Source organism: Pseudoalteromonas sp. M8 (genome assembly GCF_018141365.1).
GTDB lineage: Bacteria > Pseudomonadota > Gammaproteobacteria > Enterobacterales > Alteromonadaceae > Pseudoalteromonas.
Genome location: NZ_CP047240.1, coordinates 167,672 through 629,044, shown reverse-complemented (window position 1 = coordinate 629,044; position 461,373 = coordinate 167,672). Strand labels below are relative to the sequence as shown.

The 461,373-nt window shown below is 43.7% G+C and carries 375 protein-coding genes, 9 tRNA genes, 3 rRNA genes, 1 other RNA gene, 4 pseudogenes and 1 riboswitch (2 of these 393 only partly in view); of the genes and pseudogenes, 141 read left to right on the top strand and 251 right to left on the bottom strand.

Features of this window, described 5'->3' with window-relative positions; all coding sequences use genetic code 11:
* Together GSF13_RS07895 and GSF13_RS07890 are read left to right on the top strand one after the other, a co-directional pair.
* On the top strand, window positions 1-302 hold the final stretch of the coding sequence (locus tag GSF13_RS07895) for a hypothetical protein (RefSeq protein ID WP_206471486.1). The gene continues 598 nt to the left of window position 1, outside the view; only the last 302 of its 900 coding nucleotides appear in the window; its start codon lies beyond the left edge, outside the window; it ends in the stop codon at window positions 300-302.
* Window positions 299-1,555 carry a flippase gene (locus GSF13_RS07890; protein ID WP_211867762.1) on the top strand — a complete coding sequence of 419 codons (1,257 nt, stop codon included), beginning with the start codon at window positions 299-301 and terminating at the stop codon, window positions 1,553-1,555. The genes GSF13_RS07895 and GSF13_RS07890 overlap by 4 nt, the downstream gene beginning before the upstream one ends.
* A gap of 185 nt (window positions 1,556-1,740) precedes the next feature.
* On the opposite strand, the gene GSF13_RS07885 is transcribed toward GSF13_RS07890, so the two are convergent.
* The 19 genes from GSF13_RS07885 to GSF13_RS07790 all read right to left on the bottom strand — a co-directional run bounded on the left by GSF13_RS07885 (window position 1,741) and on the right by GSF13_RS07790 (window position 20,706).
* Window positions 1,741-2,271 carry a hypothetical protein gene (locus GSF13_RS07885; RefSeq protein WP_211867760.1) on the bottom strand — a complete coding sequence of 177 codons (531 nt, stop codon included), beginning with the start codon at window positions 2,269-2,271 and terminating at the stop codon, window positions 1,741-1,743.
* A 67-nt stretch (window positions 2,272-2,338) separates the two neighbouring features.
* Complete coding sequence (locus GSF13_RS07880) at window positions 2,339-3,772, bottom strand: hypothetical protein (protein WP_211867758.1); 1,434 nt, start codon at window positions 3,770-3,772, stop codon at window positions 2,339-2,341.
* Window positions 3,773-4,166: 394 nt separating this feature from the next.
* The gene (locus tag GSF13_RS07875; RefSeq protein ID WP_211867756.1) at window positions 4,167-6,227 is read right to left on the bottom strand and encodes a secretin N-terminal domain-containing protein; all 2,061 of its coding nucleotides are present in this window, start codon (window positions 6,225-6,227) and stop codon (window positions 4,167-4,169) included.
* Entirely contained in the window at window positions 6,220-6,438 is a 219-nt protein-coding gene (locus GSF13_RS07870; RefSeq protein WP_211867754.1) for a hypothetical protein, read from the bottom strand. Before GSF13_RS07870 ends, GSF13_RS07875 begins: the two co-directional genes overlap by 8 nt.
* Entirely contained in the window at window positions 6,435-6,686 is a 252-nt protein-coding gene (locus GSF13_RS07865; RefSeq protein ID WP_211867752.1) for a hypothetical protein, read from the bottom strand. The genes GSF13_RS07870 and GSF13_RS07865 overlap by 4 nt, the downstream gene beginning before the upstream one ends.
* Window positions 6,683-7,240, bottom strand: coding sequence for a hypothetical protein (locus tag GSF13_RS07860; RefSeq protein ID WP_211867750.1), 558 nt, complete (start codon window positions 7,238-7,240; stop codon window positions 6,683-6,685). Before GSF13_RS07860 ends, GSF13_RS07865 begins: the two co-directional genes overlap by 4 nt.
* Window positions 7,230-7,859 carry a hypothetical protein gene (locus GSF13_RS07855; RefSeq protein WP_211867748.1) on the bottom strand — a complete coding sequence of 210 codons (630 nt, stop codon included), beginning with the start codon at window positions 7,857-7,859 and terminating at the stop codon, window positions 7,230-7,232. Before GSF13_RS07855 ends, GSF13_RS07860 begins: the two co-directional genes overlap by 11 nt.
* On the bottom strand, window positions 7,859-8,335 hold the full coding sequence (locus GSF13_RS07850) for a hypothetical protein (protein ID WP_211867746.1): 477 nt from the start codon (window positions 8,333-8,335) through the stop codon (window positions 7,859-7,861). The genes GSF13_RS07855 and GSF13_RS07850 overlap by 1 nt, the downstream gene beginning before the upstream one ends.
* On the bottom strand, window positions 8,332-9,222 hold the full coding sequence (locus GSF13_RS07845; protein ID WP_211867744.1) for a type II secretion system protein GspK: 891 nt from the start codon (window positions 9,220-9,222) through the stop codon (window positions 8,332-8,334). Before GSF13_RS07845 ends, GSF13_RS07850 begins: the two co-directional genes overlap by 4 nt.
* A gap of 1 nt (window position 9,223) precedes the next feature.
* Window positions 9,224-9,919 carry a prepilin-type N-terminal cleavage/methylation domain-containing protein gene (locus tag GSF13_RS07840; RefSeq protein WP_211867742.1) on the bottom strand — a complete coding sequence of 232 codons (696 nt, stop codon included), beginning with the start codon at window positions 9,917-9,919 and terminating at the stop codon, window positions 9,224-9,226.
* Window positions 9,913-10,347, bottom strand: coding sequence for a type II secretion system protein (locus GSF13_RS07835; RefSeq protein WP_211867740.1), 435 nt, complete (start codon window positions 10,345-10,347; stop codon window positions 9,913-9,915). Before GSF13_RS07835 ends, GSF13_RS07840 begins: the two co-directional genes overlap by 7 nt.
* Window positions 10,348-10,687: 340 nt before the next feature.
* Window positions 10,688-11,887, bottom strand: a complete 1,200-nt coding sequence (locus tag GSF13_RS07825) for a type II secretion system F family protein (RefSeq protein WP_211867736.1) — start codon at window positions 11,885-11,887, stop codon at window positions 10,688-10,690.
* The gene (locus GSF13_RS07820; RefSeq protein ID WP_211867734.1) at window positions 11,887-13,548 is read right to left on the bottom strand and encodes a GspE/PulE family protein; all 1,662 of its coding nucleotides are present in this window, start codon (window positions 13,546-13,548) and stop codon (window positions 11,887-11,889) included. The genes GSF13_RS07825 and GSF13_RS07820 overlap by 1 nt, the downstream gene beginning before the upstream one ends.
* Window positions 13,545-13,940 carry a type II secretion system major pseudopilin GspG gene (gspG, locus tag GSF13_RS07815; protein WP_211867732.1) on the bottom strand — a complete coding sequence of 132 codons (396 nt, stop codon included), beginning with the start codon at window positions 13,938-13,940 and terminating at the stop codon, window positions 13,545-13,547. The genes GSF13_RS07820 and gspG overlap by 4 nt, the downstream gene beginning before the upstream one ends.
* A 109-nt stretch (window positions 13,941-14,049) precedes the next feature.
* The gene (locus GSF13_RS07810; protein WP_249122750.1) at window positions 14,050-15,162 is read right to left on the bottom strand and encodes a polysaccharide pyruvyl transferase family protein; all 1,113 of its coding nucleotides are present in this window, start codon (window positions 15,160-15,162) and stop codon (window positions 14,050-14,052) included.
* A 46-nt stretch (window positions 15,163-15,208) separates the two neighbouring features.
* Window positions 15,209-16,258 carry a nitroreductase family protein gene (locus tag GSF13_RS07805; RefSeq protein WP_206471502.1) on the bottom strand — a complete coding sequence of 350 codons (1,050 nt, stop codon included), beginning with the start codon at window positions 16,256-16,258 and terminating at the stop codon, window positions 15,209-15,211.
* A 62-nt stretch (window positions 16,259-16,320) separates the two neighbouring features.
* A complete protein-coding gene (locus GSF13_RS07800) occupies window positions 16,321-18,996 on the bottom strand; it encodes an SLBB domain-containing protein (RefSeq protein ID WP_206471503.1) in 2,676 nt (891 codons plus the stop codon).
* An 85-nt stretch (window positions 18,997-19,081) separates the two neighbouring features.
* Complete coding sequence (locus tag GSF13_RS07795) at window positions 19,082-19,873, bottom strand: DUF481 domain-containing protein (RefSeq protein ID WP_010605789.1); 792 nt, start codon at window positions 19,871-19,873, stop codon at window positions 19,082-19,084.
* A 14-nt stretch (window positions 19,874-19,887) separates the two neighbouring features.
* A complete protein-coding gene (locus GSF13_RS07790; RefSeq protein ID WP_010605790.1) occupies window positions 19,888-20,706 on the bottom strand; it encodes a mechanosensitive ion channel domain-containing protein in 819 nt (272 codons plus the stop codon).
* 201 nt (window positions 20,707-20,907) lie between these two features.
* On the opposite strand from GSF13_RS07790, the gene GSF13_RS07785 reads away from it, so the two are divergent.
* Window positions 20,908-20,983 (top strand) — tRNA-His (locus tag GSF13_RS07785).
* 892 nt (window positions 20,984-21,875) lie between these two features.
* Here GSF13_RS07785 and GSF13_RS07780 read toward each other — a convergent pair.
* The 5 genes from GSF13_RS07780 to secA all read right to left on the bottom strand — a co-directional run bounded on the left by GSF13_RS07780 (window position 21,876) and on the right by secA (window position 31,796).
* The gene (locus GSF13_RS07780) at window positions 21,876-23,117 is read right to left on the bottom strand and encodes a sugar MFS transporter (RefSeq protein ID WP_171039497.1); all 1,242 of its coding nucleotides are present in this window, start codon (window positions 23,115-23,117) and stop codon (window positions 21,876-21,878) included.
* A gap of 247 nt (window positions 23,118-23,364) precedes the next feature.
* A complete protein-coding gene (locus GSF13_RS07775) occupies window positions 23,365-25,956 on the bottom strand; it encodes a family 20 glycosylhydrolase (protein ID WP_211867728.1) in 2,592 nt (863 codons plus the stop codon).
* Window positions 25,957-26,281: 325 nt separating this feature from the next.
* A complete protein-coding gene (locus GSF13_RS07770; RefSeq protein WP_211867726.1) occupies window positions 26,282-28,354 on the bottom strand; it encodes a M13 family metallopeptidase in 2,073 nt (690 codons plus the stop codon).
* A gap of 271 nt (window positions 28,355-28,625) precedes the next feature.
* Window positions 28,626-29,024, bottom strand: coding sequence for an 8-oxo-dGTP diphosphatase MutT (gene mutT / locus GSF13_RS07765; protein WP_010605794.1), 399 nt, complete (start codon window positions 29,022-29,024; stop codon window positions 28,626-28,628).
* Window positions 29,025-29,087: 63 nt separating this feature from the next.
* Window positions 29,088-31,796 (bottom strand): preprotein translocase subunit SecA, encoded by a 2,709-nt coding sequence (gene secA, locus GSF13_RS07760; protein WP_211867724.1) that lies wholly within the window; start codon window positions 31,794-31,796, stop codon window positions 29,088-29,090.
* 483 nt (window positions 31,797-32,279) lie between these two features.
* Here secA and GSF13_RS07755 point away from each other — a divergent pair, with 483 nt between their 5' ends.
* Complete coding sequence (locus tag GSF13_RS07755; RefSeq protein WP_237116464.1) at window positions 32,280-32,765, top strand: DciA family protein; 486 nt, start codon at window positions 32,280-32,282, stop codon at window positions 32,763-32,765.
* A 44-nt stretch (window positions 32,766-32,809) separates the two neighbouring features.
* Here GSF13_RS07755 and lpxC read toward each other — a convergent pair whose 3' ends face one another.
* The 16 genes from lpxC to mraZ form a co-directional block, all read right to left on the bottom strand.
* On the bottom strand, window positions 32,810-33,733 hold the full coding sequence (lpxC, locus tag GSF13_RS07750; protein ID WP_010368639.1) for a UDP-3-O-acyl-N-acetylglucosamine deacetylase: 924 nt from the start codon (window positions 33,731-33,733) through the stop codon (window positions 32,810-32,812).
* An 88-nt stretch (window positions 33,734-33,821) separates the two neighbouring features.
* Window positions 33,822-35,072 carry a cell division protein FtsZ gene (gene ftsZ, locus GSF13_RS07745; RefSeq protein ID WP_211867722.1) on the bottom strand — a complete coding sequence of 417 codons (1,251 nt, stop codon included), beginning with the start codon at window positions 35,070-35,072 and terminating at the stop codon, window positions 33,822-33,824.
* 21 nt (window positions 35,073-35,093) lie between these two features.
* Window positions 35,094-36,326 carry a cell division protein FtsA gene (gene ftsA / locus GSF13_RS07740; RefSeq protein WP_010605798.1) on the bottom strand — a complete coding sequence of 411 codons (1,233 nt, stop codon included), beginning with the start codon at window positions 36,324-36,326 and terminating at the stop codon, window positions 35,094-35,096.
* Window positions 36,323-37,108, bottom strand: a complete 786-nt coding sequence (locus GSF13_RS07735) for a cell division protein FtsQ/DivIB (RefSeq protein ID WP_174170439.1) — start codon at window positions 37,106-37,108, stop codon at window positions 36,323-36,325. The genes ftsA and GSF13_RS07735 overlap by 4 nt, the downstream gene beginning before the upstream one ends.
* 1 nt (window position 37,109) lies before the next feature.
* On the bottom strand, window positions 37,110-38,021 hold the full coding sequence (locus tag GSF13_RS07730) for a D-alanine--D-alanine ligase (protein ID WP_211867720.1): 912 nt from the start codon (window positions 38,019-38,021) through the stop codon (window positions 37,110-37,112).
* Window positions 38,018-39,451, bottom strand: coding sequence for a UDP-N-acetylmuramate--L-alanine ligase (gene murC / locus GSF13_RS07725; protein ID WP_017217163.1), 1,434 nt, complete (start codon window positions 39,449-39,451; stop codon window positions 38,018-38,020). The genes GSF13_RS07730 and murC overlap by 4 nt, the downstream gene beginning before the upstream one ends.
* Window positions 39,452-39,459: 8 nt before the next feature.
* A complete protein-coding gene (murG, locus tag GSF13_RS07720; protein ID WP_010605802.1) occupies window positions 39,460-40,527 on the bottom strand; it encodes an undecaprenyldiphospho-muramoylpentapeptide beta-N-acetylglucosaminyltransferase in 1,068 nt (355 codons plus the stop codon).
* Window positions 40,524-41,699 (bottom strand): cell division protein FtsW, encoded by a 1,176-nt coding sequence (gene ftsW / locus GSF13_RS07715; RefSeq protein WP_010368646.1) that lies wholly within the window; start codon window positions 41,697-41,699, stop codon window positions 40,524-40,526. Before ftsW ends, murG begins: the two co-directional genes overlap by 4 nt.
* On the bottom strand, window positions 41,696-43,018 hold the full coding sequence (gene murD / locus GSF13_RS07710; protein ID WP_211867718.1) for a UDP-N-acetylmuramoyl-L-alanine--D-glutamate ligase: 1,323 nt from the start codon (window positions 43,016-43,018) through the stop codon (window positions 41,696-41,698). Before murD ends, ftsW begins: the two co-directional genes overlap by 4 nt.
* Window positions 43,018-44,100, bottom strand: a complete 1,083-nt coding sequence (gene mraY, locus GSF13_RS07705) for a phospho-N-acetylmuramoyl-pentapeptide-transferase (protein ID WP_010368649.1) — start codon at window positions 44,098-44,100, stop codon at window positions 43,018-43,020. Before mraY ends, murD begins: the two co-directional genes overlap by 1 nt.
* Complete coding sequence (gene murF, locus GSF13_RS07700) at window positions 44,094-45,488, bottom strand: UDP-N-acetylmuramoyl-tripeptide--D-alanyl-D-alanine ligase (protein WP_102056076.1); 1,395 nt, start codon at window positions 45,486-45,488, stop codon at window positions 44,094-44,096. Before murF ends, mraY begins: the two co-directional genes overlap by 7 nt.
* Window positions 45,485-46,948, bottom strand: coding sequence for a UDP-N-acetylmuramoyl-L-alanyl-D-glutamate--2,6-diaminopimelate ligase (locus GSF13_RS07695; RefSeq protein ID WP_211867716.1), 1,464 nt, complete (start codon window positions 46,946-46,948; stop codon window positions 45,485-45,487). Before GSF13_RS07695 ends, murF begins: the two co-directional genes overlap by 4 nt.
* Window positions 46,941-48,755, bottom strand: a complete 1,815-nt coding sequence (locus GSF13_RS07690; RefSeq protein ID WP_211867714.1) for a penicillin-binding transpeptidase domain-containing protein — start codon at window positions 48,753-48,755, stop codon at window positions 46,941-46,943. Before GSF13_RS07690 ends, GSF13_RS07695 begins: the two co-directional genes overlap by 8 nt.
* Window positions 48,752-49,075, bottom strand: coding sequence for a cell division protein FtsL (ftsL, locus tag GSF13_RS07685; protein WP_010368658.1), 324 nt, complete (start codon window positions 49,073-49,075; stop codon window positions 48,752-48,754). Before ftsL ends, GSF13_RS07690 begins: the two co-directional genes overlap by 4 nt.
* Window positions 49,075-50,007 carry a 16S rRNA (cytosine(1402)-N(4))-methyltransferase RsmH gene (rsmH, locus tag GSF13_RS07680; protein ID WP_039494187.1) on the bottom strand — a complete coding sequence of 311 codons (933 nt, stop codon included), beginning with the start codon at window positions 50,005-50,007 and terminating at the stop codon, window positions 49,075-49,077. The genes ftsL and rsmH overlap by 1 nt, the downstream gene beginning before the upstream one ends.
* Before the next feature lie 14 nt (window positions 50,008-50,021).
* Complete coding sequence (mraZ, locus tag GSF13_RS07675) at window positions 50,022-50,480, bottom strand: division/cell wall cluster transcriptional repressor MraZ (RefSeq protein ID WP_010368661.1); 459 nt, start codon at window positions 50,478-50,480, stop codon at window positions 50,022-50,024.
* A 327-nt stretch (window positions 50,481-50,807) separates the two neighbouring features.
* Between mraZ and GSF13_RS07670 the strand changes: the two genes are divergently transcribed.
* Window positions 50,808-53,903, top strand: coding sequence for an EAL domain-containing protein (locus tag GSF13_RS07670; RefSeq protein WP_249122749.1), 3,096 nt, complete (start codon window positions 50,808-50,810; stop codon window positions 53,901-53,903).
* A 29-nt stretch (window positions 53,904-53,932) separates the two neighbouring features.
* Here the strand turns inward: GSF13_RS07670 and GSF13_RS07665 are convergent, their stop codons facing one another.
* Complete coding sequence (locus GSF13_RS07665) at window positions 53,933-55,597, bottom strand: alkaline phosphatase (protein ID WP_211867706.1); 1,665 nt, start codon at window positions 55,595-55,597, stop codon at window positions 53,933-53,935.
* Window positions 55,598-55,772: 175 nt separating this feature from the next.
* Window positions 55,773-56,987, bottom strand: coding sequence for a cation:proton antiporter (locus GSF13_RS07660; RefSeq protein ID WP_211867704.1), 1,215 nt, complete (start codon window positions 56,985-56,987; stop codon window positions 55,773-55,775).
* Between the two features lie 243 nt (window positions 56,988-57,230).
* Here GSF13_RS07660 and GSF13_RS07655 point away from each other — a divergent pair, with 243 nt between their 5' ends.
* From GSF13_RS07655 to GSF13_RS24910, 7 genes are all read left to right on the top strand, one after another.
* Entirely contained in the window at window positions 57,231-60,026 is a 2,796-nt protein-coding gene (locus GSF13_RS07655) for a TonB-dependent receptor (RefSeq protein WP_211867702.1), read from the top strand.
* 85 nt (window positions 60,027-60,111) lie between these two features.
* Window positions 60,112-61,458 (top strand): DUF5690 family protein, encoded by a 1,347-nt coding sequence (locus GSF13_RS07650; RefSeq protein ID WP_249122748.1) that lies wholly within the window; start codon window positions 60,112-60,114, stop codon window positions 61,456-61,458.
* A 17-nt stretch (window positions 61,459-61,475) separates the two neighbouring features.
* Complete coding sequence (phnX, locus tag GSF13_RS07645) at window positions 61,476-62,285, top strand: phosphonoacetaldehyde hydrolase (RefSeq protein ID WP_211867700.1); 810 nt, start codon at window positions 61,476-61,478, stop codon at window positions 62,283-62,285.
* Window positions 62,285-63,703 carry an FAD-dependent oxidoreductase gene (locus GSF13_RS07640; protein WP_010605814.1) on the top strand — a complete coding sequence of 473 codons (1,419 nt, stop codon included), beginning with the start codon at window positions 62,285-62,287 and terminating at the stop codon, window positions 63,701-63,703. Before phnX ends, GSF13_RS07640 begins: the two co-directional genes overlap by 1 nt.
* Complete coding sequence (locus GSF13_RS07635; protein ID WP_211867698.1) at window positions 63,700-64,248, top strand: HD domain-containing protein; 549 nt, start codon at window positions 63,700-63,702, stop codon at window positions 64,246-64,248. Before GSF13_RS07640 ends, GSF13_RS07635 begins: the two co-directional genes overlap by 4 nt.
* A 92-nt stretch (window positions 64,249-64,340) precedes the next feature.
* Window positions 64,341-65,033 (top strand): UTRA domain-containing protein, encoded by a 693-nt coding sequence (locus tag GSF13_RS07630; protein WP_010605816.1) that lies wholly within the window; start codon window positions 64,341-64,343, stop codon window positions 65,031-65,033.
* 419 nt (window positions 65,034-65,452) lie between these two features.
* Window positions 65,453-65,578, top strand: coding sequence for a hypothetical protein (locus tag GSF13_RS24910; RefSeq protein WP_282961455.1), 126 nt, complete (start codon window positions 65,453-65,455; stop codon window positions 65,576-65,578).
* Window positions 65,579-65,959: 381 nt separating this feature from the next.
* On the opposite strand, the gene GSF13_RS07625 is transcribed toward GSF13_RS24910, so the two are convergent.
* The 4 genes from GSF13_RS07625 to GSF13_RS07610 all read right to left on the bottom strand — a co-directional run bounded on the left by GSF13_RS07625 (window position 65,960) and on the right by GSF13_RS07610 (window position 71,168).
* Window positions 65,960-66,931, bottom strand: a complete 972-nt coding sequence (locus GSF13_RS07625; RefSeq protein WP_211867695.1) for a transposase — start codon at window positions 66,929-66,931, stop codon at window positions 65,960-65,962.
* 306 nt (window positions 66,932-67,237) lie between these two features.
* Window positions 67,238-68,344: a 2-aminoethylphosphonate--pyruvate transaminase gene (gene phnW, locus GSF13_RS07620; RefSeq protein ID WP_174170450.1), complete on the bottom strand. Its 1,107-nt coding sequence runs from the start codon at window positions 68,342-68,344 to the stop codon at window positions 67,238-67,240.
* An 865-nt stretch (window positions 68,345-69,209) separates the two neighbouring features.
* Window positions 69,210-70,223, bottom strand: a complete 1,014-nt coding sequence (gene galE, locus GSF13_RS07615; RefSeq protein WP_211867693.1) for a UDP-glucose 4-epimerase GalE — start codon at window positions 70,221-70,223, stop codon at window positions 69,210-69,212.
* A 60-nt stretch (window positions 70,224-70,283) separates the two neighbouring features.
* A complete protein-coding gene (locus GSF13_RS07610; RefSeq protein ID WP_174170452.1) occupies window positions 70,284-71,168 on the bottom strand; it encodes a hypothetical protein in 885 nt (294 codons plus the stop codon).
* A 135-nt stretch (window positions 71,169-71,303) separates the two neighbouring features.
* Between GSF13_RS07610 and GSF13_RS07605 the strand changes: the two genes are divergently transcribed.
* The 3 genes from GSF13_RS07605 to yjjG all read left to right on the top strand — a co-directional run bounded on the left by GSF13_RS07605 (window position 71,304) and on the right by yjjG (window position 73,511).
* Complete coding sequence (locus tag GSF13_RS07605; protein ID WP_211867691.1) at window positions 71,304-72,203, top strand: phosphoribulokinase; 900 nt, start codon at window positions 71,304-71,306, stop codon at window positions 72,201-72,203.
* Window positions 72,204-72,300: 97 nt separating this feature from the next.
* On the top strand, window positions 72,301-72,834 hold the full coding sequence (gene yjjX, locus GSF13_RS07600) for an inosine/xanthosine triphosphatase (RefSeq protein WP_211867689.1): 534 nt from the start codon (window positions 72,301-72,303) through the stop codon (window positions 72,832-72,834).
* Window positions 72,834-73,511, top strand: coding sequence for a pyrimidine 5'-nucleotidase (gene yjjG, locus GSF13_RS07595; protein ID WP_102056058.1), 678 nt, complete (start codon window positions 72,834-72,836; stop codon window positions 73,509-73,511). Before yjjX ends, yjjG begins: the two co-directional genes overlap by 1 nt.
* Window positions 73,512-73,781: 270 nt before the next feature.
* Here yjjG and rlmB read toward each other — a convergent pair whose 3' ends face one another.
* The 5 genes from rlmB to GSF13_RS07570 form a co-directional block, all read right to left on the bottom strand.
* The gene (gene rlmB, locus GSF13_RS07590; RefSeq protein ID WP_102056057.1) at window positions 73,782-74,522 is read right to left on the bottom strand and encodes a 23S rRNA (guanosine(2251)-2'-O)-methyltransferase RlmB; all 741 of its coding nucleotides are present in this window, start codon (window positions 74,520-74,522) and stop codon (window positions 73,782-73,784) included.
* A 22-nt stretch (window positions 74,523-74,544) separates the two neighbouring features.
* A complete protein-coding gene (rnr, locus tag GSF13_RS07585) occupies window positions 74,545-77,034 on the bottom strand; it encodes a ribonuclease R (RefSeq protein ID WP_211867687.1) in 2,490 nt (829 codons plus the stop codon).
* Between the two features lie 79 nt (window positions 77,035-77,113).
* Window positions 77,114-79,303, bottom strand: a complete 2,190-nt coding sequence (locus GSF13_RS07580; protein WP_249122747.1) for an ATP-binding protein — start codon at window positions 79,301-79,303, stop codon at window positions 77,114-77,116.
* Between the two features lie 103 nt (window positions 79,304-79,406).
* Window positions 79,407-80,009, bottom strand: coding sequence for a response regulator transcription factor (locus tag GSF13_RS07575; protein ID WP_010605828.1), 603 nt, complete (start codon window positions 80,007-80,009; stop codon window positions 79,407-79,409).
* Window positions 80,006-80,986 (bottom strand): sensor histidine kinase, encoded by a 981-nt coding sequence (locus GSF13_RS07570; RefSeq protein ID WP_238536725.1) that lies wholly within the window; start codon window positions 80,984-80,986, stop codon window positions 80,006-80,008. Before GSF13_RS07570 ends, GSF13_RS07575 begins: the two co-directional genes overlap by 4 nt.
* A 246-nt stretch (window positions 80,987-81,232) precedes the next feature.
* Between GSF13_RS07570 and GSF13_RS07565 the strand changes: the two genes are divergently transcribed.
* From GSF13_RS07565 to GSF13_RS07555, 3 genes are all read left to right on the top strand, one after another.
* A complete protein-coding gene (locus tag GSF13_RS07565) occupies window positions 81,233-82,096 on the top strand; it encodes a DMT family transporter (RefSeq protein ID WP_010605830.1) in 864 nt (287 codons plus the stop codon).
* Window positions 82,093-82,815 carry a glycerophosphodiester phosphodiesterase family protein gene (locus GSF13_RS07560; protein WP_102056053.1) on the top strand — a complete coding sequence of 241 codons (723 nt, stop codon included), beginning with the start codon at window positions 82,093-82,095 and terminating at the stop codon, window positions 82,813-82,815. The genes GSF13_RS07565 and GSF13_RS07560 overlap by 4 nt, the downstream gene beginning before the upstream one ends.
* A gap of 93 nt (window positions 82,816-82,908) precedes the next feature.
* Window positions 82,909-84,123, top strand: a complete 1,215-nt coding sequence (locus GSF13_RS07555) for a methyl-accepting chemotaxis protein (protein ID WP_029215828.1) — start codon at window positions 82,909-82,911, stop codon at window positions 84,121-84,123.
* Here GSF13_RS07555 and epmA read toward each other — a convergent pair.
* A complete protein-coding gene (epmA, locus tag GSF13_RS07550) occupies window positions 84,120-85,094 on the bottom strand; it encodes an elongation factor P--(R)-beta-lysine ligase (protein ID WP_102056051.1) in 975 nt (324 codons plus the stop codon). The two genes, GSF13_RS07555 and epmA, sit on opposite strands and share 4 nt — an antisense overlap.
* A gap of 67 nt (window positions 85,095-85,161) precedes the next feature.
* Window positions 85,162-85,728 carry an elongation factor P gene (gene efp / locus GSF13_RS07545; RefSeq protein ID WP_010605834.1) on the bottom strand — a complete coding sequence of 189 codons (567 nt, stop codon included), beginning with the start codon at window positions 85,726-85,728 and terminating at the stop codon, window positions 85,162-85,164.
* 42 nt (window positions 85,729-85,770) lie between these two features.
* On the opposite strand from efp, the gene epmB reads away from it, so the two are divergent.
* On the top strand, window positions 85,771-86,787 hold the full coding sequence (gene epmB / locus GSF13_RS07540; protein WP_211867685.1) for an EF-P beta-lysylation protein EpmB: 1,017 nt from the start codon (window positions 85,771-85,773) through the stop codon (window positions 86,785-86,787).
* A gap of 93 nt (window positions 86,788-86,880) precedes the next feature.
* Here epmB and GSF13_RS07535 read toward each other — a convergent pair whose 3' ends face one another.
* Window positions 86,881-87,090 carry a hypothetical protein gene (locus tag GSF13_RS07535; protein ID WP_010605836.1) on the bottom strand — a complete coding sequence of 70 codons (210 nt, stop codon included), beginning with the start codon at window positions 87,088-87,090 and terminating at the stop codon, window positions 86,881-86,883.
* Between the two features lie 203 nt (window positions 87,091-87,293).
* Between GSF13_RS07535 and GSF13_RS07530 the strand changes: the two genes are divergently transcribed.
* Window positions 87,294-87,587 carry a hypothetical protein gene (locus GSF13_RS07530; protein WP_010605837.1) on the top strand — a complete coding sequence of 98 codons (294 nt, stop codon included), beginning with the start codon at window positions 87,294-87,296 and terminating at the stop codon, window positions 87,585-87,587.
* A gap of 56 nt (window positions 87,588-87,643) precedes the next feature.
* Window positions 87,644-88,303: a phosphoglycolate phosphatase gene (gene gph, locus GSF13_RS07525; RefSeq protein WP_174170460.1), complete on the top strand. Its 660-nt coding sequence runs from the start codon at window positions 87,644-87,646 to the stop codon at window positions 88,301-88,303.
* Between the two features lie 56 nt (window positions 88,304-88,359).
* On the opposite strand, the gene GSF13_RS07520 is transcribed toward gph, so the two are convergent.
* From GSF13_RS07520 to GSF13_RS07485, 8 genes are all read right to left on the bottom strand, one after another.
* Window positions 88,360-89,154, bottom strand: coding sequence for a TauD/TfdA family dioxygenase (locus GSF13_RS07520; protein ID WP_010605839.1), 795 nt, complete (start codon window positions 89,152-89,154; stop codon window positions 88,360-88,362).
* On the bottom strand, window positions 89,154-90,134 hold the full coding sequence (locus GSF13_RS07515) for an isocyanide synthase family protein (protein WP_010605840.1): 981 nt from the start codon (window positions 90,132-90,134) through the stop codon (window positions 89,154-89,156). The genes GSF13_RS07520 and GSF13_RS07515 overlap by 1 nt, the downstream gene beginning before the upstream one ends.
* Before the next feature lie 16 nt (window positions 90,135-90,150).
* On the bottom strand, window positions 90,151-91,767 hold the full coding sequence (locus GSF13_RS07510) for an NAD(P)/FAD-dependent oxidoreductase (protein WP_206471829.1): 1,617 nt from the start codon (window positions 91,765-91,767) through the stop codon (window positions 90,151-90,153).
* Window positions 91,768-91,776: 9 nt separating this feature from the next.
* Window positions 91,777-92,955 carry a hypothetical protein gene (locus tag GSF13_RS07505; protein WP_211867683.1) on the bottom strand — a complete coding sequence of 393 codons (1,179 nt, stop codon included), beginning with the start codon at window positions 92,953-92,955 and terminating at the stop codon, window positions 91,777-91,779.
* 8 nt (window positions 92,956-92,963) lie between these two features.
* Window positions 92,964-93,755 (bottom strand): outer membrane lipoprotein-sorting protein, encoded by a 792-nt coding sequence (locus tag GSF13_RS07500; RefSeq protein WP_010605843.1) that lies wholly within the window; start codon window positions 93,753-93,755, stop codon window positions 92,964-92,966.
* Window positions 93,736-96,102: an MMPL family transporter gene (locus tag GSF13_RS07495; RefSeq protein ID WP_211867681.1), complete on the bottom strand. Its 2,367-nt coding sequence runs from the start codon at window positions 96,100-96,102 to the stop codon at window positions 93,736-93,738. Before GSF13_RS07495 ends, GSF13_RS07500 begins: the two co-directional genes overlap by 20 nt.
* A 156-nt stretch (window positions 96,103-96,258) precedes the next feature.
* The gene (locus GSF13_RS07490) at window positions 96,259-96,843 is read right to left on the bottom strand and encodes a TetR/AcrR family transcriptional regulator (RefSeq protein ID WP_158299096.1); all 585 of its coding nucleotides are present in this window, start codon (window positions 96,841-96,843) and stop codon (window positions 96,259-96,261) included.
* 355 nt (window positions 96,844-97,198) lie between these two features.
* Window positions 97,199-97,708, bottom strand: a complete 510-nt coding sequence (locus GSF13_RS07485; RefSeq protein ID WP_010605846.1) for a DUF3016 domain-containing protein — start codon at window positions 97,706-97,708, stop codon at window positions 97,199-97,201.
* 751 nt (window positions 97,709-98,459) lie between these two features.
* Between GSF13_RS07485 and GSF13_RS07480 the strand changes: the two genes are divergently transcribed.
* On the top strand, window positions 98,460-99,977 hold the full coding sequence (locus GSF13_RS07480) for a S41 family peptidase (RefSeq protein ID WP_211867679.1): 1,518 nt from the start codon (window positions 98,460-98,462) through the stop codon (window positions 99,975-99,977).
* Window positions 99,978-100,328: 351 nt separating this feature from the next.
* Here GSF13_RS07480 and GSF13_RS07475 read toward each other — a convergent pair whose 3' ends face one another.
* Window positions 100,329-100,523 carry a hypothetical protein gene (locus GSF13_RS07475; RefSeq protein WP_010605848.1) on the bottom strand — a complete coding sequence of 65 codons (195 nt, stop codon included), beginning with the start codon at window positions 100,521-100,523 and terminating at the stop codon, window positions 100,329-100,331.
* Window positions 100,524-101,042: 519 nt separating this feature from the next.
* Entirely contained in the window at window positions 101,043-103,466 is a 2,424-nt protein-coding gene (locus GSF13_RS07470; RefSeq protein ID WP_211867677.1) for a zinc-dependent metalloprotease, read from the bottom strand.
* 154 nt (window positions 103,467-103,620) lie between these two features.
* On the opposite strand from GSF13_RS07470, the gene GSF13_RS07465 reads away from it, so the two are divergent.
* Window positions 103,621-104,589, top strand: coding sequence for a class 1 fructose-bisphosphatase (locus GSF13_RS07465; RefSeq protein ID WP_010374260.1), 969 nt, complete (start codon window positions 103,621-103,623; stop codon window positions 104,587-104,589).
* 67 nt (window positions 104,590-104,656) lie between these two features.
* Here the strand turns inward: GSF13_RS07465 and GSF13_RS07460 are convergent, their stop codons facing one another.
* The 8 genes from GSF13_RS07460 to GSF13_RS07425 form a co-directional block, all read right to left on the bottom strand.
* On the bottom strand, window positions 104,657-105,496 hold the full coding sequence (locus GSF13_RS07460) for a sulfurtransferase (RefSeq protein WP_211867675.1): 840 nt from the start codon (window positions 105,494-105,496) through the stop codon (window positions 104,657-104,659).
* A 4-nt stretch (window positions 105,497-105,500) separates the two neighbouring features.
* A complete protein-coding gene (locus tag GSF13_RS07455; RefSeq protein ID WP_211867673.1) occupies window positions 105,501-105,902 on the bottom strand; it encodes an adenylyltransferase/cytidyltransferase family protein in 402 nt (133 codons plus the stop codon).
* 232 nt (window positions 105,903-106,134) lie between these two features.
* Window positions 106,135-106,785 carry a hypothetical protein gene (locus tag GSF13_RS07450; protein WP_174170467.1) on the bottom strand — a complete coding sequence of 217 codons (651 nt, stop codon included), beginning with the start codon at window positions 106,783-106,785 and terminating at the stop codon, window positions 106,135-106,137.
* 108 nt (window positions 106,786-106,893) lie between these two features.
* Window positions 106,894-107,313: a group 1 truncated hemoglobin gene (locus tag GSF13_RS07445; RefSeq protein ID WP_211867671.1), complete on the bottom strand. Its 420-nt coding sequence runs from the start codon at window positions 107,311-107,313 to the stop codon at window positions 106,894-106,896.
* Window positions 107,314-108,141: a DUF3034 family protein gene (locus tag GSF13_RS07440; protein WP_211867669.1), complete on the bottom strand. Its 828-nt coding sequence runs from the start codon at window positions 108,139-108,141 to the stop codon at window positions 107,314-107,316.
* Window positions 108,128-110,464, bottom strand: coding sequence for an EAL domain-containing protein (locus GSF13_RS07435; RefSeq protein WP_010605855.1), 2,337 nt, complete (start codon window positions 110,462-110,464; stop codon window positions 108,128-108,130). Before GSF13_RS07435 ends, GSF13_RS07440 begins: the two co-directional genes overlap by 14 nt.
* Entirely contained in the window at window positions 110,461-111,093 is a 633-nt protein-coding gene (locus GSF13_RS07430) for a methylamine utilization protein (protein WP_211867667.1), read from the bottom strand. Before GSF13_RS07430 ends, GSF13_RS07435 begins: the two co-directional genes overlap by 4 nt.
* A gap of 116 nt (window positions 111,094-111,209) precedes the next feature.
* Entirely contained in the window at window positions 111,210-112,310 is a 1,101-nt protein-coding gene (locus GSF13_RS07425; RefSeq protein WP_130127049.1) for a phosphoribosylaminoimidazolesuccinocarboxamide synthase, read from the bottom strand.
* Between the two features lie 188 nt (window positions 112,311-112,498).
* Here GSF13_RS07425 and GSF13_RS07420 point away from each other — a divergent pair, with 188 nt between their 5' ends.
* The 3 genes from GSF13_RS07420 to GSF13_RS07410 are packed head-to-tail and all read left to right on the top strand — an operon-like array spanning window position 112,499 to window position 115,087.
* Window positions 112,499-113,191 (top strand): ABC transporter ATP-binding protein, encoded by a 693-nt coding sequence (locus GSF13_RS07420; RefSeq protein ID WP_130127050.1) that lies wholly within the window; start codon window positions 112,499-112,501, stop codon window positions 113,189-113,191.
* Entirely contained in the window at window positions 113,185-114,570 is a 1,386-nt protein-coding gene (locus GSF13_RS07415) for an ABC transporter permease (RefSeq protein ID WP_211867665.1), read from the top strand. Before GSF13_RS07420 ends, GSF13_RS07415 begins: the two co-directional genes overlap by 7 nt.
* A gap of 10 nt (window positions 114,571-114,580) precedes the next feature.
* Window positions 114,581-115,087 (top strand): DUF3299 domain-containing protein, encoded by a 507-nt coding sequence (locus tag GSF13_RS07410; protein ID WP_010605860.1) that lies wholly within the window; start codon window positions 114,581-114,583, stop codon window positions 115,085-115,087.
* 99 nt (window positions 115,088-115,186) lie between these two features.
* Here GSF13_RS07410 and GSF13_RS07405 read toward each other — a convergent pair whose 3' ends face one another.
* Complete coding sequence (locus GSF13_RS07405; protein ID WP_010374281.1) at window positions 115,187-115,420, bottom strand: hypothetical protein; 234 nt, start codon at window positions 115,418-115,420, stop codon at window positions 115,187-115,189.
* A 254-nt stretch (window positions 115,421-115,674) separates the two neighbouring features.
* Between GSF13_RS07405 and GSF13_RS07400 the strand changes: the two genes are divergently transcribed.
* The 4 genes from GSF13_RS07400 (at window position 115,675) to GSF13_RS07385 (ending at window position 117,447) form a co-directional block, all read left to right on the top strand.
* The gene (locus tag GSF13_RS07400) at window positions 115,675-115,992 is read left to right on the top strand and encodes a helix-turn-helix transcriptional regulator (RefSeq protein ID WP_010374283.1); all 318 of its coding nucleotides are present in this window, start codon (window positions 115,675-115,677) and stop codon (window positions 115,990-115,992) included.
* A 45-nt stretch (window positions 115,993-116,037) separates the two neighbouring features.
* Window positions 116,038-116,211: a hypothetical protein gene (locus GSF13_RS07395; protein WP_167310199.1), complete on the top strand. Its 174-nt coding sequence runs from the start codon at window positions 116,038-116,040 to the stop codon at window positions 116,209-116,211.
* Between the two features lie 283 nt (window positions 116,212-116,494).
* Entirely contained in the window at window positions 116,495-117,178 is a 684-nt protein-coding gene (locus GSF13_RS07390) for a hypothetical protein (protein ID WP_174170473.1), read from the top strand.
* A 44-nt stretch (window positions 117,179-117,222) separates the two neighbouring features.
* Window positions 117,223-117,447 carry a hypothetical protein gene (locus GSF13_RS07385; RefSeq protein WP_010605864.1) on the top strand — a complete coding sequence of 75 codons (225 nt, stop codon included), beginning with the start codon at window positions 117,223-117,225 and terminating at the stop codon, window positions 117,445-117,447.
* A gap of 71 nt (window positions 117,448-117,518) precedes the next feature.
* Here the strand turns inward: GSF13_RS07385 and GSF13_RS07380 are convergent, their stop codons facing one another.
* The 6 genes from GSF13_RS07380 to asnA form a co-directional block, all read right to left on the bottom strand.
* Window positions 117,519-118,109, bottom strand: a complete 591-nt coding sequence (locus GSF13_RS07380) for a biliverdin-producing heme oxygenase (protein ID WP_102056036.1) — start codon at window positions 118,107-118,109, stop codon at window positions 117,519-117,521.
* 120 nt (window positions 118,110-118,229) lie between these two features.
* Window positions 118,230-118,622 (bottom strand): RidA family protein, encoded by a 393-nt coding sequence (locus GSF13_RS07375; protein WP_010374286.1) that lies wholly within the window; start codon window positions 118,620-118,622, stop codon window positions 118,230-118,232.
* Between the two features lie 10 nt (window positions 118,623-118,632).
* Window positions 118,633-120,735 carry a bifunctional GTP diphosphokinase/guanosine-3',5'-bis pyrophosphate 3'-pyrophosphohydrolase gene (gene spoT / locus GSF13_RS07370; protein ID WP_010605866.1) on the bottom strand — a complete coding sequence of 701 codons (2,103 nt, stop codon included), beginning with the start codon at window positions 120,733-120,735 and terminating at the stop codon, window positions 118,633-118,635.
* Window positions 120,736-120,983: 248 nt separating this feature from the next.
* Window positions 120,984-121,259 (bottom strand): DNA-directed RNA polymerase subunit omega, encoded by a 276-nt coding sequence (rpoZ, locus tag GSF13_RS07365; RefSeq protein WP_010374289.1) that lies wholly within the window; start codon window positions 121,257-121,259, stop codon window positions 120,984-120,986.
* Window positions 121,260-121,361: 102 nt separating this feature from the next.
* Window positions 121,362-121,985 (bottom strand): guanylate kinase, encoded by a 624-nt coding sequence (gene gmk / locus GSF13_RS07360; protein WP_010605867.1) that lies wholly within the window; start codon window positions 121,983-121,985, stop codon window positions 121,362-121,364.
* A gap of 759 nt (window positions 121,986-122,744) precedes the next feature.
* On the bottom strand, window positions 122,745-123,740 hold the full coding sequence (asnA, locus tag GSF13_RS07355; RefSeq protein ID WP_010374293.1) for an aspartate--ammonia ligase: 996 nt from the start codon (window positions 123,738-123,740) through the stop codon (window positions 122,745-122,747).
* Window positions 123,741-123,901: 161 nt separating this feature from the next.
* On the opposite strand from asnA, the gene asnC reads away from it, so the two are divergent.
* The 7 genes from asnC (at window position 123,902) to GSF13_RS07320 (ending at window position 133,705) form a co-directional block, all read left to right on the top strand.
* Window positions 123,902-124,360: a transcriptional regulator AsnC gene (gene asnC, locus GSF13_RS07350; RefSeq protein ID WP_010374296.1), complete on the top strand. Its 459-nt coding sequence runs from the start codon at window positions 123,902-123,904 to the stop codon at window positions 124,358-124,360.
* A gap of 50 nt (window positions 124,361-124,410) precedes the next feature.
* On the top strand, window positions 124,411-125,109 hold the full coding sequence (trmH, locus tag GSF13_RS07345) for a tRNA (guanosine(18)-2'-O)-methyltransferase TrmH (RefSeq protein WP_206471814.1): 699 nt from the start codon (window positions 124,411-124,413) through the stop codon (window positions 125,107-125,109).
* 28 nt (window positions 125,110-125,137) lie between these two features.
* Entirely contained in the window at window positions 125,138-127,225 is a 2,088-nt protein-coding gene (gene recG, locus GSF13_RS07340; RefSeq protein WP_211867657.1) for an ATP-dependent DNA helicase RecG, read from the top strand.
* Window positions 127,226-127,888: 663 nt separating this feature from the next.
* Window positions 127,889-128,551: an esterase gene (locus GSF13_RS07335; RefSeq protein WP_010605870.1), complete on the top strand. Its 663-nt coding sequence runs from the start codon at window positions 127,889-127,891 to the stop codon at window positions 128,549-128,551.
* Between the two features lie 205 nt (window positions 128,552-128,756).
* On the top strand, window positions 128,757-129,482 hold the full coding sequence (locus tag GSF13_RS07330) for a TetR/AcrR family transcriptional regulator (RefSeq protein ID WP_211867655.1): 726 nt from the start codon (window positions 128,757-128,759) through the stop codon (window positions 129,480-129,482).
* Window positions 129,483-129,497: 15 nt separating this feature from the next.
* Window positions 129,498-130,598 (top strand): efflux RND transporter periplasmic adaptor subunit, encoded by a 1,101-nt coding sequence (locus GSF13_RS07325; protein WP_211867653.1) that lies wholly within the window; start codon window positions 129,498-129,500, stop codon window positions 130,596-130,598.
* Window positions 130,598-133,705 (top strand): efflux RND transporter permease subunit, encoded by a 3,108-nt coding sequence (locus tag GSF13_RS07320; RefSeq protein ID WP_211867651.1) that lies wholly within the window; start codon window positions 130,598-130,600, stop codon window positions 133,703-133,705. The genes GSF13_RS07325 and GSF13_RS07320 overlap by 1 nt, the downstream gene beginning before the upstream one ends.
* Before the next feature lie 120 nt (window positions 133,706-133,825).
* On the opposite strand, the gene GSF13_RS07315 is transcribed toward GSF13_RS07320, so the two are convergent.
* Complete coding sequence (locus GSF13_RS07315; RefSeq protein WP_174170478.1) at window positions 133,826-135,013, bottom strand: NAD(P)/FAD-dependent oxidoreductase; 1,188 nt, start codon at window positions 135,011-135,013, stop codon at window positions 133,826-133,828.
* A gap of 544 nt (window positions 135,014-135,557) precedes the next feature.
* On the opposite strand from GSF13_RS07315, the gene GSF13_RS07310 reads away from it, so the two are divergent.
* Window positions 135,558-137,708 (top strand): S8 family peptidase, encoded by a 2,151-nt coding sequence (locus GSF13_RS07310; RefSeq protein WP_211867649.1) that lies wholly within the window; start codon window positions 135,558-135,560, stop codon window positions 137,706-137,708.
* A 195-nt stretch (window positions 137,709-137,903) separates the two neighbouring features.
* Here GSF13_RS07310 and GSF13_RS07305 read toward each other — a convergent pair whose 3' ends face one another.
* From GSF13_RS07305 to prlC, 4 genes are all read right to left on the bottom strand, one after another.
* On the bottom strand, window positions 137,904-139,826 hold the full coding sequence (locus tag GSF13_RS07305) for a methyl-accepting chemotaxis protein (RefSeq protein ID WP_206471795.1): 1,923 nt from the start codon (window positions 139,824-139,826) through the stop codon (window positions 137,904-137,906).
* A gap of 162 nt (window positions 139,827-139,988) precedes the next feature.
* Window positions 139,989-140,687, bottom strand: coding sequence for a class I SAM-dependent methyltransferase (locus GSF13_RS07300; protein ID WP_248298681.1), 699 nt, complete (start codon window positions 140,685-140,687; stop codon window positions 139,989-139,991).
* A 131-nt stretch (window positions 140,688-140,818) separates the two neighbouring features.
* The gene (locus tag GSF13_RS07295) at window positions 140,819-141,970 is read right to left on the bottom strand and encodes a response regulator (RefSeq protein WP_010605885.1); all 1,152 of its coding nucleotides are present in this window, start codon (window positions 141,968-141,970) and stop codon (window positions 140,819-140,821) included.
* A 126-nt stretch (window positions 141,971-142,096) separates the two neighbouring features.
* The gene (prlC, locus tag GSF13_RS07290) at window positions 142,097-144,136 is read right to left on the bottom strand and encodes an oligopeptidase A (RefSeq protein WP_211867645.1); all 2,040 of its coding nucleotides are present in this window, start codon (window positions 144,134-144,136) and stop codon (window positions 142,097-142,099) included.
* 168 nt (window positions 144,137-144,304) lie between these two features.
* Here prlC and gorA point away from each other — a divergent pair, with 168 nt between their 5' ends.
* The 4 genes from gorA to GSF13_RS07270 all read left to right on the top strand — a co-directional run bounded on the left by gorA (window position 144,305) and on the right by GSF13_RS07270 (window position 154,148).
* The gene (gene gorA, locus GSF13_RS07285; RefSeq protein WP_211867644.1) at window positions 144,305-145,663 is read left to right on the top strand and encodes a glutathione-disulfide reductase; all 1,359 of its coding nucleotides are present in this window, start codon (window positions 144,305-144,307) and stop codon (window positions 145,661-145,663) included.
* A gap of 440 nt (window positions 145,664-146,103) precedes the next feature.
* Window positions 146,104-148,605, top strand: coding sequence for a hypothetical protein (locus tag GSF13_RS07280; protein ID WP_211867642.1), 2,502 nt, complete (start codon window positions 146,104-146,106; stop codon window positions 148,603-148,605).
* Window positions 148,606-148,758: 153 nt separating this feature from the next.
* A complete protein-coding gene (locus GSF13_RS07275; protein ID WP_211867640.1) occupies window positions 148,759-153,180 on the top strand; it encodes an NACHT domain-containing protein in 4,422 nt (1,473 codons plus the stop codon).
* A gap of 236 nt (window positions 153,181-153,416) precedes the next feature.
* Window positions 153,417-154,148, top strand: coding sequence for a hypothetical protein (locus tag GSF13_RS07270; protein ID WP_211867638.1), 732 nt, complete (start codon window positions 153,417-153,419; stop codon window positions 154,146-154,148).
* Window positions 154,149-154,498: 350 nt separating this feature from the next.
* Here the strand turns inward: GSF13_RS07270 and GSF13_RS07265 are convergent, their stop codons facing one another.
* Window positions 154,499-156,322: an alpha/beta hydrolase gene (locus GSF13_RS07265; protein ID WP_211867636.1), complete on the bottom strand. Its 1,824-nt coding sequence runs from the start codon at window positions 156,320-156,322 to the stop codon at window positions 154,499-154,501.
* Between the two features lie 131 nt (window positions 156,323-156,453).
* Here GSF13_RS07265 and GSF13_RS07260 point away from each other — a divergent pair, with 131 nt between their 5' ends.
* Window positions 156,454-158,427, top strand: a complete 1,974-nt coding sequence (locus tag GSF13_RS07260) for a winged helix-turn-helix domain-containing protein (protein WP_211867634.1) — start codon at window positions 156,454-156,456, stop codon at window positions 158,425-158,427.
* Between the two features lie 56 nt (window positions 158,428-158,483).
* Here GSF13_RS07260 and rpmG read toward each other — a convergent pair whose 3' ends face one another.
* The 3 genes from rpmG to radC form a co-directional block, all read right to left on the bottom strand.
* Entirely contained in the window at window positions 158,484-158,639 is a 156-nt protein-coding gene (gene rpmG, locus GSF13_RS07255) for a 50S ribosomal protein L33 (RefSeq protein WP_010364212.1), read from the bottom strand.
* A 12-nt stretch (window positions 158,640-158,651) separates the two neighbouring features.
* A complete protein-coding gene (rpmB, locus tag GSF13_RS07250) occupies window positions 158,652-158,888 on the bottom strand; it encodes a 50S ribosomal protein L28 (protein ID WP_010605890.1) in 237 nt (78 codons plus the stop codon).
* 459 nt (window positions 158,889-159,347) lie between these two features.
* Window positions 159,348-160,022 carry a DNA repair protein RadC gene (gene radC / locus GSF13_RS07245; protein WP_010605891.1) on the bottom strand — a complete coding sequence of 225 codons (675 nt, stop codon included), beginning with the start codon at window positions 160,020-160,022 and terminating at the stop codon, window positions 159,348-159,350.
* 126 nt (window positions 160,023-160,148) lie between these two features.
* Between radC and coaBC the strand changes: the two genes are divergently transcribed.
* The 4 genes from coaBC to GSF13_RS07225 all read left to right on the top strand — a co-directional run bounded on the left by coaBC (window position 160,149) and on the right by GSF13_RS07225 (window position 168,126).
* Complete coding sequence (gene coaBC, locus GSF13_RS07240; RefSeq protein WP_010605892.1) at window positions 160,149-161,345, top strand: bifunctional phosphopantothenoylcysteine decarboxylase/phosphopantothenate--cysteine ligase CoaBC; 1,197 nt, start codon at window positions 160,149-160,151, stop codon at window positions 161,343-161,345.
* Between the two features lie 157 nt (window positions 161,346-161,502).
* Window positions 161,503-162,090 carry a nucleoid occlusion factor SlmA gene (slmA, locus tag GSF13_RS07235; protein WP_010376740.1) on the top strand — a complete coding sequence of 196 codons (588 nt, stop codon included), beginning with the start codon at window positions 161,503-161,505 and terminating at the stop codon, window positions 162,088-162,090.
* A gap of 106 nt (window positions 162,091-162,196) precedes the next feature.
* A complete protein-coding gene (locus tag GSF13_RS07230; RefSeq protein WP_211867632.1) occupies window positions 162,197-164,965 on the top strand; it encodes a prolyl oligopeptidase family serine peptidase in 2,769 nt (922 codons plus the stop codon).
* Between the two features lie 212 nt (window positions 164,966-165,177).
* Entirely contained in the window at window positions 165,178-168,126 is a 2,949-nt protein-coding gene (locus tag GSF13_RS07225) for a TonB-dependent receptor (protein WP_010605895.1), read from the top strand.
* A gap of 61 nt (window positions 168,127-168,187) precedes the next feature.
* On the opposite strand, the gene GSF13_RS07220 is transcribed toward GSF13_RS07225, so the two are convergent.
* Window positions 168,188-169,030, bottom strand: coding sequence for a hypothetical protein (locus tag GSF13_RS07220; protein WP_010605896.1), 843 nt, complete (start codon window positions 169,028-169,030; stop codon window positions 168,188-168,190).
* Window positions 169,031-169,451: 421 nt separating this feature from the next.
* Window positions 169,452-171,650, bottom strand: a complete 2,199-nt coding sequence (locus GSF13_RS07215) for an EAL domain-containing protein (RefSeq protein WP_211867630.1) — start codon at window positions 171,648-171,650, stop codon at window positions 169,452-169,454.
* Between the two features lie 220 nt (window positions 171,651-171,870).
* On the opposite strand from GSF13_RS07215, the gene GSF13_RS07210 reads away from it, so the two are divergent.
* Together GSF13_RS07210 and GSF13_RS07205 are read left to right on the top strand one after the other, a co-directional pair.
* Window positions 171,871-172,353 carry a hypothetical protein gene (locus GSF13_RS07210; protein WP_211867622.1) on the top strand — a complete coding sequence of 161 codons (483 nt, stop codon included), beginning with the start codon at window positions 171,871-171,873 and terminating at the stop codon, window positions 172,351-172,353.
* Between the two features lies 1 nt (window position 172,354).
* The gene (locus GSF13_RS07205; RefSeq protein ID WP_211867620.1) at window positions 172,355-173,233 is read left to right on the top strand and encodes a TIGR03899 family protein; all 879 of its coding nucleotides are present in this window, start codon (window positions 172,355-172,357) and stop codon (window positions 173,231-173,233) included.
* Between the two features lie 80 nt (window positions 173,234-173,313).
* Here the strand turns inward: GSF13_RS07205 and GSF13_RS07200 are convergent, their stop codons facing one another.
* The 14 genes from GSF13_RS07200 to rsmI all read right to left on the bottom strand — a co-directional run bounded on the left by GSF13_RS07200 (window position 173,314) and on the right by rsmI (window position 185,372).
* Window positions 173,314-174,075: a TIGR04219 family outer membrane beta-barrel protein gene (locus GSF13_RS07200; RefSeq protein WP_010376724.1), complete on the bottom strand. Its 762-nt coding sequence runs from the start codon at window positions 174,073-174,075 to the stop codon at window positions 173,314-173,316.
* Between the two features lie 4 nt (window positions 174,076-174,079).
* Window positions 174,080-175,066 carry a DUF2333 family protein gene (locus tag GSF13_RS07195; protein WP_206471785.1) on the bottom strand — a complete coding sequence of 329 codons (987 nt, stop codon included), beginning with the start codon at window positions 175,064-175,066 and terminating at the stop codon, window positions 174,080-174,082.
* A 17-nt stretch (window positions 175,067-175,083) separates the two neighbouring features.
* Window positions 175,084-175,608, bottom strand: coding sequence for a copper chaperone PCu(A)C (locus GSF13_RS07190; RefSeq protein ID WP_211867618.1), 525 nt, complete (start codon window positions 175,606-175,608; stop codon window positions 175,084-175,086).
* Window positions 175,609-175,702: 94 nt separating this feature from the next.
* A complete protein-coding gene (locus GSF13_RS07185; RefSeq protein ID WP_010605901.1) occupies window positions 175,703-176,044 on the bottom strand; it encodes a hypothetical protein in 342 nt (113 codons plus the stop codon).
* A gap of 23 nt (window positions 176,045-176,067) precedes the next feature.
* Entirely contained in the window at window positions 176,068-176,277 is a 210-nt protein-coding gene (locus GSF13_RS07180) for a PspC domain-containing protein (RefSeq protein WP_010605902.1), read from the bottom strand.
* Between the two features lie 47 nt (window positions 176,278-176,324).
* On the bottom strand, window positions 176,325-176,981 hold the full coding sequence (locus tag GSF13_RS07175; RefSeq protein WP_211867616.1) for a PspA/IM30 family protein: 657 nt from the start codon (window positions 176,979-176,981) through the stop codon (window positions 176,325-176,327).
* Window positions 176,982-177,160: 179 nt separating this feature from the next.
* The gene (dusA, locus tag GSF13_RS07170) at window positions 177,161-178,180 is read right to left on the bottom strand and encodes a tRNA dihydrouridine(20/20a) synthase DusA (RefSeq protein WP_211867614.1); all 1,020 of its coding nucleotides are present in this window, start codon (window positions 178,178-178,180) and stop codon (window positions 177,161-177,163) included.
* A gap of 468 nt (window positions 178,181-178,648) precedes the next feature.
* Complete coding sequence (locus GSF13_RS07165; protein WP_174170491.1) at window positions 178,649-180,124, bottom strand: serine hydrolase; 1,476 nt, start codon at window positions 180,122-180,124, stop codon at window positions 178,649-178,651.
* 573 nt (window positions 180,125-180,697) lie between these two features.
* Entirely contained in the window at window positions 180,698-181,555 is an 858-nt protein-coding gene (locus tag GSF13_RS07160; protein ID WP_211867612.1) for a hypothetical protein, read from the bottom strand.
* 19 nt (window positions 181,556-181,574) lie between these two features.
* Entirely contained in the window at window positions 181,575-182,144 is a 570-nt protein-coding gene (locus GSF13_RS07155; protein WP_211867610.1) for a hypothetical protein, read from the bottom strand.
* 4 nt (window positions 182,145-182,148) lie between these two features.
* Entirely contained in the window at window positions 182,149-183,009 is an 861-nt protein-coding gene (locus GSF13_RS07150; RefSeq protein WP_211867608.1) for a TIGR04255 family protein, read from the bottom strand.
* Between the two features lie 296 nt (window positions 183,010-183,305).
* Complete coding sequence (locus GSF13_RS07145; RefSeq protein WP_249122746.1) at window positions 183,306-183,848, bottom strand: serine hydrolase domain-containing protein; 543 nt, start codon at window positions 183,846-183,848, stop codon at window positions 183,306-183,308.
* A 238-nt stretch (window positions 183,849-184,086) separates the two neighbouring features.
* Window positions 184,087-184,457: RNase P RNA component class A (gene rnpB, locus GSF13_RS07140), an RNA gene on the bottom strand.
* 54 nt (window positions 184,458-184,511) lie between these two features.
* The gene (rsmI, locus tag GSF13_RS07135) at window positions 184,512-185,372 is read right to left on the bottom strand and encodes a 16S rRNA (cytidine(1402)-2'-O)-methyltransferase (RefSeq protein WP_206473442.1); all 861 of its coding nucleotides are present in this window, start codon (window positions 185,370-185,372) and stop codon (window positions 184,512-184,514) included.
* A gap of 60 nt (window positions 185,373-185,432) precedes the next feature.
* On the opposite strand from rsmI, the pseudogene GSF13_RS07130 reads away from it, so the two are divergent.
* The 4 genes and pseudogenes from GSF13_RS07130 (at window position 185,433) to dolP (ending at window position 188,845) form a co-directional block, all read left to right on the top strand.
* Window positions 185,433-187,318, top strand: a pseudogene (locus GSF13_RS07130) (penicillin-binding protein activator).
* A gap of 9 nt (window positions 187,319-187,327) precedes the next feature.
* Entirely contained in the window at window positions 187,328-187,693 is a 366-nt protein-coding gene (locus tag GSF13_RS07125) for a YraN family protein (protein WP_174170494.1), read from the top strand.
* Between the two features lies 1 nt (window position 187,694).
* The gene (locus GSF13_RS07120) at window positions 187,695-188,282 is read left to right on the top strand and encodes an SIS domain-containing protein (protein WP_010605919.1); all 588 of its coding nucleotides are present in this window, start codon (window positions 187,695-187,697) and stop codon (window positions 188,280-188,282) included.
* Window positions 188,279-188,845 (top strand): division/outer membrane stress-associated lipid-binding lipoprotein, encoded by a 567-nt coding sequence (gene dolP / locus GSF13_RS07115; protein WP_017219053.1) that lies wholly within the window; start codon window positions 188,279-188,281, stop codon window positions 188,843-188,845. Before GSF13_RS07120 ends, dolP begins: the two co-directional genes overlap by 4 nt.
* Window positions 188,846-188,882: 37 nt before the next feature.
* Here dolP and GSF13_RS07110 read toward each other — a convergent pair whose 3' ends face one another.
* The 8 genes from GSF13_RS07110 to zapE all read right to left on the bottom strand — a co-directional run bounded on the left by GSF13_RS07110 (window position 188,883) and on the right by zapE (window position 195,445).
* Window positions 188,883-189,308: a ClpXP protease specificity-enhancing factor gene (locus tag GSF13_RS07110; RefSeq protein ID WP_010605921.1), complete on the bottom strand. Its 426-nt coding sequence runs from the start codon at window positions 189,306-189,308 to the stop codon at window positions 188,883-188,885.
* Window positions 189,308-189,934, bottom strand: a complete 627-nt coding sequence (gene sspA / locus GSF13_RS07105; RefSeq protein WP_206473437.1) for a stringent starvation protein SspA — start codon at window positions 189,932-189,934, stop codon at window positions 189,308-189,310. The genes GSF13_RS07110 and sspA overlap by 1 nt, the downstream gene beginning before the upstream one ends.
* A 96-nt stretch (window positions 189,935-190,030) precedes the next feature.
* Window positions 190,031-190,768, bottom strand: a complete 738-nt coding sequence (locus GSF13_RS07100; protein WP_029215832.1) for a cytochrome c1 — start codon at window positions 190,766-190,768, stop codon at window positions 190,031-190,033.
* Window positions 190,765-192,066 (bottom strand): cytochrome b N-terminal domain-containing protein, encoded by a 1,302-nt coding sequence (locus tag GSF13_RS07095; protein ID WP_017219050.1) that lies wholly within the window; start codon window positions 192,064-192,066, stop codon window positions 190,765-190,767. The genes GSF13_RS07100 and GSF13_RS07095 overlap by 4 nt, the downstream gene beginning before the upstream one ends.
* The gene (gene petA / locus GSF13_RS07090; protein WP_010376697.1) at window positions 192,066-192,656 is read right to left on the bottom strand and encodes a ubiquinol-cytochrome c reductase iron-sulfur subunit; all 591 of its coding nucleotides are present in this window, start codon (window positions 192,654-192,656) and stop codon (window positions 192,066-192,068) included. Before petA ends, GSF13_RS07095 begins: the two co-directional genes overlap by 1 nt.
* A 516-nt stretch (window positions 192,657-193,172) precedes the next feature.
* Window positions 193,173-193,565, bottom strand: coding sequence for a 30S ribosomal protein S9 (gene rpsI, locus GSF13_RS07085; protein ID WP_161796706.1), 393 nt, complete (start codon window positions 193,563-193,565; stop codon window positions 193,173-193,175).
* A gap of 8 nt (window positions 193,566-193,573) precedes the next feature.
* Window positions 193,574-194,002 carry a 50S ribosomal protein L13 gene (rplM, locus tag GSF13_RS07080; protein ID WP_010376694.1) on the bottom strand — a complete coding sequence of 143 codons (429 nt, stop codon included), beginning with the start codon at window positions 194,000-194,002 and terminating at the stop codon, window positions 193,574-193,576.
* Window positions 194,003-194,356: 354 nt separating this feature from the next.
* Entirely contained in the window at window positions 194,357-195,445 is a 1,089-nt protein-coding gene (gene zapE / locus GSF13_RS07075) for a cell division protein ZapE (RefSeq protein ID WP_211867606.1), read from the bottom strand.
* Window positions 195,446-195,568: 123 nt separating this feature from the next.
* Between zapE and GSF13_RS07070 the strand changes: the two genes are divergently transcribed.
* From GSF13_RS07070 to GSF13_RS07060, 3 genes are all read left to right on the top strand, one after another.
* Window positions 195,569-196,024 (top strand): YhcB family protein, encoded by a 456-nt coding sequence (locus GSF13_RS07070; RefSeq protein WP_010376689.1) that lies wholly within the window; start codon window positions 195,569-195,571, stop codon window positions 196,022-196,024.
* A 115-nt stretch (window positions 196,025-196,139) separates the two neighbouring features.
* Window positions 196,140-197,492, top strand: a complete 1,353-nt coding sequence (locus GSF13_RS07065; protein ID WP_010376687.1) for a DegQ family serine endoprotease — start codon at window positions 196,140-196,142, stop codon at window positions 197,490-197,492.
* A 102-nt stretch (window positions 197,493-197,594) separates the two neighbouring features.
* On the top strand, window positions 197,595-198,674 hold the full coding sequence (locus GSF13_RS07060; protein WP_206473432.1) for a trypsin-like peptidase domain-containing protein: 1,080 nt from the start codon (window positions 197,595-197,597) through the stop codon (window positions 198,672-198,674).
* A 69-nt stretch (window positions 198,675-198,743) separates the two neighbouring features.
* On the opposite strand, the gene murA is transcribed toward GSF13_RS07060, so the two are convergent.
* From murA to GSF13_RS07025, 7 genes are read right to left on the bottom strand one after another with little or no spacing between them, the layout of a single operon-like run.
* Window positions 198,744-200,003 (bottom strand): UDP-N-acetylglucosamine 1-carboxyvinyltransferase, encoded by a 1,260-nt coding sequence (gene murA, locus GSF13_RS07055; protein ID WP_017219046.1) that lies wholly within the window; start codon window positions 200,001-200,003, stop codon window positions 198,744-198,746.
* A gap of 12 nt (window positions 200,004-200,015) precedes the next feature.
* Window positions 200,016-200,273, bottom strand: a complete 258-nt coding sequence (locus GSF13_RS07050; RefSeq protein WP_010605927.1) for a BolA family protein — start codon at window positions 200,271-200,273, stop codon at window positions 200,016-200,018.
* Window positions 200,274-200,278: 5 nt separating this feature from the next.
* A complete protein-coding gene (locus tag GSF13_RS07045; RefSeq protein WP_010376680.1) occupies window positions 200,279-200,584 on the bottom strand; it encodes an STAS domain-containing protein in 306 nt (101 codons plus the stop codon).
* Window positions 200,571-201,257, bottom strand: coding sequence for an ABC transporter substrate-binding protein (locus GSF13_RS07040; RefSeq protein ID WP_206473430.1), 687 nt, complete (start codon window positions 201,255-201,257; stop codon window positions 200,571-200,573). Before GSF13_RS07040 ends, GSF13_RS07045 begins: the two co-directional genes overlap by 14 nt.
* 2 nt (window positions 201,258-201,259) lie before the next feature.
* Window positions 201,260-201,805, bottom strand: coding sequence for an outer membrane lipid asymmetry maintenance protein MlaD (mlaD, locus tag GSF13_RS07035; RefSeq protein WP_010376676.1), 546 nt, complete (start codon window positions 201,803-201,805; stop codon window positions 201,260-201,262).
* Between the two features lie 12 nt (window positions 201,806-201,817).
* Window positions 201,818-202,597: a lipid asymmetry maintenance ABC transporter permease subunit MlaE gene (mlaE, locus tag GSF13_RS07030; protein WP_010376675.1), complete on the bottom strand. Its 780-nt coding sequence runs from the start codon at window positions 202,595-202,597 to the stop codon at window positions 201,818-201,820.
* A gap of 2 nt (window positions 202,598-202,599) precedes the next feature.
* Complete coding sequence (locus GSF13_RS07025; RefSeq protein WP_010376674.1) at window positions 202,600-203,400, bottom strand: ATP-binding cassette domain-containing protein; 801 nt, start codon at window positions 203,398-203,400, stop codon at window positions 202,600-202,602.
* A gap of 174 nt (window positions 203,401-203,574) precedes the next feature.
* On the opposite strand from GSF13_RS07025, the gene GSF13_RS07020 reads away from it, so the two are divergent.
* The 12 genes from GSF13_RS07020 to mgtE all read left to right on the top strand — a co-directional run bounded on the left by GSF13_RS07020 (window position 203,575) and on the right by mgtE (window position 213,034).
* A complete protein-coding gene (locus GSF13_RS07020; RefSeq protein WP_010605929.1) occupies window positions 203,575-204,534 on the top strand; it encodes a calcium/sodium antiporter in 960 nt (319 codons plus the stop codon).
* A 9-nt stretch (window positions 204,535-204,543) separates the two neighbouring features.
* Window positions 204,544-205,515, top strand: coding sequence for a KpsF/GutQ family sugar-phosphate isomerase (locus tag GSF13_RS07015; RefSeq protein ID WP_211867604.1), 972 nt, complete (start codon window positions 204,544-204,546; stop codon window positions 205,513-205,515).
* On the top strand, window positions 205,515-206,066 hold the full coding sequence (kdsC, locus tag GSF13_RS07010) for a 3-deoxy-manno-octulosonate-8-phosphatase KdsC (RefSeq protein ID WP_010605931.1): 552 nt from the start codon (window positions 205,515-205,517) through the stop codon (window positions 206,064-206,066). The genes GSF13_RS07015 and kdsC overlap by 1 nt, the downstream gene beginning before the upstream one ends.
* Complete coding sequence (lptC, locus tag GSF13_RS07005) at window positions 206,063-206,617, top strand: LPS export ABC transporter periplasmic protein LptC (RefSeq protein ID WP_010605932.1); 555 nt, start codon at window positions 206,063-206,065, stop codon at window positions 206,615-206,617. The genes kdsC and lptC overlap by 4 nt, the downstream gene beginning before the upstream one ends.
* A complete protein-coding gene (lptA, locus tag GSF13_RS07000; RefSeq protein WP_010605933.1) occupies window positions 206,607-207,149 on the top strand; it encodes a lipopolysaccharide transport periplasmic protein LptA in 543 nt (180 codons plus the stop codon). Before lptC ends, lptA begins: the two co-directional genes overlap by 11 nt.
* Window positions 207,149-207,874, top strand: coding sequence for an LPS export ABC transporter ATP-binding protein (gene lptB / locus GSF13_RS06995; RefSeq protein ID WP_010605934.1), 726 nt, complete (start codon window positions 207,149-207,151; stop codon window positions 207,872-207,874). The genes lptA and lptB overlap by 1 nt, the downstream gene beginning before the upstream one ends.
* Window positions 207,875-207,920: 46 nt before the next feature.
* Entirely contained in the window at window positions 207,921-209,420 is a 1,500-nt protein-coding gene (locus GSF13_RS06990) for an RNA polymerase factor sigma-54 (RefSeq protein ID WP_102055981.1), read from the top strand.
* Window positions 209,421-209,449: 29 nt separating this feature from the next.
* Entirely contained in the window at window positions 209,450-209,737 is a 288-nt protein-coding gene (gene hpf, locus GSF13_RS06985; protein WP_010376661.1) for a ribosome hibernation promoting factor, read from the top strand.
* Window position 209,738: 1 nt separating this feature from the next.
* Entirely contained in the window at window positions 209,739-210,197 is a 459-nt protein-coding gene (ptsN, locus tag GSF13_RS06980; protein ID WP_010605936.1) for a PTS IIA-like nitrogen regulatory protein PtsN, read from the top strand.
* The gene (rapZ, locus tag GSF13_RS06975; RefSeq protein ID WP_010605937.1) at window positions 210,190-211,056 is read left to right on the top strand and encodes an RNase adapter RapZ; all 867 of its coding nucleotides are present in this window, start codon (window positions 210,190-210,192) and stop codon (window positions 211,054-211,056) included. Before ptsN ends, rapZ begins: the two co-directional genes overlap by 8 nt.
* Window positions 211,057-211,326 (top strand): HPr family phosphocarrier protein, encoded by a 270-nt coding sequence (locus GSF13_RS06970; protein ID WP_010376658.1) that lies wholly within the window; start codon window positions 211,057-211,059, stop codon window positions 211,324-211,326. It abuts the gene before it with no gap.
* A gap of 349 nt (window positions 211,327-211,675) precedes the next feature.
* Window positions 211,676-213,034 (top strand): magnesium transporter, encoded by a 1,359-nt coding sequence (mgtE, locus tag GSF13_RS06965; RefSeq protein WP_206473426.1) that lies wholly within the window; start codon window positions 211,676-211,678, stop codon window positions 213,032-213,034.
* A gap of 67 nt (window positions 213,035-213,101) precedes the next feature.
* Here the strand turns inward: mgtE and pmbA are convergent, their stop codons facing one another.
* Window positions 213,102-214,451, bottom strand: coding sequence for a metalloprotease PmbA (gene pmbA, locus GSF13_RS06960; protein WP_211867602.1), 1,350 nt, complete (start codon window positions 214,449-214,451; stop codon window positions 213,102-213,104).
* Window positions 214,452-214,587: 136 nt separating this feature from the next.
* On the opposite strand from pmbA, the gene yjgA reads away from it, so the two are divergent.
* Window positions 214,588-215,106, top strand: coding sequence for a ribosome biogenesis factor YjgA (gene yjgA / locus GSF13_RS06955; RefSeq protein WP_211867600.1), 519 nt, complete (start codon window positions 214,588-214,590; stop codon window positions 215,104-215,106).
* A gap of 101 nt (window positions 215,107-215,207) precedes the next feature.
* Here the strand turns inward: yjgA and tldD are convergent, their stop codons facing one another.
* The 9 genes from tldD to GSF13_RS06910 form a co-directional block, all read right to left on the bottom strand.
* On the bottom strand, window positions 215,208-216,647 hold the full coding sequence (tldD, locus tag GSF13_RS06950) for a metalloprotease TldD (protein ID WP_174170500.1): 1,440 nt from the start codon (window positions 216,645-216,647) through the stop codon (window positions 215,208-215,210).
* Window positions 216,644-217,459 (bottom strand): carbon-nitrogen hydrolase family protein, encoded by an 816-nt coding sequence (locus tag GSF13_RS06945; RefSeq protein WP_174170501.1) that lies wholly within the window; start codon window positions 217,457-217,459, stop codon window positions 216,644-216,646. Before GSF13_RS06945 ends, tldD begins: the two co-directional genes overlap by 4 nt.
* Complete coding sequence (locus GSF13_RS06940; RefSeq protein WP_211867598.1) at window positions 217,452-221,381, bottom strand: YhdP family protein; 3,930 nt, start codon at window positions 221,379-221,381, stop codon at window positions 217,452-217,454. The genes GSF13_RS06945 and GSF13_RS06940 overlap by 8 nt, the downstream gene beginning before the upstream one ends.
* Before the next feature lie 13 nt (window positions 221,382-221,394).
* The gene (rng, locus tag GSF13_RS06935; RefSeq protein WP_010376650.1) at window positions 221,395-222,867 is read right to left on the bottom strand and encodes a ribonuclease G; all 1,473 of its coding nucleotides are present in this window, start codon (window positions 222,865-222,867) and stop codon (window positions 221,395-221,397) included.
* A gap of 3 nt (window positions 222,868-222,870) precedes the next feature.
* Window positions 222,871-223,437 carry a Maf family protein gene (locus tag GSF13_RS06930; RefSeq protein WP_039492943.1) on the bottom strand — a complete coding sequence of 189 codons (567 nt, stop codon included), beginning with the start codon at window positions 223,435-223,437 and terminating at the stop codon, window positions 222,871-222,873.
* A complete protein-coding gene (gene mreD, locus GSF13_RS06925) occupies window positions 223,437-223,919 on the bottom strand; it encodes a rod shape-determining protein MreD (protein ID WP_026001073.1) in 483 nt (160 codons plus the stop codon). Before mreD ends, GSF13_RS06930 begins: the two co-directional genes overlap by 1 nt.
* Window positions 223,909-224,751 carry a rod shape-determining protein MreC gene (gene mreC, locus GSF13_RS06920; protein ID WP_010376644.1) on the bottom strand — a complete coding sequence of 281 codons (843 nt, stop codon included), beginning with the start codon at window positions 224,749-224,751 and terminating at the stop codon, window positions 223,909-223,911. The genes mreD and mreC overlap by 11 nt, the downstream gene beginning before the upstream one ends.
* Window positions 224,751-225,794 carry a rod shape-determining protein gene (locus tag GSF13_RS06915; protein WP_010376642.1) on the bottom strand — a complete coding sequence of 348 codons (1,044 nt, stop codon included), beginning with the start codon at window positions 225,792-225,794 and terminating at the stop codon, window positions 224,751-224,753. The genes mreC and GSF13_RS06915 overlap by 1 nt, the downstream gene beginning before the upstream one ends.
* Window positions 225,795-225,861: 67 nt before the next feature.
* Window positions 225,862-227,874: a formylglycine-generating enzyme family protein gene (locus GSF13_RS06910; RefSeq protein ID WP_211867596.1), complete on the bottom strand. Its 2,013-nt coding sequence runs from the start codon at window positions 227,872-227,874 to the stop codon at window positions 225,862-225,864.
* 299 nt (window positions 227,875-228,173) lie between these two features.
* On the opposite strand from GSF13_RS06910, the gene GSF13_RS06905 reads away from it, so the two are divergent.
* Window positions 228,174-229,085, top strand: a complete 912-nt coding sequence (locus GSF13_RS06905; RefSeq protein ID WP_211867588.1) for a pyridoxal-phosphate dependent enzyme — start codon at window positions 228,174-228,176, stop codon at window positions 229,083-229,085.
* A gap of 21 nt (window positions 229,086-229,106) precedes the next feature.
* On the opposite strand, the gene GSF13_RS24655 is transcribed toward GSF13_RS06905, so the two are convergent.
* From GSF13_RS24655 to GSF13_RS06885, 5 genes are all read right to left on the bottom strand, one after another.
* The gene (locus tag GSF13_RS24655; RefSeq protein WP_249122745.1) at window positions 229,107-229,985 is read right to left on the bottom strand and encodes an EAL domain-containing protein; all 879 of its coding nucleotides are present in this window, start codon (window positions 229,983-229,985) and stop codon (window positions 229,107-229,109) included.
* Complete coding sequence (locus GSF13_RS24650; protein ID WP_249122744.1) at window positions 229,982-230,692, bottom strand: hypothetical protein; 711 nt, start codon at window positions 230,690-230,692, stop codon at window positions 229,982-229,984. The genes GSF13_RS24655 and GSF13_RS24650 overlap by 4 nt, the downstream gene beginning before the upstream one ends.
* Before the next feature lie 255 nt (window positions 230,693-230,947).
* Entirely contained in the window at window positions 230,948-231,601 is a 654-nt protein-coding gene (gene ssb / locus GSF13_RS06895; RefSeq protein WP_010605948.1) for a single-stranded DNA-binding protein, read from the bottom strand.
* 17 nt (window positions 231,602-231,618) lie between these two features.
* Window positions 231,619-232,986, bottom strand: a complete 1,368-nt coding sequence (locus tag GSF13_RS06890; RefSeq protein WP_211868967.1) for an MFS transporter — start codon at window positions 232,984-232,986, stop codon at window positions 231,619-231,621.
* 139 nt (window positions 232,987-233,125) lie between these two features.
* Window positions 233,126-233,872 carry a transporter substrate-binding domain-containing protein gene (locus GSF13_RS06885; RefSeq protein WP_010605950.1) on the bottom strand — a complete coding sequence of 249 codons (747 nt, stop codon included), beginning with the start codon at window positions 233,870-233,872 and terminating at the stop codon, window positions 233,126-233,128.
* Window positions 233,873-234,052: 180 nt separating this feature from the next.
* On the opposite strand from GSF13_RS06885, the gene uvrA reads away from it, so the two are divergent.
* Window positions 234,053-236,875, top strand: a complete 2,823-nt coding sequence (gene uvrA, locus GSF13_RS06880; RefSeq protein WP_211867586.1) for an excinuclease ABC subunit UvrA — start codon at window positions 234,053-234,055, stop codon at window positions 236,873-236,875.
* 50 nt (window positions 236,876-236,925) lie between these two features.
* Entirely contained in the window at window positions 236,926-238,020 is a 1,095-nt protein-coding gene (locus GSF13_RS06875; protein WP_211867584.1) for a hypothetical protein, read from the top strand.
* Here GSF13_RS06875 and GSF13_RS06870 read toward each other — a convergent pair.
* Window positions 238,001-238,399 carry a thioesterase family protein gene (locus tag GSF13_RS06870; RefSeq protein ID WP_010605953.1) on the bottom strand — a complete coding sequence of 133 codons (399 nt, stop codon included), beginning with the start codon at window positions 238,397-238,399 and terminating at the stop codon, window positions 238,001-238,003. The two genes, GSF13_RS06875 and GSF13_RS06870, sit on opposite strands and share 20 nt — an antisense overlap.
* A gap of 29 nt (window positions 238,400-238,428) precedes the next feature.
* Here GSF13_RS06870 and GSF13_RS06865 point away from each other — a divergent pair, with 29 nt between their 5' ends.
* Window positions 238,429-239,130, top strand: coding sequence for a 2OG-Fe(II) oxygenase (locus GSF13_RS06865; RefSeq protein WP_088531994.1), 702 nt, complete (start codon window positions 238,429-238,431; stop codon window positions 239,128-239,130).
* Window positions 239,131-239,438: 308 nt separating this feature from the next.
* Here the strand turns inward: GSF13_RS06865 and GSF13_RS06860 are convergent, their stop codons facing one another.
* Window positions 239,439-239,807, bottom strand: coding sequence for a YacL family protein (locus GSF13_RS06860; protein ID WP_010376624.1), 369 nt, complete (start codon window positions 239,805-239,807; stop codon window positions 239,439-239,441).
* Window positions 239,808-239,869: 62 nt separating this feature from the next.
* Here GSF13_RS06860 and GSF13_RS06855 point away from each other — a divergent pair, with 62 nt between their 5' ends.
* A complete protein-coding gene (locus GSF13_RS06855) occupies window positions 239,870-240,814 on the top strand; it encodes an AEC family transporter (RefSeq protein ID WP_227387574.1) in 945 nt (314 codons plus the stop codon).
* Between the two features lie 3 nt (window positions 240,815-240,817).
* Here the strand turns inward: GSF13_RS06855 and GSF13_RS06850 are convergent, their stop codons facing one another.
* Window positions 240,818-241,045, bottom strand: a complete 228-nt coding sequence (locus GSF13_RS06850) for a hypothetical protein (RefSeq protein WP_010376621.1) — start codon at window positions 241,043-241,045, stop codon at window positions 240,818-240,820.
* Window positions 241,046-241,265: 220 nt separating this feature from the next.
* Between GSF13_RS06850 and GSF13_RS06845 the strand changes: the two genes are divergently transcribed.
* Window positions 241,266-242,579, top strand: coding sequence for a TIGR00366 family protein (locus GSF13_RS06845; RefSeq protein WP_211867582.1), 1,314 nt, complete (start codon window positions 241,266-241,268; stop codon window positions 242,577-242,579).
* 30 nt (window positions 242,580-242,609) lie between these two features.
* On the opposite strand, the gene GSF13_RS06840 is transcribed toward GSF13_RS06845, so the two are convergent.
* Entirely contained in the window at window positions 242,610-243,620 is a 1,011-nt protein-coding gene (locus GSF13_RS06840) for a site-2 protease family protein (RefSeq protein ID WP_174170510.1), read from the bottom strand.
* 210 nt (window positions 243,621-243,830) lie between these two features.
* On the opposite strand from GSF13_RS06840, the gene GSF13_RS06835 reads away from it, so the two are divergent.
* Window positions 243,831-245,039 (top strand): EAL domain-containing response regulator, encoded by a 1,209-nt coding sequence (locus GSF13_RS06835; RefSeq protein ID WP_045990536.1) that lies wholly within the window; start codon window positions 243,831-243,833, stop codon window positions 245,037-245,039.
* Here GSF13_RS06835 and GSF13_RS06830 read toward each other — a convergent pair.
* The gene (locus GSF13_RS06830; protein WP_211867580.1) at window positions 245,023-246,150 is read right to left on the bottom strand and encodes a hemolysin family protein; all 1,128 of its coding nucleotides are present in this window, start codon (window positions 246,148-246,150) and stop codon (window positions 245,023-245,025) included. The genes GSF13_RS06835 and GSF13_RS06830 overlap by 17 nt on opposite strands.
* A 166-nt stretch (window positions 246,151-246,316) precedes the next feature.
* Between GSF13_RS06830 and GSF13_RS06825 the strand changes: the two genes are divergently transcribed.
* Window positions 246,317-248,770, top strand: a complete 2,454-nt coding sequence (locus tag GSF13_RS06825) for a prolyl oligopeptidase family serine peptidase (protein ID WP_211867578.1) — start codon at window positions 246,317-246,319, stop codon at window positions 248,768-248,770.
* Between the two features lie 225 nt (window positions 248,771-248,995).
* Window positions 248,996-249,691, top strand: coding sequence for a response regulator transcription factor (locus GSF13_RS06820; protein ID WP_010605961.1), 696 nt, complete (start codon window positions 248,996-248,998; stop codon window positions 249,689-249,691).
* A 42-nt stretch (window positions 249,692-249,733) separates the two neighbouring features.
* Here the strand turns inward: GSF13_RS06820 and GSF13_RS06815 are convergent, their stop codons facing one another.
* From GSF13_RS06815 to deoC, 20 genes are all read right to left on the bottom strand, one after another.
* The gene (locus GSF13_RS06815; protein WP_211867576.1) at window positions 249,734-251,254 is read right to left on the bottom strand and encodes a YifB family Mg chelatase-like AAA ATPase; all 1,521 of its coding nucleotides are present in this window, start codon (window positions 251,252-251,254) and stop codon (window positions 249,734-249,736) included.
* A gap of 17 nt (window positions 251,255-251,271) precedes the next feature.
* Window positions 251,272-251,886 carry a trimeric intracellular cation channel family protein gene (locus GSF13_RS06810; RefSeq protein ID WP_039492969.1) on the bottom strand — a complete coding sequence of 205 codons (615 nt, stop codon included), beginning with the start codon at window positions 251,884-251,886 and terminating at the stop codon, window positions 251,272-251,274.
* 486 nt (window positions 251,887-252,372) lie between these two features.
* Window positions 252,373-252,486, bottom strand: a 5S ribosomal RNA gene (gene rrf, locus GSF13_RS06805).
* Between the two features lie 239 nt (window positions 252,487-252,725).
* Window positions 252,726-255,703: ribosomal RNA gene (locus GSF13_RS06800) — 23S ribosomal RNA — on the bottom strand.
* Window positions 255,704-255,969: 266 nt separating this feature from the next.
* Window positions 255,970-257,502: ribosomal RNA gene (locus GSF13_RS06795) — 16S ribosomal RNA — on the bottom strand.
* The 16S, 23S and 5S rRNA genes sit together here, the layout of an rRNA operon.
* A 1,249-nt stretch (window positions 257,503-258,751) precedes the next feature.
* Window positions 258,752-259,936 (bottom strand): elongation factor Tu, encoded by a 1,185-nt coding sequence (gene tuf, locus GSF13_RS06790; RefSeq protein WP_119230648.1) that lies wholly within the window; start codon window positions 259,934-259,936, stop codon window positions 258,752-258,754.
* A 57-nt stretch (window positions 259,937-259,993) separates the two neighbouring features.
* A complete protein-coding gene (fusA, locus tag GSF13_RS06785; protein ID WP_102055956.1) occupies window positions 259,994-262,108 on the bottom strand; it encodes an elongation factor G in 2,115 nt (704 codons plus the stop codon).
* A gap of 27 nt (window positions 262,109-262,135) precedes the next feature.
* Window positions 262,136-262,606, bottom strand: coding sequence for a 30S ribosomal protein S7 (gene rpsG / locus GSF13_RS06780; RefSeq protein ID WP_010376219.1), 471 nt, complete (start codon window positions 262,604-262,606; stop codon window positions 262,136-262,138).
* Between the two features lie 101 nt (window positions 262,607-262,707).
* On the bottom strand, window positions 262,708-263,082 hold the full coding sequence (rpsL, locus tag GSF13_RS06775; protein WP_010367657.1) for a 30S ribosomal protein S12: 375 nt from the start codon (window positions 263,080-263,082) through the stop codon (window positions 262,708-262,710).
* 350 nt (window positions 263,083-263,432) lie between these two features.
* Entirely contained in the window at window positions 263,433-267,614 is a 4,182-nt protein-coding gene (gene rpoC / locus GSF13_RS06770; RefSeq protein ID WP_039494556.1) for a DNA-directed RNA polymerase subunit beta', read from the bottom strand.
* A gap of 109 nt (window positions 267,615-267,723) precedes the next feature.
* The gene (gene rpoB / locus GSF13_RS06765; RefSeq protein WP_211867574.1) at window positions 267,724-271,749 is read right to left on the bottom strand and encodes a DNA-directed RNA polymerase subunit beta; all 4,026 of its coding nucleotides are present in this window, start codon (window positions 271,747-271,749) and stop codon (window positions 267,724-267,726) included.
* A gap of 350 nt (window positions 271,750-272,099) precedes the next feature.
* A complete protein-coding gene (rplL, locus tag GSF13_RS06760; protein WP_010562297.1) occupies window positions 272,100-272,462 on the bottom strand; it encodes a 50S ribosomal protein L7/L12 in 363 nt (120 codons plus the stop codon).
* Between the two features lie 71 nt (window positions 272,463-272,533).
* Window positions 272,534-273,028, bottom strand: coding sequence for a 50S ribosomal protein L10 (gene rplJ, locus GSF13_RS06755; RefSeq protein ID WP_010376227.1), 495 nt, complete (start codon window positions 273,026-273,028; stop codon window positions 272,534-272,536).
* Window positions 273,029-273,365: 337 nt separating this feature from the next.
* Window positions 273,366-274,070: a 50S ribosomal protein L1 gene (gene rplA, locus GSF13_RS06750; RefSeq protein WP_010376228.1), complete on the bottom strand. Its 705-nt coding sequence runs from the start codon at window positions 274,068-274,070 to the stop codon at window positions 273,366-273,368.
* A 6-nt stretch (window positions 274,071-274,076) separates the two neighbouring features.
* Window positions 274,077-274,505, bottom strand: a complete 429-nt coding sequence (rplK, locus tag GSF13_RS06745; RefSeq protein WP_010376229.1) for a 50S ribosomal protein L11 — start codon at window positions 274,503-274,505, stop codon at window positions 274,077-274,079.
* Window positions 274,506-274,672: 167 nt separating this feature from the next.
* Window positions 274,673-275,230 carry a transcription termination/antitermination protein NusG gene (gene nusG, locus GSF13_RS06740; RefSeq protein WP_010376230.1) on the bottom strand — a complete coding sequence of 186 codons (558 nt, stop codon included), beginning with the start codon at window positions 275,228-275,230 and terminating at the stop codon, window positions 274,673-274,675.
* 4 nt (window positions 275,231-275,234) lie between these two features.
* A complete protein-coding gene (secE, locus tag GSF13_RS06735; protein WP_010376231.1) occupies window positions 275,235-275,612 on the bottom strand; it encodes a preprotein translocase subunit SecE in 378 nt (125 codons plus the stop codon).
* A 133-nt stretch (window positions 275,613-275,745) separates the two neighbouring features.
* A tRNA-Trp gene (locus GSF13_RS06730) sits at window positions 275,746-275,822 on the bottom strand.
* 96 nt (window positions 275,823-275,918) lie between these two features.
* The gene (locus tag GSF13_RS06725) at window positions 275,919-276,419 is read right to left on the bottom strand and encodes a hypothetical protein (RefSeq protein ID WP_174170875.1); all 501 of its coding nucleotides are present in this window, start codon (window positions 276,417-276,419) and stop codon (window positions 275,919-275,921) included.
* Window positions 276,403-277,152: a deoxyribose-phosphate aldolase gene (gene deoC, locus GSF13_RS06720; RefSeq protein ID WP_206471692.1), complete on the bottom strand. Its 750-nt coding sequence runs from the start codon at window positions 277,150-277,152 to the stop codon at window positions 276,403-276,405. The genes GSF13_RS06725 and deoC overlap by 17 nt, the downstream gene beginning before the upstream one ends.
* Before the next feature lie 349 nt (window positions 277,153-277,501).
* Here deoC and cysG point away from each other — a divergent pair, with 349 nt between their 5' ends.
* The 6 genes from cysG to cysQ (GSF13_RS06690) are packed head-to-tail and all read left to right on the top strand — an operon-like array spanning window position 277,502 to window position 284,420.
* The gene (gene cysG / locus GSF13_RS06715; protein ID WP_206471691.1) at window positions 277,502-278,923 is read left to right on the top strand and encodes a siroheme synthase CysG; all 1,422 of its coding nucleotides are present in this window, start codon (window positions 277,502-277,504) and stop codon (window positions 278,921-278,923) included.
* A gap of 42 nt (window positions 278,924-278,965) precedes the next feature.
* A complete protein-coding gene (gene cysD / locus GSF13_RS06710) occupies window positions 278,966-279,865 on the top strand; it encodes a sulfate adenylyltransferase subunit CysD (protein WP_010376235.1) in 900 nt (299 codons plus the stop codon).
* Window positions 279,865-281,280: a sulfate adenylyltransferase subunit CysN gene (gene cysN / locus GSF13_RS06705; RefSeq protein WP_206471690.1), complete on the top strand. Its 1,416-nt coding sequence runs from the start codon at window positions 279,865-279,867 to the stop codon at window positions 281,278-281,280. Before cysD ends, cysN begins: the two co-directional genes overlap by 1 nt.
* Before the next feature lie 33 nt (window positions 281,281-281,313).
* Window positions 281,314-283,038, top strand: coding sequence for an SLC13 family permease (locus GSF13_RS06700; RefSeq protein WP_206471697.1), 1,725 nt, complete (start codon window positions 281,314-281,316; stop codon window positions 283,036-283,038).
* An 11-nt stretch (window positions 283,039-283,049) separates the two neighbouring features.
* Complete coding sequence (gene cysC / locus GSF13_RS06695; RefSeq protein ID WP_010607813.1) at window positions 283,050-283,646, top strand: adenylyl-sulfate kinase; 597 nt, start codon at window positions 283,050-283,052, stop codon at window positions 283,644-283,646.
* A gap of 3 nt (window positions 283,647-283,649) precedes the next feature.
* The gene (gene cysQ / locus GSF13_RS06690; RefSeq protein WP_010376240.1) at window positions 283,650-284,420 is read left to right on the top strand and encodes a 3'(2'),5'-bisphosphate nucleotidase CysQ; all 771 of its coding nucleotides are present in this window, start codon (window positions 283,650-283,652) and stop codon (window positions 284,418-284,420) included.
* Window positions 284,421-284,468: 48 nt separating this feature from the next.
* Here cysQ (GSF13_RS06690) and GSF13_RS06685 read toward each other — a convergent pair whose 3' ends face one another.
* Together GSF13_RS06685 and GSF13_RS06680 are read right to left on the bottom strand one after the other, a co-directional pair.
* Window positions 284,469-285,299 (bottom strand): arylamine N-acetyltransferase, encoded by an 831-nt coding sequence (locus GSF13_RS06685; protein WP_206471689.1) that lies wholly within the window; start codon window positions 285,297-285,299, stop codon window positions 284,469-284,471.
* 133 nt (window positions 285,300-285,432) lie between these two features.
* The gene (locus GSF13_RS06680) at window positions 285,433-288,090 is read right to left on the bottom strand and encodes an EAL domain-containing protein (RefSeq protein ID WP_249122743.1); all 2,658 of its coding nucleotides are present in this window, start codon (window positions 288,088-288,090) and stop codon (window positions 285,433-285,435) included.
* Between the two features lie 156 nt (window positions 288,091-288,246).
* On the opposite strand from GSF13_RS06680, the gene GSF13_RS06675 reads away from it, so the two are divergent.
* A complete protein-coding gene (locus GSF13_RS06675; protein WP_227387582.1) occupies window positions 288,247-289,227 on the top strand; it encodes an extracellular solute-binding protein in 981 nt (326 codons plus the stop codon).
* Here the strand turns inward: GSF13_RS06675 and GSF13_RS06670 are convergent.
* Window positions 289,204-289,866: a hypothetical protein gene (locus GSF13_RS06670; protein ID WP_174170881.1), complete on the bottom strand. Its 663-nt coding sequence runs from the start codon at window positions 289,864-289,866 to the stop codon at window positions 289,204-289,206. The genes GSF13_RS06675 and GSF13_RS06670 overlap by 24 nt on opposite strands.
* An 84-nt stretch (window positions 289,867-289,950) precedes the next feature.
* Window positions 289,951-290,220, bottom strand: a complete 270-nt coding sequence (locus GSF13_RS06665) for a hypothetical protein (protein ID WP_010607806.1) — start codon at window positions 290,218-290,220, stop codon at window positions 289,951-289,953.
* 198 nt (window positions 290,221-290,418) lie between these two features.
* On the opposite strand from GSF13_RS06665, the gene GSF13_RS06660 reads away from it, so the two are divergent.
* Complete coding sequence (locus GSF13_RS06660) at window positions 290,419-290,787, top strand: RNA-binding S4 domain-containing protein (protein WP_206471687.1); 369 nt, start codon at window positions 290,419-290,421, stop codon at window positions 290,785-290,787.
* 267 nt (window positions 290,788-291,054) lie between these two features.
* The gene (gene acnA / locus GSF13_RS06655) at window positions 291,055-293,790 is read left to right on the top strand and encodes an aconitate hydratase AcnA (protein ID WP_211867572.1); all 2,736 of its coding nucleotides are present in this window, start codon (window positions 291,055-291,057) and stop codon (window positions 293,788-293,790) included.
* A 49-nt stretch (window positions 293,791-293,839) separates the two neighbouring features.
* On the opposite strand, the gene GSF13_RS06650 is transcribed toward acnA, so the two are convergent.
* The gene (locus GSF13_RS06650; protein WP_174170883.1) at window positions 293,840-294,601 is read right to left on the bottom strand and encodes a hypothetical protein; all 762 of its coding nucleotides are present in this window, start codon (window positions 294,599-294,601) and stop codon (window positions 293,840-293,842) included.
* Between the two features lie 95 nt (window positions 294,602-294,696).
* Here GSF13_RS06650 and GSF13_RS06645 point away from each other — a divergent pair, with 95 nt between their 5' ends.
* The 3 genes from GSF13_RS06645 (at window position 294,697) to GSF13_RS06640 (ending at window position 296,587) form a co-directional block, all read left to right on the top strand.
* Window positions 294,697-295,134 (top strand): hotdog fold thioesterase, encoded by a 438-nt coding sequence (locus GSF13_RS06645; RefSeq protein ID WP_010607802.1) that lies wholly within the window; start codon window positions 294,697-294,699, stop codon window positions 295,132-295,134.
* 77 nt (window positions 295,135-295,211) lie between these two features.
* Entirely contained in the window at window positions 295,212-295,430 is a 219-nt protein-coding gene (locus GSF13_RS24645) for a hypothetical protein (RefSeq protein ID WP_102055937.1), read from the top strand.
* A gap of 71 nt (window positions 295,431-295,501) precedes the next feature.
* On the top strand, window positions 295,502-296,587 hold the full coding sequence (locus GSF13_RS06640; protein ID WP_206471685.1) for an NAD(P)/FAD-dependent oxidoreductase: 1,086 nt from the start codon (window positions 295,502-295,504) through the stop codon (window positions 296,585-296,587).
* On the opposite strand, the gene GSF13_RS06635 is transcribed toward GSF13_RS06640, so the two are convergent.
* From GSF13_RS06635 to GSF13_RS06615, 5 genes are all read right to left on the bottom strand, one after another.
* Window positions 296,584-297,123, bottom strand: coding sequence for a DUF4124 domain-containing protein (locus GSF13_RS06635; RefSeq protein ID WP_206471684.1), 540 nt, complete (start codon window positions 297,121-297,123; stop codon window positions 296,584-296,586). The two genes, GSF13_RS06640 and GSF13_RS06635, sit on opposite strands and share 4 nt — an antisense overlap.
* A 12-nt stretch (window positions 297,124-297,135) precedes the next feature.
* Complete coding sequence (locus tag GSF13_RS06630; protein WP_206471683.1) at window positions 297,136-297,900, bottom strand: amino acid ABC transporter substrate-binding protein; 765 nt, start codon at window positions 297,898-297,900, stop codon at window positions 297,136-297,138.
* Window positions 297,901-298,004: 104 nt separating this feature from the next.
* Window positions 298,005-298,745, bottom strand: a complete 741-nt coding sequence (locus GSF13_RS06625) for a phosphoadenylyl-sulfate reductase (protein WP_010607797.1) — start codon at window positions 298,743-298,745, stop codon at window positions 298,005-298,007.
* 38 nt (window positions 298,746-298,783) lie between these two features.
* Window positions 298,784-300,505 (bottom strand): assimilatory sulfite reductase (NADPH) hemoprotein subunit, encoded by a 1,722-nt coding sequence (cysI, locus tag GSF13_RS06620; protein ID WP_174170887.1) that lies wholly within the window; start codon window positions 300,503-300,505, stop codon window positions 298,784-298,786.
* A gap of 44 nt (window positions 300,506-300,549) precedes the next feature.
* On the bottom strand, window positions 300,550-302,367 hold the full coding sequence (locus tag GSF13_RS06615) for an assimilatory sulfite reductase (NADPH) flavoprotein subunit (protein ID WP_174170934.1): 1,818 nt from the start codon (window positions 302,365-302,367) through the stop codon (window positions 300,550-300,552).
* A gap of 299 nt (window positions 302,368-302,666) precedes the next feature.
* On the opposite strand from GSF13_RS06615, the gene GSF13_RS06610 reads away from it, so the two are divergent.
* Window positions 302,667-304,277: an endonuclease gene (locus tag GSF13_RS06610; protein ID WP_206471682.1), complete on the top strand. Its 1,611-nt coding sequence runs from the start codon at window positions 302,667-302,669 to the stop codon at window positions 304,275-304,277.
* Window positions 304,278-304,334: 57 nt separating this feature from the next.
* Here the strand turns inward: GSF13_RS06610 and GSF13_RS06605 are convergent, their stop codons facing one another.
* Both GSF13_RS06605 and GSF13_RS06600 read right to left on the bottom strand, forming a co-directional pair.
* Complete coding sequence (locus GSF13_RS06605; protein WP_211867570.1) at window positions 304,335-305,504, bottom strand: DUF3103 family protein; 1,170 nt, start codon at window positions 305,502-305,504, stop codon at window positions 304,335-304,337.
* A 118-nt stretch (window positions 305,505-305,622) separates the two neighbouring features.
* Complete coding sequence (locus GSF13_RS06600) at window positions 305,623-306,003, bottom strand: hypothetical protein (RefSeq protein ID WP_010376275.1); 381 nt, start codon at window positions 306,001-306,003, stop codon at window positions 305,623-305,625.
* 155 nt (window positions 306,004-306,158) lie between these two features.
* Here GSF13_RS06600 and GSF13_RS06595 point away from each other — a divergent pair, with 155 nt between their 5' ends.
* The 4 genes from GSF13_RS06595 (at window position 306,159) to GSF13_RS06580 (ending at window position 309,617) form a co-directional block, all read left to right on the top strand.
* Window positions 306,159-306,869: a hypothetical protein gene (locus tag GSF13_RS06595; RefSeq protein ID WP_211868965.1), complete on the top strand. Its 711-nt coding sequence runs from the start codon at window positions 306,159-306,161 to the stop codon at window positions 306,867-306,869.
* An 85-nt stretch (window positions 306,870-306,954) separates the two neighbouring features.
* Complete coding sequence (locus GSF13_RS06590) at window positions 306,955-307,575, top strand: endonuclease (protein WP_010607791.1); 621 nt, start codon at window positions 306,955-306,957, stop codon at window positions 307,573-307,575.
* A 63-nt stretch (window positions 307,576-307,638) separates the two neighbouring features.
* Entirely contained in the window at window positions 307,639-309,231 is a 1,593-nt protein-coding gene (locus GSF13_RS06585) for a S41 family peptidase (protein ID WP_211867568.1), read from the top strand.
* Window positions 309,231-309,617, top strand: a complete 387-nt coding sequence (locus tag GSF13_RS06580; RefSeq protein WP_211867566.1) for a hypothetical protein — start codon at window positions 309,231-309,233, stop codon at window positions 309,615-309,617. Before GSF13_RS06585 ends, GSF13_RS06580 begins: the two co-directional genes overlap by 1 nt.
* Window positions 309,618-309,640: 23 nt before the next feature.
* Here the strand turns inward: GSF13_RS06580 and GSF13_RS06575 are convergent, their stop codons facing one another.
* Window positions 309,641-310,528, bottom strand: a complete 888-nt coding sequence (locus GSF13_RS06575) for a LysR family transcriptional regulator (protein ID WP_174170892.1) — start codon at window positions 310,526-310,528, stop codon at window positions 309,641-309,643.
* A 107-nt stretch (window positions 310,529-310,635) separates the two neighbouring features.
* Between GSF13_RS06575 and GSF13_RS06570 the strand changes: the two genes are divergently transcribed.
* Window positions 310,636-311,202 (top strand): NAD(P)H-dependent oxidoreductase, encoded by a 567-nt coding sequence (locus GSF13_RS06570; RefSeq protein ID WP_010607787.1) that lies wholly within the window; start codon window positions 310,636-310,638, stop codon window positions 311,200-311,202.
* A gap of 121 nt (window positions 311,203-311,323) precedes the next feature.
* Window positions 311,324-312,010 carry a 4'-phosphopantetheinyl transferase superfamily protein gene (locus GSF13_RS06565; RefSeq protein WP_010607786.1) on the top strand — a complete coding sequence of 229 codons (687 nt, stop codon included), beginning with the start codon at window positions 311,324-311,326 and terminating at the stop codon, window positions 312,008-312,010.
* A gap of 156 nt (window positions 312,011-312,166) precedes the next feature.
* Here the strand turns inward: GSF13_RS06565 and GSF13_RS06560 are convergent, their stop codons facing one another.
* The 4 genes from GSF13_RS06560 to GSF13_RS06545 form a co-directional block, all read right to left on the bottom strand.
* On the bottom strand, window positions 312,167-312,682 hold the full coding sequence (locus GSF13_RS06560) for a DUF2489 domain-containing protein (protein ID WP_010607785.1): 516 nt from the start codon (window positions 312,680-312,682) through the stop codon (window positions 312,167-312,169).
* Window positions 312,682-313,269, bottom strand: coding sequence for a Der GTPase-activating protein YihI (gene yihI / locus GSF13_RS06555; RefSeq protein WP_211867564.1), 588 nt, complete (start codon window positions 313,267-313,269; stop codon window positions 312,682-312,684). The genes GSF13_RS06560 and yihI overlap by 1 nt, the downstream gene beginning before the upstream one ends.
* 24 nt (window positions 313,270-313,293) lie before the next feature.
* The gene (locus tag GSF13_RS06550; protein WP_010607783.1) at window positions 313,294-313,947 is read right to left on the bottom strand and encodes a class I SAM-dependent methyltransferase; all 654 of its coding nucleotides are present in this window, start codon (window positions 313,945-313,947) and stop codon (window positions 313,294-313,296) included.
* A 636-nt stretch (window positions 313,948-314,583) separates the two neighbouring features.
* Window positions 314,584-315,216: a c-type cytochrome gene (locus GSF13_RS06545; protein ID WP_010607782.1), complete on the bottom strand. Its 633-nt coding sequence runs from the start codon at window positions 315,214-315,216 to the stop codon at window positions 314,584-314,586.
* A gap of 454 nt (window positions 315,217-315,670) precedes the next feature.
* On the opposite strand from GSF13_RS06545, the gene yihA reads away from it, so the two are divergent.
* Window positions 315,671-316,309 carry a ribosome biogenesis GTP-binding protein YihA/YsxC gene (gene yihA / locus GSF13_RS06540; protein ID WP_010607781.1) on the top strand — a complete coding sequence of 213 codons (639 nt, stop codon included), beginning with the start codon at window positions 315,671-315,673 and terminating at the stop codon, window positions 316,307-316,309.
* Between the two features lie 17 nt (window positions 316,310-316,326).
* Here the strand turns inward: yihA and GSF13_RS06535 are convergent, their stop codons facing one another.
* From GSF13_RS06535 to polA, 3 genes are all read right to left on the bottom strand, one after another.
* Window positions 316,327-316,857: a DUF1285 domain-containing protein gene (locus tag GSF13_RS06535; protein WP_174170894.1), complete on the bottom strand. Its 531-nt coding sequence runs from the start codon at window positions 316,855-316,857 to the stop codon at window positions 316,327-316,329.
* Window positions 316,844-317,413: a YceI family protein gene (locus GSF13_RS06530; protein WP_211867562.1), complete on the bottom strand. Its 570-nt coding sequence runs from the start codon at window positions 317,411-317,413 to the stop codon at window positions 316,844-316,846. The genes GSF13_RS06535 and GSF13_RS06530 overlap by 14 nt, the downstream gene beginning before the upstream one ends.
* Before the next feature lie 615 nt (window positions 317,414-318,028).
* Window positions 318,029-320,785, bottom strand: a complete 2,757-nt coding sequence (gene polA / locus GSF13_RS06525) for a DNA polymerase I (RefSeq protein ID WP_174170895.1) — start codon at window positions 320,783-320,785, stop codon at window positions 318,029-318,031.
* A 432-nt stretch (window positions 320,786-321,217) separates the two neighbouring features.
* On the opposite strand from polA, the gene elbB reads away from it, so the two are divergent.
* The 3 genes from elbB (at window position 321,218) to GSF13_RS06510 (ending at window position 325,298) form a co-directional block, all read left to right on the top strand.
* Window positions 321,218-321,868 (top strand): isoprenoid biosynthesis glyoxalase ElbB, encoded by a 651-nt coding sequence (elbB, locus tag GSF13_RS06520; protein WP_010607777.1) that lies wholly within the window; start codon window positions 321,218-321,220, stop codon window positions 321,866-321,868.
* A 244-nt stretch (window positions 321,869-322,112) separates the two neighbouring features.
* Window positions 322,113-322,505 carry a cytochrome c5 family protein gene (locus tag GSF13_RS06515; RefSeq protein ID WP_010607776.1) on the top strand — a complete coding sequence of 131 codons (393 nt, stop codon included), beginning with the start codon at window positions 322,113-322,115 and terminating at the stop codon, window positions 322,503-322,505.
* Window positions 322,506-322,727: 222 nt separating this feature from the next.
* Window positions 322,728-325,298, top strand: coding sequence for a diguanylate cyclase (locus GSF13_RS06510; protein WP_211867561.1), 2,571 nt, complete (start codon window positions 322,728-322,730; stop codon window positions 325,296-325,298).
* Here GSF13_RS06510 and rep read toward each other — a convergent pair.
* A complete protein-coding gene (rep, locus tag GSF13_RS06505; RefSeq protein WP_211867551.1) occupies window positions 325,284-327,299 on the bottom strand; it encodes a DNA helicase Rep in 2,016 nt (671 codons plus the stop codon). The genes GSF13_RS06510 and rep overlap by 15 nt on opposite strands.
* A gap of 191 nt (window positions 327,300-327,490) precedes the next feature.
* Between rep and GSF13_RS06500 the strand changes: the two genes are divergently transcribed.
* Window positions 327,491-327,760: an accessory factor UbiK family protein gene (locus tag GSF13_RS06500; protein WP_010607773.1), complete on the top strand. Its 270-nt coding sequence runs from the start codon at window positions 327,491-327,493 to the stop codon at window positions 327,758-327,760.
* Between the two features lie 66 nt (window positions 327,761-327,826).
* Here GSF13_RS06500 and can read toward each other — a convergent pair whose 3' ends face one another.
* The 9 genes from can to ilvG form a co-directional block, all read right to left on the bottom strand.
* Window positions 327,827-328,495: a carbonate dehydratase gene (can, locus tag GSF13_RS06495; RefSeq protein WP_010607772.1), complete on the bottom strand. Its 669-nt coding sequence runs from the start codon at window positions 328,493-328,495 to the stop codon at window positions 327,827-327,829.
* The gene (locus tag GSF13_RS06490) at window positions 328,495-329,691 is read right to left on the bottom strand and encodes a methyltransferase (protein ID WP_130163354.1); all 1,197 of its coding nucleotides are present in this window, start codon (window positions 329,689-329,691) and stop codon (window positions 328,495-328,497) included. The genes can and GSF13_RS06490 overlap by 1 nt, the downstream gene beginning before the upstream one ends.
* 27 nt (window positions 329,692-329,718) lie before the next feature.
* Window positions 329,719-330,771: an ABC transporter substrate-binding protein gene (locus tag GSF13_RS06485; protein WP_211868963.1), complete on the bottom strand. Its 1,053-nt coding sequence runs from the start codon at window positions 330,769-330,771 to the stop codon at window positions 329,719-329,721.
* Between the two features lie 122 nt (window positions 330,772-330,893).
* Complete coding sequence (locus GSF13_RS06480; protein WP_010607769.1) at window positions 330,894-331,328, bottom strand: hypothetical protein; 435 nt, start codon at window positions 331,326-331,328, stop codon at window positions 330,894-330,896.
* 57 nt (window positions 331,329-331,385) lie between these two features.
* Window positions 331,386-332,927, bottom strand: coding sequence for a threonine ammonia-lyase, biosynthetic (gene ilvA, locus GSF13_RS06475; RefSeq protein ID WP_010607768.1), 1,542 nt, complete (start codon window positions 332,925-332,927; stop codon window positions 331,386-331,388).
* Window positions 332,928-332,929: 2 nt separating this feature from the next.
* Window positions 332,930-334,786: a dihydroxy-acid dehydratase gene (gene ilvD / locus GSF13_RS06470; protein WP_211867549.1), complete on the bottom strand. Its 1,857-nt coding sequence runs from the start codon at window positions 334,784-334,786 to the stop codon at window positions 332,930-332,932.
* 92 nt (window positions 334,787-334,878) lie between these two features.
* Window positions 334,879-335,802, bottom strand: a complete 924-nt coding sequence (locus tag GSF13_RS06465; protein WP_174170899.1) for a branched-chain amino acid transaminase — start codon at window positions 335,800-335,802, stop codon at window positions 334,879-334,881.
* 20 nt (window positions 335,803-335,822) lie between these two features.
* Complete coding sequence (gene ilvM / locus GSF13_RS06460; protein ID WP_010376329.1) at window positions 335,823-336,065, bottom strand: acetolactate synthase 2 small subunit; 243 nt, start codon at window positions 336,063-336,065, stop codon at window positions 335,823-335,825.
* Window positions 336,062-337,723, bottom strand: coding sequence for an acetolactate synthase 2 catalytic subunit (gene ilvG / locus GSF13_RS06455; protein ID WP_211867547.1), 1,662 nt, complete (start codon window positions 337,721-337,723; stop codon window positions 336,062-336,064). The genes ilvM and ilvG overlap by 4 nt, the downstream gene beginning before the upstream one ends.
* A 528-nt stretch (window positions 337,724-338,251) precedes the next feature.
* Here ilvG and GSF13_RS06450 point away from each other — a divergent pair.
* Together GSF13_RS06450 and GSF13_RS06445 are read left to right on the top strand one after the other, a co-directional pair.
* Window positions 338,252-339,127 (top strand): TraB/GumN family protein, encoded by an 876-nt coding sequence (locus tag GSF13_RS06450; protein WP_010607763.1) that lies wholly within the window; start codon window positions 338,252-338,254, stop codon window positions 339,125-339,127.
* A 159-nt stretch (window positions 339,128-339,286) separates the two neighbouring features.
* Window positions 339,287-339,904 (top strand): hypothetical protein, encoded by a 618-nt coding sequence (locus tag GSF13_RS06445; RefSeq protein WP_010607762.1) that lies wholly within the window; start codon window positions 339,287-339,289, stop codon window positions 339,902-339,904.
* Here the strand turns inward: GSF13_RS06445 and GSF13_RS06440 are convergent.
* Window positions 339,890-341,617 (bottom strand): response regulator, encoded by a 1,728-nt coding sequence (locus tag GSF13_RS06440; protein ID WP_211867545.1) that lies wholly within the window; start codon window positions 341,615-341,617, stop codon window positions 339,890-339,892. The genes GSF13_RS06445 and GSF13_RS06440 overlap by 15 nt on opposite strands.
* A 142-nt stretch (window positions 341,618-341,759) precedes the next feature.
* Window positions 341,760-341,938: riboswitch (Lysine riboswitch) on the top strand.
* Window positions 341,939-342,053: 115 nt separating this feature from the next.
* Between GSF13_RS06440 and dapA the strand changes: the two genes are divergently transcribed.
* The 5 genes from dapA (at window position 342,054) to GSF13_RS06415 (ending at window position 347,245) form a co-directional block, all read left to right on the top strand.
* The gene (gene dapA, locus GSF13_RS06435; protein WP_206471669.1) at window positions 342,054-342,938 is read left to right on the top strand and encodes a 4-hydroxy-tetrahydrodipicolinate synthase; all 885 of its coding nucleotides are present in this window, start codon (window positions 342,054-342,056) and stop codon (window positions 342,936-342,938) included.
* Window positions 342,939-342,948: 10 nt separating this feature from the next.
* Complete coding sequence (locus GSF13_RS06430; RefSeq protein ID WP_206471668.1) at window positions 342,949-343,689, top strand: 2,3,4,5-tetrahydropyridine-2,6-dicarboxylate N-succinyltransferase; 741 nt, start codon at window positions 342,949-342,951, stop codon at window positions 343,687-343,689.
* On the top strand, window positions 343,689-344,894 hold the full coding sequence (locus GSF13_RS06425; protein ID WP_211867543.1) for a PLP-dependent decarboxylase: 1,206 nt from the start codon (window positions 343,689-343,691) through the stop codon (window positions 344,892-344,894). The genes GSF13_RS06430 and GSF13_RS06425 overlap by 1 nt, the downstream gene beginning before the upstream one ends.
* 2 nt (window positions 344,895-344,896) lie before the next feature.
* The gene (locus GSF13_RS06420) at window positions 344,897-346,009 is read left to right on the top strand and encodes a M14 family metallopeptidase (RefSeq protein ID WP_174170903.1); all 1,113 of its coding nucleotides are present in this window, start codon (window positions 344,897-344,899) and stop codon (window positions 346,007-346,009) included.
* 213 nt (window positions 346,010-346,222) lie between these two features.
* Complete coding sequence (locus GSF13_RS06415) at window positions 346,223-347,245, top strand: phospholipase A (RefSeq protein WP_010607757.1); 1,023 nt, start codon at window positions 346,223-346,225, stop codon at window positions 347,243-347,245.
* A 73-nt stretch (window positions 347,246-347,318) separates the two neighbouring features.
* Here the strand turns inward: GSF13_RS06415 and GSF13_RS06410 are convergent, their stop codons facing one another.
* Entirely contained in the window at window positions 347,319-348,218 is a 900-nt protein-coding gene (locus tag GSF13_RS06410; protein WP_206471666.1) for a bifunctional GNAT family N-acetyltransferase/hotdog fold thioesterase, read from the bottom strand.
* Between the two features lie 173 nt (window positions 348,219-348,391).
* Here GSF13_RS06410 and GSF13_RS06405 point away from each other — a divergent pair, with 173 nt between their 5' ends.
* The gene (locus GSF13_RS06405) at window positions 348,392-349,081 is read left to right on the top strand and encodes an SAM-dependent methyltransferase (protein ID WP_010607755.1); all 690 of its coding nucleotides are present in this window, start codon (window positions 348,392-348,394) and stop codon (window positions 349,079-349,081) included.
* A gap of 32 nt (window positions 349,082-349,113) precedes the next feature.
* On the opposite strand, the gene dtd is transcribed toward GSF13_RS06405, so the two are convergent.
* Genes dtd through GSF13_RS06390 form a run of 3 tightly spaced genes read right to left on the bottom strand, consistent with a single transcriptional unit; the run spans window position 349,114 to window position 351,442 of the window.
* Window positions 349,114-349,554: a D-aminoacyl-tRNA deacylase gene (gene dtd, locus GSF13_RS06400; RefSeq protein ID WP_211867541.1), complete on the bottom strand. Its 441-nt coding sequence runs from the start codon at window positions 349,552-349,554 to the stop codon at window positions 349,114-349,116.
* Between the two features lie 19 nt (window positions 349,555-349,573).
* Entirely contained in the window at window positions 349,574-350,518 is a 945-nt protein-coding gene (locus GSF13_RS06395) for an alpha/beta fold hydrolase (RefSeq protein ID WP_095729000.1), read from the bottom strand.
* Window positions 350,519-350,560: 42 nt separating this feature from the next.
* Window positions 350,561-351,442, bottom strand: coding sequence for a virulence factor BrkB family protein (locus GSF13_RS06390; protein ID WP_102057833.1), 882 nt, complete (start codon window positions 351,440-351,442; stop codon window positions 350,561-350,563).
* Between the two features lie 157 nt (window positions 351,443-351,599).
* On the opposite strand from GSF13_RS06390, the gene GSF13_RS06385 reads away from it, so the two are divergent.
* Window positions 351,600-352,247, top strand: a complete 648-nt coding sequence (locus GSF13_RS06385; RefSeq protein ID WP_010607751.1) for a DUF2959 domain-containing protein — start codon at window positions 351,600-351,602, stop codon at window positions 352,245-352,247.
* Window positions 352,248-352,415: 168 nt separating this feature from the next.
* Here the strand turns inward: GSF13_RS06385 and GSF13_RS06380 are convergent, their stop codons facing one another.
* The 6 genes from GSF13_RS06380 to GSF13_RS06355 form a co-directional block, all read right to left on the bottom strand.
* Window positions 352,416-354,371 carry an alkaline phosphatase family protein gene (locus tag GSF13_RS06380; protein WP_211867539.1) on the bottom strand — a complete coding sequence of 652 codons (1,956 nt, stop codon included), beginning with the start codon at window positions 354,369-354,371 and terminating at the stop codon, window positions 352,416-352,418.
* A 279-nt stretch (window positions 354,372-354,650) separates the two neighbouring features.
* Complete coding sequence (locus tag GSF13_RS06375) at window positions 354,651-355,310, bottom strand: 3-oxoacid CoA-transferase subunit B (protein WP_130163340.1); 660 nt, start codon at window positions 355,308-355,310, stop codon at window positions 354,651-354,653.
* Complete coding sequence (locus GSF13_RS06370; RefSeq protein WP_211868961.1) at window positions 355,310-356,014, bottom strand: CoA transferase subunit A; 705 nt, start codon at window positions 356,012-356,014, stop codon at window positions 355,310-355,312. Before GSF13_RS06370 ends, GSF13_RS06375 begins: the two co-directional genes overlap by 1 nt.
* Window positions 356,015-356,022: 8 nt before the next feature.
* Window positions 356,023-356,778, bottom strand: coding sequence for a 3-hydroxybutyrate dehydrogenase (locus tag GSF13_RS06365; protein WP_010607747.1), 756 nt, complete (start codon window positions 356,776-356,778; stop codon window positions 356,023-356,025).
* Window positions 356,779-356,791: 13 nt separating this feature from the next.
* Window positions 356,792-357,970: a homoserine O-acetyltransferase gene (locus GSF13_RS06360; protein ID WP_211867537.1), complete on the bottom strand. Its 1,179-nt coding sequence runs from the start codon at window positions 357,968-357,970 to the stop codon at window positions 356,792-356,794.
* Between the two features lie 15 nt (window positions 357,971-357,985).
* Window positions 357,986-359,290: an SLC13 family permease gene (locus GSF13_RS06355; RefSeq protein ID WP_099031119.1), complete on the bottom strand. Its 1,305-nt coding sequence runs from the start codon at window positions 359,288-359,290 to the stop codon at window positions 357,986-357,988.
* Window positions 359,291-359,538: 248 nt separating this feature from the next.
* Between GSF13_RS06355 and GSF13_RS06350 the strand changes: the two genes are divergently transcribed.
* Together GSF13_RS06350 and GSF13_RS06345 are read left to right on the top strand one after the other, a co-directional pair.
* Window positions 359,539-361,821: a TonB-dependent receptor gene (locus GSF13_RS06350; RefSeq protein ID WP_211867529.1), complete on the top strand. Its 2,283-nt coding sequence runs from the start codon at window positions 359,539-359,541 to the stop codon at window positions 361,819-361,821.
* Between the two features lie 97 nt (window positions 361,822-361,918).
* Window positions 361,919-362,584, top strand: a complete 666-nt coding sequence (locus GSF13_RS06345) for a response regulator transcription factor (RefSeq protein WP_211867527.1) — start codon at window positions 361,919-361,921, stop codon at window positions 362,582-362,584.
* Window positions 362,585-362,588: 4 nt separating this feature from the next.
* On the opposite strand, the gene GSF13_RS06340 is transcribed toward GSF13_RS06345, so the two are convergent.
* The 14 genes and pseudogenes from GSF13_RS06340 to rpsJ form a co-directional block, all read right to left on the bottom strand.
* On the bottom strand, window positions 362,589-366,047 hold the full coding sequence (locus GSF13_RS06340) for a PAS-domain containing protein (protein WP_211867525.1): 3,459 nt from the start codon (window positions 366,045-366,047) through the stop codon (window positions 362,589-362,591).
* A 97-nt stretch (window positions 366,048-366,144) separates the two neighbouring features.
* Entirely contained in the window at window positions 366,145-368,097 is a 1,953-nt protein-coding gene (locus GSF13_RS06335; protein WP_249122742.1) for a methyl-accepting chemotaxis protein, read from the bottom strand.
* A 361-nt stretch (window positions 368,098-368,458) separates the two neighbouring features.
* Window positions 368,459-368,632, bottom strand: a pseudogene (locus GSF13_RS06330) (30S ribosomal protein S17); the annotation flags it as partial.
* A gap of 274 nt (window positions 368,633-368,906) precedes the next feature.
* Entirely contained in the window at window positions 368,907-369,164 is a 258-nt protein-coding gene (gene rpsQ, locus GSF13_RS06325; RefSeq protein ID WP_023398452.1) for a 30S ribosomal protein S17, read from the bottom strand.
* Window positions 369,164-369,355, bottom strand: a complete 192-nt coding sequence (gene rpmC / locus GSF13_RS06320) for a 50S ribosomal protein L29 (RefSeq protein WP_058031280.1) — start codon at window positions 369,353-369,355, stop codon at window positions 369,164-369,166. Before rpmC ends, rpsQ begins: the two co-directional genes overlap by 1 nt.
* Window positions 369,355-369,768, bottom strand: a complete 414-nt coding sequence (gene rplP / locus GSF13_RS06315) for a 50S ribosomal protein L16 (protein ID WP_095728988.1) — start codon at window positions 369,766-369,768, stop codon at window positions 369,355-369,357. The genes rpmC and rplP overlap by 1 nt, the downstream gene beginning before the upstream one ends.
* Before the next feature lie 13 nt (window positions 369,769-369,781).
* The gene (gene rpsC, locus GSF13_RS06310; protein WP_010376374.1) at window positions 369,782-370,483 is read right to left on the bottom strand and encodes a 30S ribosomal protein S3; all 702 of its coding nucleotides are present in this window, start codon (window positions 370,481-370,483) and stop codon (window positions 369,782-369,784) included.
* Between the two features lie 12 nt (window positions 370,484-370,495).
* Window positions 370,496-370,828: a 50S ribosomal protein L22 gene (gene rplV, locus GSF13_RS06305; RefSeq protein ID WP_010376375.1), complete on the bottom strand. Its 333-nt coding sequence runs from the start codon at window positions 370,826-370,828 to the stop codon at window positions 370,496-370,498.
* 12 nt (window positions 370,829-370,840) lie between these two features.
* Window positions 370,841-371,119, bottom strand: coding sequence for a 30S ribosomal protein S19 (gene rpsS / locus GSF13_RS06300; RefSeq protein WP_010376377.1), 279 nt, complete (start codon window positions 371,117-371,119; stop codon window positions 370,841-370,843).
* A gap of 16 nt (window positions 371,120-371,135) precedes the next feature.
* A complete protein-coding gene (gene rplB, locus GSF13_RS06295) occupies window positions 371,136-371,960 on the bottom strand; it encodes a 50S ribosomal protein L2 (RefSeq protein WP_010607737.1) in 825 nt (274 codons plus the stop codon).
* 17 nt (window positions 371,961-371,977) lie between these two features.
* Window positions 371,978-372,280 carry a 50S ribosomal protein L23 gene (gene rplW / locus GSF13_RS06290; protein ID WP_095728987.1) on the bottom strand — a complete coding sequence of 101 codons (303 nt, stop codon included), beginning with the start codon at window positions 372,278-372,280 and terminating at the stop codon, window positions 371,978-371,980.
* Window positions 372,277-372,879, bottom strand: coding sequence for a 50S ribosomal protein L4 (gene rplD, locus GSF13_RS06285; protein ID WP_010376385.1), 603 nt, complete (start codon window positions 372,877-372,879; stop codon window positions 372,277-372,279). Before rplD ends, rplW begins: the two co-directional genes overlap by 4 nt.
* Before the next feature lie 17 nt (window positions 372,880-372,896).
* Window positions 372,897-373,532 carry a 50S ribosomal protein L3 gene (gene rplC / locus GSF13_RS06280; protein WP_010376387.1) on the bottom strand — a complete coding sequence of 212 codons (636 nt, stop codon included), beginning with the start codon at window positions 373,530-373,532 and terminating at the stop codon, window positions 372,897-372,899.
* A 27-nt stretch (window positions 373,533-373,559) separates the two neighbouring features.
* Window positions 373,560-373,871 carry a 30S ribosomal protein S10 gene (gene rpsJ, locus GSF13_RS06275; RefSeq protein WP_010376390.1) on the bottom strand — a complete coding sequence of 104 codons (312 nt, stop codon included), beginning with the start codon at window positions 373,869-373,871 and terminating at the stop codon, window positions 373,560-373,562.
* A 469-nt stretch (window positions 373,872-374,340) separates the two neighbouring features.
* Here rpsJ and plsB point away from each other — a divergent pair, with 469 nt between their 5' ends.
* Window positions 374,341-376,767, top strand: coding sequence for a glycerol-3-phosphate 1-O-acyltransferase PlsB (plsB, locus tag GSF13_RS06270; RefSeq protein WP_102055894.1), 2,427 nt, complete (start codon window positions 374,341-374,343; stop codon window positions 376,765-376,767).
* A 49-nt stretch (window positions 376,768-376,816) separates the two neighbouring features.
* Here the strand turns inward: plsB and GSF13_RS24640 are convergent, their stop codons facing one another.
* From GSF13_RS24640 to murB, 11 genes are all read right to left on the bottom strand, one after another.
* On the bottom strand, window positions 376,817-376,996 hold the full coding sequence (locus GSF13_RS24640; RefSeq protein ID WP_249122741.1) for a hypothetical protein: 180 nt from the start codon (window positions 376,994-376,996) through the stop codon (window positions 376,817-376,819).
* Window positions 376,990-378,900, bottom strand: coding sequence for a TRAP transporter fused permease subunit (locus tag GSF13_RS06265; protein WP_249122740.1), 1,911 nt, complete (start codon window positions 378,898-378,900; stop codon window positions 376,990-376,992). The genes GSF13_RS24640 and GSF13_RS06265 overlap by 7 nt, the downstream gene beginning before the upstream one ends.
* A gap of 36 nt (window positions 378,901-378,936) precedes the next feature.
* Window positions 378,937-379,953 (bottom strand): TAXI family TRAP transporter solute-binding subunit, encoded by a 1,017-nt coding sequence (locus tag GSF13_RS06260; RefSeq protein WP_010607734.1) that lies wholly within the window; start codon window positions 379,951-379,953, stop codon window positions 378,937-378,939.
* A 552-nt stretch (window positions 379,954-380,505) separates the two neighbouring features.
* Window positions 380,506-381,690 (bottom strand): elongation factor Tu, encoded by a 1,185-nt coding sequence (tuf, locus tag GSF13_RS06255; protein ID WP_119230648.1) that lies wholly within the window; start codon window positions 381,688-381,690, stop codon window positions 380,506-380,508.
* A gap of 137 nt (window positions 381,691-381,827) precedes the next feature.
* A tRNA-Thr gene (locus GSF13_RS06250) sits at window positions 381,828-381,903 on the bottom strand.
* Between the two features lie 13 nt (window positions 381,904-381,916).
* Window positions 381,917-381,991, bottom strand: a tRNA-Gly gene (locus GSF13_RS06245).
* Between the two features lie 44 nt (window positions 381,992-382,035).
* Window positions 382,036-382,120 (bottom strand) — tRNA-Tyr (locus GSF13_RS06240).
* 48 nt (window positions 382,121-382,168) lie between these two features.
* Window positions 382,169-382,244, bottom strand: a tRNA-Thr gene (locus tag GSF13_RS06235).
* Window positions 382,245-382,368: 124 nt separating this feature from the next.
* A complete protein-coding gene (locus GSF13_RS06230) occupies window positions 382,369-383,061 on the bottom strand; it encodes a type III pantothenate kinase (protein WP_010607927.1) in 693 nt (230 codons plus the stop codon).
* Entirely contained in the window at window positions 383,058-384,050 is a 993-nt protein-coding gene (gene birA, locus GSF13_RS06225; protein ID WP_174170915.1) for a bifunctional biotin--[acetyl-CoA-carboxylase] ligase/biotin operon repressor BirA, read from the bottom strand. Before birA ends, GSF13_RS06230 begins: the two co-directional genes overlap by 4 nt.
* The gene (gene murB, locus GSF13_RS06220) at window positions 384,037-385,056 is read right to left on the bottom strand and encodes a UDP-N-acetylmuramate dehydrogenase (protein ID WP_211867521.1); all 1,020 of its coding nucleotides are present in this window, start codon (window positions 385,054-385,056) and stop codon (window positions 384,037-384,039) included. Before murB ends, birA begins: the two co-directional genes overlap by 14 nt.
* Window positions 385,057-385,239: 183 nt before the next feature.
* On the opposite strand from murB, the gene GSF13_RS06215 reads away from it, so the two are divergent.
* Window positions 385,240-387,084, top strand: coding sequence for a M1 family metallopeptidase (locus GSF13_RS06215; protein WP_211868959.1), 1,845 nt, complete (start codon window positions 385,240-385,242; stop codon window positions 387,082-387,084).
* 71 nt (window positions 387,085-387,155) lie between these two features.
* Here GSF13_RS06215 and hemE read toward each other — a convergent pair whose 3' ends face one another.
* On the bottom strand, window positions 387,156-388,220 hold the full coding sequence (gene hemE / locus GSF13_RS06210) for a uroporphyrinogen decarboxylase (RefSeq protein WP_010374544.1): 1,065 nt from the start codon (window positions 388,218-388,220) through the stop codon (window positions 387,156-387,158).
* Between the two features lie 466 nt (window positions 388,221-388,686).
* Between hemE and GSF13_RS06205 the strand changes: the two genes are divergently transcribed.
* Complete coding sequence (locus GSF13_RS06205) at window positions 388,687-389,157, top strand: Rsd/AlgQ family anti-sigma factor (protein WP_010607921.1); 471 nt, start codon at window positions 388,687-388,689, stop codon at window positions 389,155-389,157.
* A gap of 76 nt (window positions 389,158-389,233) precedes the next feature.
* Here GSF13_RS06205 and fkpA read toward each other — a convergent pair whose 3' ends face one another.
* Window positions 389,234-389,986 carry an FKBP-type peptidyl-prolyl cis-trans isomerase gene (fkpA, locus tag GSF13_RS06200; RefSeq protein WP_026001096.1) on the bottom strand — a complete coding sequence of 251 codons (753 nt, stop codon included), beginning with the start codon at window positions 389,984-389,986 and terminating at the stop codon, window positions 389,234-389,236.
* A 268-nt stretch (window positions 389,987-390,254) separates the two neighbouring features.
* Here fkpA and GSF13_RS06195 point away from each other — a divergent pair, with 268 nt between their 5' ends.
* Window positions 390,255-391,268 carry a hypothetical protein gene (locus tag GSF13_RS06195; RefSeq protein ID WP_010607919.1) on the top strand — a complete coding sequence of 338 codons (1,014 nt, stop codon included), beginning with the start codon at window positions 390,255-390,257 and terminating at the stop codon, window positions 391,266-391,268.
* A complete protein-coding gene (locus GSF13_RS06190; RefSeq protein ID WP_010374533.1) occupies window positions 391,265-391,477 on the top strand; it encodes a SlyX family protein in 213 nt (70 codons plus the stop codon). The genes GSF13_RS06195 and GSF13_RS06190 overlap by 4 nt, the downstream gene beginning before the upstream one ends.
* 28 nt (window positions 391,478-391,505) lie before the next feature.
* Here the strand turns inward: GSF13_RS06190 and GSF13_RS06185 are convergent, their stop codons facing one another.
* Window positions 391,506-391,706 carry a YheV family putative zinc ribbon protein gene (locus GSF13_RS06185; protein ID WP_010374531.1) on the bottom strand — a complete coding sequence of 67 codons (201 nt, stop codon included), beginning with the start codon at window positions 391,704-391,706 and terminating at the stop codon, window positions 391,506-391,508.
* A gap of 130 nt (window positions 391,707-391,836) precedes the next feature.
* On the opposite strand from GSF13_RS06185, the gene GSF13_RS06180 reads away from it, so the two are divergent.
* The 6 genes and pseudogenes from GSF13_RS06180 (at window position 391,837) to GSF13_RS06155 (ending at window position 397,320) form a co-directional block, all read left to right on the top strand.
* The gene (locus tag GSF13_RS06180; RefSeq protein ID WP_174170917.1) at window positions 391,837-393,765 is read left to right on the top strand and encodes an ATP-binding cassette domain-containing protein; all 1,929 of its coding nucleotides are present in this window, start codon (window positions 391,837-391,839) and stop codon (window positions 393,763-393,765) included.
* Complete coding sequence (locus GSF13_RS06175) at window positions 393,759-394,208, top strand: TIGR02444 family protein (RefSeq protein WP_102055885.1); 450 nt, start codon at window positions 393,759-393,761, stop codon at window positions 394,206-394,208. Before GSF13_RS06180 ends, GSF13_RS06175 begins: the two co-directional genes overlap by 7 nt.
* Before the next feature lie 173 nt (window positions 394,209-394,381).
* Entirely contained in the window at window positions 394,382-394,528 is a 147-nt protein-coding gene (locus tag GSF13_RS06170) for a hypothetical protein (protein WP_010374526.1), read from the top strand.
* A 248-nt stretch (window positions 394,529-394,776) separates the two neighbouring features.
* A pseudogene (locus GSF13_RS06165) lies at window positions 394,777-395,783 on the top strand (hydrolase).
* A gap of 1 nt (window position 395,784) precedes the next feature.
* Window positions 395,785-396,030, top strand: coding sequence for a YheU family protein (locus tag GSF13_RS06160; RefSeq protein ID WP_010607914.1), 246 nt, complete (start codon window positions 395,785-395,787; stop codon window positions 396,028-396,030).
* Between the two features lie 105 nt (window positions 396,031-396,135).
* Window positions 396,136-397,320, top strand: a complete 1,185-nt coding sequence (locus GSF13_RS06155) for a dipeptidase (protein ID WP_102055884.1) — start codon at window positions 396,136-396,138, stop codon at window positions 397,318-397,320.
* Between the two features lie 68 nt (window positions 397,321-397,388).
* Here the strand turns inward: GSF13_RS06155 and GSF13_RS06150 are convergent, their stop codons facing one another.
* From GSF13_RS06150 to nudE, 6 genes are all read right to left on the bottom strand, one after another.
* The gene (locus tag GSF13_RS06150) at window positions 397,389-398,978 is read right to left on the bottom strand and encodes a methyl-accepting chemotaxis protein (RefSeq protein WP_206471654.1); all 1,590 of its coding nucleotides are present in this window, start codon (window positions 398,976-398,978) and stop codon (window positions 397,389-397,391) included.
* Window positions 398,979-400,524: 1,546 nt separating this feature from the next.
* Window positions 400,525-400,601 (bottom strand) — tRNA-Met (locus tag GSF13_RS06145).
* Between the two features lie 165 nt (window positions 400,602-400,766).
* Window positions 400,767-400,843 (bottom strand) — tRNA-Met (locus GSF13_RS06140).
* A 165-nt stretch (window positions 400,844-401,008) separates the two neighbouring features.
* A tRNA-Met gene (locus GSF13_RS06135) sits at window positions 401,009-401,085 on the bottom strand.
* A gap of 241 nt (window positions 401,086-401,326) precedes the next feature.
* Window positions 401,327-402,130, bottom strand: coding sequence for a 3'(2'),5'-bisphosphate nucleotidase CysQ (gene cysQ / locus GSF13_RS06130; protein WP_138580560.1), 804 nt, complete (start codon window positions 402,128-402,130; stop codon window positions 401,327-401,329).
* A 1-nt stretch (window position 402,131) separates the two neighbouring features.
* Entirely contained in the window at window positions 402,132-402,695 is a 564-nt protein-coding gene (gene nudE / locus GSF13_RS06125; protein ID WP_010607909.1) for an ADP compounds hydrolase NudE, read from the bottom strand.
* Window positions 402,696-402,756: 61 nt separating this feature from the next.
* Here nudE and yrfG point away from each other — a divergent pair, with 61 nt between their 5' ends.
* The gene (gene yrfG, locus GSF13_RS06120) at window positions 402,757-403,416 is read left to right on the top strand and encodes a GMP/IMP nucleotidase (RefSeq protein WP_045989426.1); all 660 of its coding nucleotides are present in this window, start codon (window positions 402,757-402,759) and stop codon (window positions 403,414-403,416) included.
* Here the strand turns inward: yrfG and GSF13_RS06115 are convergent.
* Window positions 403,413-404,033 (bottom strand): dUTP diphosphatase, encoded by a 621-nt coding sequence (locus GSF13_RS06115; protein ID WP_174170923.1) that lies wholly within the window; start codon window positions 404,031-404,033, stop codon window positions 403,413-403,415. The two genes, yrfG and GSF13_RS06115, sit on opposite strands and share 4 nt — an antisense overlap.
* Window positions 404,034-404,147: 114 nt before the next feature.
* Here GSF13_RS06115 and GSF13_RS06110 point away from each other — a divergent pair, with 114 nt between their 5' ends.
* Window positions 404,148-404,774, top strand: a complete 627-nt coding sequence (locus GSF13_RS06110; protein ID WP_130163319.1) for a peroxiredoxin-like family protein — start codon at window positions 404,148-404,150, stop codon at window positions 404,772-404,774.
* A gap of 39 nt (window positions 404,775-404,813) precedes the next feature.
* On the opposite strand, the gene GSF13_RS06105 is transcribed toward GSF13_RS06110, so the two are convergent.
* From GSF13_RS06105 to GSF13_RS06095, 3 genes are all read right to left on the bottom strand, one after another.
* Complete coding sequence (locus GSF13_RS06105; RefSeq protein ID WP_211867519.1) at window positions 404,814-407,147, bottom strand: fatty acid cis/trans isomerase; 2,334 nt, start codon at window positions 407,145-407,147, stop codon at window positions 404,814-404,816.
* On the bottom strand, window positions 407,148-407,519 hold the full coding sequence (locus tag GSF13_RS06100) for a hypothetical protein (RefSeq protein WP_010374501.1): 372 nt from the start codon (window positions 407,517-407,519) through the stop codon (window positions 407,148-407,150).
* 87 nt (window positions 407,520-407,606) lie between these two features.
* Window positions 407,607-408,272: an SDR family oxidoreductase gene (locus tag GSF13_RS06095; protein ID WP_010607904.1), complete on the bottom strand. Its 666-nt coding sequence runs from the start codon at window positions 408,270-408,272 to the stop codon at window positions 407,607-407,609.
* A gap of 157 nt (window positions 408,273-408,429) precedes the next feature.
* Between GSF13_RS06095 and GSF13_RS06090 the strand changes: the two genes are divergently transcribed.
* Entirely contained in the window at window positions 408,430-409,158 is a 729-nt protein-coding gene (locus tag GSF13_RS06090) for a transporter substrate-binding domain-containing protein (RefSeq protein WP_174170925.1), read from the top strand.
* Here the strand turns inward: GSF13_RS06090 and GSF13_RS06085 are convergent.
* Entirely contained in the window at window positions 409,155-409,955 is an 801-nt protein-coding gene (locus GSF13_RS06085; protein ID WP_211867517.1) for a VOC family protein, read from the bottom strand. The genes GSF13_RS06090 and GSF13_RS06085 overlap by 4 nt on opposite strands.
* A gap of 180 nt (window positions 409,956-410,135) precedes the next feature.
* Between GSF13_RS06085 and GSF13_RS06080 the strand changes: the two genes are divergently transcribed.
* Both GSF13_RS06080 and GSF13_RS06075 read left to right on the top strand, forming a co-directional pair.
* Window positions 410,136-410,606, top strand: coding sequence for a DUF3015 family protein (locus tag GSF13_RS06080; RefSeq protein WP_069023445.1), 471 nt, complete (start codon window positions 410,136-410,138; stop codon window positions 410,604-410,606).
* Between the two features lie 45 nt (window positions 410,607-410,651).
* Window positions 410,652-412,460 carry a DUF4105 domain-containing protein gene (locus tag GSF13_RS06075; protein WP_211868951.1) on the top strand — a complete coding sequence of 603 codons (1,809 nt, stop codon included), beginning with the start codon at window positions 410,652-410,654 and terminating at the stop codon, window positions 412,458-412,460.
* Between the two features lie 4 nt (window positions 412,461-412,464).
* Here the strand turns inward: GSF13_RS06075 and GSF13_RS06070 are convergent, their stop codons facing one another.
* The 4 genes from GSF13_RS06070 to tesB all read right to left on the bottom strand — a co-directional run bounded on the left by GSF13_RS06070 (window position 412,465) and on the right by tesB (window position 415,364).
* Window positions 412,465-413,121, bottom strand: a complete 657-nt coding sequence (locus GSF13_RS06070) for a DUF799 domain-containing protein (RefSeq protein ID WP_010607898.1) — start codon at window positions 413,119-413,121, stop codon at window positions 412,465-412,467.
* Window position 413,122: 1 nt separating this feature from the next.
* Complete coding sequence (locus tag GSF13_RS06065) at window positions 413,123-413,467, bottom strand: DUF4810 domain-containing protein (protein WP_211867515.1); 345 nt, start codon at window positions 413,465-413,467, stop codon at window positions 413,123-413,125.
* Window positions 413,468-413,503: 36 nt separating this feature from the next.
* Window positions 413,504-414,172, bottom strand: a complete 669-nt coding sequence (locus GSF13_RS06060; RefSeq protein ID WP_211867513.1) for a CsgG/HfaB family protein — start codon at window positions 414,170-414,172, stop codon at window positions 413,504-413,506.
* A 334-nt stretch (window positions 414,173-414,506) separates the two neighbouring features.
* Window positions 414,507-415,364: an acyl-CoA thioesterase II gene (gene tesB / locus GSF13_RS06055; RefSeq protein ID WP_045989393.1), complete on the bottom strand. Its 858-nt coding sequence runs from the start codon at window positions 415,362-415,364 to the stop codon at window positions 414,507-414,509.
* A 153-nt stretch (window positions 415,365-415,517) separates the two neighbouring features.
* Here tesB and GSF13_RS06050 point away from each other — a divergent pair, with 153 nt between their 5' ends.
* A complete protein-coding gene (locus tag GSF13_RS06050) occupies window positions 415,518-415,979 on the top strand; it encodes an EVE domain-containing protein (protein WP_102055875.1) in 462 nt (153 codons plus the stop codon).
* Here GSF13_RS06050 and GSF13_RS06045 read toward each other — a convergent pair.
* Window positions 415,976-416,158 (bottom strand): hypothetical protein, encoded by a 183-nt coding sequence (locus GSF13_RS06045; RefSeq protein ID WP_010374482.1) that lies wholly within the window; start codon window positions 416,156-416,158, stop codon window positions 415,976-415,978. The genes GSF13_RS06050 and GSF13_RS06045 overlap by 4 nt on opposite strands.
* The gene (locus tag GSF13_RS06040) at window positions 416,158-417,237 is read right to left on the bottom strand and encodes a potassium channel family protein (RefSeq protein ID WP_010607893.1); all 1,080 of its coding nucleotides are present in this window, start codon (window positions 417,235-417,237) and stop codon (window positions 416,158-416,160) included. Before GSF13_RS06040 ends, GSF13_RS06045 begins: the two co-directional genes overlap by 1 nt.
* A 122-nt stretch (window positions 417,238-417,359) precedes the next feature.
* Here GSF13_RS06040 and GSF13_RS06035 point away from each other — a divergent pair, with 122 nt between their 5' ends.
* The 5 genes from GSF13_RS06035 (at window position 417,360) to GSF13_RS06015 (ending at window position 424,630) form a co-directional block, all read left to right on the top strand.
* On the top strand, window positions 417,360-418,304 hold the full coding sequence (locus GSF13_RS06035) for a chemotaxis protein CheV (protein WP_010607892.1): 945 nt from the start codon (window positions 417,360-417,362) through the stop codon (window positions 418,302-418,304).
* A 145-nt stretch (window positions 418,305-418,449) separates the two neighbouring features.
* On the top strand, window positions 418,450-420,615 hold the full coding sequence (uvrD, locus tag GSF13_RS06030) for a DNA helicase II (protein WP_010607891.1): 2,166 nt from the start codon (window positions 418,450-418,452) through the stop codon (window positions 420,613-420,615).
* Window positions 420,593-422,662, top strand: coding sequence for a GNAT family N-acetyltransferase (locus tag GSF13_RS06025; RefSeq protein ID WP_211867510.1), 2,070 nt, complete (start codon window positions 420,593-420,595; stop codon window positions 422,660-422,662). Before uvrD ends, GSF13_RS06025 begins: the two co-directional genes overlap by 23 nt.
* Complete coding sequence (locus tag GSF13_RS06020) at window positions 422,643-423,740, top strand: ABC transporter substrate-binding protein (protein WP_010607889.1); 1,098 nt, start codon at window positions 422,643-422,645, stop codon at window positions 423,738-423,740. Before GSF13_RS06025 ends, GSF13_RS06020 begins: the two co-directional genes overlap by 20 nt.
* 41 nt (window positions 423,741-423,781) lie before the next feature.
* A complete protein-coding gene (locus GSF13_RS06015; protein WP_010607888.1) occupies window positions 423,782-424,630 on the top strand; it encodes a CZB domain-containing protein in 849 nt (282 codons plus the stop codon).
* Between the two features lie 97 nt (window positions 424,631-424,727).
* On the opposite strand, the gene typA is transcribed toward GSF13_RS06015, so the two are convergent.
* Window positions 424,728-426,548 carry a translational GTPase TypA gene (gene typA / locus GSF13_RS06010; protein ID WP_095728606.1) on the bottom strand — a complete coding sequence of 607 codons (1,821 nt, stop codon included), beginning with the start codon at window positions 426,546-426,548 and terminating at the stop codon, window positions 424,728-424,730.
* Between the two features lie 387 nt (window positions 426,549-426,935).
* Between typA and GSF13_RS06005 the strand changes: the two genes are divergently transcribed.
* The 6 genes from GSF13_RS06005 to GSF13_RS05980 all read left to right on the top strand — a co-directional run bounded on the left by GSF13_RS06005 (window position 426,936) and on the right by GSF13_RS05980 (window position 436,966).
* A complete protein-coding gene (locus tag GSF13_RS06005; protein WP_227387609.1) occupies window positions 426,936-429,380 on the top strand; it encodes an ABC transporter permease in 2,445 nt (814 codons plus the stop codon).
* 45 nt (window positions 429,381-429,425) lie between these two features.
* Window positions 429,426-430,787, top strand: a complete 1,362-nt coding sequence (locus tag GSF13_RS06000; protein WP_211867508.1) for a sigma-54 dependent transcriptional regulator — start codon at window positions 429,426-429,428, stop codon at window positions 430,785-430,787.
* On the top strand, window positions 430,774-432,069 hold the full coding sequence (locus GSF13_RS05995; protein WP_010607885.1) for an ATP-binding protein: 1,296 nt from the start codon (window positions 430,774-430,776) through the stop codon (window positions 432,067-432,069). The genes GSF13_RS06000 and GSF13_RS05995 overlap by 14 nt, the downstream gene beginning before the upstream one ends.
* Before the next feature lie 348 nt (window positions 432,070-432,417).
* The gene (locus GSF13_RS05990; protein ID WP_010607884.1) at window positions 432,418-433,671 is read left to right on the top strand and encodes an HlyD family efflux transporter periplasmic adaptor subunit; all 1,254 of its coding nucleotides are present in this window, start codon (window positions 432,418-432,420) and stop codon (window positions 433,669-433,671) included.
* A gap of 19 nt (window positions 433,672-433,690) precedes the next feature.
* On the top strand, window positions 433,691-434,416 hold the full coding sequence (locus GSF13_RS05985) for an ABC transporter ATP-binding protein (protein ID WP_010607883.1): 726 nt from the start codon (window positions 433,691-433,693) through the stop codon (window positions 434,414-434,416).
* Between the two features lie 93 nt (window positions 434,417-434,509).
* Window positions 434,510-436,966, top strand: a complete 2,457-nt coding sequence (locus tag GSF13_RS05980) for an ABC transporter permease (protein WP_010607882.1) — start codon at window positions 434,510-434,512, stop codon at window positions 436,964-436,966.
* A 652-nt stretch (window positions 436,967-437,618) separates the two neighbouring features.
* On the opposite strand, the pseudogene GSF13_RS05970 reads toward GSF13_RS05980, so the two are convergent.
* The 5 genes and pseudogenes from GSF13_RS05970 to GSF13_RS05945 all read right to left on the bottom strand — a co-directional run.
* Window positions 437,619-451,343, bottom strand: a pseudogene (locus GSF13_RS05970) (AMP-binding protein).
* Between the two features lie 180 nt (window positions 451,344-451,523).
* Entirely contained in the window at window positions 451,524-456,470 is a 4,947-nt protein-coding gene (locus GSF13_RS05960; protein ID WP_211867500.1) for a non-ribosomal peptide synthetase, read from the bottom strand.
* Window positions 456,467-458,146, bottom strand: coding sequence for a condensation domain-containing protein (locus tag GSF13_RS05955; RefSeq protein ID WP_211867497.1), 1,680 nt, complete (start codon window positions 458,144-458,146; stop codon window positions 456,467-456,469). Before GSF13_RS05955 ends, GSF13_RS05960 begins: the two co-directional genes overlap by 4 nt.
* Window positions 458,147-458,157: 11 nt before the next feature.
* A complete protein-coding gene (locus GSF13_RS05950) occupies window positions 458,158-458,928 on the bottom strand; it encodes a phytanoyl-CoA dioxygenase family protein (protein ID WP_010604336.1) in 771 nt (256 codons plus the stop codon).
* Window positions 458,925-461,373: the 3' portion of a non-ribosomal peptide synthetase gene (locus GSF13_RS05945; RefSeq protein ID WP_211867495.1), read on the bottom strand. It continues 962 nt past the right edge of the window; 2,449 of the gene's 3,411 nt are visible here — the last part of the coding sequence; its start codon lies beyond the right edge, outside the window — the gene reads right to left on this strand; it ends in the stop codon at window positions 458,925-458,927. The genes GSF13_RS05950 and GSF13_RS05945 overlap by 4 nt, the downstream gene beginning before the upstream one ends.

Here is a 461,373-nt window from a genome sequence, read left to right as displayed (position 1 = left end):
CAAAATCGATGGCTGAAGCGAAGGATAATCACAATCTATTCATAGAAAATTTAGAATTATTCGCACTCGTTGGCTTTCTTGATAACCTTGCCAGTTTTAGACAGCGATTTGAACATAAGTTTAGCCGTCAGCTCGCTATTGAACAGCAAAACTCAACCCAGGCTCAGGTGAGTAGTGCAAATCAACACACGGTAGACATCCTATCTGAGTATTTTAATTCTAAAAAAATCAAAACCCACCTAACTAAACTGTGTGAGCAAGAGAAAATAAATATTGACGTGGCAAGGGAGAAATTTGAGTGAAGCGTAAACTACTCATTAATAGCTCGCTATTAGTAGTTGAACGTTTCACCGTCTTATTTTTTAGTTTTGCCAGCGCCCTATTAATGGCGAGATATGCGGGCGCTGAACTTTTTGGTCAATTTTCCAGTATTGTCGCTTTTGGTTCGTTGTTTTTAGTGTTTACCCAAATGGGGTTAAACAACGTCAGCAGCAAATACTTTACCCTCTACCCTAATAATACAGCGTTTTATCTATTTGCAGCCATTGGGGTTCGGCTCGTATTTTCAGTTGCTATCATTCCACTCGCCTATTTATGCGGGTTACTCGTGCTCGACTCAACTGAGGCCGCTCTAGTGGCATTGCTCGTGGCATTGCAAGTAGGTAATGCCGCTACCGTTATTGAATTTTTCTTCATCGCTAAGCAGGAAGTAGCAACAACGCTTGTTCCACGACTGCTAATAAAGCTTAGCTGTAAACTCGCACTTATATTAGCAATCCTATGGGAATCGCCGATTGTGATTTGGGTGCTCTTGAGCGGTGCCGAATATGCACTGCTGGCAATGGCGTATCTGTTTTTGCTGCGCCGCCAGCCACCTTTAAAAAAAGCACAACTTAATACAGCCAAACGCATGTACAAAGGTGCAGGTATCTTACTTCACCGAGGAAAGTGGTTACTACTTTCAAGTCTTGCCGCCGTGATGTATTTAAAAATCGATCAAGTCATGCTGGCAAGTATGATAGGCGATCAGGAAGTGGCTTATTATGCCGCTGCGGCGAAGCTTTCTGAGTTTTGGTATGTCTTACCTGTGTTAATTGCTAATGTATTTATGCCCAGGCTCGTTAGCCTCTATCATGCTAATAAATTTCAGTATTGGCGATTACAGCGACACTTTTACGCTTATTCGACCGTTGCGGCAGTCGCAGTGATAACGCTGACACTGTGGCTTGCAGAGCCAATCATCTTGTTCTTGTTTGGTGACGCATATCGCAGCAGCATTGCTATTTTGCAGGTACATATTTTTGGCTGCCTCTTTATTTTTAGTCGTGCGTTTATGAGCCGCTGGTTGATTTTATCCAACAATCACAAGTTAAGCCTACATAGCCACTTAATGGGTGCAGTTGTGAATGTATTGCTTAATATATTATTGATACCACACTATGGAGGTGTTGGGGCAGCCATTGCCAGTGTCGTTGCTTATGGTGTTGCAGGTATTGGATTTATGGTGTTTTTTGCTCCGACACGTAGTTATTTAAAATCCCTCATCAGCCATTAGTTTTGATACGAGCGCTTATCCGCAGATTCAAGCTGTTTACTTTTTGCAACTTAACAAGCCTTCTTTTTTAATTCTAGATAGCAAAGTCACACATTAATATTGACCACCTCTTTGACTTTTCAAAAAGATGGCTCAATTAGATAAAATAATTGTGTTAACTCTCAGCCAACATGAACTCGCAATGCTTACTCTAAACTCGATAATATGCGAGTAAACTCACTCTCTAATAATTCCTTATTTATAATGTTACCGCTTACTGAAACAGTCAAAGATTCATTTTTCAGCTTGTTCACAAAAGTTAGATTATAAATAATTTGCTCATTTCCACTTAATGTTGTTGATAAAGTATATTCTAAGTTTGGATGCTTTCCTTGATAAACTGCATCGTCAGAACCAACAAGTGTCACTTTCAAGTCCTGAGCCTCAGCACTAATAAGACCATGAACAGTATTATTTAGTAACTTTTTGAACTCTGCTTGATCACCAGAAAAACTCGCCCCTTCAAGTACTTGACATGTGACATTACTCGCAATGACAGCATTGTTCACTGTCTGTTTAGAAAGCTGCTGTTGAATATGGAGCGTTGTTTTATCTGAGAGGTTTATACTCTGTTGTTTTTTAATGGGATTGGTAAGAAAACTTATGTCATATTCACAATGAGCTTTTGAGTGCAGTGGTGACAACAATAACGCAATAAAAATAGTCAGTTTGTACAAACTTTACCTCCAGGTTCTGATAAAACAAAAAACCCGGCAAAAGCCGGGTTTTTTTTAATCGTAAAGATTAGTTACCGCGTTGTTGAGATGTAGAGATCTCTGTACGGCCTTTGCTGTTTTGGCTAACAGCGTAAGCAGTAACATCGCCTTTGTTAGCATCGATGTTAAATGTAACGCTTAGTTTTGTCTTCGCGCCATTTAGCTTGAAGATTTCGTCCATCTTAGGCTCAGGAAGCTTAGTTACTGTGTTAGCAGCTAGTTTACCGTAGTTAAGTGGACCGTATTCAACACCATTTTGGTCGATAGCTGTAACAATAACATCAACTTCTTTGCTAGTTTCATTAGCGAAGTGGATGAATGTATCAGTATCTTCATAGTTTACAGGAACGTAAGGAACGTTGATGATAGTTGCATCAATCACCCACTTACCAGCATCTACGCCGCTTTCGACAGTTAAACCGCCAGCAGGAAGTGTTGCGTTAGTACCAGTAATTACTACTGAACCTGTCACATCACCAGTTACTGGGATAGATTGCTTAACAGCAGGGTTTGCATTGTTCACTTTGTTAGTGAAAGATAGTGTATCTTTCTGCTCGCCAGTGTAGTTTGTATTAGCGAAAGTAACAATTACTTTATCTGCATCTGTAGAAGGTGCAGTAGCTGATGTTGTTACAGTACCCTTAACTGAAGCTAGACCTGAAGTTGCACCGTCAGCGAAGTTATCTACATTTTTAAAGTTACCAGCAAAGTTCGCTACTACGCTGTTTACAGCGATTGCACGTAGAAGTGTACTTTTGTTAGTGAATGTATACTTAAGTTCATCAACTTCGTTACCAGCTACAGAGCCAGTCGTTTTCCAAGCTGTCGCGTCATTACGCTCAATAACACCGTCAAGCTTTGTTGTTACGTCAAACGCAAACTGATTTGCTTCAACAGCAAGAACACCAGTACCTGTTTCAATAACTGTCTTATCAGCTTTTTCAGACTTATAAGAAAGCGTTGAAGCACCTAGTACGTGCACCGTATCTGTACCAGTTGTATTAGCATCGAAATCGTGCTGACCTAGTACTACACGGAATGCTGAGTTAGCTGTTAGTGGGTTACCTAGGTTTACTTTGAAGCTGATTGAATCAGTTTCGCCTTTAGATGCGTCACCATTTTTAACTGTTACGTTATCAAATGTAAAGCTACCTGTACCGTAATCAAAACCGATGCTACCACAGAAAGCTTTACCACCGCTAACTGTTTGAGTAACTGTACCAGTACAAGCAAGCGTGCTCATTAAGTCTACGTTCTTATCAAAAGATAAAGTGATAACAGACGAAGATGGGTGCTCTTTATCTACAACGATGTCAAAAGATACTTTGCTTGCAGAACTTGCAACTTTAGCTGCAATACCTTCAGAAGATACTTTAAGCGCATCACTTGAGATAGTCGCTGCTTGCGCACCGAATGCACCTACAACTGCTGTTGCTACTAGTGCTTTTTTGAATAGTTTCATTATTTCCATTCTCCTAGTTTCATGAAACTGACTTTATGCTAATGAATACATAAAGCCAAATTTATTATTTCCAGCTGGAGTTTTGCCGGAGCATTGCAAATTTAAGGCGTGTATCTATACATGTCAAGTAATTAACACATAAACAACGCGTTTTGCTTACTTTTTACACAGCAAGTTATTTAAGTAACTCGCTCTTTATTTTTCATGTCAAAACTCAAGCACAATAATAGACCCTACTCTCTGTAGGTTAAAATTTTATTACGACTCGAATGTTAGTCTTATTTGGCGTTAGCTTTATTGTTCTGCACAAAGTTGTTTTAGCTATTGCCACCATAAACTGGCCTCTAACTTAGCGTTTAACTACAGAACTTTCAACTCAAATTAGCTTTTTTTTTTAAAACTTCACATTTTCTAGCCCTAGAAGGAAGCTCTCTTTGACTCTTTCCCAATCGGCTGTGTCATGAACAATTTTTGGAGTAACCAAAATCACAAGCTCGGTCTTATCACTAGACGAATTATCACTTCTAAATAAATGCCCAAGAAGTGGTACATCACCCAAAAGAGGAATAGAGGTAGCTCCTTTTGAGGAGTTTTCACTAATCAGACCACCTAACATTACAGTTTGGCCATCTGATGCTACAACTTCTGTTGATAATGTTCGTTCGAAAATTGCGGGATTTCCAGCGGCCCCACTACTGTCCGGTGATACATTTGAGATATTCTGCTCGATACTCATAATTACCGTACCTTTTGCATTGACCGTAGGTGTGACAGTTAAATTAACTCCAGTTTTTCGATATTGTAGCTCTGTAGTCTGCCGGTCTCCACTAATTGGGTCAGTTGTAGTACTTCCAACCGTTGGAATGTCATCCCCTACACTTATATTAGCAGATACCCCATCTCTAACTAATAAAGAAGGTCTTGATAAAACATTCACTAGCCCATTAGATTGATTCAGATTAATGCTAAACGTTCCAGGCAAGCCAACGATAGAGTAGTTAAAGCCGTCCTTTGAGTTAAAGTTAAAGCGCTCTGAAGATGAGCTGGCTCCACTTCGCAGCGCATATTCAACCCCTTTTGAGAACGACCCAGTTAACTTCACCTCAGCAATCACTACTTCCATCATTACCTGCTTAGGCATGATATCTAGCTTATTGATTATTGGCAGTAGCTCTTGATAATGGCGCCCCGTCGAATAAAAAATTAGCGCATTAGCTCTTTCGTCCACAACTAAACGTATCTGCTCACCTTCTATAGCTTCACTACTTTTATTTGATGAACTTTGTCTCGTATTATTAGAACGAGTAGATGCTGAACTACTTGAACTATTTTCGTCAAACCCTCTATCATTCTTCGAGTAGCTCCCTCCTAATAGCGGTGCTAAACTTTCACCTAGGTCTGACGCCCTAGCAAACTTTGGATGATATATATAAAAACTTTGCTCAGCCCCCACTGAAGGTTTATCTAGCTCATTTCTCCAATAACTAATGCGATCAATAATTTGATCACTGGTGGCAAATACTACAACTTTCCCCAAATGTTCGAGCGGTATGAATTTTACACTCGCCTGCCTTAAATTATCAGCTACAATTATACCTTCTTCTTTCAAGATCCCCGTTACTTTCTCAATAAAAGATTCTGAACTAATATATTCAAAAGTCAGCATAGCTGTGGCTTTATTGTAAACAACGGGGCTATCAAGAAGTGACACTAGCGAAATAGCGCGCGAAACTTGCTCTCTTTTTCCCTGAATAGTAAGCATTGACTGCACGTTATCAAACAAAACTTCAGCATCAACAAGTTGCGAAAGAATATTAATTAAATTTGGAGGCATCCCATATCGAATCGGCACTAGCTGTACGACTTCAGTTACCACATTAGGTACATCACTTGGGTTGCGGCCAAAGCCAAACGCTCGATTCTGACGACCATCGCTAGCTAAGTGATGAAGATAATACACCCCCTCACTTTTTGATACAGCAACATTATTTTGAGATAGTACCTGCAAAATCAAGCCAAATAGCTTTTGTTCTGACACACTTTCTTTCAACTCCAGCGTAACTGGTGTTTCAGTCGTTTTAACCTTGGCTTCAACGAGATAAGAAACATCCAGCAATTCACCAAAAGTGTAATGGATAAAGTCATTTAAAGGCAGTGCATTGACTGATATTTTACGCTCGACTTTATCGCTAAAGTCTCGAGCTAAGTCTATATTTAAATTGCCATTCGAGGTTATATCAGAAAGAGAGCTTAATCTTTGAATACCACCTTTTTTATCCTGTTCATTCGTTGTCTCAAACGCCTGACTCTCCATAGCGACTTTATCTGTATTCAAATAGGAGGTCTCGACAACAACCTGCTTCACTTCCTTGTTACGATCTATAGTCGAATTGCACCCTGATAGGCTAAAGGCAAGCACCAGCATGATTGTCGATTTAGTTATTGTCTTAGCCATTGTTACTTCTCTCAAACAATTTAAACTTATACTCTTTCTCGCTGTTAATCACAGTAATTTCATTACCCTTGATATCAACAAGCTTAGAGCTTTTGAATTCGTCTCCCTTTTCTAACTTAAATAGCTCAGCATCCTTCGATTTCAAAACTACAAAAGGGTTCTTACCTTTTTGAAAAATACCTAAAAATTGATAACTTTCTCCGGCTATCAAGAGCCCCCCTCTACTTCTGCAGGTTTCATCTCTTTATCGTTCTTTTCGGCACTTTCTTCGGGTAATTTATCCCGAAAAAGCCACTGTTGCTCAACTTCTAATTCTGCAACTTGAGTTGGCAGCACGAAATTTATAGTAGTAGAGTTATCAGGTAACTCTTTGTCTTTACTTTGTTGGCCAGCGAGTTCAAGCCCAGATAACATAAACACAACCGTACTAACGCTCAACAACACTAAAAACCACTTCATAGTGTTTCCCTATTATTTTGCCAAAATACCAACTTTAACATGATGACCATGCGGTTGTTTGGCTTGCCAGATACTTCTCTTCCAGCATAAGAATAACTTTTAATTCTACCTAGGGGCGTTTGAGATTCAAATTCTCTTGTAAACCGTAAAGCACAATCAGGTGTACCTCGAAATCTAACATCCAAGTACCATTCAACTTTATCAATTAGTTCATCACGCCCGCCCCACCCGACACTTTCAACTTGGCAATCCAGTGAAGTAAGCAACCTTTCAACACGGCTTTGGGCTTTAAGTTTAAAATCAGACTCGCTCGAATACGGATATACGTAATCTTTTATCTGTGCACTACTAGTTAGTAATGCACTTAGGTTGCTCTCAATTTCTTTTTGAGAATTAACTAAGTAATTAATTTTCTGTGTTCTTTGTGCTAATAAAACTTGCTCTTGAATATCTTCTTTTACGGAGTACCACAAAGGCTCTATTACATACATGTATAGCAATAAGCCAAAAAGTACTAATAGGTAATGCCTATACTTTAAAAGCTCAGTTTTCATTCGTCTTCTTAACCTTAAGCTCTAATACAAAATAATCTCTCTTTCCAGATTTCATAACCGAACCAGAAAACTGAGCACTCTCTATCATCGAGGAGCGAGCTATAGACTCTAAAACTTGAGAGGCTGAATCCGCAAACCCTCTAATCGTAACGTTATTATCTTCACCAGAAAACTGCTGAATGTCCATTCCACTATTTATGGCTTCAAATGCGATCTGCCAGTTTTTATGCACTTGCGGATACTGACTAAAGTTATCATTGGTCTGAATTACATATCTTTTAAGCTGCTCCACTTTGTTGCTTTGCGACAGCAAGCTTTCAATTTGAGCAGAGTTTTCAGTAATTTCTGAATTCAGTTTTGATAACTCAATACTAGTAAAAACTTTTGCCCCCACAGCAACTAAAAGTGCAGTAAAAAGAGGAACAAGGTATAGCCCATGGACGTAATTCCAATTAAAGATTCTTTTGCTATCGAATACAGCCAAATTAATTAGCTCGGTTAAATTGATATTTTCTATTTTTTTTACTAAATAACCTGAGTAGTCGTTCTGATTTAGCCGGACTTTTTCCTTCGAATCTGAGATACCCATTGATAAACAAAACCGATCTATATTGCTCACTAATGCATTCTCGTACACACTAGAACTTTTCCCCCAGAAGAATAATAAAGCACTCCTATAGGCGTTTCTAGCTCATAAACCCTTTCATTTTCTCCTTTCATACTCCCTACCAATTCTGTTTCCGGGATATAGATACAGTGAGGATAATAATCTACAAGCTCTTTATCGATGACAAGAGTTTGAACATCAAACCCTTCTTGAACATCATTTTTTTTGTGTATAAATTTGACTAATCCTGATTCCAACTCAGTTTGTAAGCTTAGTATCGACCTAAGTTCATTATGACTAACTGAGGGATATGTTTGCCACGTTTCCTTAAAATGCTTTCTTGCTAAAATTAACACTTTTGGGGTAGAGGGTGCTTCGACAAACCCACTGTCCGAAAGTGAATAGATACTATCGCAATAATACCCAACATGGTTACGAACTAACTTATGAACACCTAAATATTTTGTGATATCGTTTATAAACTTCATTCAAGATTCCAACTGACATCTGTCATTACAAAAGGACGATGTTTTGACCTTACACGCAAATTTACAATAAATTGCTTAGAAAGCGTTTGGTCATCGGATTTAACCCTCATGGTTATTCTAAGTAAGTTTCCAGTCGAAAACGTAAGAGACTCACCACTGGAGAAACCTGTATATTTATAGAAAACATTCGCACTAAGCTGGCCATTATCACGCAGTTCTAAAAGCTTTTCCACAGTAGATTTGTTTTTAACAAATGAGGCCATTACCTCTTTAGGAGCGTTTAGCGGATTGAAACCAGAGACGTGCTCAACGGTAAAGTACTGAAGCAACTTATCTAGGCGATTTTTTTTTGCACCCTTAATATGCAGCACCTCTCCTAAAGACTGGAGATATCCATTACGGGCACCTTTTAAATTACTATTCCTATAGTACTCGCTTTCAGCTCCTTGCCTAAAAACTCTCGAATCTTCATCCTTCCAATCTCGGAGTGAATCTACAAACTCCTTAGCTTGCGCTTGCTCACTCCCCATGTAAACAAGAAAGTCTCCAATGAGATCTCCTCCGGTTGTATTTAAACTTATTAAACCACCTAGATCTTGGATTGAAACTTCAACACCGTTAATCTTAAACACCGAACCATGAAAATTCCAAATCGTCGCTATTTCATTTACATTGTTGGGATCATTGTAATTAGGTGCAGTTAATAATGCATTCGTCAAAAGGGCTTCTGTACTTTCAAGCTGAAGACGCAACTCAAATGACTTTTTTATTTGCGATGATGTTTTAACCTGCTCTTGACCTGTTTGTAATATAAAAATACCTAGCAGCGATAAGACCAAGGAAATAATAAGCACCTGAATTAAGGCAATACCCTTTACCTTCTCCACGTTAAACTTCTTCCCTTAAGTATGCTAATAAAGCAGCATAGGAACCATTAGGTAAAGCAATATGCATTTCACTTTTACCTTCGTCTGATTCTATGGCTATTCTAATTTGTAACGGTAGTATTCTCATATCTTCCATTACATGCTGCCTGTAAGTTTTAAAATCAATATTTGCTTGCTGGTCTGAATCTGTTGATACAGCTTTGAGGGTTTCATCTAGCCCTCCCCACCCTATATAAGAGAATTTGATATCAGACAAACCCGATAACAATATAGCTTGATACTTCCATTCAACTTCATCAGATTGATTTAAAATTAAATGTTCGCTCATAGGTGATTCATTGTAAGCAAGATCAAAACTTTCCCCTCGATTAATTAGTTTAAATTCGACTAGTGCACTCTCAGGGCTAAAAAGTGGTGAGCGCGAAATAAACATTAACCTATCTTGATCACCAGATAGATACAGCGCAGGTTCCCCCTTATCAGAGGTCACAACATAAGGGTAAGCTGACTCGATCACTCTTGATATTGCATCAAAAGCCAAAGAACGTTGGGTTACTTTCCAGTAATAGTCTGTTCGTGACTTCCACTGATTTGAAAATACACTGTAACTGTAATAACCTGAAAACATCACAATAGTAAGAATACTGGTCGCAATTAGTAACTCAATTAAAGTAAAGCCTTTAGTTTTAGCTACCATGTGGCAACCTCAAACTCAAATTGCTCATTGGCTTTACTACCCGTAACCATCACGTTATAAACTGCAAAGCGCTGGTTTTTCTTAAAAAAATCTTCTCGTCCTTGCTCATTATTGAACAAAATTCTTCGTGCTTGCCAGTTAAACCGCTCTCCTAATAGCTCTACTTTTCCTTCATAGTTTGCCTCCTTAGTTGAAGCAACTAATCTTAGTTCAGACTTTATAGATGTTACTAAGCTCGGTGCTAATTGGTAAAACTGAGCTACTTCGGCTGCTTTACTAGAAAAGACCAAAGCACTTTTAAATAATTGTGAAACCAAAGCAATTGAACTGAATAAAATAATCGCTGCAATGAGCACTTCTATTAGAGTGAAGCCCTTAACCTTGGTTATATGTTTCGAATAGCGGAGCAATCTGAACTTCTCTTTCATGACTTTTTTCAAGTATTATAAAACTGTGAGGTGAAATACTTGCTTTCGTTGATATTACAATTTTAGAGTTCTTGAATCGGAGCTCTTTAAACTTGATAGTATTTTCCTCCGTTTCCGACTTCACATGAATTTGATCACCAATTAACTCTATTTCAAAGCTATATCCACCGTAATAAGCCTTGTAGCTCAAAACCTTAAATATATTTTGAACCTTTTTCAACTCAACTATCCGAGTTTGCTTTGCGATACTCTCGACAACTAGCCCCCAGTAAGCATCATCAATGAGCTAACAATAGCAAGCACTACCATTAACTCAATTAAAGAAAAGCCAGATGTTTTTTTACAGTGGGACATCATTTATGGAAACCATACTCATCAACATTGTTATGACTATACCTCCAACGAATCCCCCCATGAAAAGTAGCATTAGTGGTTCTAGCATTGTTGTCAGCTTTTTTATCACTAGTTCTAGATCATTTCGAGAGCGTGATGCCACCTCTTGAAAGACCGTTGGTAAGCGGCCAGTTTCTTCACCAACCTTGATGATAGATAAAAAGAAATCAGGAAATATTCTCGTTTTCCCTAGCACTTCAGCTAATTGCTTCCCAGACTTTAGCTGTCGAAGAGCTTGTTTAGAATCTCGTCGAAAGTCGGGATGCTTCAATGTTTCGGCTGTTAGTTCTAAAGTAGTATCTAGTTGCAGTCCAGCCTCCAACATCATTGACATAGATTGAGCAAACCTTATTCTTTCTGAAGTTGTGATTATGCGCCCTACTCCAGGTAGCTTACTAACTTGTATATAACACCAGTTTTTTACGTCTGGTTTCTGTAGAGCGTATACAGAAAGAACAACGGACAAAGTCACACCGATAAGAATAAGAGCTTGATACTCAATAAAAAATTGACTGATCCCAATTATCATCTGAGTATACCACGGTGCTTGGCTTAGATCAGTGAAAATACCAGCCATTTTCGGCACGATAAAAGTAAGTACAAAATATACGGCCATCATACAGACAAAGAAAATCACACTAGGGTAAGTCAATGCCGTGCTAACCTGAGACTTAAGATCTTTTTGAAATTTAAGATCCGCGGCTAAGCGCTTTAGTACCTCAGGCAAATTACCTGATGTTTCACCAATTTTAAGCAGGCTAATGTATAAAGGCCCAAACAAGGCTTCATGTTTAGAAAACGCTTGGCTGAGTGAATCTCCTTTTTTGATCGAACCGGCAATTTGGTTTAACAACCGACTCAGAGCAGGGTTAGTGTTGGATTGGCGAATAATATCGATCCCTTTATCTACTCGAACGCCGCTTTCTAGCAACAAAGATAGTTCGCTGGTAAAAAACTCAAGCTGATCTAAGGTGACCTTTTGTGAAAATAAACCAGAAAATGCGGTTCCTTTAGCAATTGCTTTAATTTCAATCGGACTAAGGCCATCTGCATTGAGACGCTGTTGAGCTTGCGCTAGATCATTTGCCTCAATTGTGCCTTGATGCCGAGAGCCATTGCTGTCGATCGCCTTATACTCAAATTCCATTACCCTGCAACCCTTAATACTTCATCGATTGTGGTAACACCAGTAATAACTTTAAAGAGACCATCTTCCATTAAATCTCTTCGCTGTAATTTCCTATTGTGCGCTTTTGCCTTACCAATAAACTGATCATTTTTAGGGATCGCCTTGATTTCATCGTCACAGCGAAGATACTCATTTACTGCTATACGCCCCTTAAAGCCGGAGTTATTGCAATGCTCGCATCCTTTAGGCTGTTTTAAATTAAGCGTATTAATTCCCGCCATATCTGCTATTTCTTGCAGCGGGTATTTATTGATCAGTTCTTCTGCATTGTCTGCAGGCTCTGCACAATGCGAACATAAACGTCTTGCTAATCGCTGCGCAACGACAGACACAAGTGCGGCGTTAAGTAAAAACTCCTCTACGCCCAAATCGAGTAATCGAGTGTATGCCCCTGCCGCATCATTGGTATGCACCGTGCTGAACACTAAATGCCCGGTTAATGCAGACTGTAGAGCAATTTGTGCTGTTTCTTTGTCTCGGATCTCACCAACCATGATGATATCTGGGTCTTGACGAACTATGGAGCGTAAACCTGCTGCAAAGTCAAAACCAATATCTGGGTTAACCTGAACTTGATTGATCCCTTCAAGTTGATACTCAACGGGATCCTCTAGCGTAATAATTTTTACGTCTTCGGTATTTAGTTCATTGAGAAACGTATATAATGTTGTTGTTTTACCTGACCCTGTAGGGCCTGTTAACAATATCACCCCAGTTGTCTTTTTCAGATCTTGACTAATCAGTCCCTGAGTATCTTCAGACAAACCGAGCACCGACATATCATATCTAATTGAGTCTTTTCTCAAAAAACGCAGGACGATACTTTCCCCCTCGTTTAGAGGAAGCGCAGAGACACGGATATCCAATTCTTGATTGGCAATACGTAGCTCTATTTTTCCATCTTGGGGACGGCGCTTCTCTGCGATATCCATACCAGAAAGAATTTTAAGCCTAGTGGTAATAGGAAGCTGCATCTTTGGAGCCAATGAATCCACTTCATGAAGCACGCCATCAACACGATAACGAACTCTATACCTATTTTTGTGTGGTTCCAAATGCATATCAGAAGCATTTCGTGCTAACGCTTTTGTAATTAATGAATTAAGAAGGTTAACTATCGGAGCTTCTGAAGCTAGCTCTCGTAACCTAGCCTCTTCATCGCCAGTCAAATGTTCTTCAATCGCTTGAGAATCTTTTTTGCTCTCTATCTCGAAAAAAAACTCTTGTAGTTGCGACTCAGTCGCGACATATATTGTTAAACTTACAGAAGCCTCTTCAACTATATGAGCAAGGCCCATCGATAGCGGGTCTTTGCACGCAATGATCCAGTTACTTTCATTGTACTCAAGAAGCAGCGCACCAACCTGCTTTAGTCGCTCAAGCTTCTCTGGATCCAACCCTTCAGGAATTTTCCATTGTGAATATTCATCTGGTCTAAATGATTCGTAACCAAAAACTTTTGAAAATAATGAACATAACTCATCTTCAGACAAACACCCCATATTCACGAGTATTTGCTCAAGACGCCCATTAAAGCGACTTTGGTATGATTTCGCCTTTTCAAGGTCATTGACTGCCACATGAAAGTCTTCAAGCAGTACTTTCTCTAACTCATTCATTTATGAATTATATCCTCACTTTCACCATCACCACCTTCTTTACCATCCAAGCCGTAAGACATTATGTCGTAAGGACGGTTCTGGGCACCAGGAACAGTATAAACGTAAGGCTTACCCCAAGGATCTAAGGGGATATCTTTTGGTAAATAAGGGCCGTCCCAGTTCGCCGCATTGCTATTTCTTAATTCTTCTAGTGTGGCTGGAACAGTCCCCATGTCTAATCGATAAGTATCAATAGCCGTTTCAAACATTTGCATTTGTGCTACTGCTGTTTTCTTCTTAGAAGAACTGACCTTAGAGAATAGCTTTGGAGCAACCAAGGAACCTAATAACCCTAGAATAATCAATACGATTAACAGCTCCATTAAGCTAAAACCTCGTTGTTTCTTCATCTTCAGCTCCTATATATTTGATGAAAAGTATATGTTTTTACCTACAAGTAATCTTCATCGCTACGAAATTTAGCAACCATGCCTATAGGTGTATATTTCGACTATTCTATCAGCTTAATTTCGACTGATAACTATTAATTTCAGCAATTACACTTTGCCACATGGCGTTATTTTCATTCTTGACCTGTGCAGCGTGAGCGCTACTTGCATTTTTCTGCTCGTCTAGCCCATTTATAAATTGCTCAACTTTAGCACTTACCTCTTCAGTGCTTGCAAGGTAATCAAGAATATTCTCCTCAATACCATACTCTTCGAACAGCATTTCGTACTTATGACTCCAGCTCGTCGCAAGACAAGGAACACCTTGTGATAGTGCACTTACACAACCATGAAAGCGACTACTGACGACGGCATCACAACGCCCCAAAAATGCTTTTATCTCGATTGCACCTAGGCCATCGACGATATCTACTTTGCTTTCTATACCTTTGGCTATTGCCTCACACAGTAACCTATCTTCCACACCTTCATGATTAAGTAAAACCACATCAAAACCAGATTGCTGAAAAAGCTCGACTTGATGACGCCAAAATCCAATATACGCTTCAGTACCACTTTGAGCAGTTTCATGGTGATAGCTTGAAACAACTTTATTATTCGGAATAAAACAGACTGTTTTAGTTGCAAATGGTTCAATTATTTCCGGTTCAATTAGTGCAGTAAAGTCAGGGCTTTGCTGTAAAGAGCCACTACTATTTAAGGCCTCACACGCTTGAAACGAAGCTTTATCTCTAGGATACACTTTTGATGCCGCATTGATCAGTGTACGTGCTGCTGCTGCGTGGTCGGCTTTTTTAAATGGACCTAGCGCTTGCGGTAGCACCATATATGGCTTGCCCGCTTTTTTGAATCTAACCGCTTCTTTCGCTGCGTTTTTCAGATCATTTAGCGGCCACTGATCTCCATAAGAAAACCCACTTGCATTTAGAATAACATCTACATCAGCCTCTGTTACTATGCCATAACGCTTAAGTAAACGCTTGATAATGTGAGGCAGTTTACCGAATAAACCCGTTAGATCGACAGACCCCCTTCTGAAACTTAGCTTTTGAAAGGCCCCTAGTTGCGCTCTTTTTTTATAAGGTAAGTTGGGCCCAGGTGACAATACTAAATTATATTCACCTATTTCTTTTTCTAGTTGCGCTAAAATAGACAGCAACATTAGCTCAGCCCCTTTATTCGAGAACTGAACACCTTTTATTTCAATATTAATCACGTTTGTTTAAATCCGGGTGTGTAAGTAACTTTTCTGGCGACTTTTTATTTGAAAATGGAATTCCCCCTTCTTCAAGGGCGTATCCCACCGCAATAAACATCACGATCCGCTTATGTTGTGGCAGGTTAAGCAATTTTGCAGCTCGCTTATCTAAAGTGTGTAGCTCTGGCCAGTTTAGCGCGCAAGTAGAAAGTCCTAATGTTTCACATGCCAACATAAACTGCATACTCGCTAGTGAAGCATCAATATAAATAACATGACGATCTCTTTCAAACGGGTATGCCGACAAATCTCCAACTACCGCCAGTAGACAGGGGATTTGAGATGCGAACCCCGCTGTGCCTCCGGGTAATTTGACCGCTTGTTGCTTTGTGGCTTCGTCATCTATCCACATAAATTCAAAAGCCTGTCGATTACATGCACTTGGTGCTTCAGTGGCCATAGATAAAGCTTCAATAAGGAGTTCCCTTTCAACCTCTCGTTGCTCAAACCATCGAACTGAGCGCCTTGTTTTACATAGTGCTTTAAATTGCTTTGGGCTAATCTCGTGGGCCGCTCTTTCACTACTAGAGTACGGTACAGAGCTACTCTCCCCATCAAAGTCAACTGCTTTAAAAGCTGCAAAACTGGCTTTAATAATTGGATGTTCGACGTCACAAACAGCAAAAAATTGGCACAAAACTGAGTGAGCCCAAATCAAGTCACTTCGCTCAAAATGCGCAAGGCTCACAGCTCGCAAATAAACAGAAACCGTTTCTTCAATATAATCTAATGCAAAAACCTTTTTGCGAGGGCGCATGATCAAGCCCTTCTCTAGACGATGAATATTACGACGCAGCAAAGCACTTGAGTTATCTTGAATACCTTGATGTTTTTCATACTGGATCTTGGCTTTTAGTATTGCTTGCTGCTCATACCCAAATGCTCTGTCAAAGAGAAGGTAGTAAAGACGGCTTAGCGTTGGAGAGCCTATGAACAAAGGTCTCACGATACGCTGTGTCGTTTCAATTAGCTTAATGATGAGCTTTTTTAATTTCTGCATAAAACGTAAATACGGGAAACAAACGTTTCCCGTATCCTTTTTTAATCAAATTTTGTTAATTACTAATTATTGTTCAACGTAGCAATCGACGCGGCTGCCAGACCTAGTTGATAGATAATCTGTGTTGCTGTACTCCATAGCGTCAGACTATCAATATGTTGAGCATCAAGCGGTACAACAATCGTATCACCAGGAGCTAGTTGGTTAGCATGACTACTCACAGCAAACCAAGTCCCTGAGCCTGGGAGCTCTACTGAACCATTAGCTTTGATAATATAGATCCGTTCATCATCCGCTTTTTGTTTTAGACCACCACTCGCTTTAATATAGTCATCAACTGATTTAGACGAATCAAATAAGTGCGTTGCTGCCAAGTTGACCTCACCAATAACACTGACAGAGTCTTGCATCGCAGGAATATATAGCGCATCTCCATCTTCTAGCTGTAATGCTTGTGTCGAGCGTTTATCTAAATCAATAACAAGACGTCCTAACGCTTCAACTTTAGATAAATCTCTCAAAATCTTATCCATATCTTCATATGGCATTGAGGTATTCGCAGTCGCGCTCTTCTGAAAAGTATTAGTGATAATATCGCGTCTTAGCTCTTGCGTTAAACGTTGAATTTGTGAAGTTTCTTTACGCTTAATGGACTCACGAGTAAAAATAGCCGCTTCTTTATGTGCAAACTGGTTAAAACCACCCACTCTTTCAAGCAGGCTATCAAGCGTCTCACCACGTTTGATGGTATAGGTGCCAGGGAATTTAACTTCACCCACAACTTTAACTTGAAGCCTTTCCTGCCAATTAGGTCTAGGGAAGATGTTTACAGTATCTTTGCTGGTTAACGCCTGTGTCGGATCCGCCAGTTCATTTACACCATTAAACTGGATATGCTCAACCTGTTTACCATCGTCGTATACAACTCGTGTTAACTCAACTTGCTCAAGATAAGCCGCTTCAAGAAATCCACCGCCAGCCCGTACCGCCTTTTGGAAGTTCGCATTTTTTGATAAAGGATACACACCTGGAAACTTAACTTGGCCATTTATAGCAAATAATTGCGCTGGTTCCGTTGGGGTTGCCTGTCTTTGAAGTTTAGCTAGAATAGGCGCTAATAGCTTTTGACGACTAAAAACCGCATACTCTTCGTCTTCTACTTCTTTTGGCTCTTGGAACAATGCATCAATACTTGTGATCAGTTCAACTTCTTCCTCAAGTTCGAACAGCTCATCTTCTTTTAAGCCTATATATTTTAAAAATTCATCACGCTCAAACTGCTCCCATAGCTTTACATTTTCACGCAATTTTAGTTGCTCTTTGTTATACGCGAGGTCTTCTAATAACTGTTCTTCTTCTTCTTTAAGCTGGTAGCGGCTAAATACGACGATTGTATCGTTAGACGCGAGCTCTATATCACCCGCTTTACCGTTAAAAATATCTTGTAAAGAAAACTGATGGATAGCGATGTCGCCTTCAAAGTTTACTTCACGGATAATCAGTGAGTACCCGAAGTCGGCGATAGATAACAAATCTTCCCTTGGCGCACTAAATACATCCTTTAGCGTCTTACCTTGGTGCCATTCATAATGCCCTGGGCTAGTTACTGCACCAACCACAGTTACAGTGTTTTGAAAACGAGTTGATGCGGCATTGACTGATATTTCATCACCGTTCTGCGGCTTATAACTCGTATTTTCAGTAAAGTTGTAGTTCAGGGTAATGCGCCTTCCATCACCGTTGTAACGTGATACGACTACTTTTGACTTGTTTGCGTTCGCTTTGAAACCACCTGACATCGCCATTACACTCTCAAGCGTGTCTGACTCTTTAAGCTCAAAGATGGCTTGGCGGTTAACTTCACCTTTTACTTTAATCTTCTTAGCTGCAGGCGGGATAAATACAACATCGCCAGGCTTTAGGACTACATCATCAGAGCTATCACCAAACAGCAATAAGTCGTATAAATCAAATGTGGTAACTAGCTTACCCGCTCGCTTTACTTGAATTTTTCTAAGCGAACCACTATCACTTACACCGCCAGAAACAAATAGCGCATGGGTCACTGTCGCAAGCGGTGAAACCGTATAACTACCAGGCTTGTATGCTTCACCCACTACCATAATGCGCATAGGGTTTAGCTCACCCATAGAAACAAAAGCTTGAACTCCGATCATTTCTTCTGATATTTTTTTTGTGATCAGTGCTTTTAGCTCTTTAAATGACAAACCAATAACGTGAACCGGGCTCAGGTTTGGAATTGCAAGACGCCCTTCTCTGTCAATTTGAACTTCATGTTCTTCGTTGGTTTTACCATACAAATTGATCTTCACCAGATCGCCAATACCCAACAAATAAGTATCAGGAATTGCAGCCAACTCAGAAGGCATAAATGTTAAAGGCTCACCAGCAAAAAGCTCATAACCAAAAGGCTTTAGCTCTTCCTGCTTCGGCTTAAACTTATCTTCCTCTTCTTCCTCTTCCAGCAATCCATTTTTGTTTCGAGGTTGAATCGAAGTATCTTTTTCTTCTTTCTCTTTATTGCCTAATGTTTTGCTATCTAAAGTACTTAGATCGATGCCATAGCGCTTCGCAAGGGCTTCCTGCTGAGCTTTAGGGAGCTTTTTGAACTGTTCTATTTGCTGTTTGCTTGGTGTCATCGCAACTGATTGGTGCGATATAAGAATAAAAACTGAGAGCAATATTATTCTGAAGAACTTCACTGAAATCTCTTCCATTATAGACTTTTGTTAAACTTTGAGCATTCTACCGAAGTTTGGAAGAATTAAAAGGGCACATGAGTGCCCTTTGGGAAGATACTTGTTAGAAACTGTAAACCAAAGTAAGTGAAGTTTCTGTATCAGTATTTTCTTTGCCATCCGCTACGTCAGAGTTGTGGATAATGTTATATGCCACTTTCATTTGAAGCGAACCATTTATTTTGGTTAACAGCGCCGTTTCAGAGGTTGTCTTAGTATTTGTATCACCGTATTCAATCGCGATAAGCTGTGTAAAACGCGCATTTTCTGAGATTTGCCACTGGTAATCTAGTTTACCAACACCAATGAACTCGCTTTCAGAAGTACCTGCTAACAATTCACCATCATCGTCAAGTTCAGTGCTATCGTCTTGGTGCTCGAAGCGCTTTACACCAGGACCGATTTCAGCGTTAAGATACATATCGTCATTTTCGAATAAACGTTGACCGTAACCCACTGAAATAACTGCTTCGCTACGGTAAGCACCAAAATAATCTGAAACATAAGAACCAAACACAAATAGGTGGCTATTATCTTCGTTTAACTTATAGTTGCCTTGAACTGACGCGGAGTATTTTTCATTGGTACGAGATGTAATGTCTACACCAGCATCGTTTTCACGCGTGTCTTCTTTATAGAAGCCATCTAACTTGTACTCGTTGTTCCAGTTAGTTAGATTGTGTTTAGCTTTGATCCCGCCTTTAAGCGTTGTTGTCTCAGTGTTACCACTGGTGATTATCGCACCAACTTCACTGGTTACATCCCAAACTTTCTGTGGTTTCTTAGCTTTACCTTCTGCTGCAGCATTAGCGCTGGCAGCCATAAGAATACAACAGGTTAAAACCTTCAATTTCATTTCTAACTAACCTTTTACTGATCTTTGTGTAGGTGAACATCCATTTGCGGGAATGGAATGGTAATATTAGCTTCGTCTAGCGCAATCTTAATATTTTCCACAAGCGTGAAATACGTTGGCCAGTACTCTTCTGTTTTAACCCAAGGACGAACAACAAAGTTAACACTTGAGTCGGCAAGCTCCAGCACTGCTACCGTATAAGCTGGCTCTTTCAAAATACGTGATTCATTGTCTAGTACAGACTTTAATACCGCTTTTGCTTCTCGTAGATCGGCGTCATAGCCAACACCAATTACAAGGTCAATACGACGTGTTTTTTCGCGTGAGTAGTTAACGATCGCACCGGACATAATGGCAGAGTTTGGCATTACAATTACTTTGTTATCAGGAGTACGAAGCTCTGTAGAGAAGATTTCTATCTTTTGTACACTACCGGCTTTGCCGCCAGCTTCAATATAGTCTCCTGACTTGAACGGACGCAGCATAATAATAAGTACGCCAGATGCAAAATTAGAAAGTGAGCCTTGCAGGGCAAGACCAACAGCCAAGCCTGCGGCACCTAAAATAGCAATGAATGAGGTGGTTTCGATACCTACCTGAGATAATGCCATAAGCAGCGTCGCGGCAAAAACAATCGCATAAGCAATATTGGCAACGAATGAGCCTACCGCTTTATCTACTTTGCGTTTACCAAATGCTTTTTCAGTGAGATCAGCACTAAGCTTAGCTAGTTTTAAGCCAACGAAGAAAATTATTAGTGCTATAACGCCTTGAAGCACATAGTGTAAGATTAAATCTGAGTTCTCATTAACCCATTTCCAAACAGCTTCCATACTCATCCCCCTTTTTATATTAAGCAGTTATTTATCATTAGATCGGCTGGATCATACATAGGATATATGAATATTTGCTGTATGCGGAAATAATCTCCGAAAAAAAACTTTTATTAAGTTTTTTCGATATTTCCCTTTGCATTTGGAAAAAACTTATGTATTATGCGCGCCACACCAGACAAGGTGTTCAAGTCTTTTGTGGCGGCTGTAGCTCAGTTGGTAGAGCCCTGGATTGTGATTCCGGTTGTCGTGGGTTCAAGTCCCATCAGTCGCCCCACTCTTTTTATAAATTCATTCCCATTTTATATTTTTACACTCACACCACTCCTAAACACCAGCGTAGCAGCGATTTTATATCGCGACTGAGAATAAAACCCTCGCTATATAAAGTAGCTCCTACACGGCAAACACCAAACAATAAGCACTAAACATCTGCGTAGCAGCGATTTTATATCGCGACTTAAGAATAAAACCCTCGCTATATAAAGTAGCTCCTACACGACCAACACCAAACACCACACATCTGCGTAGCAACGATTTTATATCGCGACTTAAGAATAAAACCCTCGCTATATAAAGTAGCTCCTACACGGCAAACACCAAACAATAAGCACCAGACACCAGCGTAGCAGCGATTTTATATCGCGACTGAGAATAAAACCCTTGCTACATAAAGTAGCTCCTACACGACCAACACCAAACAATAAGCACCAGACAGCAGCGTAGCAGCGATTTTATATCGCGACTTAAGAATAAAACCCTCGCTGCATAAAGTAGCTCCTACACGACCAACACTAAACAACAAGCACCAGACACCAGCGTAGCAGCGATTTTATATCGCGACTTAAGAATAAAACCCTCGCTACATAAAGTAGCTCCTACACGACCAACACTAAACAACAAGCACCAAACATCAGCGTAGCAGCGATTTTATATCGCGACTTAAGAATAAAACCCTTGCTACATAAAGTAGCTCCTACACGACCAACACCAAACAATAAGCACCAGACAGCAGCGTAGCAGCGATTTTATATCGCGAAAAAGATCTCAGCATTAAGCCGGTTTTGCAGGTAAGGGAGTGATTTAGGCATAAAAAAATGCCACCTTATTCAGGTGGCATCACACACGGGATTATTTCTACATACATAGAAATGCTTTACATTTTCTTGCTACGCTTTCTTTTTGATCTTATGACCTTTCACAGCGTAGAAGATTATAAATAGATAACAAGGTAACATTACAAGGTGTGCAATTTGCTGTGATTCCACTGTGCCAGATGTGCCCTTAGCTAAACCTAAGAATACTGGACCGAATGCACCACCGGCAATACCCATAACCAATAAACCAGAGCCTACACTGGTTAGCTTGCCAAGTCCAGATAATGCGAGCGGCCAAATAGCAGGCCACATAATGGCATTTGCTAAACCTAAAATAGCGACCATCAATAGAATATCAGGCAACGCTGATAATCCAAATAGATTTGAAATGACAAATGAGTCTGGGCTGCCAAATGAAATTGCGAGCGTGAGAAGCACACCAAGCACGGCAGATGCTGTTAACGCCCTCTCCTGCGATATTACTCTCGGGATCAATATAATACCCAAAATATAGCCCGTAACCATACAAGCCATAGTATAAGAGGTCATCACACTATATTTTTCAACACCCAGCGCTAACGCAAATGAACCAATCGTATCACCAGCAATCACTTCAACCGCAACATACAAAAACAGTGCGATCACACCAAGCTTTAGATTAGGATGAGATAGCGCTTCTCTCACTGAGCCATGTTCTTCTTCATCATCTTTTTCTATTTCAGGTAGTGGTGCAAACTTAATACCCAAGGCAAAAATACCAATAAATGCAGCCAAGCCTAAATATGGCCCGATAAGACCGTTTGCCATTGCATCGATATCAGCTTGAGTCAGCTCTTTACCTGCCATATCAGTAAAGTTACTCAGCACCAACGCAGTAAATACAAGCGGCGCAACAATACCAGCACCTTTATTCAGTATACCCATAATACTTACGCGCACAGCTGCTGACTCTTCAGGTCCAATACGCACCACATAAGGATTTACAGCAGTTTGTAACAATGTTTGCCCAATACCCATAGTAAATTGAGCAAACAAGAACAATGCAAACATTTGTGTTTTAGCCGCTGGAATATATAGCAACGCTGCACACATCATCATCGCAATTGCGATGGCCATACCATTTTTATAACCCACCTTACGGATAACTAGAGCGGAAGGAACCGCTGTAAATGTCACCGCAATATAAAAAGAGAAAAGAATAAATGAAGATTGGAGAGGAGTTAGTTTTAGTACTTGCTCCAAATATGGCATTAGTGACCCATTAAGCCAAGTCACAAAGCCAAGAATAAAAAACATGGCTGCGACAATTGCCATAGGGATCGCGTTACTTTGTTTTGTTGTATTCGACACGGTAGCTTCCATAAACATTACTCATCGTTTATTGTTTGTATGGCTTTTTGCCTTGTTATTTTTTGCTTTGCTCACTGCTTTCTTTACAAAAATGACAGCGCTGACATTTAACTTTACGTTAAAATCTATTTCATTACCAGTTAGAATTTGAGCAAAATTATCACCAAAAAAGGGCCATTGCCCTTTTTTGCGATAAACTGAATACGAGGGTTTATTTCAACCCTGTGACACGGCTCGTATTTTTTTCTCCGGCTCGCGTTCTCAACAATACCTTACTTTCATCTGAGACACTCATCTGATCAGTATAAGGCTGCCAAGATTCGCCATTGTCTAAGCTCACTTCAATTGTAAGATAAGGGAACGCACTATTCGCTTCAAGTTTACCCAGCACCACCTTGGCACCAGGAACTGGAAGGTTTGGCTTAATGCCATCGTTTTGTAACTTTGCAATCTCTTTTAAAGACAAGGCTGCGGCAAAGGTTGAGAAGTCCTTGTTTAACTCTTTTTGGTTAATACGACGCCCTTCCCAATCCGCTTTATGCCAAGCACGCTCCGCAAGCGAAAGCAAACGAGGGAAAATCAATCGTAACACTTGGTCTTCCGAGCGAATGGTCTCACTCCATATTTGCCCTTGCATACCAAGGATATTTTGCGGTTTTTTAAGCGCGGGCAACTCTCGACCAACTAAGGCTTCTAGATTCACGATAGGCTCACGGTTTCGCGTGAAGTCCGCATTTGCATAAATATTATCTGGCATATACGAAAATGCTTTTTTCGTATCTGTGTAACGAGTTGCCCAATAATAGCCGCGCTCTTCAGGGTGCGCTTCATAAGGGTGATCAAAGTACAAATGTGTACCGTGAGACAAAATAACTTGGTAATTGTTGTTTGCAAAACGGTGAGCCCTGTCTGCAACCCCCCACTCCCAAATGTTATCCCAAGTATTTACCAAAAACTGTGGGTTTGGAAATTCATCACGCTTAAAGGTCGTCGTGGTGTTATACATTAAACCATCTTCCCAAGCAGCAGGGGTGATCCCACGCTTAGCAAGCAGTTTTGCAACTTTTTGAGTAAAGTATGGTTTTAAATCATTAGGTCCAGCCACTCCGTTGTCGGCGACCGCAAATAGCTCATTACATGCTGGTGATTCAGTCCATGAGCCCTTTCCAACCTCATCGCCACCAAAATGGACTGTCGTTAACATAGTGCCAGCATCGCGATACATTTCCTGCAGTTCATATACCACCTTCTCCATAAAGGCATAGCTTGAGTCCAAGCAAACATTAATAGAGTTATCAGTATAGAGTTGCACGGTTAGATACTTTGAAGTGTCATCAATATCGTTCAGAAGATAGGCTTTGGCCTCTTGTGCTTTACCTGCTTCCATCAATTTGTGATAACGCGCTTCCATCGACTTAATCGCAGCACGAGCATGCCCGGGGCTTTCGATTTCTGGAATGATCTCAATATGACGTGCAGTGGCAAATTTAAGTAACTCGACAAAGTCCTCGCGAGAAAGGAAACCATTTCCACTTCCCGTTTTGAAAGGACCTGTGCCCAGTTGAGTCAGTAAGCACTCACGCTCTTGTAAATCAAAACAACGGAATGCGCCGACTTCTGTTAACTCAGGGAGCCCTGGGATCTCTAGTCGCCAACCTTCATCATCTGAGAAGTGCCAATGGAATTTATTTAACTTATAACGCGCCATCTGTTCAATTAATTTAAATAACGCATCTTTACCATGATAGTTACGGGCATTGTCGTAATGCATACCACGCCAGCTAAAGCGCGGAGAGTCTTTGATCTCTACGTGAGACAAAGTAATTTCATTTTTACTATCGGCAGGAAATAGCGCAAGCAAACTTTGAATACCGTAAAACACACCTGCGTTATCAATACCCGTGATTTCAATCACGTCATCATCAATATCTAATGTATATGACCCAGCTTGGTTGTAGTCATAATCGCGCCCTAAACTTTTCGCAACTTTAAGGCGGATCGTCGGGATATTCCCTTCAGGCACGTGATTAGCTTCCGCTTTTAAATCCAGCCCATACTCTGATAAGTCTTCTTGAAAAACGGCGACTTCTGACTTCAAACGTCCAGCAAAGCGGATCTGCCAGTTTTTGTTAAGGGTAATTTCGCCACGACTGAAGTCGATGTGCTCAGGCTTTGGAATGATACGTCTTAACGCATCTTCTTTTGAGACCGAAATATTGCTTTGATTACGTTCAAAGCGCAGCGCTGCGTTCGCGATCTGCGTGTAATCGGTAGGTGTATTATATCTTTTCAGCTGGTTTTCACGCTCAAATGGCGCAACGAACTGCGTCATGTCTTCTGTATCAGTATTTGCAAAAATGACCGGTTTATTTTTACCTGACACAATAAAGGCACGCGGCATAAAGTCGCTGTATGCAGCAACCCAAGCCGAACCATCAAAAGCTAACTTGAGCTTTTCACCGGCTTTTAAGCCAGCGAACGAATCGGTAGGGGTTATACGATGAAGGTCGCCATTAATATGTTCAAAGCGCAGACCTTCAGCTGTTTCCGTTGAAATATGACGAACTGAGTGCAAATAGATTTGCCAATCGCTTTGTCCTTTTGGTAGATCAACTTTTGAATTGTTAGTCAGTGTAATAGCACCGCTAAAGCCCCCAGCACCATTACTGAAGTTATTTTCTACCGCAAATTCAAAATGCGTGTCACTTGCAAATTGCGCTAACTGCTGCTGCGTAAATGATGCGTGTGTATAGAACGAGCACCCAGCAATTATCGCCCCAAGCAAAGTCGTTTTTATTCTCATCTTTTGCTCCCAGTCTTCATGTTCAATTCTAAATGAACATCATTTAATCACTTATTGTTCCTAAACATCATATAAAAGTTAAAATGACAGCGCTATCATTATTTTTTCATATCCTTGTGTTAGACAAAATGAAGCTACTCTGATTTGGCTGTAAATACCATCAAATAGCGATGAACTAAACCTTGGAAATAGCGAGTGTTTGCAGAAAGTGCTGAATTGAGTGTGGTATTTTGTGAGAAGTTCAGAGGATTGTAATTAGATGTTGTAAAAGCGGCGGATTTACTGCAGGAACACAATAAAACCGCCACGAATTCAAAATGTGAAATTACCAGATTTTCACTCTGTCTTCTGGTTTAAGATACATCTTATCGCCTTCTTTCACATCAAATGCCTCATAAAACTCTGGCATATTCGGCAGCACACCAATCACTCGATAATGACTTGGTGAATGCGGATCTGTCATTAGACGATTACGCAGCTCTTCATCGCGGTATTTGCGACGCCAAATTTGTGACCAGCCCATAAAGAAGCGCTGCTCCCCAGTGTAGCCGTCAATAACTGGCGCTTTTTGATCGCCTAGTGAAATTTGGTACGCTTTATAAGCGACAGTTAATCCGCCTAAATCACCAATATTTTCACCCAGTGTCAGTTGACCATTAACACCAGCGTCTTCAAATGGTTTAAAACCATTAAATTGTTCAACCAACTTTTGGCTACGCGCTTCGAATTGTGAAAGGTCAGACTCACTCCACCAATTACGTAGGTTACCATCACCATCGTACTTCGCACCTTGGTCGTCAAAGCCGTGACCTAATTCGTGACCGATAACCGCACCGATTGCGCCGTAGTTTACTGCATCATCCGCTTCTAAGTTAAAGAATGGTGGTTGTAGAATCGCAGCAGGGAATACAATCTCGTTATTCACTGGGTTATAGTACGCGTTCACCGTTTGTGGTGTCATCAACCACTCGCTACGGTCCACAGGCTTGCCTAATTTATCGATCATCTCCTGATTCGCAAATTGACTATAACGTACGTAGTTACCGACTAGATCATCAGGATTGATCTCAAGTGCGGAATAATCTTTCCATTTGTCAGGATAACCAATCTTTGGCGTAAACTTATTGAGCTTATCTTTTGCAGCTATCTTAGTTTCAGCACTCATCCACTCAAGGCCATCAATAGCTTGATCAAACCCTTTAATAAGGTTTGCGACTAATTCTTCCATTCTAGCCTTAGCTTCTGGTGGGAAATACGACTTAACGTATATCTTGCCTAGCATTTCACCAAGTACTGAATTACTTGCATCCACCGCCTTTTTCCATGTTGGCGCTTGTTCTTCTACACCCGTCAATGTTTTACCAAAGAAACCAAACTTAAGGTCAACTACATCTTTACTTAGTAACTCAGCGTAGTCATTGGTAAAGTGGAATGTTAAGTAGTCTTGCCATGCCTCTAGCTTTGAATCAGCAATGATTTTAGACAGCGCTTCAAAGAAACTTGGTTGGCTTACAATAAGAGAATCCGTTTTAATACCAAGTGCGCTTAAAAATGCTGATGTATCAAAGTCAGGCATTAATTGATTAAACGCATCATTGCTTAGCTTGTTATAGGTTTTAGTCGCGTCGCGGCTTTCAACACGTGTCCATTGCGCCTCGGCAATTTGTTTTTCTAACTCAATAATATTTAGTGCAGCTTGGCCCGGATTTTTATGACCAGCCTTAGCTAACAATTGTTCGATATAGCGCTGATACTGCTCGCGAATTTTACTAAACTTTTCGTCATCTTTCAGGTAGTAGTCGCGATCAGGTAAACCAAGCCCTGACTGGAACATGTAGAGTGCATTTTCACTTGAGTTTTTAGCGTCATTATTAACATACCAACCGAATGGAGTGCTAGCACCGGTTAAACGCATTTTAGCAAAGATAGCTGGTAGCTCCGATTTACTCTTCAAGTCTAGAATTTCTTTCAGATAAGGCTTAACAGGGTTTAAGCCCAACTCGTTTCTCGCGCCCTCGTCCATATAACTTTGATAAAACGCACCCAACTTTTGCTCATCGCTACCTACTTTAGCTGAGCCGTTGCTAGCAGCATTCTCAAGCACTTTACGCAGCGCTTTTTGTGACTCATCATAAAGCTGAGAGAAAGAACCATAATTTGATTTGTCTGCTGGGATTTTGGTTTTCTCTAACCAATGACCATTAACGTGAAAGTAAAAATCATCTTGTGCACGCACTGATTTATCAATATTTTCCAATTCGATACCAGAATTCAAAACCGCCTTTTGTGCTTCGGCTTGTTCCGCTGGTTTTTGTTGTTGTGTTTGCGGTTGTTCGCTACAACCAATCAATCCCAATGCAAGTGCAACACTTGCAGCGGTCAATGATAGTTTTTTCATTTTTATTCCCCTGATAGAGTTTCGCTTGTAAACGTCGTATCCCATTCATCTAGATAAAATAATGCTCAAATTACATACAAATGAATTGAATATAGACATAACCTGATGGCTTGAAAAGAATTCCTTCTAACTGTGTGTCCTCTCAAACTTCAGAGCAACGAAAGTCGTTAGCTGATGTTTATTTACACGTAAGCGGTCATTCACTAGTCTACCGATGCACATAGTGAATGACTATGACTCTGAGTGCTTAATTTAGTAACAAAGTTTGTCACTAATTTTTGCGCGTTTGTAATAATTCAACAATCGCCTTATTGGCCTCAGGAAACGTGAGCTCATGCAACTGTTCAACTGCAACCCATTGAGAAGGCTGCCCTTCTGCGCCATGAGCTTCACCAGAAAAGTCCTCAACATGATGAATGTATAAGCATACGGCTTTATCAGCATAGTCATGCTCAATACGCATTAGCTCAGATGAGTTATAGATCTCAATGCCTACCTCTTCTTGCAGCTCACGTTTCAATGCCGAAAAGACATCTTCACCGGCTTCCATTTTCCCGCCAGGGAATTCCCAAAGCCCACCTTGATGTTGATCTTCACCTCTCAAGCATACAAAGATTTTCTGATTTTTTTCAATCACACCAACGGCGACTTCAACACGTTTTTTTTGCATCATTTACTCCATAAAAAAAGCGACTTAGCGTCGCTTTTTATACAAATTTAGATTTAGGGCCTGTTATTTTAGTTTTCCGCAACACTGCTTAAACTTCTTGCCTGATTGGCAAGGACAAGGATCATTACGACCTACTTTTGGCTCATTTCTATGAGCAACAGACACGCCTTCTGGTGCATCACCACCTACGCGCTCAACCTCTTCGTGTTGATATTCACGTGGTGCTTGCTCACTCTTACGATGTTGCTCTTCAACTTTCTCAACATCTTCCTCAGCACGAACCTGAACTTTACTTAGTACGCTAACAACGTCAATCTTTAAGTTTTCAAGCATTTGTGAGAATAACTCAAACGACTCACGCTTATATTCTTGCTTCGGATTCTTCTGTGCATAACCACGTAGATGAATACCTTGACGAAGATGATCCATTGCCGCTAAGTGATCTTTCCAATGCTGATCTAGGCTTTGTAGCATAACTGCCTTTTCAAAGTGGCGTAATACATCTGGGCCTACCATCTCTTCTTTTTGTTTGTACGCCTTATCAACGTCTTCTACGATACGATCGCGTAGCACTTCTTCATATAGTTTACTGTCTTCTTCAAGCCATTTTGCAATCGGAAGTTCAACATGGAAGTCATTTTTCAAGCGCTCTTCAAGTGCTGGGATGTCCCACATTTCCGCCAGACTTTGCGGTGGAATATACTGATCAATAGTCGCATTCAATACATCTTCACGAATAGCGGTGATAGTCTCTGAGATATCGCCTTCTTCAAGTAGTTCGTTACGCTGTTCGTAAACCACTTTACGCTGGTCGTTAGCAACATCGTCGTACTCAAGTAATTGTTTACGAATATCAAAGTTACGCGCTTCTACTTTACGCTGTGCATTTTCAATGGCACGGTTAACCCATGGGTGCTCAATAGCCTCACCACGTTGCATACCTAGTTTGCGCATCATGTTAGTCATACGCTCACCTGCGAAGATACGCATCAATGCGTCATCCATCGATAGGTAGAAGCGGCTTGAACCAGCATCACCTTGACGACCTGCACGACCACGCAACTGGTTGTCGATACGGCGAGATTCGTGACGCTCAGTACCAATAATATGTAAACCACCTGAAGCCAGTACTGCATCATGGCGCGCTTTCCAAGCGGCTTTAATTTCTGCTATTTGCTCTTCCGACGGATTTTCTAATTTTTCAACATCCGACTGCCAGCTGCCACCCAGTACGATATCCGTACCACGACCAGCCATATTCGTCGCAATCGTTACCTTGCCCGGTAGACCCGCGTCCGCGATAATATCCGCTTCTTGCGCGTGGAATTTCGCATTCAGTACATTATGTTCAATTTTTTCTTTGCGAAGGAAGTGAGAAAGATACTCAGAACTTTCGATAGACACCGTCCCCACCAACACTGGCTGACCACGTTCTTGGCAAGAACGAATGTCTTCAAGAATTGCTTCAAATTTCTCTTCTTGCGTCAAATATACAAGGTCCGCACGGTCATCACGAACCATAGGTTTGTTGGTTGGGATAACTACGGTATCTAGGCCATAGATTGACTGGAATTCGAACGCTTCAGTGTCCGCTGTACCTGTCATACCTGCAAGCTTGTTATATAAACGGAAGTAATTCTGGAATGTGATTGAAGCCAAGGTTTGGTTTTCGTTCTGAATACGAACCCCTTCTTTCGCTTCAACGGCTTGGTGAAGACCCTCAGACCAACGACGACCTTCCATCGTACGGCCAGTGTGCTCGTCAACGATGATAACTTCGTTATCTTTTACAACATAATCAACGTCTTTTTGATATAGCTTGTGAGCACGAAGCGCAGCGTAAACATGGCTAAGTAATGAAATATTACCTGCCGAGTAAAGCGAGTCACCTTCATCAATCAAACCACGTTCAGTCAGTAACTCTTCAACTTTGATTTGACCACGCTCGGTAAGGTGAACTTGTTTACCTTTTTCATCAATGGTGAAATCGCCATCGCCTTCCACGCCTTCTTCGTCTTCTTTTTCTTGCTGTACAAGATCAGGCACAATTTTATTGATTTCGGCATAAAGCTCAGAGCTATCTTCAGCAGGACCAGAAATGATCAGTGGTGTACGCGCTTCGTCGATTAGGATTGAATCCACCTCATCTACAACCGCATAGTTAAGTGGACGTTGTACACGTTCTTCAACACTAAACGCCATGTTATCGCGCAAGTAATCAAAGCCGAACTCGTTATTGGTGCCGTAAGTGATATCCGCAGCATAGGCTTGCTTTTTCTGCTGTGGCATCATGCCTGGTACGTTACAACCTACAGTAAGGCCTAAGAATTCAAAGAGTGGACGGTTGGTCTCAGCATCACGCTTAGCTAAGTAGTCGTTGACGGTAATAACGTGAACACCCTTACCTGAAACCGCATTTAAATACGCAGGTAATGTTGCTGTTAGTGTTTTACCTTCACCCGTTCTCATTTCTGAAATACGACCTTGGTGAAGCACCATACCACCAATCATTTGCACATCGAAATGACGCATTCCAAATACGCGCTTAGATGCCTCACGCACCGTAGCGAACGCCTCTGGTAATAAATCATCTAGACTTGAACCTTGCTCAATACGCTGTTTAAATTCAGCCGTTTTTGCTTTTAGTTCATCATCGCTTAATTTGCCATATTGCTCTTCTAACGCATTGATTAAAGCGACTGTTTTTCTTAGGTTTTTGATGGTGCGATCATTACGACTACCAAAAATTTTGGTAAAAATATTTGCTAACATGTTTAAACCGTTTCACTCTGTGTATTGGCTGACCCATTTCTCTAAGCCAATGTGGTTAAGGCTGGGTCGCGCTTGTCCTGTTGGCGACAAAAGCGTTCCTAAATTCCGGTTTTCATTTTGCCAATTTAGGAGTGAGCATTTTGTATCTTGCCGAGTTAAAATTATGCCCTATCATACCAGACTCTTTGTTTCTGCAAACCTTATTGGGTAAATAATACCAAGTTCAATTGCAAGAAATCTTTACTGTTGGGCGTAAGCGTACCGTTGCAAGTGATAAAGTTTAGTTAGCATCTAACTCGACTCAGTTATTCGAGTACAGAGCTAAGCGCTTTCGACAACAAATGTTGGTACTTTTGGATTTCTCAAAAATTTGTCTCTGATATACTTAGAAGACTGAGAAACCACCAGTACGGAGTAAATTGACTCCGTATTATCCCGATATGGCGGTTATTTTTTATTTTTCAACCTATGGGAAGTAAGTCATTGGCTAAAAATCGCTACAATCCAAAACCGCTTGATGAAGTGATGGGTGGGTGGTCAGATAAACTCAATCAATATGGCCAAAAAAGCGCCCAAGCGGCACAGTTACAGAGCTGCTTGGAAGAGACTCTAGGCCCTATCCTGAGTAAGAAATGCCGTGTTGCTCACTACAAAGAAGGAACACTGACAATAGAAGCTGCTTCAGCAACGCTTGCGACCCGGTTAAACTTTTTGAAAATGGATATTCTCAGTGCATTTAGAAAAGTTGGATTACATGACTGTGCATTGGTTAAAATTACCACCAATCCAGAAGCTCAGCAGCGTCTCACCAACAAGGTGGAATCCCAATCTTCGACCTATCAAGCCAATCGCAGTATGAGCCAAGCCACTGGCGAGCATTTGCTAGCGCTGGCGCAGTCCGCTCCACCGTCGCTTAAGGAGAAACTAGAAAGACTCGCTAAACACGCAAACACAACGCAAAAAAAATGACGCCTTAGCGTCATTTTTTATCAAACTGTATTAGCCTAAAAGTCTTATGCCGTTGCGGTATTGATACCCGCTTCCATTCCTGGTGCTGGCATACTGACTGGCTCTTCGAACGTTGCCCACTCCCACGCTGACTCAGTTGCCATGATTTCACGAAGCAACATATTGTTTAGGCCGTGGCCTGATTTATAGCATGAGATCTTACCTAAAATGTTGTGACCTGCCATAAACATATCACCGACACAGTCTAAGATCTTGTGTTTAACAAACTCATCCGCATAGCGCAGGCCATCAGGATTTAATACTTTAAACTGGTCTAAAACAACCGCATTATCCATGCTGCCACCTAAGGCTAGGTTGTTTGCATGCATGTATTCAATATCACGCATAAAACCAAAAGTACGAGCACGACTGATCTCTTCCGTAAAGCTTTGAGCGGTAATGTCTAATCCAATACGTTGGCGGCTAGCGTTGATCGCAGGGTGATTGAAGTCGATTTCAAAGTCGATGTGAAAACCATCGTAAGGCTCAATTTCAGCCCACTTGTCGCCATCTTCAACACGCACTTTTTCTTTGATGCGAATAAAGCGCTTGGCAGCGTTTTGCTCTTCAATACCGCCTTTTTGAATTAAGTAGATGAATGGCAATGCACTGCCATCCATAATAGGCACTTCGGCGCTGTCTAGCTCTACGATGAGGTTATCAATCCCAAGCGCAGCTACCGCGGCAATCAAATGCTCGGTAGTAGACAAGCGAACGCCGTCTTTATTTGTTAAACACGTACACAGTTGCGTGTCGCCCACAGCTTCCGGTGTTGTTTCAAAATCAACAACAGGGTCTAGATCAACGCGGCGAAATACAACACCTGTATTCACACCAGCTGGTCGGAGAGTGATCGTGACCTTTTCACCTTTGTGTAAACCTACACCTGTGGCTTTAACGACTTGTGCAATCGTACGTTGTTTAATCATATATTCGCCCACTTAAATTCTAGATAGGCGGCGGAGTATAACATAGTTCCACCAAACTGCCAATCTTTGTTTATTTTTTATACCAACTTTAGTCTGACTGCTTACGTAAAAAAGCCGGAATATCGAAGTAGTCACCTTTTTCTTTACTGTCGCTGCCTTTTGCGCTTGCTGAACTAGAAGCTTGTTGTGGCTTCTGCTCTTGCAATTGCACTTGCGGTGCAGGCGCTTCAGCTGGTTGCTCAGGTTCTGCCGCTGACGTTTGCGGTTGCGTAAAGCTTGGCACATACATGCTCGTTTGTGAGCTAGTTTGAGTGCCACCTACCGCATCTGAGCCTGAAGCTTGTCTAAAGCCATTGTCTACAATACCAAATTGCGGACGACGGTCACCACCTAAGCCTGTAGCAACCACGGTCACTCTAAGCTCTTCGCTCATTTCAGGGTCAATAACAGCACCCACTACCACAGTCGCGTTCTCAGACGCTAACGCTTTAACATGGTTACCAACGACCTCAAATTCTTCGATAGTAATGTCCATGCCAGCGGTGATATTCACCAAAATGCCTTTCGCGCCAGTTAGATCAACATCTTCTAAAAGCGGGCTAGAAATCGCGGCTTCCGCTGCTTCTTGTGCACGATCAGGACCTGTTGCCGAAGCCGTCCCCATCATTGCAGTACCCATTGCTGACATCACGGTTCTCACATCCGCAAAGTCAACGTTGATTAGACCTGAGCGTGTGATCAGCTCTGCAATACCTTGTACCGCGCCATAAAGCACATCATTTGCTTTAGCGAAGGCATCTAGCAGTGTAGTCCCTTTACCAAGAACTTTAAGCAATTTGTTGTTTGGAATTGTAATAAGTGAATCTACAATTTCTGACAACTCAGCAATACCTTGCTCAGCCGCAGCCATGCGCTTTTTACCCTCGAGATCGAAAGGACGCGTTACTACAGCCACAGTCAAAATACCTAGTTCTTTTGCTGCGCGTGCAACAACAGGTGCGGCACCGGTACCTGTACCGCCGCCCATACCGGCTGCGATAAATACCATGTCTGCGCCTTCAAGGCTGCTCTTGATGGTTTCTAGATCTTCTTCTGCTGCGCTGCGGCCCACTTCTGGGTTTGCGCCAGCTCCAAGACCTGAGGTAATCTGAGTACCCAGCTGTACGGTAATATCCGCAGACGAACGGCGTAACGCTTGTGCGTCCGTATTCGCTACGATAAAACGTACACCTTCAATTTCTTGGTTTACCATGTGTTCTACGGCGTTACCGCCGCCGCCACCGACACCGATGACTTTAATGACAGCTTCTTCGCTGTGCTGCTCCATAATATCAAACATCTTCACTCTCCGACTTGAGTATTAAAACTCGCCTTGGAACCATTTTGTAACACGGTTCCACCAACTCCCCTCTGCATCTACTTTCGACTTCTGTGCATTCATCGATTGTAGTGAACGGCCGTATTGTAACAAACCTACCGCCGTTGCATATGCAGGGTCATCCACATAATCTGTTAATCCCTTAATGCCAATTGGTTTCCCTATTCTTACTGGCATTTGGAATATATCTTCTGCGACTTCTTGTGCACCTTGCATCTTGGCGCTACCGCCTGTGATAACAAGACCTGCCGCAATTTGATCTTCAAAACCTGAGCGACGTAATTCTTCTTGTGCAAGCTCAAACAGTTCTCTAAATCTTGGCTCTACCACTTCAGACAAAGTATGACGAGACATTACCCGAGCAGGACGCCCACCAACACTTGGTACTTCGATGGTTTCTTCACTTGATGCCATTTGGCTCGACGCGAAGGCATATTGTACTTTCAGAGACTCGGCATGCGAAATAGGTGTTCTAAATATTTTTGCTATATCGCCTGTGACCTGATTGCCCGCAACTGGGATCACGGCAGTATGGCGCAACGCTCCATTCACATAAATCGCAATATCCATGGTACCACCACCGATATCTAATACCGCAACACCAAGCTCTTTTTCGTCTTCAGTCAACACTGAGTAACATGACGCCAAGGCGTTAAACGTTAATTGGTCTACCTGCAAACCACAGCGTTCAACACACTTTTCAATATTCTTTGCCATGTCATTCGAACACGTAATGATATGTGCTTTCGCTTCCATCCTTACGCCACTCATACCCAGAGGGTTTTTGATCCCCTCTTGCATGTCGATGCTATATTCCTGCGGCAATGAGTGCAGCATTTTGCGTTCGGCAGACATAGGCACAGAGCGTGCAATGTGAATAACATTGGCAATATCATCGTCTGTGACTTCAGCATTGTTTATTGCCACCACGCCACTTTCGTTTTGACACTGAATATGTTTGCCTGAGATCCCCAAATAAACCGAGCTTATTCTGCAATCGGCCATTAGCTCTGCTTCATCTACAGCGCGTTTAATAGACTCAGAAACGAGGTCTAAATCGTTTACCCCGCCCTTATCCATGCCGTGAGACTCTTGGCGTCCGACACCGACAATACTAAGTTGATTGTCCACAGTGATCTCCCCAACTGTGGCGACGACCTTTGATGTGCCAACATCTAATCCAATCACTAAGTTTCTTTCTGCCGACTTTGTCATGCTTCACTCTTGTTATTTTGTTGTTCTTGCTGCTCAGTAGGTTCTTTCCAACTCACTGCCAGTCCCGTGTCGTAGCGTAAATCAATGACATCGATTACTTTACCTTCAGGGCGTTCCATACGTGGATACACGTCGATAAAACGTTGTACTCGTTTGGCTTTATCTTCACGCCCTAAATTTAAGCGGATCCCATTGTCCAGCCATAGCTGCCAAGCAAATCGTTCTGAAAGCGCTAAACTTTCCAACGTAAACTGATTTACCGCCAACAAGGCTTTAAACTGCTTAAATGTTTGCCATGCTTCTTCAGCACTTCCTTCAGGGCCATATAATTCAGGCAGCCCTTGCGGCAATTTGTTACTACTCGCTTGGAATACTTCGCCATCATCATTGAGTAATGAATCGCTATTCCAATGCGCAACCGGCTGATGTTCCACTACATAGACTTGCAGCGTATCCGGCCATTGTTTTCTGACTGACACTGTCGCAATCCAAGGTAAAGACTTTACTGCCTTGTGGACTGCTTTTACATCAAGCTCAAAAAAACTATTTAAATCTGCGGTTTTAATTGCCGCCACAATGTCATCTTCATTGGTATAATGCGGTTTACCGAGCACTTTGAGTGTTTTTATTTGCGCATCATGATGTGCAACTAACCAATCACTTACCCAGTATGTTCCTCTTACCAATGTAAAAATCACCACAAAGAAGAAGCTAAGTCCCCAAAAAAGAGGCCAGTTCACTCTTGAACTGATCAGCTTCAACCCTGCTAAAAATGCTCGCATATTAAAGCGTTTGCTCCAAAATGCGAACAACTAATTGCTCAAAACTTACACCCGTTGCTTTTGCTGCCATCGGCACCAACGACTTTTCAGTCATACCAGGTACAGTATTTACCTCGAGTAGATAGAAATGACCTTGCTCATCTTGCATGGCGTCAACACGTCCCCAACCAGTGGCACCAACCAATTCAAAAGCGTGCTTTGCCATCACTTGTAATTGCTCAGTGTGTGCAGCGCTAATATCCGCCGGACAATAATACTCGGTACTGTTGACTTGGTATTTCGCTTCATAATCGTAAAAACCACGAGGCGTACGCATTTCAATAACAGGCAATGCCTCTTTAGCGAGCATAGACACGGTAAACTCACGTCCAGTGATCCATTGTTCAACGAGAACTTGATCGTCAAACTTAAAGGCATTATTTAATGCCGCAGTCAGGGTTTCTTCGCTGTCTGCCTGAGCCATACCTATGCTCGAGCCTTCGTGACTTGGCTTTACCATGACTTTGCCAAACTCAGCGATTAGCGCCTTAGCGTCAAAACCCGTCTCTTTGCTTACGACAGCATAAGGTGCCGTACTTAACTTGGCAGACTGAAACAGATGCTTACAGCGGACTTTATCCATTGCAAGCGCACTACCAAGTACACCGCTTCCTGTATATGGTATTCCCATAAACTCAAGCGCACCTTGAATAGTACCATCTTCACCGCCACGGCCATGCAGTGCAATGAATACGCGATCCACACCTAGGTCTTTAAGTTGCCATAAATTACGTTCTGCTGGATCAAAAGCAATCGCATCTATACCTTGATTAACGAAGGCATTTAGCACTGCATTACCAGACTTTAGCGACACCTCTCGCTCTGCTGAACTACCGCCAAGTAATACGGCTACTTTTCCAAACTGACTACTCATAATTCACTCTGTTTTAACTGCGCTATCGATAGCCCGGTGGCGGCTAACTGCTTCACGATTTGACCTATATTGCCGGCCCCTTGCGTCAACACTAAATCACCATCTTCCATGGTGCTTGCCAACACTTTCGCCAATTCACCATGGTCACTGATATGGATCGGCTCAACGCCACGTTGACGGAGACTACGGCACAAACTTTTACTATCCGCACCAACGATAGGCGCTTCACCGGCACTATATACATCTAACAGCAGTAGTTTATCAACATCGCAAAGCACTTTTACGAAATCTTCATATAAATCGCGTGTTCGACTATAGCGATGTGGCTGATAAATCATAACCAAACGCTTATCAGGCCAACCAGACTTAGCGGCTTTTATCGTCATCGCAACTTCAGACGGATGGTGACCATAATCATCAACCAGCATCACCTCACCCACTTCATTATTGAATGAGCCGTAATGCTGGAAGCGACGTCCTACCCCTTCAAAGTTGGCTAACGCCTGATAAATCGCTTCGTTTTCAATATTGTGATCTTTTGCAACCGCAATAGATGCCAGCGCATTCAATGCGTTGTGCTTACCTGGCATATTTAGCTTCACTTCAAGTAACTCACCGTCTTTGGTTCTGACTTTAAAGTGTGATTCACTTTGTGTTTGCTTGAAGTCCAATAACTGATAATCCGCATCGTTAGCCTCACCATACGTGATTGTCGGCCTTGCAAAGCGTGGCAATAATTCTCTCACGACTGGCGAATCGATACACACCACCGCCAGACCATAAAATGGTAAGTTATGGATAAACTCGATGTAGGTGTCTTTCATTTTTTCGAAGTCACCGTCGTAAGTATCCATGTGATCTTCTTCGATATTTGTTACCACCGACACCATCGGCTGCAAATGCAAAAACGATGCATCACTCTCATCCGCTTCTGCGATAAGGTATTCACTGCTGCCCACTTTGGCATTACTACCAGCACTATTGAGCAAGCCACCGATAATAAAGGTTGGATCCAGCTCAGCCCGCGCAAAAATACTCGCAATCAGGCTCGTCGTTGTGGTCTTACCATGTGTTCCAGCTACCGCAATCCCGTGACGAAAGCGCATCAACTCGGCGAGCATTTCGGCGCGACGAACGATTGGCGTACGGTTTGCCTTCGCCGCTTGGATCTCTGGGTTTTGGTCGTTGATTGCACTCGATACCACAACCACATCGGCCATTTTTACATTTTCAGCTTGGTGGCCGATAAAGATCTCGGCGCCCATATTTGTTAATCGCTCTGTCATCGTACTTTTGGCGATATCTGAGCCTGTAATTCGGTAACCTTCAAAGGCCAGCACTTCTGCAATCCCACCCATACCAGCACCACCAATCCCGATAAAGTGGATGGTGTTGATACGTCGCATTGCTCTTCTGCTTGAAGCTTCCATTTAATATCCTAGTTCGATAATTCTGTACAAATTTGGGCAACTTTCGCTGTTGCCTCCGACTTACCGCATTGTCTCGCTTTTGCTGCCATGGTCGCAATTTTTTGCGGCTCAATAACAAGTGGCTGCAGTGTCGTTGCTAGCGTTTCTGGCGTCAGTGCAGTTTGCTGTAATATATAAGCAGCCCCAGCCGACACTAAAAATTGCGCGTTAGCCGTCTGGTGATCGTCAACGGCATGTGGGAAAGGCACAAAAATCGCCGTTTTCCCAGCTGCGGCTATTTCACTCACGGTAAGCGCACCGGCACGGCAAATAACCAAGTCAGCCCAAGCGTATGCGGCATCCATATCATGAATGAACTCGCTGACCTCAGCATTAATGCCTGCACTTTCATATCGTTGTTGTGTATCGTCTTGGTTATGTTTACCGCTTTGATGGCGAATATTTAATCCGATACTGGCCACCTGTAGCTTTAGTAACTTGAGTCCTTCTGGCACGGTTTCATTCAGTGCTTTTGCTCCCAATGAACCACCGACAATTAATAGATTTAACGGCACTGAAACGGGTTTATCGCTAATCTCAGCAACACTTGCACGTACCGGATTCCCCACAACCTGAGCGAGCTTTTCATTGAATGCGCCGGGAAAACCCGCTAATACGCGACTTGCAATTTTCGCCAGCAACTTATTGCTCATACCCGCAACCGCATTTTGCTCATGGATCACCAAAGGGATCCCAAGCAGTTTCGCAGCAACACCTACAGGGCCAGTTACATAACCGCCCATGGCTAACACCACATCAGGTTTGCGCTGTTGTAAAATACGCTTTGCTGCAAGTATCGCTTTTAAAACCATAAATGGTGCTGTTAGTAATCGTTTGACCCCGTTACCACGGACGCCTTTCATAGCAATAAAATCAATTTCAAAACCGTAACGCGGCACCACATCGGCTTCCATTCGGTCCGCAGTGCCAACCCAGCTCACTTGCCAAGCCTGCGCCTGTAAAAATTGTGCCACTGCAATACCTGGAAAAATATGTCCACCTGTACCGCCCGCGACCACTAGAAGACGTTTTGTCATCGCCTACCTCCACGGGATGTTGCCTGCCTTGTCGACATTTTTGTCTCAAAATCTATACGTTGTAGAATGCCTGCCGCAATTGTCATCACCCAAAGGCTAGAGCCACCGTAAGAAACAAATGGCAGTGTTAAACCTTTAGTGGGTAAAATGCCAGCGCTCGCACCAATATTAACGACTGCCTGAAAGGCAAACCAAATACCAATGCCCAAGGCAAAATACCCTTCGTATTCTTTACCTGCTTTAAGGGCCTTTTGCCCGATAAAGAGCGCTCGAGTAACCAATACGCCGAGTACAATAATAATGCTAAATACCCCAATAAAGCCCAGCTCTTCCGCTATTACAGCGAAAATAAAGTCATTATGTGCTTCCGGCAAATACTGTAGCTTTTGTATGCTATTACCCAAGCCTTGACCAAACCAGCCACCTTGGCCGTATGCCATTAGGGATTGTACCAATTGATAACCGGCGCCAAATGGATCTTCCCAAGGGTTTAAAAAGCCCACGACACGCTTCATACGATATGGCTCAATGATGATAAGCAGTACCACCAAAGAGACACCGGTAAGCATTAAGGTAAAAAACTGCCAAAGCCTTGCACCGGCTAAAAACAACAGGCCAACGGTCGTCACAAACATGACTACCACAGTACCTAAATCTGGTTGCATCAAAATTAAGAACGCATACACCGCAAACACAATCATTGGCTTGGCGAAGCCTTTGATGTTTTCTTGTACTTCATCGCGTTTACGTACCAAGTAGCCGGCAATATAGCTGAAGAAAAATAGCTTAGATGCCTCTGCTACTTGCAAACCAAAAGGACCAAGCGGGATCCAGCGTCTTGCACCATTTACTTCGCGACCAATAATGAGTACCGCCACTAACAGTACCAAGCCAAAAAGCAGCAAATATGGATTACTGCGTTTCCACCAAGTCATTGGCACACTTGTCGCGAACCAAAAGAGAATAAACGAGCCCACTAAAAAGATAACGTGGCGAATGGTAAAGTGAAAAGGGTTATCAAATAGTCGCTCGGCAACCGGCATAGAAGCACTTGTCACCATCACAAATCCCACTCCAATAAGCATGAGCATGCAGTACATCAAAGGTACGTCAAATAAGCTCTCGGACTGGCGAGGCGTTAGCGCCTCTTTGATATCAGCGACGTTAATCAAGCATGTTCCCCCACTAAACGGACGAACTCATCCCCACGCGCCATATAGTTTGGATACATGTCTATGCTGGCACAGGCTGGTGCTAATAGCACAATATCACCATTGGTCGCTATCGTTTTTGCCGCCAACACGGCTTCTTCCAAATTGTTGACTTGATGGCTATTGCGCAGCAGTGGCATAAACTGTGCACCGTCTTGCCCGAAACAAAATAGCGCTTTGCAATGCGTAGTGAGTGGCGTCTTGAGCGGTGAAAGATCTGCCCCTTTCGCATCACCACCCACGATCAAAATAATATTTTTGCGACCTGAAGCTAAAGAATCAATAGCGGCGACCGTCGAGCCAACATTCGTTGCCTTCGAATCGTTGAAGTAGCGAACCCCAGCAACATCGGCAACCAACTGACAACGATGAGGTAACCCCGTGAAACTCGCAAACACGCAGGCAAATGCCTGCATAGGCAATTGCATCGGCGCTAATAATGCTAATACCGCCAAGGCGTTAAATTGATTATGTCGCCCCACCATCGCCAACGTTTTTACCGCTAGCAATGGTGTTTGTTTGTGTGCGAAATACGCCTCACCGTCAAAGGTCATTAAGTGATAATCCCCCTCAGTGAGAGATACACTGCTGCCTTGCCCATGCTGCGCAAAGGTATAATGATCTTCAGCATTAAAGACAATATGTTCAACATGCTGGTAAATACGTTGCTTCGCTTCAATATAAGCTTGAAAATCAGGATAGCGATCCATGTGATCTTCAGTAATATTGAGGATCATTGCCGACAAACAAGCCAAGCTATGAGTGGTTTCAAGCTGAAAACTAGACAGCTCAAGTACATAAACATCATGCGGCTGCTCTAACAACGACAGCACAGACGTGCCAATATTGCCGCCAAGTCCAACTTTTAAGCCTGCGGCTTTCAATACTTCTGTCGCGAGCGTAACAACGGTGGACTTACCGTTCGAGCCCGTAACGGCAATCACAGGGCGGGTATTAAGGCGTGCAAATAGCTCGATATCGCCGATGACTTCAACGCCTTCGGCAATGGCTGCGGCAACGCTTTGTTCAAATAACGGGATCCCTGGGCTGATGATAATCAGATCCGTTTGCGCCAAAGCGGCATCAGCAAGATTGCCAAATACCGCTTCACATTCAGGTGCGTTGTGACTTAGCCAGTCCGAGCCCGGAGGCACTGGACGACTATCAACCACTTTTGGATTAATACCGTGCGACAGCAGAAAACGCACAATCCCCTGTCCTGTGACTCCAAGTCCCAGTACCGTGACATGCTTTTTCTGTAATTGCTCAATATACGTCATTATCTAATCTTCAACGTCGCAAGACCGGCCAAAACCAAGATAATCGAGATAATCCAAAAACGGACTATCACGCGCGGCTCAGGCCATCCTTTTAATTCGTAATGATGGTGAATCGGGGCCATCCTAAAGATCCGCTGACCTCTGAGTTTGTAAGACCCTACCTGTAAAATCACGGATAATGCCTCCATCACAAATACACCGCCCATAATGATCAGCACTAACTCTTGGCGTACTAAAATAGCGATGATCCCGAGTGCACCACCCAACGCCAATGAACCCACATCGCCCATAAAAACTTGTGCAGGATAGGTGTTAAACCATAAGAAACCAAGGCCTGCACCAACAATCGCCGTACATACCACAACCAGTTCACTCGTGAGTGGTAAATGAGGAATATGGAGGTAGCTTGAGAAATTCGCGTTACCAGTAACGTATGCAATAATAGCGAGTGCTGAGGCAACCAAAATGGTCGGAACAATGGCAAGACCATCCAAACCATCAGTCAGGTTAACTGCGTTTGACGTACCCACAATCACAAAGTAACTCATGACCAAATAGAACAAACCAAGTTGTGGTAATACATCTTTCAAAAATGGCACGACTAGCGTGGTTTCCGCAGCGCTGGTAGACGTAAAGTACAAAAATGCCGCCGTAGAGATCGCAATAACCGACTGCCAAAAGTATTTCCAACGTGCGATTAGGCCTTTACTGTCTTTTCTGATCACCTTGCGGTAATCGTCCACGAACCCAACAATACCTAAGCTGCCAATGACAAATAACGTCACCCATACATATTTGTTGCTAAGGTCGCCCCACAGTAGCGTACTGGTAAAGATCGCAGCAAGAATTAACAGTCCACCCATGGTTGGGGTACCCGACTTGGACAAGTGCGATTCAGGGCCATCATCACGTACGGTCTGACCAATCTGCATGCGCTGTAATGCAGCGATGAGTTTAGGGCCAAAATACAACGAAATCATTAAGGCCGTTAAAATGCCTAAAATCGCCCTCAACGTAAGGTAAGAAAATACGTTAAACCCAGAATAATATTGGGTAAGATACTCGGCTAGCCAAACTAACATGATACTTCTCCTGTCTCGCTATCCGACTGGCCAGCGTTTACTAATTCTTCAACGAGCAGTTCCATCCGCGCACTACGTGATCCTTTAACGATAACGGTGCATTGTCCTGATTGCTCGGCCAATACAACCCGTAACGCCTTCATTAAGTTCTCGCGAGTCGAGAAATGACGATTTGGCTTTTCAAATACATTGCTAGCGCTGCTACTCAGCACCCCCAATGAAAACAATTCATCAATGCCTTGCTGCTTAGCATACTCGCCGACTTCACGGTGATATTCGCGAGCATCTTCACCCAGTTCTGCCATATCACCCAACGCCAATACTTTATAGCCAGACATAGACGCCAGTAAATCAATCGCCGCGTTGACAGATTTCACGTTTGCATTGTAGGTGTCATCGACGACACGCAACGTGTCCGAGACTTGGATCATGTTGACACGGCCCTTTACTTCAGCCATTTTTCCAAGACCCGTTGCCACCTCACTTAAGCTTGCGCCAAGCTCGGTTGTCAATGCAGCCGCAATCAACGCATTGCCAACGTTGTGCTGGCCACTAAGCGGTAAACTAATGGTGGTACGCTCTTCTCCCAGACATAGCGTGAAGGTAGGGCGAGCTAGCTCATCCAACTCAATTGCTTCCACCCAAATATCAAGCTGAGCATTTAAGCTATAACGTTTCACTTTAGAAACAGCTAAGCTTTCCTGCCACATCTGAGCATAATCGCTATCCGCATTGATGACTGCGACACCGTCAGCTTTTAGGCCTGAGAAAATCTCACCTTTCGCTTTTCCTACGCCATCAATTGAACCAAACCCTTCGATGTGGGCTGGTGCGACGTTACATACTGTCGCCACGTCTGGACTTACTAATGCAGTGGTATAAGCAATTTCACCCAAGTGGTTAGCGCCGAGTTCTATCACCGCATATTCATCATCTTCACTTAAGCGCAATAGCGTCAACGGTACCCCGATGTCGTTATTAAAATTACCTTTCGTCGCAAGGACTTTGCCTTTTTGCGCCAAAATCGCCGCACACATTTCTTTCACTGTGGTTTTACCGACACTGCCGGTAATTGCAATGGTTTTAGGGGCGACAGTTTCAATCACTGCTCGGCCAATTTGGCCTAAAGCAATGCGCGTATCTGTAACAACAAACTGTGGTAAATCGATATCTTCATCGTGCTCAGAAACAATAGCTGCGATAGCACCGTGTGCTTTGGCCACACCCAAGAAACGGTGGCCGTCAAAGTTAGGCCCTTTAAGTGCTAGAAATACCTCTCCAGACTGTATTGTTCTGGTATCAGTATTAATATTGGCGACTGCCAAATTCTCCCCGTCGTAAGGGGTTTTTAAGACTGCTGCAAGCCAAGAAAAATCCATCTTGATCATGCCTTTTCCCCTCGTAAAATCGCTGCAACGCATTGCCTATCACAAAAATCAATGCGCTCAGTACCTATAATTTGATAACCCTCGTGCCCTTTCCCCGCAATCAGCACCACGCTGTTTTCATCAGCTAGGTCTATCGCGTGTTGAATGGCTAGCCCTCTATCTGGCTGGCAGACAGCATACTCAGGGTGGATGAGTCCTGCCTTAACGTCGTCAATGATTAAATTGGGATCTTCGCTTCGTGGATTATCACTGGTGATCACCAGTTTATCTGCATATTTCTCTGCAGCTCGCGCCATTTCAGGACGCTTGCCTTTATCTCTATCGCCACCGCAACCAAACACACAGATAAGATTACCCGGTACATGTGCTCGCAAAGCTTGTAGTGCAAGAGCCAAAGCGTCTGGGGTATGGGCATAATCAACAATGCATGTAGGTTTTTCAGGGGCACTAAATGGCTGCATGCGGCCTGCAACTGGCGCGAGTTGGCTGCAAGCTTCACTTAATGCTTCAAGACTTGCACCTTGCAATAGTAAAGTCGCAATCGCAGCAGCTAAATTATAAAGATTAAACTCACCATACAGCGGCACACTAACTTCACATTCACCCCAGCTGGTTTTTAATGTCGCCGTCAAACCATTTGGGTGTGCCGACACGGCATCAAAGAATACATATTGTTGGTAGCTATTTTTTTCACTCCAGCGACCGTAAACAACCACAGTGTCGTCGCCGAACTCAGCGGCCCAACTTGCACCCACTTCATCGTCAATATTGATGACTTTGTGATTTGGCGCACAGCGAGTGAATAGCAGTTTCTTAGCTTCTGCATAGCTTTGCATATCACCGTGATAATCTAAGTGATCGCGCGTCAAGTTGGTGAAAACAGCCACATCAAAGTCGCATTCGTCAACTCGACCTTGCACCAAGCCATGGGAAGAGACCTCCATCGCGACTTGATCATATTGTTGCTGTAAAAACGCCAAAATACGTTGTAAATCTACGTTTGACGGCGTGGTGTTTGCCAGCGGAATAAGGCTGTCTGGTTGACCATAACCAAGCGTACCTATCACAGCACCAGCACTACCGGTTAGGCTCGCTAAATTGGCAATCATTGCTGTCGTGGTAGATTTACCGTTGGTGCCAGTAACGCCTGTGAGTTTGAGATTTTTACTCGGGTATGCATAAAACTGCGCTGCAATTGCCGCCAACTTATCGGCAAGATTGTCGATAAAAATCGCTTGCTCTGGTGCAACATTAAGCTCGCTTCCCGTTTCTGCAAGCACACATTTAGCGCCTTGCGCAACGGCACTGGCGGCATATTTAGCACCGTCTTGGGCATGACCTTGCAGTGCAATAAAACAATCATCTGGCTCAATCGCTCGACTGTCTATGCGCAGATTCTCAACCTTAACAGGGGCAATATTGACACCATAATCACTGAGTACCTGAGCCAGATCACGCATCGTTATCTGCTCCAGAAATATAAGCCACGCGCTCTTTATCAGGCGCTACATTTAAAATTCTCAGTGCATTAGACATTATTTCAGCAAAAGCAGGCCCTGCGGTTTGACCGCCATAGTAAACATCTCCCGCCGGTTCATTAACCATCACCACAACCGCAAGCCTTGGGTCACTTACCGGTGCAACGCCCGCAAAATAACCAACGTACTCATCACCATAGCCACCCGCCACGGCTTTTTCTGAAGTACCTGTTTTACCAGCAGCACGGTATCCATCAACCTTTACGTTATGGGCAGTGCCGCCACGTTCAAATACTGACTCCATCATTTCTACCACGGCATGTGTATCTTGCTCGCTAAAAATACGCTTGCCTTCAGGAATTTCATCTTGCTTCACAATAGTGAGTGGTCGCAAGATACCGCCGGCTCCAAACATGGCGTAAAGTCTCGCCATTTGTGCAGTGCTTACAGATACTGCGTAACCATAAGAGAGTGTTGCAATTTCAAAGTTAGACCAACGGCGGTTTGGATAAAATAGACCTGCGCTTTCACCAATCATGTTTGAGCCCGTTGGCTCACCAAAACCCACTTGTTGGTATAGATTGATAAAATACTCTTTTGGCAGCATCTGCGAGATCTTCGCAACTCCCATGTTACTGGAGATTTTAAGGATCTCTCTTAAGCTCAGCTCACCATTGTTGCGAGTGTCTTTCACTAAGCCACCACTTAAGTTCATCCAGCCCGGATAGGTATCTATCGTGTCTGTTGCCTTAACTGCACCATAATTTAAACCAGCCAATACCGCTAAAGGCTTTAAGGTTGAACCGGGTTCAAATAGGTCAGTCATAGCACGATTGCGACGTTTATAAGGTGCGGCAGTACTTAGATCGTTAGGATTAAAGCTTGGGCTATTCACCAAAGCTAAAATTTCGCCAGTGTGTACATCAACAACTATCGCCGAACCAGAGGTAGCTTTGTAGCTCAGTACCGCCGACTTTAACGTGCGGTAGGCAATGGCTTGGATCCGTAAATCAATACTCAGGTAAACATCTTCTGGCTCAACACGCTGTTCTTCTGAAAGTACTTGTACTTCACGACCTTGCGCATCTTTTCGAATGGTGCGTTTACCAGCCGTACCGGTTAATGCAGAGTCGAACATACGCTCGACGCCTTCAATACCTTTGCCATCAATATCGGTTACACCAATCATGTGCGCTGTTACTTCGCCGCTTGGGTAAAAACGTTTGGACTCGTCAAGCAAGTGCACGCCCGGCAGGCGCATTTGACGAATATAGTTGGCAACAACCGCCGTCACTTGACGCTTCAAATAGACAAAACGACGGCTTGGGTCTCCCCTAAGCCGTTCATCGACATTTTCTGGTTTGAGTCTGAGTACATCTGCAAGCTCTTTCCACCTGAGCTCATCATCGTACCAAGCTTGTTTCCGTATTTTCAGCTCAGCATCATTTTGCTCTAACGCTTTATAATCTTCACCTTCTTTACGGGCTTTACGTAACACTTTTTTGGCAAGTGCCTTATCAATGGCAAGGGGATCTGCATAAACGCTCACAACTGGCACGCTCACAGCCAGCTCTTTGCCATTGCGGTCGAAGATCATACCTCGTTGGACATTGAGTTTCTCAACCCGTACGGTGCGCTTATCATTTTCTTCAATTGCCTTATCAGGCTCAATTACTTGCAAAAATGCAGCGCGTGCAACAAGCGTCATAAAAACGGTGAGCATCACGCCGCAAACTAGAGCAAAGCGCCAGGTGATAATAGATTGAGTTTTTTGCTTTTGTTTATTCATGGCAGCACAATCACCTGTTCATCTTTACTGGTTGGGCGTTTCATCTCTAACTGCATCTTGGCTATCTCTTCTATCCTTGCATGCTGAGAGTAAAACTCTTCTTCCACAACGAGGTAACGCCATTGTAGGTCTAACTCATCGCGCTGTTGTAATAGCTCATCCTGCTGTATCAATTGCTGGCGAGTTAAATGGGTAATTTGCACTACCGCGAGTGCAGAAATCAAAATCGTAAGTAGCAAGAATGCCGTCAACTTATTAGCAATGATGTAATAGCCTATTTCTACAAATAGATTCGGTTGACGTTGCTTACTTGCATTCATTAGAGCTTCTCCGCCACTCTTAATACTGAGCTTCGCGAGCGTGGATTTTGTGCAATCTCTGCATCGCTAGGCTTAATGGCTTTACCCACTGCCTTTAAGGTGAGATTTTGTTTAAGTTGTTCATCCGTTAAAGGCAGACCTCTGGGTATCGCCTCTCCCTTACTCTGCTTCTTGATAAACTGCTTTACAATGCGATCTTCTAGAGAATGAAACGAGATCACCACTAACCGACCACCAGGTTTTAACACCTCAAGTGACGCTTGCAATGCAGTCTGAATTTCTTCTAACTCGCTGTTAATATAAATACGAATAGCTTGGAAAGTACGAGTTGCAGGATGCTTATGTTTGTCCTTGACAGGCACAGCTTCATCTATCAGTTGCGCTAATTGCGCCGTCGTTGTAATCGCGGTGTGCTCACGTACTTCAATGACTTTACGAGCAATACGAGTGGCAAACTTTTCTTCGCCATACTTTTTGATCACAAACACCATTTCTTCAAGCTCTGCTTCAGCTAGCCACTGTGCAGCGCTGCGACCTGAGTCAGGATCCATACGCATATCCAATGGCCCGTCTTTCATAAAACTAAAGCCACGGTCTGCATCATCAAGCTGAGGTGAAGACACACCAATGTCCAACAAGATGCCATCTACCTGACCTAAGATACCGGCTTGTTCCGCGACAGATTTAATTTGCGAGAAGCGGCTTCGCGCTATAGAGAAACGTGTATCATCAGCAAACTTTTCAGCCGCTTTAATCGCTTGAGGGTCTTGATCTATGGCTTGTAAACGCCCAGTCGACAACCTTTTGAGGATTTCACCTGAATGCCCACCACGACCAAACGTCCCATCGATATATATACCTTCAGGGTTAATTGCTAGGGCATCTAGGGTTTCGGTCATTAATACCGAAATATGCTTAAACTCTTCGCTCATTAATTTGTTTACCCCTACAAGGAAAAGTTTTCCAGTTCAGGGCTTTCCTCAAAGTTTCCTGAGTGTTCAATTTCGGTATCTGCCTGCATTTGCTGATACCAGCGTTCTTCGTCCCAAATTTCAAATTTATTGAGTAGCCCAACTAGCATAATCTTTTTGCCTAATTGCGCATGGGACCGCAATGAAGGCGCCAGTAAAATCCGGCCATTTTTGTCTAGTTGGTATTCTGTAGCATGACCTAGCAACATCCGTTGCCAGCGTCTTACTCTGGGATTGGTGTTAGAGATGCGACTTAGTTTGGTCTCAATTTCTAGCCATTCGGAGAGTGGGTAGAGCCATAAGCACGGTTCGTTGATCGCAATAGTACAAATAACGGTTCCCTGATCTTCAGACAGCAGCGGTTGACGGTACTTAGTCGGCACCGCAAAACGCCCTTTGTCATCCAAAGCTAGCGAACTTGCACCTCGAAACATGCGTGATCCTATTTCTAAGTTAGTTGATCCAGTTTGATCCACTAAAACCCACTTTTTACCACAGAAGAACAGTCTAGGGCTTGACAAGCACTTTTGTCAAGCTCAGTCGGTACCTTTAACGCCTTTGAAAGCCAGAAAAATCGCGGGATTTGTGGAAGATCATGAATTTTGTGGAAAAAAGTGGAGAGATGAAAAAATGCCATTTTTTTTGACCGGATAATCACATCATACTTTCAATTTAGAAATTAAAAATTCTATCTGTTAGCCCTCGCTCAGTGATGCTTTTGCAGCTGAATTATTTATGCAAATTTGCTTGGTTGTCCTAACTTGATTCGGTATCATTCGCGCTCTCTGATCAGCTCCATAGGTGGGATTATTCTGAAATCTTCAATACAGTTTCGATTTTATCGCTTACTCGTTCTACTGTGCTTGCCATGTCTGATCATTATTTTATTTCTATTATGTGAGCAACGTCAGCAGGCATTAACACAACAGTCACAACAGGCGCTGCATTACGCCAAACAAGTTGCGGCGATCCAGCAGGTAGAGCTCGCAGATACAGAACAAGTCTTACAGCAACTGTCGACCCGTATTGATCATCTTACCGTAGAGCACGGCAAATGCCCGCCGCTGCTTTATCACGCGATGCTGCTCAGCCCCAACCTAGCTAACCTTGGCATAGTTGACGCACAAGGGAACGTACTTTGTACTACGCATCAAGCAGATCAACGCGAGATCAATATCGCCGATCGTGGTTACTTTAAAACCGCAATGCGCACTGCCCAGTTTAGTATTGGTGAGTATCAAATTGACCGCAGCATGCAGCGTGCAACAGTCAACTTCGCGCTACCAATTTACGATGATAAACAGCAACTTTTATTTATGCTTGTCGCGGTCAAAGGCTTAACGCATTGGAGCCAGACCCTTGCAAAACTGCCTCTTCCTGTTGGTACTCGGGTAATGATTGCCGACGCTAAAGCGCAAATCATTGCGCAATATCCAGCAGCAAATGCAGAACTTGGCCGTGCTGTTAGCAGTTCTTGGCCAAGCAATTTAGGCACACAGGCGACGCTACTAAACACCCCAGAAGGCAATCGCTTGGTGTATGTAAAGCAATCACTCAATAACAGCAACCGAGCGTTACAAATCTACTTTAGTTTCGATTTTGAGTCCCAGTTGAGCAGCATAGATAAGCGTTTTGCACTCTTTCTAGGAATATTTTTGGCGCTTGTGTCTATTTTGTTTTGGCAAACACATTGGCAATTAAAGCAACAACTTTTAAAACCGCTTGGCGCACTCAAGCATGCTATTGCACAACTTGAATCGGGCAAGCAAGATCGCCGTTTTAACGCAACCAAAGTGCCCAGTGAATTTGAGCATATCGCCGAGCGTTTTGCTCATATGGCGCAAACACGCTTAGCCGCTGAAGACAATGCAAATCATAGACTTGCCGTTGTAAAAGCCCTGATTAATGCACTCCCCGATAGCTATGTGCGCTTAGATCAACAGGCTCAGATCTTATCTCGTTATGGCGATTACACAGACAAAGCACAAACGCTTAGGGAATTGCTCCCAGAACATATCTATAAACGGATCCGCGCAGAGCTTGCGCTGTTGAATGACAAAACCTATGTGCAACTTGAGTTTTCACCAACCAGTAATCAAGTGGTTGAATGTCGCCTATGTGCCATTGAGTCACATCCACAGGCGTTGTTGATTTTCCGTGATATTAGCCAACGTAAGCATCAAGAAGAAGCACTAAACCTTGCAGCATTGGTGTACAACAATAGCAGCGAATGTATGATCATCACGGATGCCAATGGCTTTATCTTGGACGTCAACCTTGCCTTTACGCGTGTAACTGGTTACTCACGCTCAGAGGTGCTGGGTAAGTCCACTGCCATGTTAGGATCGGGTCAACATGACCGTAGCTTTTACGAATTGATGTGGCAGCAGCTCAACGAACACGGCCGTTGGCAAGGTGAGATTGTCAACCGTAAGAAAAATGGCGAGCTTTACACCGAATGGCTGACTATTGATAGCGTTTACGATAGCAACCGTGAGATCTACCGCCGCGTCGCGATCTTCACCGATATTACCGAAGTAAAGCGTAAAGATGCGCTGATCTGGAAACAAGCACATTTTGACGAATTAACCGATCTTCATAATCGTGTGGGACTTAAAAAACACTTAAAAAAACAGGTTGCCAGCGGACAACAACAAACCGCCGTGTTATTACTCGATCTCGACAATTTTAAAGATATTAACGACACATTAGGCCATTATTACGGCGACTTACTCTTGAAGTTAGTCGCACAACGTTTAAAGAGTATGGCTCCGCATGCGTTTTTATCCCGCATTGGAGGTGATGAGTTTGTCTTTGTGTTGGAGGATGACGAACATAAAGCAAAGTGCAAAGCACTAGCAGCTCAGATCCAGTCCGCATTCAAACAGCCTTTTGAGATCCAAGATGAGCAATGCCATATCACTGCAAGTATGGGGATTGCCACCGCACCAACAGATGGTAATGGTGCAGAAGCCCTATTAAAGGCTGCCGATCAAGCAATGTATCGAGCAAAGCAGCAAGGTCGTAACGGCTATGTGATTTTTGATGACGCTTTACGCAAAGTCGCAGAATCTAGAATGCACATGCTCAAAGGTATTCGTACTGCACTGCATAACAATCAATTTGAAATGCACTACCAGCCTATCGTATCACTTGACGATAATCGCGTCGCCAAAGCCGAGGCCTTGATCCGCTGGCGACACCCAGAGCAAGGTATGGTGAGTCCCGCTGAGTTTATTCCGTTAGCCGAAGAAACCCAGCTCATTCATCATATTGGCGATTTAGCATTTTCGCAGTCTGTTGATACATTGACACAACTACAGCACTTAGGCCATACAACACAAATTAGCATCAATGTGTCACCGGTCCAATTTGCCGCTAAAAATTGCACCTTAGCAAGCTGGAGTGACAAACTCACGACGCTTGCGATCCCCCCTGAACACGTGGTTTTAGAAGTTACGGAGGGAATGATGATGCACAATGATAGCCGCACAAAACAACGAGTTGAACGCTTAAAGCAGCAAGGTTTTCAATTTGCGTTAGATGACTTTGGCACGGGTTACTCATCACTTGCGTATCTAAAGCAATTAGATTGTCACTTTGTGAAAATTGATAAGCGCTTCGTCGATGGCATTGCAACCAATGCAGACGATTTAACCCTGTGTGAAACCATTATTTTGATGGCTCATCGCCTTGGTTTAAAAGTCATCGCTGAAGGCGTTGAGACCGCGACTCAGCATCAGCTATTAAAACAGGCTGGATGTGATTTTGGTCAGGGTTATTACTATTCAAAGCCGCTACCACAACGCGAGTTTCTAACCTTAATGACAGAAAAAAGCCACATTGCTGTGGCTTAACTGAAGTTACTTAAATCTAGGTGCTTGGTTTATTCAGTTAAACCAAGCGCAGTCATCATTTTGTTTGCAACGTCCACATGGTGCTGCATGGTTGAGAACTGCTTAGTTACACCCGCAGGACCGAAAGTATAAACTGGTACTGGCGCAGCCGTATGCGTACCAGTACCCCACACTATGCTTTGCTCTGAAGCAATCGCGCGAGCGATTTTTCCGGTGTAATCTTCTTTGGCGTATACATAAAAGTCACCGAAGTCCTCAAACGCAGGGATCATCGTTGCATCATTATCGTCATAGACACTTTGACCAACCTTCTCTGCATTATCTAGCGTCACCGTGTAAGCCGTCATATCTTCAATAGTCGCTTTCCAAGTTGGGCCCGATACATTCTCATAGGCTTCATCAGGCGCAGCTTCTGCAAGGATATCGAAGAAGGTGCCTGTTTGCGCGTAAAGCTTGTCTAGTTGCGCAAGTGGACCAAAGTTAAACTTAGGATGATATTCTTTAGCAACACCATTTACATACATACCATCGCCAGACAGCGTTTGTGCTTCAGGACGCTCATGCTTTGAATAACTAAAGCCAAAACTACCCGTTTCATGGTCTGCAGTCACAACGACTAGTGTATCGTTACGGTCTTTTACCCATTCATGCACAGCTTCAACGGCTTCATCAAATTTAAGCAGCTCATTTAGCATCCAACCTGCATCGTTTGCATGACCCGCCCAGTCAATTTGACCACCTTCAATCATCAAGAAAAAGCCATCTTCATCTTTAGACAAGATATCAAGCGCTTTCACCGTCATTTCTTTTAATGAAGGCTGAGTACAGTTGTTGCTTTGTTGACAAGCTTTGTAAGCAATTGCGTCACTCATACCAGAGTTTGCGAATAGACCTAGTACTTTTTCGCCTTCAAAACTGCTTAATTGTGCTTTATCAAAAGCAAGGCCATAACCATGTTGCTCTTTTGCTTCAACAACTAGGTTAGTTTCATCTCCACGCTTTGAGCTTTTATATACGCTACTAGGCATGCCAAGCGCGTCGAGTTGTGCTTGTACTTCAGCATTGTCAGGCGTGCTCTTTGGTACAAATACGCGAGCACCACCAGATAACATCACATCAACGCTGCCAGAGCGAACTAATTGCTCAGCGATTTCAGCTTCGTATGAACGATGCGGCATATGGGCAGCAAATGCCGCTGGCGTCGCGTGCGTAATACGCGTATCTGAAACAAGACCCGTCGCTTTACCCGCGGCTTTGGCTTTTTCTAAGATAGTCGCTACTTTATTGCCATCGGCATCAAGGCCTATCATTTCTGAGCCTGCTGCAAGGCCGGTTGCTAATTGAGTTGCCGAACAAGCAGAGTCAGTTACTAGACTGCCAGTCGCGCCATGTGGTGCGTTCATGGAAAGGCCTAAATGACCACCCGCAGCAAGTTTAGACAGCGCTGTTTGATTGCCTTTGTTTTTATAAGTTGAGTTTGGCGCGCGCTGAGCATACTCTTCAAGTAAGCCAACTTGCTGTGGTCCCATACCGTCACCGATCATAAGGATCACATTTTTTACTTGTGTCACTTCTTGCACTGGTACTTCTTTGATGACTTCAACTTCTTTGATCACCTCAACGGTTTTTGTATCGTCATCACACGCGGTAAGTAGAATTGCAGAGATAGCAACTGTAAGTAACTTTTTATTCATTGTACTGTTCCTGAAACGTAATATTTGTCTGTAAGGCGGGCACAGTCTAGGCGCGTTACATGACTTTTTTATTTCAGCAAAGTGACAAAAAATATTTTATTTCACAATAGGTTACAATATAACAGTACAATTCAGATACGAAATCATACGCTATACCAATTGTTATTTAGAGTAATCACTCTCGACCAGAAGCACTGGTAAATAATTTAGAAATGGGTCGACTAGATAATCCAAACACAAAAATGCTCAACAGCACCGTTGCCATTGCCACTTGAGTAATTTGCAAACCATTTGGCAACTCTTCGCTGAGTAGCATTAAGGTTAGCACCACCGAAGCCAATCCCTTGGGGCCAAACCAAGCTAACGTAAAGCGCTCTTTGGTTGTCAGTGCACCACCTAACAAACAGAGGAATACCGGGATCAATCTAAACATGGCAGTTGCTAACACTGCGTACACCCAAACCTGCCATTGGGTAACGTTTAGCAGCACTACACTGGCCGACAAACCAAACACAATCCAGATCATAAAAGCCGCAAATTCGGCGAGGTGCTCACCTTCTTCGATGAGCTGATCTTTAAACTCATCACGATAATATTTATCAAACAGCAAACCGCTGACAAATGCAGCAATAAAGCCACTGCCATGCAAAGCTTGAGTTACCGAGAAAACTAAAAAAGCGATGCCAACAAAGAGAAAAGGGCTGGTTTTAGACGCAAAGTAATGATGTTGATAGGCGCGTTTAAGTAACCAAATGATCACCCCTGTCAGTAACCCCGCGGCAACGAGTGCAATCCCCACTTCACGTATAAAAATCCAAGCAAATGATTCGGTCGTCGCTTGCATTCGCTCAGCTAATACTCCCAGTAAAAACAGAAATACCGGAATACATAGGCCATCATTCAAACCACTTTCCACATTAATTGCCTCACGTAATCTGGTGGGCACAGACTTATCCTGAATGAAGGTTTTGCATAAAGTGGCATCGGTTGGGGTGATGATCACCGCAATTAAAAAGCAAGCCAACCAAGATAACTGGAACAGCTCATGAGCCACCCACGCGCCAAATACCATGGTTAATGGCAACCCGAGTAATAATTTAACCGGTAACTGAAAGCTGTGAGATAACACCCGTAATCGCGTTTTTGCAGCATCGGAAAATAAATAAATAGCAAGCGTCAGCTCAATAATCGGCAACCAAGTCTGTAAGCCATTAATATCTACCGCTAAAGCTTGTTGCCCTCCTTCAATATTACCAAGCACAAAGCCTATCGCCCCGCCCGTTAGCACAAACCACATAGGTGCGGTGAGCTCCGCCCTATCTAGTTGTCGAGCTGTAATGCTATAAATAAAAAGAGAAAGTCCAATCGCCGCAATCAAAGCATAAATCACGTTGCCATTCCTTTACTGAAAACCTGTCGCTGATAACGCGAGTATGACAAATCTTATTCAGTTAAGCCAAACATCTAACAACATACTCCTACCTCCTTTAAAGCGAATCAAACAACAAAGAGCTGCAGGCACTAGTTAATTTTTCACCTTTGTGTCATCGGAATGTAAAAAACCGTCATTACTCTATCTGCAACAAACTGGACTAGACCAGAAAACTTAACCCAAACTTTTGAGAAAAGAGCAATGAAAAAACTAACCCAAATCGCTGCTGCCGTGTTACTCGCCACCAGTCCCAGCTTATATGCTGCGACAGGTAAACTCGTTGGTGTTGTAAAAGACCCACAAAGTAATCTGTCTGGCGCTGTTATCTCAGTAAAAGGCCAAGATGTATCCACAGTATCTGATTATCGTGGTCGCTTTGAACTACCAAAACTAGATGCCGGTCGCTACACCTTAGTCGTGAAATATATGGGTTATCAGGAAACTGAACTACAGGTTGAGGTTACTGATGGCAAAGTCACTACGTTGTCTCCAATCTTATTAAACCATCAACAAGCGATGGAAGAAGTAGTCACGGTTGGGCAAATCTTCCGTGGCGCAATGGCCGCTGCAAATAACCAAAAAAATGCCAGTAATATCAAAAGTATCATTTCTGCCGATGGGATTGGTAAGTTACCAGATAGAAATGCCGCTGAAGCCGTACAACGTATTCCAGGTGTGTCGATAGAGCGTGACCAAGGTGAAGGCCGCTTTGTTGCAGTGCGTGGTTTACCGTCACAATGGAGTTCGGCCAGCATCAACGGTAACCGCCTTCCAACCGCTGAAGAGGAAACCACCAGCCGCGCTACTGCGTTCGACTTTTTTCCAAGCGAATTGATTGAGTTTGTGGAAGTGTCTAAAGCTATCACTCCCGACATGGAAGGCGATGCGATTGGCGGTAATGTTAATTTCGTGACCAAAAAAGGCGCTGATGATTTTATCCTCAAAACCAACTTTGCTGTGGGCCAAAACGAACTGGCCGATGGCACAAACTATTCTGCCAATGTGGTGTACGGCGACCGTCTACTTGACGACAAGCTAGGTTTTATCATTAACGCCACAGCTTGGCAGCGTGATTGGGCAACCGATAACTATGAGCCGCGCCGGGGTAACGATGGCTTAGGCATTTACCGTTTAGAGCTGCGTGATTATACCGGAACCCGTGAAACTTACGGCTTAAATGGCTCGCTGGAATATCAACTTGAAAACGGCACGCTCAGCGCCAGCGCGCTATATGGTACACTGATTGATGATGAAACCCACTATAAGCACAGGCTGCGTTTTGATAAAGACCGTGCTGAGCTGCAGCATATTCGCAACGAACTCATCACCGAAATGCAAGGCTTTGAAATTGCAGGTGAACATGACTTTGGCTTTGATAAAACGCTCTCTTGGCAACTAGCCACGTACGAAAATGAGTTTCGCTATGGCGACAAACCCAACAGTGAAGACAATAGCTATTTTGTCGCCCGTTTTGATCAAAAAGAGGTGGGATATGTTGGACTTGAAGACCGCGATACCGGTAAAAATTATGCTTACAACCAAGTAGACGGCGGCAGCGATCCTTGGAACGCCATTAGCAACCACTTCCCCTCGGGCTTTACACTCGATCCAAGCAAAATGGGATTGTCTTGGGTTGAGCTATACAAGGTCTACGTCAACGAAAAAGACAGACTGGTAGCCAATGCCGACTTTGACTGGCAATACAATAACCAGCTAGCCGTTAAGTTTGGGGCAAAATACCGCGATAAAGTCCGTAAAGCTGACTTTGCCGATGAGTTTTACGCGTGGGACAGCGAACAATATGGCGCAGCGCCAACGCTTGCAGACTTTGCCTTAAGCGATCAACCCGGTCGCAGCGATTACTTAAGCGAAGCCAAGTTTGATTATCGCACGCAGCTATCACAAGTGGCTTCCACCGATGCTCTTGCCCAGTTTTGGACGCAAAATCGCAATAAGTTCAAGCTAGATGCGGGTGAATCAGCACTCATCAGCAACGGTGGAGCACTGGGCAGAAACTTTGATGTTGAAGAAACCCACACCTCGCTCTACAGTATGGCAACTTACCAAGCTAACGACAACTGGGAAGTATTAGGCGGCTTGCGAGTTACCCGAACCGATACCGAAGTGTCTGGTTACACTTATTTAGCCGACGAAGACAAAGTTGTTGATACCACCAACAGCAATGATTATTGGTCCGTTTTACCCGCACTACATGTTACTTATCGTGCCAATGACGATACCAATTATCGCCTCGCACTAACTCGCACCTTTGCCCGTCCTGATTTTGGTTCGTTAACACCAGGCGCAACTTACCTTGAGCAAGACAATCAGCTTAACTCAGGAAATCCAGCGCTCGACCCTACGTACTCAAATAACCTCGACTTGATGGTGGAACATTATTTTGACCGCGTTGGCTTGGTCTCTGCGGGGGTATTCTACAAAGATATCCAAGACCCAATCTTCCAAGCCACCAGCGTTGGCAATTACAACAACAAGCAAGGCGTGACCATCATCCGTCCTGAAAACGGCGATAGCGCTTGGCTTGCGGGCATTGAGCTGGCATTTAACCGCGACCTTGGTTTTATTTCTGACAGTTTGAGCAACTTTGGGGTAATGACCAATGCGACCTTTATGGATTCTGAAATGCAGATCCCAGAGCGCACAGAAAAAGTAGCCATTCCACGCCAGGCCAATGAGCTTTACAACTTTACGCTGTATTACGACGACACCCGTTTTGCAGCTCGAATAGCACTTAATCATAAAGGTGCCTATATCGAAGAGCACGGCGGCGATAGCCAATCGGATAGCTACTATGGCGCCAATACCAGCGTCGACTTTACAACGTCATACCAACTTAACGAACAAACGTTAGTTTACCTAGAGCTGAGTAACCTCACCAATGAAGCATTGCAGTACTACCAAGGTGAGCAGGGCCGTCCATTACAGGTGGAATACTATGGTATCCGCGGCATGGTCGGCATTAACTACCAATTTTAATACCAATTCACTTGATTAAGCCGATTGGTATACACCGGTTGACGGGCAATCCGCAAAGGATTGCCCTCGAATTACCGAGGATCCTATGATGTTGCAGATCACGCTATTTAACGCCCGCCCGCGCTGGCTAAAAGACGCCCAAGGTATCGGCTTTGTGCTATTTGCCGCGACCAGTGCGTTTATGACTTACTTTTGTATGTACGCCTTTCGTAAGCCATTTTCGGTCAATACCTATGAAGCCTTTGATGACCCGAGCTGGGTTGTTAGCTTTAAAATTGCCCTGATCCTTTCGCAAGTGTTTGGCTACCTATGCGCGAAATTTATCGGCGTTAAAGTGATTGCTGAAATGCAGCATCATTATCGCGGTCGTGCGATTTTGGCCATGATTTTAGCCGCCGAGCTCGCGCTGGTGCTATTTGCCATCACTCCTACGGGCTGGAATCTGGTTTGGCTGTTTGCCAATGGCCTCTCCCTTGGCATGATCTGGGGTTTGGTTTTTAGCTTTTTAGAAGGTCGTAAAACCACCGAAATCTTAGGTGCGGTACTCAGCGTTACTTTTATTCTTGCCTCTGGATTGGTCAGAACTGTGGGTAAATGGCTGGTGAGCGAACTCAATGTGCCTGAACTGTGGATGCCAGCGGCAACCGGAGCGATTTTTCTACCACTGCTTGTACTCAGCGTTGCTTGTCTAAATAGTATTCCTGAGCCTACACAAGAAGATGAACAATTACGACAAAAGCGCGCGCCAATGGATGGCAAAGCACGGCTAGCGTTTTTTAAACAGTATTGGTTTGGAATAACCGTACTGGTGCTTAGCTTTTTACTCTTTACCGGCTTTCGTGACTTTAGAGATAACTTCTCAGCCGAGATCTGGCAGGCCTTAGGTTATGGGCAAGAACCCGCGATTTTTGCTTATGCCGGGATCCGCATCGCCTTTATCGTGCTCATTGCGCTTGCCGCATTGGTGTTAATTAAAAATAACCGCATCGCATTTTTTGCCAATCATGGCTTTGTCTTACTCGGGGCTTTACTACTGGCTGGCAGTACGTATTTATACCAAACCCAAAGTCTCGATCCTAAAACTTGGATGGTACTGCTGGGGGCTGGTCTTTATATCAGTTATATCCCCTATAACTGCTTTTTGTTTGACCGCATGATCTCAGCAGTTGGCTCGACTGCGAACGCCGGTTTTTTGATTTATCTGGCGGATTCGGCGGGCTACATCGGCTCAGTGGGCATTTTGCTCTATAAAACTTTTGCCACACCTGAGCTCAGCTGGCTGCACTTTTTTACCATGGCCTGCTACTGGGTAGCGTTTATCGCAAGCGCCCTCGTAGTGAGTTCAATTATTTATTTTGCCGTGAAATTAAAGCGACCACGTAAGGCGTCAACGCAACTACGCACCACGGCACTTTCATCACATATTTCCTAGTTAGGAGTCTTAGCAACATGAAACACATTGAAGCGTTAATTTTGGATTGGGCTGGTACTGTGGTCGACTATGGTTCGATTGCCCCTACCAGTATTTTTGTTGAAGCATTTAAGCAAGCGTATCAATTTGATATTTCCTTAGCTGAAGCGCGCGGTCCGATGGGAATGGGTAAATGGGATCACATTAATACTTTGCTACAAACGGACAGTGTCCGCACCCGCTGGATAACGCAATTTGGTCAGGCACCGAGTATGTCAGATGTTGACCATATTTATAAAACCTTTATGCCGCTCCAACAAGCAAAAGTCGCCGACCGAGCAGCCCCCATTCCGGGCGTGCTTGCGGTGATCAAACGATTACAACAACAAGGCGTTAAGATTGGCAGTTGTTCTGGGTATCCCAAGCCTGTGATGGACGTACTAGTGCCTGCCGCTGCCGACTATGGTTATCAGCCAGATTGTGTGGTTGCCAGTGATGAATGTGCAGCTGGCTCTCGCCCAGGCCCTTGGATGGCGTTAGAAAACGTGCAAAGACTTGGGATTAATCGCGTGTCTGGATGCGTAAAAGTCGATGATTCCGCGCCGGGAATTAGCGAGGGATTAAATGCCGGCATGTGGACCGTAGGACTTGCGTTAACGGGTAATGCCGTGGGGCTTAGCGAAGAAGAATGGACTGCGCTCGGTCACGAAGAGCAAAGTGCACGTTCCCTTAGTGCTTATCAGCAGCTTGGCGAGGCCGGTGCGCATTATGTGATTGACTCACTAGCCGACATCGAAATGGTCTTGGTGGATATTTCTGCTCGTATTGCCCGTGGAGAGCGCCCGTAATGCGCTTTCAGCCTTTTTGGTTTGATGAAGCAATCACTCAAGCCGATATTGAAGCCGCAGCAAGCGCGCCGTCTCATGGCGCGTTAGATACCCAAGTTTGTATCATAGGTGGCGGCTTTACTGGCCTTTGGACAGCCATAACGCTGAAAAAGCAAAAACCTGAGCTGAATATCGCCATCATTGAAAAGGACCTCTGTGGACAAGGTGCTTCGGGTCGTAATGGCGGAGCTATGCTGACATGGTCGACTAAGTTTGCCAGCTTAATTAAAGAGTTTGGCTTAGAACAAGCCTGCTTTTTAGTGCGCCAGTCGGAGCAGGCCGTTCATGACATTAAAGCCTTTACCAGTAAACACGGGATTGAATGTGATTGCCGCGTTGATGGTACTTACTATACGGCTTCTAATCACAGCCAGCGTAATGCCTTTGGCCCCATTACCACCCTACTCGAGCAACACCAGCTTAATGCGTGGCAAACACTGGATGAAGCGCAGTTGCAAGCAACCGGCTCTAATGCCAACCTTGCTGGAATTTACTCCCCCCATGGGGGTAGTGTTCAACCCGCCAAGCTTGTGCGTGGACTGATGAAGGTGGCAAAAACCCTTGGGGTCAAAGTATTTGAACACACCCGCTACCTAAAGCACCAAGGCCAAGACACGCTAACCATTACCACAGATAAAGGCGAGATCAGAGCCAATCAGCTAGTATTTGCCGTTAACGCTTGGCTGCCAAGCTTATTGCCGCAGTTTTCTCGCAGTGTGGTGTTAGTTTCGAGCGATATGGCGATCACCTCCCCAGCACCTGAAAAGCTTGCGGCAATGAGGCTGAACCACGGTGCTCCGGTGATTGATGCACGCATTTTTGTGAATTACTACCGCACCACCTCAAGCGGTCGATTAATGCTTGGCAAAGGCGGAAATTATTTTAGTTTCAATAACCAAGTGAGAGACACCTTTCACCGTGCTAGCCGCTATCAAGCGATTCTTGAACGTTCATTTAGCCATTTCTTTGCACATCACCAGCTCGAGATTGAAAGAACTTGGACCGGCCCCTCAGACCGAAGTGTCTCTGGCATGCCTTTCTTTGGTCATTTAAATGGTCAAGCTAATGTGTTTTATGGCAGCGGTTACTCAGGCAACGGCGTGGTGCAATCCTATTTAGGTGGACAAATCTTAGCGAGTCTACTGCTTAATCAACATAACGACTGGCGTCACTGCGCTTTAGTCAACCAAACGCTTAAACAGTTTCCCGTCGAGCCATTTCGCACCGCGGGGGCCTTAATGGTGAGAAATGCCATTCGCCGTAAAGAAAGCGCTGAGGATAACAACACGCCGCCGCATAAACTCGATGTTTGGCTAAGCAAGCTTAGTGGCAGCGCAGCAAAATTAGATCCGAACGTGAAGCAGGAGTATATAAAGTGAATGCCATTGCACAAATAAAACAGCTATTCGAGCAATATGGTCACGCCACCTATGACGAGGCATGTAGCCAAATTTACCATGCCGAACAATGCGCCACCCTCGCGAAAGAAAATGGTTATGATCAAGCGACCCAAATCGCTGCATTTTTACATGATATTGGCCATTTTGTTGCTCAATCTCAGAATAACCCGGACTTTACTCCACAAGGATATAGCAATCATGGCGATTTAGGGGCTGATCACTTAACTCAGCTTGGCTTTGACCGAGCAGTGACAATGCTAGTACGCAAACACGTAGATGCGAAACGCTATCTGGTGAGTATGGATGAGAAGTATTACCAAACGCTCTCTCCTGCCAGCCAATTAACGCTAACAAGACAAGGCGGAAAGATGAGCAGCGAAGAACTTGCGGCATTCTCCAAGCTGCCTGAATTGGACGCTATTATCGCGCTGCGTCGCTTTGATGATTTAGGGAAAGATCCGAGTTTAGCCGTTTTGCCGAGTAGCTATTGGTTTAGCCAGATAGAAGCCTATTTGGCGAGTTAGGCCAATCTGAGTTTACAAGTCTCAAATTATAAATATTTATCCTGTCATAAAACGATAGTAAGCTTGTCACAAAAGGTTTTATCAACTCAATTATGCTGCTTTATCAACGTATTCGAAACCATATCCAAGCGCTGCTAGCCGCTGGCAGCATGACGCCCGGTGCCAAATTGCCTTCAGAGCGTGCGCTGCAAGAAACATTTAGCTCAACACGGATCACCGTCCGTGAAGCCCTAGCACGACTAGAAGCCGAAGGACTTATCTTTAGCCAAAAGCGTCGCGGCTGGTTTGTCACCCCCGAAAAACTCAAATGGCATCCAGCTAAAAAAGTGAACTTTAACCACCTTGCCATTGAACAAGGCTTTACACCAACAACCCAAGTAGTGGCAATTAATGCCCCTTCCACAGAGCCTGAGTTTAGCCACTCTCATTTTAACGGCCAGCCAGTGTATGAACTAACTCGAGTACGTGCGTTAGATGGTCGCGCAATGATGATGGAGCAGATCTATTGTGCAGCCGAACGTTTTGCCGACTTGCACAACCAACCGCTGGATGGCTCAATCACAGAAGTGATGTCGACCCATTACCAAGTTGACGTCAGCTTTGAACAGTGTGTAATAAGCGTCACCGTACTACCCGATGACGTTGCCGAAAAATTAGAAAAGAACAGCGGCGCACCTTGCTTAAAGGTACTGCGCGCCCGCTATGACGCCGAGCAAGCATTGGTGGATTACAATATTGAATATTGGCTTCATGACGCCATAGAAATGATTGTTGAAGGCGTGTAACCCCCGTACCCGTAGGTCGTGCTTTAGCACGACAACCTTTCCAGAGCTACTGCCGCGTCAAAAACATCTTCATTAATTCTATATTCTACGTCTAAATGCGAGTTAGTGGTGGAACACTCTTGTATGCAAGAAATTAAGCATTATTGCAAATGATTCTCATTATGTTATAATGAAATTATGAATCGACAAAAACTAAAACAAATAAGTCGTTTCATTCACTCCTAGAAAAACCAATCTCATGCTTATATTTTGACTGCTGTCTTACTAAAGAACTGCGGTTCTTTGCTGCGTGAAATTCCACATTCATTCTAATTCAACATTATGTCCAACATGGGTTTTATTCGTATTAGTACACAGCTTAAGTATTGAAGTAGATGGTGACGCTAGGATCATATAAAAATAAATACAGGAGTCTTAATATGACCCAAAATAACAAACAAAAACCTAGTGACGACAAAACAACGAAAAATGACTTTCTAAAAGGCATCAAGCAAGGATTTGCTTTTTGGTTGATTCGAGAGCTGCTAGAAGCATTCTTCAGTTAAATTTAGTCTATCAGAGTGCAAAGACTAGTGAAGCCTTTGCACTCCAAATGACATTTCCAATACTACCCTTGATTTACTGCCTTAACCACCTTGTCATTACGCAATTGTGGTCTAATCTATATTGCATTAATGAATATTTAGGTTATGCAATCAAATAAATGTTAACAATCAAATCAATGACACCCATTACTGTTTACATCAGTGCTGAGGAAGTGAAGTAAAAAAGTATAAAAATACTTCAACCACTTTGGTCAAAAACGTTTATAGATAGGCTAATTTTTAGCGCTCAGGCGTATCTATTCAACAAAACAGGTTTATCGCGCACGACAAGGCGCTGTAAATACAACAGTAAGAAATTCTAGAGTTGAAAAGCTTGCTCTGCTAAGCCAACAAGCGCTCACAGTTTGTTAGGTTTGTCCGTCGTCGTTTTTGCAGTGTTTCACAGTAAGCGGTTATTGTTCGCTCTCGACCAACAGCACCGTGGAATACCCGAGAAAACTGCGTAGTGAGTTTTATCCAGTTTTCAGGTTCTATATTTAATCGAGTAAGAATAGGTTGCGCTTCGTTGATATAACCGCGTTTATCGGCGCGAATACATTTGCCCGTGAGCTCAACTAATTCAATATAGGACTTGAATTCAAAGGGCAGGCCTTTAGGCATATGTTTTCGTGGGCTACCAGCAAAGCGTAGTAGGCTTTTTGGTTGTTTGCCCAGCTTAGCGTGGTCGATGCGTTTTTTGATGCTGGTGTAGTCTGAGGTCTCAGGCGTTGCTGCGATTTTGGCTCTAATGGGGTTTAAGTCTACGTAAGCGAGACAAGCTGCCAATGCGGCCTCATCCAGTAATGCTTGGGATTTAAACCGTCCTTCCCAAAATCGGCCTGTACAATTATCTTCTTTATTTGCTCGGCGGGCGATGTCTTCGTTGAGTACTCGCATAAACCAGCTAATATCGGCTAGTCTTTCTCTGTACTTGGTGACATGCTCACCGAGTATCAATTGTTCCGACTCACTGAGTGGCTCACCTTCAATAAACTTTTGGCTTACCCAATTGCCTTTAAACAACTTGTGCCATCGAATAACAATCGCTTTATCAGACAGACGCTTAGCCTTTTTATCATCAACATATAAAACAATGTGGGTGTGATTACTCATTACGGCATAAGCACAGACATCAATGCAAAACACGGAGCCCAACATCAGGAGCTTTTCTTCAACCCAATCCCGGCGGTGCTCGTATGATTTTCCGGTAAATTTATCTTCACCGCACAGAAAGGCGCGCCTCACGCAACGGGAGATACAGTGATAATATTTGGTGTCGGTTAAACTAATTTGTCTTTTACGGGCAGTTGCCATAGTTTGGTTTCCTCAATCCTTTGAGTGCAGAATTAAAGCGTAGGCGGTATCTTAGGAAGGTGCAAATTAAGTAGTGGGTGTCAGCGATTTATCTCAGCGATTTAATTTCGTGGGTGTCAGCGATTTAAGCGCGTGGGTGTCAGCGATTTAAGCGAGCGATTTAAGATTTGCTACTCATTTATTTAGTTAAAGGAGTGTAACCCCCTTAACCCATCGCCGCGTAAAGCGTCTCCTACCCTAACAGCTTACCAGTATTTTGCTTCAGTAATAGCAATCGCCGCGTAAAGCGGCTCCTACCCTAACGGTTTACCAGTATTTTGCTTCAGAGATAGCTTCAAGTAGTCCGCTAATATCTGCGGCATACACTTCGCCAATATTACCAATTCGAAAGCAATCTGCGTTTGATACTTTACCGGGGTAAATTACATATCCTTTTTGCTTCAATGCTTCATAAAAGCGCTTAAATTCATAGCTTTCGTCACTTGGTGAATAAAAAGAAGTGATAATAGGTGAATGCATGACTTCTGGTAACAAGGCTTCAAAACCAAGGGCTTTCATGCCGCTAACGAGTTGTTTTTGATTTTCGCTGTAACGCTTAAATCGCGCAGAAACGCCTCCCTCTTGCGCCAATTCTTCCAGTGCTTTGGCAAAAGCCCTGACAACATGCGTTGGCGAGGTAAAACGCCATTTACCATGATGATTTTCCATGGTTTTCCACTGAGCGTGTAGATCCAAAGAAAGTGAACGTGCCTGTCCTTCAGAGGCAACCAAGAGCGCTGTTTTTGTAATCACAAAGCCAAAACCTGGAACACCTTGAATACACTTATTTGCTGAGCTAATGAGGATATCAATTTGCCACTCGTGCATATCCATCTCAATGCCGCCAAAACTGCTCATGGCATCAAGGATCATTACTTTGTTGTGATGTTTCGCAAGCTCCGCTACGCGTTTAGCCGGATTCAGCATCCCCGTTGTGGTTTCGCAGTGTACCATTGCTACGTGGGTGATCTCAGGGTGTTGCTCAAGCGTTTGTGAGATCTGCTCAAGTTGCGGCAATTCGGTTTCAACAAAGTTGAGCGCTATCACATTAATATTTAGATAATTGGCTATCTCAATAATACGCGCACCATAGGCACCATTATTGATAACCAGTAAAGTGCCAGACTTAGGAATAAAAGTCCCAATAGCCGCCTCTACACTTGCTGTACCACTGCCCTGCATTAAGGTTGCACTGTAGTCACTGCGATACTGCGGATCTGCAACCGCAATTTCACAAAGCTGATTGCGAATAACTTGCACCACACCTTGGTTATATTCATCATCCCAGGTGCACCAGTCTTTCAACATGGCTTCTTTCACGGTGTGAGATGTACTGAGCGGGCCTGGCGTCAGGAGTAAATAATCGTTGTTCATAACTGCCTCTAAACTGGTCTATACCAGAATATTTAACCGAGTTTAGATGACAACAACGTGACAGATTTATGAAAATAATAATTATAACAACATAGTTAACCTGAGCTTCGGATAATTAATGCTTTTCTAGCAGCCAGTTTTAGCGCTAACTGCGTTGAATTCACTTCCAATAGCCTGCTATTGGTGCGTAAATTCGCCTGGTTATCCCCAAAACTCTCTGGCTAGATAAGGAAATAATTTAGTGTGATTTTAAAAACAATGAGTTAGCTCATTTCTTATCCAAACCTCAAGTTAGTTAACTTGAGTTTAATAGCCGCCGATAGAGTCGATGTAACCCTAGGAAGTCACGCCTAATAACGAGTACTGAAACCATGACTAAGTCATTTGCATTGGAGCCAAGAGGGTAAAAAATTAAAAAAAACTGCCGAAGCCAAGAAGGAAGGTATTGATAATAGACTCCAAAACAGGCTGCTGCGAGAAACATCACGATTGAAAAAGACATGCATAGTTGTAAGTAGCTATAACAAACATTACCTACCCTAGCACTCCCTCTTGGAATGAGTGTCAGCGTGAACATAGTCAATAAGTCCATCACGATTAAAGCGCCGTTATACCTAAGAATTTCCCAAGTATTAACTGCACTGTCAGAGGGAAGCAAAAAAAGGGCTACAATGGGAATAGTAATCAGAAACGAAATAAACATAACTGCACTATAAAATATAGGCTGTTGTTCAAGACGCTCTTGCCTATTCCCAGAATAAATGGCTAGGTTGTAAAGCAAAGCAAAAAGAAAGCCCCATGCACTAAATGTAGACAGAAATAGGGCTGTTATCTTTTCGATATACATCAATAACTAACTTAGTAGTTAACGATACCCGTTTGGATTATTGCTTTGCCAGCGCCATGTATCTTGCATCATGGCATCCAATCCACGCTCTGCATGCCAGCCTAATTCAGATTTGGCTTTTTCAGGCGCTGCGTAACAGGCGGCAATGTCGCCATCGCGACGCGGTTTAATGTCATAGGGTATGGCTTTGCCCGCTGCCTTTTCAAACGCAGTAACCATCTCAAGTACTGAGTAGCCATTGCCGGTACCTAAGTTATAGATATGTGTACCTGCTACTACTGCGATTTTCTCAAGTGCTTTTAAATGGCCAATAGCTAGATCAACCACGTGAATGTAATCTCTCACGCCCGTGCCGTCTTTGGTGTCATAGTCGTCGCCAAAGACGCCTAAACTCGCCAGTTTACCAACAGCAACCTGTGAGATGTAGGGCAGTAAGTTGTTGGGAATACCATTTGGGTCTTCACCAATTAACCCCGACTCGTGTGCGCCAACCGGGTTAAAGTAACGCAAAATAGCAAAGGCCCAACGCGGGTCTGATTTAGCGACATCCTGTAGTACCATTTCAACCATCAGCTTTGACGTACCATAAGGATTGGTTGTGCCACCAACAGGGAAATCTTCACGAATAGGAAGGCTGGCAGGATCTCCATAGACCGTCGCTGACGAGCTAAAAACTAGCTTAAATACATTGGCATCACGCATTGCATCAAGCAGCGTCAACGTACCCTGAACGTTGTTTTGATAATACTCGATTGGCTTTTGAACCGACTCTCCTACTGCTTTTAAGCCTGCGAAGTGGATCACTTCATCAATATCATATTGCGCGAATACACTATCAAGAAATGCCTTATCAAGAATATCACCTTGATGGAATATAGCTTCCTTTCCTACTATCTCAGCGACTCTATGTAATGAAGTCTGCTGAGAGTTGCTTAGATTATCTACGACCACTACCTTTTTGCCTTGCTGTAGCAGCTCTAATACAGTGTGAGAGCCAATATAGCCTGCACCACCAGTTACAAGAATCGTCATATCTCTTCCTATGGTTGTTGTCTACGCATCGCATCGAGCATTCGACTCAATTTGTTATTGTCAGTCTTGGCGGTAGCATACAAATGCCAGCTTGTTATCAAAAAAGCTCAAGCGAGAAATTGAAGTCTGACAGTAACTTCTTAAGTTTCTTAATAAGTGGACTTTTTTAGGCGCATTTAAATCCCGATAATAAATTTTATTATCTAGTGCATATGCCACTTTATTATCATCCAACCAGGTATAATCTTGCACTTGACTGGGAAGAGCAAAAAATCGCTGAATATGATCGCTCTCTCTGTGGTAAGTTGCGAACCACATTAAGCCATTGACTTGATATGTAAAAGCAAACACATCACGCGCACGGTTGTAAGACAAAGTTCGGCCGATATCTTCGGCAAGAATTTGTGGTAAATGACCATTAATATCTGTGTACTGTAAGGTATGCGGAGCACTCTCAGTCGCACCTAAAATAAACATAATCAGATCTTGGTTGCTCCCCCAAGCATGATACCCCACAGGTTCAATATGCTCAAAAACACGACTCGGTTTTGTTGCCTGATCAAACGGATAAAACCACAGTTTTTGCTTTCCGGAACCCTCAACCACAATCGTCGTTAACCCTTTCCCATTCGGATGCAGTGTGGGTGAATACTCGGAGACAGGGGATTGCGTGAGGTTGGTTGTGTTTTGGCTTTGAAAGTCGTAAAAAAACAGATCCGTTTGGCTATTGCCATCAGCGCTTACTTCCGCGGTATAGTAAACCCCAGAATCAGTCACTAGCGGCTGATTAAAATATGCGGTATTTTCAGTAATTGGTTTAGCACTGAAATGTTCACCTAATTCAGCTAGCCAAATTTGGCTTTTGGGCATGGCTGAATACGCAGGTAAACAGGACGCGAAAGCGAATAGACAAACTGCGAGCTTCACACGCATTGAAATGGGCATGGACGTTCCTTTGATTTTTCATTGTAGTTATATCACCCCGCTATGATACCCAACACTCGCCCTCAAGCAAAGCTTGCCAAAAACTTTGCTTCGCGTAACATCGAATTAACGGATGATGAAAGCTAAGGCAGATTTATGTCAGACAAACACCCTATTATCGCCATTACTGGTAGTTCAGGCGCAGGCACTACAACAACGACAAGCGCGATAAAACATATATTCCGCAGTCTTAATACCAAAGCCGCCTATGTCGAAGGCGATAGCTTTCATCGCTACACTCGCCCTGAAATGGATAAATTGCGTCGCGAAGCGCAGCAAGAAGGTAAGCACATTAGCTACTTTGGTGAAGAAGCCAATGACTTCGGCGCATTAGAAAGTCTGTTCAAAAGCTATGGCGAAACCGGCAATGGCAAAGTCCGTCGCTACCTTCATACGTTTGACGATGCCGTGCCATTTAATCAGCTACCGGGCACTTTTACTCCTTATCAAGAACTGGAACAAAACACCGATATGCTGTTTTATGAGGGGCTGCACGGTGGTGTCGTGACCCCCGAATATGATGTGGCCAGCAACGTTGATCTATTGATTGGCATGGTGCCTATCATCAACCTTGAGTGGATCCAAAAGCTCATTCGCGATACCAATGAGCGCGGCCACTCCAAAGAGGCGGTTATGACGTCAATTGTGCGCTCAATGGATGACTACATTAATCACATTACCCCGCAGTTTTCTCGCACGCATATTAACTTTCAACGCGTGCCCACCGTGGATACCTCTAACCCATTCAGTGCTAAAGACATACCCTCATTAGACGAAAGCTTTGTGGTTATTCGCTTTCGTGGCATCGAAGATGTTAATTTCCCTTACTACTTACAAATGATCGAAGGCAGCTTTATGTCTCGTGTAAACACGTTAGTTGTGCCGGGCGGGAAAATGGGGCTGGCGATGGAGTTGGTACTGACTCCACTTATCAAGGAATTATTAGTAAAGAAACGCGCCCTTGAGAATATGGCGCCAGTCGATTTACCGATTTAACCCAGCTTATGTTTTGATTAGGAATAATAGCTTCCTTGCATCGCTCCATATCACACTTTACACTGACGCCTTTTAGGGCATCACGAGTAGTTGTTATATGGACGTGCTTACCATTTTAGTGGGGTCTAAAAACCCAGTAAAAATCAATGCTGCAAAAACCATCTTTGCGCAGTACTTTCCCAATGCAAAAATTGACTGTCAGGGTATCTCAGCGCCGAGTCTCGTTGCGGATCAGCCTTTAGGTGAACAAGCCACCCGCGAAGGCGCAGAGAATCGCGTTACTTACTTACAGCAACATCATCAAGCCGATTTTTATTGTGCCATGGAAGGAGGCGCTGCCAAATTTGAATACGGTGCAGCTACTTTCGCTTATGTCGTCATTGCGGATAACCGTCGTACGAGTATCGGCCGTAGTTGTAATTTGCCGCTACCGGCATCGGTCTACGCGCGTCTTGAACAAGGTGAAGAGCTAGGACATGTAATGGACGACTTGTTCAATACCACTAATATCAAGCAACAAGGCGGTGCTATCGGTTTGCTAACCAACCATCTTGCCACCAGAGAGAGTAGCTACACGCAAGCCTTATTGCTCGCAATGGCACCCTTTAATCACCCCGAGATGTATTTATAATGCCGAACTATACACATATTTTATTTGATGCTGACGAAACCTTATTTAGCTTTAATGCCAAATTTGGATTACAAACGCTGTTTACTCAATATGACGTTGTGTTCACTGACGAGGACTACGAAGAATATAACAGCTTAAATGCGCCACTTTGGGTGCAGTATCAAAATGGTGAGATTGACGCAAAAACACTTCAGGTAACGCGCTTTAGTCGCTGGGCTGAAAAACTCGATATCGCGCCTGAAGTACTCAATGCGGGATTCTTGGCCGCGATGGCAGAAATTTGCCAACCGTTACCGGGAGCTAAAGCCTTGCTCGACAGCCTGAAAGGCCAATGTACTTTGGCTATTATTACCAATGGATTTGCCGCGCTTCAGCAAAAGCGCTTAGAGCACACAGGCCTTGTGGATCGTTTTTCTGAAGTGGTGATCTCTGAGTTGGTGGGTAAAGCTAAGCCAGATCCGAGTATTTTTGCGCATACGTTAGCACTGTTAGGGAACCCCGACAAATCCAAAGTATTAATGGTTGGCGACACACCAGCAAGTGACATTCTAGGCGCAAACCGCTTTGGGATTGATAGCTGTTGGTTAAAGCATGATGGCAAAGTCTGCCCTGACCATATCAAGCCAACCTATACCGTAGAATCTCTTAAAGAGTTGCAAGCGATTTTAATGGGGTAATACCCTGTACAATTGTGTGGGAGTAAGCTGACCTTGCGGGTTTTAAAAGCTTGCCGAATAAATCGGCTCCTCCCCCTGATAAACCTGTGTAGGAGCAAGTTTACCTTGCGATCTCTTAAAGCTAAGGTAGAGCTGAGTAGGAGCGGATCATTAAAAGCTCGCCGAGAAAATCGGCTCCTACCAAAGGTAGACCTGTGTAGGAGCAAGTTTACCTTGCGAGCTCTTAAAACTTTTGAAGATGCGCCGTGAAAGCCGGCGCTTATTAAGTGATTAAAGTGCTGAGCGCTGTCTTAACACTTCAAATAAACAAACACCGGTCGCAACCGATACATTTAAGCTAGACACGCTACCTACCATCGGGATCTTAACCAGCTCATCGCAATGCTCTCGAGTTAAACGGCGCATGCCATCGCCTTCGGCGCCCATTACAATGGCCATAGGCCCAGTCAGGTTTGCATCAAAAACAGCTGTATCGGTTTCACCTGCCGTACCTACAACCCACACACCGGCTTCTTTAATATCACGCAATGTGCGAGCAAGATTGGTTACTTGGATAAGCGGAACCGTTTCTGCAGCGCCACACGCAACTTTTCTTGCAGTGCCGTTTAGCTTTGCAGACTTATCCTTTGGTACGATCACACCATGTACACCTGCTGCATCAGCACTACGCAGACATGCACCTAAGTTATGAGGATCCGTTACCCCATCAAGCACCAAGAAAAATGGTGTGGTTTCTCTTTGAATGATCTCATCAAGATCTTTTTCATTGTATCCGCGCGCCGCTTTAACATTGGCAATAATGCCCTGATGTTGCTCACCATTCGCTTTGTTATCAAGCGCTTTACGCTGCATAAACTGCACTGAAATACCAAACTTACGGGCATCGTTTACGACTTGATTTAAACGCTGATCTTCACGTCCCTTTAGTGCATAAATTTCTAAAAAGCGCTCCGGCGCGTTATTCAAAATGGCTTCGATTGAATGAAAGCCAAAAATTAATTCGTTACTCACGTTAAAGCTCCCGCTTTATAATCTATTGCGCTTTTTTGCTACGATTTCTTTCGTTTTTACCTGGGCGCTTTGCTTTGCCCTTTGCCGCTTTGGCTTTTTTACTCGTCGATTTTTTCTTCGACTTCAGCGTGCCTGCCTTTTTCGCCTGTTTGAGCTCACCCTTAGGGGTCGTTCTTTTGCGCTTTTTGGCTTTGTCATCGCCTTTATTATCTTTATCGCGACCAGACGTTTCACCGTCACGGCGCTTAGTTCCCGGGATTTTACCCGTTTTTAGCTGCTCACGAACACTACTTGCTGTGCTTTTTGGCGATTTTCGACGCCTTGCATACCTGTCTTGCTGACCTTCTTCAGCCAAAGCTAAGTTGATGCGACGATCGTCCAAGCTAACTGAAGCAACCACAACAGTAAGTTTATCACCGAGTCTAAACACCGTGCGACTATGCTCGCCAATCAAACATTGCTTTGCACCATCAAAGTGGAAGTACTCATGCCCTAAATTGCTAACATGGATCATCCCGTCAATCTGTAGATCGTCCAACCTCACAAATAATCCAAAGTTGGTGACTGATGAGATCACACCGGTAAATTCATCGCCAACATGATCTTGCATAAATTCACATTTAAGCCAATCAGCAACTTCTCGAGTAGCGTCATCAGCGCGGCGCTCTGTCATCGAGCACTGCTCACCCAGTTGTTTCACTTCATCTTCATTGTAGATGTAAGCGCCACTCACGGGCTGTTGTTGCTGCTGTAAAATGCCTTTGATTGCGCGGTGTACCACCAGATCCGGATAACGGCGAATTGGTGAGGTAAAGTGTGCATAGGCTTTTAATGCCAAACCAAAGTGGCCAATATTTTCAGGCTGATATACTGCTTGCTTCATTGAGCGCAGTAACATGGTTTGGATCAATTCTTTTTCAGGGCGATCTCCCAATGACTCAAGCGCTTGGGTCAACTCCTCTGGCGACGGATCGTTAGGTAATTGGCTTTCAATACCCAAGTCTTGCAAGAATTGTCTAAACTGGCTCAATCTTTCAGGGTCTGGCTCATCATGAACACGGTACAAGCTATGGGCTTCGTGTTTTTCCAACAGTTTTGCTGCTGACACGTTAGCCAAGATCATGCACTCTTCAATCAGCTTGTGGGCGTCGTTACGAACCACAGGCACGATAGAATCAATTTTTCGATGGGCATTAAATACAAAGCGCGTTTCTAGGGTTTCAAACTCAATCGCGCCACGCTCCTGCCTTGCAGCCTTCAGCGCCATATACATGTTATGGAGCTCAGTCAGATGAGGCACAAGAGACTGATAATCCGCTCTGAGCTTTTCGTCACCTTGTAAAATCGCATGGACTTTGGTGTAAGTAAGACGAGCATGAGAGTTCATCACGGCTTCGTAAAAACGGTAGCCAGACAAACGACCCGCTTCGGACACGGTCATTTCCGCAACCATACACAAGCGGTCTACCTTAGGATTCAATGAACATAGACCGTTTGATAGCACCTTAGGTAGCATTGGCACAACTTGCTCAGGAAAATACACTGAGTTACCACGCTCAATCGCTTCTTTGTCAAGCGCAGTGCCTTTGCCGACATAATGAGATACATCCGCAATAGCAACCCATAAACGCCAACCTCCTGACTTTTTACGCTCGCAATATACGGCGTCATCAAAGTCACGTGCGTCTTCACCGTCAATGGTCACTAACGGTAAGTCGCGCAGGTCGACACGGCCTTGTTTGGCAGACTCTTCTACAAACTCACCAAGATTTGCAACTTGTGCTTCTACTTCACTTGGCCACTCATGAGGAATGTCATGATTGCGAAGTGCCACCTCAATTTCCATACCCGGTGCCATATGATCGCCGAGCACCTCAAGTACTTTACCCATTGCATTCATTTGTTTGCTAGGGCTTTGAGTGATCTCTACCTGCACCATTTGATTATGGCGAGCACCATTTTCTTGGCCAGGTACGATGATGATATCTTGAGTAATGCGAGGATCTTCTGGCACCACGACTGCCATGCCAAACTCAACAAAATAACGACCGACGACTGGCGCACGCTCTTTTTCAAGTACCCGCACAATGCGCGCTTCCACCTTACCACCTGAGCCTCGGCTGCCAGCCTTTGCTAACACCCAATCGCCATGTAGCACGCGCTCCATTTGATACTTAGTGATAAACCAATCTTTGGGTTCGCCTTCGACTTCTAAAAAGCCAAAGCCGTCACGGTGTCCAACAACGCGGCCTTTGACTAGACCATCATCACTTGGAATGGTGTAACACTTAAATTTATTGAAGTGCAGTTGACCGTCTCGCTCCATTGCGCGCAAGCGGCGTTTAAGCGCAATTTGACGTTCTTCGTCTTGCACTTTTAAATCGTTACACAATTGAGAGAAAGAAGGTGGTTTGGCCGCGCTTTTAATGTGTTCTAAGATAAATTCGCGACTAGGTACTGGATTGTCGTATTTTTGCTGTTCTCTATCGAGATAGGGATCCTGTTTTGGCATTACTGTCTTGTTGAATAAGCTATGCTGTTATTTTAACCCAAAATAGCCTAATGACCTAGGCCAAGATCGATGAATCTTTTTATGCAGATAGATTAACCACTGAATTTGATGTCGATTCCAACGTTGCAATTTGGGCGTGAAGCTCTAATAAACGCTCAACTGAGCGTCTAGCAACCATAGCAAGACCGTCCCAATCGACTTGCTCTTCAGAGTAACTCAGCTGTACTGTTGCTGCTTGAACAAGCTCGGCAAAATTCACCATGCCGAGCTCTAGAGCTTCATTTTCAATGTAGGCTAGTTTATCAATGGCTAAATCTGTTACATTTAACTCTGTGAGTCCTTTAATTTGCGCGATCTCATATTCAAACCTGTCTGCTAAATACATTAACTTCGTTGCCAACACGCCTGAACTTTCACGGTTTGCGAGATCCATAAATCTTGATTGATCAATCAAAGTCTTACATTCCAAGCGAGATGTTGTTTTTACAGTCGCACATTCCAGTGCCGCATATAAACGGCTTGGCATGATAGGCTTAGTTAAACAGTCCTGCATGCCAGCTCGGAGGCATTGTCTTTTCAATTCAGGATCGCCATCACCCGTTAACGCTATCACCTTAACGCTGGAGGTAAAGCCAATTTCGTTGAAGCCTTCTTTAAACCACTCAAGACCATTACCATCTGGCAGTCGCATGTCTAACAAAATAATATCGAAATTGTGTTCTAATAGTGCGACTTCCGCTTCAGCAAGGCACTTAGCAATAGAAAACTCGCTCACCATATCGTTTAAATAAGTGCTGATCACATCAATATTCATGAGGTTATCTTCAACAACAAGCACATTGAGTGCTAGCTTCTCTGTATTAAACTCCGTGTTCTGTAACGGTGAATCACTACACTGGCAATCTAACTCAAAGCTAAACACAGTGCCATTGCCAAGCTTGCTGTCGACGTTAAGCTCAGAGTCTAGCCCTTGCAGCAGTTGCTTGCATAACGCCAACCCAAATCCTGAACTTTGCGAGATGGATTGTTCAGTATTTAATGTGACAAAGGGCTCGAAGATCTTTTCCATTTGTACTTCAGTCAGTCCTTTGCCCGTATCCTTAATTGCAAAACGAATAGTTTGCTTATCCTCAGCGCGACTTGTGCCTTCAAGGATCAGCGTAATAATGCCTTTATCTGTGTACTTAATCGCGTTCGAAAGCAGATTTCTGAGTACCAAAGACAATGTATCTTGCTCGACGACATGAACGTCCTGTGGATACAGACCTTTAACCTCGACCCTCAAACTCAACCCTTTAGCCAATGCCAGCGGCTGTAAAAGGCGAACTAACTCTTGCGAAAGACTATAAAGCGAGACAGGCACGCGATTTTGCGCGGCATATTCCCCTTTCGCTTGCAATAATACTTGATTGGCTAAGTCTGACATCGACATCGCGGCGTGGACGATAACGTCGCATAGTTGAGCATGGCGATTGGGCTCACGCGGCACTTTTTTAAGTGATTCTGCGTGACCAACAATAGCGTTTAGTGGTGTTCTCAGTTCATGACTTAATAACGTTAAAAACTGTCCTTTTACTTGCGCTGACTGCTCAGCAGCAGTTTTTAACAGGCATAGTTCTTTTTCACGACGGCTGCTACATAACAGGCATAAAGAAAAACACAACAGCAGCGGCATCGTACTCACTGAAACTGCAAAAAACTGGTTAACCCAATTTGCCGAAACCAGGCTATCTGTCACCGAGTAGCCGCCAAGCATGACCACTCTAAAAGTAAACACGGCCAATAAGCTCAAGCACGATAGGCCAAACGCCCAATGTGCCGCACTAAACTGTTGTGATAATAATTTATGGCCTTTATTTAACGCTCGCAGGCAGTAAATCATCGCCATCGCCCAGACTAGGTAGTTGATCCCGACACGAGCTATAAAATTAAAATCCACGTACAAAAAGTAAGTAAAACTTGGAATACCCAATGCGGCTAATACATACCAAGGCATGTAATTGCTTTTCACACTAAAAAACGCATCAACACCACGAGCCAGATAAAAAAGTCCAAATGCGATAGTAAGATTGGGAATAAAAATTGAGAACGTAATGGGAAGTGTATAGGCGGCCAACAGGCCACACCCAATTGCGGTAAGCGCAATGAAAACAAGCCAATCTCGAGTGCCTGGTAGGCCTTTATTAATAAACCAGTTTACGGCCATAAAAACTGTACAAACCACAGTCGTTATTGCGGTAACTTGAATAAGTAATTTAGGATCCATCATTACACTCAAAATTAATACATTATTATTACTTGGCGGATGATGCAGTATATTACCGCACTGCATTATTTTGAAGTATTAACTGGATATATGCTATTACACCGAGTTACAGCCATCCTTTTTGCTTAGCAATTCTTGCTGCATCTACTCGATTTGTCGCATGTAATTTCGCGATAGCGTCGGATAAATAATTCCTTACCGTTCCCTCGCTCAAAAATAGCTGTCCTGCGATTTCAGCAGTTTTTAGCCCTTCACTGGCTAAGCGCAGCGCTTTGCGTTCCTTGTCGGTTAGTGGGTCAGCATCTTCCAAAGCGTACAACGCAAGCTCTGGGTCAATAACCTTATACCCATTCATTACCTTTTTCAGTGTTGATAGCAAGTACTCACTTGGTGCTTCTTTTAATACAAAGCCATTTACCCCTAAAGTGATCGCGCGACGAATATAACCTGCCTTAGAAAAGGTCGTCATGATAACTACTTTTGTGTCTGGCATTTTTTGTTGTAAGTGCTGAGCAAGCTCAAGCCCAGTGACTTGTGGCATTTCAATATCCGTTAGCACGATATCAGGCGTTAACTTCGCTAACTTTTCCTTTGCAACTTGACCGTTTTCAGCCTCGCCAACCACCTCAATCTCTCTATCTAAGCTCAATAATGCCGCAATAGCTCCTCTTACTAATGCTTGATCTTCAACAATAAAAACTTTGATCATCCAACTTCCCCTAGTACCGCCTTAAAGTATCCGCCCTGTTCGGTGTTATAAAATAATTGGCCACCACATTCTTTCAATCGGGTACGGATCCCCATTAAACCATTTCCTTCTTTTATGGACTTTATAGAGCCATTATCTTTAATTTCTACAAAGACATTATTGTCAGTTTGTCGTAGTGTGAAGCAAACCTTATCTGCGTCGCTGTGACGAATAATGTTGGTGCATATCTCTTTAGCAAAAAAGCACAAACAGGCTTCGCTTACTTTATCTAAAGTGACCGCCTGCAATTCTAGCGTTACGGCAATGCCCTTATCTTTTAGCCTCGATGCCAAAATGTGCAGCTGAGCATCAAGCGCTAGCTGATGGTAGCCGGTGACGGCTTGGCGCACTTCGCTTAGTGCTTCTCTCGCTAAGTCTGCAACCTGCTGCGCTTCTGATTGCGCTTGCTCTAATGCATTTGCAGCTGCAAATTTACTCGCCAGCTCTGCTTTTAATGCTATCGAGCTGAGTGAATGACCAAGTAAATCATGTAGGTCGCGCGCAATACGCTCACGCTCAGCCACGGCGCCTAGCCGCTTAATCTCTTCTTCACTTTGCCTCTGCAATTCTTGATGTACTCGCTCTCGGTGTGACATCCAACCAAAAATAAAGAGTCCACATGCCACACACAGTGCAGGCATCAAGAAATAAACAGTTTGCTGGGTCGCGATAAATTTAGCCGTTAGCAATACCAGCACTATGATGACCAGCATCGCAATGATTTTATAACGAGGCAGAAAATTAAAACCGCAGAAAAAAGCAATAAAGCCAAATAATGAACTCGTCCCGGTCGTCACCCAACTACCTGCGACACAAAGCCCTGCCATCACTACTAAATTCATCACCAACGCATTGCCCGTTTTTGTAATACTCTGCCAATAGAGCAAGACAAAACTAAGGTACACAACAACTTGCAACGCAATATTAACTGCGCTCAATTGCGCCCAGCTAAATATTAACGGGAAAAAGTAAAAGGTTGAAAATATAAGGGGTCCGGCATTCCAAAATGAGCGCCGTTTCTCTACTAGGGTAAATTCTGTGGTAATGGACACAAGCTTCTCTGGTTCACTCTTTTTATTATTATTTACGTTTAAGCGCAGAATGTTGAGTGACAAGTGTCAACAATCTTGTCATCTCAAAGCGATTAAATGATAGACTGCTAAAAAACAGTTCTAATATTCGATATGCGCCCACAACAATCCGCTTTGCTCTCGCTTCATAGTGCCGTTTTATTATTTGGTGGAACAGCATTATTTTCAAAATTAATTTCACTCTCAGCATTGGATATCACCGTTTACCGTACCGCCGTTGCTTTCGTTGTGCTACTACTGTTACTCAAAATACAACGGCAGCCGATAAAATTAATACACAAAAAAGATTATCTAACGGCTTTAGTTCTCGGTGTCATCGTGGGACTTCATTGGGTGACTTACTTTGCAGGCATGCAAATGGCGGGAATTGCAGTTGGGATCATTGCCTTTTTCACCTACCCCGTTATCACCGTTTTTTTAGAGCCGCTCTTCACTCGCAACCGTGTACAGCTAAAAGATTTTATCAGTGCGAGCGCGGTGCTATTTGGTATCTATCTGTTAGTACCAGAAGCGAACCTTGGCAACCAAGTTACCTTAGGGATTATTACGGGCGTATTCTCGGGCGCACTCTTTGCGCTACGCAACTTGCTCCAAAAGCGCTTCTTTTCTCACTATAGCGGCCCACACACGATGCTTTATCAAACGCTTGTTGCATGCCTCATGCTGTTAGCATTTGTGGAAGTGCCAATTCAGCAAGTTTCCACAGAAAACCTCTGGTTAATCTTGCTTGCAGGAGCAATATTTACAGCAATTCCACACGCCTTGTTTGCCTCTAGCCTACGTTATTTATCTGCCACCACTGCAGGGTTAATTTCTTGTTTACAACCATTGTATGGAACGCTATTAGCTTATATTCTGTTACACGAGACGTTGACACTTACAACATTACTTGGCGGGTTGTTGGTAGTTAGTGCAGCCTGTTTTGAAACTTGGTCTATTACAAGGAAAAAAGCATGATTCAAGTCTTAGCGCACCGTGGAGCCAGTGGCAGCTATCCGGAAAACACACTTGCTGCAATAGAAGCAGCTCTCCATATTGGCGTTGATGGTATTGAGTTGGATGTGCAAAGTTGCGCGGATGATTACGCCATTATCCACGACACTTGGCTAGACAGGACCACCAATGGCGTGGGTAGAGTTAATGAACAAACTCAAGCCTACCTTGCCACGCTTGATGCCGGTAAAGGACAATCAATTCCAACCTTGCAGCAAGTGTTTGCCACCATCGGCAAACAGACAGATATCAATTTAGAACTGAAGCATACCTTTGGCCTAGATAAATTCGTTACCTATATTGAAGATCATATCCAGCAAGGCGTGATCACCAGAGAGCAGCTACTCATCTCCTCTTTTGACCATCATCAACTATTGTGGCTAAAGCAAAAATTACCTTGGGTAAGAATTGGCGCGTTAACCGCTTCGATCCCAATTCATTATGCGCAATTTGCCGAATCGCTCCATGCCTACAGCATTCATATGGACAAAAACTTTATTAATCATGAATATGTGTTGGACGCAAAATCTCGCGGATTAAAGGTATTTGCTTATACGGTCGATAAACAACAAGACATAGATATGATGCTAAATTTCGGGGTGGATGGTATTTTCACTAACTTTCCATGCCAAACCAAAATGTATTTACAGGGCATTGGCGCTTACGCCACCCCAATTGAGTAACTGCTTGATCGCTTTAGCATTGTTATTCCATTTAGCTCATCTATACTGAGACAAATAAAGTGGCACAATGATGAGCCCAATATGAGTTTATATATGCGCATTTATAATTTTTTAGAAGAGACGTTTTTCTTTACCCTAACACGCAAAATTATTGGCAATTTAGGTTTTTTACTTCTCTTTCAAGCAATTAGTTTATTTTGGCTGTATTCGGAGCTATCCCAATCTGGCGCGAATATGGGGCTGTTTTGGCTGATCACTATTGTGATTATTGCTGCGTTTGCATTTACCGTCTTTTATATGCGCTTTTTAATCGTGCGACCTGTACAAGCGATGAAAGAGTCACTGGAACGTGTTAACCGCCAAGACGGTAACCTAGATGCAAAGCTGCCACAATTCACTTATGACGAATTTAGAGATTTAAGCGAGCAGTACAACGCCTTTACCACCCACCTTAGTGTCCTTTTGGAAAAAACATATGAAAGTGCTGCTGCGGCAACACAAAGCAACCGCGATATCACCAATTCCATGCAAAGTACCGCAAAGTATGGACAGCAGCAGCTGAGCCAAGGTGACACAATTATTGCAGCTTCCGATCAGGTCAGCCACAGTTTACAAAGTATTGTGCACAATACCGATCAGGTTTATCAGGCCAATACCGAAAGCTTGCATTTTGTTCGCGGTTCATCACAGTCGTTAACTAAGCTTGTCGCTGAAGTAAAACAAATCACCACGCTACTAGGTAACTTTTCATCGACGGTTTCAGGCCTAAAAGAAAATAGTGAGAATATTCGCAACATTCTAAAAATGGTTGAAGAGTTTTCCGACCAAACCAACTTGCTTGCGCTCAATGCGGCAATTGAAGCAGCTCGAGCAGGTGAAGCCGGACGTGGCTTTGCAGTGGTTGCCGATGAAGTTCGTGCGCTGTCGGTCAAGGTCAATGCGGCCACCCGCCAGATCAGCGATTTTATCAATCAAATGAACGTGCTTGTCGGTGAAACCAATCAAGAATCAGAGCAATTGATTTCTCATTCAAGCTCAGCAGAGAAAGCCATCAGTGATACCTCTCAAGGCTTTATTTCGATGAGTGATGACTTTGAACGCAATCAAGCACAATTAGAAGAAATCGTTAGTGCGGTACACCAACTTGAAGAAACACAAAAACATACCCACCAAGCAGTGCAACAAATTGTCGAACTGGGTCAGCAGTCTAAATCACAAATTGATGGCGCGTTAGCTGAATGCCAAAGTGCCCAAAAGCTCACAGAAACCACTCAAAAAGAGCTTACTCGTTTTGTTTCGCGGCGCTAAGCTCGCGAAACATCAAATGTGAGCACTTCGCTTATGCTAGCTTTGTTTAGCGCCAGCATGACTAGCCTATCTACTCCCAGTGCAACGCCAGCACAATCGGGGATGCCTGCGTCAAGTGCAGCCAATAACCGCTCATCGGCCGGCACAGGATGCAATCCCATCTCAGCTCTGAGTTGGTTATCTTGCTCAAAACGCGCTCTTTGCTCTACCGCATCCGTCAATTCATTAAATCCGTTAGCCAGTTCCATGTTGCGATAATAGAGCTCAAAACGCCCTGCAACGCGATTGTCTTTCGGGTTAAGTTTTGCCAGCGCCGCTTGCGATGCCGGAAAGTGATAAACAAAACAAGGTTTCTGCTGACCTATTTTAGGCTCAATTTCCATGCAAAATAGCAATTGCAGTAAAGTATCTGGATTATTCTCGATAGCTGCAATATCACCATAACCATATTTGTTGGCGTGCGCTTTTAATTCCGTCAGCGACACGCTTAAAGGGTCAAATCCAAGGTATGTCTCAAAGGCTTGTTGGTAAGTCATCGAATCACTAGCAGGACAGTCCAATAACATCTGCATCAACTCATCGATTTCCGCCATTAAGTCAAATTCGTCAAAGCCCGGACGATACCACTCTAACATCGTAAATTCTGGATTGTGATGACGTCCTGACTCTTCATTACGAAAAGCCTTACACAATTGAAAAATCGCACCACTGCCGGCGGCTAGTAGCCTTTTCATCGCGTACTCAGGTGACGTTTGTAAAAATAAAGGCAAACCTTGGCTGTGATTTGGGCCAACAAATCGAGTATGGAAAGTATCTAAGTGAGGATCGGTCACTGAGGCTTGAGAAAGGCTCGGCGTGTCGACTTCCATCACGTCACGAGCCGCAAAAAAGTGCCGTATCTTCGCTAAAATTGCAGCCCTTTGCCTAAGCGTGTCTATCGTTGCACTCGGCTGCCAATTGTTCACCGTCATTGTTTACTCCAAAAAAATCCCAGCAACATGCTGGGATTTATAAAACATCGTAAATTGCTTTACGCTATTATTTTACGCGGCTTACGTATTCGCCACTACGCGTATCAACTTTGATCACTTCACCAATTTGAACGAACAAAGGAACACGAACAACAGCACCTGTGCTTAGGGTTGCAGGCTTACCACCAGTACCCGCAGTGTCGCCTTTCAGGCCTGGATCGGTTTCAGTGATCTCAAGTTCAACAAAGTTAGGAGGTGTTACTGCGATTGGATTACCATTCCACAGTGTGATAGTACAAACGTCATTTTCAACCAGCCATTTTACGCTATCACCCACTGCTTTTTCATCAGCTGCGATCTGCTCAAATGTTTCGTTGTTCATGAAATGCCAGAACTCACCGTCAGTGTATAAATACGCTAGATCAGTATCCATTACGTCTGCGCCTTCCACTGAGTCGCCAGACTTAAAGGTTTTCTCTAGTACTTTACCTGAGATAAGCTTACGGATTTTAACGCGGTTAAACGCTTGTCCTTTACCAGGCTTGACCATTTCATTTTCTAAGATAGAACAAGGCTCGCCGTCCATCATAATTTTTAGGCCGCCCTTGAACTCGTTGGTGCTATAATTCGCCATCGTATCCTCTAATCTACGTATATTCGAGTAATTAACCTGCTAATGATACAAATAAATGAAGTAAATTTGCAGACTAACTGGCAAAAAGAATTAGCAAATGTTGTCACTGACCCACAAGAGCTACTCAACATCTTGGGGTTGCATGACCAATTTGATGCACAAGACTTTGCAGCTAAGCGCTTGTTTCCTATGCGAGTACCTCGCCCATTTATTGCTAAAATGCGCCACGGAGATCGTCATGATCCCTTGCTTTTACAAGTGTTACCTGTACATCAGGAATATTTAACTGAAGCGGGATTTAGTAAAGATCCACTCGAAGAACAAGACGCACCTGTACCTGGTTTGTTACATAAGTACCGCTCTAGGGTATTACTCATGCTCAAAACCGGTTGTGCGGTCAACTGCCGCTACTGTTTTCGACGCCACTTCCCCTATCAGGATAATCAGGTCAACAAACGCACCTTAGAGCCTGTATTTGATTATTTGCGCGCCCATCATGAAATCAATGAGGTGATCTTAAGTGGCGGTGATCCGCTGATGGCCAAAGATGACATGATAGCTTGGGTGCTAAAACAATTAGAGGCTATGCCACAAATCAAACGTTTACGTATTCACAGCCGCTTACCGGTAGTGATCCCAGCGAGAGTAACCGAGGAATTGTGCCAACGTTTAGCAAACAGTCATTTAAAGGTGATTTTGGTAAATCACATAAATCATGCAAATGAAATCGATGATACTTTTAAAGCGGCAATGCAAAAACTTAAACAAGCCAATGTGACCTTGCTAAACCAAGCAGTGCTACTTAAAGGAATTAATAACGATGTTGCGGCTCAGGCCCAATTGAGTGAAGCCCTATTCGATGCAGATATACTGCCTTATTATTTGCATTTACTCGATAAGGTAGAAGGCGCTAGTCATTTTGATGTAGAAGAGCGTGAAGCCAAGGCGATAATGGCTGAACTTTTAGAAGTGCTACCAGGATTCTTGGTGCCTAAATTGGTGCGAGAAATTGGTGGTCAGCCAAGTAAAACGCTGATCGACTTAAATTTACTAGACTAAAATAGCAAAAAATCGGTGCTAATGACCCTAGCACCGATTGCTTTGCACATATCTATCGGACATGCCGAAGACAACGTGCCATCAGACATAAGCTTACGCGTATGTATTGATGTTGTTGCCTAGCGTTGCTGTCACTGATTTCGCTGGCGTTTGTGCTGCTGCACTGCTGCCCGCAGATTCAATTAAAGCAAGTGCGGCTTGTCCATCTGCTTGCTGTTGCTTCTTTGCCAATGCAGCGCTGTACACTTCACCACTTTGGCTCGCTCCAGACATAGCAGGTAGGTTACTTCCGGAAATATTCATAAGTGATTACCTGACTTTTTGATGGATCAGATTGGTTATCGGCGTATAAATTTAAACCTTTAGGATAAATTACGAGATAAATTTCCAATTCCTTTGTACTACTTATAAAAGGGTAGATTTACACCTGACATTTGTAAATGAAACCCTTAAAATAAGCCCTTTTAATAGGGCGATTAGGATTGACCATGCAAGTAGGATTGACCATGCAAGCCGTTATCGAAAAACTCAATGAAAATCTCAAGATCATATACCGCCAAGCACTAGATGCGGATAAAAAACTCGATGAATTGCAGCAGCAAGGTCACGGTAAGTTTAAAGCACTATTTACAGAAGAAGCGGGGTTTACGTTTGAAGCCAAGCGCTTTAAACCTTATGTTTTGGATGTTGCAGCCGACGTTGAAGGTCTATCGACGACTGAAGAAATTGACGAGCAAAAACTTGCACTTGTTGTGAAAAAGCTACAGAGCCTATTACAACTACTCGCTACCTTTAAATAATTTATCAATTCAGGTTCTGTTGTTTGGGGCCTCTGTAATGTACAAGGAATGAAATCATGTTTACATACCCGACTTGGGTTGGCTTTGATTTAGACGGTACTTTAGTAAGTACCGCTGAAGATATCGCCTACGCTTTAAACACGACATTAAACCATTACTATTTGCCGGATATTGAACTTGCCCTTGTTAAAACTTGGATTGGCAATGGTACAACTAAGCTGACTGAACGTGCGTTAGACTTCCATAACAATACCAATATTGACAGAGCCGAAGCGACTCGTTTACTTGAAACCATTTACGATGACTGTGTTACACGCTCATCCAGTTTATTCTCTAATGCAAAAGCTACACTGCAGAGTTTACATCAGCAAAGAATTAAACTCGCTTTAGTCACCAACAAGAATACTTCACATACTCATAAGTTATTAGAGCACTTAGAAATTAAAGCTATGTTTGACACAATTGTGTGTGCTGACACTTTGAAAAAGAAAAAGCCAGATCCACTGCCTTTATACACCTCTGTAAATAATATGAATTGCGAAGTACAAGATGGGTTTTATGTCGGTGACTCCATCAACGATGTGACAACTGCACGAAATGCAGGTTGTAAAGTTGTTACCGTTGACTATGGCTATAATCATGGCAATCCAATTTCACAAAGTGAGCCTGACGCCATTATCAGTGATTTATCGGAAGTATTAGCACTATTCAATTAGCAATCTTAGATAAAAAAGCTCACATCCATGTGAGCTATGAGAAAGTAAATACATTACTATAGAATATGAACCCGTTTTAGATGACGATTTAAGCCGCTTCCTTCAAAGCGACTGCGTCCATGTAATAAAGCTAGATTATCCACAAACACAAACTCGCCTTTCCTCCAACTATGTTTATAAAAGTAGTTCGACGAGTAAAGTAACGAGTTCATTTCTTTCAAAAAGACGTCACTTTGATAAGTATCAAAACCTATCACCTGTGCCTCAACTGGATTCACTGCCATATTATCTTTATTGAAAGGTTCAATATAACGCATGCGAGGCTTGCCTGTCTTAGGGTGACGGCTTATTAAAGGAACTTCAATCACCCCTCCATAGTGGGCTTTCTTTTCCGTTTCATAACGGATCCGAATTTGCTTCCATTGCTCAATGGTATCGTTCGGTAGACTTTCTAGTAACCGTGTTGTATTCAAAAATGTAGTCTCTCCACCACCGGAGCTGGAACTACTCTGCAAGCATTGAAAGAAGTTAAACCTTGGCTCTTCTGAGGCGAATGCTCCGTCCCAGTGCAGCTCTACCTTACCCTCACTGAAAATATGATTTTGCGGTTGCTCTTGTATTTTTAAATCAAGTACATAACCGAAGTCCCACTGCAAAAGCGGACCGATCTCTTTAGCTACTAACTCCATATCAGTATCATTGAGGGGCTCAAATCCTTTGAGCACAACCAGTCCTTGAGAAAATATTTCATCGATCAATGACGCAATATTAAGACGCTCAACTCGTTGACAAGCCATAGAAGTTGCATCAATGACAACTCCAACGCTATCCAAGGCTTTAATTGTATCCATCACTCCGCTCCTCGATGAATACGCTCAAAATGGCTTGCACGGCCTTCGTTAAACACCAATACACAACCTAACTTCTCAGCTTGTTCACGCGGCATGAGTTGATAACTTGTATTATCCTTCACCAATACTGAATGCCATGGCGTTGTCCAGACATCAGTTTGTGAAACTAAAGAAATACCAATTTTTTCAGACACTAAGTATTGAGGGTGAATTGATAGGCGTAACGCTTCAGGTAAGTGATCTTTCAACAATCGACTCCATGCATTACTCCTTTGGATCACTCGGTAGGCAGCTGTTTTAGCAACTTTTTGCAACGCTGTGCGGCTATAATCCGAAAACTTTTCAATGCCAGAGAAATCCTCCAACATAAAGCGTGTTATGCCTTTATACATCGTGGACGCTTCTTTTTCATTTTTCACTCGTTGACGTAAGTCTGACAAGCTCTCTCCGTAGCGGATCATCAGCTCTTCACGAAGTACAGTAAAGTCATCAACTTTGTCAAATACATCTTCTAAATTAAAGAATTCAAAATAGTTAGGGTAATGACGAGCCGCGTATTGGCGTAGTGTATTTACGTACTGACTGACATGTGAATCCGTGACATGAATGATATCGGCAAAAACACGACCATCAGAACAAATTGTTACTTTTGCACCTGGTTCATAAATAGATTCAATCTGTTTACAGAGATTGACTAAGCGTTCAAATGCATAGAACTCCCCTTTATCAGGCAAGAAACCCAGTGTTTTCGTTCTATTTGGTGACTTTGCAGGGAAAGCTGGCAATACCATATTAATAGGTTCGTTATTTGCGATGAATTGCTCGACTCTCTCCACATGCCCCGCGATCTGCTCAGTGAATGGTGCGTTATCTTCTATAGGTAACAAACGGCGTTGCTCAAAAATTAGTGAAATAATATCTTCTGCTAACGACTGTATTTGACAATCCTGGATGCGGTGTTTAATAGCTAAATTTTCCATTTTCTTTGCCTAATTATTATATGTGAAAAAGCTGCATAGCATGGGTAAGTGATAATTTATCTTCGATAGCAGCTTGAACTACCATCGGCATTTTTTCTTCGTCAAAGTCGACCTTTTGAATTTCACATAAGCTACGTAAAAACCCCTGATAGGTGACTTCCAAAAGTGCATGATCTAACTCAGCAATCGCCGCATCGTCTAACATTGCACCTCTTGTATGTGCGTGTTTCATACGTTGTCGCGTAAGTTCAATATCGAAAAAGTGTCCACGATTGTAGCGGTATTCATACCCTTTGATTAATTGAATAAACTCATCTTTTAATACGTGAATGCGTGCAATCGCAGCATTTTCTATCATCGCGATAGCTTTTTGATTAACTTCGTCTTGACTCATTCCATGCTGGCTTGGGCAATAACCATAACGACGAGACATAGAGGACGGTAAAATAAAACCAAACCAATGCATTAGTAATGCTTCAAAATGCGTTTTATGTACTTCATAACTACCATGGTAGTTACCTGTAATGTGCAACATAAAACTCTCATACCAAGAAAGAAGGTACGCATTGAATGCCTTTGTTTTACCAGCAAACACTTCTGCATCTTCGGCGATATCCGCCTCAATAAGCTCGCCAATCATGCGGTTAGCATCGGTTAGGTAAGCAGAACCTGGTGATAACAAGGGATCTAAAAAGGCTGATGACATTCCAGTTAAGAACCAGCGTTCTGTAGAAAAGGATTGCTTTGCCTTTCTAGATAGTCGCTTCATCGAGGTGTAATCTAATAATTCAGCGTGCTGTCCTAGAATTTCATTGAGTGCTTGATGAGAGCGTAAAAACTGCTCAAATTCTTCAGCTGAACGAATATTTAAATTCACTTCATTATTTTTAGCAGTAATCCCTATGCTAAAGGTGTCTTGATTCAATGGAATTAACCAAATCCAATATCCTTTATACATAAAGTGATTGGTAGCCAGTGCTCTACTCGTAAAGTTCGATCGAGCACGCCACTCATCACTTCCAAGGTGATCAATCAGCTCAATATGCTTAAACCTTCCCCAGTATGAACTCACAGGGTGGCGATCATTTTGTGATTCAATTAATCCAAGCTGTTTACCCAACGGTGAATTAAAGCCAGATGCATCAACTAAATAACGACAAGTATAAGTGCTACCACTGCTGGTAACGACAGTGTGTCCTTGTTGCGCATCGAGACTAATTTCATTAACTGTAGTGCCCATTACAACATCGACACCTAGTTCACGATTGAACTGCACCATATCGTTATCAAACTTTTCGCGGTCAATTTGATGCGCAGGGATGCCATGATACCAACTACGCCCAAGCTCACTCAGTTCTTCCACACTTAAATCGCGGTTATCACTATCAAAGTAAAAACGCAGCCCATGTTTGTATAGGTGGTTTGTTTCAAGATAAAAACCAAGCTTTAAATCGTTTGCCATGTAGTCCCAAAAAGACTCCAGTGTCGACTCTCCAACCCAACTATTAAACGCCTGCTTTCTCTCTATAACCGTAATTTTCATATCTGGATGAGCCAATTTTAGTTGTCTTGCCAAGCAAGCCCCCGCCATTGAACCACCAATAATCAATACATCTGCGTATTGGCTTACCATAATTTCTCCTTAAAGGTAGTAAGTCAGCCTAAGTTCTATAAAATCATCATCTTTAAACCCGTAGGTCGCATCACGCTGGGTTTGCTCTAAAAACAAGTTTGCTTCAAGCGCTAGACTCAAGTGACTGGAGAGCCTAGTCGAAAATTCGGTTTTAATGGTGTGAGCCCCAGTATCGTTATCGATTAAGACCCCAGTAATCATGCTCGTATCATCAACATCATTCCACGCGAGTCGCATGCCAATAAATGTCGCATCTTGATAGAGACGATTTAGATTCACCTGTTCTTCGGTATCTCTATGTAACTCCATGAGTAAACTGAGATCTTTGTTGGAATTGGCGATGCCGTAAAAGTAGTATTCGGCACCGACTACATAAGCCCAGCTTTTCCCTCCCATTTGGTGATGGCGATGTACCGCTTCAACCTTCCCAAGCAGGTACTCAGACGTCCACTGTAAGTCCAATGCTGTTTGTTGAAGGCGCCGATAAATGGCATCGAACTCTTGATTATCATTAGGGCGTATAACGGGCTCCCTGTCGATGCCGTCGAAGTAGTAAGTTCCGACATCCCAATCACCTAGCACACCGCGATAACCTAATAAGTAGCTACCTCTATAATTAGCATCTCGGCCTACAAATTGCTCATCGGTCACAGCTAGTGGCAACGACAAGCGGTCATCAGGAAGGCCGAAATCACGCTCACGAAAATAAGGTAAAGACATGGCAAACCAATGACCATTATCAGTAAAATGCTGATAATGGAGTAGTAATTCTCCAAGCTTAGCCTCGTTATCCAAATTTCGTGTCGGCTGTTTTTGATTGACGATATCAACCAAATGACGAGACTCTGCAACTCCCCAAAAAACAGTATTTACACCAACATTCAACTGTCCTTGAGAGAAAGAACGAGTGATATATGCTTCTTGAATGTCGAATGCCCTTATCCCCTCATTTTTCGCTGCACTCAATACAGGTTTAAGCCCTCCGCTTAAGCCTGTCTTTGGGTTTTCAAAATCCAGCTCCCACATCAATTTAGCATCGAACTCTCGGTCAAGTTGTGAGGCTCTCATCGGAGAGCCATTATACTGCCGAGTGCTAAGGTCAATGCTGGTGCTACTTTGCCATTCCATCTCAGCTTTCGCATACGGAATGCAAGATAGCACAACAGCAAGCATCGCCTTGAGTCGCATACCACCCCCTATTTCAACGACGATTTAATAAAGTCGCGAGCACTCAAGGAAATATCAAATTGGTAGTCTGAAAACTCTAATATCGTCTTTTTGCCCGACTGGTGATTTTCCATTGTCATGGTAAGCGGACGCCAGTACGCCTGTTGATATAACTTGTAGTTATCTAGGCTCAATGTTTTTAAATGACTGCCTTTTCTATCGTAGAAGTCTATTTTTCTAACTTGATAATCCTTGGTATCTATTAATGCACGTTGTTTGGTATATCCCGAGTTTTCATATTTTGGAAACCGATCTATCACCGCACATGTCAGCTCACCACACGCCTCTTCCGCTACATATTCATAGCTATACTTATTGAGTTCTTGAGCCGTAAAATCTTCAAACGCAAACTCGCTGCCAACAAATGGTCCCGATTTGTTTGCAGAAGAGATCCGTTTAACACGCTTAAGCGCTGGGAGATATAACCACTGATCATCAGCATCTATAATTTGCGCATGTGAAAGCAGCTTGGTTTCTTTTACATCTGCAGGAGAGTTAAAAATGATAAGGCTTTTGTCACCCTTGTCTTCGTCTGCCACTTCCATGGTTTTCATGGTCAATAAACGTTCGGTTTCTTGGCCTTTCTTGTCTATCAAACGCATTTTTAAATCAACCGCACTGACTTCAAAACCTCGATCTGAACGATCTGCTTTAGCTGCTATGTTGTAGCCTAGATTGTCTTGCGTTGCGTTGCTGGCAAAAGGTATAACCAGCAATCCGATTGCTAAATGCGATAAAAACTTAGACGTTGTAGATTTCATTTTTCGTTCCTTCTTGAATAGGCGCTTTGCTCGCTTGCTTTGATCTTTTAGCCAGTAACATAAGCAGCGCGGGTAAGAATAAAAAGTCCACGATGAGTGCCATGACAATGGCAAGTGCAGTTAGCAGCCCCATCTGCGCATTGATCATAAAGGTTGAATAGGCCAACACTGCGAAGCCGCCAGCCAGAATAAATGTGGTCAGTAAAATAGCTTCACCGACGGTTTCAAAGGCATACTTCACCGCACCTGCTGGGTCCAATCCCTGCTCTCGCCTCGCCCGTAAATACTTGGATAGGAAATGCACGGTATTATCAACAATGATCCCTAAAGAAGTTGAAGTTACCGTAGCCGCCGCCACACCAACTTGACCGACCAATATAGCCCAAATACCAAAAGTGAATAGCATCGGAATTGTGTTGGGTAGAATACTTGCGATCCCATATTTAATACTTCTCAGCGTCATCACCATAATCAAGGTGATCACGATAACGGCAATTAAATTACCGCTGAGCATGCTTTCTGCGTTACGCTGGAAAATATGTGAGAACATTACGGTCGCACCGGTTGCTTTAGCATGCATAGCATCTGGTGTATGGTCGACTAACCAAGCCTCAGTACGAGCGATAAAAGATTGGATCTGGCCAGTTGAGAGGTTATCTAGAGTCAAGCTTACTCGAGTTGCCGATTTATCCATACTGATCCTATCCGTCAGGTCTAACCCAAATGGCAAGGACATTTCATAAAGCAGAAGATACTGCGCTGCTAACTCTCTATCTGCTGGTAAACGATACATACCGGTATCATCTTGATGCATATTTTTGTTGAGACGCTTAACAATATCCGTGTAACTATAGACATGAACCACCTCTGGTTGCATTCTCAGCCACTGTGTAAATTGATTCAGATTGGTAAGATATTCAGGCTCACTGATCCCGCCTACTTTGCCACTTTCAACATCAAACTCAACCACATAAATACCAGTAAGGTTTTCCATGGTAAAATCGGTATCACGGCGAAACTCCACTCGATGATCGAAGTACTTCACAAACTCATCATTGAGATCAATATTGGGGACCACGTAGGCACTAGCCGCAATCGCAACAACAGTAAATAGCAAAATAGCTCGATACTTCTGCGCTACAGCACCACCAAAACGACCTAGGTAATGAGATAACATGCTTGTACGAGTTGCATAGCTCTTTTTGTCTGGCAAAATGGCGATCAGGCTGGGTAGTAAAATTAGAGATAATACCCAAGCAGCAGCAATACCAAATGCTGTAATGTTGCCCAAATCTGCAAATGGAGGGGCATCCGACATGTTAAGAGTTAAAAAGCCTACAATTGTAGTCAAACTAGTTATAGATACGGGAACGAAGTTAATTCGTAAACTTTCCACTATCGCGTGATTTTTTTCGTGTCCTGCTTTTCTTGCAGCATAGTAAGACAACAAAACGTGTATGCTGTCAGCTATCGCTAGCGTTAGAATAATAGTTGGTGCGGTTATCGAAATAGGAGTTAATTGAATACCAACGTAGCCACTGACCCCCATAGCCACAACACTTGAGAAAATCACCACAGATACAGCTGCAATAGTTCCTGGAAAACTGCGTAATCCACAGTACATTACAATGATCAAAACCAAATACATGATAGGCGTAAGGGTTTCGGCATCTTGCTGCCCTGACTCACTAAACGCATTGTTTAGCATCGAAATTCCAGAAAGCGCAAACACTAAATCAGGATTCTCTTGCTGTGCTTTTGCAACTATTTCGCGAACATGTTTTACCGCTGTCGGTACTTCAGTCAGTGATTCACCTGGGTACTGAACGGTAATATTGATACCTGTCGTCTTACCATTATTTGCGATCAAGCGCTGTTTTAATAAGGGTTCTTGTTGTGCAATTTCCGCTTTTTGTAAAATGTCTTCTTCACTTAATGACTGGACGTTTTTCATCAAGTCCGCAACTATCAGCTCATCTCCCTCCGCGTAACTATGCTGAAAGTTAGTCACAGAGTCGACTCGACTAGCATAGGGTGTTTGCCACGCAGCCTCTGTCAGCTGTTCAACCACCATTGCGTGCTGTTTGGATAAACCGTTACCCGCCTTTTGATGTACAACAATAAGAATATTATCGTTCTTGGTGTACTTATCCTGAAAAGCTTCAAAAGCCAGTAGTTCGGGGTTTGAAGCACTAAAAAATGCCCGATAATCATTAGAAAATGTTAACCCTTTTGCCCCAATACCAATTGCAATACAAGACATGATACTGAAGAGTAAACACAAGTATTTATATCTAGTGACAAACTCACCGAGTCGCTTAGCAACTCCTTCTAGCGATGATCCCATTGTCTCTCCTTAAATAACAGAACAATCATTCTGATATAAAATAAAAAAATAGCTAAAAGCTTTTCTTCACGATCACTTCTAGCAATTAAGCAAACGCTTTGGGTAATCTTTACTGATCACTCAATTCAAATCTTTATCACGACGTATTATCTTTCGTTACTTCTGCGCCATCATGTCAAAAATCGTAGTTAAGTAATGTCTCAGAGTTTCACGATGGAAATCTCCTTTTGCCATCACGGCTACACCTTGAAGCACGCCAAGTAAACAAAAGCTCAAGCTGTTTGCATCAATCTCTTTGCGAATCTCACCTTGCGCTTGCGCTTTTTCAATGAAATCTCGAAACTGCGCACTCAGCGCACTGTAGACCTGTTGCACCGCTGAATTCATATCAGAGTCGGATTCACCCACTTCTGTGGCCGTATTACAAATCAAGCAGCCATTAGCACCATGCTCTGCAATGTTTTGACTATACAAGTTAAAAAATGCAGTTAAGTCTGCCAAGCTGCCATCGCTTGCACTTAAACGCTTAAGCCCAGGCCCAATTTTACGCAGAGAATACTCCTGCAAACAGCGTTGAAACAATTCCTTTTTATTACCAAATTCTTGGTAAAACCCGTACCGACTGACACCAGTACAAGTGACTAACTGTTCCATGGAAGTATTCCTATATCCTTGCTTCCAAAACAGGATTGTCGCTTGTTCCAATGCTTTATCGACATTAAACTCTCGCGTTCTTCCCATAGGCTCCTCAAAAAACAGAATATACATTCTGAAATAAAAAAGTCAACAAAATCACAACAAAATAATAAAACCGTAACAATTGGATTGTTATGACTTTAGTTCAGCTTAGGTGCTTATAAAAGCATCCAACCTAAGTACGAAATAAGTAGTGAGTTACGATTAGAACTATTCACAACTCCAAGAAACAGTAACATGTATTTGAGGTAGGCAAAATATTTTGAGGTATAAAACTAAAAATTACTACAATAGAGTACGAGTAGTAGCGACTCATCTAACTTACTAATATTCAGCTAAAAGAAGATGAGAACACCCAGTCTCGGCGCTCTCATCAAGATCACCATAGCTGTTGATCAACTCAACTAGCTTTCTTCATTAAGTCATCTTCAAACCAGTCAGTTAAAAGACGCTTTTCGTAATAAAAGGATTCGTCCATTCCCCTTTTTATTCTATCCATGAATGACATATCTTTTAACGTCACGCCATTTTCCTCTGCGATGGTTTTACCAGACTTATCAGTTAACTTATAACTAATTTCAAAACGGGGGAAATGGATTGGTTTAATCACCCGAATATCAGTAGTACCATAATGAACATCACCTGCAAGATCTATATCATCAAAAGTAATCGCAAGCTTGTAACCCTCGGGTAAGTTAGTCGCTAATTCTTCTAGGTGTTTCTGTAGTTGCTTCTCAACCCGTTGATGAAACGAACCTCGCGTTTCATTACCTGGCCTAACATCGCGATACTCTTTAAAGTCCTTCCAAGTCACAGCGACTTCACCTGCATTGACAAACAAGGGAGTCATAAATAAAGCAAGTATTGCAATTTGTGTTTTCATCTTTGGATCTCCTTCAAACTCTACCATCACCTTACTCCTTCATTATGTGAAGTAAAGCAAGATCACACCCTTTTACGCAGTGTGACATTTGGCTACATTTACATCAATATAATAGTAAGACCGAAGTTATTGGTAAATGTTCTCAAACAGGTATAAACACCATGAAATGAACGATAACTTTCATTTTTCATCTGCGCTACACCCTCTACCTGCTCAGTGAATAGATCGGTAATATTTATTCTTCCGTCAGCGGTTAATCGCATAAAGTGTAGTCAATGGTTGCTAATGCCCCCTTAATATCTATCACTTCAGTCCTAAAAGTGTCGCGTAAATTTCCTATGTAACCACATTATCGATCTTAGATCAGACCTTATGACAGCCGCGACATTCAGAATTTAGGTACACCACAAGCTACGTCTTGAGGTATGTTTGCATGGTAAAGTTGGAGACATAGCCGCAGAACACGATGGTGAACGCGACATGTTGCCGAGTGATTTTTTTGCAGTAGTAAGGGAGTTACTAAGCTGAGCAACCAGCCTTCAGTTTTGATGATTTTTTAGGTCGGGATTTATCCTGCTATATCTCACTTGTCATTGTGAAAGAAATCACTACTTCTCGAATGTTTGTGCTGCATTAAAACCTAATCACATAAAAACAGGTTACATTTTACCGATTTGTTTGGTTTACTGGTCTATTAAATAACCTGAGCTTCGGATAATTAATACCTTATTCAAACCTCAGGTTCACGAGTCAGATTATAATAATTAAAAGAATTTATATGAAAAAAATGATTAACATCTCCCTTGGTACTTTAGCTAGTTGCCTTTCTGTGCTTGCAACGAATTCTCATGCGCTTGGAAATGACAACAATTCAACAGACAACCTGCCAAGCACAGCTTTGCAATGGCAAGCCGTAGCAAAACAAGATATCCATTACGCCTATCAGCAATCTGCTACTAATCACCCCGGTATATTGGATAGCCACAATCCTGGCTTTGCGCAGTTACTTGAAAACGCAAAACAACAAGCGTTAGTGCTTGCTGAAAAGATCAAAGATGCCCCTGGCTATGAGGCCACAATTGCCCGTTTTAATACTGTTTTACAAGATGGTCATGCTGGCGCTGTGGCGGTTTTACCAAAGGCGGTGAAGCAACCTAGGCGCTGGCCGGGGTTCTCGGTGGTTTGGCGTGGTGATGGTTTAAAAGTGTATTACAGCGAGCATGATAAAGTGACTAAGGGCGACAAGGTCATACGCTGTAATGATACGCCTATTAAGCCTTTGATGCGTAACACGTTGTTTAAGTTTCATGGTCAAGTTGAGCAGCCTGGTCATTGGTGGAATCAAGGGTGGCGATTATTAATCGACGACGGTAATCCATTTTTACCACCATTAAAAACATGCGACTTTATGCAATCGAATGGCGTGGCTTACAGTCTACAGTTACAGTGGGTAGAACGACCAGATAGCGTTAGTCAACACCTAGTAAATGCTTACAATGGCGATAAGTTGGAGGTCGGTTTACATTGGCCTGTTGAAGATATAGCCTGGATAGCAATGCCCACCTTTGCACCTAACGAAACAGAAAAATCAAATTACCAGAAACTATTTGCTGACTTAGCTAGGCAACGCGAACAACTTCTCACAGCTACAGCTGTGGTATTAGACCTTCGTCATAATCAAGGTGGTTCAACGTATTGGAGTTTGAAAATCGCCGAGCAATTATGGGGGCAGCAAATCGTTAATTATCGAAAAGATAAACATGACGAAAAATCACAGGTGTGGTGGCGAGCATCAAAAGATAATACTCAGTATGTAGAGTCGTTAATAACTGTATTACGCGACCAGCCTGAGATGCATGAAATGGTGAAAGCAGTGTCTGTAGGTATGCGTGCATCTTTAGAGGCTGGAAAGCCATTTTATGTAGAGCATAAGCCACAAGCAAACAATGCTTTAAAGCAGCTAGCTGAAAGTGACTTTAAAAATAAAGCGATAGTGATCGTGCCGGGGCAATGTGGCAGCGCCTGTCTGGGTGCTGTCGATACTTTTAAGTTGTTTTCAAATACAGTGTTATTTGGCGCTCCAAGTAGCTCAGATTCAACCTATATGGATGTAAGGTTGGCTGATACCCCATCAGGCTTGAGCAAGGTCATTATTCCTAATAAAGTCTATGTAAATAGAGCCCGTGGCAATGGTGATTTTTATCAACCTGACATCCCATTTAATGAGGTAGAGTGGACAACAGAAGCCATATTAGAGGGAATCAAAAAAGTGGCCGATAAAGGTGTTAGGCGCTAGGAGTTAGGTGCTGGGAATCTGGATGTCTGCTACCAATTTGCAGTTTATGATTTAAATTGAGAAAAATAATGCAAAAAAATAAAACCTTATTTGTCATTACACATCTGCTGAAGGGCTAATGAGGATTCTTAAAAATAGGCGGCTATGGGCTACACATCCACGGTATTTGGATGATATAGGGACGTTTAATTAGATTTTTTGGGGGGGTAAAGCAATGCTCCAAAGTGCTACAAAAAGACATAAAAAAACCTAACATCTGAATTGACCCTCAATGTTGGGCTCCAACTATTGGGGGTCGGTTCAAGCTAGGTGACTTTTTAATTTATCTATATTTTAGATAAGAATATGAGATTACATCTCTGGTCTATCAGTGTTACAGATTTCAATCGATAATGTATAAGTCGTAGGTCTGTCACAGTCGATTGAATTCAAGTTGCAGTTGTGTGTGACGAAACCACCACCAATTGCCGGAGTTGCCTTAACTGGCAGTGTTTTATTATCACGAGATAGGTTTTTGATGCTTTTTTTAGTTAGATGTAGTTTCATTTTCAATATTCCTGTTGAATTAGTAATTAATTATTCTGATATTTTTATTAGATTGAATACTAAAGATAATGTCACCATTGCTACAAAATACAATGTGCAGTGGATTATTCATAAGACATGACTCAATAGCATTAATTAAAGTTATCAAAATAGGAACTAGGTATCAACGGATTTTTGTACGTTTTTAATACCAACTTGCTTAATTAAGCTCTCTATTTTGAAGCGAGAAAGTCTTGTCAATAGCACAGCTACCGCATCCTGCTAGCACCAAGGTAACGACATCCATACAGATAAGAAAAACTTTCTACTCAATTGTTTTAAATAATAAAATCTTAAAACCAGCTGCGTCAAACTTGCTCCTTCAAATTAAGAAAGAAACTAGTATAAGTTCAAATGTAGCTGAAGATTTTTATTATTTTTTAACATGGCAAACGAACGCTTATGCGTTAATTTGCCATTATTATAGAGTGGTAAAGGTAAGCTTAAAGTAGCCAACCCCTTCTTTAAATCCAAGATCGTTTAGATCGGTGAGCCTGGTGGCATTTCAAGCGCTTTAAAGCTTTCAGGCCACTCTCCTGAATCTAGGTAGCGATTAATTTGCTGTGCTAGCATATGTTTAAACGCTTGCTCAAAAGCAACATCGCTAAATACCGACGACTGATTAAAGTCTTTCGCAACTTTTGCTAAATAAAACTTTAATTGCGCCTGAACTTCAGGTGCGACTTTATCGTTGTGACTCAGTTTTACAAGCTGAGTTGCACTTAGGTATTGCACTCGTTGCTGTAGCTTTTGAGCCATACCTTTGCTACCTGACTGGGCAAATACCTGCTGATATAAAGCATCTAAAAGTGCCTGTGTACCAAAATATTGGGGATCACGTGCGTGCTGCTGTGCAAGACGGTTTAATCGCTGTGGATTAAGCAGCAAGTCAAGGCTATGCTGTGCGGCGACTTCTGGTAATGCCATCGCATCGAGGGTTAGCCCAGTTCTTCCTTTAATACTTTCGCGAGTTTTGTACTCACCGTAAGCCTTAGGAGGTATTAACGCCAAAATAGAGTCAGGAATAGTCAACGCCGCAGGCGACAGCGTACTCAAAAGCGCATTGGCCGCATTTTGCTGCGCCTCTTTAGCCACAACTTTCGCCCCTTTTATTACCTCGTCACCGCGAACTTCATAGTCGTAATCCACGCCGCCAATCAATTTTACTGCAGCTTCAACTTGATAACGATGGAAAAGATACAGTGGTACCAGTTTCTCCTCTAGCTGCGACAGAGCAACTCCTTTTTGAATGCTGTGAATACCAAAGCTATTCAACGCCTGCTTGCGAACATCCAACACACGCAGTAATTCGGCAGCAGGATCTGCCCCATTATCCCAAAGATGTGCCGTTGGGTGCGCTCCGCCTTGTGCTCTGGCGTCTGAATCAGAGATAAACTCAAGCCCTTGCGCCTTATTTTCAGCAAGAATAGCTGCAAGCTCAGTGGCTTCATCAGCGCCAGCGAAATCACTATAACCATATTTAATCACTTGTGTATCCCACACGCCCATGCCTTTTGCGTAGCCCTTGGTAATATCAAGTTGGCCATTTTCAAATCCCACCAGCGGATGAGGATAGTCCATGACTGACGCGCGATCCTTTACCGACGCTGAGAAGTTGTGTGCAATGCCCAACGTGTGGCCAATTTCATGTGCACTCAGCTGACGAATACGGTCTAGTGCCATAGCATGAAGTCGCTCAGTCACCTCATTACCCTCAACAAATGGTGCAGAAAGTGCTTCGGCGATAAGAATATCTTGACGGACACGCAGCGAGCCTAGCGTCACGTGCCCTTTTAAAATTTCACCGGTACGTGGGTCAATCACCGACGCGCCGTATGACCACCCACGAGTAGCACGATGCACCCACTGGATCACGTTATAGCGAATATCCATAGGATCGGCATTATCAGGAAGTACTTTGACTTGAAACGCATTTTTGTAGCCAGCAGCTTCAAATGCTTGATCCCACCATTTAGCACCATCAAGTAATGCTGTTTTGACCGGCTCAGGTACGCCAGGATCAAGATAGTAAACAATTGGCTCTACGGCCTCCGAAACTTGTGCTGTTGGGTCTTTTTTCTGTAAACGGTGGCGTGGGATATAACGCACAAACATTGACTGTCCAAGCGGCGCTGAGTAGTCCTTATGCTCGATACTCCAATAACCCGATTGCGGATGAAACGCACGTGGCTGGTAGTTATCGTCAGGCAGCTCAATTAAAGAATGGTGCTGATGTACTGTAAGCGCATAAGGATCTGCACTCACCTGACGTACATATTCACCTGGCTTTGTCCCTTTGAAAGTCAATACGGCTTCAAGTTCTGTGTTTTTAACAAATGCCTTTGAACGCGACATAAACACAGCGCTGCGGCTTGAGTCTAAGCTAAAACTACCTTGATTACGATTTGCCAACGTGCGAGAAACACCATGCACATCGCTGAGTAGATAAGGCGTGTAGTCAACCAACACACTGTCTTTGTCTTCTGCAACCACGTTGAACCCGTGTAGAATGCTTGAAGCAAACGCCTCTTTAACGCTTTGCTTTTCGGCCATATTATTCGCACTTGCGCGATAATATGTGTTGATAGCACGCAGCATGACCTTATCACCAAAACGTTCAAACTGAACTAAGTGCGTACCACCTAACTGCCCGCGGTCTAAACCTATATCATTCGAACCTACACCATAAGGTAAACTATGCTGTAACAAGAAAGGGGCGTCTAGTTTGTCGATGTCTAAGTACAGTTTGCCGCTCGAATCATCGCTATAGAAGGCGTAAAAACCGGGATGATGATTAAAACTGGCAGTAAATTCATCAATAGACTTAATTGCTGCGTGTGCTTGGGTTATCATACACAGTAGCAAAGCGGATACAGTTTGAGTGAAGCACGTTATTTTTCTCATGGCTGCTCTTTGTTATTTATGGTTTTGAGGCTTAACCCCAGTTGTATATGAAATCGTATACAATTTACAGTCTTTCAAGACGAATTACAGCGCTGTTTATGGCACCTCTCACACTATTTATTGCCATAAACACAAGGTGATCAGGATTTAAAAAATGCGTAGACTCCCTCCGGTGTTAATTGAAGATGGTTGTTCTCGTGAGTTGGTTTCTCTAATCAGAACCATTCTCGCGGCATGTAAAGAAATATCGTTCCGTGTTGGCCAAGGTGCACTTTCAGGTGTATTAGGTTCAACCTTAGATGAGAACATTCAAGGTGAAACGCAAAAGAAGCTCGATGTACTTTCAAACCAGCTATTGAAAGATATTTTGCTTGAATCTGGCTATGTCAAAGCCATCGCTTCTGAAGAAGAAGATTACACCGTCGCCGGCAATCCAAAAGCGAACTATATTGTCGCTTTCGATCCGTTGGATGGTTCATCCAATACCGACATTAACTCACTAGTTGGTACTATTTTCTCTATTATGGAAGCCCCTGAAGGTTCAGATCCTAGCGATCCTGCAATCTTTATGCAGCCAGGTCATAAACAAGTAGCAGCGGGCTATGTGTTATATGGCCCATCAACCATGTTAGCGCTATCAACCGGCAAGGGAACTCGCTTGTTTACCCTAGACAAAACACACGGTAGCTTCCTACTCACGCAAGACTTTGCTGCCATTCCTGAAGACACCAAAGAGTTTGCCATCAACGCTTCAAACCAACGCCACTGGACCCCAGCAATGCAAAACTACATTGCCGATTTACTTGAAGGTGAAACCGGACCGCGTGGTAAAAACTTCAATATGCGCTGGATTGCGGCAATGGTTGGCGATGTTCACCGCGTATTATGCCGTGGCGGACTATTCACTTATCCAGAAGATCGCAAAGATCCAAACAAGCCATTTAAACTTCGCCTACTTTACGAAGCCAATCCAATGGCGATGCTTATCGAACAAGCAGGCGGTATTGCCCACACTGGGCGTGAACGCATTTTGGATATTCAACCTGAAGAAATACACCAACGCGTTGGTGTTATCTTAGGTTCAAAGCACGAAGTTGAAGCGTGCCTTGCTTATCATAAGTGATCTATTTTGAAGCGAGAAAATAGCTCACTTCGCAAATGAAAAAGGTGCCATTGGCACCTTTTTCACATTAAATAGTGGTATAAGTCGTCTCAACGGGCACATCGGGATCAGCGCCCCATTCACTCCACGAGCCGTCATATACCGTCAAATGTTCATAACCTAGCTCGTCAGCCACCAGCGCTAAAATACAAGCTGTAACACCTGAGCCACAAGAGAATATCAGAGGCTTAGTTTTGTCCTTTGATAAGTCGCTATACAGCACTTCAAGCTCGATGAGTGGTTTAAAACAGCCATCAGCATTTAGCAAACTCGTATATGGTAGGTTTTTACTTTTAGGTACATGACCGCTGCGCATATCTACACGAGGTTCTTGCTCTTCACCAGTAAAGCGCTTTGCACCTCTAGCATCAAATAGATAACTCAGTTCAGCATCAATATTACTAAGCACAGCCGCTTTATCGACAAATGCTGTTTCGTCATATGCAGCGACAAAGTTTCCTGCTTGTTGGACTTGCGCGTATGCTTGACTCAAAGGGTATTGTTTTTCACACCAAGCAGGTAACCCGCCATCCAGTACATACACTTGTTTATGACCCATCATTTTGAGCATATACCAAGCTCTGGCAGCGCTAAACATGCCCTTATCATCGTAAGCGACTAACACATCATGTTGGTTGATACCAAGCTGTCGCATTTCTGCTTGAAATTGAGCTGGACTGCAGCACATATTGGGTGATGTAGCATAGGGATTAGCTAGCGCACCACTAATATCAAAACGCAGCGCGCCTTGAATGATTGCAGGGGCGTTATAAGGGCCTGACTGACCCGGTTTCACAATACCAGCATCCAATACTTTCACTTTGCCAAGGTTTGCAAAGAGCCATTCCCTATCGACCACATGCTTCATGCTATTACTTTCCTTCGGGTCTGCGTACGACCTCTATTATTTCCGTTGTTGAAATTGATGGAGTGCGCTCTAAATAAACCACATCACAGATATCTTTATATATATCGAACTTACCTTTCCAATCATCACCCATCACCAGAACATCCGCATCAAAGTCTTTGATATATTGCGCTTTTAGCTCCAGAGATTCTTCCACAAACACCTCATCCACAAATCGCAATGAGCAAATGATTTTTAGGCGATCTGCTATTGAGTATATTGGATTTCTACCCTTTTTCGCAAAGTTAAGTTCATCTGATGAGATCCCCACAATAAGATAATCACCCAGTGCTTTCGCTCGCTCTAAAATATTGACATGACCAACGTGGAATACATCAAAGGTTCCAAATGTGATAACTTTTTTCAACTTGGCTCTCTTCATTCGTTAATAAGTTTATGTGTAAACACTATATGAAGTATCAACAGCACCTTCTAATCTTATGAACTATAAGTACCGAAGGTAGAATGTGATTGTAGCATTCATTGATTTTCTTACAACGATATGACGCTTTTGGGCGTTTACTTGATTGGCTTTTAAAGAAGTGTGAAAACGTTATAACCAAGTCACTTCTGCGAAACAACTTGGTTATACGGTGTTGTTAGTACTGTCTGACTTCTAGGTTTACTTCAAAACCATCAAAGTCATAAGCGTCATTATCTGTCGCTAAATCAGTCCAGCCACCACCATTGGAAGCCCATGGAGTGAACGTCGAGTTCCCAACTTCTCGCCCACCCCTATCAGATACTCGCAAGCCGATACGAAAATCGCTTAAAGAGCGGCTACTGTTCCAAGCTCTGGTTTCAATGCGAATGCGAAAAGCATCAGGGTCGAATCGGTTTGTATCAAATGCCATACCAGACCAACCACCACCTTCACTCGCCCAAGGAGTGTATTGCCAGTATCCAAAATCACCTCGGCCGCCTCGGTCTGCAGCTTGGATAGCTAATCGGAAATCACGGTTTGTCGGGATCTGGTTAAGTACAGATAAGTGTAAACGTAATGCATCGGGGTCATATGCATCTCGATCAACAGCCCAATCAGACTGAACATTAGAACCTGCAGAAAGATACTTAGTATACTCTACAGCACCAGGGTCTCTGCCACGATCATCTAGAGCTTGTAGTCCTATACGGAAATCGTAATTCGAACCTGTACCAGCTAAATTAACAGTTGAATCAATTTGCTCTGCCGCAAAAGTAGATATGCTAACGCCCAGTGAGCACATAAGCATGATAGATTTAAACTTCATGTAAAACTCCTTTTATATAAATGTGTAGTACCAATTTGATACCTAGGAATTTTACGACTCAAAACATGATAATTTAATGTAAATAAAGTTAAAAATTGTAGCTGTTGATTATAATTTGATTATCTCACTTCGCATCGGTGCTAGGCGGGCCAGAACTTGATTTTGTAGAGAGTGAGCAATCCCAACCTCATTCATTGCGTTGATCAAGAGATCAACCACTCGATTAAAGTCAGACTCACTAATAGCCATGCCGGTGTGGATCTGCACCATGCTATCACCTTCATAATCACAAGGGCCATCTAAGGTATCGCACAAATGAGTGATAAACCCTTCACGAAAGTGCCTAACATTGGACTCTCTAAAATACGGTAAAATAACGTCATCATTGCCAATCTGTTTAATAAACGCGTCTACTAGCTTTTCTGCGCCGGCGTTACCCCCTATTTGCTCATACAGGGTGGTTTGTGGAGTTGAAGCACTACACGCCACGAGGAAAAGCAAGACTGCCGTTAGTGATAGCCATTTCATTTAAAAGTACCCCGTAACAGATAGATACCAACCCGTTTGAGAAGGTTGCCCTGCGATTTTTCCAAGGTCTAGCCATGCCGCCGTAACACTTACTGACTTATTCGGGATCCAAGCGACAAATACATCTTTCCAATCTGATTCACCAAGTCCAAGGTTATTGGATTTTTGGCGGTATTCTGCACCGACAGCCCAATGCCTAGATAAAAACACTGCGCTGCTGGCTTCTAGTTGCCAAGGCACACTATCGTTAGCTCCACCGTAACCCAGAATGCCAAGTTGATTAGCTCTAGAGTGCCTCATCGTAATATTCCAGAACCAGTTATAACCGCCTACAGCACCCAAATGCAGTTTGCTTGCAGCTAAGTAATAATCCGTTCCTGAGTCTTCTTCAGCGCCAAGTAAATTGGCAACCGTTGCATCATCCAAGGACTTATGCTGAATACCAAAGCTCAATTGTGGATATTTACTGTAGACGATATCGCCATATAGCCGCACCTTAGCACCGACAATATCTTGCTCGATATCAAGATTAAGCGCATCCACATCGAAGTTTTGTCGAGCGAAACTTAACTCTACGCGATTGAATAAGTTGGCTTGAACGCCACACACATCGAGCTGGTAGTCTTTCAAGCTAGCTCGGCTACAAAACCCGCTCGCCGACCATTCATCTTCCGAAGCATATCCGGCAAGCTGCGCCCATGGCACAATACCGCCACCGGCACTTCCCTCAACCTGTGACACCCCGGGAGTCGCTAGTAACTTTCCTGTTGCGGCGTAAGTTGGTCCGCATACTATTAAGCATGCGGCAAAAACATTAGCCCACTTCATTATATCTCCCCAGCCACAGGTCAAAGTCTGCGGCTTTGAGTGGCTTACTTAGATAGTAACCTTGTGCATAATCACACTGCATTGACTCAAGTAGCTCAAGCGATGCTTTGTCTTCAACGCCTTCCGCGACCACGCTAAAACCAAGTTGGTGACCAAGCGTGATGGTTGAGCGCACAATAAACTGATCTTTTTCCGATTGGGCGAGCTTTAAAATAAATACCTTGTCGAGTTTCAGCTCATCAATAGGTAACATTTTTAATCGACCAAGGGAGGTTTGACCCACACCATAATCATCAAGCGAGACCTGCACGCCAAGCTGTTTGAGCGCTTGGAGAACCGCAATGCCTTTTTCCTCATTCTCAATCATGTCTCGCTCAGTAAGCTCTATGGTGATCAACTCAGGTTTGACGTTATATGTGTCTAGTAGCGTCTTAAGATGAGACAAGAAGTTTTTATCTGCAATGTCTTGTGCCGATACATTAATAGCCGCCTTGATGCGTTCACCTTGGCGTACCCAATTAGCAACTTGTGACACCACGGTTTTTACTACCCACTGAGTTAACTCAACAATTAAACCTGATTGCTCGGCAAGATCGATAAATAGTTCAGGCGACACCCATTCGCCATTTTTACGTTGCCAACGAATAAGAGACTCAACCTTATCAATACGATTGGTTTTCATATTTAGCTTTGGTTGGTAGGTCATAAAAAGCTGACCATCGTCGTTGGCAATAGCGTGTTTTAGTTCATCAATAATTTGCAGGCGCTCTAGGTGGGCTTCATCTTCACCAGATTGGTAGTAGTAAACATCATGACCATCGTGCGCTGCAGTATCAACTGCTATCAAAGCCCGGCGAACAACATCCTCGGGAGTATGCGCTTGTTTGGGGTAATGCACTACGCCGATACTAAAGTGAAGCGAAATATCTAACCCCTGCACAGTGTAGGGCTTGCTCAGACCTTGATTTAGCATCTCAGCGCATTCAACAATACCGAGCACAGCACTTTGCGGATCGGCACACGCACTCGCTTGATGTGCAACTAAGAACTCATCGCCGCCAAGCCTCACATTCAATCCGCCTTCTGCTGTATTGATCTCCGCTATCCGTTTCGCCACGGCCTTAATACAATCATCCCCTACCCGAGGGCCGAGCTTGTCATTAATATGGCGTAATCCCTTTATGTCTATGGCAATAAAGTAATACTCTGCACCACTGCTGAGCATACTATGTAGTTTATCCAAAGCCGCATTACGATTAAAAAACCCAGTTAAATGGTCATGACTGGCTTGAAAACGGATCTGCTCTTCACGCTGTTGAATGTCTTCGCCCATATCATTAAAAGCGTCAACAAGCTGGCAAATTTCTTGGGTCGGTCGAGCCTCTTCCAGTTTGGCTGAGTAATCCCCTTTAGCAAAGCGTTTTGCCAACTCAGTAAGCTTACTAAGCGGTGTCGTAAGATTCTTGGCAACAATACCACTGGTGATAAAACCAATAAGGATAGTACCGAGGGAGAGTAAAATAATGGTCAACACCATTTTATCGAATTCTTGATACTGAGTAGTTAAATCCGCACTGAGTACCAAACTCACCGGGTTACTTTCAAGAGAAGGTAAGCTCACCTCAGCACTTTCATATACCGGATACTGGCTAAGCCACCGTGTCGTTTTTTGCGCCGCTAAGAAAGTAAATAAATCACCACCGAGTGCAAGAGCAGTCAGCGAGCTTGCTTTTAGGTTATCAGCGGCACCAACAAAGCTTGTTTCCATTCCTGTCAGCTCTTTGAGTTCTAGCGCCACAGCAGATCCAACCTCAAAGCCAATAATTGAGTATGCAATCGTCCTAGGTGCTCGCACAGGCAAAATAATCACTTGATACAACTGCTCACTAAGCACCACAAAAGCTGAGTGGTCGGTGTGGCTTTGCAACGCTTGCATCCAAGTTCTGGTGTCGCTCGGGAAGTCGAGTCCTTCTCTGTTAGCGGAGATCAGATCGCCTTTCACATCCAGCAGCAGCATTAAGTCGGCATCAATACGGCGAGAGTGATTAAGCAACACACTACTGATGGTTTGTGCGTCTCTTGTCGCGACCGCCTGTTTAAAGCCAAAGTCAGCGGTCAGTACAGTCGCCGCGGTAACCAATAGCTGCTCTCGCGCTTTTAAATATTGTTGATAAACATTTTGTGCCACTTGAATTTTTCTTTGCACTTGCGCTTCATTGAATTTACTTGTGGACCACCAAAAACTTGCCAAGCTCATCCCCGCCGTGACAAGGATAAGCAAAATACAGAGACTAATTATTTTATTTTTAAAGCTGTTATTCATTCATGTTGTCCAAAGCGCTCGCCAAAGGTATTACGCGGCGCTGGATAAGTTGTTTTTATTGTTACGGACATCGGCTCCATAGTGTTCACTATTTGCACGGTTTGCCGACTATCTATGTCATTATCTTGATAAGGATGCCATACCGTTACTTGTTTCGTAGAATTCGGCAAAGTTACTAATCCATTCGCATCAGATACCAATACTTGCTTGTCATCTGCAATGTAAATATAGCCCACCATAGAGTCGTGAATGTTACAACCTAACACCACTACACCAGCGTTTTCAAACTTAAGCGGCTGATTTGGCGTGCCAGCGTATAGCTTTAGCTCAAAAGGTTTTACCGCAGAAAACGAATAAACGTGATGACGGATATCATCGCTATTGGGAAAATTAACCAATTGTCCTTTTTGAATAGTGAGGATGAAAGGAACAAACTGTTTATTGATTTGATCCATAACCGCCACTGCTTTTGCTGCTGACTCAACAGGCTCATCCGTCAATTCAACAACGGCATGCTGCAAGGGCTTGCCGCTGCCATCTAGCACTGTTAATTGCCCGGCATTTGCGCAGTTTGAATCTAAAAAGAATAAAAAACAAAAACTTAGTAGGAGTAGAACAGACGTTCGCATATCTGACTCTATTTTTTGCAACAATTAGGTTAAGTAAAAGAGACCTTGCAATGAAAAGCAAGTGAATTGAGGAAATTGCCCTAATAAACTTGTCTATCAGGGCAATTGAAAAAGAATTAATCTATTAAACCGTACTGCTTATCAAGAATATCAATAACTTCTTGGCGAGGATCAGCAGGGATCGTTAGTTCACGGCCAACGATTTTACTTGCGATCCCAACGTAAGTTTCGCTTACTGACATCATCACAGCTTCTGGCAAAAGATAATCGCGAGCAAGCGCTTCTCGCTCAGGCATGCGGTCTTTATTCAGCAGCACATCGCTATCTGGTACGTTGTTTATCAATAGCTGGCGGAAACCTTCTTTTGAGTTTTCAACGATCTTACCATCACGATAAGCAGGGCCATCCCAAATACGTGACGAGTCAGGCGTACCCACTTCATCAATGTAAATTAGGCGCTCTTGGCCGTCTTTATCTTCAACGTAACCAAACTCAAATTTAGTATCAACAAAGATCTGATCAAGCTTCTCAAGCTCTTTACTGATCAGGGCAAAGCCTTCGGTTAGCAACTGCTCGTACTTATCCACATCTGCCGCAGATTTAAAGTTGAACGCAGCAAGGTTATCTTCGATGTTTTTACGAGAGATGTTTACGTCATCCACTTCTGGTACGTCTGCTAAACCTTTGATGATCCCTTTGGTTGATGGTGTGATTAAGACATTATCTAGTTTTTGATTGGCCTCTAAACCTGCTGGTAATTGCAAGCCACAAAACTCCCTTACGCCCTTTGCGTAATCGCGCCACATGCTGCCGGTAATATATTGACGCGCAATCGCTTCAACTCTTACCGTACTGGCTTTGCGCACAATCCAAACATAAGGATGTGGAATATCAACAATGTGATTACCTGCAAGGCCAGCTTTATCAAAAAGTGAAAACCAATGTGAAGCAACGCTGTTAAGCGCAATGCCCTTACCCGGTACACCGTTAAGACCATTTTCACCTTGCCAAATACAATCAAACGCTGAAATACGGTCTGAAATGACCATAATTGCCAGCTCTGTACCAACCGGGACTTGATAGCCTTTTTCTTCAATTAAACGTGCACTGTCGGCGTCGGTTAACCAATAAACTGAACGTACTTTACCACTGTGAACCGCACCTTTAGTGCGAATTGGAAGATCGTCATTAACGTCTAAAACTTTGTAGCTACTCATTGTTACTCCAATGACAGGATGCGCCTTGCTAAAGGGCACAAAATAATGAGGGGGTTAGGGTCGCTATAATAGTCGAGCTGAACAAAAATCACAATTTAACTTACACGCTTGTTGTTGAGCTTAACTTAGTTTTGCTTTAGTCATTATTGTTATACCATCACAACATTATTTGCCAGCGTTGAGGCGTTATGCTTACGATATCTCAATTACAGTTTACATGGCCTAAGTCGAGCACCCCGGTGCTAACCATACCTAAGCTACATATCGCCCGGGGTGAACACGTGTTTTTACATGGTCCAAGCGGCAGCGGTAAATCGACTTTGCTTGGATTGATTGCCGGCACCTTGGATTGCCAGCAGGGAGAAATTGAAATTGCAGGTACAAACGCGAGCGCACTGAGCCGTGGCCAACGAGATAAGTTTAGAGCCGACCATATAGGTACTATTTTTCAGAACTTTAATTTATTGCCCTATTTGTCGCCAGTTGAAAACGTTACCCTTGGCTGCGAATTTTCCAAAAAGCGCAGGCAAAACATTTCCTCACAGAATAAATCGCTTGAGCAGGAAGCCAAACTTCTGCTCTCTGATCTTGGTATAGACGAGCACACTCAGCAGCGCAGTGTCGCGGAGTTAAGTATTGGCCAGCAGCAGCGCGTAGCCGCCGCTCGCGCATTTATTGGCAGGCCCGAAATCATTATTGCCGATGAGCCAACCTCAGCCCTCGATGCCGACAGCCGTGATGGATTTATTAAATTACTCTTTAGCCAAGCCGCAGTTTACAGTGCATCTATTCTCTTTGTCAGTCACGATAAAAGCTTAGCGCCGTTATTTGATAGGCAAGTAAGCTTGCCTGATTTACAACAAGGAGCACCGCTATGCTAATCAAACTTGCGTGGAAAAGTACGCTAAACCGAAAAGCCAGCGTTGCCCTAACTCTAGTGACCATTGCAATTAGTGTCATGTTACTGCTGTCGGTTGAGCGTGTACGTCAAGACGCAAAATCCAGCTTTGCGAACACTATTTCTGGCACTGACTTGATTGTCGGCGCACGTACTGGTGATATTCAGCTTTTGCTTTCAAGCGTATTTAGAATTGGTCATGCCAATAACGCCGTACAATGGCAAAGTTACGAGTACATCAAGGCACAACGCGGTGTTGCTTGGAGCATTCCCATTAGTTTAGGCGATAGCCACAAAGGCTTTGCTGTGCTGGGCACTGATACAAGTTACTTCAGTCATTATCAATACGCTAAAAAACAACACCTCACCTTTGCCGCTGGTCGACCATTTCACAATAGCCAAGAAGTGGTGCTTGGGGCTATGGTCGCAAAAAAGCTGGGTTATCAACTGGGACAAAAAATCGTCATTTCTCATGGCATGGGCAATACCAGTTTCCATCATCATGATGACAATCCGCTGGTTATTTCTGGCATTTTGGCAGCCACAGGAACGCCCGTAGATAAAACATTACATGTGCCGTTAAGTGCCATTGAGAGCATGCATAGCTCAGGCCACAGCAAGCCATCTCGAATGGTTGCACGAAAACAAGATGCAACGCACCACGAGCATGAGCATGAGCATGAGCATGAGCATGAGCATGAGCATGAGCATGAGCATGAGCATGAGCATGAGCATGAGCATGACAGTAAAAACAATAGCGCTCTACTTCACAACCTCGACTCCAAACCCGGTGATTTAATTGGCTCGACAAAGCAAATCACTGCATTTTTACTTGGTTTTGAGTCACCACTTTATACCCTACAAGTGCGCAGAAATATTAATCAATATAAAGGTGAGCCTTTACTGGCAATTATGCCGGGGGTGACATTGAGGGAATTGTGGGAAATGCTAGATATTGTCGAAAAAATCCTGCTGCTTATCACCCTCGCGGTGGTGTTGATAAGCTTGCTTGGCATGCTAACCTCATTGCTCGCCACGCTGAATCAAAGGCGCCGAGAACTTGCTATTCTACGCTCCGTTGGTGCGCGGCCTTGGCATATTTTTACGCTTCTCATTAGCGAAGCTATTTTTATCACCGTGTTAGGATGTGCTTTCGGTGTAGCGCTTTTTTATGCCTTGCTCATTGCTGCCCAATCCAGCCTACAAAGTCAATTTGGCGTAGTCCTAAGTATCTCAGCGCTCTCAACCTATGAACTCACGCTACTAAGCGTTATTATAGGTGCAGGTACTTTGATCGGCGCCATTCCTGCCGCCCGTGCTTATTTTTACTCGCTTGCCGATGGCATGCAAATTAAAACCTAAGAGGATCAAGATGCAGTTAACCGCACGAACTCACGTTTTTTACTTCATTGCATTCATCACTGCGATGGTATTCAGTGGTATTGCAAATGCGGCACCACCTAAAGAGATATTCTGGGAAGATTTAATTCCAAAAGGGCATGTCCAGATCAGCAATCAAGACGCAGCAAGCCATGATGGCGCCGAGCAAAATTGGGTGCAACCTGACTTAGACGCCCCAGTCGTCAAAGAGTTAGATGGTCAACTAGTCAGCTTACCCGGCTTTGTTGTACCACTTGAAGGTGACAGTGAAGTGATCACCGAATTTTTGTTGGTTCCCTACTTTGGCGCTTGTATTCACGTGCCGCCTCCGCCGCCAAATCAAATCGTTCATGTCAAAATCAAAGGCGGTGTTCCGATTGAAAGCCTATATGATGCAATCACAGTCAGTGGCACGATTAAGGTTTCTACTTGGAAGGGCGACATCGCGCAAACAGGTTATATGATGGAAGCCAAAGGCGTCGCGCCATTTGAGCTCTAAAAGTCATATAAATCACTAAAAAAGAGTGCCAATACTTAATTGAGCTAGATTGGCACTCTTACCACTGCAAAACATACAATTTTATTTCTTTTATTTACCCTACTCAGTGGCAGGAACACTGGCATACACCAGTTCAATGAGATTATTCATGGTTCGCGACTTTTGCATATACGCCTTTTCCATATACGCCAGCTCCTGAAGCTCAAATAAAGTACTCTCTACAAGAGAAAACCACTTAGTGGTCGTCTCAGCTATCTCAACCTCTCCGCGACTCGATTTTTTAAGTGCTTCATAGAGAATATTTAAGTCGTTATATTGACGTAGATAATCCATATCACCCTCAGTCAGTTGTTACCCTTGTTTCATTTCACACTACAGTAACAAAAGCGTCGCTAAAAAATCTTGTCGAACCAACTTTTCTATTAAAATGATGAAAATAAAGTGAAAAGTATAAGTGTATTTCTGAGCGCCACTTTCAGATCTTACTAATTAAATTTCCTCTTGCAGAAACATTTTTATTGATTACAATTACAAATTAACAAAGATTACACATAAAAATAACTTGGGTGGCACTGAGCAGACTCCCCATGCAAGAAAGGACTAAATTGGTGGGCAATCCCTATTTTAAATATAACGGTGACGACCTTAGAAGAATGCGCCTTGCTGCCCAAAAAACCACGCAGCAAATGGCTGACCTTGTGGGTATTAGCCGCCAAACCTACGAAAACTATGAAAATGGTGTAAGCCGTATACCTTGGGATCACTTTCAGGTTTGGTGTAGGTACTGTGATATTGACCTTTCTCCCATTATTAAGCAGTTTCAAGCGCTACGGAGCTTAATTAGTGATACCCAATTAAGACGCAAAAGCCCGACCTCTCCTGATGCAAAGAAAATGGAAGAGTAAGTAATCATGTTATCAGCTGGTTTAAGTAGTAAAAGGATTAAAAGAATGAAATTTGGAATGCAAAAAAAACTTAGTAAGGCAATAAAAATCAAAAAGTTACCAATGTATAGTTTAAAGTCCATTAAAGGTGGCAGCCTAGGAGTGGTTAAACATGACCCTCGAACTTCCTCTATGGCTTCTCATGGCGGAACAGTAGTAGATCCAAAACTAGGCACATAAGCTACTTCAGCTTTACAAAATATTCTCAATAGGTGAGTTTCAGAGTACAGTATTAACGATTTTAACCACTGCAAAAACTAAAAGGAATACTGCCATGATACTTTTGAACCACTTTAAGACCCATAAAAGCCTTATTTCCACAAAAAATAAAATAAACAGTATACAACTTATTGGCACTAAAAGCGCGAGTCAGGTTAGAGGTGGCAGCACAGGAAAACAGGTGGATGATCCCAAACTGAACCAACCGAACTCCGATGACGGTGCTAATTAAAGGGAATAAATAGTGAATAAAACGTATTATTTTGCAATTGTTTTTGCTCTGCTTTGGTGCTTTTTAGCATTCGTACATCATTCTTTCGGGCGCTTCGTTGACATACCTATTTTACTTTTAATTTTATCGTTTACGTTCCTAGCCAGAGAACAGTTAAATATTCAACATATTAGTACCTGTATTCTACTGGTTATGCTCATAGAGCTGGCAGGCTTTGAGCTGATATTAGCTAAACTACTAGTTGATGAAAAACCTTTCTATCAAAATCTAGCAATTTATTTACTACAGTTAATGTGCGACCTATGTCTATTCTTTTATTTTAAAAATAGAGTTCGCTTATCCTTATATTATGTTGAACGACGCAACCCTGCTCAGCGTGAATATATCTACATGACACATGCGGATATCTTATTGGTGGGTGTTTTCTTCCTATTTATACTCGTAGATATAGCTGCTTTTTCCGAGAACATAATTCGTAACTTAGAGTATTTGGGTATTGAAGAAAGCTTTGCAAAACAATTCTGGCATTGGGGTTTTGTATTCAATAGTTATCCATACCTAAAATCTGTATTGCTTTCACTCGTCATAACCACTCTATTGGCTACTATCTATGTTGAACGTTTTCGTCCTGCGCCAATTAAAGAAAGTGAAGAAGACTCAACGCTTAAAAAATCCGAGCCACAGCATAGGTCATAGTGACCTATGCTGCTTTTACCCTAAATCAATTGAAGGAATAAACGATGGATTTAAAACTGAACAAAAAGCAATTGAAGTCATTAGCAGGTAGTAAGCTAATTTTGGATAACAACAAGACCCGTGAGATTGGTGGTGGTTGTTCCTACTATTGTAGTCGCGACTTAAACTGTGACACCGATGGCCCAACGATGGCCTGCCCATCTAAGGAGTTAGCGTGTGTTCCTGAGCCAAATACATTACATTGTGATTGCCCAACCAATATGTGCTAGTCACTAACCTGTCGCGACACTATGTCGCGACAACAACCCTGTTATTCTCCGTTCAACTTATACCAATTGTATTAAGTATAGACCTCTGCTTGATACTGCTGAAAACGCATAAAGGCCTGACGAGCGCCGGTGATCAATGCATCTTCTTGCGTACTAGTTAACTCAACCGTATCGATAAATTGAATTAAGTGACGCCACGCACTGCCGCGCCCGGAACCTGGGCCTGCTAAGTAACGCGCACCATACTCACCTGTGACAGGCAAACGCGCCTGCACTTGACGCCCAAGCATCGCGGCCCCAACCTTAGAGCCTTCAACGACATAAAGCGCTCCCAAAGCAGTCGCAAACTCGGTTGAAGTTGTGATAAACGGCGACAAAGACGGCACAGGTAATGTGTGCTGTAAGTCAGCAAAGTCCTGCTCCAACAACCCAAGCCGTCGGCGCGATTTGAGATCGTCAATATGCATAGAGAGTTCACGGTGATCATATAATGCAGCGACATCTTTAAGAAACAGGTACTGAAGAGTCAAAAACTGGAGATAACGCTCAATGCTGGCGAACGGGTCTTTTGCCATAATGCTGCTATCTATACTGTCATGAAGATCAGCAGTACTTGCTTTTAATTTCAATGCACGGCTAGTAAGTGCGCTGGCTGCGGTCATGGGACTTCCTGTAATGTAAAGCGAGGGGAAAATGAGTGGACTGTGTTGGCTTTATGAAAAGCCGCTCCAGCGATTGACACTGGAGCGAAGAAATATATCTAACTATTAGTTAACCTGAGGTTAGTTAGTTGAAGGCAACTCCATAATGCCATCAATCTCAACTTGTGCGCCTTTTGGTAGTTCTTTTACACCAATTGCAGCACGAGCTGGGTATGGCTTTCTAAAATACTGAGCCATGATCTCGTTGACCGTTGCAAAGTTACTCAGATCAGTTAGGAAGATATTAACCTTAACCATATCTTGTAACTCGCCACCAGCCTCTTCACATACTGCGATAAGGTTTTTGAACACTTGGTGCGTTTGCTCTGCAAAATCTTCAGAAATAAATTCCATCGTCTCTGGTACCAATGGAATTTGGCCAGATAAATAGACAGCAGTACCAACTTTTACCGCTTGGTTGTATGTGCCAATTGCAGCTGGCGCTTTATCTGTTGAAATAATAGCTTTGTTCATTAATGTTCCTTTATTTTTTACGATACACGCGTTGTACATCTGGCATCACTCGAATTCGGCGCATAATATCAGCAACATGAATTCGGTTTTTCACGGTAATACCTAAATCAATCACGTATAAATTACTTTCTTTTTCGTCCGTTGCGATTTCGACAATGTTAGCTTGAGTCGTCGCAACCACATTGGTTAATTTAGCCAACGCACCTTGGTGGTTAATAATTTCCACACGCAGCGCTGCTATATATTCTTTCTCTGGGTTGTCTTCCCACTTCACGACGAAGTACTTCGAACGCTCGTTGCGCCAACCCTTAATATTTTTACATTCTTGGCGGTGAACCATTAGGCCTTTACCTTGGCTCATATATGCTGTGATAGCGTCACCCGGCACAGGACGACAACATTTAGCATAGGTTACCAACATGCCTTCTGTTCCGATTATCGCGGCTTTAGCACGTTTAGCAATATCTTCTACCGCATTATCATCTTGCAGTAAACGCTTCGCTATCAATACACTCATGATATTGCCACAGCCAATCTCAACCAGCAGCTCCAACAAGGTATTGAGGTTATGCTCTTCAAGTACGTTGTCGATTTGCTCTTGAGCAATATCATCTAGCTTATACTCACCCAGTGCCGAGTCGAGTAAACGGCGGCCTAGTTGGATCGCTTCTTCTTCTTGTTGGCTCTTGAGATAATTGCGGATCCCAAGGCGTGCTTTACCCGTTACCACAAAATTCAGCCAAGTAGCGTTAGGGTGTGCACCTGAGCTAGTAATAACCTCGACCGTTTGGCCGGTATCGAGCGCTTTACTCAAAGGATAAGGCTTACGGTTTACACGAGCACCTACACAGGTATTACCCACATCGGTATGCACGGCATAGGCAAAGTCAACTGCCGTCGCCCCCATTGGTAACTCGACAATACGTCCATCTGGCGTAAAGACGTAAATTTCTTCTGGGAATAATTCGGTTTTAACGTTTTCCACAAATTCAAAAGACGAGCCTGCGCTTTGCTGTAGCTCAAGCAAGCTTTGCATCCACTGACGCGCACGCTGCTGCGCGGTATGGCCGGCATTATCACCTGACTTTTTATACATCCAGTGCGCTGCTACCCCTTTATCCGCCATATGATCCATATCATGAGTACGAATTTGGATTTCTACCGGAATACCGTGCGGGCCGACCAGCGACGTATGAAGCGACTGGTAACCGTTGGTTTTCGGTACGGCAATATAGTCTTTAAAACGAGTTTCAATTGGCTTATATAAATTATGTGCAACGCCTAGCACACGGTAGCAAGTATCTAGGTTGTCGACATTGATCCTAAAGGCGTAAATGTCCATTACCTCGTTAAACATCAACTCTTTATTTAGCATCTTGCGGTAAATACTGTATAAGTGCTTTTCACGGCCTTTTACTGAGCCTTGAATACCCGCTTCTTCCAATCTAGATTCAATCTCAGACTGAATATTGCTGATCACTTCTTTACGATTACCACGTGCTTTGGCGACTTCTGAACGTAACGCACGATAGCGCATTGGATATAACGCCTGAAACCCGAGATCTTCTAACTCATTTTTAATATCATGAATACCAAGGCGGTTTGCAATTGGTGCATAAATCTCTAATGTTTCGCGGGCAATTCGACGACGCTTGTCAGGACGCAAAGCACCTAGCGTTCGCATATTGTGCGTTCTGTCTGCAAGTTTAATAAGGATGACACGAATATCCTGCGTCATCGCCATGATCATCTTACGATAGTTTTCGGCTTGGAACTCTTTTTTATCTTTGAAGCTCAGTTTATCGAGCTTTGACACCCCTTCCACCAACTCAGCGACCGTATCGCCAAAGATCTCCGCTAAGTCGTCTTGGCTAAAGTCAGTATCTTCAATAACATCGTGCATAAGCGCAGCCATGAGTGTTTCATGATCAAGCCTCATGCTCGCAAGGATCTGGGTTACTTCTACTGGGTGAGTGATATAGGGCTCACCGCTAGAGCGCGTCTGTCCCTCGTGTGCCTCACGGGCCACGACATAGGCTTTTTGCACCAAATCGACGTCTTCTGGTGACAAATATTCTGAGATTTTCTTTTTGAGGCCTTCAAACAGATACATTCACACTCCAATGTTTCAGAGAAGCTATACTCGGCGAGTATAAAACGGGTTACAAGCTAGTTACTTAAGAATATACGATGAAACACCAGCAATGCCAATGAACAATTTATGCTACTTGTTAGGAAGTTAAAGGCGTTACGCGTTGTGTAATGTGCTGGCGATTTATACCAATTTGCTTAATTTCAATTGCTATAAAACAATAATGCCAGCAAAAAAGCTGGCATTATTGAATCTAGACAGTGGTTGGATTAGCGATTGCCACCAACGATTGCAGCTACTGCAGCAAGCTCTGCAGCTTCTTGATGCTGCTGCTCTTCACGGTCGATAATATCAAGCGAGTCAGTGGTGACAAAACCTTGCTCAATTTCACGTAGCGCGATTACGGTTGGCTTGTCGTTTTCAGCATCAACCATAGGATCTTTACCGCCTACAGAAATTTGGCGAGCGCGACGCGCTGCTACTAAAATCAAGTCAAAGCGGTTACCAATTTTATCTACTGCATCTTCTACAGTTACGCGAGCCATCGAAGCACTCCAAATTCAGTTCATTATGCAAAAGGCTAGTTTACTGTATGTCTAGCCTTTCGCCAAGTATTGATGGTTAAAAAACCTCAGGTTTAAAAGTAATTATTTTAGCAAGTCAGCGATAAGCGCTTGATGACGGATAGACTGTGCTTGTTGCTCAAGTCTTGCGGCAATCACAATATGTTCAAGCTCACCGCGTGTTTGCTCAAAGTCATCATTGACAAGAATATAGTCAAACTCGTTGTAGTGTGAGCTTTCTGATTTCGCTTCAGCCATGCGACCTGCGATTACTTCTTGAGAGTCTTGACCACGACCATTTAAGCGCTTTTCTAGCTCCGCAGTTGAAGGAGGTAAAATAAAGATGGTCTTTACTTCAGGCATCAACTCACGCACCTGACGCGCACCCTGCCAGTCGATATCTAAAAACACATCAATACCAGCGGCAAGCTGATCTTCTATCGCTTGTTTTGAAGTGCCGTAGTAATTTTCGAATACTTGCGCCCACTCAAAGAAATCGCCTTTATCGATCAGCTGCTTAAATTCATCAACCGAGACAAAATGGTAATGTACGCCGTTTTCTTCGCCTGGACGAGGAGCACGCGTAGTGTGAGACACCGACACTTTAATATCGTCGTGCTTTTCCAATAACGCTTTGATTAAACTTGATTTACCCGCACCAGAAGGCGCAGAAAGGATAAACAGATTACCGCGTGTAGGTGATGTCATAGTCATTCTCAACAATAAGTACCGGCCGAGTAATATTGGTTTACTCAAGTCTGCCGCAGAGCTAAAAGCGGGCATTATACCGAGTAACGTATAAGAATACACTAGGGATGAGAATAAGGAAAAGTCGAGGAATAAATTCAGCGTTGTGAGTAACCCAGAAACCTATCACTGTGCTAAATTTATTCCTCTAAAACAGAATGTTATTTTGCTGTGTAAAGCAGCGCCTACCAAGGTGTCCACCCAGTAGGAGCGAGTTCACCTCGCGATCTTTTAACTGCTCGCCGCGTGAAGCGGCTCCTACCAGAGTATTCACCCAGTAGGAACGAGTTCACCTTGCGATCTTTTCACTGCTCGCCGCGTAAAGCATCTCCTACCAAGGTATTCACCCAGTAGGAGCGAGTTCACCTCGCGATCTTTTCACTGCTCGCCGCGTAAAGCATCTCCTAACAAAATATTCACCCAGTAGGAGCGAGTTCACCTCGCAATCTCTTCACAGCTCGCCGCGTGAAGCTGCTCCTACCAAGGCATTCACCCAGTAGGAGCGAGTTCATCTCGCGATCTTTTAACCGCTCGCCGCGTAAAGCAGCTCCTACCAGAGTATTCACCCAGTAGGAGCGAGTTCACCTCGCGATCTTTTAACTGCTCGCCGCGTAAAGCGGCTCCTACCAAAGTATTCACCCAGTAGGAACGAGCTCGCCGTGTAAAGCATCTCCTACCAAGGTATTCACCCCGTAAGAACGAGTTCACCTCGCGATCTGTTTAAAGCAAATCTGCTACGCTGCTACGTACTTCTTCAGGCCATACCCCAACTTGTACCTGACCAATATGCTGCTTTTGCAACAGCAACATCACTAAACGCGATTGGCCAATACCACCCCCAATGGTTTGTGGTAATTCGCCCGCTACTAATTGTTGGTGCCAATCTAAACTCAAGCGTGCTTCGTCATCGGTTAATTTAAGCTGTCTTGCAAGCGAATCAGGGCAAACACGAATGCCCATTGATGAGATTTCAAATGCATCTTCTAGCACCGGGTTCCACACCAAAATATCACCGTTAAGTCCTTGGTATTTATCGCATGTTGGCGTTGACCAATCGTCATAATCCGGCGCGCGAACGTCATGAATCTTACCGTCCCCAAGCTCACCACCAATGCCAATTAAAAATACCGCGCCATATTCTTGGGCAATCGCTTTTTCACGTTGCTTGGCAGTAAAATCTGGATACATAGTGCGTAATTCTTCGCTGTGCACAAAGGTAATTTTCTCAGGAAGGAATGCCGCAATGCCAAACTCATCCTCAACCACTTTTTCCGTTGCTTTAATTGAGCGATAAAGGGTTTCTACCGTTTCTTTTAGTTTTGCCAGCGAACGCTCACTGTTTTCGCAAATCACCTTTTCCCAGTCCCACTGATCCACATAGACAGAATGGATTGGCGATAGCTTATCTTCGTCAGGGCGTAGCGCTTTCATGTGCGTATAGAGGCCTTCGCCTTTAGCAAAACCATAATCGCCTAGTGTTTTGCGCTTCCACTTAGCAAGTGAATGCACTACCTCAAACTGCGCATCCGGTAGCGTTTTCACTTTTACCTGCACCGCCTGCTCGTGGCCACTTAGGTTGTCTTGAATACCGTCGCCCAAACGCGCCAAAATAGGCGCTTGTACTTCAACTAAACCCAATTGCTCGGTTAGCTGTGCTGAAAATACTTGTTTTACTCGTGCTATCTGTTTTTGTGTCTCTTGATACTTGCTCAACATGGTTAGGTCCTCATTCCCGAATTTGTCGTTTTGTTGAGTCTATATTTAAAGAAACCGACACAAACATCAATAACCCGCAATAAAAACACCTTTACATAATTATTTTCATCAAAAATATGCTATAAATTTTATATAAACGACAATTGTTAATGGATATTTACATGGAAAATTATGAGATCGACAATCTGGATAGATCCATCCTTCACGCTTTAAAAGAAAATGCACGAACGCCCTACGCGGAATTAGCAAAAAGATTTGCTGTTAGCGCCGGTACCATCCATGTTCGGGTCGAAAAAATGAAGCAAGCGGGGATCATTGAAGGGACTCAAGTGAGCATTAATGCCAAACGACTTGGTTATGATGTCTGCTGTTTTATCGGAATAAACTTAAAACACGCCGGCGACTACCCGGGAGCCATCGCACGTTTAAAGGAATTTGAAGAAGTTGTTGAGGCTTACTACACCACAGGCAATTACAGCATATTTATCAAAGTGATGGCGCGCTCCATCGACCACCTTCAGGATGTGCTTATTAATAAAGTGCAGACCATTGAGTCTATCCAGTCAACCGAAACGCTGATCTCACTGCAAAACCCAATTCAGCGCACCGTTATGCCCTAGCTTCTTTTTTGTTATAATCGCGGGAATTTTTTGATTAGAGTAGTAAGTAGATGGCTGAGAATAGATTCCATCGTGTAAAAAGCGTATTAGATAGACGCCAAACCGACCTCACAGTGTGCCTAGATGAAGTGCATAAGCACCATAATCTGTCAGCGATTGTGCGTACCGCAGATGCGGTTGGCTGTCACCACGTACACGCAGTATGGCCACAAGATCAAAGACGGTTAACAAACAATACCTCTGGCGGCAGCAAAAATTGGGTTGAAACCCATATGCATGAGGATATAGACCAAGCTGTTGCGACAATTCGTGAACAAAACCCAGGTGTACAATTATTAGCAACCAACCTTAGCGATAGCGCCGTTGATTTTCGTGAAATTGATTACACCAAACCTACCGCTATTATTGTCGGGCAAGAGCGTTTAGGGATCTCAGAGCGCGCACTTGAGCATGCGGATCAGCACATCGTGATCCCAATGCAAGGTATGGTGCAATCACTCAATGTGTCTGTTGCTGCAGCGCTTATTTTATACGAAGCGCAGCGCCAAAGAGATGCAGTAGGACTGTACAAACGTACAGACATGATGGATCCTGTGGTAAAACATAAGTTACTATTTGAAGGATGTCATCCAATCATTGCAACCCGCTGTCGCGAAAAAGGGCTACCTTACCCGGCACTTGATGAGCACGGTGAAATCGTTGCAGACGACGCTTTTTGGGACATTCTTAAGTTTACGCAGAAGAAATAAATAACGCGGATCGCGCTAGAGGATTAGCATGTCGACACCAAATTTGGCCACTTATCCAATCACCGAATTAAAAGGCGTAGGCCCAAAAGCGGCCGAGCGTTTGGCCAAACTTGGCATTCAATCGGTGCAAGACATGTTATTTCACCTTCCGCTACGCTACGAAGATCGTGCGCGCACCTATCCTATCTGCGAGCTGCAAGCGCATAGCCATGTCAGTATTGAAGCCGAGATTGAACGCAGCGAAATCACGCAAGGCAAACGCCGCATGTTGGTGTGTTATGTTAATGATGGGACGGGGCGGATCGCGCTGCGCTTTTTCAACTTTAATGCGGCACAAAAAAATGCCATGCAAGCGGGCAAAGTGATCCGCTGTTTTGGTGAAGTTCGCCGCGGTCATTATGGCTTTGAAATGGCGCATCCAGAATACAGTATTAAAGAGACGCGCTCTGCACCGAGCGATCCGAGCCTTGCGACGCTTACCCCAGTTTATCCTACCACCGAAGGATTAAAGCAACTGAGCATTCGGGCAATTGCCGATCAAGCCGTTGAGTTACTACGCAAATATGATGTACCAGACTATTTACCAGCTCAATATCGACCATCGCAGCAAAGCCTAAAAGAAGCGCTGTTATTACTGCACCGTCCACCACAGGAAGTGGATTTAGCGCAATTAGAGCTTGGGCAACACCCCGCGCAAGCACGCTTAGCGTTTGAAGAGTTATTGGCGCAAAACCTCAGCTTGCTTAAGCTTAGGCAAAAAGGCCAAGCGGTAAAAGCGGTTGCACTACCGCCCACCAATCTACTTGAAGCCCAGTTTTTGTCGGCCTTGCCATTTGCCCCCACCAATGCCCAAAGCCGAGTAGTGGCAGAGATCAAAGGCGATTTACAACATCCCTACCCCATGATGCGATTGGTGCAAGGGGATGTTGGCTCAGGAAAAACGCTTGTGGCAGCGCTTAGTGCGTTAACGGCTATCGCGCAGGGTTATCAAGTAGCATTGATGGCACCCACTGAGATCCTATCCGAGCAACACGGCATCAACTTCCTTAATTGGTTTGAACCTATGGGCATAGAAACCGTATGGCTGGGTGGTAAAACCAAAGGCAAGGAACGCACTCATGCGCTTGAGCGTATTGCTTCAGGGCAAGCACAGATGGTGGTTGGCACCCATGCGTTATTCCAAGAGCAAGTACAGTTTTCTAACCTTGCGCTTATCATTATCGACGAGCAACATCGTTTTGGTGTGCATCAGCGCCTAGCGCTGAGAGAAAAGGGAAAGTTTGGCGATTGCTATCCGCATCAGTTAGTGATGACCGCAACCCCAATCCCGAGAACCTTGGCAATGACGGCCTATGCAGATCTTGAAACCTCAATTATCGACGAGCTACCACCGGGCAGAACACCAATCACAACCGTCGCCGTGCCAGACACCAGACGCAATGAAGTGATCAAAAAAGTACAAAAGGCCTGTGTTGAAGATAAGCGCCAAGTTTACTGGGTATGTACGCTGATAGATGAGTCGGAGGCGTTACAATGCCAAGCCGCAGAAGACACTGCCAAAGCACTTGCCGAAGCCTTGCCAGAACTTAATATTGCGCTGGTGCATGGTCGCATGAAAGCCCAAGAAAAACAGACCATCATGGACGAATTTAAACAAGGTCATACCCATGTGCTGGTTGCCACTACCGTGATTGAAGTGGGCGTGGATGTACCCAATGCTAGCCTTATCATCATTGAAAACCCTGAGCGCTTGGGTCTGGCGCAGCTTCACCAATTGCGCGGCCGTGTTGGTCGTGGGCAAATCGCATCACATTGTTTACTGCTTTACCATGCACCACTGTCGGTCACTGCGCAAAAGCGTTTGGGGGTGCTTAGAGAAAGTAACGACGGATTTGTCATCGCTGAGCGCGACCTTGAGATCCGTGGCCCGGGTGAAGTGCTTGGTACAAAACAAACTGGATTGGCGGAGCTAAAAATTGCCGATCTTAGCCGTGATAAACATTTATTACCGCAAGTGAGAAGCCTCGCTTTTACCGTGCTAAAAAACCACAGCGATATTGTTGACCCGATTATCTGGCGCTGGATGGGTGATAAGAGTGAACTAGCCATGGCGTAAGCCTGAAGCGCCAAATGATATAGAGATCGCGAGGTGAACTCGCTCCCACAAAATGAACCACTCTGGTAGGAGCCGCTTTACGCGGCGAGCAGTTAAGAGATCGCGAGGTGAACTCGCTCCCACTAAATGAGCCATTCTGGTAGGAGCCGCTTTACGTGGCGAGCAATTAAAAGATCGCGAGGTGAACTCGCTCCCACAAAATGAACCACTCTGGTAGGAGCCGCTTTACGCGGCGAGCAATTAAAAGATCGCGAGGTGAACTCGCTCCCACTAAATGAGCCATTCTGGTAGGAGCCGCTTTACGTGGCGAGCAGTTAAGAGATCGCGAGGTGAACTCGCTCCCACACAATGCGCCTGCTCCCATAAAATAAGCCACTCTGGTAGGAGCCGCTTTACGCGGCGAGCAATTAAAAGATCGCGAGGTGAACTCGCTCCCACACAATGCACCTGCTCCCATAAAATAAGCCACTCTGGTAGGAGCCGCTTTACGCGGCGAGCAATTAAAAGATCGCGAGGTGAACTCGCTCCCACACAATGAGCCGGATCCCACAAAATAAACTCGTTCTCACAACTCTCTCATACAAAATAACCCATCGCGCTACGCTTGCTTCTTTTATCAAAGCTTGGCTACCATCTCTCTACATCAACTAAAAAAACTCAAAAATGAATCGTTTACTACGTGCTGTATGCACCTCATTTGCTGCTTGCATGGCGTCGATCGCCTCAGCAAAAGCAGTTTACCCAGATGTACCAGAGCAGATTAATTCATCTGCCAAATATGTTTTTTACTCTCATGGCTATATCGTTGAAGGTGATAATGAAACCCCTATTCATAAGCGCTGGGGTAAATATGACTTTCCAGCCATCAAACAGGCATTAAGTGATGATGCCTATACGCTAATTGCTGAGCATCGCCCTAAAGGCGTCGCACCAGAAGCGTATACAAAAACCTTGGTTAGCAAGGTTCACAAGTTACTGGACGCGGGCGTCAGCGCCAGCAACATTACACTCGTGGGGTTTTCTCGCGGTGGCGCGTTAACGATAATGGCAAGTGATGCATTAAAAAATGATGCCATTCACTACGTGGTACTAGCAGGCTGCGCTGGGCTTATCAAAAGTAAAACCGAGATTAAACTCTACGGCAAGGTGTTGTCGGTTTACGAAACCTCAGATCAAGTGGGTTCTTGCGATTTTGTGAAAGCACGCTCTGCAAACCTCAAAAGCTTTACAGAGCTTTCGATTTCAACCGGTAAGGAACACGGCGCTTTTTATCTCCCGAGAGACGAGTGGTTAAAGCCAGTTAAAAGCTGGATTTTAAATCACTAAATAATTAACCTGAGCTTTGGTTAATTAGCGTGGCGTTCTTTCAGAGGAACGCCGTACAGCGCATTCATTCTACTCCCTTTGATATCTTTAAATCGCATTTTCAAACAAGCCCCCCTGATTACTTATTGCACTTTTAAAAATGCTCTCTATAATTGAACCTTATTCGAATACCATTCGAATAAGGTTCAAACTCTAAGGAGAAACGATGGCACCGGCACCTAAGTATGATAAAGAAACCCAGCAACGCATGATTTTAAACGCTGCGGAACAATGCATTAATGAGTCTTCAGTCACTGACTTTACAATGGCAAAGGTCTCTTTGCTTGCAGGATTGTCTATGGGCTCAATCTATAAATTTGTGCAGACTAAAGAAGACCTAGTAATGGCGCTGGCCTATGAGTCTTTTACCCATACATCCAGTGTTTTTAAGCAAGTGTTATCCTTACCACTTAGCACGCCAGAACGCATGCTCGCGGTGTGTCTTATCTCGCCACAAAAGCTAAAACGCTTCTCTTTTGATTATGAATTGCAGTCCTACTCTACCAATGAGGCGGTGATTAAAAGGGCTTCTGAGTTTTGGACCAATAAAATTATCGAATCCTGTGGTGGCTGTGAAAACGTGTTTAAACAAGCGCTAATTGATGGCATTGAAGCAGGTGAGTTGCAAGCTACACCAGATCTACACGACATGATAGAAGAAATTATCATCACCGGCTGGGCGCTTACCGTGGGATATGAGCAAGTACTGCGCTTGCAACAAACTAAGCAAATTGTTGAGGGCACAGCTTCATTGCTCACACCACTTGAGCTTAATGATCCTGTTATTCGCAGCACGGTGAGGCTACTTAACAGTTATCCATGGCAACAACCTATCACTCAAGACTCTCTGGTACGTATAGAGAAAGAATTGCAAGCGCTCGAGCTTCGTTAACTTAAGGAAATCACAATGAACATCAAACGTTGGCTTATGGCCGTTGTCATCATTCTCATCGTTATTACCAGCCTTGGATTTGTGAAGTTTACACAAATCCAAGCGGCGATCGCCTTTGGGGAATCTTTCCCAGAGCCCTCGGCTTCGGTAAAAAGCACGTATGTATCAACCACTGAGCATATTAAATCGGTTAAGGTTGTAGGTCAGCTCCATGCCAAGCGCACCGTCACCATTAGTAACGAGTATCCAGGTCTTATCACTTACGTCGGTTTTCAGCCCGGTGAGCAAGTAGCAGCGAACCAAGTATTACTACGCTTAGATAGCAGCATTGATGAGGCGAATCTATTAGCGGCTAAAGCTCGAGTAAAGCTTGCTAAATCAACCTATCAACGGGTTGCCAAATTACTAGAACAAAAGCGGATCAGCCCAGATGAGGTGGACAAAGCCGAAGCCGAGGTGGCAATTAATCTGGCAGACGTAAAACGACTAACCACATTAATCGAGAAAAAAACCATTCGTGCACCTTACTCGGGTCAAACGGGGTTAGAGCAATATCAGGTTGGTCAATTACTTGATGCCAATAGCGAAATCACTTTCCTGGTTGGGTTAGACGACAGCATTTGGGTGGATTTCAAAATTCCACAAACCTTACCACAACCTAACTTAGGCGAAGGCGTTAGCGTGGCAATTTCTAATGCCAGCGGCCAAAAGCCTGCTCGCGTATCAGCCAAAATGCCAATGGTCGATGTCGCATCGCGTCAACAAAGTTATCGTGCTGAGCTACAAAACAGCAATGGCACACTCAGCCACAATCAAATGGTGTTAGTCAATGTACCAACCGAGATTGTGAACGCCGCAGTTGTGCCAACCAATGCAATTACGCGCAATCACTTTGGCGAGTTTGTTTATGTACTTGAAAAGGACGACAGCCAAAACTGGCGAGCAAAACCAGTAAAAATTACTTTAGGCGATAAAGTAAACGATCAGCAACTTGTACTATCTGGCCTGCGTGGTGGTGAATTTATTGCTGCTGAAGGCGCATTTAAGCTACAAGAAAACTTATTGGTTTATACCGATCAGGTTGCCGCTGTTGATGGCAATAACGGAGGCCAGTAATGAGCGCATTACACGAAAATAAGCCGTCTATCATGGATATTTTTGTTAACCGGCCGGTACTGGCGATCGTGGTGTCATTGCTTATTGTGCTAGCGGGTTTTAATGCCGCCCGAGATATATCGGTGCAGCAATATCCAAAAATAGAAAGTGCCTCACTGGTGATCAACACTGTCTATACAGGCGCTGCCGCAGACGTCGTTAAAGGCTATGTTACCGAGCCAATCGAGCGAGTGGCCTCTACTGTTCCTGGCGTCGACTATGTAGACTCGATAACTACCTCGGGACTTAGCAAAGTTACCGCTTGGCTTGAACTTAATCATAGTACCACCGATGCCTTGGCTGAGCTGACCACCCGATTAAACCAGATTAAGTTTGAGTTACCCAGCGGAGCGGAAGATCCAGCCATTCAAATCGTACGCGCCGACAGCCCATATGCGGTATTCTATCTCGATGTGGAATCTCAAGGTCTGCCACGTAATAACGTGAGCGATTATTTGATCCGAAATGTTGTCCCTTCTATGTCTGATATTCCCGGTGTACAAAAAGTGACGCTGGAAGGTGGCCGCGATCCAGCAATGCGAATTTGGCTCGATACCGAAAAACTCGCTATCTATGGCGTAAGTGCTAGCGACGTATTTGCCGCACTACAAGCAAACAACACCATTGCCACCTTAGGTTACAGTGAAAATAACAGACAACGCATCGACCTAATGGCCAATACCTCGTTAAAAACGGTAGCCGATTTTAACAACCTAGTGGTAAAAGAAATCGATGGCACGCAACTCAAGCTCGGTAACATCGCCACGGTAGAACTCGGTGAAGCCGAAGGCATGGTAACCGCACGCCTTGATGACCACGATACAGTATTCTTAGCGGTGTGGGCATTACCAGGTGCCAATGAAATCGATATTGGTGACGCGCTGTATAAAAAAATTGATGAGATTAATACCATCTTACCCGACGGCATGCATCTAAGAATTGGCTACGATGGCACGCTTTATATGCGTGATTCCATAAAAGAAATCTTCACCACGCTTGGGGAAACCGTCCTACTCGTGGGGATTGTTGTGCTCGCGATGATGGGCTCGTTTAGAACCGCCATGGTGCCGCTGGTTACCATTCCTATCTCGATTTTAGGCGCAATCGCGGTGATCTCAGCAATGGGCTTTTCACTCAACCTACTGACTATTTTGGCTATCGTGCTTTCTGTTGGTTTAGTAGTGGATGATGCCATCGTGGTGGTTGAAAACGTTGCGCGTCATATGCGCGAAGGCAAACCCAGATTACAAGCCGCGCTTATCAGTTCACGTCAATTACTCGTCCCAATAATTGCCATGACGCTGACCCTTGCTGCGGTCTACGCGCCAATCGGCTTTTTAACAGGTTTAACGGGGTTCTTATTCAGAGAGTTCGCGTTCACCCTAGCCATTGCGGTATTAATTTCTGGACTGGTTGCTATTACCTTATCGCCCATCATGAGTGCTTACGTTAATCCCGAAGGCGGTAAAGAAGGTAAATTAACGCAAAAGGTCAATGGCTATTTTGATCGATTACAAGCGTTCTACTTTCGTGCACTCGATACCTTGTTTAAGTGGCGTCCACAGGTCTTTTTTGTCGCTATCGTGTTCTCTTTATTGTCGGTGCCGTTTTACCTGTTATCACAAAAAGAGCTAGCCCCTATCGAAGATCAAAGCAGTATCCAAGTCGTAGTGGAAGCACCACCTGAGTCTTCTCAAGCTTATACCTCAGCGAAAATGAATGACACTGCCGAGGTCATGAACGCCACTGAAGGCGCTGAGTTTACTTGGCAGATTATTACGGCAGCAGCAGGTTTTGGTGGTGTAGAGCTTGCACCATTTGATGAGCGAGAAAACTCAGTGCACGACTTACTATACGATCTATACGGCCGGTTAGGCAGCGTGACTGGGCTAAGTTTATTCCCTATTCTACCGGCATCGCTTCCTACCGCAGGGCAGTTTGACGTTGAAGTAGTATTCCGTGCCAGTGACGACCCAACCGCGATGAAGCAGTACGCTGATGAGATTATTCAACGCGCAACCGCCAGTGGCAGCTTTATGTTCGTCAATACCGACCTAAAAATCGACTTGCCGCAAGCCGAGCTTGAAATCGACCGAGAGCTGGTTGCTGACTTAGGTCTAAACTTGTCGTCGGTAAACGAGCAACTTAGCATTTATATGTCGAATAATTTTGCCAACTACTTCAACAAAGAAGGCAAAGCCTACCGCGTCATTCCCATTGTCGGCGATGGCGAAAGGTACAATCCTGAGAACATTCTTAATATGCAAGTAAGAACGGATGCTGGCGATCTTATTCCGATTTCAGCGTTTGCCACCTTACGCACCTTTACAAGCCCGAGAGTGCTTGGCTCATTCAATCAGCAAAACTCGTTTAGAATATTGGCAGGCACACTACCGCACATAACCAAAGAGCAAGCGCTCACACAGGTTGAAGAAATTGCAGCAGACGTCTTACCGAGTCACTACTCAATTGACTACGCTGGCGAATCAAGACAGCTAAGAAAAGAAGGCAACACCATGGTTGGCGTACTCCTGTTTGCGATGATAGTGGTGTTTTTCTTACTGACGATCCAGTTCAACAGCTTTAGAGATCCGCTCGTGGTACTACTCGGCTGCGCACCTTTGGCACTCGCAGGTGCATTGATGCTACCGTTTTTATCACTCACGACCGTCAACATTTACAGCCAAATCGGCCTAATTACGCTCATCGGTTTAATCGCCAAAAATGGCATCTTGATTGTTGAATTTGCGAACCACTTACAGCTTGAAGGTAAATCGAAATTTGAGGCGGTAAAAGGGGCTGCGGCCACACGTCTAAGACCCATACTGATGACCACAGGTGCAACCGTGCTTGGTCACTTCCCGTTGGTATTGGTAACCGGTGCAGGCGCAGAAGCGCGCAACAGCATAGGTATTATCTTAGTCGCAGGCATGCTCATTGGTACTTTCTTCACTTTGATTGTCTTACCGCTACTTTATGAAAAGTTAGCCAGCGATCACCGTGGCGAAGCCGAAACCATTGAAGCCTATCCAGAGGCGCAATTGGTAGGCAAAGCCAGTATGACGTGATAACTAACAACAAAAAGGACACTAAGTATATGCTTAGTGTCCTTTTAAATTGGTAAAAGCCTTTCTTTTGATAAGCTATAATTTATTTCAATCTATAGCCGCTTTTGATCGTGATTTGGGCTAACAAGCCTGCCCGCATGCCCACCCGGAGCTCCACGCGTATTGGAAATTATAGCCCCCGAGCCATCCGGTGACATCGGTTACTTCGCCGATAAAGTACAGGCCTTTTTGTTTTTTAGCTTCGAAAGTTTTTGAGCTTAATTCGTCGGTATCTACACCACCTAACGTAACCTCTGCGGTGCGATAACCCTCTGTGCCATTTGGTTTTATTTTCCAGCTAGTGAGGGTTTCTGTCAGTTTTTCAATCTCTGTGTGGCTGAGTTGGTTGGCGTTTTTATCTGGGATGCTGCCGTCGCTGATTAAGGCCTCAATAAAGCGCTTTGGTAAGATGGTCGAAAGCAAGTTCTTCAGGCTCTTTTGCCCTTGCTCACTACGCCAGTCATGGAGTTGTGCTTGCACATCTAAGTCAGGTAATAAATTGATGCTAACAAACTCTCCTGCTTTCCAAAATGAGCTGATCTGCAAAATTGCGGGGCCAGATAAGCCTCTGTGGGTAAAGAGAATATTTTCTCTAAATTGGATACCGCTTTCGCTGGTCACTAGGCTATCTACGCTAATACCAGACAAACCATCAAAGCGTGCTTTGTCGTGATCATGGAGTGTAAATGGTACAAGCGCTGCCGTGGTTGGTAATACCGTTAAACCGAATTGCTCCGCTATTTTGTAGCCGATTGGCGTTGCGCCAAGTTTTGGCATGGTTAAGCCACCAGCGGCGATCACCACTGACTCGCAGTTGAAGGTTTGAGTTGTGGTTTTGACTAAGTAGCGGCCATCGCTTTGATGCTCAACCGCTAATACTTCTTGACGTAAATGGAGTGACACGCCCGCCCAGTCACATTCGGTAAGAAGAATATCTACGATCTCTTGCGCGCTATTGTCGCAAAACAATTGTCCAAGCGTTTTATGGTGATAAGCAAGGCCATGGCGGTCTACCAATTCAATAAAATCATGTTGGGTATAGCGGCTCAAACACGACTTTACAAAGTGTGGATTTTTACATAGATAGTTAGCAGGTGAAGCATTTTCGTTGGTAAAGTTACAGCGGCCACCACCACTGATCAAAATTTTACGGCCAGGCTTTTTCCCCATATCAACCACTGCAACTTGTCGCCCTCGGTATCCAGCCTGTGCAGCACACATCAACCCTGCAGCACCTGCGCCGATAACGACTACCTCTATTTGTTGCATAAACTCACTCAACTTTTTATCTAAGATTTCTACACTTACCGTTTTGCCAACAGTTTAGCTTTAAACGGCAAAATCGCGACCAAGCGAAAATTATACCTAGATTCTTTATCTAATCACAGCGACGAATAGAAGAAGCAACTCGCATACCTTTCAAACACTTGTAAACATTATGTCAGCGCTATCATTTCTTAAACCTTAAAAAACAAGAAAATAAGATTAGAATAGTAAAATAAAACCAACCTTTAGCACTAACCAAACTCCCACTCTACTGGCTACAAATGCTTCACAAAGTTAAAAACACTATTTTGTTTACAGTCATTTACAATGTAACTGAAATTTATTCACTCTCTCACAAATATGAAAAATATTGATTAAAAACAATACAGTAAGAATTTTTTATAGCCATTTATCCGTCCACATATAACTAAAAAATTAGTGCAAATAACAAAACAGCGCTTTCTTTTTTTTAACTAGGAGTTTACTTTCACTGACCATCAGCTTTTTATTAACAGCTGAACAACAAGTTAGAAACTAGGGAAACATTATGACAATCAATAAAAACTTTAAGCGCGCTGCACTAAGCGTCGCAGTGAGCGCATTATTCACTGCAACAGCAGTTACAGCCGCACCAGCACAATCAATCGGCCAAGATGCAGCGCTTGCAGCAACGGCACAAAAACTATCATCACAAAGCACGCTTGGTACACAGTTCATCATCAAGTACAAAGATGCGGGTTCGCAAATGATGGGCCTTTCAGCTGCGGATCTTGCTCCAGCTAAAATGCAACAACGTGCAGAAAGCTTTGTACAAGGCTTTAAGAGCAGTAAAGCGAGTGCTCGCGCTCAATACGTACGCCCAATGGCACTTAGCAATCACCACGTTATGCGTGCTGACAAAAAGCTTTCAGCAAAAGAAGCACAAGCATTCATGAACGAAGTGATGGCTTCTGGTAATGTTGAATACATCGAAATTGACCAAATGCTAAAGCCATTCGCAACGCCTAACGATCCTCGTTATAACGATCAATGGCATTACTACGAAGCTGCTGCTGGTATTAATGCCCCAGCTGCGTGGGATAAAGCAACAGGTCAAGGTGTGGTAGTTGCGGTACTAGATACAGGTTATCGCCCACATCTAGACTTAGATGCCAACATTCTGCCTGGCTATGACATGATCTCTAATACCTTTGTTGCGAACGATGGTGGCGCACGTGACAACGATGCTCGTGACCCTGGTGATGCGGTCACTCGCGGTGAGTGTGGAACTGACTCTTCAGGTCAACCTGTGCCACGCGCAGATCAAGACTCAAGCTGGCATGGTACGCACGTAGCGGGAACGGTTGCTGCAGTAACAAATAATGGCGAAGGTGTAGCTGGTGTTGCTTACGACGCTAAAGTAGTGCCTGTACGTGTTCTTGGTAAATGCGGTGGCTTAACTTCTGACATCGCTGACGGCATCATATGGGCATCTGGCGGCTCGGTATCTGGTGTGCCTGCAAATGCTAACCCAGCTGATGTTATCAACATGAGTTTAGGTGGTGGCGGTGCATGTAGCGCAACTACACAAAATGCAATCAACCAAGCACGTAACAACGGTACAGTCATTGTTATTGCGGCAGGTAACGACAACGATAACTCAGCAAACTACAACCCAGGTAACTGTAATGGCGTAGTAAACGTAGCATCTGTAGGTCGTGATGGTAGCCGAGCTTATTACTCAAACTATGGTGCAAACATCGACGTTGCCGCTCCGGGTGGCGCACAAAGTTTTGCGAATGATCCTGAAGGTATCCTATCTACCCATAACTCAGGCTCTGGTGCTCCTTCAAATGATAGCTACCACTACTCACAAGGTACGTCTATGGCGGCACCTCACGTTGCGGGTGTTGCAGCGCTAATCAAGCAAGCAAAACCATCTGCTACGCCTGACGAAGTAGAAACTATCTTGAAAAACACTACACGCAGCTTCGCGGGTAGCTGTTCAAACTGTGGTACAGGTGTTGTTGATGCAGCCGCTGCGGTAAATGAAGCTTTAGGCGATGTTGTCACACCACCTACAGGTAATACGCTTGAAGATGGCGTAGCGAAAACAGGCTTAAGTGGTGCAGCTGGTAGTGATCAGTTCTTCACTTTTGATGTACCTGCAGGTAAAACCAATGTTACCTTCACCATGAGCGGTGGTACTGGTGATGCTGACCTTTATGTAAAGCTTGGCAGTCAACCAACTTCAAGCAGCTATGATTGTCGTCCTTATGAAGGCGGTAATGCCGAAGTTTGTAGCTTTGACGCACCTCAAGCTGGTACATACCATGTAATGATTAACGGTTATAAAGCTTATTCAGGCGTAAGCTTAGTTGCTGCAACTTCAGGCTCAAGTACAGGAGGCCCTCAAGCGGGTGGCGGTACCGTTGAAGATATTTCAGCGTCAAGCGGTCAGTGGGTGCACTACACAATCGAAGTGCCTGAGGGTATGAGCGACTTCACCGTGAAAACATTTGGTGGCTCAGGTGACGCTGACTTATTCGTTAAGTTTGGCTCTCAACCTACAGCAAGCAGCTATGACTGTCGTCCATATGAAAATGGTAATACCGAGACTTGTGTAATCACTAATCCGCAAGCGGGTACATGGCACCTAAGTGTTAATGCTTACCGTACGTTCTCTGGCCTAACGTTAGACGCGCAGTACAAGCCATAAGCAAACATTAGTAGGCTCTGATTGAGTCTTCTTTCCCCAACGAGAGGCCGCATTTGCGGCCTTTTTTAATTATTTCGAGTTTAGTTTGTGGGAACGAGTTTACCTCGCGATCTTGTAACTGCTCGCCGCGTGAAGCGGCTCCTACGTTTTGGCTTATGCTGTCGAAATAAATCTCGACCTACGGCACAATCCTGATTACCGCAGGCCTAAGGTACCCCTAATCTCCCGCATTTTCTCTTTAAGGCTTTGCTGGATTTGTTGCACTTGCTCATGTGAGCTATTAACCTGACCTTTCATACTATCCATAGCGTGGCCAAAGGTATCTAAGAGGTCTGATTGTTGATTGGCAAGATCCATTGCATGGGCGGCAACTTGGTTGGCGCTCTGTGCGCTCTCTGCCACACCTTCTGAATTGCGTTTCAACTCTTGTGCATGACCAGTTTGCTGCTGTGCCTCATCAGCCAAAGCCGAGATTTGTGTCGATACTTTGTTTGAATTATCACTCAAAACATTTAATTGCTGGTGGATATCAGTCAGTGAGGCTTGTGTTTGCTGTGCAAGCTTTCGTACTTCGTCCGCAACGACCGCAAACCCGCGGCCATGTTCACCTGCGCGCGCCGACTCAATCGCCGCATTGAGCGCGAGTAGGTTCGTTTGTTCTGCGATGGAGCTGATCATATCAATCACTTTACTCACATCTGAAACACCATTAAGTAATTCATTTAAGCTCTCCAGTCCCTGCTCTACCCGCTTTTGTGTGGTCGATGAAGCGCTCAACATAGCATCCGCATAGGACACACTTTGTGTCATTGCTTCAAAGGTGTTATTGGCATTGTCGGCAACTTGCGCGTTGATTTGATTGGCATCCGCCCCAAGCGCTCTAAGCGAGTCAAGCTGTGCTTGGTTTTGCTCCACCTGCTCAAACGTGTCTCCAGCTTGTGCAGAGATCTGCGCCAAGTTAGTGTTCATCTCTTCCATAAAGGTATTGATCACACTCAGCATTTCTGAGCGTTCGTCCGCTTCTGCTCGCTGCCTATCGATTAACTGATTAAAGTAACTCGCAATTTCGCCAATTTCAGTGTCTTGGTTTTTACTTTCAATATTGCGTAACTCATTGCTTTCGATTAGCTGAGCAAAGCCATCGCGTAGTTGTCTTAGCGGAGTTAACACTTGATTGAACTGTACAAAATACACACCACCCGCAAGGAGTACGAGTAACCCAATGGCCACACCAAACAGCATAAACACATTGGTTTTTACGTCAGCCTGCTCTGTTTTTAAGTTGGTTTCTGCTTGTAGGATATTCTCTGAGATTGCTTTAATATCACCTCGCAGTGCTAGCATGCCAGCTTGGCGTTGTTTCGACTGCTGTAAGGTATTTTCTAAGTCGCGGGCATAACGTTTAGGCCAGCTCACAAGCTCCGCTTTTATTTCTAGCGCTAAATCTTCGGCTTCGGCACCTAAAAATAGCTCGTCTTCGTCTACCTCACTCATTACCCCTAAGTTTTCGAGTCGGTCTATTCGCGCGGCAATATCCTGCAACCGGCTTAAGCTCGACATCAAACTCTGTTCGGTCTGCTGTTCGTAAGCCATGACTAATTGGTAGGTATATAAGCTCAAATTCGAGACTTCGCTAAAGTAGTCTGAAGCAAGATTAAAGTAGGATTCTTTGGCGGCACTATCTTGTGCTTTAATTGCATACTTAACGAGGCTCGATGCTGAACCTGACATTTGCCTAAGCGCATTATCTAACAACGCAAGTTCGTTACCAGAAAGCTTGCCGAGTGCACGGTATTTGCCTGCAATATCTTGTTGTAGTTGTATGAGTTTAGTTTTAAGTTGCTCAGCAAGTGCAGGTGGCAACTGCTCTACACTTTGCTGTAATGCTTTGATTTGTTCATCGGCCTTATTTAAATACTGGCTATCGCCCGCACTCAAGTAATCTTCTACTGTACCCTCAAGCTCGATGATCACCGCATTTTTAACTTGATTGTAAGCGGCGTCTTGCGCATCAAGTTCAGTTAATACTTGGCTCGCCCAAAACAGACTCACCCCAAGTAGAATACTCGCTGTCGTCAATAATATTGCCAATAACCGAGTAAAAGTAGACACGCGCATAGAATCACAACCCCTTTATCAAAATGCTCCGCAAGAGTATTAAGGATTTATGACAACTTGATTAAATCTGGTTACCTTTCCTGTGCAATAGTACAAAACCATACTTTTTGCGTATATCCATCTAGATATCTGCTGCACAAAATTAAATCAGGTAGTAGTGTGCTATTTCATTGCGGCATTAACATAAACGTCAAAGCGGTTTTTCTTGGTTTTTATTTGCATACTTGGCGTTTTTTCATTTAAGAAGCCAGCGTAGTCTGGACGTTTTACCACCACCCTTTTTGTGGCTAACTGCAAAGCAAAAGGCAAAAGCGCGTCCGCATCCAAGTCATTGCCAACTAAATCTTGGAATACACGCATTTCTTTTTTCACTTGCGCTGACTTTTCACGATGCGGGAACATAGGATCAAGATACACTACATCTGGACGCCAACCTGCTTGCTCTAGCAAGTCATGGCTGGAGCCAAACTCCAGTCGCATAGTTGACTGTACCCATTCGCCAATTTCAGCATCTTGATAGGCGCGTTGCAAGCCATCGTATAACAACGCTGCGACTACCGGGTTACGCTCGTGTAGCACGACTTTGCAACCCATAGACGCAAGTACAAAGGCATCGCGTCCAAGTCCTGCTGTCGCATCCAAGACCGTAGGCACAGCACCTTTATTTAAGCCCACCGCTTTTGCAATTGCTTGCCCTTTACCACCACCAAATTTGCGTCGATGAGCAACTGCGCCAGTCACAAAATCAACACGGATAGCGCCGAGCTTTGGTTCATCTTTTTTGAATAATTGTAAGCCTAGCTCATCATAAACCAATTGAAACTCCGCCTCGTTAATATTAAGCGCGGATAAATTAAACAGCTTAGTTAGCGTATCTAGGTAGGATCTGTTTTCTTCAAAAGGGGTGTGAATATACAAGCTAAGCTCCCAAGGGTTACCAACCGTGGCAGTATACCCCTTTCCCTTTCTAGTGTCTTTGATTATCCAGCGGCTTAAAACAGTTCAATATCAGCCTGCGACGCCACTTCATCCTCACCCCAAGGTTTCGCTATTTTGTTTAAACTCTCTATAAGCTGCTGGCGTACCTCAGTCACTTCTCCTAACTTATATTTAATTATGGTTAGCTCATCGCTTAAATAAGTGAAATGCTCATAGAGTTCTTGCAACCGTTCTCTTTCACTTGGTTCTAAGACTGCAAGCTTGTCGCTTTCCAGCACCGTCTGAAACTCAGCAACTTTGCCACTGTAATGATCGCCAACGCCGCTTAAATGATCGCTTAGCTCAGCAAATACTTGCCCTATATGCTCCACTTTCTTAAGTGCATCTTCACTGACTTCCATGTCTCTGATTTTGGCATCAGTGGCTTCCAGTATGTGCGGAAATAAATCTTTATAACGACCATAAACGGCAACATCGTCCACTGGCATGTTCTTAATCAGTAAAGAGACTTTAGGATAGTTAATTATGGTTCTGCGACCAAAATCAACAAAACGACTGCTATCTTTGTGTTTCTCAAATAGCTCTTGCTCTATCGGTTGGATCGCTCCCTCGCTGGAGTAAAACATCGCGTCTTGGTGATACCAAAAAGCCACCGCAACATCGAGCTCCATCGGCATAAAAAACTCTAAAAAATGAGCGCTCAACGTATTGAGATCATGCGCGTGATACGACTGCCCAACGTAGCGCATTATACGGCCCATATCACCAGAGTCAGTCATGGCTATTTCAGCTGTGGTTTGAGCGCGCTGTACATCTTGTTTTAGCTGCGACGAGATTTTTCGATAGTCATCAAGGACATTAATACGCGCTAACAACTCTTCAGCGTTAAAAGGTTTGACTATATAGTCTGCGGCACCAGCGTTATAGCCCCGCATTCGCTCTGAAATATCGGCACGAGAAGACAAAAACATTACAGGGATCTCTGTAGTGTCCTCTAGTTTTTTGAGTTGCTCACATACCTCAAAGCCCGACAGCCCTGGCATCTCGACATCAAGCAAGATAATATCCGGACGATATTTTTTAGCCAACCGCAAGCCTTCCTCACCATTTTTCGCATGTAATATTTTGCATGTCCGCGATAGCGCCTCATCAACAATGTGATGGACGAGTTTGTCATCATCAATGGCAAGAACCAGTTTCGTCATGTGGCTTTCCCTATTAATTCATATCTTTATAGAATAGTCAGAGATATTGAATTTGCTAACAAAAAGTCACACTTTCTAAGACAAAAAAAACGCCTTCAGAAGAAGGCGCTTAGAGTGGAAATATAACTAGGCGGCGATCCCGCTGTGGCGTAGTAACGCATCCACTTTTGGCTCTCGACCACGGAAGCGGGTAAACAGCACCATTGGCGCTTCCGATCCACCCTTTTCAAGAATGTGATACATAAATTCACGCCCGGTTTGTGGGTTGAATATCCCTTCTTCTTCAAACTTAGAAAACGCATCCGCAGACAGCACTTCTGCCCACTTATAAGAGTAGTAACCCGCGCTATAGCCACCAGCAAAAATGTGGCTAAAGCTATGTTGGAAACGATTAAACTCAGGCGCTTTAACAACTGCAGTACGCTCACGCACCGCATTAAGCGTTGCTTGAATTTGGCAATCCGTGTTTGGCTCAAAGTCTGCGTGAATATGAAAATCAAACAACGAAAACTCCAACTGACGCAGCATTTGCATGGCTGATTGGAAGTTCTTTGCCGCCAGTAACTTGTCTAACATTTCTTTTGGTAACGGCTCACCCGTTTCATAGTGTCCTGAAATGAAGTTCAGCGCTTCTTCTTCATAGCACCAGTTTTCTAAAAACTGACTTGGCAGCTCAACCGCATCCCATGCCACACCATTAATACCAGCAACCGGCGCGGCATCTACTTGCGTTAGCATGTGATGAATACCGTGACCAAACTCATGGAATAAAGTGGTTACTTCATTATGGGTAAATAGCGCAGGTTTATTGCCAACAGCTTTATTAAAGTTACACACTAAATAAGCGACAGGAGTCTGCAACTCACCATTTGCGCGTACTTTTCGGCCCATGCAGTCATCCATCCAGGCACCACCACGCTTATGTTCACGAGCATATAGGTCGAGATAGAAATGACCACGCAGCTCACCTTTATCATCATGAATAGCAAAAAAGCGTACATCTGGATGATAAGTATCAACGTCTTTGACTTCACTCACACGGATCCCAAACAGGCGATTCACGGTTTCAAATAAACCGGCAAGTACCTTATGCTCAGGGAAGTACGGGCGTAGCGCTTCGTCAGAAATCGCATACTTAGCTTGTTTTAACTTTTCGCCATAATATGCGTAATCCCAAGGTTTTAGCTCACTTACACCGTGTTCTTTATTCGCAAAGTCTCGTAGTTCAGCCACTTCTTGCTCGGCTTGTGGTTTTGACTTAGCGGCAAGGTCGTTTAAAAACTTAAACACTTGCTCTGGTGTCTCAGCCATTTTAGTTGCCAATGATTTTTCTGCAAAACTAGAAAAGCCAAGCAACTGAGCCAATTCGTGTCTAAGTGTAAGTGCTTCATGCATAATCGCTGAGTTATCAAACTCTCCAGCATTAGGCCCTTGATCAGAAGCACGGGTTACAAACGCACGATAAGCCTCTTCACGGAGCATTTGGCTATCTGCGTAAGTCATCACAGGAAGATATGAAGGGAAATCTAGCGTAAATACCCAGCCTTCTAATCCTTTGGCTTCAGCAGTATGAGCGGCAAGCGCTAAAGCCGACTCTGGTAGCCCTGCTAATTCTGACTCGTCAGTAATATGCTTTTGCCATGCCTGAGTGGCATCCATTACATTGTTGCCAAACTTTGATGCCAGCTCCGACAGCCGTGCCACTATTTCGCCATAACGCTTTTGCTTAACTGGCTCAAGTGCAATGCCCGACAATTGGAAATCACGTAGGGCATTATCTACAGAGGTCTGTTGAGCAATCGTTAAGTTACCAAATTCAACCGATTCTTTTACCGCTTTATAGGCTTCATACAACCCTTGGTGCTGACCAACATAAGTAGAATATTCAGAAATTAATGGCAGACACTCATCATAAGCTTTACGTAACGCTTCTGAATTTACTACTGAGTGCATATGTGAGACTGGTGACCACATACGATTCAATTTATCGTCTGACTCTTCTAAAGGCAGTACAAAACTGTCCCACGTATAGCTTGGTTGTGCTAAAACAGTGTCGATAGTTTCACGACAGTGCGCAATGGCAGATTTTAATGCTTCAACAATATGTTCAGGCTTAATTTTCGAAAAAGGAGGCAATCCTTCTAGCCCGATTAATGGGTTACTCATGGGCACGCTCTTTATTTTCTAATCTAATATTGAGGTTGAAATAAGGGTGAATGACCGCATTTACAAGTATCTGAACAGATTTTTGCTTAATATCGGTCTTCGGTTGTGCACTTGTGCTATTTAAAGTAGTAGGGTTTAAGCAAAACAAATAATTGGCGAGGAATTTTTATGGCTCAACATTTTGACTATATCGCAATCGGTGGCGGTAGCGGCGGGATCGCATCTGCAAACCGAGCGGCGATGCGAGGTGCCAAGGTGGCATTAATAGAAGCAAAGCACTTAGGCGGTACTTGTGTAAACGTGGGCTGCGTTCCAAAAAAAGCGATGTGGCACGGTGCTCAAGTTGCTGAAGCCATTAAACTATACGCACCAGATTATGGTTTTGATGTTGAACTAAAGAACTTCGATTGGGGTAAGCTGGTAGAAAGCCGCGAAGCCTACATTGGCCGTATTCACCAAGGTTACAACGGCTACCTAGCGAAAAATGGCGTCACCGTGATCAATGGCTTTGCTAAGTTTGTTGATAACAACACCATTGAAGTCAATGGTGAGCACTACACTGCCGATCATATCAATATTACCGTAGGTGGCCGCCCAACGATCCCTAATATTCCAGGCGCTGAGCACGGTATCGATTCAAACGGTTTCTTTGAGCTTAAAGAGCAACCTCGCCGCGTAGCGGTTGTGGGCGCGGGTTATATCGCGGTAGAGCTTGCGGGCGTATTGCACAGCTTGGGCACAGAAACCCATCTATTTGTTCGTAAGCACGCCCCTCTTCGTAACTTTGATCCTATCTTGGTTGAAACCTTAACTGAAGTAATGGAAAAAGAAGGTCCAACGCTGCACACTCACGCAGTACCACAGTCAGTGACCAAAGAAGAGGATGGCTCAGTCACCTTACATCTTGAGAATGGTGAGTCTTACACCGTAGACAAACTGATCTGGGCAATTGGTCGTGAACCAATGACAGATCTTATCAACCTCGCTGCGACAGATGTAGAAACCACGCCTAGCGGCCATATTAAAGTCGACGAATGGCAAAACACCTCAGCCAAAGGTATCTACGCGCTCGGTGATATTATGGATGGTGGTATAGAGCTAACTCCGGTAGCCGTAAAAGCAGGTAGAATGCTAGCCGAGCGCCTATTCAATCCGGAATTGCCAAACGCAAAAATGGATTACGATCTAGTCCCTACCGTCGTCTTTAGCCACCCACCGATTGGCACAATTGGTCTAACAGAGCCAGAAGCGGAAGAAAAGTACGGTAAAGAAAACATCAAGGTCTATACCTCTACCTTTGCTGCAATGTACACCGCGGTCACTCAGCACCGCCAACCGTGTCGTATGAAACTTGTATGCGCAGGCCCAGAAGAAACCGTAGTGGGCCTACACGGCATCGGCTTTGCCGTAGATGAGATGATCCAAGGTTTCGCCGTTGCAATGAAGATGGGCGCAACCAAAGCAGACTTTGACTCGGTAGTCGCGATACACCCAACCGGCTCCGAGGAATTTGTTACTATGCGGTAACAGACTGATTTAAATATCAAATAATCTTTTAAAAATAAAACGCGAGCGGCAGACAAGCTCGCGTTTTTTTATTTCCCACACACCTCAACACAAGCACTTATCCGTAGGTTTGATAAGGTGTGAAGCAGCGTTATCCAACACTTTCTAAAAGACACGATATCAATAGGATTAGCAAAGATTAGAAATCAATATGACACAACCTAATCTATCTAGTATCGAGACTACTAGTACCTGTAATACTGAAATAATGCGATATGATTGTTCGCATGTCACTAATGGCAGCTACTCACAACGCATTAGCACTATCGAACCATCAGTTTCTTAAAAGAATTACTGATTTAGAGTGTGAGCTACATTTGATGAAGAAATAAACCTAGATACAATAACTTCGAATTTGATAACATAAATAGTCAAAGGAATATTTTGAGTAAGGCTTTAGCTTGTCGTACCTAGTACAGTTTGTATCTGAATTTCATTCTATCATTGGCCATACCTATACAATAATTGCAGGCTTTGTAGCTATTGGTATCCCACTTTCAATTCAGTTTTCAGCCCAATATTCGGATAAACACGATAATGCTTTACTATCCACTCGATTGACTAGAGGGAAATATGTAAATCCAAAATCCATATTGAGTCTATCTTTTCTATACATGGCTTTAAGCTTATATTACTTAACTTTCGCATCTAGCAAGCACTCTTCTTTATCAATCAGCAGCACGCATCTAGATATTCTAAAATTCAGCTTACCGGCGCTCTTCGCCGTACTCATTTGCTTTACGTTTTATTTCTATTGGCGACTTTTTAAAAAAATCACTGTCAAGTCGAGTCTTCAAATTCAAAACTACTTACAGTTAGACGTTAAGCAAAAATCTAAGACTAATCTTTTTGTAAAGTTGCTCAAATCTCAGTTAGCGCATTTAAACCGACGTTTCCCTTGGTTAACCAAATACCTCGAAAGCCTCATAACAGAAGCGCCGATTCAAAAACAAGCTTCAGCTGATATAGACAGCATTAATGCTGGGTTAGAATTACTGATATATAACATTGAAAAACGAAGCTGGAACCTTGAGTTTGAAGCACTCTTAAACCAATTTGATGCCACTATTTACTCTTGCTACTTCGGTTACGGCTACGAACTAAAACACAAAATTGAGCTGTCTGAAACAGATTTATTTGTTATAAAAACTTACTGGCATACGCTTTCCAGATTAATAAAACATGCAAGAAAAAACGAAGACATACCAATGTCTTTTCACACTCAACGTTTAATTTCAGCTGTATTACGTAGAATCATTTATCACCCTAGACGAGATTTAATTACACCAGATGGACATTTTTCAGAAAACAGCTCAAAAATAAATTGGGCACAAGATATTTATGAGCTAGCTCGGTGGCAAAATTACCAAACCAGTGAAGGTATTGACCTAATATTAGAGTGCGAATGGTTTAGTAATATGTTTTATTCACCAGACAATATAGATCTAAAAAGATGTGTTGAAGGTATATATAAACTTCATAAACTAGCAATAGACATATTTGACATCATTGCAAGTTCTAAACCAAACACTGCTATTAAATTTGTAAAGAATATCTCTCGCGCTGTGAGTCATGGACAAGAGCAACAGTACTACGCCTACTACCCAACAGACGAAGGAAATAAGTGGTTATTAAATTATTGGCAAGACTTCAATAACATAACGTTCTGTGCAGAAAGCATCAATGAGTTAGTTGAAAAGATTGACTCTTTGTCAAATGGCGAAGCATTCAAACAATATAAAAATAGCCTCACATCAAAACCACTCAACAGACAATCTCTAGAAAGCGCTTTATCGGTAATTAGGCTCGATGAAATTTTAGAACACATTCATTTGAAATTAGTTAAAAGGATGGGTTGGAATATTTCGGCCAGACTAGCGTATTATGAAAGGTGGAACGAATTTTACGATTGTCTGTATTGGAAGCAACCAAAAGAAGCCAATGCGCTCCACTTAGGTGAAACACTTCTGGTCCATAGTGCAACTGAATTAGCTGACCTTATTTTCCATGAGTATCAACACATTGAAAGCCATTGGCCGTTTTATGGTAGACATGCAATAAAGGTTTATGCCTTCAGAGCATTTTTGTTTCAACTGTACTTTTTCGCTGAGCAAGATGAGACGCCTAGTCTTATGTATAACTCTGGTAGTTTTGACGATATTCCAACTCAAATCAGTATCATCGAATCACTATTAGAGCAGGAAGAGTACATTAGCAACGTAAGGCAGTGGGATAAGGCTACCACCAAGGTATGCGAAAACCTCAGAAACACTGTAGAAACCCTAAACGAGCGAAAGCTCAGGTTAATAAAACAACAAAATATTGATAAACCTAAATGGCTCACTCTTGTTGAATCTATTGAAAAGGGTTGGGAGTCTAAGTTACTTTTAACAAACACTATGGAAGCCCTTTTCAGCCACAAGGTCGCTAAAAACAGGGCTGAGCTATTGAAGAGCAAAGTTGATAGGGCTGATTTGATAGGGAAAAAGGGATTCGCTCCTTACAGCCCAGCTTTGCACGATCATGTACACAGACTTTTCATAGACAAAATCTACAGAGCTTGCATAGAGAATGGTATGCAGGGCCAAGCCTCTCTTCCGATAGAAGGACAGGCCTTATATTTCGCTCCTTTACAAAGTTTACAGCGACTTGGGTTTAAACGCTCAGGCTCAATATATTGGGAAAGCACTGTATATAAGAACGTACTTGCAATCGTCAAGGATAGTCATGTAATAGTTGACTGCAATAAGATCAGATTGATAATCACCAAGAACCTCTGCTCTAACAACAACTCTCCTCTATTCATTTCACTTGAGGATAAAAATGAGCCTCAAGTACAAGTTAATGTAGAGGTATATTTTGAACTCGAATTGCAAGGAAAAGGAGCTATTACTCTTTGTTAAATTATATCGTTGAGCTTGAAGGCGAAGTTAATTGAGAAAGATTTGATAGAGACGCTTAATAGCCCGCCCATTATCTAACTCAAACAGCGTTTGTTGTAGTAAATATGCTTGACAGTTGGCTTAATTCAAAATTGACTACGTAATGGTGTATGAATGTCTGAAAACATAAAAAATTCTGCTACAACAGCAGCAGGCTATATTTATCAAACGAGGCAGGGGCTTAAGGTTTTATGTGATTGGCTTGATGCACCTTCACGATATAGTCAAGTGAAGTTTGAATGTGATGTTGAAAAAGAAGCACCACAAGGACTGGACGATATCGTCATTGAACGAACTGATGGGTTTCTAGATCTTCAACAAGTTAAGTTTACACCTGATCCTGACAGACACTTTCTTTGCTGGGACTGGCTGCTAGATAAGTCAGGTAAGACATCTCGTTCGAGATCGATGATTAAAAAATGGTTTGACGCTTACAACAAACTCGATCCTGACCGTATCGGCGATATTTCGTTGATAACCAACCGTCGTCCAGACGCTGAAATTGAAGGCAGCCTTGTAAACGGGAAAATATGTTTTTCAAAGATTCATGAACCAAATCGTTCCAAAGTAATTTCTGAGCTTGGTAGTGTTGAATCTTGTGAAGCATTTTTTGACCAGTTACGTATTCGCCATAGTGATAAAAGTTACGAGACACTGGAATATGAAATTGATGCGAGGTTAAAAGCTCATGGAAGTTCAGAAGGAATTGTTACGCTTAAAAGCGTAGCAATTAACTGGGCAACACAAAAAAACTGCCCTCATCCAGATGGTTGGATAACTCTTCCAGAAATCCGTACTATCCTACGAGCATCCCCTGTAACGCCACTTCCTGAAGACTTTATTGTTCCCGATGGATACCAAGTTCCGGACGAGACTTTCCATCATAGTTTTGCGTCAACAGTCATAAATTCTGTTGGCAAAACGATTGTTTTGTCTGGGCCTCCTGGCCGAGGAAAGAGTACTTATTTAAGTTATTTGTTTGACGAACTAACTGACGAAAATGTTCCGATGGTAAGACATCACTACTATCTATCGACGACTGAACGTGGTCGTGACCGAATAAATAGTTATATTGTTGAGGAATCCATTAAAGCTCAAATAGAGCAGTTTCATAGCGAAGTGGTAATCCCTTCTAGAGGTTTGCGTTCTTTACTCGAAGCATGTGCTTCTCACTATAAAAAGAGCAATAAACCTTTTGTTGTCATACTCGATGGACTGGATCATGTCTGGCGTACTAATGCAAAAGATAAACAACCACTTGATGATCTTTTCTCTCAGATTATTCCTTGTCCAGACAATATGATTCTGCTCATCGGAACACAACCGGTGGACGACGCTCAGTTGCCGACAGATTTGTTAATATCTGCACCTAAATCTAGCTGGTATACCTTGCCGGCGATGTCTGAAAATGCCGTACTTGGGTATCTGCATAAAATGATAAAGGAGGGCAAACTCTCTACGAGTTCCGAAGACCAGAGAATAGCTAATGAACAGTTACAAGAAGCTTCATCAGCACTTCTTGTGAGAACGAAAGGTCATCCACTTCATGTAATCTATGCTGCTTCAGAACTGATCCAGAATGGTGGCCAGCTTACCTCTTGGGATGTTGAGCGGTTAAAGGGAGATTTAAGCCAAGACGTAGAGTTTTATTATTGTTCTTTATGGATGAGTCTATCTGAAAGCCTAAAGGATGTTTTGCGCCTAATTTGTGCTTTTCCTTTTTTCTGGCCCAAAACAGCTTTTGTCGAGATAGCTGATAAACGTCGGGCGGCAGTTCCTGAGGTTGGGAATGTGGAACATTTGCTTTATGCTTCTGGTGCCGGTTTTAAGGTTTTTCATGAAAGCTTGGCCGTGTTCGTAAGAACAACAGAAAACTACGGGGATTGCATTCAGAAATTAATGCCTTTTGTCGCTGATTGGTTAGACAATGACGCTCCAAATTCACTACGTGTAAATTGGCTGTGGACAGTTCAGGCAAGGCTTGGTAACTCAAGTAACCTTATCTCTGGCCTGACACGAGACTGGATCATGCAACGGTTAGAAGAAGGATACTCAGAGTCATTGTTCGATACGCTATTATCAAACTCTCTAATAGCAGCTTTAGATACGGCTAAATTCGCGGATGCTTATCGACTCGCACACCTCAAAGATCGTATGGTAGGTGGAAGCAAGTTTCAAATGCAATCTGATGATAAGGCGCGGCTCACTTCGTTTACATGGACATTATCTAGCGAAGAAAGTGTGATCCGTGAGGCATTTGCTACAAGGCATGAAGCTGACATTCTAGAACTTGCGGCTCTCGGTCTGGCTCTTCGATCTCGTGGAGAGCTATTTGAAGCCGAAACATGCGGTGAAGAGCTACTTAGGCGACTTCATGGAGTAAGCAGATTTACAAACAAATATAGTTCTCGGTCAGGTTCTGATGAGTATCATTTTATGATCAGTGCTTTAGCTCAATTGAATGCTATAGGCATGACGACTGAGAGCCTAACTAGTTTAGTTAACAAAAATCATCAAGTAATATGGCTTCCTCGCGTTCAATTGCTTATCGAAGGTGGAGAATTAGATGCGTTAATGACCGTCACTGGTGCATTGGTTAATGGTGAAAATAAAAAACTGATGAGTGATGCATGTATTCGTTCATCAGCATATGCTGGCGCATGCATTACTGAAAGAGATGATTTTAATTCGCTCTCCCAAACACCATTAGTAGCTTCCGTTGAAGCAGCTGCCACTCGTTTGTCTAACCCCCTGAATATATCAATTCCTATCGAATGGCAGGGTGCAGATTACTATGCTCAAAAAGAAGACCTTGCGGCACTCATACATCATTGGTTCTTTAGTTCTGTGCATCTAGAAATCTCGATGGCACTTGATGGCCAGACAGATTTTGAGTATGTGCCAGCTCCTTTGTTCAAAGGAAGAGAAAATATTACTGCCTTACTTAATACTCTTACCAGTATTGCTTCTAAAGTCGCTCAGCATTGGTTAAGTGGGTGCTCTGTATTATTTCATGAGCTTTACGAGATGCTTGAGCCTATTAAATTACATACTTTTAGGCAAAACTATCAACAGAGATCTGCTACCGAAGATTTTAGACGTTCATTACATCGTGTAGCCTGTGATATTCACCTTGTTAGTATTTTATTGAACGAAACAGATATCGCACTTCTATCTGAAGAAAGTATTCGAAAAGCAATCGAGTGCAACTGGTTCGATGAAGTATCTTTCAGAGAACAGTATTCAGATAATTCTCTTGTTAAAATGACGAATGAAGCTGCTTCTGTATTTATTCAGTCGCAGTATTCAACGTGGAAGGTTGAGGTTCAAGAAGAAACAAGCGTTCATCTTATGATGCCACTTCAGCTTTGTTCTATCGCCATAAAACACAATTTAATTTCACAAGCTCGTGAACTATGCATACAAACGTGGGAACTGACAACAGGTTATAGTCATCGAAAAGATCCTACATTGAGCAATACCGTAAGTGCTATTGGTTATTTGGTTGAGTCGGCACCAAAAGAGGCGCAGCAGCTTCTTAGCCAGATATCTCCTCAGATTCATAACGTATTGGACTATACAGATGGAAAAGGCACTAGGCATGTTTTAGAAGCCACTGATGCACTGCTAGCCGAATTGAATCCTGCCGCTTTGATTGTTAAGTTTAATGAACATACTGAGATGGGACAGTGGTCACAAGCAGAGAATAGTTTAAGAGCATATGTCGCTCAAGGAGTTAAAGATGGGTGGCCTTTAGATTCATTGATGCGTACAGGTTTACATGCAGAAATACATCAATTATTGGAGGAACAAGTACAGGAGGGATTTTCCAACGCTGTAGAGCTTCTTTCTACCTTAGATAACCATAGTGGTTGGGATATCGGTTTTTTATGTCGAGAAGAATATTCCAGCGGAATTTCAGAGAGTGCTACTACATACGAGGGAGATCCTACTGCTTTTGAGCCCGAACAGTTTGACAGTTTATTAGATAGTTTTTCAGGTAGTTATGAACAACGACAGACATATGTACAAGATTGGTATGATTACTGGGATCAAAATGGCCAAGGAAGGCGGTTGTTAAATATTCTCGATAAGAAACTTCTGCATGAGAAAGAAAGACATTCGGAACTCTCGTATCTCTACGAGTCAGCTTTTCATACTAGGCGTAAATTAAGTGGCAAAAAAGCTGCGTGGAAATACCTTGTTCGTGCTCAAATTTTGAACGGCGGTTGGTTTTGGTTCGAAGGAGAAAAAGACACGCTTAATAGGCTAGACTTGATTACCAAATTTTACCCAGAACACGGTGATAAGTTTGTGTCTGAAACAACTTATGCCATGTTCTCGGATCCTGAAGAGAGCCGGATTGCTCCGAATGATGCGATGGTCTATTTCTACGTAAAACAAGGCCGCATAGAGGAAGGTATTAATTTTGCCAAAACTATGGTTGATTCTGTTATCGATGACACTCGTACACTACCACTTAAGCAGCCACGCTGGGGACTTAATCTGAGTTTAACCACGAGTTTAGAGGAATAATGGATACTCTGAGTCTACTTGTTGCTCGTTTGGGGTGGCCATGTGCGTCTACTTGTTGGTGGACTATGCAAGTACTGTCTGCTTACCTTGGAGATTGCGCTCGTGTAAGCATATAAAACAAACACCAGTTTGTTTTATCGAATCCGAAGAACCTACACTATTTGGATAATTTGCCCGAAAAACTAAAAGACGACATGATAGACATGCAATTAGGATGGAAATGCGGAAACAAATTTATGAATTCATTCTACAACAGACTAACAACATCCCTAATAGGTATGGATGGAGGAAATATCAAAGCTCCTCTTTGGGTTTCGGGACTAGAGTGGGCTGGATATGACGAAGAGATAACGTCTAAAGTGACTCGTCCTACCTATGAAGTTGATGGTCATAAAGTTCCTTACCTCTCTGATGAATGGAAAGCCAGTACCCCAAATTTTTATAAATGGCAGTTTGATCAAAAAGTCGCGAAAATTCTTTGTAGGGCCTTCGATTATCAAGGTGAATATAAGGACTACATGAAAGAAAAGTACTGTAGTTCTAGCTCCAATGAATTTAAGTTAAATTTGTTCCCTTTACCCTGTCGCAATGTTAATGATTGGCAGAAACAACATATAGAGCTGACGAGTACAAAAATTAAATATCATTACCAAACCCACTGTTCAATCACTCGGTTCTTTCTTTTCAATCAGTTAGTTAAGCAGTTTAACCCCAAAGTAGTCCTATGTTTTGGTCAAAGATTTATAGAAGAGTATAAAATGGCCTTTTGTGGTGCGTATGATACAAATAGCTTTCATCTTGAAGAATATAAATTAGGTAGCGGCAAAAGTAGGGTGAAAATACTAACTTCTGATATTTTTCCGACATTAGTGATTGCACCATTTTTAGGTCGGAACTTAGTTGCAAATTCCGAATTAGAAGAACTAGGAAGTATCATCGCAAAGTACTTATCATTACCCACAACCTAATTGAGTCGAAGGAGTACTCATAAATCAAGCTGCAAATTAGTTTAAAAAACAAACATCGCTCGAATATATTCAGTATCAGAATATCTGGAAAACTATTTTCCAGACCTCAAAAAAATCCAAATTTCTTTGCGATTTTTCACTTTTTCTGGAAATGTCTTCTAGACTAGATGAGGCATGGCTTTCCAGAGAGTTTCCAGAATTGGATGTACATAGTAACATTGTACTATGCGGTAACCTTATTATTTAATTCATTAGGTTTTAAAAATGAAAAACGCGAGTCGATTTCTATCTCGCGTTTTTTATATGTTAATTCAACGCTTCAAGCGCTCATCGAGCAAATTGGATAGATGTCATTGGCTCGCAAGCTCAGTCAATGCCTGCTTGATAAGCTCAGAATGGGTAAATGGGATCAGGTGCTCAGTTGATGATATTGGTAAATACTGCCCACCACTGGTTTCAGCAACTTCTTGTGACCATTTTCTCCCCTCAGCCTCCCATTTTATTAGATTGGCTTTCGCTTCTTCAGAGTCTGCATTGGCGATATCTAGTTTTTCAAACTCACTATCTATCACTGAAATAGGAATGCTGCTGTCTGGCTGCCAGTTTCTTACTAACTCCAAGTCATCATGGTAGTTCATCATTTCGTGTACTCGAGTAAGTTGAGCTGCGACACCGTGGCGGGTTTGCATTATGTGATTGAAATATTGCCAATCCATGTAGTCTGCAAACTTATTCCCTTCCAGCAAAGCTTCAATGTGCGCCTGCTCTTCAGCTATTTTGCTATCCATCTTTTCTTGCCAATTACCAGCAGCAACATGATCAATCAAGTCTTGTCCGTATTGACGATAAACATCAACTGGGTAACCTTGATACTGAGCAATAGAATGTGGCAGTAAAATATCTGGGTCTAACCACAACATGCTTGCTATCTTTTGCTTAAACTCCTGTGATTTTTGCATCGCAATTAGCGGCACTGAATTACTATTTGCGTAACTCAACAAATGCACATCACTGAGATTGAGCTTTTCAAATAGTACAGGGAGGTCGTGTGCAAATTTATTCATGGAAGGTGTGTCATCAACACTACTTAATCCCTGCCCTAGCCTATCAATGACGTAAACATTGAAACTGTCTGCCAAGTAAGGCTGTAGTAACGCGAACCAAGCACTATCACTATGAAAATGCATATTCGCACCCGAGAGCATGACCACGGTTGGCTTATCTGCATGCTGCTTTAATTGCCGAACATGGTAATAATCGTTGTTTACTGCGATAAGATCAGAGCCTTGGGGCAGCACATAACGGCTTGTCGACTCAAAAAATGCCATTATCGATTCGGTGGTTTGAACAGGTGGTAAATTCCAACTATGACGAGCCCCGTCTACACTAATGAGCTGCGTTTGAATATTGCGATTAGGATAGTGAGTTAACGTCACGCCTTCCGCTATTTCTTCATCAACAGATAAAGCAGCCTCATAGTTTAGATTAGCAATAATTTTAATCGCTTGAGGTGACGAGAGTAGCCCAAAATTTGCGTGACTTTTGCCATTATAGGGCAATACTGAGTCTGCTTTACCGTGCATAATTCGGTAGTTTGTAGGTGTCGAAAAATTACAGCTATCACCTAATTGGTAGGACATAGGTGCAGCAACCGTTACTATCGCATTAAACGTCTCCGAGCGGTTACATAATAAGTTTTGTACAAATAACCCGCCTTGAGAAAAGCCGGTCGCATAAATTTCACCGTCAATGACATCATATTTGGCTTTTATTTCTGCAATCATCTGACCAACAAAGCCTAAGTCATCTACACCTAAACGATGTGCCTTGTTACAACCACAGCCTTCATTCCACTCTTCGTTTTTTGATTTGGGATAAACGACTATATAATCATCGTTTTGTTCATGTAGCTTGGTTAAACCTGCCATACCGTAAGCAGTGCCTCCAGAACCATGAAAGGCTAACATCAGCTTGTACGCTTTATGTGGCTTTTCAATCGGCTTCATATAATAGTAACGCCCATTGAGTTGATGAACCTCCAGACCATTTACGGGCTTTAACACTCCATCGTCATTGCTTAACGCCTTTTTGCTGTCGCTACTGCTGCCACAGCCCGCGACTAAAGCTGCGAGTGTTAAACCTAACGCCTGTTTTAAAAACATTCGACTTGTCATGTTGGCCATTCCTATTTTATTGTTTTCATGTACTCTAAATACTTTGAAAAAGAGCGCGACGAATTCACATGAAATCGTTGTGAGGAATTCCTTACCAATAAATATAAACAATATAATCAAAGGGATAATAAATGCGCTATGAGATTGCAGCCATTCGGTTTGATACGGTTAATCGAACGCTGACGAGTAGCACAGACTCCATCAGACTTGAGCCTAAGCCATACTTATTGCTACAAACCTTAATTGCAGCAAATGGTAATGTTGTTTCGCGCGATAAACTCATTGCAGAAGTGTGGCAAGGTCGCGTAGTCACAGAGAGTGCAATCAATAAAGCCGTGTCGACATTGCGCCAGTATATGAATAAATTAGATGGTAAAACTGAGTATATAGAGACTATCCCTACCCTTGGATACCGACTGATTCCCGCAGTCACAAGTCATACTCCGGCAACAATAAGTAAGAGCAGCTCCCGGATCGCGCCACTTTTGGGTGTTTCTCTACTTATTACCAGCGTATGTGCGTTTATTGCCTATCAGTTCATGCAGCCAGAGCAAAATAACGAACCACTCCTACCACAAAAATTAACGAGCCAGAGCGGTATCGAGCTACAGTTAAGTAGCGCGCCTCAATATAAAAGCTTTAGCTACCTGCATCCTACCGACACTCAGCAATCGGAGTTATGGCTCAATCACAGCAAGCAAAATAGAAAGCTGTTTTCTGGCAACATCAGCACACAAGCCTTAAGCTCAGACGCCAAACACACCGCCTATATTGACGATGATAATGGCTGTACCGTAAAACAGTTTGATATCGCGCAGGCACGGCACACTACGCTATTCTCTTGCCAGCCTATCGAAAACATTAAACTAATATGGGGCGCAAATCCGCACGAAATCATTTATCGAAAACGCACAAATATACATAGTGGATACGGCCTTTACCGTTTCGACTCGAATACAAAGCAGCATATCCAGTTAACGCTTCCTCCAATCTCAGGAAACCTCAGGGGCGACCATCTATTTAGCTTATCCACAACTAAAGACCAACTCGCCGCCGCACGCTATCTTGGAGAAGATAAGCACGAACTGACGGTGTACGATTACCCAAGCATGTCAGTCAAGAGCACCGTTAAGTTACCTTATAATCTCACGGCACTGACTTGGTCTGCTAGCGGTCAATCTATTTACTTTAGCGCAGGCAGTAGCATTTATCGCGCTGATATAAAATCGAGCAAAGTAAAACTGCTTCACAAGCTCACAGCACCAATCGAAAGCCTAGTATTACAAGATAACAATGAGACCCTGCTCTTTAATCAATATAAGTTAACTAGCCTAATTCACCTTTTCGACGTATCGGAGCAAACCTTTTCACCACTTGTTGATAATCAGGCGTTGAATCGCTTACCTCGCGCAAATCAAATGCCGCAAGTTTGGTATATTTCGGATCACGGCGCGCATTCCGCTTTATGGTCTATCGACACTGAAACACAACAACACATTCAAGTTGACTTGCCTCACGTATTTAATTTTCAACGCTTTCAACTTAACCACGATGCCTCAACAATATTGTATGAATATCAAGACGCCATTTACCAGTTTGCTATCAACAGTCAAAAAACAACACAACTTATAGGTACTGAGCTTAAGCCTTACGTTGCCAATTACAGCCAAGATGACCATGAAATCATTTACAGCAGTGAACGCTCTGGTAGTTGGCAGTTATGGTCTCTAAATCTAATAACAAACCAACATCAGCAACTTACAACACAAGGTGGCTACAGCGGCTACAAGCTTAATAATGTGTTGTATTTTACCAAGTTTACACAGCCCGGAATTTGGCAACTGGAAGACGGGCAAGAGTCTGTAGTTGTGACGGATGTACCGGTGAGAAATTGGCTGAATTGGCGGCTCAGAGATAATGCGCTTTACTATGAAAAAGACAAAAGTATTTGGCGATTTGACCTGAAGACTAAACAAAAAAAGTTGTATTTCACCCCGCCACAACGATTTATTGGGCAGTTTGATATATTGCAAAACGGCGATGTGGTTTTCAGTGAGCTGAAGCAACCAAGTGGAGAGCTTTGGCAATTAGCCGTAAAAAATTAAAGTACAAACACAAAAAACCCAGCCGAGGCTGGGTTTTTATTGATTCTTGAAACGAATTACTTGATTTTCGCTTCTTTGAAGATCACGTGTTTACGAACCTTAGGGTCGAACTTTTTGATCTCCATTTTTTCAGGCATGTTACGCTTGTTCTTGTCGGTAGTGTAGAAATAACCAGTACCAGCAGTTGAAACTAAACGGATCTTATCACGCATGATTTAAGCTCCTTAAATTTTTTCGCCGCGAGCACGGATATCTACTAATACCGCGTCGATGCCTTTTTTATCGATAATACGCATACCTTTAGTAGTAGTGCGTAGAGAAACGAAACGCTTTTCGCTTTCAACCCAAAAACGGTGTGTTTGTAGGTTAGGTAGGAAGCGACGCTTAGTAGCGTTGCGCGCGTGCGAACGGTGGTTACCAACCACTGGGCGCTTACCTGTAACTTGACAGACTTTAGACATGTCTATGTATCTCCAATAACTTCGCTCGAGCTTAATTTTCCCTTAAAGGCCTTTTAACTGCGTGCCCTAGGTAAAATCAAAGGGCGCTCTTTATACAGTATCTACAGGCAGAGATCAAGGATCTGATCCTACTGAAATCAGCTCATGGGTAAATTTGATAGCGGCCAATTATAATGATCCGAAGCCCACTAGGAAAGTAAAAACTGCATTTAAATTGAACTAATTTATAAAATTTATACAAATATGCTGATTTAACGAGCAAATTTCTTTTTTGGCCCTTTCTACATCGTAATTTTCACTGTTTAATTTTCGTGCTTATACGTATATTTGGGCTGCAACACTCCACCAGCTACCTCACACTTCGAGTAAAAGCTGAGTGATCAAGCTCCATTCCATTTTGCTCAATTCAAAAGGACAACTTGAGAAAGCGAAACCCACCTGATAAAACAGCAACTCAGCTTAAATCAGTCCTCGTTCGGCAAACGAAATACAATGACTTCCGGCGACGATTAAATGGTCAAGTACATTAATATCGACCAGTGCCAAGCCTTGCTGCAATTTTTTCGTGATGAGTTTATCCGCTTCGCTGGGCTCTGCTACGCCTGATGGGTGGTTATGGGCAAAAATCACGGCTGCACAGTGGTATTTTAGTGCCGCCTTTACTACTTCTCTTGGATAAACCGAGGCCGCGTTAATTGTACCGTGAAACAACACTTCATCTTTTATCAGGCGATTTTGGTTGTCTAGATACAGCACCATAAACACTTCATGCCCAAGCCCCCGTAGTTGAGCACTCAAATAGTCACGTACCGCTGTCGGGTTTTGAAATACCGTTTCTCTTAAGCACTCTTCTTTTAGATAACGCCGGCTTAGCTCCAAAACGGCCTGTAACTGAGTGTATTTAGCAACGCCTAAGCCTTTTAACGCTGAAAACTCTTCTAACGAGGCATTGAATAAACGCTGTAACGTTTGCTGTTCTTGCAACAAGGATTCGGCAAGCTCTATGGCATTTAATCCTTTGATCCCAGTGCGTAAAAAGATAGCCAATAACTCGGCATTGGATAACGCCTCAGGGCCTTGCTCTATTAACTTTTCCCTTGGCCGTGCGGATTTGGGTAAGGCTGATATTTGCATAATTTTTCCTTTTATGTGTTTGCCTCCATGGCATCCAAAGTGTAGCTACCAAAAAGTGAGAATTCAAAAATTATCACCGACTGTGATATCTTTAGTTTATTGATACTGTGATCGTATAAAACAAACATGCAAAGAAATAAACGCCTCTTACTTGGGATCAGCGGTGGTATCGCTGCTTACAAATGCGCAGAACTCGTTCGCCGCCTAAAAGAACAGCAAATAGATGTCAAAGTGGTGATGACTGAGTCTGCTAAGCACTTTATCACGCCACTGACAATGCAGGCGGTCTCTGGTGAAATCGTTTCTGACTCTTTGCTTGACCCACAAGCAGAAGCATCAATGGGCCATATCGAATTTGCAAAATGGGCAGACCTAGTGCTAGTTGCTCCAGCGACCTCAAATATCCTCGCCAAAATGGCAGCAGGTATTGCGGATGATTTACTGACCACATTACTGCTCGCAACGCCCGCGCCTGTTGCCGTAGCGCCGGCAATGAATCAACAGATGTATGCACATCTATCGACTCAAGCAAACCTCAATACCCTTGCATCACGCCATGTCCAAATCTGGGGACCCGGTAAAGGCGAGCAAGCCTGCGGAGATGTAGGCGCAGGACGCATGCTTGAACCCCATGAGTTGGTGCAACTGTGTTTAGCTGCACTTCGCCCTACTGAGCAAGTATTAGCAGGAAAAACGGTAACTATTACTGCAGGACCGACACGCGAAGCATTAGATCCGGTGCGCTTTATTACTAACCACAGTTCAGGAAAAATGGGCTTTAGCCTTGCTGAGGCGGCAAAGGCTTTAGGTGCAAGCGTAAATCTGATCGCAGGCCCGGTTTCACTGAATACCCCCACAGGAATTACTCGAATTGATGTAGAAAGTGCTGAGCAGATGCAACAAGCTGCACTCGAATATGCCGTACAATCGGATATTTTTATCGGCTGCGCGGCGGTCGCTGATTACCGTGCAGCCACCGTTGCCGAGCAAAAGATTAAAAAGCAAGGCGATGAAATCACACTTACACTGGTCAAAAACCCCGATATTATCGCCACTGTCGCAGCACTAAAACAGTCTCGTCCTTATACCGTTGGCTTTGCAGCTGAGACGCAGAATGTCGCCGAATATGCGCAAGGAAAATTGGTCAATAAAGGGTTGGATATGATCTGTGCGAATGATGTATCGGATAGCACAGGTGGTTTTAATTCTGATAACAATACATTGACCCTATATTGGAAAAAAGACCGACTTGAACTCCCTCACTCTAGCAAAAAAGAGTTAGCACTTACTGTCATGCAAGCTATTGCCGAAAAGATAAAATAACCTTCATGTAAAAGACTGGAAAGAAACTGAATAAAACATTAACATGATACCCCGATAATGTGTAAACAAGTCGGGGTTTGCACTTCTGCGCATCACTCTCTGTGCTTAATAAACCCGACAAAAATAATATAACAATTAGAAAAATAAGGGAAATTTCATGCCAGCGACAAAACGTAGTAATCGCAAAGAGCAAATTCTTCAATCACTCGCACAAATGTTGGAAACCAGCCCAGGACAACGTATCACCACAGCTAAACTCGCTGCTGAAGTCGGGGTTTCAGAAGCTGCGCTTTATCGTCACTTTCCAAGTAAAGCGAGAATGTTTGAGGGGCTTATTGAGTTCATCGAAGATACGTTGCTGTCACGCATTAATTTAATCCTAGAAAACGAAAAAGAAACTCGTAACCGGATCTACAACATTCTTACTCTACTCCTAGCCTTTGCAGAGAAAAATCCTGGCATCACACGTATCTTAACGGGAGATGCACTACAAGGTGAGCAAGAACGTTTACGTGAACGAGTTCAAAGCTTATTTGAAAAGCTTGAGACACAATTCAAACAAGTTTTAAGAGAGCGCAAGCTGCGAGAAGGTAAGGCATTCACGAGTGAAGAAAGTGTACTGGCTAACTTATTCTTAGCTTTTGTTGAAGGTAAGATGAACCAGTTTGTAAGAAGTGACTTTAAAGCAAAACCAACCGCGCAATTCGATAAACAGTGGGTTGAGCTTGAGAAAATCTGGCTTTAAACACCTGCGGCTAGCCGCTTAAATACATCCGCACACCGCAGAGCATTTTAGTTTCACTGTTAAAAGTGATAAAAACACAATAAATAAAGACTAAAATGCTCTAGATATGACTCTAAAACTCTCTCTTCTAAGTGCGGCACTTTTTAGTGTAAGCAGCTTAGCAGCTAAACCCAGCCTTGAATTTAAAGACGTTTTTGATTTTCGTTACCCACAAGGTACAGTAATCTCCGAACAAGGTACATTCCTCGGCCTAAGTGCAAAGCCTTACCGTGGTGACAGCGAAGGCCAAGTGTATTCTCTCGACAATAAAGCACTGATTGCATCGGTTCCCCGTGGTACAAATCCAGTTATCAATAAAGGCGCTCAATGGGTTGGTTTTACCCAACGCCCTACCCTACTTGAAAAAGAAACTGCAGATAAAAAGAAGAAAAAAACGCTAAAGAACAACTTAGTGTTGGTGAACACCACAACCAAAGCACAACAAACTTTTAGCTCAGTTAAAGATTATCAACTTTCAGATGATGGCCTGTGGTTGGTGTATCGTGAGGATGCAAAAAAAGGCGACAAAAAGTCAGACGCAAAAGCGAATACAGACGAGCAAACTGATGAACTCAAAATCAGTGCAGATAAGGGTGATGACGCCTTAACGCTTGTAGTGCTGAACCTTTCTCACAATGAAAGTACTCGCTATGACAATATCGCAGCATACAAAGTTGCACCAAATAGTAACGCGATACTGGTCAATCAGCGCAGTGAGGATGGCAGTAAAAACCGTGTTGCTGTTATTGACTTAGCAAGCAATCAAATCACGAGTCTTATTGATGAGCCTGGTGTCACTTTGGGAGACATTGCTTGGCAACCTAACTCACAACAAGTCGCTTTTTATTTGGGTAATTATGTCAACGATGACAAACGCCGTCGCAACTACCAGCTCAAATTATGGTCTCCAACAAGCAATAAAATTACCGACATCCACAACCCAAGCGGTTGGTTTTCAGGCAAAACAGCATCAATCAAATGGTCTGAAGACGGCTCACGACTGTTTTTTGAAAATCGTCCACAGCTTGAAGAAAAAACCAAAGTACTCAAATACACAGATGAAAGCTCACTTTTTGATTACGATACCATTCGCCAACAAAAAGGCTTAAAGGTTTGGCACAATGCCGATCCTGAAATCAAAACTAGAGAAATAAAAACATGGAACGAAAGTCGCCGAGATCAACATTATCAAGCGGTTTACCACGTAAATGGCGAGCGTGTAGTACAGCTTGAAAACCTTCAGGTACCTTCTATTTCACTTCACACAAACGCAAACTTTGTGCTGGGCAGTGACGATACACCATACCTAAAGCAAATCATGTACAAAGGGTTTTATCGCGACTACTACAGCGTTGATATCGATAATGGTGATAAACAACTCATCGTTAAAGAAAGTTCAAACCGCCCTACTGTCGCGCCTGACGGTAAACATGCTGCCTATTTCGACGGTGAACAAGTCTGGTTGAAGTCGCTATCCACTCAACAGCTTACCCCAGTAAGCAAAGCGGTTAAAAACGCACTATTCGCGGATGATAAACATGATAAGCCAGAACCAAATAAAGGGTTTGGATTTGCTGGTTGGCAGCTCAATGGCTCGACGCTCTACGTCTACAGTAAATATGATATTTGGGCATTTGATACCAAAACAGCAAAAGCAACTCGGCTAACCGACGGCTATAAGACCCAAACACAATACCGCATTGAGTATAAAGATAAGGACAAACTAGGCTTTAACCCAGACGATACCTTACTGTTAAGTGCGCACAACCTCGAAAATAAACAAACGCATATTGCAACGCTTTCCCTACAAGATAACAAGTTGCAAACTGTTTTGTCTGGCGAAGCTAAATATAGTGTAGTGAGAAAAGCCAAAGAGGCGGACACTTATATTTTCACAAGACAGTCTTATCAAGAATTTCCTGATTATTGGATATCAGATAGTGGCTTTAATAACCCGTCAAAACTCACAGACTTAAACCCACAACAGCAGACATTTGCTTGGGGCCAAAAACCTGAACTTGTGAAGTACAAAGGCTACGATGGCGAAGATCTTCAAGGCGTGTTAATCAAACCTGCTGATTATAAAGCTGGTGATAAAGTGCCTGTGGTGATTTACTTCTACCGCTATATGAGCCAGCGCATGTATGACTTCCCGAAAATGGTGCTAAACCACAGACCAAACCTGCCAATGTATACCTCAAATGGTTATGCGATATTCTTGCCTGATATTCGTTTTGAAATTGGTCACCCTGGGCGCTCCGCAACACAAACAATGCTCAATGCAGCGCAAGCGCTTATTGATAGAGGTGTTGCTGATCCAGATAAAATTGGCTTGCAGGGCCACTCTTGGGCTGGTTACCAAAGTGCATTTATGATCACACAGACGGATATGTTTAAAGCGGTTGTCTCTGGCGCACCAGTATCCAATATGACCTCTGCTTTCAGTGGGATCCGTTTAGAATCAGGTCTTGCAAGACAGTTCCAGTACGAAACAGGCCAAAGCCGTATCGGTAAACCGTTAACGGAGGCGCCTGAATTATACATAGAGAACTCTCCGGTATTTTACGCGGATAAGGTAAATACACCTATTTTGATCATGTTTGGTGATAAAGATGGGGCGGTTCCTTGGCAAGAAGGTATCCAATACTACTTAGCCCTAAGAAGACATGATAAAGATGCCATTTTCTTACAATACGAAGGTGAACCTCACCATCTGAAAAAGCTGCCTAATCAGTTGGACTATTCAATTCGCATGAAAGAGTACTTTGATTACCACCTGAAAGGGTTGCCACCAGCAGCGTGGATCAAATCAGGCGAGGCATTCATTGCTGAATAGTAATTATTCTGGGTACCTTTGAGGTACCCTTTTTATTTCTCAAAAATAGGTTATTTCAACTTATATCTTTATAATTTTGCTATAAAAACCTACCCCACGGCTCCTCCTGGCTACTTTACAGTCTAAGTGTTGAAGTTTCTGTAAATGCAATGTAAGTTCTATGCTGCAGGGAAATTTTCCTATTCTGCTAACAAAATACATAAGGAAATAAGATGAAACTTTCAAACCTATCAGCGAACATTAGGCTGTCTTTACTTGCCTGTTCAACGCTAACAGTGGGTGTATCTGGCATCGCTTATGCTGAACAGTCAGGCACCACAACAGCGAATACTGTCGAACGAATTGAAGTAACCGGTACACGAATCAAGCGAGCAGCAATGACTGGCGCGAGTCCTGTGACGAGTGTAACCGCTGAAGATATAGAAATCGCGGGCATTACCCGAGTTGAAGACCTATTGAACAACATGCCTGCGGTATTCGCAGATCAGACTTCAGGTACAGCAAACGGTGCTACTGGTACAGCAACCGTTGACCTTCGAAATTTAGGCCCTTCTAGAACACTAGTTTTAGTCAACGGCCGCCGATTACCCTCAGGCTCACCAGCTGGAATTGAGGGTGTTGGTGCCGACGTAAACCAAATCCCAGCCTCTTTGGTTGAGCGCGTAGATGTGCTAACCGGTGGTTCATCTGCAACATACGGCTCTGATGCTGTTGCTGGTGTTGTAAACTTTATTATGAAAGACGACTTTGAAGGCTTTGAAGTCGACTATCAAGGAAGCGTTTACAACCATAAAAATGACCATAAAGACATGCAACGAGCGCTAACTGCCTCAGGCTTCGACATTCCTGATTCCTCAGTTACTGACGGTGATACTCATGATATATCTATGATTTTTGGTATCAACTCAGCTAACGATAAAGGCAATATTACAGGTTACCTCACTTGGCGTGAAATTGATGAAATCCGTCAGGACTCCCGTGATTTTAGTGCCTGCTCAATGAATATCAATCGTAGCAGAACGAGTTCAGCTCCAGGGCAAAGAATATGTCGTGGCTCTGGCACAATACCTGACGGTAGGATCACAGACCAAGCTAGCTATGACTTTAAAGTCGCAGGAGATGATCTAGTACCAACGGGTAATAGTGTCTATAACTTTGGCCCACTTAATTACTTCCAGCGTCCGGACAAGCGTAAAACATTTGGTTTGCTTGGCCATTACAATTTTACCGATCAACATACCTTTTATGCTGAATTGAACTACATGGATAACCGTACCGTGGCACAAATTGCGCCATCTGGTTCTTTCTTCAATGAAGTCGATATTAAATGTGATAACCCGCTTCTTTCAGCAAAACAACGAGAAGTCCTTTGCGGTGCCAATGGGCCTGCGGTCGATGGTGTTGTATCTGGCGCATTTATCGCAAAACGAAACGTAGAAGGAGGCCCTCGCCAAGATGATTTACGACACACCTCTACCCGTTTTGTATTAGGTATGAGAGGCGAAATTGATGATAACTGGACTTATGATGCATTCTTTAACTACGGAAATGTGTCTTATGAACAAACCTACCAAAACGACCTATCAAAACGTAAAATTGTTAGAGCCTTAAAAGCAACCACTGATGACAATGGCAAGATTGTCTGTGAGTCAGTTATTGATGGTAGCGATCCCGACTGTATCCCTTGGAATATATTCGACCCAGCAAATATTACCCAAGAGCAAATTGATTATCTTACCATTCCACTCTTTGCTCGCGGTGATACACGTTCAAAACAAATCAGTGGTTTCGTCACTGGGGACTTAACTGAATATGGCATAGTCGTGCCTGGTACTTCAACAGGCGTCGGTATTGTATTGGGTCTGGAACACCGCAAAGAAGCTATTGATTTTAATCCGGACATTAACTTCATTTCTAACGATGGCGCAGGTCAAGGTGGACCAAGAAAACCCGTTTCAGACCAGTTTGATGTAAATGAATTCTTTACTGAGCTAAATATTCCATTAATTGAAGATAGCTCATTTGCGGATTACATTACATTAGAACTCGCTTATCGCTATTCTGATTACTCAACAGATAAACAAACAGATACCTACAAAGCAGCGTTTGATATACGCATTAACGATAGTTTAGGTTTACGTACAAGCTATCAACGAGCAGTGCGTGCCGGTAACATTCAAGACTTGGCGAGACCGTCTTCACTTGCCCTAGTAAACTGGGACGACCCTTGTGCGGGAGCTAATCCAGCTTATACACTTGAGCAGTGTATGAGAACCGGTGTTACAGCAGACCAATATGGTTCTGTTTCTTCAAATCCAGCGGGGCAATACAATGCGATTGAAGCAGGAAACCCAGACCTCAAGCCTGAGAAGTCTGATACCTATTCATTTGGTATTCTTTACTCTCCTGAGTTTGTTGAAGGCTTAGATATCGCTGTAGATTACTTTGATATTACCGTTAACGACGCCATTCAACCTTTCCCAGTACAGTATATCGTAGAGCAATGTGCGATAGACAATAACGAAGAGCTCTGTGGCCTAATAAACCGTGGTGAAAAAACCGGTTCGCTTTGGTTAGGAGAAGATGCCGTAACCGCTACAGATACCAACATTGGTAGTGTAGAGACTTCAGGTATTGATTTTGATGCATCATACCGTTACACGTTACCTGAGGATATGGGTCTTTTAAGATTCTCTCTAATTGGTACATGGATGGAGAAGTTTGATACACAAAACGCACCAGGTGGGATTGTTGATAAGTGTGCCGGGAAATGGGATAAAAATGTATGCGAAAGCCCAGTTCCCGATATGCGTTATAACTTTAAAACAACTTGGGTAACTCCATGGGATGTGAATATTACAGCGACCTATCGTTATGTGAGTGAAGTGGAAGAGTTCTATCGTCCTACAGCTGCGGAATTGGCTGACCCATCAAAATCACCAATACTAGTACCATTGAGTGCAAGAGATTATGTTGATATTGCTGCAACATGGAACGCAACTGAAAACCTCTCATTCAGAGCCGGTATCAATAACGTGTTTGACAACACGCCACCGCTCGTTCCTGATGGCCCTACAACCTTCTCTAATGGTAACACCTATCCGGGGTTCCACGATATCCTAGGCCGTTACATCTTTGCAGGATTTACATTTAGAATGTAAGCACTTTAAATAGTAAATGGCTAATTGCTAGCCATTTACTATTATTTAGATGTCATTTCACTCAGTTTTTATTACATGTCGGGCAGCTGGGTGGACGAGTTGGCTCTCCAGGTACCATAACCATCCCTAGCTTTTTAGTCTGACCATAATTGCCATCATTCATAAATGCTTCCACATAATACGGTCCACCACCCATCGAAAATCTCATTCTTACCACAGCACTTCCAGTAAGTTGATTCTCCGCATTGTAAATTGCTTTGGTTACGCGCTTAGTGCCTCCGCTAAAATAATCACTTTTTGTCGTAACACCAACAATTACAGGTACATTAGGATCCAAAGCAGCTTCAGAGAATTGATCTAATTCAAAATCAATTTTTACTTCGTATTTATCACCATACGGATTTTTAACGGCTTCCATTTTGGGCATATCTTGAACAATTACACCTTTAGCAGAGCACTCATCACTCACTGTTGACCAGACTAAGCCTGCACCATATGTAGAATTAAACGCCAGATTAAAGTATGAATTTGAGTCCCAATTACTTCGGTCATTACCTAAACGACCCCTTTCAGAGTTGTAGTAGGCGACATCTCGAAGCATGTCATTTGGATTACCTACCTCTAGATCTGTTTTAAATCTGTAGCTCTGATTACGTAGAAGATAAGTAGGGCCTGATAATTTTGCAGAAGAGCTTGAATTTATACCGGGTAAAGATCTCAGAAATTCTACGACCGTGTAAAAACTTGGGGCTCGATACAAGTTCCAACCAGCTTCGATAGTAGCTGGTAATTCAAGTAAATTAAGCTCGTGTATTGTACTCTCTTCATATTTACAGCCGCTTGGAACTCCAACTGCAAATGCACTTCCAGAAAAAGTACATAGTAATATTATAATTTTTTTCACTTAAATATCCTTCTATGTGTTTAAAGAGATCAAAATTTAATCAACCTCTATGCAACGTTAGCAAAAAACACATTTCAGGTACAAGTTATTTTGGTAATCTTTATAAATGAGAATTTAAGCTGTAATCGGAAACTAACCTATGGGAACCATGTAACAGTGTCTTAATCAAAATACCGTTGTTTTTTCATGTGAGCATCAATTTGTTTGTGCAATATTCGCCCTATTTTGGATTTAGACTGAGTTGAGCTTCTGCACTAACTTCCTGTGTTGTAGATATCACAAACACATATTTCACTCTGCACCCTTAGGCTAAAATCGAAAAACTTTCCAAAAGCGACCCTCATAACAGATCATCACTGCACTTTTTAAAGGTTGCTTCATCAACGTATAAGACAAGTAATATACTTGTCTTAGGTCACTACTATACACTGTTCTGATTATCTAAAAACTCAAGTAACTCCTTTTCAGGCATAGGCTTTGCGAGTAAAAAACCCTGTACTTCATCACAGCCGAGCTTTTGTAACACCGTCATTTGCTCTTCTGTCTCAACGCCTTCCGCAATTGTTTTTAGGCCGAGATGCTGACCTAAAGAAATGACAAGATCGGCAATTGCACCGCTGTCATCATGAGGGATATCTTTGACAAAAGCACGGTCGATTTTAAGCCGTGCTAAAGGTAGTTTTTGCAAATAGCTCAAAGAAGAAAATCCAGTACCAAAGTCATCAATGGCCACCTCAACACCAAATTCCTGGAGTTCTTGAAGTGTATTGATCACCGAGTTTACTTCGTCCATGACTACACTTTCTGTCACTTCGAGCTCTATATGTTTAGGCTCTACATCAAACGACAAAATCGTATCTTTAACCTGCTGTGCATAGTTTGGCACCTTAAACTGCGGCACAGAGACGTTAACAGCAATGCTAAGCTCACCGAATCCCTGTTGCTGCAAAGTTGCCTGCAACTGACAGGCTTGTTCTAATACCCATTGGCCAATTTCGACAATAAGCCCTGCATTTTCCGCAAGCGGAACAAAAATCGCAGGGGAAATATAATTCCCATTTCCAGAAGGCCAACGTAATAAAGCCTCACAGCCAATCACCTTGCGATCAACAATGGAAAACTGAGGCTGATACCAGACCTCTAGTTTTTTCATCTCAAAATCTTGCCTGAGCTGTCTTATTAATCCCAGCTTCCAAGCCATTTTTTCTTCTAAGTCTGGGGTATACCAATCTAGTGGAATACTCGACTGCTTTGCTTGATTAAGTGCAATATACGCGAGTTTTAAGGTCTCTATTCCTTGCGGTTGGAAGTCTTCTTGACGGCACACTCCAATATGAAAGTGCATAGTCAACAAATGCTCCCCGACATGGTAGGGCACGCACAAGTTATCAATAAAAGACTCTTCATCAAACTGCGACTCAGGCATTAAAAAGCCAAACACATCTGCACCAATACGTGAAATTAACTGGGCCTCTGGAAACTCAATACTAATTCGCTCGGCAACCCCTAATAACAACAAGTTTCCAACTTCTTGGCCTAAACCGTTATTGATGTCAGAAAATTGGGCAATATCAACAAGAATAAAAACGAGAGATTGCTGCTGGTTAAAGTAAGACTCTATTTTCTCAATAAAGTTAGCGCGATTAGGCAGTTTGGTTAGATTATCCTTGTAAGCAACCTCACGCAACTCATTGAATAGCTTGATATTATCAAGACCAACACCAACGTTAGTCAGAAATATTTCAGCAAACTTCAATTGCGCTTCCGACGGCTCGCCCTCTAGCTCTAAATAAATGGCAGCCTTTTTGTTTTTGCTTTCAAGTAAGAAGGTAATGTCATGCGCGGTAGATTGGTGGGATTCGGTATCAATACAGTTTTGTACTTGCATGATGACACGACCATTATCAAGCTGCTCTATACCATGACCAAAAAATTCACGGTACTGCTCACTACCGCCAAACACCCTTAAATGCATATCATCATCTAGGTAGCCACTCACTAAGCCTTCGCCTGACGCATCTAAAATATTTGCCAATTGAGCGACAACTGCCGCTGCAAAGGAGCCCATATCGGTATGTCCGAGTATGGCACGAGAAGCTGAAAGGATCTGCTCTAGTACGTGGCTTTGCGCTTCGAGCTCACAAATTTGTTGATAAGAACGGATAGCGGTAAGCAACGAGGTAACCAGTTTGCTGCGGGTGAGCTCTGTCTTCATTTTATAATCGTTAATGTCGAACTCACGAATAACCTTTTCTTCCGGTGCATAACCCGGTTGTCCTGTACGCATAATAATACGTACTGCCATATTTTTTATTTCTTCGCGCACTCGACGAACGACATTAAGACCTGCGTCGTCGGTTTCCATCACCACATCAAGTAATAGGATGCTGATATTATTTTGTTCTTTTAAAATCTCAATGGCTTCTTTGCCAGAATAGGCGTGAAAAAACCTGAGCTTTTTACCCCAAAACTCTAAATTAGACAGCGCAAGTTTAGTAACAGAATGGATCTCTGGATCATCATCAACGACTAAGACATCCCAAAAAGCACTTGTCGTTTCTTCTTCTTGAGTAACTTCTTCGTGCTCTGCAAACAAATAATCTTCTTGCTCAGGTGCCATGTTTTACCCTTTAAATCCGCACTACTCTTTAATTATAGGCACTGATTCACTCCAGTGTTTACCATCTTACAAAATATGGTACATTTTTACTATTACAGTTCTGTTTGATTAACATACATGAAATATTATAGTCGAGCATAGAACAAAAGAGATGATTTAGCATACTTTTTACCAAAGAGGATTCTGTATCAAACGTTTATCTACTCCTATTAGAATGCTGATGATTTTAGCACTTGTTATCGTGATTGCTGGTTTAGCGATGCCACACCATTATAAAGTGGTAAAAAGCACCGATATTTCTGCAAATAACACAACACTTTCCCCATTAGTGTTATCCCATTGGCCGACATTATTTAATTGGCAAACAACTGAAGACATCCACTTTCGCATACTGCCAAAAAGACAGCGAGTAGGAGCCTCAGCAGTGTTAGTGCATCCTTGGGGAGAAGCAGAAATAACCATCACCAAAATCGACGAACAGAGTTTAGAGCTGTCATTACATTTAGACGATGAACATTTAGCCAAAATTAGCCTTAATTTATTTACCATTCAAGCCGATAAACAACTGACCATCGCAATTGAAGGAAGAGCCAATACGCCCTTTATTGGCAGTTTCATCGCACTTTTTATGCAGCAGTATTTACAGCAACTCACTAACTCCGCGGTAAATCATATGCACACACGATATAAACTACGAGCTTGATATGGCAGTCAAAAATGCACAAGTAAAATCAGCCTTAGCGCTTTCGATTGAAGAAAAGCTCGGCTACCCTATGGTGAAACGGATCACACCACTTGTCACTCAAAATGACCGTTATCAGTCTGATAAGAATAAAGACAACCAATACACGGTGCGAACTCAACATGGCACACTAAAACGCGCCCTCAAGCGCCAACAACTAATCAAAATCCAGCGCCAGCAAAATCTTGAGGCCATTATGGGCATGGCGCTTACATTGTGCCCCGAGGTTACCGCCCGAGGTCGCCCAGACCCCGATTGGTTGGAGTACTTCATCACCCTTGCAGAAGACATTGCCAATCACTCCATGCAAAAATTGTGGGCAAAGATATTAGTAGGTGAAAGCATTACGCCTGGCACTTTTTCAATTAAAAGTCTGCAAACCCTAAAGATGATGACCCAACGTGAAGCAACCGCGCTACAAAGATGCGCTCCGCTGTGCGGCTACTTAGAAAAAGAAGACAGCTACCTTATTCTTCATGGCTACTATAAAAAGCCGTCTATTTTTGATTTGCTACGTAAAGGCAGCACTGAATCCATCAATTTAAGCCAAGCAGGGCTGAACTTCCCAAATATACTTACGCTGATGGACATTAATATCCTTTACCGGCAAGAAATTGAGTCCGCTTCACTACAAAAAGGACAGTCAATGCAGCTGGTGTATTTACGTAAAAAAATGACCTTAACGGCCAAATCCAATGACTTGGTGCTAAGCTATTACAAGCTGACGCAAACCGGAGACGAGCTAAAAAAATTACTTCAAAGCCCGATAAATAAACAATACAAACAACTTGTAGAAAAGGCCTTTGAAAGCGAATTTTCTCTCGAGTGGGAAGAGAGATAAAGAAACTATTCTATTTGCCAAACAAAAACAGCTTGGTCGATCACTCGTACCAAGCCGCTAAAGGAGTAAACTACACTATCTTAGAAGTGTAGTTGGATCCCTGCAAATGGACCAGAGACATCCAGGTCTGTGTAGATATCATCGATATCATCTAGCTCAAGTACCATAGAGCGGTAACCCACTTTTACCGCAACATCAACAGCCATATTGTCGATAAACTCATAAGCGATACCAATTTGATAATCTTGGATTTTGCTGTCATCAATTGCAAGCATGCTGCCTTCGGCAAAAACACTTAGCCCTGTAAGTGGTAAACCCACTTCACCGCGCAAATAACCGAGAGGAACAAAGCCTGAGAATTCAACTTCTTCTGTGCGTGTTTGACCATTTGCAGTACCAGTTACCATGATAGAACCGTCAAACTGCTTAAAGTTCACACCAAAGTCTAACGTCAACAAGTCATTGTCTAACACTTCGTAATACAATGTGTAGTCGATGTGGTTTAGATCTGCGTTTGTTGTCGCATCAGTACCTACCGTATAAACTTGGCCGCCGAAGTCAAAAGACTCTGTTAACGTCGTTTGACCATTTAGCTCAAGCTCGGTATAGCGTAACTTGATATTTGGTACCAGCGGTACTGGGTGCTCAAGTGCAGCATAGAAACTCGTAAAAGTTTCATCGTCAAAGTTAAAGGTTTGCATATTGCCTTTTTCAGCAAAGCTACCTTCGGTTTCGGTATCCCACCCTTCTGCACCGACATAAAGCCCGAGTACCGTGTCTGCGTGTGCAGCAGGTGCTAAGCAAGCGAGAGATAATGCCGCTGCTAAAAAGTGTTTTTTCATGATGTTATCCTTGCGCTAAAAGTTCACTAAGTTCGATGAGAGCCGCATTGGCTCGCGAAATATAATTTGCCATAACCAGAGAATGGTTCGCTACCAAGCCAAAGCCACTGCCGTTTAACACCATAGGGCTCCACACCGTCTCTTGAGTCGCCTCTAACTCTCTGATGATCTGCTGTAGGCTGACAAGTGCATTTTTCTTTTCAAGCACAGGTCTAAAGTCATGCTCTACCGCTTTCATATAGTGCAGTAACGCCCATGTGGCGCCTCTGGCTTCATAAAATACATCATCAATCTGCCACCAAGAGGTTTTCACCATATTATGGCTTGGCGTCATGGTTGCTTGATCAGCTGCCGAATCCCCAGCTAAATCGGTATTTAATCTGTCTTGCCCTACGCTCGCACTTAATCTTTGGCTTAAGCTGCCCATGCGCTTTTCGGCCTCTTTTAACCAAGCTCTCAAGTTATCAGCACGCGCATAAAACTGGCTATCGCGGTTACTATTATCAGAAATTTGAGTCAAATACTGACGTAGTAAATCATTACCTTTTTGATACTCACCCTCAGCACTTGGCCACATCCACGCTGTTGAACTGATATTAAACTGTGGCTGAGCTAGCTTTAAACTCGGGTGCTCTGTCGATTGAGATTGTGAACGACTAAAATCTTTACGCATCGAAAGCGTAAGATCTCGTGTCATCTCAAGCACACCGTACTCCCAAGCAGGCATGTTATCCATCATTACGCTTGGTGGCATCATGTCATTCGACAAATAACCGCCCGGCTTATTCAGCAATGTATCCGTCACTTTAATCAAGGTATGTGTCGTTACATATCCAGTGACCAATGTATTGCCATTTTTCTGCGCATCCGCTTTTGCAACTGCGACGACGTCAAACTGTTCTGGTTCCACACTCCAATATACGGCTATAGCATAACCCAGAAGTATGACAGCGATAATGCCAGAGATGATTTTTCCCGTATGATTTCCCATTTAATACCTCACTGTTTTTAGTGATGAGAGTGATGTCCGGCGTTTGATTTTTCTTTGCCACCAAACATATCTGCAAGTGCGACGACTTCAGCCATTGTGAAGATCCTATCGCCATCAGCAAAATATAGCGTAAGCTTACGCTGCTCACCGACTTTTAATGTTTCTATTGGGTCAAACACCATTAAGTGATAACCACCAGGCTGAAATGTCACTGATTTACCCGCTGGAATAACAAGCTCGTCAACGCGTTGCATTTTCATCATGTCTTCTTTATGTACATGTTCGTGAATTTCAACACGCTTAACACCCTCGAGCGCAGCCTTAACCAACACTTTATTTTGCTGTGTTGGATTTTCAATAACGAGATAACCTGCAGTTGAAGGTGCTGCCGGTAAAAATGCACGCACGGTTGCGTTGTGAACAGAAAGTTGCTCCGAACCATGATGATGTTCACCATGTTCATGCCCTTGATGAGCTGAAGCGTTAAAGCCGATAAAAGTTGATAAAGCAAAAATTAAGGTTTTGATTACACTTGATTTCATGTTGGCTTTCCTTGGATTTATAACTGCAAATAACTATATCACAGATCCCAATTTAGCGTGTTTTTTATCTCCTATCACCAACAAAAACCACTACTCAAGCTTTTGCCTGAGCAGATTTGTCTACCACTAACCACACAATTGCAATAATACAGATGAGTGGAAATAGCACTATCAGTGAATTAAATAGCAATGTCATTACTAGCCCAATGAACACAATAAGGAGCAACCCTAAAACACCTGCGCTCAAGAGTGCTCCTAGCACCACCAGCGCTACAATTGCAAATAGCAACGTGAGTATTTCAAAGCCAAACCAACCTAGGTCAAATCCCATATCGAGTTGCAGATCGCTGATGTCTAACCATATTAGTGGCAGCGACACCCAAGATAGCGCCAATAAAAATACCAGCGCTAATAATATACCGGCCACGACTTTCATAGTGCCTACCTCGTCGCCGTTACTTAGTTTTCGTATTGCGCTTTTGGCATTGCAAACCAAGCGACGCCATACGCTAGCATTACAAATATTGGAAACTTAAAAAACAGCAATACCGTTAGTAAACGCGTTAACCAAATTGGCATATCAAAACGTTGTGCTAGTTGCGCACATACGCCACCAATTTTCTTTGAACTATTCATTTGAGACAGTGTTGATTGATATCTATTTTTCATCTTTATCCCCTTTCGCTTTGATTGCTCAGTTGGTGTAGGAGGCAAGCCTAGCTCGCCATTTTTTGCTTCAGTTGGGCTAATTCATCGTCGATTTGTTGTTGCTTTTGCTCATCTTCAAAGCGCTGCCATACATCAGGCTGCCCTAAGTCATAGGATTCGACTTCAGCTTCAAGGCGCGACACCTTACGCTCTAACTCGTCGAACTTGCGCGTTGCAGAGCGCATGTCGTCACTATTCAGCGTTTGTTTGATGGTTAACCTTGCCTTACCAGTTTCCAAGCGGCGCAACATGGCCTTTTCTTTTGCCTTTAATTGCTGAATTTTGCTTTGCAACTTGTCCGCATCTGTGCTGAGTTTTTCAAGTGCAGGCGTTAGATCATCAATTTTTTGCAGTGCTTCTTGTGCTTTTTCGGTTTCTCGCTGCTTTTGCTCAAGGGCTAAGCGGGCAAGATCTTCACGACCTTTTTCAAGAGCATGTTCGGCTTTGCTTTGCCACGTTGCCGCAGCTTTATTTGCTTGCTCAACTTGACGCTGCGCTACTTTTTGTTGGCAAATAAGCTCAGCTGCCGTTGCACGACAATCAGATAGCGCTTCTTCTAAATCACGCACTAACTGAGTTGCCATTTTTTGTGGGTCTTCCGCTTTGTCTAGTAACGCGTTAAGTTCTGCTTTGATAAGATCTTCAATTCTGTTGATGATGGTCATTGTTCGGCTCCTTTTATAATATAATTAGACTATTCCAAGAGCCGTGCCAAAAATAAAAACAAAATTAAATCATTGAGTTAAGGTTTTTTAAAAAGAAAAATAGATTTACTGAGAGACATTAAATAGTGAAAAAGACGATAAAATCGTCTTTTTCACACATAGGATTGGAGCAATATATTTTACACTTCAGGTACAAAAGACAGCGCCTTTTCCATCACTTCAATACCAGCCTCTTTTTTGTGACCGTTTTCTGATAAGTGACGACGGAAACCTCTCGCACCGGGCTGATTTTGAAAAATACCCAACATGTGACGCGCAATATGCCAAAAGTTTGCACCATTCGACATTTCACTTTCAAAGTAGTCATACATGCTTCTTACGACTTGATGGCGAGTTTGCGTAAACGCAGCTTCGCCATATAGCAGCTCATCAACCTGCGACAACATAAACGGGTTGCTATAAGCCTCACGGCCAACCATTACGCCGTCAAGGTGAGCCAAATGATGCTGACATTCCTCAAGAGTTTTAACACCACCATTAATACTGATATGCAGATCTGGATAGTCTTTCTTTAATTGATAAACACGAGGATAATCTAATGGTGGGATCTCACGGTTTTCTTTCGGGCTTAAGCCTTGCAACCATGCTTTACGGGCATGAATGATAAAGTCATCACAGCCCACCGCCTGCGAGGCTTCAATCAACGCCGTAAGAAACTCATAAGAGTCTTGTTCATCAATACCAATGCGCGTTTTTACCGTTACCGGAATATTCACTTCTGCCTTCATCGCCGCCACACAATCAGCAACGAGCTGAGGCTCAGCCATTAAACATGCCCCAAAGCGACCATTTTGCACACGATCTGACGGGCAACCCACATTTAGGTTTACCTCACTGTAGCCATATTGCTCAGCACGCTTAGCGCACTCTGCCAGCGCCTTAGGATCAGAGCCACCCAACTGCAACGCCACTGGTAACTCATGCGCACCAAACGCCAAATAATCCCCTTTACCAAAAATAATCGCACCTGTAGTGATCATTTCAGTATAAAGCACCGCATGTTTAGTCAGCTTACGGTGAAAGGTTCTGCAATGTCGATCAGTCCAATCCAGCATGGGTGCAACGCTAAAGCGGCGAAAGGCATCAACACAGTGGTTAGGTGTTTGTGGCTCAAAGGGTGGAGTAGGTTGTTGGCTCATGGTATGACTTTCTCAATCAGGTTTACTATCAATGGCCTGTACTAGTTATGTCTATAGCAGTACATAGCTCAAATAGGTGATTGCGTAGTATACCGCAGCTTCTAATACTTCGTTAAGTATAGACAGCGATTTATTGCCAATAGTAAATAACCAGAGCTTCGGATAATTTATGCCTTTCTAGCAGCCAGTTTTTGCGCTAACTGCGTTGAATTCACTTCCAATAGCTAGCTATTGGTGCGTAAATTCGCCTTGCCTACAAGGATGTAGGTACCAGGGCGGTAGCAGGACGCGAGAGCGGAGTTATCCCCAAAACTCTCTGGCTAGACAAGGAAATAATTTACTGTAATTTTAAAAACAATGAGTTAGCTCATTTCTTATCCAAACCTCAGGTTAAATACTAAAAAGCCGCAAGTAATTGAACTTGCGGCTTTCGATTTGTTTAGGTTGCCTTCACAGTCTTATGGTGAGTTAAAGATACTCCTTCACTACCGCTACTTTATTTTTTGCGAACTGACTGTTTGGGTTTATCGCAAGTAACTGCTGATAGTGCGCCAGTGCTTTCGCATATTGCTTGTTTAACTCATACGCTTGCGCGATGCTGTTATGGTAATATGGCTGCTCGTTATTTTGTGTCAGCGCAAATTTAAAGATTTCGATACCATTATTAACTTGGCCATCTTCAACAAGCTTATTGCCCCACTCCACCAAGATCTCTAAATCATACATTACACCGGTATCTTGCTGCGCTTTTGCAAACGTAGTCGCGAAGTCGGCAAAGCCATGTTTATCTGTAAGCTGCTTTAAGTATGCCATTGGCTGATAAGCCTTTTGCTTACTAGCGTCGTTAAAGTTGGGAATATAGTAAGCGGCAATATCATCAACAAACTCAATGGGTAATCCACCCAGCAGGTTAGTAAGCACAATCACCGAAACCTTGTCTTCAGGGTAGGTGATCACTGTAGTCGCATTTCCACCGCTTGCGCTGATTGCAGGGTGATATTTACGCTGAATCACTTGCCAGCCCATTGCATAGCCATTTTCTTTGGTGTTAAAGGCTTCTGTACGCCCGTTATTCAGCTTAACAGGCGTCCATAGCATATCTAACTCTTTAACCAGCTCGCCTTGTTGTAGTGATACAACATAGTTAGCCAGCTCCGTTGCGGTTGAACTCATGCCCGCTGCGGTTCTCATCATATAAGGGAATTCACCGTAAAAGTTTTTGTAATTCCCCTCACCTAAATGAATATATTGGCGAGCCTGATTTGGCACCATAAGTTCAAGATAATCAAAACCTGCCTGCGCTGTCTTTGGCATATTGGCACGTGCTAACTGCATCTTGGTAATAAAAGCAGGAAACCCTTCAGGTGCATATTTATCAATGATTTTACCCAAAATCACATAGCCGGTTTGGTTATAACTAAAACGCGAGTTAGGTGTAAATTGAAGAGGCTGCTTTTGCACAGCTTGCCATGAGGCTTCCACATCGTTCGGTACAATGGTTTCTAGAGCGTAATTTGATGCCAGGATCGGCGGCAAACCTGTGGTATGACCCATTAATTGGTTAATTTTGAGTTGCTGCCAAGCCTTTGGTAAATCGGGTAAGTGCTTACCAATTTCATCGTCAATGTTTAGATAACCTTGCTCAGCGAGCTGTACAATCGCAACACCGGTAAACGCCTTTGTCATCGAATTAATCGGAAATAACGTCTGCTCAGTCACAGGCACTTGATGCTGTAAGTCTGCAAAACCATAACTTCCTTGCTTAATGATTTTATCGTCTTTAACCACGGCCAACTGTAAGCCCGGAATATGCCTTTCTTTCATGAGGGTTTTGATCAGCTTGTCTACCGACTCAGCCTTCACTATGGATGAAAATAATGCCGACCATAAAAGCGTGCCAAGCCATAACAGGGTTGATAGTAAAACTTTGTTGTTCTTGTACATGATAGTTCCATTACTCATTTTCGTTTGAGAGATGGCTCTATCTTTCCAAGTATTGTACCAACCATAAAAGTTATTTCTTATCAGTCACTTAAATGAATTCAACGAGAAAACACTGGTGAATAAATTAACGAAAAGTGGTGAGATATACAAATAAATGGCGTTTTTAACAAGGTAACCGTGAAGTGATAAAGTGGGAGTCTCAAGCGTAAACATCTCATGTTGGGATGTTTACGCTTGAGGTGTGAGTCAGCCTATAAGCTGAAAAGTAAACATATCAATGCGTTATAAAACAGCACATTGGATTTAGTTTATCTATTTAGTGACACACTCGGTGGCACAATTTGCAAGCTAAAACACTCTCTAGTTATTCAAGGGAAGATCAGTTTTAAATTTACGATGGGCTAGCTTAATCCAGTCGAATAGGTCAATACTGATAATTACGGATAGCGTTCACTTATTGAAAATGGTGAGCCGCAGTAGGTGGTAGTAAAATAGCTGATTATACTGAACTTGTGTGTACAAACTTATAGTGATACATCAACACGCTTTATGCTAACAATAAAATATTTCACGCTAATAACAAAGAAACTCTAGATTAAACTCTTTCATATGAAAGGCATTAGCAAAAGTAAATTCATCGTAGCGCCCTGTCAGTGACAACATTACAGCATCCGGAACATCTATTTCCCCTTCATAACTATCTAACTGTAATGGTTTAAGGAATGATTCTTTTTCATTAATTTCAGTAAGCATTTCCAAAAGCTTAACAGAAATTTCTTCCGCCTGTTCCTCACTACAATCATCAGTCAGAAGTGCGCAAAAAGATATATTGTATTCATCTGCATTTTCATCATTATCAGGGGAAATATAAACCCGTACAGAATCTATATTCTCCTGATTTTCCTGAAGAAAATCTGGGAACCATTTACCTTCTGCAGTATAGTAATATTTAAAGGCCCGATTAAACTTATCGGGGAAAGGTACTCTAGTATACTCTAGTCTTCTCCAATCTAAGAGGCGTCGCTTTTGCCAATGAGCAAGCTGTTCAAGCCTGATAAGCTCATCATGAAACAACTTCAAAATAGCTTCTTGATTCACTTTAGAAAGCTCAGTTTCTTTAAAGCTATAAAAGTCTTCACCTATTTTAAAAACTAATTTACTATAGTCTTGAGCATTTAATAGATGTTGATACTTTTCTTCATTAAACCTTTTCTCTTTCTTCCCTTGTAGGACTTCGATAGTGTTTCTAGAAGCAATCCCACACTCCTGCGTGAGCACTAATAAAATATTAGAAGGACCTACCTTTCCATCCGAGAATAGTCCAAATCGCCCTGCTTTTATGTCTTGAAAAATTGAATTATCGCTACCAATCCCCTTATCGAAAGTAAGAATTGTTCCCTGACGAATACCAATTTCAATCAACTCTTGCACTGACTAAACCTACCTCAAATTAGCCTACTTGACCTATACCAGCTAACCGAGTAGCAGCTAAGTTCGCATCAATTTTAACCTTTCTAAGCGTTATACTATCTAATTTATCACTTGCCTTTTCGAAATAAGGTATCATCTTTTCAAGACTATCTTTGTTCGCAAGCAAATGCTGCACTAGTGTTTTCCTTTCAATAAGGACACTTCGCATGGCTTTGCATATGTCACCACTAAATGACTCTTCTATATGATTAACAAAGCAAGCGAGTTTAAAATATGGTTCCATATTTTTTACTTTACCTTTTCTATGCAAATCTAAAGAGGCCCTTGAAATATCAAGTAACTTAGCAATTTCTTGGATTTTTAACCCTAATACCCTCTGACATAGAGATACACAATCCTCAACATGTAATAATGCTGGCAAAGGCCGTTCGCTCTCTGCTTTAGTCTTTGGAGAGTAAATGACATAGGTGTTATTTTCTACATGTACTCTAGGAGGCAGAAATCTAGCTTCTTTTTCTGTATAAACCTCTATCGGAGGTGGCAACATTGCGGCTGGCCCACCAATACTAGCTAAATCATACACTTGCATAAACTTACTCCATCAATTCCCAAATTCCATTACAAACTTCAGCATTAATCATTTTATCAAATGTTAATCGGCCTTCTTTATACAACTCTTCTAAATGCTCTCTAATTTCGGTTTTATTGTCTTCAGGTGTAATTAATTTTGAACCTTGGGTATGCACTAGTGCGTAATGCTTACCAACCGAACTTTCTGGATATTCTACAGAAATCGGCATGCCTAATTTACTATCTGGTTCTATCAGAGTGTCTGGTAAAAGCTTTGGTAAGTTTCTTTGTTCACCTTCTCCCGTAGCCCCTATCGGTAGCTGCTCTAGAGATACCTGTACTTTCTCTCTTTTAGAGTCAAGAATTCGGCTAAAGTTTAGTCCGCCAAATTGAAAAAAGTCGTTGCCATTACTATAGAATTGACCTATGGGCAAAGTGACTCCTTGAAACATGTCTGCTAATTCACATTCCACAGGAATAAAGTGATCAACATAATGAAGTTCAATCTCACTAATTGGATTTTCTACGGCAAAGCCGCTTTCAATAAACTTCTCATAGAATGAATAGGCATCATCTAAAAAATGTTTATGATCGTCATATTCACTCAATCTGAACTCTAAAACTTGCTCCGAAATAATAGCGCAACGCTTACTATTAGCGGAAAAAAAACCAACCCTATCAACTGTTCCTTCTGAAAACTTAAAGTTTTCACCAGACTGATGTAATTCTAATTGATTAACTTTACTTACAACAATTCTTTCAAGACCAATTGTTTCTAGTTTATTAAGAACATCTTTATATTTGTCTTCAGCATATTTGCCAAACACCTTGCTAAATCTTAACTTAGCGGCAACGTATTTGACTGGCGGCTTTTGATATTTCACTTTTTATCCTATGAGCTCAGCTTAAAAGTAGACATTTTTTTTGACGTTTTATTTGACGTAATTATGAACTAATAGTTCCCTACTTTCAATTAATCTTATAAAACAGTAGCTGCTTTTTCAGAACAATTGAGCATAACGATAAATATACTTTCTCAAACATTAAAGCCTATTACCCTTTTTTTAAACCCCTACCAACACATTGATTTACCAATATTTTTTCATGTTAAAAATTACTAATCTAATGACTTTTTCTTTGATCAGTCTATCAGAGTATCGCAAAATAGTGGGCAAATATTTTAAAGTATTGATGTAAGGACGTAACTCTTCCATGGTGTGAAAAGAGGCTGCTTTTGCACAGCTTGCCATGAGGCATCAATATCGTTCGGTACAATGGTTTCTAGAGCGTAATTTGATGCTAGGATCGGTGGCAAGCCTGTGGTGTGACCCATTAATTGGTTAATTTTAAGTTGCTGCCAAGCCTTTGGTAAATCGGGTAAGTGCTTACCAATTTCATCGTCAATGTTTAGATAACCTTGCTCAGCGAGCTGTACAATCGCAACACCGGTAAACGCCTTTGTCATCGAATTAATCGGAAATAACGTCTGCTCAGTCACAGGCACTTGATGCTGTAAGTCTGCAAAACCATAACTTCCTTGCTTAATGATTTTATCGTCTTTAACCACGGCTAACTGTAAGCCCGGAATATGCCTTTCTTTCATGAGGGTTTTGATCAGCTTGTCTACCGACTCAGCCTTCACCAAGGATGAAAATAATGCCGACCATAAAAGCGTGCCAAACCATAAAAGGGTTGATAGTAAAACTTTGTTGTTCTTGTACATGATAGTTCCATTACTCATTTTCGTTTGAGAGATGGCTCTATCTTTCCAAGTATTGTACCAACCATAAAAGTTATTTCTTATCAGTCACTTAAATGAATTCAACGAGAAAACACTGGTGAATAAATTAACGAAAAGTGGTGAGATATACAAATAAATGGCGTTTTTAACAAGGTAATCGTGAGGTGATAAAGTGGGAGTCTCAAGCGTAAACATCTCATGTAGGGATGTTTACGCTTGAGGTGTGAGTCAGCCTATAAGCCGGGTTCTGTTCACTCCCGAAGGAGATCGATAATCATTCGTCTAGGCCTAGGATCGCTCCTAGGCTCGAGCAACCTACCCGGTTCCGATGCGGGCCACACCATAAGGAACCCTATTTGGTCTTGCTCCGGGTGGAGTTTACCTTGCAACCAACTGTTACCAGTGGCCCGGTGCGCTCTTACCGCACCCTTTCACCCTTACCGGTCCCGAAGGACTTAGGCGGTCTTCTCTCTGCTGCACTTGTCGTAGGCTCACGCCCCCCAGCCGTTAGCTGGCACCCTGCCCATTGGAGCCCGGACTTTCCTCCCCCTGATCATTTTCGTCACAGGCAGCGATTATCCGGCTGACTCAGGCGGGCGATTATACGCACTTTAATGCAATAACGCACGCGATAAATTGCGTGTATTACGCTTCTCGCTCAGCAATGATAGCCTTATACAAGGCGTTCTTTTTTAGCCCTAAATATTCAGCTGCCACGCCGCAGGCCTTCTTCAATGGCATTTCAGGCTCTAGTAACTCAATCAGCTTTTTCGCTTCTGGCGTTAATGCTTGTTCATCTCTTTGTTCACCGGGTAGCATCAACACCAGCTCACCTTTTTGCTTTTCAGGCGTTGCGGTTAAAAACTCAATGAGCTCGATAACCGTGCCACTGAAAAAGGTTTCGTAGGTTTTGGTCAGTTCTTTAGCAAAAACGACTTGTTGTGTTTCGCCCAGCGCGATTTTCATATCTTCTAGACTCGCCATAATGCGGTGGGTGCTTTCGTACAAGATACTGGTGATGCCAGAGGCGACTGCATCTTTAAAAAATTGCTGACGCGCTTGGCTTTTTGCTGGTGAAAATCCCACGAATTGGAATTTATCTGTTGGTAAGCCTGAACAACTCACGGCAGCAATGGCGGCACACGCGCCAGGAACGGGAGTAACGGTAGCACCCGCTTCACGGCACAGGTTTACCACAGCATAGCCTGGATCGCTGATAAGCGGCGTACCCGCATCAGACACTAGCGCGATGTCTTTGCCTTCGTTTAACCAATCTAAAATTTGCTGCGCTTTTTGCTTCTCGTTGTGATCATGCAGTGCAAAAGTTTTTGCTTTAATGCTAAAGTGGCTCAATAATTTACCGGTGTGGCGCGTATCTTCGGCAGCGATTAAATCGACCTGACTTAACACTTTCAGTGCACGTTCACTGATGTCATCTAAATTACCTATTGGTGTCGCTACAATATGTAGGGTGCCGATTTTGTTTTCGTTGTGAAGATTAGCCATTGAGCTCTCCAATATCAGTCAGTAAGATATCCACTCAGTCGTGAAAAAGAAGGTTTGCCTGTGCAGTTTAAAAAGATAGCGCTTTTAGTTGCCATATTGTCGGGGTTATCCGCTTGTAGTACAAGTACAAATGTCACCAAATCCCCCAAGAAACTAAAACAACTAAAGCCGTTAGCCAATCGGATGACAATGCCGCGTCGTTATTTGCAAAGGCGCAGAGTAAAGAAGGCGTTGCCAAAATCCAATTGCTATATGCAGCCAGAGACGCTGCTATCTTAGAAAAAGACTGGCAAATGTTAGAGCAAATTGGTTTAGCGATGGAAGCTAAAGCCAGTGTTGATCATATTCAAAACAAATTATACATCGCATATGCTCGCAAAGAATTATCGCAGTATGCCAATGCGTTAGCCATCCTAAACACGCTAGAGGGGCGACTCAACACCCCTGAACACCAAGCTTGGTATGAGTATTTACTGGGTAGTATTTATGCCTCGCAACAATTACCAAAAAAAGCGTTGGTTGAATACTTTAAAGCGGCCGATATTGCCAATGAACATAACTTAGCGGTGGCCGGGTTACACGAAGAGATTTGGCTCGCGCTACAACAGCTATCAAGTTACGCTCTAGAGCGCTTTGATTCTGGCTCTGTTTTACAACGTGGTTGGGTAACACTGGCTAAATATCAACAAATTTATTTGGGTTCGAGCGTCCAGCTCGACCAAGCCATGAATAATTGGCGTCGTCGTTTTACTAATCACCCTGCGGTTGCTTTGCTGCCTAAAGATTTACAAGGCGCTGTTGCGCTCGAACCTTACCAAGTTAAAAGACTTGCGGTGTTATTACCACAATCTGGTGCGAGCGAGCGACTCGGTACAGCGCTTAAAAATGGTTTCTTGGCTGCCACTGACGAAGGGACGATTGAAGAAGTCTTCTTCATTGATGAAATGGCATCCGAGTCTGAAATCGTAACGCAACTTGCTGAGGCAAATGTCGATTTTGTCATTGGTCCATTATTAAAATCCAACGTTGAAAAACTACTCTCAGATAAAGGTTTTGCGGCTTACCCAACTTTGTTTTTAAATGCACGCGAAACGCTTACGCCTAGCAGTAGTGAACAGTACTTTTTTGCGCTTAATCCTGAGCATGAAGTCGAGCAAGCAATGAAGCACTTTCTTGCTAAAGGCTATAAAAAACCCATGTTACTGGCTCCAGCGAATGCCTCTGGTAAGCGTTTAATTGAGTATTTTGATCAAGGTTGGAAACGCTACAGTGAGACCGCACCAGAAGTAGGTTATTACACTAATAGTAAAAATATGGCGGATGTCATCACCGATATTTTAGAGGTGGACGCTTCAAAGTCACGCACTAGCGTCATCAAAAGTCTATTTCGCAAAGAGGTCAAAAGCGAAACACGCTCTAGACGCGACATTGATGCCATCTATATTTTAGGTGATGCAATGGAAACTCGACTGCTCAAACCTTATTTAGACGTCAATGTCAGTACATTTGCCGACAGGATCCCTTTATATGCCAGCTCTCGCAGCTATAGTAAACAAATTGATGTTACTGATAAGGGCGATTTAGAAGGACTTTATTTTACCGAGCAACCTTGGATGCTACCGGGTGCCGTTGAAAAAGCACCGCTTCGAGATGCCTATCAATCTTTATGGCCTGAGCAGGCCGACTTAGAGCAGCGCTTGTTTGCAATGGCATATGACGCCACAAATTTAGTCCCCGAGCTGCGCCAACTGGCTTGGCTCTCGGGAAAAAGTTTTGATGGCTTAACCGGCCAGCTCAGCATCCGCGGTGGCAGTGACGTAGTACGAAAGCTCAGTTGGGCACAGTATCATAATAAACAAATTCGTTTGGTGAGCTTGGATGAACAGCCTCCACTACCATTATTTATGCAACAAGAGAAACCTGTGGGAGACTCTTTGATCAGATAGGATATCTGGATGTTTAAAGGACTATTTAGCAACACACGGAGTAAGGGCGAGCATTTTGAGTTGATTGCGGAGCAATTCTTGATAAGACAAGGATTAACCCCCGTCACCAGAAACTATCTCTGTAAATACGGAGAGATAGATCTCATTATGCGAGAGTCGCAAACCTTAGTGTTTATTGAAGTAAAGTATCGCGATAGCAGTCACTTTGGTGGCGCAATTAACGCACTATCAAAAACTAAGCTTCAAAGATTAAAGCGTAGTATTTATAATTATTTAGCACAGCAAAATTTGCATAACACGCAACTTAGAGTCGACTTTGTTGCCATTCAAGGGGCCGATCCCCCTGAAATAAACTGGATTAGAAATATTTTTTAGCATGCAAGAATCTATAAAGTCTATATTTACAGAGTCAATTCAAGCGCAGATAGCGGCAGGCGAAGTATTGCCTAAAGCACTAGAAACCGCAGCTATGACTATGGCTCAGAGCCTGATCAATGGCAATAAAATCATCTGCTGCGGCGCGCCAAGTAATCATATGTTGGCGCACCACTTCGCAACCATCTTAAGCAACTTTTACGAAACCGAACGCCCGTGTCTGCCCGCGATTGCACTAACGAATGAGCAATATAATTTGGCGTCACCAGAAAATGGTAAAGCCAGAGAGCGCTTTGCCAAGCAAATACGCGCATTCGCGCAGCAAGGAGACTTGCTGGTGGCGTATGCCATAAACGGGCAAGAAAAGACGGTTATTGGCGCAGTGGAAGCAGCCCTGACTAGAGATATGAAAGTCATCGCGTTAGTTGGCGATGATGGTGGTGAAATCACCGGCCTATTGGGCCCACAGGACGTAGAGATCCGGATCCCAAGTAAACGCCCAAGCCGGATAATCGAGTCACAACTATTCAATACTCACTGTTTAAGTGAGCTAATCGACGCAATTTTATTCCCTCAGGACGAAGTATGATGATGAGAATAACCTCTTTACTTGCCGCCATCTTGTTACTACAAGGGTGTGCTGCTGCGGTAGTTGCTGGTACAGCCGGTGCGGTGTCTGCTGCAAATGATAGACGCACTATCGGTGCACAAATTGACGATAACAATATCGAGATTAAAGGTACGCTTGCCATCAAAGAGATTAAGCGCCTTGCAGATCATGCCAATATCACGCTGGTGAGTGTTAATGGCGTAGTATTAATGATTGGTCAGGTCACTAATCAAGAAATGAAAACGGAAGCTGAGCGTGCGCTACAGAACGTTGCTGGGATTAAGCAAGTACATAATCAGTTGAGAATAAGCTCAAACATCGGCATCACGACGCAAACACATGATACGTGGCTGACCTCCAAAGTTAAAACCAAACTGCTGGCGGCCGACGAAGTCAATGGCGCAAATATTAAGGTAGTTACTGAAAATGCCGAAGTGTTCTTAATGGGCTTAGTCTCCAAACAAGAAGCAAACTCAGCCGTAGAAATCGCCAGAAATATTAATGGTGTCAAACGTGTGATTAAAGCCTTTGAGTACATCTAAACAATAGCCATAAAAAAACCTGCATCCGCAGGTTTTTTTATTTTATCACTCGAAGGTGAGAACCTTTTTTCTTTTCAGGTTCCGGCTTAGTCTCTGGCGATTGTGAGACTTCCGTCTCTTCTACCAAATCAAACTCTTCATCTTCAAAGATTTCTTCTTCAGGTGTAAATACCGTGCCTTCACCATTTTCTCTTGCATAGATAGCCAATACCGCACCGTTTGGCACATATACCTGCATCGGTTGACCACCAAACCGAGCGTTAAAGCTCAGCGCTTGATTGTCCATAGAGAAATTCGTCACAGCAGACGGGCTTACGTTCAACACAATTTGCCCTTCTTGCACAAATTGTGTTGGAACCTGTACCGAGGGAAAGTCTGCGTTCACCACTAAATGCGGTGTACATTCGTTATCAACAATCCACTCGTAAAACGCGCGTAGTAAGTAAGGACGATTAGACGTCATTACGATCTGATCTCACGCTCTGCATCCGTTAGCGATGCTTGGAATGAGTCACGCTCAAATAAACGCAGCATGTATTCTTTTAGCTCTTTGCTACCAGCACCATTCAGCTCAATACCAAGCTGTGGTAAACGCCAAAGTAGTGGAGCTAAATAACAATCAACTAAGCTGAACTCTTCACTCATGAAATAAGGTGCTTCATTGAAGATAGGTGCTACAGCTAGTAGTGCTTCGGTTAACTCTTTACGAGCTCGTACAGCTTCATCACCACCCGCAGAGACCTTTTCAGCAAGTGAATACCAGTCAGTTTCAATGCGGTGCATCATTAAACGACTACGACCACGCATTACTGGATATACAGGCATCAGAGGAGGATGCGGGAAGCGCTCGTCTAGATACTCCATAATGATATTCGCTTGGTACAAGCCAAGCTCACGATCGATTAGCGTAGGAACAGTGCCATACGGGTTAATCTCGTGTAGAGCTTCTGGTAAGTTGTCCTTTTCAGCCTGGTGAATATCAACACTTACACCTTTCTCAGCAAGTACGATACGTACCTGGTGACTGTACATACAGTTTGACCCAGAAAAAAGTGTCATTACAGGGCGCTTATTGGCAGCAACGGCCATGCCTACCTCCATTAAAAAACTAAAAGTAATTAAATCACTTTAAACAGCAAAAGGGGCGAACGCCCCTATTGCAAAAATCACCTTTGAATATTCAAATTAATGAACATCTCTCCAGTATTCTTTCTTCAAGAAGAATGCCAGGATGAAGAAGATAACTAAGAAACCAATAACCTTAATACCAATAGCTTCTGACTCTAGGCGAGAAGGCTCACCTACATAAGCTAAAAAGTTTGTAAGGTCACGTGCTGCTTGGTCATATTCATCAACACTCATCTCACCGGTACCATCTGTTTCAGTGCCAACAACTTTAGTCACTGTGTGACCGTGTTCTTCCACTTCTTCAGTGATCGGTGTTGGCAAGCCTTGTAACTCTTGTAGTACGTGAGGCATACCGACCAATGGGAAAACAACGTTGTTCACACCAAATGGGCGAGACTCATCTTTATAGAATGACTTCAAGTAAGTATAGATGTAGTCCGGAGACTTAACACGAGAGATAAGTGTTAAGTCCGGTGGCGCAGCACCAAACCATTTTGCAGCATCATCTTTAGCCATAGAGTTTTTAATATGGCTACCTACTTTTGAACCATCGAAAATAAGCGTTTCTTGACCAATTTCAGTTGGAATACCGATGTCACGGAAAGTACGCTCATAACGCTGATATTGCATTTGGTGACAGCCAAGGCAGTAGTTCATAAATAACTTAGCGCCGCGCTGTAAAGATGCTTTATCAGTTAAGTCATTATTTGCTTCCATCAAAGGCACTGATGGGCCCGCTGCCATCGATAACGTTGGCAACAATGCGAATAAACCGATTACTAGCTTTTTCATCATTTCGTCAACCTCGTTGGTAGTGGCTTCGTCTTCTCGTTTTTACTGTAGAAGAATAGCAACACGAAGAACATAAAATAAGTTACTGTCGTGATTTGCGACAATAGCGTTTTAAAGTCAGTTTGCGGTGTTGCACCAATCCAACCAAGGATAACGAATGTGACAACAAACTGAGCAATGTTCAACTTATGGAAACCACAACGGTAGCGAATTGAACGAACCGAACCACGGTCAATCCAAGGCAGTAGTGCCAATGCTACGATTGAAGCGCCCATTGCTAGTACACCAATTAGCTTGTCAGGGATAGCACGAAGGATTGCGTAGAATGGCGTAAAATACCAAACTGGGAAAATGTGCTCTGGCGTTTTCAGCGGGTTTGCAGCTTCAAAGTTTGGCGCTTCAAGGAAGAAACCGTTCATTTCTGGTGCAAAGAATACAATTGCGCAGAAGAAAATTAAGAAGCCAGCAACACCTAAGACATCTTTTACTGTGTAGTAAGGGTGGAATGGAATTGCATCCACAATATCTTTTTTATCAGTGTAGTATTCATGGAATTTAAATTTAGGTTTGTCTTCCTCAGCTACAGAGCCTTTCTTGCGCTTGATCTCAACACCGTCAGGGTTGTTTGAGCCTACTTCGTGCAGTGCAACAATATGAAGGAATACTAAGATAACCAGTACTAATGGTAGTGCAATAACGTGTAGTGCAAAGAAGCGGTTAAGCGTTGCACCAGAAATAACGTAGTCACCACGGATCCAAAGCGTTAAGTCATCACCAATTACAGGGATTGCACCGAATAATGAAATGATTACCTGAGCACCCCAGAAAGACATCTGACCCCATGGTAATAAGTAGCCCATGAAAGCTTCAGCCATTAGTGCTAGGAAGATAAACATACCGAACAACCACAGTAGTTCACGTGGCTTTTGATAAGAACCGTAGATCATACCGCGGAACATGTGAAGATAGACCACGATAAAGAATGCGGATGCGCCGGTAGAGTGTAGGTATCGTAATAACCAACCGTATTCAACATCACGCATGATGTATTCTACGGATGCAAATGCACCTTCAGCAGAAGGTACAAAGTTCATAGTTAGCCAGATACCCGTTACAATCTGGTTTACCAGTACTAGAATGGCGAGTGAACCAAACAAGTACCAGAAGTTAAAGTTTTTTGGCGCTGGGTATTGAGCAATGTGCATATTCCAGACGCGAGTCATCGGAATACGAGCATCGATCCAATCAACAACTTTGCCCACAACGCCCGTATTTGCTGCTTTATCTACATTAACAGACATTATGCAACCCCTTCTTCTTCACCTACCAAAATGGTAGTGTCGTCAATAAAGGTATACGGAGGGATCTCTAAGTTTAGTGGTGCAGGTACGTTTTGGAATACGCGCCCCGCCATATCAAACTTCGAACCGTGACAAGGACAGAAGAAACCACTATCAGTGCCTTCTACTTTTTCACCAAAGCTTCCGTTAAGGAAAGATGGTGAACATCCTAAGTGAGTACAAATCCCAACCGCGACGAAAAGCTCAGGTCGCTTAGAACGGAAACCGTTCTGCGCAGATGCCAACTGCTGTGGCTCTTCAGAGTTAGGATCACGAAGTTGGTCTTCGTGTTGCTTCATTTGTTCTAGCATTTTTGGTGTACGATTAACAATCCAAACTGGTTTGCCTCGCCACTCAACACGAATAAGTTGTCCAGACTCAAGTTTGCTGATATCTACTTCTACAGGCGCACCTGCAGATTTAGCTCGCTCACTTGGATTCCAGGACGCAATAAAAGGAACAGCAGCTCCAACCGCACCAACGCCACCTACAACAGAGGTAGCGATAGTTAAAAAGCGACGTCGGCTGTTGTCTACAGGCGCATTGCTCATCCACTTATCTCCACTTGATTCCCAACACTTGCTATATTGAGAACATCAGTTACAGCAGGTTAATTTAAGAAATTACAAAATAGACGCGATCATAAATAAATACCTTGATTAAAACAAGGTTATTCCAGATCCATGCCCGAATAAACCCGCAGAAAATCATCTATGATTACTTCGAGCATGAAACCGAGTATTTATGATATCGCATCTGACACAACAATATACTGACTAAGATCAACCCCCCGACTAAGGATACGCACCAAATCGCGTGACTGGATCTCAGGCCTTTCTACTTGCTTCGCCAATTGTAGCAAAAAAAACCGCCAAGTTACCGCTCGAATTGCACTAATTATTATATTTATTGAACTTTTTTAACTCGACGCGATATTTTTGAGCAAATAAGTAGGACAAAACGAATTAGATACCTCGTAAATACGAGAGATTGATGTGCACATAGGAGATGCTAAAAACAAAAAACCCAGCATAAGCTGGGTTTTTGAATTCTTGAAACGTAATAAATTAACGCTTAGAGAACTGTGTCTTCTTACGTGCTTTCTTAAGACCAACTTTCTTACGCTCAACTTTACGAGCATCGCGAGTAACAAAGCCAGCTTTACGTAGAGCTGGACGTAGAGACTCGTCAAACTCCATTAGTGCACGTGTGATACCGTGACGGATAGCACCCGCTTGACCAGTTGTACCACCACCTGCAACAGTGATGTATAGGTCAAACTTTTCTGTCATTTCAACTAGCTCTAAAGGCTGACGAACAACCATGCGAGAAGTTTCACGACCGAAGAACTCTTCTAAAGAGCGCTTATTGATTACGATGTTGCCAGTGCCTGGGCGTAGGAATACGCGAGCACTTGAACTTTTACGACGACCTGTACCGTAGTATTGATTTGCCATGATAGTGCTCCTTAAATGTCTAGAACCTGAGGCTGCTGCGCAGCGTGGTTGTGCTCGTTACCAGCGTAAACTTTAAGTTTACGGAACATTTCACGACCTAGAGGACCGCGAGGTAACATGCCTTTAACCGCTTTCTCGATGATCATTTCAGGCTTTTTAGCTTGAAGTTTCTCAAAGTTGATAGACTTAAGGCCACCTGGGTAACCAGAGTGAGCATAGTACATTTTGTCCTGAGTTTTGTTACCAGTTACAGTAACTTTCTCAGCGTTGATTACGATGATGTAGTCACCAGTGTCAACGTGTGGAGTATACTCAGCTTTGTGCTTACCGCGAAGGCGACGAGCGATTTCAGTAGCGATGCGACCTAAAGTTTTACCTTCAGCGTCAACTACGTACCAGTCACGTTTTACAGTTTCTGGTTTAGCAACAAACGTTTTCATTATAAAAATCCAAAGTTTTCAATTTTAAAACCACAGGCAGTCCTTGGACTACCGCTCTACTTGTATTTGCTTTAACCCCTTCGAGTTTAAGACTTTTATGCCGCTCAAGTCAGTGGCTAAGCCGACGAGGGCAATAGAACGCAACGTGGCAGGCCGCGGATTATAGCAAGCCTTCTGGGTGAAAACCAGCGCTTGGTGCTTTTTTCTACAAGAAAATCTGAAGAATTTCGAAAAAAATAGAAAAGGCAAAAAATCCAACGAAATGACGACGTGTGCGTGACAAGGACTCGTTCAAATAAGATGTTTACAAACACCCACACCGAACAAGTCCTCTTAACAAAAAAGTAATTGCCGTTAGGCTAAATGCTCTTTTGCTAAATATTCATGGGATTGCATTTCTTGCAAGCGGCTAATACAGCGTTTGAACTCAAAATTCAATGTACCTTCGGTATAAAGTTCAGTAATCGGCGCTGCAGCCGAGATGATAAGCGTTACATTACGCTCATAAAACTCATCGACAAGCGCAATAAAACGCCTTGCCGCATCATCGTTTTGCTGACCCATTTGCTTCACATTAGATAGAATCACTGTGTTATATAAGCGACTGATCTCCATGTAATCCACTTGCGAGCGAGCGGTTTCACATAGCGCTGGGAAATCAAACATAACAATACAATCAGACACTATTCGGGTTTGGATCATCCGACCTTCAATCTCAATCGCTTGCCCAGCTTTACCCGGCTCCGGAGAGAGTTTGTTAAAGTAGTCGAATAAGTTTTCATCCGCTTGTTTATCAAGTGGGCTGTGAAAAATTTCCGCTTGTTCCAACGTGCGTAAGCGATAGTCAATACCTGAGTCCACATTAACGACCTCAGTATTGGCTTTTACCAATTCAATGGCGGGTAAGAATCGCGCGCGCTGCAAGCCATTTTTATACAAATCGTCTGGCACAATATTCGATGTGGCCACTAACACGATACCGCGCGCAAACAGCGCCTGCATTAATCCACCCAGTAACATCGCATCAGTGATGTCTTGAACGAAAAATTCATCGAAGCAGATAATGTCAGTTTCAGATTTGAACGTATCAGCGATGCTTTCCAGAGGATTTTTCACTTCATTAAGCTTTTTCAGCTCTGCGTGAACACGATGCATAAAGCGGTGAAAATGCACCCGCATTTTGCGCTCCGTCGGCAACGCATCGTAAAAGGTATCAACCAGATAAGTTTTACCACGCCCTACTCCACCCCAAAAGTATAACCCTTTCACTTTTGGCAGCTCAGCTTTACCAAACAGTCGCGAGAAGAAGTTTTGTTTGACCGGGGGCTGATTGATAAGGTCGTCATACAGTCGCTGTAAATGCTTTACGGCATTTTCTTGCGCGCTGTCATATTGAAAATCATCACGTTGTAGATCTTGCTGATATTTTTCCCAAGGCGTCATCGACTTAAATATTTTTTTACGATTTGTTTGTAGGTTATATTAACACGACTGTATTCACAGCGTATATTTAACTCTAACAGAGTTTTAATTTTATTTGCCGTTGAGGCACACAGGGAGAAACCTATGACTACCGTTACTTGGCTTGGATTACTGATCATTGTTGCCATTGCTGCATTCTTTTTAGGTGGCTTTGTAACGAAAAAGCAGTTCAAACACGATGAACTGGAAGTGCAAGCACAACAAGCTAAGCACGACCTTGAGCAATATCGTCAAGACGTATCAGATCACCTAGCTAGCACCAAAAAACTAGTAAATAAAATGCAGGATAGTTATCAACAGCTGCTTACCCATGTGGAAGAAACCAACCAACTACTGACACAGGATCGTCCATCTCATCCTGCGGATCCTTTTTTCTCGAAAGAAACCACAGAACAACTACAAGCTTCTCTTCAAGCACGCCCAGAGAGAAGACGTAAACAAGACCCAAGTTTTGAGGCACCACCTAGTGACTATGCCGAAGGTGAAACTGGGTTATTTTCTGGTCAAAAAAAAGAAAGTGAGCAAATTAAAGCCTCTTGATGAAACTTTTTGTTGACCCCATAGTCTTTAAAAGAAGTTATTGATTACTCATAAGGGGCTAATTATCAGCCCCTTATGACTTATATTAACGCTAATAGCGGAGTACTTCACGACTATGAAATTTAAACTATCTTTGTTATCGGCCGCTTTACTTTCTTCTAGCTTATTGCTGTTACCGCAGCAAAGCATGGCCAAACTTCCTGTTGCCGTAGACGGCCAGCAATTACCAACGCTAGCACCTATGCTAGAAAAGGTCGCCCCGGGCGTTGTTAGTATCCAAGTAAAAGGTGCTAAAGAAGTGCGTCGCCGTGTCGACCCTTTCGACTTTTTCTTTGGACAACCACAGCCTCGTAGCCAAAAGCGCCCTTTTAGCGGCCTCGGCTCAGGTGTCATCATCGATGCAGATAAAGGTTATGTCGTTACAAACAATCACGTTATTGATGATGCAGACGAAATGCTTGTCACCTTAAAGGATGGCAGAGAGTTTGAAGCTAAATTAATCGGTAGCGACGCCGAATCCGATATCGCATTACTACAAATCGACGGCGAAGACCTAACAGAAATCAAACTCGCTAATTCAGACAAGTTGAGAGTAGGTGATTTTTCCGTTGCTATTGGTAACCCATTTGGATTAAGTCATACCGTCACCTCAGGAATAATCAGTGCACTAGGCCGTAGCGGCTTAAATATCGAAGGCTATGAAGACTTTATCCAAACAGATGCGGCAATCAACCAAGGTAACTCAGGTGGTGCGCTAGTTAACTTAAACGGCGAACTCATTGGTATTAACACTGCTATTTTAGGCGCGTCTGGCGGTAATGTCGGGATCGGCTTTGCTATTCCATCAAACATGATGAAAAACCTAGTGGATCAAATTGTTGAGTACGGAGAAGTTCGTCGCGGTTCATTGGGTATTTTGGGTCGTACTTTAGATGCTGGTCTTGCTAAAGCACAAGGCTTTGATGTCAAGCGCGGTGCTTATGTCATGCGCGTGGTGGAAGATTCAGCAGCGGACAAAGCGGGTCTGAAAGCCAATGATGTCATTGTCAGCCTCAACGGCGACGACATTGAAAGCTTTAATGAACTCCACGGTAAAGTGGCTACGATGGGTGAAGGTCGTGAGGTACGACTTGGTGTCTACCGTGATGGCAAAACCAAGTTTATCGACGTAGAGCTTGGTGGTAAGCAAGAAGAACAAGCGAATGCAGAGGATGTACATCCAAACCTACGAGGCGCGGTACTAGAGAGTGGCGAGCGCAATGGCAATGAAGGTGTCGTCATTACCTCAGTAGAACCTCGCTCACCAGCTGCACGTGTTGGCCTTGAAGAAGGCGATGTGATCATGCAAGTGAATCGTCAACGTGTCACTAGTGTTAAAGATATGTCTAAACTAATTAATGGTATTAAAGGCAATATCGTACTAGGGATTAAACGCGATCGCGAGACGGTTTTCTACCTCATTCAGTAACGAAATCGACAAATATTAAAAATGAAACACAGCGAAACTTGTCGCTGTGTTTTTTTTTGTGTCATTATTAGCAGTATTAGATAACGATAAATATAAGCTCTTGTGTTCAAATTAATTAAATTCATTTTTCCACCGCTGCTTGCCGGACTTGGGATCGCTTTTATCATCATTTGGTTTAATCCTGAGCTGAGGGATAACTTGCCAAAACTTGAGGCCCCACATATTCAGGCCCACCATATGAGTTTTGCTGATGCTGTAGAAAAAACGGCTCCAGCGGTCGTGACGATTTTTTCCGAGGGCTTTAGCAATCAGCCAAGATATCAGCGACAAAGCACGGTTAGAGAACTTGGCTCTGGCGTAATCATGAGCCGAGATGGCTACATACTGACAAACTATCATGTGGTGAACAATGCCGACCAAATCATTGTGCTTCTTCCTGATGGCCGCCAGTATAGCGATACGCAACTGATAGGCTATGACACCATCACCGATTTAGCTTTATTAAAAATTCCAGCCGAGAATTTGCCTGTCATTCCTATCGATCACGACTACTCACCACGTGTTGGGGATGTGGTGCTCGCAATTGGTAATCCGTTGAACATTGGACAAACCATTACGCAAGGCATTATCAGTGCAACAGGCAAACAGACACTCACGGAAAGCCAATTCAATAATTTGCTGCAAATGGATGCCGCGATTAATGTTGGTAACTCAGGTGGTGCCGTTGTCAATTCTAATGGTGCACTAGTTGGCATTACCTCTGCACAATTTCGCACACGTTTGAATATTGATATCCAAGGTATCTCTTTTGCGATCCCTTATGATCTTGCACTGGACGTGATGCATAAACTTATTATGGATGGCAGAGTGATCCGGGGCTATCTCGGCTTTAGAGGCACGCCAGTTGATAATACAGGTAAAAGTGTAACGGATCTCTACACACCAATTGTCGGCCTTGCTGTGAGCGAATTAGACCCGCTAGGTCCCGCATGGCAAGCTGGCATGAAAGAGCATGATATTGTGGTTAAAGTAGGTGGAGAGCCTGTAACTAATCCGCAAAGTACACTGAAGACGATAGGCAATACCGCGCCTGGCACTAAACTCGAGTTTGAAGTACTCAGAGGTGGTCAGCGCCTCACCATTACTGTGGAAGTCGCTGAACTCGAAACAGGGTTATATTAGGCAAAAAGGTTAAGCAAAAAGCGTCCCGGAAGACGCTTTTCGCTTTTATACCAATTTGCTTAATTATGCTCAGGTTTTACGGCGTTTTATATTTGCACCTAAACGACTTAGCTTATCTTCTATCTTCTGATAACCCCTATCAACGTGATAGATGCGATCGACTATGGTTTCGCCTGTTGCAACAATACCCGTTAGGATAAGACTCGCAGATGCACGTAAATCGGTTGCCATTACCTGTGCACCAGATAGCGACTCAGTCTCACCACAAATTGCAGTGTTGCCTTCTAAACGAATATTCGCGCCCATACGCTGTAGCTCTGGCACGTGCATAAAACGGTTTTCAAAGATAGTCTCTGTGATTGTCGCGCTCCCTTCAGCCACCACATTTAATGCGGTAAACTGAGCTTGCATGTCTGTTGGAAAACCAGGATGTGGCATAGTTTTGATATTAACGGCTTTCAAAGCGCGTTGACGCATATCCACATAAATACTGTCTTCACTTACCTCCACAATCGCATTGGCGGCGCGTAGCTTTTCAAGCACAGGTTCAAGGCTATGATAATCCGTGTTTTTACACAGCACTTCGCCTTTTGCCATTGCCGCAGCAACCAAAAAGGTCCCTGTTTCGATGCGATCAGGAAGGATTTTATGCTCACAACCATTAAGACGCTCAACGCCTTCTATCTCAATTCGGCTCGAACCTGCACCGCTGATCTTGGCACCCATGGCAACTAAGCATTCAGCTAAGTTAATAATCTCTGGCTCTCGCGCAGCATTATCTATCACAGTTTTACCATCGGCGAGGGTTGCAGCCATCAATAAGTTTTCAGTAGCACCAACGCTGACGGTTTCCATAAAGATCTCAGCGCCACGAAGACGACCCTCGGTTACCGCATGGATATAACCATTTTCAACTTTGATCTTGGCGCCCATCTTCTCAAGGCCTGAAATATGCAGATCGACTGGACGAGCACCAATCGCACAGCCTCCCGGTAGGGAAACTTGCGCCTGACCAAATCTGGCAACTAATGGACCTAACGCCAGTACCGACGCACGCATTTGCTTAACGAGTTCATAAGGTGCAAGCACGCTATTTACCGTTGCTCCGTTGATTTCTAAGATATCGCCGTCCCACTCAACTTCAGCGCCCAGTGTTTTTAATAAGGCTTCAGTGGTACCTATATCGCGTAAGTGCGGTACATTAGAAAAACGGCTTTTACCATCGCCAAGCAGAGCGGCGAATAAAATAGGTAGGGCTGCGTTTTTAGCCCCTGAAATAGTGACTTCACCGGCTAAAGTGGTGCCACCTTGGATAACAAACTGATCCATTGCGGCACTCCGTTATTGTGGAAGAATAAATTTGCGCTCTTTTTGCCATTCATCAGGTGTGAATGCACGAATACTAACAGCATGCATAGTGCCGTCTTTAATAGTATCCATCAGTGGGCCGTAGATCAGCTGTTCTCTTTTCAGCCTTCTTAATCCGTCAAAACACGTTCCAACAGCAATGACTTCGTAGTGACTACCATTAGCTTTGACGATGATCTCGTCAAGCGATAGTGTATCTCTCAATAAAGTTTCGACTTGATTTGTTTCCATTAGACTCACTCAAATAGGGTTGTCACCTGTCCCAACTCCATTAAATTTTGCAGTTGCTCAGGCGTATTTTTCAGCTCGAGACGAATGTCGCGCTGTTTCAATTGACCTAAAGAGTGAATTAACCAAGCTAAGCCCGCGGTGTCAACCCTTGTCACCTCAGAAAGGTTAAAATAGACGGTTGATTGTGCATTTTTCAACACTTGAACGATGGTCGACTGTTTCAGTGCGCTTGGTAAACTCGCTCTCGTAAGCTCACCAGTTAACACGATTTCACCTTTACTTTCGGTGAATGAAATATTAGGCGTCACCATCATCCCCTCTAAATTGCACCGGAAGCTTGCTCTTCTTATCTAACAGTTGGATCACATGCTCAATACCTTGCTGACGCAAAATACCATGTAGCTCCGATTGTTTGGCATCTAGTAAACTAATGCCTTCCGCCATCATGTCAAAAGCACGCCAGTCACCGTCTTGACCGCGTCTAACTTTGAAATCAATTTTGATATCAGGCTTACCAGGCTCTACAATTTTGGTCTTAACAACCACCACACCTTCATTCTCAAATGGGCGATGCTCACCAAACTCTACCTTTTGGTCTTTATATTGAGTAAATACACCAGCATAAGTCGCTACCAGGTAATTTTTGAATACCTCAATAAACTCTCTAATATGCTCGACAGCAGCAGCTTTCTCCTCTTTACTTTCAATGTTGCGAACCTTTTGAATATAAGAACCTAATACACGATACGCAGCATATTTGTAATCAATGTAAGGCAAGAGCTCTTCTTCTACGATAACGCGTAAGTGTTCTTTGTCTTTTTCAATGATATTTTGCTCTTTCGTAACACGCTGAAAAGTTTGCGCCGCAACTTGCTCTACCATTTTATAAGGATCGCTTGAGTCCACTTCTTTCGCCTGAACCAATGCGGTAGCCATCAATGCTACAAACAAAGTCAGACATTTTGCATAGATGTTTTTTAACATATTTACTCGCTCCCTTGATTAAATAGGAACTGACCAATTAGCTCTTCTAATACCAGTGCCGATTTTGTATCTGTGATCATGTCACCGTCTTTTAGCGCTTTTGTTTCCACACCAAAAAGAGACTCAAGATCAACGCTATCTTCACTCGTTACTTCCTGACCAAGACATTTTTGCTTCGCAGATTCAGCAGCAATAACCGGAGAAATACCTAAATACTGCTCACCTAAAATGCCCGACGTCAAAATCGAAACCGACGACGTATCGGAAAACTGACACTCGTAGTTTTTATCTAAACTCATTGAAACTACTGGCACGAACTCTTGTGGATGGATGTGAATTCCATCAACACGGCCAATCACAACCCCACCCACCTTAATTGGGGCACGAGTTTTCAACGAACCTATATTTTCGAACTTAGCATGCAAAGTGTAAGTTTCACCGTTGCCGCTTAAACCTGAGTTAGCCACCTTTAGCGCCAACATAACAAATGCAGCAATGCCCAATGCCACGAACAACCCAACTAAAATTTCTATTTTCCGTGTATTCATTTTTAAAACCTTTTAACTTGAGAACATAACCGCTGTTAATACAAAGTCAAAGCCAAGTACAGCCAGTGAAGAATGTACTACCGTCTCTGTCGTCGCTTTACTTATTCCTTCTGAAGTAGGAATACAGTCATAGCCTTTGTATAGCGCGATCCAAGTTACTAATAGTGCAAATACGAAACTCTTAATAAGACCATTTAAGATGTCTTGTTGAAACGACACTTGCGATTGCATAATTGACCAGAAGCTACCTGAATCTACGCCTAACCAATCAACACCCACCAAGTGTGCGCCTAAAATAGCGATCGCAGAGAATATCAGTGCGAGTAACGGCATACTAATAAAACCGGCCCAAAAACGAGGGGCAACCACGCGCTTAAGCGGGTCTATCGCCATCATTTCTAAACTAGATAATTGCTCCGTTGCCTTCATCAAACCGATTTCTGCAGTTAACGCACTGCCTGCACGTCCTGCAAATAAGAGTGCGGTTACCACAGGGCCCAGCTCTCTAAGTAAACTCAAAGCAACCAAAGGTCCAAGGCTATCTTCAGCGCCATACCCAACTAACACGGTATAGCCTTGTAATGCCAATACCATGCCGATAAATAAACCAGACACCATGATAATCAACAATGATTGATGACCAACCATGTAAAGTTGCTTTATCAACAGCGGCGTGCCTTTTCGGAAATTAGGTAAGCTACATAGCGCCCCAAAAAGCATTGTTGTGGCACGGCCAAGTGCGGCAAAACGGCTGAGGGTTTTGTGGCCTAGTTTTTGTAAAAAGTCGACCATACTCACTCTCCTTGCAACAGCGCTTGCTGATAATCTGGCGCTTTAAAGTGGAATGGCACAGGACCATCCGCAAGGCCTTGTAAGAACTGCTGCACTAATGGCGATTCGTGTTCAAGCATCTGTTCAGGGGTTCCCGTACCAATCACACCTTGTTCAGCAATAATAACGACGTGGTCAGCAATGCTCAGTACTTCGGTGACATCATGGGTAACTATCAGCGACGATAATCCCAACACTTCATTAAGCGACTTAATCAAGCGAACTAGAACACCCATGGAGATTGGGTCCTGACCTGCAAACGGTTCATCGTACATAATTAATTCAGGATCAAGTGCGATAGAACGCGCTAAAGCCGCACGTCTTGCCATACCGCCAGAGAGCTCTGCCGGCATTAAATCTTTTGCACCACGAAGACCAACCGCTTGAAGCTTCATTAGCACCACTAAACGGATTAGTTCTTCAGATAACTCGGTATGCTCGCGTAGAGGAAATGCCACATTGTCAAACACGCTCATATCGGTAAACAAAGCACCGCTTTGAAATAACATACTCATGCGCGTTCGAGCTTGATACAAAGCTGCTCGTGACATGTTAGGGATACTGTTTCCAGCAAAAAGAATATCACCGCTATCAGGCTTAAGCTGACCACCGATTAAACGCAGCATGGTGGTTTTACCAATGCCGCTCGGCCCCATTATTGCGGTAATTTTGCCTTTTGGTACGGAAAAGCTCATGTTTTTGTAGATGATCCTTTCACCCCGAGAGAAGGTTACATCCTTGATTTCTACAATTGACTGCGACAAGTCGCTCTCCAGATCCAGACTATATTCATCCAAGTATGATACTTTTTTTTCAAACAAGATGGAAAATCGTTTTGGTAAAATTTTGTAAGTAGTGAAATGTAACGGTTTGCTTATACTTTCCAGAGCGCTTTTGGTAGTATCTATCGAAATTTTAATCCTATTGGCTAGAGGTTCATGGTTTTATCGTTTGTTATTCTCATTCTTGGCTTTATTGCACTGGTTTGGAGTGCTGACCGCTTTGTTTTTGGTGCGGCCGCTCTTGCACGAAACTTTGGTGTACCAACATTAATTGTTGGTTTAACTATCGTGGCCATGGGTTCTTCAGCACCAGAAATGATGGTTGCTGCGCAAGCCGCTCTTGCAGATAAAACAGACACCGCCGTGGGCAATGCCATAGGTTCTAACATCGCCAATATCTTACTCGTTTTGGGTCTCACCGCGTTATTAAGGCCACTCTCCGTTGGCTCTGGTATTTTGCGCCGCGAAATGCCGCTGTTAGTCGTCGTTTCATTGGCAGCTTGGTATATCGTTAGTGATAACCACTTTAGTTTCGTAGAAGGTGTTTTGTTATTAGTCGGTTTCGCCGCTTTTCTTCTTGCACTTATCATTATCACCAAGCGTGGTGGTGGAGATAATGATGACCCATTTGTCAGTGAAGCCTGTGAAGAAGTGCCAAATAATATTCCAACTCAAAAAGCTGTTTTCTGGTTAATCGTGGGTATGATTTTACTGCCTATTAGCGCGGACTATCTCGTTGGCGCTGCGGTTGATATCGCCAAATATTTTGGCATGAGTGACCTGCTAATAGGATTAACCATTATCGCCGTTGGTACTAGTTTACCCGAGCTTGCTGCTTGTGTTGCTGGTGTACTAAAGAAGGAGGACGATCTAGCGCTTGGCAATATTATTGGTTCGAACATCTTTAATATATTGGCCGTGCTATCCATTGCTGGGATCATTAACCCATCCGTCCTCGACGCCAATATTGCGTCACGTGATATATTTATTATGCTTGGCGCGACACTGCTGCTTATCCTAATGAGCCTCAGCTTAACAGGTCAGCGCCGCATCAACCGCTTGGAAGGTGGCATACTTGTCGCAAGCTTCGTCGGTTATATTTACTACATCATTTAAGGAAGCCTTGTGACAACGAACCCATTTATTGATTCTGCAAATCAAGTTTTTGCTACCGAACTTGCAGCAATAGAAGAAGTGCAACAGTTTGTTGATCAGCAATTTGTAAAAGCCTGTGAAATTATGTTTGGCTGTCAAGGTCGCATCATCGTGATTGGCATGGGTAAGTCCGGCCACATCGGTAACAAAATCGCAGCGACACTCGCAAGTACTGGCAGCCCCGCATTTTTTGTTCATCCAGGTGAAGCAAGTCACGGCGACTTAGGTATGATCACCAAAGATGATGTGGTACTGATGATCTCCAACTCAGGGGAAACCCAAGAGGTGATCTCAATCCTACCTGTAATTAAGCGCTTAGGGGCCCCCGTTATTTCCATGACAGGCAACCCAAGCTCTACGATGGCTCGTAATGCGACGGTTCACCTTTGTGTTAAAGTATCAAAAGAAGCCTGCCCATTAGGACTTGCACCCACGGCAAGCACCACAGCTACGCTAGTGATGGGTGATGCGCTCGCGGTTGCGCTACTTGAAGCCAGAGGCTTTACGGCTGATGATTTTGCACTTTCCCACCCTGGTGGTAGTTTGGGAAGACGTCTACTGCTAACCGTTGCTGATGTCATGCATCAAGGGAATGCTATCCCTATGGTCAATAGTCATTGCACAGTTAAAGAAGCTTTATTTGAAATGTCCGCTAAAAGTTTAGGTATGACGGCAATCGTAGATGAAAGCTCGCAATTGCAAGGTATTTTTACCGATGGTGACTTGCGCCGTATTATCGAACAAAAGGTCGATATTCACACCACCCCAATCACGCAAGTGATGACGGCTAAAAGTACGACGGCACGCGCCGATATGCTCGCAGCTGAGGTACTCAATATTATGGAAACCAAACGGATTAACGGCTTGATTGTGGTGAACGAAAACAACATTCCAGTTGGCGCCTTGAATACGCAAGATTTACTTAGAGCGGGGGTGCTGTAATGCAATTTGAAGATTTATATCAGACGATTTCAACTGAAGCTTGGGAAAAAGCAAAACAAATCAAATTATTAATTTGCGATATTGATGGCGTATTCTCAGATGGCCGTATATACCTTGGTAACAATGGTGAAGAACTGAAAGCATTTAATACCAAAGACGGGTTTGGTATTAAGGCCTTGATTGATAGTGGTATCGAAGTCGCCGTTATCACAGGTAGACATTCACAAATAGTTCAGCAACGCATGACTAGTTTAAATGTAACTTATATTTACCAAGGTCAAGAAAACAAGTTAGTGGCATATGATGAACTGAAGACTAAGCTCAACCTTAATGATGACGAAATTGCATATATTGGTGATGATGGCCCAGATCTACCCGTAATGGAACGAGTTGGTTTTGCCGTTGCCGTCAATGATGCACATCCTCTTGTTAAACATATCGCCCATTACACGACCTTGATGCCAGGTGGCTTTGGTGCCGTGAGAGAACTAACTGATCTTCTAATGCTCAGCCAAAATCACTTATTGACTTCCAAAGGATCAAGTACATGACCGTATTGCGTGTCATCTTACTCATTGTTTTCGCTTCTTTAATGGTATGGATGTGGTCGCCCATGTTTAATCCATCAGAGGCGGATCCAGCAAAAGAAGATGAACCGTTAGCTAAACCCGATTATGTTGCAACCACGCTTCAGCAAACGACCTATAGTGAAAATGGCTTATTAAACTATCAGGTAACTGCTGATAAGATGGAGTTGTATCAAGATCTTGGCTTTAGTCACTTTGAAAAGCCCATTTTCACCTTATATAACGGTGAACAGAATTGGCAAATAAGCGCATTAGAAGCAACCCTATACGAAAACAACACCTTGATATTAGAGGGCAATGTGTTGGCAAAGAATTTAACGCCTAACGCCATGATCACGGATATCAATGCCGATAATGTAAGAGTTGAAATTAAGCAAAAATTGATGAAGTCGGAACACCCTGTCGTTATCAACGGTCCTAGTCTTAGGATCACAGGTAAAGGACTGCATGCGGATCTACAAAAGCAAGTGATCGAACTCATCAACCACACAAAGACAATTTATTATGACCAGTAAAATCATTAACAAACTAGTTTTCATCGGCTTGCTTGCAAGTTCTACTCTAGCAATTGCTGCAGAACAAAATGAAGTCATTATTGATGCTGGCCGTCAGCAAGCTCAACTGCAAAGCAACATCGGTATTTTTGAACAGAATGTTGTTATTATTCATGGCAACAGAAAGATAAATGCCGATCGCCTAGAGGTCCACCGTCGCGCGGAACTTGGCATTAACAAGCAACTGCTTGTGGCAACTGGCAGCCCTGCCACTTTTAGCGAACGTCAACCCGATGGCAACTTGCTAGAAGCCAAAGCAAATGAAATCCGTTACGACGTAGCGAAGGGAACCCTAGTGATTTCTGGTGATGCTGAAATCAATCAAACTGGGCAAAAAATCAATGCTCAAGTCATCACCTATGACATTGAAAAGCAATTGATCAGCGCTGAGCGCTCAGACCAAGAAGACTCTCGAGTAAGAACCATCCTTGTTCCTGTTGATGACAAAAAAGACGCTAAAGAGAAAAAAGCGCAGGAAGAAGGTAACAATTAATGAGCGAGCTCAAAGCAACTGGTCTAGCAAAGAGTTATAAAGGTCGTCAGGTCGTCAAAAATGTTGGTTTAAGTGTTCAGGCTGGCAGTATTGTAGGCTTATTAGGACCAAATGGTGCAGGTAAAACCACTACGTTCTACATGATTGTAGGGTTAGTACCAAGCGACAAAGGCTATATTCAGATTGATGACGAAGATATCACTTTGTTACCGATGCACAGCCGTGCACGACTTGGTATTGGCTATCTACCGCAAGAGTCTTCAATCTTTAGAAAACTCACGGTCTATCAAAATTTGATGGCGATTTTAGAAACTCGAAAAGACTTATCTAAAGTTGAAAGAGAAGCTGAACTAAACGAGTTACTGGATGAGTTTAATATTCAACACATTCGCGACTCACAGGGCATGGCATTGTCGGGAGGCGAAAGAAGACGAGTCGAAATTGCTCGCGCTTTAGCCGCAAACCCTAAGTTTATCCTGTTAGATGAACCTTTTGCTGGTGTTGATCCTATTTCGGTGTTAGATATAAAGACAATCATAGAGCACCTAAAAAACCGTGGTATCGGTGTGCTTATCACCGATCATAACGTTAGAGAAACACTGGACGTATGTGAAAAGGCCTACATCGTTTCACATGGTGAGTTAATCGCTGCAGGCACGCCAGAACATGTTTTGGCAGATCAAACCGTAAGAGATGTCTACCTAGGCGAACAATTCAAGCTATAGTTAAGACGTAGTATTAATAACTGTTAAAAAGGATTGTTAGAGATACATGAGGCAATCATTACAGCTGCGCATGGGGCAGCAACTTACAATGACTCCGCAACTGCAACAAGCCATTCGCTTGCTGCAGCTTAGTACATTGGATCTGCAACAAGAAATACAAGAAGCATTAGACAGCAATCCATTGTTGGAAGTGGAAGAAGGTGATAATACTGACGGCGAAAACGCTGACCAACACAGCCAAGAAAAGAGCCGTGCTGACGACAATCAAGATTCAGCCGATGAAACGCAGGTTAGTGACTATGAGATAGACTCAGATACCGCCATGAGCAAAGACACTGTGAGCGATGACCTTGCCATGGATGTCACTTGGGACGAGTATATGAGTGCAGCGCCTGCTGCAAGCTCAGGTCCACTTCCCGATGACGATAATGTTTATCAAGGGGAAACCTCTGAATCTCTCCACGATTATCTCATGTGGCAACTCGAACTGACACCATTTAGTCCAACAGATAGAGCTATTGCGATTGCGATTATTGAAGCGGTCGACCTGTCAGGCATTCTAACACTGTCTTGCGAAGACATTTTAGAAAGCATTAATGACGAGAATAGCGAAGAGCCTATTGAGCTAGATGAAGTCGAAGCCGTACTCAAACGCATTCAGCTTTTTGACCCTGTCGGTATCGCAGCGCGTAGTTTACAAGAATGCTTATGCATTCAGCTCAACCAATTCGCCCCAGATACCCCATGGATTGCCGAAACAAAAATGATCCTGACAGAGCATATCGACTTGCTTGCCAGCCGTGACTATCGAACTTTGGCTAAGAAAACGCGCCTTAAAGAAGCCGATCTCAAAGAGGTCATGACGTTAATACATAGCCTTAACCCAAAGCCTGCGGCAAGCATTATTCATGAAGAGCCTGAATATGTGATCCCTGACGTATCGGTGAAAAAAGTAAAAGGTCGTTGGGTCGTAGAGCTAAATCCTGATGCTATGCCTAAAATAAGAGTAAATGACCATTACGCTGCGATGTCTAGAACGGCGAAATCCAGTACGGATAGTCAGTTTATTCGCTCACATTTACAAGAAGCAAAGTGGTTTATTAAAAGCTTAGAAAGCCGAAATGATACTTTATTAAAAGTTACCAATTGCATTGTGCAACAACAACAGGCATTCTTTGAACATGGCCCCGAAGCAATGCGCCCTATGGTGCTAAATGATGTTGCTGAAATGGTTGAGATGCATGAGTCCACAATTTCCCGTGTGACAACACAAAAATACATGCATACACCTCGGGGAATATTTGAGCTGAAGTATTTCTTCTCTAGCCATGTAAGTACGGAAAATGGAGGTGAGTGCTCTTCTACAGCAATTAGAGCACTTATCAAAAAGCTGATAGCTGCAGAGAATACCGCGAAGCCATTGAGTGACAGCAAAATTGCAGATATCTTAGCTGAGCAAGGAATTAAGGTAGCGAGACGTACGATTGCAAAATATCGTGAATCCCTAGCCATTCCACCGTCAAATCAGCGTAAAAGCTTGATATAAGACGTAAAACCCAAGAAGGAAAAATGCTTATGCAACTAAATCTAACTGGTCGCCATGTAGAAATTACTGACTCATTAAGAGACTATGTCACCAACAAGTTTGCGAAGCTAGAAAGGCACTTTGATCATATCAATAATGTGCATGTGATCCTTGATGTCGAGAAACTAGTACAAAAAGCAGAAGCAACATTACACGTAAACGGCGGCGAGCTATTTGCATCAACAGAGCATCAAGATATGTATGCCGCAATTGATGGCCTTATCGACAAGCTAGATCGTCAAGTTATTAAACACAAAGAGAAGCTCACTCGACACTAAGATGAAATTAAGTGAATTAGTGAACAAGGACTGCAGTAAAGCTGCGGTCCTTTTTAATAGCAAAAAACGTATTTTAGAATACATCAGCGAACTGGCTCATAGCCAAATTCCAAATACCAGTCAGCATGCTATCTTGGACGCCTTAATGGCGCGAGAGAAATTAGGCAGCACAGGGATCGGTAAAGGCATTGCCATTCCCCATGGTCGACTTGAAGGTTTGGATAAAATCCTTGCAATGGTGCTTGTCAGCGAGCAAGGGATCCAGTTTGAAGCCATAGATAAGCAGCCTGTCGATATTTTTGTCGCGTTCATCGTACCTGAAGGTGATAATCAACAACACCTGAAGACCTTAGCGGCGATTGCTGATACACTCAAAGACAAGTCTTTTTGCAAAATGCTTAGGCAAGCAAAAAGTGATGATGAGTTATATGCAGTGATCCAAGGTGAACTTGATGAGTGATGAAGAAAAAGGACTCGAGCTTATCATTATCAGTGGCCGCTCAGGCTCTGGTAAATCTGTAGCGCTTCGAGTATTGGAAGACTTAGGCTACTATTGTGTGGATAACATTCCAGTCAATTTGCTACCGTCTTTAGTCCGCAGTGTTTCGGACAATTATAATAAAATTGCAGTCAGTATTGATGTTAGAAACTTACCTAAAGAACAGGACGAGTTTAATGACATTCTTGAATACTTACCAGGCTTTGCCAAACCTACCCTGTTTTATTTAGACAGTGACGATCAAACCCTGATAAAGCGCTTCTCAGAAACACGACGTTTGCACCCTCTTTCACTGCATAATCTTCCATTAGATGTTGCGATAAAGAAAGAACGGGAATTGTTAGACGTGCTGATCACTCGCGCCGATTTTCTCATTGATACTACAGGCCTGAGCGTTCATCAACTTGCAGAAGATATCCGCGAAAAAATCTTAGGTAAAAAAGACAAACAACTCATTATTACCTTTGAATCTTTCGGCTTTAAACACGGCATCCCAAAACAAGCGGATTACGTTTTTGATGCGCGCTTTTTACCCAACCCACATTGGGAGCCTGAGCTTAAGCCGCTAACTGGCTTAGATCAGCCAGTCAAAGACTATTTGTCGAGTCACAGCATCGTGCAAAAGTTTACTTGGCAGATCCAAACCTTCGTACAAACTTGGTTACCACACTTAGAGCGTAACAATCGCAGTTATCTAACGATCGCAATAGGATGTACAGGTGGGCAACATCGCTCGGTATACTTAGCGCAAACCATTGGTGAACGTTTTGCTAAAACCCATCCCAACGTCAAAATTCGTCACCGAGAGCAAGAGGGTTAAATGTTAGAAGATACGTTTTTAATCCAAAACAAACTCGGCCTGCACGCTCGAGCAGCGACGGTTCTTGCGCAATTAGCAACCCAATTTGATGCCGAAGTGACCTTATATCAAGGAGACAAAAGTGCTGCTGCTGACAGCGTACTAGCGCTGTTGTTACTTGAAAGCAGCCAAGGGAAAGAAGTCCGAGTGGTTTGTGAAGGTCCTGATGCTCAGTATGCACTAGACGCCATTGGCGGACTGATAGAAAATAAGTTTAATGAATCCGAGTAATCGTCAGTAAAACAATAAGGCCTGATTCATTTACTCCCTGCTAATCTCCCCCTCCTCCGTAACCAAAGTGGTCTAATAAGTCTCTCATAATTAAGCGTAAACCTTGGTAGTTCCTAATAAACTGAGTTACACTGTAATACCAATTTAGGTTTCTTTCGTGCAGTAAAGCGAGTTGCCGGAAAATCCTACTTTATCGTTGCGTACACCTTTAACGTGTATTAACGATAGCAACCCACCAGCAGAAACAACACGAATAAAATTCAAATTAAGAAATTGATTTCTGCGATAAAATAAATGAATAGGGTTAACTTAATCACGTTAGCCACCATTAATATCAAAAAGGATGCCTATGCCTGAAGTATTTGAACAAGACTACACACTGGAACAACTCCAAAAGGTAACTAACGCCTTAAACAGTGGTCAGTTTGTTCAAGTTAGGCGTATGCTCGCAGAAACAGCACCTTGTGACACTGCACTGCTTTTAGAATCATCCCCTCATAAAGTTCGCTCTATGCTGTGGCAGCTTGTTGACCCAGATATCCAAGGGGATGTCTTAGAGGAACTGTCAGAGGACGTAAGACTTGGGATCATCGCCCAGATGGAGCCGGAGCTAATTGCCGCCGCTACAGAAGACATGGACGACGATGACCTTGGTGATGTCCTAAGAAGCCTGCCTGATACCGTCTACCAAGACGTTATCGGTGCGATGGATAGCCAAGATAGAGAACGTGCGACACAAGCTTTGTCCTACAAGGAACACTCTGCCGGTGCGCTAATGAGCACCGACACGGTCACTATTCGACCCGATGTTACCTTAGAAGTTGTATTTAGATATCTACGCCTTAAAGGCGAATTGCCAGACGGCACAGATGAGCTATATGTTGTCGATAAAGACAACTGTTTCTTGGGTGCCTTACCAGTCAATACCTTATTAACTAAGTCTCCTGACAGTATGGTTCGAGATTTGATGGATGAAGATAAGGAAACGATCCCTATCTCCATGGATGAGTCTGAAGTGGCGCAGCTTTTTGAGCGTCATAACTGGATCTCAGCTCCCGTCGTTGACGATAACGCCCATTTACTTGGTCGTGTCACCATTGATGACGTTGTTGACGTCATCCGTGAAGATGCCGAGCACAGTTTGTTAAGTATGGCAGGTCTTGAAGATGAAGAAGACACCTTTGCGCCAGTTCTAAAAAGTAGCCAGCGCCGCTCTATTTGGCTTGGGATTAACCTTTTAACCGCCTTGATGGCAGCGTTTGTCGCAAGCTTCTTCGAAGGTACCCTGGATATTTTACCTATTCTCGCGGTGTTAAATGGCATAGTACCAAGTATGGGTGGCGTTGCCGGTAGCCAAACGCTAACCCTAGTTATACGTGGTATTGCCCTTGGTCATATTAACCAAACTAACCAAAAGTTTTTAATGGGTAAAGAGCTGGCGATCGGCGCCTTAAACGGCGTGCTTTGGTCTGTCTTGATCGCTGGAGTTATTGCTATATGGCAGTGGGATTTTACACTCGGTGCTGTAATTGCCTTCGCAATGTTTATGAACTTAGTCGCAGCGGGTATCGCGGGTGCCAGTATTCCAATTATGTTAAAGAAAATGAATATCGATCCAGCGCTAGCTGGTAGTGTGGTACTAACAACTGTTACTGATATCGTAGGGATCTTTGCATTCCTTGGCACCGCAACTTGGTTATTAGTGTAGCAGTAACAGTGTCGAAACGGCGGGAAATGCTGGTTAAAACCAGCATTTCTTGAGCTGAGAGAGGGAGTTATTCGCCCGCTATTTGCATATTATTGAGTAGTATAGAGCCGGTTTGTACTGCGCCTCGGCATTCAATATCAGCGCCAACGCCTTCAATCCCCATAAACATACCTTTTAAATTACCAGCGATAGTAATTTCACTTACAGGATATTGAAGTTCTCCATTTTCGACCCAAAAACCAGCAGCCCCCCTAGAGTAATCACCAGTTACCGTATTAACACCTTGCCCCATAAGTTCAGTGACTAACAAACCAGTGCCCATCGACGCAAGTAGGCTGGTTAAATCGTCGTGTGTTGGCTTTACTAACCAGTTATGGATCCCACCTGCGTGACCTGTCGCTTGCATATTCATTCTACGTGCAGCATAGCTTGCCAATAAGTAAGTATTGAGCACGCCATCTGTGATAATTTCACGGTCGATGGTTTTTACACCTTCGCTATCGAAAGGACTAGAAGCAAGCCCTCTTAATAAATGTGGCTTCTCTTCAATGTTAACGCTGTGATTAAAAATTTGTGTGTCTAAAGAATCCAACAAGAAGCTAGACTTACGATATAGCGCGCCGCCACCAATACCTGACACTAAGTGCCCAAATAAGCTGTTAGCAATATCCGCTCGAAAAATAACAGGCACTTTGCGCGTTGACACCTTACGACTGCCTAATTTTGCAAGCGTTGATTGTGCCGCCTCTAAACCGACTTCTTCAGGGGATTTTAGCTCCGTGTGCACGCGAGATAACGCATATGCAGAGTCCCGTTGCATTTGCTCACCCTCTTTACCAATCACCATGGTGCTCAGGCTGTGTCTGGTACGTGGGAACCCTGCAATTAAGCCATGACTATTGCCATATACACGGATCCCTTGGTGGCTCGATAAGCTCGCGCCATCAGAATTCACGATTCGAGGATCGAATGCTAACGCAGCTTTTTCAGCAGCAATACATTGCTCAATGGCTTCATCGGGAGAAACTTGCCAAGGATGGAAAAGATCTAAATCTGCTGGAGACATCTCTAGCAAGGCTTTATCCGCCACACCATTACAGGGATCATCCGAGGTAAATCGAGCAATATCTACGGCTTTTTCAACCACTGAGCGCAGGGCTTCAGGACTCAGATCCGCGGTTGATGCTGAGCCTTTATGATTTCCCACATAAACGCTGATACTAAGACCACCATCTTGATTAAACTCAATGGTTTCAACCTCTCCCATTCGTGTACTTACAGACAGACCAGAGGTGCTAGACATCGCCGCTTCTGCCGAGGTTGCACCTAGTTTTTTAGCATGCGCTAACACATCGGCAACTGCATTTTTCACATCATCAATTTGATTATATATAGGGTGTTGTTGAGGTTGAGTCATAGATACCTTATCCGCTCGCTCGTCTAACTAAAACATATTAGTTAATATGCTATCACAGCTACTAACTATTGTAGTGATCAATTGTGGTATACTCTAATGTTAGAGACTTTAATATTTACTAGTATAGACAAGACCGATGGCTAAACACGAGCAAACGACCGAAGAAGAGATTATTTACGTTTCAAAAAGCGAGCTTAAGCGCGAAGCGCTTGAGTTGCATGAACTAGGCTGCGAAATTGCAGGGCTTGGCAAGAAGCAGCGTGAGAAGTTACCTCTAACGGACGAGCTTAAAGAGGCCATGACTGTTGCGGATAGGATCCGTGCTAAAACAGATGCTTACCGTCGTCATATGAACTACATTGCCAAGACATTGCGTAGTACTCCAAATATCGAAGATATTCAGGCTGCGATGGATTTGATGCTAAATAAGAACAATAAAGCAGACGTATTGCTGAATAAGATTGAGCTTATTCGCGATGAAGTGATTGCCAAAGGAGATAGCAAGATTAATGAGCTATTGGATAAGTATCCTGAACTTGAGCGTCAAAAAATGCGCCAGATGGCGCGCCAAGCAAGTAAAGAAGTAAAAGCTGAGAAGCCAGGCAAAGCCTACAAAGAGCTGTTCCAGTATTTAAAAGAAGCGATTATGCCGTAACGCAGTGTTGTGGCTCTGATACAACATAAAAAGGCGCTGATGCGCCTTTTTACTTATGATTAGGGCCTGTTTACCTTTCAAGTTTGTTTTTGCAGGTAGTATTACGCTGTGCCACCGACAGTAATTTCGTCAATCTTCAAACTCGGTTGACCGACTCCCACAGGGACGCTTTGACCATCTTTACCACATACCCCAACGCCTCTATCAAGCGCAAGGTCATTACCTACCATAGAGACCTTTTTCATCACCTCTGGGCCATTGCCAATAAGCGTTGCGCCTTTAATGGGTTGGGTTATCTTACCATTCTCAATTAAGTAGGCTTCAGACGCTGAGAATACAAATTTACCGGAGGTAATATCCACTTGACCACCGCCAAAGTTACTAGCAAAAATGCCTTTATCTACGCTACGAATGATCTCTTCTTGACTGTGCTCACCCGCAAGCATGTAGGTATTTGTCATTCTCGGCATCGGCAAATGGGCATAAGACTCACGACGCGCATTACCTGTAGGCGCCACGCCCATTAAGCTCGCGTTTTGCTTATCTTGCATATAGCCTTTCAAAATACCATTTTCAATCAGTACGTTGTATGCCGCTGGCGTACCTTCATCGTCCACATTCAAAGAGCCGCGACGGTCGGCTATTGTGCCATCATCCACCACAGTACAAAGACTCGAAGCGACTTGTTCACCTATTTTGCCACTGAATGCAGAGGCACCTTTACGGTTAAAATCACCTTCTAGGCCATGTCCAACAGCTTCGTGTAACAAAACGCCCGGCCAACCAGAACCGAGCACCACAGGCATCGCACCTGCTGGTGCATCAATGGCTTCAAGATTCACGCGTGCTTGGCGCACAGCTTCTTTGGCAAACTGCATCCATCTCGGTGCACCGTCTACTAACTCTTTAAAGTAACCATAATCTAAACGCGCACCACCACCGGCACTACCACGCTCTCTGCGACCATTTTTCTCAAGGAGTACCGAACAATTTAAACGTATTAACGGGCGAATGTCGGTTGCAAATGTACCGTCGCTTGCGGCAATTAACACTTCTTCATATACCGCAGACAGCGAACTGACCACTTGCTGCGCCTCAGGCGCTAAATCGCGAATGCACTGTTCAAGCTCTCTAAGTAAAGCCACTTTATCCGCATCACTCATGCTGGTAATTGGCTGTGCTGGTTGAAATTGAATGGGTACTTTTACATCGCTAAATACTTGAACTTTACTGCTTTCGCCAGCTTGCGCAATGCTACGCGCAGCTTCTGCTGCTTTGGTTAACGCTTCAATATTGATGGCATCAGAATAACTAAAGCCAGTCTTCTCACCACTCACTGCACGCACACCAACACCACGTTCGATGTTGTAGCTGCCGTCTTTGACTATGCCGTCTTCCAGCACCCAAGTTTCGTGGTAGCTTGATTGAAAATACAGATCGGCATAATTTACTTTGTGCTGATGAATATACTCGAGAGTCTGTGATAATTGCTCACGTGTCAGCTGGCTATTGGTCAGTAAATTCTGCTCTACATTACTCATAAAAACTCACTTTTAAATCGGTTATGATCCGCAACCGGCATTTTTTGCCGGATCGAATCAAGAAACGCACTATCTAGCTGCTGTGAAATAGGTTCTAAATTCGCACCAGAGTCAATTAAGACTTCACCCCAAGGCGATACAATTAAACTGTGACCATAGGTTTCTCGGCCATTTTCATGACAACCAACTTGCGCGGCTGCAACTACATAGCATTGGTTTTCTATCGCCCTCGCCTGTAATAATGGCTGCCAGTGTGCCTTACCCGTTGCACAGGTAAAAGCACTCGGGACTAAAAATAGCTCAGCTCCCTTCGCTCTCATCATTTGGAACAAACCTGGAAAGCGCAGATCATAACACACGCTTAATCCAATTCTGCCAAATGGACTATCCACTACCACGACATCCTGTCCACGCTCTGTTCGCTCAGACTCTCGGTATTGTTTAGTTTTGTCACTCACATCGGCGTCAAACAGATGGATCTTATTATAGCGTGCTACGATTTCGCCACTCGAATCAAATAAGTAACTCGCAGCCAGATATTTATCGCTCTGGCTTGGTATCGCGATGGTACCTGCCGCCAACCAAATGTTATGTTGTTGACAAAGCGCTGAGAGCTCTTGGAGCAGTGCTTCGTTATGCTGCGCATATTCCCAAGCCTGTTGCGCATTGTCGCAAAACGCCAGCCAAGTTTCAGGTAAACACACTAAGGTTGGCTCTTCCACCACTAACTTAACCAGCTGACTTTTAAGGTAATCTATATTTGTTTGGGGTGCTTTAGCCGAGCACATTGGCAATGCAATCACCTTAGCCATTACCACTTTCCTTATTTTGCGACACAAGAGGTTGCTCACTATGCTTAAGTGTAGCACTTGGATGTGATTCTGAATTCATTGCTGGTGCTTCTTTACTGATATTCTCATCAGCTCCATCTGGCATAGCTTCTTCACTAAGAGGCACAACCGGTTTGGGTAACTCAATTTCTTTACTCTTACGATCAACCTCGGTAACCACCGGCTCTTGCATCGTTCCGGTGATTTTAAAATTAATCTCAGAGATCACTCGCGCCGAGTGGATAACCTTATCTAATGCCAGTGCAGCTAACCCCGTCACAGGGTTCACCGCCCATGCCATAATCACAGGTAAGCTCGACGTGACTTGTGGTGCGACGGCTAAATCATAATTAATTTCGTGAGTATTGAGATCGGCATAGCCACGTATCGTTAGATCCGCAGGCACGCCATCGAGCTTTGAATCTTCAGTGATCGCAATACCATTCGTTAGTTGTACCGAACCACTCATACTGTTATAGAAAAAACCTTTAGAAAACACATCCCTAAAGTCCAAGCGTAACTTTCTGATCAAAGAGTCCAAACTCAGCAATGAAAAGACACGTGCTCCTTTGTCGCTTATTTCTGCCAAGTGGCCCTCTCCTAAGCGCCAAGTCAACTCGCCTCCTAGGCTAGGTAAATCCATTTCGTATGGCGCGCCTTGCCAATTGAGGACAAAATCTATGTTGGCGCGGGAGTCTTTAATTGTCGAAGTAATATCAAACTCATCCGTTAGTTCACCAAAGTCATTGCTGTTTAACGCGCCACTTAGCGTCGTTTTACCTTGCTCAAACCGGCCACTGGCATTGAGTTTATGATCTTTTTTGTCAATCACTAACTCTGAAATATTGAGTCTATTACCATCCCCAAACAACGACATATTGACCTGATCTAACTGATATTCATCAACTTTACAGTCACCGCACACAAATTCGGTTGCAGGTAAGCTCAACAACCAATCTAATGAGTGAACGTCTTTTTCCACTGTCTCTTGCGCTTGCGGCTCCGACTTAGGTAAATTTAGACGTAAATAATCACTATTAATGTGAATAGGCCGGCTTGAGTTTGACGCTGGAATAGCCACTTGTGAGCGCATTTCTTTACTATTGATTTTAAGCTGCATCGCGCCGTCAATCGCGGCCATAGTAAAGTCAACATCATGGAAAGGGATCTCAGAGAATGTTACTTTTGAGAAAGAACCATTTACCTGATTCAGTGCTGGTAGAAATGCAGGGTCGGAACCTGAATTTGGCGCTTTGATAATGCGGTTGATCAGTGGTAACCAAGGCAACAGCTCGACTTCTTGTTGTTTGATTGTGATATCAAAACCGGATGCATTTAAGCCTTCATCTTTACTGCCAATTATCAGGTGTGCATTACGCATCGCACCGGATCCATTTTCAACGATGCCATTAAAATACAATTGATTATCTAGGCTTGCCGTAACAAGATTCGAAATATCATCCCCTAATACTGTGCCGCTTAGCAGTTTAGCTTGATCAGCAGGTTTGCCGAATTGATCGGGTAAGTGACTCGCGATCCCCCGTAAATCACTAGCAAATTTGGCTTTATAGTTAAACCCAGCTTCGGCAAAATTAAGGATAAGCTCAGTGCTCAGCACGCTATTGCCTTCAAAGTAGCCGTCAATAATTCCATTTGCGTGCGGTTGCAGTTGCTCAACCCCAGCTTCAAGACTGACCTTGGTCGTGACTTGATAATTTTGCTTATCTCCGCTCCCTGATAAGTCCAACGACAGGGGCATGTCCAGCCACTTAGCGGTCAAATTATTCACTTTGATAGTGTCATCATCGAAGCTAACCACACCTTTCACTTGCTGTAATTGCATGCCAGGCTTTGCCAAAAAAACAGGATTGTTGTCTAGGTAGATGTCACCTTTAGCATGTACGGCACCTGATTTCAGGTCGACGACCAATTGCACATCCCCTTTTGCATCATCTTTACCTTGAACAATATCTAATATATTCGCGAGTGGATCTGCGAGCGGCGTTGCCGCAAAGAAAGGCTGTAGCGTGCTCGCTTCTGTGGAGTGACTAATATCAACAGTCAGCACATCAGCGTGATTTAGATCCGCAATACTCACAATGACACCCTCATCAATACTTTGATTAACAAGTTCTCCACGGTGTGCGTAGATATCCATTCTTTCGTTTTCGAAGTGTAGTGTGACATCCCCTGAAGTAACGCTAGGCCAATCCGGTGCAAAACCAAAAGTAATATCATTCAAACGTGATTTAACTTCAAACTGACCTTGCTTATCAGCGAATGGAAATTGTGAAAGCGCCCCACTCAGTAAGACTTGAGTCTGCAAGTGCTGACCACCTTGGATCCCTGCTTCTAAATAGTCAACTAAGCTTTTACGCATAATACTGACAGGAAAGTACTGTGAAGCGATTTCACCACGCCCACCGAGTAGCTCCGCATATAAATCAAGCCGAGGGTCATCTGATAACTGCAAGGAAAATTCTGTAGCTAACGCTACGTCTTGATTACTAAGCCAAAAGTTGGGACTGGAAACTTGCCAGCCTTGTGCTTGTTGATTGCGAATATAGACATCACCACTGAGCTGCTGGAGCTTAATATTATCTTTGAAGGTCTCTTTGGATAGTAATTCAGTTTGTTCAGCACTTAAATTGAGCCTAACTTGCTCATCAGTCGCACTCACCTCTAATCTGGTACCATAAATTCCCGGGATCCCATGAAATGGCTCAAAAGCTATCTCTTCAATAACTCCCCATGCCGCAAAAGCGTTATTAGTACCAAGACTGAATTTCGCTGCGCTCAGTTGACCATTGGGATTCATGCCATACAGCAAATCTCGTCCAGGGAATTTAGCAAGTTGTGCTAACTCAGCTAAAAAGTTGGCGTTAATATCCTTTAACCAAAAGGTCTTGTTATCTTTATGCCATTTCGCTTCAAATAAAATAGGAGCAAGCGCTTCTAGATTGCGACTAAACTGGATACCACTACTTTGCACCCACCAACCTTGCTGATCTGGCTTTAACAGAAATTGCGCATCGTCTAATACCAATGAGCGCTGATTTTCGTCTTCTTGCCAAGTCAACGTACTGGGTTTGATATCCACTGTAATATCTTGCAACGTACCTTGCTCAAAGCCTAGCCATAGCTGAGCATTGATGTCTGCTTTAAGATCAGGATGTGCTAAGGTGATAAGCTCTTCTAACCAATCGACCGGATTAACCTTATCCGCGGATACATAGATATTCCCCGCCAATTCACGTAGCTTTCGCCCCGACAAAGAAAGACGAGCGTTAAACTGGCCTTGAGAAAACCCAGGTAATGCGATTTCTCCTGCCCCCTCATGTAATGCACTAGAGTTTTGCCACACCAAATCTTTCAATAATAAACTGTGGGTCTTACCACTAGAAAAGGTGATATTAAGACGACTGTTTTGCACCGCAAAATGCCCAACATCACCTAAGAAAAGGCTTTCAATTAATGCTTGCTGCTCAAAAGCACCTTGATCTTGAGCCGCGCTTAATTTGCTCAGATCTATATCGGCCTCAAACCCTTCCAGTACAAAATAGTTAGATGCGATCTGCATTTGTCGTACAGACTCAAATACATTGAGCTGCAAAGAGGTTTTGGCAATATTAATGGAGATTGGCGAGTCTTTATTGTCTTTAAAAGAGAGCGATTCCAACACCAGAGCAGGCCCATTGCCTTCCCAACTCGCACTGATCTGGCCAATACTAATATCAACATTCAGTTGCTTTTGGATCAGCGCTTCGATGTTACTTCTATAATCATTAACATAGGGCAAGGCGTACTTCAGCGCAGACACCAGCACCGCGAGTGTCACTAAAGTGATCGCAAATATTTGCCACGCTTTACGCAGGCAGAAAAAACAGACGGCCTTAGCCTGCATGTACCGCTACCCTTTACATCATTACTACATCAAACTGCTCTTGGCTATATAAGCTCTCAGTTTGAATGCTAACCTGCTTACCAATAAATAATTCAAGCTCAGCTAAATTATGATACTCATCGTTGATCAAGGCTTCGCTCACCGCTGGCGAGGCATAAACCATAAACTTGTCGGCATCATAAGCACGATTCACACGCACGATTTCCCGTAGGATCTCATAACAAACGGTTTCGACCGTTTTTAGTGAACCACGACCGGAGCAAGATGGACACACATCACAAAGAATATGCTCTAGACTTTCGCGCGTGCGCTTGCGGGTCATTTCTACAAGACCAAGTGCAGAGAGTCCATTGATATTGGCTTTCGCTCGGTCTTTAGACAACGCAGTTTCTAAAGAGTGCAATACTCGGCGTTTATGCTCGTCAGATACCATATCAATAAAGTCGATAATAATGATACCACCAAGGTTTCGTAACCTTAGTTGCCGCGCAATTGCTGACGTTGCTTCAACATTGGTATTAAAAATCGTCTCTTCGAGGTTACGATGGCCAACGAACGCGCCAGTATTGACATCAACCGTTGTCATTGCTTCTGTTTGGTCAATGATAAGGTAGCCACCAGACTTTAACTCAACCTTTCGATGTAGTGCCTTTTGGATCTCAGTTTCAACATCAAACAAGTCAAAAATGGGACGCTCACCTGGGTAATACTCAAGTGCACTTGCGAGCTGGGGAACAAACTCTTCAGTGAAAAGTTTTAGCTCTTGGTAAGTTAACTTTGAGTCAACACGGATACGCTCCATGTCCTCACCAACATAATCACGCAAGGTGCGAAATGCTAAGGTAAGATCCTCATGCAAAATTTTTGCTTTGCTCGTTTTGCGGCGGCGAGTTACAATTTTCTGCCAAAGCTTTTTCAAAAACTCCGCATCATGCTGTAACTCTGCTTCCGAAGCGCCTTCAGCAGCGGTACGAACGATAAAACCACCGTTTTCGTCATTATATTGTGCAACGATCTCTTTTAACCGGTCACGCTCTTGTTCGGTTTCAATACGTTGACTCACTCCCACATGCGTCGCATCAGGCATAAACACCAAATAACGTGAGGGAATAGTGATATCCGTTGTCAATCTAGCGCCTTTTGTGCCAAGCGGATCTTTGACTACTTGTACCATAATGAACTGGCCTTGTTTCACCAGCTCACGAATGTCCTGCACTTTCTTAACTGGGGACTCGGCCACCCCCTCTTCGATAGAAGCGCTGTTCACGATATCTGACGCATGTAGAAATGCCGCTTTTTCCAAGCCGATGTCCACAAAAGCAGCCTGCATACCAGGAAGAACTCGGCTTACTTTGCCAAGATAAATATTACCGACGATGCCTAGGTTACCGATCCGTTCAACTTGAACTTCTTGCAGCACCCCATTTTCGATTAAGGCTACGCGACTTTCACTTGGGGTGACGTTGATTAGTAGTTCGCTACTCATATTTTATTTTAAAAACCGTTGAATTAATTCGTCTGTCTCATATAAAGGTAAGCCGACAACTGCAAAATAGCTACCTTGGATCTCAGTTACAAAGCGTCCACCTACCCCTTGGATCCCGTAACCACCCGCTTTATCTTGCGGCTCGTTGGTGTCCCAGTAGGCATCAATTTCAGTTTCGCTCAGCGTTTTAAAAGTCACATTGGTCACAATCACATCGCTCAGTACTTTGCTTGTATCTGCAAGTGCAATCGCCGTCATCACCTGATGCGTATGACCAGAAAGACGCTGCATCATCGCTTTGAAATCCGCTTTATCACGAGGCTTACCAAGCGCTTCTCCGTCAATGACAACCACTGTGTCACTGCCAAGAACCGGCTTGTCGGTATACCCTAGCGCCACACCTGATTGCGCTTTTAAACACGCTAAACGCTCTACAAGCTGTAATGCGCTTTCATCGTCTAGCGGACTTTCGTCAGCATCAACACTAAATTGCTCGAACGAATAGCCCAGCTGAGAAAGTAGCGCTTTGCGACGCGGAGAAGCCGAAGCTAAATATAAAGAGATAGACATTATCTGATCCTAAACTGTCTACGATATTTTCTCAGCAGTGGGAATATCCACAGCCAGCACACCATGCCCGTAACCGCAGGCCACAGATAATGCGGGTTAAAGTAGATATCAAGCAAGAAATGATTAAGCCAAAATTGTAACAAATGATAGAGCGCGAGAAATAGCCCGATCAGCACTGCTTGCTGCCAGATGGAGAAATTACGAATTTTCTGAAAGTTGCTGGCGGTAATATAAATACAAATGGAATAGGTCAACGAGTTCACCCCGAGTGGCGCGCCCATCGCTAAATCTATTATCAGGCCAGTCATCCAAGCCCAACCAATATTCACACGGTGAGGGACGGCCAAAGACCAGTACATCAACACCAATAATACCCAGTCAGGACGAAATGGTTCAAGTGAAAAAGGCAACGGCATAAGTGCCATGATTAACGCAACAAAGACACTCAATGCAATCAATAAGTTGCTATGTTTACTCATGATTTATTGCCTCTTGGCTGCGTTTACCTAACACCACGAGTAAGCGAATGCGATCTAGTTGTGCAATCGGCTCTGCCTGTACTTGTGCAAATGGTAGGCCTTCGTCTCGGTCTATCTCAGTAACTACAGCCACCGGATAGCCTTCAGGGAAAGTACCACCAAGCCCGGAAGTGACCAACACATCGCCAATGCGAATATCCATGCTATGCGGTACATGAGCAAGGCGAACATTATTGATTTTACCCGTCCCCTCAACCACAGTGCGAACGTCATTACGCAATATTCTGACCGGTGTCGCATGGGTGGTATCTGTCATAAGCAGCACTCTTGAGGTCGTTGTACCGACTTGAGTTAGCTGCCCAACAATGCCCATTTCGTCAATAACAGCCTGCCCTTCGCTTATCCCATCAATAGTACCGCGATTAATCACCACCTGATGACTATAAGGGTTCGAATGAACAGACAACACTTGAGATATTAAACGTTGATTGGTTTCCCTAGCCGAAGCACCTAATAAGGCGCGCAATTCTTGATTTTCTTTTTGCAAAAACTGAAGTTGCTGTAATTGCTCACTCTGTATTAATTGTTTTTCTCTGAGTGCTTGGTTTTCTTGTTGCAGCTTTTCTCTGGTATTGAGACTTTTCAGGCCCAAGTTGAACGCTTCATAAGGAATGTTAGCAACGTACAGTAGCGGACTGACCAAAGTGTTTAAACTGGTTCGCACCATAGTCCCACCAACTGTGTAACGGTCACCAATGATCAGAATAATACTAAGCACAACTGCGACAGTAAGTCGCAGTTGTAAAGGAACGGTTCGGCCAAATAATAAATTCATCAGTCGTAACTAAATACGTCACCACCGTGCATGTCTATCATCTCTAACGCTTTACCACCACCTCTTGCCACACAAGTTAATGGATCATCGGCAACCACCACTGGAATACCGGTTTCTTCCATCAACAAACGGTCTAAGTCTTTGAGTAATGCGCCACCACCTGTTAATACCATGCCGTGGGCAGAAATATCAGAGGCAAGCTCTGGTGGCGACTGCTCTAGCGCAACCATTACTGCACTTACAATCCCCATCAAAGGCTCTTGTAACGCTTCTAGGATTTCATGTGAGTTGAGTGTGAAAGAGCGTGGCACACCCTCAGCTAAGTTACGGCCGCGAACTTCAATCTCAATCGGCGTTTCACTCTTAAACGCTGAGCCTATTTCATGTTTGATATGCTCAGCCGTCGCTTCACCAATCAGGCTTCCGAAGTTGCGACGTACATAGTTAATAATCGCTTCATCAAACTTATCACCACCGATACGTACTGAAGACGAATAAACAACACCATTTAGTGAGATAATCGCCACTTCCGTCGTACCACCACCGATATCAACAACCATTGAACCCGTTGCTTCAGATACTGGTAAGCCAGCACCAATTGCAGCAGCCATTGGCTCTTCAATTAAGTACACTTCACGTGCACCAGCACCCATTGCGGATTCACGGATAGCACGCTTTTCAACTTGCGTTGCACCACAAGGTACGCAAATAAGTACACGAGGGCTTGGACGCATGAAGTTATTATTGTGCACCTGTTTGATAAAGTGCTGTAACATTTTTTCTGTTACATAGAAGTCTGCAATCACCCCGTCTTTCATCGGGCGAATAGCTTTGATGTTACCCGGCGTTCGACCTAGCATTTGCTTAGCCGCAGTACCCACTGATGCAACGCTTTTTGGGCCACCAGCTCGCTCCTGACGAATTGCCACCACCGATGGCTCATTCAGTACGATGCCTTCTTCTTTTACATAAATAAGTGTGTTTGCCGTCCCTAAATCGATAGAGAGATCGTTAGAAAATAATCCGCGTAATTTTTTAAACATGAGGCTGGGTGACCTTTCAGAATTCTGTCAAACAAAGCAGCATCACCTGCTGCTCTTAATTTACTACTTATCGCTCTCGAACAAGTCGAAAACCTATATAATTCGCTCTAAAATCTGGCGCTAACGCTAAGCGAGTTGACACTCGAGCCAAACTCGGCGCGAAGTTCCATGCACCGCCACGCACTGTAACATCGCTCTGAGAAGCACGCTTTTGCGTCCACTCCCAAACGTTTCCTACAGTATCATATAAGCCATAGCTATTCGGTGAAAATTGGGCAACTGGTGAAGGACTTTTATTAGACCACTCACTGCCACACCAACCACAATTAGCTAGGTTTCTTCCGATTTCATTACCCCATGGGTACTCAGATGCAGTGCCTGCACGCGCCGCATATTCCCATTCAACTTCATTGGGTAATCTAAATTGCTGCCCTTTTTCACCAGATAACCAGTTGGCATATGCTTTGGCATCGTCATAGGCAACACACACAACGGGAAAATTATCTGATTGCTCGTAACCTGGGTTTTCCCAATTATATTCAAGCTCCCAAACCGGCTCGCCATTTTTATAGTATGCGCAGCCTTTACCTTGTTCGGCTAAGGTTTTATATCCTGTGCTTTGCGCAAAACGGCGAAAAGCCGCCACTGTAACCTCAGTGCTCTGCATGGCATATGAATGGCTCAACACTTTTTCAACAACGGGACGCTCATTTGGTAAACCATTACCCGTCAGGTCGCCCATTTTAAAAGTGCCCGCAGGGATAATAGCTAGCTCATTTTCGGTGGTTGCTACGGCGACCACTTGTACTTGTTGCGCTTCAGGCTCAGGCTTTTTCGTTACAACAGACGTTACCGATTGGCGTTTCTTCACCAATTTCGCATTAATGGTTTGCGCAGCTCGTAGGTTAATGCGTGCTTTATAAGGTTCATAACCTAATTTCCGGATCTCAACATCATAAAATCCAGCAGGAATTGCTACTGTCGTTTTTGTCGCGCCGTAACTGACTCCATTAATAAATACTTCGTCGTCGTAAACATTTGATCTTAAAGTTAACTCGACTGTTTTATCAGCCGTTTGTGACTTTTTTACAAGAGGGGTCTCCACGACGGGCTGCTTTGTAATAGTCGCAACTTCAACCGGCTCACTTTGTTCGTCCGAAAAAGTCAGTTGATTATCACTGTAGACTGTCGAGTAGTTCGACTGGTAATTTACGGCAAGCGGAGTGCCATACTCAGCACAATAACGATTGTCTAAGCTCAACAAGTTACATAAGCGGCTGCTATTTACATCACCACGCATCGTCACACTGAGGTTAACGTTGTAGTTGCCTTGTCCACTAAACCCACTATTTACAACATGGCTGCTAACCACTTGAACCTGCGCGCCAGCCATATTGCGTTTTGGCTCAACAACACGACTCTCGGTTAGGTTTGCAAAAATCTGGTCAATAAAGCGCTTGGTTGCTTTTTGAAGCCCCATTTGCTGACCACGCTGTTCACAAGCCGCCAAGGTCTCTGTGCGTTTACAGTTAATCGTGTGATCTACTTCTAGTGTACCTTCACGAGTAAACTCATTACGTAGTCGCTCTACTCGCGCTGTGCCAAGCTGATCTTTTAAGTTTTCAAGCGTATTTACTAAGGTGTGCTTAGTCACACGGACTTGCTCAATATCTTTACGTTGTGATGCAATCGCCGCAATTTGCATCGCAATGTCTTCTTTGTTCTGCTTGTGATCTGTCACAGCTTGTTGATACCGCGTTTGCGCAGAAGAAATATCAATGGAAGGATCATCAATTAGCCGACGATACAACTCATTCATTGCATCTAAGGCCTGATTTTTTTCTTTGTCTAACTCACCTGAACGTTTTCTCAATAACTCAAGTTGAGACTGCAGACGCGTTTCCTCTGCTAGGTGTTTTTCTAAAACGACCGAGTATCTGTCTAATTCGCTTTGCTTGTTAGACAATTCAGACTCGATGGCAGTGACCGTTGCAGTATCTTGCGCCATAGCGCTTTGAGCAACAGTACCCATGGCCAGGATCGAGGCCGAGACAATAAAAGTTAAAGGAGCAATTCGCATATGTTCCATTCCCAACAGCGGCAATTGTTTGGTCTTGTTATTTCTTATAGTTAGGGCTCTATGCTATGTACTTACAAAGTAAAACACAAGCTTTGCACAATTAATATCTGAGTTTACAACTATTAACCAGCGTCTTGCCAGTTTTTAGCTGAGATTTTGTCTATTTTTCTCTAACATCGCGATGTGTTACTAATTCAAGTCCAAAATAGAAGATAGGTAATCAAGGATGTATGATAACCTCTGGAGTGAAACGCTCGGGTTATTTATTATAGTGTGCAAAATATCAGACTGATTTCATCATGCAAACCATCACCAATATCGCCGAGTCACCGATCCAAACTATTCACCACCCGACATTGGAAAAATACGGTTTAACGTTGCAGGTTAAGCGTGATGACTTGCTCCACCCGGTGATCCAAGGAAACAAATGGCGTAAGCTAAAATACAATATACTCCACCTAAAGCAAGCTGGCCTTGAAGAGTTAGTCACTTTTGGCGGGGCGTTTTCCAATCACTTATATGCTACTAGCATGGCGTGCAAACTTTTCGCAATCAAAGGTCACTTAATTGTTAGAGGCCCAGAGATTGACTGGCGCAATCCAACGCTAAAAATGGCAAGCGCTTGCGGGCTAACACTTCATCCCGTGAGTCGAGTCGAATATCGGCAAAGAAATCAGCCTGAATACATTCAAACTCTGCAAGCCAAGTTTAATAATGCTTATCTCATACCAGAAGGCGGCACTAATGCACTTGCACTGCAAGGCGTTGAAGAGTTAGCGCATTCCTTGCCTCAAAGTGATTATGTCATGACGGCTGTAGGTAGTGGCGGCACAGTGGCAGGACTAATCCCGGGATTACCTGATCACACGCAGGTTCTAGGCGTTACGGTACTAAGAGGTGCTGAATACCTAGCACAGGAGATACATGAATTAATCACAGCTCAGCGCTGCGCGCCATGGCAGCTACTCCATGATTTTCACCACGGAGGTTACGCCAAGACTACACCTGAATTGCTGAGTTTTTGTCATGAAATGAAGGTAAAATATCGTTTGCCTCTTGAGCCTATTTATACGGGTAAACTGTTTTACGCCATTTTCACTTTGGCTCAACAAGGATACTTCAAAAGAGGCAGTGTGATCACCGCAATCCATACCGGCGGCTTACAAGGGTTAGATGGTTTGAGATATTTGACTAATAAAAAGTCGGCCTAATCAGCTCATGCGGTCAGCGTTTTAGTGAATATCAGCGAGCTGTTGTAACGGTGCGGAAAAATAATGCCCTTGGGCCCCTTTCACTCCAAGCCCTTTGATACAACTCAATTCAGCAACGGTTTCAACCCCCACTGCATACACGGGAATACCCAAGCTTCTTGCTTGAGCGACTATTTGCTTAACTGTGCGTTTACGATACGCAGACTTTTCAATGCCATGTACCAGCTCATAGCTAAGCTTGACAGCTTTTACCAACTCGGCAAGCGGTGAGCGCCCTAGCGTCAGAGCCTGTGTAACGTTATCCAAATAAATATCGCACCCAAGTCGGTTCAACCTATCAAAAGCTGCTAGCAATCGCTCTCCATGTTGATAGACCTCTTCTATGCTAAGTTCAAAGCCTATTGCCGCACCACTATGAGACGCAATGAGCTGTCCCTCTAGCCAATCAATAAACTGGCTATCCACCCAGCTCGAGATGTGTAAGTTAATGCTTACCTTACCAAAACTCCTTTCCTGCTCATAAACAGACAACACCTGCTTCACTATCGCTCTATCCAGAAACTGAAATTGCTCTGAGGTATAAAGGTGTTGCATCACCTGCTTGGCCGAAATTCGCCCCATTTCTTTGTGAGTCACTCTTAGTAGCGCTTCGCTTACAATTACGTCTTCGGCTAAAAAGTCGAACAACGGCTGGAAGAATAAGGAAAACTGTCCGGCTTTCAGATAACTCAGCAAAGCCTCACCATCTTCGTTAAGGCGTTTTGCCAATAACTCTGTGAGATGAACTAGATGAGTATGTTGCCACACTTGATTTTGCGCGATCGAAAGCGCTGATTTTGCGCTTTGATAAACCTGTGTCTGTTGTTTATTTTCCTGATAAAAACAAGCGCCAAGTTTCACTTTGCTGCGAGATAAATCCCCCGAAACTCTAACAGCACTCGATAAACGATTTCGTGCATTTGCTTTGCCAAGTCCATACCTTTAGTCGCCCCTATCTGCTTTACTGTCACGGCTAATGCCCCAGAAGCTAGATATTTAACTGCCACCGTCCCAAACTCTCCAACGCCTTTAACCAGCGCAAGCTGAAAATGTAACTGCAGATCAACTTCTTTAGGCGTACTGCACTGCCAATGGATTAACGCAAATAATGCGTACAGCCCTTCAGGAGCGGGGGCTGGTAAAGCCACAGGCTTTTGCGCATGTGAGGTAGACTCAACCTTACCGTATAAAAACCACCACCGATGTACGAATAACACCAGCCCAATTGACAATAAATTGAAAAATATCAATATATATCCATGACTTATCCATATAGATTCATGGTACAAGGTAACGGTTTGGTCATTGGCAACAAATTGGTGCTCTTCTGCATTCGCAACAGGTAATAATGAAAAACCATACTTCGTAGCTATTTCACTTACTCCCGCAGCAAAAGCTTCAGCTGATAGCTGAGAAATTTCAGCCGCGGCTTCTTCGCCTTGCGTGTGAACCTGAAGGTGCAGTAAATGATTAAGAAGGAAATTTAGACACAACAACACCGCCAAACTTACCGCGACTAGCTTTTTTTGATACTGACGACTAAATCCATCTAACAGCTGAATTGGCATAATGTTTTTATTGGGTGGAAAGATAACTGAAGTGTTGTTCAAAATAGTGCAAAACTCAAGCGAGATGCGGCTTTTAATTGTACAGAAAGGATAAGCAACTGAGCCAAAACTAGAAATGCGTTAAGTTTATTAATCGTGCAAGATGGTAAGCTTTATCTAAGCTTACTCGTCACCATTTTCTTAGAGATATTTATACCACTAAAAACAAAAAACCCCAGCATGATGCTAGGGTTTTCTTAGATGCTATACCACCATTTAGAACGGAATATCATCATCAAAGTCAATTGGTGGCTCCATAGGGTTTGAGCTACCACCTGATTGACCATTGTTTTGGTTCTGTTGTGGTGCAAAGCCACCTTGAGACTGGCCACCGAATCCAGAAGACTGCTGAGAATTCTGTTGCGATTGCTGTGGTGCGAATCCACCTTGCTGTTGGTTTGACTGGCTTTGCTGTGGCTGCGAATATTGCTGCTGAGGCGCTTGATTATAGCTTTGCTGGCCATAATTATTTTGCTGCTGTTGAGCACCTTGGTACTGGCCGCCACCTTGACCCTGCTGCTCGCCACGGCCACCTAGCATTTGCATTTGGCCACCCATGTCCACCACGATTTCCGTTGTGTACTTTTCTTGGCCGCTTTGATCTGTCCACTTACGAGTCTGTAGACGACCTTCAATGTACACCTGCGAGCCTTTTCTTAAATACTCACCCGCAACTTCCGCAAGTTTGCCAAACAACACCACACGGTGCCATTCTGTACGCTCTTGCAATTGACCGGTGTTTTTATCTTTCCAGCTATCCGTAGTTGCAATGCTGATGTTAGCCACGCCGTTACCGTTTGGCATATAGCGAACTTCAGGATCTTGGCCCAGATTACCTACCAAAATTACTTTATTAACACCACGTGCCATGGCATTGTCTCCTCACACTATGACAAGCCCAGCACTTGCTTGGCTTGCTTCAAATCAAAAATTTTATCATCTACTTTTAGGTAGCTACGATTCTCATCTCTCACTACCGTGGCCTCAAGTACCCCAGGTAATGAAACCAATTGGTCTGCCAATTCCGTCGCTTGTTGCTCATTTTCTACAGCAGAAACTAAGCTGATTGCTTTGCTCTTAGGTGGCACTTGCATACCCCATGCGATAACAAACCATATTACCCCAATAATGGCCGTTGCCGCAAATATCGTATCGACCGCAAAATTTTGCGCCAAAATACCACCCAAAGCACCGCCTATAAATGCACCAAGAAACTGGCCAGATGAAAATACTCCCATCGCCGATCCCTTTTGGTTTGCTGGAGCTATACGAGAAACCAACGCAGGCATAGTTGCTTCGAGAAAATTAAAGGCAATAAAATAGACCAGCATTGCACCTGCGATCACCCAAAGTGAATCTACAAAGCAATACAAAGTAACCGAGCTTACCACTAGCATTGCAATAGACAGCAAGAATGTCTGCTTTTCTTTTTGTTTGCGGATCGCCACTATCATCATCGGTGCCATCAAAATGAAGGCGAGTAAAAATACCGGAATGTAGAGTTGCCAATGCCTATCTGCTGCAAGGCCGTCACGGATCAACTGACCAGGCAAGGCTACAAAAATTGTAGTCAGCGTCAAATGCAATAGCAACACCCCAAGATCAAGCCTCAGTAACTGTGGGTTTTGCATCAGGCGACGAATATCTGCAAAGCTTGCTATTGTGTCACCTTTTGGGGCTTTATTTACCGCATTTGGCACCATAAAGGTAATGATAGCGATACCTACAATTGCCAATACCGCCGTCAGCCAGAAGATCCCTTCGATACCAAAAGACGCTGCAATCATTGGTCCTAATAACATGGCTACAGCAAAGCTCATACCAATGCACATGCCAATGACCGCCATTACCTTCGGACGCTGCTCGTCACGGCTCAAATCCGCAGCAAGCGCAAGTAAAGCACTTGCAATCGCGCCCATGCCTTGTAGGGCTCTACCAAATGTCACCCAATAGATTGAATCCGCTAATGCCGCGATAACGGATCCTAATGCAAATACCAACAACCCACCAATGATGATTGGCTTACGACCGAACTTATCAGACAGCCAACCCATAGGTATCTGGAGTACAGCTTGAGTCAAACCATAAGCACCAATAGCCAAACCAATCCACAGTGGCGAGACATCCTGTAAAGACTGGCCGTAAACAGCTAACACAGGCATCAGCATAAACAAACCAAGCATGCGGAAAGCGAAAACGCCAGCAAGAGAAATCGCGGCGCGCTTTTCAGTTGGATTTAAAGAGTCATTAGACATAAGGCGGTATTCATCACTATCGAAAATCACGCGCAAGTTTAACAAACTCTTTTCTTAACTTACACTAGCGCGAACGGATCTTTGCAATGCGATTGTTACCATCATGATTTTGAACGGCTTACTTCGAGAGAAAAAAGCGCTAGTTGGTGCCGTACTTGGCCGTGATCTGATCTAATTTTCCGCTACGTTTAACCCGTTCAAATGCTTGACTCAAACGCTGCAAACGCTCGCTCGAGGTGCGTGCCTTGCTAAAGGCAAAATATACTGGGTTTTCGTTAATAACCAACGGGCTAATCGCAAACTTTTCAAAATCAGGGTTATTTTTACTTTGATACAGGATGTTGAATTTTTCTTCTAAAAACCCTGCTATCCGTCCTTTTTTGAGCAAATTCAATTTTACCTGATTGTCGGGTACATAAATAAATTGTGTTTCACTGTCGGTACGACGCGCAAGGCGAGCTGTAAACGCCTCACCGTAATAAGCATTACGCTGAATAGCGATGGGCTTTGACAGATGGAATAACGACTCAAGTGAGTCAAGCTGATGAGGCTCGCCTGAGTTCATTGCAAAAACAATCGTTTCCATTCGTTGAGGACCAATAAAATGCGCAAACTGTTCACGTACCGGTGTTTTTGTGACGCTCAAAATAAGATCGATATCGCCCTCCTCTAAAAGCTTCAGCGCCCGACCCCAAGGAATACTGACGAAACGATAGCTACACCCTGCTTCATCCAACAAGGCTTTAGCGAAATCAACATCCATACCGTGCCAAACAAGGTCGTCATTTAACTTAGACTGCGCAGCATAATTCTCAAACCGTACCACCAGCTCACAGGCGAAGACATTTTGGCAAAGCAGCGCCAAAAGCAATAAAAGTCGATACAAAATCAATATCCCAAGTTGATCGGTTTAATAAGTTTAGTTCGTTTAGCAGAGATAACTTAATTTTGTATTCGGGATGCGGTAATCTGTTCACTTCACATCATGCTTTGACTGATCCAGGTTTCAATTTAGTGGATTAGTATCGCGTACTCAGTACAGCGCACGAAAAAACACAAGGGTCGTATGGATAAAATAGAAGTTAGGGGTGCCCGCACCCACAATTTAAAAGACATTTCACTCACCATTCCAAGAGACAAGTTGATAGTGATCACGGGTCTTTCTGGCTCAGGGAAGTCGTCTTTAGCATTTGACACCTTATACGCAGAAGGCCAGCGTCGTTATGTTGAGTCTTTGTCTGCGTACGCGAGGCAGTTTTTATCGCTGATGGAAAAACCAGATGTGGATCACATTGAGGGCTTGTCTCCCGCGATTTCCATTGAGCAGAAGTCGACTTCTCACAACCCACGCTCAACCGTGGGAACCATTACCGAAATATACGACTATTTAAGATTACTCTTTGCACGAGTGGGTGAACCGAGGTGCCCTACGCATGATTTACCGTTAGCCGCAAAGACTATCAGCCAAATGGTTGATACTGTATTGGCGCTACCAGAGGGTAGCAAACTCATGCTACTTGCACCGGTGGTGAAAAACCGTAAAGGTGAGCACGTAAAACTGTTAGAAGAGCTTGCAAGCCAAGGTTTTATTCGTGCGCGTATTGATGGCGAGGTATGCGATCTCTCAGATCCACCAACGCTAGAGTTACAGAAAAAACATACCATAGAAGTCGTGGTGGATCGTTTCAAAGTCAAAGCAGGGCTTGAGCAGCGGTTAGCCGAATCTTTTGAAACCGCGCTTGATTTGGCTGATGGCATTGCGCAAATCGCCTATATGGATGATAGCGACGCAGACGAACTGATCTTCTCGGCCAACTTTGCCTGTCCAACTTGTGGCTATGCCATGAGCGAACTTGAACCACGACTGTTTTCTTTCAATAACCCCGCAGGTGCCTGCCAAAGCTGTGATGGTTTGGGGGTAAAGCAGTACTTTGATCCCAAACGTGTAGTGCAAAACCCAGAACTAAGCTTGTCTGGCGGTGCAATCAAAGGGTGGGATAAACGCAGTTTTTACTATTTTCAGATGTTAAGCTCGGTTGCCGAGCAATATGGATTTGATTTAGAAACGCCATTTCAGGATCTGCCGAGTAAATTTCAAAAAGTGGTTTTAGAAGGCTCAGGCAAAACTAAAATCGCGTTTAAGTATCGTAATGACAGAGGCGATCTTATCACCCGCAATCACGAGTTCGAAGGCGTGTTAAACAACATGAATCGCCGTTATCGGGAAACGGAGTCCAGTTCAGTAAGAGAAGAGCTCGCCAAATATCAAACCAGCCAAGCGTGTCCAAGTTGCCATGGCTCACGCCTGCGCGAAGAAGCGCGCCATGTATTTATCGGCTCGACCAATCTACCAACCGTAACAACGATGAGTATCGGCGAAGCCAGTCAATTTTTTATCGACTTAGCACTCACAGGCCAAAAAGCACAAATTGCGGACAAAATACTCAAAGAGATCCGCGACCGTTTATCTTTCTTGATCAATGTAGGCCTAAACTATCTCTCTTTGGAGCGTAGTGCTGATACTTTATCTGGCGGTGAAGCTCAGCGGATCCGTCTTGCAAGCCAAATTGGCGCCGGTCTCGTGGGGGTAATGTACGTACTGGATGAGCCTTCAATTGGTCTACATCAGCGCGATAACGACCGTTTACTTAAAACACTCACGCACTTAAGAGATCTTGGCAACACCGTGATTGTGGTAGAGCACGACGAAGATGCCATTCGTGCAGCCGATCACATCATAGATATCGGTCCAGGCGCCGGCGTACACGGCGGCTATGTCGTCGCTGAGGGAACTCGCGATGAGATAATGCAAAGTAAAGACTCATTAACGGGTCAATATCTCAGTGGCGAGAAATGCATTGAAGTTCCAGCGCAACGTCATCAATGTGATGATAAGTGGCTTGAGCTGAAAGGCGCAACGGGCAACAACCTAAAAAGTGTCGACTTAAAAGTGCCTGTCGGCCTCATGACCTGCGTAACTGGGGTATCAGGTTCGGGTAAATCTACCCTCATTAATGACACCCTATTCAAACTTGCTCATCAGGAATTAAACGGTGCAACAACGCAAGAAGCTGCACCATATGAATCAGTTCATGGGCTAGATCACTTCGATAAAGTTATCGATATTGATCAAAGTCCTATCGGTCGCACACCACGTTCAAACCCAGCAACTTATACAGGGATCTTTACTGCTATTCGTGAACTATTCGCGGGGACACAAGAATCGCGTTCACGCGGTTATAAGGTTGGCCGCTTTAGTTTTAACGTTAAAGGCGGTCGCTGTGAGGCCTGTCAAGGCGATGGAGTTATCAAGGTTGAGATGCACTTCCTGCCGGATGTCTATGTTCCTTGCGATGTCTGTACTGGTAAGCGCTATAACCGTGAAACACTGGAAGTACTGTATAAAGGTAAAAATATCCACGAAGTGTTGGAAATGACAGTTGAGGACGCCCGGGAATTTTTTGATAAGATTCCCGCAATCAATCGCAAACTACAAACTTTAATGGACGTTGGCCTCTCCTACATTCGCTTAGGGCAAGCCGCCACGACTTTGTCCGGTGGTGAAGCGCAGCGTGTTAAGCTCGCTCGTGAACTATCAAAACGAGATACCGGTAAAACACTTTACATTCTCGATGAGCCAACCACAGGTCTGCACTTCCATGATATTCAGCAGCTACTCGCAGTATTACATCGTCTGCGCGATCATGGTAATACGGTGCTGGTTATCGAGCATAACCTAGACGTCATCAAAACCGCGGACTGGATTGTGGACTTAGGTCCAGAGGGAGGAGCAGGAGGTGGTCAAATACTCGTCTCAGGTACACCTGAAACGGTGGCTGACTTTGCGGCTTCGCATACGGGTAAGTACCTTAAGCCCTTATTGTCTTAATTTCTAAAAGTCTCTATTATTGGTGCATAATAATTACAAATTCATTTATTATGCACCAACTTCTCGCGCCAAAAAACTTAACCGCATACCTAGCAAGATTGCGCTTTTCCATCGGCCAATTCTGGCAAAGCCTAACGCTGGCTCAACGCTATTATTTGGTCAGTTTTATCATTTTCATGTTCAGCTTGAGTGAAACTGAAGATAATAACTTCACCACTTTTTTGATCTTAATAACCACAGTAACGGCGCTATGTTATGAATTCTGGCCAAGGATCATGACCTTTTGGGAAAGTGTGCCAGGCAAAGCACTGATACTGTTATTTTATGCCTTTATCGCTAACTTTGTGTTAGTGCAAGCTGATGGTCGTATCAATGATTTAACTGGGGTCAGCACAGATAATTTCCCTTACACACATAATTTGAGTGTGTTGCTGTCGTTACCTACTTGGTTTTTTATTACCAGTACCTTCTTGTTAGTTCTCGCGCAACTCTTTATGACCTGTTATGTCGTTGTACTTTTCCTGCTTAAACCATTACGTATAAAGCCTTTTTGGCATCAGAATCACTATCGTTATCCGGCAACAACAGCAATCATCAGGTTGATCATGTGCTTTGTTTTATTGGCTTTCTTGGTGCTCGGCATCGCTAAATCAGGTGCTTCAACCGCATTTACTGAGTTTTCTTCTGATTTCAAAATAGATGAGGACGGAATTTCTTTCCATGCCAACGCGAAAGAATCACGCTTAGCAGACTCCGCAGAAGAAAACGAAGGAGCATCGGAAACTCAACCACGACAGGCCAGCATGAGTGGCGGTACTCCACAACAAGATGAAACACAGTCCACTGCAGATGAGCCGGAGTCGTTAACGGTATCTATTAATAACGATTCTAACCCAGATTTACATGAGCAAGGCAAAAACTATAACGATGTGCTTAACCAAATATTGGCTTACTTTATCTTTCGCTTTGAGTCTGACGGAAACTCACGCTGTGAACATAGCGAAGGCAGTAATATTGTTGAATTAAACGATTATGAGATCTTAGAGATCATGCCGGATAACGCCGCGGAATACGGCTACACCTATACAGTAAAGCCTTGTATTTCAGCGGCAATTGGTCACCAGTTTAAGCCGCAGCAACCATAAAAGTGCCTAGTGCATCGCGCTCTTGCTGACTCAGCGGTTGAGATTGCTTAACCGCAAAGTCATATCGCACCATAATGGTTTTACCTTCAGCACAGCATTCTCCATGCTGCCAAGCCTGCTGCAAAATCACAAATGAGCTGTTGCCGATATGTTCAACAGCCGTTTTTATTTCGACTTCCTGACCATAAAATAGCTCCCCTTTAAAGGTAACTTCGACTTTAGCAACAATCAATTTCCACTCTTTTGGATTTAAATCTGGTGTAAATATTTTGAAAATAGGTGTGCGCGCGGCTTCAAACCACACAGGGAGTACGGTATTGTTGATATGTCCAAGCACATCTGTGTCACAAAAACGCGGCATAAGCTTTTCAGACAGCATAATAACTCCAATAAAAACTAGGGAAAAACATGAGTGATTTTATTCGCGTTTACGATAACGCACTCAGTTCAGACTTTTGCGATGAATTCGTAAAGACCTTCGATCAAAGCCCACATTTAAAACAGGGGACTACGTCTGGTGGTGTCGACTTGAGTAAAAAAGTCAGTCACGACCTTTATCTAAATTCCTACCCTGACTATGCCAAACAGTTACAGCACATTCAACAGGTTACGGCAAAGCACTTATTTGAGTACCTTGAAGAACATTTCTTTATGATCATCGGTGCATTTGGACTTAAAGTGTATCACCCCAAAACTGGTGAACCTGTCGATCTCACTGTGGATAACTTTGAAGAAGTCGGCAAGCCACAACTCCCGGTCCTTGCTCAACAGCTATTTCGTTTAGGCGCTATCCAAGCTCAACGCTATCAAATAAATAAAGGCGGCTACCCCTACTGGCACAGCGAAGTCTACCCTCAACATGACCATAATGAAGCCTTACACCGAGTGCTGTTATTTATGTTCTACCTTAATGATGTCGAGGAAGGTGGCGAGACCGAGTTTTATTATCAGCAGCGTAAAATTGCCCCAGTAAAAGGTTCTATGGTGATAGCACCAGGGTATTTTACACATACACATCGAGGCAATATTCCGGTTTCTAATGATAAGTATATACTCACTTCGTGGGTGTTATTTAATAGAGCAGAGCAACTCTATGGTACGCCCAAATAAGCTATCTCTATACTTCAGGGGCTGTTGAACTCAAGCATAAAAGATAACAGCCCCCACAGAACTTATTTAACCTGAGGTTTGGATAAGGAATGGACTAACTCACTGTTTTTTAATCACCTTAAACTATCTTCTTATCTAGCCAGAGAGTTTTGGGGATAACTCCGCTTCCGCGTCCTGCTCTCGCTAAGGTACCTACATCCTGTAGGCAAGGCGAATTTACGCACCAATAGCTGGCTATTGGAAGTGAATTCAACGCAGTTAGCGCTAAAACTGGCTGCTAGAAAGGCATTAATTATCCGCAGCTCAGGTTATTTAGCTTTGGTAAATTCAGCCCACTCTATCAGCATGGGTAAAAAATCTTCATAGCCACACACCGCCATCATACCCGATTCATCTAAAGCCAGCGCGTCTTCTTGGTATTGCGCTATGTCATCACTTTCATGAAACAGAGCGTGGCTTTCAAATAATGCTTCTTGCGGCGTGAATGTGGCGCGGATCTCTTTTCCAGCCAACACAAGCTCTTCTTTTTGATTTGGCAGGTTTTCAAGCTGTGTCAACAGGCTGACAATACGCTCATGTGCAAGCTCTTCGCTCAGCCACCGACCTATCAACGCATGCTCGTCATTTAAGCGAGCTCGAAACCCAGAAAGTGGGTCACGAATAAACTGGTATTCCATCTTTACTTCTTAACTAAATCACCTTGTTTTATTATACCTAAGTGGCGTCCGCTAAGCATTCATTGATAGAATTACCTTTTAACCACTCGATTGTTGGTCAACGCATGTCGCCTGTTGAGATCTTATTTCCTCTCATCTTTATCGTTATTTCTGGGTTTTTGAGTGCAAAGATTGGCTTTATCGCCATCAATCAGCTTGATGGCTTGCGTACTTTTATCTTTAATTTATGTATTCCTGTACTGTTATTTAGCAGTATGGTGCAAGCAGATCTGAAAAGCCTCGCGACGGGTCCCTTGTTATTATCCTTTTATCTCCCAGTCGCTCTGACTTATGCAGGCTTATACCTATTTCTCTTTAAAGCGCAACATCGTTCAAAAACAGACAGTGCAGCATTAGCATTAAGTGGCACCTACTCTAATACCGTGTTAGTCGGATTACCGATTATCTTAATGACACTCGGTGAGCAAGCCGCTGCCATGGTATTTATGATTATTACATTCCACAGTGCAATGCTGTTTTTTATGACTTTTTTACTGGCAGCAAGACACAAAAATAAGGTGGATATTGTGAAACCCCTGCTGCTCAATCCAATAGTGATAAGTATTTCGAGCGGTTTGATATTAAACATTGCAGGGTTAAAACTACCAAGCTTAATACATGAAAGCTTTAGTTGGTTGGCAAAACCAGCTATTCCAGGGGCGCTATTTATTCTGGGTGCGAGCTTGGTACAGTATGGCGTGCGGGGAAAGTTACAGGGTGCAATATGGCTAAGTGCAGTAAAACTGATACTACTACCGGGATTGGTTTATCTCTTTGCCACTTATTTAGGATTGGCAACTCAACAAGTTCAGGTGGTGACTTTAATGAGTGCCTCTCCGCTGGGAGTCAATGCCTATCTTGTTGCTAGACAGCTCGACAGCCAACAAGCAACGCTTGCGGCTACCGTTGTGCTGTCTACTGTGCTGAGTATGATCAGCCTGACTGGGTGGTTATACTTTTTGGTATAACCGTTAATACCTAGGCGGCGTATACTTAGCAGCATCAATAATAGCCCACAAATGGAAAACGGCTGCAATCACAGGTGGAACCAATAAAAACCACAGTGCATACCCACCTACAACAACAATTGCGAAGATTAAAGCCGCCAATATACGACCTTGAACCAACTGACCAAGGCCAGGGAAAAAGACGTTACAAATCGCTGCAATTACATTACCACCAGAACCTTGTCCAGACATAGTTACCTCTCTTAGTTACTTAAAGTCTTTCTTTTTAATATATCAGATTTCATGCCAATCCTAACGCTTTGATTTTAAAAGAAACCAATGAAACTCATTATTTTCTGTTCACTATAAGTTAGCCTAAACCACTAACTTTTAGCTTAAAGTTTAGCTATATTATGATGCGTAATTCAATCACTTTGATTTACATAAAATAATAATGAAAACAGGATGTCTTATGCTTGGCAAGTTTACCACCCCGCTAACAAAATTAGTCGACAAGTATCTACCCGATCCATTTGTGATTGTCCTTTTACTCACTTTTTTGGTGATGGTACTCGCTACATTGTTTACTCCAGCAACACCTGTCATGGTGCTTGAGGCATGGGGTAATGGCTTTTGGAAGCTGCTTACTTTTGCGATGCAAATGTTGTTAGTTTTATTATGTGGTCACATGCTTGCTGTTACCCCTCCAATAGCGAAAGCGCTAGACCGTATCGCAGGCCTAGCTAAAACTCCTTCTCAAGCAATTATACTCACCACCTTTGTTGCGATGAGCGCCAGCTGGATAAATTGGGGGTTTGGCTTAGTAGTCGGGGCTTTGTTCGCAAAGGCCATCGCTCGAAAAGTGAAAGTTGATTATCGCCTGTTAGTGGCTAGTGCTTACTCTGGTTTTGTTGTTTGGCACGCAGGCCTATCAGGCTCAGTCCCCCTGACTATCGCAACTCCGGGGCACTTTAGTGAAAAGAGCATCGGTATTGTTACCACTTCAGAGACAATCTTTGCGCCATTTAACCTGCTCATCGTACTCAGTATTTTTATCGTTTTACCACTTATAAATAAACTGATGCTTCCCAAAGATGATGACGCAGTTATTGTTGATAAAGAAAAGCTCATTGAACAAAGTAATGATATCAGTAACCGCAATACTCCGGCTGCAAAATTAGAAAATGCCTCATGGCTTGGCATGTTAGGAGGAGCAATCGGTCTTAGCTACTTGGGCTTTTACTTTATATTTAATGTAGGCACATTGACATTGAATATCGTCATAGCCCTGTTTTTGTTCTTAGCTATGCTGCTACACAAGACCCCTGCTAATATTCTCAATAGTCTACAACAAGCAATTCAAGGTGGTGCCGGTATCGTGATACAGTTTCCTTTTTATGCTGGGATCATGGCTATGATGGTCGAAACAGGACTAGCGCAACAAATATCTCAAGGATTTGTTTCTATTAGCAGTCAATGGACATTACCGCTGTGGAGCTTTTTAAGTGCAGGCCTTGTGAATATATTTGTGCCTTCAGGCGGCGGTCAGTGGGCGGTACAAGCACCAATAATCATTCCCGCAGCAGAAGCGCTTAATGCAGACATAGCCAGAGTCGTGATGGCAATTGCTTGGGGTGATGCTTGGACTAACCTGATCCAGCCTTTTTGGGCACTACCGGTACTTGCAATTGCAGGTCTTAAAGCCAAAGATATTATGGGATTTTGCCTAGTACAATTGCTGGTAACGGGTGTAATTATCGCAACTTTATTGTTGCTGCCCCTGTAAGAAGGTGCATAATGCACCTTCTTACACAGATTAACTTGATAAAATTTTCATTGGTAAGCTTAGGATTGGATTCTCTGAATCAGCAAAATGCATCATTACCGCAACATGACCTGTAATAACAACTATATACATAATGGCGCTGACCACTTGCCCATATCGGTCAAGGGGTAATAAGTGACTATAATTACGGCCACGCCACTCAATCAGGATTTCAAAACTACCAATCAAAATGAATATCACCAGTAAGATTAAGCCAAAGGTGTAACTTATCCAAAGGCCGAATAATACTCCTGACATACACGCCAATAACCCCACCCAAGAGCGCATTGAAAAGCTTATGCTTTTTAGAACATGCCCACCATCTAACGGCAAAATAGGTAGTAAATTGAATAAGTTCAACAGCGCACTTAATACTGCAACACCAGCAAAGATTTCCATCTCTGTCGCGTAATACAACACCACTCCAAGGATTGAGGTTATCAAGCCAAATGCCGGTCCCATCAACGAAATAACTACATCTTGCCAGCGGGTCGTGATCTTATCATCACTTACAGCCAGGCCACCAACGAAAGGGATCAAATAGATACCTTTTGTTTTAATCCCAAAATAGCGCATAGCGCGGACGTGGCCATATTCATGAACGACTAAGCAAGCCACAAGCATAAGCGCAAACTGCCAAGAAAATAGCCATGCGTATCCTGCCACGGATGCACCAGCCAAGGCAGCTTTAACCACCTTTGCACTTTTAAATAACTTTAAGCCCAATGCTGCCAAACCAAATAAGCTGCGTTTTTCTTTAGGTGTTTCAGTGCTCACTTCGAGCCACTGAAGCTCAGCTCCATTTACTGCAATACCAAGTAATCCCTGAGGTAACTGCTCTGTATTTACCGCCAGTGCTTGTCCATCAATGGTCGCGAAAATGCCATTATGCTGCTCTTCAAAGGTAATCGCTTGCTGCTCGACAAAAAGCTGTACTACTTGTTGTTGGTTAAAAAAGATAGATACCGCTTTGTCCGCTAGCGAAAGCTCGACTCTATTCATATTCAGATCCAAAGGTCATTTGGGGCATTATCGCTAAAAGCGTCCGCTTCATAAAGTGCTGCCGGAATCTGAATTAGAAAAATGCAGGTAAAGTGTCATTATTGCGCTTCAAATTGAGTAAAAATCACCTTTTAAAGCATTTTGAGATTTGAGCACTTTAAATTATTTGTACTAGACTTTAAGGAGGTAAGGTATACGAAGGAATTGTTAATGTCATTAGCAAAACATCGGATAATGGTAGTAGATGATTCACCCGCGATCCTCGTCGTAATGCAAGCTATTATGACTGAGCTTGGTATTGAGCATGTCACAACCTGCTCAAGTGCGGTGAATGCTGTAGAAAAAATACGGCAGACTCCTCATCAATTTGACGCCATTTTTACAGATCTCAATATGCCCGAAATGGATGGTATGGAGTTTATTCGCCAGCTAGGAGAGCTAAGGTTCTCTGGCGGCATTATTATTATTTCCGAAATGGACGAGAAGATTATTGATCTAGCAACCAACCTTGCCAGACAGTCCAATGCACACCTTATCGGCAATATTTCCAAGCCCGTACAATTGGTTGATGTCGAGCGCATGCTCAAAAAAATGGAGACGTATACCACTGTTAAACGTAGCCGTATTGAAAAGGTAACCGAAAGCGATCTTTTGCATGCCATTAGTCACAATGAAATTACGCCTTACTATCAGCCAAAGGTTCACCGTGGTGACAAAAAGATAAAAAGTGTCGAAGTGCTTGCCCGTATTGTGTCTAAAAATACCGAGCAGGTCATTTTACCAGACCATTTCATTGGCGTGGCCGAAGATACCGATCTAATCAACATCATTACTTTCCAGCTTTTTGAAAAGGCAACGGACGAGTTTAAAGCAATCAAATCTGAACTCAATTACCCGATTAAACTGGCTTTTAATTTATCACCTGTGCAATTAAATGATTTAAGCTGTCCAGATAAATTGGCACTTATTTTAGAAATAAACCGTTTAAAGCCTAGTGATATCATTTTAGAAATTACTGAAAACCAACCGATGAATCAGTCTATTCAACTGGAAACAATGAACCGGTTACGGATCCGGGGGTTTGATATTTCGTTAGACGACTTTGGTACTGGATTTACCAATATTCAGCAGTTAAAGTCTTTGCCGTTTACTGAGATCAAAATCGACCGCTCTTTGATAACCCATGTGGAATCCGATCGCTTTTCACAGGTACTTATCGACAGCTTAATCGACATCGCACAAAATCAACAGTTAGACATAGTAGCTGAAGGTATAGAGCGGATTGAAGAGCTACAATACCTTGACCGCTACAAGCATAGCCTGTTAATGCAGGGCTTTTTAATCAGTAAACCTAAACCACTAACAGACCTAGTCGGGTGGATACACTCTTGGCAGCGTATGATTAATTCGAACCCTTAACCTCTGGAGAGGCAGTTTCCTCTCCGCCGCTTTGCGTTTCAGACGCATCTTCAGCTTCGTCGCTGTCTTCAATCAAATTATCATGATTATCAACGCGCTCTCGCCACTTTTGCTTAGCAGCAGCTTGCATATTGGTGGTTTGCTCTCGCTCATCAACAATATCCATTCCCATTAATGATTCAAGCAAATCTTCTAATGTCACTATGCCTTGTACATCGCCATATTCATCAATGACAAGCGCAATGTGTAGACGCTTTGCCAGTAACGCTTTGAATAACTCTGGCGCAGCTAGTGTTTCCGGTACGGTATAAAGAGGGCGAGATAGCTTACCAATTTTATATTCTTCTCCAAGCCTATGATAAGCAAGCATAATATCATTCTTGTGTACAAAGCCGATGATGTCATCTGTGTTTTTATCGAATACCAACACCCGAGAAAAAGCAACCGAACCATGCTCAGACAAATACTCGTGCACTGTCATATCTTTATGCACCTTAAATAACACCGTTCTTGGTGTCATGATGCTTTCTAGTTTGGCATGACGAAAACGTAATAAACTACGAATGGTTTCAGTCTCGTCCTGATGCAGTGCACCAGCTTCAGAGCCTATTTCCGCCATCGCTTCGATTTCTTGACGAATATAGTGAGCCTCATCTTCTTTACGGCCTATCACTTTTGTAAGTTGATCCGACATCCACACGAATGGCTTCAATAGTCGAACTAGCCATACCAACACACTGGAAACGATAGGTGTTAATCCGCGCCAATAAGTCGCCCCTAAGGTCTTCGGAATGATTTCTGATAGCACCAAAACCAGTAGCGTCATCACCGCTGACGCAATACCAACAGCTGCATCTGAAAATACCACAGCAGCTTGCGCGCCAACCCCTGCAGCACCGGCGGTATGCGCAACGGTGTTTAACGTTAGAATGGCAGATAAAGGCTGATCAATATTGTCTTTAAGGCGTTGAACTCGCGATGCTAATGCATCATTGTCTTGCTTTAAGATCCCTATATGACTTGGCGTAATACTAAGTAGCACCGCTTCCATCACCGAACAGATAAAAGAGATAGCTATTGCCAAAAACATGTAGGTTAATAATAAAACCAAGTAAATTCTCCTCTTTATTCAACGCTAAGTGTTTGCTCAACCACATACGTTATGTTGCTTATCAACACAGACTATTAAATTTAGGACGTCTATCGCAGCAATACAACCGGTTCAAAATACTATGATATAGTTTTATCATATAATTACCTACAATAGGCGCACATAAATGAAACTACGTACAGCCGTCACTCTACTATTTACGGCAGTCTCAACACAACTTTCAGCAAGCCCATTAGACGAATCAAAAATACAATTTTTGGGTCCCATCGCAGGCGAATCAACAATAAAGCCAGCGGATACAGCTCATCGTGATGCAATTATTGAAAACCTGCTACCATCATTACAACAAGACGCCAAACAGGTAACGCTATTCAATAATGAAAGCAAATGGCAGCCTCTAAACAAAACTACACAATTAACGATACCTGGATTGCAGGCTCTAAAATTTAATTTCACTACTGAACGTTTTGTTTCAGGTAAGCTAAAGCTTGAGGGCATCGAGAAAGCCAAAGTTTTTCTAAATGGAGAGCCAGTCTCCGGTGTTAAAGAGGTTCAGCTTGATGTCGTCAAGGGCGATCATCAAATCCTCGTTATCGCTGAGCAGGTAAATGACTGGAATAAGGTTGCTCTCAGCTTTGAAGGCGAAGCAGCGCATGACGTTATCACGCTAACAGAAAAACAAACCAAAGCGCTGTCTGCAAAGCAGTTGTTTGATGCTCCAACGGTGAGTGCTATCTCACTTGCACCTAACGGCGAATATTACATTTCGACCGTCCGCCACTACGATGATGAAAAAGGCAACTCAGCAATCACCGAAACTGCTTTATACAATGAAGATGGTGACATGCTTTACAGTTTCGATGGTATGAGTGCAAATAGCTTTGCATGGCGTGATGACAGCAGCAAACTCACTTATTTAAAAGATAATAAAGCTTACATCCTTGATCTAAAAACCTTTAAACGTACTCAAGTTGCTACTAAGCTCAATGGCGCGAATAGTATCGAGTTTTTTGATAATGACACGCTTATTTTTGCTTGGACCAACAGCGGCAAAGAAGAAGGCAAACTGACTAAACATTATCAAGGATTAGAAGATAGATGGTCATATGCCCGGACCCAATCGCAAATCTTCTTACTCGATATCAAAAGTGGGCTACTTAATCCTGTGACCGTTGGCGCACAAAGCCACAACTTGGCCGACTTTGACGCACAAGCAAACACGGTTTTAGCAACGCGTAATAAGCAAGACTACGCGCAACCTCCTCACATGTTGACAGAGCTAATAGAAATCGATCTATCAAACAATCAGCAAAGTGTTATTGGTCAGTATCGTACATTTAGCGGCGCGCAATACACTAAAAATGGTATTTATGTAACTGCAGGTCCTGATTTTGCAGAAGGTGCGGGGCGCAACTTACCTGAAGGTATGCTCGCGAATAACTATGATGGCCAACTCTATTGGATAGATCGCAAAGGCCACAATGTAAAAGCACTGAGTAAAAACTTTGACCCAGCCATAGGCAGCTTCACCGTACTCAATAATGGCGATTTGGTACTAAAAGCGACTGACCAAGATCGTCAACAGCTTTTCCTCTTTGACGAAAGTAAGTCTACTTTCAAACGCTTAAACACCGGGCTGGATGTTGTCGCCAACTATTCTGTGTCGAGTGAACGTAATCCAGAGATCTTATTCACAGGAACGACTGCATCAACTCCACAACAGTTAAAAACCATGTCAACCTCAGATAAGCGAGCAGACACGCTCTGGGACTCAACAAATATCGCATACCAGAATGCGGAAATTGCCAACCTAGAAGAGTTTAATTTTACTAATACTGAAGGCGTGGAGATTAAAGGCCGCGTGTATCTACCACACGATTTAGACAAAGCTAAAAAGTACCCAGCACTTGTTTATTACTACGGTGGTACTTCTCCAGTGACTCGTGGCTTTACAGGACGTTACCCATTTAACTTATGGGCAGCAAAAGGCTATGTTGTTTATGTCTTGCAACCAACTGGTGCGACAGGTTTCGGTCAGAAATTCTCAGCAGAACATGTCAATGCTTGGGGTGAACACACCGCTAACGATATCATCATGGGTACCAAAGAGTTTGTGAAAGCCTACCCTTTCGTTGATGACAAGCGTTTAGGTAATTTAGGTGCTTCTTACGGCGGCTTCATGACTATGCTGCTGACAACAAAAACTGATTTGTTCTCAGCTTCTATCTCACATGCCGGTATTTCTAATATTACTTCATACTGGGGTCAAGGCTGGTGGGGCTATTTGTATTCTGGCGAGGCCTCAAAAGGAAGTTTCCCCTGGAACAATCCAACGCTTTACTCACAACATAGCCCGGTATTTAATGCAGATAAAGTAACAACACCATTATTGTTAATTCACGGTGACGCGGATACCAATGTGCCGCCAGGTGAGAGTCACAATATGTATACTGCATTGAAGATCCTTGGCCAAGATGTTGAATTGGTCGAATACAAAGGCGCAGATCATCAAATTTTTGCTCGTGACAAGCGTTTCCATTGGTGGAACACCATGCTTGCTTTTTTCGACAAACATTTAAAGCAAGAGCCACAGTGGTGGGAACATTTATACGGTAAGTAATCAACGCTAGGCGGCACGGTGTGCCGCCTTTTTGTTTATGGAAGCAGCAATCAAACACATCATTGTATATAATTTAATAATAAAGCTCTGTTTCCCCTTGATCGAACTAGGTTGTCAGGTTAACGTGCCAGATAGAGAGTTGTAAGAATTCGTTTCATGCACTTCCAAGCAGCGATCTCTCAGTGTTATATTTACGACAATTAAACAACAATTAACAGTGAAAACATGAGCATAAAGGTTTTATTAGTTGAAGATGATGAACTCTTAGCAAAGCGGCTGTGTAGTCACTTTGAAAATACCGAGTTCAGTATCACTGTAGACAATACGGGTGCTACTGCGCTTGAGCTTATTCAAGCTCAAACCCAAAACCCATTTGCACTTGCTATTGTTGATGTTGTTTTACCCGCCACTGATGGCCTGCAACTCGCGAAAGAAATTAATACCTTATCAGACCTTGGTGTCATCATGCTTTCTAGTCGAGACTCTCAAGCCGATAGAATCGCAGGTCTTGCGCAAGGTGCTGATGACTACGTTTGTAAGCCTGTTGATACGCTTGAGCTTGAACTGCGTATGCGTGCCTTATACAAACGTTTAGTTGGTAATAAAGACGATGAATCGGAAGAATTTATCGAATATGCAGACTTTAAACTACACCCTGATAACCGTACCTTAATCAATCAACATGGCATTGAGTCTCGACTTACCGAAGCTGAGCATAAAGTGTTGATTTGTCTTATTTCCAATGCTGGAAGGGCAACATCCAGAGAGCGTATTTCAGAAGACATTGGGCAACCTGATTGGAGCCCAAGTGACAGAACAGTTGATGTCTTAGTTGGCCGACTACGCAAAAAACTCGGCGATGAAAAAGAGCAAAAACGCATTGTTACGGTTCGCGGTAAAGGTTATATGTTGTCAGCTTAACCTTTACCAATAATACACTCCCTATCTATTGAAGTGCCGTTACTAATACTGTGTTAACTGACCTAACAACCTCTCCAACGCGCGATAACTAAGCGCTTCCTTTAAATGTGATAAGCCAATATTAGGTGTAGAGCTCAGATCTGCAATGGTACGTGCAACCTTGATTATTCGATGATATGAACGTGGTGATAGCTTTAGTTTTTCTGCTGCTTTTGCTAGAAATAAGCGTTCAGCATCAGCAAGATAGCAGATATGATTTAGCTCTTTTACACTCAGTTGGTCGTTACATTTTCCCTGACGTGCTAAAGCTGTTTTATAGGCCTGTTCCACCCTAGCCCTTATTGTCGCGCTAGACTCTCCATTACTCTGGGATTGTAGCTCTTCTGTTTTTAGACGAGGTAATTCTACCTGTAGATCTATTCGGTCTAAAAATGGGCCTGAAATCTTAGCCAAATAGCGCAATACTTGATCTGGAGACGCTCTTTTGTCAGTGTAACAACCTGTAGGACTGGGGTTTAATGCTGCGATCAGTTGAAAGTTTGCAGGGTAATCAACTTGCCGAGCTGCGCGCGAAATCGTTACCATGCCCGTTTCCATCGGCTCACGTAATGAATCCAGTACCTTCCTATCAAATTCTGGTAACTCGTCCAAAAATAGAACACCATTATTTGACAATGATATCTCCCCTGGCTTAGGGTTCGATGAGCCTCCAACCAAGGCTACCGCAGAGCAAGTATGATGTGGAGCTCTAAAAGGCCTTGTTTTCCAGTTTGATTGGCTGATTGTTTTTCCCAGTATGGAATAGATAGAAGCCGTTTCTAACGCCTGATTATCCGTCATTAATGGCATTATCGTGGGCAGGCGCTGAGCAAGCATCGATTTTCCAGTGCCCGGAGGACCAAGAAATAAAACGTTATGCCCACCTGCCGCAGCTATTTCTAGTACTCGCTTCGCCCCCTCTTGCCCTTTCACTTCAGCCATATCCAGCAAGCTCCCACCTGAAGCTTGTATATTTAAATCGTCTGGGTAGAGTTGATTAAACCTAAGTGATTGCTGGCCGCTTAAGCCTAACCATGCTGTACGCAAGCAGCTTATAGCAACACGATTAGCATCAGCGGCAAGGCTCGCAACTGCATCGTTACCAGTAGGTAGGTAAGCAGTTCGCCCCTCCTTCGCTGCTGCAATAACAGATGGCAAAATCGCAGTGACCGTCCTCAGCTCACCATTTAACGCAAGCTCACCATAAAACTCTTTATCAGCAATAGCATGGCTATCTAACTGCCCTGATGCGACAAGAACACCGAGTGCGATTGCAAAGTCAAAGCGGCCACCGTCTTTGGGTAGATCTGCTGGTGCTAAGTTTACTGTGATACGCTGTTCTGGAAATAAAAAGCCAGCATTAACAAGCGCACTACGGACGCGTTCTTTGGCTTCTTTAACTGAGGTTTCGGGTAATCCAACAATACTAAAGGCAGGTAAACCATTGCTAAGGTGCACCTCAACAATTACCTCGGGTGCGGTAATACCAACTTGTGCTCGAGTGAAGACTCTTGCTAAAGACATCCATGTCTCCTGCTTACTTAATATTTATAGTTAAATACGTGTAACACCAAATGGTATCGCATAGCTGCTAATCTCAATAACAAGGTTGCCGCCATAGATAATACCATTACGTACTCTGTTGCCATGCCCAATTTAATTGCTTGAGTATAGACTACCCCGCCAAAAATGCAGGTGATCGCGTATAACTCTCCTTTTAAAAGAAGGGGGATTTCTCGAGCTAATACGTCTCTGATGACTCCACCAAAACACCCGGTCAATACGCCCATGATCACAGCTGTAGTATCAGGCATTCCAATACTTAAAGCCTTTTGTACTCCCATTACAGCGAAAAAAGCAAGCCCAATGGCATCAGCAACCTGCAGTACAGTTCTTGGGATATTTTGATGCCGATTTAACCACCATATACTCACAGCGACAGCAAATAAAATAGCGTAAATATAGCTAGTATCATGAAGCCAAAAAACGGGTTGATCTAAAATCAAGTCTCGTAATGTTCCCCCCCCGATACCAGTTACAGTCGCAAGGACAATCACACCAAAGCCATCCATATGTTTACTATGCGCAATTAAGGTTCCCGAAATTGCAAAAACCATGACGCCCAAGAGATCAAACCAATGATAGAGTTCTGACATTTCGTAATTAGTTGTGAAACAAAAGCAAAATCATAACGAAGATCTCACACAAAAGGTAGTGGGATCGCCGATATTTACAGTTTTCAATGTGGTGAGAAAAGTGACTTTATGAAATGTTTAGGATGAATGCTTGCGGATAAACCATCTACCATGTTGCACTATGATTATACTATGGTGGGAGCGAGTTTACCTCGCGATGTGTTGATTGGCTTGCGAGGTTTTATATCTCAAATCTCTATACCCCAAACAGCAAAAAACCCGTCGCATTGCTGCAACGGGTTTTGATGTACATGGTTTTTTTCCGGAACTTCATTGCAAGCCATCGGTGGGTAAACCATCTACCATGTTGCACTGTGCTGATACTGTGGTAGGAGCGAGTTCACCTCGCGATGTGTTGATTGGCTTGCGAGGTTTTATATCTCAAATCTCTATACCTCAAACAGCAAAAAACCCGTTGCATTGCTGCAACGGGTTTCTCTTATTTGGCCCTGGCGATGTTCTACTTTCACATGGGTAATCCACACTATCATCGACGCTGTTTTGTTTCACTTCTGAGTTCGGCATGGGGTCAGGTGGGTCCAAAACGCTATAGTCACCAGGAAAACTGGGTGCAAATGTCTAATGACATCGTGCCTCGCACGAGCATTCCATTTGCGCAAGGTGAACCGATTTCGCGATACCGCTTAGGTTGGTCACCTTGTTTAATTCTTAAATCCGGAAAAGCTATTAAATTCTTTTGTCTACTTTAGTCTATTAACTTCTGTTAGCTAAGGCCTCCATGGATGGAGGTCATGCTAGGAATTGTCTGGAACAATTCTAGTAAACCACTTTGGCGTTGTATGGTTAAGCCTCACGGGTAATTAGTACGAGTTAGCTTAATGCCTCACAGCACTTCCACATCTCGCCTATCAACGTTGTAGTCTTCAACGGCCCTTCAGTTGACTCTAAGTCAAAGTGAGAACTCATCTCGAGGCCTGCTTCCCGCTTAGATGCTTTCAGCGGTTATCAGTTCCGAACGTAGCTACCGGGCAATGCAATTGGCATCACAACCCGAACACCAGCGGTTCGTCCACTCCGGTCCTCTCGTACTAGGAGCAGCCCCTCTCAATTCTCAAACGCCCACGGCAGATAGGGACCGAACTGTCTCACGACGTTCTAAACCCAGCTCGCGTACCACTTTAAATGGCGAACAGCCATACCCTTGGGACCGACTTCAGCCCCAGGATGTGATGAGCCGACATCGAGGTGCCAAACACCGCCGTCGATATGAACTCTTGGGCGGTATCAGCCTGTTATCCCCGGAGTACCTTTTATCCGTTGAGCGATGGCCCTTCCATTCAGAACCACCGGATCACTATGACCTACTTTCGTACCTGCTCGACGTGTCTGTCTCGCAGTTAAGCTTGCTTCTACCATTACACTAACCGTACGATGTCCGACCGTACTTAGCAAACCTTCGTGCTCCTCCGTTACTCTTTGGGAGGAGACCGCCCCAGTCAAACTACCCACCAGGCACTGTCCTCAACCCCGATTCAGGGGCCTAAGTTAGAACATCAACACTACAAGGGTGGTATTTCAAGGTCGGCTCCACAGAAACTAGCGTCTCTGCTTCAAAGCCTCCCACCTATCCTACACATGTAGGGTCAATGTTCAGTGCCAAGCTGTAGTAAAGGTTCACGGGGTCTTTCCGTCTAGCCGCGGGTACACAGCATCTTCACTGCGATTTCAATTTCACTGAGTCTCGGGTGGAGACAGCGTGGCCATGGTTACACCATTCGTGCAGGTCGGAACTTACCCGACAAGGAATTTCGCTACCTTAGGACCGTTATAGTTACGGCCGCCGTTTACCGGGGCTTCGATCAAGAGCTTCGCCTAAGCTAACCCCATCAATTAACCTTCCGGCACCGGGCAGGTGTCACACCGTATACGTCATCTTACGATTTTGCACAGTGCTGTGTTTTTAATAAACAGTCCCAGCCACCTGGTCACTGCGGCTCTCGTTTGCTTACAGAGCAAGTCCTTCACAAACAAGAGCGTACCTTCTCCCGAAGTTACGGTACAATTTTGCCTAGTTCCTTCACCCGAGTTCTCTCAAGCGCCTTAGTATTCTCTACCTGACCACCTGTGTCGGTTTAGGGTACGATTCAGTATAAACTGAAGCTTAGAGGCTTTTCCTGGAAGTAGGGCATCAACAACTTCACCACCTTGGTGGCTCGTCTCGACTCTCAGCCTTGGCAACCCGGATTTTCCTAAGTCACCAGCCTACAGCCTTTCACATGGACAACCAACGCCATGCTTGCCTAGCCTGCTCCGTCCCCCATCGCATTCATACCGAGTACGGGAATATTAACCCGTTTCCCATCGACTACGCTCTTCAGCCTCGCCTTAGGGGTCGACTCACCCTACCCTGATTAACATGGGATAGGAACCCTTGGTCTTCCGGCGGAGGAGTTTTTCACTCCTCTTGTCGTTACTCATGTCAGCATTCGCACTTCTGATATGTCCAGCATGCCTCCCGGCACACCTTCAGCCACTTACAGAACGCTCCCCTACCCCGCGAATATACCCCGAAACTATCTCTTGCCAACTCAACGTGTTGGTCGCTTGACCGTTGGGCACTTCGTGCGTCAACGTTAATCTTAAAATAGTTTGGGTGGTATATTCGCAGCCGTAGCTTCGGTGGTATGTTTAGCCCCGTTACATCTTCCGCGCAGGCCGACTCGACTAGTGAGCTATTACGCTTTCTTTAAAGGGTGGCTGCTTCTAAGCCAACCTCCTAGCTGTTTTAGCCTTCCCACATCGTTTCCCACTTAACATACACTTTGGGACCTTAGCTGACGGTCTGGGTTGTTTCCCTCTCCACGACGGACGTTAGCACCCGCCGTGTGTCTCCCGGATATTACTTTACGGTATTCGGAGTTTGCAAAGGGTTGGTAAGTCGGGATGACCCCCTAGCCTTAACAGTGCTCTACCCCCGTAAGTATTCGTCCGAGGCTCTACCTAAATAGATTTCGGGGAGAACCAGCTATCTCCCGGTTTGATTAGCCTTTCACTCCTAGCCACAGGTCATCCCCTAACTTTTCAACGTTAGTGGGTTCGGTCCTCCAGTTGATGTTACTCAACCTTCAACCTGCCCATGGCTAGATCACCGGGTTTCGGGTCTATACCCTGCAACTTAAGCGCCCAGTTAAGACTCGCTTTCGCTACGGCTCCCCTAAATGGTTAACCTCGCTACAGAATATAAGTCGCTGACCCATTATACAAAAGGTACGCAGTCACCCAACAAGTAGGCTCCTACTGCTTGTACGTACACGGTTTCAGGTTCTATTTCACTCCCCTCACAGGGGTTCTTTTCGCCTTTCCCTCACGGTACTGGTTCACTATCGGTCAGTTGGGAGTATTTAGCCTTGGAGGATGGTCCCCCCATATTCAGTCAAAGTTTCACGTGCTCCGACCTACTCGATTTCACTTTAGATAAGTTTTTGTGTACGGGACTATCACCCTGTTTCGTCATGCTTTCCAGCATATTCCACTAACTACACTAAAGCTTAAGGGCTGCTCCGATTTCGCTCGCCGCTACTTTCGGAATCTCGGTTGATTTCTTTTCCTACGGGTACTTAGATGTTTCAGTTCTCCGCGTTCGCCTCGTTAACCTATGTATTCAGTTAACGATACCTGCAAGCAGGTGGGTTTCCCCATTCGGAAATCCTAGCCTCAAGCGCCTCTTACTGGCTTGACTAGGCTTATCGCAAGTTAGTACGTCCTTCATCGCCTCCAACTGCCAAGGCATCCACCGTGTACGCTTAGTCACTTAACCATACAACCCAAAATAGTTTTAAGTTGTACTGCTAAAGACAGTTTAACTTCGCCAGAAGTTAATATTGAATACTAAAGTAGACGCTAATTAATCATAAAAATGATTAATCGGCATTTTCTTTCGAAAACTCGATAAATAACTTTCGTTATCTATCAGAATTTAATTTTTCAGCTTTTCCAAATTTTTAAAGAGCAATATCACTTAGCCATCAGGCCAAGCAACAATCATCTGTGTGGACACTTCGAACAAATAAGTTCTAAATCGTATAAGGAGGTGATCCAGCCCCAGGTTCCCCTAGGGCTACCTTGTTACGACTTCACCCCAGTCATGAATCACTCCGTGGTGAACGTCCCCCCGAAGGTTAGACTATCCACTTCTGGAGCAACCCACTCCCATGGTGTGACGGGCGGTGTGTACAAGGCCCGGGAACGTATTCACCGCAACATTCTGATTTGCGATTACTAGCGATTCCGACTTCATGGAGTCGAGTTGCAGACTCCAATCCGGACTACGACAGGCTTTAAGGGATTCGCTCACTATCGCTAGCTCGCTGCTCTCTGTACCTGCCATTGTAGCACGTGTGTAGCCCTACACGTAAGGGCCATGATGACTTGACGTCGTCCCCACCTTCCTCCGGTTTATCACCGGCAGTCTCCTTAGAGTTCCCGACCGAATCGCTGGCAACTAAGGATAGGGGTTGCGCTCGTTGCGGGACTTAACCCAACATCTCACAACACGAGCTGACGACAGCCATGCAGCACCTGTATCAGAGCTCCCGAAGGCACCAAACCATCTCTGGTAAGTTCTCTGTATGTCAAGTGTAGGTAAGGTTCTTCGCGTTGCATCGAATTAAACCACATGCTCCACCGCTTGTGCGGGCCCCCGTCAATTCATTTGAGTTTTAACCTTGCGGCCGTACTCCCCAGGCGGTCTACTTAATGCGTTAGCTTTGGAAAAGTTGTCCGAAGACCCCAGCTCCTAGTAGACATCGTTTACGGCGTGGACTACCAGGGTATCTAATCCTGTTTGCTCCCCACGCTTTCGTACATGAGCGTCAGTGTTGACCCAGGTGGCTGCCTTCGCCATCGGTATTCCTTCAGATCTCTACGCATTTCACCGCTACACCTGAAATTCTACCACCCTCTATCACACTCTAGTTTGCCAGTTCGAAATGCAGTTCCCAGGTTAAGCCCGGGGCTTTCACATCTCGCTTAACAAACCGCCTGCGTACGCTTTACGCCCAGTAATTCCGATTAACGCTCGCACCCTCCGTATTACCGCGGCTGCTGGCACGGAGTTAGCCGGTGCTTCTTCTGTCAGTAACGTCACAGCTAGCAGGTATTAACTACTAACCTTTCCTCCTGACTGAAAGTGCTTTACAACCCGAAGGCCTTCTTCACACACGCGGCATGGCTGCATCAGGCTTGCGCCCATTGTGCAATATTCCCCACTGCTGCCTCCCGTAGGAGTCTGGACCGTGTCTCAGTTCCAGTGTGGCTGATCATCCTCTCAAACCAGCTAGGGATCGTCGCCTTGGTGAGCCTTTACCTCACCAACTAGCTAATCCCACTTGGGCCAATCTAAAGGCGAGAGCCGAAGCCCCCTTTGGTCCGTAGACGTTATGCGGTATTAGCCATCGTTTCCAATGGTTGTCCCCCACCTCAAGGCATGTTCCCAAGCATTACTCACCCATCCGCCGCTCGTCATCTTCTAGCAAGCTAGAAATGTTACCGCTCGACTTGCATGTGTTAGGCCTGCCGCCAGCGTTCAATCTGAGCCATGATCAAACTCTTCAATTAAAAGTTTTTTCGAAACCTAAGTTTCGTGCTCATTGAATTCTGATTTTGTTCTTGTTTCCAAGAACGAATTGACTGTGCGTTATTATTTTCACTTTTTAAAAAAGTAAAATCAAAACAGCTCAAGGCTGAATCTTTTAATAACTTATGGTCACTCAGCTCAATTGAGACTCTAAATTTGCTTGCGTCATCTAGCGAACTAGAATCTGCTGTTAGAACTCAATCTGTACGAGTGCCCACACAGATGATTGCTTCATATTTTTAAAGAACGTTTCGAAACATTTCGCTGTTTCGAGGGATGTGCATTCTAAGCATTCCCGATTTTTTGTCAACACTTAATTTTGAATTTCTTGAGAAGAAGTTTCGAACTTAAGTTTTACTTGACGCTAACTCGTTGCCACTTTGCTTTTCAGCGTAGCGCCCCGTGTCAGTGGGGTCGCATTATAGGGCGATCCGATTTTAGTGCAACCCTTTTTTTAAAGAAAATTGCGAAAAAACGTTTGTTCGAGCAAAAATAAAGCGAAACGCTTATTTTTGATACTTGACCGTATAAAAAGAGAACAAAATAGAGGTATTGTATAGCGTTTATGTATAGTACCGCGTGTTATCAACACTATTGAGGCACTATTCTATAAGAGGGGATATCACCTAATAAGAAGGTTCCAGAACAATTCTTGAATTGCTAGGAATGACCCTGTTCGCAGGTCGCGATATAAAATCGCTGCTACGAAGTATCAAAAAGTCTGTACGCCTTATTGGAGAACGACCCTTTTCATTGATCGCGATATAAAATCGCTGCTACGAGGCATTAAAAAGTCTGTACGCCTTATTGGAGAATGACCCTTTTCATTGATCGCGATATAAAATCGCTGCTACTAGGTATTAAAAAGTCTGTACGCCCTATTGGAGAACGACCCTTTTCACTGGTCGCGATATAAAATCGCTGCTACGAGGTATTAAGAAATCTGTATTTCTTATTTGAGAATGACCCTTTTCACTGGTCGCGATATAAAATCGCTGCTACGAGGTATTAAGAAATCTGTATTTCTTATTTGAGAATGACCCTTTTCACTGGTCGCGATATAAAATCGCTGCTACGAGGCATTAAAAAGTCTGTACGCCTTATTGGAGGATGACCCTTTCATTGATCGCGATATAAAATCGCATCTACAAGGCATTAAAAAAGGCCGTACTCTTTATCAGAGAACGACCTTTTTTTGCTGGTCGCGATATAAAATCGCTGCTACGAAGATTACTCTTCGATTGTTGCTACAACACCAGCACCTACTGTACGGCCACCTTCACGGATAGCGAAACGTAGACCTTCGTCCATCGCGATTGGTACGATTAGCTCAACAGTCATCTTGATGTTGTCGCCTGGCATTACCATTTCTACGCCGTCTGGTAGCTGGATGTCACCAGTTACGTCTGTTGTACGGAAGTAGAACTGTGGACGGTAACCTTTGAAGAAAGGAGTGTGACGACCACCTTCATCTTTCGAAAGTACGTATACTTCTGAAGTGAATTTTGTGTGTGGCTTGATTGAACCAGGCTTACATAGTACTTGACCACGCTCTACTTCATCACGCTTAGTACCACGTAGTAGTGCACCGATGTTCTCACCCGCACGACCTTCGTCTAGAAGCTTACGGAACATCTCAACACCCGTACAAGTTGTCTTCGTAGTTTCTTTGATACCTACGATTTCTACTTCGTCGTTCACGTTGATGATACCAGCTTCTACACGGCCTGTTACTACTGTACCACGACCCTGGATTGAGAATACGTCTTCGATAGGCATGATGAATGGCTTATCGATGTCACGCTCTGGCTCTGGGATGTAAGAATCTAGTGCTTCTGCAAGCTCAACGATCTTCGCTTCCCACTGCTCTTCGCCTTCTAGTGCTTTAAGCGCTGAACCTTGGATTAGTGGTAGGTCATCACCTGGGAAGTCGTACTCAGAAAGTAGTTCACGAACTTCCATCTCTACTAGCTCTAGTAGCTCTTCGTCGTCAACCATGTCACATTTGTTCATGAATACGATGATGTAAGGTACACCAACCTGACGAGAAAGTAGGATGTGCTCACGTGTTTGAGGCATAGGACCGTCAGTAGCTGCAACTACTAGGATCGCGCCGTCCATCTGTGCAGCACCTGTGATCATGTTTTTAACATAGTCAGCGTGTCCTGGACAGTCTACGTGTGCATAGTGACGAGTTGGTGTGTCATACTCAACGTGTGAAGTTGAGATTGTGATACCACGCTCACGCTCTTCTGGAGCGTTATCGATTGATGCGAAGTCTTTTGCTTCACCACCGTATACTTTTGCAAGTACGTTAGTGATTGCTGCAGTTAGAGTTGTTTTACCGTGGTCAACGTGGCCGATTGTACCTACGTTTACGTGCGGTTTTACGCGTTCAAACTTTTCTTTTGCCATTTTCAAATTTCCTATAAAGAAATTAAAGTCCAGCCCTAAGACCGGACCGAACTAAAATTACTTAACAGCGCGAGCTGCAATTATTGCATCAGCTACGTTTTTAGCCGCTTCAGCATACTTTAGGAATTCCATAGAGTATGATGCGCGCCCTTGTGTAGCGGAGCGTAAGTCTGTTGCATAACCAAACATTTCAGAAAGCGGTACCTGAGCATTAATTTGCTTCGAGCCACCAAATGCTTCTTCCATGCCTTCAATTATGCCACGACGACGGTTTAAGTCGCCTACTACATCACCCATGTTTTCTTCAGGGGTGATTACTTCTACTTTCATGACAGGCTCAAGTAGAACTGGACTTGCTTCAAGCGCGCCCTTTCTAAAGCCCATCGAACCTGCGATCTTAAACGCCATCTCGTTTGAGTCAACATCGTGGAACGAGCCATCAAACAGAGTAGCTTTAACACCCAATAGCGGATAACCGGCAAGAACACCTTGCTTCATCTGCTCTTGAATACCTTTATCAACCGCTGGGATATACTCTTTTGGTACTGTACCACCTACGATTTCGTTAACGAATTCGTATATTGGCGCATCATCATCAGAGACATCCATTGGTTCTAGCTTCAACCAAACGTGACCATATTGACCACGACCACCAGATTGGCGCACAAACTTACCTTCAGCTTCAACAGAAGCTCGGATAGTTTCGCGGTATGCAACCTGAGGCTTACCAACGTTACACACAACGTTAAACTCACGCTTCATCCGATCGACAATGATATCTAAGTGAAGTTCACCCATACCAGAGATAATCGTCTGACCCGATTCTTCGTCCGTTTCTACACGGAATGAAGGATCTTCTGCTGCAAGTTTACCAAGCGCAACGCCCATTTTTTCTTGGTCAGCTACTGTTTTAGGTTCTACTGCGACCGAGATTACAGGCTCAGGAAACTCCATACGCTCTAACGTAATTGGCGCTTCTTGAGCACAAAGTGTATCACCAGTAGTTACATCTTTTAGGCCGATAGCAGCCGCGATGTCACCCGCATGAACTTCTTTAATCTCTTCACGCGAGTTTGAGTGCATTTGAACAATACGTCCAAAACGCTCTTTTTTACCTTTAACAGGATTTAGTACCGAATCACCTTGGCTAACTTTACCAGAGTAAACTCGGAAGAAAGTAAGTGTGCCAACGAATGGATCGGTTGCGATCTTAAATGCAAGCGCCGCAAACGGTGCATTATCGTCAGCTTCACGCGTATCTTCGGATTCGTCTTCTAAGACACCTTGGATAGCTTTTACTTCAGTAGGCGAAGGCATGAATTCAATCACAGCGTCAAGCACAGCCTGAACACCTTTGTTCTTGAATGCACTACCTGTCGTCATTGGCACAATTTCATTGGCCAATGTGCGTTGACGAAGGGCTGATTTAATCTCTTCTTCGCTCAACTCACCATCTTCAAGATATTTTTCCATTAGCTCTTCAGAAGCTTCTGCAGCGCTCTCAATTAGATGAGAACGCCATTCTTCAGCAAGCTCAAGAAGATCTGCAGGGACCTCTTCATAGTTGAAAGTCATTCCCTGGTCTTCTTCATTCCAGTTAATCGCTTTCATCTTGATAAGGTCAATAACACCTTTAAATTCATCTTCAGCACCAATTGGTAGCTGAATAGGCACAGGTGTAGCACCGAGACGTTTTTTAACTTGTTCAACAACAGACAAGAAATTAGCCCCCGTACGATCCATCTTATTGACGAAAATCATACGTGGTACTTCGTATTTGTTTGCCTGACGCCAAACGGTCTCAGTTTGCGGTTGCACACCTGATGAAGCACATAACACAACAACAGCACCATCAAGTACGCGCAATGAACGCTCTACTTCGATAGTAAAATCTACGTGTCCTGGAGTATCGATGATGTTTACACGATGCTCATCAAACTGAGCATCCATCCCTTTCCAGAAACACGTCGTTGCAGCAGAAGTGATCGTGATACCACGCTCTTGCTCCTGCTCCATCCAGTCCATAGTTGCGGCACCGTCGTGTACCTCACCAATCTTATGAGAAAGACCAGTATAGAAAAGTACGCGCTCGGTCGTAGTTGTTTTACCCGCATCTACGTGAGCACATATACCAATGTTACGGTAGCGCTCAATCGGAGTTGTCCGTGCCATAATATCCTCTTAAAGGGTGTTAGCAGATTACCAACGGTAGTGAGCGAATGCTTTGTTCGCTTCAGCCATACGGTGAACGTCTTCACGTTTCTTAACCGCAGTGCCTTTGTTTTCAGCAGCGTCGATCATCTCTTGAGCAAGACGAAGACCCATTGATTTTTCGCCACGCTTACGTGCAGCTTCAACCAACCAACGCATACCTAGTGCGTTACGACGCACTGGACGTACTTCAACTGGTACTTGGTACGTTGAACCACCAACACGGCGAGATTTAACCTCTACCTGTGGGCGAACGTTATCAAGTGCAGATTCAAAGATTTCTAGGTGCGACTTGCCTGATTTTTCAGCAGCCACGTCTAGCGCACCATATACGATTTTTTCAGCAGTAGATTTCTTGCCGTCAAGCATTACTACGTTAACGAATTTAGCAAGAAGCTCTGATCCGAACTTCGGATCTGGAAGAATTTTACGTTGACCTATTACGCGTCTTCTAGGCATTTTCTTTCTCCGGTATCTTCAGGTCCGTGCTAAACACGGATTCCCAAAACAATATATAAAAATTTAAAACTTAAGTGCTTGGCCTTACTAACGGAGAACCATTAGCCCTTAGGACGTTTTGCACCGTACTTAGAACGAGCCTGTCTACGGTCGTTTACGCCTGCACAGTCAAGTGCACCACGAACAGTGTGGAAACGCACACCTGGTAAGTCTTTAACACGACCACCACGGATTAGGATTACACTGTGCTCTTGTAGGTTGTGACCTTCACCACCAATGTATGAAGTTACTTCGAAACCGTTAGTTAAACGTACACGCGCTACTTTACGTAATGCAGAGTTTGGTTTCTTAGGTGTTGTTGTATATACGCGAGTACATACACCACGCTTTTGTGGACAAGCTTTAAGAGCAGCTGAGTTGCTCTTTGTAACCTTGCTACGACGTGGCTTACGCACTAGCTGGTTAATAGTTGCCATTAAATAGCTCCTGAATTAATAAATTACTACTGAAAAATAAAATCTTACCATTTAGGCCAAATCCAATTTTCTTGAACGACTAAAATGGGTGGCCGAATTTTAATGACCAAAGTTTAACCTGTCAACCAAAAGTCGTCATCAGCGCTAAGTAAATGCATGCAATTCGGATGGTTTTGTCTGCGAAGCTATTGAAAGTTAACAAAAGTTGACGATTGCATTGAAAAACCTTTGTTGCAGTATACATATTGATGTGACGCTTTGATGGCAATTCGACCAGCGAGTTGAAAAGGCATAAAAAAACCGCTGCATTCACACAGCGGTTTTTCAATTAATTAGCTAAATGGCGAGGATTACTCGTTGCCACCTAGTAAATCAGCGTTTAGTGCATCTGTTAGCGCTTGAGTTGCCTCTTCAGCACTTACTGTTTGCTCTTCAACAGCTGCTTCACCTTGCTTACGACGGTTGATGCGCTCTTCATGGTATGCGAAACCTGTACCCGCAGGGATCAAACGACCCACGATTACGTTTTCTTTCAGACCACGTAGCTCATCGCTCTTACCGTTAACCGCAGCTTCGGTTAGAACACGTGTTGTTTCCTGGAACGATGCCGCAGAAATAAACGATTCAGTCGCAAGTGACGCTTTAGTAATACCCATTAGTTGGATTTCAAACTTAGCTGGGATCTTACCTTGCATTTCTAGTTCACGGTTAGCGATGTTTACACGTGCAACTTCAGCTTGCTCGCCTACTAGGAACTCACTGTCACCACCGTCAAGGATGATACACTTACGAAGCATCTGACGAACGATAGTCTCAATGTGCTTATCGTTAATCTTTACGCCCTGTAGGCGGTATACTTCTTGTACTTCGTTAGTGATGTAGTTAGATACATCAGTAACACCACGTAGACGTAGGATGTCGTGCGGAGACTCTGGACCATCGGCGATTACTTCACCTTTAGCCACTTGCTCACCTTCGAACACGTTAAGCTGACGCCATTTCGGGATCATCTCTTCGTATGCATCACCCTCTTCCGGTGTGATCACAAGACGTTTCTTACCTTTAGTCTCTTTACCGAAGCTAACGGTACCTGTGATTTCTGCAAGAATTGCAGGATCTTTTGGCTTACGCGCTTCGAATAGGTCAGCAACTCGAGGTAGACCACCCGTGATGTCACGAGTCTTTGAACCTTCTTGTGGAATACGAGCCAGTACCGAACCAGGTAGTACTGTTGCACCATCTGTGATTTCAATCGTTGTGAATGAAGGTAGACGGATCTCTTGAAGACCACGTTCTTCGTTCTCAATGATTAGTTTAGGCTCTTTCGCGTTTACTTTCGCAAGATCCTTAACAACCACACGTGTTAGACCAGTTAATTCATCAGTCTGTGCTTCAGTGTTTGAATCATCAATATCGCTGAACGATACTTTTGACTCATGTTCAATGATGATTGGGTGACTATGCGGGTCCCAAGTAGCAACGATATCGTTACCTTTAACGTCAGCACCATCTTGTACAGTTAATACTGCACCGTAAGGAACTTTATAACGCTCTTTCTCACGACCGTGCTCATCGATTATCGTGATCTCAGTTGAACGAGACGTGATAACGATTTTGCCATCAGCATTGATTACAAACTTAGCATTGTGAAGTTTCAGATTACCATTGTTCTTAACTTGAACACTGTTCTCTGCAGAAGCTCGTGATGCCGCACCACCGATGTGGAATGTACGCATCGTAAGCTGTGTACCCGGCTCACCGATTGACTGTGCCGCGATTACACCAACTGCTTCACCAGGGTTGATGATGTGGCCACGTGCCAAGTCACGACCATAACAGTGTGCACACACACCAAAGTCGTTTTGACAGGTGATTACAGAACGTACTTTAACTTCGTCTACTGAGTGCTCTTCTAGAAGGTCACACAGTTTTTCGTCAATCATTACGTTACGTTCAACAAGTACTTCTGTTGTACCAGGCTTAACCACGTCTTCAGCAACAACACGACCTAGTACGCGCTCACGAAGCGGCTCTACAACGTCACCACCTTCAATTAGCGGCTTCATTACTAGACCTTCTTCGGTACCACAGTCTGATTCATTGATAACCAAATCCTGTGCTACGTCTACTAGACGACGAGTTAGGTAACCCGAGTTCGCTGTCTTAAGTGCCGTATCCGCTAGACCCTTACGCGCACCGTGCGTCGAGATAAAGTACTGCAGTACGTTTAGACCTTCACGGAAGTTCGCTGTAATTGGCGTTTCGATGATTGAACCATCTGGACGTGCCATTAGACCACGCATACCCGCTAGCTGACGGATCTGAGCAGCACTACCACGAGCGCCTGAGTCTGCCATCATAAACACTGAGTTAAATGACGGTTGCTCTTCTTCGTTACCTTCAGCATTGATAACCGTTTCTTTTGAAAGGTTAGCCATCATCTCGCGAGAAAGGTTTTCGTTTACACGTGACCAGATATCAATAACTTTGTTGTATTTCTCACCGGCAGTTACAAGACCTGATTGGAACTGTTGGTTGATTTCTGCAACTTCAGCTTCCGCACGATCGATGATCTCACCTTTAGTTGGTGGGATTACCATGTCATTGATACCGATAGAAACACCTGATTTCATCGCGTAGTGGAAACCGGTATACATCACTTGGTCAGCAAAGATAACAGTATCTTTAAGACCTAGACGACGGTAACACTCGTTAAGAAGACCGGAAATTTGTTTCTTACCTAGTGGTTTGTTGATCAGTTCAAACGGCAAGCCTTCAGGGATATTCAATGAAAGGATTGCACGACCTACTGTCGTATCTACTAGGTGAGTTAACGTGCCGCGCTCACGTGTTTCTTCGTCGATAGTCACTTCTGTGATACGCACTTTAACACGAGCGTGAAGCTCAGCTGCACCTACACGGTATGCTTTTTCAGCTTCTTTAGCATCTTTAAATACAGTGCCTTCACCTTTACCGTTGATACGATCGCGAGTCATGTAGTAAAGACCTAGTACAACGTCCTGTGAAGGAACGATGATTGGTTCACCGTTAGCTGGCGCTAGAATGTTGTTGGTAGACATCATCAATGCACGCGCTTCCAACTGCGCTTCAAGCGTCAGTGGTACGTGAACAGCCATTTGGTCACCATCGAAGTCAGCGTTATACGCCGCACACACTAGCGGGTGCAGGTGAATCGCTTTACCTTCGATAAGTACAGGTTCGAATGCTTGGATACCTAGACGGTGAAGTGTTGGCGCACGGTTAAGTAAAACCGGGTGCTCACGGATAACTTCGTCTAGTACGTCCCAAACTTCTGGTACTTCACGCTCAACCATCTTCTTCGCAGCTTTGATGGTTGTCGCCATACCACGGCGCTCTAGTTTACCGTAGATAAATGGCTTGAATAGCTCAAGTGCCATCTTCTTAGGTAGACCACACTGATGTAGTTTCAGCGTAGGACCAACGGTGATAACAGAACGGCCTGAGTAGTCAACACGCTTACCTAGAAGGTTTTGACGGAAACGACCTTGCTTACCTTTGATCATGTCAGCAAGCGACTTCAGTGGACGCTTGTTAGAACCTGTAATTGCACGGCCACGACGACCATTATCAAGTAGCGCATCAACCGCTTCTTGAAGCATACGCTTTTCGTTACGTACGATGATGTCTGGTGCAGCTAGGTCTAGAAGACGCTTCAAACGGTTGTTACGGTTGATCACACGACGGTAAAGGTCGTTCAGATCTGAAGTCGCAAAACGACCGCCGTCTAGTGGTACTAGAGGACGTAGATCTGGTGGAAGAACCGGTAGCACGCTCATTACCATCCACTCAGGGTTGTTACCTGATTGGTGGAACGCTTCCATTAGTTTAAGACGCTTAGTGATTTTCTTACGCTTAGTTTCAGAGTTGATTGTTGGCAACTCTTCACGCATTTCAGCGATTAACTGACCAAGGTCTAGGTCACGAAGTAGATCAAGTACAGCTTCTGCACCCATCTTCGCTTCAAACTCATCACCGTGCTCTTCAAGTGCATCTAGGTATTCTTCTTCACCTAGTAGTTGACCGCGCTCAAGCGTAGTCATACCTGGCTCAGTTACCACGAATGATTCAAAATAAAGTACGCGCTCGATATCACGAAGCGTCATATCTAGCATTAGGCCGATACGTGACGGAAGTGATTTCAAGAACCAAATATGCGCAACTGGGCTAGCCAGCTCGATGTGACCCATACGGTCACGACGTACTTTTGTTAGCGTTACTTCAACGCCACACTTTTCACAGATAACACCACGGTGCTTCAAGCGCTTGTATTTACCACACAAACACTCGTAATCTTTTACTGGGCCGAAGATACGGGCACAGAATAAGCCATCACGCTCAGGCTTGAAAGTACGGTAGTTGATTGTCTCAGGTTTCTTTACTTCACCGTAAGACCATGAACGCACCATGTCTGGCGAAGCAAGACCAATACGAATTGCATCGAATTCTTCGGTCTTATTTTGTTGCTTCAGAAACTTAAGTAAGTCTTTCACCTTAGCTCTCCTGTCGGAGGTTAATCTTGAGGGCAAGCCACGCTCACCCCTACATTCTTTTCAGTCCGGTTGCAGTTATGCAACGCCGCAGCGCACTGCGGCGGTCGGATTAAATTTCTTCCAACTCGATGTTGATACCTAGCGAGCGGATTTCTTTCAACAGTACGTTGAACGACTCAGGCATACCCGGTTCCATCTTGTGGTTACCGTCTACGATGTTCTTATACATCTTAGTACGACCGTTAACGTCATCCGACTTCACTGTCAACATTTCTTGTAGTGTGTAGGCAGCACCGTATGCTTCTAGTGCCCATACCTCCATCTCACCGAAACGCTGACCACCGAACTGTGCCTTACCACCCAGCGGCTGCTGAGTAACTAGGCTGTAAGAACCTGTTGAACGCGCGTGCATCTTGTCATCAACAAGGTGGTTCAGTTTCAGCATGTACATGTAGCCTACTGTTACTTGACGCTCAAATGCATCACCAGTACGACCATCATATAACGTTACCTGACCACTTCTTGGATAACCACCAAGCTCTAGCATGTCTTTGATTTCAGCTTCACGTGCACCATCAAATGCTGGTGTTGCGATTGGAAGACCACCTTTAAGGTTATCTGCCAAGCGACGGATTTCATCATCAGAGAAGTTAGCAATATCTACTTTCTGACGGCAGTCACCGATTTCGTAAGCTTTCTTGATGAATTCGCGTAGCTCGTGAATTTCGCGTTGCTCTTTCATCATTTCTTCAAGACGTTCGCCGATACCACGAGCAGCTAGACCCATGTGAGTTTCTAGGATCTGACCGATGTTCATACGAGATGGTACACCCAGCGGGTTAAGTACGATATCTACAGTACGACCTTTATCATCGTATGGCATGTCTTCTACTGGTACGATTGTCGAGATAACACCTTTGTTACCGTGACGACCAGCCATCTTATCACCTGGTTGGATACGACGTTTAACAGCTAGGTATACTTTAACAATCTTAAGTACGCCTGGTGCTAGGTCATCACCTTGAGTGATCTTGCGACGCTTGTTTTCGAACTTCTTGTCGTATTCAGCTTTAAGCTCATCGTACTGTGCAGCAAGTTGCTCAAGATCAGCTTGTTGCTGTTCATCAGCTAGGCTTTGAGTAAGTAGCTTGTCAGTGCTTAGCTCAGCTACTTTTTCTTCACTTAGACCCGCTTGTACAAGTAATGTACGTACGCGTGTTAAAATACCGCCTTCAAGAATTCTGAACTCTTCGTTGAAGTCTTTCTTCGCTTCACGAAGCTGCATGTCTTCAACTTCTAACGCACGCTTGTCTTTTTCAACGCCGTCACGAGTGAATACTTGTACGTCAATAACTGTACCAGTTACAGAGTTTGGTACGCGTAGTGAGCTGTCTTTAACATCAGATGCTTTTTCACCGAAGATAGCACGTAGTAGCTTTTCTTCAGGAGTAAGTTGCGTTTCGCCTTTAGGTGTTACTTTACCTACAAGGATGTCGCCACCTTTTACTTCTGCACCGATGTAAACAACGCCAGACTCATCCAGTTTACCAAGTGCAGACTCACCTACATTTGGAATATCAGCTGTGATCTCTTCAGGACCAAGCTTAGTATCACGTGCGATACACTGAAGTTCTTGAATATGGATTGTTGTTAGACGATCTTCTTTTACAACGTTCTCAGATAGTAAGATTGAATCCTCGAAGTTATAACCATTCCATGGCATGAATGCCACGCGAAGGTTTTGACCTAGTGCTAAGTCACCTAAGTCAGTCGAAGGACCATCTGCTAATACGTCACCACGCACAACCGGCTCACCAACCATACAAGTTGGCTTCTGGTTGATACACGTGTTTTGGTTAGAACGTGTGTATTTAGTTAAGTTGTAAATGTCGATGCCCGCTTCACCTGGGATGCGCTCTTCTTCATTTACGTTAACTACGATACGGCTTGCGTCAGCATACTTAACAACACCGCCACGCTTAGCAACGATTGTTACACCTGAATCTTTCGCAAGTGTACGCTCGATACCTGTACCTACTAACGGCTTGTCTGCACGTAATGTTGGTACTGCTTGACGTTGCATGTTCGATCCCATTAGTGCACGGTTCGCATCATCGTGTTCTAGGAATGGGATAAGTGCTGCTGCAACTGAGATAACCTGTTGTGGCGATACATCCATATATTGAATGCTGTCGCTAGGCATAAAGGTTGATTCACCTTTGTGACGACATGGAATTTGCTCATCAACAAAACGGTTTTCTTCAGTTAAGTTTGCGTTTGCCTGTGCAATTACAAACTGGCCTTCTTCGATTGCAGATAGGTAATCAACTTCGTCAGTTACAACGCCGTCAATTACTTTACGGTATGGCGTTTCTAGGAAACCATAGTCGTTAGTACGTGCGTATGTTGAAAGCGAGTTGATTAGACCGATGTTCGGACCTTCAGGCGTTTCGATTGGACATACACGACCGTAGTGAGTTACGTGAACGTCACGTACTTCGAAGCCTGCGCGCTCACGCGTTAGACCACCAGGACCTAATGCAGAGATTTTACGCTTGTGCGTTACTTCTGAAAGCGGGTTGTTATGGTCCATAAACTGAGATAACTGCGATGAACCGAAGAATTCTTTAACCGCTGCAGAAATAGGCTTAGCATTGATTAGGTCTTGTGGCATTACTGCATCAAGATCACCTAAGCTTAAACGCTCACGAACTGCACGCTCAACACGTACTAAACCAACACGGAATTGGTTTTCAGCCATTTCACCAACTGAACGGATACGACGGTTACCTAAGTGGTCAATATCATCAACCTCACCTTTACCGTTACGGATATCGATCAATACTTTCATTACTGAAACGATATCTTCTTTGCTCAGTGTACCTGGGCCTGTATCTGAATCATAACCAACACGGCTATTGAACTTCATACGACCAACAGTTGAAAGGTCGTAGCGCTCTTCAGAGAAGAATAGGTTATCAAATAACGCTTCTGCAGCTTCTTTTGTTGGTGGCTCACCAGGGCGCATCATGCGATAGATTTCTACCAATGCTTCTAGGCGATTGTTAGTAGAATCAACACGTAATGTCTCTGACATGTACGCACCGCTGTCTACTTCGTTGATGTAAAGCGTATCGATCTTTGAGTGACCCGCTTTCACCAATTCAGCCATAAGCTCTAGTGATAGTTCAGAGTTCGCTTCTGCAATCACTTCGCCTGTTGATTCGTCGATATAGTTTTTAGCAACAACACGACCGATGATGTACTCATGCGGTACTTCAAGAGTGTCGATGCCTTGCTTTTCGATGCTCTTAATGTGGCGTGCAGTAATACGACGGCCTTTTTCAACCAATACGTCACCGTTTGCATCTTTAATATCAAATGCAGCGGTTTCACCACGTAGGCGTGAAGGCACAAGTTCCATCAACACTTTGCCATCTTTTACTTCGAAACTTGTCGTTTCAAAAAATAGTGCCAAGATTTCGTCTGAAGTGAACTCTAGCGCACGTAAGATGATAGATGCTGGTAGTTTACGGCGACGGTCAATACGAACGTAAAGGTTATCTTTAACGTCGAATTCAAAGTCAAGCCATGAACCACGGTAAGGGATCACACGTGCGTTATATAACACTTTACCAGATGAGTGTGATTTACCACGGTCGTTATCAAAGAATACACCAGGTGAACGGTGTAGCTGAGAAACGATAACACGCTCAGTACCATTGATTACAAAAGTACCGGTGTCTGTCATGAGCGGGATTTCGCCCATGTAAACTTCTTGCTCTTTTATGTCTTTGACTGTGCCAGGTGCATCTTTGTCCATTAGCACAAGACGTAGTTTAACGCGAAGTGGAGCAGAATATGTCACACCGCGAATTTGACATTCTTTAACGTCAAATACTGGCTCGCCAATACGATAACTGACGTATTGAAGTTCAGAATTGCCCGAGTAGCTCTTGATAGGGAATACAGAACGGAAAGCAGCTTCCAATCCAGTATCACCATCGGCATCAGGCGCAATGAACTTATCGAACGATTCCAACTGCATTTGCAGTAGGAAAGGTATGTCCAAAACCTGTGGACGTTTACCAAAATCCTTACGGATACGTTTCTTTTCAGAATAAGAGTAAGCCATGGGGTTCCTCAGCTTGCTGATCTTTGACCCAACCTGTCCAAAATTGAACAGACTTCACTGGCATCTAAGCCATGATAACAACATCTAAATTGTCACACTAACTTGCTTAACTAACGGCTTATATGAGCACAATTCAGGCTATATTCAAATCGTTAATGTCATCAAATCAGTGTTACTTCAAATGCCATTGCGATTTTCAACAAAAACTTCTAAGTTATTGAAAATTACAGTGAAATTCGAAGATTTATGCACGATAGAAATGCATATCTCTATAGCGCAAAAGGGCCGGTGATTAAATAATCACCAGCCCTTGCCTGATTTCTCAGGCAGCGAACCTAGCGGGAGCTAGATTACTTGATCTCAACTTCAGCACCAGCTTCTTCAAGATCTTTCTTAAGCGCTTCAGCTTCTTCCTTAGATACACCTTCTTTGATAGGTGCAGGAGCAGACTCAACTAGCGCTTTAGCTTCTTTAAGGCCTAGACCTGTTGCGCCACGTACCGCTTTGATTGCAGCAACTTTGTTACCGCCAGCAGCAGCTAGGATTACGTCGAACTCAGTCTTTTCTTCAGCAGCTTCAGCAGGACCAGCAGCAACAACAGCAGCAGCTGCAGTTACACCGAACTTCTCTTCCATAGCTTCAACTAGTTCAACAACTTCCATTACTGACATTTCAGCAATAGCGTCAAGGATTTGGTCTTTAGATACAGACATTTCAAATTTCCTAATTATTTACGAACCCATGCGGTTCAAAAAATTTATTAAAGAAAGGAGCGTTGCTTAAATTAAGCAGCTTGCTCAGCTTTCTGTACACGTACCGCTTCAATTGTTTTACACAATTTGCCAGCAGACGCTTCTTTCATAGCGCTCATTAAGCGTGCAACAGCTTCGTCGTAAGTAGGTAGCTTAGCAAGCATATCTACGTCAACGATTTTGCCTTCGAATGCAGCAGTTTTAAGCTCAAATGCTTCGTTCTTTTTCGCGAAATCTGCAAAGATACGCGCAGCAGCACCAGGGTGCTCTGAAGAGAAAGCGATTAGGCTTGGACCAACTAGTGATTCATTTAGGCATTCGTAATCAGTGCCTTCAACCGCACGTCTAGCTAGGGTGTTACGAACAACTTTCATCCATACACCAGCTTCACGAGCTTCTTTACGAAGAGCAGTGATTGCACCTACTGTTACACCACGAGAATCAGCAACAACTGCTGAAAGAGCACCTTTGGCAGCTTCGTTGACTTCAGCAACAATTGCTTTTTTGTCTTGAAGATTTAAAGCCATGGGTGTTACTCCTGGTTTATAGAAAAACAAACATGTTTTTCAGTTCTACTCTACCCTGCTAAAAACTTTAGCAGAGATGCTTTTTACGGCGAGAGCCAGAAGATTAGGAAAATCTAGCTGGGATTCACACCGTCTACGTAGGACGATTAAGGCCGAAGCCACCTACGGTCTTGGACGGAAGCGCAATTTATCGATTCATTGTAGACCATGATGGAAACAATTTTCGAAATTATGCGCTTCAACCCGAATTCTTTGCTTTGTAAAGAAGTACACTTCTCTACAAAATGGCGCAAAATTATAGTCTAATTTTTACGCCATGTAAACGCTAAACTCTAAATTATACTACTTGAGTATTTAGAGTAGCTTGGTCTAAAGCAACACCAGCACCCATCGTAGTAGAGATGCTTACTTTCTTCACGAAAGTACCTTTTGCAGTAGAAGGCTTAGCCTTCTTAAGCGCGATGATTAGCGCTTCAAGGTTTTCTTGAAGTTGGTTAGCGTCAAAGTCTACTTTACCGATAGTAGTGTGGATGATACCGTTCTTATCGTTACGGTAACGAACCTGACCAGCTTTAGCGTTCTTAACAGCTTCTGCAACGTTAGGCGTTACAGTACCTGTCTTAGGGTTAGGCATAAGACCACGTGGACCTAGGATTTGACCTAGCTGACCAACAACGCGCATTGCATCTGGAGAAGCAACAACAACGTCAAAGTTCATTTCGCCTTTCTTAACTTGCTCTGCAAGGTCTTCCATACCTACTAAATCAGCACCAGCTTCTTTAGCAGCTTCAGCATTTGCACCTTGAGTGAATACCGCTACGCGTACATCACGACCAGTACCGTGAGGTAGTACAGTTGCACCACGTACGTTTTGGTCAGATTTACGAGCATCGATACCTAAGTTTACAGCAACGTCAACACTTTCAACGAACTTAGCAGTAGCAAGTTCTTTTAGAAGAGCAACAGCTTCGTTGATTTCGTACTCTTTAGTCGCATCCACTTTCTCGCGGATAGTACGCATACGCTTAGTTAATTTAGCCATTCTCAATTACTCCTCTACGTTCAAGCCCATTGCACGTGCAGAACCTGCAATCGTGCGTACAGCTGCGTCCATATCAGCAGCAGTAAGATCTGGACGTTTCGTCTCAACGATCTCTTCAAGTTGAGCACGAGTAACTGTACCAACTTTTTCAGTGTTAGGACGACCAGAACCAGACTTGATACCAGCAGCCTTCTTAAGAAGGTATGCCGCAGGTGGAGTCTTCATTTCAAAAGTGAAAGAACGGTCACTGTAAACAGAAATAACAACAGGAACAGGTGCGCCTTTTTCGATAGACTCTGTACGTGCGTTGAACGCTTTACAGAATTCCATGATGTTTACACCGTGTTGACCTAGTGCAGGACCTACTGGAGGACTAGGGTTAGCCATACCAGCAGCAACTTGTAGCTTGATTAGAGCTTCAACTTTCTTAGCCATGATAATACCTCAATTGTGGGTCTTTGCCTCGTGCGCGCGAGGACGCGTACTCAAACGGCTTCCCAGTTAAAAAATTCAGTCTTTTTGCCGCATATTTTTGCGTACAACAAAAAGGCCGCTGATTATAGATTAATCAGCGGCCTTTGACAACTTTTTCAAGTTAGAATTTATTTGTCTTTCTCAACCTGACCAAATTCTAGGTCTACAGGTGTTGAACGACCGAAAATAAGTACCGAAACTTTCAGGCGACTCTTTTCGTAATCCACTTCTTCAACCACACCGTTGAAGTCAGCAAATGGACCATCTGTAACACGAACCACTTCACCCGGCTCAAATAAAGTAGCAGGTTTCGGTGCTTCAGCATTTTCTTGTAGACGGTTAAGAATACGATCCGCTTCTTTTTGACTGATTGGTGCAGGACGGTCTGACGTACCACCAACAAAGCCCATTACACGCGGTGTACTATTCACCAAGTGCCAAGAAGCATCGTCCATTACCATTTGAACTAATACATAGCCAGGGAAGAATTTACGCTCAGATTTACGTTTCTGACCTGCACGCATTTCAACCACTTCTTCAGTCGGCACAAGGATCTCACCGAATAGGTCTTCTAACCCTTCGATTTTAATATGCTCGATAATGGTTTGTGCTACGCGTTTTTCAAAACCCGAAAACGCTTGGATCACGTACCAACGTAATTTCTTTTCTTTGTTCTCATCCGACATGGGATCAGATCTCCAATCCAGTTAAAAAGCCTACTGCACGGAAAAGTATACCATCTAATCCCCATAGGATTAATGCCATAATCACCGTTGCAATGATCACGATGAAAGTAGTGTGAGTCGCTTCCTGACGCGTTGGCCAGATAACTTTACGTACTTCAATACGTGATTCTTTAGCAAAAGCGATAAAGGTACGGCCTTTTTCAGTCGTTACCAAAATGCCCAAAGCCGCAGCAATAGCTGCAACTACGCCAACAGCGCGTACTAAAACAGATAAATCGGCATATAGATAATTACCAACTACAGCACCAGTTAGAAGTGCAATAGCAGCTAGCCACTTTACCGTGTCCATCGAGCTTGACGAGTTTTCAACATTAGTGCTCATAATCAATTTTACCTTAAATACAGACACAACAACCCTGCATAGAACAGGGTAAATCCATTCAATCCAAATTTACAAATAAGCGACTTAAGTGGTTTTGGGTCACGTTATTTTAAATGTGGACTTGTTGCTGAATTGGCAGGGGCGGCAGGACTCGAACCCGCAACCATCGGTTTTGGAGACCGCTGTTCTACCAATTGGAACTACGCCCCTGCAAAGTGGATGCCCATTATACTGACGAAGCAAACGAAAACAAGTGTAAAAGATATGCAAAGTAACATTTAATCTAAACTTGGTTTTACGACGTCTTCAGAAAAGACGCAATAAATCTCCGTGATAAAAATCACAAAGCACCCAAACTTGCTCAAATGGATGACAATCAGGGATCTCCCAAGTGGCTTTTAAGCGCTTAAAATCGTCAAGATGATAGATGGGGCTAGCATTTCGAATTAACAACCAAACACGTTGTGAATCATAGTATTTTTTGGCTTTTTGATTGAGCAGCCGCTGTAAGCCGATACTCAGTTGTTCGGAGTCAGCGGCTTGACTCATTGCTGCCAGCTCTCTTTGCGTGGAGAGAGACAACTGACGCCCAAGCACAGCCATAGCTTCTTTCTCACTTGCATAAAAATGGGCTATTTCTATATCAAGCTGTATTTTTCCTTGATAACAACTGACGTCCGGCTTATTGGGCTCATTGTGCCAAATATGGCGCATATGCACTGCAAACTGCTTTTCATAACTGCGTAAAAACAGTTTAGCAGCGTCATGCTCAAGTTTTATTTTTTCTGCTTCACTCGCTCTGTCCATTCACAACCACTGCTACATCACTCAATAAGCTTGAAGCACCGAATCTAAAATTCTTGGCATTGAGCCACTCGGCCCCCATAATTTCTTCAGCCAATCGTAAATATCGCTGTGCTTCAACTACTGACTTTACTCCACCGGCCGCTTTAAATCCAACCGATTTACCGCTGCTTTTGATTGTCTTAAGGATAACTTCAGCCGCTTCAGGTGTAGCATTGACAGCAACCTTTCCTGTACTTGTTTTAACAAAGTCCGCGCCCGCCATAATGGCAAGCTGCGCGGCTTCCGCAATGAGCTTTGGTTTAGCCAATACGCCACTTTCGATGATGACCTTGAGCTTTGCTTTACCTTGACAAGCAAGCTTGCTTGAATGCACATATTGCCAAGGTGTATCTGGGTCACCCGCCATCAGCTGCTGATAAGGAAGCACAAGATCAATTTCGTCGGCACCATCTGCGATTGCTGAATGAGTTTGTGCAACGACCTGCTGGAGCTTTTGTTCTCCAGATGGGAAGTTGGTCACCGTTGCCACTTTTATCTGCAGCCACTCACGCTTTTCCAACTCTTCTTTTACTAACATCACAAACTGCGGATACACACAAATCGCCGCTGGTAGTCCGATATCAGGGTTAATGCTATTCAATAATGCGAGAATACTTGCCGGCGTATCGTCCTCTTTCAAAGAGGTTAAATCCATTAAACTCAGCGACAACCGAGCATCAGATTGTAAAGTCATTACCGTGTTCCTTTTCATTCTATGTAATAAGCCTAGTTAAATGCATACAACAGGACCAACAATAGGACAAATGTCCGCATACAATTAGCTGTCGGACGCGGTTTTTACTATTGTTCATTAAATGAATATCTCATAACCAAACACTATAATCGTCAAATCACAGCAAAAACTTAAGTTAACCTAATGAAACAAAAAGAAAATTACATTTAACCACTTTCTTTATAACTTTTGGTTATATGGAGTCGGTTTAAATTATTTTTTCCCACATTTGCAACTCTATATGCTGCGCTCTATTACTGATATCAATCAATATTGATATCAACCGTCGTGATGTTTAGCAGAGGTTATCGTGCAATACTTGCCAATTTTTACCAAACTAGAAAATAAACCTGTATTGATTGTAGGTGGTGGTGAGGTTGCGCTGAGGAAGTGTCGCGCCTTTTTGAAAGCCAATGCAGCAGTCACTTTGGTTTCACCTGAGTTTTGCACTGAGCTTTTATCACTAGCAGCGGATGCAAGCGTTGCACTTCGACATAAGCCATTTGATGCATCAGACCTAGATAATGCCATGTTAGTCGTTGCGGCAACGGATATTGAAGCCGTAAATGCAGAGGTGGCAGAGCTTGCTGAAGCGCGAAACCTTTTCGTTAACGTAGTCGACGACCAACCAAAGTGTAATTTTATTTTTCCGTCAATCGTGGATAGAAACCCTATAACGATTGCCATATCCAGTGCTGGAACTGCGCCCGTCCTTGCAAGACGATTACGAGAGAAGTTAGAAACCCTTATTCCACAGCATATAGGTCCGCTGGCAACGCTTGTCGGTCAATTCAGACATAAAGTGAAAGCGCGCTTTAAACACTTTGCTGACCGCCGTCAGTTTTGGGAATCTGTCTTTGATTCAAATGTGGTAAGTGAAGTACAAGCTGGTAACAATGAAAATGCACAAATTCAACTTGAAGCCATGCTAGAAAGCACTCCCTCCCCTGAAGGCGAGGTTTATGTCGTCGGTGCGGGTCCTGGCGACCCTGAGCTACTGACGCTTAAGGCATTACAACTAATGCAACAAGCCGATGTGGTAGTGTATGATTATCTGGTATCTGACGAAATCATGGATCTTGTACGTCGTGACGCTGATTTAATCTGCGTGGGCAAAAAAGCCGGTAATCATAGTGTTAAACAAGAACACACCAACGAGATTTTGGTTGATTTAGCCAAACAAGGTAAAAAGGTTTGTAGGATAAAAGGCGGCGACCCATTTATTTACGGTCGCGGTGGCGAAGAAGTGCAGGTGTTGGCAGAAAATAACGTTAAATATCAAATTGTTCCGGGCATTACTGCTGCAGCAGGATGTAGCGCATACGCTGGTATTCCATTAACTCATAGAGATCATGCTCAAGCTATTCAATTTGTGACTGGGCATTGCAAGCAAGATGGACAAGAACTCGACTGGGAAGGCTTAGCTAAGGCGAATCAAACGCTTGCTGTATACATGGGAGTGATTAAATCGCCACACATTCACGCGCAATTACTCGCTCATGGCCGCTCGCCGAATACACCTGTAGCAATTGTTGAGAATGGCACGCGTAAATCTCAGCGTGTAGTAAGAACACAATTAGATCAACTTGCACAGACTATTACTGCGCATGATATTCAGTCGCCAGCACTATTGATTATTGGTGAAGTAGCAGCATTACATGAGCAATTAGCTTGGTTTAATAAGAACAATCAAATCAGTAGCTTTGCTCAACCCATTACGCAAGTCGCGTAATAACCGTAACAGATAGTTAAATTTATAAGTAGGACATTAATCATGGCTTTAACCCATCTCCAGCAACTCGAAGCTGAGAGCATAAAGATCATCCGAGAGGTTGCCGCAGAGTTTGAAAACCCGGTAATGCTGTACTCGATTGGTAAAGACTCGTCGGTACTGCTTCATCTTGCTCGTAAGGCTTTCTACCCTGCGAAGATCCCTTTTCCTCTACTCCACGTTGATACCAATTGGAAATTTAGAGAAATGATCGAGTTTCGCGATAGATTAGCAAAAGAGTATGGATTTGAACTGCTTGTGCACAAAAACCCAGAAGGGCTAGAGATGAACATAAGTCCATTTGTTCATGGTTCATCTAAGCATACCGATATCATGAAAACACAAGGCCTTAAGCAAGCGCTAGATCAATATGGTTTTGATGCGGCTTTTGGTGGTGCGCGCCGTGATGAAGAAAAATCTCGCGCAAAAGAAAGAGTTTACTCATTTAGAGATAAACACCATCGCTGGGATCCTAAAAACCAACGTCCGGAGTTATGGAATACGTATAACGGTCAAGTGAACCCTGGCGAAAGCATTCGTGTTTTCCCATTATCAAACTGGACAGAGCTCGATATTTGGCAATATATCTACCAAGAAGGTATTGAGATAGTGCCACTTTACCTCTCGAAGCCAAGACCGGTTGTCGAGCGTAACGGGACGTTAATTATGGTCGATGACGACCGCATGCCACTTGCTGAAGGTGAAGTGCCAGAAATGAAATCAGTACGCTTCAGAACGCTTGGCTGTTACCCACTAACGGGTGCAGTTGAATCAGAAGCCGATACACTCACTGGAATTATCGAAGAAATGTTGTTATCTACGTCGTCAGAACGTGAAGGACGAGTGATTGATCATGATTCATCAGGATCAATGGAGAAGAAAAAGCGCGAGGGGTATTTCTAATGTCAACAGCAAATGAAGTGAAAGAATTAGGCATTGAAACCTACTTAGCGCGTCAGCAAGACAAGAGCTTGTTGCGTATGATGACCTGCGGCAGCGTAGATGACGGTAAATCAACGCTGATCGGCCGTCTCCTGCACGATAGCCATCAAATCTATGAAGACCAATTAGCTGCACTACACAAAGACAATGAAAAAGTCGGCAATGCGGGTGAAGATCTAGATTTAGCGTTACTCGTTGATGGCTTACAAGCGGAGCGTGAGCAAGGTATTACCATTGATGTGGCTTACCGCTATTTCTCGACAGCGAAGCGTAAATTTATTATTGCCGATACGCCGGGACACGAGCAATACACACGTAATATGGTTACGGGTGCTTCGACCAGTGATTTGGCCATTATTCTTGTCGATGCCCGTTATGGTGTCCAAGTTCAGACTAAACGCCATAGCTTTATTTGTGATTCACTGGGTATCAAACAGTTCGTTGTCGCGATAAACAAGATGGATATTGTTGATTTTGATGAGGCCGTATTTGAGCGCATAAAGGCCGACTATTTGAAATTTGCTGAACAACTGAACGTACGAGATATTCGCTTTGTGCCAATGTCAGCACTTAAAGGCGACAATGTTGTAAATCGCTCAGAAAAAACGCCTTATTATCAAGACAAACCATTGCTGGAACTGCTGGAAGACTCTCCTGCGGCAGAGCCTAATCATGGTTTTGAAGCGCGCTTCCCGGTGCAATATGTTGTGCGTCCTAATCTAGACTTTCGTGGTTTCCAAGGCACATTAACCTCTGGTAGCTTAAGCGTTGGCCAAGCGGTTAAAGTATTGCCATCAGGTAAGACTTCAACCATTAAAGAACTCGTGACTTTTGATGGCAATCTAACTCAAGTGGAAACCGGACAAGCATTCACTATCACATTAGCAGACGAAGTCGATGTGAGTCGTGGTGATGTGATTGTGCCTGCTGAGTCCACTGCTCAGGTGACGAATCAGATCACTGCTAAGCTGGTATGGATGCACGAAACACCACTACAATTGGGTAAAAGTTATAACCTTAAATTGGGTAGCAAGAAAACCGCGGCAATCGTGAAAAATATCGAGCACACTATCGATGTGAATACACTTGAGCACGGCCAAGCCGATTCATTGTCATTAAATGAAATTGCTATCGTAACCATCGAGCTGACAGAAAATGTCGTTGCGGATGAGTATTTAAATAATCGTGAAACCGGCTCGTTTATCTTAATTGATCGCCTATCTAACCTAACCATAGGTGCAGGTATGGTGGAAACGCTTCAAGCCGCAACAGCAACGTCCTCAAGTCAGTTTAGTGAATTTGAGATTGAGTTTAATGCATTAATTCGCAAGCACTTCCCTCATTGGCAAGCGCTTGATATTTCGAAGCTAAAATAATGCAATTTAGCCTGTTAGACGAGGTATGACGTCATTATGGAACAAGTCATTTTAACAGGCATTATGCTAGCGTTAGTCGTGTGTCTTTTTGCCACACGCATTAACGCTGCATGGCTATTCACAGGCGCAATCGCCACTAGTTATTTGACTGGCCTCATCGATCTTGAATCGATGTTGGTGAATTATGCGAACCCGTCTTTAATCACGCTTGTGCTACTTATCCTAGTTTCTATTGCGATTGAAAAAACAACCTTAGTCAAAAAACTCGCCCACTCAATGGCACAAGGTAGTCTCGCAAAAGCGGTGATTAAACTGGGTTTATCCACCGCCTTTTTGTCTTCTTTTACCAATAACACTGCGGTGGTTGCTTCGCTGATCACCACCGTTAAAGAGAGCAAAACACACGCGCCTTCTAAGCTGCTATTACCGCTTTCTTATACCGCTATTTTAGGTGGTACGTTAACGCTAATAGGTACTTCTACCAACCTTATTGTTAATGGCTTTGCCGTAGAAGCAGGGATGGCACCGCTGGGCTTTTTTGACTTTACCTTAGTTGGTCTTGCCGTCCTGAGTGTTGGTTTATTGACCATCACGATTATGCTCAAATATTTGCCCGACAACGGCAAAAATAATGATGAGGTCGTGCCGTTTTATTTAGAAGGGAAAGTTGAGCCAAGCTCCAAGCTAGTTGGCCGCACAGTTGAAGAAAACGGCCTGCGCGACCTCAAAGACTTATTTCTTGCTGAAATCATTCGTGGTGAACGACGGATCTGCGCCGTTACGCCACAACAAGAAATTCTTGCTGGTGATGTTCTGCTATTTGTGGGCGACATCAACTCAGTGCCACTGTTACAGCGTTTCGATGGATTAAAGATGGTCCATGATAAACACGAGAAAGACGTTGAGCACTTGGTGGAAGTGGTCGTCAGTCAGTCTTCACGCTTTCTTGGAAAAACCATTAAAGAGATCCGCTTTAGAGAGCAGTTTCATGCTGCTATTATTGCGATACGTCGTGGTCATGATCGCCTACAAGGTGGGATCGGTCAGGTCGAATTACAAGCGGGTGACTCTTTAATACTAGCACCAAGCAGCGATTTTTATGCACTCCCCAATCTCAAACGCGAATTTGTGTATATCTCGGGCCTAGATTTACAAACACATCTATCTCGCAATAAGTCCAACACCGTACTTGCGAGTTTTGCGACAGTGGTTGGCCTTAGCATCTTTGGAGTTGTACCGCTGGTAAAAGGGTTAATCGTGTTACTCGCTGCCCTTGTGGTGCTCGGTACAATTAAAGTCCCAGAGATGAAACGCCGTTTTCCTATTGAGCTTGTCGCTATTGTTGGCAGTGCGATAGGACTGGCGAAGTTAATGATTGAAACCGGGCTGGCAGCCGAGATTTCTTCGAGCTTATTGTGGTTGTTAGGGGATTTTGGTCCTTACGGTGCATTTATCGCCATTTTTGTGATGACTGTGATATTTACCGAACTCATCACTAACAATGCCGCGGCTGCACTTTCATTCCCAGTAGCTTATGCGCTGGCAAGTGGCTTTGATGTAAGTCCATTGCCATTTGTAATGGCGGTAGCCTTTGGCGCATCCGCGAGCTTTATCTCACCTTTTGGCTATCAAACTAACCTCATGGTGTATAGCGCAGGCAACTATCGAATTCGTGATTACGTCACCATGGGACTGCCCTTGTCGTTGATTTATTCAGCGACGGTACTGACTGTTATTCCATTTGTCTTTCCATTTTAATAGAGCAAAGTATGGACGAAAATATTGTTTGGCATAACTATGCCGTAGATAAAACAAAACGTAGCGAATTAAAAGGTCATAAGCCTTGCGTGCTTTGGTTTACAGGCTTTTCAGGCTCAGGTAAAAGCACAGTGGCCAATGCTCTTGAGCATGCACTGCAAGCAAAAGGCATACATACCTACCTCCTTGATGGAGATAATGTCAGGCATGGACTGTGTAAAGACTTAGGGTTCAGCGATGAAGACCGAGTCGAAAACATTCGTCGAGTGGGTGAACTCAGCAAACTCATGGTCGATGCGGGACTAATGGTACTCACCGCTTTTATCTCTCCTTTTCAAGCAGAACGAGATATGGTGCGTAACTTAGTCGCAAGCGGCGAGTTTATTGAAGTATACCTAGATACGCCGCTTGCAGTTTGCGAGCAACGAGACCCTAAAGGTTTGTATAAAAAAGCGCGTGCTGGAGAAATAAAACACTTTACTGGCATTGATTCGGCGTATGAGCCCCCAATCAGTCCAGAAATATGTTTAAATACTTCCGAGCAGTCGCTGGAAGAATCTGTCCAGCAGCTAATACACTATCTACTGTCAAAAAATTTAATAGGGTAAGTCATGAATCATACGGATCTGCTGGAAGAAGTATTAAATCTAAGTATTCGCGCTGGTGAAGCGATTATGGAGATTTATGCCAAGGACTTTAATGTTGAATATAAAGAAGATGAAAGTCCCGTCACTGAGGCAGATCTCGCTGCACATAAAATTATTGTTGCAGGCCTAAAGACTCTAACTCCCGAAATGCCGATATTAAGCGAGGAAAGCGCGGGTATAGATTGGCAAGAACGCCAACAATGGCAAGAGTATTGGCTGGTTGACCCCATTGATGGCACCAAGGAATTCATCAAGAAAAATGGCGAATTTACGGTAAATATTGCACTTATCAATAACGGTGAACCCATTCTTGGTGTTGTTCATGCTCCAGCACTTAATGAAAGCTACCTTGCAGAAAAAAGTATTGGCGCGTTCAAGCAAACGGGTGAAGCTCGCATAGAGCTCAAAGTCACCACCAAGCCCAATCAAGGTTTAATCAAAGTAGTTGGCTCGCGCTCACATCCTTCACCAGATTTAGCTGAGTACCTTACCCGCTTCGAGCAAGTCGACATGGTGCCTAAAGGCAGTTCACTTAAGTTATGCTTAGTGGCAGAAAGTAAAGCCGATGTTTACCCTCGTCTTGGCCCAACTTCAGAGTGGGATACCGGGGCCGGACACGCGGTGGCGAGTATCGCAGGGGCAAAGGTCAGCCAAGTGAATGGCGAGCCTCTGCGCTATAATCAAAAAGCCGAGTATCTTAACCCCTATTTTGTGGTTTCTAGGTTGGAAGACTAAGCTAGAAGGTGATAATACCGTAAACTAATTCACATAAAACCAGTCGAATTAACGTTCGACTGGTTTATTTGCGACGCGAGTTAGGAGTTTATCGTATACGCTTTTTAAAACCGCTCTTGGCGTTTCAAGCAAAAATGTCTCTTTTACCAACTGCTCCAGCTGAGCAAAGCTCTCAACTGCAGTTTCAGTAACACAGCCATCACATTCATGCCATTCAAAATAACTCTGATTACGCAGTAAATAACGATGGCAATCTGTAATTCGAGAAACCACTAAGTTATTCACAAACGCCGCTTCAGGATGTTGATGGGAATAAAAGTGTGCCACTTCACAATCGGATTCGAACACTTCAGCAAGGTCGACATGATATAAAGTGAGCGGTGCTTCTCCTTCCTCTAACAAAGTAACTTTAACTGTGTCTGCTGTTTTTTGTACCTGATAAGACTGCCGACCTTGGATAATTAAGGTCTGATTGATGTTAATCGGTACACGAGGAGACTTCACTCCAAACCCCACATCAACCAAATACTGCTCGCCGTCCAAATTTAACAATGTCATCCGATGAGAACGAGGATTGGAGAGGCTACCATTTAGCATTACTCTCGCAAGAATCGGCCTTACCGTAAACCCAAGCTGTTGCAACGCTAAAAATGCCACCTTGTTATGCTCAAAGCAGTAGCCTCCTTGTTTGTTGATCACTAAGCGGTTAAATAGTGGTAATGGGTCAAGCAACATACGCTCACCATACATGGCATTAATACTTGAGAAGGCGTAACGAGAGAGGTGTTTTTGTTGTAACTCGGTGACCAGCTCAATCCCAGCAAAGTGCTGTAACGATAAGCTGCTAAGATATTGATTGATATTCGCTTCTAATTCCATGACTGACTCCAAAAGTTGATGAAGGCAGGTTAAAACCTCAACCCATGTTAAGGTCAATAGGTATTTTTACTTTTTCAACCATTGTTTCTATTACCTCATAAGATGTCACTTTGTTATCCAAACCTCAGGTTAACTAGGCAAATAACTGATGCACTTTTTTGCTCGGCAAAGCGAGGCGTTTAGCTTCTGCCACAACCAGCGGCTTCGACATAAAATAGCCTTGCGTTTGATGACAATAAAGCCTTGATAACGTATCAAGCTGCGCTGCCGTTTCAATGCCCTCGGCTGTCACGACAAGGTTAAAGCTGTGCGCAATCGCACAAATTGCTTCAATGAGTTGCGTCGCCTTACCGCCCAGCTCAATGCCGGACATAAAAGCCCTATCTATTTTAATGCCATCCACAGGAAGATGATTGAGCCGGGAAAGGCTGCTATAACCTGTGCCAAAGTCATCAATATAGATGCCAAATCCCGCCTGATGAAGTTGCTCCAGCGGCCCTATAAGCATGTTTTCCTCTGCCATCATGGCGGATTCTGTCAATTCAAGCTTAATTTGTTTCATCGCAACATTTTCATCCTCACAGCGAGACACTAACCAATCGATAAATTCCTGCGACTGGAGTTGCAACGGAGAAACATTAACCGCGACAAAAAGGGTGCTGTCTCCTATGGCATTGATAAACTTAATCGCCTGATCAAATACCCAGCGACCAAGCTCTGAAATCTTCGCGCATTGTTCTGCGATGGGAATAAATTCCGCAGGACTTACTTCTCCGAGCGTTGGGCTATTCCAGCGTAGTAGCGCTTCGAACCCTTTTAAATTCTGCCCTTTTTGACAATAAACGGGTTGCAAATTCAGGTTTAGTTCGCGAGACATAACTATTGCCTGTAACGCTTGCTCAATCTGGATCTTTCGAGCTGCTTCGCAAGCGATAGCATTAGTGAATATATGATAAGTGTTCTTGCCTCGCTTCTTTGCCTCATACATTGCAATATCGGCATCATGCAGTAGCTTCTCAGCATCGCAATGTAGACACGGAACGGTAAAGTGACGTACGCCAACGCTACCACTTACACAGTGGCTGTTACCATGGTACAGAAATGGCGCTCGGATCCGTGCAAGAATATCTTCAAGCACCCCCTCAATTGGTTCATGTAGATGCTCATCGTAAATAAGGACGGCGAATTCATCACCGCCAAGCCGAGCAATATCGGCATAGCTACTAAGCAGCATACGCATTCTTGTTGCAAACTCGATAAGCAGCCTATCGCCGGCTTGATGGCCTAAGGTATCGTTTATTAGCTTAAAGCGGTCTAAGTCAATATATAGCAAAGTAAACTTGGCGCATTTACGCTCACGGAGCTTATCAACCAAAGACACAAAGCTCTGACGATTTAGCAGATCGGTCAAGCTGTCATGTTGCGCTTTATATCGCAATTGTTCTTGGAACAGTTTAGCCTGAGTAATATCCGTCACTCTCCCCTCATACTGGCAACTATCCGGTTGATGCAGCCAATGCCCTGAATGTCTAAGCCAGATATGCTCTCCCGATTCCGCTTTTGCTAACCACTCCATTTCTTGGTGAGCTTGCTTCGTGGCAACAATCTGGTTCCACTGCTCATGACACTCAGAGTCTCGCATAAGCGCACTAAAGTCTGTATTTGGCGAAGGAATACGCCCACCAAAAAGTAACGCATTGAAAGCGGGGTTGGAGTCAATAATGTAGCCCAGGCGGTCTAGTACAAATAAACCTTCATGGCTATTAACGAATAAACTTTTATACTTACGCTCTGCAGCGACCTGTTGCTGCAAAGCCCCTAAGCGCTTATTAGATTCGACTTGTAACCTGTGGTTAGACACCTCTAAGCTTTTAGTTCTTTCAACAACTAAATTATTGACGGTGTCATTGCGGTTTTTCAGTTGTCTTAGCTGGAGCCACACCAATAAAATACAGGCGGCCAGAATACCTAAAAAGAGTACAATCAGTACGCTATGGTTATTTAACCAACTTGGATGTAAACACGCCTCATCATACAACTGCATGGTAATGGGCAAACCATAAAAATTAATGGTGTGTACCGCACTTGGCGTTAAATTCTGAAGGTCGAAACGTGTCTGCCAATCGGAGCTATAAATAATTTCTTTTTTTGAAGAGACCAATAAGTGTTGCTTACGCTGCTGATATAATTGGCCAAATAGTGAATCCAATAAAAAAGGTAACTCAAAACTTAATCCCAGTAGCGTTTTAAACTCTCCAAAACGCGGTTGCTCTATCAATACACTGAGTTTTTGCCTATTTGGCTGGACATAGGTCGTTAAGTCATTCTCATCCCGCTCTGCAAAAATATCTCTCTCAAGTACCTCCGCCTGCCCGACTGTCTGGCCAACTTCAGACACAGGTGCGGCACGGGTAACCACCAGCCATTGGTTAGCCTGATCATCTACATTGCCTCTAACTTTAAAGTCAAAATACCCTCTTTCTCGCTGCACTTTCTCTAATATGGAGAATTGTTCAGGTGAAACCACTGCGTATGTTTCCATACTCAACCCTAAATTCGCCGTGGTAAGCTGTGATTGCGCTATCTCATAAAAGTCAGCATCTTGATGGGTATTGAGGTAGGCGTCTATCGAATACAGTAGGTGGGCAACGTGTTGCAACTTACTATCCAGTAAGTACTCTAACCGCGTCAACTCCTGCGCGCTTTTGCTTTCTGATTGGTTTTGGTAGTAAACATTCGCTATCAAGCCAACATATATCAAACAGGCGAACAACAATATGAACCCCAACACAGGAAGCCTTCGCTTAAAAACCTGCTGAGCACTATGGAGAATGGCATTTGTAAAAACGCGTCGTTTAAATCTGGACATCTTCATCGAACATTGTATGCTACACCTATTCGATAATAATTCTTATTTGCAATGAATAAAAGTAAACTTTTTCTTTTTTTGCTCTTTTGGGTACATTTTGGTCAAGCGGTTGCGAAGCAACCCCACACCTCGCAAGTAAACGTCTATTCATTTAGAAAATATGAATTAATTCAACCTGTCCTCCAGGCATTTGAAAAAGAGACTGGGATCACCGTAAACCTCGTAAATGGTAAATCAGCACAACTGCTTGAGCGTCTCAAAAGCGATGGCGCGGACTCAAAGGCCGATGTGTTGCTCACCTCTGATCTAATTCAGCTGCATGATTACAAAGCACTACTGCGTCCTATCGACAAGATCACAAATTGGCAAGCAGTAAATCCTGAACTCAAGGATGATGATAAGCGTTGGCTCAGTGTTTCGATAAGGACACGCGCATTATTCCGTAAAAAAGGTGTTTCTACACCCTTGCCCGAGCACTTTTCGGATTTAGATAAATCGCTTTACCAGGGTAAGTTTTGCATTCGCCAGTGGTCTCATAGTTATAACTTGACGTTAGCATCGAGCCTCTACGCTTCTTCAAATAGCAATGACTCCTCATGGCTCAACCACGCTAATACGCTATTAGCAAAGCGTCCTGCTGGAGGAGATAGAGATCAACTGCGAGCGCTTGCACAAGGCCAATGTGAATTTGCGCTGGCGAATCACTATTACTGGAGCATGATGCAGCACTCCGAGAATAAGCGCGATAAGGCACTTGCCGAACAGCTAGAGATCCACTTTCTGAAAATGCACTCGGGAAAAACGCCTATTTCTACCACCACGGTTGCGATAGCAAAGCATTCACCCAATGCACACAATGCCGAGCTATTTATTGATTTCTTGCTGAAACCGAGTACTCAATCCATGTATGCTAATTTGCTTCATGAATATCCTGTGATTCAGAGCTCGCAAACGGCTCCTACTCCATTTGTCCCCGCCACGAAACAGGTGAAACTCGGCCTGCAGCAAGTGTCACGAGCCCAACGAGTTATTAACTCACTCAGCAAAGATCACTTGTAAGTCACAGTTAAATACAGGCACAGGCCCATCGAAAAGCTGCTGGCGGGTAAATGTTTTTGCAGGCTTGGGTCCCTGTAATGTCTGCACTGTATGTTCACGCTCGGCATACACTTGCTGGTAGGGGTGCTGCTCGGATTTCTCATGCCACGTGAGCGTAAGAGAATTACTTTTATAGATCCAACGCCCCCGATACTCAGTGCCAACCTGCTGCCAATGACCATTGGGTTTCAGCTGCAATTGGATAGAATCATCTTTACATTGGTGGGCAAACAATAGATCTGGCAATGCTTGAGCAGCTCTGTTTTGCACCAGATACAACCCCGCGTTATTCGGTGTATAACGGTGCCCTTCCATATTAAATTCTGAAATTGTCAGCGTATCAAAACCAATCTCTTTCACTACATATTCAATATCCCTAAGCCAATTGTCGCCTGAAGTCATCGGTGGAATATTTAATTGTGCACTCTCATATTGTAGCGGTACGGGAAGCTCGGTAAAACGATAATGAATATCTCGCTTTTCTAATGCTTGAACTAAGTTAGCTCTAGTACCTTCATCGAGGCCGGATTCAAAGATATGTAAAGTTTGGGTGCTACAGCCACCCAATAATAAAGTAGCAATTGCGAAGATACGTTGCATTATCATCCTTGGTGTTACGCCTCGGTTTGAAATGCACCTTCCTAGGGAAGTATGCTTCAACCTCAGTCTTATTAATGCTTCAAATTAACACCTAGACAACCAATTTTCAACAGAAGATTTAGGGTAAAGAATATCTTTAAACAATCGATGCTGTTGATGACGTAAGTGCAGTTCCTGACTTGGCAGCCCTGCTTGCACCTGACTATGATGCTCATTAAATCGGGAGATGACAGAAAGCTTATCCTTGGCTTGTGTGAGAGACTCATTGACATAGTGACGTACATCATCCGCGGTCATTAGATCTGTCTTATCTACATTCATAAGCTCTTTTCTTAATGCTGTGCGAATACCCATCGTTGCCTCCATAAAATACTGATAAAAACAAATCGCGTGGACGGCGTGCAAGATACACACCAAATGCTTCAGTAATGTTAAAGACCCCGGATTTAACGAAAAAGTTTCGTCATTCACCGCAGTAATTTTATATACTGTCGTACAAGGCAATAAGACACTGGCTGTGTTAGGTAAATACGGCATGTTGAGGTTATGAAAATGCAAGATGGGTTTATTGAAATTGAGCTCGAAGAAGAGCCGATAGAATTGTGTAACCTTTTGAAAGTGCTCGACTTAGCAGAAACTGGTGGACATGCTAAGTTATTGATCACTGAAGGTTATGTAGCAGTCAACGATGAAATATGTACGCAAAAACGTAAAAAGATTTATTCAGGCGATATTCTGCATTTTAATGGTGATGAATTTCATTTAACCTTAGCACCTGATGCAACGCCGCAACCGCGTGCAGTTGCCACTCCACGCGCCGAAACGGCACCAACGCCGAGTAAGAAAAAACGACAAAAGCCAGGAAAATCTTACACACAAGTGGACAAAAATACAGGCCGAAAACCCATTTCCTTTGGCTAGCAATCTCACACGCTGACGTATTTAATTACAAAAATGCTCACCTTTTTAGTGCACCGATGCTTCGCGAAAGTGCACTTCCCCTTGAAAAAGTGTCCAATCAACACTAGGACTATAGCAGTACAAAAAAACGGCAAGTCTGCAACTGGTACATTCTATGCACCTTGTTATGCATTTTTAGAACAAAACCAATTCATTTAATTGGATGCTCTACTTCCCTCTTATATAGAGCAAATCTTAAGTGCAGTTGGTATAAGGAAAGGGTCAAGCATGAATAATTCATATAACACCCTGACTCAGCTTACCGTCGGCGAGCGTCAGGTCCATATTCACTCACTTCCAGCTTTAAGCGATAGGGCAAGAAGATTACCGTTTTCGCTTAAAATTTTATTAGAAAATTTACTGCGTCATGAAGATGGCAAAAACGTGACTGCACAAGACATCGATGCCTTACTCAACTGGAAGCCGGAAGATAAACCCAGTAAAGAAGTTGCTTTTACGCCCGCGCGCGTCGTGATGCAAGATTTTACAGGCGTACCAGCCATCGTGGATCTTGCAGCAATGCGTGACGCTATGGCAAAACTCGGTGGCGATCCAAATAAAATCAATCCCTTATCACCCGCTGAAATGGTCATAGACCACTCTGTACAAGTAGACGAATATGGCCACGATGGCGCCTTTGATCTTAATGCAAAGTTAGAGTACCAACGCAACAAAGAGCGCTATGAATTTTTGCGCTGGGGGCAAGGCGCGTTTGACAATCTAAAAGTGGTGCCACCCGCAACCGGGATCGTGCACCAAGTTAACCTAGAGTATTTAGCACGTGTCGTATTCGAAAAAGAAATCGATGGTATGCCATTCGCCTACCCTGATACATTAGTGGGAACTGACTCTCATACCACAATGATCAACGGTCTTGGCATTTTAGGTTGGGGCGTAGGCGGCATTGAGGCCGAAGCCGCCATGCTTGGTCAGCCAATTTCGCTGCTCATTCCTCAGGTCGTTGGTTTTAAACTGGAAGGACAGTTGCCTGAAGGCACAACCGCAACTGATTTGGTACTCACCGTGACACAAATGCTACGTGAACACGGCGTAGTGGGTAAGTTTGTCGAATTCTTTGGTGATGGCTTAGCAGACTTACCACTTGCCGATCGTGCCACCATCGCCAACATGGCACCTGAATATGGGGCAACCTGCGGTATTTTCCCCATTGATAACGAAACCTTGGAGTATCTACGACTAACCAATCGTGATGAAGAAAAAATTGCATTAATCGAAGGTTATGCCAAACATCAAGGCATGTGGCGAGAACCAGGAGATGAACCACTTTACACCGACGTACTGACACTAGACTTAGCGACAGTGGTTCCAAGCCTTGCAGGTCCAAAGCGCCCACAAGATAGAATTCCTCTCAATGACGCAGGCAAAACAATTCAAGCCCATTTAGGTGAATTCCAACATGAGCGCAGTGAAAAAAATGCCGTGTCAGATCAAGATGAAGCTCGCACTGTTGGTGAAGGCGGGACTTCTCGAGTTGATCAAGATGAGCCCGCGACGCTTGGCGTCGGTAAGGTTACATTTAAAGAGCAAGAGTTTGAATTAGTCGATGGCGCCTGCGTAATTGCCGCCATCACAAGTTGCACAAACACCTCTAATCCAAGTGTTATTCTTGCCGCAGGCCTTGTTGCACAAAAAGCAAAGACACTTGGCTTAAAGCCTAAGCCTTGGGTAAAAACCTCATTGGCTCCTGGCTCAAAAGTAGTTACCGATTACCTAAAACAAGCCGAGCTATTGGAACCGCTTGCTGAACTAGGTTTTGATTTAGTGGGCTATGGTTGTACGACTTGTATCGGCAACTCAGGTCCCTTACCGAAAGAAATTAACGAAGCCATCGTTAAACATCAGCTGGTTGTCAGTTCCATCTTATCAGGAAACCGCAACTTTGAGGGGCGGATCCACCAAGATGTAAAAATGAACTTTCTCGCCTCGCCGCCACTTGTTGTTGCCTATGCACTTGCAGGCCGCACTGATATCGATGTCTACAATGAGCCATTGTGCCAAACCGATGATGGCCAGGATGTGTTCTTAAAAGACATTTGGCCATCGGTCTCAGAAGTCAGTGAACTTGTGTCTCAGACAGTCACACAAGCCATGTTTGAGAAGAACTATGCAGACGTTTACCAAGGCGACCAACATTGGCAACAAATCGCGGTAAATCAGAGTGAGCGCTATGATTGGCAAGATAGCTCTACTTATATTCGAAAAGCCCCTTTCTTTGATAATATGAGTAAAGAGCCACCTGGGATCCCAAGTATCAAAGGCGCACGCTGTCTCGCTAAACTGGGTGACTCAGTAACGACTGACCACATTTCTCCAGCAGGTAATATCAAGGCCTCGGCCCCAGCTGGGGAGTATTTACAAGCGCAAGGAGTGAAACAAGCTGATTTTAACTCTTACGGTTCGCGTCGTGGTAACCACGAAGTTATGATGCGAGGTACATTTGCAAACGTGCGCTTACGCAATCAATTGGCTCCGGGTACCGAAGGTGGTATTACTCGCCTATTGCCTGAGGGCGAACTTATGAGTATTTTCGATGCTGCGGAGCATTATCAGCAGCGTAATACGCCACTCGTTGTGCTCGCGGGCAGTGAGTACGGCACGGGTTCATCACGAGACTGGGCTGCTAAAGGGTCTTTACTACTTGGGATTAAAGCCGTACTTGCTAAAAGCTACGAGCGTATTCACCGTTCTAACCTCATTGGTATGGGGGTATTACCGCTACAATTTAAACCAGATGATGGCCACGAAGAACTGGGACTAACTGGCGAAGAAGAGTTTGAAATTGAAGGGATATACGACACATCAACCGAAGTGGTAGTCACGGCAACAAATGCGGATGGCAAAGAAATCAAGTTTTCGGCGGATATCCGGATCGATACCCCTAAAGAGTGGGAGTACTACCGACATGACGGGATTTTACAGTACGTCTTAAGACAAATGCTATAGGCCTCATTTGGCAATACTTTAATGGAAAAGACGGCACCGGCCGTCTTTTTTAAAACCTTTGAGTGTAAATCAGCGTAATTGTATTGATGCCACCATCATCAAGCGCACTGCCAATTCCAAACTTCAGCGCCGATTGTGAACTAAACCAATAATCAGTCTGTAACTCCACTACGGATTGATCAAAATCATCTTCACGTAATCGAGCTGATGCAGAGATCTGCCAATTCTTAGCCAAATAATAGCCAGCATGGATCTGCCAAAAGTCGATGTCGGCTGCGACTTTTTGCATTTTTACATCCCATCCAACGCCATTATCAATCTCTGTATAACGAAAAAATGGCGCTATTGCCGTTTCTGTATCTCGTTCATCCACTCCGTAGTTATCAAATTCTGAGCGCTCGCCAATGAGCGTAACACCAAGCTGCATATTCTCACTAACAAAACGTCCCACTTGTACCAGCGCTATCGTATCTCGCGTCGCAGTAAAAAGTGCAGAGTCATCTCTAAATTGAGTTACATCAACGGCAACTCGCCAGTCTCGTCCAATAAAGAACTCAGCATCAGCTTGATAAAGATGCCAATCATCATTTTTAAAACCACCTACAGAGAAGTTATTACTCTTTTGCAGATACCCCTGTAAACCATAGGGTGTACCATCATTCTCTAACTCAGTAAGGTAGTGTCGATACTGAACACCTAAGAATCCATCCTCAATCTCTAAAAACTCTCCGAAACCAACACTTACTTCGTGAGAGTTGGCCATACTGAAACCTGAATAAATTAACAGTCCTATCAGTGATAATGCTTTCATACTTTCCCCTTTATGTTAATGAAACGATTGTAACTACGAAAAAAAATCACCATAGTAAAAAAATGTAAGCATATGTATTCAAAAGAGAGACAAGTATGGCAATCTGGTTTAAACCCGTAAGTGTAGAGTTATGCAAAAAGCTGGAAGATGGCATGACAGGTAAAGGTACGCTTATGAAAACGTTAGGGATAGAAATCAGCGAGGTGGGTGACGACTACTTAGTTGCTACTATGCCTGCGATTCCTGAACATCATAACCCCATGGGTATGGTCCATGGCGGCGCAAACGTTGCTTTAGCGGAAACCGTTGCAAGTTACGCAGCAAACTTTGTTGTAGATACCGAACAATTCTACTGTGTAGGGCAAGAGATCAATGCTAATCACTTAAAAGCATCGAGAACAGGCATGCTCACAGCTATAGCTAAGCCAGTGCACCTAGGAAAACGTTCATCTGTATGGGAGATCCGCATCACTAACAGTCGCAATGAACTATGCTGCATTTCCAGAATGACCGCCGCAGTAGTATCACGCTAAAACTTGATCTATCACAACTACAAAAAACCAAATCCACCTCATTATTATTGCAACACACAAAATAGTGAGGTGGTACTGTGTCAACTCAAAAGCTTTGGCCTCTGCATATGCTCATCGTAGCGGGATTGATTTTAATTTTCACGGGCCACACCATGTTAACGACCGACTGGCTGAATGATCTTGGTCCGAGCGGTTTTATAATTGGTGCGAGCTGTGTCGCGCTCGGTCTCATTTGTTCTTTACCGACTAAAATATATCTGACCATTTTGCTAATGCGTCGAGAGCACCGAGATTAGCGTATACCAGCTTGATATTGGGTTGGTTTTACTGCACCCTGAGCGTCTACGTTTATGAAGGTACTCAGTTTGTGGAAAAGGTCGACACCCTAATTATTGGCGCAGGCGTTGTAGGCTTAGCGATAGCAGCAAAGCTCAGCAAGAGCCGCAGCGTTATTGTTATCGATAAAGAATCTCGTGTTGGTGAGCATACGAGTAGCCGTAATAGTGAAGTGATCCATGCGGGCATTTACTATCCTTATGGTAGCTTAAAGCACCAGCTCTGTGTTCGAGGAAAAGCACTCCTTTACACGCACTGTGAGCAGCTAAATATTCCCTTTCAGCGACTCGGTAAATTCATTGTTGCGACAAACGCAGAGGAAGCGAAAAGCCTAGAACAAATTAAGACGCGTGCCCATGCTAACTCTGTCACGGATATTGACTTTGCTTCATCCAAGACCATCGAGCAACAGCTCAACTATTTGAAAATACATAGCGCACTATTCTCTCCCTCCACCGGTATTTTAGATAGTCACCAATTTATGTTGTCACTCATCGCTGAGATTGAAAGTAATGGGGGGATTGTCGCAACGCAAAGTGAGTTTATTCACGCACAGCAATTAGACAGTGATTTTATTGTTGCGATGCGCTGCAATGGCGAGCAGTTCGAAATGGGCTGTGACCAGCTGATAAACAGCGCGGGGCTGAATGCCCCCGATGTGCTCAATAAAATTACCGGCGATAGCGACAAAGTCATCGCCTATTATTGTCGTGGCCGTTACTATCGCTATCATGGTAAGCACCCATTTCAACAGCTCATCTACCCTCTCCCTAACACGCATGGATTAGGCGTACACGCGACAGTAGATTTAGCTGGGCAACTCAAGTTTGGCCCTGATACCGAATATATTGAAAATATTGATTACCAGTTTGATGACTCCCAAAAAGCGCACTTTGTCGCCGCAATAAAGCGATACTGGCCGACTCTGGATGAGAATAGACTGACAGCGGATTACACTGGGATAAGACCTAAATTAAGCAAAGAAAAGCAAAGTGATTTTGTAATTCAGTTCGAGGCAACCCATGGAATATCAGGCTTTGTTAACTTAATGGCGATTGAGTCACCGGGATTGACCGCAAGTCTCGCCATTGCAGAATATATTGAACAACGACTTTAGCGCTGGTTTTCCTCCAGCGCCTTTTCAAGCTGTTTCGTTCTATCGTCCATCAGCTGTTGGATGTTTTTCGCATCTTCCATCACCTGTTTTACCGCTTTTGGATTTAATGCCGTTGGTAATGCCGAAGCGGTTTCTTTACTTACAGCTTGCGCTGGTTGTTTATTCAGAATACTTATGTCTTCAGCTGCTACCACGGTAATTTTACGCTCATCTAATTGATAGTACTGCGACTCGCCGTTTGGATTGGGTTTATCAGAGTAATGCCATTGTCCTTTAGCATCCTGCCAACGATACACTTGTACCCCAGATGTAGGTTGCTGAGTGTCGTCACTCACAAATTCCTTCGTGTGTGTTTTCACTTTATCAAACGCTGTCACACCTTGATCCGTTAATGCTGTTACCTGCTGCTCAACCTTGTTGGTCAACGAATTTACATTTAACCATGGCTTGCCATCAGGGCGCTTCAATACAAACAAACTGGCTAACGCCACCAGCATTATCATAATCATTAAGTAACTTGCGGCTTTCATCTTCATACTCGACTTTCCTTAGAGACCATACTTTAACAGTATCTGCTTAAATTGCTCCGTTTTTTTAAAGTCAGCATAAAAGTGATTAAAGTCATCACACAATTTTTTCGCTCTTTGAGTGCGGCCAAACTGCAATTGCAACGGCGCGACATCCGAAACGCCACGCACGCTGATAGTACTTTTTAATACTGGATATTTCAGCTGTAACCAACGCAGTGTTGGTTCGCCAACAATAGAAAAAGCGAGACTTTTGTCACTTCCGCCCGCAAGCACGGACAAAATATCAAATTCTGAGTAATAGTCTTTGCGCTGCAGCATATTACTATCAAAATACGGCTCTAGCTGAGGATAGGTATAACCAAATCGACCTAAAAATAAATGCTCGTTTAAGCCATTTACATCAAATTGCTCAGCCTGCTTGTGTGTAACAAATACGTCTTCAATTGTGTAAATTGGCGCACTCCAACACATTTGCATAGTGCCACGATACCAATGCTCTGACTCCATCCGCACATCGACATTTCCTCGTTCGATTTCTACAGTCGAACGTTTTTCGGGATAAACAGGGTAGTTTGGTTGGTAATGATATTGTGCTGCAAACAGCTCAAAAATATCAATGAGCACACCCCGTTCTTGGGCATGTTCGATAATGAACGGAGGATAATACTGTACTGCAAAGTTGATAAACGTTTTGCTTTCTTCCGCTGTTTTAGCGTGGCCAGCAAAAGACAAGGTACAACTAAATAGCAATAATATCGTCTTTGGAAAGTAGATCAAAGCCACCTCCAAGACCTTGAACGAATAATAGACTAAGTATGACCGATCGCTGGGAATTTCCAAGTCAAAAAGCCAGCCACACTCAAATCTACTAAATGAATATTACGGATCTAAATACCATCACCATCAATATGCAACCCACACTCACGATTCAGACCGAAGAAACGTGTTTCTTCCTCAGTCATTCCAGGTTCAAGCTTACGGGTGGTGTGAACATCCCCCATAGAAACATAACCTTGTTCCCAGAGCGGGTGATAAGGCAAATCAAACTTTGTAAGATATTGATACACATCACGATTATGCCAGTCAATAATAGGGTAAAACTTGACCGTGCCGCGACTGAGCTCAACGATTGGCTTATCCGCACGCGTTGAAGACTGCTGACGACGTAAGCCACTGAACCAAGTGCCTGCGCCAAGTTCCCGTAACGCTTGAGTCATCGGCTCAACTTTGTTTAGGGTATTGTATTTTTTAATCCCTTCTTCGCCTTGCTCCCATAACTTACCATACACCGCCTCTTGCCAAGCAGGACTCTGCTTAGCACGGTATATCTTAAGATTGAGTGCCAAACGCTCTGACAGTGATTCAATAAATTGATACGTCTCAGGAAACAAATAGCCCGTATCGGTAAGTACCACGGGGATATCAGGCTGCTGCTGAGTCAAAAGATGTAACATAACCGCAGCTTGAATACCGAAACTAGAAGACAAAAAGTGAGTATCCGGTAAGTTTTCCAGTGCCCAAGCCACTCTCTGCTCGGCAGTTTTATCACTCAGTAGGGCATTAGCATCCGCGAGTAGCATCCGCTGAGTTGCGCTGTCCAGAGTCAATATTTGCTTAAAATCACTCATTTTCTCATCCAATGGGCAGCCTAGCTGCCCGTTCTAAATCAAGCGTGGAAATCAGTTTTTGACACTTTGACTTCCGCAACGATTTCTTTGCGGATGACATAGTCACCAAAACATTCATCTTCGTTGCGCTCACTGACCCACTGACCAATCAACTCATCTAGCGCTGGCAGGAAGACGTCTTCGCCGACATTCTCCAAGTACAGCTTAGGAATGCGAGTACCAGCACGGTTACCACCTAAATACATATTGTATTTACCAGGTCCTTTACCCACGAATCCAACCTCGGCTAGCATCGCTCGACCACAGCCGTTAGGGCAGCCAACTACACGAAGGATAATATTCTCTTCAGCAACCTCATGCTTGGCGAGCAACCCTTCTACCTTTGTCACAAGCTCAGGTAAATAACGCTCCGCCTCTGCCATCGCAAGTGGACACGTCGGTAGCGATACACACGCCATCGAGTTTTTACGCTGCTCTGAATGCTCGCTATCTATCAAACCATGCTCGCGGGCAATTTGTTCGATTTGCGCTTTATCCTCAGCTGCAACTCCAGCAATAATTAAGTTTTGGTTTGCAGTCATGCGGAAATCCCCTTTGTGGATTTCTGCAATTTTGCGACAACCTGTTTTAAGTGGTTTATCTGGGAAATCTAAAATACGGCCATTTTCGATAAACACTGTTAAGTGATGCTTACCATCAATACCTTCAACCCAACCAAAGCGGTCGCCACGGTGAGTGAATTCATAAGGACGGCTTGGCTCAAACGTCATACCGGCACGGTTTTCAACTTCCGCTTTAAACACCTCAGTACCAAATGTATCTAGCGTATATTTGGTTTTTGCATTTTTACGGTTTACTCGGTTACCCCAGTCACGTTGCACAGAAACCACATGCTCAGCAACGGCAAGTGTATGCTCAAGCGGAATAAAGCCAAGCTCATCTGCTTTACGTGGATAGGTATTAACGTCACCATGGGTCATCGCCAAACCACCACCCACTAGCACATTAAAGCCAACTAGCTTGCCCTCATCTGCAATAGCAACAAAGTTGAGGTCATTGGCATGCACATCGACTTCATTGTTCGGAGGGATAGTCACAGTAGTTTTGAACTTACGTGGTAAATACGTATCACCCAAAATCGGCTCTGCCGTTGTCTCGGTTTTTTCACCGTTCAGCCAGATCTCAGCGTAAGCTTTAGTTTTTGGCAGCAAGTGCTCTGAAATTTTAGCCGCCCACTCGTACGCTTCTTGGTGTAACTCAGACTCGACCGGGTTAGTTGTACATAACACGTTGCGGTTTACATCCCCCGCCGTCGCAATAGAATCGATACCTACGCTATTCAGCAGCTGATGCATCCCTTTGATGTTTGGCTTCAGTACACCGTGGAACTGGAAAGTTTGACGTGTTGTCAGACGAATGCTGCCATACATGGTTTTATCCGCTGCAAACTCGTCAATCGCCAACCACTGATGTGGTTTAATGATACCACCAGGCATACGAGCACGAAGCATCACGTTATGCAGTGGCTCAAGCCGTTGCTTAGTGCGCTCTGGGCGGATATCGCGGTCGTCTTGCTGATACATACCGTGGAAACGGATCAATTGGAAGTTATCCGCAGTAAAGCCGCCGGTTAGTTGATCGGTCAGATCCGTTGAAATTGTGCCACGTAAGTGGGCACTTTGTGACTTCAAACGCTCATTATCAGAAAACTTTGCGTTTGCATCGAGCTTACTATTCGGTTTGATTTCAGAGTTGCTCATTGTCTTTCCTACATTAAAATTGGCTGACGGTATAACAAGACGCGTTAGTAAACGTCTTTCTGATAACGGTTTGCGCTACGCAATGCTTTAAGATATTGCTCAGCTTGTTCATCATCTTTCCCTCCATGGGTTTTAATGATGTCGATAAGTGCTTGGTGTACATCTTTGGCCATTCTGCTAGCGTCACCACAGACATAAAAATGAGCGCCCTTTTCAAGCCATGCAAATACAGCTTCGCCCTTCTCGCGCAGTCTATCTTGCACGTAAATCTTTTCTGCCTGATCACGACTAAATGCCAAATCTACATGTGTTAATAAACCCGACTTTACATACTTTTGAATTTCTACTTGATAAAGGAAATCTTCTGTAAAGTGTGGATTACCAAAGAACAGCCAGTTTTCACCCTCAGCGTCACGCGCCTCACGCTCTTGCAAGAAGGCTCTGAACGGTGCGATACCTGTACCTGGGCCAACCATGATCACAGGTGTAGCATTGTCCACTGGTAATCTAAAGTTATCGTTGTGCTCACTGAATACTTTCACTTTCGTGCCTTCTTCAGCACGATTCGCTAAATAACCTGAGCAGCCGCCAAAATGCTTTTCACCAAAGGTATCAAATTCAACTAAACCTACGGTTAAATGCACCTCTTCTTCCACCTCAGCTTGGCTTGACGCGATAGAGTACAGGCGCGCTTGTAACTTGCGACAGCAATCAACTAGTGCTTGCGCCTCAATGTTGGCAGGGTTTTGCTTTATCACATCAAAGATTTGGCGTTCTTCAATATAAGCACGCAATGCCGCTTTATCGTTTGCAAGTGCGCTTAGCTCCTCATTCCCAGTCGCAATCGCATACTTTTCAACAAAGCCAGGATACGACTGTGTTAGCTCAAGATGTTCAATTAACGCCGTTTCTAATGAAACGGTGAGTTCACCTATTTTTACGGTTTGTGCTTTGTCGAGTTTTAAGGCATCGATCACCGCCGCCACTTCTTGTGGGTCATTTAAGAAATACACGCCAAGTGAATCACCCGGCTGATAAGTGATATCGGAACCTTCAAGGGAAATTTCAATGTGACGCACATCTTTGCTTGAGTTTCTGCCAGTGATCTTTTGTACCACACTCAGCTCAGCCGCAAATGGGTTTTGCTTTGTATATTGACTTACTGCAGCCTGAGGAACGCCAAACGGCATGCTGATAACGTTACCACCACCTGCTTGCTGCTGGGCTTTAAGCGCAGGCTCTAATGCATCTAGCGCCTGTGCGATCCACGCCTCGGCTTCAGCTTCATAATCCACATCTAAGTCAGCTCGCGGCACAACAATTTCAGCACCAAGGGCAGCCAAGCGCGCTTCAAAATCCTTTGCCGTTTGGCAGAAAAATTCATAACTTGAATCACCAAGGCCAATCACAGCTTGCTTTACACCTTCCAGTTTAGGCGCCTTCTTACCAGCTAAGAATTCATGCAATGCTTCTGCATCTTCTGGTGGCTCACCCTCACCGTAAGTAGAGACAGCAATCACTAAGAACTTCTCTTTCTTCAGGTTGGCAGGTTTGTAGTCAGCCATATTGACCAACTTAGTCGTCAAGCCACGCGCTTCCGCCTGAGCTTTAATTTGGTTTGCAACCCCTTTTGCGTTACCAGTTTGTGAACCAAATAAAATAGTCAGAGGTGCAGACTCGTCAGCGCCCGCTGTTGCTTGTCCAGCAATACCTGATAATGCAGCTGAATTTGCGGTTGCAGCTAAATAGCCACTTACCCATGCCTGTTGGATTGGATTTAACTCTCCAACTAAGCCTTGTAGTTTTTGCAGTTGTTCATGTGTCAGCGGACTTGCTGCAGCATTAAGTTGACTTAACAACATCATGGATCCCCGTACCCAAAAGGTTTGCTTGCTCATTGCATAACTGGCTCGCACGCAGCGTAGCCTACTTTTATTAGCGTGAAGCATACGTGGCAAATTGAGAGATCAAAAAGAATAGAATCTGCTTTTATATTCCTTTTAGTTATTGAAGATTGAAAAGTCCAAAGAAAACAGATTAAAAGAAGTTCGATATTTAACCGTTAAAAAGTTTAACATTGCCGTAACAGTTTTGATGCAAAATCAAACTGTCATACACAGACAAATCAATAATACAGATAATCATAATAATGAGACTAAAAATGAAACACGGGAAATATATAAACCTAATACTCAGTTCTTATTGCTCAATACTCAGCTTAAGCGCTGCTGCAGAAGTTACAAATGGCAGTTTCGAGAGCTGGAGCGGTCAAGTCCCTAGTGGATGGACGACGATAGACTCGGGCATCACACTTAGCTCGGTTACGACACCAATAAAAGACGGTAATCTTGCCGCAGCGGTGCAGGTAACCACAGCAACGCAAAGTAGCACAGACTTACAACAGCAAGTAAACGTTGAAGCAGGTAAAAGCTATCAATTTAGCACTTGGGTCTATCACACGGAAGGTGGTGTCAAAGCACGATTAGTGGTGGACGGCTATCATGGCTATTCAGATCAGTTCAATGTCGGGCAGTGGCAACAACTTAGCTATACCTATACCGCAACCGCAACCACTGCGATTAATGTTGGCTTACGTTTTTACGATGGCAGTGGTTTTGACGGTAATGAAACTGTCTACGTTGACGGCTTTGGTCCAACTTCTACCACACCAGAGCCGCCTCAGAGCTGTCAAAATAATAGTGTCACTCTCGCTTTGATGACCGATAATTATGGTAGCGAAACAAGCTGGCAAATCACTAATACAGCAAACACAACCGTTGCTAGTGGTAGTGGCTATAGCAATAATCAATCAGTAAATGAAAACTTATGCCTTAACGGCGGTAGTTATACCTTTACGATTTTAGACAGCTATGGCGACGGAATTTGTTGCACCAATGGTAATGGCCAGTATACCTTAACGCACGCGGGTACAACGCTCGCTTCCGGCGGCCAGTTCAGCAATCGTCAAGATCATACCTTTACGCTTGGCACAACCACGCCTCCTCCTTCAGGCGATGGTTACTATGCCTCTACTACTGGACTGAGCGGTTATGCACTGAAAACAGAGTTACACCAGATTATTCGTAACCACCAATCACAAGGTTATTCTGCTATTTGGGGCTTTATCGATCAGAACGAGCGCGATCGCCATTTTGAAAAAGATAACAGCATCTTAGATCGCTACTCTGAGAAGCCAACGGCAAATGATAGTGTTAGCTATGTTTCTACAGGATCCCAGTGCGGCAGTTACAGAAGCGAAGGCGATTGCTATAACCGAGAACACTCCTTCCCCAAATCTTGGTTTGGCGGTCAAGTAGAACCGATGAATTCGGATATCCATCATATTTTTGCTTCTGATGGCTATGTAAATTCAAAGCGCAGTAACTATCCATTTGGTGAAGTAGGAAGCGCTTCTTATACCTCTAGTAACGGGAGTCGTCTAGGTTCAGCATCTGGTATTAATTACAGTGGCACTGTATTTGAGCCAATTGACAATTTCAAAGGCGATTTTGCTCGTGTCTACTTTTATATGGCAACACGTTATCAAGATGTGATTGCAAACTGGCAAAATAATACCAGCTACAGCAATGCAGTACTCAATGGCACACAACACCAGGTATTCGAAACTTGGGTCGTCAACATGCTAAAAAGATGGCATAACGAAGATCCTGTCGATGCCCTAGAGCAAGCGCGCAACCAAGCGGCTTATGAATTTCAGGGTAACCGAAATCCATTTGTAGACCATCCAGAGTTTGTCGAAGCAATTTGGTAACTATAAATAAAAAAGGCCAGTAACTGGCCTTTTTTCAATAACATATTTGGCTAATATTTAGCGAGGGTTAATTGTAAGTGGCTCAATCGTCACTTTCGCATTACCACTTGCGCCCATATGCCCGTTGTAAGTTTGTCCTTCAAACAAGGTGTAAAACACATCAACATAGTCATCATCGTTAGTAAACCAATGGCTTGGCATCGCTTTGATCAATTGATTCGTCAGTTGCGGGATAATCGCATAGCCTTGAACATTAGGATCAGGAATAGCGCGCATCACTTGCGTCACAATATCCAAAAGTGTTGTTGCTAAGTCTTGATAGTTAGTATTGTCGTCTTGCTCCATCAGCAATAAATCTGCCGCTTGCCAACGATATCGCTCCCAGTGAATGATAATTTGATTAGGCGTATAGTCCGTACCATCGTGGTCCAAATATGGCATATCCACAATATCTAGAACAGGCTCATCTCGGGATGGGTTGACGCCTGTTACAATGCCGTAAACTTCCGCAGCCCCAGATACCCAAGGCTCTTCATCGTCATTTAGTCTGATTTTCTTCAATACACTGGTTGAAATCGGCTCAGCATCATCGTTGCTCTGCACTTCTATTGATGGCATTACTAAGCCTTGCTTGGCAAACACTTGCTTCATTACCTGAATGCCTTCTTGTTTTACCTTATCACTATCAAGTTCAACAACTAGCACAGGTCGCTCTGGCATTGTATGTGCGTCAAGTAAATGCAATTGACCGTGCTCATCAAAAGCCTCTACATATTGCCAGTGCTTATCATCACCTTTAGGCGCAAAAGCAATTAATGGCACTTCACCTTGTTGCCACTTTGTTAGCATTTCGCTAGAAGCAATACGCAGCTGGTATAGATTAGAGCTATAGTCAGTCAGGCCTTTTAATGAGCGAGTGTACTGGCTCGCTTCTGTCATGAGCTGCTTAGTTGACCCCTGAACTTGTAGCTGCTCCAGTGAAACTGCATCCTGATACTGGCTAAGTTGAGTTTGAACTTGGGGACCTAAGTGATTAAGTGATAGCGCTAATTTTTTCGCAATTTGCTTTTTTATATCAGCAACTTGAACTGGTGCAGCGTTAAATTTATCAAGCTGCTTAAGTGAACTGTAGGTATTAAGGTTAACCTTGTCTGCCGCAGAACTTGCGAAAGACATTCCGCCGAGCATGGCTATCATTAGGGTAGAGAGGGTTACATGTTGTTTCATCTTGCGTTCCTAGAAATAATCCGTGTTGTGGAATAAACAAGATAAAACAACAAAAATAAATTATCAATACATTAACATAGTTAACATATAAAACTATTTAATCTAGCTTTTAGAGTTTTTATTCTTCTACTGGGTAGATAGTAATTTCTATACCGGCACCTATTGCAGAGATCCTAAGCAACGTATCTGCCTGTAGTGCTTGCGAAAAGCACTTTGGCGACTTGCCTGAGTTAAAGCCAATATCAAAAGTTCGCTTGGTACAACCTAGCCATTGCTTAAGTGCCGCTTTAGAGCAAGACTCAATTAACTCACACAGTTGGTTAATCGCTTTATCAGGGGTTAATTCATTAGTATTTGCTTCGATTCGAGCCAATTGACGATAGTCATCTTGATCGTAATGCAGCACGATAGCATTTTTCTTTAAATCCGAAACTAGCGCACTGATATCCTGCTTTGACTCCAGTTCCAAATCGACATTTAAAAATTGAATTTCAGACATGTATTAAAAGCTACCTTGTAAAGCTAAATCTAGTAATGACTTATTTATCAGTGTGATAAGGACATTACTTATTGGACAATGCGACAATTTGTCACATTCTAAGCACCGTGCATTATAGTTATCATACTCACGAACAACTAGAATAACATATTGTGATGATTAAAAAACTGCTAAAACCCGCACGTAAACTCCACAAGTACCTTGGCTATTTATTGTTTTTACAGATCTTTGCTTGGCTATTAGGCGGGCTGGTCATGAGTGCGATCCCATTGGCAAAGATCCATGGTAAACACTTAGCGCATAGAAGCTTAGATAACCCCTTTCCCACCGCCGCGTACCAAGCTGATCTCAATCAGTTAGTACAAGGCACGGTGCAAGTTCGTCAAATCCAGTTCGGCCATTTTCTCGATACTCCCATCATCAAATTCAACCAAGATGAAAAGCTCATTTTCAACGGGATAACAGGCGCACCTTTTACCACTCCAAATCAACAGCAAATAATACAACAGGCCAATCAACACCTATTAATTACAGCGGATGTGAGCCATATTGAACGACTTACCACAGCCCCCAGAGAAGCAGGTTACAAGGAAGATGTTTGGCGAGTCGAATATAACGATATCCTCTCCACCACGCTGTATCTAAGTGCAACTAGCGGTGAAGTTGTGACGGTGCGTAGCACGTTGTGGCGCATCTTTGATTTTTTTTGGATGCTACACATTATGGATTACGACGAACGAGAGGATTTTAATAACCCCTTGCTCATTTCCTTCGCCGCTACGAGTGTACTCTTTTGTCTAACAGGGATATTGTTATTATTGCAATCTCCACCTTGGCGAAAACGTCGCCCTGCACCGAATAAATAAAGGGACTTACTGTACACGCTTGTTGGTATTGATGATTTTTTTGATATAGTGACATTCCCTGTATTCCACCATTTGGTGAGAGGTTATGTCACGATATTGCTATATCTTAGCGCTTAGCTTATTTGTATTAACAGCTAACGCTCAAGAGTTCACGTCTTTCTCAAAAGCAAAGAAACATTTATCACAACAAGTTACCGACAATACCCGCACGCTTTATTGTAATTGTAATATCAAAAAGCAAGGCAAAAAGCTGGTGCCTGATCCCGCAAGTTGTGGTTATACCCCGAGGTTACCTTACACTCGCAATGGCAAAGAAAACGCCCGTGCTCAGCGCATTGAGTGGGAGCATATCGTGCCCGCGTGGGAATTTGGACATCAGTTGCAGTGCTGGCAAGATGGCGGCAGAAAGCACTGCCGTAAAGTCAGTGAGCAATTCAGGAAGATGGAAGCAGATATTCACAACCTTGCTCCAGCGATTGGTGAAATCAATGGGGATCGGTCTAATTTTCGTTTTGGCATGTTACCAAGTACTGAAGCAAACTATGGCGCGTGTCCAGTAAAGATTGACTTTAAGTTACGCCGAATTGAACCACCAGAGTACGCTAGAAAACGCATTGCTGATGCGTACTTTTACATGGAAAAAACCTACGGGTTAAAAATCTCTCCACAACAGCGGAAATTATTCACGGCTTGGCAGAAACAGTGATTGCGAGATAACCCAAGCGGTGCTAGTTTTTAGTCATACAACTAAAACAGGAACGTGAATACGATGCAACGTATTACTCTAGTTTTCGCATCAACAGCAATGAGCTTGTTATTAGCCGCTTGTGGTGGCGGTGGCAGCGATTCGTTAGGCACCGATAACCCAGGTAGTAACACGGGACAAACCGAGCCGCCCACTTGGACGTTTAATCAATTTCCTGCGTCAAGTCAGTTAATTAACTATTGCGCCTCCCCAAGAACGGGTACAGACAAATATAACAACGACCAACCTTATCCCGATAAGGTTGGTACGGCGATGCATGAAAAAATGTGGCTCCGCTCTTTTACCAACGAAACCTACCTTTGGTACGACGAAGTACTAGATAACGATCCAACACAATTCGATACTGTTATTGATTACTTCGAGCAATTAAAGACAAACCAAACGACGGCGTCGGGCAATGCCAAAGATCAATTTCATTTCTACGAATCTTATGAAAGCTTCCAAAAAGAAGCGCAATCGGGTGTTGCAACCGGTTATGGCATTCGTTGGGCGGCCATAACCACATCACCACCACGTAACTTTACTGTCGCCGCAGTAGAGCCTAATTCACCAGCCGCGAATGCAGGGATCGTACGTGGAGATAAGATCCTCTCGATAGATGGCGTCGACTTTATTTCAAGTGATAATACCGCTGCGCTGAATGCAGGCCTGTCACCAGAGCAAAGCGAGCCACATAACTTTGTATTTGAAGATAAATCAGGCAACGAAAAATCCGTCACCCTGACTTCAGTCGATATTGAAACCTCACCGGTGCAAAACGCTAAAGTCATTAGCTATGGCGGCAAGCAGGTTGGGTATGTGCAGTTCAATCAATTTATTCCAACAGCCCAAGAAGGATTAATTGAAGCATTTAATCTATTTAAAACACGGCAAATAGACGACCTAGTACTCGACATGCGTTACAACGGTGGTGGTCGCGTCATTATGGCAGCGCAACTAGGCTATATGGTTGCGGGCAACAGCAGCCTAAACAAAACCTTCACTTATAGCACCTTAAATGACAAGCGTACTGCTGAAGAAGAGCGCACCGCTTTTGAGTCTAGAGCAATTAACTGGGCTGAAAACAAGTTTACAACCACCTCTTTACCCACCGTAACTTTACCTAGAGTTTATATCCTCTCGACACGAGGCACGGCCTCTGCCAGTGAAAATGTAATTAATGGCCTGCGCGGCATTGATGTTGAAGTCTTTTTGATCGGTGGTACCACTCGAGGTAAGCCCTATGGCTTTGTGCCCGCGCAAAACTGCGGCACGGTTTACTATACCATTCAGTTTGGTTCGGAAAATGCGAAGGGCTTTGATGCTTATGCCGATGGCTTTACCCCTTCAGGAGCGTCAAGCAGTGGTGAAATTGGCCTAAGCGCACAAGTGCCAGGCTGTATTGTCGCAGATGACTTCTCTGCACCGCTAGGCAGTCAAGAGGAAGATCTTTTCGCCGCAGCACTGACACATATAGATACCGGTCGTTGCCCAAATGTAGCGCAATTTGCGCCTACTGCTCTGCCACAGTATCAAAATAAGGAGCATGCGGTTACGCTTCCAGTCTATCCACTGCGGGAAAATGCAATTTTAATGAAGCCTAAGGATCCGCAATAATGGCGCCGCTAAAAGCGTTGAAAATCATCGCTTTGGCTTTATTGATGCAAGCATGCAATAGCGCGCCTGCATCAACTTCGGTTAATGAGGCTGTACTCTCGGCCTCTACGCCCGAGGTGTTATCACAACTCAAGCAAGCTATAGTAAAACTCAAAGGCAGCGTACCACCGACGCTCGCAAGCACCGTTTTTCAACGTAGTCCAACACTACTGCTTGAGCATGGCCAAAGCCTAGATGGCAATGGCAGTCCAATTTTAGGTGCCCATAATCTCGCTTATGAAAGTTTCATCTTGCAGCTTCGCGACACCCAGTGTGTGCTCTACTATCCGAAAAAGGATACTTATGTCGTGCTCAGTAAAGTTAGCTGCAAAAAGCTGGAAAAATAACGCCTGAGCTCAGTCTATTAGCCTCAACTCAAATTAGCAAAATGGCGCTTTAACACGTCACATAATGCCTGTACTTTGGCCGTTCGGTGAACCAGTACATGGGTAACTAGCCAAACTTGGCTTAACCATTTTAACTCATCATGCAACACCGGCTGTAAATCTGGATAACGTTTTGCCACATCATGCTGTAGCCCACCAATACCTAAACCGTTAACAATGGCACGCGACGCGTCTGACGTTTCAGATACCCTAAGTGTCACTTGTGTCTCAGGGATATGTTCATCTACCCAAGCGAAATATGGCACTCTTGCATTAAACCCGGCCACACCAGAGACAAAATAATGCGCCTGTAACGCTTCAAGTGTTTTAGGGATCCCCATACGCTTGATATAGCTTGAAGACGCGTACAAGCCTGCTTCTAAAGTATTTAGATGCTGCACTATGTAGTCGGGCTCATCGGGCTTTGGTCCTGCCCTCACAGCAACATGCGCCTGTCCATGATCTAAGCGTAAACGCTTTTGGTCGAGAATGACTTCAAGTTGGACCTGTGGGTGTAATTGCTGAAAAGTCAAACAAGGCTCCGACAGCATATCCATAAAACCACTGACCGTTGTCACCAAAAGCTTACCTCTAAGCTGGCTGTCCGAAGCAACAATAGAAGTACTCAACTCCATCAAGCGCTCGTCTATTTGACTCGCCGTCGCAAGTAACTTTTCTCCTGCCTGTGTTACCTGATAACCTCGGGCATGACGGTGAAATAACCGCGTTCCCAGTGCTTCTTCTAAGCTATTTATTCGCCTCAGTACCGTACTGTGGTGGATCTCTAAATGCTCTGCCGCCGCTGATAAGGTACCAAGCTTGGCAACCGTATAAGCGACCTTAAGATCCTGCCAATCTGTGAATTTATCCATAACCACCTCTGTGCATATATGCACATAAGCTTTGCGTTTATTTCGGTTTTGTGCAAGTAAAATTTTGCTACTATCACTTTAACGAAACAAAATAAGGTATCAGCAAGATGACTACAGCAAAAATTATCGCACTCGCAGGCAGTTTAAGAAAAGACAGCTACAACCAATTACTCATCCAAGCCGCGGCAAACTTTGCACTAGAAAGTGGCGCAGAAGTAGAAGTGATCAAGTTACAAGATTTAGATATTCCAATGTTCGATGAAGATCTTGAAGCGCAAGGCACACCAAAAGGTGCTCAACTTTTAAAAGACAAGCTGCGCGATGCCGATGGTATTCTATTAGCAAGCCCAGAATACAATGGTTCTTTCACTGCGGTGCTCAAGAACGCAATAGACTGGGCCTCTAGAACAGAACAAGGTGCAGTGCCAGCATTTAGAAACAAAGTAGTGGCACTCTATGCGGCCTCACCAGGCGGCTTAGGTGGATTACGCGGTCTAAACCATGTCCGCGATGTGTTATCTGGCATTGGCAGTTTAGTACTCGCAGACCAATTGGCTGTACCTAGCGCATTTAATGTATTTGATGACCAAGGTAAAATTAAAGACCCAGAGCTTGCTGAAAAAGTATCAAGCCTCGCTCTGCAACTGGTGTCAGTTGCAAGTAAGTTAAAATAACTTTCAATCTCTCGTTCATATCTTGCTATGGACGCTTAGCTCATGCACACTAAGCGTCCAAAGCGAATTAGAGGCGCAATATCAGCCTTGTAATAATGGATACGAATAACGGGAGTCAGCTTTGCAAAGCACTCAGAGTCACCTATTTACCCCCTATCTCTCACACCATTTTCATTGCATTCAGTTTGACCCTGACAGCTTTAACGCGCATTCCTTTGAACAGCAAAATATACTCCTGCCCGCTTCACTTGATAAAGCGGTAGCGAAAAGGCGAGCCGAGTTTTTAGCGGGACGAATATGTGCCAAGACTTGCCTAGCGCATTTTGGACAAGGTGACTTTACACTGCTTAACGGCTCTGATCGGGCGCCTATCTGGCCTGCTAATATTGTTGCCAGTATCACGCATACTCGAGGGATCGCGGCTGCGATTGCTACAGATGATATCGCCGTGAAAGGCTTAGGCATTGATATCGAAAGAGATATGAAACCGAAGCAAGAAGTCGAACTACAACGACAAATTCTACATCCTGAAGAAGCTGAAATTTTTACACTATTCGGCGAGCAAGTGCACTGCCCGTTGACTGTTATTTTCTCGGCCAAAGAGAGCATATTTAAGGCACTTTATAGCACGGTGCAAAAGTTCTTTGGTTTTGATGCTGTCAAGCTGACTCAGTTTGATGACAAGAAACTTATTTTCACTTTGATGGAAACACTACACAAGAATTTAAGCAAAGGACAACAAGTGGAAGTATATTACCAATGCAAAGACGCCTTAGTGCTGACCGAGTGTGAATACATCGCACAGTAAAATCATGCCTATTTGACTTAATACTTACTCAACTTGAAGGAGTAAACCTGACCCAAGGTGGGTTAAGAATTTCTCATTTGGAACTAAAAACGCCCACTTGGGGCGTTTAATCTGAAGTTTGGATAAAGATTCACTTAGCCGTTTTCCAAAGCCAACTTACTGAAACATAACATTTTCACTGCCAGCAGCCGCTTTAAAGCGCGCTATCAGCTTTTCACAGTCCTGTAAGATCTCCGCTTCTAGGCGCTCTTCAGCACGCCAACGCTGGCTATCCATTTTGAAAATCTCTTTTTTAGAATACTTCTTACGCGCGTCATGAGTTGGCATTTCTTTGACTTCATCATACATCTGATAAACACCAGGATAACTTTGTTGTAAGTCAACTTCCTCGTCAAAGCTATATTGCGAGATGAGTACCCAAACTCGTAAACACCCTTCAGAATATTCACATTGTTTTTCCTTCATCGCACGCGCAATCAAGTTAACGCTATCTGCAATTTTTCCATTGCGCTGCTGCCGTGACTTTTCAAGCTCAGCAGCCTTTTGCTCGCGATGTTTGGCAATCTGCTCTTTTTGTACCTTCAGCTGCCATAGTAATTTACCCGCGTAAAACGCCAGTCCAGCAATAATCAGGGCACCAATAATGATTGCGATGATCCATGCAGTATTCATTACTTATCATCTTCCTCAAAGTCGTCGTCTAACCATTCATTTGCTAGATCATTACTCATAAACTGATCCATTGGATCATCTTCTAGCATATCGCCTTCTTCAAACTCATCATCAATTCCTAAGATCTCACATAGCTCCTGATGACGTGCAATGCCGCGATTGAAGTATTTCGCATCTTTACCTGTTAGCAGTTCACCGCGTTCATGGCGTTCAAGTAGCGCCATCAAGCGTTCGTCATTTTCTAACTGCTCAAGCTCTTGCTCTGGAGTTAACGTCTCTACCGCTGTAGTTAGCTTAACTTGCGGCTGTAGATGGCGCTTCATCTCTGGCTGTGTATTCGACTTAGTCGGTTGTGGCTCAGCAACCAAAGAAATTGGCTTTTTGCTACCAACACGCGGATCTTTATTGGTCGTCGTGTTTGATTGCTCTTTCACTAGGATCTCTGGTGCATTTCTAGAACCCGGCTTTTTACCTTTGGTTTTTTTGCTACGCTGCTCTTTGAGTGTACGTAACGCTTGTAGTTTTTCTTTACTCAGCCTTGGTGTTCCATTGGCTGCAACTTTACGTGTCTTTTTCTTTCTGGTCATAATTGGTTATCCAAAATTCTCGCGTTAACTACGCTTGGTGAGAATGATGACATCATTCCCAATAAATTCTAATTCACAATCCTGCTGCGCGGCAAAATACGCAAAGCTTTCTTGGCTAAAAAATGAAATATGCGTCAGGTCATTTTTATAGTGCCAATTCGCAAAGCGTGCTTTATCAATGACGAGCTTGGTCATCAAGGCTAGCGGCTTTCCCACTTTTAAGCATGCTAACAATTGCGTTAATACTTTTGCCGGTTCTGCTAAATGTTCCACCACTTCTGTACTGACGATAAAGTCGTACTGACGAGTCAGTACACTGGCATCATTAGCATAGTACAGGTCAAACAAAGCAACTTGATGCCCAGCTTCTTCAAGCATTTTCGCAAGCAGCGGCCCAGGCCCACAGCCAAAATCTAAGCCTTGGCTTGGTATCACCAAACGTGCCAACAGTGGATCCGCCACTCGTGCTAGAAAGCGACGATAGCCTTCATCAGCCAGATCGTTTTCATGGCTATCATAAATGGCCTTTTCTTGAGCTGGTGTTAATCTCGACTTGGGATCAACCATCACCAACTGGCAGGTTTGACATTGCCAGTACAGTCGATACTTGTCTTGATGGTAGGCTTCAAGCTGATTACCTTGGCACAGGCCACAACTGAATAGAGTTGAATCTTGCAATGGTCAACAGTGATTGCTTAATAAGGCGGCTATTGTATCAGGTATAATAGAGGCAACCAAATAAAAAGGCGGCAGAGATCACTCTCTACCGCCTACTAATCTGAGCGTCACAACTGGACACTTCTCCCTTCGACTTTTAAGTCTTATTATTATTCTTTTTATTTTATTGTCGTCCGTATTGTTTTTATTTTAGACTTCCGTGACACTTTCCATATTGTTTTTATTATGAGACTTCCGTGATTTTCTTATTCTCGGCCTTCCTGACGCTTTCTTGATAGTCCTTCGTATCCAACTAGATACATAACTTTGCCACCTACGCTTCCGTATCGAATTGTCCCTTTTTTTGTATTGCTTGGCGACAACGAATAATCTACGCTCCTGAGCTTGAGTTACAACTGTTTAATAACAAATTTCTTACCTTAATTTTTTTAATTAAACAGAAAAAAGATGAATTACATAAACTTACACTGAACAACAGCTTAAAAATAAGCTAAAACTCACATGTTGCACGAGCAAATATCTCACATGAAAAGTGAGATATATCTCACAACTTCAACAACAAAAAAAGGCAGCCTATGCTGCCCTTTTTTCAATAGTAGGAGTTTACACTGAGAGAGGTAAACTCACTATACGACTTTAGTGTAGACCACCTAAGTACTTAGATAATACTTCGATGTCTTTATCCGTAAGCTTCTTCGCGATATCACGCATCATACCATTCATGTCATTGTTGCGAGTGCCATCACGGAACTTCTCAAGCTGTGATTTGATGTACTCAGGGTGCTGGAATGACACTTTCGGGAACTTAGCTAAAGAAGTACCATTACCACGAGGACCGTGACACGCAGCACAAGCAGGAATACCACGCTCAGCATCACCCGCTTTGTATAGCTTTTGACCTAAAGCAACAACATCTTCAGGCGTTGAACCCGCAGACATAGGTAAAGAAGAGAAATATACAGCTAAATCTTTCATATCTTGATCTGACAGCGGCATAGCCATACCACTCATCACAGGATCCATACGCCCTTCTTTACCACCAGACGTCATACCTAGCTTAAACTCCTGTAGCTGCTTATAGATATAATCTGCATGCTGACCTGCGATTTTAGGATACATAGTCACAGGGGCATTGCCATCTGGACCGTGACATGCTGCACACGTTGCAGACTTTGCTTTACCTGCTTCCGCGTCACCATCGAATGCCGATGCGTTGCTTGCTGACAACGTACCAAGCAACATTGTTAAAGTTAATGCTATTTTTTTCATGGTAAATTCTCTGTTTCCGACCCTGTAATTTGTACCCTCGCGAACAAAGTCGCTCTCTTTATTGCTCGGGCAAATAATACCAATCAGTACTAATTAGGTTGTTATGTTAATCAGATGAATCATACATGCAAACTTAGCAAATATAACGCCAAACAGCACCGATCCATCTAAATACGCCTTGCTCAGTAGTGACTACTGATAGGTATACACTTTAGATTGACATTGCAATTTCTACATTCTACACGATATTACTTTCTCTGGCACGTTTTCTGCCCATATTAAGCTTATAATTTATAGGGACTTGACCTAGATTAATTAATATTTGGGACGACGGTTTAGTCAATTAGCGACAAAAGCGGCGTTTAGAACAAATCTCACAATGCTTTTGGTTTCCGTCATACTGTTATAAAATACGCAATTCCATCCGCGAAAGTTTAATCAGTTAGGAGTCAGCGTGCTAAAATCTCGCGTTAAATACAATCAGGCACAATTTATCACAAGTGCCCCAGATATCAGTAAACTGCCACCAGACACTGGAATTGAAGTTGCTTTTGCGGGTCGTTCTAACGCTGGTAAGTCGAGCGCGCTCAATACGCTTACAGACCAAAAGCTGGCACGCACCAGTAAAACACCTGGCCGGACTCAGCTTATTAATACTTTTTCTCTAGGTGAAGATCAGCGTTTGATTGATTTACCTGGCTATGGCTTTGCGAAAGTCCCATTAGAGATGAAAAAGAAATGGCAAAAAGCATTAGGTGAATATTTACAACGCCGCAAATGTCTTAAAGGGATTGTGGTATTAATGGATATTCGTCACCCTCTTAAAGACCTCGATATGGATCTCATCAACTGGGCGACTGGCAGCAATATACCGGTATTAGCGTTGTTGACCAAAGCCGATAAGCTAAAACAAGGTAAGCGCAAAGCAGAAGTACTACAAGTACGTCGAGCGCTAGCTGAAATAGACGGTGATATCACCGTTCACGCGTTTTCTTCTTTGAAAGGTATCGGATTGAACGAATTGGCGTGGAAACTGGATGATTGGTACTTAGGTCCGTTTGTGAAAGAAGCTCAAGAAGAAGCGAGCGAATAATCAAACGTAGGGCGCGCTTAGCTAAGATAAAAGCGCGTCTTTGCCGACATCAGATAAAGACCTTTTTCATCTTCCTCGAGCAATTCAGCCCACTGATAATAGACATTTCGTGAAATTCTAGCGGTTAAACCATAATTGAGTGTGAGAAATGGAATATCTCCTCCATTAACATGCTCAAGGGCTAGTGGAAACACATCACAAATGGGCCACTCACGGCCTAAATTATCTATCGCGATAATACAAGGTGATAACTCCAAAGCCGATGCTTCATCACAATAACGCCATTGCTCGATAATAAAAGGATGAGCAAGCACCTCAATCTCACAACTTTCTGCTGGTGTTTTTAACCAATACTGTTGACCATCAAAGGTTAAAACACTAGCAAACAAGGCAACAAGTGATTGCCGTTTAATTTCACGCCCTTGATGAAACCAACGACCATCCGCAGCAATTTTTATGTCAGAAAAACCGCACGACGGCGCCGACCAATTTTCGGTCGGCGCATGAGTCGTAACATACTGTTTGATTAACGCATCAATTTTGTTCATCAAAAACCAAGTTGAAGCTAACAGGCACGCTAGTCGCGATAGTCTTCAGACCCGCAATTTCTCGTAGCGCTTCAATTCCTTTATCTAACCCAAACTGCTTAGAATCGAGAATAAATGCATTTACCGGTGTAACCACCAATCCATTAGCACTTTTCGTTACCAATAAGTCTAGGCTGATCTTTTGGATCTGACCATGCAGTGTCAATGTTGCTGTTACATCATTGATTTTTTGTGTACCAGCTTTAAGTTTAGCGAGCACTTCAGAAACATCAGCGTTAACTTTCGCCTTTGGGTGTTGCGCTACATTGAACAGCATCTTTTGCATGCGTTCATTACGGATCGGGATCATCGTTTCAACGCTTGCCAAGTCAATATTAACCTCAAGCTCGCCTTTAGCAGATAATGTACTATCTATCGTTTTAAAATGATGTACTTCTGCAACGCTAGCCTGTTTCACAGACACAAAACTAACATCGCTTTGTTGTTGATTAAATTGCCAAGCTGCGAACGCCTGAGAAGAAATAAGTGCACTACCTAAAAGAAGGTACTTTAGCATGACGACTTCCTTATGAAATGAGAGTGAATTGCATTTGAGCGCTCAGTGTAAAACGCAGTGCAAATTAAATAAACCTTTAATCATAAACTCGTCGTTATGTTGGAATACTTTTACGCCCATCGTATTCACTTTATAGCGAGAAAATAGCCTTAGTAGCCAAGCAAAAACGTTGTGATTTAGCTACCCTAAACGATCAATTTTTAACGAAGTTAATAGGGGTTTCATATTCACATTGATTGGGGAGTTACATCAATTGCTATCATCTTTGATAAGAGAAGAAAAAGACGGCCCGTAAAAGTTACGAGCCGCTATAGCAATCTGGGGAGAAGCTATCAATACACTGTATCCTCTTTCGAGAGATACATCATCAACAGGATGTCCTACAGGATGAGGACGGCGCGAACTCTAACAAATAGACGTCCAGAAATAAACACCAAAAAGCAAAACTTGAGCCAATTTGATAAACTTTCAACGTTAATTTATTTTTTGTTACTAGGGATTAACAGAAGCTACAAAATTAAGACGCTATGCTGCTAGTGTATACTTGCAAACAAAGATGAATGAAGTTGCACTAATCTAAACGCATAGTGCAACTCGGGTAGATTTTAATATCGACTAGTGTGCTTGTTCCCAGTTGTCACCACTGTCAGCTTCAACTAATAACGGTACATCAAGTACTGCCGCAGCGCTCATCAACTCACAGATTTTTTCACTGTATTCAGCAACTTTATCGCTGTGTACTTCAAACACCAATTCATCGTGCACTTGCATGAGCAACTGGATATCATTGCTATCACAGCTTTGTAGCCATTCATCCACTTTAATCATCGCTTTTTTGATGATATCCGCCGCAGTGCCCTGCATCGGAGCGTTGATAGCTGCACGTTCTGCTGCTTTTCTGCGAGCGCCATTACGCGCATTGATATCCGGAAGATACAAGCGGCGACCGAATAAGGTTTCTACATACCCTTTATCAGCAGCCTCTTCACGCGTACGCTCCATATACTCTAATACACCAGGGAAGCGTTCAAAGTACATATCCATATAATGTTGCGCTTCATTTCTTGGAATATCTAACTGACGTGACAGACCAAACGCACTCATGCCATAGATCAGACCAAAGTTAACCGCTTTGGCTTTGCGGCGCATATCAGAAGTCACTTCCTCAAGCGGCACGGAAAACACTTCAGACGCCGTTGCACTGTGTACATCTTTACCTTCAGCAAAGGCACTCAACAACCCTTTGTCTTGTGACAAATGTGCCATGATCCTAAGCTCGATTTGGCTGTAATCCGCCGCAACGATTTGTTTATTATTGTCGGCAACAAATGCCTGACGAATACGACGTCCCGCTTCATTACGGATCGGAATATTTTGCAAGTTAGGATCACTTGAGCTTAAACGGCCCGTTGCGGTAACGGCTTGATGATAAGAAGTGTGCACGCGACCGGTATCCGCATTAACCAATTTTGGTAATTTGTCGGTATAGGTTGATTTCAGCTTAGCCAAGCCACGGTGCTCAATAATAAGTTTTGGCAGAGGATAATCATGCGCCAACTCTTGTAGCACTTCTTCGGCCGTTGAAGGCGCGCCTTTTGGCGTTTTCTTAATCACTGGCAGCTCAAGTTTGTCGAACAGTATCGCTTGTAGTTGCTTTGTTGAACTCAGGTTGAACTCCTCACCTGCAATTTCAAAAGCTTGTTGTTCAAGCTCACCTAAGCGTTTTTCAATCTCGATACTTTGCTTCGCTAGCATATCGCCATCGATGTGCACACCGGTGCGTTCAATGCGAGAAAGTACGCTCAGCAGTGGTAATTCAATCTCTGTAAATACCTGCTTAAGGCGATTTTCTTTTTCAATTAACGGCCAGAGATGTTGATGCAATCTCAGCGTAATGTCTGCGTCTTCCGCTGCATAAGGTGCCGCCTTTTCTAGCTCAATTTGATTAAAGGTCAGTTGGTTCTTACCTTTGCCTGCGATGTCTTCAAAGCTAATGGTTTTATGGCCTAAATATTTTAGCGCCAAGGAGTCCATATCGTGGCGAGTTCCTACGCTGTTAAATACGTAAGACTCTAACATGGTATCAAAAGCGATCCCCTGCAGTTCAAGCCCTGCACGAGCAAGCACACTTTGATCATATTTTAAATTTTGACCCACTTTTTTGATCTGAGGATCTGCAAGTAGCGGTGCCATGATCTCGAACACTATATCTTGAGAAAGCTGCTCAGGTGCTCCCACATAGTCGTGATTGATCGGTAAGTAAGCCGCTTCGCCCGGTGCAACCGCAAAGCTCATTCCAACTAGATCCGCCTGCATATAGTTAACGCTGGTGGTTTCAGTATCAAAAGCGATGAGCTGGGCTGCTTTTAACTTAGTTACCCAGTCATCAAGCTGTGCTCTTGTCAAAATGGTCTCGTACTGGGTGTCGACCTGCGCCGCCGCAGGCGCCGACCCTTCAGCCTCCACATCAACGATATCAGCTTGTGACTGACCATCCAGCAATTCAGCTAACCAACGCTTAAATTCACACTGACCATATAGCTCGATTAAGCGATCTTTATCCATCTCAGCTATCTTAAATTGCTCTAAGTCTTGCTCTACTTCACAATCCAGCTTAATGGTGGCTAATTCATACGACAGTTTTAGCTGCGCTTGGTGTTCCTCTAGTTTTTTCGCCATGGTTTTTGAGCCACGAAAACCTAAATCAGCAATTTTGTCTAAGTTTTCGTAAAGCGAGTCAATAGAGCCTAATCCCTGCAGCATCGCCAATGCCGTTTTTTCACCAACGCCAGGTACGCCCGGAATATTATCGACCTTATCTCCCATTAACGCGAGATAGTCGATGATCAAGTCAGGACCAATACCAAACTTATCCACTACCCCTTCAGGGTCTAAGATCGTATTCGTCATTGTGTTGATCAACGTGACATGTTCATTGACCAATTGCGCCATATCCTTATCACCAGTGCTGATTAGCACATGGCGACTTTGCTCTGACGCTATTTTAGAGAATGTACCGATCACGTCATCGGCCTCGACACCACTAATACTTACCAGTGGCAGGCCCATTGCTTTAATTATTTCGTGGATCGGCTCAATTTGCGTTCTCAGATCATCCGGCATAGGCGGACGATGCGCTTTATACTCGCTATACATTTCGTTGCGGAAAGTTGGCCCTTTAGCGTCAAAGACTACTACCATATGACTTGGTTGATATTGCTTAAGCAAACTCTTAAGCATATTGATCACACCGTAGATCGCACCAGTTGCTTCACCTTTCGAATTTGTTAAATGTGGTGGCGCATGATAAGCACGAAATAAATAGGAAGAACCATCAACCAAGATCAACGGATTTTGAGGGATCTGAGACATAAATATTGGATCCTAAATTAGTCTTTTGTGGAGTAGAATGTAAGGATGCCACAAGGCACAAGATAAAACGAGTTTCGCGTTATCTCATCATTTAGATAAATCGTGCTGCACCTGTGGATAACTTTGTAGACAAACACGAAAAATCGCTCCGAAACTTTGTTGTAAAAGTCAGAGTGTAAATTAAAACTTTGATTTACTTGCGCTTTTTGTGCCTTTTTTATTGTTATTATCTTTACCGCTTTGTGGATAAAGAATTTTTTTAGTCACGCTTAACAAACTAGGTGAGTAAAAAATAGCCTGATTTTCTCAAGCGGAGGAGTATACTAACACAATTGATCAAAGATCATAGAAGATCCTTTATAATTTTTTAATTCGTGCATAATTCTTTTTATGCATATAGCGCGCATGATGTGACATTGAAGGGAGAAATGAATGAAAAAAGTAGCGGTAATTTTAAGTGGCTGTGGTGTATTCGACGGTGCCGAGATCCACGAGTCAGTATTAACACTACTCAATCTTGAAAAAGCGGGGGCAAGCTATCAGTGCTTTGCACCTAATATTGATCAATTCCATGTGATCAATCACATCACCGGTGAAGAACAAGATGAACGTCGTAATGTTCTTGTTGAAGCCGCCCGCATTGCACGCGGAGAAATTGCAGATCTGGAAACATTAAGTGCTGACGAATTCGATGCTTTGGTATTACCAGGAGGTTTTGGTGTAGCAAAGAACCTTTCCGATTTTGCTTTTAAAGGCGCAGACTCTTCGATTCTTGAAAGCGTAAAGCGCGTATGTCGTGAGTTCAATCATCAGCAAAAGCCTATTGCTTATTTATGTATTGCGCCAGCACTCATCGCCCATATCCATACACCTGGTACACTCGCAACCATAGGTAATGATGTTGATACCGCAGCGGCAATTAATACGCTTGGTGCAAAACACGTGGATTGTGAAGTAACCGAGATCGTTGTTGATGACAATGAAAAAGTGATTAGTACACCGGCATACATGCTGGCGTCATCCATCCTTGAAGCCGCGACAGGTATCGAAAAGGCGGTGACTAAACTAATCGAAATGGCATAAAAGCGATCGCTTCTCCTACCCATTCATAATAGTAAAGGAAAACGTTAGAGCCGATCGACTCACATTTCGGCCTAACGTTATTGCAAATTTAGGCGAAAAAGCTTGCCCTAACGCAATAAATTAATGGTTTTAACCATTTATACTCAAGTTTACGTTTTATAAATGAACAGGTGACGTTATAATCCCAATAATTCCGTCATCCATTATCGTGATTGAACACGTTCAAACGAAGTGAGCAAGGTAAATGAAAAAACTTTCAGCAGCACTTTTATTGCTATCAACAGCCGCAGTTGCGCAACCATACGACAATTCTTTAACTGAAGAAGCGATTAAGAAACGTCTTCAGCCTATCGGCTCAGTATATTTAGCTGGTGCTGAAAGTGCTGCAGAAGCCGAGCCATCAGGACCTCGTTCAGGTGAGCAGGTTTATCAAGCAGCATGTTTTGCTTGTCACGGCACAGGCGCACTAGGTGCACCAAAAACAGCTGACGATTGGGCGCCTCGCATTGCCAAAGGTAAAGACGTATTACTAGACCATGCGATCAATGGCTTCAATGCAATGCCTCCTCGTGGTACTTGTATGAACTGCTCGGATGATGAGATTGCAGCGGCAATTGATTTCATGACAAGCAAATAAATATTTCAACTTCTCTATATTAGGGTAAAAAGACTGATTGGACAGTGCAGCGTTTATCGCTGCATTTTCGTCTCAATATAGTGCCATAAAAGCCATGATTAACGCTGGCTTGATATCGCTCTATAAAGCGAGCAGGAATGAGAAATTTACACTTGACCGCTTCGGCTAAAAGTGAAACTATTAAGCTCAATAATTAAACAACAATAAGAACTGGTTTCGTCATTGGAAGAGCCACAACAGCAGGTTAGGAGACTATCTCGGCGAACCGCCAGATTAGAGTCTTTACTTAAAAAGTATAAAAGAAAGTCTCAACTTCAATACACACTAATTCAGTTATCAGAACAGGCTAGTACTGTTGCTGAGCTTACCTTGTTGTATCCCGCAATCCACAATATTCTGTCTCAATATTTACCTAGCAAAAGCTTTTATGTTGTCCTGCAAAATCGCTTTACTCAAGCGCTTGAGCTATCGTATTTTGTTGATGAGAAAGATGGTATTTCTGTCCCTCTTCATGAAGCACATCACTTCAAAGATGGTGTAACTGGGTTTGTATTTAAAACCGGTGAAACTGTTTACCTCACCAAAGACGACATGCTATCGCGAGCCAATGCTGGCGATTTTAAGATAATGGGTAGTCAAGCAGAGCATTGGGTAGGTGTACCTATCTATCGCGATGGCGCAATTATTGGCGTTATGGTGTCGCAAAGCTACGAAGCGGAACAATCCTATAGCGATCATCAAGTTGAATTGCTTGAAGTGATGTCATTATATTTGGCCACAGCGATTGAACGCGTTAAAAAGCGTGAGTTACTAGAGTCTGAAGTGAAAATTCGCACGCGGGCACTAATGCAAAGTAATGAAGCACTTAATAAAGAAATAGAAAACCGTAAGCGTGCGCTAGAAAGACAGCAAATCTTATTCAAGATCTCTGAATTAGCAACCCAGTTCTCCGATATTGACGATGTTTACCAACAAGTTCACGACATTATTCGTTCTATTACTTTTGCCGACAACCTCTACATAGCGCTTTACGATAAAGAGACGAATTGGCTCACCTTCCCGTATAGCGTTGATGAAAAAACCAGTTACAACCCTCGCCCATTTGCAAAAGGGTATAGTGAGCTGGTCATTCGTACTGAGCAAAGCCAATTGATAGACAGTACCCGTGCCAAAGCCTTAGCACTAGAGGGCACGGTAGAGCGCCCTGCAGGCTATAACCACAAGCTTGCTGCAACGAGTTGGCTTGGTGCACCATTAAAAACGGCTACTGGCGTCATCGGTCTGATCGCATGCCAAGCTTACGAGCACAAACACGAATTTAATTATGATGATGTTGAGCTGATCTCGTTTGTATCTAATCAAATTGCCTCTGTACTACAAACGCACCTAGCGAACCAAGCGCTTAAGATCAGTCACCAGCAGTTAGAACATCGAGTTGCGGAGAAGACCAAAGAGCTACAGCAAGCCAACTTACATCTACAAATGCAGATGGAAGAGCGCAAGAAGATTGAGCAACAGCTTTATCATGATGCCCATCATGATTCACTCACGGGTCTACCAAACCGTAGTTTGTTTTTAACTCAGCTCGAAAAGACGCTGCAAAAACATCATCGTTACCCCGAAGATAACTTTGCCGTTCTCTTTATCGATTTAGATAAGTTTAAAGACATAAATGATGAATTAGGTCACCAAGCAGGCGATCAGTTTTTGGTGTGGGTGGCACAGTCATTCTTAGAGTGTATTCGTGAACACGATTTATTAGCACGACTTGCCGGTGATGAGTTCGTGATCTTACTTGATCACCTAACCGATCGTCAGCAAGCGGAAGATGTCGCCAAGCGTATTATCAAAGTCATGCAGCAACCTTTCTGCTTGAAAGGAGTATGCATGCAAAGTGGTGCCAGCATAGGTATCACCTATAGTAATAAGCTGTATCGTAACACCGATGAAATTATCAGAGATGCCGATGCGGCAATGTACTATGCCAAAAACGCTGGCCGTGGTCGCTATGAGTTTTATCATCCATTACTTACCGCAAGCTCAAACGCTCAGAAGCAACAAGAACAGCATCACCTAGATAAGCTCCCTACTCACTTCCGCTGCACGGAAATCGTAAACTGGTCAGATAGCGCCCAGCCAATTGGCTTTTTGGAAGCCTTTGGCGAACATCCAGTATTAGGCAGCACCAGTTTTGATATTCTGAAAAAGTTTGCCGCAGAAAAATCTCAGCTGCTTGAAATTGAATTGCATCTACTAAACAAAGCGCAAGAAATAGCACGTAACCGCGATGAAGATATGCTATTTGGTTGTTCTGCAATGTTACTAGAAAGTGCACATTTTGACGCGTTAAAGCAGCAGCTACAGCGGCAAGACAAAACACTTTGTTTACTCTTCGAAGAGAGCGAAATTCGCTTTGCTTCTAGTCAGCAAGTATTAAATCTCAGAGCCTTGGCCGATATGGGGATCCCTATCGGACTGAATAATTTTGGTAAAGATCGCTGCGATCTAACCCTGATCAGCCAAGTTGACTTTACCTATGTCTTATTAAGCTCGACGTTTAGTAAACGCGTCTTACAACAAACGAGTTATGAGGTTCAATTGCAAGGTATTTTAGCCGTTACTAAAGTGAAGAATATTAAGGTCATCGCCCGAGGTCCTGCGATTTTAAACTTTAGAAGCTTACTGGAAAAGCATGGCTTGCAGCTATTTTTTGGCAAACAGCAAATGTTGGATAAGGGCAACGAACGTGTAGCCTTTATCCAAAATTTTGATAACGAATCAGTCCCGTCTTAGCATTGCCCGTAAATTCGCAACGTTAGATTTACCTTTTTCCATTCGTTCTGCCTGTGTCGCTACAGGCTTTTTCCCTTCAATTTGTAAATCATCTTGCGGCAATTCTTGTACAAAGCGGCTCAGCTCTGGGGTGATTTGCTCACCAAATTGACGACGACTTTTGGTATAAGTCAATGTTAGGGTTTGCTGAGCGCGAGTTATACCAACATAGGCCAAACGCCTTTCCTCTTCGATATTATCTTCGTCAATACTCGTTTGGTGGGGTAGTAACCCTTCTTCCATCCCCACCATAAATACGTGTGGATATTCAAGACCTTTGGACGCATGCAGCGTTAATAACTGCACTGCATCTGAGTCATCTTCCTCTTCATTGCGCTCAAGCATATCTCTTAATGTGAGTTTGCTTACCACTTCTGGCAGTGTCATGGCGGGGTTATCAGCATCTCCCGTGAGCATATCACTTATCCAACGGTATAGTTCTGATACGTTTTTCATCCGCATTTCCGCCGCTTTAGCGCTGGGAGATGACTCGTAAAGATACGCTTCGTAATTAATTTCACGGATCATATCTTTTACCGCTTCCAAGGTATCTCCGCGGGTTGCTCGGTCGGAAAGCTCAACCACCCAGCGCGCAAATCCCATCAATGCATTTAAGCCACGACCCGCCAAACGGTCCGCAAGCTCTGACTCAAAACACGCCGCAAATAGACTAATATGACGCTCGTTGGCAAAGCTTCCTAGCTTTTCTAATGTTACCGGACCAATCTCGCGTCGTGGGGTATTGACGATACGTAAAAATGCGTTGTCATCATCTTGATTCACTAAGAACCGCAAATAAGCCATGATGTCTTTGATTTCACTGCGTGCAAAGAACGACATACCGCCACTAATTTTGTATGGAATACGGTTGGTCATGAGTGCTTTTTCAAACACTCTAGCTTGGTGATTTCCACGATAGAGCAATGCATAGTCGCGATAGCTGGTACGTTTCATAAACTTATGTGAAATGATCTCCGCGACCACACGCTCCGCTTCATGTTCTTCATCACGAGTCGCTATCACACGGATCGGATCGCCATACCCCAGTTCACTAAACAGCTGTTTATCAAATTCATGGGGATTGTTGGCGATAAGGATATTCGCAGCCTTTAGGATCCGCCCTGCGCTACGATAGTTTTGCTCCAACTTGATAAGTCTTAGGCCTGGAAAGTCTTTGCTCAGTAGCACTAAGTTTTGCGGTTTAGCGCCACGCCATGAATAGATAGACTGATCATCGTCACCAACCACAGTAAAACGTGCGCGCTCACCTACCAGCAATTTCACTAACTGGTACTGGCTGGTATTGGTATCTTGATACTCATCCACCAGCAAATAGCGGAAACGTTGCTGCCAGCGCTCTCTCACATCAACTGACTGATTCAAAAGCAAAGTTGGGATCATAATAAGATCGTCAAAGTCTAGGGCATTGTAAGCACGCAGCTGTGTTTGATAACGCGCATAAAGCTGAGCGAATAGCGCTTTTTGTGGCTCTCGCGCTTCTCGAATAGCACGCTCAGGCAAAATAAGCTCGTTCTTCCAGTTACCAATCTGCATTTTCAGCAAATTGAGTAAGTCTTTATCACGCTCAAGCTCTTTTTCAGTGAGTTCACTTAACAACTGATTCGTGTCTTGATCATCAAACAAGGAAAAGCCAGGTTTATACCCTAAGGTCTTGACCTCTTTTTTAATGATTTCCAGCCCTAATGTATGGAATGTCGACACCCACAAACCCTTAGCTTCTTGCTTGCCCAAAGTTTGTGCCACACGTTCACGCATTTCTTTCGCCGCTTTGTTGGTAAAGGTGACCGCTGCGATATTCTTTGCTTTGTATTCACACTGCTGCACTAGGTAGGCAATTTTATTGGTAATAACCCGGGTTTTACCTGAGCCCGCACCTGCCAATACAAGGCATGGACCACTGATATATTTTACCGCTTCGTCTTGTTTTGGGTTGAGCTTCATGCAACTAATCCGGTTATCTTCTTGCTTGGCACAATGTTGGCTACAACTGTCAGTGCTGAGGGGTTGAGGAATTCTTATAAACAGGCCCTAGTTTATCGTATCCATGTAAAACTATGAAGCGAACCTTTTCCGTCTGCGGCGCATAAGGTAAGATGGACTTTGTATACTGACTCGCAAGCTAAGGTAAGAAGATGATTAATCCAGCCAAAATTGAAGAAATTGCTAAGCAAATTTCCAGTAACATGCCACAGGGCGTAAAAAATCTTGCTGAAACATTTGAAGCAAGAACGAAACAGGCGATCCAGAGCAAATTATCAGAAATGGATTTTGTTAGCAGAGAAGAGTTTGATATTCAAAGCAAAGTGCTGATCCGCACGCGTGAAAAATTGGTTGAACTTGAAGAAAAAGTGGCGCAGTTAGAAGCACAACTTGCCAGCCAAGCATCCGACTCGCAGAAATAAGCAACCACAGCTTCGGATAGTAAAGCGTGCGCTTGTGGCGCACGCAATCTCTAAACTCTGTTGACCCTAGCAATAGCGCTGGTTCACACCAAGCAGAGACTTTTCATAGCAAAGCGACAGTTGCTCCATATTTTCTACGGCGTTCACCACCTCATTTAAGAGGCCATCAGCAAGGCCATAAACCCACCCGTGTACCGTCAAAGCTTGACCTCGCTGCCAAGCATCTTGAACGATATTGCTCTGACACACGTTACGCACCTGTTCTATCACATTTAACTCGCAAAGCGCCGCACACTGCTTTTCTTTGCTCACTTGTTCAATAATCGCTTGGTGTTTCTCTTTCACATCAGCGACATGACGCAGCCAGTTATCGATAAGGCCAAACTTAGCATTATCGAGCACCGCTTGCACTCCACCGCAACCGTAGTGACCGACCACCATAATGTGATCTACTTTGAGCACCTCGACCGCATACTGCATGACCGACAAACAGTTGTGATCAGTATGCACCACGACATTGGCAACATTGCGGTGAACAAACAATTCTCCAGGCATTAAGTCAACAATCTCGTTGGCAGGCACACGAGAGTCAGAGCAGCCGATCCATAGATAATCTGGATTCTGTTGTTGCGACAGTTTTTTGAAAAACTCAGGATCACTGGCATTGGTGCGATCTGCCCACTGTTTATTATTATCGAGTAAGTGACTCAGTGGACTTGGGCTCGTATTACACATTAATGGTTCTCCGACTGACGTTCAGCCTGTATCAAAATATTCCTTGGGGTGAGCGACTTTTCGCAAAAAGTACTAAGGGTGACATCATACCCAGCTGCTTGCAGATATAAAACCCTATCCAGGACCAACCAGATCTCAATCGCACGACGAAACACGTGTCGTACTAGCTCAATTCTGTCCGTTACTTGTTTTCGTTCACGCCCAATACGTTCATATTGGTCAAAATCAATTCCATCAGGCAGGGCGAGCTGCTTCTGCTCAGCTGCCCAATAACAGAATTCACTAAACGACCCAGAAAAAATAGCCTTATTGACCGAAGGCACACTCACGTAATGTTTATCTGCGGTAAGTTCTCTGCGCAGCGCATCAAACCCTAAGCGCCAACTCACCTCTTTTTTACGTACTTGTGCCACTCTCCCGGGTGCTGTAACTGTCTCTTGCAGCGCTAACTTCATATCGTGATGAGATAAGTTGAGCTGACTCTGCTGTGCTTCAACACTCATGGCTTGATAATCAGGTGGTGTAAATAAGTGATAGCAGCATGGAGAGAGCGATAGCTTTTTCATGCCATTCGCCACTGCTTGGTGCATAAATACACGATGTAATTCACCACATGCATGCAGGGCAATACCATGGCGATTTTCAACGAAGTGGTGATGTATGTCATCTTTCAGCACGTCGGCACAATGAAAATGCAAGTTTAGATTTTGCCGCTTCGCACTTTCCTCTCCTTGCCGACACAGATCCGCTTGAAGCTCAATACTGTTCACTTCAGGCGCGCCATGATAAGAAAGCAATCGGCCTAAATGACCTTTACCTGCGCACCACTCTAGTACCGATGCTTTGGTTTCGTTTACTGCGGCAACAAAGTCTTGAAGTTGCTCTAATTTACGTCCCTTTATGCCATTACTCAGCCAAAATGGTAACTCATCTCTACGGCCCACTTTTTGCGGTAAAGCACTTAAGACCGTAAGTTGTTCAAGTTCGGGAATATAGCGACTAAAAAAAGTAAAAAGGGCATCAGTGTCACTGTCTAATGTTGATACTGCATCGTCGCTTAACCGCAGTAATTCAGATTGCAGTTGTGGCCAAGGAATAGTGAGATGCTCAAAAGCAACGACTTGCCAATATTGTCGGGTATCGAATAATAATTTATCTAGAAGTTGAAAGCGTTTGCTCGGTTCCACAATGGCCACGGTTGTCAGAGAAACAATACCCTTATTCTAGCGTAATTGTTGATGATATTTACGAGAAAAAATTAAGTGGATATACATTGGGATACAAACCAATGTCAAAATCGCTGCAATAATCAACACCCAAGATAGCTTAGGTTGTTCATTCTTCACTTCTGAATAAATAAAGCGCGCTTTGTGTTCATGAAACTGACTCACATCTAAGTGATATAGCTGTGCTATCCATTGCCATTTTGCCGTTGACATTGTTCCAATTGGAATATTAGCCACCTTTATGAATTCCCTTAACTTCTCTGCCTCAAATGCGAGCTGTTCTAGGGGTTTTTGGGTAGCGTATTGCTGCTTAGTTATCGCTAAAGTCTCTTCTAGATGTAACATAGCGTATCGCCAACCTTTAAGGCTCGCACGACGAAAGCGTTTAACAAGCTCAGGGCGGTTTTCTAGTACGCTTTCCGTAGTAAAGAGCACGTCAGCATAAACGTTTAAACCAAACTGCTTTGGGCAAATTTCACGGGTTGATAGACCGCTTTGCTGTACTGCATAGGGCTCATTGGTGCTATAAACTTGCATCGCATCAAATTTACCAGCGATAAAGTCTTTCAGTGGCTCATTGCCTGAATACAAGCGCATATTTTGTGTATTGACGCCGGCACGTTGCAACATCATGAGCAACTCACCGTTTTCTGTGTGTCCTAAATGACTGAGGCGTTTCCCCTGAAAATCACGAGGAACATAAATATCACTGTCGGCTCTTACCATCCAACAATAAGGAGAAGACTGTAGTATCGCAGCAAGCGCCACAAAGGGTTTACCATTGAGTCTTTGTTTTAAGAGGCCTGAGTGAAACACACCAAACTGAGCTTGACCATATAACACACGAAAATCAACGTTAGGATTATTGGGATCGGCAGGAAGAATATGAACGTCTAACCCTTCCCTATGATAAAACCCTTTTTCCTTTGCCATATAGTAACCAGCAAACTGAAATTGATGTGTCCACTTTAACTGTAATGTGACTTTTTCAAGGGCTGCAATTTGAGTGCTCAAAAATAAAAGTAATAACGCAACATAGTACCTAAACATCATATCCTTGCGTTTTTCAACTGATAATAGCTAACTATAGTTTAAGGTGCTCAGGCTGCCATTAAGATTGGGTAAGTATTGAATATGAAAGTGAGTTAAGTACTATTTTAACTGACTAGGATTCAAAGTAGTTGTACTTTGCAATTCTCTATATGTGTACCTAGTATGTTCTTAAGGTGATGATAGATCTGCTCCTGGCTGCCTTTGCACATAATGTCATAGCCATTACCATTATTCTTCTCGATGATCCCAAGGTAATTATCATCAATAGCGACAGACTCAACTTGCGCTATTGGCATCATAATTTTATTTGCCCCGTAGATGAGCATTAACTTCTCGCCCTCTTTTAATAACATTTGCTCTGGGCGTCTGTTGGTACCTGTACCACCTTGGAATACGACCGATATCACTGTTATTGCAAACGCAATTGGCAAGAAAAGTGTGTGTTCAAACAGATCTGGCCAAAGCGCGCTCGCACCAAAATATAAGCCCGCAAGCAGTAAAAGCCTTGCAACTAACGTTATGAAGATGTCCTTATTTGTTCTTTTTCTAATCATATAATTCACTGATAAAATTCGGTACTTTCATGGCCAGCGTACCTAATTCAGTACTTATTATCCAGCCTTTTGCTTTGCTAACTGCTCGCCATGCAAAAAGCGTGTAAAACACGGGTTATCTGTTTCTTCTTGAAATTGATACGCTAACTTTGCAAGATGTTCATCAAAGCGCTCATAATCACTGGGCTCTACTTCAAAAGCGGCTAACACATTGCCTTGTGCCGCACCGTGATTGCGATAATGAAATAAAGTAATATTCCAATTACAGCCGAGCATGTCTAAAAAGCGCGCTAATGCGCCCGGATATTCAGGAAATTCAAACCGCAATAAACGTTCATTCATGACGCTCGGCGGTTTGCCGCCTACCATATATCTCACATGTAACTTTGCCAGTTCGTTATCTGATAAGTCATCAAACAGGTAGCCGTTTTGATGCAACGAAGCGGTTAACTCAGTTAGCTCTTGCTGGCCATTTCTAAGTCCAACACCAACAAAAATTTGCGCTTCGCCACAGCCGGCATAGCGATAGTTAAACTCAGTGATCGCTCGGCCACCAAGAGAGTGACAAAAACGCTTAAAGCTGCCTTTTTCTTCAGGAATAGTCACACCGAGCAATGCTTCATGTTTAGCACCTAGCGCCGTTCTTTCGGCGATATACCTCAACCGATCGAAGTTTAAATTTGCGCCTGACAAGATAGCCGCAACACTCAGCCCCTTTTCGCCCGTTTGCGCGAGCCACTTCTTCAAGCCCGCAGTTGATAACGCGCCGGAAGGCTCTGCAGTTGCTCTCGTCTCCACAAAAATATCTTGAACCGCCGCACAAATTTCATCGGCATTAACCGTCACGACTTCGTCGCAGAACTTTTGTGCTAATCGAAAAGTTTCTGTACCAATAAGCTTTACCGCCACGCCGTCCGCAAAGCCTCCGACTCGCTCAAGCTCCACGGGTTCTCCCGCTTCAAGCGCGGCTTTAAGGCATGCACTGTCCTCAGCTTCTACCCCAATAATACGGATATCAGGGCGAAGTGACTTCAAATACACCGCCATTCCCGCAAGCAAACCACCACCTCCTACGGGAATAAATACGACATCTAGTTCATCAAGTTGCTGAATTAACTCTCGCGCCACCGTACCTTGGCCGATGATCACATCTTTATCATCAAACGGCGGGACAAAAACACCACTTTGCGCTGCACAAAGATCTAGCGCGTACTGCTTTGCCGCATCGAAGTGATGGCCGTGTAAGATCACTTCACCACCGAGCTTACGAACCGCGTTGACCTTGATCTCTGGCGTAGTCACAGGCATTACAATGGTGGCGTGCTGACCTAGATGCGTTGCACTTAGTGCAACCCCTTGAGCATGATTACCCGCAGAAGCAGTATACACCCGCGCTCCTTTCGGCAACTGACGTAGCTTGTTATACGCACCACGCAATTTGAAAGAATAGACCGGCTGTTGATCTTCTCTTTTTAGCCAAATTTGGTTACCAAGCTGGGCGGACATTTGCTCTAATTGATTCACTTGCGTTACCTCAACGAGCGGTGCCACATTCGCCTGAATAATGGCTCTAAAGTAATCAAGCTCTTGGGAAACCATCGCTAGCCTAACTCCTCTAGTTTTTGTAAGTCACGTACCGCGCCTTTGTCGGCACTCGTTGCTAACAGTGCATAGGCTTTTAGTGCGGGACTCACATAACGTTCTCTGTTAACTGGTTTGTACGCTTCTTTACCACGAGCGAGTTGCTCTTCATGGCGCAGCGCCAACTCGGTGTCATCCAATTTAACGTCAATGCTGCGGTTATAGATGTCGATGGCAACAACATCGCCGTTTTCAACCAGCGCCAAATTGCCACCACTGGCAGCCTCTGGAGACGCATGGCCAATAGAAAGTCCAGAAGTACCGCCGGAAAAACGACCATCGGTAAGTAAAGCGCAGTCTTTATCTAGCCCCATCGATTTAAGATAGCTAGTTGGATACAGCATTTCTTGCATACCCGGACCACCTTTAGGCCCTTCGTAGCGAATGATCACTACATCACCTTTCTTAACTTGGCCACCCAGTATTCCCTCGACGGCATCGTCTTGAGATTCAAATACTACAGCGGGCCCCGTAAAGCGCAGCATTTCATCGGCCACCCCGGCACTTTTCACGATACAACCATCAGGCGCTAAGTTACCTTTTAATACTGCAAGGCCGCCATCTTGCCTAAAGGCATGCTCGATAGAGCGAATACAGCCGCCTTCACGGTCTAAATCAAGCTCATCCCAGCGATACTCTTGGCTCATAGCTTGGGTAGTGCGGATCCCAGCAGGCCCCGCGCGATAGAAAGTTTGTGCCCGTTCGTTATCACTGTCTGCGGCATTCCAACGCGCAATAACTTCACCTAGATTTCCGCCAGCAACATGCCCCACCGACAGGTCCAATTTATCGCCTCTGGCCAGCTCGTTGAGAATGGCCATAATGCCGCCAGCACGGTGAACGTCTTCAATGTGATACTGTTGTGTTGCCGGAGCAACTTTACACAAAAAGGGTGTGCTACGAGATAAGCGGTCTATGTCATTCATATCAAAATCGACAAAGCCTTCTTGCGCAGCCGCCAATAAATGCAGCACGGTATTGGATGAACCGCCCATCGCGATATCTAATGTCATGGCGTTCATAAATGCGGCTTGGTTAGCAATGTTGCGTGGCAGCACTTGCTCGTTGTCTTTACCATAGTACTCATCACATAAAGCCATGATGCGATTTGCTGCGCCCAAATAAAGCTGTTGGCGGTCTTTGTGTGTCGCTAGTGTCGTACCATTACCAGGTAACGCTAAGCCCAGCGCTTCTAAAAGACAGTTCATGGAGTTGGCAGTAAACATGCCTGAACACGAACCACAAGTAGGACAAGCAGAGCGCTCAACTTGCTCAGAGTCTTCATCACTCACCGTCGGATCTGCACCTTTTACCATGGCATCGACAAGATCCAATTTTAGATCGATATCCGCTAAACGAGTTTTTCCCGCTTCCATCGGGCCGCCGGAAACAAAGATCACCGGAATATTCAACCGCAGTGCCGCAAGTAGCATGCCTGGGGTGATTTTGTCGCAGTTAGAAATACAGACCATAGCATCGGCACAATGAGCGTTAACCATGTACTCTACCGAATCTGCAATTAAGTCTCGAGACGGAAGCGAGTAAAGCATGCCGCCGTGACCCATGGCGATACCATCATCAATAGCAATGGTATTAAATTCGCGAGGTACGCCGCCTGCTTCTGTTATCGCATCAGCCATCAATGCGCTAAGTTGATTGAGGTGAACATGACCCGGAACAAATTGGGTATATGAATTCACGACCGCAACGATCGGTTTATGGAAATCACTGTCCGTCATTCCCGTTGCTCGCCACAATGCACGAGCTCCCGCGCGTTGTCTGCCCTCAGTAGTTGTCTTGCTCCGTAATTTAGCCATGTTTCACCTTTTTCTCGGCTATGCCGAGTTCCTCATTCCCACAATTTACAATGCGCTTTTGTTCGGGGCGTTTGACCCCGATACCAATAAAATTATTCGCTTACGTACTCTAACCAGCCATTTTCGTCATCAGCTTGACCTTTAACCAAAGCGAAATAGGCCTGCTGTAACTCTTCCGTAATTGGACCTCTACCACCATTACCCACGGTAATTTTGTCTACGCTGCGAACAGGTACTACTTCCGCTGCGGTACCAACCATAAAGAACTCATCAGCAAGATAAAGCGCTTCACGAGCGATCGGCTCTTCACGTACTTCATAGCCGCGTTTTTTCGCCAAATGGATGATCGTGTCGCGCGTAAGACCAGGTAGAATACAAGCTGTGGTTGGCGGGGTATAAAGCACGCCTTTCTTCACAACAAATAAGTTCTCACCAGCGCCCTCGCTCAGATAACCATTAACATCAAGTGCGATCCCTTCAACATAACCATTACGCTTCGCCTCACCTGAAATAAGCTGTGAAGATAAGTAGTTACCACCCGCTTTAGCCGCAGTAGGCATGGTATTTGGTGCGAGGCGACTCCAAGAAGAAACACACACATCAACACCTTGTGCTAAGCCTTCTTCACCAAGGTATGCACCCCATTCCATCGCAGCGACTGTCATGTCTGCACGGTGCGATTTCGGATTTAAACCAAGACCTACATGACCTAAAAATGCAAATGGACGAAGGTAAGCATTGGTAAAGTCATTTGCGCGGATAGTCTCTTTACACGCTGCGATTACTTCCTCTTTGGTAAAAGGAATTTCCATACGGTAGATCTTCGCGGAATCAAAGAGGCGCTGAATATGATCGGTTAAGCGGAAAACAGCTGGACCATTTGGCGTATCGTAAGCACGGATCCCTTCAAAAACTGAGCTGCCATAATGTAAAGCATGACTAAGCACATGGGTGGTCGCTTGAAAATAAGGAACCATTTCACCGTTATGCCAAATTACTTCTGATGTTTGTGTCATTGTTAACTACCTTAATTCTTCTAAATTGCCTGTTTCTGTAGTGTATGCAAGTCAACCGCTTGCACTTCTACTAGCTTACTCAGTTGTGAGGTTAATAAATAGATAGGTTTGTCACTATCTACCGTCATTTTGACGTGGAATAAGTCATCTTGACCTTGTAATTCCAAATTCGTTAAGCGAAATCCGCGATGTCTGGCTACGCGTAAAAAGCGCTCCACTGCGATGCTCTGTTGTTTTACTGCAACGGTTAAATGGTGTTTCATGAAAGGCTCTCCGTCATCATTTCATCATTGGCAGCACCAGGTGGAACAAGCGGCCATACGTTTTCTTTATCGTCGATACAAGCATGTAAAATATAGGGCCCTTGCGCATTCACTATGGCGTCAACGGCGTCATCTACTTGGTTTGCATGAGTAATTGTCTGCCCAGGAATACCGAACACGGCAGCCAAAGAGACAAAATCTGGATTGTCTGACAGGTCGGTTTCACTGTAACGACCGTCAAAAAAGAGTTGCTGCCACTGTCTCACCATACCCAGCCTTTGATTGTCTAATATCAATATTTTAACTGGCAGGTTATTACGGCGGATGGTTGCTAACTCTTGAATATTCATCATGATGGAGCCGTCGCCAGATACCGTGATCACCGTGTTATCTGGACGTGCTATCTGTGCACCAATTGCAGCTGGTAAGCCAAATCCCATCGTGCCTGCACCGCCACTACTTAAGTGATTGCTTGGATGACTGAATTTCATGTGCTGCGCTACCCACATTTGATGTTGGCCTACATCGCAGCACACTACCGCTGTATTGGGTAGCTTTTGACTAAGTTGATTTAACAAATACGGTGCAAATACTTTTTCGCCAGGATAGTCATAACGCCATGCATGTTGACGTTGCAGTGCTTCGATGGTCTCTAGCCATTCGCTATTAGTAACCACACATTCAAGTTGCGGCAATGACTGTTTTAAATCTGCAATAAGCGAAGCAGCCGCGGGTTTACGTTTACCCACTTCTGCAGGGTCGATATCTAAATGGATCACCTTTGCCCCTGCAGCAAACTTTGCCAAATTCCCCGTTACACGGTCATCAAACCGTGCCCCGATACATACCAATAAGTCGCATTGCTGAACCGCCAGATTCGCCGCCTGAGTACCGTGCATACCTAGCATTCCTAAGTCATAATCATAGTCCGGCGTTACGCTGCCCAAAGCCTTTAGCGTCGATACTGCCGGCATATGGGTCTTTTCTAAAAATTGCATCAGCTGCGACTGCGCATCGGCACTTTGTACACCGCCACCAATGTAAGCAACCGGCCGTTTAGCATCACATAATAATTGATTGGCTTTTGCTACTTCAGTTTGCGAAACTCTGGGCTGTTCGTCTTGTGGCGCAGCAAAAGGATGAAAAGGCACTTTAGCTAGCTGGATATCTTTAGGAATGTCGACCAACACCGGACCGGGCCGACCAGACTGCGCTAAGTACATGGCTTCTTGTAATATCTCAGCCAAGTCTTCCGCTCGCTCAACCATGTAGCTGTGCTTAGTACATGACAAAGACATGCCCAGTACATCCACCTCTTGAAAGGCATCCGAACCGATAGCAGCGGTCGGCACTTGCCCAGTGATAGCCAGTAGCGGAACTGAATCCATCATGGCATCAGCAAGTGCGGTGATAAGATTTGTAGCGCCAGGTCCAGATGTGGCAAAACAAACCCCAAGCTTACCTGTACTGCGAGCATACCCAACAGCAGCAAAACCAGCACCTTGCTCATGGCGAGTCAAGTAGTGCTTAACTGGCGCGCCATACAAAGCGTCATAAATGGGCATGATGGCACCACCAGGATAACCAAATACGTGTTTAACGCCTTGCTCTTCTAGCACCTTGATAACAAGTTGTGCGCCGGTTGTTGAATTGCTCATGATCTGCTCTCAGTTGCCTTTTTTATGCCCTAAAACGAAAACGCCCCCCGAACCTTTTGGTGCGGGGGGCGTTTATGCTGATACTTTTCTTACAGCACTAACTAGCCCCCGCGGTAATAATAATCACCACGTTGATAATCACGACTAGTAGAGTTGCTGTTAGTAACATTGCTTGAATTCCGTAAATTTAAACTTGGCAATCATTCAGTGTAAGCACTGTGCTGCCTCTTTTTCTATTAATACCGCGCCTTGCACACTGAAGTCAACACAAAAAACTATGCTATTTAAAATTAAAAATCCGAGTTTAACGCATAAAAAAACCAAAAAACCACAAACTAAAGAATTAAAACAACCACACATTTTAAAATGCGAATTTTCTATTGGTTCAGTTTCGATATAACGAAAAATTTACTTTCCCGATTTGCCCATATGAAATTTTTTCTACCGCCCAAGCGTACTTCATTTTTTAGTGACATTCACATTTCGATATCGCAGACTGACTTTTTAAAACCAACAGGGATCATTACTATGGTTAAAGTATTTTCACCATTGTTATTTATTTATCTTTGCTTAAGCCTTTTCAGTAATCTCGCCAACGCAGAAGTTGGCCTGTGGAAAGTAGAAAAGGACAACAAAACGTCGTACTTATTTGGTACCGTCCACGTCGGTGACGAACAAATGCATGGTTTACCAGCCAAGGTAAAAAGCGCCATTGCGAGTAGTGATAGAGTCATGGTTGAAGTGAACTTAGAGGCGCTTTCTCCATTTGCGATCCAACAGCGCTCCATGCCATTTATGCTGTTAAAAAACAACCAAACACTAAAAGATCAGCTCTCTGCAGAAGTCTATCAGAAGCTACAAGACTACTTTTCCAAAAAGCAGATAGATATCGCCTTATTTGAACGCTATGCGCCATGGGCCGTGATGATAACTATGCTACAACTGGAATATCAAAAGCTTGGATTTACCGATACCAATGGCATCGATAAACAAGTAATTGCCTACGCAAACGAAAAGAAGATCCCAATTGGTGAATTTGAAACCTTAGAATATCAGCTTGAAATGTTCAGTCAGCTGAGTATTCATAGTGACGCTATGCTCAAGGAAACATTTGCACAGATGTCAGATTTGAATACCTACTTCTTGGATTTAGTTTCTGCATGGCGAAGCGGCGATTTAGAGAAGTTATCCCATTACTATCAGGTAAGTTTTTCGGATGATAAATATGGCAAATTAGCCGAGCAATTGATGATCATTGAACGCAATAATAACTGGGTGAAAATGCTTAAAAAGCAGCTCCCCAATGAATCAACGTTTATTGCCGTTGGTGCATTACATCTTGTTGAAAAATATGGCCTTGTTGAGCAGCTTAAAAACAATGGTTATTCAGTCACCCGACTATAACACTCAGCGCTACCTTGCCAAGAGGTAAGCAGTTTACTTTGTAGGCGTGTTAAACAGATACTTCCATTAACACGCCCTAAAAAAATAAAAATCTTTTTAAACCTTTTCATTTTTATGTGCGACTTACCTTTCAAACACTCTCGTTGAAGGTAAAAAATAATGAAAAAGGTAGCGTTAGTTTTAGCATTAAGTGCAGCGGCAATGACTGCACAAGCAGAAGATTCAAAAACCATTACAGCATCATTCCCAAGCAATAGCCTAGCCGAGTTAGAAGTGGATATTGCCGTAGGTAAAATCGACCTACAAACTTACAACGGCGACACCATAGAGGTCGAAATTTTGGTTGAACCGAAAGAGTCAGACAGTTGGTTTGGTAAGCCAGATGTGAGTGAGGCCACCCTAAACAGCAACACATCAGGGGATAAATTATCACTTGAGATCAATTCGGATGATTATGAACTATCTTGGCAAGTTAAGGTGCCTGTTAATTTGGCTTTAGATGTTGAGGTTGGTGTTGGCAAAATTGATATTCAAGATCTTAATAACTCTGCTGATTTAGAGGTAGGCGTAGGAAAAATTAAAATTGAGACTACCACCACCGATTTCAAAAAAGTGTCTTTAGATTCAGGTGTTGGTAAAACGGCAATGTCAGGTTTTGGCAACGTAGAAACTTCCGAAAAGAGTATGGTTGGCTCGACAACAGACTATCGTGGTCAAGGCCAGTATTCCATCGATGCAGAAGTCGGAGTTGGAAATATTCGTTTAAGACGAGACTAAGTCTCCACACTTATTCAGTAATAGCGCCACTTTGCTATGCAGCACATCCGGTTGCAACGGCTTATACAAATGAGCCGTTGCGCCAAGTGCGTAGACCTTATCCAGATCCTCCGCATTGGTATTTGCGGTCACGACCAAAATAGGCACAGCTGGATCTAGCTTTCTCAAACGCTCAGTGGCTTCAAAGCCATCCATCACAGGCATATTCAAATCCATTAGCACGATATCAAACTTACCCACCTCATATACTTCAAGGGCACCTTCACCATGTTCGACATGCGCTACCAATTTTGCTATGGGCTGAAGCATTTTTTCAATCACGCGTGCATTTAGTAAATTATCTTCCACCAGTAAAATGCGAGCCGACACCTGCTCCATTGTATGAGCCGGTACCTGTTGATTGTCAATTTCAATAGGGACTCTCAGGATTGCTCTTGTACCGATTGGCTCCCTTGCACTAAAATCTAATCGTCCTCCAAGCGCTGAGGTGAGTAATTGGCAACGCTTCAGCCCTAACTGCGTGCCTTGAAAATGCTCGCTATGCACAGCTTCTCGTAACTGCTGATAGTCGAACCCAGGCCCAGTATCTTCAACGATAAATTCTAAATATGGTGTATCTTCATCTACAACCAAATCCGCAAATACTTGAATGCTGCCACGCTCAGTAAATTTAATTGCATTATTAACCAATTCACTGATCAACCAACCAACACGCTTACAATCACAATAACAAGCCACATCTAACTCATTACTCAATGCCAAATTAAAAGCGAGAGATTTTTTGTGTGCGGTAAGTTGAAAGGCAATACAGGCTGATTTTATTACTTCTCGCAATGCGACTTGATGATGCTCAATAACCACTTCTTGCTCGGAAAGGTTATTAAAGTCTTGAACAGAATAAAGTAATACATCCAATTGATTTGCTGCGCTTTTCACATGCTGTAATTGCTGCGTGTCTTTGCTCCTCAGATATTCATCTAAATACCCCTGAATGGCCTGCAATGGTGTTCTTAGCTCGTGACTAACGCGTGCTAAAAATCGTGATTTTGAGTGTAATGCATCGTCAGCAAGCTTTCTTGCCGCCTCTAATTTATCGAGTGCTTCAGCAATTTCTCGCGCCATTGGGCGAAATACAAGTTTCGCTTCTATAAACAGTAGCAACAGTCCAAGTAGCCAGATTAACAATTCTATTTTCCTCACCATCTCTGTTTTACTTCGCGCATGCTGCTCGAATAGTGAAACGGCATCATTCAGGTTTGGGAGTATATGCTGAGACGCAGTAAAGATTTGCTCCATTAATTGAGGAGTGGATTGCTGTAACCGAGACCTTGATAAAGTGACAAAAGTAGTACTTTGCAAATCCAACTGCACCGGCCCTTGGTAGTAAAGCGCTGCAAGCGTCTCATTCAGATAAATAGCCTCTCCACTACTTTCTGTTTTAGTTAAAAACTCATGATTACTTTCAAACTTATCAATGGCTTGACGTAGCGCTTCACTATCTCGTTGATTGTCTTGCGCACTATATAGCGCGATACGTTGGGACAACATCCGCTGCATACCCGCAATATTAATTACGTGTGCATCTAAGCTCTGCTGATACAGTAGATATTGCATAACCCCCATCGCCATCGACAACAATATAGCCATAGCAAGTAATGCCCCGATATAACGATTTTTAACTTTACTTATTAGCGACATATTTTTGTTTTTCATCTCATAGCATTGTCTCAGCTGCAATGTTAAGTGTAGTTAACAATCGCATTATTTACAGTCCGATGCTTGACACCTAGACGGCCAAAATGTTTCAATGCGCGTTCACCCTATTTAGATAGTTTGATGCCACGGCGTCAAATTGAGGGCTGGAAGAGGTGCGTTATTCAGGTAACTAAGTGAAGGAGAGCAAACTCCGTTGCAGCTTAGTGAGGGGAATATACGCCGAGAAATTGAGTTATTGTTTGCTAATACTCATTTCGGGCGACTGGGCTGAATCCCAGCGACTGTCACCAACATACTTGGTGGAGAGCTTCTGGTCTTAGAAAAATAAGGCCATTGGCTGCCTTATCCTTTTTAAGTCCATTGCTCTTCGAATTTTAACAGTTCGAAGTTTGGACACCCTCCTAACTCCGAACATGATTTAAGTTCGGTAGAGATGAAATCACAATTCAACTTATCTGACTATCCATTGTGGACGGCCTTAGTAACGCCTTTTGATGCTGAAAATCAGGTTGATTTTAACGCATTAACGACGCTGGTACGCGATCAAGAGCAAGCTCGTAACGGTATTCTTTTACTAGGCAGTACCGGCGAAGGCCTTGCGCTTACCCAACAAGAACAGCAACAAATCGTTGAGTTTGTTTGCCAGCTCGCCCCAAGCGTACCGCTCATGGTTGCCGTTGGCGGCAGTAATCTTGAGCAGCAAACACAATGGGTGCGCTTTTGTAATTCGCAGCCCATTCATGCGCTCTTACTTGGCTCACCAATCTACGCAAAGCCCGGCAAAGTTGGTCTGGCGCATTGGTTTAGTACGCTACTCGATGAGAGCCATAACCCTTGCATGCTCTACAATGTACCCGGTCGCAGTGCCGTTGCTATCGCCCCTGACCTACTCGGCGAACTAGCTTGCCACCCTAATCTGTGGGCACTAAAAGAAGCCAGTGGTGATATTGCCACCTTTGAAGCATTTCGTCAGGCAGCGCCTGATGTCGCCATCTATAGCGGCGACGATGGCCTTATGCCCTACTTTGCACAAGCAGGTGCAACGGGTCTGGTGTCTGTTGCAGCAAACGCATGGCCACAGCAAACCGCAGAATTTGTAAGGCGCTCGTTAAGCGGCACCTCTCCTAATTTATTTACCACTTGGTCAGAAGCTGCAAATAGCTTATTTGCAGTGGCAAATCCCATACCAGTCAAAGTGTTAATGCACTTGCAAGGGAAGCTCACAAGTCCAAACTTGCGCCCGCCACTGACACATTTGGAACTCACCCATACCGATGCGATCACTCGCGCGAACGAAACTATTTTATCTTGGAATTAAGGCAGTAAACATGAGCTGGTTAACCCTACTAAACGATTTAGAAAATGGCACAGTACGTGCGGCAACACAGGATGAGCAAGGCCATTGGCATGCTAACGTAGAAGTAAAACACGGGATCCTTGAGGCATTTAGAAATGGCGTAAATACAGAATTCCCAGGTGGATTTGTTGATAAAGACAACTTAGCACCACGCGGATTTGCTGCCCAAGATGGCGTTCGTATGGTTCCTGGCGGAAGCAGTGTAAGACGTGGCGCTTACGTCGCAGCGGGCACAATCATTATGCCACCGGCTTATGTCAACATTGGTGCCTATATTGATTCAGGTACTATGGTAGATAGTCATGCGTTGGTTGGTTCTTGCGCGCAAATTGGTAAAAATGTCCACCTTAGCGCAGCGGTGCAAGTGGGTGGTGTATTAGAACCAGTTGGAGCAAGCCCTGTTGTTGTTGAGGACGATGCCTTTATTGGTGCAGGCTGTGTATTGGTTGAAGGGGTTGTTGTTAAACGCGGTGCCGTATTAGCACCGGGTGTGCGCCTTTCAGCAAGTATTCCTGTCTATGACTGCGTGAACGAGCGCTTGCTTGACAAAGGTGAAGCCATCCCTGAAAACGCGATAGTGATCCCAGGCTCTCGTCCAGCCTCAAGTGAGTGGGCGCGCGAGCAAGGACTAAGTATGTCATGCGCACTTATCGTAAAATACCGTGATGAACAAAGTGATGCATCACTGGCGCTGGAAGAGGTTCTACGCTAATGACTTGGTTGAGCACGTCACAGCGAACCGCAGCTGAGGCATTGATCCAGCAACAAGATACGCCATTCTTTTGCTACGATTTAGATAAGCTAAGTGCACATGTTAAGCCCTTAGTTGATCAGCAAATCGTTAAGCTTTGGTATGCCGTAAAAGCGAATCCGTTATCACATATCATTAAAACCCTAGATAACGCTGGGTTTAACTTTGATGTGGCATCTAGCGGCGAGCTTGATCAGGTGTTATCTCAAGGGATCGCACCTGAACGCGTGCTCAACACAGGTCCTGCCAAATCGCTAAAGCAGATCCGTCATTTTGCCACACAAGGCGTACGTATTTTCGTGGCTGAAAGTCACAATCAAGTACGCTGGTTAAATCAAGTGGCCGAAGAGTTTGAGCTTCAATTTGAAGTTTTACTGCGGGTGCAGTTACGCTTTGATAAAGCAGAGCACAATCCACTTGGTGGCAATACGCTGACTCCTTTTGGTCTTGGCGCAGAGCAGTGGCAAGCCCTAACTTTAAGTGACTACACCTACCTAGACTTTGTCGGACTGCATATTTTCCAGTGGGGCAATATGCTCTGCAGCGATACACTCTCTGAACTTTGGCAGGCTATGGTTGCACCTTTAGTTCAGCTCGCTGCTGATTTAGGGATTACTCTAAAGGTACTCGACTTAGGTGGCGGCCTTGGCATTCCCTATGATAGGCAAAGCCCTTCTCTCGATTGGCAGAAATTATTAGACACGCTCGCATTGATAAAATCCGCCACGCAAGTGCAAGAATTATGGATGGAGTTAGGCCGCTATGCGGTTGGCGAATGTGGTTTTTATCTCAACCCTGTGGTGGAACAAAAGCAAAACTACGGTGCACAACAACTGATTGTCGCAGGCGGTGTCAATCACCTGCTGCGTCCAGCGGTTACCGGGCAAGCTTTCCCCGCTGAATTGTTACGCCAGTCTCAAGCTGAGACCATAGACTTTCATATTCATGGTCCACTTTGCACAGCATTGGATAAATTAGGCACCCTAGCCTTACCAAGCGACAGTGCCGATGGCGATTGGCTTGTTTTCAGTCAGTGTGGCGCTTACGGCTACACCGAAAGTATGCCGTTCTTTTTATGTCATGAGCTCCCAGCTGAGTACATCATCTCAGCTGGAGAAATCAGCTGTGTCCGTGAAGCAGAGCCCGCTTCAAGTTATTTGAGGTAAACATGAATACCATTACACAACAACATATTCAGGTTGGTGAAATTGCCAACGGCTTGCCTTTGACTATTCCAGTCTATCGCATCAAAGGCAATGGCAGTGGGCCAAAGGTGTATATCCAAGCAAATATGCATGGCGCTGAAGTGCAAGGTAATGCAGTGATTTATCAACTGCTGGAACAGTTGAAGCAATTGTCATTAAAAGCGGACATCACCTTAGTGCCTTACGCAAACCCGATTGGTTGTAATCAGAAATCTGGTGAGTTTACCTTAGGACGTTTTGATCCAATTACAGGCACGAATTGGAATCGAATGTACATCAACCATTCCGGGTTGGTTGCCGAGTTTGTGGAGCAAAACCCGACGCTATCAATAACAGAAATCGCTCAGCAATTTCGCCAACGATTAGTTGAGCGCACCCAAACACTACTTGATGGGCCCTTAGATAGGTTGACGACAGGTAAGCGCATCGCCTTGAATTTACAGCGTCTAGCTCATGAGGCTGACATTGTTTTAGACCTACACACGGGACCAATTTCAGCAAAACACCTGTATTGTCCTGAGTATGCAAAAAACAGCGCTCGATATTTTGATATTCCACATGTGTTACTTATTCCAAGTGACTTTGATGGAGCAATGGATGAAGCCAGTTTTTGTCCATGGTGGAACTTGCAGCAAGCCTATCAGGCTATAGGCCGAGAGATCCCAGTATTAACCGAAGCGTTTACGGTTGAGCTTGGCTCTCAAGAAAAAATTGATTTAGCGGAAGCATTGAATGACGCTAATAGCATTTTGAGCTACCTGAACTATAAACAGGCCTTTCAAGATGCACACTTTATGCCGCAAGACATCACCCGTTACGTCTGTCGACTAGAAAATTATCGCGCCTTTTATGCCCCAATGGGTGGTATGGTGGAATATACGGCAAAGCTTGGAGAGCATATCAAGGCGGGTCAAACCATCGCCAAAATTCTCAGAATGGAGCGCTATTTATCAGAAACGCCCTTAAATGAGATCAAGTTAGACGAAGATGCCATCGCCATTTTGCACTTTGCCTCTGCTAGTGTGAATCAAGGTACTGAGCTTTATAAGTTTTTTACTCAGGTTGAAACGCTTTAACTTGAGTACTTTTATTGCGTGAGAGTAAGTCAAAGCAAATAAGCTCTGCTTGTTTAGCTTAACGCTTACTAAGGTATGGCGGCGATAGCCGCCACCTTTTTCTTATTCGTACGTATTTTTCTTTCTGACATTTTTGACCTTCGAGATTCATTTCCCTTTCATTATCATTGGTTAATAATGTAATCAATTGTACTTACTCTCGGCGCACACAGGATGAAACTTACACACTTATCAATACCGGCTTTGGCCTTGCTTACCTTGCCACTTTACGCTCAAGAAGCCCAACAGGAAGATGAAATCGATTTAGTCAAACAGTGCGTGCTAAACGCGGTATTAACTGGAGAAAAAGATAAAACCATAGAGCAGGTCCGTACCGAATGTGCCGAGGCTGATGCAGATAAAACCTTAAGCCAATTAGATAAACGCATGGCGCGCGAACGTGTAACGGAAAAGAACCGTAATGTATTAACACCACATAAGCGTAACTATATTTTGCCAGTTTCTTATATGACCAACGTCAACAGCAGACCATTCGACGGTCTAAAAGCCATTGACGATGAAGACGGCGAGCCAATCGACAACTTTGAAGCCAAATACCAAATCTCATTAAAAGCGCCTATTTATAAAAACTTTTCGGATAAAGATCAGGCAATCTATTTTGCTTTTACGCTGCAATCGTATTGGCAGCTGTATAACAAAGATGTGTCTTCGCCATTTCGTGAAACCAACTATGAACCAGAAATCTTTTGGATTAACTTTTTAGATGATGAAAACGTGCTGTGGGGCGATGAGATGGCCTTTGTACTTGGGATTTCCCATCAATCTAACGGTCGCAGTCAACCAAACTCCCGCTCTTGGAATCGTATCTATGCGAATTTTATCTGGGAAAACCGAGGCTTTGTATTCAGCTTTAAACCTTGGTATCGCTTACCCGAAGACGACAAAGAAGATGCCTTGGATCCACGCGGAGACGACAATCCAAATATCGATGAGTACTTAGGTCACTTCGAGTTTAGTGGGGTATATCGCCACGAAGAGCATGAGTTTGGCTTTATGTGGCGCAATAACTTAAACAGTGATAATCGCGGTGCAATTCAATTAGACTGGTCATTCCCGATTTGGGGAAGGCTGCGCGGCTACGCACAATACTTTAATGGCTACGGCGAAAGCTTAATAGACTATAACACACATACCCAAAGGCTCGGTATTGGCGTGCTGCTCACAGATATTCTTTAAGCACATTCGAATACAAAAAAAGCTCTGAACACTCAGAGCTTTTTCGTTTGGAAAGCTGAGAATAATTCTCTACTTATTGCGGTTTAATTACCACAAACTGCCCCTCAAATTTAGCAACTAGCATGTCACCATCATAGACATTCACTGGCACCACATATTTTGCTTTGCCAGCCGTCTCTAGCGCTTGCAATTCACCTTCACAGTCCGCAATGGTAACCGTTGCCGCTGGTGCCGTGGTTAAAGGTTTTAGATATTTAATATTGGCGTCAGCCAACACAATATCTCCCTCTAACCCAAGCTCTTTAAGTGCTAAATAAGTCGCCCCCCAGCCCGTTAGCGTCGCCATGCTATATATAGAACCTGCAAACATCGAGTTGTGTAAATTGAGGTTCGCTTTTAAATCAGCCTTAGTGGAAAACTGCCAGTCTGTATAACTTTCTACTTTAATCCCCATCGCATCACTGATTGGAATAGACTCGCGCCAAGTATTTTGTAATACATGGGTCCAATCTGGCTGCCTAAACCAGCCTGGCTCCGTAGGACGTTGTTTTACCATCTTCCAGTGCTGCACATCGCCATAGGCTAAATGTGCTTTTTCAACCACTTCATAACCATGGCGTTCGTAAAATGATAACGCGCGCTCGCGAGCATACAAAACCAGCTCTTCTGCTTTTTGCGTCCAAGCAATAACCTCAAGCTCGTGTAGCAAACGGCTACCTAAGTGATGACCTCGATGCCCTTCTGCAACGGCCATATAGCGTACTTGTGCTTGCTTATGATTGTTAAAATGGAGCCTAGCTACGCCTAGCACTTCACCATCATTATTTTTTATGTAGCGATGTTCAGCTTCTTGCTCTAAATCATCCTGTTCGCTGCCACGAGGTTGATCCCATGGCGCTCTTAACACCTGCCAGCGTAACTGGTAATAGGCTTGCCAATCTTCGCTGCTTTGTGGTGAAGTTACCTCAAACATCACTGACTCCTGTTTTGTTATTAGCCTGTTAAATGACTTTGAATCTAGTACGGATACACCCTACAAGATAAGCTCAGTGTAGGGAATAAAATGCGCCAAAACACTTATCCTTTAGTGTAAAAACTGGTGGACAAGCTGGCATTCACAAAATCCTCGTCTATGATGATGTTATCATGGGAGAATTTATTACGCATTCAGGCACTATCAGCAACGATTTTGTGGACCGGAGCCACCAACTAGGACACTTGCTATATTGGCATAAACAAGGCAGAAATAGCATCCAAGTGCGGCAAGAGAAATCGTTGAGATGGCTTCTGATAAACAACACATTACAATCCGTTGTGGAGTTAAACCACCCGGAGCACTTGTTATTTCCTCATTTAAAAACATTCGCGAGTCGCTGGCAGCAAGTCGCCCCGCCGACCAGCGTACTGGAGCTGGGTCTTGGCGCAGGTGCAATCCGTGATTACCTCAATGCCACTTATCCAAATTGTCATATTACCACCATAGATAACAACCCAGATGTGATCCATTGTTACAAACGCTACTTTGGCGGCGACCCTTTGTGCGATGTTAATTGTGTTGATGTATTTAAAGCGTTGCAACAAGGCAAACGCTACGATTGGATAGTGCTCGATTTATTTAGCGAACTTGAGCCCCCCATCTTCTTGTTTCAGCACCAGTTTTATCGCCTACTCAGAGCTGCGATTAATGATGGGGGCCGACTGTATATCAACTTTTTAACTGAGCATGAGTCGCAGCTCAAGCAACTTCAACACTTATTAATTACCAACTTTGGTAAAAAGCCCTTTATCGAAAAAGTGCCGGACTACGCCAACATAATTATCGAGGTTAAACGCTAACACTGGCTGACCCTAGTTTTTTCGTCAAATCACTATTCAACACTAAAATTAAAAGTCACAGGGCCGTCATTCAGTAAACTCACCTTCATATCCGCAGCAAATTGTCCCGTCGCGACTTTCAACCCTGCAGCCTTAGCTTGAGCCACAAAGTATTCGTAGAGTGTATTCGCTTGCTCAGGTGTCCCTGCGCTCGAAAAGCTTGGCCTCATGCCTTTTTTAGTGTCTGCCGCCAAGGTGAATTGCGATACAACCAATAGTTCACCTTCAATGTCTTTTAAACTTAAATTCATTTTTCCCTTGTCGTCAGTAAAAATACGGTAGTTACTTACCTTGTGCAGTAACTTATCCGCCGTTTGCTTTGTATCCGGCTTTTCAACGCCTAATAGTAACAATATCCCCTGATCGATTTGACCTACAATCTTACCTTCTACTTCTACCTTTGCTTCGCTGACCCTTTGAATTAGTCCTTGCACTACCTACCTCTTGTGACTGCTAATGATGCTGAATTTTGCACAGTAATAGATCAGCCGCCCGCCTTATTGCTTCTGCATAAACGGGGTTAGCACAACAATGCCCAACCCCATTCAAAATCAGCAACTGCGCCTTAATACTTTGTGCTAACTGATGAACCGGTGCGTATCGACACATTAAATCATGCCGACTGTGAATAAACCAGATAGGTAAGTGATTGAGCTGATGTGCATCCGCCGTAATTTGCTGTGTTTTGATAAAGCACTGGTGACTAAAAAAATGCACCATATGCTGTGCTTTACTGAGCTGCTTGTCTGCTTTGCAGAGCCTAATACCTTGCGTATCGCTATCCGTTGTGATCAGATTATCCCACTCACACCAGCGCTGCGCCGCTTTTCTTTTGAGTAATTCATCCTCGCCAAAGAGTGCCGAATGATAATGGTCTAGCAAGGATTCCACAGTTTGTGCACCTTGTGCAAAGGCAAGGTACTGCTCTGGATAAATTTGCGCGGGGGCGCCTTGGCTGCCATAAAGCCAATGAAGGTCCGCCTCATTGCCCAAAAAACTCGACCACAACACCATCCCCAAGACATCTTCACGATGTTGCTCAGCATAAAGCAGTGCCAGCATGGCACCGAAAGACTCCCCGGCGAGTACAACCTTTTGCAGCCCTAAATGCGCACGAATGGAGTGAATATCTTTCAGCAGGTTCGCGGTATTTATATTACCAAAGTCAGCAGGCGTTGAGTTGCCACAGCCTCGCTGACTAAACAGGATGATGCGGTATTTTTGTGGATTGAAATAACCGAGCACATTACGAGAATGGCCCTGACCTGGGCCACCATGCAGCATGATAAGTGGTGTGCCATCACTGCAGCCATATTCCTCTATGCCCAATTGATGTCCTTCACCTACCGCGAGATGAAAGCGACGCAATGCATCGCCATGTTGATACAATAAGCTCATAACTCCCCCTTGGGGGCTTAAGCTAACCGTTATCGGTAAAAGCTAAAGTCCCTGCGCGTCTGGTGGGTCAAACTCCGAGCTTGCATCTAGTCCTGCAGCTTCCATATCTTGGGTTAAGCACACGGTAAACTCAGCACCTAACAACACCACTATCCAAGATAAATATACCCAAACAAAAAGAATAGGTACTGTTGCGAGTGCCCCATAGATGACTTCGTATGAGGGAAAATGGCTAATGTATAATGCAAAGCCTTTTTTCGTTAGCTCGAATAACAAAGCTGCAAACAAAGCACCCGGAACCGCGGCTCGAAATGACACACTGGTATTTGGTACTAAAGTATAGAGCATGATGAAGCCAACCATAGAAATTAAATAGGGCAACATCTTAATTAGTGCACCACTAAACCCAGGGATCCCTTGATCGGCAAATGTCACTAAAGAAACGATATAAGATGTCATACCAATACTCGCGCCCAATAGCACAGGGCCAAGCGTGAGCACCATCCAATAAATCGCAAACGAAATCATCAATGGACGTTTTTGCTTCACTCGCCAAATTCGGTTGAGCGTGGTGTCAACATTACGAATAAGTAATAAAGCCACGACGGCCAAAAAACTCACCCCCACAGCTGTCATCTTATTCGCGTTGCCAGTAAACGCACTGATGTGCTCTTTAATGGTGTCCGTCGATGTTGGCACAAAGTTATTGAACACAAAGTTTTCAATTGCAAAACGCGTATCTTCAAATCCAGGAAACGCCGAAAAAATTGCTACACCCACCGCAACTAAGGGGACCAACGATAACAGTGTGACATACGCTAAATAGCCCGCGTTGACCGTGATCTGGTCCTCAATACACCGCTTACTATAGCGGCGCCACCAGCTAGGCTGAGAATGTAAGAATCGCAGTGCTACGACCTTCATTTCGGTTATTCTTTGCATCATAATCAAGTTAATATTCATGGATCACTTTACACATCATAACAATCCCCGCCATAATTTATAGCGCTAAATAGTAATATATAACGACGGTCACATGGCCACTTACTGATTATTGACCTTCTAGAGCCCGGGAGTGCAAATGAAGAAACTCACCTTAAGCGCAGTGTTACTTTTACTCGTTACTGGCTGCCAAAGTGCCTATTACGCCACCATGGAAAAGTTTGGTGTGCATAAACGCGAGATATTGGTTGATCGTGTCGAAGAAACAAAGGAGTCCCAAGAGGAATCACAAAAAGAGTTTCAATCGGCATTAGAAAGACTCACCACCTTAATTAATTTTAATGGTGGTGAATTACAAGAAGCCTATAACCTGCTTAACGATGACTACCAATCATCCCTTGCCGCCGCAGCTGAAGTAAGTAGCAACATAGACAAAGTGGAAGACGTGGCAAACGCACTATTTGACGAGTGGCAAGATGAACTTGAGCAATATTCGAGTGCAAACCTAAAACGCGAGAGTGCTAAGCAATTAAGTCAAACACAGCGCCAATTTGAACGCTTACTTCGCTCAATGCGCAGCAGTGAAGCCAAAATGCAGCCCGTGCTCGACTCACTACAAGATAATGTGCTGTACCTTAAGCACAACCTAAATGCACAAGCGGTAAGCGCTATTAAAGGTGAGTTTACGGGGTTAAAGCGTGATATTAGCGCCCTAATCGCAGATATGAACCGCTCTATTGAAGATTCGAACAAGTTTATTGCTGAGATGAACGCACGTAGCGCGTGAGTATCTTAGTCATTACGGGTTAAAAATAAGACTAAATAGCGTAATCCAAAAGGGCATGTCTCACCGCTATATTGACTTGCACTTATGCGAATACGATTAAAGGCCATACTAATCAGGAGACTAGTATGGCCTTCGAATTAAACAGTCAATATTGACCCGTGTCGTAATTTAATGAGGAGTAGGACTCCCCATTAGTAATTGCCATGCAGCAGCCATATAAGTTTGATATTCAAGGATTGGTACTTGCTGCTCAACATTTTGAGCACCCAGTTTTAGGTTAACCTGATAGCTATAAAACTGCTCACCATCACCTTGTTTCCAAACTCGCTCCGTATCTCGAATTGTTTTATATCCAAAAACATTTTCTGGTGCTTCAGAACCAACAAGTGAATGGCCAAAACTAGAAAATGATGTGTTGGGCCTCGCTATCAAGTCCATAATTGTAGCTGTAATATCCATATGTGAAGCAATTGTTCGATTGCTTAATTTAGGTGAAATCCCTTGACCTAATAAAAGGATAGGTACGTGAGTAAGTTCGTACAAGTTAGGCTTAGCATGAAAATAGCGGCGGCTGTAGTGATCTCCCGTAATGATAAATAGCGCGTCAGGATATTTGCGTTGCATATTATCTACAAACTGTCCCATCATTTGATCGGAATACCATAAGTGTCCAAGAGTGTTAGCAGATAACACCTCATCACCCATCCGCTGAAACTGAGCAGGGTAGTCACCATTTTTCCAAGGATAATCACTAGCTGATAAATCCAAATTAAATGGACCATGATAGCTAGTAGTCATAATCAAGTTAAAGCTATTTTCTGGCACTGACTGACTAACGAGATCAAATAGCTGCCCATCATCAACCCCCCATACACCGGCACTGCCCTTACCTCCTGCATTTGCCGCCGAATAAATATGATCGACGCCATGCCTACTCATAAAATCACCTACTGTTTGCCAAGACAATAAGCCACCATAAAAAAATTGTGATGTATAGCCTTGCCCCTCCATCAAATGGATTAGCGAGTAAGTATGAGCCTTACTCGTGAGACGGCTCATGTTAATACCACTAAATGGAATCCCTGTAACTAGACTGGATAATGAGTTCATTGTGCTTGATGCAGCAGGCAATGCTTGTTCAACGTAAATACCCTTTGCTTTTAGTCGATGAAAATTTTCTGTTAGCGCCAAATCCCTATATTTATCCTGCAGAGGCCAAGAATCAAAGCTTTCCATCACAATGTAAAAAATGCGAGAAGGTTTTTGAATTAAGGGCCCCATACTACGAGTCTCATTACTTAGCAGCGCAGCATCAACCTCATGCTTATCGGCTAAATAAGGGTTAGTACTTGACGTAGTGAGCTGATTTAATTCACCGTAGTCTTGTATCGCGTAGAAGAAACTGCGAAATGGGTTAATAACTAAATTGTTTACAAATGGATCAGTGGTAACAGCTGACCACTTTCTCGATGCAGGACGGGAGTCAAATGAACCTCTAGCGGCGCAAACGAACATAACAAACACCAATATCGAAATAACTGCTTGTTTGATTCTGCTCTTCGGACAAATATTTATTAGTAAGCGATAGTTTCTCTTATCCACAAAACGAGTCCATGCGACCACGCAAGTTAGCAGTACACCTATGCTCAACAAACTACCCCAAGGTTTATACTGCTGAATGGCCGTGCTCAGTATAGCCTGCTGATCATCATATAACCCTTCCAGCATAAAATAATTGTATTGAGTTCCATACTCGCTGATATAAGTTATCCCGCAGATTCCTAATAATACAAAAACACTCAGATAAATTAGCCCTATCATATTGCGTACTCGTCTAACCCAATTATCTAATCGCAAAGGTTGTAGGAAACAATTCAGCAAAAAAGGAATAGCGAGACAAACTCCAGCAGCAGAGGAGTCAAATTTAAAACCGGTGGCTAAGGCATCAAGCAGTTGGCCAATCGTAAGATCATACGATACTTTTTCTTTAAAGTTAAAGAGATAGAAAACTCTAAATGACATAAGTAGAAATACCCCACTCAGCCATAATAAAAGTATCTTCCAACTCTCAGTAATAAAAAGGTACCACCGCCCCACCTTTGGTGCGCTAAAAGAAGCTTGCATTGAATGTCCTTTGCAAATTGTAATAAACAATTGTACCAATTTAAGGTTTATATGGTAGGCTTTACAGGTAAGTGTTTACTATTTTTTACAATTTTATGACTACGATGAGAAGCTATAGCATGGGGAAGGATAATTAAGGAAAAATAGGATTTTTAGATAACGGAGAAGAAATTTTGGTTACAAGCCACCTTGTGACAGCAGCGTAGAATAACAAATGTAGCGCAGCTAGCGTTACAGCCAGCTGCGTGCATAGCGTGGTAACTCAGCTTTAGTGCAATCCTAGCTAAATACCATCTCTGGTACGTCATCAGGGCAGATCAATATGCCTGCGGTTTTGGCTTGTATTTCCGCGACGCTAACACCTGGAGCTCGCTCAAGTAAATGAAACGCGCCACCTTTGACTTCAAGCAGCGCAAGATCGGTTACTATCTTATTGATACAGTTTACGCCGGTGAGCGGTAAACTGCAGTGCTGTAGCAGCTTGGACTCGCCCTGTTTATTCGCATGCGTCATGGTGCAAATTATATTTTTAGCCCCAGCGACAAGATCCATCGCGCCACCCATGCCCTTGATAAGCTTACCTGGGATCATCCAGCTGGCAAGATTACCGTGCTGATCTACTTCAAAAGCGCCAAGCACCGTCAGGTCCACATGACCGCCACGGATCATTGCAAAGCTTTCTGCCGAACTAAAAATGGCAGCTCCTGTACGGGCCGTAACGGTTTCCTTACCCGCGTTGATCATATCCGCATCCACCTCCTGCTCGGTCGGATAAGCGCCCATGCCTAATAAGCCGTTTTCCGATTGCAGCATCACATCCATGCCCTGTGGCACATAATTGGCCACCAGCGTGGGGATCCCAATGCCAAGGTTGACATAAAACCCATCTCTTAATTCCTGTGCCACTCGCATGGCCATTTGCTCTCTGGTTAATGCCACTATGCTTGCTCCTTCACAGTACGTTTTTCGATGCGTTTTTCGAACTGTCCTAGAATCACTCTGTCGATATAAATTCCGGGGGTATGAATTTGGCTCGGTTCGATTTCGCCGGGCTCTACAATTTCTTCCACTTCAACGACGGTAATTTTTCCAGCTGTTGCAGCCATTGGATTAAAGTTCATGGCGGTGTGGCGATAAATACAGTTGCCAAAACGGTCTGCTTTCCACGCTTTTACAATGGCAAAGTCTCCCCTAATACTCGGCTCTAAAATATATTCTCTATCACCAAACATTTTTACCTCTTTGCCCTCAGCGACGGGTGTACCAACGCCTGTCGCGGTATAAAAAGCGGGGATCCCTGCTCCACCTGCGCGCATTTTTTCTGCAAGTGTCCCTTGCGGGGTTAATTCAACTTCCAATCCACCGCTCAATAACTGCTGCTCAAACAAGGCGTTTTCTCCCACGTAGGAAGCCACCATTTTGCGGATCTGCTTATCTTCAAGCAAAACCCCTAAACCAAACCCGTCTACTCCGCAGTTATTAGAAACCACGGTTAAGTCCTTTGTGCCCATGTGGCGTATTTGGCTTATCAAACCTTCAGGGATCCCGCACAAACCGAAGCCCCCGGCAATCACGGTCATGCCATCACACAGTCCTGCCATTGCTTCTTCGTAGCTTACGACTACCTTATCAAATCCAGCCATCATTCCTCCTATTGCACTGTCCAGCCGCCGTCCAGCACAATGGCTTGGCCAGTAATGTTGCGTGACTCATTTGCGAGTAAAAAATTGACAGCATGAGCAATCTCATCCAACCCTATAAAGGCCTTTTTCGGCATTGGCGCCAACATAATATTGTTTATCACTTCATCTTCGCTGATCCCATGCTGTTTCGCTTGCGCGGTAATTTGCTGTTCTACCAATGGGGTTTTTACATAAGCGGGGCAAATAGTGTTCACGGTGATATCGCAGTCCGCGGTTTCCAGCGCCAATACTTTGCCAAATCCCATTAACCCATGTTTTGCAGCGACATAAGCAGACTTATATTTAGAAGCAACTAAGGCGTGGATAGAACCAATATTGACGATGCGGCCAAAGCCTCCTCTGCGCATATGCGGCAATACCGCCTTACACAACATGGCGGGGCCTGTTAGCATCACGTCTTGCAGCAATTGCCATTTATCTTCTGGATAATGCTCTAGTGCTTCAACATGTTGCACGCCTGCATTATTGATAAGCACATCAATGTTATCGTGCTGACGGATAAAGTCAGCGATGTCTTGCTTATTAGCTATATTGAGCGCAAACGCTTGAGCATTTCCTCCGTCACTGACGATAGACTCGGCCACCGTCTGTGCTTGCGCTAAGTTCAAGTCTACCAGTAATAGGCTGTAACCTTGTTTGCTCAGGGCCATCGCGATATAGCGACCAATGCCACTTGCAGCCCCTGTGATCAACGCCGTCTTCATCGTCACTCCTTGATTATTTTGCTAAGAACTGAGCAATGGTGTCAGCCTGTGATTGAATTGAAAAAATACCGTCTAAATGCCCCCAAACGCCTTCTATCTCTGTAATTTGCACGTCTTTATTCTTGGCTTTAAGGGTTTCTGCTAACTTACGAATGGGCTCAGGCCTTAATAACAAGTCATTGCTTGCAGGCATCAACAAAACCTTTGCTGTGATTTTATCGATAGCGCTATCAAAATTACCTTGCATGCCTGCGGTATATAGTTGCGAGGCGCGGACTAAGTACAAGATAGAATTCGCATCTTGCGTTTCAGCCCTCGCTCGTGCGCGCGTGGCTAGCGTTTGGCTGAGTTTAGGAAGCTGACGAATATCTTGTTTTGCTTTGGGATCAAGCACAATAAAGTCTGAAAAACTGGCGTTGTAAATAGCGGGGTGCATCGCGTCTTGAGTAATATTAAGCATCGTAGCCGTGAGTCCAGCAAGCGGCCTTTCCCCGTCGTAGTAGTCCCCGCCGCGCCAATTTGGATCAAGTCGGATAGGTAAAGCCCATTTCTCTAACGCCGCAACGGTCCAAGCATCCATCTTTGCCGCGCCAATCACATGAATTAAACGTGATACTTTTTCGGGATAGCGCACCGACCATTCTAACGCTTGGAAAGACCCCATAGACGCGCCCATCACCGCATGCAGTTTGTCGATACCTAAGCTATCTAATAATTGCTTTTGCACTTCAACAAAATCACCGATGGTCACCACGGGAAAGTCCAAGCCATAAGGTTTGCCCGTTTTCGGATTAATAGACGCCGGACCCGTCGTGATCACATCTTTACTATGCCAGTTTGCATTGACCAAAGTATCTACGCTTATCACAAAGTACTTGTTAGTATCTATCGCTTTACCCGGGCCGATAATGGCATCCCAGTAACCTGCCAATACGTCAGACTCTCGATACTTACCCGCAGCGTGAGATGTGCCTGAAAAGAAATGCGTGATCAAAATTACATTGCTTTTGTCAGCATTTAATTTGCCATAGCTTTCCCAGCCGACCTTAACGTCAGGAATGCTGACTCCAGACTCTGTAGTAAAATGCGCGAGTGTAAATGCCCGCTTTTCAACCAGCATAGGTTTGTTTGTCTCACTGCCATAGACAATATTGCTGGCAACGAACAAAAGTAACAGGAAAATCCGCTTCATTGCTGTATCACTCCGTTAAAATAAGATGAATAGGGTTAATGCGAGGGCAACGCCCACCAGCGGCACGACCGCAGTCAACGCCGCCATGGACCAATATGCTCGTTGATGTGTTTCTTTACAGATGGCGCGAATAGTTGTGACCACATAACCGTTGTGCGGTAAGGTATCCAAAGCGCCTGAGCTAATAGCGACAACACGATGTAATTGTTCTGGATTGACACCCGCATCAATGTAGTGCGGTGCCACTAAAGGTAACGCAATAGCTTGCCCACCGGATGCCGAACCAGTTAAACCGGCTATTACACTTACCGCCACCGCGGCGCCAAGTAGCTCATTACCCGGCATCTGTGTCATCATCTCGACCGCTAATTGAAATGCCTCGGTGTTTTTTGCTACCGCACCAAAACCCACTACCGCACTGGTATTACCGATAGCAACTAGCGCCCCAGTTGTACCTAAGTTAATCGCAGCACCCATGTTGTGAAAATGCTTAAAGTTAATCGCGACAATACTGAGTACACCACCAAGTAGAGCTACAATGAGTGCACTTTGCTGCAACACATCATGAAGTGTAAAAGATAAAATCAACACCACGATTAGAGGTAGTACGCCAGTGATTGGATGAGGATAGTTACGTTCATGGATTTCAGGGTCGTCTTCTTTCGCCTCAAAGTGCTCTCCATTTGCCACCGCTTTGGCTATCATCTTTTTCAACCACCAATAGCCAGTAATAGCCATAAACGTGGCAACCACTAGACTGACTTCCCAAGCCGCATAAGGCGACGTACCTAAATATTTTATTGGGATCCAGTTTTGAATTTCAGGGGAGCCTGCCGAAGTCATGGTGAAGGTGACCGAGCCGAAGGCCAGAGTTGCGGGAATAAAGCGCCTTGGTAAATTGGCATCTTTAAATAAGCTGAGCGCCATAGGGTAGACAGAGAAAGCCACAATAAAAACGCTGACACCGCCATACGTTAGTACTGCACAGGCAATCACCACCGCTAATACCGCATGTTTCATACCTAACTTGTCGACAATATAGCGTGCCACGCTGTCGGCAGCACCGCTGTCTTCCATGAACTTACCGAACAAAGAGCCAAGCAAAAACATGAAAAACCAAGCACTCAAAAAGCCAGCAAAGCCATCCATATAGAGTGTAAGAAAGCTGCTTTCTACAGCTTCTGTGGGAAATAGCGCAACGCCACTCGTTAATGCGACCAATAAAGCGCACAGTGGAGCTGCGATAAACAAGTTTACGCCACGGAGAGTTAGCCAAATAAGCAGGCCAAGTCCTCCTGCCAGTCCAAGCATACTGAGCATAAGGGCTTCCTTTTATTGTTATTAATGCCCGTTATAAGTTGATGTGTTGGGCATGCTGTTGATGAATATCAGTGTGGCGTGCAGGCGCAATAAAAACCATAGTACTAAGGTTATAGAAGCCCTACACCCCGTGTTAATCCTAGCGTATCAAGGCATTAGTACTAAGGTACTAATAGAAAAACTTTACAACTCCCCTATGCTTTGGTGTGACAACAAGCACCCAAAATGACAATAATAGGGACCACAGGATGAACAGTTACCAACCTAGATATTCAGCTATCGCGTTGGCTATTACACTCGCAACTCAAGTCAGCCCAGCGGCAGCAGAACAAGCAACACAATCAGAAGGCAAGCTAGAACGCATTGAAGTCACGGCGCGTAAGACGGTAGAAAACCTTCAAACCGTTCCAGTTGCAGTGACTTCTATCGGTGAAACCGATCTACTCGAAAATGGCATTTCGGTACTCTCTGAAGTCCAGCAGTTTTCACCCAATACCACACTTCAAGCTAGCCGAGGCACTAACTCAACCCTCACTGCCTTTATTCGTGGTGTCGGGCAACAAGACCCATTATGGGGTTATGAACCTGGTGTCGGCATTTACGTCGATGACATTTATTTGGCAAGGCCACAAGGGGCCGTACTCGACCTCCTTGATGTACAACAGATTGAAGTACTACGTGGACCGCAAGGGACGCTATATGGCAAAAACACCATTGGTGGCGCAATAAAATATGTCACTAAGGAAATGTCTGGCGATGCGACATTTAACGTGGAGGGAACGGTTGGTAGTTATAATCAACGCGATCTTAAGATCACAGGTCAATTACCGCTCTTGGAAGACACGCTCTATCTAGGTTATGGCTTTGCTACTTTGAATCGAGATGGTTTTGGCGAGTTCAAGGTTTCAACGCTACCCGGCCAAGACAAGGAAAACTACAATAAAGAAATTCAAGCTGCGCGGTTAACCTTGGAGTATCGTCCAAGCGACGATTTATTCTTCCGTTTAGCATGGGATAAAACCGACGATGACTCCAACTCTAAAGGGGGTTATCGGTTGTTGCCGAGCTTACTGACTGACGCCCCCGTGCCCGACAGCGTATTTGATTCTTACACCAGTATGCCAACTTGGAATAAAGTCGAGCTTGAGGGATATAGTTTGACCGCTCGCTGGGATCTTTCTGACGCCACCACGATAAAATACATCGGTGCTAGCCGAGATAGTTACTCCCCGACCAATATCGACTTTGATAATACGCCATTACGGATCTTTGATGTACCCGCCATTTATGATGACGAGCAAACCACGCATGAGATACAGCTAAGCCATGCAGGTAACGGCTATAAATTTGTCTCAGGTCTATATTATTACGATGGCGAATCATGCGGTCAATTCCAAGCAATTTTGGAAGTGTTAGGACAAAGCTTGGGCGCTCCCGGTCTTACGCGAGAAGTCAGTGGTTGTAACAACTCAAATAGTAAAGCCGCGTACATTCAAGGCACCATTGATTTAGCAGCGCAGTGGTCGCTCACATTGGGCGCTCGTTATACTAAAGACAGCAAAGAGGCACAAGTCAGCAATGGTTTGGTCTTTGATGTCGTGTATCCCGAATCAAATTGGATCCCAGGTTATACACGCCCTGCTGGTGAACTCGTACCGTCAGTGCTTGATGATGAAGAAGATTGGTCACGGTTTACACCAAGAGTGGGAGTGGAATACCAATACAACCGCGATATTATGTTCTTTGCCAGCTATGCTCAAGGGTTTAAATCCGGCACCTTCAACCCCAGAGCCAGCACCGCAGAGCCTGCTGCAGATCCTGAAATCGTAGATTCATTCGAAATCGGTATGAAAAGCGAGTGGAACGATAATCTAAGAGCCAATATCACGCTATTCACATTAGATCACAAAGACCGCCAATATATTTCCGTATTGCCCGGTGCAACTTCTGCCGATCTAAACCAACGACTTGGCAACATTGGTAAGTCTACAGCAAATGGTATTGAAGCCGAGCTGAGCTATGTCGCTACAGAGGCGCTAAGTTTTGACGCCGCGATAGGATATATAGACAGTGACTTCGAAGAGGTACTCGATACTAACCCAGACACAGGCGCGACATTTGACAAATCAGACCGCTTTAGTATTTCTAACACCCCTGATTTAACTTTTAATCTTGGGGCGACATACAAACTCTACAGTGATATTGGCGATTGGGTATTCAATGCCAGCTACTACCATCGTGGTGATTATGTCTTATTTGAGGAAGATAGCCTACTGACGCAGGATAGCTATGGTTTAGTCAACCTGAGTATTAATTGGTATAGCACAGACGGCAATTGGCGTGTTGGTCTTCATGGGAAAAACCTGACCGATAAAGAATATATGATAGGAGGCTATCAGTTCGTGACACCAGACCCGAGCGATCCGAGTAATGTGAGTAAGTACACGCCGGGGCTTGGTGGTGATAATACCTTGATAGGCTACTTTGGCGACCCAAGAACCGTTTCGCTTACCGTGGGTTATCGTTTTTAGCACCGAAAGCGAGGCTGCAAGGGTGCCTCGCTATCTCAATCACTTGATGTAGTTTTGGAAATACCCTATAACAACGGATACTAGGAGTTAGTTAAGGATGTCTCAGGTGCAAGCAATCATCGCTGATGACCACCCATTATTTCGCAGCGCACTCAAACAAGCCGCTGCACAAGCGATTGGTCATGGCCCTATCAAAGAAGCCAGCACCTTAGACAGCTTATTCGAGATGTTGCTCGCGCATCCTGAAACAGAGCTAGTATTTTTGGACTTATCTATTCCTGGCGCGAAAGGTCTCGAAGGTCTTGCCCGGTTAAGGAATCAATACCCAGACATATTAGTGATCATGGTTTCAGCCAACGAATCGGCAGCCATTATTAGCCAATGTATTGCCCTCGGAGCAAGCGCTTATATTCCCAAGTCTTCCTCACTAGAGGTGATCAGCGATGCCATCAAGCTCGTTATTGAAGGAGAAACTTGGTTACCCGAAATCGTGGATATCGCGCCTGAAAATGAAAGCGAACAAGCGCAATTTGCGCGTAATTTAGAAAAGCTAACTCCCCAGCAATATCGAGTATTAACCATGATTGCCGACGGCCTTTTGAATAAGCAGATTGCATATGCAATGTCGATTCAAGAGACCACCATCAAACAGCATGTTTCAGCTATTTTAAAAAAGCTCAATGTGTATAATCGCACCCAAGCTGGGATCCTCTTTAATCAGCTGGCTACGGATGTGCATCTCGACGATGAAGCGAGTGCTTAAATAACTATATTAGTCGCTTAATCATGCGCTTTAGGGCTGGTGTTTTAAGCGGTTTATAGAGTAATGGGATCCCCGCATCACTTACTTGCTCGCGAATAGCCTCGTCGTGATTAGCTGTGTTAATAATGATTGGCATATCATCAAGCTTAAGCGCTGCTATCACCTCAAGTCCCGTGACACCATGATCAAGCTGATAATCCGCGATCAGCATATCTGCACGACTCGTTGCTTGTAGCGCGCTAAGCTCTGCTTCATCTCGCGCCACAGCTACTTGGCACCCCCAACTTAGTAATACTTGAGATAATGCATTAAGTGCGTTGGCATCATTATCTAGCAACCAAATAGATAGACCCGATAATTGCGAATCACCGCTGGGCTTGTCAGCGGTTACTTCGGTCTTTTGATCCGTCTGCACCCCATGACTTGGGAGTGTTAAGGTAAATTGTGTGCCTTTATTAAGTTGTGAGCCAAGGGTGATGGGAATTTCCAACACTTCGCAAATTCGTTTGCTGATCGCAAGCCCGAGTCCTAACCCCTGCGCCAGTTCTTTACTGTGAAGCTGTTTGAACTCTTGAAATATGGCGTCCTGATCTTGCTTTGCAATGCCCACTCCAGTGTCTTCAACAATGATAGAAACACTCTCCCCCTGACATTCAGCAATAAGCCTTACCGTACCAGACTCAGTGTAACGGATAGCGTTACTCAGTAAGTTTCCCAATACCCTTTTTAGCAGTGCTTTATCGGTGTAGAGCATGACATCACAAACCTGCACAATAAACGCTAATCCTTTGTCTTTCGCTACCGCCCCATATTCATTTTCCAATGGTTCCAGCAGTGACGACAATGCAAAGCGCGAGCGATTAACCTTAAACGCCCCAGCCTCTAACTTTGTGAGCTCAAGAATGCTCGACAACAGTTCTTCAGCACTTGCCAATGAACTTTTGATGCTTTGCGAAAGCTCAGCTAAGTCGGTCCCTTGAGCCTTTTCACTCATCAATGAACAAAACAGGCTCGCTGCGTTAAATGGCTGTAACAGATCATGACTCGCTGCGGCGAAAAAACGGGTCTTACTCTCCGTTGCGTGCTCCGCTTGGCGTTTAGCAGAAGATAAAGCACGGTTGGCATCTATCAACTCTTTGGTCCTTGCCGCGACCGTTTCTTCTAGGTTTACATTAACTTGCTCTAGTAAGGATTGTTGTTTTACAAACTCGGTGATATCCGTATAGGTCGTTACAAATCCACCTCCAGGCAATGGGTTACCTTGCATTTCAAACACTCGACCATCGTGATGCTCGCGGCGGTAGCGATACGCATTGCCTCGTCGTAAATGTGATAAACGCTTCTCTACTTGCTGCTCGACATCAGCATCACCAAATAGTCCGCGCTGCGCATTGTAACGAATAAGCTCAGCCACAGGACGCCCAATAAACAGCGCATTGTCTGGATAATTAAACATTTCTGCGTAGCGCTGGTTCCAAGCGACCAATTGCAGTTGACTATCTACTACACTTATCCCCTGACTGACGTTTTCTATCGTCGACTGCAGTAAGTCGCGATTAAAACGTAGCACCTGTGACGCTTCATCGACAAATTCTGCAACTTGCTCTAAAGGCTGGCGTTTTTCATCTTTGGCGACATCTAAAATCAATTTCGCAGATGCCCCACCAACGAGTGTCGACATCTCCCGCTCGATCATATTTTCCACTTGCAATGGCGCTGGCAGTTTCCAGTTTGCAGGTTCCTTAGGGAAGTGAAGCTCTACAAGCTGCTGCGCACGCGCTTGCTCGCTAAAGCGCTGCAGTAATGTTGCCAAATCCTGGAAACTCAATACCGTGTTAGCGGACTGTGCAGATTTGGACGGCATTACAAATTTATTGCTTTGTAAGCGCTCAGCAAGACGAGCGGATGAAATAAACGGCACCAGCAAATAAACCAACAAATTTGCACTTAAAGAAATCAGGACGGACTGGCTCGTATTGTCTAACCCCAGACCCAAAAAGTCTAAAGGTGCTAACCATGTGATATTCAAAGGCCCCGCACTCAACCAGTGACTTTCGAAGTTAAAGCCACTAATGAGGCTCGGTAACAATAGCGTGTAAAACCAAATAGCAAAACCCGTCACGATCCCCAATTGCGCACCTAAGCATGAAGCCCCACGCCACCATAAACCAACCACCATCGCGGGCGCAAACTGCGCAACCAAGGCAAATGACATCAGTCCCATATTGGCCAACGTGTTGCCCTCAGCAAGCACGCGATGACTGGCATAACTCAGTAATAAAATGCCAACAATAACCACCCGTCGAGCATTGAGCAGATTAAACTTAGATAAACCCCGATGGCTCGAATTTAACTGCGAGCGGCGTAACAAAAATTGATTGATAAAGTCATTGGTGATCATAATAGATAGCACGATGGCTGAGACTATCACCATACTCGTCGCCGCAGAGAACCCACCTAAAAAGGCTGTCAAAGCGACTAAAGGTGCATCAGATCCCAGTGGTAGGGCAAGCACAAACGTATCGTAACCAACATCTTGACCATTAAAATACACCAGCCCGGCATAGGCGATTGGCAAAATAAATAAATTAATCAGCAACAAATAAACGGGAAACAACCAGCGTGCGGTCTTAAATTGATTTTGTTCATCATATTCAATAAAAGAGGTATGAAACTGCCTCGGCAAACACAGCGTTGCTAATACCCCTAAAAGAACATGAACTAAATAAACATAGGTTGGGCTAGCCGATGCCTCTATTTGCTTGGTAATTCCCTGCTGTGCTGCCTGGTTAAATAAGTGAGTGGGCGATTCAAAGAGTACAAAACAGACATAAACACCAACGGCAATAAACGCCAGTAACTTAACTAATGACTCAAAGGCGATGGCAGTCATCAATCCCGGGTTATGCTCACTCGGTCTCAGCCTACGTGTGCCAAACAAAATAGCAAACAGGGCTAACAGCAAGGTGATGTAAAAAGTACTATCCTGCCAAAACGCGACACTCACCCGCTGAGTGTCGCTTGTTAGCATACCGATACTGGCGCTGGTGGCATTAAGCTGAAGTGCAATATAGGGCACAACCGCAATGACAGAGATCAGAGAAATGAGTCCAGACAAACTAGAAGAATTACCGTAACGAGTGGCAATAAAGTCCGCCATGGAAGTGAGCTGCTGCTGGCGGCATATTTCGGCAATTCGTGTGTAGACTTGCCAACCAAATATAAACAGTAAAATCGTGCCAACATAAGTTGGTGCAAGCCACCAGCCATTATTTGCCGCTTGCGCGGTAGTACCAAAAAACGCCCAAGAGGTGCAATACACCCCTAGTGACAAGGCATAGGTAACTTGCTTGGCACGATAAGATCTAAATTTAGTACTCGCCCTATCTGCGCCCCATGCAATGGTAAATAAAAGCGCTAAATACAGCAGCGCAATAAGACTGATCAGCCCGATAGAAAACATAACTGTGATGATTTTTTATTGTTTGCTCTAGCATAACGGCTGTACTGTAAAAAAACAGCACACTTTAGTGCTATCCCCCAATGCTTAGTATCATCACTTATAACCTAAAACTGCTCACCGACTTATCGAGTGTGCGGGATAAAGACAACAGCGATAATGCTTCGTCTGACGCGCGCTCGGCTCCCGTAGCAGTCTCTTGTGCAGTTTCACTGATTTCTGTCACACTTTGCGAAAGCTGCTGTGTAACCGTGTTTTGCTCCTCAGAAGCACTGGCAATTTGTAGATTCATATCTTTAATTGTGCTCACAGATGAAGAAATCGCTTGTAACACTTCATCCGTTTTCGCCGATTTGTCTGCTGTATCTTTAGCATCTTTAACGTTATCTCGCATCATGCCAACGGAGCGCTTCGCTTCATTTTGCAATTTAGAGATCATCTCTTGAATTTCATCTGTACTCTTCTGGGTGCGACTCGCAAGGCTTCTCACCTCGTCAGCCACTACGGCAAAGCCTCGTCCTTGTTCGCCTGCTCTTGCGGCTTCAATCGCTGCGTTGAGCGCCAACAAATTAGTTTGCTCCGCTATCCCCCTGATAACATCCAAAATAGAACCAACCGATTCTGTTTCTTGTTCAAGATTCTCAATGGTTTTGCTAACATTTTCTATTTTACCAACTAGGCCTTCCATTGCTTGCTGTGTTGCAACGACAACTTGAACACCTGAATTAGATTGAGAATCCGCATCAGTCGCAGCATCTGCTGCGAGCTGGGCACTTTGGGTTATCTCAGCAATCGTGGCAGCCATTTCATTCATCGAAACTGCACTATGACTGAGTTGCTCCATTTGGTTGTCCGCCCCTTGTTTAGACTGGGCAGTGATAGCACTAAGTGTTTCTGACGAGGAAGACAATGCATGTGTGGAGCTTTGAATTTCTGCAATGATGGCTTTTAGTTTGTCAGCCATATCACGCATTGCCAAATAAATACCGCTCACCGATTCCCCCCTGTCAAATTGTATAGTGAGGTCACCTCTGGCAATCCTTGATGCCACTTCCGCGATCTCTTTTGGCTCCCCACCAATAGGGGCTTTGATTAGTCGTGTGATATACCAACTTAAAAAGCAGCCTAACAAAATCACCACAACAGATACTGCAATAATAATTGTTACTGTCTTCCTACTCTCACTTTGAGCTATGGGACCTAATTCATCCTGCCTTTCCTTGATCGATTCTTTCACACGTGCCAAATGCTCTGCGATATTTTGACCATTAATATTTAGTACTTCGGTAATCAGTCGATTTCTCTCTGTGATAATATCTTGTACTTCTCTCACTCCATCTAAGTAGCGTTCTCCTGATTGTTCTATATCAAACAGTAAATTTTTTGCATTTTCATTCATAAACCTAGACTTAGACTGAGTTAGAAACATCTTCTCTTGCTTTAGTTCATCCATGGCTCTGTTGTAGTCATTTAACTGGTTACTCACTAAGAATTTCGTTACGAAAAGTCTTCCTAGCAGCAGCTTTTCCTGCATATGTGTAGCAGCCGCAAGTCCTTCAAAGTCATCCATATCAATGCTAGATTCTATTAATTGCGAAATATTCTTGCGCATTTGAGGGCCTATTTTATCCAGCCCGTCATGAACCACAGTATTTCTACGACCATAAAGTGCCATAATCTCCCTAAAAGCAGTTTCATATGTAACCAAAGCTGTTTCACTTTTTTCAATAAGCTGCTTGCTTTCTTTTTGATTAAGAGCCTCCTTGGCTTCTGCTAATGCATCATGTAAAAGCTTCACTTTCTGTTCAAATTGTTCAATATCGTCTTTTGATTGCTGCTTCAAATAATTCAGCACATTGATCCTAAGTGAGAGCAAGTTAGCTTCCAATGTACTTGCTAGATTGCTCGCTCTTGCCAAAGAGCGATACTCAACAAAATTACTATAACCGCCATTCAATCCAATATAAGCGACGCTAGAGAGTGCAACCATAAGTACAATCATTACTCCAAATGAAGTAGATAATTGTTGGCTTAACCTTAACTTAGAAAGCATAAAAGCACCTGACATTGTATTTATAGATAAGCCCATCAGCATTCATAGATGCCAAAACTATTAACTTGTATTTAATACAATAATCATTGTCGTGTTTTTTGATTTAGTAAAGAAATGTACCGATTAAAAATCGAACAAAGTAAAATAACGACCTTTAATGCTCCATATTTATGATTATCTTGTTGTATAAGGAGCAGCGTATTACGTCCAGCACTGCGATAAAGCTATCTACTCTGGAACAAATAAGTATATAGAGGTAATAACCAACCATCTTCGTTGCGCTCAAACATACATCCATAAACGCAAAAGCCCCAGCTGATGCCGGGGCTTTATAAAAGTCTAATTTAGTTAAAAACTAAAATTAAGCTTTCTTAGGACGTTCAATCACGTCAACTAGCGTCCAAGATTTTTTCTTAGAGATTGGCGCACATTCGCGAATAGTCACGACGTCACCTGCTAGTGCCGTGTTGTTTTCATCGTGTGCGTGCAACTTAGTTGTACGCTTGATGCTTTCTTTCTATAAAGAGTACCGTAGATCGGGTGGTTATACCAATTGCACTAAGTCTCCAATCAATTTGAAGGGTGAAATACCATATTAGCGTCGTTAAAAATTTCTCATTTAGAACAACTAAATAGCAAAATTTTTGCCTAGCTACTAAAGCTATTTCTCCGCTTCAAATTGCTCATTTACCTAATACAATTGGTATTAACCTGACGCTCGATAGCTATTTATAAAAATTATCCATAAACGCAAAAGCCCCAGCAGATGCCGGGGCTTTATAAAAGTCTAATTTAGTTAAAAACTAAAATTAAGCTTTCTTAGGACGTTCAATCACGTCAACTAGCGTCCAAGATTTTTTCTTAGAGATTGGCGCACATTCGCGAATAGTCACGACGTCACCTGCTAGTGCCGTGTTGTTTTCATCGTGTGCGTGCAACTTAGTTGTACGCTTGATGAACTTACCGTAGATCGGGTGTTTAACCTGACGCTCGATAGCAACAACGATTGATTTGTCCATTTTATCGCTTACTACACGACCTTGAAGAGTACGGATCTTATCGCTCATTATGCACCTGCCTTCTGGTTAATAACCGTTTTAACACGCGCAATGTTGCGACGTACTTTTCTCAGTTCGTGAGTTTGAGCTAGCTGACCAGTGCTCGCTTGCATGCGCAGATTAAACTGCTCACGAAGTAGCTCTAGAAGTTCAGCATTTAGCTCTTCTACGCTTTTGTCTTTTAATTCGCTAGCTTTCATTACATTACCGTCCGAGTTACGAAAGTTGTCTTGAATGGTAGTTTACGAGAAGCAAGGTTGAATGCTTCACGAGCAAGCTCTTCAGAAACACCTTCCATTTCGTAAAGAACTTTACCAGGCTGAATTTCAGCAACCCAGTATTCAACAGAACCTTTACCTTTACCCATACGAACTTCAAGCGGTTTTTCTGTAATTGGCTTATCTGGGAATACACGGATCCAGATTTTACCTTGACGCTTGACGTGACGTGTCATAGCACGACGAGCTGCTTCGATTTGACGAGCAGTCATACGGCCACGGCCAGTCGCTTTCAAGCCGAAAGAACCGAAGCTAACTTTGTTACCGCTGGTAGCCAGACCACGGTTGCGGCCTTTGTGTACCTTACGGAATTTTGTACGTTTTGGCTGTAACATTAGTCGCTACCTCTTACTTAGCACTTTTTTTAGCTTTCTTCGGCGCACGTTTAGCTGGCTTCTCTTGCTCTTGAACTAGTGGAAGACCACCAATTACTTCGCCTTTGAAGATCCAAACCTTAACACCGATGATACCGTAAGTGGTCAAAGCTTCTGAAGTTGCGTAGTCGATATCAGCACGTAGAGTGTGTAGAGGTACACGACCTTCACGGTACCACTCAGAACGTGCGATTTCAGCACCGCCTAGACGGCCGCTTACTTCAACTTTGATACCCTTAGCACCTAGACGCATTGCGTTCTGTACTGCGCGCTTCATAGCACGACGGAACATAACACGACGCTCTAGCTGAGAAGAAATACCGTCAGCAACTAATTGTGCATCTAGCTCTGGCTTGCGTACTTCTGCGATGTTGATTTGCGCAGGTACACCAGCAAGCTTAGTTACAGCTTGGCGAAGCTTTTCAACATCTTCACCTTTTTTACCGATAACAACACCAGGACGAGCTGTGTGAATTGTTACACGGATTGATTTAGCTGGACGCTCGATAACGATCTTAGCTACAGAAGCACTTTTCAATTCCTTAGTAAGGTATTGACGTACTTTGTGATCGCCAAAAAGCTGTTCAGAGAAATCTTTTGTATTCGCGTACCAAGTAGATACCCAAGGCTTTGAGATACCTAGGCGAATACCAGTAGGATGAACTTTTTGTCCCATTACTTATATCTCCTAGCTATCCGATACCACAACAGTGATGTGGCTTGTACGCTTAAGGATGCGGTCTGCGCGTCCTTTAGCACGTGGCATAATACGTTTCATTGTAGGACCTTCGTCTACAAATACTTTAGCCACTTTAAGCTCATCAATGTCAGCACCTTCGTTGTGCTCCGCGTTCGCGATAGCAGACTCAAGTACTTTCTTAACTAATACAGCCGCTTTCTTCGGGCTGTACGCCAGGATTTCTAGCGCGCGATCAACCGGAAGTCCACGGATCTGATCTGCCACTAGACGTGCTTTCTGCGCCGAACCAGAGGCGAATTTGTGTTTAGCTAATGCTTCCATCATACCCTCCGATTAACGCTTCTTAGCTTTCTTATCCGCAGCGTGACCGCGGTAAGTACGTGTAGGTGCAAATTCACCCAGTTTGTGACCGATCATTTCGTCTGTGATGAACACAGGAACGTGCTGACGACCATTATGGACAGCGATGGTCAATCCGATCATGTTAGGTATGATCATTGAACGACGGCTCCAAGTTTTAATTGGCTTCTTGTCACCGCTTTCCAACGCTTTCTCTACCTTCTTCAGCAAGTGTAGGTCAATAAATGGACCTTTCTTGAGAGAACGTGGCATGGCAATTCCTCAACTATTATTTAGTACGACGACGTACGATAAACTTATCAGTACGCTTGTTCTTACGAGTCTTGTAACCTTTAGTAGGTACGCCCCATGGAGATACAGGGTGACGACCACCAGAAGTACGACCTTCACCACCACCGTGTGGGTGGTCAATCGGGTTCATGGCAACACCACGAACTGTAGGACGGATACCACGCCAACGATTTGCACCAGCTTTACCTAGTGAACGTAGCATGTGTTCTGCGTTACCTACTTCGCCAAGAGTCGCACGACAATCAGACTCAACCTTACGAACTTCGCCAGAGCGAAGACGTAGTGTTACGTATTGACCTTCACGAGCAAGGATCTGTACGTAAGCACCAGCAGAACGTGCAATTTGTGCACCTTTGCCAGGTTTAAGTTCAACGTTGTGTACAGTAGAACCTACAGGGATATTACGCATAGGTAGTGTGTTACCAACCTTGATTGGTGCATCAACACCAGATTGGATTGCATCACCTGCTTTAAGACCCTTAGGTGCAATAATGTAACGACGCTCACCGTCTGCATATAATACAAGAGCGATGTTTGCGCTACGGTTTGGATCGTACTCTAGACGCTCAACTTTAGCTGGAATGCCATCTTTTGTGCGTGTAAAGTCGATTACACGGTAGTGCTGCTTATGACCACCACCGATGTGACGAACCGTGATACGACCGTTGTTGTTACGACCACCTGATTTAGAGTTTTTCTCTAATAGCGGAGCGTAAGGCTTACCCTTGTGTAGATCAGGGTTAACCACTTTAACGACGTGACGACGACCCGCAGAAGTTGGTTTACACTTTTGAAGTGCCATAATTCTAACTCCCCTTATTACTCGGCGCCGCCGACAAAGTCTAGCTCGCTACCTTCTTTAAGAGTAACGTATGCTTTTTTCCAATCGCTACGACGGCCAAAACGCATACCAGTACGCTTTGTCTTACCCTTAACATTTAGAGTGCGAACACCAGTTACTTCTACTTCGAAAAGCTTTTCAATAGCAGCTTTGATTTCTGCTTTGTTTGCATCTTTAGCTACTTTGAAAACGATAGTGTTGTTTTCTTCAGCAGATACAGTGCTCTTCTCAGAGATGTGTGGAGCAAGGATTACTTTTAAAAGACGTTCTTCACGGATCATGCTAGCGCCTCCTCAAGTTGCTTAACAGCAGCAGCAGTAATCAGAACCTTATCGAAAGCGATTAGGCTTACTGGGTCGATGCCAGCTACGTCACGCGTGTCAACCTTGTACAGGTTACGTGCAGAAAGGAATAGATTCTCATCTACTTCTTCAGTCACGATTAGTACGTCTTTAAGCTCAAGTTCTTTAAGCTTAGCTACTAGTTCTTTAGTCTTTGGTGCTTCTAGACCAAAGTTTTCAACAACTACTAGACGATCTTGACGAACAAGCTCAGAAAGAATGCTCTTGATCGCACCGCGATACATTTTACGGTTAACTTTTTGGCTGTGATCTTGCGGCTTAGCTGCAAAGCTCACACCACCGCTGCGCCAGATTGGGCTGCGGATTGTACCAGCACGTGCACGGCCAGTACCTTTTTGGCGGAATGGTTTCTTACCACCACCGCGTACTTCAGAACGTGTCAATTGAGCACGAGTACCTTGGCGAGCACCTGCTGCATAAGCAACAACTACTTGGTGTACCAATGCTTCGTTAAACTCACGTCCAAAAGTAGCTTCGGAAACTTCAAGCGCGCCAGCGCCTTTAATTGCTAATTCCATCACTAAATCTCCAGGACTTATGCTTTAACAGCTGGTTTAACGATAACGTCACCGCCGATAGCGCCAGGTACTGCACCTTTAACTAAAAGCAAGTTACGCTCTGCGTCAACACGTACTAGTTCAAGGTTCTGTGTCGTTGAACGAACATTACCCATTTGACCGGCCATTTTCTTACCTTTGAAAACTTTACCAGGAGACTGGTTTTGACCGATTGAACCAGGAGCACGGTGAGATAGAGAGTTACCGTGAGTTGCGTCTTGCATGCTGAAGTTCCAGCGCTTAACACCACCTTGGAAACCTTTACCTTTTGAAGTACCAGTAACGTCTACTTTTTTCACTTCAGTGAAAAGTTCAACAGTTAGCTCTGAACCTACTTCAAATTCACCTTCACCGCCGTTAAGACGGAATTCCCACAGGCCGCGACCCGCTTCAACGCCAGCTTTAGCGAAGTGACCCGCTGCTGGTTTGTTTACACGGCTTGCTTTTTTCTCGCCTGCAGTAACTTGAAGCGCGTTATAACCGTCAGTTGCGTCAGATTTGATCTGCGTAACACGGTTAGGAGTCGCTTCGATAACTGTCACAGGGATAGATACACCATCTTCAGTGAAGATACGTGTCATACCCACTTTACGACCGACTAGACCTAATGCCATTTTCCTAAAACCTCTCTAATCTTCCGATTAACCCAGGCTGATTTGAACATCAACACCAGCAGCAAGGTCTAGGCGCATTAGAGCGTCTACAGTCTTGTCAGTTGGTTCTACGATGTCGATCAGACGTTTGTGGGTGCGGATTTCATACTGATCACGCGCGTCTTTATTTACGTGCGGAGAGATCAATACTGTGAAACGTTCTTTGCGCGTAGGTAGTGGGATTGGACCACGAACCTGTGCACCAGTGCGCTTCGCTGTTTCCACGATTTCCGCCGTTGATTGGTCAATCAAACGGTGGTCAAAAGCTTTTAGGCGAATACGAATGCGTTGATTTGACATTCTTAAACCTCAAAATAAAAAGAGCATTTAAAAAGAGCATAAAAAAACGACCGAGACTAACTCAATTATTCCTGAGAAGTCGGTTGTTAATTTATTTCTACCGTTGAACTCACAATTGGAGTTCCTGTTCATAGGGCCTGAAATCCAGACCTTTCATTTACTTTCCTAGACACTATGGTCAAGAAAGTCTGCATATTATAGTGATATTGGTGATAAATGCAACAACTAATACAAAGTAATTTTATCGCTCGGATCCGTAGGCGCTGTCGCGCAGATAAAGCGCATTGAACATACACAATATTTCACTCACAAAAAGCACTTAGAGCAAAATTCACTCTACTCAAGCATTTGCTTCTGTTAATCTTCCATAGATATATTGCGGCAGGAAAACATGGATGACACCTTTGAAAATGGTCAGTCCAGTTAAATCTTGGTATTCTATGGTTAATGATAATTGTTCGGTATTCCCATGCAGATTTTTTCTTATTTGCTAACAACCATCGCTCGCTGTAGCAACTGGCTTTTTGTTAAAAGTAAAGTATTGCCAGAGCATCCCATTGAGGATTACGAGCTAGATCCCAGCATTCCCACATTTTATGTAGCGAGACTCGACTCGGTATCAGACATGGTCGCGCTAGACGTTATGTGTAAAAAGCTTGGTTTACCAAGGCCGTCTCAAAAAGCGCGAATTGGCAATAAAGAGCTCAATCGTTTTGTTGGGATCCAGACTCCGCCAAGTGTCTTTGGTAATAGTCATAAACCAAGTGATGCGCTTGAACATAGCAAAGCGATTTTTGAAGCCTTAAAAGATAACGACAATACCGATGCGCAAGTTATTCCAGTCACTATATTGTGGGGTCGTAATCCAGGTAAAGAAAAGCCTGGTGTGGGAACCTTATTATCCAACTCATTAACACCGAGCTGGCTACGCAAATGCTTTGTGATCTTGTTTTCAGGCAGGGATAACTTTGTTCGATTTTCCCGCCCGATTGAACTCAACCAATTGTTAAACGATAAAGCAGACGTTGAGGAGCTGCCACATAAGCTGCTGCGCGTTGCACGCGTGCACTTCCGTCGTCAAAAGTTGGCTGCTACCGGCCCCAAATTACCATCACGTGAGCAGCTATTTAATTCTATCTTAGCGTCGCAAAGCATTAAAAAGGCCATTGCAGAAGAAGCAAAGGCAAAAGGTCTAAGTCAGGAAGAAGCAAGATTACAAGCACTTAGATTATTAGACGAAATAGCCGCAAACTATTCAGACGCCATGGTGCGCGTAGCTGACAGGGCCCTCACTTGGCTGTGGAACAAGCTTTATAATGGTATTGAAGTTAATAACTCAGACAAAGTACAAGCACTTGCGGACAAAGGACACGAGATCATTTACGTGCCATGTCATCGTAGCCATATGGATTACTTGCTGCTAACTTATGTGATTTACCATCAGGGTTTAGTACCACCGCATATCGCAGCTGGCGTTAATCTCAACTTTTTCCCTGCGGGCCCGATTTTTCGTCGTAGTGGTGCCTTCTTTATTCGCCGCTCTTTTTCGGGCAACAAACTCTATTCCGCGGTATTCAAGGAATATTTAAGTCAGTTATTTATCAAAGGGTATTCCGTTAAGTTTTATACCGAAGGCGGCCGCAGTCGTACAGGTCGTCTACTACCACCAAAAACGGGGATGCTGGCAATGACACTGCAATCTATGCTTCGCGGCATTGATAGACCTATATCATTAGTGCCCGTTTATCTCGGCTACGAACATGTTATGGAGATCAACACCTACCTCAAAGAGCTGGCTGGCAACAGTAAGAAAAATGAGTCTATCTTTGGTATTTTTAAGGCGATTAAGAACCTTAAAAACTATGGTAGAGGGTATTTAAATTTTGGCGATCCGATATCCGTCAACCAATTTTTAAATGAACATCAACCAGATTGGCGTGATTCTATCCACCCCACCGAAACTCAAAAGCCAGCTTGGCTGAACAAGCAAGTTGCCGATCTCGCTGATGTCATCATGACTGAGATAAATAACTCAGCAGCACTGAACTCAGTTAATTTGCTTGCGACAATTTTGCTGAGTAACGAGCAATTTGCATTGCCTAAATCACAACTGCTACAACAGCTCGATTTGTATCTTGGACTACACAGACATGCACCTTATCACGACAATGCGACGGTGCCAGATTCGAGTCCTGAGGGCCTACTCGATCATGCGCTTAAGCTTGATAAGTTCGATATTATTGAAGACAGTTTTGGCAGCATCATTAGTGTTAAGGAAAAAGAACGCGCTCTGCTTAATTATTACCGTAACAATATTCTGCACCTGTTTGCCGTACCAAGCTTAATCGCTCAGCAGCTCTTCAATCGCTACAGCTTGACTGTTGATGAGTGCCGCAAGGAGGTAGCGCTGTTGTATCCCTTGTTTGCAAAAGAGTGGTTCTTAACAGACCTTAAGACAGGATATATAGAGTCCATTTTTGAATACTTTGCGGCTAAGGATCTGATCACCTTTGATGGTCACCTTGCCTCAGTTAACAAAGATGGTAGCGCATTGGCACAATTAGAAATGCTAGGTAAAGTGATCCACTTAACGCTTGAACGCTATGCAATCACGATTAACCTCGTTAAGCGTCATCAAGGATTAAGTCGTAGCGAGCTTGAAAAAGAAAGTGCACTTCTTGCCGACCGACTAGGAACTTTACACGGTATCAAAAGCCCAGAGTTTTTTGATAAAAAAGTGCTCAGTGCGTTTGTTACTAGTCTAAAAGAGCAAGGCTTTATAGAACAAGATGAAGCCGTGGGCATTCGCGGCACAGAATCACTACATACTTTAGAGCAGTACTTAAAAACCCTGCTACCTGCTCGAATACATCAGTCTATTCAGCATATCGTCTAATATCATAAGGCCCCAATTTAGGGGCCTACTTTATGGTGCATAGCAAAGCTTAAGTTAGACGATTATCTACTACTTGCTTTATAACAACAGCAATAACACATAGTGCCGCCGCTATATCTACAGAGATCATTTGATGCGGCCAAACTAAAGCGATACCTAAAAGCGCTAACACCATCCTGATTGGTTTATTGAGCTTCGCCTCTGCATAACCGTATATCGCTGCTACCAAAGCGTACATTCCCACAAGCGCGGTGAAAAAAACCTGCATGATCTCGAAGTTACTCCCCCAATAAACGGTGTATAAGCAAACAGTAAGGGAACGATGTATAGCGCTTTGGCCGTTTTCCATGCTTCTATACCTGTTGCCATCGGCGGTGTTTTGGCAATTCCCGCGGCGGTAAAAGCGACCAAGCATACCGGCGGTGTCACATTGCTATCTTGCGATAACCAAAAAATAATCATATGGGCAGAAAGTAGCATCATGGCCAAATGCGTGGCATCAAATTGGCTACTGCGAATAATATCAATAGCCTCTGGCGGCAAGCTTGCCAAAATAGTAGACACTTGAGCCGCTGTAATATTTGGCTGGTTGTATATCTCTCCTAGCGCTGGCGCCATCATACTCATCATCATCGTCGCAGTGTCATTGAGTTGACCATTTACTATGATCTCTACCAGTGCTGACTGGCTGATCAAGCCATACAAAGCCGGTGCAGAAAGCGTTGCCAACACAATATACGATGCCGTCACTGGCAGTCCCATACCGATAATTAACGAGGCCAATGCAATCAATACCAACAACAGTATCAAGCTTGCTCCCGCCCATTCATTTATCATTAGAGAAAAAGTAACCCCTAAGGAGCTGATCGAAATACAATTAACCAGCATACCAATGGCCACCAATAATATTGCTGTCTTAGCGCTGTTTTCAGTTGCATTCGCAAGCGCAGCCAAAATCTTTGACCACCTCATCGGCGAAGATGAAAACAAAGAAAACAGACACACACTGAGCGTCGCAATACTAACTGCATAAGTTGGCGTAAAGCCATAAATCATCAATGTTACGAGCAACACGATAGGTAATAAATGATGCCAACCGGACTTCAGTTCTTGCCAAGCACTTAATTGCTCTGACTCTAATGCTGGCTGGATATTCAAACGTTTAGCTTGGATACGTACAAAGATGGCAATAGATGCGAAATAAAGCAGTGCGGGAACAAAGGCCGCCGAAATTATCGTAAGATAAGGAATTTGAGTATAAGAGGCCATCACAAATACACCTGCCCCCATAATCGGCGGGATCAGCTGACCTCCAGTCGATGCTCCGGCTTCAACTGCTGCCGCAAACTTTGCAGGAAAGCCAGCTCTCTTCATTAATGGAATGGTGATCACCCCAGTCGCCGCTGTATTCGCGATAGCAGAGCCCGATACGGAGCCCATCATACCCGAGCTCACAACAGCAACAAGTCCCTGTCCGCCAACCATGCGACCGACAAGCGCATTGGCAAAGCGAATGATAAAATCCCCTGTTCCTGCTTGGACTAGAAATGCGCCAAACAGGATAAACATAAAAACAAACGTCCAAGAAATTTTAGCAATAGATCCAAACAAGCCGTCATCAAAGTAATTGCGAAATAAAATAGTTTCTGCGCTTAAACCAGCAAAATGAAACACGCCATCGATATACTGTCCCAAAAACAATACATAGCTCATCGCCAGTAGGATCATCATCGGGATAAACCAGCCCATACAGCGCCGGACCAACTCAAGCGCGAGGAGTACAGCGGTGGAAGATGCTATCCAGTCAGCCGTAGCAAATTCATAATTACGCGCAGCCAGCGCATCACTGTACAGAACAAGATAGCCACAGCTCACGATTAAACCGATAAACAGCCCGATATCAATAACGCTAGAAAGCACTGCTAATTTGCCAACTCTAAGTGGTAAGGTGAGCAAGATAATGCTACCAAATAGCATGAAGTGAATGGCTGAAATATAGTTATCCGGCCAAGTGGCGACCAAGTTAAAATAGAGGTGCAACAAACTCGTGAGTATCGCTAAATAAAAAGCGATCCGCTCACGAGCTGCTGTTGGTGCTACTAATGTGCTTTGCTCATTGCTACTATTACTCATTGATAGATACTATCCCGTTTTACTTAGTTGACGGCGCTACTGCAGATGAGCAGGTACGGCAATACCTATTTCTTTATAATACTTCAGCGCACCGGGATGTAGTTTTGCAGGCAGTCCCATGAGTGCCTTTTCTATCGCCATGGCTTTAGTCGCTTTATGGATGGTTTGAAGAAAGACTAAATTTTCATAAATTGCCTTGGTGAGCAGATATACATCTTCCTCACTCATGTCTTTATGTGCAGCAAGAAAGTTTGGCTGGGCAATCGTTTTGATTGCGTTAGTTTGGCCGGGGTAAGTGTTAGCTGGGATCTCGAAGCGTGACCATAGCTCTACCTCAGCGTTGACTTTATTTAGCTGCTCATCAGTAAAATCCAGCACCGCGATACCATTGGCATCGGCTGCATAAGCACTTGTAATAGCGCTGACAGGTACTCCTGCTGGAATATTCATTCCCGCAATCTGACCATTTTGTAGGGCGCTAGAAGAGCCCGCGTAACCTTTATGCACCAAAGTGAATTTGTCACTATCAACGCCCAGTGCAGCCATGATGTGCTTCCCAGAACCTTCCGTTCCAGAGTTACGCTTACCAATGCCAAACCCTTGTGAATATAGGTTTTTCAAATCTGAGACGTTGCCCGTTTTGGCATACTTCTTAGCAATGACAAAGTGCTCTACGTTTTGCCACAACATAGTCACAGAACGCAGATAATCTTGTTTACCAACGGGTGCCATTGCCCCCGTCCCCTGCGTCGCCCACGCACCGTAAAGACCCTGTAGAATAGCCAGTTCAGCTTCTTTATTACGCATGAGTTTGAGGTTATCACCAGAGCCGGCAGAGGTAATGGCCGAGACACTCATGCCATGCTGCGGCGTGACTTTTAGCTTAGTTAGTGTCGCAATCGCGACGCCTACTGGGTAAAAAGTGCCACCAGATGAGGCTGTCGCCAAAATATAGGATCTGTCTTTATCTACATTAGCAAAGCTTGCAAAAGTACATAGTGACATTGTGATACTGAGCACAGCAGAAATTGTGCGAGCCGAAAGACCTAACATCTTTACACTCCCTAATTTTAGGTTTTATATGGGCTTATTGTGCACACCTTTACGCAATTAACCAAATTTTTACGTGGCTGGTGGCAGGATATCAGCATATAGAATAGGGAGATTAAATGGTGAGAATATGGATTTTAAGCTATCGAAAGCAAATATAAGAACATTATCGAGTTGTTCGTTATAAACATCACAATGACAGGAATGATGCTTCTATAGGAGAATGACCCTGTTCGCAGGTCGCGATATAAAATCGCTGCTACGAGGCATTAAAAAGTCTGTATTTCTTATTTGAGAATGACCCTTTTCATTGATCGCGATCTAAAATCGCTGCTACGAGGTATTAAGAAATCTGTATTTCTTATTTGAGAATGACCCTTTTCACTGGTCGCGATATAAAATCGCTGCTACGAGGCATTAAAAAGTCTGTACGCCTTATTGGAGGATGACCCTTTCATTGATCGCGATATAAAATCGCATCTACAAGGCATTAAAAAAGGCCGTACTCTTTATCAGAGAACGACCTTTTTTATGTGTGTTACGACAATCTACAGATTACTCTTCGATTGTTGCTACAACACCAGCGCCTACTGTACGGCCACCTTCACGGATAGCGAAACGTAGACCTTCGTCCATCGCGATTGGTACGATTAGCTCAACAGTCATCTTGATGTTGTCGCCTGGCATTACCATTTCTACGCCGTCTGGTAGCTGGATGTCACCAGTTACGTCTGTTGTACGGAAGTAGAACTGTGGACGGTAACCTTTGAAGAAAGGAGTGTGACGACCACCTTCATCTTTCGAAAGTACGTATACTTCTGAAGTGAATTTTGTGTGTGGCTTGATTGAACCAGGCTTACATAGTACTTGACCACGCTCTACTTCATCACGCTTAGTACCACGTAGTAGTGCACCGATGTTCTCACCCGCACGACCTTCGTCTAGAAGCTTACGGAACATCTCAACACCCGTACAAGTTGTCTTCGTAGTTTCTTTGATACCTACGATTTCTACTTCGTCGTTCACGTTGATGATACCAGCTTCTACACGGCCTGTTACTACTGTACCACGACCCTGGATTGAGAATACGTCTTCGATAGGCATGATGAATGGCTTATCGATGTCACGCTCTGGCTCTGGGATGTAAGAATCTAGTGCTTCTGCAAGCTCAACGATCTTCGCTTCCCACTGCTCTTCGCCTTCTAGTGCTTTAAGCGCTGAACCTTGGATTAGTGGTAGGTCATCACCTGGGAAGTCGTACTCAGAAAGTAGTTCACGAACTTCCATCTCTACTAGCTCTAGTAGCTCTTCGTCGTCAACCATGTCACATTTGTTCATGAATACGATGATGTAAGGTACACCAACCTGACGAGAAAGTAGGATGTGCTCACGTGTTTGAGGCATAGGACCGTCAGTAGCTGCAACTACTAGGATCGCGCCGTCCATCTGTGCAGCACCTGTGATCATGTTTTTAACATAGTCAGCGTGTCCTGGACAGTCTACGTGTGCATAGTGACGAGTTGGTGTGTCATACTCAACGTGTGAAGTTGAGATTGTGATACCACGCTCACGCTCTTCTGGAGCGTTATCGATTGATGCGAAGTCTTTTGCTTCACCACCGTATACTTTTGCAAGTACGTTAGTGATTGCTGCAGTTAGAGTTGTTTTACCGTGGTCAACGTGGCCGATTGTACCTACGTTTACGTGCGGTTTTACGCGTTCAAACTTTTCTTTTGCCATGACGAAACCTATAAGTTTTGTGTATCTAGATTACATATAAAAATAATCCACGACGAGTGTGGATTAGAATTATTCAGTCTATTATAAATATTTTTTCGACAATTCAAAGGAAGTATTTGAGAAGATTCTTCGGAGACTGGTGCTGATAGGCAGATTTGAACTGCCGACCTCACCCTTACCAAGGGTGCGCTCTACCAACTGAGCTATATCAGCACGCCAGACGAACTGGAGCGGGCAGCGGGAATCGAACCCGCATCATCAGCTTGGAAGGCTGAGGTAATAGCCATTATACGATGCCCGCTTTAGGAACCTGTTCTTAACTACCTCTAACCGTCAAGAATAAAGTGGTGGAGGGAGCTGGATTCGAACCAGCGAAGGCTGAGCCGTCAGATTTACAGTCTGATCCCTTTGGCCGCTCGGGAACCCCTCCACGTAAAATTCTTTCCTAAAGCATCCTATACAAGATAGGGTAAAAAGATGGTGCCGACTATCCGAGTCGAACGGATGACCTACTGATTACAAGTCAGTTGCTCTACCAACTGAGCTAAGTCGGCACTGCTTTAGTACGGGGCGAGATATTAGAGCAACCATTGACTTGATGCAACAGGAATATGCAAAAAAATTTAAATTTATTGTTCAAACGCTCAGTTTTAAGCCAATCCCATGACATTTTTACAGTTATTGTGGGTTTTTCCACCAAACTGACAGCCCTTTGAATACCAAAAGGTCATCAAAAACCGCTGACGCCACATGATTTTTTATTAACTCGCCATATCCACCTGCACACAATACCAACGCAGACTCATTATTAAGTTGCTGTTTTGCACTATGTACGAGCCCAAGTGTTGCGGCTAACGCACCATTTTTCACCGCCTCTGGTGTATTTTTAGCAAATTCTGCGGCAAAAGGCGTGTTCTCATCACAAAATACCCGCTCTGCACGCGCGGTAATACTGGAAATCATGAGATCGATACCTGGTAAAATCCACCCTCCCATGTGTATCCCATGTGCAGTCACTACATCAACCGTGGTCGCAGTGCCAGAATCAATTACGATAATATCTTGTGTTGGATATAGAGCATGCGCGGCGAGTACCGCAAGCCACCTATCAATTCCCAAATTTTTAAAACTAGGATAGGCGCAAGTTACCCCAGCTCGCCTTGCCGATACTTGTGCTTGCTCTAGCACAAGACCAAACTCAGAGGCACGACTTTCCACCCACTGTAATCCCGCCACCTTACCAACCTGAGAGCAGACAATTGCGGTTAGCTTTTGCCATTCAATATCACTTTCTTTTACTGGACTAATACGGCCTTCATGCTCAAGCGCATATTTAACTGCAGTATTACCTACGTCGATTAGCAGTTTCACGATATCACCTTTCTTAACGAAATTTCACCGCCATAAAAAGCTTTAAGCTCACCATCTTGCCTAAGCAATAAGCCTCCTTGCATATCGATGCCTTCACAGATCCCACGCCATTCTCTTTGTCCTGTACTCAAGGTCACTGCGTCACCTTTAAAGGCATTTAGACTATTCCATTCGGTCACCATTTCGCTCAGTCCAGACTCTTTATACTGGGCAAGACGCTCAGACAAAGAGTGAGTGAGCTGCACCACTAACTGATTTTTATCAATTTGGCCTAAGTGCGTTTGCAGATCTGTCCAAGCTTGATCGATGTGTTTAGAGGCAGATTCTGGCATGCATATATTTAGCCCAATCCCAATCACGAGATGGCAAGGCCCTTCCACCTGCCCCTCTAGTTCAACCAAGATCCCCGCCAGTTTTTGCTGGTTGAGATATATATCGTTTGGCCATTTTAGTTCAACGGAAATACCATAAAGGACCTTTAACGCATCATATACTGCAAGTCCTACAGCAATGGATAAGCCCATCGCCGCTTGCATGCCAGCGTCAAACTGCCAGTAATAACTGTAATAAAGGTTAGCACCAAAGGGCGATTGCCATACCCGACCTCTGCGCCCTCTGCCAGCTTGCTGCATTTCAGCCACCAAGACATGGCCTGAGCCTATATTCTGCTTGTCCTGCAAACGACGCATTAGCTCGCTATTCGTTGAGTCTATAATTGCGTGATATTCGATTGGACACTCACTTTGAAACTGCTGTTGCCATAGAGTATTCAACTTACTTTGATGAATAAGCGGTAAGCTATAATTGAGTTTATAACCGCGGCCATTGACTCGAAAAATATCCACGCCCATCTCTTGCAACGCCGCTATATGCTTCGCAATAGCCGCGCGACTAATACCTAATTGCTCGCCAAGTTCTTGCCCTGAGATAAATTCTCCTTTATTCAAGGCCGCTAAAATCGTTTGCTTTTTATGATCAGGCGTTTTCATGGCATTCCACACTTTGTAACTGACATTCACCATGCTTTGTTATAAGGCGCACTTCATGCTCGAGTAACACAGCAAATTTTTGCCAAACGGTTTGCTGAATATGGCTCACTAACTGTGTTAAATCTTCACCGGTGCTGCCACCAGTATGAACAAGTACCAGTGCTTGTTTCTCATACACACGAATGGCTCCACGGTGGCAGCCTTTTAGACCCGCTTTGTCAATTAACCAGCCAGCCGCAAGTTTTACATGGTCATTGTCCACATCAAACGCTGGCATCTCTGGAAATTTACTTTGCAACTGAGCTGCAAACGCCCTATCAACTACTGGGTTTTTAAAAAAGCTCCCGGCATTTGCAAGCGTCGCAGGATCGGGCAATTTACTGTTTCGAGTAACTATCACCGCTTCACAAATCTCTTGCGCGGTTGCTGTATCACTCAAGCTTTGTAGAGGGCCATAACTTAACGTTGGCTGCCAACGTTTAGGCAAAGTCAATGTCACTTCAGTAATAACAAACTTATCTTTTAGGCGGTGTTTAAAGACTGAATCTCGATAGCCAAATTCACACTCGGCATTTGTTAATGTCGTGAAGCGCCGCTCAGCGATATCAAACCCTCTAACGGCGGTGATAAATTGTGATACTTCAACGCCGTAGGCGCCGATATTTTGTACCGGCGCCGCACCAACAGTACCAGGGATCAGCGCGAGATTTTCTAACCCGTCAATTTCGTTATCAAGCAGCTTTGTAACGAGCTGGTGCCAGTTTTCTCCAGCTGCGACTGTAACAACATAACTATCATCTTGTTGCTCGATATCGACACCTAAGGTCGCAAGCTTAATAACGGTTCCAGCATAGTCTTCCAGAAAAATGGTATTACTCCCTTCCCCAATTAAAAAGAAAGGACGACTGAAATCGAGCTCAACCAGCGCATGTGGATCTGTGATAACGATAAGGGACTCGCAACCCGACGGCAGCGAAAAAGTGTGATAAGACTGCAAACTAGTCACTGCAGCACCTTGCCAATATTAACTAAACTGGCGCTAGTGTAGCGCATTGCCCTGACTTACGCATTAACGTCATCTTACCCATCATTTTATGTAACCCATCGGCTAATACTGTTTAAATGGTTAGAAATTAGTTATGTTAGCCGTTCTAATTGGGAATATTCTTTTTATAAGAGCAGCATTATGATGAAACTTTCGGCACTTACGCTCAGCCTTGCCATGGCTGGCCTTGTCCACACTGCTGATGTAAACGCAGCCGTTGACCAACACACTTACGCCAATCTTAACGATGTTATTACCACACACTTGCATTTAGACCTAGACGTTGACTTTGAAGATAAGCAGCTAGAAGGTTTTGTTGAACACACGCTAGATTGGCAGAACCGCCAAGCAAGAACACTGGTACTAGATACGCGTGACCTCGAAATCGACAAAGTGATGTATCAAGGTAGAGATGATAAATGGCATACCGCCAAGTTTGATCTTGCCAAGCGCGATGATGTGAAAGGTGCTAAGTTAACTATTCACTTTAAAGAGCAAGCAAAAAAAGCACGTATTTATTACAACAGCTTGCCAGTAGCATCAGGTCTACAGTGGTTAACACCGCAGCAAACCGCAAGTAAATCTCACCCATTTATGTATAGCCAGTCTCAAGCTATTCATGCTCGTAGTTGGATCCCTGTGCAGGATACGCCAGCAATGCGTGTGACTTACTCTGCTCGCGTACATACGCCTAAAGATGTGCGTGCGGTAATGAGTGCGGACAATACCGGCGCATTGATCAAAGATGGCGATTATTGGTTTGATATGCCGCAAGCTATCCCACCGTACCTAATTGCAATTGGTGCAGGTAACCTTGAATATAAAGAGATGTCGCACCAAACTGCGATTTTTGCAGAACCGCAAATCCTCGATGCCTCTGTTGCAGAGTTTAACGATACACAAGCGATGATCGACAAAACCAATGCCATGTATGGTGAATACGCTTGGGGTAGATACGACCTGCTCATGTTGCCGCCTAGCTTCCCGTTTGGAGGTATGGAAAATCCACGCCTGTCATTTATCACGCCAACCGTAGTTGCCGGTGACAAAAGTTTAGTAAACCTAATCGCCCATGAGTTAGCGCACTCTTGGTCTGGCAACTTAGTGACCAACGCGACGTGGGAAGACCTATGGCTAAATGAGGGTTTCACCTCTTACGTTGAAAACCGTATTATGGAAGAAGTGTTTGGTCGTGACCGCGCGGTGATGGAGCAAGCACTTGACGCTGCTGGGCTGCGTGCACAACTTAAAACTATCGCCGCTCCTGATACACGCATGAATTTAGAGCTTAATGGCCGCGATCCTGACGATGCGTTCAGCTCTGTACCTTACACTAAAGGTCAATTATTCCTTATTTATCTAGAAGAAAAGTTTGGTCGTGACAAGTTCGACAAGTTTGTTAAAACCTACTTTAACACTTTCTCTTTTAAATCTCTGACTACTGATGAATTCGTCGCGTACTTAGACAAACACTTACTACAGCAATATCCTGGTATCGTGAGCTTAGAAAAAGCCAAAGAGTGGATTTATGAGCCAGGCTTGCCAAGCGACGCACCGAACCCAACTTCTGATGCCTTTGAAAAAGTGGATGCGCTAACTCAAGCTTGGTTAAAAGACGAGAAAACACTTGCAGATTTACCGACCGACGCTTGGACAGTACATGAGTGGCTGCACTTTATTAATAACTTACCAAGAGATCTCGCTATCGAGCGTATGGAAGCCTTGGACAAGGCATTTAAGCTGACGCAATCGACCAACGCTGAACGCGCATTTGCTTGGTATATGCTAGCAGTAGGTAACGGCTATCAAGCTATTTACCCAGACCTTGAAAAGCACCTGGTAAGTATTGGTCGTCGCAAGCTTATTGTGAATTTATACAAGTCACTCATTAAGCATGGTAAACGTGACTGGGCTTACCGTGTTTACCAACAAGCACGTCCGGGATACCACCCGCTTGCTCAAGGCACCATCGACGCTTTGTTTGAATAATACATTTCAAAAACAAAAAGAGCGCTTCTGTGAGCGCTCTTCTCTATTTTAAGTTTAAGTTCAAACTTAAATTACTTGTGATATTGACGGCTAAATTCGTGAACCGCGTTGATGAAAACACCTGCATTTTCAGGGTCAACATCAGGCGTAATACCATGGCCTAAGTTAAACACATGACCATTACCTTCGCCAAAGCCGGCTAATATATGCTGAACTTCTTCACGAATACGCTCATGGGTACCGTGTAGCATTGAAGGATCCATATTACCTTGTAGTGCAACTTTATCGCCTACACGACGTTTTGCATCGGCAATATCAATCGTCCAGTCAAGGCCAACTGCATCACATCCAGTGGCTGCAATCGCTTCAATCCATTGACCGCCGTTCTTCGTGAATAATGTCACAGGTACTTTACGACCGTCATTTTCACGAATAAGACCGTCTACAATTTTATGCATATATTGTAGTGAAAACTCTTTGTAGTCACGCGGGCTTAATACTCCACCCCAAGAGTCGAAGATCATTAGCGACTGAGCACCCGCTTTTACTTGCGCATTTAGGTAGTCGATAACCGAATCAGCCACTTTATCTAGCAGTAGGTGTAGTGTCTGCGGCTCCGCAAACGCCATCTTTTTAATCTTACCGAATGTTTTGCTGCTACCGCCTTCAATCATGTAAGTCGCTAGTGTCCATGGTGAGCCTGAGAAACCAATAAGTGGTACTTCACCTTTAAGCTCACGACGAATTGTGCTCACCGCATTCATTACATAACCAAGCTCATCGGTTGGATCCAATTTAGGTAGCTTTTTAACATCGTCTAACGATTGGATAGGACGCTCAAACTTTGGACCTTCACCGGTTTCAAAGTAAAGTCCAAGTCCCATTGCATCTGGAATAGTCAAAATATCGCTAAACAGAATCGCCGCATCTAGTGGATAACGACGAAGCGGCTGTAATGTCACTTCACATGCCAGCTCTGCATTTTTACAAAGGCTCATAAAGTCACCAGCTTGTGCTCTGGTGGCACGATACTCTGGTAGATAACGACCAGCTTGGCGCATCATCCATACTGGTGTGACGTCAACTGGTTGTTTTAATAGCGCTCGTAAATAACGATCGTTTTTTAATTCGCTCATAGCGTCTCTATTCCAATACTTAAATTCAATTGTGCGGATTGTATCACTAAGTGCACATGGGCACTATCTAAACTATCCTTGCCAGCGCCTCGTCATGATCTAGATTAAACCTCACTTTATTAGGAACAAATTCATAAGCTTGTGTAAAAGTTACCGAAACAAGCAATTAAACTGTTTGCAACACGATTAAAAGGTTGGTATAAAATTACCGCGTTAGAAAAATAACAACAAAACACCTTCAATTAAAAAAATAACAACATTACGCAACAAGCTAAACTGCTATTTTGAACCACCTTGAGTTTCTCTCGGTGGTTTTTTTATTTTTATCCTCCTGAATTTGTTAACATTCCCGATAATCAAACCAATAATCTTTTGATCTTTTTACGCTTTTACAGAAAAAATTGGTTGACCTTTTGCCCCGTTTCCCTTTCCATAGAGGTAGGTAACCCGCTTAAGGAGAATCACTATGCTTTCGCAGTTAGAACAAGCCCAACAGAAATGGGGAGGTAGCCATAGTGTTATTGATGCATGGTTAGCAGAGCGTCAGGAACTATTGGTTTTATATTATAAAGTTGCAGGATGCTCACCAACTCGAAATGGTAAAGCACTTCCTGAGCAAGTTGACATTCAGTCATTCTGCCAGATTTTGATGGACTATCTTTCAGCTGGTCATTTTGAAATTTATGACAACATTGTTGAGGCCTGCCAAGAAAAAGGCCCTGAAAGCGCAAAATTAGCTCAGTCACTGTACCCTCGGATCACAGATACGACTGATACCGCACTTGATTTCAACGACAAATACGCTGAAGTAAATCAAGAAACGCAAGAATTAGCAGACTTCGATAACGACTTGTCTGTATTAGGTGAAACGCTTGAGTTACGCTTCCAATTGGAAGACGAACTGATCGATAACCTTTATTCTAATCACACTGAATAGTCTAAATTTGCGGGCACCAAAATATAAAAAAAGGTGAGATAGCTATCTCACCTTTTTCTTTACGGACACTGCCAAATTATTCAGCAGCTTCTTCAGCTTCGTCTTCGATACCTAGCAGTTCAACTTCAAATACCAGTGTTGAGTTAGCTGGAATTTTACCAAGGTTACGAGTGCCGTATGCAAGCTCCGCAGGAATAGTAAACTTATACTTAGCGCCAGTGTTCATTAACTGTAGACCTTCAGTCCAACCTGCAATTACTTGATTTAGGTTGAAAGTAGCAGGTTCATTACGTGCGTAGGAACTATCGAACTCAGAACCATCTAGCAACGTACCTTTATAATGTACTGTCACCTTGTCTGTTGCGACTGGCTTTTTACCGTCGCCTTCGCTTAGCACTTCATATTGAAGACCTGACTCAGTCACCTGAACGCCTTCTTTCTTCGCGTTTTCAGCTAGGTACTTATCACCTTCCTCTTTATTCTTCTTCGCGTCAGCTTCAACCTTAGCAGCTTGCTTTTCACGAACAGAAGAATCTAGTGAAGTGAGTACTTCACGAATTTTTGCTTCATCCAGCTTAGCTTCACCAGCCAGTGCATCTTTAAAACCACGCATTAATAACTCTTGATCAAGTTCAATGCCTAGCTCTTTTTTATCCGCTAAGTCTTTTTGCAAAAAGTTACCAACTGAAGCACCGATACCGTATGCTTGCTGTTGCACTTCTGTATCTAGCTTAACTTCAGCAGGCTTCTGCTCTTCTGCTTTTTTATTACACGCTACTAGTGCTAACACTGAAGCAGCAACGAGTGACAGTTTAATCGTCTGTTTCATTCTCAACTCTCCGACAGTCCCTACTATCAAAACACCAATGCTCGCGCAAGAGAGCTTGATATGCGGTGCCATTGTTAATTTTATATTAATAAGAAAAGGTGCTAGCCACATTAACATTCTCTAATCAGAATGCCAATATGCATTTGCTTGCCATTATCGCGTAACGACATTACGCTTTTAATACGCTAATATCAAAATAATATCTTGTTTTTAGTGCCTTTAGTCTACCTGTGATAGACTTCGGAGTTAAGGAGGATTTACCTAACTTATGGTCAAACTCGTCAACATTAAGTGGACAAGCCTCCTCTTTGCATGCGCGATGCTAAGTTGCTTCACCTTAACCGGCTGTGGCCCTGACACTTCAAAAGCCGTTATGACCGTGGAACATGCCAGCAGAGGCGCATTTTCTGCAGCAATCTCTACGGACGGTCACTACAGCCTTGTTTCTTCCATAGAGCATGGGGCCGTACTTTGGGATAATCAAGAGCAAGGCCTCAAATTTCAATGGCGTCACTCCGATGTCCCCGATGATCTCATTCACTCACTGGCTTTAGCTAATGACAACTCCACGGCCGTCACTGCCACTGATAAGACTTTCGCCATCTGGAGCATCGAAAGCGGTCAAAACCTAGGATATTTTGAGATCGAGTCTGGCACTATTCGAGATATCGCAATTAGCAATGCGGGCCGATATTTACTCTATGCCCGCAGTGATAACGTTGTCGTTCACCTCGACTTAGAGAGTGGAAGGCGGATAGAGTTCCTTGGACATCAAGAAAATATCAATTCTATTGCCATGTCTCCCAATGGTCACTTTGCCTTAACCGGAGGCAACGACTATACCGCCTACTTTTGGGATACTAGAACGGGGCAAGTGATCCACCGCTTTAACCACCCAAGTCGTGTGACCAAAGTTGCATTAGATGACCAAGGAAGATTTGCTTTTACCGCAGATAGCATGAAAAAAGCGAGCATTTGGCAATTAACTTCTGGTGATCTCAAAGCGCAATTACAGTATATTGCTCGCCAGAAAATTTTCAGTGCAGTGCGCTTTAATCAAGACGCAACGCTCTTGGCTACCGGCTCACCTAACCGCGAGCTTATTTTATGGCAAGTGAGTGATGGCGAACGATTGCAAACTTGGCGTGTACAACCTCGAGAAGGCAGCCGCCCTAAGTCTGCGGTTGTATTTGACGTTGCTTTTCAAGACCAAGACACTGCATTGCTAACCGAAAGTTCCAGCGGACTACTGGAAAAATTTGCGCAGGTGAAAAAGCCATGAATGAAATCGAAAACAGAATTACTGAGCTTGAGGCTAAGCTTGCCTTTCAAGAAGATACAATCGAAACCTTAAATGAAGAGCTAAAGGCACATCAGCAGCGCTTGGCTAAAATGCAACGACAAATTGAGCTATTGGCAGAGAAAATGAAGGAAGGCCGCGATCCGGGTTTAATGCCTCAACATCAAGAGCCACCACCACCGCACTACTAACAAATAAATTGAAAACCGGGGTGAACACTCACTCCGGTTTGAACACCCCAATGACTTGCTCAAACTGGCGTGTGGAAGCCTGTACCGCGTCTTTCGGCTGTGACATTACGTGGCCACACTCAACACATTCAACTTTTTCAACATCATGCTCTTTGTAGAGCATCATTACGTCGATTTTTTGGCATTCTGGACAACTTGCCCCTGCAATAAAACGCTTCTTAACTTTCAACTCTACACCTCTAATGAACACCGAGTTTAAGGTTTGTCATTTTATCCTAATTTTATTTGTCATGATACGCTTGGAGTAAGGGATTGGATCCATGCTATGATGCGCGCAATTTAGACAGACTTTTAGAATTATGATCCAACTTTCTGATATCGAGCTACTTCGTGGCAGTAAAACACTGCTAAAACAAGCTAATGCAACGCTTTATCCGCAACATAAGGCGGGCCTTGTCGGTGCCAATGGCTGTGGTAAATCATCTCTCTTTGCGCTGCTAAAAGGTGAGCTGCAACTCGATTCTGGTGATTTTTCTATTCCAAAAGATTGGTCTATTGCATCGGTAAAACAAGAAACTCCTGCACTCTCCATTAGCGCCCTCGAGTATGTACTTCAGGGACACCCTGAATACTATGTTTTGAGAACGCAACTACAACAAGCGGAGCGGGACGGTGATGGTGAACTACAAGCACAAGCACACCAACAGCTAGAGAATATCAAAGGGTATAGTATTGAAGCCAAAGCGGGTGAACTACTCCATGGCCTTGGCTTTAGCAATGAACAGATTGAGTTTGCCGTTAGCGACTTTTCTGGTGGTTGGCGCATGCGCTTGAACCTTGCGCAAGCGCTGATCCGCGATGCCGATTTATTGCTTCTGGATGAGCCAACCAACCACTTGGACTTGGACGCTGTTTATTGGCTAGAACGCTTTTTGCGCGCCTATCAGGGTACATTAGTGCTTATTTCTCACGACCGCGAATTTTTAGATGCAGTTGTTGGCGAGATTTGGCATATCGACCAACAGCAGATCAACGTCTATAAAGGTCACTATTCTCAGTTTGAACGTCAAAAAGCAGAGCGCATGGCACAGCACCAAGCGCTTTACGAGAAGCAACAAGAAACGATTGCACATTTAGAGAAGTTTATTACCCGCTTTAAAGCGAAAGCGAGTAAAGCAAAACAAGCGCAAAGTCGAGTGAAGGCCCTTGAACGCATGGAAATGCTCGCGCCCGCTCATGCAGATTCACCATTTAATTTTGAATTTGCAGATCCAACGAGCTTGCCTAATCCATTGATGACACTAGAGCAAGCCAAAGCGGGCTATGGTGACGTTACCATTTTGCATGACATCAAGCTTAATCTGGTCCCAGGTAGCCGTATTGCGTTACTTGGCCGTAACGGTGCTGGTAAATCGACCCTAATCAAGTTACTTGCCGGCGATTTAACCCCACAAGCAGGTGAAGTATTTCAACACCAAGGATTAAATGTCGGCTATTTTGCTCAGCATCAGCTTGAGTCTCTCGATCTTGAGGCCAGTGCGGTTACCCATATTCAACGTCTAGACCCTAAAGTACCAGAGCAGCTTATTCGTGATTTCTTGGGCGGTTTTGCTTTTCATGGTGATAAGGCTCTCGAACCCGTTGCGCCGTTTTCTGGTGGCGAAAAAGCACGACTCGTACTTGCGATGCTGGTGTATCAAAAGCCGAACCTGCTGTTACTCGATGAGCCGACCAACCACCTAGATTTAGAAATGCGACACGCACTTGTGATGGCCTTGCAAGGTTTTGAGGGTGCAATGGTCACGGTTTCCCACGATCGCCACATGCTGAAAAATACCGCTGACGAGTACTATTTAGTTGATAATGGAACCGTTTCTCAGTTCGGCTATGACTTAGATGCCTATTACCAATGGCTTATGAATGCCAATAAAGAGCAAGCGAAACCAAGTGGCTCAGAGGCTGAACCAAAGCAAAACTCTAATGCCAATCGTAAAGAGCAAAAGCGTCTTGAAGCCGAATTCAGAAAAACCATTCAGCCGTTGAAAAAGTCGATTGAAAAGCTCGAGAAACAGCTCGACAAGCTCACAGAGCAAGCAGAGGAAATTGAGCAAGCTTTGGCTGACAACAGCCTATACACGGACGAGAACAAAGCAAAATTAAGTGACTTACTGGCAAAACAAGCCAAGATAACCCCAGAGCTTAATGACACAGAAGAAAACTTATTAATGGCATTGGAAGAGTTAGAAGAAAAGCAAAATCATTTCGATGAGACTGGAGAGATATGCTAAGTCGTGAAGACTTTTGGCAGTTTGCCTGTGAGTTCTACAGCCGCCCGCAAATGCAATCGCGGCTGCTGAATTTGCAAGATGCTGCAGGCAAAAATATCAACCTGTGCCTGTTACTTTGTTACCTAGACACTTTAGCACTGACGATTACCCCCGACACCCTAACCGCACTGGTAAAGACTGCTAAGCAATTTGACCAAGCGGTGCTACAACCCCAACGCGCGATCCGCCATACCCTAAAAACACATCATCAAGACTACCAAGACTATAAAAAGTTACGAGCTGCGATGCTGACTGCAGAGCTTGAGCTTGAAAAGCGCCAACAAGTGCTATTGTTGGAAACATTAAAGCGCTTTTCGTTTGCGCCACTGCAATCATGTAGCAATGTGCTGCTCTATTTGAGTCAGAGTGAGTACGACGCTTTATTCAATACGGCTGACTTCTAAGCCATTAAATAAATATAAGCCCTGATATTTACCCAACTTAGATATAAAACCTGATCGAGATCAAGCCTTTGTCTAGGTTTAATTTCACTCAGGATTGAAACTTGATCTTGATCATATCAAGCCCCTCAGACCTCCACTACTATTTACTCATCGACAAATTAGGAGGCACAGCCATGAACGTATTCTTTAGAGACTTTTTTTCCGACCCTGTGTTGTTTCTGTCTTTTGGCTTTTTAGGGATTGTAATTTTGCTGTGCTGTTATTACGTCTATTTTTTCATTAAAAAAGTCATGGACGCTGAAGTACCTAATGAACAATAGAACAGATTTAAATGTATTACCTTGGGGCGATTGAAGAATAAAGTAGTAGAAGATCGGCTCGACGTAGTTCCCCAACTTGCAGAATTAAGCACGACGCACAAAGCACCTTATCAGTTTACTGGTCGGGTGCTTTTTATTTGCTTAACCCTCAACTGATAATACGTTAAACTGGCTAAAACGTGTTTTGCAACTGGATAGCTTCCTTTCTTTGCTTTGCGAGCAACCGTCAAAAAGACGCAGTTTCTATTATGAATCAAGCCATGAAAACAATAACAGCCGATAATTACGAATTTAAACCCGCTTGGTGGATGCGCAACCGCCACGCCCAAACCATACTTCCGCGATTCTTTAGGCCTAGATTACAGATGCCCGTCGACTATGAAACACTAGACACACCAGACGATGACTTTTTAGAACTTGCATGGGCAAAACACGGCGATAAATCGGCACCTTTGGTTGTGGTATTACATGGGCTAGAAGGCAATATCAACAGCTTTTATGCAAAAGGCCTATTAAAAGCGTTGGTACACCATGGTTTTGATGCCGTACTGATGCACTTTCGCAACTGCTCACGTGAAGTGAATCGCCAAGCTAGGGCTTATCATAGCGGCGAAACCTCAGATCTTGGCTTTTTTATAGACACGCTAAAAGCCCGTTTTCCTAAACGGCCATTATTTGCGGTTGGCTTCTCGCTCGGCGGTAATGTACTTGCCAAATACTTGGGAGAAACCAAATCGCAAAGCGGTCTTGAAGCTGGTGTTGTCGTCTCAGCGCCTTATCACCTTTCTTCCTCTTGTCAGGTGATCAGAAAGAGCTGTTTTAAGCTCTATCAAAAATACTTGCTAGACAGGATGAAGAAATCTTTTTCACGTAAGCTAGACACCATCCAGTCGCAAATTAGGATAGACAAGCCTGCCCTTTATGCCATTGATGACCTTTGGCAATTTGACGATAAGATAACGGCACCGCTGCATGGTTTTAACGGCGCGGAAGACTATTACGCACAAGCAAGTTCGCAGCCCTACTTAACCCAGATCACGACACCAACACTCCTGATCCACGCCGAAGATGACCCCATGCTATCATCACAAGCCGTGCCTACAGCCGCTCAGGTTAACTCACCGGTGACGCTCGCAGTGAGTCCCCACGGTGGTCACGTAGGGTTTATTTCGGGAAGTAACCCCTTAAACCTAGGTTTTGGCTAGAAAGCGTTATTCCACAATATTTACAGCAAATTTATAGTAAGGCTAAGTAGTATGCTCATTCCCTATCAACAACTTCCGCAAGAGACGCTAGACAATCTTATTGAGCACTATGTGCTGCGAGAAGGAACAGACTATGGCGATACCGAGGTCAGCACCGAGAGCAAAGTCGCGCAAGTGAAAGCACAGCTAAAATCCGGAGAAGCGCTGATCGTTTTCTCAGAATTACATGAATCTGTGAATATTGTTAGCAAACAACAATTTCAAGCAATGCAAGCACAGGAAGATTACGAGTATTAAAAAACCTTCAGCTTTCTTTGTATTTAGCGCTAATCGTAAACAGTTGTCGAAGTGACAGGAGTTGTTACAATCAAATTTCTATAACTATAAAGGAAAGGCAATTTTATGAAGCTCGGCACTGCTCTTTGCGCCCTAGCGCTGGCTGTTTCTAGCGCTTATGCAACTGAATACAAAGCCTCTGAGCGCGCAGTTAAACTCGCTCACGATAACATCCTAATTGATACACACATCGACGTTCCATATCGCATCCAAAGTAAATGGGATGATGTTAGCCAAGCAACCGAAGGCGGTGATTTTGATTACCCTCGCGCGATAAAAGGCGGTCTTAATGCGCCATTTATGTCTATTTATATTCCTGCTAATTTAGAATTTGAAGGTAAAGGTAAAAGCTATCAACTCGCCAATCAACTGATTGACGGTATGGAAGCCTTAGCACATCGCGCACCAGATAAATTTGCAATGGCTTACAATACCGACGACATTTATGCGCAATTTGACAGTGGTATTATGTCTATCGCGATGGGCATGGAAAATGGCTCGCCCATTGAAGGTGAGATGAAAAACCTTAAGCATTTTTATGACCGTGGCGTACGCTATATCACCTTAGCACACTCGCAAAGCAACCATATTTCTGACTCTTCTTATGATGTACGCCGCAAATGGAAAGGCTTAAGCCCATTTGGTAAAGAGCTTGTGGTTGAAATGAACAAAATTGGTATGCTCATTGATGTATCACATATTTCCGATGACGCCTTTTATCAGGTTATGGACATTTCAAAAGTACCGGTCGTTGCTTCACATTCATCCCTGCGCAAATACACCCCAGGATTCGAGCGCAATATGGATGACAAAATGCTCAAAGCCTTGGCAAAAAATGGCGGCGTGATCCAAATTAACTTTGGCTCGAGCTTTGTGACGGCAAAAGCTGGAGCTTGGTATGACAAGCGTGACGAAGCACAAAAAGAAGCCAAAGACAAAGATCGCACCGATTTTAGAGCGGCGTTTAGAGCAAAAAATCCGTTTCCATTTGCCACACTTGATCAAGTGCTAGATCACATTGACCACGTCGTTAAGTTGATAGGGATAGATCACGTAGGGATTGGTTCAGATTACGATGGTGTGGGTGACTCACTACCGGTTGGCCTGAAAGACGTGTCAACGTATCCAAATCTTGTGCAAGGTCTCTTGGATAGAGGTTACAGCGACGCTGATATCAAAAAGATTTTAGGTGGCAATACCCTGCGCGTGTGGAAACAAGCTGAGGCTTACGCAAAGAAGTTTGCTAAATAACCTCAGGTTAAATAACTGTTCAAACCACTGATTTATAAGGTGTGCCGCACGGCATACCTCACAAGACCTTAGACTTTAAACTGAGATAATTCATTCACCAATTTACTGGTGACTCGCAGCACATCATCCGAAATTTGGTGCGTTTCTCCAGACAACCGCTCGCCGTCCAATGTTTTGTCATTTAAATCAGTTAAATTACTGCTAATCTCAGTAGACACTGCATTTTGCTGCTGAGTCGCATGAGCGGTTTGCTCTGAAAGCTCAGTCACTTTCACCGCACTTTGTGCAATTAACTCCAATAGCTCCGTTGCCTTCGTAAAACTTTCTACTGCAACATCAACATACTGCTTACCATCTTCAATGGTCTTTTGTGAGTCCTCTACGCTATGGGAGAATGCTTCCAACATCTTCTGAATATCATTAGTGCTGTCTTGTGTTCGAGTGGCCAGTGACCTAACCTCGTCAGCTACCACTGCAAATCCACGACCTTGTTCGCCTGCTCTTGCCGCTTCTATTGCCGCGTTGAGCGCTAATAAATTGGTTTGCTCAGCGATCCCGCGAATAACATCAAGCACTTGCGTAATGTTTTCAGAGTTTTTTTGTAAAGCTAACGAACTGGAGAGTGCCGCTTCCATATTATCAGCAAGATGAGTGATTTTTTGTTTTGAATCAGCCAACACCGTTTTACCTTGTGCTGCGTAGCGATGTGAAGCTTCAGCTTCTTTCAATGAGTTTTCTGCCACCGACGAGACTTCTTGACTTGAGTGACTAAGCTGATTCACCGCGCTAACAATGGTATGTGATGACTTACCAAGCGAGTCGATTAAGTCATGGCACTGTGTGGCATAATGACTGAGTTTTGACGACAAACTCGACAGCTCGCCACCATCTTTCACAAGTGCTGTAACCATCGCCTGTAAACTCTCGAGAAAATGATTAAAGTTTAGCGATAGCTTTGCAAACTCATCATTTCCTTTGATTTCAATGCGACCAGTTAAGTCTCCGTCTCCAGAGGCGATTTCAGAGATCCTATCTGACACAAAGTTTATCTGCTTTGCTAGCTGACGAGGGATTCGATAAGCAATCCAACAAGCAATACCAAGTAGGAGCAAGGCACCAACACCAAGACCCCACTTTATCTGAGTAACCTCAGCAACGACTAACGCGCGACTTGCAGCAGATTTTCCATCGGCTAATTCACCGGCTTTATCAAGCACATCACGAACTGCACCAAATAACTTAGCCGACTCAGTTTGAAGCGCTTTATCTGTCGGGGTTTTAATACTCGCCACCGTCACGCGATACCAACTTTGAAAGTCCGCGTCAAAAGTTGCAAAACTACCCAGCTCACTCTGGTGGAGTGACATAAACTGAAGATACTTTTGATAGCGCTGTTTCACCTGCTCGGCGTTTTCTTCAAAATCCGCCCGCTTATCTTCACCAGCTAATAATTTGAGGTAGGCTTCTTGAGCTTGATAAAAGTCTCTATCCGCATTGAGTACCACTGACACGGCTTTTAAATAGTTTTCAGTTTGGATCTCAAGTGCCGATTGCACTTTATTGAGCAACACCGAAAAACCAAAAAACACAAATAGCAACACGATCGTCAACATAGCCGTAGGCAACGAACTTTTGACTCGAATACTATGTAAATCCATCTTCATACACCTCAAACAAGAGATAGTAAAAGCCTAGACCATATAAAGATTTATAGACAAATAATCTTCACCCATTCAAAAGAAAACAAAATAATTACATTTCATTATTTGTTTTACAACAACACTTCTTTGTATTATTTTTAAACAGATCACGCTATCGGTTTCGTGATAACAAACTTAATAAATCTATAAAAAGGATATTGAAAATGAAAATAAAGCTCCAAAAAAAGCAGCTAAAAAAACTCACTCAAGATAACAAACTACCTCAGGAAGCAACTCCTCAAGTAGCCGGAGGTGATTATACGAGAGTTTACGGATGTCAGGACACGATGAAATGTGCATCTCGCCAAGACATCTCAGCTTGTTGCAATCACTCCGATCTTGCTAGCTGTCAAATCGGATTCACCTGCCTTTGCTAAATCTATTCACTTTTTAACAGCGGGTTTCCATAACCCGCGTATAGGTTGTTGCTCACAGTGTAAGTATTAAGATTAATTCCAATTTAAGAAATGCATCAAACAACAGCAACACTCAGGCTTTGAATAATAAAAAGTGGATGATTTATTTCTCTGTATATAGCGAAGAAAACTGACTGTCCATTGAGAGGGTTTTAGGTAACTGAACTAAAAAGGCTGATTGCGGGAACCATTAATTTATGAAGAGTGAACCGACGACTTTTGTACTAGTTCTTTAGAGTGTGCAGTCCAATTAAGAATTGGTTGCGGGAGTCGTTAATTTATGAAGAGTGAACCGACGACTTTTGTACTAGTTCTTTAGATTTTACAGCCCAATTAAGAATTGGTTGCGAGAGCCATTAATTTATGAAGAGTGAACCGACGACTTTTGGAGTAGTTCTTTAGAGTGTGCAGTCCAATTAAGAGTTGGTTGCGGGAGCCATTAATTTATGAAGAGTGAACCGACGAGTTTTGGAGTAGTTCTTTAGAGTGTGCAGTCCAATTAAGAGTTGGTTGCGGGAGCCATTAATTTATGAAGAGTGAACCGACGAATTTCGGAGGAGTTCTTTAGATTTTACAGTCCAATTAAAAATTGGTTGCGGGAGCCATTAATTTATGAAGAGTGAACCGACGACTTTTGTACTAGTTCTTTAGAGTTTGCAGTCCAATTAAAAATTGGTTGCGGGAGCCATTAATTTATGAAGAGTGAACCGACGAATTTCGGAGGAGTTCTTTAGATTTTACAGTCCAATTAAAAATTGGTTACGGGAGCCATTAATTTATGAAGAGTGAACCGACGACTTTTGTACTAGTTCTTTAGAGTTTGCAGTCCAATTAAAAATTGGTTGCGGGAGCCATTAATTTATGAAGAGTGAACCGACGACTTTTGTACTAGTTCTTTAGAGTTTGCAGTCCAATTAAAAATTGGTTGCGGGAGCCATTAATTTATGAAGAGTGAACCGACGAATTTCGGAGGAGTTCTTTAGATTTTACAGTCCAATTAAAAATTGGTTACGGGAGCCATTAATTTATGAAGAGTGAACCGACGACTTTTGTACTAGTTCTTTAGAGTTTGCAGTCCAATTAAAAATTGGTTGCGGGAGCCGGATTTGAACCGACGACCTTCGGGTTATGAGCCCGACGAGCTACCAGGCTGCTCCATCCCGCGCCTGTATGTTTTTGTGAATCTATTCTTCGTCGGGTACCGACGACCTTCGATTCTTTCCAGGTTTAGCGAGTCCGACGAATGATTTATCATTCTGCTCCATCCCGCGCCTGTATTTGTACTTAATTTTAAGTCTTGTACTTGAGACTTTATACATCCAACTGATGTTGGTTGCGGGAGCCGGATTTGAACCGACGACCTTCGGGTTATGAGCCCGACGAGCTACCAGGCTGCTCCATCCCGCGCCTGTATATATTTGTGAACCTACTCTTCGTCGGGTACCGACGACCTTCGATTCTTTCCAGATTTAGCGAGTCCGACGAATGATTTATCATTCTGCTCCATCCCGCGCCTGTATTTGTACTTAGTTTTAAGTCTTGTACTTGAGACTCTATACATCCAACTGATGTTGGTTGCGGGAGCCGGATTTGAACCGACGACCTTCGGGTTATGAGCCCGACGAGCTACCAGGCTGCTCCATCCCGCGCCTGTATATATTTGTGAACCTACTCTTCGTCGGGTACCGACGACCTTCGATTCTTTTCAGGTTTAGCGAGCTCGACGAATGATTTATCATTCTGCTCCATCCCGCGCCTGTAAACTCTTAAAAAGGACTTCCCTTTCAAGAGGCCGCTATAATAATGGATTAAAATTTTATTGCAAGGGATTTAATGCTTAAAACAATTCAAGTGCGCAAAAATCCCACAACCTTCAACTTAAACCGTTATTTATTCTATCGTTCGATGATGTGGACTGATCAACTTTTGCCATTGCCAATCGGGATGCCCCATAACAATAAAGTCTGGGTTTTCGGTAGTTTCTCGTCGATTGTAGGTCAGCGGGTTAAACTCAGCATCGGTAATACAACCTCCGGCTTCTTCGACGATGATTTGTGACGCGCCAGTATCCCACTCTCCCGTTGGCCCTACTCGTAAAAAACAATCCGCCTTACCTTCTGCGATAATGCAGGCTTTTAATGAACATGACCCAAGTGCCACAGTGTCGAACTGACTATTTAAGTACTGACTAACCGCTTCAAGCTTTTGTCTGCGACTTACTGCCAATGTCAGCGTTTCTCGTGGCGAGACGAAAATACGTTTACTTTCGCCTGAGTCACTGCGTTTAAACGCACCTTCATCTTTGCTCGCGTAATATGTCAGCCCTTGAGATGGCCAGTAAATGACGCCTAACACAGGATGATTATTTTCGATTAACGCAATATTGACGGCAAAGTCACCGCTTTCAAGAATAAATTCCCCAGTGCCATCCATAGGATCGAGTAACCAGTAGCGCTGCCAATCTTGTCGCTCACTCAATGGTGGAATTGGTGTTTCTTCAGACATTACCGGAATGTCAGGTGCTATTTCAGCAAGACCCGCCATTAAGATCTCATTAGATGCCAAATCAGCTGCAGTGACAGGAGTGTGGTCAGACTTTTCTTTTTTACCAATATCATCGGCTTGATAAATTGCCATAATGGCTTCACCGGCACGTTTTGCCAGTGCGATGCAAGGCTCTAAATAGGACTGCAATTTACGCCTCCAGATTCAAATGTGCTTTTAATAACAGTAGTGCCGCGACACTTCTTGCTTCGGTAAAGTCCTCTTGCTGTAACAGGTCATATAATTTATCTAGCGGCCACTTCACTACTACCAATGGCTCTGGCTCATCACCTTCAAGCTGTTCAGGGTAAAGTTCACTAGCGACCAAAATATGCATTTTGGCATTAAAGTAACTCGGTGCCAGTGACACTACTTTGAGTTCAGAGAAAGCATTTGCACCAAAACCTACTTCTTCTTTTAGCTCTCGATTACCCGCTTCCACCGGGGTTTCGCCTGGGTCAATTAGCCCTTTGGGAAAGCCGAGTTGATAGTCATGTGTTCCTGCACAGTATTCTCTCACTAATAATAGCTCATTATCAGCCGTTATGGGCACGATCATTACTGCGCCACGGCCACCGCCACGGACTCTTTCGTATTCTCGTTGCTCGCCATTCGAAAAAGATAACGAAAGTGCTTCTACCGTGAATAATTTGCTTTTAGCCACGACGTCGCAAGCTAAAATTTCTGGTGGTGTGGGATGCTTTTTATGTGACATAGATCATTATTTGCTATCATGGCGAATAACCTAATCATAAAGCCTTTGAAGTTAAATGCCTATGCTAAATTGGTCAAATATAGATACCGTTTTGTTAGATATGGATGGCACATTACTCGACCTCCATTTTGATAATCACTTTTTTCTCGACGTCGTGCCTAAGGCACACGCAAAACGTCAAGGCTTAACCCTTGAGGCTGCAAGGGCCGACATCCTCGCGCGTTATGACGCGGTAATGGGCCAGATAGAATGGTATTGCCTAGATTATTGGCAGGAGCAACTACAGCTCCCTATTATGGAGCTTAAACGTGAAGTACAACACTTGATCTCCATTCGAGAGGATGTACCTGCGTTTTTAGAGGCCTTAAGAGAGAGTGGAAAACAGCTTATCTTGTTGACCAACGCGCACCCAAACAGTCTAAGTTTGAAAATTGAGCGTACCCAATTCGATAAGTATCTCGACAAATTGGTTTCAACCCATGAATATGGCGTAAGTAAGGAAAGTCAAATGTTGTGGCAACAGGTAGAGCGTGATTTGGGCTTTGATAAGTCCCGCACTTTATTTGTGGACGATAGCATTAGCGTGTTAAATGCTGCGCAAGAGTTTGGCATTGGCCATTTGCTTGCCGTTGCTAATCCTGATAGTCGGCAACCAGAGCGAGAGATCACTGAATATCTCTCAGTCTCCGATTACCGTACCTTGCTACCTATTATAGATTAAGCTGGGTAGCGAGCTTTTAAGCCGTCGTACACGTGTGTTTTAAAGTCTGGGTGCGCTGTATCTAGACTTTTCACCACTTCGACTAAGTGTTCGTTATCTTCTTGGCCATTCCATACCTTGATGTAAGAGCCATCTTTATAGCCATGATCTTGGCGGAAGAAGTTAAGCGTGTTTTTACCGACATATCCACGGTATAGGTCATCAATAGACATCCCGATTTGCTGCATACAACCCGCAAACGCATGGGCATCAAACTCACGTTTGGTCACAGCCGCGCTTGCAAGTAATTCAAGGGTTTCCTTGAAGTCTTCTGCGGTAGTTGGCTTTGCCAATTCAGCCTCTAATTGAATCGCTAGTTGCTCAAATGACGTTTCGCCATCGATACGTAAAGACAAGCCAAAATGAAAAATATCCACTAGCTCTAAAATCACTTGCTCAGTATCTGGCGTTTGCTTTTTCCACCATTTCCAGCCGTAGTGATCTAGCATTTCTGCACACTCAACCCAAATTGCGCGGTACCATTCAAACCCTTGTTCAAACCATTGTTGGTGTACTTTGGTGTTCATGGCATGTTGCATTTCTAGCATAACCACAAGCTTAGTGATGTTTGCAGACATTGTGCTCTCTCTTCATGGAAATCAATTACGAGCGATATCATACCGAAGTGAAAGATTTTCGCCAGCGCTTAGGTCTTCTGAGTCGATATCAACTTGAAACCCTAGGAACTTTTTATGCGTCATTTTATTTTATCGCTCGCTTTGGCTTGTTCAGCCTTTGTCAGCGCAGCTGAAATCACTAATATCGCCGCAGCACCTGAACAAGTAAGTCCACTCCTTCCAGGCATTGATGCCCCTGCATTACAACTCAAAGATAAGTCAGGTAAAACTGTCGACCTCGCGACACGCTATAAAGAAAATATCACCGTACTGGTGGTTTATCGTGGTGGCTGGTGTCCATACTGTTCAAGACAGCTCGCGGGGATCCAAGAAATTGAACCACAGCTTGTTAAAATGGGGGCACAAATTATTGCTATCGCACCAGACTCACCTGAGGCGCTGGCAAAAAGTACAATTGAATCCCCTCACTACCAACTGTTGTCTGATAGCGAAATGCGTATGAGCCAAGCGTTAGGTCTCGCCTATTTCCTAGATGATAAAACAGCCCTTGCTTATCGCAACAAGTTGGGCGTAAATTTTGTTGATTTTGAGGGGAACGATAAAGTTGCCTTGCCGGTGCCGGCGGTATTTGTAGTCGATAAGAAGGGCTTGATCCAATTTCAATACGCAAACCCAAATTACAAAGTGAGATTGGATGAAAGCGTGCTACTAGCTGCGGTCAAAGCAGCTAGTCAACTATAGGAAAAGCACATAAAAAATGGAGTCCGAAGACTCCATTTTTTAGCGGTTTTCTAGCCGGTTATAGTCAAATAAACCATATTCAACGCCACGTGTTTGTTTGGCAATATCGTGAATTAAATCACTGTAACGCCAAAACTCTGGGTGAGTCCTGCGGATCCCATATTGCGCTCGTAGCGCTCGGTAATCAGACTCACTATTCATTTGACTAAATGATGAGACGAAGTCCTCTTGTGCTGCCTCGCTTTCTAAATACCAAATTGCCTCTGGGTAATCTCCGATAAAGCCTGGCACAATCGTCGCCGTGTCTTCTGTATACGCTCTTTGCCCTTCTTCATTTAACAAACTGGAGATGTTGTAGTGGGCATTATGGTGTAATAGCGAGAACGCTTGATGTGAACCGTCACTTTGCTTAGTAATAATAAACGAGACCTGAGGAAGCAAATTAATCGCCCTAACGGACATGCTATTGAGTGCCTGCAGTGGCTTGCCGACGGCTTGATAGTCATAATCCCTATTTAGAATCGGCTTAAGCACAGCATGTAGTTTGTCATACAACTCTTGCTTTGGATCGTCCGTTTCGTATTTTATCCCCGTTGGCGCACCGATTAGTGATTTACGATTGATAAACTCACTTAAGCTCAAGTGTGACTTACGATACCAATAGCGTTTAATTTCCTGTCGATGACTAAGTGGCAGTAAATTTAAAAAGTTTTGCTCACCTTCAAGCCTCAAAAAGTCCATATATAAGCGTGTGATCAACTGATGACCAATGTTGCCATACACGTCAAAACCTGCCACCAGCAAGTAGTGAATGCGCTCGAACAAGGCATAGTCTAATACCCAAGCTGTTTTGGGAGGCTGGCCGATAAAACCTTTAACCACCGTTGCGCTATCAAAATGACGGAAGATAGTTAATGCTGCATTCGGGTTTTCCCCCTCTCCACGCCAAATCAAGTCCATATTGAGACGCTGCCCATCGGCAAACATCTTATCTGCAAGCTCTGTTTTGGCACGTAAGTAATCCTGCTGCTTAGTGGCGTATTTCGCCCAACTGGAAAGCGGTAACGCATTACTTTGCTCAGCCGCAGGTAGCACCAAATCTTCATCATGTTTAAGCAGCAGCTGGTTCACCGCTTCATTGCTATTTTTTTCAGGATCAACAAACGCCACCCAAAAATGGTCGTTAATGACGTTAAGCGCTATTTGACCTCGACATACAGGGCCTTTGATAAAGCCTTTTACAATTAACTCGGCCTCATCCAGCATAAATTGATAACGAGAATTGACCGGAATATCTTTGAATACCTTAAATGGGTTTGCTGCAAGCTCTGGCTCATAACCTGGCAGTTCATCCACGTGATAATCCGCTGCATAAAATTGCTGATGTAACCGTGATAGCTTAGCGTCGTTCAATGCCAGTGGCATGTGAGTTTTTGACAAAATGGTACTGCGCACTTGCATCAATCGATAATACACTCTATCGATCTTAGGATCGTCAAACGGACGCACCGAACTCACCAGTGCGATTGGCTGGCCCGGCGGCGTGCTTGAGCGTACCAATTGAAAAAACGCGGGGTCATCCAGATGAGGGAAGTGGATATGGGCTAAATACCAATGCTCAAAAATATAACGCGCGGCAAGGCGGTGTTTATTGGAGTCCTGATTAAAAAATTGTTCCCACTTTTTCACTTCTTTTTGTGCTGCAACACTTGGCTTTGCAATCTGGCTCATTTTACTGCCACTTTGCAGCCATGCTTCCAAGGTTTTGAATTCATCATGCGTGAGCGCTGGTAAGCCGTAGGGCATCCCCGCATGAGGCTGTTGTTTCGCAAGGGTAGAAAATTCATCCATGGTTGGGCAAGACTGCGTTCGATCTAAAGAGAAATCAAACTCTTTACCCAAAATACCTTGCTCAGGAAAACGATGAGACATTTTTAACAGCAAGCTATTGTAAAGCACACTTCCAGCTAGGTTGCTGTATTCAGATTGATTGCGCTCATTCAGCACTGGGGTAAAACCACGCTCGCGCCACTGTGTCGTGGTTTGGGCGTCGAATAACAGCCGGGTTGGTGTTTGTGCTAACAACCGCGTGCCGTCATACACTAACTCCTTTGACAATCCCCTATCGATTCCTTCTGGAGATGACAGTTTAAGCTGACAAGGTGCGTCATAACAACCATGGCAAACCACACAACGCGACTCCAAAATGGGCTTCACGCTTTGTAAGTAACGTGCACCGCCTTGGTGATATTGTTCGATTCGTGCTTGGGGTTGCTCTGGTCCAAACATATCATCATATTTAGACACACCCAAAGCCACACAGCCAGAAAGCACGGCGACAACCACCGCACAAAACAGTGCACGTTTAGACATTTACTCGCCCTCGTCGTCATCCAGCCCAAGATCAAAAGTCGGCATCATTTCTACTGGAGGCGAGACAAATAATGCATCGCTACTGGTGCTCAGCACAGCACTGAGAATAGGCCCGCGATTAATGAGCAATTGCAACTGATGTTCCGCACCTATCAACTCAGTCACTGTCGTACTAATGTTGTTGAGCGCATAGTCATCAATATGCAAGCTAATATTCTCATCTTCTTTTGGGTTTTGGCACAAATGAGCAAGGAGGTTCTCACTCAACATCACTGATACTTCAGCATCTGGAGAGTCGATATCCCGATTCTCGATGTTATCGTCTAACAAAAAAAGCGGCAGTGATAATGGGGTATCTTGTTGTAATTCCATCAAAGGTTACCATCTGAGTATTTGCTTTATATTAGCACAGTTAGATGGCTGATGGCTGAAAAGGGGGCGACGATGCGCCCTGCTTGATTACCAAGGGAGCGTGTCTCCATTGGAGTGCCAAAAACCACCACTGTTTTCGATAGTTAGGTGTTCAATTCTCTTAATTAAACGTTCCGCGGCAACATCTGGACCAATATCACCTGCAAATCCCACCATCTGCGTTTGTACAAAGCCAGGATGGAATAGTCCAACAGCGATATCTTGGTTTTTCAGCTCGTGAGCCATACTCACACTCGCCGCGTTTAATGCTGCTTTCGACATTCTATAACCAATGTAACCACCAGAACCATTATCTGCAATCGAACCCATACGACTTGTGATCATGGCAACTTTACTACCGGCTTTGAGGTTATCGAGCAGTGCATGAGTGACTCGAATTGGTCCTAGCGCATTAACGTTAAATTGGTGGTCGATATTTTCAAAATCCATTTCCGCTAGCGTTTCATTGTGAAATACTCCAGCGTTATTAATAAGAATGTCTATTTTCTCCGAGCCCAATGCCGCCAATAGCTTTTTCGCGCCATTTTCCGTCGCAACATCTATATCTTCAATGATATCCACGCCTAGAGATTCTAGTTCTGCCGATGCTTTGCGAACAACCGCAGTTACTTTGCAGCCTAGAGATAAGTATTGTTTACAAAACTCTAATCCAATCCCACGATTAGCACCGGTCACCAAAACATGTAGTGTCATATCCTTCTCCTCACGATTTTTATGCTCAAACTATTACAATTGGTATGAGTTTACTAAACTCAAGGTCAATCCTGACTGAATTCATTTTTATGATGTACTTTTTCACTTTCTGACAACTTTGCTACAGTTATAACTCTGACAACCGTAAGGATATGTTGTGAAACTCGCACTTAGCACCCTCTTGCTTTTCTTTATCCACAAGGCGACGTTCGCCTACCAAATCAATGTCAGTGAGCTGGTCGCTTATCAGCTTGGCCAACAGCAAATCGCACAACTCATGCAAAAAATATACGCACCTTTGGACATCACGCCCACACTTGTCGTGTTACCCAGTGAGCGCGGATTAGAATATGTAGATCAAGGGTTTTATGATGCGGAGGCAGGACGCACTAGCGCTATTGCAAATGCCTATCCTAACTTACTGCAAATACCCGAACCACTTGCAACCGTGCGAATGGCGGTGTTTTGTCTCAAGAAGGAGCGTTGTACTTTGTCGACCCGGCAAGACTATGTGGTAATACAAGGCAGTTTAATAACGGAGCAAGTTTGTCAGCGTAAAAGGTTGACCTGTAACGCGGTCTCTAACGATGTTTCTGCGTTTCAAGCACTTGAAAAAGGTCATGTAGAACAAATTTTAGCTGATGACTTATTTGCGCTTGGTGCGCTATGTCAGTCAGGACTCGCCGCAGTTTATGTGCGTAGGCTACGAGATGCGAGTTATCCTATTTATCACTATATCAATCGTAAACACCAAGACCTACTGCCGAAATTAACAGCGTCTATCAAGCAGCTAAATAGTAGTGGAGAGCGCGATACTATTCTAAACCGGCTCTCTGAGAACTTTGCCACTTGCCATGGCAAAGTGATTGAATTAGAAATGCATTAAGTTGAAATATCATCCATGGCAGATTCTATGATAGAGAATACCGCCCCTTGAGGATCGGTTATCACGCTGAAGCGACCTACATCTGGTATATCTGTCGGCGGTACACAAATTTCTCCGCCAAGCTTTTGGGCATATTCAGCTTTACTATCGCAGTCCAATACCGCAATGTAAACCATCCAGTGCGGAGGAATGTCTTCACCCCATTCAGCCGTCATTTCTAACATGCCAGCGACGGGTTGCTCATTTACTTTGAACAAGGTGTAGTCCATATTTCCCGTGTCTTTGACTTCGATTTGCCACCCAAATAATGCGGAATAAAAGTCACGACTTTTGGCGCTGTTTTTACTCACTAGCTCAAACCAATAAGGGGTATTCGCTTCAAGATGACGTTGCGTCCCAATATGGCCACCCTCTTGCCATAACGCAAACACCGCGCCACCTGGCTCCTTTAACATCACCATCCGCCCTGCCCCTGGGACATCATGAGGGCCTGCAAGCACTTCAGCACCGAGCTCGTTGGCTTTGTTTAGACATTCATCGACATTGTCTACCGCCACATAAGCAAGCCAGTGACTAGGCATGCCTCCTTGTTGTTGCTCAGCGGTCATCTGATACATCGCGGCGACATCATCGACTTCTTTTTGCAACATGGTGTAATAACAATCTTCACCAATGGGCTGGTCAAGAATTTGCCAATCAAATAGTTGGCTATAGAAAGGTTTTGCTGACTGCCAGTCGCTTGAACACAATTCAATCCAACAAAAATAACCGGGTCTAAATTCACTAATTATTGCCATGATAAGCACCAAACTCATTCAAGTGTATTGAATATAGCAGCAGTAGCCTAAAGCCGCCTGAGGCATTTACACAAATTTACAAGTGTGGGAGGTTTATTGTTGTGGAATTAAAAATTAACCTATAGAATCCCGTTCCGCCTTTGAAGACTAGGCGAAATAAAAACAACTATAGGATGTAAAATGTTTAAAACTACTCTAGCTGCAGCAATCGTCGTTGGCGCAATGACTGCCCCTCTAGCTGCACACGCTTCTGATTCTGTAAACCCTTGGCAAGAATGTGGTATCGGTGCAATCATCTTCCCAGATAATGGTGCAGCTGCTGCAATTTCGAATATCATTTGGGACCTTGGTACGACTGCTGTTTCTACAAAGATTTCATCTGTAGAATCTTGTGCTGGTCGTGAAGTAAAAACTGCAATGTTTATTCAGCAAACATTCCCTACACTGGAGCAAGAAATTGCGGAAGGCCAAGGTGAATACGTGTCTGCGATGTTAGCAGTACGTGGCTGTGACGCAGCAGCAACAGCTGACATTGTAACCGCTATCAGAAATGACTACGCAGCGCAGCCTGCAAATAACGCTGAAGCACTATACAACATCGTAGAAACTCGCGTTTCGACTAGCTATTCAGCTCAGTGTAACGCAAGCTAAATAGTATAGGTGAGCACACCTAATAGCGCTGTGCTCACTTTTTTGATGAAGATCGTTCTCAAATATTCAGCTTACAGCTTACTGTTTTATAGTACAGCCACATTAAGCTTTGATACCAACGAGCTGGCCCAAAACACAACGTGGCAAAAACTTCTCCATCTAAAGAAAGATGGCCACAGTTTAATAAAATCAGCTTCTTTTTTTCTATCTGATCACACCCAATTTTCACCAGCGAACGAACTTAATGCAACTATTGCAGCTTTTCAACGTGAGCCTAGTTCACAGTGCCAATTTCCGGCTCGAGCCAAGTGGCTAAGATCCCAAGGCGTTCCGTTGCCAAAAGCGCCAGCTTGCGTGGCTTTTGATGAATGGAAAAATGAAGGTGACTGGAATTCTATCAGCTTAGTGTTTGCCTCCGGATACATGAGCAACCCGGCCTCGCTGTATGGGCATATGTTACTTAAAATCGGCTCTCAATCAGCTCACAATATCCTGTTAGACCGGAGTGTCAATTATGGCGCAATCGTTCCAGAGGACGAAAATGGGTTAGTTTATATAGCTAGAGGGTTATTTGGCGGCTATCAGGCTGGCTTTTCAGATCAGCGATTTTTTCATCATCACCATAACTACAGTGCGGACGAGCTGCGTGACCTTTGGGAGTACAAATTAAATTTAACACCAGATGAAGTCGAATTTATTACAAAACACCTTTGGGAATTACTAAACGCTCAATTTGATTATTACTTTGCTGACGAAAATTGCGCATTTCATATCGCACAACTTATTGAACTTGTGCTTGATAAGCCATTAACGACTGACCTACCGCCTTGGGTGATCCCTGTCACTATTTTTGATAGATTGAATCAAGCTAAGCACCAAGATAATTCTTTAGTGTCAGCGATTCATTATATTCCTTCAACAAGCAGTGAGTTCTACAACTTATATGAGAAATTAAGTCCTGAGCTCAGATCGTTGGCAATCCATCTTTATCACCATCAAAAAGACTTCAATAATGAAAAGTATCAACAGCTTCCAACTGAGCAAAAAGTAATATTACTTGAAGTATTGATGAGCTTTGTACAGCTGCAACTTACCTTAGAAAGAGACGAGAAACGCAACAGCGAGTTTAAACGTGTATTGCTAAAAGAACGAATAAAGCTTCCAGCAGGCATCAGTAAGGCGAAATCCCTCTCGGCTATAACACCAAGTGACAAAGCACCACACTTGGCAACAAAACCGTCGAAAGTAAGCCTAGCCATTCAGTCACAGCCCGATTCAGAGTATACTGCGAGGTTTGGCTTTAGATTGACATATTTTGATTCGCTTTCTCCAGACACTGCTAGAGTTAAATTTTCAAACTTAGAAATGCTGGATGTAGAACTTGCGCTAGCTGATAACGACATAGATATTTACAAGTTTGACGTGCTGGATTTAGAGTCCTTTAATCCAAGCTATGCAAAAGGGTTTGATAACCAAAACTGGGCTTGGCGCCTACGCTTAGGCTATGAAAAGCAGCAGGCTTATTGTAATGATTGCGCTTTTGTTGGATTAAATACTGCTGCAGGCTACGCCCATCTGCTAAATGCTAGCAGCATCACATTTGCTCTCGCAACAATAGAAACTTTTTCTATAAATAACAATTACTATCTCAGCCCTGGTATTGAAGTTGGCTTACTTTCAAGGCTAAATAATTCTTTTGCATTCAGAACCTCTATCTCGAAAAACACTCATCACGCAGCACATGTCAAACTTGAGCTCGCAAACCGGCTTTCGCCTCAATCCGATGTAAGAATTGGTTGGGACTATGCAGAAACATCCCGACTTTCATTACAGTTCAATTATTATTGGGATTAGTGGCTCACTTCGGCTGCCCATACTTAGGTGAGCGCACGCCATAAAGCAAACCATTGCTTGAGTCCGCTGATAATAATCTCTGTGATGCTTTCTGTGAAACTTCAAATCCTTTATCTGAAGTGCTTTCAATCACCTGATTTAGTACCGCGCCAATCAATGCGCCAGCCAAACTGCTATCACGGTCATCTCTGTCTTCACTACTTGACGCTTTTGATTTACCACGCCAAATTACTTGGCCAGTTTTTAAATCAACCAACCTTGCCGATAGCGCTACGGTAGTGTCACTATCTAATACAACGTATGACGTACCATAATCTTGAATCTCTATGTATAAGGCGGCGTCCGCAGCAAAGATTTCATAGAGCTTGTCTATCGCAACATTGTGAACATCATGAGCCACAGTTAAGCCGTTATTTTTAAAAGTCTCATTAACCAAAGATACTGGAAAAACATAATAGCCAGAGTCGGCAAGTGGCTTCACTACTGTCGCCATGACCCCGTAAGGCGCAACAACTTCATTGGAATTATTGATAGGCGGTAACACCAGTATCGACTTAGGATCGCTTTGGATAAAGGCACTATAATCCTGTTTAGGTGCCGTCGCACAGCCATTCAATAAGGCAAAAGTCAAAAGCACCAAGCTCGCTTTAATCCATTTCATCTTATTCTCCCTGCGCATTTTTTAGTAAAAAGTCGATATATTGCCTGGACTCAGGATACAGTTGTTTTTCCTGTTTAAAATACGCAAACCCTTTGCCGTTATCCCCTTGCATCAAATGTAAGTAACCGAGATGCGCATACATGCCTGGTGCTGGACTGATCTGCTTTACTTCGGCGCGCGCTATGCTTGACTCTAACTGACTGATCTGCTGCTCAAGCGACTGCCCATCACCTCGAAAGAACTCATAGAGATTACGTTCGTAAGAACCGTAATAATATTGTGGTGTCGTACTCTGACAACCAGACAATATCAATAGTAAAGTCGCCACAAATATCATTTGCTTCATAATTTACCTGAGGTTTAGATTAGCTGTGGGGATTGTCTATAAAGGCTTCCAATCGCCTTTCTCGATGCCACTCACCAAGTTATTAACGGCCTCACGAATGGCTAAATCAAGTACCTTGCCGTTTAGCGTTGAGTCATACCCTGCAGTGCCACCAAAACCAACCACTTCGCGATTAGATAAGCTGTATTCTCCAGCACCTTGCACTGAGTAGACGACTTCTGAACTAGTCACATCAACGATATTCAGATTTACCTTAGCGTAAGCAATTTGCGATTTTCTTTTACCTAGGATGCCGAACAATTGTTTATCACCTACTTCTTTTCGACCAAACTCGGAAACGTCTCCCGTGATCACAAAGTTAGCGCCTTTAATACTTTGTTTTGCGCCCGCAAATCCAGCTTCTTGGGCAATCTCTGTCATGTTTTCTCTATCTAAAACAATAAAGCGATTACTCTGCTGTAAATGGGTGGTCAGAATAGTTTTAGCCTGAGAACCCAAGCGATCCGGTCCTGAACTAAACACACCATTGTGAAAAGCTGAACGGTTTTGCAATTTACCAACCGCTAACTGACTTTTTGGTCCATTGTATGTCTGATTATATGAGGCCACTTTAGGTGCTTCTACCGTTCTTGATGCTTCCGTTGCGCAGCCCGCGGTTAATCCGACAAACGTCAATGCAATTACTGTGGCAAGCGGTTTATTCATTATCATTCTCCTAAAGTCATATGCGCCAGTCTGTGACGCAGCGATTCGTTTTGTTAATAACAATGTAGATAAATTTAGCTGACTTTAGTGTTAATTTTTGTTTGGGAAAAATGCAATAACGCTACATCTAGATGGGATTTTAAAGATAGTGCAAAATAAAACCGAGTACAGCACCGGAAAAAGTAGTGCAGACGACTTAAGAAGCGACCATCAACAAACCTAAATTCATTTTTATAACAAATAGTTATGGATTTGTAAGTTTGTGATTTGCTTAGTACTGCACAAAGCACCAAGCAAGATTACTGTTAAAAAGCGCCATACACTTTCCAACAAATTAGCGTTGGCGCATCACGCCTTCTTGAATAGTCGACGCAACTAACTCACCTTGGCGGTTGAAAAATTGACCACGTACTAGGCCTCGGCCATTAGACGCGCTCGGACTATCAACGCTATATAAAATCCATTCATCCATTCTAAACGGACGATGGAACCACATCGCATGGTCTATTGTCGCGACTTGCATATTTGGCTGCATAAACGACAAACCATGTGGTTGTAGTGCAGTTGGTAGAAATTCAAAATCAGAGGCATAAGCCAGCAAATAGTTGTGGATCCTTCTGTCGTCCGGCATCTCACCATTGGCTTTAAACCAAACATTTCTCACCGGGTCCTGTTTTTTAGGTTTGAATGGATTTTGAAAGTTTACAGGGCGCATATCCAGCGGCATTTCTTGCGTAAATTTCGCTCGAAGTGATTCTGGAATGAGGTCCGCATGTTCTTGATAAAAGTGAAGTGATGACTTCAATGTTTCAGGCTCTGGCACATCCGGCATCAAAGATTGATGAGAAACGCCGGGTTCATCCCCTTGGAAAGAGGCAGTCATGTAAAATATCGGCTTACCATATTGAATGGCACTGATCCTACGAGTGCTAAAACTGCGACCATCACGAATGTTTTCGACATCGTAGACGATGGGCTTGCTTGCATCACCAGGACGCAAAAAGTAAGAGTGCAGCGAGTTAACAAAGCGCCCTTCTGGTAAGGTGTATTTTGCTGCGGACAACGCCTGCCCCATCACCTGACCTCCAAACACTTGAGGAAAACCAAGGTCTTGGCTTTGACCTCGATATATTCCTTGCTCAATTTCTTCAAGGCTGAGCAAATCCAACAGATTTTGTAACACTTGACTCATGTTGCACTCCGAACGTCTAGTAGAACTGGCGATAGTCGTTATAATGAGATAATACTTTTACCAAATCCAAGTAAGACTCGGACTGGTAGCAAACCAAGTACATTGCTCAAATGAGTATAATACATCATAACTCAAACTATTGGACTAACCCATATGGCTTATTGGCTGTTTAAAACAGAACCCGATGCATTTTCCATTGATGACTTAAAAAACGCGCCTGAGCAGCAAACTTTTTGGGAGGGAATTCGTAATTATCAGGCAAGAAACTTCCTGCGTGACGAGGTTAAGGTGGGTGACTCAGTGTTTATTTACCACTCAAGCTGTAAAGTCCCTGCGGTTGTCGGTATTGCCAAAGTGGTGAAAGCAGCAGAGCCAGATCCACATCAATTTGACTTAAGCAGTGATTATTATGATGCTAAATCAAGCACTGATAACCCTCGCTGGGTAGGTGTCACTCTAGCATATGAGCGGCACCTACGCCCGGTGACCCTGCAAGCGATAAAAGCCAACACTGCGCTCACCGAGCTGGCTCTAAAAAAAGGGGGGAGGTTATCCATCATGCCCATCATCGAACCTGAGTGGCAGGTTATTTTAGAGATGTCGGGGCAAAGCTAACGTTTTGCTTTGCCTTTTTGTCGCCCGTGCTTAGGCACTATGCTGATATATAGCAGCAAAGCGACCCAAGAAAACAGTAGCGTTCCTATCAGCCAGCCGTTTTTTTCATGCCCTTTGCTGCGCTTGCTTCCTGCAACCAAAGCGACAGGAAGTAAGTAAGCGCACACAACAGCAATCATCAAAAAGAGTTCTTCGAACATAGTGATGACCAGTCAACCTCTGATGCAAGCACTCGCTGTGGTGCAATATAGTGCAAAATATCTCCCCCTGTGATGTTGTAATCCAGAGGTGGGTTTAGATCCATATTTAGCGCATTTATATCGTGCGCAACACCGAGCAGCGTCGCATCATGATGCTGTTTAAAATAACCAAAAATATCACCAAAGGTTAAACAGCTTACCTCTGCAGGTAAGGCTAAGCTAAATTGCGTATCGCCGTGTAGCGTCGACAGCAATTCCTCTTGTACTCGGCTTGAGCCTGGGTCTTGCATGGCTCGCACTAAGATTTCCGCAGACATAGATGCTGAGCATTCAACATTTTTACAATGCTCTCTTAAAAGTAGTGCTTTGCTATCGTCCAAGAAGTGCGCGCTAATATGTGCTTCGGGTTTTACTACCCGACTAAGCTTTAGCGCGGTGGTAAATGTCTGGTTATCATCATCGCCATCAATGATGATTTTGTCAGCCCGCTCAATGTTAATCCGACTTAGCTGTTCGTCATCAGTAAAGCTGGTTAAACGCGCAAATGCGACTTCCGGATAACTCAACAGCGGATGCTCCATGGCCTCGGTGACGGCTAATACGATTTTTCTATCTTCGCGTTTATTGTCACCTAAAATGTAATCCACCATTTTTTTTGTTCTAACATCATGCCAACCAAAAATTACAATGTGGTTTTGCAAATGTGCAAAGTCTTTTTCCCCTGTCATGCCTCTTCTCACCCAATACGTCACAAATTGTCCAGCTTTTCCCAATAACACACCAAATAGCGCAAGGCCAAATGGGATCTGTATTATGGCAACGACTAAACGGCCAAAATCCGTTGTTGCACTAAAGTCTCCGTAGCCAACTGTTGAAGTCGTCACCACGTAGTAATAAAAGAACGTGCTCAGTGGTAATAACGCCGATTCATTGCTGAGCCATAATAACCCCCACGTCACCGACATATGAATGAGCGTTGCCATAAATAACAGTTGCCAGCTGGCCTTATCCACATGAGCCCGCATCAAAACAACTAAGCGCTTAAAAATTATAGGCATATTGCTTCCCTATCAAATACATACTGCTACCTTACTGCAGATTTTAGCCAAAAAACAACACGACATATCGACTTCTTTGATATAGTCTTAGAAAAGGTTACAAGAAGTAATGAGGGGTTAACATGGCTGGCGTATTGGCCTCAGTAAATCAACGCACACAACTGGTGGGTGAAAACCGCCTAGAGTTGCTATTGTTTCATCTTCATAGCCGCCACTTTTTTGCGCTCAACGTCTTCAAGGTAAAAGAAGTTGTTAAGCTCCCTCATCTTAACAAAATGCCCAATGCACACCCTAAAGTGTGTGGCGTAACCAACATCCGTGGCGAGTCTATTCCGGTTATCGATTTACGACAAGCGATATGCATGCCGCCATGCGACCGAGACAAAGACTGCAACTTAGTGATCACAGAGTACAACCGCTCAGTGCAGGCTTTCTTAGTTGGTAAAGTTGACCAAATCGTCAATACTACGTGGTCCGATATTATGCCAACCCCTAAGTCTGTTGGCCGCAATCACTACCTCACCGCACTGACCAAAATCAAACGTGACGGCGTTGAACACATCGTTGAAATTATCGATGTAGAAAAGGTACTTGCCGAAATCGTTGAATACAAAGTTGAGATCCCGCAAGACATTCTAGATAAAGATATCATCAACGAGTTTCATGGCCGTAAAATTCTACATGCCGATGACTCGCCGACTGCTCGTCGTCAAGTTGCCGATACCTTGGCACAATTGGGCATAGAAATCATCCCAGCGACTGACGGCCAAGAGGCGCTCAATGTGTTAAAACACTGGGCCGACGAAGGTATCGACGTACAAAAAGAGTTACTTGCGGTGATCACCGATGCAGAAATGCCGGTTATGGATGGTTATCGACTCACCTATGAAATTCGCAATGACAGTCGCCTGAAAGACCTTTATGTCATTCTCAATACCTCACTCAGTGGCAGCTTTAATCATGCCATGGTCGAAAAAGTGGGTTGTAATGCGTTTCTATCAAAATTCCAGCCCGATTTATTGGTTACAGAGGTACAAAATCGGTTGAAGGACGTTTTGCAAAAATAAATATAAACACTGTATAAAAAACCAGTTTATGTTTCTTTATAAATCATAACGTTACCTTTACTCGGTTAGGTTTGCTTTGCGATATGCTGGGATTTACGGCAGCGACTCGGTATACTTGCCATCATTTGAGCAAATAGGCAAAGCAATGGACGTATCAGAATTACTCGACGGCCTCAACGACAAACAGCGCGATGCAGTCGCCGCACCTCTGCAAAACATGTTAGTGCTCGCAGGTGCGGGGTCAGGTAAAACACGAGTACTCGTTCATCGTATAGCTTGGCTTATGCAAGTTGAGCACGCCTCTGCATTTAGTATTTTCGCGGTAACCTTTACCAATAAGGCAGCCAAAGAAATGCGTGCTCGTGTTGAAGCGACGCTCAATGGCCCTGTTGGTGGCATGTGGATAGGCACTTTCCACGGCCTTGCCCACCGCATGTTACGCGCCCATCACCGTGAAGCTAAATTACCAGAGTCATTTCAAATTCTAGATAGCGATGATCAGCAACGAATGATCCGCCGTTTGCTCAAAGCCATGAATATTGATGAGAAAAAGTGGCCACCTAAGCAGTTAAGCTGGTACATCAGCGCGCGTAAAGACGAAGGATTAAGACCCAAAGATATTCAAGCATACGATGTCAATGAACAGCTGATGTTAAATGTATATAGTGCTTACCAAGATGCCTGTGATAGAGCCGGCCTTGTTGATTTTGCCGAGATCCTATTGCGCTGCTACGAGCTATTACAGCAACAACCTACCTTGCTACGTCACTATCAACAACGCTTCCGCCATATGCTAGTGGACGAGTTCCAAGATACCAACAGCATTCAATATTTGTGGCTACGCCTGCTTGCAGGTAGTGACAACAATATCATGATCGTAGGGGATGACGACCAGAGTATTTACGGCTGGCGTGGTGCAAAAATTGAAAACATCAAACGTTTTCTGGACGACTTTAACGCCGAAACGATCCGACTTGAACAAAATTATCGTTCTACTGCAACCATTCTAAAAGCATCCAATGCGCTCATTGAAAACAACGCGGAGCGAATGGGTAAAAGTCTCTGGACTGACGGTAACCAAGGCGAGCCAATTTCAATTTACGCCGCTTTTAATGAACTTGATGAAGCACGCTTTGTGGTTGGCAAAATTAAATCTTGGTTACAGGCTGGCAATGCGCTCAGCGACAGCGCGGTACTCTACAGAAACAACGCACAGTCCCGAGTGTTAGAAGAAGCCTTACTTCAAGAAGGGCTAAAATACCGTATTTATGGCGGTATGCGTTTCTTCGAACGACAAGAGATTAAAGATGCCTTGTCTTACCTTCGTATAATCAGTAATCGTAATGACGACGCGGCATTTGAGCGTGTGATAAACACCCCAACCCGTGGTATTGGTGATAAAACGTTAAGTCATATTCGCGATTGTGCACGTCACGAATCACTCTCACTTTGGGATGCAGCCAAAGCCGTACTTGCGCAAAAGCATTTAGCGGGAAGAGCAGCTACGGCGGTGACAAAATTTATTGAATTAGTCGAGCAGCTAGACGATAAAATTGCCGAGCTTGAACTGGCACAACAAGCACAGACAGCCATTGAGCAGTCAGGTCTCATGGCAATGTATCAAGCCGAAAAAGGCGAAAAAGGCCGCGCTCGAGTGGAAAACTTGGAAGAATTGATCAGTGCTTGTGGTCAGTATGAGCTGCCTATCGATGAAGATTTTACTTCACCATTACAAGGCTTTTTAGCCTATACCTCTTTGGAGGCAGGCGAAGGCCAGGCAGACGAGCACGAAGATGCGGTACAAATGATGACGCTGCACTCGGCCAAAGGGCTCGAGTTCCCATTGGTCTTTATGGTTGGGGTGGAAGAAGGCATGTTCCCATCGCAACAAAGTAATGAAGAGTCAGGCCGCTTGGAAGAAGAGCGCCGCTTGTGCTACGTCGGTATGACACGTGCCATGGATAAGCTTTACATTAGCCACGCAGAAAGTCGCCGCTTGTATGGTCAAGAAAAACATCACAGCCCTTCAAGGTTCTTACGTGAAATTCCTGAAGACTGCATGGAAGAAATCCGGATCAAAACGCAAATTTCTCGTCCGGCTAACTCGGGTCGATTCAGCCCATCAATCAGTCACGCGACCTTTGAAGATAGCGGCTTTAATTTAGGCCAGCGCGTCCTCCATGCCAAATTTGGTGCAGGTACAGTGCTTAACTATGAAGGTGCAGGTGCTCAATCACGCATCCAGGTTAGCTTTGATGATGTTGGTAGTAAGTGGTTAGTAACCGCCTATGCAAGACTTCAAGCACTCTAGTCTTTCACAATTACGTTCTCAGCTTGCCGATGCCCGCCATCGGCAACTCTTGCTTATCACCGGCAGCCAAGCTTGGTGTTACGGGCAGTGTCAGCAGCTACTAGCAAACTCAAACGATCATCTTATCCTAAGTAGCAATAAGACATTAGAAAATGCCGTTTGGCCTGAGCATTTACACCAAATACTCGGACAAGAATTTAGCAACCTAGTCTACGATGGCTTTAGCGGTATTGTGCCTAACAAAATCGCAGCGGCAGCGGGCACGGTAAAAGCAGGCGGCTTACTGCTGTTGTTACTTCCCGAGTTAGATGAACTTGACCACTGGCTAGACCCTGCAATTACCCGCTGGTGTTCAGAGGGGCAAACGCCCAAACACAGCCACTTTTTAAAAAGGTGGCAGCAGCTCTGGCAGCAACGAACAGTTTGGCATATCAGTGAACACTTTGGAGCTCAATTACCCTCAGCGTATCTTGCTACAAGTTCAGTGGTTAGTGGTATTGAAGAGCAACAAATTGTACTTGCGCAACTCTCCGCAATATTGGAAAACCAGCAAACACCTGTATTACTGAGTGCAGATAGAGGTCGAGGGAAGAGCGCGTTATTAGGTCTCTTGGCATCAAAGCATCCTACACAACAATTTGTTATTTGTAGCCGCCATTTTCATGCGCTGCATAGTTGCTTTAGCATGTTTGCTCAAACACTCAATACCGAGGTTGATGTAAAAACGAAGAAGCTGGCTAATCTCAGCTATATGGCACCAGATGCGTTACTACAACAAGCCTCTACGCTTGATAGCAATACGATTATTTTGGTAGATGAGGCAGCTGCCCTGCCAGTTCCATTTTTAATACAAATCACTCAACTTGGTTTTCGCTGCATTTTTTCCAGCACCTTAGTTGGTTATGAGGGTAATGGTAGAGGCTACACGTTACGGTTTAAACGCTACTTAGAATCACATTACCCAAGTTATCTTGATTTCACCTTGTCGACTCCTATTCGTTATGCGTCAGATGATCCACTGGAGCAGCAGATCAGGGATTTATTTGTACTCGAGTGTAAAGCGACATCACCCATATTCACTTCATCAACCACAATGCGTGCTATTTCCCAGAGTGAATTGGTAGAAAATAGCCAGTTACTTGAGCAAGTATTTTCACTGCTCGTTTTAGCGCATTATCAAACCAGCGTCGATGATTTACGGCAATTATTAGATGCACCCGATCTGCGCTTACAAGGTGCGTTTTGCAATAACGAACTAGTAGGTATTTGCCTTGCTGTCATCGAAGGCGAACTCGCTTCAGATCTCGCAGAAGATATTCTAGTAGGAAAACGAAGACCCACAGGCCATCTCTTGGCGCAGCAGCTAACGACAAGCTTGGGTGATAGCCGTTTTGTCACCGAAAAAAGCGCAAGAGTTGTTAGAATAGCCGTGCACCCGGATGTACAACAGCAAGGAATTGGCAGTCAATTACTTGAATGTTTTGAAACCACATTACCAGAAGATATCAGTTACATAGGAACCAGTTTTGGCCTTACAGCGCCATTGCTTTCATTTTGGTCACAACGTCACTATCAGCCGATGAAACTGGGATTTAAGCAAGATAAGGCCAGTGGCGAGTATGCAGTTTTGATGTTCAAAAAAATCCGAGGCGACTTAGACAACGCCTATACTCGAGTATTCAAACAAGCTTTTTTCTATCAGTTGCGCTCGCACTATCAACAACTCGATACTGAGGTGGTGAGCGCGCTATTGGCGACCTTACCCTTTGAACATATAACTAATGAGCAGCTAGATTATTTGCGCTATTTACGTAAAAGCAACCCGGTTGAGCAACAAGTATGTCCTTTTTTATGGCAGTTGATCACAACCGATCCTCGATTGCTTAAAAACTTAACTAAAGTTTCCAAAGCATTAGTGATTCGTCTAATATTACAGCAACATTCGACCCACGTCGTAATTAATTTGCTTGGGTTATCTGGTAAAAAAGCCCTCACCACAACGCTAAGAGAGACAGTACGGCAAGTATATGAGTATTTTCGGTGTTAAATTTTTACTATTCACTTTTGCTTCTGCTGTACTGAGCTTTGCAGCTTCCGCTCAACCTGTGGTGAAAATTGGTATGTCCACCGCACTCTCAGGTCCTGCAAAAGAGATTGGTCAACAACTAAGGGCTGGTGCTGAGCTACATTTTAACTTTTATAACCAGCATAAAACGGATGGCGCAGCTAAGATTGAGTTGCAGGTGCTAGATGATGGCTATGAGCCACACAAAACTGTAACCAATGCTCGTAAGCTCGTTTATGAAAATAAGGTCGATGCATTATTTGGCGTTATGGGCACCCCAACCTCTTACGCTATAAAACCAATTTTAGAACACTCTAAAGTTCCCTTTCTTATGCCATATACTGGCGCTGAGTTTCTCCAAGATCCTATTACTTTTAATGTGTTTAACCTCCGCACTAGCTATAATAAAGAGGCTCAAGATATCATCCGCTACTTCGTCGATGAACAAAAACTCAAGCGAGTCGCTCTACTCATACAAGCCGATGAATTTGGTCTCACCGTAGAAAAAAGCCTTACCAAAGCGTTAGCTGAACGTGGATTCAAACCTGTTGTGATAACCCGTTTTAGACGAAATACTGATGATATTGAGCGAGCACTTGAGCAAGCACAGCGCCATAAAATTGAAGGCTTGGCTATGGTCGGCACCTACACGCCACTGTCTAAGTTTATCAATCGTGCCATGGAAGTTGGCCTAGAAACACAATACGCCACGGTTTCATTTGCCTCCTCCAATGAGCTATTCGCTAGACTCAGAGGCAAGCCCAAAGTATTAGTCACCGAAGTTGTGCCTGACCCAGCGATTTGTAAGGGTAAGCTTTGTGACACTTTTCGCGAAGCAGTCCGCAATAGCACGCTTTCCCAAAACGAACAGGTATTCGAAGGCTATCTCAATGCCTACTTGTTGACGACTGCTATCCAGCAATGTGATCTGCCTATTGACAGCAATTGCCTACTAAACGCATTACAACACGAGTTGGAGCATAACACCGTTATTAAAGAGGTATTTATGCTCCAGCCAGCGCAAAAGAAATTGCCAGTTTACCGTTCCTTTTTCCAATAATGTTCTATGCTTAGTTGATACTGACCATATGCGAGGCTGACATGGATTTAATTAACTTTCGCGTCGGGAAAAAAACAATATCACTGCAAATCCTCGATATTCTATTAACTGAACGCTACGAAGAAAATTTAACGGATTTACCCAATGACAACCCCAGCTTCTTGGGCGTCAAAGATTACATGGGCGTACCGACCCCTATTTTTGATTTAGGGATCATATTGAACAAACGCTCTTCCTATGAGACCAATCAAGAATTGGTCAGCATGCTACAGCAGCGAGAGCAAGATCATAAAGAATGGCTTGTCGCACTCGAAGCAAGCATTTTTAACGATGTCCCCTTCACTAAAGCCAAAGATCCAAAGCAATGTGCTTTTGGACAGTGGTATTACGGCTTCAAAACTGAAAATGACGATCTTAAAGCACTACTGAGTCGCTTCGAAGAACCACATGCAAAACTACATTCATTAGCGGATAAACTATTAGTGATGTGCGCACAGGGACATAAACAAGAAGCCATAGATACTCTCGCTCGTGAAAAGAGCACCACTTTTAATAAACTCATAAGATTGTTTGAATCAGCCCGTGATCAGATCATGCTTGACCATAAACCTATCATCGTCTTTACCACTCAAGATGGCCAAAGTCCGCATATCGGTTTGCTTGTCGATAAGGTAGAAGATAACGTTCACTGTGACGAAAGCGATATTAAATCACTACAGGAAATGACCAGTATTGGTTTTGAAATCGATGCGCAAACCAAAAAGTTGATGAAGGGTTTGGTCAAGATGGGAAAACGTCACAGCGTATTGATTGACCCTAGCGCCATTTTCCGCCCAGAACATTTACAAAATTATGAGCCAGAAGAAACAGAAGAGTACGGCTTGTTTTAGATTCAGCAAATGGAGCACAAAAAAACGCCGCAAAATTGCGGCGTTTTTTGTATTCTAAGTAGCCTGCTTCGAGATAACTTGTTATCCCAAGCTCAGGTTACTTAGCTTGGCGGCTAGCGCGTTTACGCTCGCTTTCAGTCAATAATTTCTTACGAATACGGATGCTTTCAGGCGTTACTTCTACTAGCTCGTCGTCATCGATGAACTCAAGCGCTTGCTCTAAAGACATAACAACAGGTGGCACAAGGTTTTGTGCTTCATCAGTACCAGATGCACGTACGTTTGTTAACTGCTTACCTTTAAGCGCGTTTACCGTTAGGTCGTTATCACGGCTGTGAATACCAATAACCATACCTTCGTACACTTCAACACCGTGACCAATAAATAGGCGACCACGCTCTTGTAGGTTGAATAGTGCGTTTGTTAGCGCTTTACCTGCTGCGTTAGCGATTAGTACACCATTTTTACGCTGACCGATGTTACCGCCTTTGTGTGGGCCGTAATGTGAGAACGTGTGGTACATCAAACCAGAGCCAGATGTTAACGTCATAAATTCAGTTTGGAATCCGATTAGACCACGCGCAGGCATCATGAAGTCCATGCGTACACGACCTTTGCCGTCAGGAGACATGTCAGTCATTTCCGCTTTACGCAGACCAAGCTGTTCCATGATAGAGCCTTGGTGTTCTTCTTGACAGTCAATAGTCACTGTTTCGTACGGTTCTTCCAGCTGACCATCAACATGGCGCAAGATTACTTCTGGACGAGATACTGCAATCTCGTAGCCTTCACGACGCATGTTCTCGATAAGAATACCTAAGTGAAGTTCACCACGACCAGATACACGGAAGCTATCTGGGTTATCTGTTTCTTCAACACGTAGTGCAACGTTGTGCACAAGCTCAGCTTCTAGACGCTCAAGAATGTTACGTGAGGTTACGTATTTACCTTCTTGGCCTGAGAATGGAGACGTGTTCACAGAGAAAGTCATTGTTACTGTCGGTTCATCAACAGACAATGGTGGTAGTGCTTCGACATTATTCTGACAACAGATAGTGTCAGAGATTTTCAGCTCACCAAGACCTGTAATTGCGATAATATCACCAGCCGTTGCTTGCTCAACTTCGTGACGGTCAAGACCTAAATAACCAAGTACCTGGCCAACTTTACCATTACGTGTCTTACCATCAGCACCGACAATAGTCACTTGTTGGTTAGGTTTAACTGAACCACGTTTGATACGACCAACACCGATAACACCAACATATGAGTTGTAATCAAGCTGAGAAATTTGCATCTGGAACGGACCTTCAGGATCCGCGTTAGGCGCTTCAACTTCGTCTACGATAGCTTGGAACATTGGTTCCATGTTGTCAGACGGTTCATCAAGATCAAGTGTTGCCCAACCGTTGATTGCTGATGCGTAGATCACTTTAAAGTCTAGCTGTTCGTCAGTTGCACCTAAATTATCAAATAGGTCGAAAACTTGGTCCATTACCCAATCAGGACGAGCGCCCGGCTTGTCAATTTTGTTGATTACAACAATTGGCTTAAGACCCTGAGCAAACGCCTTTTGCGTTACGAAACGCGTTTGTGGCATCGGACCTTCTTGCGCGTCAACTAGTAGTAATACTGAGTCAGCCATCGAAAGAACACGTTCTACTTCACCACCGAAGTCGGCGTGTCCTGGAGTATCTACGATATTGATACGGTAGTCGTTCCACTTGATTGCGGTATTTTTTGCAAGGATGGTGATACCACGCTCTCTTTCAAGATCGTTTGAGTCCATCACTCGCTCTTCATTACCACCGCGCTGCTGTAGTGTACCTGATTGCTCAAGTAGCTTGTCTACAAGCGTTGTTTTACCGTGGTCTACGTGCGCGATAATCGCGATATTTCTTAACTTTTCGATGCTCATATTATTACTCAGTGAAGTTGGCCCTCAGTGATCCTAGTCGATCTACGCAAAAATGCGCGTTGAGATTGCCCGATTGAGAATTAAAGGTCGCGTATTATCTACTATTAATGTGACAGATGAAAGTTTATCCAACATTTTTTTCAATAATCCTCATCAGAAACTCATAAATCAATGGCAGAGTATCGGATCACCACAGTCTAAGCGCAGTCACAGTCCATTTATGGTCTTTTATCGTCCGATAATGGACTAAATGATTGCAATAAAAATGTAAATTCTATATTTATCAAAAAGATAAATTCTGGCATACGCGTTGCTGACCTTGTTCTATTTGAGTGACATGTCTGTTACAGAATACAGACGGATATCGTGAGCGGATTTGGGGTAAAAATGGTAATACATTCTATTAAAATGGCCTGGCAAAGACTTCAATGCCACATTAGTTATGCGTTAACAATCACGCTCACTCTAGCAATGACGCTAGGCGCATTGGTATCAATGTATAATCTAAATTATCAACTTCTCGCAGCTCCGCTTCCCTATCCTGATTCTGAACGCCTAATGCTAATGCGTGGTGAATTAGTTGATGACCATAATGAGGTGAAACAGAGCAACTTTATTCCTCATGCGGGGAGTTTAGAGGCATATAACAAACAAACACAATTCTCTGATATCGAAATCATGGCCATTCAGAATATTAGTATTGATGTTGAACAAAGTTTACCGAGCAGTCCTACATTTAACATCGGTGCTATTACCCCTGAGTTTATGCCATTACTCAATGCGCCACTGGCATTGGGGCGCTACTTTAGTGCTGATGAAGGGGTCGGTAGTCAGCAACCCGTTGCAATCGTTTCATACCAAGTATGGAAGCGTTACTTCGGTGGTAACCCTGATATTTTAGATAAAACGCTCGTATTCAAAGGCGTTAGTTTTAAAATAGTAGGTGTTACTGATAAGCAATTTATTGAACCCGTATTATCAACACCCAACTGGTATACTGATGTATGGATTAGCTATGACTACAATGATTCACCAGCTCCGACATGGCAAAGGAATAATATCCAGACATATCAATTGCTAAAGTTACATGATGTGCAACATGCACGTCGCGCAAAGCTGTCTCTTGAAAACTGGCTCAACGAACAACTACAACAACAAACTGCTGGTGAACAAGCATTTGCCAACAGTAAAGTACATCTCAAATTTATCCCCGTTAAACATCGTATTATCGGTGAAGCATCGCAAGTGAGTATTATGATGTTGTTAGGGAGCCTTGTATTGCTGTTAATAGCATTGAGTAATATTTGTAGTTTAGTGCTATCACGTGCAGCAGAGCAACAAAAGAGCTTTGCTATTCAGGCCGCTTTGGGTGCAAAACCAAATCACCTATTTTTGCATATTGCAATAGAGCTAGGACTGCTGTTTATAACAGCCGCAGCATTGTCGCTGTTCATTGCCGAAGGGATCATCGAGCTGCTAAAGTCAGGAGTAGCTGGCCCATTAGCACGCCTACAAGAACTCAATCTAGAGATGCATACTATTGCATTTGCCTTCTTAGTCAGTATTACGGTGTGTTTACTCCTTTCTTGGATAGTAAGCCGGCAACTTAACTACCGCCATATTGTTCAGCAACTGCAAAGTAGTGGTAAAGGAACCAGCGTTCAAATCTCCGCAACGACTCGCACTTTACTAATCTCGTTTCAGTTATTTATCTGTCTTTCACTCCTCACTATTTGCATTGGGATATTCCAAACAAGCTGGCAAAACTTACAACGTGATACAGGGATTAGGGAACAAAATACCTATCAAGTCGCGCTTAACTTAGGCACTCTATTAGAACAAATGAGTCGGGAAGAGCGTCAACAATTACTCCTATCTGCCGTTGACTCATTGGCGAAGCTACCCCACGTCGCAACAGCTGGTATTGGGGGTTACCCGCCAATTTCCTACTGGTTGCCTGGCTTTTCTGACCGCCAGATGCAACTTGAACCGGGAATAGAAAAGAATGCTTTTGAGTATCAACGCACGACTGGTACGTCAACTTACTTCGACACCTTTGGTGCTAAACTTACCAGTGGGAGATCCTTTACCATGAAAGAAGCCATTAATAGTGATCCTGTCGTTATTGTAAATCAAACACTCGCTAAACGACTGAAAGAACAGGGACAAGTACTAGGTGCAAAATTATACCCACGTAATAGTCATGAGAGTTTAGAAGTGGTGGGTGTCGTTGATGATATCTATCTTCCTAAACAGCTGCACATCGCGAGAGTTTTTACACCAGCAATACCGACAGGTTACCCTTTCATTTTAATTCAAACCAAGCCTCACTCTACAATTAGCAGAGCGGAAATCAATCAAGTATTAACACGTATTCACCCTCAGATGCGCGTTTACAACTTCCAATCTACAACTGAGCTTCTAGCGGCACATTTACAGCAAGAACGTGTAATCAGTATCTTCACCTTAACACTTTCTGTGATTGCACTTGCACTCGCTGCGCTTGGTATCTATGGTGTATGTAAATACAATATGGCATTACGACGCTTTGAGCTAGGTGTCAGAATGTCATTAGGCGCAACACCGATTGCCATATTTTCACTCGTGTTAAAGGATAATTTACGACCTATTCTAGCTGCCGTATGCACCTCAATCTTGGTATTATTGAGTATTTCGATGCTTCAGGATACGCTTGTACCTGTTACAATAAATAGCGCTATCCATTGGTTAGTTTCTTTCACTTTAGTCGTTATTCTAGTCGTTGGTGTTGCGCTACTATCCTTAAAAAGTATTATTACCCGCCCAGCATTACACTCGCTTCGCGGAGAGTAATGCGGCTGTTGATGGTATGATAATAATAAATCAAGGAAGCTTGCTGTGAGCGTTAAACCACTAATATTGCTAGTAGAAGATAATAGAGAAGTTAGGTTGGCCGCACGATTTGTATTAGAAGATTTAGGCTTAGCTGTCGAGGAAGTTGAAAATCCAGTACAAGCACTGACTTTTCTAGCACAGAATAAGCCTAAGTTAATCTTGCTCGATATGAACTTTGAACTAGATTCAACATCGGGGCAGGAGGGTTTAAAGTTTTTAAGACAGCAGCAGCAGCTTGGCAATACGACACCTATTGTAGCAATGACAGCCTGGTCACATACAGAGCTTGTTGTGCAAGCTATGCAATTAGGCGCTGCTGATTTCTTAGAAAAGCCATGGAAAAATCAACGTTTCGAACAAGTAATCCGGTATCAGCTACAGCTCAGTGATTTAACTAATAAAAATCAAGGGCTTCAGCACGCGCTAGCTGGAGATGCTAAACCCGTACTTTGGCGTAGTAAAACAATGAAGCAGCTCATGGAGCAGCTTGAAGTGATGGCCCCTACTGATGCTAATATTCTACTGACTGGGGAAAATGGTGTAGGTAAGAGCCTTATAGCCCAGTGGATCCATCAGCACTCACACCGTTCAACGCATCCGTTTATTTCTGTCAATATGGCGACAATCCCAGAGCAACTCTTTGAGAGCGAGCTTTTTGGACATACAAAAGGTGCATTTACGGATGCTAGATCAGACCGTGCAGGACGATTTAAACTCGCGAATCTTGGTACTTTGTTTTTAGATGAGATTGGTACCCTGCCTCTAGCGCAACAAAGCAAGTTACTTCGGGTATTAGAATCCAGAGAATATGAACCTGTTGGCTCAAGCACTACTGAAGTGGCTAATGTAAGGCTAATTAGTGCCACCAATGCAAAGCTTGAACAGCTAATATCACAAGCTGAGTTTCGCCAAGATCTCTTCTATAGAATCAATACTTTTACCATAGAAATTCCTCCATTGAGAACGCGGCCTGAGGATATTGAATTATTGGCAGAGCATTTTATAAAAACCCACGGTAACCGATACGGGAAAAATGAATGTAGCCTCACTCCCGCAGCACTCAATCAATTAAAACTTTATGACTGGCCAGGAAATACTAGAGAGCTGGGGCACTTACTAGAGCGAGCAGTTCTATTAGCTCAAACAGATGAAATAGGGCCGGAGCAATTACATATGAGCACACCATCGCAGCTTACACAAAATCATTCAGAAGCATTACCTCTGATCACATTAGAACAAGCGGAACAACAATTAATCACACAGGCTTTGAATAATACGGCAGGAAATAAACAACAAGCGGCTGAATTACTGGGTATTACTAAACAAGCACTCTACCGACGCCTTGAGAAATATGAGCTTAACTAAAGAACCGTTAGCTCGGTATTTTGTAGTAAAGTTTTTACTGCTGGTAGTACTTGAAATTGTAGGCATTTGCGTTTTGAGTTGGCACTTAGACGTGCACATTTCGGCATCCATAACTTTATATTCACTACTAATAATTGTCATTTTTATTCTGTGTCAAGGCTTGCTGGTAAGACAGCTCTACAATCGTTGTAAATTGTCTTTTGAACGCTGCGGTTATCAAGTCGAAGCATGGTTAAAACGTGATTTTAGCCTAAGAGCTAAGCCCACATTTTCTTCGGGTGTTGTCGCGCAATTGCACAACCAACTGAATGCGCTCTCTGACATGTTGCAAAGTGAAAAAACGGATGAAGATGTCCAATCGTTTTTGGTCGCTGAGCTTATCAGTGTGTTGAATACCCCCATACTGATCTTTGATCAACGCATGCAACTTTGTTTTGGCAATGAAGAGTGCTACCAATTATTCCAAAAACCATGGCAAACTTTACGCTATAGTCGCCCTGAATCGCTTGGGCTAAGTAATACGCCACAGTGGCACTTTGTTGACCTTGGACTCAACAAGCGCTGGCAAGTTAGACACAGTACATTTACAAACCAAGAACACACTTATCATCTCGTTATTTGTATAGATATACAACATGCATTGCGAAATCAAGAGCTACAGGCTTGGCAACGCTTGATTCGTGTCATTAGCCATGAAATACGTAACTCACTTACACCAGTAACTGCCTTATTAGAAAGGTTGCAAACACGCATCAACGATCCTAGAGATAGCCAAGCTTTCGATATTGTCTTAGAGCGCTGTTTTCACTTACAGGACTTTATTCAAAAGTACACACAATTAAACCAACCAATAACAGTGACGATCCAGCGCCTATCGGGCACTGATCTCATAAAAATGGTACAAGGTATGTTTCCGGACCAACAGTGGCAAGTAGAGCTTTCTCCCGTTTACTTTCACGTTGATCCAACCCTGTTTAAACAAGTGATTATTAATATTGTTAAAAATGCCATAGAAGCTAGCCCGAGAGACTCAAAAATAACACTTCGGTTGTATACCACCAACAATACCGCTGTTTTTGAAGTTTTAGATGAAGGAAGCGGTGTAGCTAATAGCGATAACCTTTTTGTTCCATTTTATTCTACAAAACAAAAGGGCGAAGGTATCGGGCTCTATATCAGTCGTTACTTCGTTGAGCATATGTCCGGATCCATAAGCTTAACCAACCGCTCTGATAGGCCTGGAGCTCTTTGCCAAGTGCTCATTCCAGTACCCCTTAGTTAATCTAAACATCGGAAAATTAGGGTCTGTTGGCCTTTCAAGGTTAAATTTGCAGCAGCCTGTGTGGTATTTAGGCAAGACTGAGCCTATGTAGTGTGGTTGTTACCCATAAATAAGCGATAACGCAGTATGGAAGTCAAGGCAGAAAAACAGTTATGCCATGCCTCATTTCATAATAAATAGCGCCATTCTTGTTCCACAAATTGCTGGTCCGATTTACTCATCCACATAGTCCAGAACCGGACTTTACTTATCCAAATAAAAATAAAACAACAAACAAAACAACAAGATATAAATGGCACACTGTTTGCTTACATCAAGTTATCAATCCGATAAAAAAGGCAACTAAAGGTGGATGTAATAAAAAAGAAACAAGCTAAGCCATTACGTAAACTGTTTATACTCATAAGCATTCCTGTGGTACTTGTATCTATTTGGTTCATGATGGGGAAACTTTCAGATCAGACCAGTACTAAGCTTGAAAGGCATTCAATTATCATTGGCAATGTACAGCGCGGTAACCTTGACGTTGAAGTGACAGGCTATGGTGTACTTCGCTCAAATAAGCAAAAACTAATTACCGCACAAGACCCCGCAACAGTAAATGAAATATTAGTGCGCCCCGGCGGTGAAGTACTACCTGACACCATTATTTTAAAGATGCAGGATCCAGACCTGACGCAGCAGCTAGCCAGCGCAGAAATGGAATTAAACAGACAAAAAGCCAACTTCCGCCGACAAAAACTCGCAAACCAACGAGAGCTTCTCATGGAAGCTGCGACGTTAGCGGAATTAAAAAGTGAGCATCAGTCTCTAGCTATGCGCCGCGAAGCACAGCAGGAGCTCAGAGATCAGGGAGTTGTACCTGCAATTGAGGTAAAAACCGCAGAACTTGAAGAAAGGCAGCTTGCTGAACGTGTAAAGTTACAACATCAGCGTATAGAGCAGTTAAAGTTACTGCATAAAGAAGACTTAACTATTTCACAGGAATTAATAAATCAAGCTAATTCCATTCTCGCACGACTTATAGAAAGAGAAGCTAAGCTCACCGTTCGCGCTGGAACTGAAGGTGTTTTACAACGATTGGCTGTAGAACTAGGACAAAGTGTTGTGGCTGGCCAAGAGCTAGCGCAAGTAGGTAGTAGCGCAGATCTTCAAGCACTTGTTCGTGTTTCACAATCTAAAGCCGAGCAAATACGAGTGGGTCAACCTGCGGTTGTAAACACTAGACGTGAGAAAGTGCAAGCAACTGTTACTAGGATCAGCCCTCAAGTACAGGAAGGGACAATCGAAGTCGAGCTCACCTTCAACGATGCCGTACCAGAATCTGCAAGACCAGAACTCAACGTGGACGCAACAATCATGACACATTCATTACAGGACGTGTTATACGTCGAGCGCCCTAGTAATACTCATCCCCACACCCAACAATCTATTTTCGTTTTAGATAGTGCAGGAGAGTATGCCAACTCAACATCTGTTTCATTCGGTATTGACGCTGGCAACTATATTCAAATAGAGGAAGGTATTGGCTTAGACCAACAAGTTATTCTCTCCGATACTACCTCTTTCAAAACAGCGCAGAAAATAAGAATAATTCAGTAATTTAATAGGATAACAAACTATGAAAGAAGCAATATTGAAAATGTCAGGCATCACTAAGGTGTTTAGCACAGAGGAAATGGAAACGCACGCGCTGAGAGGAATAGACCTCGAAATATATAAGGGTGATTTCGTCTCAATATGCGGTCCATCAGGTTGTGGTAAATCAACTCTCCTTTCCATATTGGGGTTACTAGATACGCCTACAGATGGAAGTTATCAGGTTGAGGGAATAGAAGTAAGTAAATTAAGCTTGAGTGAAGCTGCACATATACGGAACCAAAAGGTTGGCTTTATATTTCAATCATTTAATCTGATAGATGAACTGACCGTATTTGAAAATATTGCACTTCCATTGCGTTATCGCAAAGAGCCAATGACCGAGGTTGAGATCACACAAGCGGTTACCAGCTGCCTTACAAAAGTAGACATGGGCCATAGAGCTAGCCACCGCCCTAATCAACTTTCAGGCGGACAGCAACAACGTATTGCTATAGCCCGCGCTTTGGTTGGCAACCCTGCGTTACTGCTTGTAGATGAGCCGACTGGTAACCTTGACTCAAAGAACGGTGATGCCGTGATGGATATGCTCAAAGCGCTAAATTTAGAAGGCACCACATTGTGCATGGTTACACATGATCCTAGGTATGCAGATATGGCAACACGAAAGCTGCACCTATTAGATGGCAAGATTTTAACTCCTCAAGAACAGAGCACTGAAAAGCATTCGGAGCCGTTGGCTAGCTAAATAACCATAAGAATACACAAGGAAGCTTAAAATGTACGAACCGCACTTCGAATTGCCAATTTTGCTCGTCACACAGCCGGTGAGGAGCTCAACATGTTGAAACAAGAGATCCAATCATGCTTATACTCTCTTAGCAAAGCAAAAATATTTACCCTTACTATAATTATAACTCTTGGAATTACTTTGGGCACGCTTATTGCCATGTTCAACTTAAACTTCCAGATTCTCGCAGCCCCCCTGCCATACCATGATAGTGAGAAATTATATGTCTCTAAGACAAACCACTACATAAAAGATAAAATTGAATTTGAAGACTACACCCCAATGCCAATTTTGGTCGAGGCGTATAAAAACGAAAAATCAGATCACATTCAAACTGCACTTTTTGCCTATGGTGAAGAAGTAATACGAAGCCGTGCCGATACCCCTCGGGTGAATGTTGCTTACACCACTCCAGAGTTTATGCCCCTTTTGGGTTTCAATTTCGAGCTTGGTCGTGGTTTTTCTGATGAAGAAGGTATCGATAGTATATCACCTGTAGCGGTGCTTTCTTACCACTCTTGGCAAACGTACTTTGGCGCAGATCCACAGGTTTTGGGAAAAACGTTCCAGATAGATCAAGTTAACTTCAGAATTATTGGCGTACTTTCAGAGAATACACCTGAGCCAGAGCTATATACTCCAGGCAGACTAACAAGTATTTGGCTTCCATGGGATTACCTTCCATCCTATCGACGAGATGCTCAGCAATGGGGATTGACAGGCCCAAACAGACACATTTTAACTAAAATTTTAGCGGATGAAGATATCGCGAAGCTGAATCACCAACTGACAAATAAATATAACGGGCGTTTTAAAGCAGAAACTGCAGGTCGTTCATTTTTTAATGATATGACTATCACTTTTGAGCTAAAACCATTAAAAGAAAAAATCCATGGCGACAGTGCATCAAGAACAATTTGGTTATTAGTTGGTGCATTTTGTTTGACGCTAATCGCTTGTGCCAATATCGCCAATTTAGTGCTCGCAAGAGCAGTAAATCAGCAGCGGACTATGTCCATAAAAGCGGCTTTAGGCGCTCAACGAAAACAGATCGTTCGAGGCATTTTTATTGAGCTTGCGACATTAACTCTCTTATCAGCAATTTTAGCATTAGGTGTATCGGAGCTGTGCTATTACCTATTAAAATTAATTGCAACAGACAGCTTACCTAGTGTTGCACGCTTAACAACTAATGTGCCGTCAGTCATATTTTGTTTAACTCTTTCAGCATTATTAGCTTGGCTAGGTGCTTGGCTTATCAGTGCCAAAATTAACTTCAGTAAACTAAACGCTCAAATACAAAGTAGTGGTAAAGGTACCAGCATCCAAGTGAAATCAAGTACCCGTTCAGCACTAATTTTCAGTCAGATCTTTCTTGCTAGTTTATTACTGATTTCTTGCTTTCAAATCTTTATAAACTCATGGTCATTGCTAAGCCAGGCTCCCAATTTCGTAAGTAAAGATCGTTACCAAGTGGAATTGAATCAGCTTTTCGAACCAAGGCCAAGTCGCGCTGAAAGAGATTCATATTATAGTACGAGAAGACAACAACTACTTGATATTGTAAGCGAGATAAGAGCCAACCCTAGAGTTGTATCTGCAAGCTTAACTACAGGTACGCCTGTCGAGTTTGGTATTAGTACTTTCTTAAGCCCAGACTCTGGGTTTGAGAATCAGTATTCTGTCTCTGGCAACTTAATTGATGAAGCGTATATACCAACGTTACAGTTAGACATTCTCCAAGGTCGCAATTTTACTCGAGAAGACGTGTATAATCGCTCTCCTTACCTCATTGTAAATAAAGAGTTTGCCAATAAGTTAAAGCCGGGTGGCGATGTAGTTGGTGAGCGTTATTACTGGTTAAATGGACGCCGTACAATTCAATATGAAATTATTGCCGTCACCGAAGATCTAAACCTACCGGAACAAAATAACTCAGCCAAAATGTGGGCTGTAGATAATATCGAGCGTTACGCTCCTTCTTTTATCATAGAAGTAGATTCAAACCAGCAGCTTACTCCCCAATTTATAAATAGTATTATCGCGAAGACCACACCCACGTGGCGAGTCTCGGATATTCAACCACTTGAATCACAATTAGCAAATTCTCTTGCGCTTCATTACATCGCTAGTTGGGCATCTCTAGCTTTGGCAATAGTGACACTTTCAATCGCCGTGATTGGTATATATGGCGTATTAAGTTATGGAATTAGCATGAGAAAATTTGAACTCGGGGTTCGTATGGCTATTGGAGCGTCACCACTTACTATTGTGAAAGGTGTGATCTTAGAGAACTTTAAGGTCATCATACTCGCGCTAATTGGAGCTGCAATCATAGTTTCAGGCGTTGCAGTGTGGATAACTTCAACCCGTTTCACATTCGCTCTTTCAACAACAGGATTAATATTACCAATAGTTACTATTATTGCAGTAACTGCGTTTACATCCACACTTGCTGTTTGGGGGATTATCAGAAGACCGGCAATTTATTCCCTACGAGATCAATAACTGCCCATCTAAGCACCCAGAACTCGGATTGAGAAACTATTATTCCGAGTTCTGCTTTCCCTCAATAAACATTCTAAAAAGCTATTAATTAACACGCTACGAGATGTAATCCACCTAAGTGAATTTTAGCCAGAACGCAGAATTTGCAGTCAAGCAACTTATACGAAAATTGATGAATTAAGCGCAGTGTGATGGCCTCTCGCATCAATGCCATTGATTAGTATCTTTACCTTGCTGTTAGGCCTACATCGAATAATTATGCTGTGCCAGTTTTAGCTTGTACAAGTGTTGATTACATTAAATAACCTGAGCTTGGGATAACAACTTGTTCTCTAGCAGCTGTTATCCCTTACTACTGCGTTAAATTTTCTTGCAATAGGCCAGCTTTTGACGCACAAATTTGCCTTGCATTTAAGAAATAACTTCTGGCTAGAGTGATATTACGCTTTTGAACTTAGTGATTTTAGTGGATTAACTTACTTCTTACCCCGAGGTTAAATAAATGAACTTTTTTAAGCGTGGAGATATCGTATTTTCGTTCCAATTAGTTGGAGAATTAGCGTGATTGATGTTAGACCGATAAATAAAAATGGGCCCCATAACAGTATGGAGCCCAGCTCATTTCTACAACTGATTCATCTACGTCTAGTAGTTATTGAATACCGAGATAACGTAACAAGCCATGACTGACTTGCTCAACGTTAGGACTTTCCAGCATGGATTTATGACCTCCCGGTACCATTTCAACTGTTACAGGACCTCTAAACCACTGCTTTGATAGTTCAATATAATTGCATGACTCGATCGATGAGTCCTCCGCGAACATCATTAGCACCTCTTTGTCCCAGATCTGATCAGGGCTATATGAGAAAAACGCTTCCGACTGCCACTTAGCCAACCTATTCAACTTATTAACAAGCTCTGTGTCTTTAAGTGATTGTGTCCATGTTGCTATATTTTCTAATCTAGAGTCCATATCCATCCTGTATGAACTCTGCGCAAAATAACTATCCAGCAAAACAAGCGATATTTGATTCTCAATACTGCCCATACACTCTGCAACCTCTTGGGCCAGAGCTCCACCATAAGAATGCCCAACTAAAACGATCTGTTTATTCTTAAACTGTGGCCTAATGCTGTCAAAGATATACTGTCCATGTGACTTGATCGTAGTAACTGACTCACAATCATCGAATACACCGGGATGGTGAATACTGATACATGGTACTCCGTGTGTATCAAGAGTCTGAGCGAAAGACCTAAAATCATTCGGTGTTGACAACACCCCAGGAATCGCAACAACCAAAAACTCAGACTTATCTTCACTTGCACTTTTGTTTAAAAATACTAAAGGCGAATTGTGATTTCTATCTGCTATGTTTTTACTCTGAATTGCGTTGGCTTGCTCTCTCAGTGAGAGTGCAGTATACAAATCTGGAAAAGACACAGAAACAGCTAACTGAGCTTGGATCTGATTGTAAAGTTTTACCAATAACAACGAATGCCCACCCAGAGTAAAGAAGTTCGCCGTTGCACTGATCTCAGCGGCTTTTATACCCAGAAGCTGTGCCCAAATACCGGCTAACTGTTGCTCAATATCACCTTCAGGGCTTACATATTCCCCTTGCAAACAACCCACATCTGCACTTGGCAATGCCCGTCTATCCACCTTGCCATTTGCCGTCAATGGCCATTCATCCACTGCAATCAGTATGCTTGGTATCATATGCTCTGGTAAATCTTGCTGTAATTCTGCCTTCAATGCCTGCAACCAGCTTGACTCATCTATATCCAGCCCACTTTGTCGCTGCACATACCCTATTAATTGCTTCTCTCCCGCGATGTCCTTCACTATCGCCAACGCCGATGCAACGCTTGAAGCTGCATGTAAACAGGCTTCCACTTCCCCAAGCTCTATTCTGAACCCTCTTATCTTCACCTGACTGTCAACACGACCTATGAATTCTATTCTCCCATCCGGCAGGTAACGAACTAGATCTCCGGTGCGGTAGAGTCGTCTTGAGCTGCCTGCTTGCGCCTCATCATAAAATGGGTTCTCTACAAAGCGCTCCGCTGTTAGCTCTGGTTGATTCAAGTACCCAAGCGCTAACCCTGGACCGCCCACAAATAGCTCACCAATACAGCCTTGAGGCACCAATTGCTGGTGACCATCTAAAATGTAAATTTCATCACTATCTAAGCGATAACCTATTGGTACTCGCTCCTCCTGATAAGCCTGAGGAAATGTATAGGTCGTTGAGAAAGTCGTGTTTTCTGTTGGTCCATACCCGTTTATCAACGTTAACTCTGGCTGTATCTGCTGTATCCGCTTGATTGCGTCTAGATCTAGACTATCTCCCCCTGCTAACAGTTGACGTAGCGATGTCACTGTCGGCACATGATAAGACCATTCTCTAAAGAAGCCTGCGGTTAACCACAGACTGTTAACGTTATGCTGTTCGAGCTCTTTATTCAGCTCTGCTGGTGATAAGTATGGTGGACGATACAGAACACATTGCCCGCCGTTGAGTAATGGCCCCATAGCTCTAAGGTCGCGGCATCAAACGCAATGTTTGCACAATGCATCATCACCGTATCACTATTCAGAGTCATGAAACTTTGCTCTATGACTAGTCTAGTCACTCCTTGATGTGGTGTGAGCACCCCTTTAGGCTGCCCCGTCGAGCCTGACGTATAAATCACATACGCGACATCCGACCCCGTTATCGCTACGTCTACATCCGTTGCTGCCAAACATTGCCAATCCTGAGCTATCTCATCCACCGCAACGACTTCCACAGGTAAATCCGGTAACGCCGATTTCAGCCTCTGTTGTGATAACAGCAAAGACATCCCCGTGTCCGTCGCCATATAACGTAATCGTGACTCCGGATAATGTGGGTCTAGTGGCACATAGCCCCCTCCTGCTTTCAGGATCGCTAAAATACTGACCACCATCTCTATGGACCTATCCATACAGAGCCCAACCAGTGTGCCTCGCTGCACGTGATGTCTCGTCATTAAATAGCGTGCCAACTGGTTCGATTGCCTATCTAACTCACCATAACTCATCTTGCTGTCACCACACACGACCGCTGTCTGCGTACTCTGTCGCTGAGCTTGCGCGGTAAAGTGGGAAACGATATTGCCCCATGCCTGCGTAGCATTATCACTTCGAGCATTACATTCGTGCACTAGCTGCCTAACTTCTTTTGCTGACAGCATGTCTAGCTGAGACAGCGCAATATCCCACTCACCTCGTGTGTCTGCCAGCGCTTCTAATAGCTGCTGTAAATGCGTACTTAATTGTTCTATATGTGCTTCACTAAAGAGGCTCGTATCATAGTTCCAGCTAACGCCACCTCCTTGTTCATCTATGGCTAAGTCAACTTTTAAATCAAACTTTGCTTGCACTATATCTGATTGATAAGGCGCTACTTCTATTCCCGCAAGTTGCAATGGTTGATGCTCATGTAGGCCATAATCTGTATTCGTCGTCACCATAATCTGGAACAAAGGTCCATGGGCACGACTTCTTGGCACTTTCAGCTTTTCTACTAACTGCTCAAATGGAACATCTTGGTGACTTTGACCTGCTAAGTGGGTCGCTCGCACATGGGCATAATATTCCGCTAAGCTGTCATGCTGTGTATTCACCCTCAACACTAAGGTGTTTACAAAGAAGCCGATTAAAGGGGCTAACTCTGCTTGAAGGCGATTCGCAACCGGTGTGCCCATAATGATGTCATGACTATTGCTATGTCTTGATAAGACCAATGACAATGCACCATGTAATAACATAAAAGGAGTCAATTGATGGCGTTTAGCTGCTGCCAATAACGCATCCGCTGTTTGCGCTGAAAACGCTGACACCACCTGAGCACCATGATATTGCTTCTCTGCTGGACGGGGATAATCCAATGTGAGGTTATGCACCGCGGGGGCTTCATCCAACTGCGCTAACCAATAACTGAGCTGTTTATCTAATACCGTATCCGTTATATGCGTTCGCTGCCACTGCGCATAATCTCCATACTGTAACGCCAATTGTGGTAAAGGCTCGGCTTCACCTTGACTATAGGCTTCATACAAACGTACAAACTCATTGGTCAACACCTGCATTGACCAACCATCCGACGCGATATGATGCATATTAAAGAGTAGGACTCCTGTATCCTCTCCGGTCGCCAAATACAACACCTTTAATAGTAAGTCTTCTGCCAAGTTAAACGCGGTGGTGATAACCTCTGATATCCGTGCTTTTATTTGGGCTTGCTGCGCTTCGCCTTGTAACGACCTGAGGTCTTGATATACAACACTAAACGCCACATTTTCAGGTTCATGGATATATTGATACACCACGCCTGCTTCATCATAATAATTGGTTCTTAGCACCTCATGACGCGCAATTATCCGCTGAAAAACACGTTCAACTACAGGCAGCGATAATTCACCTTTTACAGTCAAGGCCACTGGCATGTTGTACTCTGGTGAGCCTCCTTTGAGATGATCTATAAACCATAAACGCTGCTGCGAAAATGACGTTGGTAACGTCTGGCTTTCTCTTGGATAGGCTTGAATCGCAGGTAATACTTGCCCTTGCTCGCTTTGCTCAATATCATTCGCCAGCGAGCGTAAGTCCTTCGCGTTAAATACCTGTTGTAATGAAATATCGACACCGTAACAACGCTGAATTTCTGACACCAAACGTATGGTGAGTAACGAATGCCCACCTAGAGTAAAGAAGTTCGCCGTTGCACTGATCTCAGCAGCTTTTATACCCAGAAGCTGTGCCCAAATACCGGTTAACTGTTGCTCAATATCACCTTCAGGGCTTACATATTCCCCTTGCAAACAACCCACATCTGCACTTGGCAATGCCCGTCTATCCACCTTGCCATTTGCCGTCAATGGCCATTCATCCACTGCAATCAGTATGCTTGGTATCATATGCTCTGGTAAATCTTGCTGTAATTCTGCCTTCAATGCCTGCAGCCAGCTTGACTCATCTATATCCAGCCCACTTTGTCGCTGCACATACCCTATTAATTGCTTCTCTCCCGCGATGTCCTTCACTATCGCCAACGCCGATGCAACGCTTGAAGCTGCATGTAAACAGGCTTCCACTTCTCCAAGCTCTATTCTGAACCCTCTTATCTTCACCTGACTGTCAACACGACCTATGAATTCTATTCTCCCATCCGGCAGGTAACGAACTAAATCTCCGGTGCGGTAGAGTCGTCTTGAGCTGCCTGCTTGCGCCTCATCATAAAATGGGTTCTCTACAAAGCGCTCCGCTGTTAGCTCTGGTTGATTCAAGTACCCAAGGGCTAACCCTGGACCGCCCACAAATAGCTCACCATTACAACCTTGAGGCACCAACTCAAAGGCTGAACTAAGTATGTAGCTAGACACATTATGCATGCCTCGCCCGATGACCTCTCGATCACTGTGAGTCAATTCGGCAAAGTGCGTATTGACCGTCGTTTCTGTTGGCCCATATGCATTCAACAGCACTCGCTTATGTTTTTGTACAAACTGCTGTAGTCGCTTCAACAGCCCTGCACCAATTAGATCACCACTAGAAATCACATCTACCGCAGGTAATGTTGGTTCTGAAAGTAACGCACCTAATAATTGTGGAGTCGCATTCACAACTTGAATATCGTGTTGTTTGATTAGCTTACTCAATTCAAGGGGTGCTAATATTTGCGCTTTACTTGGAATGACCAATTTGACCCCATCAGCCAATAAGCACAACCCTTTCAAAGATGCATCAAAGACATATGAAGAAAGCCATAGCCACGCATCCCCCATCCCTTGCGACAGCACCTCGCCTTGAGCTAGAAACCCGGTATAAAAGTTCGATAACCCTTGATGTGGTGTGAGTACCCCTTTAGGCTGCCCCGTCGAGCCTGACGTATAAATCACATACGCAACATCCGACCCCGTTATCGCTACGTCTACATCCGTTGCTGCCAAACATTGCCAATCCTGAGCTATCTCATCCACCGCAACGACTTCCACAGGTAAATCCGGTAACGCCGATTTCAGCCTCTGTTGTGATAACAGCAAAGACATCCCCGTGTCCGTCGCCATATAACGTAATCGTGACTCCGGATAATGTGGGTCTAGTGGCACATAGCCCCCTCCTGCTTTCAGGATCGCTAAAATACTGACCACCATCTCTATGGACCTATCCATACAGAGCCCAACCAGTGTGCCTCGCTGCACGTGATGTCTCGTCATTAAATAGCGTGCCAACTGGTTCGATTGCCTATCTAACTCACCATAACTCATCTTGCTGTCACCACACACGACCGCTGTCTGCGTACTCTGTCGCTGAGCTTGCGCGGTAAAGTGGGAAACGATATTGCCCCATGCCTGCGTAGCATTATCACTTCGAGCATTACATTCGTGCACTAGCTGCCTAACTTCTTTTGCTGACAGCATGTCTAGCTGAGACAGCGCAATATCCCACTCACCTCGTGTGTCTGCCAGCGCTTCTAATAGCTGCTGTAAATGCGTACTTAATTGTTCTATATGTGCTTCACTAAAGAGGCTCGTATCATAGTTCCAGCTAACGCCACCTCCTTGTTCATCTATGGCTAAGTCAACTTTTAAATCAAACTTTGCTTGCACTATATCTGATTGATAAGGCGCTACTTCTATTCCCGCAAGTTGCAATGGTTGATGCTCATGTAGGCCATAATCTGTATTCGTCGTCACCATAATCTGGAACAAAGGTCCATGGGCACGACTTCTTGGCACTTTCAGCTTTTCTACTAACTGCTCAAATGGAACATCTTGGTGACTTTGACCTGCTAAGTGGGTCGCTCGCACATGGGCATAATATTCCGCTAAGCTGTCATGCTGTGTATTCACCCTCAACACTAAGGTGTTTACAAAGAAGCCGATTAAAGGGGCTAACTCTGCTTGAAGGCGATTCGCAACCGGTGTGCCCATAATGATGTCATGACTATTGCTATGTCTTGATAAGACCAATGACAATGCACCATGTAATAACATAAAAGGAGTCAATTGATGGCGTTTAGCTGCTGCCAATAACGCATCCGCTGTTTGCGCTGAAAACGCTGACACCACCTGAGCACCATGATATTGCTTCTCTGCTGGACGGGGATAATCCAATGTGAGGTTATGCACCGCGGGGGCTTCATCCAACTGCGCTAACCAATAACTGAGCTGTTTATCTAATACCGTATCCGTTATATGCGTTCGCTGCCACTGCGCATAATCTCCATACTGTAACGCCAATTGTGGTAAAGGCTCGGCTTCACCTTGACTATAGGCTTCATACAAACGTACAAACTCATTGGTCAACACCTGCATTGACCAACCATCCGACGCGATATGATGCATATTAAAGAGTAGGACTCCTGTATCCTCTCCGGTCGCCAGATACAATACCTTTAATAGTAAGTCTTCTGCCAAGTTAAACGCGGTGGTGATAACCTCTGATATCCGTGCTTTTATTTGGGCTTGCTGCGCTTCGCCTTGTAACGACCTGAGGTCTTGATATACAACACTAAACGCCACATTTTCAGGTTCATGGATATATTGATACACCACGCCTGCTTCATCATAATAATTGGTTCTTAGCACCTCATGACGCGCAATTATCCGCTGAAAAACACGCTCAACTACAGGCAGCGATAATTCACCTTTTACAGTCAAGGCCACTGGCATGTTGTACTCTGGTGAGCCTCCTTTGAGATGATCTATAAACCATAAACGCTGCTGCGAAAATGACGTTGGTAACGTCTGGCTTTCTCTTGGATAGGCTTGAATCGCAGGTAATACTTGCCCTTGCTCGCTTTGCTCAATATCATTCGCCAGCGAGCGTAAGTCCTTCGCGTTAAATACCTGTTGTAATGAAATATCGACACCGTAACAACGCTGAATTTCTGACACCAAACGTATGGTGAGTAACGAATGCCCACCTAGAGTAAAGAAGTTCGCCGTTGCACTGATCTCAGCGGCTTTTATACCCAGAAGCTGTGCCCAAATACCGGTTAACTGTTGCTCAATATCACCTTCAGGGCTTACATATTCCCCTTGCAAACAACCCACATCTGCACTTGGCAATGCCCGTCTATCTACCTTGCCATTTGCCGTCAATGGCCATTCATCCACTGCAATCAGTATGCTTGGTATCATATGCTCTGGTAAATCTTGCTGTAATTCTGCCTTCAATGCCTGCAGCCAGCTTGACTTATCTATATCCAGCCCACTTTGTCGCTGCACATACCCTATTAATTGCTTCTCTCCCGCGATGTCCTTCACTATCGCCAACGCCGATGCAACGCTTGAAGCTGCATGTAAACAGGCTTCCACTTCTCCAAGCTCTATTCTGAACCCTCTTATCTTCACCTGACTGTCAACACGACCTATGAATTCTATTCTCCCATCCGGCAGGTAACGAACTAGATCTCCGGTGCGGTAGAGTCGTCTTGAGCTGCCTGCTTGCGCCTCATCATAAAATGGGTTCTCTACAAAGCGCTCCGCTGTTAGCTCTGGTTGATTCAAGTACCCAAGGGCTAACCCTGGACCGCCCACAAATAGCTCACCAATACAACCTTGAGGCACCAACTCAAAGGCTGAACTAAGTATGTAGCTAGACACATTATGCATGCCTCGCCCGATGACCTCTCGATCACTGTGAGTCAATTCGGCAAAGTGCGTATTGACCGTCGTTTCTGTTGGCCCATATGCATTCAACAGCACTCGCTTATGTTTTTGTACAAACTGCTGTAGTCGCTTCAACAGCCCTGCACCAATTAGATCACCACTAGAAATCACATCTACCGCAGGTAATGTTGGTTCTGAAAGTAACGCACCTAATAATTGTGGAGTCGCATTCACAACTTGAATATCGTGTTGTTTGATTAGCTTACTCAATTCAAGGGGTGCTAATATTTGCGCTTTACTTGGAATGACCAATTTGACCCCATCAGCCAATAAGCACAACCCTTTCAAAGATGCATCAAAGACATATGAAGAAAGCCATAGCCACGCATCCCCCATCCCTTGCGACAACACCTCGCCTTGAGCTAGAAACCCGGTATAAAAGTTCGATAACCCTTGATGTGGTGTGAGCACCCCTTTAGGCTGCCCCGTCGAGCCTGACGTATAAATCACATACGCAACATCCGACCCCGTTATCGCTACGTCTACATCCGTTGCTGCCAAACATTGCCAATCCTGAGCTATCGCATCCACCGCAACGACTTCCACAGGTAAATCCGGTAACGTCGATTTCAGCCTCTGTTGTGATAACAGCAAAGACATCCCCGTGTCCGTCGCCATATAACGTAATCGTGACTCCGGATAATGTGGGTCTAGTGGCACATAGCCACCCCCTGCTTTCAGGATCGCTAAAATACTGACCACCATCTCTATGGACCTATCCATACAGAGCCCAACCAGTGTGCCTCGCTGCACGTGATGCCTCGTCATTAAATAGCGTGCCAACTGGTTCGATTGCCTATCTAACTCACCATAACTCATCTTGCTGTCACCACACACGACCGCTGTCTGCGTACTCTGTCGCTGAGCTTGCGCGGTAAAGTGGGAAACGATATTGCCCCATGCCTGCGTAGCATTATCACTTCGAGCATTACATTCGTGCACTAACTGCCTAACTTCTTTTGCTGACAGCATGTCTAGCTGAGACAGCGCAATATCCCACTCACCTCGTGTGTCTGCCAGCGCTTCTAATAGCTGCTGTAAATGCGTACTTAATTGTTCTATATGTGCTTCACTAAAGAGGCTCGTATCATAGCTCCAGCTAACGCCACCTCCTTGTTCATCTATGGCTAAGTCAACTTTTAAATCAAACTTTGCTTGCACTATATCTGATTGATAAGGCGCTACTTCTATTCCCGCAAGTTGCAATGGTTGATGCTCATGTAGGCCATAATCTGTATTCGTCGTCACCATAATCTGGAACAAAGGTCCATGGGCACGACTTCTTGGCACTTTCAGCTTTTCTACTAACTGCTCAAATGGAACATCTTGGTGACTTTGACCTGCTAAGTGGGTCGCTCGCACATGGGCATAATATTCCGCTAAGCTGTCATGCTGTGTATTCACCCTCAACACTAAGGTGTTTACAAAGAAGCCGATTAAAGGGGCTAACTCTGCTTGAAGGCGATTCGCAACCGGTGTGCCCATAATGATGTCATGACTATTGCTATGTCTTGATAAGACCAATGACAATGCACCATGTAATAACATAAAAGGAGTCAATTGATGACGTTTAGCTGCTGCCAATAACGCATCCGCTGTTTGCGCTGAAAACGCTGACACCACCTGAGCACCATGATATTGCTTCTCTGCTGGACGGGGATAATCCAATGTGAGGTTATGCACCGCGGGGGCTTCATCCAACTGCGCTAACCAATAACTGAGCTGTTTATCTAATACTGTATCCGTTATATGCGTTCGCTGCCACTGCGCATAATCTCCATACTGTAACGCCAATTGTGGTAAAGGCTCGGCTTCACCTTGACTATAGGCTTCATACAAACGTACAAACTCATTGGTCAACACCTGCATTGACCAACCATCCGACGCGATATGATGCATATTAAAGAGTAGGACTCCTGTATCCTCTCCGGTCGCCAGATACAATACCTTTAATAGTAAGTCTTCTGCCAAGTTAAACGCGGTGGTGATAACCTCTGATATCCGTGCTTTTATTTGGGCTTGCTGCGCTTCGCCTTGTAACGACCTGAGATCTTGATATACAACACTAAACGCCACATTTTCAGGTTCATGGATATATTGATACACCACGCCTGCTTCATCATAATAATTGGTTCTTAGCACCTCATGACGCGCAATTATCCGCTGAAAAACACGCTCAACTACAGGCAGCGATAATTCACCTTTTACAGTCAAGGCCACTGGCATGTTGTACTCTGGTGAGCCTCCTTTGAGATGATCTATAAACCATAAACGCTGCTGCGAAAATGACGTTGGTAACGTCTGGCTTTCTCTTGGATAGGCTTGAATCGCAGGTAATACTTGCCCTTGCTCGCTTTGCTCAATATCATTCGCCAGCGAGCGTAAGTCCTTCGCGTTAAATACCTGTTGTAATGAAATATCGACACCGTAACAACGCTGAATTTCTGACACCAAACGTATGGTGAGTAACGAATGCCCACCTAGAGTAAAGAAGTTCGCCGTTGCACTGATCTCAGCAGCTTTTATACCCAGAAGCTGTGCCCAAATACCGGCTAATTGTTGCTCAATATCACCTTCAGGGCTTACATATTCCCCTTGCAAACAACCCACATCTGCACTTGGCAATGCCCGTCTATCCACCTTGCCATTTGCCGTCAATGGCCATTCATCCACTGCAATCAGTATGCTTGGTATCATATGCTCTGGTAAATCTTGCTGTAATTCTGCCTTCAATGCCTGCAGCCAGCTTGACTCATCTATATCCAGCCCACTTTGTCGCTGCACATACCCTATTAATTGCTTCTCTCCCGCGATGTCCTTCACTATCGCCAACGCCGATGCAACGCTTGAAGCTGCATGTAAACAGGCTTCCACTTCTCCAAGCTCTATTCTGAACCCTCTTATCTTCACCTGACTGTCAACACGACCTATGAATTCTATTCTCCCATCCGGCAGGTAACGAACTAGATCTCCGGTGCGGTAGAGTCGTCTTGAGCTGCCTGCTTGCGCCTCATCATAAAATGGGTTCTCTACAAAGCGCTCCGCTGTTAGCTCTGGTTGATTCAAGTACCCAAGCGCTAACCCTGGACCGCCCACAAATAGCTCACCAATACAGCCTTGAGGCACCAATTGCTGGTGACCATCTAAAATGTAAATTTCATCACTATCTAAGCGATAACCTATTGGTACTCGCTCCTCCTGATAAGCCTGAGGAAATGTATAGGTCGTTGAGAAAGTCGTGTTTTCTGTTGGTCCATACCCGTTTATCAACGTTAACTCTGGCTGTATCTGCTGTATCCGCTTGATTGCGTCTAGATCTAGACTATCTCCCCCTGCTAGCAGTTGACGTAGCGATGTCACTGTCGGCACATGATAAGACCATTCTCTAAAGAAGCCTGCGGTTAACCACAGACTGTTAACGTTATGCTGTTCGAGCTCTTTATTCAGCTCTGCTGGTGATAAGTATGGTGGACGATACAGAACACATTGCCCGCCGTTGAGTAATGGCCCCCATAGCTCTAAGGTCGCGGCATCAAACGCAATGTTTGCACAATGCATCATCACCGTATCACTATTCAGTGTCATGAAACTTTGCTCTATGACTAGTCTAGTCACTCCTTGATGTGGTGTGAGCACCCCTTTAGGCTGCCCCGTCGAGCCTGACGTATAAATCACATACGCAACATCCGACCCCGTTATCGCTACGTCTACATCCGTTGCTGCCAAACATTGCCAATCCTGAGCTATCTCATCCACCGCAACGACTTCCACAGGTAAATCCGGTAACGCCGATTTCAGCCTCTGTTGTGATAACAGCAAAGACATCCCCGTGTCCGTCGCCATATAACGTAATCGTGACTCCGGATAATGTGGGTCTAGTGGCACATAGCCCCCCCTGCTTTCAGGATCGCTAAAATACTGACCACCATCTCTATGGACCTATCCATACAAAGCCCAACCAGTGTGCCTCGCTGCACGTGATGCCTCGTCATTAAATAGCGTGCCAACTGGTTCGATTGCCTATCTAACTCACCATAACTCATCTTGCTGTCACCACACACGACCGCTGTCTGCGTACTCTGTCGCTGAGCTTGCGCGGTAAAGTGGGAAACGATATTGCCCCATGCCTGCGTAGCCTTATCACTTCGAGCATTACATTCGTGCACTAGCTGCCTAACTTCTTTTGCTGACAGCATGTCTAGCTGAGACAGCGCAATATCCCACTCACCTCGTGTGTCTGCCAGCGCTTCTAATAGCTGCTGTAAATGCGTACTTAATTGTTCTATATGTGCTTCACTAAAGAGACTCGTATCATAGCTCCAGCTAACGCCACCTCCTTGTTCATCTATGGCTAAGTCAACTTTTAAATCAAACTTTGCTTGCACTATATCTGATTGATAAGGCGCTACTTCTATTCCCGCAAGTTGCAATGGTTGATGCTCATGTAGGCCATAATCTGTATTCGTCGTCACCATAATCTGGAACAAAGGTCCATGGGCACGACTTCTTGGCACTTTCAGCTTTTCTACTAACTGCTCAAATGGAACATCTTGGTGACTTTGACCTGCTAAGTGGGTCGCTCGCACATGGGCATAATATTCCGCTAAGCTGTCATGCTGTGTATTCACCCTCAACACTAAGGTGTTTACAAAGAAGCCGATTAAAGGGGCTAACTCTGCTTGAAGGCGATTCGCAACCGGTGTGCCCATAATGATGTCATGACTATTGCTATGTCTTGATAAGACCAATGACAATGCACCATGTAATAACATAAAAGGAGTCAATTGATGACGTTTAGCTGCTGCCAATAACGCATCCGCTGTTTGCGCTGAAAACGCTGACACCACCTGAGCACCATGATATTGCTTCTCTGCTGGACGGGGATAATCCAATGTGAGGTTATGCACCGCGGGGGCTTCATCCAACTGCGCTAACCAATAACTGAGCTGTTTATCTAATACCGTATCCGTTATATGCGTTCGCTGCCACTGCGCATAATCTCCATACTGTAACGCCAATTGTGGTAAAGGCTCGGCTTCACCTTGACTATAGGCTTCATACAAACGTACAAACTCATTGGTCAACACCTGCATTGACCAACCATCCGACGCGATATGATGCATATTAAAGAGTAGGACTCCTGTATCCTCTCCTGTCGCCAGATACAATACCTTTAATAGTAAGTCTTCTGCCAAGTTAAACGCGGTGGTGATAACCTCTGATATCCGTGCTTTTATTTGGGCTTGCTGCGCTTCGCCTTGTAACGACCTGAGGTCTTGATATACAACACTAAACGCCACATTTTCAGGTTCATGGATATATTGATACACCACGCCTGCTTCATCATAATAATTGGTTCTTAGCACCTCATGACGCGCAATTATCCGCTGAAAAACACGTTCAACTACAGGCAGCGATAATTCACCTTTTACAGTCAAGGCCACTGGCATGTTGTACTCTGGTGAGCCTCCTTTGAGATGATCTATAAACCATAAACGCTGCTGCGAAAATGACGTTGGTAACGTCTGGCTTTCTCTTGGATAGGCTTGAACTGTTCTATCTAAGTTGCTCTGGGTTAACTGTAGTTCTAAGTGCTCGATAACAAGGTCTTTGTTAGCAACTACCATTGCTTTTATATCGTCGGGAAAACTCCCTTTGTTTAGTTTATACGCTAACCGACCATCTTTTAAATAGAGGTGAACACCGCTCTTGACTGCATTAATTATTATATTTTCAGCTTTCATAATTATCTTAGAGGTAATCTACTCATTCCTTGCCCCTCCAAATCCACATGTAAGCAGATTTGGAGGGTTTTTATTGTTCTTGTTGTACGATTCAATACACGTTCTTATAAAAAGAACTCTTCTTCGTCTTCTTTGAGAGAAACTTCCCCTCTACTCAATTGAATAGACTCAATATAGGAAGCAATTGTCCGCACCGTGGCACTTTCAAAAAGCATAGAGAGCGGTAACTGCACTTTAAACTCTTGCTCAACGAAACTAGCAAATCTTGTTGCTAAGATTGAGTGGCCACCAGAGTCGAAGAAGCTCGCTTCAACACTAATTTTTTCTACTCCCAAAAGAGTTTCCCACTGCTTACAGAGACTGCTTTCAATTTCTGTGTCGGGGGCAACATAAACTACTGTTGAATTGACTTCTCCCACCTTGGGCAAGGCTTTCCGATCTATCTTTCCATTGCTATTGATTGGCATTTGCTCAAGTTTTTGAATAACGCTTGGAAGCATATAAGAAGGGATCATCTCGCGTAAGCGCTCTTTTAGCTCTTGCTCGGATATATCGGATGATTCATAAAAAGCAAGTAACTGAGTCCCTCCGAGCGTATCTTCGTGTGTCGTAACCGCAGCTAATTCGATGTTACACGCTAAAATGGCAGCTTCCACTTCATTTAAATCGATTCGGTAGCCTCTTATTTTAACCTGTGAGTCTTTCCTTCCGACAAACTGCAATACCCCATCAACGCTCGCTTTCACAAGGTCGCCACTGCGATATACTGGCCATTCCAGGCCTGCTTCAGCACATACACTTTGGCTTAGAAATGCTTCGTCATCTACCGAGTTAATATAACCTTTAGCCACCCCAAATCCGCTAATGTAAAGCTCGCCTACAACCCCTGCTGGTACAGCTCTCATTTCATTGTCTAATATCGATAGATTTACATTGAGTATGGGTGAGCCAATATGAGGGCTTGAGTTTGTTGTTATTTCTCCCCAACAAGTGTTGATGCTACATTCAGTTGGACCATACATATTAAAGGCTTTTCTTGCTATAGATTGCTGATACTTGGCTACTTTATTCCACATCACAGGATCAATTGCATCCCCTCCGATAAGCCAATTTACTTGAGGTATTTCAGCTAGCCTGAAGATTTCATTTATCATCACAGGAGTACTATCTACAATATCAGCCTTTAGTAACTGTAGCTCTGAACACAATATGCTAGGGTTATACCTAGCTTGTTCGGACACCATACAAAGTGAAATACCGTTTAATAAAGCAGATATACCCTTCATCGCCCCATCAAATGCACCTGATAGTGTCCAGCCCCAGCGACTCGCTCCGGTTGCTTCCAGAATGTCTGCCTTTAGTGCTGTACTATGGTTTACCAAATTTTGGTGACTTACAACGACTCCCTTAGGCCGACCAGTAGAGCCCGAAGTGAAAATCACATAAGCTGCACTTTTGGCATCAATAGTCGTTGGTTGTGGTTCTGAGGTATAGCTTGTAGCCTCCTCGATGCATAAATCCAAGTTAGCAAAAGGTGCGCTGACCTTTTTTGACAGCTCGTCATGATCACCTAGAACAACTGTCACATTAGCTTGGTCACATATGTAGCTCACTCGCTCTGTTGGGTAACTTGGATCAATGGGTACAAAGGCTGCACCACATTTCAAGACAGCTAGAACTGCAACGACATAGCTCTGTGAACGATTGACGACAATACCGACAAATTTGTTTTCTTTAACACCATGAGTTTGGCGTAAGTAATTTGCTAACTGATTCGCCGATTTATTAAGCTCAGCGAAAGACAGTGTATTTTGCGTTGTAACCACTGCATCCACATCAGGCGTCTGAACGGCAGTCGCTTCAAACAGGTTGTGCGCTAAGGGTATTTCTTTACAGCTCTTAGGCCACCCCGTTTTAGATGTTATTTTGGGAAGCTCACTACTAGGTAAGCAAGCTAGCTTCGTAACTTCTCCAGCATGACCAGATACTAGCGCCGAGCAAATACTTGCCATCGCAGATGCAAAAATATTTTGCACTCTTGAGGCGTACTCTCCCATCGCTTTAACTTCAACGGTGAACGACTTCTTATCATTGAAATCATCAACTGAGACAACCAAAGGGTAGTTCGTTGTTTCCTTCAGGGATAAGCTACGCAGACCTAAAGTACTTTGCACTGCACTCTCAGATTTTGACCGTCTATAATTAAATAGCGAACTAAACAAAGGAGTATCCGAAGTTAACCCACTCTGTTGCTGCGCTATAGCCAAAGGTACATGCTCAAATAAAACGAGTTCATTTAAGCATGCTTCCGTTTTTCGCAACAGCATTTCGGCACTCTGGTTCTTAAGTTCTAAGTGTAGTGGGACAGTATTTATCATCGTCCCCATCACTTTATCAACCCCACTTACACCATCAAGCCTACCCGACATCACCGTCCCGAATATCACTCGACTACTAGCACTTGCAATAGAGATTGTTAGAGATAAAGCCATGTGGAATAGAATAGCGGGAGATACACGATATGCTCGAGATAATGCTCTGATTTCTGCACTCAATTTTTCAGATAAATCATGATTCAACTGAACAACATCGCTACCATCACCATGGACACTCGACAAGTTAAATGGATAACAACCTTGCGTTACATCATTTAAGTAATCTTTATAAAATGCCTTTGCCGCTTCTAAGTCACAGTGTTCCTTAATAAACGCTATTTGCTCTCTAAACTGATGCGCAGGCGCTTTTAATTCTTGCCCATTTAAAATTGCAGCAAGCTCTTGACCAATCATCTCTAAACCAGCGTGATCTACGATAAGGTGATGGCACTGAATAACTAAATAAGACTTTGTAGTCGTTGAATTTCTTGCCAAGGTTATATTTACTAAAGGTGCTTGGCTAATTGTCATCTTTGAGCGTAACGACGGTGCTATCACTTCTAAAACGTCGGTATCATCGTCATCGCAACTGAACTCCCATTCATCCACAACGAATTCAACTTCTTTACATACAACTTGCACAGGTTCAGCAACGCCTTGCCACTGAACTTGCGTTCTTAGTACATCATGCCTTAATAGAATGACCTCAAAGGCCTGCTGCAACGTTGATAAAGAAGTTGTTTGTGGTAATTCGATGACAGAATTTAGAATATAAGGATCCACGTCAGCGCCAAGCATATAGTGGAATAGAAACCCTTCTTGAACAGGGCTCAGTGGATAGATGTCCTGAATATTATCAATTCCTTTAGGAACTAGCTTCGCAATACTTTCGAGCTCACTGTTAGAAAGGTTTACAAGTGTCAAATGTTCGGGTTTAAGACTTTCTCCATCTTGCAACTCCTTGTTCTTAGGCGCTTGATACAGCCGCTTTTCACCTTCATTTACGCTCACTACATCCGCTAACTCTGCTAACGTATTTACGGAAAACAAGTGGCGAGCTTCTATAATGATGCCTTTACGCTTAGCTTTTGAGATCAGCTCCATACCTAAAACAGAATGCCCACCAAGAGAAAAGAAGTTATCTTTCCTTCCTACTTTTTCCAATCCCAAACATTCTGCAAAAAGCTCACACAATAGGGCTTCAATTTTATTTTTGGGAGCTTCATACTCAGCGAGTGCTTGGCTAAAGTCAGGTTCAGGTAAAGCTTTGCGGTCAAGCTTCCCATTTGCGGTCAACGGGAAGCTTGGCAACAACATAATTGCACTTGGCACCATATAATCAGGTAAGGTACCGAACAGATACTCGCGAATACGTGATGGCTTCCACTCTTCTGTCATTACAACGTATGCAACTAACTGAATGTTTTTTGACTTGTCTGGTACAGCTACGACATGCGCACCTTCAACTTTTGGATGAGCAAGCAACTGACTTTCAATATCACCTATCTCAACTCGGAATCCCCTAACCTTTAGTTGATTATCTAAGCGACCTACAAACTCAATGTTACCGTCTGGTAAATAACGTCCTAAATCACCTGTTCGATAGATTTTTTGTTGTAATTCAGGATGGTATAAGAAATGCTTTTCGGTGATTTCACTCGCATTGTAGTATTCACGAGCAACACCTTTTCCGCCGATAAACAACTCCCCCGTCACACCGGTAGGACAGTGTTGGAGCTGCGAATTAAGTATATAGAATGCTTGATTACCTAAAGGCTTACCGTATGGCACACTTCGACGATCGCTCAAATCCTCAGTAATGGGGTAATGAATCGACCAAATCGACCCCTCCGTTGCTCCTCCAAGACTAAAGAGTTTTGCATTCCTAAAGCGACGCCATATACGCTTAGGTAATGAGGTTGGGATCCAATCTCCACTCATCAACACGATACGTAAAGGCGCAATATCTTGTCGGTTATCAGCTTCGAGTAACTCAGTGATTAGTCCCATAGATAAGGGTACTGTATTCCAAACTGTTATTTCATGCTTTTCCAGCATGTCAAGCCAATGATGAGGGTCTTTCGCCAATTCAGGAGCTGGAAAGACTAGCACTCCACCGACCGCTAACATACCAAAAATATCATATACAGACAGGTCGAAGCTCAATGCAGATACACATAAAACTTTATCCTTATGCGTAACCTCATATTTACTGTTGATATCAAGTAAAGTGTTAACTACTGCTTGATGTTCAATCGCTACCCCTTTAGGTACACCTGTTGAACCTGATGTGAAAATGACATAGGCCAACTGATTTATCTGTTGCGGAGCTCGATAATTTTCAAAGTATGCAATAACCTCTTTGGTAGAAATACCTGTGTTGTCGATGCGGCTCAAGTCGATATATTGATACTCTTCTGATGATAATAACTGCTGTTGACTATCAACTAAACAGACTTTTACCTGTGCCTGCACTAAAATATCGCGACACCTTTCAACCGGCCAGCTGGTTTCAAGAGGCAAATATGCCCCTCCTGCAATCAAAATAGCTAATGTGGCAATGACCTGCGCTCTACCTTTTTCAGCTCTTACAGCAACCAGCTCCTCGACAGTAATCTGCCCAGATAGCTTGCTCGCAACGAGCAAAGCATGTCTTAGCAAATCAAAATAGGTCATCTCCCTTGAGAGTCTACGAGTGCTATGGCAGCTGGAGTTTTTAGTGCTTGCTGTATAAACAATTCATGCATACACAGGTCTTCAAGATAAGCAACAGAAGTCGCATTCCATTTATTTACAACTGTCTCGTACTCAGATGCTGTCAGCAAAGGCATTGTATCTAGTGAGGCGTTGGGGTTAGCTACCGCTTGAGTGATTAGCTGGTTAAAATGCCCTGCCATCACTTTAATCGTATCATCATTGAATAACGCTGTTGCATACTCCCATGTGAACTCTATCTGCTCACCAACTTCTCTCACATGCACTGTTAAATCAAACTTCGTCGTGGTTATTGGCTGTTCCACGTTACTCAATGCCAAATTAGGCAGCTTGAGTGCCTCCTGATCATTATTTTGCATCGCCAACATAACCTGAAATATAGGATGATATGCAGGGCTTCTTTCGATATTTAGAATTTCAACTAAGTTCTCAAAGGGAATAGCTTGGTGCTCAAAGGCTTCAAATATGGTGTTCCGGCTTACTTCTAGCGCCTTAACTAAACTTAATTTGGCAGGGTTGATAGTTCGTAAAACAAGAGTATTGACAAACAACCCAATTAGTCTTGCAAGCTCAGCATTATCCCTTCCCGCGACAGGGGTTCCTATAACAACATCATTTTCATTACTGTAGCGAGACATCAATGCAGCGAAAAGCGCATGAACTCCGGCAAAAAGTGATGCATTTTGCTCAACACAGAATGTTTTCAAAGCCTTACTTTGTGATGCGGGAAGTTGAATACTAAATGTCGTACCTTGGTTATCCGGTCTTTGTGGTCTCGGTTTATCAAGTGGCAAGCTATGCGCCATAGGTATGTCTGCAAGCTGCGTTTTCCAGTAGCTACCGAGTTGATCTAGTAACGTTCCGCGCAACTGTGCCTTCTGCCACACCGCAAAGTCTGAATATTGGATAGGCAATTCAGGTAAGCTTACATCACGATGTTCGAGCACTGCACTATAGCACTCTACAAATTCGTTTATTAAGATCCCTAACGACCAACCATCAGAGGCAATATGATGCATGTTCACCCCAACAACATATTTGTTATTGGAGAGCTTGATGAGATGACAACGGATCATAAGATCATTTTCTAAATCAAAACTTCTAGATGCCTCTAGGCTGAGCAGTTCAGTGAGCTTTTTATTTACCAGCTCCGCACTTAAATGCTCGATAGAGGTTTGCTTGATAGGGAAACTTTCAATATCGTGGACCTGCAAAGTAACTTGACCATCTAGTTCATGGTATGTTGTGCGTAGTACTTCATGTCGCTGTATAACTTCTACAAACGCCCGTTCAATAGCGTGTAAATCTATTTCACCCTCTAACTGAAAAGCACCTGGCATGTTATAGTGGGCGCTTCCGCCTTCAATATTATCAATCAACCAAAAGCGCTGTTGGGCGAAAGATACCGATGCCTCAGATGCTTTCTCGATAGCATCTTGAGTACTGTAACCGGGACTTGAATTTAAACTTGATAATCCTTCAAAAAAGGCAATGATTTCATTTTTATTTTGAATAATTTTTTGCTTTAGCTGTTCTGGAAACTCATCTACAGATAGTTCATATTTCAACTGTCCTGCTTCATCTAATGAGAGAAAAACCCCTGCCGACGCAGCATCATTAATTAATTCCTTCACCATTATCATACTCCTTAATAAGTGACTGGTGAGCACAAAAACTCAGGCCGGCTTGAAAGAGACTTGCTTACGTTACTCACTTTGTTGTAGGTCAGAATAAGCAATCGTCTATCCGTTGGCCCTAAGTTATTAGGGCTACCATGAATAGTTTGTGGATGGAAAACGATGACATCGCCTTTTTTACCTATTGCGGGAGCAACACCATTCATCTGAATTTGCTTGTCAACTTCTTCAATTGGCACTTGGAAAGTAAGCGCTGAAGCCACATCATTCGACCATGATTTATCAGGCTGAGCTTCAAGCGTTATATTTTGGCAGAGGTTCCCTTGCGTATGCGAGTTTGGAATAAACCACAAAGGACCAGAAATAAAGTCCACATCATCGAGAAATATGGCGATATTGACTAGTTCTTCTTTCTCTATATGGTCATTATTATGCCAAAACACAAAATCTTGATGCCATGGCCAGAATTCTCCAACCCCTTTTTTCTTAACATTTACTTTGGATTGATGCACATAGCAGTTGTCACCTAGGGTTTTCCGAACGATACCAAGTAATTTTTCCTGTTTTACTAATGTGGAGAAAAACTCATGGTACAAGTGAATACCATGAATGCCGCGTACCGTAACTCCATCTTGCTCATAGACAACCCCCCGTTTTTCAACACCAATATGATCTCGAAGGTGCATTTCTAAGGTCTCAATATCGTTTTGAGAAAACACGCCCTCTAACTTAACCACGCCTTCATGTAGATAATTTTCTAGTGATAGTTTAAGTTCTTTCATAGCACCCCCTCCTCCTTGATTGTTTGTCCAGCCTTTAGGCTCTCAACATTCTGCAAATAATTTAGCTCATCGAATAAGCGCGCTTGCTCCCTCAAAATAGGGGCTTCCATAATCGTTTTTACTGATAGTTTTATGCCGGTTTCTTGCTGGATCCCAGCAGAGAGTTGTGATGCAAGTAACGAGTGCCCACCTAAGTTAAAAAAGTTATCATTACGGCCTACTTTTTCAACATTGAGCAATGATTGCCACGCACCTTGAAGGCGGTACTCTGTCGGAGTTTCAGGTTCACTATAGTGACTTTCTAGTACCGAGAAATCAGCCTTAGGCAACGCATTTTTGTCTACTTTTCCGTTGATATTAAATGTAAATGAAGTGACTTCGATAAATAAGCTTGGACACATGTAGTAAGGTAGCTTGGAAAGCAAAAATTCATTTAGCTCAGTTTGTGAAGGTGTTCTTCCCTTTACAGTAAAGTAAGCAATTAGCTTGCTATCTCCGTTGAATTCATCACACTTTACGGATGCCATATCTACGTCTGGATGCAATGCTAAGGTAGTCTCCACTTCACTTAGTTCAACTCGGAAGCCTCTCAGTTTCACCTGTTGGTCGCTTCTACCTAAATACTCTAAGTTGCCATTTGACGTCCAACGAACCAAATCTCCCGTACGATAAAATCGCTCACCCAAATGAGGATAATGAGGTAGCTCAGTAAACTTTTCCTTCGTCAGCTCAGGCTCTCCGAGATACTGATCGGCCAAACATGCACCTGTGATATACAACTCCCCCATAGCGCCTACAGGTACTTGATAGCCAAACTCGTCAAGTACCAAGCAGCTCACATTCGCTATTGGCGACCCAATATTAGGTATATCAGCCCAAGTCTCTGGTACTTTTGAGAGATTTAATGCAGTCACAACGTGTGTCTCTGTAGGACCATAATGATTAACAAGTTGTATTCGATTATTGCGTGAAAAGAACTTTCTGATCGCTGGAGTTATTTTTAGTTGCTCAGCCGTAGATATCACACAATTCAGTTGCGCTGGATTGACGTGACTTTCTACCCAATAACTCAATAAAATGTGCAGCATTGAGTGTGGCAAATTTAAAACGCTGACATCATGATCCACAATCGTTTTACTAAGATAGTCCAGGTCACTCATACACTCTCGACGAGTTAATACCAACTTACCATGGTTACTAAGTGCCATAAAAATATCAGTAAAGCTCATATCAAAACCGATTGATGCGTATTGCAACCAAGTAGGCTGTTTCGTTAAAAGAGGTTGAGCAACCCCAATGGTCACAATCAAATTCAACAGCGCTTTATGTGACATCTGTACCGCTTTTGGCTTACCTGTAGAGCCTGAGGTGTGTAAAACATAGCAGGGCGACTCTAGTAGCCCCACTTCGAGCACCGGATTAGTAACTGGGTAATTACTCAAAATTAGCGATGACAGTTGCCTTTTATTATTGTGCTCACTGATGCACGCCTGAGAGCAGTCTCCATATATCAACAAGCTATTTGGGTAATTTTGTAATATCTGATCAATACGCTCTAAAGGTAATGCTTCGTCGATTGGAATATAGCCTGCACCCGCTTTCAATATGGCCATCAACGTTATGATTTGATCTATGCCCCTCGGAACTAAAAATGCCACTAAATCACCAGGTTTAACATTCTCAGTCTCAATTAAGTAATGGGCTAATTTATTCGCTTGCGCGTTTAAACTGCCATAGCTAATTGTCTCTTCTTTATCAACTAACGCGATACTCTCTGGGTAATCTCTAGCCGTGCTCTCAAATGCTTCTTGCACAGAGGCACCAGCAAGAGGAACCGCTTCTTTCGTCTGTAATTTCTCTAGCTGTATTTGTTGCTTCTTATTAACTATCGAGAAATCTGAACAATTTATTTCGGGATTATTTAAAAAGGTATCAATGAGCAGTATGAAGCTGTCATGCAAACTCTTAATCGTTTCTTCTTTAAAAAGTGCTGTTGCATACATCCAACTAATATTGAGCTCATCATTAAGCTCCGTGATGTGAAGCTCTATATCAAATCGCACAGTATGGGCATCAAAGTTTTTCAGCTCCATTTTTGTGTCAGCGAACTCAAGCATCATCTCAGGCGTGTTTTGCATCACAAATAGCACCTGAAATAGATTTGAACCGCCTACCAAGCGCTCTCCCGCCCTCTCAGAAATAAGCACATCGATTGGCACTTCTTGATGCGAAAAGTCATTCAATAGATTCGTTTTATTCTGTCGAAGAATATCAATTAAGCTTTGTTTAGCATCAATTTGTACTCTTGTTGGTAAGGTATTAACAAAAAAGCCTATTAATGACTCCAGCTGAGGATTCAGCCTATTTGCAATGGGTGCACCTATAGTGTTGTCGTATTGACCACTCACTTTAGCGATTAGCACACCAAGCAGGCCATGTAACAGC

Bases quoted from the DNA above. Each gene is read 5' to 3' on its own strand.
- secA (WP_211867724.1), bottom strand. From the start codon at position 31,796: ATGTTAGCAAATATTTTTACCAAAATTTTTGGTAGTCGTAATGATCGC.
- ftsA (WP_010605798.1), bottom strand. From the start codon at position 36,326: ATGACAAAGTCGGCAGAAAGAAACTTAGTGATTGGATTAGATGTTGGC.
- GSF13_RS06390 (WP_102057833.1), bottom strand. From the start codon at position 351,442: ATGAAGGTCGTAGCACTGCGATTCTTACATTCTCAGCCTAGCTGGTGG.
- rpsG (WP_010376219.1), bottom strand. From the start codon at position 262,606: ATGCCTAGAAGACGCGTAATAGGTCAACGTAAAATTCTTCCAGATCCG.
- coaBC (WP_010605892.1), top strand. From the start codon at position 160,149: ATGCAAAGAAATAAACGCCTCTTACTTGGGATCAGCGGTGGTATCGCT.
- GSF13_RS07460 (WP_211867675.1), bottom strand. From the start codon at position 105,496: ATGAAGCATGTGGTCGATAGGGAATGGCTCTTTGCAAACCTTGGCAAA.
- GSF13_RS07640 (WP_010605814.1), top strand. From the start codon at position 62,285: ATGCGCTTTCAGCCTTTTTGGTTTGATGAAGCAATCACTCAAGCCGAT.
- GSF13_RS24910 (WP_282961455.1), top strand. From the start codon at position 65,453: ATGACCCAAAATAACAAACAAAAACCTAGTGACGACAAAACAACGAAA.
- GSF13_RS06725 (WP_174170875.1), bottom strand. From the start codon at position 276,419: ATGGACAGAGCGAGTGAAGCAGAAAAAATAAAACTTGAGCATGACGCT.
- GSF13_RS06160 (WP_010607914.1), top strand. From the start codon at position 395,785: ATGCTCATTCCCTATCAACAACTTCCGCAAGAGACGCTAGACAATCTT.
- ilvG (WP_211867547.1), bottom strand. From the start codon at position 337,723: ATGAGCAATTCAACAACCGGCGCACAACTTGTTATCAAGGTGCTAGAA.
- GSF13_RS07145 (WP_249122746.1), bottom strand. From the start codon at position 183,848: ATGTACAAGAACAACAAAGTTTTACTATCAACCCTTTTATGGTTTGGC.
- GSF13_RS06845 (WP_211867582.1), top strand. From the start codon at position 241,266: ATGCTTGGCAAGTTTACCACCCCGCTAACAAAATTAGTCGACAAGTAT.
- GSF13_RS06870 (WP_010605953.1), bottom strand. From the start codon at position 238,399: ATGCTGTCTGAAAAGCTTATGCCGCGTTTTTGTGACACAGATGTGCTT.
- GSF13_RS06385 (WP_010607751.1), top strand. From the start codon at position 351,600: ATGAAGAAACTCACCTTAAGCGCAGTGTTACTTTTACTCGTTACTGGC.
- GSF13_RS07580 (WP_249122747.1), bottom strand. From the start codon at position 79,303: ATGATGGATCCTAAATTACTTATTCAAGTTACCGCAATAACGACTGTG.
- mgtE (WP_206473426.1), top strand. From the start codon at position 211,676: ATGCCTGAAGTATTTGAACAAGACTACACACTGGAACAACTCCAAAAG.
- uvrD (WP_010607891.1), top strand. From the start codon at position 418,450: ATGGACGTATCAGAATTACTCGACGGCCTCAACGACAAACAGCGCGAT.
- GSF13_RS07875 (WP_211867756.1), bottom strand. From the start codon at position 6,227: ATGGCTAAGACAATAACTAAATCGACAATCATGCTGGTGCTTGCCTTT.
- fkpA (WP_026001096.1), bottom strand. From the start codon at position 389,986: ATGAAACAGACGATTAAACTGTCACTCGTTGCTGCTTCAGTGTTAGCA.
- GSF13_RS06685 (WP_206471689.1), bottom strand. From the start codon at position 285,299: ATGGAATTAGAAGCGAATATCAATCAATATCTTAGCAGCTTATCGTTA.
- GSF13_RS06170 (WP_010374526.1), top strand. From the start codon at position 394,382: ATGAACGTATTCTTTAGAGACTTTTTTTCCGACCCTGTGTTGTTTCTG.
- epmA (WP_102056051.1), bottom strand. From the start codon at position 85,094: ATGACGGTGAACAATTGGCAGCCGAGTGCAACGATAGACACGCTTAGG.
- GSF13_RS06450 (WP_010607763.1), top strand. From the start codon at position 338,252: ATGGTTAAAGTATTTTCACCATTGTTATTTATTTATCTTTGCTTAAGC.
- ptsN (WP_010605936.1), top strand. From the start codon at position 209,739: ATGAAATTAAGTGAATTAGTGAACAAGGACTGCAGTAAAGCTGCGGTC.
- GSF13_RS07190 (WP_211867618.1), bottom strand. From the start codon at position 175,608: ATGAAATCAAGTGTAATCAAAACCTTAATTTTTGCTTTATCAACTTTT.
- birA (WP_174170915.1), bottom strand. From the start codon at position 384,050: ATGAAAACGCCTGATCATAAAAAGCAAACGATTTTAGCGGCCTTGAAT.
- GSF13_RS06355 (WP_099031119.1), bottom strand. From the start codon at position 359,290: ATGCTCAGTATGCTTGGACTGGCAGGAGGACTTGGCCTGCTTATTTGG.
- rng (WP_010376650.1), bottom strand. From the start codon at position 222,867: ATGAGTAGCGAACTACTAATCAACGTCACCCCAAGTGAAAGTCGCGTA.
- GSF13_RS07415 (WP_211867665.1), top strand. From the start codon at position 113,185: ATGCTAATCAAACTTGCGTGGAAAAGTACGCTAAACCGAAAAGCCAGC.
- typA (WP_095728606.1), bottom strand. From the start codon at position 426,548: ATGAGCATCGAAAAGTTAAGAAATATCGCGATTATCGCGCACGTAGAC.
- GSF13_RS06060 (WP_211867513.1), bottom strand. From the start codon at position 414,172: ATGAATAAACCGCTTGCCACAGTAATTGCATTGACGTTTGTCGGATTA.
- galE (WP_211867693.1), bottom strand. From the start codon at position 70,223: ATGACGATTCTTGTAACTGGTGGTGCAGGCTATATTGGCTCTCACACT.
- rapZ (WP_010605937.1), top strand. From the start codon at position 210,190: ATGAGTGATGAAGAAAAAGGACTCGAGCTTATCATTATCAGTGGCCGC.
- GSF13_RS06820 (WP_010605961.1), top strand. From the start codon at position 248,996: ATGAGCATAAAGGTTTTATTAGTTGAAGATGATGAACTCTTAGCAAAG.
- GSF13_RS07475 (WP_010605848.1), bottom strand. From the start codon at position 100,523: ATGAAACTACATCTAACTAAAAAAAGCATCAAAAACCTATCTCGTGAT.
- GSF13_RS07385 (WP_010605864.1), top strand. From the start codon at position 117,223: ATGGATTTAAAACTGAACAAAAAGCAATTGAAGTCATTAGCAGGTAGT.
- rpmG (WP_010364212.1), bottom strand. From the start codon at position 158,639: ATGCGTGATAAGATCCGTTTAGTTTCAACTGCTGGTACTGGTTATTTC.
- GSF13_RS07205 (WP_211867620.1), top strand. From the start codon at position 172,355: ATGGCAGTCAAAAATGCACAAGTAAAATCAGCCTTAGCGCTTTCGATT.
- GSF13_RS05980 (WP_010607882.1), top strand. From the start codon at position 434,510: ATGTTGAAACAAGAGATCCAATCATGCTTATACTCTCTTAGCAAAGCA.
- GSF13_RS05950 (WP_010604336.1), bottom strand. From the start codon at position 458,928: ATGAAAGAACTTAAACTATCACTAGAAAATTATCTACATGAAGGCGTG.
- epmB (WP_211867685.1), top strand. From the start codon at position 85,771: ATGATACAAATAAATGAAGTAAATTTGCAGACTAACTGGCAAAAAGAA.
- GSF13_RS06025 (WP_211867510.1), top strand. From the start codon at position 420,593: ATGCAAGACTTCAAGCACTCTAGTCTTTCACAATTACGTTCTCAGCTT.
- fusA (WP_102055956.1), bottom strand. From the start codon at position 262,108: ATGGCACGGACAACTCCGATTGAGCGCTACCGTAACATTGGTATATGT.
- GSF13_RS06605 (WP_211867570.1), bottom strand. From the start codon at position 305,504: ATGAAACAACATGTAACCCTCTCTACCCTAATGATAGCCATGCTCGGC.
- GSF13_RS06005 (WP_227387609.1), top strand. From the start codon at position 426,936: ATGGTAATACATTCTATTAAAATGGCCTGGCAAAGACTTCAATGCCAC.
- uvrA (WP_211867586.1), top strand. From the start codon at position 234,053: ATGGATAAAATAGAAGTTAGGGGTGCCCGCACCCACAATTTAAAAGAC.
- mreC (WP_010376644.1), bottom strand. From the start codon at position 224,751: ATGAATTTATTATTTGGCCGAACCGTTCCTTTACAACTGCGACTTACT.
- sspA (WP_206473437.1), bottom strand. From the start codon at position 189,934: ATGGCCGTTGCTGCCAATAAGCGCCCTGTAATGACACTTTTTTCTGGG.
- slmA (WP_010376740.1), top strand. From the start codon at position 161,503: ATGCCAGCGACAAAACGTAGTAATCGCAAAGAGCAAATTCTTCAATCA.
- lptC (WP_010605932.1), top strand. From the start codon at position 206,063: ATGACCGTATTGCGTGTCATCTTACTCATTGTTTTCGCTTCTTTAATG.
- GSF13_RS06610 (WP_206471682.1), top strand. From the start codon at position 302,667: ATGAAACACGGGAAATATATAAACCTAATACTCAGTTCTTATTGCTCA.
- tesB (WP_045989393.1), bottom strand. From the start codon at position 415,364: ATGAGTCAAGTGTTACAAAATCTGTTGGATTTGCTCAGCCTTGAAGAA.
- GSF13_RS07695 (WP_211867716.1), bottom strand. From the start codon at position 46,948: ATGCGTGATCTGGCTCAGGTACTCAGTGATTATGGTGTCAATATTGCC.
- GSF13_RS06405 (WP_010607755.1), top strand. From the start codon at position 348,392: ATGGGAGAATTTATTACGCATTCAGGCACTATCAGCAACGATTTTGTG.
- GSF13_RS07610 (WP_174170452.1), bottom strand. From the start codon at position 71,168: ATGCCCATTTCAATGCGTGTGAAGCTCGCAGTTTGTCTATTCGCTTTC.
- murF (WP_102056076.1), bottom strand. From the start codon at position 45,488: ATGATCAAGATGGATTTTTCTTGGCTTGCAGCAGTCTTAAAAACCCCT.
- GSF13_RS07260 (WP_211867634.1), top strand. From the start codon at position 156,454: ATGCGCTATGAGATTGCAGCCATTCGGTTTGATACGGTTAATCGAACG.
- GSF13_RS06440 (WP_211867545.1), bottom strand. From the start codon at position 341,617: ATGAAAAACAAAAATATGTCGCTAATAAGTAAAGTTAAAAATCGTTAT.
- GSF13_RS07565 (WP_010605830.1), top strand. From the start codon at position 81,233: ATGCGCCCACAACAATCCGCTTTGCTCTCGCTTCATAGTGCCGTTTTA.
- murD (WP_211867718.1), bottom strand. From the start codon at position 43,018: ATGACGTATATTGAGCAATTACAGAAAAAGCATGTCACGGTACTGGGA.
- GSF13_RS07450 (WP_174170467.1), bottom strand. From the start codon at position 106,785: ATGAAGTTTAAATCTATCATGCTTATGTGCTCACTGGGCGTTAGCATA.
- GSF13_RS06615 (WP_174170934.1), bottom strand. From the start codon at position 302,367: ATGTTGTTAAGTCAACTTAATGCTGCAGCAAGTCCGCTGACACATGAA.
- GSF13_RS07480 (WP_211867679.1), top strand. From the start codon at position 98,460: ATGAAAAAAATGATTAACATCTCCCTTGGTACTTTAGCTAGTTGCCTT.
- GSF13_RS06940 (WP_211867598.1), bottom strand. From the start codon at position 221,381: ATGCAGGCTAAGGCCGTCTGTTTTTTCTGCCTGCGTAAAGCGTGGCAA.
- GSF13_RS06105 (WP_211867519.1), bottom strand. From the start codon at position 407,147: ATGTCTAAACGTGCACTGTTTTGTGCGGTGGTTGTCGCCGTGCTTTCT.
- GSF13_RS07070 (WP_010376689.1), top strand. From the start codon at position 195,569: ATGACTACCGTTACTTGGCTTGGATTACTGATCATTGTTGCCATTGCT.
- mraY (WP_010368649.1), bottom strand. From the start codon at position 44,100: ATGTTAGTTTGGCTAGCCGAGTATCTTACCCAATATTATTCTGGGTTT.
- rpoZ (WP_010374289.1), bottom strand. From the start codon at position 121,259: ATGGCTCGCGTAACTGTAGAAGATGCAGTAGATAAAATTGGTAACCGC.
- GSF13_RS06665 (WP_010607806.1), bottom strand. From the start codon at position 290,220: ATGGGTATTCGCACAGCATTAAGAAAAGAGCTTATGAATGTAGATAAG.
- GSF13_RS07065 (WP_010376687.1), top strand. From the start codon at position 196,140: ATGAAATTTAAACTATCTTTGTTATCGGCCGCTTTACTTTCTTCTAGC.
- rep (WP_211867551.1), bottom strand. From the start codon at position 327,299: ATGAAGCTCAACCCAAAACAAGACGAAGCGGTAAAATATATCAGTGGT.
- acnA (WP_211867572.1), top strand. From the start codon at position 291,055: ATGAATAATTCATATAACACCCTGACTCAGCTTACCGTCGGCGAGCGT.
- GSF13_RS07195 (WP_206471785.1), bottom strand. From the start codon at position 175,066: ATGGGAAATCATACGGGAAAAATCATCTCTGGCATTATCGCTGTCATA.
- plsB (WP_102055894.1), top strand. From the start codon at position 374,341: ATGCAGATTTTTTCTTATTTGCTAACAACCATCGCTCGCTGTAGCAAC.
- GSF13_RS07835 (WP_211867740.1), bottom strand. From the start codon at position 10,347: ATGAAAGAGAAGTTCAGATTGCTCCGCTATTCGAAACATATAACCAAG.
- cysN (WP_206471690.1), top strand. From the start codon at position 279,865: ATGTCAACAGCAAATGAAGTGAAAGAATTAGGCATTGAAACCTACTTA.
- GSF13_RS06905 (WP_211867588.1), top strand. From the start codon at position 228,174: ATGCAAACCATCACCAATATCGCCGAGTCACCGATCCAAACTATTCAC.
- gph (WP_174170460.1), top strand. From the start codon at position 87,644: ATGTTTACATACCCGACTTGGGTTGGCTTTGATTTAGACGGTACTTTA.
- GSF13_RS06370 (WP_211868961.1), bottom strand. From the start codon at position 356,014: ATGGCTGGATTTGATAAGGTAGTCGTAAGCTACGAAGAAGCAATGGCA.
- GSF13_RS07270 (WP_211867638.1), top strand. From the start codon at position 153,417: ATGAATTCATTCTACAACAGACTAACAACATCCCTAATAGGTATGGAT.
- GSF13_RS06110 (WP_130163319.1), top strand. From the start codon at position 404,148: ATGCGTCATTTTATTTTATCGCTCGCTTTGGCTTGTTCAGCCTTTGTC.
- GSF13_RS06350 (WP_211867529.1), top strand. From the start codon at position 359,539: ATGAACAGTTACCAACCTAGATATTCAGCTATCGCGTTGGCTATTACA.
- GSF13_RS06560 (WP_010607785.1), bottom strand. From the start codon at position 312,682: ATGAATACTGCATGGATCATCGCAATCATTATTGGTGCCCTGATTATT.
- spoT (WP_010605866.1), bottom strand. From the start codon at position 120,735: ATGTATCTGTTTGAAGGCCTCAAAAAGAAAATCTCAGAATATTTGTCA.
- cysD (WP_010376235.1), top strand. From the start codon at position 278,966: ATGGCTTTAACCCATCTCCAGCAACTCGAAGCTGAGAGCATAAAGATC.
- GSF13_RS06945 (WP_174170501.1), bottom strand. From the start codon at position 217,459: ATGGCTAAGGTGATTGCATTGCCAATGTGCTCGGCTAAAGCACCCCAA.
- GSF13_RS07530 (WP_010605837.1), top strand. From the start codon at position 87,294: ATGCAAGCCGTTATCGAAAAACTCAATGAAAATCTCAAGATCATATAC.
- GSF13_RS06015 (WP_010607888.1), top strand. From the start codon at position 423,782: ATGGATTTAATTAACTTTCGCGTCGGGAAAAAAACAATATCACTGCAA.
- rplW (WP_095728987.1), bottom strand. From the start codon at position 372,280: ATGATCCGTGAAGAACGTCTTTTAAAAGTAATCCTTGCTCCACACATC.
- GSF13_RS07575 (WP_010605828.1), bottom strand. From the start codon at position 80,009: ATGATCAAAGTTTTTATTGTTGAAGATCAAGCATTAGTAAGAGGAGCT.
- pmbA (WP_211867602.1), bottom strand. From the start codon at position 214,451: ATGACTCAACCTCAACAACACCCTATATATAATCAAATTGATGATGTG.
- GSF13_RS07185 (WP_010605901.1), bottom strand. From the start codon at position 176,044: ATGAAAGTCGTGGCCGGTATATTATTAGCGCTGGTATTTTTATTGGCG.
- GSF13_RS06335 (WP_249122742.1), bottom strand. From the start codon at position 368,097: ATGCTTTCTAAGTTAAGGTTAAGCCAACAATTATCTACTTCATTTGGA.
- GSF13_RS06095 (WP_010607904.1), bottom strand. From the start codon at position 408,272: ATGACACTACATGTTTTGGTGACCGGTGCTAATCGTGGGATTGGATTA.
- GSF13_RS07325 (WP_211867653.1), top strand. From the start codon at position 129,498: ATGAACATCAAACGTTGGCTTATGGCCGTTGTCATCATTCTCATCGTT.
- hemE (WP_010374544.1), bottom strand. From the start codon at position 388,220: ATGAGCGAATTAAAAAACGATCGTTATTTACGAGCGCTATTAAAACAA.
- elbB (WP_010607777.1), top strand. From the start codon at position 321,218: ATGAAAAAAGTAGCGGTAATTTTAAGTGGCTGTGGTGTATTCGACGGT.
- GSF13_RS07320 (WP_211867651.1), top strand. From the start codon at position 130,598: ATGAGCGCATTACACGAAAATAAGCCGTCTATCATGGATATTTTTGTT.
- GSF13_RS06625 (WP_010607797.1), bottom strand. From the start codon at position 298,745: ATGAGTGATTTTAAGCAAATATTGACTCTGGACAGCGCAACTCAGCGG.
- GSF13_RS06465 (WP_174170899.1), bottom strand. From the start codon at position 335,802: ATGACACAAACATCAGAAGTAATTTGGCATAACGGTGAAATGGTTCCT.
- rpsJ (WP_010376390.1), bottom strand. From the start codon at position 373,871: ATGTCAAATCAACGCATTCGTATTCGCCTAAAAGCTTTTGACCACCGT.
- GSF13_RS07040 (WP_206473430.1), bottom strand. From the start codon at position 201,257: ATGTTAAAAAACATCTATGCAAAATGTCTGACTTTGTTTGTAGCATTG.
- GSF13_RS06835 (WP_045990536.1), top strand. From the start codon at position 243,831: ATGTCATTAGCAAAACATCGGATAATGGTAGTAGATGATTCACCCGCG.
- GSF13_RS06085 (WP_211867517.1), bottom strand. From the start codon at position 409,955: ATGGCAATAATTAGTGAATTTAGACCCGGTTATTTTTGTTGGATTGAA.
- GSF13_RS06195 (WP_010607919.1), top strand. From the start codon at position 390,255: ATGGTCAAACTCGTCAACATTAAGTGGACAAGCCTCCTCTTTGCATGC.
- GSF13_RS06545 (WP_010607782.1), bottom strand. From the start codon at position 315,216: ATGAAAAAAATAGCATTAACTTTAACAATGTTGCTTGGTACGTTGTCA.
- yjjX (WP_211867689.1), top strand. From the start codon at position 72,301: ATGGACGTGCTTACCATTTTAGTGGGGTCTAAAAACCCAGTAAAAATC.
- tldD (WP_174170500.1), bottom strand. From the start codon at position 216,647: ATGAGTAATGTAGAGCAGAATTTACTGACCAATAGCCAGCTGACACGT.
- GSF13_RS07500 (WP_010605843.1), bottom strand. From the start codon at position 93,755: ATGAAATCTACAACGTCTAAGTTTTTATCGCATTTAGCAATCGGATTG.
- murC (WP_017217163.1), bottom strand. From the start codon at position 39,451: ATGGAAGCTTCAAGCAGAAGAGCAATGCGACGTATCAACACCATCCAC.
- rpsS (WP_010376377.1), bottom strand. From the start codon at position 371,119: ATGCCACGTTCTCTCAAGAAAGGTCCATTTATTGACCTACACTTGCTG.
- GSF13_RS07485 (WP_010605846.1), bottom strand. From the start codon at position 97,708: ATGGTAGAGTTTGAAGGAGATCCAAAGATGAAAACACAAATTGCAATA.
- GSF13_RS06530 (WP_211867562.1), bottom strand. From the start codon at position 317,413: ATGCTAAAGTACCTTCTTTTAGGTAGTGCACTTATTTCTTCTCAGGCG.
- rplM (WP_010376694.1), bottom strand. From the start codon at position 194,002: ATGAAAACGTTTGTTGCTAAACCAGAAACTGTAAAACGTGACTGGTAC.
- GSF13_RS07200 (WP_010376724.1), bottom strand. From the start codon at position 174,075: ATGAAAAAACACTTTTTAGCAGCGGCATTATCTCTCGCTTGCTTAGCA.
- GSF13_RS05955 (WP_211867497.1), bottom strand. From the start codon at position 458,146: ATGGTGAAGGAATTAATTAATGATGCTGCGTCGGCAGGGGTTTTTCTC.
- rsmH (WP_039494187.1), bottom strand. From the start codon at position 50,007: ATGAGCGAAGAGTTTAAGCATATTTCGGTATTAATGACCGAAACCCTA.
- GSF13_RS06150 (WP_206471654.1), bottom strand. From the start codon at position 398,978: ATGGATTTACATAGTATTCGAGTCAAAAGTTCGTTGCCTACGGCTATG.
- GSF13_RS07805 (WP_206471502.1), bottom strand. From the start codon at position 16,258: ATGCAGAAATTAAAAAAGCTCATCATTAAGCTAATTGAAACGACACAG.
- GSF13_RS07305 (WP_206471795.1), bottom strand. From the start codon at position 139,826: ATGCGCGTGTCTACTTTTACTCGGTTATTGGCAATATTATTGACGACA.
- cysQ (WP_010376240.1), top strand. From the start codon at position 283,650: ATGAATCATACGGATCTGCTGGAAGAAGTATTAAATCTAAGTATTCGC.
- GSF13_RS07665 (WP_211867706.1), bottom strand. From the start codon at position 55,597: ATGAATAAAAAGTTACTTACAGTTGCTATCTCTGCAATTCTACTTACC.
- GSF13_RS06080 (WP_069023445.1), top strand. From the start codon at position 410,136: ATGTTTAAAACTACTCTAGCTGCAGCAATCGTCGTTGGCGCAATGACT.
- GSF13_RS07435 (WP_010605855.1), bottom strand. From the start codon at position 110,464: ATGAATAACAGCTTTAAAAATAAAATAATTAGTCTCTGTATTTTGCTT.
- GSF13_RS07865 (WP_211867752.1), bottom strand. From the start codon at position 6,686: ATGAAGTGGTTTTTAGTGTTGTTGAGCGTTAGTACGGTTGTGTTTATG.
- GSF13_RS07770 (WP_211867726.1), bottom strand. From the start codon at position 28,354: ATGAAAAAACTATCATTGACCGCTGCAAGTGTTGCACTTGCATTGGGA.
- GSF13_RS06480 (WP_010607769.1), bottom strand. From the start codon at position 331,328: ATGATTAGAAAAAGAACAAATAAGGACATCTTCATAACGTTAGTTGCA.
- GSF13_RS07215 (WP_211867630.1), bottom strand. From the start codon at position 171,650: ATGGCACCTGAGCAAGAAGATTATTTGTTTGCAGAGCACGAAGAAGTT.
- GSF13_RS07825 (WP_211867736.1), bottom strand. From the start codon at position 11,887: ATGGAATTTGAGTATAAGGCGATCGACAGCAATGGCTCTCGGCATCAA.
- GSF13_RS07840 (WP_211867742.1), bottom strand. From the start codon at position 9,919: ATGGTAGCTAAAACTAAAGGCTTTACTTTAATTGAGTTACTAATTGCG.
- GSF13_RS06650 (WP_174170883.1), bottom strand. From the start codon at position 294,601: ATGAAAGCATTATCACTGATAGGACTGTTAATTTATTCAGGTTTCAGT.
- rplV (WP_010376375.1), bottom strand. From the start codon at position 370,828: ATGGAAGCATTAGCTAAACACAAATTCGCCTCTGGTTCGGCGCAGAAA.
- GSF13_RS07795 (WP_010605789.1), bottom strand. From the start codon at position 19,873: ATGAAATTGAAGGTTTTAACCTGTTGTATTCTTATGGCTGCCAGCGCT.
- rplJ (WP_010376227.1), bottom strand. From the start codon at position 273,028: ATGGCTTTAAATCTTCAAGACAAAAAAGCAATTGTTGCTGAAGTCAAC.
- ilvD (WP_211867549.1), bottom strand. From the start codon at position 334,786: ATGGCTAAATTACGGAGCAAGACAACTACTGAGGGCAGACAACGCGCG.
- GSF13_RS06345 (WP_211867527.1), top strand. From the start codon at position 361,919: ATGTCTCAGGTGCAAGCAATCATCGCTGATGACCACCCATTATTTCGC.
- GSF13_RS06065 (WP_211867515.1), bottom strand. From the start codon at position 413,467: ATGAAGCAAATGATATTTGTGGCGACTTTACTATTGATATTGTCTGGT.
- GSF13_RS07605 (WP_211867691.1), top strand. From the start codon at position 71,304: ATGTCAGACAAACACCCTATTATCGCCATTACTGGTAGTTCAGGCGCA.
- GSF13_RS07555 (WP_029215828.1), top strand. From the start codon at position 82,909: ATGCGCATTTATAATTTTTTAGAAGAGACGTTTTTCTTTACCCTAACA.
- GSF13_RS07120 (WP_010605919.1), top strand. From the start codon at position 187,695: ATGCAAGAATCTATAAAGTCTATATTTACAGAGTCAATTCAAGCGCAG.
- GSF13_RS06600 (WP_010376275.1), bottom strand. From the start codon at position 306,003: ATGTCTGAAATTCAATTTTTAAATGTCGATTTGGAACTGGAGTCAAAG.
- GSF13_RS07430 (WP_211867667.1), bottom strand. From the start codon at position 111,093: ATGCGAACGTCTGTTCTACTCCTACTAAGTTTTTGTTTTTTATTCTTT.
- GSF13_RS07335 (WP_010605870.1), top strand. From the start codon at position 127,889: ATGAATCGTTTACTACGTGCTGTATGCACCTCATTTGCTGCTTGCATG.
- murA (WP_017219046.1), bottom strand. From the start codon at position 200,003: ATGGATCAGTTTGTTATCCAAGGTGGCACCACTTTAGCCGGTGAAGTC.
- GSF13_RS06890 (WP_211868967.1), bottom strand. From the start codon at position 232,986: ATGTCTAATGACTCTTTAAATCCAACTGAAAAGCGCGCCGCGATTTCT.
- GSF13_RS07095 (WP_017219050.1), bottom strand. From the start codon at position 192,066: ATGTCTGTTAATGTAGATAAAGCAGCAAATACGGGCGTTGTGGGCAAA.
- tuf (WP_119230648.1), bottom strand. From the start codon at position 381,690: ATGGCAAAAGAAAAGTTTGAACGCGTAAAACCGCACGTAAACGTAGGT.
- secE (WP_010376231.1), bottom strand. From the start codon at position 275,612: ATGAGCACTAATGTTGAAAACTCGTCAAGCTCGATGGACACGGTAAAG.
- can (WP_010607772.1), bottom strand. From the start codon at position 328,495: ATGTGTAATACGAGCCCAAGTCCACTGAGTCACTTACTCGATAATAAT.
- asnC (WP_010374296.1), top strand. From the start codon at position 123,902: ATGGAAAATTATGAGATCGACAATCTGGATAGATCCATCCTTCACGCT.
- GSF13_RS06410 (WP_206471666.1), bottom strand. From the start codon at position 348,218: ATGTTTGAGGTAACTTCACCACAAAGCAGCGAAGATTGGCAAGCCTAT.
- GSF13_RS06840 (WP_174170510.1), bottom strand. From the start codon at position 243,620: ATGAATAGAGTCGAGCTTTCGCTAGCGGACAAAGCGGTATCTATCTTT.
- GSF13_RS07100 (WP_029215832.1), bottom strand. From the start codon at position 190,768: ATGATGAAAAAGCTAGTAATCGGTTTATTCGCATTGTTGCCAACGTTA.
- GSF13_RS06340 (WP_211867525.1), bottom strand. From the start codon at position 366,047: ATGTTTTCTATCGGGCTGATCAGTCTTATTGCGCTGCTGTATTTAGCG.
- GSF13_RS06595 (WP_211868965.1), top strand. From the start codon at position 306,159: ATGATTAAAAAACTGCTAAAACCCGCACGTAAACTCCACAAGTACCTT.
- GSF13_RS06380 (WP_211867539.1), bottom strand. From the start codon at position 354,371: ATGCAAGCTTCTTTTAGCGCACCAAAGGTGGGGCGGTGGTACCTTTTT.
- GSF13_RS06585 (WP_211867568.1), top strand. From the start codon at position 307,639: ATGCAACGTATTACTCTAGTTTTCGCATCAACAGCAATGAGCTTGTTA.
- lptA (WP_010605933.1), top strand. From the start codon at position 206,607: ATGACCAGTAAAATCATTAACAAACTAGTTTTCATCGGCTTGCTTGCA.
- GSF13_RS06990 (WP_102055981.1), top strand. From the start codon at position 207,921: ATGAGGCAATCATTACAGCTGCGCATGGGGCAGCAACTTACAATGACT.
- GSF13_RS06915 (WP_010376642.1), bottom strand. From the start codon at position 225,794: ATGTTTAAAAAATTACGCGGATTATTTTCTAACGATCTCTCTATCGAT.
- GSF13_RS07445 (WP_211867671.1), bottom strand. From the start codon at position 107,313: ATGAAATGGCTATCACTAACGGCAGTCTTGCTTTTCCTCGTGGCGTGT.
- GSF13_RS06360 (WP_211867537.1), bottom strand. From the start codon at position 357,970: ATGAAGCGGATTTTCCTGTTACTTTTGTTCGTTGCCAGCAATATTGTC.
- GSF13_RS07465 (WP_010374260.1), top strand. From the start codon at position 103,621: ATGCGTAGACTCCCTCCGGTGTTAATTGAAGATGGTTGTTCTCGTGAG.
- rplA (WP_010376228.1), bottom strand. From the start codon at position 274,070: ATGGCTAAATTAACTAAGCGTATGCGTACTATCCGCGAGAAAGTGGAT.
- rplC (WP_010376387.1), bottom strand. From the start codon at position 373,532: ATGGCATTAGGTCTAGTCGGTCGTAAAGTGGGTATGACACGTATCTTC.
- GSF13_RS07860 (WP_211867750.1), bottom strand. From the start codon at position 7,240: ATGAAAACTGAGCTTTTAAAGTATAGGCATTACCTATTAGTACTTTTT.
- GSF13_RS07535 (WP_010605836.1), bottom strand. From the start codon at position 87,090: ATGAATATTTCCGGAAGTAACCTACCTGCTATGTCTGGAGCGAGCCAA.
- GSF13_RS07800 (WP_206471503.1), bottom strand. From the start codon at position 18,996: ATGGAAGAGATTTCAGTGAAGTTCTTCAGAATAATATTGCTCTCAGTT.
- GSF13_RS06180 (WP_174170917.1), top strand. From the start codon at position 391,837: ATGATCCAACTTTCTGATATCGAGCTACTTCGTGGCAGTAAAACACTG.
- GSF13_RS07330 (WP_211867655.1), top strand. From the start codon at position 128,757: ATGGCACCGGCACCTAAGTATGATAAAGAAACCCAGCAACGCATGATT.
- GSF13_RS06930 (WP_039492943.1), bottom strand. From the start codon at position 223,437: ATGTCTATCTCTTTATATTTAGCTTCGGCTTCTCCGCGTCGCAAAGCG.
- rpsL (WP_010367657.1), bottom strand. From the start codon at position 263,082: ATGGCAACTATTAACCAGCTAGTGCGTAAGCCACGTCGTAGCAAGGTT.
- GSF13_RS06590 (WP_010607791.1), top strand. From the start codon at position 306,955: ATGTCACGATATTGCTATATCTTAGCGCTTAGCTTATTTGTATTAACA.
- GSF13_RS07780 (WP_171039497.1), bottom strand. From the start codon at position 23,117: ATGGCAATTGTCGCAGCCATGTTTTTTATTCTTGGCTTTGTGACTTGG.
- rplK (WP_010376229.1), bottom strand. From the start codon at position 274,505: ATGGCTAAGAAAGTTGAAGCTCTAATCAAGCTACAAGTTGCTGCTGGT.
- GSF13_RS07630 (WP_010605816.1), top strand. From the start codon at position 64,341: ATGCTGCTTTATCAACGTATTCGAAACCATATCCAAGCGCTGCTAGCC.
- yihI (WP_211867564.1), bottom strand. From the start codon at position 313,269: ATGACCAGAAAGAAAAAGACACGTAAAGTTGCAGCCAATGGAACACCA.
- rsmI (WP_206473442.1), bottom strand. From the start codon at position 185,372: ATGGCTAATCTTCACAACGAAAACAAAATCGGCACCCTACATATTGTA.
- rpsQ (WP_023398452.1), bottom strand. From the start codon at position 369,164: ATGAGCGATAAGATCCGTACTCTTCAAGGTCGTGTAGTAAGCGATAAA.
- dolP (WP_017219053.1), top strand. From the start codon at position 188,279: ATGATGATGAGAATAACCTCTTTACTTGCCGCCATCTTGTTACTACAA.
- tuf (WP_119230648.1), bottom strand. From the start codon at position 259,936: ATGGCAAAAGAAAAGTTTGAACGCGTAAAACCGCACGTAAACGTAGGT.
- GSF13_RS07425 (WP_130127049.1), bottom strand. From the start codon at position 112,310: ATGAGTAGCTACAAAGTTTTAGACGTTAATGACGATCTTCCAATTCGC.
- GSF13_RS06175 (WP_102055885.1), top strand. From the start codon at position 393,759: ATGCTAAGTCGTGAAGACTTTTGGCAGTTTGCCTGTGAGTTCTACAGC.
- GSF13_RS06050 (WP_102055875.1), top strand. From the start codon at position 415,518: ATGGCTTATTGGCTGTTTAAAACAGAACCCGATGCATTTTCCATTGAT.
- GSF13_RS07375 (WP_010374286.1), bottom strand. From the start codon at position 118,622: ATGAACAAAGCTATTATTTCAACAGATAAAGCGCCAGCTGCAATTGGC.
- deoC (WP_206471692.1), bottom strand. From the start codon at position 277,152: ATGACTTTACAATCTGATGCTCGGTTGTCGCTGAGTTTAATGGATTTA.
- GSF13_RS07775 (WP_211867728.1), bottom strand. From the start codon at position 25,956: ATGAGAATAAAAACGACTTTGCTTGGGGCGATAATTGCTGGGTGCTCG.
- rpmB (WP_010605890.1), bottom strand. From the start codon at position 158,888: ATGTCTAAAGTCTGTCAAGTTACAGGTAAGCGCCCAGTGGTTGGTAAC.
- radC (WP_010605891.1), bottom strand. From the start codon at position 160,022: ATGCAAATATCAGCCTTACCCAAATCCGCACGGCCAAGGGAAAAGTTA.
- yjjG (WP_102056058.1), top strand. From the start codon at position 72,834: ATGCCGAACTATACACATATTTTATTTGATGCTGACGAAACCTTATTT.
- GSF13_RS07230 (WP_211867632.1), top strand. From the start codon at position 162,197: ATGACTCTAAAACTCTCTCTTCTAAGTGCGGCACTTTTTAGTGTAAGC.
- GSF13_RS06580 (WP_211867566.1), top strand. From the start codon at position 309,231: ATGGCGCCGCTAAAAGCGTTGAAAATCATCGCTTTGGCTTTATTGATG.
- kdsC (WP_010605931.1), top strand. From the start codon at position 205,515: ATGCAATTTGAAGATTTATATCAGACGATTTCAACTGAAGCTTGGGAA.
- GSF13_RS06850 (WP_010376621.1), bottom strand. From the start codon at position 241,045: ATGTCTGGACAAGGTTCTGGTGGTAATGTAATTGCAGCGATTTGTAAC.
- GSF13_RS06660 (WP_206471687.1), top strand. From the start codon at position 290,419: ATGCAAGATGGGTTTATTGAAATTGAGCTCGAAGAAGAGCCGATAGAA.
- GSF13_RS06815 (WP_211867576.1), bottom strand. From the start codon at position 251,254: ATGTCTTTAGCAAGAGTCTTCACTCGAGCACAAGTTGGTATTACCGCA.
- GSF13_RS07470 (WP_211867677.1), bottom strand. From the start codon at position 103,466: ATGAGAAAAATAACGTGCTTCACTCAAACTGTATCCGCTTTGCTACTG.
- phnW (WP_174170450.1), bottom strand. From the start codon at position 68,344: ATGAACAACGATTATTTACTCCTGACGCCAGGCCCGCTCAGTACATCT.
- GSF13_RS07265 (WP_211867636.1), bottom strand. From the start codon at position 156,322: ATGACAAGTCGAATGTTTTTAAAACAGGCGTTAGGTTTAACACTCGCA.
- GSF13_RS07405 (WP_010374281.1), bottom strand. From the start codon at position 115,420: ATGGATTATCTACGTCAATATAACGACTTAAATATTCTCTATGAAGCA.
- GSF13_RS24650 (WP_249122744.1), bottom strand. From the start codon at position 230,692: ATGCCAATTCAGCTGTTAGATGGATTTAGTCGTCAGTATCAAAAAAAG.
- gmk (WP_010605867.1), bottom strand. From the start codon at position 121,985: ATGACATCACCTACACGCGGTAATCTGTTTATCCTTTCTGCGCCTTCT.
- GSF13_RS07440 (WP_211867669.1), bottom strand. From the start codon at position 108,141: ATGAAGTGGGCTAATGTTTTTGCCGCATGCTTAATAGTATGCGGACCA.
- GSF13_RS07315 (WP_174170478.1), bottom strand. From the start codon at position 135,013: ATGCAACAAATAGAGGTAGTCGTTATCGGCGCAGGTGCTGCAGGGTTG.
- GSF13_RS07495 (WP_211867681.1), bottom strand. From the start codon at position 96,102: ATGGGATCATCGCTAGAAGGAGTTGCTAAGCGACTCGGTGAGTTTGTC.
- GSF13_RS07735 (WP_174170439.1), bottom strand. From the start codon at position 37,108: ATGCGAGCATTTTTAGCAGGGTTGAAGCTGATCAGTTCAAGAGTGAAC.
- rnr (WP_211867687.1), bottom strand. From the start codon at position 77,034: ATGCCAAAACAGGATCCCTATCTCGATAGAGAACAGCAAAAATACGAC.
- GSF13_RS06810 (WP_039492969.1), bottom strand. From the start codon at position 251,886: ATGTCAGAACTCTATCATTGGTTTGATCTCTTGGGCGTCATGGTTTTT.
- GSF13_RS06260 (WP_010607734.1), bottom strand. From the start codon at position 379,953: ATGTTAGGTCTTTCGGCTCGCACAATTTCTGCTGTGCTCAGTATCACA.
- prlC (WP_211867645.1), bottom strand. From the start codon at position 144,136: ATGAGTAACCCATTAATCGGGCTAGAAGGATTGCCTCCTTTTTCGAAA.
- GSF13_RS06365 (WP_010607747.1), bottom strand. From the start codon at position 356,778: ATGAAGACGGCGTTGATCACAGGGGCTGCAAGTGGCATTGGTCGCTAT.
- GSF13_RS06040 (WP_010607893.1), bottom strand. From the start codon at position 417,237: ATGCCTATAATTTTTAAGCGCTTAGTTGTTTTGATGCGGGCTCATGTG.
- GSF13_RS06875 (WP_211867584.1), top strand. From the start codon at position 236,926: ATGCACCAACTTCTCGCGCCAAAAAACTTAACCGCATACCTAGCAAGA.
- GSF13_RS07490 (WP_158299096.1), bottom strand. From the start codon at position 96,843: ATGGGAAGAACGCGAGAGTTTAATGTCGATAAAGCATTGGAACAAGCG.
- mraZ (WP_010368661.1), bottom strand. From the start codon at position 50,480: ATGTTTCGAGGTGCAAGTTCGCTAGCTTTGGATGACAAAGGGCGTTTT.
- GSF13_RS07880 (WP_211867758.1), bottom strand. From the start codon at position 3,772: ATGAAACTATTCAAAAAAGCACTAGTAGCAACAGCAGTTGTAGGTGCA.
- ilvM (WP_010376329.1), bottom strand. From the start codon at position 336,065: ATGAAACACCATTTAACCGTTGCAGTAAAACAACAGAGCATCGCAGTG.
- GSF13_RS06070 (WP_010607898.1), bottom strand. From the start codon at position 413,121: ATGAAATGGATTAAAGCGAGCTTGGTGCTTTTGACTTTTGCCTTATTG.
- GSF13_RS06825 (WP_211867578.1), top strand. From the start codon at position 246,317: ATGAAACTACGTACAGCCGTCACTCTACTATTTACGGCAGTCTCAACA.
- GSF13_RS07420 (WP_130127050.1), top strand. From the start codon at position 112,499: ATGCTTACGATATCTCAATTACAGTTTACATGGCCTAAGTCGAGCACC.
- trmH (WP_206471814.1), top strand. From the start codon at position 124,411: ATGGCTGAGAATAGATTCCATCGTGTAAAAAGCGTATTAGATAGACGC.
- cysC (WP_010607813.1), top strand. From the start codon at position 283,050: ATGGACGAAAATATTGTTTGGCATAACTATGCCGTAGATAAAACAAAA.
- gorA (WP_211867644.1), top strand. From the start codon at position 144,305: ATGGCTCAACATTTTGACTATATCGCAATCGGTGGCGGTAGCGGCGGG.
- GSF13_RS06445 (WP_010607762.1), top strand. From the start codon at position 339,287: ATGAAAAAGGTAGCGTTAGTTTTAGCATTAAGTGCAGCGGCAATGACT.
- GSF13_RS06500 (WP_010607773.1), top strand. From the start codon at position 327,491: ATGATTAATCCAGCCAAAATTGAAGAAATTGCTAAGCAAATTTCCAGT.
- GSF13_RS07510 (WP_206471829.1), bottom strand. From the start codon at position 91,767: ATGGTAAGCCAATACGCAGATGTATTGATTATTGGTGGTTCAATGGCG.
- GSF13_RS06575 (WP_174170892.1), bottom strand. From the start codon at position 310,528: ATGGATAAATTCACAGATTGGCAGGATCTTAAGGTCGCTTATACGGTT.
- GSF13_RS07050 (WP_010605927.1), bottom strand. From the start codon at position 200,273: ATGGAAACAAATCAAGTCGAAACTTTATTGAGAGATACACTATCGCTT.
- rplL (WP_010562297.1), bottom strand. From the start codon at position 272,462: ATGTCTGTATCTAAAGACCAAATCCTTGACGCTATTGCTGAAATGTCA.
- GSF13_RS07125 (WP_174170494.1), top strand. From the start codon at position 187,328: ATGTTTAAAGGACTATTTAGCAACACACGGAGTAAGGGCGAGCATTTT.
- GSF13_RS06215 (WP_211868959.1), top strand. From the start codon at position 385,240: ATGAAACTTTCGGCACTTACGCTCAGCCTTGCCATGGCTGGCCTTGTC.
- GSF13_RS07165 (WP_174170491.1), bottom strand. From the start codon at position 180,124: ATGTACAAGAACAACAAAGTTTTACTATCAACCCTGTTATGGCTTGGC.
- phnX (WP_211867700.1), top strand. From the start codon at position 61,476: ATGAAACACATTGAAGCGTTAATTTTGGATTGGGCTGGTACTGTGGTC.
- mlaE (WP_010376675.1), bottom strand. From the start codon at position 202,597: ATGGTCGACTTTTTACAAAAACTAGGCCACAAAACCCTCAGCCGTTTT.
- GSF13_RS07380 (WP_102056036.1), bottom strand. From the start codon at position 118,109: ATGACCGCAGCCAGCGCACTTACTAGCCGTGCATTGAAATTAAAAGCA.
- GSF13_RS07210 (WP_211867622.1), top strand. From the start codon at position 171,871: ATGATTTTAGCACTTGTTATCGTGATTGCTGGTTTAGCGATGCCACAC.
- GSF13_RS06045 (WP_010374482.1), bottom strand. From the start codon at position 416,158: ATGATTGCTGTTGTGTGCGCTTACTTACTTCCTGTCGCTTTGGTTGCA.
- GSF13_RS07175 (WP_211867616.1), bottom strand. From the start codon at position 176,981: ATGACCATCATCAACAGAATTGAAGATCTTATCAAAGCAGAACTTAAC.
- GSF13_RS06415 (WP_010607757.1), top strand. From the start codon at position 346,223: ATGAAACTTACACACTTATCAATACCGGCTTTGGCCTTGCTTACCTTG.
- rpsC (WP_010376374.1), bottom strand. From the start codon at position 370,483: ATGGGACAAAAAGTTCATCCTACTGGTATTCGCCTAGGTATCTCAAAG.
- GSF13_RS06155 (WP_102055884.1), top strand. From the start codon at position 396,136: ATGAAGCTCGGCACTGCTCTTTGCGCCCTAGCGCTGGCTGTTTCTAGC.
- GSF13_RS06425 (WP_211867543.1), top strand. From the start codon at position 343,689: ATGACTTGGTTGAGCACGTCACAGCGAACCGCAGCTGAGGCATTGATC.
- GSF13_RS06910 (WP_211867596.1), bottom strand. From the start codon at position 227,874: ATGCGAATTGCTCCTTTAACTTTTATTGTCTCGGCCTCGATCCTGGCC.
- GSF13_RS06430 (WP_206471668.1), top strand. From the start codon at position 342,949: ATGAGCTGGTTAACCCTACTAAACGATTTAGAAAATGGCACAGTACGT.
- petA (WP_010376697.1), bottom strand. From the start codon at position 192,656: ATGAGCAATGCGCCTGTAGACAACAGCCGACGTCGCTTTTTAACTATC.
- lpxC (WP_010368639.1), bottom strand. From the start codon at position 33,733: ATGATTAAACAACGTACGATTGCACAAGTCGTTAAAGCCACAGGTGTA.
- mutT (WP_010605794.1), bottom strand. From the start codon at position 29,024: ATGCAAAAAAAACGTGTTGAAGTCGCCGTTGGTGTGATTGAAAAAAAT.
- GSF13_RS07515 (WP_010605840.1), bottom strand. From the start codon at position 90,134: ATGGAAAATTTAGCTATTAAACACCGCATCCAGGATTGTCAAATACAG.
- rpmC (WP_058031280.1), bottom strand. From the start codon at position 369,355: ATGAAAGCTAGCGAATTAAAAGACAAAAGCGTAGAAGAGCTAAATGCT.
- GSF13_RS06645 (WP_010607802.1), top strand. From the start codon at position 294,697: ATGGCAATCTGGTTTAAACCCGTAAGTGTAGAGTTATGCAAAAAGCTG.
- recG (WP_211867657.1), top strand. From the start codon at position 125,138: ATGTCGACACCAAATTTGGCCACTTATCCAATCACCGAATTAAAAGGC.
- nudE (WP_010607909.1), bottom strand. From the start codon at position 402,695: ATGTCACATAAAAAGCATCCCACACCACCAGAAATTTTAGCTTGCGAC.
- hpf (WP_010376661.1), top strand. From the start codon at position 209,450: ATGCAACTAAATCTAACTGGTCGCCATGTAGAAATTACTGACTCATTA.
- GSF13_RS07020 (WP_010605929.1), top strand. From the start codon at position 203,575: ATGGTTTTATCGTTTGTTATTCTCATTCTTGGCTTTATTGCACTGGTT.
- GSF13_RS06635 (WP_206471684.1), bottom strand. From the start codon at position 297,123: ATGAAGATGAAAGCCGCAAGTTACTTAATGATTATGATAATGCTGGTG.
- GSF13_RS07410 (WP_010605860.1), top strand. From the start codon at position 114,581: ATGCAGTTAACCGCACGAACTCACGTTTTTTACTTCATTGCATTCATC.
- GSF13_RS07180 (WP_010605902.1), bottom strand. From the start codon at position 176,277: ATGAAAAATAGATATCAATCAACACTGTCTCAAATGAATAGTTCAAAG.
- GSF13_RS07225 (WP_010605895.1), top strand. From the start codon at position 165,178: ATGAAACTTTCAAACCTATCAGCGAACATTAGGCTGTCTTTACTTGCC.
- GSF13_RS06395 (WP_095729000.1), bottom strand. From the start codon at position 350,518: ATGAGCTTATTGTATCAACATGGCGATGCATTGCGTCGCTTTCATCTC.
- gspG (WP_211867732.1), bottom strand. From the start codon at position 13,940: ATGAAGAAACAACGAGGTTTTAGCTTAATGGAGCTGTTAATCGTATTG.
- GSF13_RS07505 (WP_211867683.1), bottom strand. From the start codon at position 92,955: ATGCGACTCAAGGCGATGCTTGCTGTTGTGCTATCTTGCATTCCGTAT.
- GSF13_RS07690 (WP_211867714.1), bottom strand. From the start codon at position 48,755: ATGAATAAACAAAAGCAAAAAACTCAATCTATTATCACCTGGCGCTTT.
- asnA (WP_010374293.1), bottom strand. From the start codon at position 123,740: ATGTTGAGCAAGTATCAAGAGACACAAAAACAGATAGCACGAGTAAAA.
- GSF13_RS07625 (WP_211867695.1), bottom strand. From the start codon at position 66,931: ATGGCAACTGCCCGTAAAAGACAAATTAGTTTAACCGACACCAAATAT.
- GSF13_RS07400 (WP_010374283.1), top strand. From the start codon at position 115,675: ATGCAAGAAAGGACTAAATTGGTGGGCAATCCCTATTTTAAATATAAC.
- GSF13_RS06515 (WP_010607776.1), top strand. From the start codon at position 322,113: ATGAAAAAACTTTCAGCAGCACTTTTATTGCTATCAACAGCCGCAGTT.
- GSF13_RS06860 (WP_010376624.1), bottom strand. From the start codon at position 239,807: ATGGAATACCAGTTTATTCGTGACCCACTTTCTGGGTTTCGAGCTCGC.
- GSF13_RS07790 (WP_010605790.1), bottom strand. From the start codon at position 20,706: ATGGAAGCTGTTTGGAAATGGGTTAATGAGAACTCAGATTTAATCTTA.
- GSF13_RS07310 (WP_211867649.1), top strand. From the start codon at position 135,558: ATGACAATCAATAAAAACTTTAAGCGCGCTGCACTAAGCGTCGCAGTG.
- GSF13_RS07560 (WP_102056053.1), top strand. From the start codon at position 82,093: ATGATTCAAGTCTTAGCGCACCGTGGAGCCAGTGGCAGCTATCCGGAA.
- efp (WP_010605834.1), bottom strand. From the start codon at position 85,728: ATGGCGAATTATAGCACCAACGAGTTCAAGGGCGGCCTAAAAATTATG.
- lptB (WP_010605934.1), top strand. From the start codon at position 207,149: ATGAGCGAGCTCAAAGCAACTGGTCTAGCAAAGAGTTATAAAGGTCGT.
- GSF13_RS05995 (WP_010607885.1), top strand. From the start codon at position 430,774: ATGAGCTTAACTAAAGAACCGTTAGCTCGGTATTTTGTAGTAAAGTTT.
- dusA (WP_211867614.1), bottom strand. From the start codon at position 178,180: ATGAGCCAACAACCTACTCCACCCTTTGAGCCACAAACACCTAACCAC.
- GSF13_RS06265 (WP_249122740.1), bottom strand. From the start codon at position 378,900: ATGAGTAATAGTAGCAATGAGCAAAGCACATTAGTAGCACCAACAGCA.
- GSF13_RS06535 (WP_174170894.1), bottom strand. From the start codon at position 316,857: ATGAACAAAATTGATGCGTTAATCAAACAGTATGTTACGACTCATGCG.
- GSF13_RS05960 (WP_211867500.1), bottom strand. From the start codon at position 456,470: ATGACCTATTTTGATTTGCTAAGACATGCTTTGCTCGTTGCGAGCAAG.
- GSF13_RS06205 (WP_010607921.1), top strand. From the start codon at position 388,687: ATGCTTTCGCAGTTAGAACAAGCCCAACAGAAATGGGGAGGTAGCCAT.
- GSF13_RS07295 (WP_010605885.1), bottom strand. From the start codon at position 141,970: ATGACGAAACTGGTTCTTGCCATTGATGATGACAAACTCGTCCATCAC.
- rplP (WP_095728988.1), bottom strand. From the start codon at position 369,768: ATGTTACAGCCAAAACGTACAAAATTCCGTAAGGTACACAAAGGCCGC.
- GSF13_RS06035 (WP_010607892.1), top strand. From the start codon at position 417,360: ATGGCTGGCGTATTGGCCTCAGTAAATCAACGCACACAACTGGTGGGT.
- GSF13_RS07520 (WP_010605839.1), bottom strand. From the start codon at position 89,154: ATGGATACAATTAAAGCCTTGGATAGCGTTGGAGTTGTCATTGATGCA.
- ftsL (WP_010368658.1), bottom strand. From the start codon at position 49,075: ATGAATGCAAGTAAGCAACGTCAACCGAATCTATTTGTAGAAATAGGC.
- ftsZ (WP_211867722.1), bottom strand. From the start codon at position 35,072: ATGTTTGATATTATGGAGCAGCACAGCGAAGAAGCTGTCATTAAAGTC.
- GSF13_RS07275 (WP_211867640.1), top strand. From the start codon at position 148,759: ATGTCTGAAAACATAAAAAATTCTGCTACAACAGCAGCAGGCTATATT.
- GSF13_RS06100 (WP_010374501.1), bottom strand. From the start codon at position 407,519: ATGGAATTACAACAAGATACCCCATTATCACTGCCGCTTTTTTTGTTA.
- GSF13_RS07045 (WP_010376680.1), bottom strand. From the start codon at position 200,584: ATGGTGACGCCTAATATTTCATTCACCGAAAGTAAAGGTGAAATCGTG.
- GSF13_RS06865 (WP_088531994.1), top strand. From the start codon at position 238,429: ATGAGTGATTTTATTCGCGTTTACGATAACGCACTCAGTTCAGACTTT.
- GSF13_RS06115 (WP_174170923.1), bottom strand. From the start codon at position 404,033: ATGTCTGCAAACATCACTAAGCTTGTGGTTATGCTAGAAATGCAACAT.
- GSF13_RS06485 (WP_211868963.1), bottom strand. From the start codon at position 330,771: ATGTTTAGGTACTATGTTGCGTTATTACTTTTATTTTTGAGCACTCAA.
- GSF13_RS07850 (WP_211867746.1), bottom strand. From the start codon at position 8,335: ATGAAGTTTATAAACGATATCACAAAATATTTAGGTGTTCATAAGTTA.
- GSF13_RS07655 (WP_211867702.1), top strand. From the start codon at position 57,231: ATGAAAAAACTAACCCAAATCGCTGCTGCCGTGTTACTCGCCACCAGT.
- rplB (WP_010607737.1), bottom strand. From the start codon at position 371,960: ATGGCACTTCAAAAGTGTAAACCAACTTCTGCGGGTCGTCGTCACGTC.
- GSF13_RS07730 (WP_211867720.1), bottom strand. From the start codon at position 38,021: ATGAGTAGTCAGTTTGGAAAAGTAGCCGTATTACTTGGCGGTAGTTCA.
- dapA (WP_206471669.1), top strand. From the start codon at position 342,054: ATGAAATCACAATTCAACTTATCTGACTATCCATTGTGGACGGCCTTA.
- yrfG (WP_045989426.1), top strand. From the start codon at position 402,757: ATGCTAAATTGGTCAAATATAGATACCGTTTTGTTAGATATGGATGGC.
- yjgA (WP_211867600.1), top strand. From the start codon at position 214,588: ATGGCTAAACACGAGCAAACGACCGAAGAAGAGATTATTTACGTTTCA.
- GSF13_RS07155 (WP_211867610.1), bottom strand. From the start codon at position 182,144: ATGCAAGTGTATGATTTAGCTAGTATTGGTGGGCCAGCCGCAATGTTG.
- GSF13_RS07395 (WP_167310199.1), top strand. From the start codon at position 116,038: ATGAAATTTGGAATGCAAAAAAAACTTAGTAAGGCAATAAAAATCAAA.
- GSF13_RS06970 (WP_010376658.1), top strand. From the start codon at position 211,057: ATGTTAGAAGATACGTTTTTAATCCAAAACAAACTCGGCCTGCACGCT.
- ilvA (WP_010607768.1), bottom strand. From the start codon at position 332,927: ATGGTTTCCCAAGAGCTTGATTACTTTAGAGCCATTATTCAGGCGAAT.
- zapE (WP_211867606.1), bottom strand. From the start codon at position 195,445: ATGACGCCTTGGGAAAAATATCAGCAAGATCTACAACGTGATGATTTT.
- mlaD (WP_010376676.1), bottom strand. From the start codon at position 201,805: ATGAATACACGGAAAATAGAAATTTTAGTTGGGTTGTTCGTGGCATTG.
- GSF13_RS05985 (WP_010607883.1), top strand. From the start codon at position 433,691: ATGAAAGAAGCAATATTGAAAATGTCAGGCATCACTAAGGTGTTTAGC.
- GSF13_RS06420 (WP_174170903.1), top strand. From the start codon at position 344,897: ATGAATACCATTACACAACAACATATTCAGGTTGGTGAAATTGCCAAC.
- GSF13_RS07650 (WP_249122748.1), top strand. From the start codon at position 60,112: ATGATGTTGCAGATCACGCTATTTAACGCCCGCCCGCGCTGGCTAAAA.
- nusG (WP_010376230.1), bottom strand. From the start codon at position 275,230: ATGTCGGATGAGAACAAAGAAAAGAAATTACGTTGGTACGTGATCCAA.
- GSF13_RS07820 (WP_211867734.1), bottom strand. From the start codon at position 13,548: ATGAATGAGTTAGAGAAAGTACTGCTTGAAGACTTTCATGTGGCAGTC.
- GSF13_RS06075 (WP_211868951.1), top strand. From the start codon at position 410,652: ATGAAGATCGTTCTCAAATATTCAGCTTACAGCTTACTGTTTTATAGT.
- GSF13_RS06570 (WP_010607787.1), top strand. From the start codon at position 310,636: ATGACTACAGCAAAAATTATCGCACTCGCAGGCAGTTTAAGAAAAGAC.
- polA (WP_174170895.1), bottom strand. From the start codon at position 320,785: ATGTCTCAGATCCCTCAAAATCCGTTGATCTTGGTTGATGGTTCTTCC.
- GSF13_RS06190 (WP_010374533.1), top strand. From the start codon at position 391,265: ATGAATGAAATCGAAAACAGAATTACTGAGCTTGAGGCTAAGCTTGCC.
- GSF13_RS06670 (WP_174170881.1), bottom strand. From the start codon at position 289,866: ATGCAACGTATCTTCGCAATTGCTACTTTATTATTGGGTGGCTGTAGC.
- GSF13_RS07810 (WP_249122750.1), bottom strand. From the start codon at position 15,162: ATGTTGCTGTCTATTTTAGCGCAACTAGAAAAAGAAATAGGTGAATAT.
- cysI (WP_174170887.1), bottom strand. From the start codon at position 300,505: ATGAGCAACTCTGAAATCAAACCGAATAGTAAGCTCGATGCAAACGCA.
- GSF13_RS07110 (WP_010605921.1), bottom strand. From the start codon at position 189,308: ATGACGTCTAATCGTCCTTACTTACTACGCGCGTTTTACGAGTGGATT.
- GSF13_RS06020 (WP_010607889.1), top strand. From the start codon at position 422,643: ATGAGTATTTTCGGTGTTAAATTTTTACTATTCACTTTTGCTTCTGCT.
- rplD (WP_010376385.1), bottom strand. From the start codon at position 372,879: ATGGAATTAGCAATTAAAGGCGCTGGCGCGCTTGAAGTTTCCGAAGCT.
- murG (WP_010605802.1), bottom strand. From the start codon at position 40,527: ATGACAAAACGTCTTCTAGTGGTCGCGGGCGGTACAGGTGGACATATT.
- rpoB (WP_211867574.1), bottom strand. From the start codon at position 271,749: ATGGCTTACTCTTATTCTGAAAAGAAACGTATCCGTAAGGATTTTGGT.
- ssb (WP_010605948.1), bottom strand. From the start codon at position 231,601: ATGGCACGTGGTGTTAATAAAGTAATTTTGGTAGGTAATCTGGGCCAA.